The 421,762-nt window shown below is 48.4% G+C and carries 387 protein-coding genes, 2 pseudogenes, 2 riboswitches and 2 other annotated features (1 of these 393 only partly in view); of the genes and pseudogenes, 283 read left to right on the top strand and 106 right to left on the bottom strand.

Annotated elements, in window-relative coordinates:
• The 18 genes from B8987_RS17740 to B8987_RS17655 form a co-directional block, all read left to right on the top strand.
• Window positions 1–550, top strand: a 550-nt coding sequence (locus B8987_RS17740) for a UDP-N-acetylglucosamine--N-acetylmuramyl-(pentapeptide) pyrophosphoryl-undecaprenol N-acetylglucosamine transferase (protein WP_278281294.1), incomplete at its 5' end; no start/stop codon positions are given.
• Between the two features lie 15 nt (window positions 551–565).
• The gene (gene murB / locus B8987_RS17735) at window positions 566–1,549 is read left to right on the top strand and encodes a UDP-N-acetylmuramate dehydrogenase (RefSeq protein WP_037912468.1); all 984 of its coding nucleotides are present in this window, start codon (window positions 566–568) and stop codon (window positions 1,547–1,549) included.
• Complete coding sequence (murA, locus tag B8987_RS17730; RefSeq protein ID WP_028962352.1) at window positions 1,495–2,751, top strand: UDP-N-acetylglucosamine 1-carboxyvinyltransferase; 1,257 nt, start codon at window positions 1,495–1,497, stop codon at window positions 2,749–2,751. The genes murB and murA overlap by 55 nt, the downstream gene beginning before the upstream one ends.
• A 192-nt stretch (window positions 2,752–2,943) precedes the next feature.
• Window positions 2,944–4,140, top strand: coding sequence for a cell division protein FtsA (gene ftsA / locus B8987_RS17725; protein ID WP_084661856.1), 1,197 nt, complete (start codon window positions 2,944–2,946; stop codon window positions 4,138–4,140).
• A 33-nt stretch (window positions 4,141–4,173) separates the two neighbouring features.
• On the top strand, window positions 4,174–5,241 hold the full coding sequence (gene ftsZ, locus B8987_RS17720) for a cell division protein FtsZ (protein ID WP_020374582.1): 1,068 nt from the start codon (window positions 4,174–4,176) through the stop codon (window positions 5,239–5,241).
• Window positions 5,242–5,438: 197 nt separating this feature from the next.
• Window positions 5,439–6,311, top strand: coding sequence for a sigma-E processing peptidase SpoIIGA (locus B8987_RS17715; protein ID WP_176213260.1), 873 nt, complete (start codon window positions 5,439–5,441; stop codon window positions 6,309–6,311).
• A complete protein-coding gene (sigE, locus tag B8987_RS17710; protein ID WP_020374584.1) occupies window positions 6,308–7,051 on the top strand; it encodes an RNA polymerase sporulation sigma factor SigE in 744 nt (247 codons plus the stop codon). The genes B8987_RS17715 and sigE overlap by 4 nt, the downstream gene beginning before the upstream one ends.
• Before the next feature lie 161 nt (window positions 7,052–7,212).
• Window positions 7,213–7,986: an RNA polymerase sporulation sigma factor SigG gene (gene sigG / locus B8987_RS17705; protein ID WP_020374585.1), complete on the top strand. Its 774-nt coding sequence runs from the start codon at window positions 7,213–7,215 to the stop codon at window positions 7,984–7,986.
• Entirely contained in the window at window positions 7,986–8,690 is a 705-nt protein-coding gene (gene spoIIR, locus B8987_RS17700; RefSeq protein WP_051351045.1) for a stage II sporulation protein R, read from the top strand. Before sigG ends, spoIIR begins: the two co-directional genes overlap by 1 nt.
• A gap of 65 nt (window positions 8,691–8,755) precedes the next feature.
• The gene (locus B8987_RS17695; RefSeq protein WP_020374587.1) at window positions 8,756–9,004 is read left to right on the top strand and encodes a YlmC/YmxH family sporulation protein; all 249 of its coding nucleotides are present in this window, start codon (window positions 8,756–8,758) and stop codon (window positions 9,002–9,004) included.
• A gap of 265 nt (window positions 9,005–9,269) precedes the next feature.
• Window positions 9,270–10,067 (top strand): peptidoglycan editing factor PgeF, encoded by a 798-nt coding sequence (pgeF, locus tag B8987_RS17690; protein ID WP_037912465.1) that lies wholly within the window; start codon window positions 9,270–9,272, stop codon window positions 10,065–10,067.
• A complete protein-coding gene (locus B8987_RS17685) occupies window positions 10,052–10,738 on the top strand; it encodes a YggS family pyridoxal phosphate-dependent enzyme (protein ID WP_084661854.1) in 687 nt (228 codons plus the stop codon). Before pgeF ends, B8987_RS17685 begins: the two co-directional genes overlap by 16 nt.
• A 21-nt stretch (window positions 10,739–10,759) precedes the next feature.
• Entirely contained in the window at window positions 10,760–11,197 is a 438-nt protein-coding gene (locus tag B8987_RS17680; protein WP_020374590.1) for a cell division protein SepF, read from the top strand.
• On the top strand, window positions 11,194–11,484 hold the full coding sequence (locus tag B8987_RS17675; protein WP_028962347.1) for a YggT family protein: 291 nt from the start codon (window positions 11,194–11,196) through the stop codon (window positions 11,482–11,484). The genes B8987_RS17680 and B8987_RS17675 overlap by 4 nt, the downstream gene beginning before the upstream one ends.
• 15 nt (window positions 11,485–11,499) lie before the next feature.
• Window positions 11,500–11,967: a DivIVA domain-containing protein gene (locus tag B8987_RS17670; RefSeq protein ID WP_020374592.1), complete on the top strand. Its 468-nt coding sequence runs from the start codon at window positions 11,500–11,502 to the stop codon at window positions 11,965–11,967.
• A gap of 312 nt (window positions 11,968–12,279) precedes the next feature.
• Window positions 12,280–12,497, top strand: a binding site (T-box leader).
• 34 nt (window positions 12,498–12,531) lie between these two features.
• On the top strand, window positions 12,532–15,267 hold the full coding sequence (gene ileS / locus B8987_RS17665; RefSeq protein ID WP_084661853.1) for an isoleucine--tRNA ligase: 2,736 nt from the start codon (window positions 12,532–12,534) through the stop codon (window positions 15,265–15,267).
• Window positions 15,267–15,734: a signal peptidase II gene (gene lspA, locus B8987_RS17660; protein ID WP_051351044.1), complete on the top strand. Its 468-nt coding sequence runs from the start codon at window positions 15,267–15,269 to the stop codon at window positions 15,732–15,734. Before ileS ends, lspA begins: the two co-directional genes overlap by 1 nt.
• Window positions 15,715–16,734, top strand: coding sequence for an RluA family pseudouridine synthase (locus B8987_RS17655; protein WP_084661851.1), 1,020 nt, complete (start codon window positions 15,715–15,717; stop codon window positions 16,732–16,734). The genes lspA and B8987_RS17655 overlap by 20 nt, the downstream gene beginning before the upstream one ends.
• Here B8987_RS17655 and B8987_RS17650 read toward each other — a convergent pair.
• Window positions 16,717–17,679 carry a mechanosensitive ion channel family protein gene (locus tag B8987_RS17650; RefSeq protein WP_076007264.1) on the bottom strand — a complete coding sequence of 321 codons (963 nt, stop codon included), beginning with the start codon at window positions 17,677–17,679 and terminating at the stop codon, window positions 16,717–16,719. The two genes, B8987_RS17655 and B8987_RS17650, sit on opposite strands and share 18 nt — an antisense overlap.
• A 283-nt stretch (window positions 17,680–17,962) precedes the next feature.
• Here B8987_RS17650 and pyrR point away from each other — a divergent pair, with 283 nt between their 5' ends.
• From pyrR to pyrE, 9 genes are read left to right on the top strand one after another with little or no spacing between them, the layout of a single operon-like run.
• Window positions 17,963–18,520 (top strand): bifunctional pyr operon transcriptional regulator/uracil phosphoribosyltransferase PyrR, encoded by a 558-nt coding sequence (gene pyrR / locus B8987_RS17645; protein WP_028962342.1) that lies wholly within the window; start codon window positions 17,963–17,965, stop codon window positions 18,518–18,520.
• Complete coding sequence (locus tag B8987_RS17640) at window positions 18,520–19,437, top strand: aspartate carbamoyltransferase catalytic subunit (protein ID WP_084661849.1); 918 nt, start codon at window positions 18,520–18,522, stop codon at window positions 19,435–19,437. The genes pyrR and B8987_RS17640 overlap by 1 nt, the downstream gene beginning before the upstream one ends.
• A complete protein-coding gene (locus tag B8987_RS17635; RefSeq protein WP_028962341.1) occupies window positions 19,427–20,731 on the top strand; it encodes a dihydroorotase in 1,305 nt (434 codons plus the stop codon). The genes B8987_RS17640 and B8987_RS17635 overlap by 11 nt, the downstream gene beginning before the upstream one ends.
• A complete protein-coding gene (locus tag B8987_RS17630; protein ID WP_084661847.1) occupies window positions 20,728–21,816 on the top strand; it encodes a carbamoyl phosphate synthase small subunit in 1,089 nt (362 codons plus the stop codon). Before B8987_RS17635 ends, B8987_RS17630 begins: the two co-directional genes overlap by 4 nt.
• A complete protein-coding gene (gene carB, locus B8987_RS17625) occupies window positions 21,809–25,021 on the top strand; it encodes a carbamoyl-phosphate synthase large subunit (protein ID WP_084661845.1) in 3,213 nt (1,070 codons plus the stop codon). The genes B8987_RS17630 and carB overlap by 8 nt, the downstream gene beginning before the upstream one ends.
• Window position 25,022: 1 nt before the next feature.
• Complete coding sequence (locus tag B8987_RS17620) at window positions 25,023–25,802, top strand: dihydroorotate dehydrogenase electron transfer subunit (RefSeq protein ID WP_084661843.1); 780 nt, start codon at window positions 25,023–25,025, stop codon at window positions 25,800–25,802.
• Window positions 25,802–26,758: a dihydroorotate dehydrogenase gene (locus tag B8987_RS17615; protein WP_084661841.1), complete on the top strand. Its 957-nt coding sequence runs from the start codon at window positions 25,802–25,804 to the stop codon at window positions 26,756–26,758. Before B8987_RS17620 ends, B8987_RS17615 begins: the two co-directional genes overlap by 1 nt.
• Window positions 26,748–27,461, top strand: a complete 714-nt coding sequence (gene pyrF, locus B8987_RS17610; RefSeq protein WP_051351041.1) for an orotidine-5'-phosphate decarboxylase — start codon at window positions 26,748–26,750, stop codon at window positions 27,459–27,461. Before B8987_RS17615 ends, pyrF begins: the two co-directional genes overlap by 11 nt.
• Window positions 27,458–28,033 carry an orotate phosphoribosyltransferase gene (pyrE, locus tag B8987_RS17605; protein ID WP_084661839.1) on the top strand — a complete coding sequence of 192 codons (576 nt, stop codon included), beginning with the start codon at window positions 27,458–27,460 and terminating at the stop codon, window positions 28,031–28,033. Before pyrF ends, pyrE begins: the two co-directional genes overlap by 4 nt.
• Before the next feature lie 4 nt (window positions 28,034–28,037).
• Here pyrE and B8987_RS17600 read toward each other — a convergent pair whose 3' ends face one another.
• The gene (locus B8987_RS17600) at window positions 28,038–29,621 is read right to left on the bottom strand and encodes an Rqc2 family fibronectin-binding protein (RefSeq protein ID WP_084661837.1); all 1,584 of its coding nucleotides are present in this window, start codon (window positions 29,619–29,621) and stop codon (window positions 28,038–28,040) included.
• A 184-nt stretch (window positions 29,622–29,805) separates the two neighbouring features.
• Between B8987_RS17600 and B8987_RS17595 the strand changes: the two genes are divergently transcribed.
• From B8987_RS17595 to B8987_RS17535, 14 genes are all read left to right on the top strand, one after another.
• A complete protein-coding gene (locus B8987_RS17595; RefSeq protein WP_084661835.1) occupies window positions 29,806–31,290 on the top strand; it encodes a DHA2 family efflux MFS transporter permease subunit in 1,485 nt (494 codons plus the stop codon).
• A 128-nt stretch (window positions 31,291–31,418) separates the two neighbouring features.
• Window positions 31,419–31,622 (top strand): hypothetical protein, encoded by a 204-nt coding sequence (locus B8987_RS17590; RefSeq protein ID WP_020374608.1) that lies wholly within the window; start codon window positions 31,419–31,421, stop codon window positions 31,620–31,622.
• A gap of 19 nt (window positions 31,623–31,641) precedes the next feature.
• Window positions 31,642–33,369 carry a pyruvate kinase gene (pyk, locus tag B8987_RS17585; RefSeq protein WP_028962331.1) on the top strand — a complete coding sequence of 576 codons (1,728 nt, stop codon included), beginning with the start codon at window positions 31,642–31,644 and terminating at the stop codon, window positions 33,367–33,369.
• A gap of 42 nt (window positions 33,370–33,411) precedes the next feature.
• The gene (locus B8987_RS17580) at window positions 33,412–34,251 is read left to right on the top strand and encodes an aminotransferase class IV (RefSeq protein WP_084661833.1); all 840 of its coding nucleotides are present in this window, start codon (window positions 33,412–33,414) and stop codon (window positions 34,249–34,251) included.
• Window positions 34,252–34,287: 36 nt separating this feature from the next.
• Window positions 34,288–34,446 carry a hypothetical protein gene (locus B8987_RS19770; RefSeq protein WP_176213259.1) on the top strand — a complete coding sequence of 53 codons (159 nt, stop codon included), beginning with the start codon at window positions 34,288–34,290 and terminating at the stop codon, window positions 34,444–34,446.
• A 35-nt stretch (window positions 34,447–34,481) separates the two neighbouring features.
• Window positions 34,482–34,946, top strand: coding sequence for a tRNA (cytidine(34)-2'-O)-methyltransferase (locus tag B8987_RS17575; RefSeq protein ID WP_028962329.1), 465 nt, complete (start codon window positions 34,482–34,484; stop codon window positions 34,944–34,946).
• A gap of 77 nt (window positions 34,947–35,023) precedes the next feature.
• On the top strand, window positions 35,024–36,019 hold the full coding sequence (locus tag B8987_RS17570; protein WP_076007250.1) for a sodium:calcium antiporter: 996 nt from the start codon (window positions 35,024–35,026) through the stop codon (window positions 36,017–36,019).
• A gap of 193 nt (window positions 36,020–36,212) precedes the next feature.
• Complete coding sequence (locus B8987_RS17565) at window positions 36,213–36,458, top strand: alpha/beta-type small acid-soluble spore protein (RefSeq protein ID WP_076007249.1); 246 nt, start codon at window positions 36,213–36,215, stop codon at window positions 36,456–36,458.
• Window positions 36,459–36,460: 2 nt separating this feature from the next.
• Window positions 36,461–37,192 (top strand): creatininase family protein, encoded by a 732-nt coding sequence (locus tag B8987_RS17560; protein ID WP_084661831.1) that lies wholly within the window; start codon window positions 36,461–36,463, stop codon window positions 37,190–37,192.
• Between the two features lie 19 nt (window positions 37,193–37,211).
• A complete protein-coding gene (locus tag B8987_RS17555) occupies window positions 37,212–38,414 on the top strand; it encodes a pyridoxal phosphate-dependent aminotransferase (RefSeq protein WP_084661829.1) in 1,203 nt (400 codons plus the stop codon).
• A gap of 13 nt (window positions 38,415–38,427) precedes the next feature.
• Entirely contained in the window at window positions 38,428–39,774 is a 1,347-nt protein-coding gene (gene murD, locus B8987_RS17550) for a UDP-N-acetylmuramoyl-L-alanine--D-glutamate ligase (protein WP_084661827.1), read from the top strand.
• A gap of 40 nt (window positions 39,775–39,814) precedes the next feature.
• Window positions 39,815–41,635 carry a translational GTPase TypA gene (typA, locus tag B8987_RS17545; protein WP_028962324.1) on the top strand — a complete coding sequence of 607 codons (1,821 nt, stop codon included), beginning with the start codon at window positions 39,815–39,817 and terminating at the stop codon, window positions 41,633–41,635.
• A gap of 23 nt (window positions 41,636–41,658) precedes the next feature.
• Window positions 41,659–44,421: a DNA polymerase III subunit alpha gene (gene dnaE, locus B8987_RS17540; RefSeq protein WP_084661825.1), complete on the top strand. Its 2,763-nt coding sequence runs from the start codon at window positions 41,659–41,661 to the stop codon at window positions 44,419–44,421.
• Window positions 44,418–44,954: a hypothetical protein gene (locus tag B8987_RS17535; protein ID WP_028962322.1), complete on the top strand. Its 537-nt coding sequence runs from the start codon at window positions 44,418–44,420 to the stop codon at window positions 44,952–44,954. Before dnaE ends, B8987_RS17535 begins: the two co-directional genes overlap by 4 nt.
• Window positions 44,955–44,956: 2 nt before the next feature.
• Here the strand turns inward: B8987_RS17535 and B8987_RS17530 are convergent, their stop codons facing one another.
• The 5 genes from B8987_RS17530 to B8987_RS17510 all read right to left on the bottom strand — a co-directional run bounded on the left by B8987_RS17530 (window position 44,957) and on the right by B8987_RS17510 (window position 47,983).
• On the bottom strand, window positions 44,957–45,262 hold the full coding sequence (locus B8987_RS17530; protein ID WP_084661823.1) for a hypothetical protein: 306 nt from the start codon (window positions 45,260–45,262) through the stop codon (window positions 44,957–44,959).
• A 341-nt stretch (window positions 45,263–45,603) separates the two neighbouring features.
• Window positions 45,604–46,188, bottom strand: a complete 585-nt coding sequence (locus tag B8987_RS17525; protein ID WP_020374622.1) for a cob(I)yrinic acid a,c-diamide adenosyltransferase — start codon at window positions 46,186–46,188, stop codon at window positions 45,604–45,606.
• 44 nt (window positions 46,189–46,232) lie between these two features.
• Entirely contained in the window at window positions 46,233–46,796 is a 564-nt protein-coding gene (locus tag B8987_RS17520) for a nitroreductase family protein (protein ID WP_084661821.1), read from the bottom strand.
• A gap of 65 nt (window positions 46,797–46,861) precedes the next feature.
• Window positions 46,862–47,065 carry a capping complex subunit for YIEGIA gene (locus B8987_RS17515; RefSeq protein WP_020374624.1) on the bottom strand — a complete coding sequence of 68 codons (204 nt, stop codon included), beginning with the start codon at window positions 47,063–47,065 and terminating at the stop codon, window positions 46,862–46,864.
• Window positions 47,066–47,068: 3 nt separating this feature from the next.
• Entirely contained in the window at window positions 47,069–47,983 is a 915-nt protein-coding gene (locus B8987_RS17510; protein ID WP_028962320.1) for a YIEGIA domain-containing protein, read from the bottom strand.
• Window positions 47,984–48,197: 214 nt separating this feature from the next.
• Between B8987_RS17510 and B8987_RS17505 the strand changes: the two genes are divergently transcribed.
• Window positions 48,198–49,139, top strand: a complete 942-nt coding sequence (locus tag B8987_RS17505; RefSeq protein WP_084661820.1) for a magnesium transporter CorA family protein — start codon at window positions 48,198–48,200, stop codon at window positions 49,137–49,139.
• Between the two features lie 172 nt (window positions 49,140–49,311).
• Here the strand turns inward: B8987_RS17505 and B8987_RS17500 are convergent, their stop codons facing one another.
• Window positions 49,312–49,890, bottom strand: coding sequence for a nucleoside deaminase (locus B8987_RS17500; RefSeq protein ID WP_084661819.1), 579 nt, complete (start codon window positions 49,888–49,890; stop codon window positions 49,312–49,314).
• 676 nt (window positions 49,891–50,566) lie between these two features.
• Between B8987_RS17500 and B8987_RS17495 the strand changes: the two genes are divergently transcribed.
• The 3 genes from B8987_RS17495 to B8987_RS17485 are packed head-to-tail and all read left to right on the top strand — an operon-like array spanning window position 50,567 to window position 54,787.
• Entirely contained in the window at window positions 50,567–52,423 is a 1,857-nt protein-coding gene (locus B8987_RS17495) for a protein PrkA (RefSeq protein ID WP_028962318.1), read from the top strand.
• The gene (locus tag B8987_RS17490; protein ID WP_084661818.1) at window positions 52,420–53,571 is read left to right on the top strand and encodes a DUF444 family protein; all 1,152 of its coding nucleotides are present in this window, start codon (window positions 52,420–52,422) and stop codon (window positions 53,569–53,571) included. The genes B8987_RS17495 and B8987_RS17490 overlap by 4 nt, the downstream gene beginning before the upstream one ends.
• Complete coding sequence (locus tag B8987_RS17485) at window positions 53,549–54,787, top strand: SpoVR family protein (protein WP_028962316.1); 1,239 nt, start codon at window positions 53,549–53,551, stop codon at window positions 54,785–54,787. The genes B8987_RS17490 and B8987_RS17485 overlap by 23 nt, the downstream gene beginning before the upstream one ends.
• Window positions 54,788–55,343: 556 nt before the next feature.
• Here B8987_RS17485 and B8987_RS17480 read toward each other — a convergent pair.
• Window positions 55,344–56,645 carry a transposase gene (locus B8987_RS17480; RefSeq protein ID WP_084660898.1) on the bottom strand — a complete coding sequence of 434 codons (1,302 nt, stop codon included), beginning with the start codon at window positions 56,643–56,645 and terminating at the stop codon, window positions 55,344–55,346.
• Between the two features lie 246 nt (window positions 56,646–56,891).
• A complete protein-coding gene (locus B8987_RS17470) occupies window positions 56,892–57,431 on the bottom strand; it encodes an NUDIX hydrolase (protein ID WP_028962315.1) in 540 nt (179 codons plus the stop codon).
• A 68-nt stretch (window positions 57,432–57,499) separates the two neighbouring features.
• Here B8987_RS17470 and B8987_RS17465 point away from each other — a divergent pair, with 68 nt between their 5' ends.
• The 5 genes from B8987_RS17465 (at window position 57,500) to B8987_RS17445 (ending at window position 61,264) form a co-directional block, all read left to right on the top strand.
• Window positions 57,500–58,084, top strand: a complete 585-nt coding sequence (locus tag B8987_RS17465; RefSeq protein ID WP_084661817.1) for a TetR/AcrR family transcriptional regulator — start codon at window positions 57,500–57,502, stop codon at window positions 58,082–58,084.
• A gap of 50 nt (window positions 58,085–58,134) precedes the next feature.
• Window positions 58,135–58,416, top strand: a complete 282-nt coding sequence (locus B8987_RS17460; RefSeq protein WP_028962313.1) for a hypothetical protein — start codon at window positions 58,135–58,137, stop codon at window positions 58,414–58,416.
• A 158-nt stretch (window positions 58,417–58,574) separates the two neighbouring features.
• Entirely contained in the window at window positions 58,575–59,705 is a 1,131-nt protein-coding gene (locus B8987_RS17455; protein WP_028962312.1) for a citrate synthase, read from the top strand.
• A 417-nt stretch (window positions 59,706–60,122) separates the two neighbouring features.
• On the top strand, window positions 60,123–60,587 hold the full coding sequence (locus tag B8987_RS17450) for a DUF2892 domain-containing protein (RefSeq protein ID WP_084661816.1): 465 nt from the start codon (window positions 60,123–60,125) through the stop codon (window positions 60,585–60,587).
• Between the two features lie 311 nt (window positions 60,588–60,898).
• Window positions 60,899–61,264, top strand: a complete 366-nt coding sequence (locus B8987_RS17445) for a hypothetical protein (protein ID WP_028962310.1) — start codon at window positions 60,899–60,901, stop codon at window positions 61,262–61,264.
• Between the two features lie 100 nt (window positions 61,265–61,364).
• Here the strand turns inward: B8987_RS17445 and B8987_RS19765 are convergent, their stop codons facing one another.
• Entirely contained in the window at window positions 61,365–61,508 is a 144-nt protein-coding gene (locus B8987_RS19765; RefSeq protein ID WP_020374638.1) for a hypothetical protein, read from the bottom strand.
• Between the two features lie 224 nt (window positions 61,509–61,732).
• On the opposite strand from B8987_RS19765, the gene B8987_RS17440 reads away from it, so the two are divergent.
• Both B8987_RS17440 and dapF read left to right on the top strand, forming a co-directional pair.
• Window positions 61,733–64,396 (top strand): calcium-transporting P-type ATPase, PMR1-type, encoded by a 2,664-nt coding sequence (locus B8987_RS17440; protein ID WP_101494362.1) that lies wholly within the window; start codon window positions 61,733–61,735, stop codon window positions 64,394–64,396.
• Window positions 64,397–64,547: 151 nt separating this feature from the next.
• On the top strand, window positions 64,548–65,414 hold the full coding sequence (gene dapF / locus B8987_RS17435) for a diaminopimelate epimerase (RefSeq protein WP_242940684.1): 867 nt from the start codon (window positions 64,548–64,550) through the stop codon (window positions 65,412–65,414).
• Window positions 65,415–65,485: 71 nt separating this feature from the next.
• On the opposite strand, the gene B8987_RS17430 is transcribed toward dapF, so the two are convergent.
• Complete coding sequence (locus B8987_RS17430) at window positions 65,486–66,148, bottom strand: DedA family protein (protein WP_084661814.1); 663 nt, start codon at window positions 66,146–66,148, stop codon at window positions 65,486–65,488.
• A gap of 498 nt (window positions 66,149–66,646) precedes the next feature.
• Here B8987_RS17430 and B8987_RS17425 point away from each other — a divergent pair, with 498 nt between their 5' ends.
• The 15 genes from B8987_RS17425 (at window position 66,647) to hslO (ending at window position 80,952) form a co-directional block, all read left to right on the top strand.
• Window positions 66,647–67,708 (top strand): hypothetical protein, encoded by a 1,062-nt coding sequence (locus B8987_RS17425; RefSeq protein ID WP_028962306.1) that lies wholly within the window; start codon window positions 66,647–66,649, stop codon window positions 67,706–67,708.
• A gap of 186 nt (window positions 67,709–67,894) precedes the next feature.
• The gene (gene remA / locus B8987_RS17420) at window positions 67,895–68,200 is read left to right on the top strand and encodes an extracellular matrix/biofilm regulator RemA (protein ID WP_020374643.1); all 306 of its coding nucleotides are present in this window, start codon (window positions 67,895–67,897) and stop codon (window positions 68,198–68,200) included.
• Between the two features lie 4 nt (window positions 68,201–68,204).
• A complete protein-coding gene (gene rpoZ, locus B8987_RS17415) occupies window positions 68,205–68,417 on the top strand; it encodes a DNA-directed RNA polymerase subunit omega (protein ID WP_020374644.1) in 213 nt (70 codons plus the stop codon).
• A 3-nt stretch (window positions 68,418–68,420) separates the two neighbouring features.
• The gene (coaBC, locus tag B8987_RS17410; RefSeq protein ID WP_028962304.1) at window positions 68,421–69,626 is read left to right on the top strand and encodes a bifunctional phosphopantothenoylcysteine decarboxylase/phosphopantothenate--cysteine ligase CoaBC; all 1,206 of its coding nucleotides are present in this window, start codon (window positions 68,421–68,423) and stop codon (window positions 69,624–69,626) included.
• A complete protein-coding gene (locus B8987_RS17405; protein WP_084661812.1) occupies window positions 69,619–70,050 on the top strand; it encodes a MaoC family dehydratase in 432 nt (143 codons plus the stop codon). Before coaBC ends, B8987_RS17405 begins: the two co-directional genes overlap by 8 nt.
• Complete coding sequence (gene priA, locus B8987_RS17400) at window positions 70,047–72,218, top strand: replication restart helicase PriA (RefSeq protein WP_242940683.1); 2,172 nt, start codon at window positions 70,047–70,049, stop codon at window positions 72,216–72,218. The genes B8987_RS17405 and priA overlap by 4 nt, the downstream gene beginning before the upstream one ends.
• A gap of 35 nt (window positions 72,219–72,253) precedes the next feature.
• Window positions 72,254–72,736, top strand: a complete 483-nt coding sequence (def, locus tag B8987_RS17395; RefSeq protein WP_028962301.1) for a peptide deformylase — start codon at window positions 72,254–72,256, stop codon at window positions 72,734–72,736.
• A 2-nt stretch (window positions 72,737–72,738) separates the two neighbouring features.
• Window positions 72,739–73,656: a methionyl-tRNA formyltransferase gene (fmt, locus tag B8987_RS17390; RefSeq protein WP_084661809.1), complete on the top strand. Its 918-nt coding sequence runs from the start codon at window positions 72,739–72,741 to the stop codon at window positions 73,654–73,656.
• A complete protein-coding gene (gene rsmB, locus B8987_RS17385; protein ID WP_084661808.1) occupies window positions 73,653–74,960 on the top strand; it encodes a 16S rRNA (cytosine(967)-C(5))-methyltransferase RsmB in 1,308 nt (435 codons plus the stop codon). The genes fmt and rsmB overlap by 4 nt, the downstream gene beginning before the upstream one ends.
• Before the next feature lie 10 nt (window positions 74,961–74,970).
• The gene (rlmN, locus tag B8987_RS17380) at window positions 74,971–76,026 is read left to right on the top strand and encodes a dual-specificity RNA methyltransferase RlmN (protein WP_020374651.1); all 1,056 of its coding nucleotides are present in this window, start codon (window positions 74,971–74,973) and stop codon (window positions 76,024–76,026) included.
• Window positions 76,023–76,760, top strand: coding sequence for a protein phosphatase 2C domain-containing protein (locus B8987_RS17375; protein ID WP_020374652.1), 738 nt, complete (start codon window positions 76,023–76,025; stop codon window positions 76,758–76,760). Before rlmN ends, B8987_RS17375 begins: the two co-directional genes overlap by 4 nt.
• A complete protein-coding gene (locus tag B8987_RS17370) occupies window positions 76,738–78,633 on the top strand; it encodes a protein kinase domain-containing protein (RefSeq protein ID WP_084661807.1) in 1,896 nt (631 codons plus the stop codon). The genes B8987_RS17375 and B8987_RS17370 overlap by 23 nt, the downstream gene beginning before the upstream one ends.
• Before the next feature lie 20 nt (window positions 78,634–78,653).
• On the top strand, window positions 78,654–79,511 hold the full coding sequence (rsgA, locus tag B8987_RS17365) for a ribosome small subunit-dependent GTPase A (protein WP_020374654.1): 858 nt from the start codon (window positions 78,654–78,656) through the stop codon (window positions 79,509–79,511).
• Between the two features lie 213 nt (window positions 79,512–79,724).
• A complete protein-coding gene (locus tag B8987_RS17360; protein ID WP_020374655.1) occupies window positions 79,725–79,946 on the top strand; it encodes a hypothetical protein in 222 nt (73 codons plus the stop codon).
• A gap of 133 nt (window positions 79,947–80,079) precedes the next feature.
• A complete protein-coding gene (gene hslO, locus B8987_RS17355) occupies window positions 80,080–80,952 on the top strand; it encodes an Hsp33 family molecular chaperone HslO (protein WP_020374657.1) in 873 nt (290 codons plus the stop codon).
• Here hslO and rpmB read toward each other — a convergent pair.
• The gene (gene rpmB / locus B8987_RS17350; protein WP_076007216.1) at window positions 80,949–81,140 is read right to left on the bottom strand and encodes a 50S ribosomal protein L28; all 192 of its coding nucleotides are present in this window, start codon (window positions 81,138–81,140) and stop codon (window positions 80,949–80,951) included. The two genes, hslO and rpmB, sit on opposite strands and share 4 nt — an antisense overlap.
• A gap of 92 nt (window positions 81,141–81,232) precedes the next feature.
• On the opposite strand from rpmB, the gene B8987_RS17345 reads away from it, so the two are divergent.
• Window positions 81,233–81,598, top strand: coding sequence for an Asp23/Gls24 family envelope stress response protein (locus B8987_RS17345; RefSeq protein ID WP_084661806.1), 366 nt, complete (start codon window positions 81,233–81,235; stop codon window positions 81,596–81,598).
• A gap of 37 nt (window positions 81,599–81,635) precedes the next feature.
• Complete coding sequence (gene recG / locus B8987_RS17340) at window positions 81,636–83,708, top strand: ATP-dependent DNA helicase RecG (protein ID WP_242940682.1); 2,073 nt, start codon at window positions 81,636–81,638, stop codon at window positions 83,706–83,708.
• Window positions 83,709–84,045: 337 nt separating this feature from the next.
• Here the strand turns inward: recG and B8987_RS17335 are convergent, their stop codons facing one another.
• Both B8987_RS17335 and B8987_RS17330 read right to left on the bottom strand, forming a co-directional pair.
• The gene (locus tag B8987_RS17335; RefSeq protein WP_084661796.1) at window positions 84,046–85,617 is read right to left on the bottom strand and encodes a zinc ribbon domain-containing protein; all 1,572 of its coding nucleotides are present in this window, start codon (window positions 85,615–85,617) and stop codon (window positions 84,046–84,048) included.
• Window positions 85,577–86,266, bottom strand: coding sequence for an IS607 family transposase (locus tag B8987_RS17330; protein WP_242940681.1), 690 nt, complete (start codon window positions 86,264–86,266; stop codon window positions 85,577–85,579). Before B8987_RS17330 ends, B8987_RS17335 begins: the two co-directional genes overlap by 41 nt.
• Before the next feature lie 152 nt (window positions 86,267–86,418).
• Window positions 86,419–86,666, top strand: a binding site (T-box leader).
• Between the two features lie 55 nt (window positions 86,667–86,721).
• On the opposite strand from B8987_RS17330, the gene B8987_RS17325 reads away from it, so the two are divergent.
• From B8987_RS17325 to nagA, 12 genes are all read left to right on the top strand, one after another.
• Complete coding sequence (locus tag B8987_RS17325; protein ID WP_020374659.1) at window positions 86,722–88,161, top strand: anthranilate synthase component I family protein; 1,440 nt, start codon at window positions 86,722–86,724, stop codon at window positions 88,159–88,161.
• Window positions 88,158–88,766, top strand: coding sequence for an anthranilate synthase component II (locus B8987_RS17320; RefSeq protein WP_084661794.1), 609 nt, complete (start codon window positions 88,158–88,160; stop codon window positions 88,764–88,766). The genes B8987_RS17325 and B8987_RS17320 overlap by 4 nt, the downstream gene beginning before the upstream one ends.
• Complete coding sequence (gene trpD / locus B8987_RS17315) at window positions 88,756–89,802, top strand: anthranilate phosphoribosyltransferase (RefSeq protein WP_084661792.1); 1,047 nt, start codon at window positions 88,756–88,758, stop codon at window positions 89,800–89,802. The genes B8987_RS17320 and trpD overlap by 11 nt, the downstream gene beginning before the upstream one ends.
• A 2-nt stretch (window positions 89,803–89,804) precedes the next feature.
• Window positions 89,805–90,575, top strand: a complete 771-nt coding sequence (gene trpC, locus B8987_RS17310; RefSeq protein WP_020374662.1) for an indole-3-glycerol phosphate synthase TrpC — start codon at window positions 89,805–89,807, stop codon at window positions 90,573–90,575.
• On the top strand, window positions 90,565–91,128 hold the full coding sequence (locus B8987_RS17305) for a phosphoribosylanthranilate isomerase (RefSeq protein ID WP_084661791.1): 564 nt from the start codon (window positions 90,565–90,567) through the stop codon (window positions 91,126–91,128). The genes trpC and B8987_RS17305 overlap by 11 nt, the downstream gene beginning before the upstream one ends.
• Entirely contained in the window at window positions 91,119–92,321 is a 1,203-nt protein-coding gene (gene trpB, locus B8987_RS17300; protein WP_084661782.1) for a tryptophan synthase subunit beta, read from the top strand. The genes B8987_RS17305 and trpB overlap by 10 nt, the downstream gene beginning before the upstream one ends.
• Window positions 92,314–93,111, top strand: coding sequence for a tryptophan synthase subunit alpha (trpA, locus tag B8987_RS17295; protein WP_084661781.1), 798 nt, complete (start codon window positions 92,314–92,316; stop codon window positions 93,109–93,111). Before trpB ends, trpA begins: the two co-directional genes overlap by 8 nt.
• Window positions 93,112–93,457: 346 nt before the next feature.
• The gene (gene aroF, locus B8987_RS17290; RefSeq protein ID WP_020374666.1) at window positions 93,458–94,468 is read left to right on the top strand and encodes a 3-deoxy-7-phosphoheptulonate synthase; all 1,011 of its coding nucleotides are present in this window, start codon (window positions 93,458–93,460) and stop codon (window positions 94,466–94,468) included.
• Entirely contained in the window at window positions 94,465–95,322 is an 858-nt protein-coding gene (locus B8987_RS17285) for a prephenate dehydrogenase (protein WP_028962293.1), read from the top strand. The genes aroF and B8987_RS17285 overlap by 4 nt, the downstream gene beginning before the upstream one ends.
• 40 nt (window positions 95,323–95,362) lie before the next feature.
• On the top strand, window positions 95,363–96,664 hold the full coding sequence (gene aroA / locus B8987_RS17280) for a 3-phosphoshikimate 1-carboxyvinyltransferase (protein WP_176213258.1): 1,302 nt from the start codon (window positions 95,363–95,365) through the stop codon (window positions 96,662–96,664).
• Between the two features lie 35 nt (window positions 96,665–96,699).
• A complete protein-coding gene (locus tag B8987_RS17275; protein ID WP_084661779.1) occupies window positions 96,700–97,614 on the top strand; it encodes an N-acetylglucosamine kinase in 915 nt (304 codons plus the stop codon).
• On the top strand, window positions 97,595–98,755 hold the full coding sequence (gene nagA, locus B8987_RS17270; RefSeq protein ID WP_084661778.1) for an N-acetylglucosamine-6-phosphate deacetylase: 1,161 nt from the start codon (window positions 97,595–97,597) through the stop codon (window positions 98,753–98,755). The genes B8987_RS17275 and nagA overlap by 20 nt, the downstream gene beginning before the upstream one ends.
• A gap of 9 nt (window positions 98,756–98,764) precedes the next feature.
• Here nagA and add read toward each other — a convergent pair whose 3' ends face one another.
• Complete coding sequence (gene add, locus B8987_RS17265) at window positions 98,765–99,715, bottom strand: adenosine deaminase (RefSeq protein WP_084661777.1); 951 nt, start codon at window positions 99,713–99,715, stop codon at window positions 98,765–98,767.
• A gap of 148 nt (window positions 99,716–99,863) precedes the next feature.
• Between add and B8987_RS17260 the strand changes: the two genes are divergently transcribed.
• Window positions 99,864–101,246, top strand: a complete 1,383-nt coding sequence (locus tag B8987_RS17260) for an amidohydrolase family protein (RefSeq protein WP_020374673.1) — start codon at window positions 99,864–99,866, stop codon at window positions 101,244–101,246.
• A 53-nt stretch (window positions 101,247–101,299) separates the two neighbouring features.
• Here B8987_RS17260 and B8987_RS17255 read toward each other — a convergent pair whose 3' ends face one another.
• The gene (locus tag B8987_RS17255) at window positions 101,300–101,875 is read right to left on the bottom strand and encodes a hypothetical protein (protein WP_139793579.1); all 576 of its coding nucleotides are present in this window, start codon (window positions 101,873–101,875) and stop codon (window positions 101,300–101,302) included.
• A 173-nt stretch (window positions 101,876–102,048) separates the two neighbouring features.
• On the opposite strand from B8987_RS17255, the gene B8987_RS17250 reads away from it, so the two are divergent.
• The 5 genes from B8987_RS17250 to B8987_RS17230 all read left to right on the top strand — a co-directional run bounded on the left by B8987_RS17250 (window position 102,049) and on the right by B8987_RS17230 (window position 108,490).
• Window positions 102,049–102,396 carry a MerR family transcriptional regulator gene (locus B8987_RS17250; protein WP_037912445.1) on the top strand — a complete coding sequence of 116 codons (348 nt, stop codon included), beginning with the start codon at window positions 102,049–102,051 and terminating at the stop codon, window positions 102,394–102,396.
• Window positions 102,359–104,254, top strand: coding sequence for a molecular chaperone DnaK (gene dnaK, locus B8987_RS17245; protein WP_020374676.1), 1,896 nt, complete (start codon window positions 102,359–102,361; stop codon window positions 104,252–104,254). The genes B8987_RS17250 and dnaK overlap by 38 nt, the downstream gene beginning before the upstream one ends.
• Window positions 104,255–104,322: 68 nt before the next feature.
• Window positions 104,323–105,258, top strand: coding sequence for a DnaJ C-terminal domain-containing protein (locus B8987_RS17240; protein WP_020374677.1), 936 nt, complete (start codon window positions 104,323–104,325; stop codon window positions 105,256–105,258).
• A complete protein-coding gene (gene clpB / locus B8987_RS17235; protein WP_084661776.1) occupies window positions 105,245–107,848 on the top strand; it encodes an ATP-dependent chaperone ClpB in 2,604 nt (867 codons plus the stop codon). The genes B8987_RS17240 and clpB overlap by 14 nt, the downstream gene beginning before the upstream one ends.
• Window positions 107,849–107,890: 42 nt before the next feature.
• Window positions 107,891–108,490, top strand: a complete 600-nt coding sequence (locus B8987_RS17230; protein WP_020374679.1) for a TlpA family protein disulfide reductase — start codon at window positions 107,891–107,893, stop codon at window positions 108,488–108,490.
• A gap of 43 nt (window positions 108,491–108,533) precedes the next feature.
• Here B8987_RS17230 and B8987_RS17225 read toward each other — a convergent pair whose 3' ends face one another.
• The gene (locus tag B8987_RS17225; protein ID WP_139793578.1) at window positions 108,534–110,030 is read right to left on the bottom strand and encodes a putative polysaccharide biosynthesis protein; all 1,497 of its coding nucleotides are present in this window, start codon (window positions 110,028–110,030) and stop codon (window positions 108,534–108,536) included.
• Window positions 110,031–110,148: 118 nt separating this feature from the next.
• On the opposite strand from B8987_RS17225, the gene B8987_RS17220 reads away from it, so the two are divergent.
• Together B8987_RS17220 and gpr are read left to right on the top strand one after the other, a co-directional pair.
• The gene (locus B8987_RS17220) at window positions 110,149–111,384 is read left to right on the top strand and encodes a glycosyltransferase family 87 protein (protein ID WP_084661771.1); all 1,236 of its coding nucleotides are present in this window, start codon (window positions 110,149–110,151) and stop codon (window positions 111,382–111,384) included.
• A gap of 46 nt (window positions 111,385–111,430) precedes the next feature.
• Entirely contained in the window at window positions 111,431–112,396 is a 966-nt protein-coding gene (gene gpr, locus B8987_RS17215; protein WP_020374682.1) for a GPR endopeptidase, read from the top strand.
• On the opposite strand, the gene B8987_RS17210 is transcribed toward gpr, so the two are convergent.
• The 6 genes from B8987_RS17210 to B8987_RS17185 form a co-directional block, all read right to left on the bottom strand.
• Window positions 112,393–113,418 (bottom strand): substrate-binding domain-containing protein, encoded by a 1,026-nt coding sequence (locus B8987_RS17210; RefSeq protein WP_020374683.1) that lies wholly within the window; start codon window positions 113,416–113,418, stop codon window positions 112,393–112,395. The genes gpr and B8987_RS17210 overlap by 4 nt on opposite strands.
• Window positions 113,396–114,376, bottom strand: coding sequence for an ATP-binding cassette domain-containing protein (locus B8987_RS17205; protein WP_020374684.1), 981 nt, complete (start codon window positions 114,374–114,376; stop codon window positions 113,396–113,398). Before B8987_RS17205 ends, B8987_RS17210 begins: the two co-directional genes overlap by 23 nt.
• On the bottom strand, window positions 114,373–115,131 hold the full coding sequence (locus B8987_RS17200; RefSeq protein WP_084661769.1) for an ABC transporter permease subunit: 759 nt from the start codon (window positions 115,129–115,131) through the stop codon (window positions 114,373–114,375). Before B8987_RS17200 ends, B8987_RS17205 begins: the two co-directional genes overlap by 4 nt.
• Complete coding sequence (locus B8987_RS17195; protein WP_242940680.1) at window positions 115,124–116,113, bottom strand: extracellular solute-binding protein; 990 nt, start codon at window positions 116,111–116,113, stop codon at window positions 115,124–115,126. Before B8987_RS17195 ends, B8987_RS17200 begins: the two co-directional genes overlap by 8 nt.
• 114 nt (window positions 116,114–116,227) lie before the next feature.
• Window positions 116,228–116,452 carry an alpha/beta-type small acid-soluble spore protein gene (locus B8987_RS17190; protein ID WP_020374687.1) on the bottom strand — a complete coding sequence of 75 codons (225 nt, stop codon included), beginning with the start codon at window positions 116,450–116,452 and terminating at the stop codon, window positions 116,228–116,230.
• 128 nt (window positions 116,453–116,580) lie between these two features.
• Window positions 116,581–117,948: an MFS transporter gene (locus tag B8987_RS17185; protein ID WP_028962282.1), complete on the bottom strand. Its 1,368-nt coding sequence runs from the start codon at window positions 117,946–117,948 to the stop codon at window positions 116,581–116,583.
• A 154-nt stretch (window positions 117,949–118,102) separates the two neighbouring features.
• Between B8987_RS17185 and comA the strand changes: the two genes are divergently transcribed.
• From comA to B8987_RS17145, 8 genes are all read left to right on the top strand, one after another.
• On the top strand, window positions 118,103–118,987 hold the full coding sequence (gene comA, locus B8987_RS17180) for a phosphosulfolactate synthase (RefSeq protein ID WP_028962281.1): 885 nt from the start codon (window positions 118,103–118,105) through the stop codon (window positions 118,985–118,987).
• Window positions 118,965–119,678 (top strand): 2-phosphosulfolactate phosphatase, encoded by a 714-nt coding sequence (locus B8987_RS17175; protein ID WP_028962280.1) that lies wholly within the window; start codon window positions 118,965–118,967, stop codon window positions 119,676–119,678. The genes comA and B8987_RS17175 overlap by 23 nt, the downstream gene beginning before the upstream one ends.
• 95 nt (window positions 119,679–119,773) lie before the next feature.
• Entirely contained in the window at window positions 119,774–120,244 is a 471-nt protein-coding gene (locus tag B8987_RS17170; RefSeq protein WP_020374691.1) for a DUF441 domain-containing protein, read from the top strand.
• A gap of 63 nt (window positions 120,245–120,307) precedes the next feature.
• Entirely contained in the window at window positions 120,308–120,577 is a 270-nt protein-coding gene (locus B8987_RS17165; protein WP_020374692.1) for a YqhV family protein, read from the top strand.
• The gene (locus tag B8987_RS17160; RefSeq protein WP_084661765.1) at window positions 120,574–121,320 is read left to right on the top strand and encodes a polysaccharide deacetylase family protein; all 747 of its coding nucleotides are present in this window, start codon (window positions 120,574–120,576) and stop codon (window positions 121,318–121,320) included. Before B8987_RS17165 ends, B8987_RS17160 begins: the two co-directional genes overlap by 4 nt.
• 33 nt (window positions 121,321–121,353) lie before the next feature.
• On the top strand, window positions 121,354–121,956 hold the full coding sequence (gene rsmD / locus B8987_RS17155; RefSeq protein WP_341348937.1) for a 16S rRNA (guanine(966)-N(2))-methyltransferase RsmD: 603 nt from the start codon (window positions 121,354–121,356) through the stop codon (window positions 121,954–121,956).
• A 33-nt stretch (window positions 121,957–121,989) separates the two neighbouring features.
• Window positions 121,990–122,484 (top strand): pantetheine-phosphate adenylyltransferase, encoded by a 495-nt coding sequence (gene coaD / locus B8987_RS17150; RefSeq protein ID WP_341372082.1) that lies wholly within the window; start codon window positions 121,990–121,992, stop codon window positions 122,482–122,484.
• A gap of 2 nt (window positions 122,485–122,486) precedes the next feature.
• Window positions 122,487–122,951: a hypothetical protein gene (locus B8987_RS17145; RefSeq protein ID WP_020374696.1), complete on the top strand. Its 465-nt coding sequence runs from the start codon at window positions 122,487–122,489 to the stop codon at window positions 122,949–122,951.
• Here B8987_RS17145 and B8987_RS17140 read toward each other — a convergent pair.
• Window positions 122,916–123,734: a hypothetical protein gene (locus tag B8987_RS17140; RefSeq protein ID WP_084661757.1), complete on the bottom strand. Its 819-nt coding sequence runs from the start codon at window positions 123,732–123,734 to the stop codon at window positions 122,916–122,918. The two genes, B8987_RS17145 and B8987_RS17140, sit on opposite strands and share 36 nt — an antisense overlap.
• Window positions 123,735–123,849: 115 nt before the next feature.
• Between B8987_RS17140 and B8987_RS17135 the strand changes: the two genes are divergently transcribed.
• The 15 genes from B8987_RS17135 to rnc all read left to right on the top strand — a co-directional run bounded on the left by B8987_RS17135 (window position 123,850) and on the right by rnc (window position 136,888).
• Window positions 123,850–124,635 (top strand): patatin-like phospholipase family protein, encoded by a 786-nt coding sequence (locus tag B8987_RS17135; RefSeq protein WP_020374698.1) that lies wholly within the window; start codon window positions 123,850–123,852, stop codon window positions 124,633–124,635.
• A complete protein-coding gene (locus B8987_RS17130; protein WP_084661756.1) occupies window positions 124,632–125,645 on the top strand; it encodes a YlbL family protein in 1,014 nt (337 codons plus the stop codon). Before B8987_RS17135 ends, B8987_RS17130 begins: the two co-directional genes overlap by 4 nt.
• Window positions 125,646–125,708: 63 nt before the next feature.
• On the top strand, window positions 125,709–126,485 hold the full coding sequence (locus B8987_RS17125; protein ID WP_084661755.1) for a hypothetical protein: 777 nt from the start codon (window positions 125,709–125,711) through the stop codon (window positions 126,483–126,485).
• Entirely contained in the window at window positions 126,482–127,675 is a 1,194-nt protein-coding gene (gene iadA, locus B8987_RS17120) for a beta-aspartyl-peptidase (RefSeq protein WP_020374701.1), read from the top strand. Before B8987_RS17125 ends, iadA begins: the two co-directional genes overlap by 4 nt.
• Complete coding sequence (locus B8987_RS17115) at window positions 127,665–129,323, top strand: ABC1 kinase family protein (RefSeq protein WP_020374702.1); 1,659 nt, start codon at window positions 127,665–127,667, stop codon at window positions 129,321–129,323. The genes iadA and B8987_RS17115 overlap by 11 nt, the downstream gene beginning before the upstream one ends.
• A 93-nt stretch (window positions 129,324–129,416) precedes the next feature.
• Window positions 129,417–129,941, top strand: a complete 525-nt coding sequence (locus tag B8987_RS17110; RefSeq protein WP_020374703.1) for a YceD family protein — start codon at window positions 129,417–129,419, stop codon at window positions 129,939–129,941.
• A 30-nt stretch (window positions 129,942–129,971) separates the two neighbouring features.
• Window positions 129,972–130,151: a 50S ribosomal protein L32 gene (gene rpmF, locus B8987_RS17105; protein ID WP_053958659.1), complete on the top strand. Its 180-nt coding sequence runs from the start codon at window positions 129,972–129,974 to the stop codon at window positions 130,149–130,151.
• A gap of 92 nt (window positions 130,152–130,243) precedes the next feature.
• Window positions 130,244–130,849, top strand: a complete 606-nt coding sequence (gene fapR, locus B8987_RS17100; protein ID WP_020374704.1) for a transcription factor FapR — start codon at window positions 130,244–130,246, stop codon at window positions 130,847–130,849.
• Entirely contained in the window at window positions 130,846–131,850 is a 1,005-nt protein-coding gene (gene plsX / locus B8987_RS17095; RefSeq protein WP_076007184.1) for a phosphate acyltransferase PlsX, read from the top strand. Before fapR ends, plsX begins: the two co-directional genes overlap by 4 nt.
• A complete protein-coding gene (locus B8987_RS17090) occupies window positions 131,847–132,839 on the top strand; it encodes a beta-ketoacyl-ACP synthase III (protein ID WP_020374706.1) in 993 nt (330 codons plus the stop codon). Before plsX ends, B8987_RS17090 begins: the two co-directional genes overlap by 4 nt.
• Window positions 132,840–132,873: 34 nt before the next feature.
• Window positions 132,874–133,827: an ACP S-malonyltransferase gene (gene fabD, locus B8987_RS17085; RefSeq protein WP_084661753.1), complete on the top strand. Its 954-nt coding sequence runs from the start codon at window positions 132,874–132,876 to the stop codon at window positions 133,825–133,827.
• Between the two features lie 47 nt (window positions 133,828–133,874).
• A complete protein-coding gene (fabG, locus tag B8987_RS17080) occupies window positions 133,875–134,615 on the top strand; it encodes a 3-oxoacyl-[acyl-carrier-protein] reductase (protein ID WP_020374708.1) in 741 nt (246 codons plus the stop codon).
• Window positions 134,616–134,634: 19 nt separating this feature from the next.
• Window positions 134,635–134,877, top strand: coding sequence for an acyl carrier protein (locus B8987_RS17075; RefSeq protein WP_020374709.1), 243 nt, complete (start codon window positions 134,635–134,637; stop codon window positions 134,875–134,877).
• Window positions 134,878–134,933: 56 nt separating this feature from the next.
• A complete protein-coding gene (gene fabF / locus B8987_RS17070) occupies window positions 134,934–136,172 on the top strand; it encodes a beta-ketoacyl-ACP synthase II (protein ID WP_020374710.1) in 1,239 nt (412 codons plus the stop codon).
• Window positions 136,169–136,888 (top strand): ribonuclease III, encoded by a 720-nt coding sequence (gene rnc, locus B8987_RS17065; protein WP_020374711.1) that lies wholly within the window; start codon window positions 136,169–136,171, stop codon window positions 136,886–136,888. The genes fabF and rnc overlap by 4 nt, the downstream gene beginning before the upstream one ends.
• A gap of 67 nt (window positions 136,889–136,955) precedes the next feature.
• Here the strand turns inward: rnc and B8987_RS17060 are convergent, their stop codons facing one another.
• The 4 genes and pseudogenes from B8987_RS17060 to B8987_RS17050 all read right to left on the bottom strand — a co-directional run bounded on the left by B8987_RS17060 (window position 136,956) and on the right by B8987_RS17050 (window position 140,780).
• Window positions 136,956–139,565 carry a transglycosylase domain-containing protein gene (locus B8987_RS17060; protein ID WP_020374712.1) on the bottom strand — a complete coding sequence of 870 codons (2,610 nt, stop codon included), beginning with the start codon at window positions 139,563–139,565 and terminating at the stop codon, window positions 136,956–136,958.
• Window positions 139,566–139,593: 28 nt separating this feature from the next.
• Complete coding sequence (locus B8987_RS20065) at window positions 139,594–139,869, bottom strand: hypothetical protein (protein WP_020374713.1); 276 nt, start codon at window positions 139,867–139,869, stop codon at window positions 139,594–139,596.
• A 90-nt stretch (window positions 139,870–139,959) separates the two neighbouring features.
• Window positions 139,960–140,025: pseudogene (locus tag B8987_RS20280) on the bottom strand (zinc-ribbon domain-containing protein); the annotation flags it as partial.
• 194 nt (window positions 140,026–140,219) lie between these two features.
• Window positions 140,220–140,780, bottom strand: coding sequence for a hypothetical protein (locus tag B8987_RS17050; RefSeq protein WP_020374714.1), 561 nt, complete (start codon window positions 140,778–140,780; stop codon window positions 140,220–140,222).
• 277 nt (window positions 140,781–141,057) lie between these two features.
• Between B8987_RS17050 and smc the strand changes: the two genes are divergently transcribed.
• The 19 genes from smc to codY all read left to right on the top strand — a co-directional run bounded on the left by smc (window position 141,058) and on the right by codY (window position 160,985).
• A complete protein-coding gene (gene smc / locus B8987_RS17045; protein WP_176213257.1) occupies window positions 141,058–144,447 on the top strand; it encodes a chromosome segregation protein SMC in 3,390 nt (1,129 codons plus the stop codon).
• Between the two features lie 10 nt (window positions 144,448–144,457).
• The gene (ftsY, locus tag B8987_RS17040) at window positions 144,458–145,372 is read left to right on the top strand and encodes a signal recognition particle-docking protein FtsY (protein WP_026040634.1); all 915 of its coding nucleotides are present in this window, start codon (window positions 144,458–144,460) and stop codon (window positions 145,370–145,372) included.
• Window positions 145,373–145,406: 34 nt separating this feature from the next.
• Window positions 145,407–145,532: riboswitch (cyclic di-AMP (ydaO/yuaA leader) on the top strand.
• A gap of 78 nt (window positions 145,533–145,610) precedes the next feature.
• Window positions 145,611–146,837 (top strand): glycosyltransferase, encoded by a 1,227-nt coding sequence (locus B8987_RS17035; RefSeq protein ID WP_084661749.1) that lies wholly within the window; start codon window positions 145,611–145,613, stop codon window positions 146,835–146,837.
• On the top strand, window positions 146,806–147,528 hold the full coding sequence (locus B8987_RS17030; protein WP_020374718.1) for an HAD family hydrolase: 723 nt from the start codon (window positions 146,806–146,808) through the stop codon (window positions 147,526–147,528). The genes B8987_RS17035 and B8987_RS17030 overlap by 32 nt, the downstream gene beginning before the upstream one ends.
• 387 nt (window positions 147,529–147,915) lie before the next feature.
• Window positions 147,916–148,272, top strand: a complete 357-nt coding sequence (gene ylxM, locus B8987_RS17025) for a YlxM family DNA-binding protein (protein ID WP_020374719.1) — start codon at window positions 147,916–147,918, stop codon at window positions 148,270–148,272.
• Window positions 148,265–149,614 (top strand): signal recognition particle protein, encoded by a 1,350-nt coding sequence (gene ffh, locus B8987_RS17020; protein ID WP_020374720.1) that lies wholly within the window; start codon window positions 148,265–148,267, stop codon window positions 149,612–149,614. The genes ylxM and ffh overlap by 8 nt, the downstream gene beginning before the upstream one ends.
• Before the next feature lie 43 nt (window positions 149,615–149,657).
• Complete coding sequence (gene rpsP / locus B8987_RS17015) at window positions 149,658–149,945, top strand: 30S ribosomal protein S16 (RefSeq protein WP_020374721.1); 288 nt, start codon at window positions 149,658–149,660, stop codon at window positions 149,943–149,945.
• On the top strand, window positions 149,938–150,468 hold the full coding sequence (gene rimM / locus B8987_RS17010; RefSeq protein WP_084661747.1) for a ribosome maturation factor RimM: 531 nt from the start codon (window positions 149,938–149,940) through the stop codon (window positions 150,466–150,468). The genes rpsP and rimM overlap by 8 nt, the downstream gene beginning before the upstream one ends.
• A complete protein-coding gene (trmD, locus tag B8987_RS17005) occupies window positions 150,465–151,151 on the top strand; it encodes a tRNA (guanosine(37)-N1)-methyltransferase TrmD (RefSeq protein ID WP_020374723.1) in 687 nt (228 codons plus the stop codon). Before rimM ends, trmD begins: the two co-directional genes overlap by 4 nt.
• Before the next feature lie 62 nt (window positions 151,152–151,213).
• Window positions 151,214–151,555 (top strand): 50S ribosomal protein L19, encoded by a 342-nt coding sequence (gene rplS / locus B8987_RS17000; protein ID WP_020374724.1) that lies wholly within the window; start codon window positions 151,214–151,216, stop codon window positions 151,553–151,555.
• Between the two features lie 69 nt (window positions 151,556–151,624).
• Complete coding sequence (gene lepB, locus B8987_RS16995; RefSeq protein WP_020374725.1) at window positions 151,625–152,143, top strand: signal peptidase I; 519 nt, start codon at window positions 151,625–151,627, stop codon at window positions 152,141–152,143.
• Window positions 152,144–152,182: 39 nt separating this feature from the next.
• Window positions 152,183–152,947, top strand: a complete 765-nt coding sequence (locus B8987_RS16990) for a YlqF/YawG family GTPase (RefSeq protein ID WP_020374726.1) — start codon at window positions 152,183–152,185, stop codon at window positions 152,945–152,947.
• Window positions 152,948–153,604, top strand: coding sequence for a ribonuclease HII (locus B8987_RS16985; protein WP_051351033.1), 657 nt, complete (start codon window positions 152,948–152,950; stop codon window positions 153,602–153,604).
• Between the two features lie 158 nt (window positions 153,605–153,762).
• The gene (gene topA / locus B8987_RS16980; protein ID WP_020374729.1) at window positions 153,763–155,874 is read left to right on the top strand and encodes a type I DNA topoisomerase; all 2,112 of its coding nucleotides are present in this window, start codon (window positions 153,763–153,765) and stop codon (window positions 155,872–155,874) included.
• Window positions 155,852–157,201 (top strand): methylenetetrahydrofolate--tRNA-(uracil(54)-C(5))-methyltransferase (FADH(2)-oxidizing) TrmFO, encoded by a 1,350-nt coding sequence (gene trmFO, locus B8987_RS16975; RefSeq protein ID WP_084661745.1) that lies wholly within the window; start codon window positions 155,852–155,854, stop codon window positions 157,199–157,201. The genes topA and trmFO overlap by 23 nt, the downstream gene beginning before the upstream one ends.
• Window positions 157,188–158,069, top strand: coding sequence for a site-specific tyrosine recombinase/integron integrase (xerA, locus tag B8987_RS16970; RefSeq protein WP_020374731.1), 882 nt, complete (start codon window positions 157,188–157,190; stop codon window positions 158,067–158,069). Before trmFO ends, xerA begins: the two co-directional genes overlap by 14 nt.
• 49 nt (window positions 158,070–158,118) lie before the next feature.
• Window positions 158,119–158,658, top strand: a complete 540-nt coding sequence (gene hslV / locus B8987_RS16965) for an ATP-dependent protease subunit HslV (RefSeq protein ID WP_026040636.1) — start codon at window positions 158,119–158,121, stop codon at window positions 158,656–158,658.
• 33 nt (window positions 158,659–158,691) lie between these two features.
• Complete coding sequence (gene hslU / locus B8987_RS16960) at window positions 158,692–160,101, top strand: ATP-dependent protease ATPase subunit HslU (RefSeq protein ID WP_028962261.1); 1,410 nt, start codon at window positions 158,692–158,694, stop codon at window positions 160,099–160,101.
• A gap of 101 nt (window positions 160,102–160,202) precedes the next feature.
• Window positions 160,203–160,985 carry a GTP-sensing pleiotropic transcriptional regulator CodY gene (gene codY / locus B8987_RS16955; protein ID WP_020374734.1) on the top strand — a complete coding sequence of 261 codons (783 nt, stop codon included), beginning with the start codon at window positions 160,203–160,205 and terminating at the stop codon, window positions 160,983–160,985.
• Window positions 160,986–161,058: 73 nt separating this feature from the next.
• On the opposite strand, the gene B8987_RS16950 is transcribed toward codY, so the two are convergent.
• Window positions 161,059–161,832 carry a transglycosylase domain-containing protein gene (locus B8987_RS16950; RefSeq protein ID WP_020374735.1) on the bottom strand — a complete coding sequence of 258 codons (774 nt, stop codon included), beginning with the start codon at window positions 161,830–161,832 and terminating at the stop codon, window positions 161,059–161,061.
• A gap of 216 nt (window positions 161,833–162,048) precedes the next feature.
• On the opposite strand from B8987_RS16950, the gene B8987_RS16945 reads away from it, so the two are divergent.
• The 3 genes from B8987_RS16945 (at window position 162,049) to B8987_RS16935 (ending at window position 166,084) form a co-directional block, all read left to right on the top strand.
• Window positions 162,049–163,068, top strand: coding sequence for a glycosyl hydrolase family 18 protein (locus B8987_RS16945; RefSeq protein WP_076007170.1), 1,020 nt, complete (start codon window positions 162,049–162,051; stop codon window positions 163,066–163,068).
• A gap of 244 nt (window positions 163,069–163,312) precedes the next feature.
• The gene (locus B8987_RS16940) at window positions 163,313–164,515 is read left to right on the top strand and encodes a lipopolysaccharide biosynthesis protein (RefSeq protein WP_084661742.1); all 1,203 of its coding nucleotides are present in this window, start codon (window positions 163,313–163,315) and stop codon (window positions 164,513–164,515) included.
• 33 nt (window positions 164,516–164,548) lie between these two features.
• Entirely contained in the window at window positions 164,549–166,084 is a 1,536-nt protein-coding gene (locus B8987_RS16935; RefSeq protein WP_084661740.1) for a class I adenylate-forming enzyme family protein, read from the top strand.
• Window positions 166,085–166,125: 41 nt separating this feature from the next.
• On the opposite strand, the gene B8987_RS16930 is transcribed toward B8987_RS16935, so the two are convergent.
• The 3 genes from B8987_RS16930 to B8987_RS16920 all read right to left on the bottom strand — a co-directional run bounded on the left by B8987_RS16930 (window position 166,126) and on the right by B8987_RS16920 (window position 168,921).
• Window positions 166,126–167,250, bottom strand: a complete 1,125-nt coding sequence (locus B8987_RS16930) for a trans-sulfuration enzyme family protein (protein WP_020374739.1) — start codon at window positions 167,248–167,250, stop codon at window positions 166,126–166,128.
• Between the two features lie 84 nt (window positions 167,251–167,334).
• Window positions 167,335–168,489, bottom strand: coding sequence for a trans-sulfuration enzyme family protein (locus B8987_RS16925; RefSeq protein ID WP_020374740.1), 1,155 nt, complete (start codon window positions 168,487–168,489; stop codon window positions 167,335–167,337).
• Between the two features lie 39 nt (window positions 168,490–168,528).
• Window positions 168,529–168,921 (bottom strand): hypothetical protein, encoded by a 393-nt coding sequence (locus B8987_RS16920; RefSeq protein ID WP_020374741.1) that lies wholly within the window; start codon window positions 168,919–168,921, stop codon window positions 168,529–168,531.
• A gap of 221 nt (window positions 168,922–169,142) precedes the next feature.
• Here B8987_RS16920 and B8987_RS16915 point away from each other — a divergent pair, with 221 nt between their 5' ends.
• Window positions 169,143–169,805 (top strand): Bax inhibitor-1 family protein, encoded by a 663-nt coding sequence (locus tag B8987_RS16915; RefSeq protein ID WP_020374742.1) that lies wholly within the window; start codon window positions 169,143–169,145, stop codon window positions 169,803–169,805.
• A 153-nt stretch (window positions 169,806–169,958) separates the two neighbouring features.
• Here the strand turns inward: B8987_RS16915 and B8987_RS16910 are convergent, their stop codons facing one another.
• On the bottom strand, window positions 169,959–170,249 hold the full coding sequence (locus B8987_RS16910; protein WP_020374743.1) for a hypothetical protein: 291 nt from the start codon (window positions 170,247–170,249) through the stop codon (window positions 169,959–169,961).
• A 125-nt stretch (window positions 170,250–170,374) separates the two neighbouring features.
• Window positions 170,375–170,477, top strand: a riboswitch (SAM riboswitch).
• 145 nt (window positions 170,478–170,622) lie between these two features.
• Here B8987_RS16910 and B8987_RS16905 point away from each other — a divergent pair.
• The 3 genes from B8987_RS16905 to B8987_RS16895 are packed head-to-tail and all read left to right on the top strand — an operon-like array spanning window position 170,623 to window position 174,489.
• Window positions 170,623–171,591 carry a hypothetical protein gene (locus B8987_RS16905; protein ID WP_020374744.1) on the top strand — a complete coding sequence of 323 codons (969 nt, stop codon included), beginning with the start codon at window positions 170,623–170,625 and terminating at the stop codon, window positions 171,589–171,591.
• Between the two features lie 22 nt (window positions 171,592–171,613).
• Window positions 171,614–172,600 (top strand): uroporphyrinogen decarboxylase/cobalamine-independent methonine synthase family protein, encoded by a 987-nt coding sequence (locus B8987_RS16900; protein WP_020374745.1) that lies wholly within the window; start codon window positions 171,614–171,616, stop codon window positions 172,598–172,600.
• Entirely contained in the window at window positions 172,597–174,489 is a 1,893-nt protein-coding gene (locus B8987_RS16895) for a bifunctional homocysteine S-methyltransferase/methylenetetrahydrofolate reductase (protein ID WP_084661738.1), read from the top strand. The genes B8987_RS16900 and B8987_RS16895 overlap by 4 nt, the downstream gene beginning before the upstream one ends.
• On the opposite strand, the gene otsB is transcribed toward B8987_RS16895, so the two are convergent.
• From otsB to murJ, 3 genes are read right to left on the bottom strand one after another with little or no spacing between them, the layout of a single operon-like run.
• Entirely contained in the window at window positions 174,431–175,255 is an 825-nt protein-coding gene (gene otsB, locus B8987_RS16890; RefSeq protein ID WP_051005411.1) for a trehalose-phosphatase, read from the bottom strand. The genes B8987_RS16895 and otsB overlap by 59 nt on opposite strands.
• The gene (locus tag B8987_RS16885; protein WP_020374748.1) at window positions 175,248–176,696 is read right to left on the bottom strand and encodes an alpha,alpha-trehalose-phosphate synthase (UDP-forming); all 1,449 of its coding nucleotides are present in this window, start codon (window positions 176,694–176,696) and stop codon (window positions 175,248–175,250) included. Before B8987_RS16885 ends, otsB begins: the two co-directional genes overlap by 8 nt.
• A 58-nt stretch (window positions 176,697–176,754) precedes the next feature.
• Window positions 176,755–178,242, bottom strand: coding sequence for a murein biosynthesis integral membrane protein MurJ (murJ, locus tag B8987_RS16880; protein WP_242823785.1), 1,488 nt, complete (start codon window positions 178,240–178,242; stop codon window positions 176,755–176,757).
• 301 nt (window positions 178,243–178,543) lie between these two features.
• Between murJ and B8987_RS16875 the strand changes: the two genes are divergently transcribed.
• The 8 genes from B8987_RS16875 to glgB all read left to right on the top strand — a co-directional run bounded on the left by B8987_RS16875 (window position 178,544) and on the right by glgB (window position 192,366).
• Window positions 178,544–179,650, top strand: coding sequence for an AI-2E family transporter (locus B8987_RS16875; protein ID WP_020374750.1), 1,107 nt, complete (start codon window positions 178,544–178,546; stop codon window positions 179,648–179,650).
• A gap of 135 nt (window positions 179,651–179,785) precedes the next feature.
• Window positions 179,786–179,959 (top strand): hypothetical protein, encoded by a 174-nt coding sequence (locus tag B8987_RS19760; RefSeq protein ID WP_156023616.1) that lies wholly within the window; start codon window positions 179,786–179,788, stop codon window positions 179,957–179,959.
• A gap of 215 nt (window positions 179,960–180,174) precedes the next feature.
• Complete coding sequence (locus tag B8987_RS16870; protein WP_051351031.1) at window positions 180,175–180,834, top strand: SDR family oxidoreductase; 660 nt, start codon at window positions 180,175–180,177, stop codon at window positions 180,832–180,834.
• Between the two features lie 287 nt (window positions 180,835–181,121).
• Entirely contained in the window at window positions 181,122–182,474 is a 1,353-nt protein-coding gene (locus B8987_RS16865) for a cobyrinic acid a,c-diamide synthase CobB (protein ID WP_084661737.1), read from the top strand.
• Between the two features lie 246 nt (window positions 182,475–182,720).
• On the top strand, window positions 182,721–184,952 hold the full coding sequence (locus B8987_RS16860; protein WP_139793576.1) for a DUF3536 domain-containing protein: 2,232 nt from the start codon (window positions 182,721–182,723) through the stop codon (window positions 184,950–184,952).
• A gap of 66 nt (window positions 184,953–185,018) precedes the next feature.
• On the top strand, window positions 185,019–187,004 hold the full coding sequence (locus B8987_RS16855; RefSeq protein WP_084661736.1) for an alpha-1,4-glucan--maltose-1-phosphate maltosyltransferase: 1,986 nt from the start codon (window positions 185,019–185,021) through the stop codon (window positions 187,002–187,004).
• On the top strand, window positions 187,004–190,249 hold the full coding sequence (treS, locus tag B8987_RS16850; RefSeq protein ID WP_084661732.1) for a maltose alpha-D-glucosyltransferase: 3,246 nt from the start codon (window positions 187,004–187,006) through the stop codon (window positions 190,247–190,249). The genes B8987_RS16855 and treS overlap by 1 nt, the downstream gene beginning before the upstream one ends.
• A gap of 224 nt (window positions 190,250–190,473) precedes the next feature.
• Window positions 190,474–192,366 carry a 1,4-alpha-glucan branching protein GlgB gene (gene glgB, locus B8987_RS16845; protein ID WP_084661731.1) on the top strand — a complete coding sequence of 631 codons (1,893 nt, stop codon included), beginning with the start codon at window positions 190,474–190,476 and terminating at the stop codon, window positions 192,364–192,366.
• Here the strand turns inward: glgB and B8987_RS16840 are convergent.
• Both B8987_RS16840 and B8987_RS16835 read right to left on the bottom strand, forming a co-directional pair.
• Window positions 192,347–193,744: an FAD-dependent thymidylate synthase gene (locus B8987_RS16840; RefSeq protein WP_084661730.1), complete on the bottom strand. Its 1,398-nt coding sequence runs from the start codon at window positions 193,742–193,744 to the stop codon at window positions 192,347–192,349. The two genes, glgB and B8987_RS16840, sit on opposite strands and share 20 nt — an antisense overlap.
• Window positions 193,745–193,850: 106 nt before the next feature.
• Window positions 193,851–194,177 carry a hypothetical protein gene (locus tag B8987_RS16835; RefSeq protein WP_020374758.1) on the bottom strand — a complete coding sequence of 109 codons (327 nt, stop codon included), beginning with the start codon at window positions 194,175–194,177 and terminating at the stop codon, window positions 193,851–193,853.
• 265 nt (window positions 194,178–194,442) lie between these two features.
• On the opposite strand from B8987_RS16835, the gene B8987_RS19755 reads away from it, so the two are divergent.
• Window positions 194,443–194,580, top strand: coding sequence for a hypothetical protein (locus B8987_RS19755; protein WP_020374759.1), 138 nt, complete (start codon window positions 194,443–194,445; stop codon window positions 194,578–194,580).
• Window positions 194,581–194,696: 116 nt separating this feature from the next.
• Window positions 194,697–194,996, top strand: coding sequence for a hypothetical protein (locus B8987_RS16830; RefSeq protein ID WP_020374760.1), 300 nt, complete (start codon window positions 194,697–194,699; stop codon window positions 194,994–194,996).
• Here the strand turns inward: B8987_RS16830 and B8987_RS16825 are convergent.
• Entirely contained in the window at window positions 194,975–195,898 is a 924-nt protein-coding gene (locus tag B8987_RS16825; protein ID WP_020374761.1) for a LysR family transcriptional regulator, read from the bottom strand. The two genes, B8987_RS16830 and B8987_RS16825, sit on opposite strands and share 22 nt — an antisense overlap.
• 194 nt (window positions 195,899–196,092) lie before the next feature.
• Here B8987_RS16825 and B8987_RS16820 point away from each other — a divergent pair, with 194 nt between their 5' ends.
• The 5 genes from B8987_RS16820 (at window position 196,093) to B8987_RS16800 (ending at window position 199,936) form a co-directional block, all read left to right on the top strand.
• Window positions 196,093–197,001 (top strand): glycosyltransferase, encoded by a 909-nt coding sequence (locus B8987_RS16820; protein ID WP_020374762.1) that lies wholly within the window; start codon window positions 196,093–196,095, stop codon window positions 196,999–197,001.
• 4 nt (window positions 197,002–197,005) lie between these two features.
• The gene (locus B8987_RS16815) at window positions 197,006–197,374 is read left to right on the top strand and encodes a hypothetical protein (protein WP_020374763.1); all 369 of its coding nucleotides are present in this window, start codon (window positions 197,006–197,008) and stop codon (window positions 197,372–197,374) included.
• Between the two features lie 36 nt (window positions 197,375–197,410).
• The gene (locus tag B8987_RS16810; protein WP_020374764.1) at window positions 197,411–197,599 is read left to right on the top strand and encodes a hypothetical protein; all 189 of its coding nucleotides are present in this window, start codon (window positions 197,411–197,413) and stop codon (window positions 197,597–197,599) included.
• A gap of 142 nt (window positions 197,600–197,741) precedes the next feature.
• Window positions 197,742–198,521 carry a sulfite exporter TauE/SafE family protein gene (locus B8987_RS16805; RefSeq protein WP_020374765.1) on the top strand — a complete coding sequence of 260 codons (780 nt, stop codon included), beginning with the start codon at window positions 197,742–197,744 and terminating at the stop codon, window positions 198,519–198,521.
• Between the two features lie 119 nt (window positions 198,522–198,640).
• A complete protein-coding gene (locus B8987_RS16800; protein WP_020374766.1) occupies window positions 198,641–199,936 on the top strand; it encodes an O-antigen ligase family protein in 1,296 nt (431 codons plus the stop codon).
• Window positions 199,937–199,955: 19 nt separating this feature from the next.
• Here the strand turns inward: B8987_RS16800 and B8987_RS16795 are convergent, their stop codons facing one another.
• Window positions 199,956–201,257: a sugar transferase gene (locus B8987_RS16795; RefSeq protein ID WP_020374767.1), complete on the bottom strand. Its 1,302-nt coding sequence runs from the start codon at window positions 201,255–201,257 to the stop codon at window positions 199,956–199,958.
• Window positions 201,258–201,356: 99 nt separating this feature from the next.
• On the opposite strand from B8987_RS16795, the gene B8987_RS16790 reads away from it, so the two are divergent.
• Window positions 201,357–202,871 carry a beta-N-acetylglucosaminidase domain-containing protein gene (locus B8987_RS16790; RefSeq protein ID WP_176213255.1) on the top strand — a complete coding sequence of 505 codons (1,515 nt, stop codon included), beginning with the start codon at window positions 201,357–201,359 and terminating at the stop codon, window positions 202,869–202,871.
• Here B8987_RS16790 and B8987_RS16785 read toward each other — a convergent pair.
• The 4 genes from B8987_RS16785 to B8987_RS16770 all read right to left on the bottom strand — a co-directional run bounded on the left by B8987_RS16785 (window position 202,868) and on the right by B8987_RS16770 (window position 210,053).
• Window positions 202,868–203,215, bottom strand: a complete 348-nt coding sequence (locus B8987_RS16785) for a hypothetical protein (protein WP_020374769.1) — start codon at window positions 203,213–203,215, stop codon at window positions 202,868–202,870. The genes B8987_RS16790 and B8987_RS16785 overlap by 4 nt on opposite strands.
• Window positions 203,216–203,250: 35 nt before the next feature.
• Window positions 203,251–204,345, bottom strand: a complete 1,095-nt coding sequence (locus B8987_RS16780; protein ID WP_020374770.1) for an NAD(P)/FAD-dependent oxidoreductase — start codon at window positions 204,343–204,345, stop codon at window positions 203,251–203,253.
• 232 nt (window positions 204,346–204,577) lie between these two features.
• Window positions 204,578–205,555, bottom strand: a complete 978-nt coding sequence (locus tag B8987_RS16775) for an SPL family radical SAM protein (RefSeq protein ID WP_084661728.1) — start codon at window positions 205,553–205,555, stop codon at window positions 204,578–204,580.
• A gap of 211 nt (window positions 205,556–205,766) precedes the next feature.
• The gene (locus tag B8987_RS16770) at window positions 205,767–210,053 is read right to left on the bottom strand and encodes a glutamate synthase-related protein (protein WP_084661727.1); all 4,287 of its coding nucleotides are present in this window, start codon (window positions 210,051–210,053) and stop codon (window positions 205,767–205,769) included.
• A 425-nt stretch (window positions 210,054–210,478) separates the two neighbouring features.
• On the opposite strand from B8987_RS16770, the gene B8987_RS16765 reads away from it, so the two are divergent.
• Together B8987_RS16765 and B8987_RS16760 are read left to right on the top strand one after the other, a co-directional pair.
• Window positions 210,479–211,537, top strand: coding sequence for a glycosyltransferase (locus B8987_RS16765; protein ID WP_020374774.1), 1,059 nt, complete (start codon window positions 210,479–210,481; stop codon window positions 211,535–211,537).
• The gene (locus B8987_RS16760; protein WP_020374775.1) at window positions 211,534–212,553 is read left to right on the top strand and encodes a glycosyltransferase; all 1,020 of its coding nucleotides are present in this window, start codon (window positions 211,534–211,536) and stop codon (window positions 212,551–212,553) included. Before B8987_RS16765 ends, B8987_RS16760 begins: the two co-directional genes overlap by 4 nt.
• Here the strand turns inward: B8987_RS16760 and thrB are convergent.
• From thrB to hemQ, 3 genes are all read right to left on the bottom strand, one after another.
• Window positions 212,522–213,460, bottom strand: a complete 939-nt coding sequence (gene thrB, locus B8987_RS16755; protein ID WP_020374776.1) for a homoserine kinase — start codon at window positions 213,458–213,460, stop codon at window positions 212,522–212,524. The two genes, B8987_RS16760 and thrB, sit on opposite strands and share 32 nt — an antisense overlap.
• A gap of 18 nt (window positions 213,461–213,478) precedes the next feature.
• On the bottom strand, window positions 213,479–214,504 hold the full coding sequence (thrC, locus tag B8987_RS16750; RefSeq protein WP_020374777.1) for a threonine synthase: 1,026 nt from the start codon (window positions 214,502–214,504) through the stop codon (window positions 213,479–213,481).
• A 288-nt stretch (window positions 214,505–214,792) separates the two neighbouring features.
• Complete coding sequence (gene hemQ, locus B8987_RS16745) at window positions 214,793–215,536, bottom strand: hydrogen peroxide-dependent heme synthase (RefSeq protein ID WP_020374778.1); 744 nt, start codon at window positions 215,534–215,536, stop codon at window positions 214,793–214,795.
• Between the two features lie 139 nt (window positions 215,537–215,675).
• Between hemQ and B8987_RS16740 the strand changes: the two genes are divergently transcribed.
• Both B8987_RS16740 and B8987_RS16735 read left to right on the top strand, forming a co-directional pair.
• Window positions 215,676–216,482 (top strand): heavy metal-binding domain-containing protein, encoded by an 807-nt coding sequence (locus B8987_RS16740; protein WP_020374779.1) that lies wholly within the window; start codon window positions 215,676–215,678, stop codon window positions 216,480–216,482.
• Window positions 216,483–216,512: 30 nt separating this feature from the next.
• On the top strand, window positions 216,513–217,508 hold the full coding sequence (locus B8987_RS16735; RefSeq protein ID WP_020374780.1) for a heavy metal-binding domain-containing protein: 996 nt from the start codon (window positions 216,513–216,515) through the stop codon (window positions 217,506–217,508).
• A gap of 270 nt (window positions 217,509–217,778) precedes the next feature.
• Here B8987_RS16735 and B8987_RS16730 read toward each other — a convergent pair whose 3' ends face one another.
• Window positions 217,779–218,087 carry a rhodanese-like domain-containing protein gene (locus B8987_RS16730; RefSeq protein WP_020374781.1) on the bottom strand — a complete coding sequence of 103 codons (309 nt, stop codon included), beginning with the start codon at window positions 218,085–218,087 and terminating at the stop codon, window positions 217,779–217,781.
• Between the two features lie 205 nt (window positions 218,088–218,292).
• On the opposite strand from B8987_RS16730, the gene B8987_RS16725 reads away from it, so the two are divergent.
• The 4 genes from B8987_RS16725 (at window position 218,293) to B8987_RS16710 (ending at window position 222,948) form a co-directional block, all read left to right on the top strand.
• Window positions 218,293–219,768: an aldehyde dehydrogenase family protein gene (locus tag B8987_RS16725; RefSeq protein ID WP_020374782.1), complete on the top strand. Its 1,476-nt coding sequence runs from the start codon at window positions 218,293–218,295 to the stop codon at window positions 219,766–219,768.
• Between the two features lie 75 nt (window positions 219,769–219,843).
• Complete coding sequence (gene gabT, locus B8987_RS16720; protein ID WP_020374783.1) at window positions 219,844–221,199, top strand: 4-aminobutyrate--2-oxoglutarate transaminase; 1,356 nt, start codon at window positions 219,844–219,846, stop codon at window positions 221,197–221,199.
• Window positions 221,200–221,293: 94 nt separating this feature from the next.
• Window positions 221,294–222,484 carry an acyl-CoA dehydrogenase family protein gene (locus B8987_RS16715; protein WP_020374784.1) on the top strand — a complete coding sequence of 397 codons (1,191 nt, stop codon included), beginning with the start codon at window positions 221,294–221,296 and terminating at the stop codon, window positions 222,482–222,484.
• Between the two features lie 74 nt (window positions 222,485–222,558).
• A complete protein-coding gene (locus B8987_RS16710) occupies window positions 222,559–222,948 on the top strand; it encodes a PadR family transcriptional regulator (RefSeq protein WP_020374785.1) in 390 nt (129 codons plus the stop codon).
• 127 nt (window positions 222,949–223,075) lie between these two features.
• Here B8987_RS16710 and B8987_RS16705 read toward each other — a convergent pair whose 3' ends face one another.
• The gene (locus B8987_RS16705) at window positions 223,076–223,927 is read right to left on the bottom strand and encodes an aldo/keto reductase (protein ID WP_020374786.1); all 852 of its coding nucleotides are present in this window, start codon (window positions 223,925–223,927) and stop codon (window positions 223,076–223,078) included.
• Window positions 223,928–224,132: 205 nt separating this feature from the next.
• On the opposite strand from B8987_RS16705, the gene B8987_RS16700 reads away from it, so the two are divergent.
• From B8987_RS16700 to galE, 8 genes are all read left to right on the top strand, one after another.
• Window positions 224,133–225,242 carry a glycerate kinase gene (locus B8987_RS16700; protein WP_051351024.1) on the top strand — a complete coding sequence of 370 codons (1,110 nt, stop codon included), beginning with the start codon at window positions 224,133–224,135 and terminating at the stop codon, window positions 225,240–225,242.
• 44 nt (window positions 225,243–225,286) lie between these two features.
• On the top strand, window positions 225,287–225,619 hold the full coding sequence (locus tag B8987_RS16695) for a ribonuclease M5 (RefSeq protein WP_020374788.1): 333 nt from the start codon (window positions 225,287–225,289) through the stop codon (window positions 225,617–225,619).
• Window positions 225,620–225,650: 31 nt separating this feature from the next.
• Window positions 225,651–226,244, top strand: coding sequence for a peptide deformylase (gene def / locus B8987_RS16690; protein ID WP_020374789.1), 594 nt, complete (start codon window positions 225,651–225,653; stop codon window positions 226,242–226,244).
• 277 nt (window positions 226,245–226,521) lie between these two features.
• Window positions 226,522–229,110: an FAD-binding oxidoreductase gene (locus B8987_RS16685; protein ID WP_084661726.1), complete on the top strand. Its 2,589-nt coding sequence runs from the start codon at window positions 226,522–226,524 to the stop codon at window positions 229,108–229,110.
• 6 nt (window positions 229,111–229,116) lie between these two features.
• Window positions 229,117–230,394 (top strand): (Fe-S)-binding protein, encoded by a 1,278-nt coding sequence (locus B8987_RS16680; RefSeq protein ID WP_084661725.1) that lies wholly within the window; start codon window positions 229,117–229,119, stop codon window positions 230,392–230,394.
• Entirely contained in the window at window positions 230,387–230,896 is a 510-nt protein-coding gene (locus B8987_RS16675; RefSeq protein WP_084661724.1) for an NUDIX hydrolase, read from the top strand. The genes B8987_RS16680 and B8987_RS16675 overlap by 8 nt, the downstream gene beginning before the upstream one ends.
• 1,251 nt (window positions 230,897–232,147) lie before the next feature.
• Complete coding sequence (locus B8987_RS16660) at window positions 232,148–232,900, top strand: VIT1/CCC1 transporter family protein (RefSeq protein WP_020374794.1); 753 nt, start codon at window positions 232,148–232,150, stop codon at window positions 232,898–232,900.
• A 62-nt stretch (window positions 232,901–232,962) separates the two neighbouring features.
• The gene (gene galE, locus B8987_RS16655) at window positions 232,963–233,940 is read left to right on the top strand and encodes a UDP-glucose 4-epimerase GalE (protein WP_084661723.1); all 978 of its coding nucleotides are present in this window, start codon (window positions 232,963–232,965) and stop codon (window positions 233,938–233,940) included.
• Here galE and B8987_RS16650 read toward each other — a convergent pair.
• Window positions 233,918–234,988: a glycosyltransferase gene (locus B8987_RS16650; RefSeq protein ID WP_020374797.1), complete on the bottom strand. Its 1,071-nt coding sequence runs from the start codon at window positions 234,986–234,988 to the stop codon at window positions 233,918–233,920. The genes galE and B8987_RS16650 overlap by 23 nt on opposite strands.
• Window positions 234,989–235,058: 70 nt before the next feature.
• The gene (locus B8987_RS16645) at window positions 235,059–235,664 is read right to left on the bottom strand and encodes a hypothetical protein (protein WP_020374798.1); all 606 of its coding nucleotides are present in this window, start codon (window positions 235,662–235,664) and stop codon (window positions 235,059–235,061) included.
• 218 nt (window positions 235,665–235,882) lie between these two features.
• Here B8987_RS16645 and B8987_RS16640 point away from each other — a divergent pair, with 218 nt between their 5' ends.
• The 8 genes from B8987_RS16640 to B8987_RS16605 all read left to right on the top strand — a co-directional run bounded on the left by B8987_RS16640 (window position 235,883) and on the right by B8987_RS16605 (window position 245,330).
• Entirely contained in the window at window positions 235,883–236,788 is a 906-nt protein-coding gene (locus B8987_RS16640) for a branched-chain amino acid transaminase (RefSeq protein ID WP_020374799.1), read from the top strand.
• A 35-nt stretch (window positions 236,789–236,823) separates the two neighbouring features.
• Window positions 236,824–237,225 (top strand): CoA-binding protein, encoded by a 402-nt coding sequence (locus B8987_RS16635; protein ID WP_020374800.1) that lies wholly within the window; start codon window positions 236,824–236,826, stop codon window positions 237,223–237,225.
• 121 nt (window positions 237,226–237,346) lie between these two features.
• Window positions 237,347–238,006 (top strand): hypothetical protein, encoded by a 660-nt coding sequence (locus B8987_RS16630; protein ID WP_084661722.1) that lies wholly within the window; start codon window positions 237,347–237,349, stop codon window positions 238,004–238,006.
• A 137-nt stretch (window positions 238,007–238,143) separates the two neighbouring features.
• A complete protein-coding gene (locus tag B8987_RS16625) occupies window positions 238,144–240,777 on the top strand; it encodes an outer membrane protein assembly factor BamB family protein (RefSeq protein WP_020374802.1) in 2,634 nt (877 codons plus the stop codon).
• 61 nt (window positions 240,778–240,838) lie between these two features.
• On the top strand, window positions 240,839–241,030 hold the full coding sequence (locus B8987_RS16620; RefSeq protein WP_020374803.1) for a hypothetical protein: 192 nt from the start codon (window positions 240,839–240,841) through the stop codon (window positions 241,028–241,030).
• A gap of 96 nt (window positions 241,031–241,126) precedes the next feature.
• Entirely contained in the window at window positions 241,127–242,068 is a 942-nt protein-coding gene (locus B8987_RS16615) for a DMT family transporter (protein ID WP_020374804.1), read from the top strand.
• Window positions 242,069–242,333: 265 nt separating this feature from the next.
• Complete coding sequence (gene nrdR, locus B8987_RS16610; RefSeq protein WP_020374805.1) at window positions 242,334–242,804, top strand: transcriptional regulator NrdR; 471 nt, start codon at window positions 242,334–242,336, stop codon at window positions 242,802–242,804.
• Between the two features lie 3 nt (window positions 242,805–242,807).
• The gene (locus B8987_RS16605; protein WP_020374806.1) at window positions 242,808–245,330 is read left to right on the top strand and encodes an adenosylcobalamin-dependent ribonucleoside-diphosphate reductase; all 2,523 of its coding nucleotides are present in this window, start codon (window positions 242,808–242,810) and stop codon (window positions 245,328–245,330) included.
• A 629-nt stretch (window positions 245,331–245,959) separates the two neighbouring features.
• Here the strand turns inward: B8987_RS16605 and B8987_RS19460 are convergent.
• Window positions 245,960–246,184, bottom strand: a pseudogene (locus B8987_RS19460) (IS256 family transposase); the annotation flags it as partial.
• A 213-nt stretch (window positions 246,185–246,397) separates the two neighbouring features.
• On the opposite strand from B8987_RS19460, the gene B8987_RS16600 reads away from it, so the two are divergent.
• The 3 genes from B8987_RS16600 (at window position 246,398) to B8987_RS16590 (ending at window position 249,028) form a co-directional block, all read left to right on the top strand.
• Window positions 246,398–246,673 carry a Fic family protein gene (locus B8987_RS16600; RefSeq protein ID WP_020374810.1) on the top strand — a complete coding sequence of 92 codons (276 nt, stop codon included), beginning with the start codon at window positions 246,398–246,400 and terminating at the stop codon, window positions 246,671–246,673.
• A gap of 436 nt (window positions 246,674–247,109) precedes the next feature.
• Window positions 247,110–248,303, top strand: coding sequence for an MFS transporter (locus B8987_RS16595; protein ID WP_020374811.1), 1,194 nt, complete (start codon window positions 247,110–247,112; stop codon window positions 248,301–248,303).
• Window positions 248,304–248,506: 203 nt separating this feature from the next.
• A complete protein-coding gene (locus tag B8987_RS16590) occupies window positions 248,507–249,028 on the top strand; it encodes a GNAT family N-acetyltransferase (RefSeq protein ID WP_020374812.1) in 522 nt (173 codons plus the stop codon).
• A 297-nt stretch (window positions 249,029–249,325) separates the two neighbouring features.
• Here the strand turns inward: B8987_RS16590 and B8987_RS16585 are convergent, their stop codons facing one another.
• Window positions 249,326–249,517, bottom strand: a complete 192-nt coding sequence (locus B8987_RS16585) for a hypothetical protein (RefSeq protein ID WP_084661721.1) — start codon at window positions 249,515–249,517, stop codon at window positions 249,326–249,328.
• A gap of 323 nt (window positions 249,518–249,840) precedes the next feature.
• On the opposite strand from B8987_RS16585, the gene B8987_RS16580 reads away from it, so the two are divergent.
• The 5 genes from B8987_RS16580 to B8987_RS16560 all read left to right on the top strand — a co-directional run bounded on the left by B8987_RS16580 (window position 249,841) and on the right by B8987_RS16560 (window position 256,198).
• Entirely contained in the window at window positions 249,841–251,436 is a 1,596-nt protein-coding gene (locus B8987_RS16580; RefSeq protein WP_084661720.1) for a DHA2 family efflux MFS transporter permease subunit, read from the top strand.
• Window positions 251,437–251,577: 141 nt separating this feature from the next.
• On the top strand, window positions 251,578–251,880 hold the full coding sequence (locus tag B8987_RS16575) for a hypothetical protein (RefSeq protein WP_084661719.1): 303 nt from the start codon (window positions 251,578–251,580) through the stop codon (window positions 251,878–251,880).
• Window positions 251,881–252,053: 173 nt separating this feature from the next.
• Entirely contained in the window at window positions 252,054–254,102 is a 2,049-nt protein-coding gene (locus tag B8987_RS16570; RefSeq protein WP_020374816.1) for a UvrD-helicase domain-containing protein, read from the top strand.
• 119 nt (window positions 254,103–254,221) lie between these two features.
• Window positions 254,222–254,431: a hypothetical protein gene (locus B8987_RS16565; protein ID WP_020374817.1), complete on the top strand. Its 210-nt coding sequence runs from the start codon at window positions 254,222–254,224 to the stop codon at window positions 254,429–254,431.
• 54 nt (window positions 254,432–254,485) lie between these two features.
• Window positions 254,486–256,198: an ABC1 kinase family protein gene (locus B8987_RS16560; protein WP_020374818.1), complete on the top strand. Its 1,713-nt coding sequence runs from the start codon at window positions 254,486–254,488 to the stop codon at window positions 256,196–256,198.
• 73 nt (window positions 256,199–256,271) lie between these two features.
• Here the strand turns inward: B8987_RS16560 and B8987_RS16555 are convergent, their stop codons facing one another.
• Window positions 256,272–256,724 (bottom strand): YbjQ family protein, encoded by a 453-nt coding sequence (locus B8987_RS16555; protein ID WP_020374819.1) that lies wholly within the window; start codon window positions 256,722–256,724, stop codon window positions 256,272–256,274.
• Between the two features lie 209 nt (window positions 256,725–256,933).
• On the opposite strand from B8987_RS16555, the gene dinB reads away from it, so the two are divergent.
• The 4 genes from dinB to B8987_RS16535 all read left to right on the top strand — a co-directional run bounded on the left by dinB (window position 256,934) and on the right by B8987_RS16535 (window position 261,719).
• Entirely contained in the window at window positions 256,934–258,034 is a 1,101-nt protein-coding gene (dinB, locus tag B8987_RS16550) for a DNA polymerase IV (RefSeq protein WP_020374820.1), read from the top strand.
• A 314-nt stretch (window positions 258,035–258,348) separates the two neighbouring features.
• Window positions 258,349–259,278, top strand: coding sequence for a nucleoside hydrolase (locus B8987_RS16545; RefSeq protein ID WP_020374822.1), 930 nt, complete (start codon window positions 258,349–258,351; stop codon window positions 259,276–259,278).
• 438 nt (window positions 259,279–259,716) lie between these two features.
• Complete coding sequence (locus tag B8987_RS16540; protein WP_020374823.1) at window positions 259,717–260,409, top strand: ArsR/SmtB family transcription factor; 693 nt, start codon at window positions 259,717–259,719, stop codon at window positions 260,407–260,409.
• The gene (locus B8987_RS16535; RefSeq protein WP_020374824.1) at window positions 260,406–261,719 is read left to right on the top strand and encodes an MFS transporter; all 1,314 of its coding nucleotides are present in this window, start codon (window positions 260,406–260,408) and stop codon (window positions 261,717–261,719) included. The genes B8987_RS16540 and B8987_RS16535 overlap by 4 nt, the downstream gene beginning before the upstream one ends.
• 17 nt (window positions 261,720–261,736) lie before the next feature.
• Here the strand turns inward: B8987_RS16535 and B8987_RS16530 are convergent, their stop codons facing one another.
• Both B8987_RS16530 and B8987_RS16525 read right to left on the bottom strand, forming a co-directional pair.
• Window positions 261,737–262,696: a potassium channel family protein gene (locus tag B8987_RS16530; protein ID WP_020374825.1), complete on the bottom strand. Its 960-nt coding sequence runs from the start codon at window positions 262,694–262,696 to the stop codon at window positions 261,737–261,739.
• A gap of 63 nt (window positions 262,697–262,759) precedes the next feature.
• The gene (locus B8987_RS16525) at window positions 262,760–263,731 is read right to left on the bottom strand and encodes a helix-turn-helix transcriptional regulator (RefSeq protein ID WP_139793573.1); all 972 of its coding nucleotides are present in this window, start codon (window positions 263,729–263,731) and stop codon (window positions 262,760–262,762) included.
• Window positions 263,732–264,019: 288 nt separating this feature from the next.
• Here B8987_RS16525 and B8987_RS16520 point away from each other — a divergent pair, with 288 nt between their 5' ends.
• From B8987_RS16520 to murI, 3 genes are all read left to right on the top strand, one after another.
• On the top strand, window positions 264,020–265,555 hold the full coding sequence (locus B8987_RS16520; protein WP_084661717.1) for an outer membrane protein assembly factor BamB family protein: 1,536 nt from the start codon (window positions 264,020–264,022) through the stop codon (window positions 265,553–265,555).
• 280 nt (window positions 265,556–265,835) lie between these two features.
• Window positions 265,836–267,098 (top strand): MFS transporter, encoded by a 1,263-nt coding sequence (locus tag B8987_RS16515; protein ID WP_176213252.1) that lies wholly within the window; start codon window positions 265,836–265,838, stop codon window positions 267,096–267,098.
• Window positions 267,099–267,174: 76 nt separating this feature from the next.
• On the top strand, window positions 267,175–267,993 hold the full coding sequence (murI, locus tag B8987_RS16510; protein WP_028962220.1) for a glutamate racemase: 819 nt from the start codon (window positions 267,175–267,177) through the stop codon (window positions 267,991–267,993).
• Window positions 267,994–268,052: 59 nt separating this feature from the next.
• Here the strand turns inward: murI and B8987_RS16505 are convergent, their stop codons facing one another.
• Window positions 268,053–269,633: a long-chain-fatty-acid--CoA ligase gene (locus B8987_RS16505; protein WP_020374831.1), complete on the bottom strand. Its 1,581-nt coding sequence runs from the start codon at window positions 269,631–269,633 to the stop codon at window positions 268,053–268,055.
• A gap of 274 nt (window positions 269,634–269,907) precedes the next feature.
• Here B8987_RS16505 and B8987_RS16500 point away from each other — a divergent pair, with 274 nt between their 5' ends.
• Together B8987_RS16500 and B8987_RS16495 are read left to right on the top strand one after the other, a co-directional pair.
• Window positions 269,908–272,334: a heavy metal translocating P-type ATPase gene (locus B8987_RS16500; protein WP_084661716.1), complete on the top strand. Its 2,427-nt coding sequence runs from the start codon at window positions 269,908–269,910 to the stop codon at window positions 272,332–272,334.
• A 71-nt stretch (window positions 272,335–272,405) separates the two neighbouring features.
• Entirely contained in the window at window positions 272,406–272,612 is a 207-nt protein-coding gene (locus B8987_RS16495) for a heavy-metal-associated domain-containing protein (protein ID WP_020374833.1), read from the top strand.
• A 149-nt stretch (window positions 272,613–272,761) separates the two neighbouring features.
• Here the strand turns inward: B8987_RS16495 and B8987_RS16490 are convergent, their stop codons facing one another.
• On the bottom strand, window positions 272,762–273,265 hold the full coding sequence (locus B8987_RS16490; RefSeq protein WP_020374834.1) for a GNAT family N-acetyltransferase: 504 nt from the start codon (window positions 273,263–273,265) through the stop codon (window positions 272,762–272,764).
• A gap of 164 nt (window positions 273,266–273,429) precedes the next feature.
• Here B8987_RS16490 and B8987_RS16485 point away from each other — a divergent pair, with 164 nt between their 5' ends.
• Window positions 273,430–274,086, top strand: coding sequence for a DedA family protein (locus B8987_RS16485; RefSeq protein WP_020374835.1), 657 nt, complete (start codon window positions 273,430–273,432; stop codon window positions 274,084–274,086).
• Here B8987_RS16485 and B8987_RS16480 read toward each other — a convergent pair.
• Window positions 274,083–275,006, bottom strand: coding sequence for a ribokinase (locus B8987_RS16480; protein ID WP_020374836.1), 924 nt, complete (start codon window positions 275,004–275,006; stop codon window positions 274,083–274,085). The genes B8987_RS16485 and B8987_RS16480 overlap by 4 nt on opposite strands.
• A 256-nt stretch (window positions 275,007–275,262) precedes the next feature.
• Here B8987_RS16480 and B8987_RS16475 point away from each other — a divergent pair, with 256 nt between their 5' ends.
• From B8987_RS16475 to B8987_RS16460, 4 genes are all read left to right on the top strand, one after another.
• Window positions 275,263–275,643 carry a hypothetical protein gene (locus B8987_RS16475; RefSeq protein ID WP_020374837.1) on the top strand — a complete coding sequence of 127 codons (381 nt, stop codon included), beginning with the start codon at window positions 275,263–275,265 and terminating at the stop codon, window positions 275,641–275,643.
• Between the two features lie 32 nt (window positions 275,644–275,675).
• On the top strand, window positions 275,676–276,131 hold the full coding sequence (locus tag B8987_RS16470) for a tetratricopeptide repeat protein (protein WP_020374838.1): 456 nt from the start codon (window positions 275,676–275,678) through the stop codon (window positions 276,129–276,131).
• Entirely contained in the window at window positions 276,121–277,125 is a 1,005-nt protein-coding gene (locus tag B8987_RS16465) for an alpha/beta hydrolase-fold protein (RefSeq protein ID WP_020374839.1), read from the top strand. Before B8987_RS16470 ends, B8987_RS16465 begins: the two co-directional genes overlap by 11 nt.
• Before the next feature lie 110 nt (window positions 277,126–277,235).
• Window positions 277,236–278,237 carry a G1 family glutamic endopeptidase gene (locus B8987_RS16460; protein ID WP_176213251.1) on the top strand — a complete coding sequence of 334 codons (1,002 nt, stop codon included), beginning with the start codon at window positions 277,236–277,238 and terminating at the stop codon, window positions 278,235–278,237.
• Here the strand turns inward: B8987_RS16460 and B8987_RS16455 are convergent.
• Window positions 278,234–278,965 carry a TrmB family transcriptional regulator gene (locus B8987_RS16455; protein WP_026040649.1) on the bottom strand — a complete coding sequence of 244 codons (732 nt, stop codon included), beginning with the start codon at window positions 278,963–278,965 and terminating at the stop codon, window positions 278,234–278,236. The two genes, B8987_RS16460 and B8987_RS16455, sit on opposite strands and share 4 nt — an antisense overlap.
• A gap of 83 nt (window positions 278,966–279,048) precedes the next feature.
• Window positions 279,049–279,780: a 2OG-Fe(II) oxygenase gene (locus B8987_RS16450; RefSeq protein ID WP_037912415.1), complete on the bottom strand. Its 732-nt coding sequence runs from the start codon at window positions 279,778–279,780 to the stop codon at window positions 279,049–279,051.
• Window positions 279,781–279,849: 69 nt separating this feature from the next.
• Here B8987_RS16450 and B8987_RS16445 point away from each other — a divergent pair, with 69 nt between their 5' ends.
• A complete protein-coding gene (locus B8987_RS16445; protein WP_242940679.1) occupies window positions 279,850–280,614 on the top strand; it encodes a DUF3050 domain-containing protein in 765 nt (254 codons plus the stop codon).
• Here the strand turns inward: B8987_RS16445 and B8987_RS16440 are convergent.
• A complete protein-coding gene (locus B8987_RS16440; RefSeq protein WP_020374844.1) occupies window positions 280,598–280,993 on the bottom strand; it encodes a DUF2250 domain-containing protein in 396 nt (131 codons plus the stop codon). The two genes, B8987_RS16445 and B8987_RS16440, sit on opposite strands and share 17 nt — an antisense overlap.
• Window positions 280,994–281,167: 174 nt before the next feature.
• Here B8987_RS16440 and B8987_RS16435 point away from each other — a divergent pair, with 174 nt between their 5' ends.
• Together B8987_RS16435 and B8987_RS16430 are read left to right on the top strand one after the other, a co-directional pair.
• Window positions 281,168–281,890 carry an ABC transporter ATP-binding protein gene (locus B8987_RS16435; RefSeq protein ID WP_020374845.1) on the top strand — a complete coding sequence of 241 codons (723 nt, stop codon included), beginning with the start codon at window positions 281,168–281,170 and terminating at the stop codon, window positions 281,888–281,890.
• Window positions 281,891–282,664 carry an ABC transporter permease gene (locus tag B8987_RS16430; protein WP_020374846.1) on the top strand — a complete coding sequence of 258 codons (774 nt, stop codon included), beginning with the start codon at window positions 281,891–281,893 and terminating at the stop codon, window positions 282,662–282,664.
• Between the two features lie 19 nt (window positions 282,665–282,683).
• Here the strand turns inward: B8987_RS16430 and B8987_RS16425 are convergent, their stop codons facing one another.
• Window positions 282,684–284,477: a peptidoglycan-binding protein gene (locus B8987_RS16425; protein WP_020374847.1), complete on the bottom strand. Its 1,794-nt coding sequence runs from the start codon at window positions 284,475–284,477 to the stop codon at window positions 282,684–282,686.
• Between the two features lie 139 nt (window positions 284,478–284,616).
• Between B8987_RS16425 and B8987_RS16420 the strand changes: the two genes are divergently transcribed.
• On the top strand, window positions 284,617–285,981 hold the full coding sequence (locus tag B8987_RS16420; RefSeq protein WP_084661714.1) for a hypothetical protein: 1,365 nt from the start codon (window positions 284,617–284,619) through the stop codon (window positions 285,979–285,981).
• Window positions 285,982–285,993: 12 nt separating this feature from the next.
• Here the strand turns inward: B8987_RS16420 and B8987_RS16415 are convergent, their stop codons facing one another.
• On the bottom strand, window positions 285,994–286,617 hold the full coding sequence (locus B8987_RS16415) for an LON peptidase substrate-binding domain-containing protein (protein ID WP_037912413.1): 624 nt from the start codon (window positions 286,615–286,617) through the stop codon (window positions 285,994–285,996).
• A 276-nt stretch (window positions 286,618–286,893) separates the two neighbouring features.
• Here B8987_RS16415 and B8987_RS16410 point away from each other — a divergent pair, with 276 nt between their 5' ends.
• From B8987_RS16410 to B8987_RS16395, 4 genes are all read left to right on the top strand, one after another.
• A complete protein-coding gene (locus tag B8987_RS16410) occupies window positions 286,894–288,072 on the top strand; it encodes an acyl-CoA dehydrogenase family protein (RefSeq protein ID WP_020374850.1) in 1,179 nt (392 codons plus the stop codon).
• Between the two features lie 5 nt (window positions 288,073–288,077).
• Window positions 288,078–289,370, top strand: coding sequence for an asparagine--tRNA ligase (asnS, locus tag B8987_RS16405; RefSeq protein ID WP_084661713.1), 1,293 nt, complete (start codon window positions 288,078–288,080; stop codon window positions 289,368–289,370).
• Window positions 289,371–289,457: 87 nt separating this feature from the next.
• Window positions 289,458–290,351 (top strand): helix-turn-helix domain-containing protein, encoded by an 894-nt coding sequence (locus B8987_RS16400; protein ID WP_020374852.1) that lies wholly within the window; start codon window positions 289,458–289,460, stop codon window positions 290,349–290,351.
• A 58-nt stretch (window positions 290,352–290,409) separates the two neighbouring features.
• Window positions 290,410–291,579 (top strand): D-alanyl-D-alanine carboxypeptidase family protein, encoded by a 1,170-nt coding sequence (locus tag B8987_RS16395; RefSeq protein WP_028962209.1) that lies wholly within the window; start codon window positions 290,410–290,412, stop codon window positions 291,577–291,579.
• Here B8987_RS16395 and B8987_RS16390 read toward each other — a convergent pair.
• Entirely contained in the window at window positions 291,563–292,423 is an 861-nt protein-coding gene (locus B8987_RS16390; protein ID WP_176213250.1) for a polysaccharide deacetylase family protein, read from the bottom strand. The two genes, B8987_RS16395 and B8987_RS16390, sit on opposite strands and share 17 nt — an antisense overlap.
• 60 nt (window positions 292,424–292,483) lie before the next feature.
• Here B8987_RS16390 and rimO point away from each other — a divergent pair, with 60 nt between their 5' ends.
• The 16 genes from rimO to B8987_RS16310 all read left to right on the top strand — a co-directional run bounded on the left by rimO (window position 292,484) and on the right by B8987_RS16310 (window position 307,313).
• Complete coding sequence (gene rimO, locus B8987_RS16385) at window positions 292,484–293,800, top strand: 30S ribosomal protein S12 methylthiotransferase RimO (protein ID WP_242940678.1); 1,317 nt, start codon at window positions 292,484–292,486, stop codon at window positions 293,798–293,800.
• A complete protein-coding gene (pgsA, locus tag B8987_RS16380) occupies window positions 293,797–294,303 on the top strand; it encodes a CDP-diacylglycerol--glycerol-3-phosphate 3-phosphatidyltransferase (RefSeq protein ID WP_084661712.1) in 507 nt (168 codons plus the stop codon). Before rimO ends, pgsA begins: the two co-directional genes overlap by 4 nt.
• A gap of 140 nt (window positions 294,304–294,443) precedes the next feature.
• Complete coding sequence (locus B8987_RS16375) at window positions 294,444–294,965, top strand: hypothetical protein (RefSeq protein WP_084661711.1); 522 nt, start codon at window positions 294,444–294,446, stop codon at window positions 294,963–294,965.
• Window positions 294,962–296,431 carry an AAA family ATPase gene (locus B8987_RS16370; protein WP_020374858.1) on the top strand — a complete coding sequence of 490 codons (1,470 nt, stop codon included), beginning with the start codon at window positions 294,962–294,964 and terminating at the stop codon, window positions 296,429–296,431. Before B8987_RS16375 ends, B8987_RS16370 begins: the two co-directional genes overlap by 4 nt.
• Before the next feature lie 129 nt (window positions 296,432–296,560).
• Window positions 296,561–297,832, top strand: coding sequence for a CinA family nicotinamide mononucleotide deamidase-related protein (locus tag B8987_RS16365; protein ID WP_020374859.1), 1,272 nt, complete (start codon window positions 296,561–296,563; stop codon window positions 297,830–297,832).
• 11 nt (window positions 297,833–297,843) lie between these two features.
• Complete coding sequence (locus tag B8987_RS16360) at window positions 297,844–299,430, top strand: DEAD/DEAH box helicase (RefSeq protein WP_020374860.1); 1,587 nt, start codon at window positions 297,844–297,846, stop codon at window positions 299,428–299,430.
• Window positions 299,431–299,503: 73 nt separating this feature from the next.
• Entirely contained in the window at window positions 299,504–300,541 is a 1,038-nt protein-coding gene (gene recA / locus B8987_RS16355) for a recombinase RecA (protein ID WP_020374861.1), read from the top strand.
• Complete coding sequence (locus tag B8987_RS16350; protein WP_020374862.1) at window positions 300,522–300,995, top strand: regulatory protein RecX; 474 nt, start codon at window positions 300,522–300,524, stop codon at window positions 300,993–300,995. The genes recA and B8987_RS16350 overlap by 20 nt, the downstream gene beginning before the upstream one ends.
• Before the next feature lie 2 nt (window positions 300,996–300,997).
• Window positions 300,998–301,288: a YfhL family 4Fe-4S dicluster ferredoxin gene (locus tag B8987_RS16345; protein WP_020374863.1), complete on the top strand. Its 291-nt coding sequence runs from the start codon at window positions 300,998–301,000 to the stop codon at window positions 301,286–301,288.
• Window positions 301,289–301,398: 110 nt separating this feature from the next.
• Window positions 301,399–301,911 carry a hypothetical protein gene (locus tag B8987_RS16340; RefSeq protein ID WP_020374864.1) on the top strand — a complete coding sequence of 171 codons (513 nt, stop codon included), beginning with the start codon at window positions 301,399–301,401 and terminating at the stop codon, window positions 301,909–301,911.
• A 41-nt stretch (window positions 301,912–301,952) separates the two neighbouring features.
• The gene (locus B8987_RS16335; protein ID WP_020374865.1) at window positions 301,953–302,732 is read left to right on the top strand and encodes a TIGR00282 family metallophosphoesterase; all 780 of its coding nucleotides are present in this window, start codon (window positions 301,953–301,955) and stop codon (window positions 302,730–302,732) included.
• Between the two features lie 14 nt (window positions 302,733–302,746).
• Window positions 302,747–303,727 carry a dipeptidase gene (locus B8987_RS16330; RefSeq protein ID WP_020374866.1) on the top strand — a complete coding sequence of 327 codons (981 nt, stop codon included), beginning with the start codon at window positions 302,747–302,749 and terminating at the stop codon, window positions 303,725–303,727.
• Between the two features lie 11 nt (window positions 303,728–303,738).
• Window positions 303,739–305,205 carry a leucyl aminopeptidase gene (locus tag B8987_RS16325; protein ID WP_020374867.1) on the top strand — a complete coding sequence of 489 codons (1,467 nt, stop codon included), beginning with the start codon at window positions 303,739–303,741 and terminating at the stop codon, window positions 305,203–305,205.
• A 142-nt stretch (window positions 305,206–305,347) separates the two neighbouring features.
• On the top strand, window positions 305,348–305,566 hold the full coding sequence (locus B8987_RS16320) for a hypothetical protein (RefSeq protein WP_020374868.1): 219 nt from the start codon (window positions 305,348–305,350) through the stop codon (window positions 305,564–305,566).
• Between the two features lie 61 nt (window positions 305,567–305,627).
• Window positions 305,628–306,704 (top strand): glycosyl hydrolase family 18 protein, encoded by a 1,077-nt coding sequence (locus tag B8987_RS16315; protein WP_020374869.1) that lies wholly within the window; start codon window positions 305,628–305,630, stop codon window positions 306,702–306,704.
• Window positions 306,705–306,713: 9 nt separating this feature from the next.
• A complete protein-coding gene (locus B8987_RS16310) occupies window positions 306,714–307,313 on the top strand; it encodes a hypothetical protein (protein WP_020374870.1) in 600 nt (199 codons plus the stop codon).
• Here the strand turns inward: B8987_RS16310 and B8987_RS16305 are convergent.
• From B8987_RS16305 to B8987_RS16295, 3 genes are all read right to left on the bottom strand, one after another.
• Window positions 307,252–307,848 carry a DedA family protein gene (locus tag B8987_RS16305; protein ID WP_020374871.1) on the bottom strand — a complete coding sequence of 199 codons (597 nt, stop codon included), beginning with the start codon at window positions 307,846–307,848 and terminating at the stop codon, window positions 307,252–307,254. The two genes, B8987_RS16310 and B8987_RS16305, sit on opposite strands and share 62 nt — an antisense overlap.
• A gap of 114 nt (window positions 307,849–307,962) precedes the next feature.
• Window positions 307,963–309,201 (bottom strand): D-alanyl-D-alanine carboxypeptidase family protein, encoded by a 1,239-nt coding sequence (locus B8987_RS16300; protein ID WP_242823960.1) that lies wholly within the window; start codon window positions 309,199–309,201, stop codon window positions 307,963–307,965.
• Between the two features lie 50 nt (window positions 309,202–309,251).
• Window positions 309,252–309,773, bottom strand: a complete 522-nt coding sequence (locus B8987_RS16295; RefSeq protein ID WP_026040656.1) for a transcription repressor NadR — start codon at window positions 309,771–309,773, stop codon at window positions 309,252–309,254.
• Window positions 309,774–309,859: 86 nt separating this feature from the next.
• On the opposite strand from B8987_RS16295, the gene B8987_RS16290 reads away from it, so the two are divergent.
• Genes B8987_RS16290 through miaA form a run of 4 tightly spaced genes read left to right on the top strand, consistent with a single transcriptional unit; the run spans window position 309,860 to window position 315,825 of the window.
• Entirely contained in the window at window positions 309,860–310,615 is a 756-nt protein-coding gene (locus tag B8987_RS16290) for a Ppx/GppA phosphatase family protein (RefSeq protein ID WP_020374874.1), read from the top strand.
• Window positions 310,612–313,170: a DNA mismatch repair protein MutS gene (mutS, locus tag B8987_RS16285; protein WP_020374875.1), complete on the top strand. Its 2,559-nt coding sequence runs from the start codon at window positions 310,612–310,614 to the stop codon at window positions 313,168–313,170. The genes B8987_RS16290 and mutS overlap by 4 nt, the downstream gene beginning before the upstream one ends.
• Window positions 313,167–314,894 carry a DNA mismatch repair endonuclease MutL gene (mutL, locus tag B8987_RS16280; protein ID WP_020374876.1) on the top strand — a complete coding sequence of 576 codons (1,728 nt, stop codon included), beginning with the start codon at window positions 313,167–313,169 and terminating at the stop codon, window positions 314,892–314,894. The genes mutS and mutL overlap by 4 nt, the downstream gene beginning before the upstream one ends.
• Window positions 314,878–315,825: a tRNA (adenosine(37)-N6)-dimethylallyltransferase MiaA gene (gene miaA / locus B8987_RS16275; protein ID WP_020374877.1), complete on the top strand. Its 948-nt coding sequence runs from the start codon at window positions 314,878–314,880 to the stop codon at window positions 315,823–315,825. The genes mutL and miaA overlap by 17 nt, the downstream gene beginning before the upstream one ends.
• Here miaA and B8987_RS16270 read toward each other — a convergent pair.
• The gene (locus tag B8987_RS16270; RefSeq protein WP_020374878.1) at window positions 315,822–316,766 is read right to left on the bottom strand and encodes a LysM peptidoglycan-binding domain-containing protein; all 945 of its coding nucleotides are present in this window, start codon (window positions 316,764–316,766) and stop codon (window positions 315,822–315,824) included. The two genes, miaA and B8987_RS16270, sit on opposite strands and share 4 nt — an antisense overlap.
• A 70-nt stretch (window positions 316,767–316,836) precedes the next feature.
• Window positions 316,837–318,045, bottom strand: a complete 1,209-nt coding sequence (locus B8987_RS16265; protein ID WP_020374879.1) for an MFS transporter — start codon at window positions 318,043–318,045, stop codon at window positions 316,837–316,839.
• Between the two features lie 59 nt (window positions 318,046–318,104).
• On the opposite strand from B8987_RS16265, the gene B8987_RS16260 reads away from it, so the two are divergent.
• The 4 genes from B8987_RS16260 to B8987_RS16245 all read left to right on the top strand — a co-directional run bounded on the left by B8987_RS16260 (window position 318,105) and on the right by B8987_RS16245 (window position 323,233).
• Window positions 318,105–320,117 (top strand): prolyl oligopeptidase family serine peptidase, encoded by a 2,013-nt coding sequence (locus B8987_RS16260; RefSeq protein ID WP_020374880.1) that lies wholly within the window; start codon window positions 318,105–318,107, stop codon window positions 320,115–320,117.
• Between the two features lie 188 nt (window positions 320,118–320,305).
• Window positions 320,306–321,316, top strand: coding sequence for an AAA family ATPase (locus tag B8987_RS16255; RefSeq protein ID WP_020374881.1), 1,011 nt, complete (start codon window positions 320,306–320,308; stop codon window positions 321,314–321,316).
• Window positions 321,316–321,927, top strand: a complete 612-nt coding sequence (locus tag B8987_RS16250; protein WP_020374882.1) for a GTPase domain-containing protein — start codon at window positions 321,316–321,318, stop codon at window positions 321,925–321,927. Before B8987_RS16255 ends, B8987_RS16250 begins: the two co-directional genes overlap by 1 nt.
• Window positions 321,928–322,015: 88 nt before the next feature.
• Complete coding sequence (locus B8987_RS16245; RefSeq protein ID WP_020374883.1) at window positions 322,016–323,233, top strand: methionine gamma-lyase family protein; 1,218 nt, start codon at window positions 322,016–322,018, stop codon at window positions 323,231–323,233.
• On the opposite strand, the gene lexA is transcribed toward B8987_RS16245, so the two are convergent.
• A complete protein-coding gene (gene lexA, locus B8987_RS16240) occupies window positions 323,198–323,788 on the bottom strand; it encodes a transcriptional repressor LexA (RefSeq protein WP_020374884.1) in 591 nt (196 codons plus the stop codon). The two genes, B8987_RS16245 and lexA, sit on opposite strands and share 36 nt — an antisense overlap.
• 32 nt (window positions 323,789–323,820) lie before the next feature.
• On the opposite strand from lexA, the gene B8987_RS16235 reads away from it, so the two are divergent.
• The 4 genes from B8987_RS16235 to B8987_RS16220 all read left to right on the top strand — a co-directional run bounded on the left by B8987_RS16235 (window position 323,821) and on the right by B8987_RS16220 (window position 328,166).
• The gene (locus B8987_RS16235) at window positions 323,821–324,843 is read left to right on the top strand and encodes a CPBP family intramembrane glutamic endopeptidase (protein ID WP_157782369.1); all 1,023 of its coding nucleotides are present in this window, start codon (window positions 323,821–323,823) and stop codon (window positions 324,841–324,843) included.
• Between the two features lie 67 nt (window positions 324,844–324,910).
• Complete coding sequence (locus B8987_RS16230) at window positions 324,911–326,584, top strand: DUF885 domain-containing protein (RefSeq protein ID WP_020374886.1); 1,674 nt, start codon at window positions 324,911–324,913, stop codon at window positions 326,582–326,584.
• 70 nt (window positions 326,585–326,654) lie between these two features.
• Window positions 326,655–327,794 (top strand): acyl-CoA dehydrogenase family protein, encoded by a 1,140-nt coding sequence (locus B8987_RS16225; RefSeq protein WP_020374887.1) that lies wholly within the window; start codon window positions 326,655–326,657, stop codon window positions 327,792–327,794.
• A 48-nt stretch (window positions 327,795–327,842) separates the two neighbouring features.
• Window positions 327,843–328,166 (top strand): SCP2 sterol-binding domain-containing protein, encoded by a 324-nt coding sequence (locus B8987_RS16220; protein ID WP_020374888.1) that lies wholly within the window; start codon window positions 327,843–327,845, stop codon window positions 328,164–328,166.
• Between the two features lie 142 nt (window positions 328,167–328,308).
• On the opposite strand, the gene B8987_RS16215 is transcribed toward B8987_RS16220, so the two are convergent.
• Complete coding sequence (locus tag B8987_RS16215) at window positions 328,309–329,544, bottom strand: IS110 family RNA-guided transposase (protein ID WP_084661710.1); 1,236 nt, start codon at window positions 329,542–329,544, stop codon at window positions 328,309–328,311.
• A 484-nt stretch (window positions 329,545–330,028) separates the two neighbouring features.
• Between B8987_RS16215 and B8987_RS16210 the strand changes: the two genes are divergently transcribed.
• Complete coding sequence (locus B8987_RS16210) at window positions 330,029–331,282, top strand: IS110 family RNA-guided transposase (RefSeq protein WP_084660932.1); 1,254 nt, start codon at window positions 330,029–330,031, stop codon at window positions 331,280–331,282.
• A 289-nt stretch (window positions 331,283–331,571) separates the two neighbouring features.
• The gene (locus B8987_RS16205; RefSeq protein WP_020374892.1) at window positions 331,572–332,714 is read left to right on the top strand and encodes a thiolase family protein; all 1,143 of its coding nucleotides are present in this window, start codon (window positions 331,572–331,574) and stop codon (window positions 332,712–332,714) included.
• Window positions 332,715–332,773: 59 nt separating this feature from the next.
• On the opposite strand, the gene B8987_RS16200 is transcribed toward B8987_RS16205, so the two are convergent.
• The 3 genes from B8987_RS16200 to B8987_RS16190 form a co-directional block, all read right to left on the bottom strand.
• Window positions 332,774–334,255 (bottom strand): beta propeller repeat protein, encoded by a 1,482-nt coding sequence (locus B8987_RS16200; RefSeq protein ID WP_028962195.1) that lies wholly within the window; start codon window positions 334,253–334,255, stop codon window positions 332,774–332,776.
• A complete protein-coding gene (locus B8987_RS16195; RefSeq protein WP_084661709.1) occupies window positions 334,252–334,776 on the bottom strand; it encodes an RNA polymerase sigma factor in 525 nt (174 codons plus the stop codon). The genes B8987_RS16200 and B8987_RS16195 overlap by 4 nt, the downstream gene beginning before the upstream one ends.
• Window positions 334,777–334,864: 88 nt before the next feature.
• On the bottom strand, window positions 334,865–336,070 hold the full coding sequence (locus B8987_RS16190; RefSeq protein ID WP_020374895.1) for a multidrug efflux MFS transporter: 1,206 nt from the start codon (window positions 336,068–336,070) through the stop codon (window positions 334,865–334,867).
• A gap of 401 nt (window positions 336,071–336,471) precedes the next feature.
• Here B8987_RS16190 and B8987_RS16185 point away from each other — a divergent pair, with 401 nt between their 5' ends.
• The gene (locus B8987_RS16185) at window positions 336,472–337,020 is read left to right on the top strand and encodes a 2'-5' RNA ligase family protein (RefSeq protein WP_157782370.1); all 549 of its coding nucleotides are present in this window, start codon (window positions 336,472–336,474) and stop codon (window positions 337,018–337,020) included.
• 6 nt (window positions 337,021–337,026) lie between these two features.
• Here B8987_RS16185 and B8987_RS16180 read toward each other — a convergent pair whose 3' ends face one another.
• Entirely contained in the window at window positions 337,027–337,302 is a 276-nt protein-coding gene (locus B8987_RS16180; protein WP_020374897.1) for a 4a-hydroxytetrahydrobiopterin dehydratase, read from the bottom strand.
• A gap of 182 nt (window positions 337,303–337,484) precedes the next feature.
• On the opposite strand from B8987_RS16180, the gene B8987_RS16175 reads away from it, so the two are divergent.
• Window positions 337,485–338,738: an MFS transporter gene (locus B8987_RS16175; protein ID WP_020374898.1), complete on the top strand. Its 1,254-nt coding sequence runs from the start codon at window positions 337,485–337,487 to the stop codon at window positions 338,736–338,738.
• A 33-nt stretch (window positions 338,739–338,771) separates the two neighbouring features.
• Here B8987_RS16175 and B8987_RS16170 read toward each other — a convergent pair whose 3' ends face one another.
• Entirely contained in the window at window positions 338,772–339,119 is a 348-nt protein-coding gene (locus B8987_RS16170; RefSeq protein ID WP_020374899.1) for an ArsR/SmtB family transcription factor, read from the bottom strand.
• Between the two features lie 127 nt (window positions 339,120–339,246).
• Here B8987_RS16170 and B8987_RS16165 point away from each other — a divergent pair, with 127 nt between their 5' ends.
• The 3 genes from B8987_RS16165 to B8987_RS16155 are packed head-to-tail and all read left to right on the top strand — an operon-like array spanning window position 339,247 to window position 341,692.
• On the top strand, window positions 339,247–340,065 hold the full coding sequence (locus B8987_RS16165; protein ID WP_020374900.1) for an MBL fold metallo-hydrolase: 819 nt from the start codon (window positions 339,247–339,249) through the stop codon (window positions 340,063–340,065).
• The gene (locus B8987_RS16160; RefSeq protein ID WP_020374901.1) at window positions 340,062–341,312 is read left to right on the top strand and encodes an MFS transporter; all 1,251 of its coding nucleotides are present in this window, start codon (window positions 340,062–340,064) and stop codon (window positions 341,310–341,312) included. Before B8987_RS16165 ends, B8987_RS16160 begins: the two co-directional genes overlap by 4 nt.
• A 35-nt stretch (window positions 341,313–341,347) precedes the next feature.
• Window positions 341,348–341,692, top strand: a complete 345-nt coding sequence (locus B8987_RS16155; protein WP_020374902.1) for a DsrE family protein — start codon at window positions 341,348–341,350, stop codon at window positions 341,690–341,692.
• Between the two features lie 95 nt (window positions 341,693–341,787).
• Here B8987_RS16155 and B8987_RS16150 read toward each other — a convergent pair whose 3' ends face one another.
• Both B8987_RS16150 and B8987_RS16145 read right to left on the bottom strand, forming a co-directional pair.
• A complete protein-coding gene (locus B8987_RS16150; RefSeq protein ID WP_020374903.1) occupies window positions 341,788–342,972 on the bottom strand; it encodes a transglutaminase-like domain-containing protein in 1,185 nt (394 codons plus the stop codon).
• Between the two features lie 375 nt (window positions 342,973–343,347).
• The gene (locus tag B8987_RS16145; RefSeq protein ID WP_020374904.1) at window positions 343,348–343,686 is read right to left on the bottom strand and encodes a hypothetical protein; all 339 of its coding nucleotides are present in this window, start codon (window positions 343,684–343,686) and stop codon (window positions 343,348–343,350) included.
• A 219-nt stretch (window positions 343,687–343,905) separates the two neighbouring features.
• On the opposite strand from B8987_RS16145, the gene B8987_RS16140 reads away from it, so the two are divergent.
• Window positions 343,906–344,112, top strand: a complete 207-nt coding sequence (locus B8987_RS16140; protein WP_020374905.1) for a YgaP family membrane protein — start codon at window positions 343,906–343,908, stop codon at window positions 344,110–344,112.
• Between the two features lie 157 nt (window positions 344,113–344,269).
• Here the strand turns inward: B8987_RS16140 and codA are convergent, their stop codons facing one another.
• Window positions 344,270–345,571 (bottom strand): cytosine deaminase, encoded by a 1,302-nt coding sequence (codA, locus tag B8987_RS16135; protein ID WP_026040660.1) that lies wholly within the window; start codon window positions 345,569–345,571, stop codon window positions 344,270–344,272.
• 125 nt (window positions 345,572–345,696) lie between these two features.
• On the bottom strand, window positions 345,697–347,250 hold the full coding sequence (locus tag B8987_RS16130; protein WP_020374907.1) for a glycosyltransferase family 39 protein: 1,554 nt from the start codon (window positions 347,248–347,250) through the stop codon (window positions 345,697–345,699).
• Between the two features lie 155 nt (window positions 347,251–347,405).
• On the opposite strand from B8987_RS16130, the gene B8987_RS16125 reads away from it, so the two are divergent.
• Together B8987_RS16125 and B8987_RS16120 are read left to right on the top strand one after the other, a co-directional pair.
• On the top strand, window positions 347,406–348,713 hold the full coding sequence (locus B8987_RS16125) for an outer membrane protein assembly factor BamB family protein (protein ID WP_020374908.1): 1,308 nt from the start codon (window positions 347,406–347,408) through the stop codon (window positions 348,711–348,713).
• 65 nt (window positions 348,714–348,778) lie between these two features.
• Window positions 348,779–349,540: a hypothetical protein gene (locus B8987_RS16120; RefSeq protein WP_020374909.1), complete on the top strand. Its 762-nt coding sequence runs from the start codon at window positions 348,779–348,781 to the stop codon at window positions 349,538–349,540.
• Between the two features lie 40 nt (window positions 349,541–349,580).
• On the opposite strand, the gene B8987_RS16115 is transcribed toward B8987_RS16120, so the two are convergent.
• Entirely contained in the window at window positions 349,581–350,228 is a 648-nt protein-coding gene (locus B8987_RS16115; protein WP_081503277.1) for a peroxiredoxin, read from the bottom strand.
• A 270-nt stretch (window positions 350,229–350,498) separates the two neighbouring features.
• Here B8987_RS16115 and B8987_RS16110 point away from each other — a divergent pair, with 270 nt between their 5' ends.
• Window positions 350,499–350,870, top strand: a complete 372-nt coding sequence (locus B8987_RS16110; RefSeq protein ID WP_020374912.1) for a VOC family protein — start codon at window positions 350,499–350,501, stop codon at window positions 350,868–350,870.
• 116 nt (window positions 350,871–350,986) lie between these two features.
• Window positions 350,987–352,726 (top strand): peptide ABC transporter substrate-binding protein, encoded by a 1,740-nt coding sequence (locus B8987_RS16105; protein WP_020374913.1) that lies wholly within the window; start codon window positions 350,987–350,989, stop codon window positions 352,724–352,726.
• 55 nt (window positions 352,727–352,781) lie between these two features.
• On the opposite strand, the gene B8987_RS16100 is transcribed toward B8987_RS16105, so the two are convergent.
• Window positions 352,782–354,254: an NCS1 family nucleobase:cation symporter-1 gene (locus B8987_RS16100; RefSeq protein WP_020374914.1), complete on the bottom strand. Its 1,473-nt coding sequence runs from the start codon at window positions 354,252–354,254 to the stop codon at window positions 352,782–352,784.
• Window positions 354,255–354,500: 246 nt separating this feature from the next.
• Between B8987_RS16100 and B8987_RS16095 the strand changes: the two genes are divergently transcribed.
• Window positions 354,501–355,385: a proline iminopeptidase-family hydrolase gene (locus B8987_RS16095; protein ID WP_020374915.1), complete on the top strand. Its 885-nt coding sequence runs from the start codon at window positions 354,501–354,503 to the stop codon at window positions 355,383–355,385.
• Window positions 355,386–355,471: 86 nt separating this feature from the next.
• On the opposite strand, the gene B8987_RS16090 is transcribed toward B8987_RS16095, so the two are convergent.
• Window positions 355,472–356,614 carry a PucR family transcriptional regulator gene (locus B8987_RS16090; protein WP_020374916.1) on the bottom strand — a complete coding sequence of 381 codons (1,143 nt, stop codon included), beginning with the start codon at window positions 356,612–356,614 and terminating at the stop codon, window positions 355,472–355,474.
• Window positions 356,615–356,848: 234 nt separating this feature from the next.
• Here B8987_RS16090 and B8987_RS16085 point away from each other — a divergent pair, with 234 nt between their 5' ends.
• The 10 genes from B8987_RS16085 (at window position 356,849) to B8987_RS16045 (ending at window position 366,090) form a co-directional block, all read left to right on the top strand.
• The gene (locus tag B8987_RS16085; RefSeq protein WP_020374917.1) at window positions 356,849–358,288 is read left to right on the top strand and encodes a bifunctional metallophosphatase/5'-nucleotidase; all 1,440 of its coding nucleotides are present in this window, start codon (window positions 356,849–356,851) and stop codon (window positions 358,286–358,288) included.
• Between the two features lie 162 nt (window positions 358,289–358,450).
• Entirely contained in the window at window positions 358,451–358,780 is a 330-nt protein-coding gene (locus tag B8987_RS16080) for an ArsR/SmtB family transcription factor (RefSeq protein WP_020374918.1), read from the top strand.
• 53 nt (window positions 358,781–358,833) lie between these two features.
• Complete coding sequence (locus B8987_RS19750) at window positions 358,834–359,016, top strand: hypothetical protein (protein ID WP_157782371.1); 183 nt, start codon at window positions 358,834–358,836, stop codon at window positions 359,014–359,016.
• Between the two features lie 20 nt (window positions 359,017–359,036).
• Window positions 359,037–360,716: a proton-conducting transporter transmembrane domain-containing protein gene (locus B8987_RS16075; RefSeq protein WP_157782372.1), complete on the top strand. Its 1,680-nt coding sequence runs from the start codon at window positions 359,037–359,039 to the stop codon at window positions 360,714–360,716.
• Between the two features lie 41 nt (window positions 360,717–360,757).
• Complete coding sequence (locus tag B8987_RS16070; protein ID WP_020374921.1) at window positions 360,758–361,675, top strand: respiratory chain complex I subunit 1 family protein; 918 nt, start codon at window positions 360,758–360,760, stop codon at window positions 361,673–361,675.
• A complete protein-coding gene (locus B8987_RS16065; protein WP_020374922.1) occupies window positions 361,676–362,299 on the top strand; it encodes a hypothetical protein in 624 nt (207 codons plus the stop codon).
• A 6-nt stretch (window positions 362,300–362,305) separates the two neighbouring features.
• Complete coding sequence (locus B8987_RS16060; RefSeq protein ID WP_084661708.1) at window positions 362,306–363,658, top strand: proton-conducting transporter transmembrane domain-containing protein; 1,353 nt, start codon at window positions 362,306–362,308, stop codon at window positions 363,656–363,658.
• On the top strand, window positions 363,655–365,106 hold the full coding sequence (locus B8987_RS16055; protein WP_020374924.1) for a hydrogenase large subunit: 1,452 nt from the start codon (window positions 363,655–363,657) through the stop codon (window positions 365,104–365,106). Before B8987_RS16060 ends, B8987_RS16055 begins: the two co-directional genes overlap by 4 nt.
• Before the next feature lie 15 nt (window positions 365,107–365,121).
• Window positions 365,122–365,535 carry an NADH-quinone oxidoreductase subunit B family protein gene (locus B8987_RS16050; protein WP_020374925.1) on the top strand — a complete coding sequence of 138 codons (414 nt, stop codon included), beginning with the start codon at window positions 365,122–365,124 and terminating at the stop codon, window positions 365,533–365,535.
• Between the two features lie 189 nt (window positions 365,536–365,724).
• Entirely contained in the window at window positions 365,725–366,090 is a 366-nt protein-coding gene (locus B8987_RS16045) for a hypothetical protein (protein ID WP_020374926.1), read from the top strand.
• A gap of 134 nt (window positions 366,091–366,224) precedes the next feature.
• Here B8987_RS16045 and B8987_RS16040 read toward each other — a convergent pair.
• Window positions 366,225–367,369 (bottom strand): IS3 family transposase gene (locus B8987_RS16040; RefSeq protein ID WP_278281275.1). Its coding sequence is split into 2 segments (ribosomal slippage): window positions 366,225–367,123 and window positions 367,123–367,369, totalling 1,146 coding nucleotides; the frame shifts between segments, so codons are not numbered across the junction.
• A 10-nt stretch (window positions 367,370–367,379) separates the two neighbouring features.
• Complete coding sequence (gene tnpA / locus B8987_RS16035; RefSeq protein ID WP_207651519.1) at window positions 367,380–367,844, bottom strand: IS200/IS605 family transposase; 465 nt, start codon at window positions 367,842–367,844, stop codon at window positions 367,380–367,382.
• Between the two features lie 66 nt (window positions 367,845–367,910).
• On the opposite strand from tnpA, the gene B8987_RS16030 reads away from it, so the two are divergent.
• Window positions 367,911–369,368 (top strand): RNA-guided endonuclease InsQ/TnpB family protein, encoded by a 1,458-nt coding sequence (locus B8987_RS16030; RefSeq protein ID WP_084661706.1) that lies wholly within the window; start codon window positions 367,911–367,913, stop codon window positions 369,366–369,368.
• 148 nt (window positions 369,369–369,516) lie between these two features.
• Here the strand turns inward: B8987_RS16030 and B8987_RS16025 are convergent, their stop codons facing one another.
• A complete protein-coding gene (locus B8987_RS16025; RefSeq protein ID WP_020374387.1) occupies window positions 369,517–370,467 on the bottom strand; it encodes a nucleoside hydrolase in 951 nt (316 codons plus the stop codon).
• Window positions 370,468–370,718: 251 nt separating this feature from the next.
• Between B8987_RS16025 and bioA the strand changes: the two genes are divergently transcribed.
• From bioA to B8987_RS16000, 5 genes are all read left to right on the top strand, one after another.
• Window positions 370,719–372,095: an adenosylmethionine--8-amino-7-oxononanoate transaminase gene (gene bioA, locus B8987_RS16020; protein WP_084661705.1), complete on the top strand. Its 1,377-nt coding sequence runs from the start codon at window positions 370,719–370,721 to the stop codon at window positions 372,093–372,095.
• A complete protein-coding gene (gene bioD, locus B8987_RS16015; protein WP_084661704.1) occupies window positions 372,092–372,811 on the top strand; it encodes a dethiobiotin synthase in 720 nt (239 codons plus the stop codon). Before bioA ends, bioD begins: the two co-directional genes overlap by 4 nt.
• Before the next feature lie 154 nt (window positions 372,812–372,965).
• Window positions 372,966–373,967 (top strand): biotin synthase BioB, encoded by a 1,002-nt coding sequence (gene bioB, locus B8987_RS16010; RefSeq protein ID WP_020374390.1) that lies wholly within the window; start codon window positions 372,966–372,968, stop codon window positions 373,965–373,967.
• Between the two features lie 203 nt (window positions 373,968–374,170).
• Window positions 374,171–374,587, top strand: a complete 417-nt coding sequence (locus B8987_RS16005; RefSeq protein WP_084661703.1) for a GNAT family acetyltransferase — start codon at window positions 374,171–374,173, stop codon at window positions 374,585–374,587.
• A gap of 194 nt (window positions 374,588–374,781) precedes the next feature.
• Window positions 374,782–375,234 (top strand): PaaI family thioesterase, encoded by a 453-nt coding sequence (locus tag B8987_RS16000; protein WP_051351010.1) that lies wholly within the window; start codon window positions 374,782–374,784, stop codon window positions 375,232–375,234.
• A 592-nt stretch (window positions 375,235–375,826) separates the two neighbouring features.
• Here B8987_RS16000 and B8987_RS15995 read toward each other — a convergent pair.
• Complete coding sequence (locus tag B8987_RS15995) at window positions 375,827–376,978, bottom strand: IS110 family RNA-guided transposase (RefSeq protein WP_084661702.1); 1,152 nt, start codon at window positions 376,976–376,978, stop codon at window positions 375,827–375,829.
• Window positions 376,979–377,364: 386 nt separating this feature from the next.
• Between B8987_RS15995 and B8987_RS15990 the strand changes: the two genes are divergently transcribed.
• The 3 genes from B8987_RS15990 (at window position 377,365) to B8987_RS15980 (ending at window position 381,118) form a co-directional block, all read left to right on the top strand.
• Entirely contained in the window at window positions 377,365–378,762 is a 1,398-nt protein-coding gene (locus B8987_RS15990) for a hypothetical protein (protein ID WP_084661701.1), read from the top strand.
• Window positions 378,763–379,048: 286 nt separating this feature from the next.
• Window positions 379,049–380,758, top strand: coding sequence for a peptide ABC transporter substrate-binding protein (locus B8987_RS15985; RefSeq protein ID WP_020374395.1), 1,710 nt, complete (start codon window positions 379,049–379,051; stop codon window positions 380,756–380,758).
• 111 nt (window positions 380,759–380,869) lie between these two features.
• Window positions 380,870–381,118 carry an SHOCT domain-containing protein gene (locus B8987_RS15980; protein WP_020374396.1) on the top strand — a complete coding sequence of 83 codons (249 nt, stop codon included), beginning with the start codon at window positions 380,870–380,872 and terminating at the stop codon, window positions 381,116–381,118.
• Between the two features lie 19 nt (window positions 381,119–381,137).
• Here the strand turns inward: B8987_RS15980 and B8987_RS15975 are convergent, their stop codons facing one another.
• The 3 genes from B8987_RS15975 to B8987_RS15965 all read right to left on the bottom strand — a co-directional run bounded on the left by B8987_RS15975 (window position 381,138) and on the right by B8987_RS15965 (window position 382,798).
• Window positions 381,138–381,521 carry a DUF302 domain-containing protein gene (locus tag B8987_RS15975; protein WP_020374397.1) on the bottom strand — a complete coding sequence of 128 codons (384 nt, stop codon included), beginning with the start codon at window positions 381,519–381,521 and terminating at the stop codon, window positions 381,138–381,140.
• A 135-nt stretch (window positions 381,522–381,656) separates the two neighbouring features.
• Window positions 381,657–382,070 (bottom strand): VOC family protein, encoded by a 414-nt coding sequence (locus tag B8987_RS15970; protein WP_020374398.1) that lies wholly within the window; start codon window positions 382,068–382,070, stop codon window positions 381,657–381,659.
• Window positions 382,067–382,798 carry an alpha/beta hydrolase gene (locus B8987_RS15965; protein ID WP_081503233.1) on the bottom strand — a complete coding sequence of 244 codons (732 nt, stop codon included), beginning with the start codon at window positions 382,796–382,798 and terminating at the stop codon, window positions 382,067–382,069. The genes B8987_RS15970 and B8987_RS15965 overlap by 4 nt, the downstream gene beginning before the upstream one ends.
• A gap of 123 nt (window positions 382,799–382,921) precedes the next feature.
• Between B8987_RS15965 and B8987_RS15960 the strand changes: the two genes are divergently transcribed.
• The 5 genes from B8987_RS15960 to B8987_RS15940 all read left to right on the top strand — a co-directional run bounded on the left by B8987_RS15960 (window position 382,922) and on the right by B8987_RS15940 (window position 391,063).
• Entirely contained in the window at window positions 382,922–383,179 is a 258-nt protein-coding gene (locus tag B8987_RS15960) for a hypothetical protein (protein WP_020374400.1), read from the top strand.
• Between the two features lie 134 nt (window positions 383,180–383,313).
• Window positions 383,314–383,889, top strand: coding sequence for an O-methyltransferase (locus B8987_RS15955; RefSeq protein WP_020374401.1), 576 nt, complete (start codon window positions 383,314–383,316; stop codon window positions 383,887–383,889).
• A 193-nt stretch (window positions 383,890–384,082) separates the two neighbouring features.
• Complete coding sequence (locus tag B8987_RS15950; protein WP_020374402.1) at window positions 384,083–385,339, top strand: metallophosphoesterase family protein; 1,257 nt, start codon at window positions 384,083–384,085, stop codon at window positions 385,337–385,339.
• Window position 385,340: 1 nt separating this feature from the next.
• Window positions 385,341–388,853: an AAA family ATPase gene (locus B8987_RS15945; protein WP_020374403.1), complete on the top strand. Its 3,513-nt coding sequence runs from the start codon at window positions 385,341–385,343 to the stop codon at window positions 388,851–388,853.
• A 242-nt stretch (window positions 388,854–389,095) separates the two neighbouring features.
• Window positions 389,096–391,063: an acetate--CoA ligase gene (locus tag B8987_RS15940; protein ID WP_084661700.1), complete on the top strand. Its 1,968-nt coding sequence runs from the start codon at window positions 389,096–389,098 to the stop codon at window positions 391,061–391,063.
• Here the strand turns inward: B8987_RS15940 and B8987_RS15935 are convergent.
• Together B8987_RS15935 and B8987_RS15930 are read right to left on the bottom strand one after the other, a co-directional pair.
• A complete protein-coding gene (locus B8987_RS15935) occupies window positions 391,060–392,991 on the bottom strand; it encodes an ABC transporter ATP-binding protein (RefSeq protein WP_020374405.1) in 1,932 nt (643 codons plus the stop codon). The genes B8987_RS15940 and B8987_RS15935 overlap by 4 nt on opposite strands.
• On the bottom strand, window positions 392,991–394,727 hold the full coding sequence (locus B8987_RS15930) for an ABC transporter ATP-binding protein (RefSeq protein WP_341349034.1): 1,737 nt from the start codon (window positions 394,725–394,727) through the stop codon (window positions 392,991–392,993). The genes B8987_RS15935 and B8987_RS15930 overlap by 1 nt, the downstream gene beginning before the upstream one ends.
• Before the next feature lie 371 nt (window positions 394,728–395,098).
• Here B8987_RS15930 and B8987_RS15925 point away from each other — a divergent pair, with 371 nt between their 5' ends.
• From B8987_RS15925 to B8987_RS15910, 4 genes are all read left to right on the top strand, one after another.
• On the top strand, window positions 395,099–396,436 hold the full coding sequence (locus tag B8987_RS15925) for an FAD-binding oxidoreductase (protein WP_084661699.1): 1,338 nt from the start codon (window positions 395,099–395,101) through the stop codon (window positions 396,434–396,436).
• A gap of 2 nt (window positions 396,437–396,438) precedes the next feature.
• The gene (locus tag B8987_RS15920; RefSeq protein WP_084661698.1) at window positions 396,439–397,776 is read left to right on the top strand and encodes a (Fe-S)-binding protein; all 1,338 of its coding nucleotides are present in this window, start codon (window positions 396,439–396,441) and stop codon (window positions 397,774–397,776) included.
• 179 nt (window positions 397,777–397,955) lie between these two features.
• Window positions 397,956–399,398, top strand: a complete 1,443-nt coding sequence (locus tag B8987_RS15915; RefSeq protein ID WP_020374408.1) for an FAD-linked oxidase C-terminal domain-containing protein — start codon at window positions 397,956–397,958, stop codon at window positions 399,396–399,398.
• A gap of 102 nt (window positions 399,399–399,500) precedes the next feature.
• Window positions 399,501–400,688 carry an MFS transporter gene (locus B8987_RS15910; RefSeq protein ID WP_084661697.1) on the top strand — a complete coding sequence of 396 codons (1,188 nt, stop codon included), beginning with the start codon at window positions 399,501–399,503 and terminating at the stop codon, window positions 400,686–400,688.
• An 87-nt stretch (window positions 400,689–400,775) separates the two neighbouring features.
• Here B8987_RS15910 and B8987_RS15905 read toward each other — a convergent pair whose 3' ends face one another.
• Both B8987_RS15905 and B8987_RS15900 read right to left on the bottom strand, forming a co-directional pair.
• Window positions 400,776–401,027 carry a hypothetical protein gene (locus B8987_RS15905; protein ID WP_020374409.1) on the bottom strand — a complete coding sequence of 84 codons (252 nt, stop codon included), beginning with the start codon at window positions 401,025–401,027 and terminating at the stop codon, window positions 400,776–400,778.
• A gap of 279 nt (window positions 401,028–401,306) precedes the next feature.
• Window positions 401,307–402,491: a 5'-methylthioadenosine/S-adenosylhomocysteine nucleosidase gene (locus B8987_RS15900; RefSeq protein WP_020374410.1), complete on the bottom strand. Its 1,185-nt coding sequence runs from the start codon at window positions 402,489–402,491 to the stop codon at window positions 401,307–401,309.
• 363 nt (window positions 402,492–402,854) lie between these two features.
• On the opposite strand from B8987_RS15900, the gene B8987_RS15895 reads away from it, so the two are divergent.
• Window positions 402,855–404,582, top strand: a complete 1,728-nt coding sequence (locus tag B8987_RS15895) for a peptide ABC transporter substrate-binding protein (protein WP_020374411.1) — start codon at window positions 402,855–402,857, stop codon at window positions 404,580–404,582.
• Between the two features lie 275 nt (window positions 404,583–404,857).
• On the opposite strand, the gene B8987_RS15890 is transcribed toward B8987_RS15895, so the two are convergent.
• The 7 genes from B8987_RS15890 to B8987_RS15865 all read right to left on the bottom strand — a co-directional run bounded on the left by B8987_RS15890 (window position 404,858) and on the right by B8987_RS15865 (window position 413,918).
• Window positions 404,858–406,198 (bottom strand): TldD/PmbA family protein, encoded by a 1,341-nt coding sequence (locus B8987_RS15890; protein ID WP_020374413.1) that lies wholly within the window; start codon window positions 406,196–406,198, stop codon window positions 404,858–404,860.
• Entirely contained in the window at window positions 406,195–407,601 is a 1,407-nt protein-coding gene (locus B8987_RS15885) for a TldD/PmbA family protein (protein WP_020374414.1), read from the bottom strand. Before B8987_RS15885 ends, B8987_RS15890 begins: the two co-directional genes overlap by 4 nt.
• A gap of 94 nt (window positions 407,602–407,695) precedes the next feature.
• Window positions 407,696–408,652 carry an aromatic ring-hydroxylating oxygenase subunit alpha gene (locus tag B8987_RS15880; RefSeq protein WP_020374415.1) on the bottom strand — a complete coding sequence of 319 codons (957 nt, stop codon included), beginning with the start codon at window positions 408,650–408,652 and terminating at the stop codon, window positions 407,696–407,698.
• Window positions 408,653–408,865: 213 nt separating this feature from the next.
• Entirely contained in the window at window positions 408,866–410,923 is a 2,058-nt protein-coding gene (locus B8987_RS15875; protein ID WP_020374416.1) for a S9 family peptidase, read from the bottom strand.
• A 738-nt stretch (window positions 410,924–411,661) separates the two neighbouring features.
• Window positions 411,662–413,113 (bottom strand): purine-cytosine permease family protein, encoded by a 1,452-nt coding sequence (locus B8987_RS15870; protein ID WP_020374418.1) that lies wholly within the window; start codon window positions 413,111–413,113, stop codon window positions 411,662–411,664.
• 245 nt (window positions 413,114–413,358) lie between these two features.
• Complete coding sequence (locus tag B8987_RS19745; RefSeq protein WP_157782364.1) at window positions 413,359–413,505, bottom strand: hypothetical protein; 147 nt, start codon at window positions 413,503–413,505, stop codon at window positions 413,359–413,361.
• An 8-nt stretch (window positions 413,506–413,513) separates the two neighbouring features.
• Entirely contained in the window at window positions 413,514–413,918 is a 405-nt protein-coding gene (locus B8987_RS15865) for a hypothetical protein (RefSeq protein ID WP_020374419.1), read from the bottom strand.
• 258 nt (window positions 413,919–414,176) lie between these two features.
• On the opposite strand from B8987_RS15865, the gene B8987_RS15860 reads away from it, so the two are divergent.
• On the top strand, window positions 414,177–415,415 hold the full coding sequence (locus B8987_RS15860; RefSeq protein ID WP_020374420.1) for an MFS transporter: 1,239 nt from the start codon (window positions 414,177–414,179) through the stop codon (window positions 415,413–415,415).
• A 159-nt stretch (window positions 415,416–415,574) separates the two neighbouring features.
• On the opposite strand, the gene B8987_RS15855 is transcribed toward B8987_RS15860, so the two are convergent.
• Entirely contained in the window at window positions 415,575–415,943 is a 369-nt protein-coding gene (locus B8987_RS15855; protein ID WP_020374421.1) for an SPW repeat domain-containing protein, read from the bottom strand.
• Window positions 415,944–416,355: 412 nt separating this feature from the next.
• Here B8987_RS15855 and B8987_RS15850 point away from each other — a divergent pair, with 412 nt between their 5' ends.
• A complete protein-coding gene (locus B8987_RS15850) occupies window positions 416,356–417,918 on the top strand; it encodes a sodium:solute symporter family protein (RefSeq protein WP_081503238.1) in 1,563 nt (520 codons plus the stop codon).
• Between the two features lie 74 nt (window positions 417,919–417,992).
• Here the strand turns inward: B8987_RS15850 and B8987_RS15845 are convergent, their stop codons facing one another.
• On the bottom strand, window positions 417,993–418,574 hold the full coding sequence (locus B8987_RS15845; protein WP_020374423.1) for a DNA-3-methyladenine glycosylase I: 582 nt from the start codon (window positions 418,572–418,574) through the stop codon (window positions 417,993–417,995).
• 230 nt (window positions 418,575–418,804) lie between these two features.
• On the bottom strand, window positions 418,805–419,602 hold the full coding sequence (locus tag B8987_RS15840; RefSeq protein WP_020374424.1) for a TatD family hydrolase: 798 nt from the start codon (window positions 419,600–419,602) through the stop codon (window positions 418,805–418,807).
• Window positions 419,603–419,682: 80 nt separating this feature from the next.
• Here B8987_RS15840 and B8987_RS15835 point away from each other — a divergent pair, with 80 nt between their 5' ends.
• The 3 genes from B8987_RS15835 to B8987_RS15825 form a co-directional block, all read left to right on the top strand.
• Entirely contained in the window at window positions 419,683–420,387 is a 705-nt protein-coding gene (locus B8987_RS15835; protein WP_020374425.1) for a uracil-DNA glycosylase, read from the top strand.
• Window positions 420,388–420,564: 177 nt separating this feature from the next.
• A complete protein-coding gene (locus B8987_RS15830; RefSeq protein ID WP_139793572.1) occupies window positions 420,565–420,801 on the top strand; it encodes a hypothetical protein in 237 nt (78 codons plus the stop codon).
• A 168-nt stretch (window positions 420,802–420,969) separates the two neighbouring features.
• Window positions 420,970–421,762: the 5' portion of an NCS1 family nucleobase:cation symporter-1 gene (locus tag B8987_RS15825; RefSeq protein ID WP_084661696.1), read on the top strand. Its footprint extends 641 nt past the window's final position; the window shows 793 of its 1,434 coding nt (coding positions 1–793); it begins with the start codon at window positions 420,970–420,972; its stop codon lies beyond the right edge, outside the window.

Here is a 421,762-nt window from a genome sequence, read left to right as displayed (position 1 = left end):
TGACCAGATTGTGATATTGGCTACGGGAGGGAGTCAAGGGGCGGAGGCTATCAACCGTTTTTGGTTACAGTTTTTGCCGCGATTTCAAGAACATCCCGAATGGGTCTTATTATGGGCAACAGGTCGTCGGTATTATACGGGGATTATGGAGCAATTGAACCATATTCCGACTTGGAACCCAAAACAGGTTCGGGTCTTCGAATACTTTTATGAGATTCAAAAGTTTTATCGCATGAGCGATGTTTTTTTGGGACGGGCAGGGGCTATGACGATAGCCGATTGCACAGCATTTGGGCTTCCGTCAATTTTGGTGCCCTCTCCCCATGTCAGTGAAGATCATCAAACAAAAAACGCGCAAGTGATTGCGAACCGTCAAGCCGGGATCCTGATACCGGAGCCGGATTTGCTGAAACGTGGCGAAACGGAACTAATTGCCATCCTCAAAGATAGGGATCGACGTGGTAAAATGGCGTCGGCTGCTTTGGCGATTTATGATCCATTGGCGTCTGAAAAGATCGCACGAACGATTCTAGAAGCTCACGAACGGTAGCAGGAGGGGTGTGCATTGAACGCGTCAGAGATTGCGACCGAATTGCGTCACTGGGATATTGGTCCGGTCTTAGAAAACGAACCATTATCTCGGCACACCTCTTTTCGCATTGGAGGTCCGGCATCCGTTTATGTTCAACCGAATTCACAAGAGGACCTGATTCAGATACTGAACTGGGTTGATCAGCATGAAATTCCTTTTTTTGTGTTGGGTCAAGGAACCAATGTGTTGGTGTCAGATCTTGGATTAGATGCTGTGGTGATTTCGACCTCAAGAGCGTTACGCCACATTTTGGTTGATCAGGAACGCATCGTTGCGGGGGCGGGCGTCTTACTAACCAAATTGGCCCATAAAGCGCATCAAGCGGCGCTTCAGGGACTCGAGTTTGCGGTGAGTATTCCAGGAACCTTGGGTGGCGCATTGGTGATGAATGCGGGAGCTCACGGGTCGGAAATGCGAAACATCGTGGAGCAAATACGGGTATGGGAGCCGGGATATGGTATTAAGACCTTGAGCGCCACAGATGCGGGATTTGAGTACCGTCGGAGTCAATTTATGGTACGTCATTGGATTGCCTTGGAAGCGAGTATGACGCTTAAGCATGGTGATATGCATGCCATTTTAGACAACATGCGTCATTTTATGGATTACCGCAAACGCACTCAGCCAGTCGGAGATGCCAATGCTGGCAGTGTATTTAAAAATCCTCACCCCGATTATGCTGGGCGGTTGATTGAGAGCATCGGCGCTAAAGGATGGCATGTGGGTGATGCGGTGGTATCTCCAGTGCATGCGAACTTTATTGTCAATCGGGGCAAGGCTAAAGCTCGTGATGTCTTAACGTTGATGCGACGGATTCGCTGTCATGTGTTCCAGCGCTATCATATTGTGTTGCGGCCCGAAGTGCGCTGGATCGGGCCCGGAGAGGGAGGAACCGAGGGAACATGGGAGAATTTGTGGTACGGGGAAGGCGGCGGCTTACAGGAACCGTGCGAGTAAACGGCGCCAAAAACGCTGCCTTGCCGATCATGGCAGCAACGGTTCTTGCTAGTCGTCCCGTGTTATTGCATGATGTGCCGGACCTACGCGATATTCGTGTTATGAGCCAAGTGCTTCAGGCCTTAGGGGCCGAAGTGGAACGACGGGGTTCCGATATCTTTGTCGACCCGCGAACTATTAATAACTATGTGGTTCCAGCCGAATTAATGCAAGAAATGCGCGCTTCAATTTTTTTATTGGGACCGTTATTAGCACGCCTCGGGGCGGCAGAAGCGACACAACCGGGAGGCTGTGCCATTGGACAACGTCCCATTGATTTGCATTTGTATGCCCTAGAACAATTAGGGGCGCGCATTTGCGATGAAGACGGCCGTACCGTGTTGCGCGCCGACGGGCTTCACGGCAATGAAGTGCATTTCCCATTCCCCAGTGTGGGAGCCACGGAAAATGTGTTGATGGCTGCAGCCATGGCCGAGGGCGAGACCAGGATTCGGAATGCCGCAATGGAACCCGAGATTGTGGATTTGGCCCAATTTCTTGAAAAATTGGGAGCCACTGTTCGAGGAGCCGGTACTCCCGACATCCGGGTTACCGGGAATCCTCATTTGGGGGCCACTGAACACACCATTATCGGAGACCGGATTGAGGCGGCGACGTTTATTTTAGCCGTGGCCGCCACGGGTGGCGATATTGTGGTGCAAAACTGTATGGTTGATCATTTACCCGGACTATGGACACGGCTTAAAGAACTGGGCGTCATGATTGAGGAACTCGATGCGGAAACCGTTCGTGTTGTCAGTGAAGGAGTCTTTAAGCCCTGCCCGGTCTCGATTGCTACGGCACCTTATCCTGGATTTGCGACGGATTTGCAGCCCCAATTCATGAGCTTTCTCTTGCAAGTGCCAGGGGTTCATTTAATCACCGAACGCGTGTTTGAAAATCGTTTGGGTCATACCATCGAATTGAGAAGGCTTGGGGCACAAATTGTTGCGGATCAGCGCGTAGCGCTCATTTATGGAGGTCATCCATTACATGGGACCGTGGTCACTGCTCCTGATCTCCGAGCGGGGGCCGCGTTGGTCAATGCGGCGTTGATTGCGGAGGGAGAAACGGTTATTCGTGGGCGCGAAGTCATCGAACGTGGCTACGAAAATCTGGATTATCGTCTGCGTTCTTTAGGTGCAGACATTGTTGCCAGGTAGCCGCTCTTTCTGAAATCATCGTTCGCCCCTGAGATTTTGAGGGCCTCTTGCCGTAATCAGGCGAGGTCTTTTCAGTGAGTGGGTAGAGCAGACAAAATTCTATCATTCTGTTCATTGAATGCAGGAATATTGGCTTAGCAGCGAGAAAAGGAAGAGGGGAGTATTGTCGATAAAGTCAGCCGGAGGTGTGATGTGCCTAAACGCCAACTAATGCTTGCTCTCGACGTTGGAACCACCAAAGTGTCCGCATTGGTTGCGGAGGCTAAAACGGATGGAGAATTAGCGGTTCTAGGAATCGCCGCCACGCCTGTTGTGGGGATGCGTCGGGGATTAGTTTTTGAGGTCGAACGGGTTGCTCTCGCCATCCGGGATGCGGCAAATCGGGCCAATAGTATGGCGGGAACCGAATTGACGCAGGCTGCTGTTGCCATCAATGGAGAACATTTGACGTTGACACCGGGACAGGGCAAAATCGCGCTGAAGACCGGGGTGATTCGTGAGGAAGATTTGCAACATGTTATGGCAAAGGCGTCCCATGTCAGCCTGGGGAATGACCGCGAAGTCATTCGCGTGATTCGTCGAGGAATCGCCGTTGACGGATTTCGCGGTGTGGTAGATCCTGTAGGTATGGTTGCCCACACCATGGAAGCGGATGTCTTTGTTGTGTCGGGATTAAATACGGTCATCCGCAATTTGCGCCATGTCGTAAACATGGCAGGACTAAACGTTTTAAATTTTGTTCCGGCTCCTGAAGCATCAGCGAATGCGGTGTTGTCGGATGATGAAAAACAAGTGGGCGTTGTGCATCTCGATGTGGGTGGTGGAACGACCGGTGTTTCGGTCTATCGTGGTGGTCATTTGCAATATCTCGGTGTCGTGCCTTTAGGCGGTGAATCCATTACATCAGATTTGTCCGTGGGCTTGGGCGTGGTGGCCACCCAAGCCGAACGACTCAAATTGGAACATGCAGCAGTAGGCTCGGAGCGCGAAGGAACTTTAGAAGTACGGGCGGTAAGTGGCCAAGCTGTGAAACTCATTCCGATTAAGGAGCTCCAAGAGATTGTTGCGGCTCGAATCGATGAATGGACAGATTATGTTGAAAAGCAACTTCAAAAAATTGAATGGACAAAGGGACCTGCGGCGGGTGTTGTCATGACTGGTGGCGGGGCACTTCTCAAAGGATTAGACTCGCATTTAGCAACACGGTGGGGCTGGCCCGTTCGAATTGGCGGTCCATACGGATTAGGCGGATTATCAGATCTTTCCAAGAGCCCCGGTTACGCAACAGTGGTTGGGGTTGCGAAGGCCATGATGCGTGACGGGGTGGCACCGGAACCGGAAACATTGTGGCGCCGTCTTATACAATTTTGGGTAAATTTGTGGGGATAAACTTAGCGGATTCGGAGATGGGGAGGATTTTGCATGCTGGAATTTGATCAATCGGCTGAGAATTTTGCCGTCATAAAGGTGGTTGGCGTCGGCGGGGGTGGTACCAATGCTGTCAACCGGATGATCCAAGCCGGGTTAAAAGGTGTCGAATTCATCGCGATCAATACGGATGCTCAAGCTTTAGCATTGTCGATGGCGCCTACCCGGTTGCAAGTTGGTACGAAATTAACCAAAGGATTGGGAGCGGGGGCCAATCCTGATATCGGGGCGAAAGCTGCTGAAGAAAGTCGTGAACAAATAGCCGATGCCTTAAAAGGCGCTGACATGGTTTTCATTACCGCAGGAATGGGAGGTGGCACGGGGACTGGTGCCGCCCCCGTCGTGGCAGAGGTTGCGAAAGAAGTGGGGGCCTTGGCCGTTGGAGTCGTGACCAAACCCTTTACCTTTGAAGGACGGCGGCGACAAACATTTGCTGAAAAAGGTGCCGCCACCTTAAAGGCCAAAGTAGACACTCTCATTACCATTCCGAATGACCGTTTATTGCAAGTTGTTGAAAAACGCACCTCGATTATGGAAGCGTTCCGGATTGCCGATGATGTTTTGCGACAAGGTGTTCAGGGTATTTCTGATTTAATTGCGGTTCCTGGACTTATCAACCTCGATTTTGCGGACGTGAAGACAATTATGTCGGAAATGGGCTCGGCATTAATGGGTGTGGGCGTGAGCCAAGGCGAAAATCGTGCAGCCGCAGCGGCCAAAGCGGCCATCTCTAGTCCATTGCTGGAAACCAGCATTGACGGGGCAAGAGGGGTATTGCTCAATATTACCGGTGGTAACGACTTAGCATTATTTGAGGTCAACGAAGCAGCGGAAATTGTCATTCAGGCCGCTGATCCGGAAGCGAATATTATTTTTGGAGCGGTCATTGACGAAAGTTTGAAAGACGAAGTGCGCGTCACCGTCATTGCTACGGGATTTTCTGGGGACCGGATTATGAGCCGACCGGAGGCAGAAATCCGCGAACGCGAAGAAGTAGAGATTAAGCCTTTTGCGAATAACGATGATTTGGATATTCCCGCATTTTTGCGCCGAAGAAATTAAGATAGTTTTGTAAAAGATGAGGGCCGTCGGATGCCAAGACGGCCCTTATTTTGTCGTCAAGTTTTCGTGAGGGCTTCGGCAAACTGACAGTCTTTGCAATCTATTGTCCTTAAAATACTTCACGTCAGACATACCTCAGATATGTTACGCATATGCATCGAATAAGGTTGATCAATACGCCAAAAGGGGATGAGCCTATGGTTAGTGCAGTAGGCACACTCGCTATAAGCTACATTATGGATTGGTCGCTGTTACGCGTGACCATTGTGCTGCTTGATCGACGCATCCGCCTTTGGCGTTTGGTTTTAGGTTCCGTGCTGGGAACCTTGCCGACCTTGTGGGTTTTGCTGACACAAAATCTCTATGCCGTACCTTGGGAAATCATGATGATATGGCCGGCCTTCGTTGTGATCGTGGCCGTGGAAAAATTGCCATGGCGTTTGTGGATGAAGGCCTACGTCATTTTTATCGCGATGACAATTCTTGCTGGTGGCATTGCGCTAGTGGTTCTCACATGGATTCCGCACAATTTTCTTCCCTCGTGGATACTTGTTGGACTGACGGTTCCCGTTATTCTGTGGCTGATTGGTCGCTTTGTACCGCATCAGCGAATTCGGCAGTACTTAGGTGAATCTCAACTTGGTGAGGTCCGTCTCGTTCTTGCAGAAAAGATGCTTACGGTACGGTGCTTGTGGGATTCAGGTAATCGGATGCGTGATCCGGTCTTGCGCCGACCTGTGATTGTCCTGGAAGTCAGCCAAGCCATCGAATGGCTGCCGGAGAGTGTGTTGGCATGGGTCTCATCGTTTTTGGCGGGGAAGCATGACCCGGTCCCGGAAGACTGGCGAGGACGATTAGGCACCGTTCGGTATCAATCCATCGGTGGTCAAGGCATTTTGCCTGTCGTTGCTCTGGATTTGGCGCAGGGGCAATTTCAGGGACGATGGTTTCCTTTAGCTCCCGTTTCGTTAGCTCTAACGAATGCTAATGTTTCCGCCGACCGTTCTTATTTTGCTCTGGTTTCTCCCGACTGCATTGTGACATTAAATCAAGAAGGGGTGGGTGCATGATTGCAGAATGGCAATCGCCGCATGGCGCGACGTGGATTCATCGGATTCGGCAATTTTTATCCGCGATTCTCGGCTGGGACCAATCCGCCACCGAGATTCATTATGTTGGCTCCAGTGAAGCACTGCCCCCGCCCCTTACCGGGGATGAAGAAGCCAACCTTCTCTCATTATTGGGCAACGGTGAAGATAGCGTGCGTTCCGTGTTAATTGAACGCAATTTACGACTCGTCGTCTATATTGCCCGCAAGTTTGAGAACACAGGAATTGGGATTGAGGATTTAGTGTCTATTGGGGCTATCGGGCTCATCAAAGCGGTGAATACCTTTAATGTGGACAAAAAAATCAAACTCGCTACCTACGCATCAAAATGCATCGAGAATGAAATCTTGATGTATCTCCGCCGAAATTCTCGGACTCGTTCGGAAGTGTCTTTTGATGAACCGCTCAATGTCGATTGGGACGGTAATGAATTGCTCCTGTCTGATGTGTTGGGGACAGAAAATGATATTATTTACAAGCGTTTAGAAGATGAAGTGGACCGTACCATGCTTAAAAAAGCTTTAAGCAAGCTTAATGCCCGCGAACGTCGCATTATGGAATTGCGTTTTGGATTGGTTGATGGTGTGGAACGAACCCAAAAAGAAGTGGCCGATTCATTAGGGATTAGCCAATCGTATATTTCTCGCTTAGAAAAGCGCATCATTAAACGCCTGCGCAAGGAATTTCACCGCATGGAATAGACTGTCTTTGTCATCTGATCCCATCCACGGATAACCTCTATGAGCTCTGGAAGCCAAATTTTGGCAAATTCCAGAGCTTTTTGTATATCCTCCTCCTCCTTTGGTGATACTTCTCAATGAAGTTAGTTGCTGATACAACTCCGGGGAGGAATAAAGGGGATATGCCATTAAACAAAGTCGAAATCCCTGGTGTCAATACGGCCAAGTTGCCCGTTTTGGGCAATGCAAAAATGCGGGAGTTGTTTCAGGCCATGCAATCAGGCGATGAGACCGCACGGGATGAATTAATTAATGGGAATCTTCGCTTAGTGCTGTCGGTCATCCAGCGTTTTCAAAATCGAGGAGAACATAGTGATGACCTGTTTCAAGTCGGATGTATCGGGCTGATGAAAGCCATTGATAATTTTGATCTCAGCCAAAATGTTAAATTTTCGACCTATGCAGTGCCCATGATTATTGGTGAGATTCGGCGATATTTGCGTGACAACAATCCGATTCGCGTCAGCCGCTCCTTGCGGGACATTGCATATAAAGCCCTTCAGGTCCGTGATGGTTTAGTTCACCGCTATTCCAAAGAACCGACAATTAGTGAAATCGCTGAAGAACTTAGTGTTCCGCGCGAAGAAGTGTTATACGCGCTGGATGCGATTCAAGAACCGGTTTCCTTGTTCGAGCCCATTTATCACGACGGAGGCGATCCAATCTTTGTCATGGATCAAATCAGCGATGAGAAAAATCATGATCGCAACTGGTTAGAAAGTTTGGCCATTCGCGAAGCCATGAGACGTCTCACGGACCGGGAAAAGCTTATTCTCACCATGCGATTTTTTGATGGGAAAACGCAAATGGAAGTCGCCGATGAGATTGGCATAAGTCAGGCTCAAGTGTCCCGACTCGAAAAAGCGGCGTTAAATCATATGAGGAAGTATATCTAATGTGGATCAAGCAGATTCTCCTCAGTTTGTTTGCGATGAGTTTTTTGTGGTCTCTTGCTCCTCAGCCAGGTCAGGGTCTAGTATCGCCAAATCGCCCGGCCAAATTGTCGCAAACCTCTATTTCACCGCCCCCCGTTATCAGGTTTCGGGTGATTGCGAATTCGGATAATCCGGTAGATCAAGCGGTAAAACTCGATGTCCGGGACCATGTCTTAGCGGTCTTAGATCCCTTGCTTGTTCACGCGAAGACCCGCCAACAAGCGGCGTCTATTCTAGCATCACATATCAAAACCATTACCCGCGTTGCCGATGACGTTTTGCGAATCAATCACGTGTCGTATCAAGCGCATGTGTCGCTGACCACAACAGAGTTTCCGACGAAAGCCTATGGAAGCTGGGTGTTACCGGCCGGGAAATATCAAGCGCTGCTGGTCATTTTGGGAAAAGGCCAGGGTCATAACTGGTGGTGTGTCTTATTTCCCTCGCTGTGTTTTATTGATATGAGCAATGCCGTGGCGATTCCTGTGTCCCCTGCGTCGGGTCAAGCGGGGGTTGAAGAGCCGGAGTCCTCGCCAACGGTTCCTGAAAGCGTGCCTGCTCTCCCTGTGCGGATTCCTCATCCCGTTCCCGCCTCTTTGCGCGGTCATATACGTGTGAGCTGGTCTTTGCCGGGCTTTGTCAATCATCTCCTCGGCTGGATTTAATAGGTATCCTCAATTGTCGTCTAGGGGATTTGCTCCGTTCATATGGTATAGCGGGGGGATGCCATATGGTGAAGACCTCCGAGTTGCGGACCAAAGACGTCATCAATATAACCGACGGGCGCCGTTTAGGCTTTGTCGGTGACTTGGAACTAGATCTTGAGCGCGGACATATCAAGGCCGTAATCATATTAGGTTCCAGTCACTTGTTAGGATTGTTTGGACGTGAACGGGACACCGTGATTTCGTGGGAGCAAATCCGAAAAATTGGTCACGACGTCATCTTGGTGGAAATGGCTCCATCCCCAGAAGGATAAGATCATGGAGGTACGGATGGGTTTGGCCACTCCACGAATTGTGGTTTCTGTTCCTCACTAAGATACAACTGTCGCCTCGTCATGAGAATGGAGAACGTCCCGATCCATTCTCAGGAGGCGATTTTATCATGTCAGCAACAAGCCCGGTCTCGGCTCTTAGGTATGTTAGAATAAATGGGTCATATTCAAGGCGGCGGGGAAAGGGATGCCTTACACGCTGTCTTATCTTGCGGTAAGTGGACATTAGGGAAGGTAGGACCATGTTATGACCCGTTGGATCCGTCATAAATCCCCCTACCTCAGTTGGCAGGTCACAGAGGGGATTCAGGCGATATTTACTACACGGCAAGGGGGCGTATCATTTTCTCCATTTGATACGTTAAACATATCTTTTAATGTGGGGGACTTGCCATCAGCTGTGATGGAAAATAGACGCAGGGTTTTGGCAGATATCGATCATGATCTGTCACAACTTGTCATGGCCGAGCAAGTACATCATAACCAGGTCGCATGGGTGTCCCCTCATGATGCCGGGGCCGGTGCCATGGCATCAAGAACAGCTCTTCCGGGATTAGACGGTCTGTTGACTCATAGTGATCGTGTGGTTCTGGGGATGGGATTCGCAGATTGTGTGCCCATTTTCATTGCGGTACCGCAGGATCATGTCGTGGGACTTCTCCATGCGGGATGGCGAGGAACCGTACGCGGGGTGCAGCGTCAAGCAATTGAGCTTCTTAAAGAGGAAGGCATCGATCTTCATCAGATCCACATTGGTATTGGCCCTTCCATTGGTCCATGTTGTTATGAAGTGGATGAACGCGTGGCTAATGAGTTTCGCGCCCAAATGGGAGGAGATGCACCGCTCGTGGCGACACGGGTGGGACATTATTTGCTGGATTTGTGGGAGGCCAATCGGCAGCAGTTAGTAGAATTAGGAATTCCCGACGCCAATATTGATATTTCCCGATGGTGTACGGCTTGTCACGGTGACCAATTTTTTTCCTATCGTCGTGACCATGGTCGCACCGGGCGGATGGGAGGATTTATATGTATGAGCAAATAACGGAAAATGTGCAACGGATTCTCGAAATGATTCACCGAATACGGCCAGGGGAAACGGTAAAGCTGATGGCCGTGACCAAAACACGGACCCGGGAGGAAGCGTTAATTGCTTTACAAGCCGGGGCTCATTTATTGGGAGAAAATAAAGTGCAAGAAGCCCTCAACAAATTCTCCGAGAAACCTCCCGCTCCGCTCCATATGATTGGACATCTGCAGACGAACAAGGTAAAATATGCCATAGATCTTTTTGACGCCATTGATAGTATTGACAGTGAACGCATTGCTGACGCGTTAAATCGTCGCTTGAAAACGCCAATGCCGGTTATGCTTGAAATTAATGCCGGCAAGGAACCCAGCAAAACCGGGATGTTTTTCGAGGATGTCCAACATTTTTTGGCCAAGGCCGAACAGTGGAAGAATTTGCGTTTCATAGGCATGATGGCACTTTTTCCGGCAGCAGCAGACAAAAGTTCTGACGAAAAGAAAAAAATTCGTGATCTCATGAAGGAAACTGGCGAATTATGGCGAATTGCTCAACAAGAGGGATTTCCTTGGGCACCTCTTACCGAACTATCGATGGGCATGTCTGAGGATTATGAATGGGCCCTAGAGACGGGAACGACAATGATTCGACTCGGAACCGCGATTTTCGGCCCAAGGCCAAAAACCTAAGTGATGCGAGGAGGGGCTATCGTGAAGGCAGGTATTGTAGGAAAGTTTCTTAATTTTGTCGGGCTTGAAGAAGTCCAAGAAGAGGAATTAGACACGCAACAAGTAGCGGCCGCTTCGGATTGGGAAGATGAGGTTCCGCAAAAGAAACGGGGGAGTTTAGTTAGCTTGCCGGGAACCCGCGGATTTCGGGTGGTAGTCATGCATCCGAGAACGTTGGAAGATGGCCAGGCTATAGCCGACCAAGTTAAAGGGCGTCGACCCGTTATTGTCAACTTAGACTTGGCGGAAGAGCGTGCTGGTCAGCGGCTTTTGAATTTTCTCTCAGGGGTTGCGTATGCTCTTGATGGAGGATTACGTAGGGTCGGAGACAATATTTTTCTCGTTACCCCCAATAATGTTGAAGTCGCCAGTGAAGATCACGATGAAGCGCCAGGATGGACACGGAGCTTAAATAAGTGAGTATAATTTTTACACACTTAGCAGAAACTGTGCATATTCTGCAAGACGTGTTTTATGTCGTGCTGATGATCCGGATTGTTGCCTCTTTTTTTCCTCCCCGGACGGCGGGGCTGTGGGACAAAGCAACGTATATTTCAACGCAGCTAACTGAACCGATTTTAGCCCCGATCCGGCGAAGGGTGCCCTTAGTCGGGATGTTGGATTTATCGCCATTGATTGCGTTTTTTCTGGTGGATATTGCATCCTATCTTTTAGTTACTTTATTTTTATATTTGGCAAGGTTTTAAGCGCGGGAGGATTTTATGCCACTGACACCTTTAGACATCGTAAATAAAGAGTTTAAACATGGATTTCGTGGATACAATGAAGACGACGTCAACGAATTTCTCGATGAAATTGTTCGCGACTATGAAGCGTTAATCCGAGAAAACGACGAATTGAAGGAAAATACGTCGGGAATGACCGAGCGTCTTGAACAGTATCGTAAATTGGAAGCAACCTTGCAAAACACACTCGTGATTGCGCAGCAGACGGCAGAAGAGGTGAAAGCGGCAGCGCGAAAAGAAGCTGAACTGATTGTGCGAGAAGCAGAAGCCAAAGCGGAAGAGATTATCCGCAATGCCGAAGCACGCGTGCGTGAAGCGGAAAATCAGTTGTCTCAACTTCGCTATGAGACGGAAAAGTTTCGTGCCCAAATTAAAAGTCTGTTAGAGGCTCAGTTGCGGTTGGTCACTGAAGGTCCGTTATTGCAAGCTGCTGTAGAATCGTAAACCCGAAGCGGGATTGCCCGCACGCCTAAATGTGTTACAATAACTGAACAAATGCCCGTGTATTCCTCGTTTCAGGTGATGCTGAACGAGGATAAAAGCGGGTTCGTCCGGTAGGACGTTCGATTGTCTGTTCTCACCATGATTTTCTTTGGGTACAGGACCCCATGGTCTTAATCGATGCCCGGGGAGATTTAGGATAAAACGTAGGATGACTACCGAGGCAATGGTTGCAGAAAACAGGATTTTTGTGGAAGTGATTTCACAAAACCCATGCCACTCGGTAGGGTTAACTGACGGGAACATTTATCATTTAAGAAAACGATGATTGGGACACGGGTCGTTGGACTCATGGCATAGAGAACTGAGCAGATGGTGGAAGCCAGTCCAGAAGTCCACGAACTCATCCCCCAGGAGTGCTCGGGCGAATCCTATATAGTAGTTCGAGCCGGTTATGCCCGTTACGCATCTGAGAGCCTGATACCTTCTTGGTGTCAGGAATGAGGGTGGTACCGCGGCACAACGTCCCTTTTGACAGGGGCGTTATTTTTTTGGTGGAGGGACATTATGGATTACAGGAGTACATTACGTTTACCGAAGACAGCCTTTCCGATGAAGGCCAATTTGCCGGGACAAGAACCGCAGTGGTTGGAAAAGTGGGCCAAGGATAATGTTTACCAACTGCAACGTCAAGAACGCGCTCATGAGAGGAAATTTGTCTTGCATGACGGCCCACCCTATGCCAATGGTGACATTCATACCGGTACCGCATTAAATAAAATTCTTAAAGACATGATTAACCGGTACTGGTCGTTGGCCGGGTTTGATGTCGCCTATGTGCCGGGATGGGATACCCATGGATTGCCAATCGAAATGCGCGCATTGAAAAAGCTTGGCGTGTCTCAGCATCAAATCGATTCTTTGGCATTGCGAAAAGAATGTGCCGAGGTGGCGCGTCATTATATTCATGTGATGACCGAAGAATTCCAACGCTTGGGGGTCATGGGCGATTGGGAGCATCCTTATATCACGATGAGTCCGGAGTATGAAGGCGCTGAACTAGAAATTTTTGCCTCAATGGTGGAAAAAGGGCTTATTTATCGGGATTTGCGGCCTGTATATTGGTGCCCGCATTGCGAAACCGCATTAGCGGAAGGCGAAATTGAATATCATAACCACAAATCCGATGCCATCTATGTCGCGTTCCCGGTTAAGGATGGGAAGGGGATATTGCCAGACAATACTCGTGCGGTAATCTGGACGACGACACCGTGGACCATTCCGGCCAATGTGGCGATTAGCCTCCATCCGGATTTGCTATATGTCGTATTAGAGACCGAACAAGATGGCCGGGTATTAGTTGCGCAAGACTTGACCGATCGGTTAATTGCCCTGATGGACTGGAACGTGTTAGGAAAATATGGACCATGGTCGGGACGTGAACTAGAAGGCATAGTCACACAACATCCTTATTTACACCACGATGTCCCCCTGATTCTTGGAGAACATGTAACCAGTGAAAGTGGAACAGGCCTCGTGCATACAGCGCCTGGACATGGAATGGAGGACTTCGAGGTTGGTAAAGCCTATCAATTGCCAATCGTTCAACCTCTGAATGACCAAGGACGTTTTGTGGAGGGGACGCCCCTGGTCGAAGGACTATTCTATCAGGATGCTAATGCGGTGGTCATTGACCGACTGAGAGAGGAAGGGCATTTAGTTAAACATGAGCCCCTTAATCACCAATATGCGTACTGTTGGCGATGTAAGAATCCCGTCATTTTTCGGGCCACCAAGCAATGGTTTTTGTCTATTGATCGGTTACGAGATAGTCTTAAAGAAGCGACCTATCCGGTGAAATGGGATCCCGATTGGGGCGGGGAACGCATGCGCCAAATGGTCGAAAATCGCCAAGACTGGTGTTTGTCTCGGCAGCGTGTCTGGGGGGTCCCGATCCCCGCATTTTATTGTGAAGAGTGTCATTCCGCAATCTTAGAACCCTCCTTGATTCGCCATGTGGCCCGGATTATCGCTCAAGAGGGTTCCGATGCGTGGTGGGAACACCCGGCCCAATACTTCCTGCCTGAGGATTACCAGTGTCCTTATTGTGGTAGCCATGAGTTAACTCAAGAACATGATGTGTTTGATGTGTGGATGGATTCGGGATCTTCTCAAGCGGCGGTGTTAGCAGGGCATGCCAATTTAACATGGCCTGCGGATGTTGTGCTGGAAGGTAACGATCAATATCGGGGCTGGTTTAATAGTTTGTTAACCACGGCGGTAGCTGCGAAGGATGAGGCACCTTACCGTATGGTGTTGACCCATGGCATGGTTCTCGATAAATCGGGTCAAGAAATGCACAAATCGCTGGGGAATACCATTGATCCGCTTGATATTGTCAATCAGTACGGCGCGGATATCTTGCGGCTTTGGGTCGCCAGTTCCGAGTATCGCAATGATGTCAGAATTTCCGATGAAATTCTTCGGCAGTTGTCGGAAAGCTACCGGAAGATTCGTAACACCTTTCGGTTTTTATTAGGAAATCTGGCCGACTATGAGCCAACGACAGCTCCTCGCACACTGGAAGATCCCTTAAACCGTTGGATGGTTCACGTCATTAATGAATGGATGGGGGAAGCGCGAGTAGCCTATGAATCTTACACCTTCCATCAAGTCGTGCACGGGTTGGTTCGGCTCGTAACCACGGAACTGTCTAGTTTCTATTTGGACGTCATCAAAGACCGTCTATATACGTTAGCTGTAGACAATCCGTTACGGCAGGAAACAGTGCATGTCTTAAAGTATATTGCTGATGTTTTGGTCCGTGTCATTTCGCCTATCTTGGTCTTTACCAGCGATGAAGTGTACCAGTATCTTCCGAAAGAACCGGACGCGCCCGTGTCTGTGCATTTATTGCGATGGCCAGAACCTTGGGCGATTGGTTATGGCAGTGATGAAAAAGCGCGGATGTCTCGCCTTTTAGCCTACCGGGAAATCATTCTCAAAGCTCTCGAAGGTTTAAGAGCTAACAAGACCATTGGGAACTCGCTTGAAGCCATGGTTCACTTAACTGTCCCGGCAACAGATCCGGCCCTGACTGACGACGATCAGCGCCTTCTGACGGAAATGGTTATGGTTGCTCATATTGATGCCGTGCAAGGATCAGAATTGGCTTGCCATGCCGAAAGAACATCATGGCCACGGTGTGAACGGTGTTGGCGGTATACGCCTGACGTAGGCCACCACGCTGATTATCCCGATTTATGTGAGCGGTGTTATGACGTATTGAAGGAGAGTTTGTAATGTCCAAACCGGCTTTGGGCATTGTTGTGATTGGAACAGTGATATTGGCGTCAGACTTATTGATTCAATCTCGCGTTTCCGCCACCATGGTGCCCGGTCAGAGTATTCCTATTTTGCCACCCGTTTTGTCCTTGACCTATGTCTTGAATAATGGGGCAGCGTTCAGCCTTTTGCGAGGCGGAACGCCCCTCTTTATTCTTGTGGCTTTTGCCCTCTTAATTGGCATTGGCATTTACACGTGGCGTCATCCCCACATGCCGTCTCTGATGGTTATTGCCTTGGGATTATTAGCTGGGGGTTCGGCCGGAAATTTATGGGATCGAATCATCTGGGGACGTGTTATTGACTACATTCATGTCATCGATTGGCCCGTCTTCAATTTAGCTGACTCGGCCATTGTGGTGGGCATGGGTTTGCTCGTCTATTATTATTGGAGGCTAGACAAAAATGGCGAGTCTTCATCCTAAGACACCAACAAGCTTTCAGGTATCTCCCGACATGGTAGGGATGCGACTAGATCGGGTTATCTATGAATGGAATCCGGAACATTCGCGCACATTTTGGCAGCGGCAGATTCAACAAGGGCACGTTCGCCTTAATGGGCGAACGGTGAAATCGGGAACTATTGTTCAGGCAGGCGATGAGATCATCATTGATTTCATCGAAAAGCCCGCACCCCTTCCTCCTCTCATCGAGGGGACCGTAGATACCGAATGGATTGTGTATCAGGATGATTATTTGATTGTTGTCAATAAACCAAGACATCTTGTGGTGCATCCGAGTCGCGGTCACGAAAATGATAGTGTGGTGCATCGGCTATTGCCATTACTCCCTCATCAAGGGGACGACTTTAGGCCAGGGGTGGTTCATCGTTTAGACCGGGATACCACTGGCCTATTGGTCTTGGCACGGAGCGAAGATGTCAAGGCGAAATTGTCCCAAATGATTCAACAACGCCAAGTTCACCGGGATTATATTGCGGTCATTCAAGGACACATGACGCCTAGCAATGGTATTATCGATGCCCCTATCGGGCGGCACTTACGTAACCGTTTAAAAATGGCCATTGTGAAAAATGGTCGGGAGGCAAGAACCCGTTATTATACCTTAGCCACTTGGGGATCCCAAAGTTTAGTGCAATTATCCTTAGAAACGGGACGAACGCACCAAATTCGCGTTCATCTCAGTTCCATGGGTCATTATGTTGTGGGAGATCCTTTGTATGGTCCCGCCTCCGAAACGGGTCCTGGGCAATTACTGCATGCGATGCGACTAGCGTTTTTACATCCAGTCACTCATGTTCCGTTGTGTTTTTGGACTTATCCTCCCAGTGATTGGGGCAAAGCTCTATGCGATCTTAAAGATCCTAAAATCGTTTCTGAGTTTGTTTTTCATATGTCCTCGTCGCCTTGTCCCGACATTAAAACATACCAGTTATTAATAGACGGTTTAGGCCTTGCTCTCTGACTTCTTTACATCACCGTCCTCACCCTGTGCATCAGGATTTATTGCAAGTTCGTGTTTATATTTTTGAATAATGGGAACCAGATGGCTGAAAATTCGATGCCGAATTTCGTCATCGGCGTTCGAGTGCGCGTCAACAACAATTAAGAGAGAATATGTAGAAGGGGTAACATCGATAATCTGAGGATGAACTCCTGAATAGCCTAGAGTTTGAAGCATTTTTTCCGCCTGTGGAAGCAATTTGTGAGGATCCAAATTGATGTCTACGTCAAAACGGATTCGGATAGCTCGTCGTGTTGTTCTTGATAGGTTTTCAACAGCGGCTTGAATGATGATGCCATTAGGAAACGCGAGGACAGGCCCATTATCGGTTAAGACAGACGTATACATAAGAGTAATGTCGATGACCACTCCAGAATAAGCTGGTTTCGTCGCTTCATGGGGAAAGGTGGGCCATATGACAGGATATTGCGAGGAAACAATGTTGACCCGATCTCCTACTTCAAAAGGATGAAAAATAATTAATGCGATACCGGCAATGAGATTGCCGAACATCGTCTGTCCAGCTAGGCCAATAATTGCTGTCACAAACGCTCCACCAAACACTACGGAAGAGAGCCCAACACCAAATGCGGCCAGAACCGACAAAATTACGGCAAACAGTAGCAGTAAACGAATAATGAAACGCAACGAGGTTGTACTTTTGGCGCCCAAAGTACGTGAAGTCAATTGAAAAAGATAACGTTCCAACAAGTAAGAAATGGCGCCACCAATCATTAATACGATAAGTGCTTTGATTGGTCCAGCAATCGATTTGGGAACAATATGTAACGGTCCTTTGGCTTGATCAACTAAAATGGCTAATAAGATGCCGATAATTAACAAGGCTATGATTAAAATGCCAGTTTTGCGCCAAAGTCGTTTGAGATCGCCGTTATGTTCAGCCATCTGATCCTCCTTAACCTGCTACACATTTTTACCCTATCACAATCTTCACCCGGGGGTAAACTGTGGGCCTTTGTCCGGTCGACATGACAAATTTCGCGAAATCCATCAATTTCAGCAACATGCCTCTTTACCAACGGCAATGAGTGGATTATTATAGGAGTTGGGTACACTTCCTTTAACACCAGTCCCGTGAGGCTGGAAAGGGGCAAATACCAAGATTTTTTGCTCTGGCCTTCGGGTGGCTAGAGTATTTTTTTTGGCCAATTGCCCAAGGAGGGTTTTTATGAAACAGGTCGCCCTATTGATGGACGAAGATGCAATACGCCGCGCCCTAATGCGCATTGCTCACGAAATTGTGGAGCGCAATCATGGTGTGCACAATGTGAGTTTAGTCGGGATTCGCAGGCGGGGCGTGCCCCTAGCCGAGCGCATTGCCGCAAATTTGGCCTTGATAGAAAATGAAACACTGCAGGTGGGAATTCTCGACATCGGGTTGTACCGCGATGACTTGGCCCATCGGCCTTTTGCACCAGTGAATCAAACATCGATAAAAAGCGCCATGATCGATAAACGCGTGGTTGTATTAGTCGACGATGTGCTTTATACCGGACGTACGGTGCGTGCTGCGCTTGATGCGTTATCAGATTTTGGGCGGCCTAAAGCTATTCAATTAGCGGTCTTAATTGATCGGGGACATCGTGAACTGCCCATTCGAGCGGATTATGTGGGGAAAAATGTGCCTACCGCCCGCTCGGAGCGCATCCATGTGGAAATGCAGGAAATTGACGGGGTTGATCGCGTATATGTGGAAAAAGTTCCCATGGTAGAAGGAGAGGAATAATGCACGATCTACTGACATTAGAAAGTCTCTCCGAACAAGATATCGTCGATTTACTGGATCTCGCGCAAAATATGGTCGAGATATTGGACAGGCCTATTAAAAAAGTTCCGACGTTGCGCGGAAAATCTATTGTAAACCTATTTTTTGAACCCAGTACCCGGACCCGCAATTCTTTTGAATTAGCCGCCAAATATCTGAGTGCTGACGTCATTAATGTGCAGAAATCGGGATCGAGTGTCGAAAAAGGGGAAACCTTATGGGATACAGCCCGGAATTTGTCGCAAATGGCAGTAGATGCCGTCATTATTCGTCATCAGGTATCCGGAGTGCCCCAACAGTTAGCTGAGATTTTGGATATTCCGGTGATTAACGCGGGCGACGGTAGCCATGAGCATCCCACTCAAGGTCTTCTCGACGCCCTGACGCTACGTCAAGCTAAAGGACACGTGGCGGGATTGAAAGTGGCGATCGTGGGCGATGTGTTGCACAGTCGGGTCGCTCGCTCGGATATTTGGGCATTGTTGGCGCTGGGAGCCCGGGTGAGCATTGTCGGTCCACCGAGTCTTTTACCGAGTACGTATGAAGAGTTGGGCGTTGAGGTTACCACCGATTTGAAAGAAGCCTTAGAGGATGCCGATGCCATTCAAGTGTTACGGTTGCAAAAGGAACGGCAAAGTACGGGTGAAATTCCCTCATTGTGGGAATACCGCTTGCGCTGGGGTATCACGCGAAAAACCCTACAGTATGCCAAACCAGATGCTGTGGTTCTTCATCCTGGTCCACAAAATCGTGGCGTCGAAATCGATTCGGATGTTTTGGATTCTTCACGGTCCTACATTTTGCAGCAAGTGCGCAATGGGGTAGCGGTCAGAATGGCCGCGCTATTTCGGTTATTAGGAGGTGGCCATGACGAATAAGGATGAAACGTGTTGGCAGATACAAAATGTACGCGTGATTGATCCGTTCCGCGGCATTGATAGTGTGGAAGACGTGTTTGTTGTTAATGGCCACATTGCAGAACGCACGGAAGCCGCAGGTTGTCAGGTTATCAATGCTCGAGGATTATGGTTGGTTCCACGGCTTACGGATATGCATGTTCATTTCCGTGATCCGGGTTTGGAATATAAAGAAGACTTATTCTCCGGAAGTCAGGCTGCGGCAGCTGGTGGATTTACAGTGGTGTGCACCATGCCCAATACACGTCCCGTTGTTGACATTCCCAGTTTGATTCATTGGCAAATAACCCGGGGTAAGGAAATTGGTTTAGTGCATATCCTGCCAATTGGCGCGATTTCCAAAGGTCAACAAGGGTTAGAATTGGCTGATCTCTATCAGATGGCGGAAGCTGGGGCCGTGGGTTTTTCTGATGATGGTCATCCTCTTGTGGATAGTCGCATTATGCGTGCAGCCTTGAGTTATTCGCGGACGTTAGGACGCCCCATCATTCAGCATGCCGAAGATCCTTTGTTGGCTGCAGGTGGTGTCATGCATGAGGGAAGTATTTCTCATCAACTTGGTCTAGCGGGGGCACCTGATGAAGCGGAATCGGTGATGGTATGGCGTGATGTCGAATTAGCTGGGTTGACCGGGGGCATCTTACATGTGGCGCATATTTCCTCGCCGGGTTCATTGGAAGCGTTAGACTATGCTAAGCGCCGTGGGTTGCGAGTGAGCGCTGAAGTGGCACCGCATCATTTATTTTTGACCGATGAGGCGGTACGTGAATGGAATTATAATCCGGTGACCAAAGTGAATCCGCCTTTACGGCCGGACACGACCCGGCAGTTATTAATTCAAGCGGTAATAAAAGGGCTTATTACTGTGATTGCGTCCGATCATGCTCCCCATCATGAGGACGAAAAGAACCAGTCGTATAAAGATGCGCCATTTGGCATTAGCGGCTTAGAAACCTTTGTGGGAACGATCTTCCGAGTGTTTTTGGACGCGGGGCTACTCGACCCCTTGCATCTCTTTCGACTTATCACCGTAGGCCCTCAAGAAGTGTTAGGTCTTGATTATCCAGGCCTCATTCCCGGGGCGTCAGCGGACTTCACCTTGATTGATCCGCAAATGACGTGGACTGTCGACGGACAACAATTTTATTCCCGAGGGAAAAATACGCCTTTACAAGGGACAAAACTTAAAGGGCGTCCAATCGCCACGATGCTAGAGGGTCGATTTACCATGCGGGATCAGGAGGTGCTGGTGTGAAAGGCGCATTGTTTTTTGAAGATGGGACAATTTTCGAGGGACGATTGATCGGGGATATCACACGCGGTGTGGCGGGGGAAGTGGTTTTTAATACCGCCATGACCGGGTATCAAGAGATTTTGACGGACCCCTCGTACTTTGGCCAAATTGTCGTTTTGACCTATCCCCTTATCGGTAATTATGGGACGTTCGCTGACGCGGCGGAATCCTTATTTCCGTGGGCGGAAGCGGTTGTTATCAAACATGATGCGCCCATTCCCTCTCATTTTGGGGGCGCCGAAAGTTTTGATGCCTATCTCAAGCGCTATCACAAATGTGGATTAGCGGATGTGGATACTAGGGCGCTCACCTTGTATATTCGGCAGCGGGGAACCCAGCACGCGGTACTGGGGCCAATCGAGATGACGCAAGAGCAACGAGAAGCGTTGTTTGCCGGGATTGACCTGTCTCAAAGTGTCTATCAAGTGACTACGCCCCAAGCATATTCTTTAGGTCATGACGGTGATGGGCTCCATGTCGTGGTGATTGATTATGGAGCGAAAAATTCTATTATGGCGCAACTCGTGAAACGCAACATGCGGGTGAGTGTGCTGCCTTGCACCATAACTCCCGAAGAACTGGCTCATTACGCTCCCGACGGTGTGGTGCTATCAAATGGTCCAGGTGATCCCAGTGATTTTACGGATCTACTGCCTACCGTGCGCTACGCCATTGACCATTATCCCACCTTGGGCATTTGTCTTGGCCATCAATTAATTGGTCTGGCTGAAGGGGCACCCACATATCCGTTGAAATTCGGCCATCATGGCGCTAATCATCCCTTGTTAGATCATGTGACAGGAAAAGTGTTGATTACATCACAAAATCATGGGTATGCCGTGGACCCGGCGCCGCTTTTGGACCGCTACCATATACGATTGACGAATTTGCATGATCAGACCGTCGAAGGATTTCAGCATAAAGAGAAGCCTGTTCTTACTGTACAGCATCATCCGGAAGCGGGTCCAGGACCTTGGGATTCTCATTATCTGTTTGATGAATTTTTAGATACGGTCATTCAACGAAAGGGGTTAACGAATGCCTAAACGATCGGATATTCATAAGGTCTTGGTCATTGGTTCGGGACCCATCATCATTGGGCAAGCGGCTGAGTTTGACTATGCCGGAACCCAGGCATGTCGAGCTTTAAAAGAAGAAGGATTAGAAGTTGTCTTGGTCAATAGTAATCCGGCTACGATTATGACTGATTTGTCGGTGGCAGACGTTGTCTATTTGGAGCCTCTTACGGTGTCTTTTCTTGCCTATATCTTAGGGAAAGAGCGCCCTGATGGGGTGTTGGCAACGCTGGGAGGTCAGATGGGCTTAAATTTGGCTTCGGAACTCGGGCGTACAGGGGTGCTCACTGACCTCGGTATTCCTTTGTTAGGCACTCCTTTGTCGGCTATCAAAATGGCCGAAGATCGGGAAGCCTTCCGCAATCTGATGATCGAGTTGGGCCATCCTATTGCCAGAAGCCGAACGGTTACTACTGTAGAAGAAGGAATTGTATTTGCCCAGGAGATTGGGTATCCGGTCGTCCTCCGACCTGCTTATACCTTGGGAGGAACGGGGGGCGGATTTGCCCATAACGACGAAGAATTGTTAGAACGCTTACCCCATGCGTTAGCCTTGAGTCCTATTACCCAGGTTCTCGTGGAAGAATCGATTGCCGGATACAAAGAGGTCGAGTATGAAGTCATTCGAGACCAGGTTGGTAATACCATTACGGTTTGCAATATGGAAAATTTTGATCCGGTCGGGATTCATACCGGTGACTCGATTGTTGTGGCTCCTAGCCAAACCTTAACCGATTATGAGTACCAAATGCTGCGTACGGCAGCCATCGACATTGTTAGCCACTTAGGAGTCGTAGGAGGCTGCAATGTACAGTTCGCCTTACATCCCGATGGACGTTACCGGGTAATTGAAGTGAATCCTCGGGTCTCCCGGTCGAGTGCTCTGGCCTCAAAAGCGACGGGATATCCGATTGCGAGGATTGTCTCCAAAATCGCGATCGGCTTGACGCTGCCTGAAATCGCTAATCCCGTGACGGTGAATACCACAGCAGCCTTTGAACCGGCCCTCGATTATGTTGTTGTCAAAATTCCACGGTGGCCATTTGACAAGTTTCCGACGGCCGAACGGCGGTTGGGTACCCAAATGAAAGCGACGGGCGAAGTTATGGCCATTGACCGTACCTTCGCTGGTGGTTTGCAAAAAGCCGTGCGATCTTTGGAAATTAAGCGCATCTCGCTGAACCGACCAGACTTGGAGCAACGGTCCGATGAGGAGATTTGGGCGGGCATTGTAGAGGTGACGGATGAACGCTTGTTTTTCGTTGCGGAGGGTCTCAGACGCGGGTTTTCCGTTGAAGAGATTGCTCGCCGGACGGCCATTGACCGCTGGTTTGTGGAGGGAATTGCCGATATTATTGAGACCGAATCCTGGATTCGGCAACATCCTAAGAGGTGGCTCGAGCGTGCTCGCGAACTAAAACAAAAAGGTTTTGCCGATCAGAGGATTGCGGAATTAATTCATTCTACCGAAGACGAAGTTCGGCGTCTGCGCATCGCTTCTGGTATCATACCCACCTACAAAATGGTGGATACCTGTGCCGGTGAATTTCCTGCGCAAACTCCTTATTATTACGCCACCTATGAGGAACAAAACGAGGCAGAACCTCTCGATGGCCCGAAAATTCTCGTCATTGGGTCAGGACCTATACGAATCGGGCAAGGGATAGAATTCGATGCCGCAAGTGTTTATGCGCTTAATGCGTTGCGACGGCTGGGCTATAAAGCAATTATGGTAAACAATAACCCGGAAACGGTGTCGACTGATTTTAATGCCTCAGACCGTTTGTATTTCGAACCGATTACGCTGGAAGATGTTTTGAACATTGTCGACTGGGAACAGCCAGATGGCGTTGTCGTGCAATTTGGCGGACAAACGGCTATCAATTTGGCAGAAGCACTAACAAGACATGGAGTAAAAATCGTCGGAACCGATTTAAGGGGCTTGCAACAAGCGGAAGATCGGGAATTATTTGATGAGCTATTAGAGGAACTACACATCAAACGACCGCCTGGGTTGGCCGTGACAACCCCGCATCAAGCTTTTGAAGCCGCCGAAAAAATTGGGTTTCCGCTTCTCGTACGTCCCTCGTATGTGCTGGGGGGACGAGCCATGAAAATTGTCGAGGACCGAGCACAATTAGAACGTTACTTGCAGGAAAACCACGAAATGGGAGCAGACCAGCCGCTTTTGATGGACCGCTATATGAGTGGGCTCGAGTTGGAGGTCGATGCGGTGAGTGACGGACGGCGTGTGCTTATTCCCGCCGTCATGGAACATGTGGAACGGGCTGGTGTGCATTCTGGCGACTCTCTAGCGGTGTTGCCACCCGTGCGTGCTTCTGAAAGTATTATTGACCAAGTTGTCGACATTTCGACGAAACTCTGTCGTGGCCTAGGTGTGAAGGGACTTTTAAATATTCAGTTTGTGGCGGTAGACAATCAAGTCTATGTTATCGAAGCCAATCCCCGCTCTAGCCGAACCGTCCCCTTTGTCATTAAAGCCACGGGCGTACCCTTAGTGGATTTAGCGATGGAAGCCAGTCTCACCGGCCATTTTGATGAGCGGTGGGGCGAGGGATTATTAGCGGCACCCGATCATTTTTCTGTGAAAATGCCCGTATTTTCCTTTGCCAAACTCGGGCAGGTCGATGCCATCTTAGGCCCTGAGATGAAATCGACGGGTGAAGTTATGGGGATTGACCATGACTTTTCTAGCGCCCTTTATAAGGCATTGATTGGCGGGGGATTCCGCTTACCAGCCGGAGGAAAAATTCTGGTGACTATCGCCGATGCCGACAAAGCTGAGGCTTTACCCTATTTACGTGAATTAGCCAACTTAGGTTACCGGTTGTATGCGACTTCCGGAACTTTGGCCATGTTATCGGCCCAAGGAATTCCTGCCACGCCTGTTTACAAAATTCGGGAACGACGACCCCATTTGGTGGATCTTATACACCAAGGCCAGTTTGATTTGGTCATCAATACCATTACCGTCGGCGGAGACCAGGAACGGGAAGGGTTTCTCATTCGCCGGACAGCCGTGGAACAAGGCATCTTGTGTTTCACCTCGCTGGATACGGTTCGCGCCGCTATTGAGGCCCTTAAAGGGCGTCAACGGCAAACATTTTCAGTGCATCCTTTGAACGAGTGGTTGCACGTAGGACAGGTGAGATAGTATGGCGATTGAGAATAACTGGTCCAAAAGTCCCATCATAGAACGGACTGACGTGGCAGATTCTCACGTGGAATTGATACTAAAAAGCCCGGAACTGGCGAAAGCCACTCCTGGGCAATTTGCCCACGTGTTGACACCGGGAATGTTAAGACGGCCGATATCGTTTTCCCGTATAGACAGAAGTCAGGGCGAAGTGGGCATTTTATTTCAAATCGTTGGTTCAGGCACCCAGTGGTTAGCACAGCGTCAAGTGGGAGAGAGCCTCGATGTGTTAGGCCCATTAGGACACGGCTTTCCCGCTCCCGATCCGTCTAGACCATGGGTTCTTGTAGGAGGTGGGGTCGGCATCCCTCCACTGTATAGTGCCGCAGAGACGTGGATTTCAACGACCCCAAATCCACCTTTTGTCATTATTGGTGCCAGAAAATCCGCGTGGATATTGATGGAAGAGGATTTTAAGGGCCTAGGATTAGCGGTGGAAGTGACGACAGATGATGGGAGTGCGGGTTATCAGGGTACGGTTATCGGGCCGCTTGAACAATGGCTAAGCCGACACGAGAACGCCCAAGTGTATGCGTGCGGTCCGACTCCCATGCTGAAAGCTGTTGCCAATCTGGTCCAAGGACAGGTGACGGCTTACCTGGCTTTAGAACAACGCATGGGGTGTGGCATTGGGGCATGTTTGGCCTGTGTGGTCCCAGCGAGAGGAGAAAAAGGTCTATCTTACCGGCGCGTGTGTACAGAAGGTCCCGTGTTTCGAGCAGAGGAGCTGATGTGGTAATGGATTTGCGTGTCATTTTGCCCAGAGGATTGGAATTAGCTAATCCGGTTATGGCTGCGTCTGGAACCTTTGGTTTTGGTCCGGAGTACAGTCAATTTGTCAACATTGATGCCTTGGGCGGTATCAGTGTAAAGGGGGTATCCCCAGAACCGTGGACCGGCAATCCACCCCCGCGAATTTGGGAAACACCGATGGGACTTTTAAACTCCATTGGATTACAAAATCCCGGCGTGGATGTTTTTATTGAAAAGGATTTGCCATTTTTAAGACAGCATCAACCCCGTGTGATCGTCAACATCATTGGTCATACGGTGGATGAGTATCAACGGGTGGCTGAACGGCTGGATGGACTCGATGGCGTCCATGCCTTGGAAGTGAATATTTCCTGTCCCAATATCAAAGAGGGCGGTATGAGCTTTGGACAAGATCCGGACCAAGCCTACGCGGTGACCCACGCGGTCCGCCAAGTGACCAACCTGCCCATCATGGTCAAATTGTCTCCCAATGTGACCTCACCCGTACTTATTGCACAAGCCATAGAAGCGGCAGGGGCCGACATGATTTCTGCGATTAATACCGTAGTGGGATTAGCGATTGATATTGATCATCGGCGCCCCGCTTTGGGAGGTATCACGGGGGGATTATCTGGTCCGGCGATTAAACCGGTGGCCTTGCGTATTATTTATGAAGTCGCCCAGGCTGTTCACATCCCCATTATTGGAATGGGGGGCATTGCCAGCGCCACGGATGTCTTGGAATTTTTGATGGCGGGCGCGAGTGCCGTCATGGTAGGGACCATTACCTTTCAATATCCAGACCGGATGAATCAAATTATTAATGAACTGCCGCAGGTTCTACAAGCCCATGGATTTACGTCGTTGCAAGAGGCTGTGGGGGCAGCCTTGCCCGGCAAATCTACGTGGCCTCTCAAAGAGGAGATTCCGTATGAATCCTAATTCAGAAAACCCCAAAGTCACGCGTTTTTGGATTGCCTTAGACGTAGCAGACCAAAACCTGGCAGAACAATGGATGGCCCGCTTTCCTCATCATAAACACTATAAAGTCGGCATGGAGCTGTTTTACCGGACCGGACCGGATGTGATCAAAAAATGGATTGAGGAAGATGGACTATCGATCTTTTTAGATCTCAAATTGCATGATATTCCTCGAACTGTGGCGGCAGCCGTCTCACAGCTCGATGCGCTGGGAGTCAGTTTGACCACCATTCACTTGATGGGAGGTCGGGCCATGTGTGAAGCGGCAGTTCAAGCCCGGACTCATTTAAGTCTTGTCGGGGTGAGTGTGTTAACGAGTTTAGGCAACGATGATTTAACGATGATCGGCATCTCATCGAACGTGAGTGACCAGGTTAAGCGGTTAGCCGCAATGGGTCGGGATACAGGACTTGACGGGATCGTTTTATCGGGGCAAGAGTTAACAGTTCTGAGTCCTTGGTGGCCTGAGGCACGCTTTGTCGTACCGGGGATTCGAAGGGCATCGGACGCCTCAAATGACCAAAAGCGGATAATTACTCCAGAACAAGCCGTCAAGCACGGTGCAACGGATTTAGTGATTGGGCGGACATTGTTGAAGGCCGAGGATCCCATGGCGGCCTACCAAGAATTGACCAAGTTAGTGCAAGGAGGCAGGAATTCGTGAGTACAGCTGGAACATTGGAGGATTTACGGGAGATCGGCGCCTATTTGCAAGGACATTTTCTTTTGACCACGGGTCGTCACAGTGACACGTTTTTTCTGTTAGCTCGCTTAACCGAAAGGCCAGACAAATTGGTCGCGTGGATTTCCCTGTTGCAAGAACAAATGCAGGACATCGAAGCGCGTACCGTCGTCGGACCAGCGATGGGAGGCATTATTCCTGCTTATCAATTAGCCGCCCTAAGACCATCCAATCGGGTGATCTTTGCTGAAAAAGGTGAAGGCGGCAAAATGGTGTTTCGCCGGGGCTTTCAATTAGAACTTGGGGAACCCGTAATTATTGTCGAGGACGCGGTAACCACCGGAAGTTCCGTGAACAAGGTTATTGATGCGGTAAGGGATCAAGGAGCCCATGTCGCCGCCGTCGGATGCTTGGTTAACCGGACCCAAAACCAAAGTGTTCCCTGGAGAGTCCCGTTTTTTTCGGTCTTAAACGTCAGCGGCATTCAAAATTGGGCCCCTGATGACTGTCCCTTATGTCGCCAGGGAATCCCTCTGACAAAGCCCAAACAGTAATGCCTTAATCGATTAATTTGTCAGGCGTTGCCCCAAGACGCCTTAGCCTTTCGGGATCAGGAGTCACGTACAGCGTTTTTTCGCGTTCATAAAGCACTTGCCCCATGTCGGCATGCGGACGTTTTCGGACAAATTTGCGTTTAGTGTAATCCACAGCTACCGTTGATGAGTGTTTGGCGGGGCTGTAATAGGCAGCGAGGTGGGCCGCGTCCAACAGATCCTCCAGGTTAGGTTGGCGTTTTCCACTAAACAAAACCACGTGCGATCCTGGGGCTTGTTTGACGTGAAACCATAAATCATCCGGCCGAGCGCGACGCATGGTTAATTCCTGATTTTCTTCGCGGTTACGTCCGACGAAAATGTCAAAACCGCCGGTGCTAACAAACCGCCGAAATGGCTGATTTTCCAGTTGTTTGGATCGCGTTGGTGATGCAACCTGTTTTAATTGGTCGCGGTAATAGGAGATGGGATGATTTTGCTGAGCTAAATTCAATGATTGTTCAGCATGGGTGAGTTCTTCCCGCAGGATTTCCGCTAACCGCGAACTGGCGGCAACGCGGCTCTTGGCTTTTTTGTACAGTCTATAGCATTGTTCTGCCATCTCGGCTGGAGTCTTGTCTTCAGGGAGCACAAGGGTAACGAGGCGCGAAGGATCCGCAAAGGACGGGATGGTGAGTTCCTGGTGATTCTTAAACTGATACTGATAGGCCAACCACAAATCTCCTTCATCTTTCCATTTTTCTACGTCCTCTTGCTGACTTTCTTCGGTTTCAGCCAATTTGGTACGTAGATGCTGAACCCGGTCTTTCCAATACGCGACGAGTTGTTGTTGGAGATTGATGCGTAGCCGTTCCTGTTCTTTCTCAAAAAATAGATTATCCAAGATCTCATCAGGATTTTCCACAAGTTCAGATTGCCACCCTGGCAACGGAAAAACCCAGAGATCTTCGACCTCATCGTGGTGAAGATAAACAAAGGGCAGAGTGGACGTGGTGTATTGTCGGCAAAATGCTTCGAGTGGCCACTGTCCGGGTTCTGGTACGAGTTTGCGGATCAAAGGCGAGATATCGCTCAATTGATGGGTTTGACAGGCATTGGGCAGTGGAGGAGGCGCTTGATAGTGTTGCCCAGGTCGAATAACCCGCTGATGATTTTTGTCCTGAAAGTGGCGCAATGCTTCCAAAATTTTATATTCGGCATCGAGGATGATCAGATTGGTTATGTGTCCCGTAAGCTCGATCACTAAATATCCATAGCTAGGCTGTCCCCAATCATCCGTCCAATGCACTTTCAGCCACAGAATTCGGTCAAATGCCGGGGTGAACACGGCGTCAACGGTTAAGGGCAAAAACCGCGTAAAAAGAGGATGGGTTGCTTTGGGCAATTCAAAGCGATGATGAGTTTCATGTATGCGGGCAAGCCCAGGTGTGAAAGCTAATAAAATGAAAACCTTTTCGTGGGAATTTTTGTGCCATCCTTGAAAGATCACGTGAGTTTTATCCGCCCAAGCTGCGGAGAGTTCGACATCTTGCCAGCGTGTATTCCAATGGTGGGCTAATCGCTCAAGTAAAAAAGCGTCAAAAGGCATTTTGAACCTCCGGAACAGATTTCAGGAACTGCGGTTGAGGCCGTATTGAATGCATTGTACGATTTTGTCGTGGGGATGAAAAGAGTACGGTATAGTAGTAGATTTGTCGATGTAATGGTGGGATAATATCTCCGTAACTCGATCGGACTATTTGAGAAAATTTTCACAACAGGGAGGTGTGAAAGTGGCAAGAGCAACCGGACTCCGGGAAATGTGGCAGGCGTTGCCTCTGGAACGCTTCACCTCCCGGGAAAATTACATCTGGTTTGTGGTCGCAACGGTCTGTATTGGCGCATTTATGGCCGCCTTAGATGCGAGTATCGTCAATGTCGCGTTGCCTGACTTGACCACATATTTCCACGCTAGCGCGTCGATGGTGAGTTGGGTTTTAATCGCCTACTTACTCACGTTAGCGACGCTCTTGACGCTTTTTGGTCGATTAGCCGACATGTTGGGGCGAAGGCCCTTATACACATTTGGATTTCTGGTGTTCATTATTGGTTCAGCGGCTTGTGGGGCTGCTGTTAACTTGCCTATGCTGATTGTGTCTCGTGTCTTTCAAGCGGCAGGGGCGGCGATGTTGCAGGCGAATTCCGTGGCCATAATCACAGCAGCAGTTCCGGCTTCGGTCAGGGGACGCGCGATTGGATTTCAAGGTTCGGCGCAAGCGATTGGATTGTCGTTAGGCCCGGCTATTGGCGGCGCCTTAGTGGGTCTATTTGGCTGGCGGGCGATTTTTTACGTGAATGTTCCCGTTGGGCTTTTAGGGACGACAATGGCCGCGATGATTTTGCCCAAAGACAAACTGTCGGGTCATAAAGCAACCTTCGATTGGTGGGGCACATTGTTAATGACACCTTTTTTGGTTTTGGTGATGCTTGGCTTGACAGAAGGTAATAGTTGGGGCTGGTCATCTCCTGCCATTTTAGGCATGTTTGCAGCCGCTGCCTTGTTATTGATTGGATTCATTTTTCGAGAGTTATCGTTCCGCGCTCCTCTTGTTGATATGCGTTTGTTTAAAATTCCCGTGTTTAGTGTTGGTAATTTCACTGGCTTATTATCGTACTTGGCCATGTTTGGCGTGCTGTTTTTGATGCCTTTCTTTTTTGAGCGCGTGCTCAATTATAGTTCGGCGGTATCAGGGCTTATCTTAACGGCTGTTCCCTTAGGTATGACCGTGGCGGCACCCAAGTCAGGTGCCTTAGCGGATCGCTATGGTCCCCGCCTTTTAACAACATCAGGCATGGCTCTGACCGGGTTGGCATCGCTGCTCTTAGCTTGGACCTTGTCGCTCAAGCCGAATGTGACCATGATGGTTATTGAATTGATCTTAATCGGTGCTGGTCTTGGTATCTTTACGCCGCCCAACAATTCTTCTGTGATGGGAAGTTTGCCTAGTTCGCGTCTAGGCGTTGGGGGCGGGATTTTGAATATGGCGCGGTCCTTAGGCATGGCGATGGGGACCGCACTGTCCGGTACTATGCTGGCAGTATTTTTGATCGCGAATGGTGGCGTCGAAAGTCCAGGAGGCCCTAAAGGGCCTTGGATTCCGGCCACACGCTATGCTCTCTTTCTTCTGGTTGCGTTGTCCTTGTTGGCCGCTCTTTTATCAGTATTTCGGGTAACACAGAAAAAATCACCAGCAGAAAAGATGCCGTTAGAATGGTGAGAGATCAAGGATACCAGCAAGATTTTTGGTGAAGTGCCAGACAATGACGGCCTGCTAGTTGTTCTAGTAGGCCGTCCATTGTATGCTTAACGTATATTGACCAAACGCGCTGCCAGGATGGTACGAGGATGTGGACTGTCGTATATATTGCTCCGACTAAGACCATTGCAGAACGGATTCAAGGCATATTGGAAAATGAAGGGGTTTTGGTCCACCTGAAGACGGTTGAATTAGATGACAACGATCGTGGCAGTATTGAAATTCAAGTTCCTGAAGGCGAAGCAGAAGAAGCAACAGAAATCATCACGGAACATCTTGGTCGATTACGATAATGAGTAAAGGAGTTCCTATGTGAGACGTACAAAAATTGTCGCGACAATTGGTCCTGCTTGCGATGATCCCCAAGTCATTGCCAATATGATCCGCTCGGGTATGGATGTAGCACGCTTAAATTTGTCGCATGGAGATCTGAAAACCCATCGTCAACGGATTCAGCTTCTACGTAGCATCTCGCATCAATTGGGCACTGAAGTGGGGATTATGCTTGATACGTGTGGTCCCGAAGTGCGTTTAACGCATCTTACCCAGCCCTTAACTCTTAATCAAGGCGATATTTTTATCTTAACTAAAACCCCCGAACCCGGGTCCTATCAAGCCGGTGTCACCTGGGATGGGATTTTTGATATGATTGAGCCTGGTCACCTGCTTTGGATTGATGATGGGAATATCGTGATGCGCTGTACGGATCAGCAACCCGATGCCCTCCGCTTAGAAGTTGTGGTCGGCGGTCTTCTGCAAAACCGCAAAAAAATTAGTTCACCCGATTTGACATGGCCCCTAGACATTTTGACTGATACCGACCGGGAAGCCCTTTTAATGGGAATGCAAGAGGGGATGGATTTTGTTGCGGCATCCTTTATTCGTTCCGCTGAGGATGTTGTCACGATCCGTAAATTTTTTGAAGAGAATCACTTTGATGTTTTTCTGATTAGCAAAATTGAGAACCGTGCCGGGGTGGAGAATCTCGCAGAAATCTTGGCGGTTTCTAATGGGGTTATGGTTGCTCGGGGTGATCTGGGGGTCGAACTCCCACCAGAGCGTGTACCTTGGCTCCAAAAGGATATTATAGCTCAAGCCAATGAATTGGGTATTCCTGTCGTGACAGCGACCCAAATGCTAGAATCCATGACGCATGCTCCCCGGCCAACGCGCGCTGAAGTATCGGATGTTGCCCATGCTATATGGGATGGGTCCGATAGTGTGATGCTTTCGGCTGAGACGGCATCTGGCCTATATCCGGTAGAATCCATTCAAATGATGGCAAAAATTGCGGAAGACGCCGACAATCGGCGTGAATTTATGACGCGGCGGTCATTGCCCATTACCCGTGTGGCCGATGCCGTGAGTCGTGCGTCCGCTGAAGTCGCAGAGAGTTTAGAAGCCCGGGCGATTTTAACGGTTACGGCTACGGGCTATACTGCTCGCATGGTGAGCCGTTCGCGTCCCAGTGTCCCGATTATTGCCATTTCACCCAATCCCGGCGTCGTGCGGCGCCTAAAGTTGACATGGGGTGTGTGTCCTATTTCTTCAGAGGATGCGGAACATTCCGACGATATGGCGGCCAAGGCCATTGAAGCAGCCGCTGACTATGGTTATGTGGCTGAAGGGGATCTCGTCGTCCTGACTGCTGGAGTGCCAGCTGGAATTCCTGGAACCACCAATTTAGTCCGCGTGGAGACCGTATCAAATCCCGTATTAGTGGGAACAGGATTAGGCTATGGAGAACCTATTACGGCTCCCGTACGGTTTCAACCGAAAAACCACGAGGATTTGCCTGACGAAGCATATATTGCTGTAGCCGTGGACTTTGATGCTGAAGATAAGGAGTTTTTTGCACACGCCAAAGCCATTATTGCTGAACATAGTGGGAGAACCTCGGATATTGCGGTGGCTGCCGTTACCCTGGGGATCCCGGCTATTGTTGGGGTGCAAGGGGCGAGTAAGCGATTACATAATGGTCAAATTGTCACCATGGACCCCATTCGGGGCGTCATTTACAAAGGGCGGGCAAAGATTTAGTCACCACGAGATGGTGAACCATTGGTGGGAGGAGGAATGAAGATGAAGGTCTATTTCAATGGTCATGTCATGGATGACCAGGAGGTCCATATTAGTTTTGATGACCGCGGCTTTTTATTTGCTGATGGAGTATATGAAGTGGTTCACATTTATTCTGGCCACTTTTTTGAATGGGATCGGCACATGGTCAGGCTTGCACGTTCTTTGAAAGGCATCGATTTAGAGGGTGTGAATATCGCTGCGATTACGGAGGGGGCTAAGCAGTTATTGCAAGATTTTAAGGAGGAGGAGGGAGCATTGTATCTGGAAATTACCCGCGGTGTCTATCCCCGGTCGCATCCCTTTCCCCCATCGGATGTACCGCCGACCATATTAATGTGGATTCGCCCCGTCAATCCGTTCCCTCAAGAGATGATTGACCACGGCGTGGGAGTGATTACCGTGGCGGATGACCGGTGGGCCAAAGTCTGGATTAAGACGATCGGGTTATTGCCAAATGTACTCGCAAAAGAAAAAGCGCATAAAATGGGAATGTTTGATGCCGTGTTTGTGCGAGATGGAATGGTGACTGAAGCCACCAGTGCTAATGTGTTCATGGTTCGGCAGGGCTATCTTCAAACTGCGCCGGTTACGAATTATATCTTACCCGGAATTACACGGGAAGTCGTCTTGGAAATCGCAGATGAATTGAGGATTCCTATCAAACTAGAGCCCTTTTCGGTGGATGATATGCTTTCAGCAGATGAGATATTTTTAACGGGGACGACGACTGAAGTCTTGCCTGTCACATCTGTAGATGGCCATACGATTAGTGACAAGTCTGGAGAGATCGCCTTAAGGCTCTTAAAGGCCTTAAAGGAGCGTGCTAGCACGGTATCATAACAGCATTTCCCGGGAAGACTTCCTTCGGGAGGCGAAATGATGCAAGATAGTGAACTTTTGGCAGATGAAGCCCGGGGATATTTTCTAGCACTCGCGGACGTATTACGGGAATTAGGGCAAGGCGAGCTCTTAGGTCGGCTTGCCGAACTCTATATGGACTTCCGACAAATTGATTATCTTCACCAGCAACCATAAAAATTTAAGAAAGACAACGAAAAGGAGGGTGGGGGATGCACGTGGTGCTCGTTGAACCGGAAATCCCCCCCAATACCGGCAATATCGCTCGAACCTGTGCGGCGACGAGAACTCATTTACACTTAGTGGAACCGCTAGGATTTTCTATCAGTGACCGTTATTTGCGGCGGGCAGGGGTCGATTATTGGGATTTTGTAGAGGTACATGTTCATCCCGATTGGCAAAGTGTGGTGGACTATTTAGGTCATCCCGAAACTTGGTACTATTTTACTTCGCATAGTTCTCGATACTATACGGAGGCGCGTTATACTCCGGATTCAGTTCTCGTATTTGGCAAAGAATCTACCGGCTTGCCAGCGACATTATTGGAAAGTTATCAAAATCAGACGTATGTAATTCCGATGGATTCTCGGGTTCGGTCGTTGAATTTGTCCAATGCCGTGGCTATTGTGGTTTATGAGGCATTGCGCCAGCAAAACTTTGGACCGATGCGTGTCTAGATTCTTGTTAAAACAGGGGATCGTGACCTAGAGCCGCAGTTCCGGAACCGGATTCGGGAGCGGGGAGTTTAATGAATATGTCCTTATTATTGCTCACCGTTAGCGGAATGGTGCTCATCGTTCTGGCAGCGGATTACTTTACGAATGGAGTAGAATGGCTTGGCTATCATCTGCACTTAGAAGAAGGTGCAGTGGGTTCATTATTGGCCGCACTAGGGACTGCATTACCCGAAACATTAGTGCCGGTGATGGCGATCATCTTTGGTCAGGGGCACAGTGAAAACGCGATCGGCCTGGGAGCTATTTTAGGAGCGCCCTTTATGCTCGCAACGATAGGATTTTCGGTCATCGGGGTGGGGTTGTGGGCAAGTCGGCGGAAGAGTCGAACCCTGAATGTGCCGACGGCAGGACCGATGACGGACGATTTAGGGTTTTTTCTTTTGGCTTTTGCAGTGGTGGTCTTGGCGTCGTTTCTTCCACGAATTATCCATCCCGTTGTTGCTTTGGGTTTATTGGCTCTTTATGGACGCCATGCGTGGAAGTTGGTGGAAGGTCACAATACGTCTGACAAACGCAATGTGGCACCGTCCCAGCCTCTTAGACTATCGTCCCGACCCCGACCGCCGTTGGTGCTGGTAATCCTCCAAGTGGTGTTAGCGTTAATTGGGCTTATTTTAGGAGCACATTTCTTCGTGACAGCACTCGATGGTATTACCAAAATCGTGACCATCTCGCCGTTCTTGTTGTCTGTGATTGTGACTCCCGTGGCAACGGAGTTGCCTGAAGTCCTTAATAGTGTCATCTGGATTCGCCGAGGGAAAGATACCTTGGCTGTGGGTAATGTCACGGGGGCCATGGCGTTTCAATCCAGCATGGTGCCAGCGCTAGGAATCGCTTTCACGCCGTGGCAACTCACTCCATTAGAGATTGCCACGGCGGTTTTGGCATGGCTGGCAGCATTGTGGATCTGGTTGAAAAGTCGCTCGCATAGTCTTCGGGTCATTGAATTATTGACGGCGGGCCTATTTTATCTGGCGTACATTGGGATGGTGGTGGCGTTAATCAATCGGTAATCACAAAGACACTAGAAGGATACAAGGCTTCGTCTGAAATTTTTCGGTGCCTTTGGGGAACAATGAGAACACGCTGTCATATTTTCAGATACTGGTTGTATAGGAAAAGCCTGTAGGACCTTTCAGATAATAGCGAAGGAGTTAGGAGCCAGTTGACATCCTTCATAAATATAAAAAAGAGGCTGATGACCAGATGGCAAAACAATCCCGTAATTCCCAAGGACCTGGTAAACTGAAGACGGATTCTGACTCCCAACGCTTGAACGATGCCTTAAAATGGGAAGCGGCACAGCAGCTTGGTTTGGTTTCAAAAGTTCAGGATGTTGGTTGGGGAGGATTGTCAGCTAAAGAAACTGGCGCTATCGGCGCTTGGGTTATCCGCCTGAAACGGGAAAAAGGGCTGATAAAACATCCGTCCACGCGTTCAAAGGATGAATGAGAATGTACTGGGATCAGATTACCACGAAAAATTTCTTGGAACATATTATTGGGCACTATGATACCGCGATTTTGCCGACGGGCAGTGTCGAAGCACACGGGCAACATTGTCCATTGGGTACCGATAACATGGCCCCGTGGTATTTTGCTGAGCAACTAGAAAACACGTATTCGGACCGGATCCTGATTTTACCGCCTGTGCCATATGGGCATACACCCGATTTAAGTGTGTGGGCAGGCACCATTTCCGTATCGGCCAGCGTATTACAACAATATGTGGCGGAAATCGGAATCGGCGCTGCCCAATGGGGGATTAAAAACCTTATCTTATTGAATGGTCATGGCGGTAATACGCCAGCATTACAAGCTGCGATGGAGCAGATTGCCCAGGAAAATGTTCGGGTCGTGCTGGTGAACTGGTGGCTCGATTTTAGTCAGCAAATCTTAACAATCACGACAAGTCAAGGTCATGCGGGAGAAGACGAAACATCGGTGATGCTGGCTATTGCACCAGATCTGGTGCATATGGACGATGCATCATTTAACCCTTTTCGACCGCGGTATCGAATGAAAGGTCCAGGAATAAACGATAAAAGTCTCCGTCATGCCACCACGGGTGATGGACGACTGGGTACCAAGGAGAAAGGGGAAAGAATTGCGGCAGTGGTCGTTCAAGAATTGAGTCAGCTCCTTGAACGCCTTTGGAATGATGATCTATTTGAACGCACGTCATAACATTTTCAAGGAGGCCCCTATGGTAAAGACGTTGTCCCTAGCAAACAGAGTTGCCCAATTAAAACCGTCACCCACCATGGCCATTGATTCTAAAGCCAAAGCGTTAATTGCCCAGGGGAATGATGTGGTCAATTTCGGGGCGGGAGAGCCGGATTTTGATACTCCCGAAAATATTCGCGAAGCTGCTATTCAGGCTATAAATCACGGGCATACTCGATATACGGCGGTTGGCGGCATTGAGGCCCTTAAAAAAGCCATTGCCGAACGGATTCATTTAGATACCGGTTTACATTACGAACCAGACGAAATATTAGTGTCAGTCGGAGCTAAGCACTCACTGTATAATGCCGTAATGGCCTTGGTGAATCCCGGTGACGGGGTCTTATTACCCGTTCCCTATTGGGTGACGTATCCGGAACAAATTACATTGGCTGAGGGCGTTGTCCAATATGTCCCGATTGCGCCAGACCATGATGGTGAATTACGTGTCGAAGATTTAGAGAAAGTTGTAACTCATGCCTCTAGAGGGTTGATGCTTAATTCACCGAGCAACCCCAGTGGTGTAGTCATCCGCCCCTCAGTTCTTGAAGAGATTGCGCAGTTTGCCGTGGCGCATGATTTATGGGTGATCTCGGATGAAATTTACAATCGATTGGTTTATGATGACACGGTGCATGCATCCATTGCCCGCTTTCCAGAAATGCGGGAACGCACACTTATTATTAACGGGGTCTCCAAATCTTATGCGATGACTGGATGGCGTATTGGGTACGCTGCAGGCCCCAAACATTTAATTAAAGCCATGGCGAGTTTGCAGTCTCAATCGACCTCCAATCCCTCAACCATTTCTCAATATGCTGCCCTTGAAGCCTTGACGGGTCCACAGGATGAGGTAGATGCCATGCGGCGCGAATTTGATCGGCGGCGGCGTTATATCGTGGCACGGCTCAATGCGATGGAAGGTTTGGCTGCTTCGACTCCTCAGGGAGCATTTTACGTCTGGGTGAATATGGCCGCATGGAAAGGACGCCAGGTTGGAGGCCGAGTGATTCGCGATGCTGATGATTTGGCTCTTGCCTGGCTAGAACAGGCCAACGTGGCCGTGGTGCCGGGATCAGGATTTGGAATGCCTGATTATTTCCGCATGTCCTATGCGACGTCTATGGAACGTATTGAGACGGGATTAGACCGGATGGAACAATTGTTGGAGTCAGCAGAATGAGTCAGCAAAAAAAGTGGCTATTGTTGGACTAGGGGTTAATAATCGGCCCCTGGTCCCTTTTCTCCGCGCTCAAGGAATGGAGGTCATAGTGGCTGATAAGAGGCCCCAAGCATCCATTCGCGAGTCCTTAGCGCAGATGGGATTGGAAAATATTTCAGTTTTCGGTGGAGAACATTACCTTACCGATTTGTCTCGGGTTCCTCATCTTGATACGGTTTATTTAACCCCAGGGATGGTCAAAAATCTCCGACCCATTGAACAAATGAGTAAGCAAGGAACCAAAATTTCTTGTGAAACGGACGTGTTCTTTCAGCACTGTCCGGCCCCCATCATGGGAATTACCGGATCAGCAGGCAAGACCACAACCACGACGTTAGTGGGGGAAGCCCTCCGTGAAGATGGCACACATCCAGTATTTGTGGGCGGAAATATTGGTCACTCATTATGGGATGATTTTAGTCAAATTAGACCCGACAGTTGGGTGGTTATGGAACTCTCTAGCTTTCAATTGGAATTGGTGGAACACAGTCCACACGGGGCGGCTATTCTCAATCTCTCGCCCAATCATTTAGATATTCATGGCTCCATGAGTGCCTATGCTCAAGCCAAATCTCATATTTTCCAATTCCAAAGTCCGGACGACTGGTTAGTGTTGCCCTATCCCCCGACCTTTTTGGACATGATGGAAGCCGTGCCTAAAGGACATGTTTTATATTTTTCGCTGGAGGATCACGGCCAACCCGGAACTTTTATCGCGCAAGACTGGATCATGTTTAGGGACTTTTCTCATGCCCTTACGCCCTGTTTTCCTGTCAACAGCATTCAGCTGCCAGGAACTCATAACGTTCTCAACGTTTTGGCTGCGGCCGCCATTGTCAAAATGGCGGGGGGCAATATGCATGCGATGAGACAGGCTATCGAGCGTTTTCATGGTGTGCCGCATCGTTTGGAAAAAGTGCGTAAACATGATAACATCTTATATATTAACGACTCCATCGCCACGGCTCCGGACCGGACAATGGCAGCATTGCGGGCTATTACGGACCCGATCGTTTTGATAGCTGGAGGATATGACAAGCATCTGGATTACGATGAGTTGGGTCAAGCTATTGCCCACAGTTCGGTGCATCATGTCATCGTTCTAGGGCAAGTTCGTGAAAAGCTTGCCCAAGCCATAGCGCGGTATAGTACAATACCCGTTATGCGTGTTGATACATTTGAACAGGCTGTGGACGCAGCCCGTCAAGTGGCGAAAGCTGGTGACACGGTATTGTTGTCACCGGCAGCGGCTAGCTATGATATGTTTCAAAACTTTGAAGAGCGCGGCCAACGATTTCGCGAAATTGTGAACAGGTTGTAAGGAATAACGGGGAGTTTGTTTATTCAGGAGGGCTTTTAAGTTGGAACGGCGCGATATACGAAATATAGCAATTATTGCACATGTTGACCATGGTAAAACCACATTGGTGGATGCCATGTTACGGCAAAGTGGTATTTTTCGGGATCCTAGTCAAATGACTGATCGGGTTCTGGATTCCAATGATTTGGAGCGGGAACGGGGTATTACCATTTTGTCAAAGACGACCGCCATCCGATACCACGATACCACAATAAACATTGTAGATACACCGGGGCATGCCGACTTTGGCGGGGAAGTCGAACGCATTTTAAGTATGGTCGATGGAGCGCTCTTGGTTGTCGATGCCAATGAAGGTCCCATGCCACAAACCCGGTATGTTCTTCAAAAAGCGTTAAGTGCGGGGATTAAGCCTATCGTTGTGCTGAATAAAATGGACCGGGAAGGTGCACGTCCTCATGAGGTTGTTGACCAGGTATTAGAACTCTTCATTGACTTGGAAGCATCTGATGACCAACTTGAATTCCCTGTGTTGTATGCGTCAGCTAAACAAGGGGTTGCTTCGGTCGAGCCTGTGTTGCCAGAAAGCGGCTCTTTAGAACCGTTGTTTGAGACGATTCTGCGGGAAATTCCCTTTCCTGTAGGAGATGAGACAGCACCTCTGCAAATTCTGGTGACGACACTAGAACACGATGACTACTTGGGACGTATGGCGATTGGACGCGTCACGCAAGGTCGTGTCGCTGTCAATCAAACGGTAGGGATTGTTGATCATGACGGAGCGGTCCGCCGAGCTCGCTTAAGCAAAATTTTTGGTCGCATCGGTTTAAAACGCGTGGAGTTAGAGACTGCTACGGTAGGGGATATTGTCACATTAGCTGGGTTGCCCGATGTAAACATTGGGGAAACCATTACCGATGCAGACAATCCCATGCCATTACCGCCCATTGTCGTCGATGAACCGACATTGACCATTTTAATTGGTGTCAATACGAGTCCTTTTGCGGGTCAAGAGGGGCAATTTGTTACCTCACGTCACTTACGGGAACGGCTATTACGAGAGCAAGAACGGAATGTGGCCTTAAAAGTGGAAGAAACCGAAGATGCCGAAGTGTTCCGAGTATCTGGCCGCGGCGAACTGCATCTAGGAATTTTATTAGAGCAAATGCGACGGGAAGGCTACGAAATGGAAGTGTCCAAGCCGGAGGTCATTATGCACAAAACGCCGGAGGGACTGATGGAACCTGTCGAGCATCTCTACCTCGATGTCCCGGACGAATATGTTGGACCGGTGATGGAACTATTGGGGCCGCGTAAGGCCGAAATGCTGCATATGGGACAGGCCGGTCCCAATCAGACGCGGTTGGAATTTTTAATTCCCGCTCGAGGATTGCTAGGATTTCGGACCGCGTTTGTCAACCAGACCCGCGGATATGGTATCATGAATCACTTGTTCGAAGGCTATCAGCCTTATTCGGGACCAATTGAAGAAACGCCTCGAGGGGCTTTAATCGCGATCGAAGACGGGGTAACGACGTCCTACGCTTTAGATAACGCGCAACAACGTGGAATACTTTTTGTGGGACCTGGTACTCCCGTCTATGCAGGAATGGTTGTGGGTGAAAATAGTCGCCCAACCGATCTGGAACTAAACGTGTGTAAGAAGAAACACGTGACGAATATGCGGAGCTCCACATCGGATGAAGCGGTGCGATTAACCCCACCACGACCTTTAACCCTGGATTTAGCGTTAGAATATGTCAAGTCTGATGAACTGGTGGAGATTACGCCAAAATCTATTCGGTTGCGGAAAGCGACATTAGATAAGACTTTGCGTAAGCGAGAAAAGATTCAAAAACTGTAAGGCCCGGAAGGTAAGGATATCTCATGCTGTCCTTTCCGTTGCTTAACATTTGGTCAGCTTATTCATTATTACAATCAACCTGGGATATATCGGTCGGACTTTCCGAACTCCATACTTTAGGGTATGAATCGGCGGGTCTGGCCGATTATCTTTCGTTAGCGGCATCTGAGCATTTCGATCGGGAGGCCCGGCTTCGGCATATTCAGCCGTGGTTAGGAATAAGCCGGCACGTGCAAATATCTACCGCATCGTGCCTGGTGTCTTTGTATGCGTTAGATGAGACAGGATGGCAAGAACTTTGTGGCATGACCCAAGATGATAGGGTTGCCGACATTGAACAGGTGGCATCGCCCCATCTTCTCTTATTGTTGTGGCATGAGACACGCTCAGATTGGGAACCCGTTTTGCCCTTGATTCGGTCCCTTCCCTTTGGTGTGATTGTGGAGGAGCTTGTGCCCAACATGCCCTCTCACGATTTATTGTGGATTCCTCTATGCCCCGTTCGGTTTAATCGTCATCCGGGTGCGGCCCAAGCGTACCAGGTGTTAACGCGACTTGGTAATCATAAACCTTCGGGGTTTGCGAGCAGTATTCAAAGTCCTGAACAGCTGTTGCAATCCTATCCCACCCAGTGGCGCTCGCGTCTCTTTCAAGACCCAGCACCTGACGTGTTGCCCCGGAGGGGATTTTATATGCCCTCTTTCAGTTCATCCGCGAAAGATGATGAAGAAATATTATGGCAAAAAGCTCGAGCCGGCCTAAAAGCATGGCATCCGGAGCCATTTTCCCATTATCAAGAACGCCTACAACATGAATTGCAGATTATTACCGACATGGGATATGCTTCGTATTTTTTGATCGTGCAGGATTTGGTAGACTTCGCGGCTCAGCACCATATTGCCATTGGTCCAGGTCGCGGCTCAGCCGCGGGGAGTTTGGTTGCTCGCGTGCTTGGAATTACCCGCATCGACCCTTTGCAGCATCATTTAATTTTTGAGCGATTTCTCAATCCGTACCGTAAGAATCTTCCGGACATTGATTTGGATGTCGATTCTCAAAAACGCTACCAATTAATAGCTTATTTACGCCAACGATGGGGCGAAGATCATGTGGCCCAAATTGGAACTTACGGGACACTAGGAGTGCGTGCGGTTTTACGGGACGTGGCCCGTGTTCTAGGGATTTCGGGTACTCAGGTTGATGAGGTTTTACGTTATGTGCAGGGGATAGCTGCTTTGCGCATAGATGATGGGGGAGCCGAATTACGGACCTTAATGGACCGGATAGATTCTAGCGGGCAGTGGTGGACACTAAGTCGCTTATTGGAAGGACTGCCCCGTCATGCTTCCGTCCATGCTGCAGGAGTGGTCTTATCCAATCGGCCCTTAGGAGAGTTTATCCCTTGTGTCAAAGACCCTGATGGCCAACTCGTTACGCAAATGGATATGACATCCGTTGAACATTTAGGGCTGTTGAAACTAGATCTTTTAGGACTGCGAACCCTGAGTGTTATTGACCGGGTCCATCGTGATCATGAGGACATGTTTGACCAGGTCGATCGACACGACGAACGCACCCTAAGACTCTTGGGCCGTGGGGATACCGATGCCATATTTCAGTTGGATGGCAAAGGTGTACGGCAGCTGTTGCAACGTATGAAACCGCAACGCGCGGAAGACATTATCGATGTCGTCGCATTATACCGCCCAGGTCCCATGGAGACGATTCAAACCTATTTAGAGCGGCGTCAGGGGCAACAGCCCATTCCGGATGATGTTCTAGGAAGTGTGTGTCAAGATACTTTCGGAGTCATGATTTATCAAGAACAATTAATGACCTTGGTGCAACGTGTTGGGGGTTATTCGTTAGCGGAGGCAGACTTATTTCGACGAGCTATTAGTAAAAAGGATCATCAAATCCTTGCTAACATGGCATCTGACTTCATGACCCGTGCATTACGCTTGGGATGGAAAAGGGAAGAAATACAAAGTCTTTGGGAACGCATCACAGCCTTTGCCGATTATGGGTTTAATAAGTCCCATGCCGCAGCTTATGGGATGTTGAGTTATTATATAGCGTTTCTTAAGGCGCATTTTCCCTTGCACTTTTGGGCCGCCGAACTGAGTACTCTAAGTCCCGATCGCTTAATACACGAAATGATCGCGGCGGTGAGTCAGGGCATAGTCATACGCCCCCCGGACATTCGTTATAGTGGCGAAGAATTTCACGTGATTGGCGGAGAGGAAATCTATGCGGGATTGTCGGTTGTTCGGGGACTGAATGTCGCAATCGCCGAACAGATCCGGAAAGAACGTGAAGAAGGAGGCGCCTATTCATCCCAACAAGAAGCGTATCAGCGGATATCTCGGCGGGTTGGCGGACGGGTGGCAGATCTGTTACAAGAAGCCGGGTGTTTAGCCGAGTTACCCGGCCATGTTGTACGCTCGTCACAATTAGAATTGTTTTCCACGGATAAGGCCGAGAAGGGGCTTAGGGTAGACGCCATAAAAAGTTTTGGTCTTGGGTGGCCTGTAGCCAATGGGCCAATTTATGTGCGTATTACGGGTGCCGTCGATGTAAGATGGTGGCAAAGAGCCTTATCGGATATTGCGCAAAAGTATCCAGGTTCATGTCCTGTTATTATAGGAAATGAAAAAGGGCGGGCGTGGAAGTTTGAGACCATGCCGATGAAGGCAACGTGGCACAGTTTAGATGCGATCCGGCAGTTACCAAACGTTATTGCCTGTGGGAGACGTGTAGAACAGAAAGAGGGATGGAACATATGAGTAAAATGTCGCGAGAAGAATTGGTTCAACATTTAACCCCGCCGCCGGGAATTACGATGCCTCCTTATCCCGCCAAACGAGACAAGATTTACCGGCTTGCCTTAGTCATGTTGGTGTTGGGCCTACTTGGCGAAGCGATTGCGAGTCTTATCCATTCGCATTCACTGCAGTTTTGGATGCAGGGATGGATTAGTGCAAGTTTAATCGTTGCGGGATGGACGTTTTTAGTGTGGCTCAAGCAATGGCGTTGGGTTGTCCGCTCCTTAGTGATTTTGGGGTTGGTGCTCTGGCCGTTGTGGCCGTTAGGAGGATGGGCTTTGTCCCTGGCTGGGAGTGCGATTATGGCAGCCAAAGAAACTCATTGTTTTCATTTCTGGGCCGGAAAAGTCATTCCATGGTACTCGGTGACTCTAGGCATCTTATTAATATTGCATGTCACAGAGCCGTATTTAGGTCTAGCATGGCTGGGATTGGCGGCGCTATGGCTTAGTTTGGTACTGGGCCGAGCTAAATTACCGTTGTTTGAGGTGTGACATTAGTGCCCGGAAGAGACAAGCAGTTCGATAAGGGCCGTTAACAGGGATATAGCGGCCATGATAACCGTTGAGAGCCCAGATTGTGGTAGTACGAGAAGGACAAGATAAAGTCCCATAAAAGTGACCGTCACCCATATTAAAAACCGCTCAAATATGACCGTACGGTATAGGAGGATTCCATCAATTACGGTTCCGGTAATGCCGATTCCTAGTCCGACGAGTACGAGTGTTGTGAGCACACTGGGATCTGGAAACCACTGACCGTTGGCAAAGCGTACAAGAAGCCAGGTGGTTATGATGAGCATTAAGGGTGTCACAATTTTGGGGAGACTGAGAAATTTAATAGGTTCCAGCTCCTTTGATTCGGCGATATTGCCCTAAGGATTTACCATGGCACCGAATTTTATGTTTTACGTTGTTTCAAGATGCGTAACGGACTGCTTCGGCGAACCCACAGCAAAAGGCCTGCGAGGATTATCCGTGCGCATTTGGCAAAAAGGTTCTGATGATGAGTTATGACTAAAAAATTCCGGGAGGAGTCTCTTTAGGATGCTGTGGTAGAAAGCGAGGCATCAGCCCCTGCCAGGCAAACAAGATATCACACAATATCCTGCCCACTGTGCAAGATGATGCGTGATATCTTGTCTTAATATGTTTGGGGCATGCCGGTGGCCTCTTCGTGGATGCCTAATTGTGCATTCACGTAGCGGGCCGCCGCGAATAGAACATCGGAAAGTCGGTTCATAAACGTTAAAACAGCATGGGGCACTTTCTCTAGCTTGTTGAGAGCCCAAATTTCCCGCTCAGCGCGTCGGCACACGGTTGTTGCGATATACAGGCTCGTTGCCGCTAAACTCCCTTCTGGAATCGTAAAGGGTTTCCATGGGGGTGTATGGTTTCGCAGCGTATCGGCTAATTGCTCCAACTGTTTGGTTAAAGCGGGCGGTGTACTCGCTTGTCCTTCGTCATCAAATGTCGTCGATAAGTCTCGGCCGACCATAAACAAACGATGTTGCAGGTCGTGAAGAAATGCCTCTAAATGAGTCCATTCGTCCGGAACTGGGGAGGGTCGAGACTCTGACAAATAGGCGCGAGCTTGGCCGATAAATGCGTTAAGCTCGTAAAGAGTGCCATAGGCATTGACTCTTTGCGAGTGCTTTTCAATTTTTTGACCGGTACTCAAACGCGTGATGCCCCCATCACCATTTCGCGTATAGATGCGGCTCGGCATAAATCCCTCCTTTCTAAGAGGTCAAAAGGCCTACCTCTTAGCCATTACGTTAACCACAAAGTTTTGTCTTCCGCCGCCATCCTGGGCACATGAGGAATCTCTTTAGGATACCCAACACGAACCAATGCGACGATCCGTTCATTGTCGGCCACTTGGCAGAGCTTTAGCACCGGCGGGTAGCGGGTGATGGCGCCTGTACCCCAATAAGTGCCTACGCCCTGACTCCACGCTGCGAGCATCATGGCATATGTGGCACAGCTCACCGCTGCATAATCTTCTTGTTGGCGATACGGATCATCTGCTAAGACTTGGATAACGGCAACGACCACGCTGAGCATCGCGAATTCCGTGCGTGCTTGTTCCGCGATGCGTTCTGCGTGGGGGCGATTTTGTCTTTGCGCTTTGTCCAATGCCACTTCATACCGGTAATTAGCTAGTTCCTGTAAACTCTGGCCCCGGATGACGACAAAACGCCATGGTTGAGTCAAATGGTGATTCGGAGCCTGAATCGCGGCACTTAGCATCAGGCGGATAATATCATCGGGGACAGGGTCCGTGCGAAACCGGTGAATCGTACGCCGACTGATGAGTCCCTCATAAAGATCCATAAAGAATATAGCCTCCTGATACCATTATGCCATTAGATGGTATCAAAAATTTGCCACGGATGCTACTAGGTGGCCTGGTTCACCGTCAAGATAAGTGTTCCATTATGCAAGTCATGCACAATGGCATTGGTAATGCGCGTAAGCCACATCGCAATTCTCTCGCGCTCTTGATCATCTTCCGCGATGAAAATTGGGGCCATGCCACCCGTAACAGAATCCTTTTTGGTGGTCACAATAGCAAACATGACAGGCGTCGGGGCATCAGCCAAGGTTTACATCTCCTTTCGATTTAATACGGGACTGGTCATACGACTCCATTTGCTGGACTCCAAGACTGGGGTGCGTTTGATCGCCCGAATTAATTTGTTGATATCGCGGTCAACAGGTAAAATGGATAAGCCAGCTTTGCCAGTGCCTGCGGGCATTTCCATCCGGCATAATGGTGTTTGTTCGGGATAACCAACGTCTTTTTGAACGCCAACGGCTGCCGCAGCTTCGTAGGCAATCGCTTGACGCTGCGAAATATTCCACAGGGCGGCTTGTCCCCGTTCATTCTTCGGGGTCAGCACGACAGCCAGTCCTTCTTTTTCGTAGCGCTCCCGAGAATGGGGTAAACCGACTTCCATCATCATCACGTCGCCCGCATAAAGCAAAGAACCTTTGTCAAAGGTGATTTTGGCCGGTTGAACATCGACCACGTCCCCAATGTGTTTGCCGGACATGAAGATTTCCGAAATGATGAGAATCACGATGCCGCCGATTATGCCCAAGACTAGCCCGCCGAGTTGGGTAATCGCAGAGGTTAAGAGAGCAACCAGCATGGCTAGGTAATTTCTCGCTTCATAAGTGATAGCAATCCCTTCGATATAGCCTGGTCCTCGGGATACGAGAATCAGTTTTTCTTCCTGCTCAAGGGTTTTGCGCTCGGTGTTTCGAACATCCCGGAATTGTGTCGCGGCTAATGTTAAAAATGTTGCGGCCGTAAATTCTTTGCCAATAAGTGAGGTAAGCACACTGGAACCAATCATCGCCGCAATGATAGCGAGCGCAACTTGCGAAACATATCCCGATGGGTATCCCGGATAATGGGTGCTGCCACTTTTTAGAGATATGAGCCGGGACAGCAAACCGGCCACAAATCCCACAATCATGGGTGTCCAATCAATGGGTGCTGAACTTCCTGACATAACATCCTCCTACTATCAAGACTTGGGGTCTCGCCGTGGCGCACACGTCTTGGAACCGTGTGTACCCGTTGTGACGTCTGGCTTTAGTCGGTAGTATTGTGGATCATTTGCAGTTTTGGCATACATGCTTTTGTGTGAGGGACACTGAAAATACCAAGCGCGATCGCATATCGCCGCCAGGAGTTAGGGAAGTCATGAAAGGAGGAAGACGGGCGTGCCAAAATATTTGGCCATGATTGACGAAAAAACCGTAGAAAAACACACGTGGCCCGAGGATGAAACCGTTCTTTGGGTAGATTTGGGTCGTGAGGAAAAAGACGAACTGCAAGATATTGTGAGCCGATTATACCATGCTCATCCTGTAGCCATCGAAAAGGTTTTGCGGGGTCACGAACGACCTTCGGGTTTTTTGATTGAAGAGGATGCCATAGTGGCAGTGATTTCTGATCCTACGGCGAATGTGGCAGACAAAACGCGGCGCCCTATTGGCTTATTTTTTGGTCAACGCTTTTTAGTCACAACCCATTTTCATGGAGATAATGGGCTGATTGACACAACATGGAATAAGGCCATGAAGGAAAATATGTTAGAACAAGGGCTCGATTTTGCCTTGTATTACTTGCTATATAATCATTTACGCCATTTTTACCAAGCCACCCGTCAAATTGGCCAAGATTTTGAACGACTGCATGTGGAATTGTTGCGCGAACCAACCAAAAATCTTGCCCTTAAAATTGTTGATTTGCGTAAAAAGACCTATTGGTTATATAAGGTCATTCGTCCCGAAATTAAAATATTTGCCTTACTCAAAGAGCATATTCCCTACATAAAACGGGATAATCGTCCCTATTTTGAAGATTTGTATAGTCAGATCGAAGAGATTTTAACCGATGTCGAAGCATATCGGGACGGACTAGAAGGAATGGTGGAGGCATTCTCCGGAATGCAATCTAATGAGATTAATAAGGTGATGAAATTCCTCACCATCATTTCAGTTCTCGCTCTGCCAGCGACCACGATCGCCTCCATTTATGGGATGAACTTCTGGATTCCGGAAATTCATTGGCATTACGGTTATTGGTATTCTCTCATCGTGATGTTCTTAGTTACCGTGGCCTTGCTTTTATATATTAAGCGCAATAGATGGTTCCGCTGATGTCTCGTCATTGTGTGATTGTGACTAATTGGCAGGACTGTCGAGCTGGGTTAACGAATAAGGGCCGCGAAGAATTCGCATTTCGTCTTAAGAAATCTGGCTTTAAGAAAGGAGATTTCCATAGCATCGTAAATGAATTAACATCCATTTCTTGACGCGTTAAGGGTTTGCATCATGATGGGCGCCAGGGTTCCGATTTCATAGTCCATACGTCACCCGGCCGTCCCCGGCTCGCATTCCATGTTTTCATCAATTCGATCTGACGCGCCGATAGATCGGCAAAGGGACTTGCGATGACTTCTAGGCGCTGCACTTTGTGGAGAATATGATGAGCGGTGTCTGGCCATGACAAGGTTTTGAACAATCGGATAGCGCCGTTTGCGGGGTCATTGGCCGCCCAGACAACCTGGCGGATGTTTGACATGATTATGGCACCAGCACACATGAGGCAGGGTTCTGCCGTGGTATAAAGAGTATGGCTTCGCGGCAGGTAGCGTTTTTTTGCCGCATCGACCCGCAAAGGCCGCGCATCGCGCAGGGCTTCCATTTCGGCGTGTGCGGTACTGTCCTCGGCACTAAAAACCTGGTTATGTCCGCGGCCAACGACCTGTCCGTCATCGTCTACAATTATGGCACCAATAGGGAAGGTGCCCGCTAGGAGGGACTTTTCTGCCTCTTCAAAAGCTATAAGCAGAAAGTACCGGTGTTGTTGAAGACGGAAGGTGTCAAGCGAAGTATTATCGGGTGTCATAAAGATTCGTTATGCCCACCTTTCTCAATCCTCTTTCACGAACGCCCCATTCGAGAAGACTGCTACGAGCTAGGCATTGCGTCTGGAGAATATGTCATTTCACGGTGAGGAGAATCTCGCACCGTCTATGACGGGCATTGCACTTAACGGTGAATGCGTTGCATGCAAGCGTTGATTCTTCCACCATGAACAGGTTATTAACGTATATGAAGGCAAAATTGGTACTGCTTGCTTCCATGAACTTTCATACCCAGCATGAAACATTCCCTAATTGTAAACTAGCATGGCATCCCCCTGTATGCAATAGCACTACGACTCGCTTTTCCGCTGCCTGACTCCAAAACTTCATAAGGAAATATGGACCCACTGTATTACGGAGATCTGATGGGAAAAGATGATCAGCCAAGATTTCTTGCCTCCGGAAAATGGGTGTGATGCGGTGTGTTTTAGCTCATAGCGAAACATGGAATTAAAACATGGCGAACGGGCATGGATAGAAATTAAACGCCTCAAGTCACATTTTAGAGGTCGGGAACCTATTTGCAGGTGTTCCGAGTGTTGTCTTCTGAACACAGCCGTGTTGTTTGGTCGTGTCGCCAAGAAAATTTCCAAGAAACGGATAATGTGGGCGTTAATGGAGAAACTAAAACAAAGACTGATTGAGGAGGAAGTGCCCATGTTATCGGAACGGGGAGACGAGCCAAAAAGCAATGCTTATTTCGTGGAACCAGAGTGGTCGGGAACGTTTAGTCAATATCTTGACATTGTCCGTGCCATGCCCACGGTTGCCGAAACGGCTCATCACCGGCTATGGCGCATGGTGATGAGCCGGGGCAAAACCGGTACAGATGGGCGTAAATATCCATTCTTTACAGATTCACTATTTGGGATCGAAGAGGCCGTGACCACTTTGGTGGAAGACTATCTGCGACCCGCTGCGCGCGGATTCGAGGTCAAAAAGCGCATTCTCTTGCTCGTTGGCCCTATCAGTGGGGGCAAGTCGACACTGGTTACCTTACTCAAACGGGGTTTGGAAGCCTTCACATCCTTGCCGGAAGGACAATTGTTTGGTATTAAGGGTTGTCCCATGCATGAAGAACCGCTGCACTTGATTCCCGCTCCAATGCGTTCAGAATGGGAACGAGATTTAGGGGTCAAAATCGAGGGCGAATTGTGTCCGGTTTGTCAGTGGCATTTGGCCAATACTTATCAAGGACGGATAGGGCAAGTCCCGGTCGAACGGGTTATTCTCTCCGAATACAAACGGATTGGGGTTGGTACTTATGCCCCGTCCGATCCGAAATCACAAGATATTGCCGATTTGACCGGAGCCGTGGACTTTCAAGGGTTAGCGCATTACGGCTCAGAGTCTGATCCACGGGCGTTTCGTTTTGATGGGGAACTGAACATCGCTAACCGCGGGTTGGTAGAATTTCAGGAGATGCTGAAACTCGATGAAAAATTTCTGTACCAATTACTCTCTTTGAGTCAAGAAGGCAACATGAAAACGACGCGCTTCCAACTCATTTCGGCGGATGAAGTGATCATAGGCCATACCAACGAACATGAATTTCGCACGTTTATGCAAAATCCGCGAAATGAAGCGTTGTTATCACGGATGTTTGTTATACCAGTTCCTTACAATCTTAATGTCTCGGAAGAGGTACGAATTTATCAAAAATTGTTAGCTCCTTATGAGGTGCCAGAAATTCATAAAGGGCCTGGAGCATTACAAGCAGCCGCTGAGGTAGCGATATTGTCTCGAATTAAGGAATTGCCTAAGCCGGGCCGGGATCGGCTAAGCAAATTGCTTCTCTATCAGTCCGAGGATAACGACCATGAACGCAAGATGGCACAGGACGAAGGCCGCCAGATGGGAGAAGGCATGACTGGCCTCGATCCGAGATATTTGATAAATCGGTTGTCATCCTTATTTTCCGATCCTGATCGTGAATGTGTCGATGCCCTTGACGTGTTAGATGCGATTCGGTCTGGATTGGACAATTCTCCTTTTGGAGACCGGGGTTTGCGGACAGATGTGCAGGAGTGGACGCAGACCGTCAAGACTCTCTATGATCAGCACATTGAAAAGCTGGTTCTTCAAGCCTTCGCAGAAGATTGGAGTGACGAACTTGAAAGACTGTATCGCAATTACCTCGATCATGTGATTCGCTTTGTAGAAGACACTCAAGGGGATGAACAACTTCTGCGAGCAATCGAAGAACGGTTGGCAATCACAGAGACCCAGGCGCCAGCCTTCCGGGAAGAAATTTATGCCCGAGTCAAATCTTCACGAGGGCGGTCGAGTCTTGGTTCATATCACGACTATCCCCATCTTCGCCAAGCCTTGGAACAGAAATTGTTTGATGATCTCCGTGATATGGTGAAAATCACGACTCAATCATTAAATCCTGATCCGAAAACCTTACAGCGCATTGAACAAGCGGCACAGAATCTTGTGGCCCATCACGGGTTTTGTCCACGGTGCGCAACCAAGGCCATTCACCATGTGGGAGGCCTATTAAATCGATGAAACTCCCTTCATACAGCATCGGCAATGGAGAACAGTGGCGATATCATGGCATTTATCAGGACCAGTGGCGCCACGATCAGAAAGTGAAAGAAGCCGTTAAGGCTAATTTGGCCGATATGGTGTCCGATGAGCACATCACCATCGCCGACGGTCGCCGCGTGATCAATGTTCCGTTGCCGGAACTGAAAGAATTTCGAATTAGCTTCGACTGGCACCATGTGGAAACTGTGGGACAGACAGATGATAACGCAACGGGGAATCATGGTGAGCACAAAAATTCCATGGGAACGGGCAAAGAGGGTGGAACAGAAAACGGGGCCGATGTGGAAGATACCGCGGTCACGCTAGAAGAAGCGGCAGATATTGTCTTTGAGCGGCTGGCTCTTCCTGACTTAGATCCCTTAAAACGGTCTTTAGGCGATGGCCGGGAATTGCAACCGGAATCATGGGACAAAGTGGGATTAAAAAGTCGGTGGGTGAGAAGGGCAACATTGCGTGAAGCCATGAAGCGCCACGTTAAAGAACATCAAGAACGTCTTGACATTCAGCCTACTGATGTAAGGTATTGGCGCTATGAGGCGTTGCCTGCTGATGAAGGGGGCGCCGTGGTGTTGGCCATGATGGACACCTCAGGATCGATGGGAACCTTCGAAAAATATTTAGCTAAAAGTTTCTTTTTTTGGACAGTCGAATTTCTCCGGAGAAATTATCCGCATGTCGAGCTCGTATTTTTAGCGCATGACGTCCGGGCCAGGGAAGTGGATGAAGAAACGTTTTTTCACCGGGGATCGTCGGGCGGAACCGTGTCATCGTCAGTGTACCGACTTGGTCTCGATATTTTAGAACAGCGGTATCCCGCCGAACAGTTTAATAGTTATGCTTTTCATTTTACAGATGGGGGTAATTTGACTTCCGATAACGCGTTGGCCGTAGAAATTGGTATGGAATTGGCACGTCGCACCAATCTTTTTGGTTACGGTGAAATCCACGACACGGATCGGAATCCCTCACCCTTATTCCAATCATTCCAAGAACGCCAGGGAATTGGAGCGATACTTTTGCGCCGCAAAGAAGATGTGTTTCGCGCGTTGGAATATTATTTCGGAAAGGATGGGGAAAAGAAGAATGCTCACACCCTCCAAGCTTGAAAGCTTAATCGATCAAGTTTTGCCCATCGCACAGCTGTCCGGGTTAGAGTGTGATCACGTCCATTTCGAATTAGTAGATGCAGAAGATATTCATGCTTTAGCATCGTATCATGGACTGCCAATTCGCTACGCGCACTGGAGTTTTGGAAAGAATTACGGACGATTAAAAACGGCCTATGACTATAGATTATCCCAGATTTATGAGCTCGTTATTAATACTCGTCCCTTCTATGCCTTTATCGATCGTCTCAACACGGACGCGCAAACGTTATTGATTTTGGCACATGTCTTTGCCCATGTTGATTATTTTTCTCATTCGCGGCTATTCGCTAGGACCCCTCATGATATCTTGCATAAAGCGTCGCGTCATGCGAGACAAATAGGGCAGTACCGCCGTATTTATGGGAACGAGGCGGTTGAGTCCTTATTGGATGCTGCTATGGTGGTGGCGGACCATGTCGGAACGTCTCTTCTGATGGCGAGAGGGCCTGGGAAAGAAGCCAGCGATGTGTTAGGGTATATTGCGTTGCATAGTGCACATCTCCAAGACTGGGAACGCGAAATCCTCTTGATGATCCGGGAGGAATCGAAATATTTTTGGCCGCAGCGTCTGTCCAAAATTAGCAATGAAGGTTATGCCACCTTTTGGCATACTCGCTTAATGCGTCAAATTACGCTCTCACCAAAAGTAGCGTGGGAGGTGGCAGAACTTAATAGCAAGCTTTTGGCGACAAAGGCACCTCAATTAAATCCGTATGCGTTGGGATCCCAATTATATAATCATCTTTACGCGAAGAAGGGATTAGGTGCGGTCTTTGAAGCCCGCAATATGTTAGATGATGCTGGATTGATTCGTTTAGCGTTAGACGACGAAGTGATCCAGACCTGTCATTTAGACATTTACCGGGAAAGTGATCCCAATGGCAATACGCCCCACGCTGATCCTGCTCATATTCGTGCCCAACTCATTCAAGACGTGGAACATGCGGGCATTCCCCTTCTAACCGTGATCGCAGAAGAGTCTAAGCCTCTAGGCCCTCTACGTATCCAGCACCATTATGATGGGAGAGACTTAGATTTTTATGAGTTACCTTTTGCATTGAAAGCTATTGCACATAGACTCTGGGGTGGAGTGGTAGAAATTCACACCATGAAGCAAGGTATGCATCATATCGCGAGCCATGATGGAACAAAATGGGCTGACGAAGTAAGTTAAACATACGAAACTGACGCGTTAAGGATGCATTGGAATAATATACGGCAATAGAAGACTAATCGCGATAATGGCCACAATCCACCAAAACACCGGTCCTCCTGCATAACGTCCTTTGGGCGGAGAGGGACGACGACGTTTTTTACGTGGACGAAAAGGAACAACTTTAGCACTTTTTTTGATTGGGGCAGGACTAGGAACTTCGAAGCCGCATTGTGGACAGGTTGACTCGTCACGGCTTAGAAGACTACCGCAATGTTCACAAGTCATTATCTCCATCCCTCTCTAGACGACATCCATCCCACAACTGTGGTAGGGTAAAAGTGAAAATACTTTTACCCTCATATTTTATCCCAAAACACAGAATTGGGGGAGATTTTTTTATCCTGGAGTTTTTTCCGCTGTAGCCGATTTCAGTCAATCTGCGGCGACTCCACAGCCGTTTGTCACGCAGATCCCAGAGGGTGAATGGGCCTCAATTATGGCGGAACAGGATGAATCGACGCCGAAGCAGCGGCCCGACGGGCCGTTCCGGGATTTCGATGAATGGGGGTGGGGTTCACGACCCCACGAGGCGGCGCATCCGCTCCGGTTGCCGTTGCCGTATCCGCCCGAGCGCCATCGCCAACATCACGATGAGGGCCAACCCGCAGCGGAGTTGCATTTTCTTTAGCCCCCGAATGGTATGGAGTTCCAACCCGAACGACACATCCAACCGACTGTTCACCCGTTCCACCGCCGTGCGATGGGCATACTCGCGCTTCCATTGATAACTGGCCCGGTCCATGGGCGTAAAAATCCGCCGATCGGTCTGTAAGGGAATGCGCAGGCCCTGGACGACGGGGCAGGTGTCTTGACCCCGGCAGGACACGCCCGCAAAGCGGGCGGGGCACCGCTTTTTGAGACGTTGGCGCCTGACTTCGAATCCGCCGTTACTCATGGTGTGAACCTGACCCGTGACCGGATCCTGACAAAAGACGTCGCCACGATAATTGTAGGTCACCGTCGAATGGCCCGGTAGCACTCGCGTGGCATCCGGGTCCCGCCACATATTCCGGATATCGATCACCGGCTTAATCTGGTAGCTATCCCAGCAGGCGGCGATCAATTTGGTATCATCATAGCCCCGGTCGGCCGTTAAAAGGACGGCACGGGACAGCAGCACCCCGTGGCGATGGTGCAGATGATCCAACATGGGCATCGCCCGGGTCACATCGGACACCGACGCTTTCGTCACCTCCCACGCCACCGGCAATTCGTACGTCGAATCCACCACCAGGTGCAGCTTATACCCGAACCACTTGACCACTTTGGTCCAGGTAGTCCCGTCCTCATGCACACCGCGGTATTCCTTCCGTCCAAAATCGGCATCGACGTCCCGGCGCCCATCGGCGGTGGGGTTTTTGGCGGGCCGCACGGCCCGCGACGAGATACCCTTGCTGTCCATGGCCAAGCGCTGACCGAAATTCGGGAGCACGGCGGCGAGGTCATCCACCAGCTGCTCAAACATCCCGTCCACGGTATCCTGTTCGGCCATCAGACGATGCAGAAATCGGGTGTAGGCCGACGCGGGCGGGACGGCCGCGTTGCGGAACCCGCACAGCATGCGCAGTTGCGCATTGCGGGCCAGTTCTCGGCGAAGGCTCTCGATGCTGGGGTGTTGGAAAACCACCCCGGCCAACACCGAATTCCACATCGCCCGGACCGGGTACGCATTCCGCCCATGCCCACGGGCGGCTTCCAGGTGGGCCATGAGGGTTTCATCCGGGACCGTCTCGAGGACGAGCACGAGGCGTTCGAGGTCGCCTAATTCTTCGAGATCTTGCCACGAAAAGAGAGAAAGTTGTGGTATGATAGCCATACGGGAGAGCTCCTTTCGGAAAATTGTGGTTGGTACTTCAATTTTACCAGAGCTCGGCCCGTTTTTCTTAGGGTTTTGCGGGTTTCGGGGATCGCGGCACGGTGTGCCGCGGGTGGGGTCAAATCGGCCGCCGGCGGCCGACCGGGAACCGAAAAGCCGCATTCCTCCGTCCATGAATGGGGGAAATTCTTTATGAGCCTCTGCGAATCCCGCGCCCCTCTACGGTTTCAAGACAGCGCAAATGCCTCATCCTGGTGAACCCTGGGATGTTTGAACCGGCCGCCATCGTCCTCGTTGTAATAACCAGCCTCGAGCATTGAGGAAATACACCAAGCCTAAATGTGTCTTGGCGTCCGCGGCCCTTCCTTCGATCAATAAATTGGGCACTTCATTAACAGGAATAATTTTGACTTCAATTTCTTCTGTCGGATCCCAATTTGTTGGTCCGGGAACAGGATTCACCGTGTAATAAAGATGCACTTTGTGTCGTGACAGTCCCACGGAAGGATAGAAACGGGATAACAAGCGCATATCGCCAGCCTGATATCCTGTTTCCTCCTGTAATTCCCGGCGGGCTCCTTGAACAGGTTCTTCACCCCGTCGTAATCGACCGGCGGGCAACTCCAAAATTTTGCGCCCTAAGGCGGGCCGAAATTGTTCAACGAGAATAACCCCTTCGGGAATTTCCGCAATAACCGCACAGACATCTGGTAACACAAGATACTCGTGAATATAATGCGTGCCCCTGACCGTAACGGGCACACGTCGAATACGATTCCTTAGCAATGGACGGCTCCTCTAACGTGTATTAATTTATATTATAGCAATTGTGACTGAGGAAAGGGAAAAGAGCCATGGATGAAGGTGGCCGTAAAGAGGAGATTCTTAAGGCAGCCCAAACGATATTTAGCCAATATGGATATCACCAAGCAACCATTCGGATGATTGCCGATCAAGCACAATGTGCCACAGGAACTTTTTATCTGTATTTTGTCAGCAAACAGGATTGCTTTCTGGCGCTCGTGGAAACATTATATACCCACGTCATGGAGCAAATTATGTTGGCGCGTTCTGGAATTGAGAATCCATCCGAAAAACTTAAACGTTCCCTAGAGGCCGCAGTCGATGTGTTCCGACGAGATTATGAATTGGCGCAAGTGGTTTTGGTCCGAGGGGCTGGAGCGGACCCGCTTTTTGAAGAACGCATGTGGAGAGTTCGCGAAGCCTTCAGTGAATTTATTGTCAGCGACCTCATCGAATGTGGAGTACCGCGGCCGCAAGCCGTGATTGGCGCCCATGGTTGGGTTGGAGCTCTGGCGGAGATTGTTGGCGTGTGGATTCGCCGTGACCAGGATCTGGATTTAAATGAAGCGGCTCAGGAAATTCAAAGAATTTTTTGGACGGCATGGGGATTAAACGATTTCCATTCGGCGTCCTAGCGGATACAATACGAAAAAGTAGAAAATTTGTCACAAAAGGGGACAAGAGGATGGCTTTAGAAGTTTTATCGGTTTCTCATCAGGAAGATGTATGGCTCGTGACACTGAAAGTCTATGAGGGTGTCTATAAAAAGGATGAATATATCGTAAGGGTTGTGGATGTTCCGTTAGCGCCGAGTCCAATGGATGACGCGTCTCAAATTGCGGTGATGAAGGCTTTTGTACTGGATCAGGTGACAAAACATATGCGCCGTGGTTCGCTGCCCCCCACAGGGATGCAAATTGAAGGGCAACATGTTTGGGAAGTGAAAACCACTTCGTCCTCATTGTAGAATGCACTGCGGAATTTTTACAGAAGATTATGAGTTTGGATGAGTTTTTAGAACGAGGGATCCCGTCCGACAATACCGCCTTACAATTTACTTGCTGGGATCAAGTTTTTATAAGACGCAAACCTTTTTGAGCTATTAACAAAAGGAGGCCAATGCCCATGTCGGAAGTGCAATTTAAAGAAGGCCTAGAAGATGTCGTAGCGGGAACCTCAGAAATTTGTTTCATCGACGGGAAAGAAGGACGTTTGGTTTATCGCGGATACGACGTTCGTGATTTGGCAGAACAGACGACATTTGAGGAAGTCGTCTATCTTCTGTGGGAAGGAAATCTACCTACCCGAGAACAATTGAATCAATTTACGACAACCTTGCGATCGATGAGACCGCTTGCCAAGCCGGTCTATGATTTACTCGTCTCGGTGCCGCCCTCAACAAATCCGATGGATGCTCTTCGTACAGCCGTTAGTCTAGCCGGTATTTATGATCCTGATGCCGGAGATAATTCGTATGAGGCTAATCGACGCAAGGCCATGCGTCTTGTTGCCCAAATTCCGACTATGGTCGCATCATTTGAACGTCGACGCCAAGGACGAGTACCGATTGCTCCCGATTCCCATCTCTCTTTAGCTGAAAATTTCTTATACATGCTTCATGGAAAGCGACCTGAGCAATTTCCTGCCCATGTTTTTAACACAGCCTTGGTTTTGCATGCTGACCATGAATTAAATGCATCGACATTTGCGGCCCGGGTCACCGCTGCCACCCTGTCCGATTTGTATTCTGCCGTAACCTCGGCGATAGGTGCCCTGAAGGGACCTCTCCACGGTGGGGCTAATGAAGAAGTCATGGTGATGTTGCAAGAAATTGGCGAGGTTGACCACGTCGATACCTGGATTGACAATGCTTTGGCGCAACATAAGAAAATTATGGGATTTGGACATCGTGTTTATAAAACCGAGGACCCGCGAGCCACAATATTACGTCAATTTTCCCGCCAATTAGGAGAACAAACCGGAACGATTAAGAATTACCAAATGCTCGAGGCAATTCGGCAAACCATCCAATCGAAAAAACCGTTATATCCTAATGTTGATTTTTATTCCGGTTCGGTTTATGCGGCCTTGGGCATTCCGACGGAGTTATATACACCCGTTTTTGCGGTAAGCCGCATTGCCGGATGGACTGCCCATATTTTAGAGCAATATCGGCATAACCGCATTATTCGTCCACGGGCTGAGTATACGGGGCCGAGCCACCGAAATTTTATTCCCTTAGATGACCGTGAATAGCACAGTGACACACATAATCCTAAGATTTTAGTGAGTTTCCGTGTTACGGCCTCAAACAGTTAGCCAGTTGATGATCTGTAGCTGGGACCATTCAGATGGTTCCTTAGGATATGAAAGAATATGAAGATCAGGCGACTCATCGTGGGCCCTTCGGCCAGGTGAGTCGCCGTGATAATTGTGACGGCCCAGATTGATACAGTACTTAGACGGAAATGCATCAATCAAGGATTCGGGGGACTTCTGGATCAAAGAGACGGATGCCAAAGTCATTTTTGGCAGCGCTTTTCTTCATGGTGTCATCATTGTAACCGGGTAACCCGAAACTTTGCACGCATCCAGCATTTCACAGATGTGACAACGGATTTCCGGTATGTTCTCAAACTTCTTGTTTAGACTATGAGACAAGGAGGAGAGGATGTGGAAAAACAGGTTATTATACGCTTACCAAGTACCACCGGACGCGTCCAATCGCATACGATTCCCCAAGTCAATCAAGCTATCGATGCCCAAACCCAGTCCAAAGTGTTTCACTTGGCGGAGATGGGTCCCCAGGCTATCACACAACGGTTGCAAGAACTCGACCAAGAATGGGATACCGAACGGGTTCTTGAAGTCACATCGTCGACCTTCGTCTTACTCGGCTTACTATTAGGATCGGGACGGGATAAAAAGTGGCTCGCCCTGTCTGCGGTTGTGGGGGGATTTCTGTTGTCGCATGCGCTCGATGGATGGTGCCCCCCATTACCCGTTATTCGCCGATTTGGAATTCGAACAAGCCAGGAAATTGAGAAGGAAAGGCTGGCTTTGCGGGCTCTACGGGGTGATCTAGGGAAGACTTTTTCCCCGCAAGAAGCATGGGCATTGGTGACCTCTGCTTCTTAAATTGACTAAACGGCCATCATGGTCGGGTTTTCTGTTTTCGACAGACTCTGTCAAGGACAAAGTAGTAAAATAATAAGGCATCGTGATAATAAGAAGACGGTCCTAGATGATCACCCAAGGCATTTACGAGGTCTTCTGGAAGTTAGACAGTAGAAGTAATACGTTCTACAATATGAACACTGGGCGACAACAGTCCGGGATCATTTTGTGGGAAACTCGGCACACGATGTACGAGCCCCTTTACGCATGTCCTTATCCAGTACGATAGTACGAGTAAGGGTGAATGAGTTTTACAGATGGGAGGGATAGTAATGTCTGACATGGACATTCTTGCCATCGCGTCATTAAGTCCTAATGAACGCGAAGCGAAAATGGGACAGTTATTTCAGCAACTTATGCCGCTATCGGAATCTGAACAAGTGGCCGCTTTGCACAACTTAATTAAGGAAATGGCTGAAAAAGCCAATGATGAGCAATATAAGAACTTATGCCTGACCAATTTAAAATTGGCCGCAGCGTTACCTGATGAAGAGTTGAAACGGTTTTTGGCAGTCCGCATGAAAGCGTCAGGGGAATTACCCAAAAATCTTGCGGAACGTGATCTAAACCTGATGCAAGAGTCTCTAGGAGAAGTTGACGCGCAAATTCGGGATAAGATTACCCGAAATATGCAGTAACGTTACATATTTAAGAAATCCGATCGCCTAGGAACCTAATATGCATGTTCCTAGGCGATTTATTTCTGATCACTCGGGATTTTCCCCGCCATGCTACGTCTCATAGTTTGTTTCGCCAAAAAGGTACGAATGGTAAGTTTGAAGCTTTAGCATTATCCTTGGTGTCAGGACGAATTTGTTGTCCATATTGAACCCAGTGATACTCTCCGGGACGATCCATCCAGTAGAAATGAAACTTCTTCATGATGTTCCCTCCTATAATTTTTGTACGGAGCCTTTGCGTAAGCGATTATAACGCGCGGCAGTGGATACAGATCTATCGCTTCCATTGTGGCATTGATGTAAATTGACATAATAACATGACAATTTTAGAGGATGACAATGAAGGTGTTCTGGCTGCCCTGTTTCGTTCTGATCTTGTCCTTAGTTTCATAAGAATAAGGCGAAGTGGAGACAGGAGGGATGGGTGTGGCAGAAATCTGGCATACCTTAACTAGCGATGAAGCCATTATTCAACTCCGCTCTGATTCACACAGAGGGTTGAGTACATCTGAAGCAGAGTCGCGGTTACAGGAAATCGGCTTGAATGCAATTCAAGAGGCAGACAAGACACCATGGTGGAGTATTTTTTTTAGTCAATTTCAAGACTTCATGGTACTCGTGTTAATCGGAGCGACAGTGGTTTCGTTTCTTCTCGGGGAAGTCGGTGACGCTATCACGATTGTGGCCATCGTGGTCATGAACGCGATATTGGGATTTGTCCAAGAATATCGCGCGGAGAAATCTGTTGAGACCCTAAAGGCTCTGACAGCGCCTGAGGCACGGGTTGTCCGTGGGGGACAAGTTGATATGTTGCCAGCAGAAGAACTCGTACCCGGAGACATTATCGAACTGGAGGCGGGAGACCGCATTCCCGCGGATTGTCGTCTTATCGAAGTGCATGGCTTACAAACGGACGAGGCGCCTTTAACAGGAGAATCGCAGTCGGTGAGCAAAACAACAGAGCCATTATCACGGCCAGATATTCCGGTAGCTGACCGTCGTAACATGGTTTATATGGGCACGACGGTAGCCAGAGGCCGAGCAAAGGCTTTGGTAGTGGAAACCGGGATGCATACAGAAATGGGCAATATCGCTAATTTGATGCGTGAAGCGGTGGAAGATCAGACGCCATTACAACGACGCCTTGAACATCTCGGCAAGATTTTAGTGTATTTGTCTCTATTGATTGTCATGGTGGTTGTGGTTACCGGATTATTTCGTGGCGAGCCCCTTTACCAGATGTTTCTAACAGGAGTCAGTTTAGCTGTTGCCGCAATTCCTGAGGGCTTACCGGCCATTGTGACCATTGCGCTAGCTTTAGGGGTGCAGCGCATGATTAAAGCCCATGCGATCGTTCGGCGATTGCCAGCTGTAGAAACGTTAGGTTGCACAACGGTTATTTGTACCGATAAGACTGGTACCTTGACGAAAAATCAAATGACCGTGACACAGATTTGGGTTGATAATGACTTTATTGATACCACTGATGAGTCGAGGACTTCCCCGACGTTGCCCAAGTTGTATACGGCGGCTGCGCTTTGTAATAATGCCTCTGTCGATGAGAAGGATCCAGATAATCCGGATAAGGCTAAAGGCGATCCCACAGAAATTGCGCTGCTTTGGGCAGCGAACCATGGGGGGATTGACTTAAGCGAGGTGGCTTCAGAATATTTGCGAAAGGGAGAAATTCCTTTCGAATCCGAAAGACAACGGATGGCAGTTCTCACAGTCGACCGACATAATCGTTATACCGTTTTCGTTAAAGGAGCCCCCGATGTGTTGTTGGGATTCTGTCGATATCTCGAAATTGATGGCCGCCTGGTCCTACTAGATAATGAATGGCGTCAGCGCATTCGGAGCATTAATGATGACATGGCGGCGCGGGCACTGCGCGTGTTAGGGGTTGCCTATCGTTCCACAACGGGGGAGGAACCCCAAGATCATTGGGAACGCGATTTAATTCTCCTGGGACTAGTGGGGATGATGGATCCTCCGCGCCCCGAAGCCGTGCAAGCCGTGAAAGATGCCAAACGGGCAGGATTGCGAACGGTTATGATTACCGGGGATCATCCAAAAACCGCTCGCGCTATCGGTGAAGCCATGGGCATGGTCGCTGGAGCCGATGAAATCATTACGGGACCCGAATTGGATACTTTGACGGATACGGACTTGGCTCAGCGCGTAGAAAACATTCGGATTTATGCACGGGTCTCACCGCCACACAAACTTCGCGTTGTGCGTGCATGGAAAGCCCATGGGGAAGTCGTGGCCATGACCGGAGACGGGGTCAATGATGCGCCAGCTCTTAAAGAAGCGGATATTGGCGTAGCGATGGGCAAAACGGGAACAGACGTCACCAAAGAAGCGTCGGCGATGATTTTAACCGATGATAATTTCGCGACTATTGTCCGTGCTATTGAAGAAGGACGAGCGATTTACGATAACATCCGCAAGTTTATCCGCTATTTATTATCGTGCAATGTTGGTGAAGTTTTGGTGATGTTCTTAGCAGCGTTCTTGGGATTGCCCTTACCTTTATTGCCCATCCAAATTCTCTTTGTCAATCTCGTAACCGACGGCTTACCCGCGATGGCTTTAGGCGTTGATCCGCCAAGCCCCGGCGTGATGGATCGGCCACCTCGTGATCCCAATGAAAGTATTTTTGCTCGGGGACTCGGCACGAAAATTGCGTTCCGTGGTCTTTTAATAGGGGTCAGTACGTTGCTGGTTTTTATTTGGTCGCTACAATTATGGGGTATGGGATTACGGGAAGCCAGAACCATGGCCTTAGCCACATTAATTATGAGTCAACTGTTTCATGTGTTTGATGCCCGGGCTGAGGATCGCAGCTTTTTAGAAATCGGGTTGTTTTCTAATATCTGGGCTGTGTTGGCCGTGTTGTCCTCCGTGATGATGTTATTGGCGATTATTTATGTACCGAGCCTCCGAGAACTTTTTAAGACCGATCCCTTAGGTTTGTTGGATTGGGGAATAGTGGTACTGGCATCCGGCTTTATTCAATTGCTGGCTGCCGTCCGTGACGTTGTTTTGAGGCCGATTCGTCATTTTGTTCACGGTTCAGTGCAGTAATTGCCTCAGGTGCCTCAGGTCGGTCTATGGGGTCTATGACCACGCAATCAAGAACTATATAATGGGAGGAATCCATTGTGCTTAATGAAAAGATCACGAGAGTACGCTCTTTAAGAAATTAGCTTGAGGGAAGAAAAGGAGGAGCCTTGGGGTGGGACAATTGGAACCCTTACGTTTTACGAAGATGCATGGTTTAGGAAACGATTATTTGTTTATAGATATCAGGGACATGGAGGAGGTTCCCGATGACGTTTGGAAAGACTATGCCATCAAGATGAGTGACCGACATTTTGGCGTCGGAAGTGACGGCATTATTTTGATTGCACCGTCGAAGGTGGCTCCCGTACGTATGCGGATTTTTAATGCCGATGGATCCGAATCTGAAATGTGTGGTAATGGACTGCGTGCGATGACCAAATGGCTTTATGACCGGGGTGAATTTGATCCCGGCCAGGCCATAGAGACCGGAGCGGGCCTATTATACCCGGAGGTTTTGAAAACCGAAGAGGGGAGAGCGTCGGTTATCCGGGTCAATATGGGAGTCCCTCGGCTCACACGGCACGAGATCGGTATGCTGGGTCAAGGGGAATCTACGTGCATTGACGAGCCTTTGGACCTTGATGAGACGATGCTGCACATTACCTGTGTATCAATGGGGAATCCTCATGTTATTATTTTTGGACCGTTGTGGGACGAACAGACTATGGCACGCTTGGGACAGAAAATAGAGCATCATCCGATGTTTCCCCACCGGACCAATGTGCATTCGGTCGAGGTTGTTGATTCCCATCATTTGCGGATGCGACATTGGGAACGAGGTGCGGGATTGACCTTAGCCTGCGGTACAGGGGTCTCGGCTGCTATCGTGGCAGCGGTTCTCACCGAGCGCGTCGAGCGCCATGCCACCATTTCCGTGCCAGGAGGTACACTGGAAGCTTCCTGGGACGAGGGGACGGGCGTCGTCTATTTGACGGGAACAGCACAAGAAATTTGTCAAGGAGTTTTTGAATTACGATAAAGCGACTGCCAAATCAGAAATCGCGGATATCAGAAGTCCGCGATTTTTTGTCAGGCATTATCGCCAACTCTTTAGGGTTTCGTGGTGTCTTGCGCATCGATATGATCATCTTCGGGTACCGGGGTGATGATTTGCCGTTTCTTTTTACGGCGTTCATACCACCACCATAGAGCGATTAATAAAACTAATCCAATCAGCACGGGTGTCTCGTACTTTTTCGTGGCTTCGAGACCAGATACCACATGGGGACCGAGCAAGTACCCAGCGGTGACGGCAATTAAGGGCCACATAATTGAACCCAAAATCGTATATAAGAGAAAGCGAGGATAGGGCATTTCAAAAAGGCCCGCAGGAAACGAAATAATCATACGCACGCCGGAGATGATGCGCCCAATGAGAACAACTTTGTCCCCTTTCGTACGAAAATAGTTTTCCCAGTAGGCTAGACGTTCGGGCGTTCGAAAAACCCAGCGAAAATGCTTAAGGATGAGAGGACGTCCTCCCAAGCGGGCAATGAAATATGCTCCGGTAGCTCCTGTGGTACTTCCGGCTGCAGCGACCAAAACCACAATGGGATAGGAAAAATGCCCTAGCCATACCTCATATCCGGAGAAAAGCAAGATAATTTCTGATGGGCTAGGAATTCCAATGCTTTCCACAAGTAATACAATATAGACCGCGAGATATCCCGCTTCGTTAAGCCATTGAGTCACCGTATGAACAGCAGCCAGCACAGGACAGTCTCCTCTTCAGTTTATCGAGTGGATTAGGTCATAGTATATCATGTGACGGGTAATTCTTCCTTGATGACGACTTGATGACGACTTGATGACGAACTCTCGCACCTGTCAATAAGGAACGGACTGTACTCACGGAATTCACAGGGAAATAATATCGACGAAATTTATTTCCCGTGTCACAATCTGATCTTTCCTAATTAAGATACAAGGCTAGAATTAAAATCTTATAAATTTTTCAAGGCAATAGAGGAGTCGAAGGCTGGATCATATTGTCTCAGAAAATGGTTGGCAAGACCCGTACATCTAAAATGGGGATATAAGGTCGCATAAGGTGTGTTGTGGCAATAGAAGTATCATCATGGTGCTATTTGGTATGCTGATGGTGATGGTCTAGATTCACCACTTGGAGATAACTTGGGTCTTGCGTTTAAGTCGCGAATAGACCGGATATCTTGTCCAGTTCCGGGTAGAATAACCTCGGGAGGTGGCAAGATGAGGAAAACCCAGTTTATGACCGTAATCAGTGCCTTGGGCGCGGTGGTGGCAGGCATTTTGATTTATGTGACACCAGCTGCTGAGGCTCACGGGACATTACCTCAAGAAAGTGCTCGAGAAATTGTGCAAAGAAGCTATGCAGCGATCAGACAGGGAAACTTTGTGGAGACGTTGGCATTGACCCATGCCCCATTTGCTGCCGATTGGGGACCATGGGTTCACAAGATTATGGAAGATCCTGCAACCCGACTGATTAATTTCTATGAGGCATCTCCCCAACTTTGGCGTGTCGATGCTCTCGCCATGAACGGAAAGATTCTATCCACCTTATTAGCGAATGATGGCAAGATCCAGCTAGTTAATCCGAAGAACCAGACACGATTACTGGTCAATGCCGGTGTAAATGACGTATTGCCGTGGCCGATAAAATGGATGTTGCCGACGTTCAAACAATTACAAGAATGGCAAGTACATGTGGGTCAAACCATGATAGCTGGGGTGCCCTGTTATGTTGTGAATTTGGTCCATCCTCGGGTACCGGTATCGCTTACCCGGATGACCTATTTCTTTCAGGGCCGTACAGCAGAACCCTTGGGTGTGGCATTGTACCGAGGCCGGCACCTGGAATTTCAAGCCAAAGCGTTGGTCTATTCATCGGGGAACCCGGGACCGTCTGTAAAAGGTCCTGTATTACTCAATACCTACCGCATGACACATGTTGAGTGGTCCAAAGGGTTAGTGGAGCATATGGTGCCGGAACATTTTGGTCCTCTAACTCAAACCCATATTTCCCAGTGGCCGCATCAGGAAGTCATACGTTATGGTCACGGACTCAACCAAGTTATGGTGGTTGTTTCTTCCATGCAATCAGCTGAAGCCGAGGCATGCCGTCGTTACCATAACCCGGTGCAGGGTTATCCCGGATTTAGTGGGATGACTGATGGTTTATGGAGTACACTATCTTTTCGTTATGGATCCCATTGTATCAGTGTCATTGGCGATCGTCCCTTAGGGCTCTTGGCCGAATGGGCTAAGTCCTCTTTTTTTCATAAACTTTGATGTCTTGTCGTATGAGGAACCCCGAACCATGGCGGTCTAAGATGCATATAACGATGAGAGATGATGGAATATGGATGTGCTTTGCTATCACGCAAAGTTAGTCTGTTACTCAGCATCTATGATATGATGAAAAACGATAGCAGAGTGGGTAAGGATGCTCTGCAAGCCACTTCGGGAGGCTAAGGCTTGGATATTAAACTTGTCAATATAGGGTTTGGTAACATTGTTTCTGCAAACCGAATCGTGGCAATCGTTAGTCCTGACTCGGCGCCTATTAAGCGCATTATTACCGAGGCCCGCGATCGCGGCGTGCTGATTGATGCGACTTATGGTCGGAGAACGCGTGCGGTCATTATTACGGACAGCGATCATGTCATTTTGTCGGCTGTTCAACCGGAAACGGTCGCCAACCGATTAGCCAGCCGAGAAGTGTCAGCGGTCGAAGACGAGGACGACGATGACACCGTCGAAGCAGAAGAAGAGGAGCGATAGGCACATGGATCCACGTGGATTGACAGTGAAAGAATTAACGGAACGGCATGAAAGCAAATACGCACTAGCTGTAGCAGCGGCACGCCGGGGTCGTGCCATTACCGAAGGTAGCCATCCCTTGGTTGAAAGTCATGCGAGCAAACCGGTAACGATTGCTCTGGAAGAGATTCACAAAGGACTTATTACGGTAGAAGTCCCTCCTGTCGGCATTAAATAGGATATGCGGATTATTTTAGGTGTTGGAGGCGGCATTGCCGCTTACAAAAGTTGTGAATTGGCGAGCAGCCTAGTGAAAGCTGGCCATGATGTCTTTGTGGTGATGACTGAAACTGCGGCGCAATTTATTGGGCCGTTAACTTTTCGTGCTCTAACGGGAAATCCGGTAGGAATTCATGCGACGGATGAGCCGATGGGGCCCCTTTCGCATGTAAAAATGGCCCATTGGGCTGATGTGATAATTGTGGCTCCTCTAACGCAAAATTTACTGGCGCGACTCTCTTTGGGTTTATCGTCTGATTTGTTGACCCTTATTTTTCAAGGATTTTCTGGGCCTGTGTTGGTCGCCCCAGCCATGGAAAGTGAAATGTGGCAAAGCCCGCAGACCCAGGCGCGCCTCCAAGACTTAACACGCGACCGCATGATTACCGTGATAGGTCCTAATCGAGGACGTTTAGCCTCGGGATTAACAGGCCCTGGACGCATGGCTGAACCCGAAGAAATTCTCGAGGCGTTATGGGCATTGTTCCGACCGAAGACATTACAAGGACGTTCCATATTGATTACAACCGGTCCGACTTGGGAACATTTTGATCCGGTACGAATTTTAACAAATCCTTCGACGGGAACTATGGGAATCGTTTTAGCTCGGGAACTCAGCGCTCGGGGGTCCGAGGTGGTGGTCATTCATGGTCCACGCGTACGGGAGCTAGCGATTAATCACGTTCACTATGAGGAAATTGTCTCGGCCCGCGATATGTTAAGGGCGGTTGAGAACCACATCGGACACATCGATACAGTTATCGGAGCCGCGGCTGTATCCGATTTTCGACCAGCTTATCCCCACATGCAGAAACAAAAAAAGAGTCAATTAGATCTGACTTGGATAATGGAAACCAATCCTGACATTATGGCTGAATTGGGAAGAAAATATCGTGATACCACCATTCTCATAGGATTTGCGGCAGAAACCGACAATGTCCTGGAATCTGCAAGGGATAAATTGCGGCGAAAACATCTTGATGCCATTATAGCTAATCAGGTTGGCACATCCCGCGGTTTTGGAGATGGCGAATATAAAGCGGCGATCATTCGACCTGAGGATGAACATACGACGTTACAACATATGACCAAAGAGCAGTTAGCGAGTCAAGTGGCCGATTTATTAAGTGTTCTCCAACCCAAAAAGGGGAGTCCGACGAATGTTTGATCGGAATTTTGAGTCGTTCAATGTAGGAGATACATACATTAGTTCTTCCCGCACGATTCGACCAGAGGATATCGATATATTTGCGGAATGGAGCGGTGACCACTATCCCTTACATACCGACGAGACCTACGCGAAATCGACCCGCTACGGAGAAAGAATTCTCCATGGCTTGGGCACATTGTCGATAAGTTTTGGTCTGATTCCCTTAAAAGCTCCTGAAGTGATCGCACTTTATGGATTAGACCATGTCCGTTTTTTGCGTCCCGTGACGATCGGTATGGCCATTCATGTACGGCTTGTCTGTACTAATCTTCGCCATCATGAACAAGGGGGGATTGTCCAAGTTCATATGACGACTGAAGATCATGATGGGAATCCCTTGATGAGTGCAGAAATCACGATGTTAATGCGGCGACAATCATGAAAATAGCTCATGTTATTATCGATCGTATGGCCCGTGGACTGGACCGGGCCTGGAGTTATGTGATACCTGAGGGAATGGACATCCGTGTTGGTCACCGTGTGCATGTGCCATTTGGCAAGGGAGAAACGCTGGGCATTGTCACGGCTGTGTATGAGTATGGGACACCCGATTCGGCAGCGGATGTCGTCTTAAAACCCGTGCTCAACGTCGTTGATCCGGTGCCGGTGTTAAGCGCGGTCATGATTGAATTGGGAATGTGGATGGCTGAGGAATATCTCTGTTTTCCCATTCAAGCGTACAAGGCGATGTTGCCCCGGAATATTCGCTTGCGACCGTTTTCGGCGCCGACGCAAGAATTATGCCAGGTTGTCGGGCAAAGACAGGGACGGCCATCGAAACGGCAACAATTGTGGGATATTTTAGCGGAGCGGGGTCCCTTGCTTAAAGAGGAATTGTTAAGAGAAATGCCTGAGATGCGTCAGGTCTTGCGAGACCTGGTTAAAGAAGGCACGGTTGTCATCAACAGAGTGGATAGTGCTTCGCCCTCTTTCCCTGTAGTCAAGGGACACAGGTCGCCCTTTACCCTCAATGAAGAACAAATGCATGCGGTGACGACGATTGTGGAAGCAGCTCCCGGATCGAAGTGGTTGTTGGAAGGTATCACGGGATCGGGTAAGACGGAAGTGTATTTGCAGATCATTGAGACCATAGTCCAACAAGGTCAGCAAGCTCTCGTTCTGGTACCAGAAATTGCATTGACACCGCAGACTGTTCGCCGGTTCCAAAGTCGATTCGGACAAGCGGTAGGATTATGGCATAGTTCCCTCACTGATTCTGAACGTGCCAAAACATGGCAAGCCGTTCGCGATGGCCATTTAGCGATTGTGGTAGGTGTTCGCTCAGCAATCTTTTTACCTTTTCGCGATCTCGGGCTCATTGTGCTTGATGAGGAACATGAAAGCACTTATAAGCAGGAGGAACATCCCCGCTATCATACGCGAGACGTGGCATTTTGGCTTGCGGACAAGACGGGCACCAAGGTTGTTTTAGGAAGTGCGACACCGTCTTTAGAAACGGCTTTTTACGCTCGCCAAGGACTCATCGGCTGGATTCGCTTGACTCGCCGCATTGGCACCCGAACGTTGCCGCCCGTCGAAATTATTGACATGCGCGAAGAATTGCAGGAGGGAAATCATTCAATTTTTAGCCGGGCGTTGCAGCAAGCCCTCACCAGGGCGTTGGATCGGGGCGAACAAGGCATTTTGTTTCTCAATCGCCGCGGATATGCGAGCTTTGTCATGTGCCGCGATTGTGGTCAGGCCGTGCAGTGCCCGCACTGTTCAGTGACTCTGACCTATCATCAAGACCAGAATAAACTCATGTGCCATTATTGTTTCTATACCATCGACCCGCCTACCGCGTGTCCTCATTGCGGGAGCCGGCGTATTCGCTACTTTGGCGCCGGTACAGAACGAATCGTGGAAGAAGTCATGAAATTATGGCCCGGTACCAGAGTGTTGCGCGCGGACCGCGATACCTTATCGTCGCGTCACAGCTATTACCAATTATATGATGATTTTGTGAACCGCAGGGCCGATGTATTGGTCGGCACGCAAATGATTGCTAAAGGTATGGATTTTCCTCATGTGTCGGTGGTGGGGATCGTTGCTGCTGACGTCGCCTTGCATTTGCCTGATTTTCGGCGCTCGGAACGGACGTTTCAACTGCTTGTCCAAGCATCTGGGCGTACTGGCCGGGGCGATCTTCCAGGTGTCGTGATTGTACAAGCCTATGAACCTGAGCACTTTGCGATTCAAAGTGCAGCCACTCACGGTTATGACGATTTCTACAATCAAGAGATTCAATATCGCCGGGAATTAGGATATCCCCCTTTTGGGAATCTGTGGCTCTTAGAAGTCGCTGATGCTTCGGAACAAAAAGCCAAAGAGACCATTCACCGCATTTTTGAGAAAGTGACAGGATTGATGGAGATGGGCATCGAGGTTCTGGGACCCGCACCAGCCCCCTTGCCGAAAGTGCGGGGACGGTTTAGGTACCATGTTCTTTTAAAGGGAGCCAAAAATCCACGGATTATGGCTGTGCTTTCGGAAATTGAGCGAGACGAACTATCCTGTAGTATTACGGTAGACCCATATTATATGTTATAAATGGTGAGATATGATGACGTACGAGGTGACTCAATATGATGGAAATTCGTCTGGCGGGAGATGACGTCTTACGTCAAATTGCCAAACCGGTCCGCAAGGTGAATAAAGAGATTCAATCGTTATTAAAAGAGATGGCCGAAACCATGTATGCCGCAGATGGTATTGGACTGGCGGCCCCACAGGTTGGGATTTCCAAGCGCGTTGTGGTGGCAGATGTCGGGGACGGCCTAATTGAACTGGTAAATCCACAGATTTTGTACCGAGAAGGCGTTCAAAGTGGTTATGAAGGATGTTTGTCCATTCCCGATTTAGTGGGAGAAGTCGAACGTGCCGAGAAAATTCGGGTGACGGGTTTAGACCGGCATGGGCACCAAATATGGTTGAATTGTGAAGGACTTCTCGCCCGCTGTTTGCAACATGAAATTGACCATTTGGACGGAATTCTTTTTACAGACCTCGCCTTAAAAGTGGTTCCGCGTGAATCCGTAGAGGTTGACGATGAGGTGGTGTTAGACTAAGCGTGGCACGGATATTATTTATGGGAACCCCAGAGTATGCGCGGGTAATTTTAGACGGGCTCTTAACCCGCAGTGATTTGACGATTCGCGTTGTCACCAAAGCCGATACACCACAAGGTCGTCATATGCGCTTAACCCCATCTCCGGTCGCGCAACGAGCCAGCGAAAGAGGGCTGATGGTTGATAAGCCGGATCGCCTTGTCGCATATAAAGAAGCTTGGGTCAAGTGGGCTCCTGATCTCATTATTACCGCGGCGTATGGCAAAATACTGCGGCCATGGGTTCTGGGCCTGCCGCGGCACGGAGCCTTCAATTTGCATGCCTCATTGTTACCGCGGTGGCGGGGTCCCAATCCGATTGCCTGGGCAATTCGGGCGGGTGACGCCATGACAGGGGTCACCTTAATGCGGATGGATCAAGGTGTCGATACGGGAGATATTGTTGCCCAGCGTTCTGTGGCCATCACGAATGAGATGACGATGGGCAAATTAACGAATTTACTCGCGGAGCAAGCCCGGGATTTGCTGCTAGAATATTTAGATCGCTTGTTGTCGGGACAGGTCAAAGAAACCGCGCAAGATGACAGTCAAGCTACTTACGCCGGGAAATTTGCGCCAGAAGATAGTCGCATTAATTGGAATCAACCGGCCACCTCGATTGACCGATTAATTCGGAGCATGAGCCCTGAACCCGGGGCTTATACTATGTGTCAAGGAATTCGCGTCAAAATCTTAGAATGTGCATACGATAAGGGTACACAGCCTATAGCGACGGCGGAATTAGCGGGTAATCACTGGCAGATTGGGACGGCCGAGGGTGTGGTGATTGTTAAGCGGGTGAAACCGGCTGGTCGGAAAGAAATGACTCCTGGGGATTTTCAACGAGGCTTGCATGTTGTAGGTAAGGTGGTGTGTCAATGACGGGGCCAGGACCAGCACGAATCGAAGCGTTAAACGTGTTGACGCTAATCCGAGGCGGCGAGCCAGTGGGAGAGGCTTTGGCACAACGCACACGTCTTGGACAATTGTCACCGGCTGACCGGTCGTTGATGACCCAAATTGTCTATGGTGTGCTACGCAATCAGCGCTATCTTGATGCATGGCTTGCCCCATTCCTGCGCGGAGAATTAGAACCCGTGGTGCGGGATATCCTGCGAATGGCTTTATTTCAAATGGGATTTTTAGACCGGGTTCCGGCTTATGCGATTGTTGATGCGGCTGTGGAACAAACCAAATCCGTATCTCCTCGAGCAACCGGGATGGTCAACGCGATTTTACGACGGGCACCGACTAAGAAACCACAAAATTTGCCTTTAGCCGTTGAGTTTTCGCATCCTGATTGGTTAGTTCATCGATGGCAAAATCGGTTTGGTACAGAAAAAACCCGTAGGATTTTGATGGTAAATAACGAAGTGCCTCCGCTGTCTTTGCGTGTCAACGTTTTAAAAACGTCACGGGAAGCAGTACTGGAAGAATTACACCAAGAGGGCGTACGGGCTGAACTGTCCCGTTATGTCCCTGAAGCGATACGGGTGTCGGGTTCGTTTTGGTTAGAAGACTTGCCAGCATTTCAAAGTGGGCTAATCACCGTACAAGATGAAAGTAGCATGTTAGTCACATGGGTCCTCGATCCCCAAGCTGACGAGCGCATTGTCGATTTGACAGCAGGACTCGGGGGCAAGACCGGTCACATTTTGGAACGCACACAAGGACAGGCAAAGGTTACCGCGGTTGATCTGTCTCGTACGCGGTTGAAATTGCTTCAAGAAAATTTAACCCGTTTAGGCTTTTCCCATCATGTGACCGTGATGGAAATGGATGCCCGCTATTTCGCAGCGAATAACATCCATGTATTTGACCGGGTATTATTGGATGCCCCTTGCAGTAATCTTGGGGTCTTGCGTCGGCGATCGGATGCGCGATGGAAAAAACAAGAAAATGATTTACAAGAACACCAAAATCTTCAACAAGAACTTTTGACGGCTGCCATCACCCTTGCCAAACCGGGTGGGGTCGTTGTCTATAGTACGTGTTCGGTAGAACCTGAGGAGACCATTATGGTTCTGGATCAGGTTTTGGCGACACATCCCGGTGTGCACCATGAGAATGTCCGGGAATATTTGCCGGATCCCATTTTCGAAGAATTTGTCGTAGATGGCAACTTAATATTACTTCCTGGGGATTTAGGGATGGACGGATTTTTTATTGCACGTTTACGAACATGAGGTGAGGTCAGTGAAAAACCAGGTTTGGGATGTCTTGTCACAGTCCAAAGACGAGATGACAGCATGGATGAAAGCGCAAGGGTTGCCGGGGTACCGCGGAACGCAGCTCTTTGAAGCATTGTGGCGTCATAGGGTTAAGGATTATGAGGAGATTACTTCATGGCCCAAAGCATTGCGGGAGAACATGACCAACCAATTTCCCCTATACCGCTTACAAGCCGAGACGGTGCAGAGAGGTCATGATGGTACCCTTAAGATTCTCGGCCGTCTTTATGATGGTCAGCATATTGAAACCGTTGTCCTCCCTCATGATTATGGGTACAGTGTCTGCGTGTCCTCCCAAGTTGGTTGCAACATGGGCTGTAAATTTTGTGCTTCTGGCTTGTTAAAACGGACAAGGAACCTCAGTGCGGGGGAAATTTTAGACCAGGTCCGTTTGGCCAATGATTTGATTGCCGATCAAGGGGCCGTCATTAGTCGCGTGGATTTGATGGGAATTGGCGAGCCGTTGGATAACTATGAGAACGTGATGCAGTTTATTCAAATCGCACATGATCCGCTTGGATTCAATCTGAGCTATCGTCATTTTACCATATCGACAAGCGGCCTAGTCCCTGACATTTATCGTCTAGCTCAAGAAGGGATGCCCATTACCTTAGCGGTATCATTGCACGCACCCACGGATGATTTGCGGCGGCAATTGATGCCGATTAATAAGGCTTACCCCGTTCATCAACTGATTGAGGCCTGTAAAGACTATTTTCACAAAACAGGTCGCCGTGTGAGTTTCGAATATGCATTATTGGCGGGGATTAATGACTCAAATCAGCACGCGGAGCAATTGGCGAATCTCCTTAAAGGGTTTTCGTGTCACGTCAATCTTATTCCTTGGAATCCTGTTCCCGAACATCCTTTCCAACCGTCCTCTAAAAAACGGGTGGAAGAATTTCAAAGAATCGTGCAGGATCGTGGAATTTCTTGTACGATACGAAAGGAAATGGGACAAGAAATTGAAGCGGCTTGTGGTCAGCTACGACGGCGTGAGGAGGAATTGTTATCACCGTGAAGACTTATGGTCGATCGGACCAAGGCCTGGTGCGCAGCGAAAATCAAGATGACTTTTTGATTCGGCCTGTTGAAGCTGGGGGATTCTTGCTCGCGGTGGCTGATGGGATTGGTGGTGGTCCGGCCGGAAGCCGCGCGAGTCACATGGCTTTAGAAGCCATGGATGATGCGGTAGGAGTTAACGTCATTGATGTTTCGCGCCTGGTGTCTGCCGTGTCTTTGGCTAATCGGCGCATTTTCGAGTTGGGGCAAGGGGATACCCGATTGGAAGGTATGGGCACAACCCTGACGGCCGCGGTATTATTTCCCGACCGCCTGCTTCTCAGTCACGTAGGGGATTCACGGGCTTATCGTATACGCCATGATCAAATTATTCGATTGACCATGGATCATTCCGTGGCGGGGGAAATGGAACGCGCCGGGACCATTACACCGGAAGAGGCTCAAGATCATCCCAAAAGACATGTACTGACCAGGGCCTTAGGTCCATTTGATCGGGTACGGATTGATGTGGCCGACATGCCGTGGTCAGATGAGGATCGCTTGCTTTTATGCACAGATGGTCTAACCTCCGTTGTTGCCGATGATGAAATTCTTCGCTATGCCGAACGGTATCACGGCCAAGACCTTATTGACCAACTCGTGGATGCGGCGCTCAGGCGAGGCGGCCCGGATAATATTACCGTTGTATTAGCAGAAGTCATGCAAGACCGTGGTGAAAGCAATGGTAGGTAAGATTTTAGGGAGTCGGTATGAAATCTTAGAACGAATTGGACAAGGCGGTATGTCCTTAGTCTACCGGGCTCGTGATATTACGCTCAATCGCCTGGTCGCGGTGAAAATCCTCAAACATCAATGGGCTGAAGATGACGAAGTGGTACACCGGTTTGATCAAGAGGCTCGTGCTGCGGCCTCTTTAGTGAATCGTCATATTGTGCAAGTTTATGATGTCGGGCGCGAAGATCCTGATATCCATTATATGGTTATGGAATTGGTATCAGGAGAGACTTTACGCAATAAATTGGATCGGGATGCCCCTTTATCTGTCGAATGTGCTTTACGCATTGCCGATCAAGTCGCGCAAGGATTAGAAGCTGCTCATGCCCAAAAAGTTGTTCACCGGGATATCAAACCGCAAAATATTTTGATTGCGGCAGATGGCACGGTGAAAGTGACAGATTTTGGCATTGCCTATGCGGCCACATCCGGGACCCTGGTGAATACGGGTTCACTGCTTGGAACCGTGCAATATTTAAGTCCTGAACAGGCTCGAGGAAAACTCGTTGGACCCCAGTCCGATCTCTATTCCTTGGGGATTGTCTTATTCGAAATGTTAACGGGCCAATTACCGTTCGAAGCGGATAGTCCTATCGGTGTTGCCATTAAGCATCTTCAAGATGAAGCCCCTGATGTGACCACCTTGCGCCCAGATATTCCTCAGCCCGTAGCAAAAATTGTTCAGCGCGCATTGTCCAAGGATCCCGCTGAAAGATACCAAAGTGCCAAAGCCATGCAACAAGACATTCAACGTGCCTTGCATGGAGAAGAGGCCCTCATGCCCGAAGTCGCCACCAAAAAACCGGAAAGTGAACCGCGTACGGCTGACAAACGCCGACGAAAATGGTTGCCATGGGTGATTGCGGCGCTGATTGTGGCCTTATTGGTTGGAAGTGGTCTCTACGCGTTTGATCGCTGGATATATACCCCAGCTGTAACATTACCCAATGTGAAGGGAGAGCCCTTGAGCACTGCCCGGGCTAAGCTGGGCAAACTTGGTTTGACGGTGACAGTAGGGGGAAAGGCACCGTCATCGCAGCTCCCCAAGAACTACATCCTGAACGAGATTCCGGCAGCAGGAACTCAGGTTAAAGCCGGACAAAGTGTCGAAGTGATTTTATCGACCGGGCCTCAGCAGGTGCTCGTTCCTGATGTCAAAGGTGAAGATGTCTTTCAGGCGGTGCAAAACCTTAAGACGGAAGGGCTAAGAGCCATAACCAAGCATCTCAAGAGTCACGCTGCCAAAGGGCAAGTTATTAGGCAGAGCCCGGCGCCAGGCACGAATTTGGCACAGGGACAGCCCGTGACTATTTGGGTGTCAGACGGACCTCCAACGAGTAACCAAATCATGCCGAACTTGGAAGGGTTATCCGTATCCCAAGCTGCCAGTTTGCTCATTGGGATGAATATTTCCGTGGGCACGCCCACAGCAAGTTACAGCACAGAACCTGTGAATACGATTATTGATCAAAATCCTGAGCCGTATTCTTCACTGGCTAATGTGAGCCAAGTGAATGTCACGGTCTCGGAGGGACCGAGTCCTCAAAGTGCCAACTTGCCGAAAAACGTCACCGTGGCGACATGGCAAATTCCGAATAATGCACCGCCCAAATCACTCTTGAAAGTGGTTGTTACAGACAGTGCGGGCAACGAGGAGGTCATTTATCAGCAGGTGGATCCGGGCCAGCAAATTCAAATTCCGGTAACCTGGTATGGGACCCGTGGGCAATTGTTGGTATTTCTCAATGGGCAAGCGCAAGCGCCCCAACCACTAACAGCAAACGGTAATTCAACGAGTCCCGCTGTCGGGACCAGTACACCTCCCTCATAAGGATAAAGGAGTCGTGGCGTGTGCAGGGATTAGTCGTGTTGTTAGAAGCGAATCGTCCTACGGTGGAAACGGATGATGGAAAACGGTATTTATGCTATCTACGAGGAAAAATTAAACGGGATGCTGGCCGCATTTTGGTTGGCGACCGGGTGGAAATCATGCCGACGGATCCGGGTGAGGCGATTATTACCAAAGTCTTGCCCCGTTCCCATTCGCTCTTTCGTCCCCCTGTGGCCAATGTATCCGGTCTATTTGTGATTTTCAGCTTTACAGAACCCCGGGGTAGTTTGGAACTGTTGGATAAACGGCTAGTGATGGCCCACATTTTAAACGTGGAAGCGGAAATTGTGGTCACGAAAACTGACCTGGTTGACGACCGCGAGAAACTAACCCGGTTTATGACCCTATATAAAAATATTGGATACCGGGTTTGGGCCACGAGTGTGACAACGGGGGAGGGAATTCCGGAATTTTTAGAGGCACCCCGGACGGGAATATGGGTTATGGTGGGCGAGAGTGGGGCCGGCAAATCGTCCCTGGCTAAAGCGTTGTTACCGCATGAAGAACTCGATATTCAAGGATTGAGTCGGATTGGTCGTGGTCAACAAACTACGCGCTGGGTACGTCTTTTGAAGACCCGTCAATTCTGGTTAGCGGATACCCCAGGCTATACCGCCTTAGAAATGTCGGTCAAGGATCCCCAATTGATCCGGCAGGCATTTTGGGAGTGGGATAATGCCTCTTGCCGGTTTCCTGGATGCTTTCATATTGATGAGCCGGGATGTGATGTATTACCAAAAGTGATGCAGGGGATCTATGATCCCGTGCGTTATGAGCATTACCGCCTGATTCTTAACCAATGGGTTAAACGATATTAAGCCTGGATTAATTTGCCAGAGCATAGACAGCCTACAATCTTGCAAAGATGACGACTCACTTATTCACCTTCTCGCATATCATGAAATGAGGCGCAAGACCTCCTGGATGATGTTCCCTTGTATTCGACGACTCACCTTGACTATGACCGGTTCATGCACCATTTGCGGGAGATTCCGTACCATGGTGAATGATCCGTGAAGGAGGTGAGAAGGGTGAGATATCGTCGTTATGCAATGGGATCAAGACAGACATTGACGCGCCGATTAACAGGAGCCGGTTTATCATTGGCGGGTGGCATTATTGTTATCAAAGTGTTTCCTTTATGGATTTGGCCAGTCTTTGTGGGGTTATGGATGTTTTGGGCCGGGCTTGGTCCGGTGTTAGTCGGACTTGGACTCATTTGGTTAGGATGGAAGCTGTTATCCCGGTGGTAAAGTGAGGGCACAATGAGAAAGGATGGATGACAATGCAGGTTCAAGTAGTGAAAGTTCCTCGATTTGTTGGCAAGATCCTACAAGTGGTGTTAAGCTTTTGGGCTAAAGAAAAGAAATCATAACTGAGGTGATTATGACGGATTATCGACGTAAGGCGACGGCAGCCGATGGAACGATGCGAATTATTGTAGCAAATACTAAGGATACCGCGCTACAAGTTCAGCGTGTTCACCAGGCCTCCCCTGTGGCTGCCGCCGCCATGGGGCGGCTGTTGACAGCGGCAGCCCTTTTGGCCGCCGATTTTAAAGATGCCGCACTTGTTAAAGTGGAGGTTGATGGTGGAGGTCCGTTAGGACGAGTTATTGCTGAAGCCCGGACCGGGGGGCGGGTGCGCGCACGCGCTGAACATCCCCAGGTGACACTGCCCCTACGAAATGATGGCAAATTGGCGGTGGGACAAGCTGTTGGGACAGATGGCGTTTTCAAAGTGACGCGCGAAGAGCATAATGGCCTCATTTATCAGGGACAGGTGGAATTGTTGAGCGGCGAAATTGGTCAAGATTTCGCGCAGTATTACACGCTTTCTGAACAGATTCCGAGTGCTGTAGCTTTGGGCGTTCTGGTCGGCACGGATTCTTTGGTTCAAGCCGCTGGGGGTCTCGTTGTGCAAGCCTTGCCTGGTAGTGAACCCTACATTGATGGTGTGAGCGCACGTTTCGCCCATTTGGACCACATTAGCCACCGATTAGCGGACGGGGAAAGCGTGGAACAACTTGCTGAAGAGGTCATGGGTACCCCCCTTCATTGGTATGATCCTGAGCCAATTTACTATCAGTGTGAGTGCAGCAAAACCCGGAGCCTGGAACTTTTGTCCAGTTTACCCCGGGTAGAAATCGAAGAACTAATAAAAGATCAGGGAGCAGAAGTTGTCTGCCATTATTGCCACACGGCCTATCAATTTTCCCAAAGTGATATTGAGAAACTGCTAGACCGGGCGATAGATTAGATTGCTCGGTCTACGCGCCCGGAGCGTAAGCAGCGTGTGCACACATAAATCCGTTTGACTTTACCATTAACCCGAGCACGAACGTGTTGGATATTGGGTTTCCATACCCGTCGCGTCTTATGATGGGAATGGCTAACGTTATTTCCATGTACGGTGTGCTTCCCGCAAACCTCACAGCGATACGCCATTACGGAACCTCCTCGATGCCATGACATTCCTTGCTATGGTAACATAGGGACAAGTGAACTGCAAGAAGGCAAAGAAACGAGGAGGCTAGGCCATGGAAAGACGCACCGAATATGGAACATTAGCGATTAACGATGAGGTGCTTGCGGCCATTGTTCAATCGGCTGTTCTTGAGATGCCTGGAGTGGCCGATGTTGGGACGTTTGGGTTGGGAGAGGGTCTTACCGAGTTGATTAAAAAAGACTCGGGGACCCGGGGAGTGACCTTTCAAGATACCGATCAAGGGCTTGTTGTAGAAATTGCCGTCATTGTAGACTACGGTGAGCGTATTCCCATACTGGGACGCCGGATTGTAAACCGGATTAGTCAAGTGTTATCCGATGCGGTCTCGATTCGTCCGGCCAAAGTTGTTGTCGAAGTACAGGGCATTCGCTCCGGTACTTCCGAGTCTTCCCGTTAAACGTGGAACTGGCAGAACTGTAGGAGGGATTTGTGGCGTGGCAAAAAGCCGAACGACCCATTCGGTACTGTTGGGGCCGGGCGATATGGTTACTAAATGGCCAGGAATAGGGGAAACACGGGCACTAGAACTAGAAAATCTTGGGGTAAAAACGTTTGAAGATCTCTTAGGATTGTGGCCACATCGTCATGAAGACCGCTCAGTTATTACTCCGTTGTGGATGGTCCAAGACGGCGAGAGTGTAACGGTCCAGGGAATCATCCAAAGCGCCCATTATGATCCTGTTAAGAAAATATTGCGTGTGCAGATTCAAGAGGGACATGCCTCATTAACGGCCATCTTTTTTCATGCGAGCTGGTTAAAACGTCAATTTGAACCCGGATACAAAGCAATTTTCAGCGGTAAGGCCGAGCGACGCGGCCATCAGCTAAGTATGGCCCATCCTGACTTTCAAGTCATGACGGAAGACCGCGAACCCTTGTTAGGCTTGGTACCCATTTATCCCCTATCCGGTTCGTTAAAACAGGTATTTATGCAAAGGCTCATGCGCGACATCGTTCCGCGTTTTGCCCCCCAACTTTCAGATCCCTTACCTCGGCCGATTCAAGAGCAAGAAGGCTTAATCTCACGCCCGGAAGCAATTTTGCATCAGCATTTTCCGCCCAATGCCCTGGCACTGGAAGCCTCTCGCAAAAGGCTGGTGTTCGACGAATTTTTGCGCATTGCCTTGGCCGTGTTGTTGATGCATCAGGTTGATCCGCATGTGCCCGGTATGGTGCAAAAGCCTGATGGACCCTTGGTGCAGCGATTCTTAGCCTCACTTCCTTTTTCCTTAACAGAGGGGCAAAAAAAGGCATGGGACGAGATTCAACATGATTTACGGCAGCCAACGCCCATGGCCCGGCTCTTGCAAGGCGATGTGGGATCTGGGAAAACGGTCATCGCTATTTTGACCATGTTGGCCGCTGTGGATGCAGGCCACCAGGCCGCTTTCATGGCACCCACGGAATTGTTGGCGGAGCAGCAATGGTTAGTGCTGCAAAATTTTCTTCGTCCTTTAGGATTGTCCGTCGCTCTGTTAACAGGAAAGGACCGGCATGCCGACACTTACCGGGAAGCATTGAAAACGGGAAGCATTTTGCTGGTAGTCGGGACCCAGGCCTTAATTGGGGACCGTGTGGAATTTAAGCGATTGGGCGTGGTTGTGGTTGATGAGCAGCATCGGTTTGGAGTCAAACAACGTGCCCGTTTATCCTTGAAAGGGGAATACCCTGATATGTTGGTGATGACTGCAACACCTATTCCCCGTACTTTAGCTCTAACAGTATATGGCGATTTACAAGTATCGGAAGTGAGGGGTTTACCACCGGGTCGCAAACCCGTGGAAACCATTCATTTATCGCACAAAGACCGGCGCATAGCTTATCAACGGGTGATGGCCGCGGTCAAACGTGGCGAACAAGCTTATGTCGTGTGTCCCTTGGTCGGTGGCGATGATGAAGAGACTCAAGCAAAAGCAGCGGTGGATTTGGCCGAGGGCATGAAAAAAATTCCTGGTTGGCGCATTGGTTTATTGCATGGCAAAATGCACTCAAAAGATAAGACGCGCATTATGGAACAATTCCGCCAAGGGGACATTGATGTCTTGGTTGCAACCACCATCGTGGAGGTCGGTGTTGATGTCCCTAATGCAACGATGATGGTCATTGAAGAAGCCGACCGGTTTGGATTAGCCCAACTGCATCAGTTGCGCGGACGAGTCGGACGGGGACCTAAGCCAGCAACGTGTTTTCTCATTGCCGACCCCAAAACGGATCAAGCTCGAGAACGCTTAGAAGCTATGGTCCGTTTTCATGAGGGGCTGAAATTGGCGGAAGAAGATTTACGACTGCGTGGCCCGGGAGAAATTTTAGGGATGCGCCAACATGGATTAACAGGATTTCAATTAGCCCATCCTCTTAAAGATTTAGACTTATTGCAGCGCGCGCGTGGTGTGGCACGAGAAATTGTCCGCTCCGATCCACAATTAGTGCAGCCTGAACATCAAGCCTTGCGGACATGGGTTCTCGATGCCATGGATGACGGCATTCCTTCACAAGTTTTGCATTGAGTGGTATCAGCAGCTGCCCAATTCTTGGGACAACGAGGGACAACCGCTATTCACGGCAGCCCCATTCCGGGGGATCCCCCAAAGGGGGAAGAGCGGCTTGTGAAGCACCCATCCGCTCCATCCCGGTTACTCCGGCCATTTCTAGCCGGTTGCAGGGTACACATCAGGCGCTGTCCGGGACAAAGCCGGTGCTTCGACGCCTTTCTGTCTGCCGGGGGAGAACCACTGGCCTCCCCGCGACTTCCGGCATCCCCAGGCCGCTTAGGACAGCGTGTCGCCTGTTGGGTTGGTTAGCCGGGAAGCCGACCGCCCAATTCTTGTGGAGTCCGCAGCGCGGTTACACCCCGCTCCGGTTCGGGCCGGTTTTCATCGTTGGCACTGTCTCACTCCGCCTGCGGTTCGTGCGTTGGCCCTGAGCCTCACGGAGCTTCTGCTCGTGCCGCAATTTGGCGATAGCGGGGAAGATCCGCAGCCATTTCTTGCGCAGGTTCAAGGCTCCCACCAGGTCGGCATTCCCGCTCCATCCGCAGGCATAGCAGTGAAACACATCCTGGCCTCGGCGGCGATGACGGGTTGCCTCGCGGAACCGCGCCCCCAGATGACCGCAGCGGGGACAGGCTTGGCTGGTGAATTGGGCATCCCGCGTGACGGTCAGAATCCCTGCGTGTAACGCCATGTGCCGCACCCAGTGCATGATCTTGCCGCGCATCCAGTAAGAGCGACGCACGTTTTGCCGTTTCATCCAGCCGATGCGCTGGGGGCTTCTCATGTGGGAAAGAGCCTCGAACACGATCACTTTGCTCCCGTTTGCCTGGGCGAAATCCACGATCTGGCGTGCCACCTGCTGAGCGACCGCGTCTTCCCGATGCTTGAGATGTTTCCAGATGGGATGGTTCGCTCCTCGTTTCGCACGACCTCCTGTTTTGTGTTGCCGGACAGCAATCGCCTTGAGTCTGCGGAACCTCCGCTGCTCGTGCGGCCGTCCGGGGATAAACCGGGTGCCGGTCACCTTCGCGCCCTGAAACGCCACGGCGACTGCGAGGTTGTTGACCCCCAGGTCCACCGTGGCGATGGGCAGGTTGGGGTTCTCGGCCAGCTGGTCCTGGGCCCGTTTCACCCGGATCGGGGTGAAGAGCGGAACGTGGAACCGCCAATGGCTGCCGTCATGGAAAAGGGTGCCGGATGCCATCACCGGAACGCCTTTCTGCTGCTTGCCTTCGGTCTTCAGAAGGGTTTGGGCCTCCTCCTCTCGGCCGGCTTTTTGCAAGGTCCGCGCCTCGGCCCGCACTTTGTCCATCCGGGCCTGCTCGGCTTCGGCTACAGAGAGCAGAGAACGCTGATAGGGAGCGATGGCAACAGGATACGCCTCGAACCGCCAGACTTCCCCGTTCCAGACTTTCACCCGCAGGAAGGAACGGGTTTCCTCGCGCACCAGCAGGCTCATGCCTTGGTAAAGGGTAACGGGCATCGACCGGACAGTCGGAATGGTAGGAGCCTTCCCGCGACGGTGTGCGGCCCGGGTTTCCCATCGTCGCCGGGTGGCTCGGTAACTTTTCGCCAGGCCGATGGCCCGGTTGATGGCCGCGCGGCGGAACAGGACCGGAGCCGCTTCGGCACCGGGCAGGCCGGAGAGCGGGTGAGGGGGGATGGGGTGAGTCGCAGTGGATATGGTCGCAAACTCTAGCCGAGTGAGGATGTCCTTGTTCGTCGGAATCTGTTCGGAGAGGATTGCCCCAGTTTGGATGTCCCCCTCGACGACCTTGTCCCAGAAGGATGGTTGGTTTAGCAGGATGTCTAGGTAGAACTGCACCATCTGGGTAAACAAGGTTTCGGTGGCCGTCAAAGCCTCCCGCTTGCCGGGATTGGCATCAAGGAGCGGCAAGATCAGGGTCTTGACGGCGGTTGCCAAATGTTTGTTCCCCTCCTTTCTCGTGGTGCTCGTGAATGGTCTCGGTGATTTTCTTCCGAAACCCCTGGCTCCGTCTGCCGTAGAGCCTGGCGGAGAATACCGTCAAGATCGTAATGAGATCGCGGGTCAATTCGTCCTCGAAAGAGGCCGGAGGCGGATCCTGTGCGGTTTCCACTCGCACGTCAAAAGCCCGGAGATATTCGACCAAATAGCGATACCCAAAGCGGGCGAGTCGATCCGGGTACTCGATGAGGAGCACATCGAAGCCTCGTTTTTCCGCCAGATGCAGCACTCGCCAGAGACCACGGCGTTTGTCATTGATACCAGACGCTTGTTCGGCCACCACTAACACCGGATCATAGCCACGTTTTTGGGCCTCTTCCCGGAGTCGATCACGTTGCCGATCCAGATTCCCGTCACGCGTCTGTTTCGAGGACGATACCCGGGCATAAATCACGCACCGAGCGCCGAACCCCATCTGGCGTTGGGTGAGCAACCGCATGATGTCGTCAGCCCGGTAGCGACGATACCCCGTCGGCGTGCGCACGGATTGGATCGTTTGGGCCTGTTCCCACCGCCGCAAGGTCTTCGGCGTAATGCCCAGAATCTTTGGGGCCTTACCAATAGATATGTATTTAATCCATTTCAATATTTTACCACCGAAAGGTATAGAAAGGCAATTGGTAGTGTAGGTCGCATGACATGCCTGTCCTTTTTCTTTTGATTCTTAAGCTGCTTTTCTATGGGTCCATTGACAGAAATTTTACCGATGTATACAATGAAAGCGGAAAATATCAGAATTTGTTTGCGATGATTGGGAAGAGTATCGGTATGGAACCTTTTTAGCGAGCCGACGGGGGTGCAAGGTCGGTAAGGGGAGTACACGAGAATGGGCCCAGGAGCTGCCAACCGAATGACAAGTAGGCTTGGCCGGGTTCTTCTACCGTTATCATAGAAGCCATATCGGTGACTTTGCCTGTATGGAAAATAAGAGACTGGATGATCAGTCTAAATTAGGGTGGCACCACGGAGAAACCTTCGTCCCTTGGAGTGGGATGAAAGGTTATTTTTTTATGTAAGCACCATGAAAGGATGAGCCGGCTGATGGACCGAATAGGCCACAATGCATTATGGGACAGTCCGGATTGTGAACACATTGCTGTTGTTAGAAATTTTGCGGTGGATCAAATTACCCCAATCTCAGCCTTTTTACGCTTGCGCCCATTTGGCGCACACACCCTGTTGGAAAGTGTTGAAGGCGACGACAAGGTAGCACGGTATTCGTTTATTGCGATTGGTGAATGGGCACGTTTACTAGAAGCCGATGGTCAAGCGGTATTGGTCGGTCCAGAAGGTACTGAGGTTTCTAATGATCCTTTGGAACTCATTCGTCGTCAACAACAGCGTCAACGCATTGCCGTACCCCAAGAGATTGAATGGCCGTTTGTTGGCGGAGCTATTGGATATTTTGGGTATGACTGGATAAGGCGGTTGGAAAAATTGCCGCGGCGTCACGCTAAACGGGGTCCAGATTGGGAGTGGGTCTGGCCTAAAGCGGTTATTGCATTCGACCACCGCAAACAACAAGTGGCCGTGATTGTAGAATCCTTACGCGACCAAATGGATCAAGCATTTACCCGGATGGAAATTCTCGTCGATGCCTTACGTCAGCCACTGATGTTGGCCGAACCTCATGTCAGGCAATTAACGCCGATTAAGTCAAATATGACGCGTGAATACTACAATCAGATGATAAAGCGGGCCAAAGACTACATCTTAGCTGGTGACATCTTTCAAGTTGTGTTATCGCAAACATTATCGACGCACATCTCGGGTGATCCTTTTTCGCTATACCGGAAGTTACGTCATATCAATCCCTCGCCTTATTTATTCTATTTAGAAACTCCGCGGCGGACACTGGCTGGGTCCTCCCCTGAAGCATTGGTGCGTGTGACGAATCATGTCGCTTCTAATAGGCCTATCGCCGGCACGAGAAAGCGGGGGGCGAGTGCCGCGGAGGACGAGCGATTATGGAATGAGTTAATTGCTGATCCCAAAGAAAAAGCCGAGCACGTGATGCTCGTCGATCTGGCTCGTAATGATTTGGGCCGGGTTTGTGAATATGGCTCTGTAACCGTGTCTCAATTTATGACCAAGGAAATCTATTCTCATGTGATGCACATTGTCTCGGAAGTGCAAGGACATCTCAAACCGCAATATGATGCGCTTGATGCCTTAGCGGCATGTTTTCCCGCGGGCACCTTAACCGGAGCTCCAAAAATCCGAGCAATGGAAATTATCGAAGAATTAGAGCCTGAAGCTCGAGGAGCTTATGGCGGTATTGTCGGATATTTATCCCACCGGGGCGATCTCGATGCCTGTATTACGATTCGCACTTTAGATGTGATGGGAGATACGGTATCGGTCCAAGCTGGGGGCGGCATTGTTGCTGATTCGCAAGTCGAATTTGAATTTCAGGAATCGATGAATAAGGCGGCGGCAGCTCTTTCCGTGTTACACGCCACTGAGGAGGAATGGCTGTGATTCTGGTCCTCGATAATTATGATTCTTTTACCTATAATCTCGTGCAATATTTAGGGATGCTTGGTCACGAATTGCGTGTGGTTCGAAACGATGAGGTGAGCGTCGACGAAATTCGTCAGATGAATCCTTCCCGCATTGTTCTGTCACCTGGTCCAGGACGGCCAGAAGATGCTGGGATTATGGTCGATTTGATCCGCGCCTTAGGTTCCGAAATTCCTATCTTGGGGGTCTGTTTAGGCCATCAAGCGATTGCCTATGCCTTTGGCGGAGAAGTCGGACCCGCTGTGCGCCTGATGCATGGGAAGGACGATAAGATTTTTCACAATGAGGAAGACATTTTCCGCGGTCTGCCGCAAGGTTTTTTGGCCGGACGCTATCACTCGCTGGCGGTTAACGTTGAATCCAGCAACGAGTTGGAGGTGACGGCAAAAAGCAGTGATGGTACGGTCATGGCCATTAGGCACCGATCCTATCCGATTTTTGGCATCCAGTTTCATCCCGAATCCGTGTTAACGCCTTTAGGCATGGACATTCTGAAAAACTTCTTGGAATTGTCGGAAGCTGCACAATCTCATTATCAAGGAGAGCATCGCTATGAATACTGAAGAAGAGTTGATACGCCATGATCTTATGCGGTTAAGTCAAGGCGATAAGTTGAATGAAGAAGAGGCATATGCATTGATGGACGCCATGATGAATGGTGCAGCGACCCCAGTTCAAGTGGCCGGCATCCTGATGGCCCTTGCCGTCCGCGGTGAAACGGTCGATGAATTGACGGGATTTGCTCGTGCGATGCGAGATCATGCGACCCCCATCGTTTTAGCGAACCGACCTGTGCTAGATACCTGTGGCACCGGAGGAGACCGGTCCTTTACGTTTAATGTTTCGACCGTATCAGCCTTTGTGGTAGCGGCTAGTGGGGTGCATGTGGCCAAACATGGAAACCGTTCGGCGACATCGAAAAGTGGCAGTGCGGATTTATTAGAAGCATTAGGTATTCGCATTACCCAAAATCCGGCGGAGGTTGCCCGCTTCGTAGACGAAATTGGGTTTGGATTTCTTTTTGCCCAACAAATTCATACGTCGATGCGGTATGCAGCCCAAACTCGCAAAGAATTAGGGGTTCGAACCGTATTCAATTTGCTGGGGCCTTTAACCAATCCTGTCCATCCCGAATATCAATTATTGGGTGTATTCGGCGAACAATGGGTGAAGCCGATTACGGTAGTGTTGTCGCGGTTGAAATTACAGCGTGCCGTTGTGGTTCAGGGAGCGGGCGGGCTTGACGAAGTGTCCCTAGCCGGTCCCACCATTTTTGGGATCGCAGATAGTGAGGGTATCCGCTATGGACAATGGATGCCAGAAGATTTGGGTTTGCCGACGTATCCCAAAGAGGCGTTTCGTGGGGGAGATCCGGCAGAAAACGCTCAAATATGCTACCAGGTATTGCGTGGGGAAGAAGGGCCTTACCTGGACATGGTCTTGGCTAATGCGGGTGTAGGGCTTTATGCAGCGGGCGCCGTAGAGACACCTAAGGAGGGTGTCGATATGGCACGCGAGGCGATTCAAACAGGGCAAGCAGCACGAATTGTTGACGAACTCATTTCTCAAAGCCAGCACCAAGAGCAACAGGAGGCATAGGCATGTTCCTCGAAAAGATCGTGGCATCGGTTAAAGACCGGGTTGACGCTTTAAAAGCGCGAGAAGCCGTGTTGTACGATTTGGCGAAGAGCCAAGGGCCCGTGAAATCTCTCGCTCAGTCTCTTCGGCAACACTCATCGATGCCCTTAGGCATTATTGCCGAGTGCAAGCAAAAATCTCCGTCCAAGGGATGGTTAACTGATCATTATAATCCGGTAGCCCAGGCCAAGGGCTACGAACGGCGGGGCGCTCATGGTATTTCTGTTTTGACCGAACCGGAATTTTTTGCGGGCCATTTGACTCATCTGGAACAAGTGAAGCAATCTGTGAGCCTGCCAGTACTTCGCAAAGATTTTGTGTTAGATCCCGTCCAAATCTTTGAAAGTCGAAGTAGCGGGGCGGATGCGGTGTTAATTATCGTCCGCATTGTGGATGATGCGCAGCTGAGAGATTTAGCTCAAGCTGCCCGGGACGTGGGCATTGAAATATTGGTCGAAATCCATGCTCCTAACGAACTCGATCGGGCTATGACTATCGAGCCGGATATTTTAGGGGTAAACAACCGTGATTTAGACAGCTTTGAAACGCGCTTAACGTTTTCATTGGAGTTAAGTTCTCGTATTCCTCAAGATGTGGTGAAGATTAGTGAAAGTGGGATTCAATCATCACAGGATGTTGAACAAATCCGGCGTCATGGCTATACCGGAATTTTAGTAGGCGAACATTTAATGCGGGGCGGCAACTTATTGGAGGCCTTACAGAGTGGAACCTGATGTCAAAATTTGTGGCGTGAAAGATGCGTTAACAGCACTTGAAGCGCACAGGGCTGGCGCTGATTACATTGGATTGGTTTTAGCTCCCAGTTCCCGTCAAATCTCTCTAGAACAAGCACGCCACTTGGTTATGACCTTGCCGGCCATTCGCTTTGTCGCTGTTGTTCGCGGCATGACTCGCGAGGCACTGCAGGAATTATTACAAAAAGTCCCGGTCTTCGCTGTTCAATATCATGGAGAAGCAGATTTTGATTGGGTCTCGATGGTGCATGAGGCTGGACGCAAGGCGGTCGCGACCACCTTAGATGAGCGCGCCGATATTATTTTGATGGATGGCCCAGAACCCGGACAGGGTCGAACATGGGACTGGCACCGCCCGGCGAGTGATAAGCCGGTGTGGATTGCAGGAGGACTCACACCCGAAAACGTAGGAACTGTTGTGCGCACGTTGCGGCCCGATGGGGTGGATGTATCCAGTGGCGTGGAAACGGATGGCGTCAAGGATATTGAAAAAATTCGGCAATTCATTAAGGAGGCCAAACAATGGCGATGATGAAAGACGTTCCTGACGAACGCGGGCGTTACGGCTCTTTTGGAGGGCGTTACGTTCCTGAAACCTTAATTCCAGCCTTGGATGAACTGTCTGTAGCTTATGAACAGGCCAAACACGATCCGGCTTTTCAACAGGAACTGGATGCCCTCCTCAAAGACTATGTAGGACGTCCTACTCCGTTGCGGCGGGCGGACCGGCTTAGTGAAAAATTGGGTTTCGATGTGTATTTAAAACGCGAAGATTTAAACCACACCGGCGCCCATAAAATTAACAACACCATGGGTCAGATTTTATTGGCCCGTCGTATGGGCAAATCTCGTATTATTGCCGAGACGGGTGCTGGCCAGCATGGGGTCGCCACGGCCACGGCTGCCGCCTTATTTGGGCTTAAAGCGCAGGTCTATATGGGTGAGGAGGACGTGAAACGCCAGGCTTTGAATGTCTACCGGATGCAGCTTTTAGGAGCTGAGGTCATCCCCGTGTCCTCAGGTTCCAAGACGTTGAAAGACGCTACTAATGAAGCGATTCGGGATTGGGTTACCAACGTCCGTACGACATTCTATGTGATTGGTTCCGTCGTGGGCCCTCATCCCTATCCGATGATGGTACGAGACTTTCAATCGGTGATTGGAAAAGAAGCCCGACAGCAATTTCAGCATCTCACGGGGACCTTGCCAACTCATATTGTCGCTCCGGTCGGGGGCGGCTCAAATTCCATGGGCGTTTTTTATGCCTTTCGAAACGATCCGGTCGCGTTAATTGGCGTAGAGGCAGCGGGATCAGGAATTGAAACCGGAAAGCACGCGGCGACGATTACAGTGGGCATGAAGGGGATTTTACATGGCAGTCTCAGTTATCTCCTCCAAGATGATGACGGTCAGATCATGCCCGCGCATTCAATTTCCGCAGGACTCGATTATCCCGGTGTTGGTCCTGAACATGCCTATTTTCACGATATCGGACGCGCCCATTATGACGCTATCACCGACAAGGAGGCTTTAGCGGCTTTTCACCAGCTCTCGGAATTAGAAGGCATTATTCCGGCGTTGGAAAGCGCGCATGCTGTCGCTTGGGTTATTAAGGAACAAGACCAATTACGAGAGAAACAGGCACGTGTCCTGATTAATTTATCAGGCCGTGGCGATAAAGATATTGATTCCGTAAGGGATTATGAGGAGGGACATCATGATTAATGTTGGAACAAGTGTGGCCCAAGTCTTTGAGCGCACAAAATCGGAAGGACGAGCAGCGCTCATCCCTTATGTCACGGCAGGTCATCCTCATTTACGGGATCTTGAAGAACTTGTGCACGCCATGAATGATGCCGGTGCCGATATCATTGAAGTCGGAATTCCCTTTTCTGATCCGTTAGCTGATGGCCCCGTATTACAGAAAGCGGCCACAAAAGCTTTAAATAATGGTACGCGAATCCGTGATGTCTTACAGGCTACGGAGAAGATAAGTGCTCATTCCGTCCCGATTGTTTATCTAACTTATTTTAATCCTGTGTTTCACTATGGCGTGCGGGATTTTCTTAAAGCCGCCCGGGATAGTGGCGTGAAGGGAATTATTATCCCTGATCTGCCATGGGAAGAAAGCGATGAGGTATTTCACAATACACAGGAATTAGGAATGTCTTTGATCCCGCTTGTGGCGCCGACTTCGACGGATGCGCACATTGCATCGTTGGCCAAAGCTACCGGATTTGTCTATGGAGTGTCCGTGACTGGTGTCACAGGGGTACGACAAGAAGTGGATGCTGGCGTGAAGACCTTGGTGGAACGAGTTAAAAGGCAGATTTCACTGCCGCTTGCTATCGGATTTGGCATTTCAACCCCAGAGCATGCGCGTTATGTGGGTAGTGTCGCCGATGGCGTTATTGTCGGGAGCGCGTTGGTCCGCCGAATCGACGAGGCCGGGGGAAATGCGGCCAAACAAACGTATGAATTTGTCGCGGCACTACGCAAGGCATTATCGGATTAAAAAAAGGCCTTGACATCACCTAGATGACGGTGTATTATCCGTGAAAACATGCTAAAGCGATGATTGGGAAGGGGTCGGAAATCGAAGGCGCAGAGAGTCGGCGGATGGTGTAAGCCGATACTTTGATTCCAGACCGTACCCCCATGAGTGTGCATCGAACGTGTCTTATTCACTAGTAGAGAATCCGGAGTCCTACCGTTAAAGAGGAGTAGCTGTGTTAGCAGCTAGCTGAGTGGCTAGGTAACTAGTCAATAGGGTGGTACCACGGAGAAATCAAGGCCTTCGTCCCTAAGGGACAATGGGCCTTATTTTTTTTGGAAAAATCGTCACGGAAGAGGGATGGGTCATGATCGTCGTCATGAAGAAAAATGCTCCGGAGCAAGATATCGATGCCGTTACGGAACGGTTGAAATCAGAAGGATTTCAAGTGCATATCTCGCGGGGAGTCGAAAAAACGATTATTGGGGTAATAGGCGAAGGAACAGAGGAGGTAATTCGTTTGGCATCCATGCAATCGGTTGAGCAAGTTGTCCCCGTAAGACGGCCCTACAAATTGGTGAGCCGTGATTTCCATCCTGATGATACGGTCGTTCAAGTGGGCAATGCCAAATTTGGCAGCAAGCAAGTCGTTGTGATTGCAGGACCGTGCGCGGTCGAAGGTCATGAACAGGTTATGCAGGCCGCTCGCGTTGTTCATGATCTTGGACTCATGGTTCTGCGGGGGGGCGCCTACAAACCCCGAACCTCGCCCTACAGTTTCCAAGGGATGGGTGTTGAAGGACTCAAGATTTTAGCTGAAGCGCGAGAACGGTTTGGACTAATGGTCGTGACCGAAGCTGTCGATCGGGAAAGTTTAAATTATGTAGCTGAGTGGGCGGATATTATTCAAATTGGTGCTCGCAACATGCAAAACTTTGAGTTATTAAAGGCCGCCGGCCATTCAAATAAACCCGTGCTGTTAAAGCGGGGGCTTTCGGCCACGATTGACGAGTGGCTTATGGCTGCCGAATACATTGCCGCCAATGGGAACCCCAACATTATTTTGTGCGAGCGAGGAATTCGGACTTACGAAACGAAGACCCGGAATACACTAGATTTAAGTGCAATCCCTGTGGTAAAACAGTTGTCCCATCTCCCTATTATCATAGATCCTTCCCACTCAACGGGACAATGGAGCTGGGTTGCACCCATGGCACGAGCAGCCGTGGCTGCTGGCGCCGACGGTTTAATCATCGAGGCTCACCCCAATCCCACAGAAGCGCTGTCTGATGGTCCGCAGAGTCTCAGTCTTCCACACTTGAGCGAGTTAGTTGAGTCTTTGCGTCCCATAGCTGAAGCCATAGGACGGACCTTGTGAGAGTCGGGGTCATTGGATTGGGGTTAATTGGCGGGTCGGTGGCAAAAGCCTGCCTGAAGGCTGGATGGACAGTCTATGCCTATGACGTGAATTCCCGGGTGATAGAACAAGCACGAGTAGAGGGAATCATTGTCGACACGACATGGGAACAGTGGATTCAAGACATTGATCAAATTGTTTTGGCCACGCCCTTGAATGATGTGGCGATATGGATCCCTCGAATCTTAGCCCACGCTCGGGCAGGCTGTACGATTGTGGATATGAGCTCTGTCAAAGGCATATTTCAATCCGTTTATGCGCAAATACAACCACCATTCGCCCTATTATCCCTGCATCCAATGGCCGGCAAGGAGGTCCGGGGCTTTGAACATAGTGATAGCCGCCTGTTTGAAGGCCGCTCGTGTTTGATTGTGGAGGTCGAGGGCATCGCCTTAGACCCGCATCTAGTTCAACAATGGATGACTGTGTTGGGAAGCCGTCCGGTGTGGGTGCCATGGGATCAGCATGATGCCCTAATGAGCCTAGTAAGCCATACTCCCTATTTGATTTCTGCAGCCGTCTTGACGCTGGCCAAAAATGCTGACAACACCCTGCCATTGTGGCCCCAAGTGGTGGGAACAGGTTTTCTTGATGTGACCCGTATTGGTGCCAGTGATGAAAGATTATGGAAAGAAATCCTCAAGGCGAATGAAAGTCATATAAGAGAAACTTTTGCGCAATTTACGCAATTAATTCATGAATGGAACGATCAAATCCAACGTGGGGAATGGCCCAAAGCGTTGAAGGATACGGCATCTATTCGTAATAGGGCCGTATCTAAGGTTCCCCCGCCTTCCTCACCAACAAACGGTTAGTCCTGCCGATTTTCAGCAAGCGAAAGGAATGAACATGGTTATGGAATTGACACCTTGCCGTCATCCCGTAGAGGGCACTTTACGTCCACCTAGTGATAAATCCATTACGCACCGTGCGATTTTGTTTTCGGCTTTAGCTCCAGGAACTGTACGCGTTCTTCATCCCTTGGTGGCACAAGATACTCTGTCGAGTAGACGATTAGTGGAAAGTTTAGGTGTGAAGGTGGAGGCTGGCGATGACGAATGGATCCTGACGTCGCCAGGACCTTCCCAGTGGAAAAGCGACACAACGGTGATTGACTGTGGGAATTCCGGAACTACCATGCGACTGGGCATGGGACTATTAGCTTTATCCTCATCACCGCGCACCTTAATCGGTGATGCATCACTATCGAAGCGGCCTATGGAACGTGTGGCGCGCCCATTACGGCAAATGGGAATCGATGTTGAGACCAGCCAAGTCTATGCCCCGGTTATGGTTCATAATCGCGGACCCTACCGAGGCCTGAGCTATTCGATGCCGATGGCTTCGGCCCAGGTGAAATCCGCTTTGATCCTTGCCGCCTTAGGGGCAACGACACTATCTGAAATCGTAGAACCCTATCCCACGCGGGATCATACAGAACAGATGCTGAAACAAATGGGCGCGCGAATAAGGATGACTGCGGACCATCATATTATGGTTGAACCATTACAGGATTGGCGGACATTAGATCTTGTCCCGTTCCGTGTACCTGGCGATCCGTCCTCGGGGGCATTTTGGGCTGCGTTAGCCGCTCTGATTCCCGGCTCCTCGCTAACACTGAAGGAAATTTCTCTTAGTCCCCGACGCATCGGGTTTTTTCGGCTACTCCAACAAATGGGAGCCCGCATTGATATAGAAAGGGAATCGGATACGGAGGACATCGGTCATTTGACTGTCACCCACCAGCCTCTTGGCGGGGTTACGGTTACACCGGAACAAGTTCCCGATATGATTGATGAAGTCCCTTTGGTCGCGTTGATGGCCACTCAAGCCTTCGGCGATACCGTGATTTCTGGAGCTGAAGAGTTGCGGGTGAAGGAAACCGACCGCATTCAAGCTACGGTCACAAATCTTAAGCAACTAGGCGCTCACATCGAAGAAAGAGACGATGGCATGGTGATTCATGGCCCGACCCCGCTCCACGGTGGTTCGGTCAGAAGTTTTGGTGATCACCGCATGGCGATGATGTTGGCAGTGGCGGCAGCTATTGCCACATCTCCGGTAATCCTGGATGATGTGAGTAGTGTGGCTATAAGTTACCCTACGTTTTTTGAGCAATATCAGCACTGGCAACAGGGTTACGCTTTTCACGATTAGAAATCCGATGAACATTACGCGGAAGGAACTACGGTATGTACATGGGCGTTGATGGTGGGGGCACTTCCACGCGCGGCATAATAGAAAAGGACGACGGCCGCCTCGGGGAAGTCGTGACGTCTTCGGCGTCTAATCTCCTTGTGGTCGGTCAAGATCGTGCGTATGCTGCTATGGATGACGTGATAGACCGTCTCAATCAGCAGGGGGATCTCAGTCAAATCGAAGGAGTTATCGGTGTAGCTGGGGCCGACCGCTTGGCCGTGCGTGCCTCATGGCAACAGTATTTTGCCAGGCGTGGCCTAAAGCGTCTCTGGATTACTGGCGATTATTGGTTACCGTGGGCTAATTTTACAAAAGGCGAAGATGGACTTATCGCCATATTGGGCACGGGGTCGATATTTTTTGGTAAGCATTCCACAAAAACCCTTCGTTTAGGTGGGTACGGTTGGAAATTGGGGGATGTGGGGTCCGGGCTGTCGTTGGGACAACAAGGAATCCGAAAAGCCATGGAATCCTGGGAAGGCATCGAACCATACACCCTTCTAGTGCATAAATGTTTAGAATTTTTCGCGGTATCCTCGATGCAAGACGTTCTTGAACAACTGTATCGTCCATCTTTTGCAATGCGCCAGCTGGCGGATTTCGCTCCCGAGGTGTTTTCTGCAGCTAATAGGGGTGATCACGTCGCTGATCAATTGCTGCAAGCAGAAGCTGAAAAAATCATGAGAAATTTCAACGCGTTGATGACCGCATTGCACATCGATTCTCCCACTATGGGACTGAGCGGGGGGCTGGCCCGGTTATGGCAACCGTATCTGGCGCGTCTCGTTCCACGTGAAAATCCTCTGATGTCTTTGCCAGTGATCGATGAGCCTGCGGTATATGGGGCAGTTTGGTTAGCAAAAAAATGGAGTCAAGAAAGGCGGCCATATGATGTTCCGGAGTCATAATTCCCAACAACGGTCTATTACCGGGCGAGTGTATTTGTCGACGACGGGAAATTTGGTGCCAGCCCAGATTCATTGGGATCATCATGGGCGTATTGAACAGATTCAGCGTCTCGATACACGCACAAAAGACCTTCCTATTATTTTGCCAGGCTTTATTGATGAACATGTTCATGGTGCTAATGGTCACGATGTTATGGAAGCGTCGTGGGAGAGCTGGCAGGCTATTAGCGAGGCATTGGCGCGACATGGGGTGACGAGTTTCCTCGCGACGACCATCACAGCACCTTGGGATGATCTGGAACGGGTGATGGCGTGCGCCAATGAATTTCCCCAGCATCCACACCATAATCTTATCGGATTACACTTTGAAGGACCCTATATCGACCCCGCCTATAAAGGGGCTCAACCCCAAGAGGCGATTCGTCCCATTGCGATTCAAGAAGTGCAAAGCATCGTCGACCGTTTTCAATCAGCGACAGTGCCCTTGCGACTTATGACCATTTCCCCTAATGTGCCTTTAAGCGGCGAGGTGATAAGCTGGTTGAGACAACAAGGGATTCATGTGAATCTGGGACACAGTGGAGCTAATCGAGAGCAAACGTTACAAGCCATTGCACATGGTGCTGATGGTATCACGCACTTGTTTAATGCCATGAAGGGCCTTCATCACCGAGATCCCGGCATGGTCGGTGTTGGTCTGATTACGGATGAGTTGTGGATCGAATTGATAACAGATGGAATTCATATTCATCCTGATATTGTTCGGTTGGTATTTCATGTAGCCTCTTCGCGCATTATTTTGGTTACCGACGGCATGTCAGCCATCGATTGCCCTCCGGGAAAATATCACTTAGGCCAATGGCTCGTCAATGTGGATGAAGAGGCCGTTCGTCTTGATGACGGTACGTTAGCAGGGAGTATTTTGACTCCCGATCAATCTATTCGCAATTTGTTGCAATGGGGTTTTTCGCTACGGGAAATTGTTCATGGGTGGTGTGAAGCTCCTGCAATCCGTCTGGGCTTACGAGGCTATGGTCGTATTGAAAAAGGATACTATGCCGATTTGGTCCAGCTTAATCAAGATTACCAAGTGATGGGAACTTTAAAACACGGTCAATGGATTTCTCCGCCACATGGCTAATGGATTTTCTCAAAAATCTGTGCGAAAAGATGCGACAAAGCTATTTTTAATCAGTTGTTGGAGGGCGTCCGGCGGAAAATATGGCGAGATGAGTTCAAAATTGGCATTGAGGTAGGACGAAAAGTAAGCAGGGTCATCACTATTTATCGTTAAAACCAGGCCCTCATGAAAAAGCTTGTAATAAATACTCAGATCGGTTGTGACGCCTAAACGTTTATTAGACCAGGGACAAATCGTTAATGGGATGCGATCGATTTTGAGGCGGCCCATTAATACGGGATCATCCATTGCATGAATGCCATGGTCAATACGTTCGGCGCCCAGTTCATCAAGCGCTTGCCAAATATAAGACGCGGGTCCCTCCTCACCGGCATGGGCCACAACATGCCAGCCCTTACGCCGAACCTGGTCAAAGAGATGCCGAAAAAGCCGCGGGGGATAAGGCAATTCCCGAGAATCTAACCCTACACCAACAATCCAGTCGCCATAGGCTTCTAGATGGGCTAAATCGTCTTCCGCTGTGCGGAGGGGATGATCCCGCAGAATATTGGGAATCAAGCGAGCCGTCCATCCGTAGCGCTGTTCTGCCTGCCTTAAGGCGCGAATAATACCAGACATCACGGTATCTAGGGAAACGCCGCGAGCGGTGTGGGCTTGCGGATCAAAAAAGAGTTCGGCATACACAATGTGATTGTCTAGAGCTCGTTGCACATAACGCCATGTCAAATCGAAGAAGTCCTCTTCATCATTCAAGAGTCGATCGCCTTGATATCGCCAGGCTAGAAAACTCGATAAATCGGTAAATGGATACGTTACCGTGGTAACCGGAGCAATATCTAAATATGAATGTTTGCGTTGGAATTTATTCCACAAGTCGGGCTCTAAACAGCCTTCCAAGTGCATGTGTAATTCTGCTTTGTCTTGGGCCCATGGCTCATGGGGGTTAGGAAACGGGCGCATGTTGACCTCGTGTTTTAGGTGATAGGTTTTTTCGTGCTGTGTTCATCGTATCACAAGTGATTTGAGATATTTCGGCAGGCGACACAAAGAAACCTCACGGATCTATTTTATATTGACATCAAATAGGATTTCGTTAGAGGAGACTCAAATGATTGCCATTGAGCATATTGACTGCCTGTATCCAGGAGTCGGGAAACCTATACGCGATGCGTATATTCTGGTTAAAGAATCATATGAAGGAGGAACCATTGCCGAGATCGGTTGTGGCGATATCACGAGAAATAAAGATATTCACCGCGTTATTAATGGAACCGGATGTATTGCGGTACCTGGACTGATTAATACGCACCACCACCTGTTCCAGACTATGACCCGAGCATTGGCCACGGATCACGCCTTGTTTGGGTGGCTTGACACATTGTTTCCTATTTGGAAAAATTTAACAGAAGATCACATTTACTATGCGGCGCTCATCGGTCTAGGGGAATTGTTGCTATCGGGATGTACAACCACCTCCGATCATTTATATTTTGTGCCCCAAGGGCAAGATGCCATGCGCTTTTTCTCGGCCTCCGTGGAAGCGGCAAAGACCATCGGGATGCGGTTTTATCTCACACGGGGAGCGATGACGTTGGGCGAGAATAATGGGGGGCGCACGCCTGATTATTTGAAAGAAGATGAAGATGATGTCCTGACCAGTATGCAGGACTTGGTCAACAAGTTTCATGATCCCCGTCCTGGGGCCTGGGTCAAAGTGGCTTTGGGTCCGGTTTCGGTACCAGCGGCATCTTCCCGGTTAATGAAAGAATCGGCGATTTTGGCGGAACAGTTAGCGGTGAGACTGCATACCCATGCCTGGGAAGTGAAAGACGAAGACACGTGGGCTGTGAATTATTATCAGAAAACGCAAACGGATTTGCTCGAAGAATGGGGATGGCTCAGTGCACGAGCGTGGTTTGCCCATGGGGTCCATGTGGATGCGATCACAATGGAGAAACTGGCCCAAGCTAAGAGCGGAATTGCTCATTGCCCGAGCTCCAATATGCGTCTTGGGTCCGGCGTCGCTCCCGTTTCTCAATTTTTAAAAGCTCATATTCCTGTTGGTCTGGGTGTGGATGGGTCGGCTTCCAATGATAGTTCTCATCTCCAAGCCGAAATGCGGCAAGCTCTGTTTTTGGCCCGCGCTGTCCACGGTGTAAGGGATATGAGGATTGACGATGTCTTTTATATGGCGACGCGCGGAGGCAGGGATGTGTTGAATTGGCCTGCCATTGGGGAACTGGCGCCGGGACGAAATGCGGACATCGCACTATTTCGTCTCGACGATCTCGAGCATTCTGGCGGCATTCATCCCCTACAGACATTGATCTTATCGGCACCAACAAAAGCCGACTATGTGGTCATTGGCGGAGATGTCCGTGTGGACCAAGGGCGCATTGTGACGGTGGATCTGCTTGCCGCGGTGCAAGAACATCGGCTATTGGCTCAACAGTTGTGGCGAGCAGCATTGCATGATGATTGTGCATTATGACAAGCAATGAAAAGCAATGAATCGGACAATCGCACGCTATAAGACCAAACACATTACCAAAAAGGATAAAAATTCCAACCTCTAGCCCACGCCCAATACAGCAAAACGGTGAGAACCGGCACGATCTCAATCCCAATCACGATCGCGGCCATGCGCATGGATATGTTTACTGATACGGCTAATTGTCTAATAAAAAAGAGGAGAGCAAGAATGCCTAAAAGATCACAAATCCAATATGTTGAGGTCAGAACGCCTACAAGACTAATTCCAGCAATCCAAGGGCCCAAGGACAGGACAACCCAGGGAACCTGCTGGGAGGTGTCGGGGTAGTGGATCACGGCAAGGATTTGTTGTGTGCTAAAAATGAGGGCATGAAGAAATACATAGCCTCCGGCATAGACAACCCCGATGCCGAGCAGAATACGGATGATCACCTCACGCGCGGGAAGAATACTAAAGAACTGGTAGAGTGATACTAAAAGGGCTGTGATGGAAATGCTAGACCAATAAACCGCGTATAATGCATGAAGGTCCCGACGCCCTTGAGCGGATATGACCTGCCAGGGACGACGCCATACGATTAACAGCGGTGTGCGAGTAGGGGGCAAGTGGAATCGATTAGACATCATAGAACGTCCTTTCTTCATCGAAATGGGAGTGAAGGGAATAACGTTTTAAAAAGTTTATGTCAAGGGGTTGAAAAATATGTAAAAGTATTATAGATTTCTTATCGAAATTGGATAAGATTATTGCATGACCCAGTAGGTAAGACTATTATTAAAGACAGAGTACGATTTTGAGGATGTGGTGCTGTATGCCGATTCACGGTCCTGATGAGCCCGTTTACACCATAGGGGTCATGGCGCGGCTAGTCGGGGTATCATCGCAAATGCTTCGCATATGGGAAAGGGAATGTTTGGTTATCCCGGCCCGAACTGAGACAAACAATCGGCTGTACTCTGAAAATGATTTTTACCGTCTCGTAAGAATTCGAGAGCTTACCAAGCAAGGCATCAATGCTGCAGGAATACGGGCGATTTTAGGGATAGCAGAACCCCCTGCAAAGCACTACATAGAGAGAACAACGAAAGACAAGGAGAGGGAATTGACTTATGGCCAAGGTCGTAGGAATCGATTTGGGAACGACTAACTCAGTTATTGCGGTCATGGAAGGTGGACAACCAACCGTAATTCTGAATACCGAAGGGAGCCGTTTAACCCCATCCGTCGTAGCTTTTACGAAAAACGGTGAACGTCTAGTGGGGCAATTGGCCAGGCGTCAAGCGGTCATGAATCCTCAAAATACCGTGTTTTCCATTAAGCGCTTTATTGGTCGGCGCTTCAGTGAGGTATCACAAGAACGGGAAAGAGTCCCTTATAAGGTTGTCGAGGGGCCTAACCAGCAGGTTTTAGTGGATCTCCCCAATGCGGGAAAGAAAATGACACCGGAAGAAATTTCGGCCATGATTTTGGCGAAATTGAAGGCCGATGCCGAAAAGTACTTAGGAGAAACCGTCACGCAAGCGGTTATTACGGTGCCGGCTTATTTTAATGATGCAGAAAGGCAGGCCACCAAGGACGCTGGAAAAATTGCTGGATTAGATGTTCTGCGGATTATCAACGAACCAACCGCCGCCGCTTTAGCGTATGGATTAGATAAAAAGAAGAATGAAACGATTTTGGTTTGGGACCTCGGCGGAGGCACCTTTGATGTGTCCGTATTAGAGGTTGGCGATGGGGTATTTGAAGTCAAATCCACCGCGGGTGACACCCATCTTGGTGGGGATGACTATGATATGAAGCTTGTCGATTACATTGCGGATGAATTTAAGCGGGAAAATGGTATTGATTTGCGACAAGATCGGCAAGCGTTGCAACGGTTAATAGAAGCGGCAGAAAAAGCGAAAATTGAGCTGTCCTCTGTAACCGAAACTCAAGTGAGTTTGCCATTCATTACCGCCGACCAAACTGGGCCTAAACATCTCGAAATGACCATTACCCGGGCTAAGTTTGAGGAATTAACTCAGGATTTGACCGAGAGAACCGTAATTCCGTTCCGTCAAGCATTGCAAGACGCAAAACTTACGGAAAGCCAGATTGATGAGGTCATTTTGGTCGGTGGATCCACCCGTATGCCCGTCATTCAGGAATTGGTCAAGAAACTCACGGGTAAAGAGCCTCACCGGGGTGTCAATCCTGATGAAGTGGTGGCCGTCGGAGCGGCTATTCAAGGTGGTGTGTTGGCTGGAGAAGTGAAAGACGTCATTCTTCTTGACGTCACGCCGTTGTCTCTCGGTATCGAGACCATGGGTGGCGTATTTACCAAATTGATTGAGCGCAACACGACCATTCCCACGCGTAAGAGTGAGACTTTTACCACGGCGGCAGATAATCAGACCTCGGTCGAAATCCATGTGCTACAAGGAGAACGACCTATGGCGGCCGACAACCGCACGTTGGCCCGTTTTAGTTTGACAGATATTCCGCCGGCTCCTCGCGGTGTTCCGCAAATCGAAGTCACATTTGACATCGATGCCAATGGTATCGTTAATGTTTCGGCGAAGGATTTGGGAACCGGAAAAGAACAGCGGATTACTGTGACGGCGTCAACGCAGTTGTCTAAAGAAGAAGTAGAGCGTTTGGTCCGCGAAGCGCAGGAAAAAGCACACGAAGATGAAGAGCGTCGTGCTTTGGCCGATTTGAAAAACCGTGCTGAATCCATGGCTTATGCGACAGAAAAGAGCATTCGGGATTTAGGCGACAAAGTGGATGCGACGGATAAATCGCAAGCCGAAGAGGCGATTAAGTCGGTGCGTGAGGCGATTGAACGTAATGACAAAGGGGCTATTGAATCCGCCTTAAGTCAATTAGAAACCGTTTCTCATAAACTTGCCGAAGCCCTATACAAGCAACAAGCGGCCAATTCCCAAGATGGCAACCCACCGCCTAATGGAGGCACAACAGGTGGCGATGATGTCATTGATGCGGATTTCCGGCCCACCGAATGATGTAAAGACCACGACAGAAGGGCTGGCTTTGAGCCAGCCCTCTGATTGCCGAGGTGAGGTGACGGATCATGGCTGCACCTAAGGACTACTATAAAATTCTCGAAGTCGATGAAAAAGCCGATCAAGAGACAATCAAAAAATCATATCGACGACTCGCGCGTAAATATCATCCCGACGTGAGCGGTAAAGCTGGGGAAGATAAATTTAAAGAAATTAATGAAGCCTATGAAGTGCTTTCCGATCCCAAAAAACGCCGGGAATATGACCAAATGCGTTTGGGCTATGCCCATCGCCAAGCTCGCAGTCAAGGGCCGGGTTATCAACGGGTGACCTTTGATGGAGGCTTTGGGGATTGGGGAAGCATTTTTGAAGATCTCTTTTCGCAAGCCGGTGCGGATAATGGGTTTACAACCCGAACCCGTACCCAGAATGTTCCGGAAGAAACGGTGACTTTAACTCTAGAACAAGTGGCTCGTGGAGATACTATCCAACTAACAGTTTCCGAGCCACAAATTTGTCCTGTCTGCCATGGCACGAATCCCGATTGTCCTCGGTGTGGAGGCTTGGGACAAGTGATGGAACCCAAAAAGTTTGCGGTCACGATCCCGCCCGGGGTGGAAGCGGGATCGGTACTTCGAGTGGGTAATCATGCTCGCTTGCGGGTAGAAATTGCACCGCACCCGCGATTTGTCCGACAAGGGAATAATCTCATCGGGAGACTCATGGTGCCAGTGCCCTTGGCCGCTACAGGTGGTGAAGTGCCAGTGAAGCCTTTAGTGGGGGAAACGGTCATGGTTAAAGTGCCTCCTCACACGAATCAAGGCAAAATGTTGCGCTTGCGTGGCTTGGGCTTGCCCCAAAGAGGGACAAGTGTTAAAGGCGATTTGCTATTAGAAGTTACCTTGCGTTTCCCCGAACCGTTTACCGCTGAAGACGACAAACTTTATCAACAGCTCCGCGCCAATCATAAAGAAGTGGGGGGAGAAATCCATGCGCCTCGATAAGTTGACGGTCAAATCTCAAGAAGCTTTGTCTGAAGCTCAAAATATCGCGCGTGATCAGCAAAATCAAGAAATTGCTCCGGAACATCTGTTAGCGGCACTCTTAGCGCAGCCTGATGGAATTGTCCGGCCTTTGATTGAGAAGGTTGGTATTCCATTAGCCGCCTTAGAACAGGCTGTGCAACGAGAAATCGCGAAATTGCCCAAGGTCAGCGGAACCCAGCCGGGGGCGTATTTGAGTCAAAGTTTGACCCGGATTATTGACAATGCGGAAAAAGAAGCCGATGCCCTAAAAGATGAGTATATTTCCACTGAGCATTTACTATTAGCGATGGTCGAACAACCCGAAACGGTCGCAGGTCGGATTTTGCGGGATTATGGATTGAAGCGTGAGTCGGTATTGATGGCTCTTCGGGATGTCCGGGGTCAAGCTCGCGTGACCGATCAAAATCCCGAGGAAAAATATCAAGCCTTAGCAAAATATAGTAAAGACTTAACCGATCTTGCCCGCAAGGGGAAGTTAGATCCCGTTATTGGTCGGGATGAGGAGATCCGACGGGTGATCCAAGTTTTGTCCCGGCGCACCAAGAATAATCCTGTATTGATTGGGGAGCCAGGAGTCGGCAAGACGGCAATTGTTGAAGGATTGGCGCAACGCATTGTACAACAAGACGTTCCTGAAGGGCTCAAAGACAAACGCGTGTTAGCCTTAGATTTGGGTTCTTTAATAGCTGGAAGTAAATTTCGAGGAGAATTTGAAGATCGGCTAAAAGCCGTATTAAAAGAAATTGAAGGCGCACAAGGACGGATTATTTTATTCATTGATGAGTTACATACTCTGGTGGGGGCAGGGAAAGCCGAAGGGGCTGTTGATGCGGCTAATCTTTTAAAACCGGCGTTAGCCCGAGGGGAGTTACGTGCCGTGGGCGCAACCACCTTGGATGAATATCGCCAGTATATTGAGAAAGATGCCGCTTTAGAGCGTCGGTTCCAGCCTGTTTATGTGGATGAACCGAGTGTAGAAGACACGATCGCCATTTTGCGGGGATTAAAGGAACGCTACGAAGTGCATCATGGTGTACGGATTCGTGATAGTGCTCTTATTGCGGCGGCGCGCTTGAGTCACCGCTATATTACCGATCGCTATCTTCCTGACAAAGCCATTGACCTGATCGATGAAGCGGCGTCTCATCTCCGTGTGGAAATGGATAGTATGCCTGAGGAATTAGATGAGATGGAACGACACCGTTTGCAACTAGAAATTGAACGGGAAGCCTTATCGAAAGAAGACGATCCCGGTTCGAAAGCTCGGTTGCAACAGCTCGAAGAAGAACTGGCCAATGTTCGTGAACAACGGGATGCATTGATGGTGCGTTGGGAAAAAGAAAAGGCCCAAGTTGCTAAGGTCAACCAAATCAAACAAGAGATTGATCAAACCCGTATTGAGGAGCAGCAAGCAGAACGGGAAGGTGATTTGGCAAGAGCGGCCGAGTTGCGTTATGGGAAATTGTTAAGTCTTCAAAAGGAATTGGAAGAGGCCCAAAAGCAACTGCAAATGCTGGAAGGATCCGATCGTCTCTTACGAGAAGAAGTGACCGAACAGGACATTGCACAGGTGGTGGCCAAATGGACAGGCATTCCGGTTACCCGTCTTTTGGAGGGTGAACGAACCAAGTTGGTCGAGATGGAGAAACGTTTGGGTGAACGCGTGGTAGGACAAAAACAAGCGGTCGAAGCCGTATCCAATGCCGTCCGCCGTGCTCGTGCAGGATTATCCGATCCGAGACGACCAATGGGTTCATTTTTATTCCTGGGACCAACGGGTGTAGGGAAAACAGAATTGGCAAAAGCGTTAGCTGCCTTTCTGTTTGATGATGAAAACGCTCTGGTCCGGATAGATATGTCCGAATATATGGAACGGCATACCGTATCACGTTTAGTGGGTGCTCCCCCAGGATATGTCGGGTACGAAGAAGGTGGGCAATTAACCGAAGCCGTCAGGAGACGTCCTTATTCGGTGGTATTATTGGATGAGATTGAAAAAGCTCATCCAGAAGTCTTTAACATTTTGTTGCAGGTGTTGGATGACGGGCGTTTAACGGACGGTCAGGGACGTACGGTGGATTTCCGTAATACGGTTATCATTATGACGTCGAATTTGGGTAGCCAGATTATTTTGGAAGAGGATAATCCCGAAGAGCGTCAACGACAACTGGACGCAGTCCTCCATCAAGCATTTCGTCCCGAGTTCTTGAACCGGATCGATGAGATTATTACATTCTCGCGACTCACCCAGGAAGAACTTCGGATGATTGTCCGTCTCAATTTGAAAGATATTGAAAACCGGCTGAAAGATCGGGATATAACCCTTAACGTCACGGAAAAAGCTATTGATTGGTTAGCGGCGCGCGGATATGATCCTCAATTTGGAGCAAGACCATTGAGACGGCTCATTCAGCGTACGTTGCAAGATCCCTTGGCTATGAAGATGTTAGATGGTGAGCTGGTTGGCAAGCAAACAGTTACGGTGGACGAAGTTAATGGGGAATTACATTTTGATATTTCCAAGGTAGCGGATGCACCGGTCTATTAGACATGATCTTTCCTGATGCATAGGCACGAAAGGAGGAGTCGGGTGGTTTCCCTCAAGCGTGTAGCGGGTTGGGGCGTGTTATTTGCGGCTTTTGTTTATGGTGGCTATATCGTGGGGCATGCTACAGCCCATCCTACGGCAACGCCAAAGCCTCATACGTCGACAGCCTCGCGAGCGACAACGCAAGCTAGCACAAGCGCTGGTACTCCTCAGTCAGGATTAGTGCCAGGTCAATTTGCTCCTAACTTTACATTGAAAACAACGCAAGGGAATACGGTTAGCTTGGCTCAATTGCGGGGCCATCCAGTATGGCTGAACTTTTGGGCGACATGGTGTCCATGGTGTAAAAAAGAAATTCCCGAAATTGAGCAAGTGAAGAGTCAATATGGCAATCGTATCGATATTTACGGGGTCGCCATTCAACAGCCAGCTTCCACCGTAACGCAATATATGATTGCCAAAAAAATGAATTACCCCGTTCTCTTGGATTCTCAAGGGACTGTGGCAGCGTCTTATGGAGTCCAATATTTGCCCACATCGGTCTTTATTAGTCCTAGTGGAAAAATATTGGCCGTTTATACAGGGGCCTTTCTCTCTAGACAAGCAATGGCGCCTTATCTTCACAAACTTCTACACCCATAATATTTCTTTGTGATGGATATAAGGGACCTGATCGTGTGGTCCCTTATATCCATGTTTTTAAAGACCGACCTGTCATGGTCAGAGAGAGACCATAGGTTCCCAACGTGAGAAGCATACCGACCACAAGGTGTATCAAGGGATTAATATGCCACGGCAAACTCCACAGGTGCCAAAGGGTCAGGGCCATCAGGGCCGGAATAGTGCTCATCAGAGGACTGATCAGAATGCGGAACCAGGGAATCGATATATGAGTTAAATGCTTTATGCTTAAGGTATTTAAAATAGGACTTACCGCAAAGCCGATGGCAATGGCCACGGCGATGCCATGAGGTGCCAACTCAAGACGCATGGTGAATAGCCATATGAGAGCGAGTTCGATTCCACTGGCAATCAAGTCATTGCGCATGGGAAGGTCAGTTCGTCCTAATCCCCGTAAAGCTCCTGCCAGAGTAATGTCAAAGTACAGAAAAAATCCTCCTAGGGCCAGTGGATAAAATAAATTGGATGGAATGTGGGCATGAAAGAAGAGGTCATCGAGGCGTACCCCGAAGGCTAAGAGGAAAATGGTGACGGGAATTGTGAATAATGCGGTCGTATTTAAACTTTCTACCAGGGCCAATCGGATACTGTCTTGGTCATGATGCGACTGGGCTTGAGCAACGATTGGAATGAGGTTGGTCGCTAATGCCATTGACAATGCGGTCGGAAACAGAATAAGAGGGAGTGCCATGCCCGTTAATTGGCCAAAATAACGTATGGCGTTATAGGTACTCATGCCCGCCATTTCGAGTCGCCAGGGAATAAGAAATGCTTCGATGACGCCTACTAATGATCCTAATAGCCGGCTTAACGTGACGGGAATGGACAAGCGCAGAATTTGCGACACGAAGACGGGTTTAGTTTCTAATAAAGAATCATCTGACAAGGATCGATAATACGCTAATCCTAAAATGATCAAGCTTATTCCCTCTCCCAGTGGAATTAATGCGACCGCCACTAAGGGAGCATTACTAAATGCGTGTTGGCCGAACACATTGAGAATGGTATATAGTATGACAACGCGACTTAATTGTTCGGCAACTTGGGATACGGCAGGATAACGTAGGCGCTGCACACCCACAAAATATCCGCGCAAGACCGCAGAGAAGCCCACGGCAATGAGAGCGGGAGCCAATGTGACCAGTAGTGGGACAAACCGCATATCGTGATAAAGGATCATGGCTAAGGGTTTCGCGCCGAATATCACAAAAGCAATCAATGGAAGGCTCGTGACAAAGACCACCGTCAGGGCCCGCCGGACTAATAGCGGGCGATTCACATGCTCTTCAGCGACCAATTGGGATACAGCGACGGGGGTGCCAGCAATGGCTAAGGTGACCAATGCGATATAAAACGGGAAAATCATTTGAAAAAAGCCTAAGCCTTCTGAACCCAAAAAACGGGATAATAGCATACGGTAGATCAATCCGAGTCCACGGGATGCCAGGGCGGCTCCTGTCAATGTTAATGTGCCCCACCACAAGGAGCGTCTTTTGCGCATGTCCATCCCTCCTCTACGTTTTATGATGCAGCGAGACTGATATTGCCACGTCTGTCACTGCAAAAACGAATTCGGCGTTCAAGAATTACAATCAGCGGGATTGGGGAATTCGGTAGCAATGCGGTATGATGACAGTTGTGGGATTCATCACGCGCTAGAGGAGGCAGAAGCTCTGACTGAACCCAAACACAAGTTTGTCTTGATGATGATCCCTGGTCTCATCTTGATGACGATTAACATGATTCACATTGCGCCCCCGAATTTTCTTTTGCCAGGAGGGCATCCCAATGTTAGCTATTATCCCTATAGTTTCCTTCACTGGGCCTATTCCGACGTGGTGGCCTTATACGGGGCTCGCCGGTTATTTCTTCATACCATCCCATATTTCCAAAATATTATTGAGTATCCGGTTCTCATTGGTCTCTATATGTCAGCGATGTCATGGCTTCCGGGATTTTGGGGATATTTTATCGGGTCGGGCCTTGGTTTAATGGCCGCTTTTGTCGGTGCCTTGTATCTTCTACGGCAAACAGCAGGGGAAAAGGCGGCATGGTGGTTTACCTTCTCGCCCTTATTATTAGTTTTTGGCATGCTGAATTGGGACATGCTGGGCCTGTTGACATGGGGATTGACGATTGCCGCTTGGCGCAAGCAGCGCTGGTTTCACACCGGCCTATTTTTAGGTTTGGGAGTTGTGACGAAATTTTTTCCGGTCGTGCTATTACCCTATATGGTGGCGTCCTTATATCAAAAGGACCACCGCACTCACTTAAAACAGTTTCTTTGGGGATTTGTCCTCACGGGTATAGGGATCAACTTACCGTTTGCGCTGTTTGCAGAGGAGGGATGGTCGGAATTCTTTACCTTTAACAGCGGTCGTGGTCCTGATCCCGGTATTTATCAATGGCTATTTCAGATGGGCATATTGCACATTGATACGGTCAATTTGCTAAGTGCGGTGCTGACCTTGGCTGGAGGGTTGGTATTTTTGGCACTGTTATGGCAAGGGAAACTGGATGCGGTGGAGGCCGGCACCGCGGCACTCAGTTGGTGGTTCTTATGTAACAAAGTCTATAGTCCCCAGTACATGTTATGGGTTTATTATGCCATTTTGTGGGTCGATGTTAACATCCCGTTGTTATTAACCGCAAATGCCGCGGGACTCTTGGATTTTGGTTTAGCGATGAGATGGTTGGCTTTGGGAACTACGAATAGCCCCTTTTTACAACAATTTGTAGATACCGTACCGGCTCCCATAATTGCCTTTCGCGATTTAACGTTGTTAGCCACCGCGATAATGCCTTGGGCTCGTCATCGCGCAAAGAATGTCAGGCTAACGCATAAACTGCCTTGAGAGCGCACAGTCTAAGGTTTAATCGCAGCAAGGAGGCGAATGGCGGGTGGCGAATTTCCGTCCGATTCAGGTAACAACGGACATGGCGATTGAGGCACGAGATATTGTCCGCGGGGATGCCCATGAAGAAGTTCCCGGTGTTCGGGTCGACCACAAACAAGATCAACAGGTAGAGATTACCCGGGTCGAGATTTTTACCGATGAGGGAGCTCACTTAATGGGAAAACCTCAAGGGCACTACGTGACCCTAGACGTGCCGCATTTTCGAGACCGGGATGCGTCATTACGGCAGGAATTGACTCGGGTACTGACCGACCAAATCAAAGATTTAATTCCCAAAACAGTGGATAACACAGTACTCGTGGTGGGCCTTGGCAACTGGAATGCCACCCCAGATGCTTTGGGGCCTCGTGTAGTCGAACGAATTTTGGTCACCCGGCATCTTAGCGATATTGTTCCTGATGACATCAAAGAACGCATGCGGCCGGTCGCCGCCGTTGCGCCCGGAGTCTTAGGTACAACCGGAATTGAAACCCTTGATATGATCAAAGGAATTGTGGATGAGACCCATCCTGATCTTGTTATTGCGGTCGATGCATTAGCTGCACGAAGTCTGGATCGGTTGTTAGGCAGCGTACAGATAGCGGATACAGGTATTCATCCAGGTTCTGGTGTCGGTAACCGTCGCCAAGGGCTAAGTCAAGAATCCCTTGGTGTTCCCGTATTGGCTATAGGAGTTTGCACGGTGGTGCAAGCTATGAGCATTGCAGAAGAAGCGGTCCATATCTTGGCGCAACAACTCGCGGATGACGTGAAATTTTACAAAATCTTAGAGGAATTGGGCGAATCGAACCAAAAAGGTTTGATGCAAGAAGTTTTAGCGGAACGTTTGGGTGGGTTGATGGTGACACCCAAAGAAATTGATCTGTTAATCAATGATATGGCGGATGTACTCGCTGAGTCTTTGAACCGTGCTCTTCAGCCTCATTTGGACCGGAGTGAATGGGCTTAATCCATGCGAACCTGCGCCCAGTTAAAACATCGTTGATGAGGGAGAACCGCGAGTTGCTGTGATAAAGACGTGTGTTGGAGGACACTGATAAAGGCCTTAAACCACGGCGTGTTAACCGCACCAGGATGACACACCCACTCGTATTGTTCCAGTGCCCAAGGCTCAAATGACAATCCGTATAGATGAGCAAGACTTCCTATGGACACGCCTTGGTGACCCGATGATTGCACAAAACGAATCAGATCGGGATGGGATAAAAAGTGTTGTATATGACAGTGAGCCGGATCACCGTGATGCTGTCTTTCCCAAAGAGCCAGGGCCTCGCTACCGGGTTCTCGTAATGCCCAAAATAATGGGTCTGGATTTTTATTAGAAAATACCCGCCCTTCTTCCCACTCAAGATATCCGGTATAGGCCCACTTTTCTTGGTCCGTGCTCAATTGGTTATACTTGCGGAGTTGCGGGTCATACAAGTGTGAACCCGCCAGATGTATCAATCCACTGCGTAAGGCATTAAAGGCTTTTTGGCTCGACATGGCAAAGGGAATCAAGCGGAAAGCGCTGTGATTTTCGTGGAAACTTCGGGTCAGCCACGGTAAAAAGGGATCACATCCCGCTACAAAGATTTGAGAGAGCACGGCCTCTTGCGAATACCAATGAATTGTTTGCGTGGTCGCATCCCACCATCCGTTACTCACATCTTGCGTCAATGTGGACAATGTGGGAGCCACAATGAGCTGGTCGAAGACGATGGCCGCGACAACGGGGCCAGAATGAGTCGGAGGATCCGGAAACCACCTCCACGAATCCGGTGCATGAAGCAGCGTTGCAAGATGATCTAAAGACAAATCAAGAATTTTTTGCAAGCGCGCCATGATATGAAACGGGATACTCACTTTATCTTGCTCCATGTGAATCAGTGTTTGCCGAGATATGCCTAGCAGTGCGGCTAACTGTGACTGGGTGAGATGTTTACGGTGACGTTCGAGTCGAATAATGTTACCAAGCGATAGAGGAGACATTCGTGGGCACCTCCTTTTGAGAAAGCTCAAAAGAAACATAGGGTGGGTCAATCAACGTGATAGCGTCAGCATGTTGAATGGTAGGGTATTGGGGAAGATCCCATTCCCATTGTTCACGATAAGGCTGATCGCGCTTGATAATCCAATGGCTTCTAAGACCATGTTCGTGAGGATAGACATCCACGTGAGCCATGATAACCAGGCCTTGCTCGGGATAGGCGCCAATCAGAACCCGGGCGGGATGCAGTAATACGTGACGATTATCGTCTAGCCGGAAACTGCCCCGGTAACCCAACATCCAAGCAATTTCGGCAGTAGGGGGATGTTTCAATAACTGATCTGGCAAGAAAGGGGAATACATCTGCCCATTCACTATGACCGTAATCGTTTCGCTAAACGTGAGCGCTTCTTGTAATTGATGGGTTGAATAGAAAATCCATGGAACGGGTGGCTCGTTTCGGAACCATTGCAAACATTGCCGCCGAAGCCGCTCTTCGACTTGAGACAAGGCTTCATCCAAGAGAAGCACGGGTTGGCGGGTGGCTAAGGCGCGTAATACGGCGGCGCGCTGTTGTTGGCCACCCGATAACGATTGGGGATAGCGATCTAAAAGGGACAGGATTTCGAGGCGTTCAGCCCACTTTGTTAAGACGGATGGTTCCAAAGACTCGGCCATCACCCATTGTATTTGTTGGCGAATGGTGCGAAAAGGAATAAGACTAGGATGCTGAGGCACATAGCATATCGGGCGCTGATAGGCAGGGACGTGCTTGTTGCCGTCTTGCCATACGCTATGATTAAACGCAATGCGGGGAACGCCTTTACCGAGTCCTGCCAATAGTCGTAGTAGTGTCGTCTTTCCCGATCCTGAAGGTCCAATAATGGCATGAAGGCCTTCATGCCATTCACCCTCGCCCTGGAGAAAATCGTGGCCTTGAAATGATGCCGTAAGCGTCATATGACCCCTCCTTTTCGCCACGTTAGCCATGCCGGTAGCGGTAATCCGATTAAAACAAGCCATAATGCTAATGCCAGAGCCTGGGGCAGACCAGATTCCTCAATTGTGATCCAGATTTGGACGGGTAAGGCCGTCGGATGATACGCGACGACTACGGGAGCGCCAAAGGCTCCGACGATTCGGGCCCACGCCATGGCCGTTGCGGTCATGAGTCCTGGCCTTGAAGCCGGCCACAATACGAAACGAAAGGTTTGCCATGGTGTTTTATGTAGGCTCCAGGCTTCTTCTTCCCACTGCCGAGGAATCATACTGAGAGCGCTCCAAGCTGTAAGTATGAAATAAGGAAGAGCTTCATAGACTTCAGCCAAAACCAGAGCGGGAAAAGTATTGGAAGCGCTGTGAACAAGGTTGAACCAGGAACCTATTAGAGTTGTCGGTGCCATAATAAAGGCTAATACCAATCCCAGCACTAAAGGCGGCATTAATAAAGCCAATACTAATAGCACTGCAGCCACTTGCTTAATAACAGGGGACGACTGGCTGCGTAGCCAATAGGCGGTGGGCAGACCCAAAACAAAACATAATCCTAGAGCGATGAGTCCTGAAGTCAAGGTCGTGAACAATGCCGATAAAGCGCCTGGGGATTTTATTGCGCTGCTAAAAAATCGGGAACCTTCTAAAAACAACAGACCGACAGGTAAGGCGGCGATGACTAATACGACCATGCTGATTCCCCAAGCTGCTTTCTTAAGCATGATTTAATTCCTGACGCAAGGCCTGGGGCAGCGCAGTGGACTTTCCCATCACATAGGGCGAGAACAGATGATAGCCCTCATGTTGAAAAATGCTTTGCCCTGACTTGGACAACAGAAATCTTACGAACTGGATGGCATTGGGATTAGCCGGTTTACCTACTGTCGTGACATCGATTGTCAAGGGAGTGCCGTAAACGACTGTTCCATTGGAGAGCGTTACATGAACACTATGGTACCACGATGCCAGGGCCGGATCGGAAAAGTTTAAGGTTGGGGGTAACATAATATAGTCCAGATGGCGTTGGACGGCTTCCGACAAAAATGCACTGGAAGCATCTAACCCTCCTGATTGAAGTAGGGACAAAATCCCCTCTTCTGTATAGATTTCCCCTCCCGTATTTATCGGCCCCAAAATGCGCGAGACAATATCGGGAGATAAATGGTAGGTTTTCTGGGCCAACTCGATGGCCATGACAAACGCTTGACCTTGAGGATCGGTATTGGGATTGGTACGTCCCAACTTAAATCCGTTTTGGGCCATGAGTTGGAACAAGTCTTTCAAAGGCTTTTGGCCTCTGCGGATTTGATTCAGTTCAGGAGCGAATCGCGAATGCGGATTATAGGCGACAACCAGAGGACTGGAAGCGATGGCGATGGCCCACGATGTTTTGGCGGGTTCGAGAACTTTCACCGGGCCATATCCGATACTTTCAAAGACGTTGGCAGGAATGCTGCCTGCAACAATTTCATGGGCGATTCCATAGGAACCTCCTCCTTGTCCTTGATAATGAACGTGATAGGACTTTTCAAAAGCCGGACCAAGAAATTGATTATTTAAAAGTTCTAAGGATCCCGCGTAAGCGACATGGACAGTGGAAGAGGTATGCGGGGTATTAATAGACGAAGAGGTACCGCAGCCTGTGAGGATACTTAAGAGACTCAAGGTTGCCATAACGGCATTAAGTTTTTTATGTTTCATCATCCATCTCCTATGTGTAAAAGAATAATTACATAATAAGTAAATGGTTCTTAACATACAACAAAAAAATGGACGGTTTCCCGTCCATTTTTATATGCTACTGACGAGTTCGAAGGATTAACGGTTGGTGCGACCTGCCATGTTTTGTTCGGCCATTTCAATCATTTTGCGCACCATGTGTCCTCCCACCGCTCCGCATTGGCGGGCGGGAATTTCACCCCAGTAGCCGTCTTCAACGCCTTGCAGACCGAGTTCGTGAGCGACTTCGTATTTGAACTGGTCAAGAGCCTTTTGGGCTCCTTGTACCAAGGCGCGGTTGCCGGTGTTGCTTCCTCGTGCCATTGTTTTCACCTCCTTGTTTGCGTGGTGTTGTTAGTATGACTCGCCGCGAATTTTTTAATCCGGAAACCTTTGGGAATCTCTTCGCATTTAATCAGAATGATTTACCAAATTATCAAACTCGTTCTAATTTAGCGAAGGGGTGAACGCGAGGGTCGGAGCGAACGTGCTGGCTTTTTGGGCGATTCTGTCTTTTCCTTATGGTGGGGTTGTCCGCCGCCACCGCTGCCACCACCGCGAATTGATTTGGGCAACATTTGTTTTTCGTTAATAAAGAACCAGGACAGCACAGCAGTGATGGCGGCAAGAACAGCCGCGCCCCAAAAGGTGAGATAGCGGTGTGCCATCGCCATAGCAAAGATGGGCGGACCCATAGCGACCCCGAAAAATCTGACGCTACCATAGAGGCTTGTTACTACACCCCGTTCTTTGGATGTGGTGGCACTCGTAACCAGGGTATTAATAGAGGGCAGAACACTGCCAGTTCCAATACCTTGAAATACCAAAACGGCGATCGCTAAAAACGGGTTGGTCGTCGCGAAAAAAGGCTCTATGGCCATAGCTAAGGCAATGAGAGCCATGCCAATCACGACAATGGGACGTGACCATTGCGCTAAACGTTTTTGTAGGACCGTGCCGGACACATACGAAGTGACGGCAGAAGCCAGGACGGGAATAGCAATGATGAGCCCGCGCGTAAATTCTCCATAACCAAAGTCTTTTTCTAAAATGTCAGCGAGGTAACTCAGAACACCAAACAAAATAAAAAGAACCACGGAACCACCTAAGAAGGTAGTGAGAATGGATGCTGTCTTGGTTGCGAAGGTTGTTTTTAATCCTTTCCAGTATTCACCGAGGCCTCCTTGAGCCTTTTGGTTTTTGGGTTCCTTAATCAAAAACCAAATTCCTGCTGCAATGGGGAACGATAGAAGGCCGTAAACAAAAAAGGGTGCAAACCAAATAATCAAAGCGAGAGCGGAACCTGCAATGGGGGAAATGACCTTTCCCAATCCATTGGCGGCTTCCAGCGTTCCTAATGCGCCGGCCCGTTTTTCGGATTGAAACATGTCGCCAGCCACTGCCATTGCCAGTTGGTAGGTTCCTCCCGCGCCGATACCTTGCAGTAAACGAAAGCCCATAATCCAATAATAGGGATTGGGAATTAACCAGGCTGAAATTCCTGCTCCCAGTCCTGCAATTCCATAGGTTAACAGGGCCGGGGTCATGATGACACGGCGCCCAATGCGGTCAGATAAGGCACCGGCAAAGGGAATAATAATTCCTGCGGGAATCGAAAAAATTGTAATGATTAACCCAACTTGGAAAAGGGATAAATGCATCACCTTCATCATTTTTGGTAAAACGGGGATCAGCATCGAATTGCCGAGAACCATAATAAAAGGGACTGTTGCCAACACCCATAACTTCCATGTGTGTGAGCGTTGATCTTTGTCGCTGGTTGTGCTTTGTTGATTGTGTACCTGGGCTTGCTGAGCCATACCATTGCCGCCTCCGTTTCATTCGTCGTCAACGTTAACACGTTTAACATGTCCCGGTTTGGATGCCAGCATGATTCCAATATTTCTCTATCACCTCCAGCTTTTGCCGTGAATATGGTGCCAAAGAACGGCATAAGAAATGGAGGCACGCAACATGAGTAAGCAGGATAAAGCGTGGTTTGATATTCTTGATTTTCCTCATCCCGATCGGACAGAAAAACCTCGCCAACGCGGCCTGACCATGGTTATTGATAAAGGGTTGGGTTTAACAGATACGCGCGACCTAATGGAACTTGCCAGCGATTATGTTGATCAAGTGAAGTTAACCTTTGGTACATCGGCGTTTTATAAGACGCGATTATTGCGGCAAAAAATCGAACTGGTAAAATCTTACGGTGTAGACATATTCCCAGGAGGTACGTTTTTAGAACTAGCCTTACTCCAAGGCCGCGTTGTAGAATATTTTGATCGCGCTCGCGAGTTAGGTTTTACCGGGATCGAAATTTCGGATGGAACCATTTCCCTGGATCAAGAAACTCGGTGGCAAACCATTCAACTTGCCCGGGCATACGGGTTCTCTTTGGTACTGAGTGAAGTAGGCAAAAAAGACGTTCGAGATAAAGTTACCGGTTTAGCCTTGTGGCAACAAGTTAATCACGATCTGGAAGCTGGCGCTGATACAGTAATCGTTGAAGGCCGAGAAAGTGGGGAAGGTGTTGTCATTTATGACGATGAAGGGCGTGTCATTGAGGAAGAGTTACAAGAACTCGTTTCTCACATCACGGACCCCAGCCGCATATTATGGGAAGCTCCCCAGAAGAGCCAACAGCAAGAACTCATCTTACGATTTGGCGCAAATGTTAATCTTGGCAATGTACAACCTCAGGATGTTTTGGCGTTAGAAGCATTGCGGGTTGGGTTGCGGGGCGATACGCTTCGTCAGTACTATTTAACTGTATGCCAAGTCAAAACGCCAGCACTCGGACCAACATCTGTGAAGAGTGGCGTGGAAAGAGGTGTCAATCATCCGCTCAGTTGACGTAATATTTCGTTGGCAAGACGATCTCCCTCCGCTTGACCAAAAGGCCGTGGTCGTTATTGATACATTGCGAGCCACAACGACCATGGCGACCATTTTAGAACGGGGCGCCCTGGCGGTTTTGCCCATTGGAGATGTTCATCAGGCTTTCAGGTTGCGTTCCCAATATCCCAACACATTATTAGGAGGAGAACGGAACAATGTTCCGCTTCCCGGATTTGATGGGGGTAATTCGCCATTTGATTACCCTGCTTCCGTAGTGCAAGACCGCCGTGTCGTTTTGACGACGACGAACGGAACGCAAGCAGTCGAACGGGTTGCATCAGCGCCGTGGGTTGCGTTGGGGGCATTGGTTAATGCCAAGGCCTGTGCCGATTGGCAAATGCAGGCTGAGAATCAGGGTTTGATTGTTTGTGCAGGAACGGAAGGACACCTGGCCTTAGAAGATGTTCTCGCAGCTGGAGCATTGGTCAATTATTGGCCGGAAACGGCGCGCAGTGATAGTGCGCAATTGGCATATGCGTTATTTGACCAATGGCGCCATAATCTTGTAGAAGGTATACGCCATGCATCCCATGCTAAAACCTTGATCGCACAAGGATTGGAACGCGACGTTGAATTTGCCGCATCGTTAAACATCTACTCTCGCGTTCCCATACGACAAAAAGACAACTGGTTTATTGCTGAATAAATGCCATAGCTTGAGACCGGTTCCTCTTGGGGCCGGTCTTTTTTTCCTGGTTTTTTCATATGTATTGCCGTCGGACAAGGAACAAGGGGGCAATTATGTTTACCACAGAAACCATCGGTCTCATGATCTTGTTGCTTTTGGGAATGTGGGCCCGGTCCAATCTTGTTGCTGCATCCGCAGCGATATTGTTGGTGATTCGGTTTACGAGAATGACCTTCTTGTATCCCGTCCTTGAACGTCGGGGTGTCGAAATCGGGTTGCTCTTTTTAACCATGGCCATGCTGGTGCCTTTTGCACTGGGAAAGGTCAATATCAAAGAAGTTTTTCAAAGTTTCTTGACAATTCCAGGAATTTTGGCGGTGGTCGGGGGAGCGGTGGCAACGAACCTCAATGGTCGTGGATTGCAACTGCTAGCAGAAAACAGCCATCTGATGTTTGGGCTGATTGTGGGTTCTATTATTGGCATTGTGTTTTGGGGAGGGATTCCGGTGGGGCCTTTGATGGCGGCCGGGACGACCTATTTAATGCTGGAAGTTATTGGATGGTTAGGACATTTGATGCGCTAACCGATGATGAACGAGAGGACCGAGAGGACCGAGAGGACCGAGAGGAACGAAGGAGGACAAATCATGTCAAGTGATATGTATTTAAAAGGTATGGTTTTGATTCGATTAATTTCGGCATCGATCGAATTTACGGGTGCATTTTTAATGTGGCGATATCAACGTTTGGATATGGCTGTTCGCATTAACGGATTATTAGGTCTTGCTGGTCCCATTATTTTGACTACGACAATGCTCTTGGGTATTGCGGGATTGGCTGCAACGAAAGTTCCGCTGGCGAAAATTGCCTGGATTGGGGCCGGGGTTGTCATGATTCTGTGGGGGACGACCCGATGATGGGATTTTTTACATTATCGGTTCGGCGTCTATGGCGTCACTGGAAATTGGTACTTTCGGTGATGCTCTTGTTAATTGGCATGGGTGAGTGGCATCGTAGTCAAGCGGCTTCGGCTCGCGGTGGTAATAATCCGCATATTACCTGGTATGTTCAAACGCACCAAAAAGTCGTGGCTTTAACTTTTGATGATGGACCATGGAAATCGTCAACACCAGAAATTTTACATATATTGAAACACTACCATGCCGTGGCCACATTTTTTGTTGTCGGAGAGCAAGTTGTCCGGAATCCCCAAATTGTGCGGCAGGAAATTAAGGACAAGATGGAAGTTGGTAATCATACCTATGCCCATATTAATCTAGTTCGCCATAGTTATGCCGAAGATGTCGCGGATCTCGAACAAGCGAATCGTGTTATTAAACAGGCGACGGGGATTACCCCGAGTTTACTCAGAACTCCTTATGGAACCTATAACCGTACGGTATTAAAAGCGGCTTCTGCCCTGCATCTCCATTTAGTAATGTGGTCATGGACAGAAGATACCCGGGACTGGTCTAATCCTGGCGTGGAGACGATCGTCAGCCGCGTTCTTAGTCATATTCAGCCTGGTGACATTGTTTTGTTTCATGACGGGGGATCCGATCGCAAACAGACCATTGAAGCCTTGCCAATCATCCTTAAGGATTTGCGCCTGCGTGGTTACCGCTTTGTTACTGTCTCGCAATTGATGAAGATGCATTAAGACATAAGGCAATGGTATACTGGCAGTGAATAAATCAGGGCATCCATTAAAGAGAAAGGACGTTATTCGATTCGCATCGTAGGAGGACGGTTTTCAGGCCTTCGCATTATAGCACCGAGCGGTCAATTGACACGGCCAACAGGTGAAAGAGTGCGGGAGGCCGTATTCAATAGTCTTCAGGGCTGGATATCAGGCGCCCGTGTGCTAGACCTGTATGCTGGCAGTGGAGCCATGGGATTAGAAAGTCTCTCATGGGGGGCTAGCTATTGCCTATTCGTTGAACCGAACCGCCAGGCTCTGAACGCTATCCGAACGAATATCCTTCACCTCAATGTAAAAGAAATGACCGAATTATGGTCCATGACTGCAGAACAAGCAGTAGAACGGTTGCAAGCACTAGATGCCAGATTTGATTTAATTATTTGTGATCCTCCTTGGCGTCAAGGACTCAGTCCAATGGTGCGAATGGGCCTGGTGCATTTATTAATGGATGACGGCATCGCGTTAATCGAACATCCCTCAGGTACTGATTTTGGGCCGTTTGAAGGCTTACATTTGTCAAAACAACGGAAATATGGAGGCACAACTTTAAGCTATTGGGTTCATGAGGACTCATTGGCATTACCGGAGTCATGACCAAAGGGGATTTTAGGTAGCGGAAGGAGGAATATGATGGGGAGATTGGCAGTCTATCCGGGATCTTTTGACCCTATCCATTTCGGTCATATTGACGTTATTGAACGAGCGGCCAAGTTGTTTGATACTTTAATAGTGGCAGTCTTTGTCAACACGGCCAAGACACCTTTATTTACCGATACGGAGCGGCTTGAACTGGTGAAGGCGGCCACTCAACATGTTCCGAATGTCGTTGTGGAAAGAAGTACCGATCTTCTCGTGCGTTATGCCACGACACGGGGTGTCGATGCGATTGTACGCGGGTTGCGAGCCGTTTTAGATTTTGATTACGAATTTCAAATTGCCTTGATGAACAAAAAAATGGCGCCAGAATTGGAAACCATTTTCATTTTGACTGGAGAAAAATATTCCTATTTAAGTTCGACCCTGATAAAGGAATTAGCATCATATGGAGCGGATTTGCAAGATTTAGTTCCGCGGCACGTTGCGATGGCCTTGCACGAAAAATATCACAGAAATCGAGGATGAGTATGACCAATGAACCGATGATGTCCGAACTCAGTGTCTTATTAGAACGCTTCCAAGAGCTGGTTCATCAATCTAAACGGTTACCGTGGACCGGCCGAGTGCTGATTGATGAAGCGGAATTGACCACGTTGCTAACACAAATCCAGCATATTCTTCCCGAGGAAATTAAACAAGCTCGGTGGGTCATTCAAGAACGTGACCGGATTTTACGTGAAGCCGGTGAGCAAGCCAAAAATTTAATTGCGGAAGCGCGTGGGCAAGTGGACAAATTGTCCGATGAATCTGAGGTTTTGCAAGAAGCCCGGCGCAAAGCTGAACAAATGATTGAGCAAGCGCGAAACACGGCACGAGAAATCCATCTTAGTGCACGGGCTTATGCTGATGAAATTCTTGCCCGGCTAATTACAGAGTTACACCAAGTCACCGAGAATTTAGAAGCCAATCGTGCGGAATTGCGGCAAGAATAGCCAGAGAAAGAGCCAAAGGAATGACCCCAAGGCGACTTGGACGATACGGATGGTTACAAGAGTGGTCCATCTTCTTTTTGTTAGGATGATACCCCATAGCAAAAACGCCAAGCCGTTCATTAATAAGATGGGGATGACGAGAAGACCATAGGAGGCGAACGCTGAAGATAAAATGGGATCTAAGAGCACAATGAGAGGCGTTAGAGATGTTCTGAGACTATGAATGAGCGCCAGAAATCCTCCAATGGTGGTGGTGAGATTCATCGATTGTTCGGTAGGATGATGCCCGTCGCCGGATGAAGTTGCCGATGAAGGCGGCCTAGATTGACTGGGAACGGGCTCAGGAAATCTCATCATTTCCAATAGAAAAGCAATAATCAGTGAACAGATATCCAATGAGACAATCGGGATCGTGTGGGGAAAGATGAAAGGGTTGTACAAATTTCCCCATATAGCCGCTAAAGCGATTTGCTTAGGTGAAGCTGACGGTTTAGAACTGACGATGACCAAGGGCACCACGGGTAAACTAGAAATTGCGAGAAGCACTGTGCTGAAACGTGGTAAATGCTCATATGTGCGGGAAGAGAGGAATAAGGCTATAGATAATGCCGGGAACAGCGCGGGAACCAGAATGTCCCACCAATATATGAGGGTGTGATGCCAAAGGCCATACAAGTGAGAAAATGGGCGTGGTTGTAATATTAAGAAGATAAGGCAGAACCCAAATACCGATAACAAATCTGCTATGGCATTCCATGAATATTTCTCAGCATGTGTTGGCATTTGTTCACCAGGTGGGAGAAATGGTTACTACGAGTATATGTCGCACATGAAAAGAAAAGTCCACCCAATATGCTCACGAGGATATTGTTTTAGGAGGTGAGTTCATCTCATCAGGATGAGAAAGAATGGGATTGCATTAGCATTGTCGTCAGGAGGAGCCAGAGGTTTGGCGCATATAGGCGTTTTGAAAGTTTTAGAACGCTATCAGATACCGATTTTGGCTATTGCTGGTTCCTCGATGGGTGGCGTTATTGGGTCGTTATATGCGACGGGTTATTCGGCCGACATGATTGAAGATATTGCAAAAGGCATAAGACGGAGTCATTGGATTGATTTTTCTGTGTCACGCATGGGACTTCTTGCGGGAAAAAAACTTGAAGGACTCATTAATTTATTTACACAAGGCAAGACCTTCGAAGATTGTCAGCCTCCTCTTCAGGTCGTTGCGGTCGACATTGAAAAGGGGTCAGAGGTTATTTTGAAGTCTGGGCCTTTGGCCCAGGCGATACGAGCCACTGCGTCCATTCCGGGCATATTTAGTCCGGTAGTCATGGATGGGCGCATTTTAGTGGATGGGGGTATTATTAATCGTGTACCGGTTAATGTCATTAAATCTGTGCCAAATAGTATTGTGGTAGCAGTTGATGTCGGAGTTGACTTGGCTCCTCGCGTACAATCGATGTTTGATGTACTATTTCAGACGTTTGATATCATGGCGCGGGAATTGCGACAGTGTCAGCCCATTGATGCGGATGTGGTCATTGAGCCGCACGTTGGATTCAGTCGTGAATCGCATGTGAGTCATGTGGAGGAGATCATTCGCGCCGGCGAAAAAGCCTGTGAGCAGGCTATTCCTTATATTCAACAGCTACTTAATGACGATCAAGGAGGCGTTCAATGATCAAGCGTAAACCGCTTAAATGGATAGTTTGGAGTGTTGTACTGCTCATAGTGGTCGCTATTGTTTTATGGTTCATTCCGACCTCTTATGTTGTCATTTATCCGGGCGTGACCGGTAACTTGGCGCAAATGGTGAAAGTGCAAGGTGGAAAACAGCGCAACCACGGTAACTTACTGATGGTGGCTGTAGGCATTGCCCCCGTTAATGAATTAACGTACATAGGATCGCGTTTAGATCCCAACGTGGAATTGCTGAAGTCGAGCTATGCGATGGGCGGACTAAACATGAAGCAATATGTCCAATACAATGTCAGTCTTATGAACAACAGCAAATTGGCTGCGGAAGTTGCGGGAGAGCGGTTGGCTGGACTTCATGCTTATGTAAAAACGGTACCGGGAGCTCTAGTGGTAGGCGTCTTAAAGAACGGTAACGCGCAGGGAAAATTGCAACCTGGCGATCTGATTACCAAAATCGGTCCCTATCCGATAACGAATCCCAATCAAGTGCATGGCATTATGCAAAAGCATTTTACCTACGGAGAGATTGTGCCATTTACTATTGAGCGGCACCATCAAACATTGATGGTTCCCATTCGCACTACCCATATCCCTCAAGACTCGGCCCCAGCCATCGGCGTGCTGATTTCGGCATTGCAGGTTCCTGTGATTCCAAGGCCCGTAACGATTAATAGTGAGGGGATTGGAGGCCCAAGCGCAGGGATGATGTTTGCCCTAGAAATTTATTCCCAAATCACAGGAAAAAACTTGGCCAAGGGTCGGATCATAGCTGGGACTGGAGAAATTACCCCGTCGGGCCAGGTCCAACCTATTGGCGGAGTTGCCCAAAAAGTTATTACCGTTCATCGTTCAGGGGCGACCGTTTTTCTCTGCCCTGCTGCTAACTATGCCAAAGCGGAAGCGATGGCCAAGCGCAAGGGCTACCAAATGAAAATTTATCCGGTGACGAATTTGACCCAAGCTCTGCACGATATTGAACAATCGGCGACCTAACACAGCATAAAGTTGAAAAAGCTGTCTCATACTACTCTAGATCTTGATATCAGGAGGGTAGTTATGGGCATACAAGGAACTACGCAAAGCCGTAACAATGAGCAATCTTTGCGTGAACTCGTTCGTCAAGAACTCCAAAAGATTCAGTCGCAGAACAATTCACAGGGTTCTGGCCAGGGAAATACCCAAAATTCGTCATCGTCGAATCAAAGTGGGGCATCGAATCAGGGAAGTTCGTCGAATCAAGGCGGGTCATCGAATCAAGGCAGTTCATCCAATCAAGCCAATTCTTCTAGTCAAGGAGGGTCTAACCAACAGTCAAGCTCCGGCAGTCAAAGCGGAGGAAGTTCACCTCTTGGCAAAGTACGGCAAATTATTCAAGAAGAATTGATGCGGATGCAACAAGGAAATGGAGGCAATTCTAATTCTCAGCAATCTGCCAACAGTCAATCCCAGCCATCTAGTCAAGGGACCTCACAGCAATCCGCACAATCTTCTTCATCACAGTCTGGAAGTTCTAGTGCTGGAGGTTCATCGTCCACCCGGTCGAATACCACCGGAACCTCGGGGAGTGCTTCCTCTCAAACATCGAAAGCATCGAGTGCTTCCCATGTGGGGCAGACGGCAAAATCGAAAAAGGCAAGTGTTCAGCCTAAAACATCGGCCAACACCCAACAAACCGTTGCACAGGTTTTGACGCAAGCCCAGTATGAGTTGAGCCAAGAATTAGAGGCGAATTTGCATAAATTACGCAGTGTTATTCAACAAAGCCAAGAAATTGCTAAGAAGATTGAATTAGTCTTGGGTCATGGCGAAAAAGGGAGCGGTAACAAGGAATGAAGCTTTCGGCTGTGCTAATTCGGGCAGGTGCGATTTATGCTCCGGAGGATCTGGGTCCTGGCGAGGTCCTTATGCTGCATGATCGCGTAGCGGCCATAGGCCCTAAGTTAACGTTGCCTGAATGGGTCACACCGACAATTATTGATGCGCCAGAGGGCATGTTAATTCCAGGTTTTGTGGATATGCATGTGCATATGGCCGGGGGAGGGGGGGAAGGAGGCCCGCTGTTTCGCACGCCGGAAATCCGTTTATCCCAACTGATTAGGGCCGGTGTCACAAGTGTGGTTGGAGTATTAGGCACAGACGGCACGACCCGGTCCGTGTCCGGCCTGCTGGCTAAAGCGCGAGCACTAGGGGACCAAGGATTATCCACCTGGATTTACACAGGAGCTTATGAAATTCCTACACGAACGATTACCGGATCCGCGCGGGATGACATTATTTTGATTGATCGGGTTATTGGTATTGGAGAAATTGCTATCAATGATCACCGGGGAAGCCATCCGAGTGACCAAGAATTGCTTCATTTAGCGTCCGAAGCCCGAGTGGGTGGGTTACTGGCTGGCAAACCGGGAATATTGCATTTGCATGTCGGTGAGGGGAAGAGCGGACTGCGTAGTTTATTTCGTGTAGTGGAAATCGGCGATTTGCCGATTTCAACATTTGTGCCCACGCATTTAAATCGGCATCCGCGCATTTTAGCCGATGCCGTAACCTGGGGAAACCAGGGGGGTTACTGCGATTTGACCACTGGAATCGTGCCGACCGCCAGTGAACCCGAGGGCTTAAGTGCGGCAGATAGCGCAGTGATATTGCAACAACAAGGAGTTCCCTGGGAACACATTTCATTTAGTTCGGATGCGCAAGGTTCTATTCCAGTATTCGACGAGCAAGGACATCTTATACGCATGGATATCGGATCCGCTCACACCTTATTTGATGAAGTCGTGAAATTGCAAAAGAAAACCGGGTGGTCTTGGGAGCGCTGCATCAGACCCATTACATCGACTCCGGCTCGAATTTTAGGACAGAACGATATTGGGCAACTCAAAGTTGGCAGTATAGCTCACGCGGTGCTGATTAAAGACACCCAAATCGATACGGTAATCGCCAAGGGCCACATTATGATGAATCAAGGACGCATTATGCACTGGGATACTTTTGAACAAGGAGATTCCCATGGCTATTAAACCTCGCCATTGGCACCGAACACGCGAGATTGCCGAAGTCTTAGCCCGCCATGGCTTCGTTATGGTCCTGGATCGGCTCGGCCTCTCACGGTATTTGTCGTGGTCAACGAGACTATTAGGCAAGTTTCAACCCAAAACGGGGGCGAATTGGCCTGAACGCATCCCACTAGTTTTAGCGGATTTAGGACCCACATATATCAAACTCGGGCAATTAGCATCAACCCGTCCTGATCTATTGCCGGATTCTCTGATTGATGCCTTATCCCATTTGCAAGACGATGTCCCGCCCTTTGGATTTGAGGAAGTTCGGCAGATTATCGAGAATGCATGGGGAGTACCCATTGTTGATGTTTTAGAGTATTTGGATCCCGTGCCTTTAGCCGCCGCGTCTATTGGCCAGGTGCATCAAGGAATATTAAAAGATGGACGTCACGTGGTGGTGAAAGTACGGAGACCGGGAATTGTTCAACGCAGTGAGTCTGATTTTGCGATTTTACAAAGTTTAGCGGATTTAGCGGAAAAGCGTACCGAATGGGCGAAGCAATATGATTTGGGTCATGTCATGCGCGAATTGATTGCCGCATTACGCAATGAACTCGACTTTAGTATGGAAGCCCATTATACGGCTTTGGCTCACAAGACCTATCATGCGAAAGATTATCTTGTTCCGGAACCCATCTTGTCTTTGACGCATCCTGATGTACTTGTCTTGGAAGAATTACAAGGCGTAAAGATATCCGATACCGTCATCCTGCGGCAAATGGGTTTGGATCTTAAAGATATTGCGGAACGTTACATTCGTGCTATTTATGGTCAGGTGTTTGTGGCAGGGTTATTCCATGCGGACCCTCATCCGGGCAATGTGCATGTGACCCCAAAGGGGGACCTAATTTTTCTTGATTGGGGTCTTGTTGGCATGTTTTCTCCGACTATGCGGAAAAGGTCCTTGGATTTAGTCATTGGACTCACCCAAGGACAATCTGATAAGGTCGTGGATGCCTTATTAACCATGGGAGTGGCACCGCCTAATATCAATACGCAGAGCCTTTATTACGATGTGGAAGTCTTGCGTCGCCGATATTATGATACGGATTTGCGAAATTTTCGCATTGGCCAGGCCATTGCCGATTTATTGCATGTGGCCAAGAAATATCATATTAAAATTCCCAGCGAATATACCTTGCTTGCGCGTACCGCGGTAATAGCCGACGGTGTCGTGCGGCAACTGGATGATCAGTTATCGCTTGTTGAAATTGGCCGAAAGTTATCCCCGCAACTGATATGGACCCGCTTCAATCCCTCAGACTGGGGAAACCATCTCCTAGATGCCATGAAAGACTGGGTTGAATTGGGATCGGGATTACCTCAAGGGTTACGGCAAGTGATGACTACCTTAAGTCAAGGAGAATTTCGTATTATCTTAGAAGATAATAACTTGGAAAAGATTCTCTCTCATTGGGAGAAATTAATGAATCGCATTGCATTGAGTATGTTGCTCGCCGCGCTGATTCTGGGGACAGCTCTTGTTGTCCATCAGGATCATCTCCAACAGATCGCGCATATCCCAATTGTTGACTTGACCTTTTTTGCGGCTGCGGCCATTGCAGTCTGGGTGTTCGTGGAAGCCGTGATCAAAAAACGCTTGTGAGTCGACCAGCGCACCATAAGTCGTGAACGAGGTAAGTTGACAGATAAAGCACGGAATGGCTATAATTCATTGGAGTTTTGCGAGGTGGGTTGCATGCATATCCGAGTTTCTGACGTCAAGAAATGGGTAGGCCGCCAAGAAACGCAGCACTTGTCCGAAGACTGGCCGGAAGTTGTTCAAGAACGGTCCGCCTATCCGATGCGTGGAGTAGCGGAAATGGATGTAACAGTGCGGAATATTGGGCGAGCCCTAATTGTGGAATTGGAAGGAATTGGACACGTTTCTGCCGTGTGTTCACGGTGTTTGGAAACGTTTGATTTGGCTGTGCCGTTTTCTGCAGCGGAAGAATTTCGTGAAGAAGCCGGGAACAGTGACCCCAATGAAGATTTTTTTCGTTTTCAGGGCGATAAGATTTATCTAGATGATATCGTTGCTGACGCCTTTGGGGTGTCCATTCCTTACGCGCCAGTGTGCCATGATGACTGTCAAGGACTGTGCCCAATCTGCGGGACCAATCTCAATACGGATTCTTGTGAGTGCGAAACCCCGACAGACAACCGGTGGGCCGCTTTAAGTCGGATTAAGTTTCCGGAAGACCCGTCCCCATCGCAGCACTAGTGCTTAAGATTTGCATAGAGGAGGAAGCAGATGGCCGTTCCAAAGAAGAAATTATCACGGTCGCGTACGCACAAAAGACGCTCCATGTGGAAACTCACTGCTCCACAGTGGGTTGAGTGTCCCCGTTGCCATCAAGACCGGTTGCCTCATCATGTTTGCCCACATTGTGGGTATTACAACGGACGCATTGTTGTTCAGCATGATGCCTAATTATTGATTCCATGGCTTTTTTAGTCATGGAATCTTTTTATTGTCATATTTATGACATAGTCATATTATTTGTTCATAAGTGGAGGTGCCGTATGGCTCGCCTAAACCGTGTCGAGCGACAACGGAAATTAGCTGAAGCTCTTCGGGAAGATCCTTTGCAGACCGATGAAGATCTGGCGCAACGTTTTGGAGTAAGCGTCCCGACAATTCGGCTGGATCGGCTTCATTTGGGGATTCCTGAACTGCGCCTTCGCTCGGAAGGTCTGGCGCGTTTGAGTGTCGTGCATACGCGTACGCTGAAACGTCAAGACATGATTGGCGATTTGGTCGATTTAGTCATTGGACAAAGTGGACGATCTTTGCTCACAACCGATGAATCAATGGCTTTTGCCGGATCCGGTGTTGTGCAGTCCCACTTTATTTTTGCGCAAGCAGATTCTTTGGCCTTAGCGGTGGTTGACGGCGATAGTGCTGTGACAGGCCTTGCGAATGCGAAATTTAAGCATGTTGTTGAGGCAGGGCAACAGATTGTGGCCGGTGCGGAAGTGATTCGCCGCCGCGGTAATCGGTGGGTTGTTCTAGTGATTAGTCGTGTCGGCGAGATCACAGTGTTTCGCGGAAAGTTTGTTGTGTTGACCGACCCTTTTGACGGTCACAGACACGCAGAAAGAGATCGCAAGGAGGGAGCCCTGTCGTGAAAATCGCGGTCGACGCAATGGGCGGAGATAACGCACCATCTGCTCCAGTTAATGGAGCCTTACAAGCCATCGAGAAGATTGCAGATCTAGAAATCATTTTAGTGGGCGATCATGACCGAATTATGCCCTTGATTCAAGACAGTCCGCGCCATACCCGCTTACATATTCATCATGCTCCCGATGTTATTGGCATGGGTGAGGCACCGGTCCAAGCGGTGCGGCGAAAGCCCGATTCGTCGATGGTCCAAGCCATGAAATTGGTTAAAACGGGAAAGGCGGCTGCTGTCATATCGGCTGGCAACACAGGTGCCTTGATGACGGCGGGACTGTTTATTCTAGGGCGCATGACGGGTATTGAACGGCCGGCCCTGTCCGCTCTCTTGCCGGTCATGAATGGATGGGGATTGCTGTTATTGGATGTGGGTGCCAATTTAGATCCCAAACCGTCTCAGCTGGTTCAATATGGAATCATGGGGGCTTATTATTGCCAAGAAGTTTATGGAATTGAGAATCCCCGAGTTGGCTTATTAAATGTTGGGGAAGAACCGCGAAAAGGGACTCCATTGATTCGGGAAACATATGAACGGCTGCAAAAATCCGGTCTGAATTTTGTGGGTAACATTGAGTCCCGCGAGCTTATGCAAGGTCGCGCCGACATTGTGGTTTCTGATGGATTCAGCGGTAACATTGCTCTCAAACTCACTGAAGGTTTAGCCCGTGATTTGATGGGGGAGTTTAAAAAGTTGCTGATGAAGAATTTTAAAACCAAAATGGCGGCTTATCTGTTGAAAGATGGGTTGATGGATTTAAAACGCCGCATGGATTATCAGGAGTACGGTGGGGCACCACTGTTAGGACTTGACCAGATTGTCTATAAAGTGCACGGAGCCAGCCAGGAAAAAGCTTTTTACAGCGCCATCCAAGTGGCTTACAATTATTGCCAAAAGAATACCCAAACTCGGCTCCGAGAACGGGTAAGGGAGGAAGAAGCACATCAATGACTAGACGCGCCGTTGTGGCAGGATTAGGGACTTATGTCCCCGAAAAGGTTCTTACGAACCACGACTTAGAACAAATGGTGGATACCTCTGATGAATGGATCGTGACCCGAACCGGAATACGGGAACGTCATATTGCACGGGATGATGAAACCACATCAACGATGGCAAGTGAAGCGACGCGCCGGGCTTTAGCTGACGCGAAGATTACAGCGGAAGACTTGGATTTTATTGTGTGCGCGACGAACACACCCGATACCATTTTCCCTTCGACGGCAGCCCGTGTTCAACATCAACTGACGGATAAGCCAATACCGGGTATCGATATTCAAGCCGGATGTACGGGATTAATATACGGCATGGAATTAGCTTCCGCGCTCATTCAAAGCGGTGCTTACCGCAATATTTTGGTGATTGGAGCCGATAAACTTACGAGCATTACAGATTACCAAGACCGTACCACAGCGGTATTATTCGGTGATGCGGCCGGAGCGTTTGTTTTACAAGCCAAAGATGATACGGAATATGGCATCTTAGGATCCTATCTGCAAGCGGATGGACGGGGAGGAGATTTGCTCATTCAGCCAGCCGGTGGATCCTTGATGCCAGCTAGCCACGAGACGGTGGAAGCACGCCAGCATTATTTAAAAATGAATGGGAATGAAACCTTCCGGTTCGCCGTTAAAGCGATGCCTGAAGCGGTTGAAGAAGGGCTCAAGCGTGCTGGCTTAGGTGTCGAAGACATGGATTTATTGGTGCCTCATCAAGCCAATTTGCGCATTATCGATGCAGCCGTACGGCGTTTTGAACTCGATCCCGAACGGGTTGTGGTCAATATCGATCGCTATGGCAATACGTCTGTTGCCACCATTCCCTTGGCATTGCAAGAAGCGCGCCTTGAGGGACGGGTTCATGATGGCGATGTCGTCGTTCTCTGTGCCTTTGGCGCGGGATTGACATGGGGCTCTAATGTCATTCGCTGGGGACGGTAATCTCGATCATCAATGCTAAAGAGGAGGAAACTATGTGTCAGGATGGGCCGTTATGTTCCCGGGTCAAGGAGCCCAATATGTCGGTATGGGCCTCAACCTCTTTCAACAATACCAAGAAGCTCGGGACGTCTTTTATGAGGCAGATGACGCATTAGGATACAAATTATCTCAACTGATTTTTGAAGGGCCAGAAGAACGACTGCGGGATACGGAAGTGCAACAGCCGGCGATTTTAGTGGTGAGTGTGGCAGCATGGACAGTATTTCGGGCTCGACAACCCCAATTGCCGATAAGTGTAGGCTTTGGGTTATCGTTAGGGGAGTATTCAGCTTATGTTGCCGCGGGAACATTTACCCTCCGCGATGCCGTGCGGCTGACGCGAATCCGAGGCCGAGCTATGCAAGAAGCTGTGCCTAAAGGTTTGGGCGGGATGTCGGCAATATTGGGCCTAAAAAGTGAAGAGGTAGAAGCTCTGTGCCATGAAGCCTCGCAGGTGGGGTGGGTGCAACCCGCTAATTATAACGCACCGGGTCAAATAGTCGTTTCGGGCCTAATCACAGGTCTAGATCACGTTGAAACCGCGGCTCGCGCGCGGGGAGCACGGGTGGTACGTCTGTCGGTGTCAGCGCCCTTTCATTCCCGCTTGCTCACACCCGCTGGCGCGGTGGTATCTAAAGCCTTGGCCGATATCGATATTCAAAGGGCCCAGTTTCCCGTATTGGCCAATGTGGACGCAACATTATGTTATGATGCACAGGACATCATACCGCGTTTGATCAATCAAGTCTCTCATCCTGTTTTGTTTCAGCAGTGTGTTGAACGGGCGATGGCTCTTGATGTTTTAGGATTCATTGAGTTCGGACCCGGTCGCAGTTTAACAAGTTTGTTGAAAAAGATTGATCGCAAACAAAAAGTCTTTAATGTAGAAGATGAGGCGAGCTTAGACAAAGCTCTTGAACTCGTCCAGGCCCCAGGCTATAATAGCTAAGAATTATCGCCTGGAAGCCATATGACCGATAGGGAGAGGATTTGCGGGTGCCTTGGGAACAAAGAACGGCGTTGGTGACGGGTGCCTCCAGGGGCATAGGTCGCGCCATCGCTCTAAAATTAGCCCAACAAGGTATTACGGTAGCGGTCAATTACCGGGGTAATGATGCCGCTGCACAAGAGACCCAAGAGATCATCCGGTCGCATGGCGGGCAATGTGCGCTCTACCCCGCTGATATTTCGAATGTTGACGAAGCACAGTCTCTTGTCAATTCGGTGATTGAAGATTGGGGTCGCTTGGATATATTGGTGAATAATGCAGGGATTACTCGGGACACGTTATTGCTGCGCATGCGTACTGATGATTGGGAACAGGTTATCGCAACCAACCTTACCGGAGTCTTCGCGTGTACCCGCGCAGCGTTGCGTCCTATGCTCAAGCACAAATTTGGACGCATTGTAACGATTTCCTCAATCGCAGGAATTTTGGGCAATGCGGGCCAAGCCAATTACGCAGCGGCAAAAGCCGGAGTTATAGGATTTATGCGTTCTGTAGCACGTGAAGTGGCATCTCGGCAGATTACGGCCAATGTTGTCGCTCCCGGGATTATTGATACAGAAATGTCTCAACACATGAACCAGGATGCGTATGATCAATTGGTACGGCAAGTGCCACTGGGACGTGCGGGGCGACCGGAAGACGTTGCCGATGCCGTATGGTTTCTTGTTCAGGCTGATTACATTACGGGTCAGACGCTAGTTGTAGACGGCGGCCTTGTAATGGACTAATTTTGGAGGTGTCTAGAAAGTGGCAAACAAAGAACAGGTTTTCGACAAAGTGAAAGAAATTATTGTGGATCAACTGGGTGTGGATGAGGAAGAGGTCACTCCAGAAGCCTCATTTATTGATGATTTAGGGGCAGACTCGTTAGACATTGTGGAATTGATTATGGCTCTGGAAGAAGAATTTGGTCTTGAGATTCCTGATGATGAAGCAGAAAAAATCAGCACTGTCAACGATGCAGTGGAATATATTCGGGAAAACGCCTAATTTACGGCCCTAGTCTAGGGGAGCGGATTCCCGGTGACTGGGGGAGGGAGTAACGAATGCAGCGCGAACGCGTAGTGGTTACGGGAATGGGAGTGATTTCCCCAGTTGGATCAGGCCTCGAGAACTTTTGGGCAGGTCTGACCAGTGGACGAAGTGCTGTCGGACCCGTAACCCGATTTGATGCCTCACCTTTCTCGACCCGAATTGCGGCTGAGGTGCACGATTTTGATCCTCTTAAGTATCTCGAAAAAAAAGAAATACGGCATATGGATCGATTTGTGCAGCTAGCCATAGGAGCTGCACAAGACGCGTATGACGATGCGGGATTATCGGATCTGGATCCCGATCGGGCAGGAGTTTCGGTCGGGACAGGTATCGGAGGAATGGAAACATTAACCGACCAACACGAAACCCTGTTATCACGAGGGCCAGGGCGTGTGAATCCATTTTTCATTCCGAAAATGATCGGCAATATTGCGGGTGGTCAGGTCGCTATGCGATTTAATCTGCAGGGACCTAATGTCACATTGGTTACGGCCTGCGCGTCATCAGGCAGCGCTTTAGGCGATGCCATGCGAGCCATTCAATTTGGTGAAGCAGATGTCATGCTGGCGGGAGGAACGGAGGCGGTACTACTGCCGATTTCCTTTGCGGGATTCTGTGCCATGAAAGCGATGTCGACTCGTAACGACGACCCGGAACATGCCTCGCGCCCCTTTGATCAGGAACGGGACGGATTTGTCATGGGTGAGGGGGCCGGATTTTTAGTACTGGAATCCCTGACGCATGCTAAAAATCGTGGAGCCCGCATATATGCCGAGCTCATCGGCTATGGACGGTCAGCGGATGCCTATCATGTGGTCGAACCGCATCCGGAAGGCCGTGGTGCGGCGCAAGCGATGCGCCGCGCAATTCATGATGCCGGGATAAAACCGGAAGAAGTGGATTATATTAATGCGCATGGGACCTCTACAATGAAGGGCGATCTGGCTGAAACCTTAGCCATCAAAGATGTCTTTGGTGACCACGCCTATCAATTAGCGGTGTCGTCCACCAAATCATCAACAGGTCACCTATTGGGAGCTGCCGGGGCAGTTGAGATGATTGCGTCAATCCTAGCTTTGCAATACCAAACTGTGCCGCCAACGGTCAATTTAGAACATGCCAGCCCCGATTGCGATTTGAACTATGTGCCAAACCGGCCTCAATCGCGCGATATTCATGTCGTGATGTCCAATGCCTTTGGTTTTGGCGGTCAAAATGCGTCACTTATTGCTCGGGAGTATATTCCATGAACAGCAATTATTTAAGTCAGTGGGTAAAAGATCAGAATCTTCTAAAACAAGCCCTGACGCATTCGTCTTATGCTAATGAAGGATTTCGTAAAGAGACGCATAATGAGCGACTAGAGTTTCTTGGAGACTCGGTTTTGCAACTGGTCGTCACCGAGTGGCTATATCATCACAATAGCCACTGGACAGAAGGACAGCTGAGCCAAGGGCGAGCGGCCATCGTGTGTGAGGCGACTTTAGCTGAAGCCGCAACAAATCTGCATGTTGGTGAATTGTTGCGGCTAGGGCGTGGAGAAGAACGCAGTGGGGGTCGCGCTAAGCATTCCCTGCTTGCGGATGCTATGGAGGCCATTATCGGTGCGATCTATCTGGATAGCGGCTTGGAACAAGCTCGACAGTTCATTCAGGAGGTTCTGAGCTTTGCCCTGACTAGCGTGGAGCAACGGGAAACAGGACGAGATCATAAAACGGCTCTCAATGAATGGCTTCGTCGTCGTGGCGAGGAAGCTACCTACGAAGTCGTGGGATCTTATGGTCCTGACCATGCCAAGAGTTTTGAAGTCGAGGTGTCCGTGGGAGGTATTCCCATAGGTCGGGCTATCGGCCACAGCAAAAAGGAAGCGGAACAGCAAAGTGCTCGTTTGGCGTTAAAACATTTAATGGAGGAAGCCGAAAAGGCTTCACCTTCTCCGCATCCTTCGGCTTCTTCACCCGATTAATGGTCTTTACGATAATGTGAGAAAACAAGACGGCGTAGCGCAAGGCTCCGCCGTCGTCTTGTTTCGGTTAATGTCCGGGACCTGGTTGATTAGAAGAAGGACGACTCGGTTTATTCACGTCACCTGCAAGGGCAGAAGGGGTACTCGACGGAGTCGTTTTTGGCGGTGGCGAAGGAATGGTTGCCGAAGGCGAGGAGGATGTGGACTGGCCCGATGGCGATGTTGACGAACTCGGGCTAGACGATGGAGAGGGAGACGGTTGTTGATTGGGCGTGCACATTTTTGTGGGAGCCCAATACTTTGCATCCCAAGGAATTGGTACACCGGGATGCCAATCAGATTCTCGGCGGAGAAATACTGAGGTCACGTAGGGACCACAACCCTGCTGCCATAACTCATTGGGGTGGTTTGCCACGACCTTAACTGGGTAGTGGGTATTGCCAATCGACGTGGGTTGCGTGCCTTGAATAAACCAGGCGCCTTGAACATCCGAACTGGGAGCATATTGACTGGCTATTTTTCCTGACGTGATACTTACATCGGGCACATACACCATCCCACTGGGACGGGGAAAATGTTCAACAGGTATGTGCTCAGCCTGATTGACTTGCTCCATAATCGTTTTCCAAATGGGACCTGCTGCCACGTCGCCATAAGCGGGACCATTGGGAGTTGATGGTTGAGGGTATTCTCCTTTGCGATTCCCTTCCCAGACGCCTACGACGAGTTGTGGCGTGTAACCCATGAACCAGGCATCCGCTTCTCCGTTATTGGTACCGGTTTTTCCTGCTGCCGGTCGTCCAATGCCTAAATCATATCCTGTAGCAAGGGAACCGGGACCGATGGAGGGGATAGGATTGGGATCTAAAACCCGTTCCATCATTTTATCCATGATATAAGCCACTTGGGGACTAAACTCTACCGTGCCATGGGGCGTATCTTGATAGACAACGGCTCCATCGGCGTTGACGACTTTTGTGACCCAAATAGGTTTCATGCGCACGCCGTTGTTGGGAAATGTCGCATAGGCTTGGGTCATTTCGTAAACATTAAACCCTTCCTTGAGTCCGCCTATGGCGATACCCAGCCCCGCATGGAGATCCGCTTGGGTCAAGGGTAATCCAAATTTGTACTTGGCAAAATCATAGCCATAAGTGAGACCGATATCATGAAGTAAATGGACAGCAACGTCATTATCAGAAATGGCGAGTGCATCACGTAAGTCCAGATAACCTCGGTACAGGTGATTATCATTGTGAGGCCACCATTGGCCATTGACCTTGAAAATCGGCACGTCTTGGATTACCGACATTTGAGTATATCCCTTCACAATCGCCGGAGTATACTCTAACAACGGTTTAATAGAGGAACCCGTAGACCGCTGGACACTGGGATTTGTAGCCAAATCTTCTTGGAATGGTTGCGAAAATGTGCGGCCGCCAATGACAGCCAGAATGTAGCCATTATGAGGGTCTTCGACGACAGCGGCAGCTTGGTAGGTGGGATCAGCCGAGTGCGAGACGCCAAAATTATAATTCATCCATTGGTCGACCGCATTTTGTGCGATGTTGTACACAGTGGGATCTAATGCTGTGTAGATTTTAAGGCCACCGTCAAAAATCTGTGTACCCGTAAATCCTTTCTCCTGTAAAACGCGAATGACATGATCCACATACCATGGATAGGGATAGATTTGGCTATTAGCCGAATCGACAGAGACAGGATGCAGATTCACCGGGGCTGCATAGGCTGCTTTGGCTTGAGCGGGGGTGAGATATCCATATTTCACCATAGCATTAAGGACCTGTAACTGACGTTGTTTGGCCAATTTGAAATTCACCAAGGGATCATAAAGTGATGGGGCCTGAGGCAATCCCGCTAACATTGCCGCTTGAGCCACAGTCAATTGGGCAGGTGTTTCATCGAAATAGGCTTTGGATGCGGCATATATTCCGCTAGCCCCATCGCCTAGGTAAACCTCGTTGAGATACATATCCAAAATTTGCTGTTTGGAATACGTGTGGGCAAGTTCGAGCCCAATCATAAACTCCTGTGCCTTACGCACCAAGGTTTTCTTGTCACTTAAATATAAATCTTTGGCTAATTGCTCCGTGATCGTACTGGCTCCTTGTACCGCACTATGGTGCACAATGTCCACAATCGCCGCCCGGATAATGGATGTGATGTCAAATCCGGGATTCGAATAGAAGTTGTGATCCTCGATGGCAATAATGGCATGTTGCATGTTAGGAGAAATAGCAGAAAGCGGGACATTCACCCGGTTGACTGTTCCGTGTAGTCGGGCTACGGGTTGACCAAATCGATCATAGATAACAGAGTCTTGGCCCATGGCTTGTAAAGAGACCATGGACTGCACGGAAGGTAATGATTTCCACGCTTGATAGGCAATATAGCCACCGTAACCAAATCCGCTGACCATTAATCCGGTAACCGTTAACAGGACGACGCGTCCCCAGCGTACTCGTCGTCCTTGGACTTTGCCGGATTTCTTTGCTTTAGTGTCTTGGGCTGAACCCTTGGCTTTCGACGATGCTGAACTGAACGGAGGGATCGCGAACGCACGGCGTTTTTTAGCGGGATCAGGCAATTTGCGTCCGCAGAATCGACAAAATGCCGAACCGGCCGTATTATCCTGTCCACATTTCGGGCAACGCACGCTATCTTGTCATCTCCTTGTTTGCAAGTTACCCCTCAAAAGTGGGGGGAGTGCCATTATTCGGTGGCTCCTTGGTATATAACGCTCCAAGACCGAGAACAATCCCAAAGCCGATCCATGATAAGCCGGATCGATGCCCAAACAGGTTCCAAACGAACCCAACCAACGAAAAAGCAGCACTTCCAACAAATAAAACCTGCGATACGGTCCATCCTAACGCATGATGACGTATCTGCCCCAACCGTATAACGTTTGATTTAATCCCTAGGTAACGTTGACCGGCTAACGCCTTCATTTTTGTCATCCAATCCGCTCCCTTCCGGCTCTTCGGAGGAGAAGTGTCCCCTGGAGCCGGCTCGGGACGGGAATTGGATGGTTCAGGCAGCAAGTTCTGGCCACAACTGGGGCAAAAAATGCTGTCGACCGGAATCTGATCGCCACAATGACGACAATACACCATGTCATCCCTCGCCTTATTATCCTGTATCAACGCTACTATATCATTCGTGAGGCGTTGAAGGAATTTTAGGCTCCATGTCACTCCGGGATTGGCTGCGCCTAATTGGTGACCATTGTAACACAAACATACGCTTTTGACCTTGGAGGAGGCTGGTGGTGGTGGATCGCAATTCCAGTCTCATCGGTTCTAGCGAATCAAAAGAGATTGCGGACGATTTGAACAATGCGGTACATTGCCACGTCGAAATTGGCGATTTCACAGGTATCCGGGCGAATATAGCAGGTGTCGGTTCCTGTGGTGACTTTCATTAACACGGTCGGCAATTTGGTCGACCCGGCCAGAACCCATTTAGCCGGATCTTCATCGCGCAGAGGACTCAATAGCAATAGATCACCGCTTTGTACAGGTCCTTGAGACGGCCCGTGATAGCGCCAAGCCATTTTTCCTAGGACATTGGCGGCGAGAGAACCGGATAGCGATTCCTTGGTGAGAATAGGCTTACCGTCAGCATTAAAACCATCTAAAACGGGCAATCGACCGTATTGGGATACGGTTTCCTTGGCTATTTGTGCGGGCAATCGAAAACGGCCCCCCACAACAGCCCGTTTGAAGGCTTGCAAACCTTGGTAATGCGCCTTGGCTAGCCAATAATAAATTGTTTTTTCCTCGGAATACCCTAATTTTTGTGAGAGTTCCGCTGCCGTGATGAAGGGATCTTCGAGTATTAGATAAGCCATTCGATTGAGCACTTCCATTAGAAATAATCGCCTCCTGGCAATAGTAGGCCATGATGGGGAATGGTGATGATAGGCATGCCCGTCATCAGGCTTTCCCAATATACAGGAAATTACGATGATTGTGTGTATATGGCTATAGTGGTAATTTTAGGAAGTGTTCAATTCGGATTACCTGACGTGTATGACAGACCTAAAGCCGTGGCAGGCCCTCCTCTTAGGCTCATTGGGAGGTTATGATACAATGTCAGCACGAGAGATGAGATATGGTTAATATTGTACGAAATGGATGGATTCGATGTATCTAAAAAGTATCACCCTATATGGTTTTAAATCATTTGCTCAAGATACGCGCATTGCCTTAGAACCCGGCATCAGCGTGATCGTGGGTCCAAACGGGGGCGGCAAAAGTAATGTTATCGACGCCATTCGTTGGGCTCTAGGTGAGCAACGGGTGAAGGAACTACGTGCGGAGCGCTGGGAAGACCTGTTGCATGCAGGCAGCCGAAGCCAGCGAGCGAAAATGGCGGAAGTGACGCTTTTATTTGATAACCATGATGGCGAAATGGAGAATTGGCCTGAGTCCTTGGCAGTCACTCGTCGTTATTATTTATCGGGCGATTCGGAATATCTCTTAAATGGGCGCGCTGTGCGGTTGAAAGATATTGTGGATTTATTTCTAGACAGCGGAATTGGCCGGTTTAATTATGCGATCATTGGGCAAGGCCGAGTTGAAGCGGCATTGTTGATGAAGCCCAAAGAACGGCTAGAACAATTGGAAGAAGCAGCAGGGATTTCTCGGTACAAGGTTAAACGCAAAGAGACGTTGCAGCATTTAACCGATGTTGAAAGGAATTTGGATAGGTTAGGCGATTTGATTGCGGATGTCCGCCAGCAAAAAGATGCCATTGCTGAAGAAGCGCGTATCGAAAAAGAATATTTGGAGTTGCAGCATCGGCACAGTGAACTGCAAATGCGGTATCAATTAACCCAATATGACTTAGCCATGCGCGAAAAACAAGAATGGCAAGAGACTTTACAAACCTTATTAGCACAACGCCAGAGCTTGCAAGAAGAATTACAAGCGCTGCAAATAAAACAAGAAGAAGTTGACAATAACCGGCAAGTGATGCTTCATGAGCTGGAGGTGGTTCAAAGCGGTTTAGAGACGCGTAAACATTCATTGGCTACTGTTGAGACCCGCGTTGCTCGGCTTGAAGCCGAGTTAGAAGGCCTGGAACGGGAGGCTAATGGGCTGAAACAGCAAGCCCAATGGGTTGCACAACAATTGGACGAACTTGACGTAAAATACCCTCAACACGATCTTGACGCGAAAATTGAGCCAGACTCTGGTGCCGATAAAGAACTCCAAGATATGGAGAAGAACGTGCAAGCTTTACAGTATGCGTTAAACGAATCGGTTCGTGAGCGAAATCAACTGGAACAGGACCTGCAGAATTTAGAAAATCAACAGCAAGAGTTGGAGAAACGTTTAGCCCGTTTAGAAGGCACTTTTCAAATAGCGTCGACCAACGAGGATTTACTCTCGCGACTGGAATCCCTTGAACAGGAAGAACGCGAACTTCAATTAGAGTGGGAGAAAGCGCAAAAGACCCAGAACGTGTTAAGAGAAAAACGGCAGACTTTGCAAGGAGAACTGGCAAAAATTGTGGCGTCGATTAATAGCTCCCAGAAAACACTGTGGGAGCTTCAAGCTCAAGTTAAAGCCATGAAATCCTTAGAAGATCAGGCAGAAACTCTTCCTCTTAGTGTGCGGGCGGTTTTGCAGGCACGTAAAATCCATCATCTTGAGGGAATTCTGGGAACGTTGTCCTCGTTGATTACCGTTCCTGTGGACTATTCTCAGGCTATCGAGATAGCTCTGGGCGCTCAGCGTCACGATCTGGTGACGGAAACAGAATGGCACGCGCGTCAGGTTATTGAATGGCTCAAGCGTCAACGGGCTGGACGTGTGACCATCCTTCCCCTGGACCAAATCCGGGCAGCGAGCATTCCCGATCGGGATAGGGCCTTAAACCAGCAAAAGGGTGTTGTGGGGTGGGCGATTGATCATATTGATTTTGATGAGCGGATATTTCCGGCGGTAAGCTATGTGTTGGGCCGCGTTCTGCTTATCGAATCCTTAGATGTGGCCAATGCGATCGGGCGTCTTCATCAATTTCGATATAAAATGGTGACCCTTGACGGTCAAGTGATTTTGTCAGGGGGAGCCATTTCAGGAGGGAGTGACCGCGGGCGCAGCAACCATTTTCCTCAAAAGACAGCGGCACTGGTTGAGCAAATAAATGCCTTAACCCAGTCGGTAGCACGTCAGCAGCAACGCCAGGAAGAACTGGAAGGGCAGATTGCGGAAACCCAACGCCAAGGGGAAGAGGCCCAGCTTGTGGTGACACGATATGCTGAGCGCTTGAATCATTTACGAGCGCTGTTAGAGGGAGGAAAGTGGAACAAAGACCAGGTTCAGGAACTGCTAACATCATTGGCAGACCACCGAACCCGCATCCAAGAAGCCAAACAAGCCTTAGAACAAAAAATTCATCATACTCACACCATTGATCAAGAACTTGCTGCGCTCAAAGAGGCATATAACGCGCATCGTCAAGCCTATTTGAGTTCCCAGCAAGTGCAGAGTCACCGCCTTGAACTGTTGGCTCGGTATGTCGAAGAACAACAGCGGTTGACTCAACAAGCACAAGAAATCGATCAACGGCGGCAACAATTATCAACACAAATGGATGAGGTTCTGCGCGCTCTCTCGGCCTACCGAGTGGAACGTGAAAATATGATTGAGCGAATTGACATAGAATCCCAGCGCATTCAAGAGTATCAGAAAACATTGGCGCAAATGGATCACGATCTCCAACAGCTGGGAAGCCGGATACGATCGATTGATAGTGAGGACCGGAAGATGTCCGGTCGCATCACGTATATTGAACAACAGTTGCTCAAAACCACAACCCGGTGGGATGGATATGAACCGCCCAAGGCCGAACCGTTACCCGATGAGGAAATCCCTCGAGCCAAAACCTTACTCGACGAATGGCAAAGTGCTTTAGATCAACTAGGTCCCATCCGTCCCGGTGTGTATGCCCTCTTTACACAACTAGAAGAGCGTCTGGCGTATTTAGAATCCGAACGACACGATGTCGAGCTCGCCAAAAATGAATTGCGCGAAACCTTACGACAAATTGACCACGAGGTGGATGCACGCCTGGCCGAAACGGCTTCTCAAGTAGAAGAGGCATTTAAGCAAGCGTGTTTATCATTGTTGGGGGGAGAAGGCGGATTTCGATGGATCCAAGGTGATGAAAGGGGGATTGAATTATGGATTCGACCGCCCGGTAAAAAGCCGAGTACCATGACCTTGCTGTCTGGAGGAGAAAAGGCACTAGGAGGGATTGCCTGGCTGTTTGCTTTATTAAGCGTTCGCCCTTCTCCGTTTGTTGTTCTGGATGAAGTCGAGGCGGCTTTAGATGAAGCCAATGCGCAAAAAGTCGCGCAATATATTCGCGCGCATCATGGACGTACCCAATATGTGATTGTCACGCACCATAAATCAACGATGACGATAGCGGACGCCCTGTGGGGCGTGGCTGGGGACGGTCAAGGTCGGAGCCGGTTAGTTTCCGTCCGCATTGAACACACTCCATTAGCAGAGGAAGGATAGGTGAATGGCGATGGCTGGTTTTTGGAATCGTTTGAAAGAAGGGATGACTCGTACTCGAGACAGCTTGGGTGGACGTCTGCGGACGTTGTTTCAAGGACGCCAATGGGATGATTCCTTATGGGATCAGCTAGAAGAAATCTTATTTGAAGCTGACCTTGGATATGATACCGTGGATTACCTGCTGACTCAATTGCGAGAAGAAGTCCGGATTTCTCATCCGCAGCGGGCGGATGACGTCATGGAATTACTCCGGCACATTATGGTGGACTTGTTTGAAAAAGCATCTGATCCCACCCTTCTTGATCCGCAAAGACCGAGCATATGGTTAATGGTTGGCGTCAATGGTACCGGGAAAACAACCACGGCGGGAAAATTTGCGTACATGATGAAACGTCAAGGGTACCAGGTTATCTTGGGAGCGGCCGATACATTTCGGGCTGCTGCGGTTGAGCAGCTTCAGGAATGGGGTCAGCGAGCCGGTGTGGACGTGATTAGCCAAGGAGCAGGAGCTGATTCTGCTGCAGTGGCTTACGATACCGTTCAAGCAGCAATTGCTCGTTCCCGTGACTTAGCAATTATTGATACGGCTGGACGATTGCACAATAAATCGAATCTTATGCAAGAATTGCAAAAAGTGGTCCGAGTGATTCGGCGAGAACGGCCCGATGCGCCCCATCAAGTCTGGCTAGTTATTGACGCGACGACTGGTCAAAATGGTCTAGCTCAAGCTCAAGTGTTTTTGGAGGCGGTCCAGGTGACGGGAATTGTCCTAACGAAACTCGATGGGACAGCCAAAGGAGGAATAGCGCTGTCGATAAAACGGGAACTGGGTGTGCCCATTCGTTTTATCGGTGTCGGAGAAAAAGTGGAAGATCTGATGCCGTTTGACGCTGAAAGCTATGTCCGTGCCATTTTAGGCGATTGACGCCTTTTCTCTTGCCCACGTATACTCAAAGTATACCTTGATAACGCCGAATTCGATTAAGAAGCGGAGGACCCGTTCCTTTGGGGTGAATTGCTATGCAACGGGCATGCTCGCAGCCCGAACCCGTCAGCTAACTTCGCAGGCGTAGGGGGCTCAAGGTCTAATAATCAATTTGACTCCTTCCCCCGGGAAATATCCGGGGCTTTGTTTTGCCCGGTTCCATGGAGGTTATTGCACGATGATGAAACGTGTTTTACAAATCTCCTTACGCGCCGATCCTTTAAATCCCTTAGACGGCGGTGAAACGGGAGGTCAACAAGTTATTGTTCGGCAAATGGGCCGAAATCTGCAACATCTAGGTTATGCCGTCGATATTATCACATTACGTCAAGAGGACCACTTACCCGAACGGTATTCCTTTGGCCATTTGGGACAAGTCATTCGGCTGACAGGCTGGAAAGGACGCTTGTCGTCCGATGCAGATTGGCATCGTAATCAGGACGCAATTATTCAGCAAGTGTTAACCTGGATCCGTGAACAACATCGCGAATATCATATTATTCATAGTCATTTCTGGATTTCGGGAATGGTGGCTGTTCGCCTCGCCCGTGAACTGCGTTTACCGTGGATTCATTCGCCGTATAAAATGGGGCAATGGATTCTGCGACCGGGGGATGAGGTGTCTTCTATCCGGTTACAAACAGAGCGACAACTCATCGAACAGGCTCAAGGCGTCGTGGTCCCCTATTTGAAAGAAAGTGAAATGATCCATCAAATGGCACCGAAAGTGCCTATTTACGTGGTCCCACCCGCTGTCGATATTACGAATTTCTTTGTGCGTGATGCTGGACCGTTATTACGAGGATTAGGCTTAAATAAGCCTCCCATTTTATATGTCGGCCGTTTGAATAAAGGACGGGGAATTCAAGAAGTTCTCGAAGTGATGACGCGCGCTTCGTTGCCGCCGGATTTAACGCTCTTAGTCATTGGGGGCGGTCCCGGTGAGGTTGTCGACGGACAGCCGACGAACCCGACATTGCGCTCTTTGTCCGAAAAACTCAACGGGCATGTGCGGTTTCTCGGTCCCATGCCCCATCACGCCATCGCCACCTATATGGGTTCAGCCACGGTGTTAATTGCCCCAAATCAAGGACCGACCTTGGGCATGGCTGTTATCGAGGCGATGGCGTCGGGTTGTGCGGTGGTGGGAACCAATGTACCGGGCGTGGAAGACTGGATCGAGCCCGGATTTACTGGCATTCTTGTTGAGCGTTCACGTATTGACCAATTGTGGCAAAACGCGTTAGAGTTGTGGCAAACTCCTAATCGTGCCAGGCAAATGGGAACTAACGGGCAAGAAATTATTCAACGACACCACACCGTTAACCACATGGCACAACGGCTACATGTAGTGTATGAGGAGGTGGCGTCCAGTGGCCGCCATCAAGCGGGTGTTGGCTACTGATATTGATGGAACCTTAATCGGCCATGGAGGAGAACAGGCTGTTCGGGATTATCTTTTGGCGCATCCCGAGCTTGGAGTTATTTATCTTACGGGCCGTACGCTGAACAATGCCTGCTCAATTATTACACGCTACGGGTTTCCCACACCGCTTGCGATTGCAACCGATGTGGGAGCCGACATTTATTGGGGACCCCATTTCGAAGTCGATGAATATTGGGCATTTGAACAACGGCGCCATTGGTCGCCTCGGCGCCTTCGCACGGCACTGAGTGAAGTGTCGGGAGTTATTTACCGGGGACGCAGTTCTCATTGGCGCGTAGCATTTGAACTGCAAGATCCGAGTTTGCTGCCGGTTGTGAAATCGTATTTAACACAGCATCATTTGACAGTGCGGATGTTATGGCATCCTAATGAAAGCCGACTCGATATCTTGCCGTGTACGGCGCTAAAAAGCCGGGCCTTACAATATATTTTGCGCCGGATTGGCATTAAAGCGCAAAATTGCTTTGTCGCAGGGGATGCTGAAAATGACGGCGATATGCTGGTTAACCACTATCCCGGTGTCTTGGTGGCCAATGGAGATGCGTCGGTACGAAATTGCCTACCTGAATGGATCGTGCGTTCGCGCTATCCGGGCGCATTAGGTGTTTTAGATGGACTGCAGCAGTGGTTAGAACCACAACGTCAATAACGAGTGTGATCCGTATAATCCCTTCCGAAACCAAAAACTGGGTCATCTTGTGTCTGCTCAAAACTTCAAAGATCAGTGTGATGGCCTTAAAAGGCTTCGGGGTCTTTTAACGCCATCATAACATGTTTTCTCAATAACCCTTGTGCGCATTTATCATCGTGCTTCGACACAGGAGGCGGCGAGCGCCTTCTTACGGTTAGGTTATCGACATCTGATTATGAAAGACCATGATGGCTTTTGACCACTTTGCTTCCATGAAAACATGACTTTACCCAGGCTCGACGGATAATGGACTTTCGTCATTGACATTGACATTCCGTTATCCGTTCAGTATGATGGATTTTGTCTGTAAAGCATTTTTGCTTAACAGCAGACCGGGGTGGGACTGTGGAACGTTTGAACCGTGAACGTGCCAATATTTTATATGATATCTATGGCAAAATGCTGACTGACCACCAAAGAGATGTTTGGCGCCTTTATTATCTTGAAGACTGGTCGCTCATGGAAATTGCGGAAGCCAAAAATGTTAGCCGAGCGGCAATTCACGATTTACTCGACCGAAGCGCGAAAACATTGGAACAGTGGGAGAAACAGTTATCGCTAATAGATCATATGACGCGGCGCCAGCAGCAACTGAAATCCCTTTGGACACTCATTCACAGTGCACCCAAAGGGCCGTGGCAAGTTGAAGCCGAGAAGATTATTGAGGAATTGGCAGGAGAGGAGGGGCTATTAGATGTTTGACAACCTGACCGAAAAGTTACAAAACACCTTTAAGCGTATGCGCAATAAGGGACGGTTGACCGAAGATGATGTGCGAGAAGGTCTCCGTGATGTCCGTATGGCGCTACTTGAGGCAGATGTCAACTTTAAGGTCGTCAAGGATTTCTTAAGTCGTGTTGAGCAAGAAGCCATTGGCCAAGATATTCTCGAAAGCTTGACGCCTGCTCAGGGAGTTGTGCGCATTGTCCGAGATCAGCTCACAGAGCTAATGGGCAATCACGTAGAACGTATTAAAATGGCCTCTAATCCTCCGACTGTCATTTACCTTGTAGGTCTTCAAGGCTCAGGGAAAACGACATCTACAGCAAAATTGGCCAAAATGTTGAAGCAACAAGGCCGTCAACCCCTGATGGTGGCAACAGATATTTACCGCCCGGCTGCCGTCGATCAACTCCAAGCGTTGGGTCAACAAATTGGCGTTCCGGTCATCTACGAAGATGGATTGTCGCCTGTCCAATTGGTCCGAGAAGGCTGGCAGCGAAGCCGACAAATGGCTAAAGATGTCATTTTAGTCGACACCGCTGGCCGTTTGCACATAGATAACGCGTTAATGGATGAGTTGGTACAGATGCAAAAAGAAGTGCCAGCTCACGAAACATTGCTCGTTGTCGACGCCATGACAGGGCAGGATGCGGTCCGTGTGGCTAAAGCGTTCAAGGAAACGCTCCCAGTCACAGGTGTGATCTTGACCAAATTGGATGGGGATGCGCGTGGTGGAGCGGCGTTATCTATCCGTGCCGTCACCGATCTGCCAATTAAACTCATTGCAACCGGAGAAAAAGTTGATGCGTTAGAAGCTTTTCAACCTGATCGTATGGCTTCGCGAATTCTGGGCATGGGTGATGTTTTGACCTTGATTGAGAAGGCCGAACAATCCCTTGATAAAGACGAAATTGAGACGCATGCCAAACGCATTGGCACGAAGGATTTTAATTTTGAAGATTTCCAAGCCATGTTGAAGCAGGTCAAGAAGTTGGGGCCTTTGTCCAAAGTGATGGAGCTCCTGCCCGGAATGGGTCCTTTAAATCTTAACAAATTGAAGGATCAGGTGGATGACAAGGGACTTGATCGAGTCGAAGCCATCATTAATTCGATGACGATACTCGAACGACGCAAACCCGATATTATTGATGGGAGTCGACGTTTACGTATTGCGAAAGGCAGTGGTACCTCGGTTCAGGAAGTTAACCGCCTTGTCAAGCAATTTTATGAAATGCGGAAGGTCATGAAACAGATGAAAGGTAGCGGCCATAAAAGAAAATTTCCAAAGCTTCCTTTTAAAGATTTTCCTGATCTTCGGTAAGCGAGAAATGTCTGTATGGTGATGTGCGAGAGGAGGGAACAATATGGTAAAAATTCGTTTACGTCGAATGGGAGCAAAAAAGCGACCGTTTTATCGCGTGGTGGTGGCGGATGCCCGTTCTCCGCGAGATGGAAAATTTCTTGAGGAAATTGGCTATTATGACCCAACCAAAAATCCTGCCGTGGTGAAAATCGACGAGGAAAAGGCGATTCGATGGATTCAAAATGGTGCCCAGCCGACAGACACTGCCAGGTCGTTGCTTCGCCAGACCGGAGTGTTAAAGAAGGTTCATGAACTCAAGCAAGCCAAGAAGACCGAGCAAAATGTCTAAAGAGGACTGGTCTGACTTTGTGGCGGTAGGGGAAATTACAGCGCCACATGGGATTCATGGCGCATTTCGGGTTTACCCGACGACAGACTATCCTCACCGTCTTTTGAAAAGGAAGACCATATGGGTGCAGTCACTTTCTGGTCCCCAAGTGATCCGCCAGGCGCAGGCACATCCACCGCTGGTCATTCTTCAACTGGAGAATATTACGACGCGGGACCAAGCAGAGCATTTGAGGGGAGCCACTTTGTATGTTCCGATTGATTCCCTGCCACCATTGGGACAAGGAGAATATTACTGGTTCCAATTGCAAGGATTGAGCATTCGGGACATTTCCAGTCAAGAAATCATCGGAACACTAAACAAGGTGATACGTACCGGAGCTAACCAAGATGTCTTTGAGGTTATGCGCCCTAATAAGCCCCCCTTGTTGTTGCCTGCACTCAAATCGGTTGTTCTCCACGTAGATTTAGAGGCCGGTATCATGGATGTCCATGTCCCCGAAGGATTGGATGACCTCACATGATGGTCATCCAGATTGTGACATTGTTTCCCGAAATGTTTTCGGGACCGTTAACGACGAGCATGATGAAACGTGCGCAATCCAAAGGTTTGGTCGATATTCGGACGATTCCGTTGCGCTGGTTCGGGATTGGTCCGCATAAAACTACGGATGACTATCCTTTCGGTGGAGGGATTGGCATGTTGTTGCGAGCGGATGTTGTCGTGCCCGCTGTAGAATGGGCGCAAGCACATCATGCGGCTCCTGCACATGTCATCATTACCTCGGCGCAGGGGGAAAAATTTGATCAATCCATGGCTGAGCGTTTCAGTCACCTCGATCACTTAATTATCGTAGCCGGTCACTACGAAGGGATTGACGAACGCGCGATATCATTGTTAAACGCGCAAGAAGTCTCAATTGGCGATGTGATTTTGACAGGCGGGGAGATCCCCGCAATGGTGATGGTTGATGCCGTAACGCGGTTATTGCCGGGGGTTTTGGGGGCAGATGAAGGCACAGTCCATGAATCTTTTGGAGACAGTGGTGGGCTAGAAGGGCCCCAATATACGCGCCCTCGCACTTATCGGGGCATCGAAGTACCACCGGTCTTGTTATCCGGCGATCATGCTCGCATTGCGCAATGGCAAAAGGAACAAGCTCAACTCCGAACGCGACTTCGTCGGCCGGATTTGCTGCAACGATGACAATTTGCAGCGCATTTATGCGGATGCTATAATTTCATGTGGCCCGAAAAGGGGGGAAAATTGTGGATTTTATTCGATTATTAGAGGAAGACCAGATTCGGAAAGATATCCCGACATTTCGTCCTGGCGATACCGTGCGTGTCGCGGTGAAAATTCGTGAAGGTAACCGGGAGCGCGTACAGAATTTTGAAGGTGTAGTTATTGCCATCAAGGGAACCGGCTTGTCGAAAACATTTACCGTGCGTCGTGTTAGTTACGGTGTTGGCGTCGAACGAATCTTCCTATTGCACTCGCCGCGATTGGAATCGATTCAAGTGGTGCGACGGGGAAAGGTCCGCAGAGCGAAGCTTTATTATTTAAGGAAACTTCGTGGGAAGGCAGCCCGCATCAAGGAGCGACGTTAATTTGCCTGGCGAAGACACCCGGTTCCCGAGGTGTCTTCGCTATCTTTGTGTTTTGAGGAGGCTGCCCAAATGACGAATCAACGGCGCAGAGGATATTTAGAATTTATTGAAACGGTTATTCTGGCAGTAGTGTTAGCCTTTCTGATTCGTACCTTCGTTTTTGAATCGTATCAGGTGGAAGGTATTTCGATGTTACCGACCTTGCACACAGGAGAACGGGTTCTGGTTAATAAGTTGATCTATGATTTTGAGACACCGAAAACGGGGCAAATTATCGTGTTTCGCTCACCCGTCATTAAAAGTCAAGATTGGATTAAACGCGTCATCGGAGTACCGGGTGATACGATTAGCGTAAAAAATAATGTGGTGTATATCAATGGAAAACGATATCATGAACCGTTTTTGAAGTATCGCGGTTCCATGAACGTTCCTCCTACAAAGGTTCCTCCTGGATATTTGTGGGTAGAAGGAGATAACCGTCCTAAAAGTTTTGACAGCCGGTATTTTGGTCTATTGCCGATGAAAAATGTGAAAGGTGAGGCATTTGTGGTCTGGTGGCCTTTATCCGATTTTCATCTTTTGCATTAACTAGTAAAGCAGATCGAGAAAAGATAAGAGAGGATAACTATGGGAAAGCGGCAATCGTGGTATCCCGGTCATATGGTTGCCACGCAGCGGACCATTCGCGAGTTAGCGCCGTATTTATCGGCGTTTATTGAAGTTATTGATGCGCGAGCGCCGAACATCAGCCGCCATCAGCCTCTTCAGCAATGGATCGGCCGCACTCAGTTGATAATGGTTATGAATAAGGCCGAACTGGCTGATCCCGATGCGACGCAGCGTTGGTTAGGATGGTTTAAGTCCCATGGCGTTACAGCGCTGGCGATCTCAGCGCAAAATCCACGGGTTAAAATCGAGGTAGAGAAGGCTATTCGTCGTATTCTGGCTCCTCCTTATCGCCTGGCTGTGGTAGGCGTTCCCAATGTGGGAAAGTCAACGTTGTTAAATAAAATGGTCGGTGGACACCGCGTGATGACCGGAGCGAAACCTGGCATCACGCGAGGACCGCAATGGATTCGTTTGCCCGGAGGCTGGGAGTGGCTCGATTTACCCGGTGTGGTAACTCCCCGACATTCCGAAGACTGGCGGCTGAAGGTGTTGGGAATTGTCCCTAGTACGGCTGAGGAACGGCTCCTTCTTGTTGAAAAAATTTGGGAATTAGTCGTTCCCCAAATGCCTCTACCAGAAAACTGGCGGGATTGGGGAAGGTCCCGAGGTTATTTGAAAACGGGCGGTGTGCTGGATGAACAGCGCACGGCTGATGCCATTGTGCTGGCCTTCCAAAATGGGAAATTTGGACGTGTAACGTTGGAAGAACCAGGAGAGGGCTAGATGACCGAAAGACCGAATGAGGAAGTACGATGGTTTGCAAAGATTCAGTGGGAACAACAATTTTGGCGTAAAGGATGGGCCGTGGCAGGAGTGGACGAGGTTGGCCGTGGGCCCTTAGCGGGTCCTGTCGTGGCGGCTGCCGTTATCTTGGATCCTTATACGGACATTATGGGAATCGACGATTCTAAAAAACTTAGTGCCTTAAAGCGTCAGCGATTATATGAGGACATTTGTCGTACCGCGATTGCCATTGGAGTTGGGGCTGTCGGGCCGAGAACGATTGAGCGTATTAACATTCTGGAAGCAAGCCGAATGGCCATGGCCCGCGCCCTTGGCCATCTCACAATAAGGCCACGGGTAGTGCTCACAGATGCGATGCGCATCGGTGGTCCCTGGGAAGAATTGCCGATTGTGCACGGGGATCAAGTGTCAGCTAGTATCGGCGCCGCTTCGGTTATCGCCAAAGTTGTCCGCGATCGCTATATGCAGGAATTGGCCTTACAATTTCCTGTATATGGGTTTGAACAACATAAAGGATATCCAACCGCCTATCATCGCGCAATGATTCTACAATACGGTCCGAGTACGGCACACCGCCGATCATTTCTTCGCAAAATGATGTCCTCTGCCCAGGAATGGGTTGATTTCTCCTTGTAATTTGCATCCTTCTCGTTTCCCTGTTACAGTCATGCTAATATCTATCTTTATAATAGACGCCTAGAGGCAGCCAGGGTTAGCACCGAGCAATGAAAGACGCATGGAAACGCAGCATATTTTGATATAATGTAAAAATGTTTGTACCCGGGAGGGTTATTATGGCCAAAGCTAAACCTCTAATCATTGTAGAATCGCCAGCCAAGGCGAAGACAATCAGTCGCTTTTTGGGTTCCCGATTCCAGGTCAAAGCGTCAATGGGACACGTGCGTGATTTACCGAAAAGCCAGTTTGGAGTGGATGTGGCTAAAGGGTTTCAGCCACGATACATTACGATACGAGGGAAAGGACCCCTGCTGAAAGAGCTCAAAGAAGCGGCCAAAAAGTCCGATCGCGTCTATTTAGCGACGGACCCTGACCGTGAAGGAGAAGCGATTTCGTGGCATCTGGCCGAAGCATTGAACATTGCCCCGCGCGATGTGCGGCGTATTGAATTTCATGAAATCACCAAAGATGCGGTGAACCATGCGATCAAACAAGCTAGGCCGATAAACATGGCCCTGGTCAATGCTCAACAGGCGAGACGGGTATTGGACCGCGTTGTCGGTTATCAATTGTCGCCGTTGTTGTGGCGAAAAGTGCGGCCAGGATTGTCAGCGGGACGCGTCCAAAGTGCTGCTTTAAAATTGTTAGTGGATCGAGAAGATGAAGTTTTGCGATTTGTGCCGGAGCAGTATTTTACGATTGACATGACGGCGATGACCGAAGACGGCACTTTACTGTCGCATTATATTGCGCCTTTAGGGGAAAAAGGGCGGGTATCTCAAAAAGAAGCAGAGCAAATCTTGGCGCAGGTGCGACCTGGACTGGAAGTAGTGGTTGCGGAAGTGAAGGTGCGGGAAAAGAGACGATTTGCCGCACCACCCTTTACGACTTCCACGTTACAGCAAGAGGCTTCCAGAAAATTGGGATTTTCTGTTAAGCGTACCATGAGTCTGGCGCAACAACTCTATGAGGGACTAGAAGTGGCGGGGGAAGGCACTGTAGGATTGGTGACCTACATTCGTACGGATTCCACCCGTATTGCTGATGTGGCTCGTGAAGATGCTCAGAAATATATCGAAGAGCGTTATGGTTCCTCCTATGTGCCCTCGGGCGAAGCGAAGCGTCCCACCAAGACGAAGCCCGGTGTTCAAGATGCGCATGAAGCGATAAGACCAACCAATATCAGACGTCATCCCGAAAGTCTTAAGAGCAGTCTAAACCGGGATCAATTGCGTTTATATCGTTTAATTTGGGAACGTTTTGTTGCTAGTCAAATGGCGCCAATGGTGTACGATTCTACCACGATTGATTTGCATGTTAAAGACCAGGACGCGGTATTCCGGGCTACTGGTTCCCGGATTAAGTTTCCGGGATTTACTGTGGTTTATCAAGAATCATTTGACGACGCCGATCCCAATGCGCAAGATGAAGCCAAATCGCGTCCACTGCCTGCCGTTAATCAAGGCATGGTGTTAACCATCTCGGATATCACATCTCAAGAACATTTTACAGAACCCCCTCCAAGGTTCACGGAAGCGAGTCTCGTCAAAACGCTTGAAGAACTAGGCATTGGTCGGCCATCAACATATGCACCGATTGTGGAAACGCTGATTCAACGAGATTATGTGCACCGGGAGCAGAAGAAATTAATTCCCACCGAGTTGGGACGTGTTGTCGTGGATTTGTTAAAACAATATTTCCCGGAGATTGTTGATACCCGGTTTACAGCAGATGTTGAGACCCAACTCGATCAAGTTGCTGCTAATGATATGCAGTGGCAAGATGTGTTGTATGCATTTTATGACCGTTTTGCTGAAGAATTGCACCGAGCCGATGAAGATATTGAAAAAGTGGAACTGCCGCAAGAGACGACGGATGAAATCTGCGAGAAGTGTGGGCGACCCATGACCATTAAATACGGTCGTTTTGGTAAGTTCTTAGCATGTTCAGGATATCCTGAGTGTGATTTTACGAAGCCCTATGTCGAAAAAACTGGTGCGATGTGTCCGAAGTGCGGGAAAGATTTAGTGGTTCGTCGTACCCGTAAAGGGCGCGTCTTTTATGGCTGTGCCGGCTATCCCGAATGTGATTTTGTGACGTGGAATCGACCGAGTGACAAACAATGCCCACGTTGTGGATCCAGCATGGCGTTTAAGCGACGGGGTAATCACGAAAGTCTCATGTGCTTGCGGGAGGGATGCGGTTATGAAGAAGAGCAAGCTCAATGACGTCAATGTTGTCGGCGGTGGTTTGGCTGGGTCCGAGGCTGCCTGGCAATTGGCCCAATTAGGTTTCACTGTTCACCTGTTCGAAATGCGGCCCAAGACCATGACACCTGCTCACGTGAGCGGAAAATTTGGTGAGCTGGTGTGTTCCAACTCGCTGGGTTCGACGCTCGGTCTGGCGCCCGCAACCTTGTTAAAAGATGAAATGCGGCTATTGGATTCACTCATTATTAAAGCAGGAGAATCGGCTAGGGTTCCGGCAGGCTCGGCGTTAGCGGTTGACCGCGAGGCCTTCAGCCAAGGGATAACCGAGGTTCTGGAAGACCATCCCAATATTGTCATTCACCATGAAGTCGTGAGCGAGATTTTAAGCGGTCCGACCGTCATCGCTACCGGTCCCTTAACGCATGAATCATTGACTGAAGCCATTTCCGACTTAGTTGGGGCGAAAATGTTATCGTTCTTTGATGCGGCCGCTCCCATTGTTCTAGCCGAAAGTGTCGATATGAATCACGCGTTTTGGGGATCGCGGGAAGGAAACCAAGATTATCTGAATTGTCCCTTGACTAAAGATGAGTATATGGCATTTTATGATGCCTTAATTCATGCAGAACAACATATGGGGCATGATTTTGAATCAGCGACCTTTTTTGAGGGATGTTTGCCGATTGAGGAATTAGCTAGACGAGGTGTGAAAACCCCGCTATATGGACCGATGAAACCCATTGGGCTGGAAAATCCGTTTGAACAGGGCCGTAGACCTTATGCCGTCGTTCAACTCCGTCGCGATAACGCTGCGGGATCATTAATGAGCCTGGTGGGTTTTCAGACGAATTTGCGTTGGGGAGAGCAAAAACGGGTGTTTGGATTAATCCCCGCTTTGCATGATGCCGAATTTGTGCGCTACGGCGTCATGCATCGCAATACCTACTTGAAATCGCCAGCGATACTAAGACCGACATTAAATGCGAAAGTGCGAGAAGACTTGTGGTTTGCTGGTCAAATGACAGGCGTTGAGGGCTACGTAGAATCGGCTGCAACGGGCATTATGGTGGCGAGGTATATTGCCCAATGGCTCGAGCATGGGAATATTCAACCATTCCCGCGGGACACGATGATGGGGGCTTTGGCATACTATATCACCCATACCGATCCGGAGCATTTTCAACCGATGAACGCCAATTTTGGATTACTGAATCTGCCTCCAGAAATTCAACAAATTCATGACAAAAAGGCAAGACGGCGTTGGCTGAGAGACCGGGCATTGTCGTCATTGAAGGATTATCTTGAACACATCGGTGTTGAGGTATCGCACCATGAAACCCGTTAATGAGTGGGTTGAGTACTATATCAAAACACTAATCTTGGTGGAGCAAGCATCGGAACATACAGCCCGAGCATATGCTCAAGATCTGCACCAGTTAGAAAAATTTGTTGGCGCGTTGGATCAGGTTGGCACCAAAGACATTCGGGCTTGGATATCATCCCTGATGAAACAAGGATTGGCGCCGAGAACTGTGGCCCGCAAATTAGCTGTGATTCGATCATTTTACCGGTTCGTTAAGCGACAGGGATGGCGCACTGACAATCCTGCTAATCGACTGCTTACTCCACGGTTTCGCCCCTTATTGCCCCGAACTCTAACGATGGATGAAGCCCATGATCTGATTGAAAGCGCCAAAAATATGCCAGGGCCTCTGGGACTGAGAAACTGGGCCTTAATGGAGATTCTTTATGGAGCGGGACTCAGAAGTCAAGAAGCAGTATCTTTAAATATAGCTGATGTGGATTTGACGAGTCGGTTTGTGCGCGTCAAAGGAAAGGGCGGCAAAGAGCGAGTGGTGCCCTTTGGCACTAAAGCGTCTCAGGCCCTCGACGCATATTTGTTACGCGGAAGAAAAGCACTCGTCCGAACACGCACCACAGCGCTCTTTGTTAATTACCGGGGTGGCAGGCTTACCACGCGTAGTGTCCGGCGAATTGTAAAAAATGTTTTAGCCAAAGCGGCGATTCAAAGAAATGTCAGCCCACACTGGCTACGGCATTCGTTTGCGACGCATATGCTCATGAATGGTGCCGATTTGCGGGTGATTCAGGAACTTTTGGGTCACAGTTTGCTACGAACGACCCAACTTTATACATTAGTGTCCCAAGAACATATTGCTAAAGTTTATCAAAATGCCCATCCTCGTGCTTGAACACGAGGGAGCCAACGGAAACAATGAAGGAGAGATGAGAGTGGCAGCCATTGAATTTCATGGGACGACAATTCTCGGTATCGTGAGAGACGGCAAAGCGGTGATTGGAGGAGATGGTCAGGTAACTTTCGGCCAAAATACTGTTATGAAGCATACGGCGACAAAGGTTCGACGTTTGTATCATAATAAAGTATTGGCGGGATTTGCTGGCTCGGTCGCGGATGCGTTGACCTTGTTCGAACTTTTTGAAGGGAAACTTGAAGAAAGTCATGGCAACCTGCAACGCGCGGCGGTGGCTCTTTCTCGTCAATGGCGGACCGACCGGATGTTGGGTAAATTGGAAGCATTGTTATTAGTGGCAGATACTGAGCATTTATTTATTTTGTCCGGGACAGGGGAAGTGATAGAACCTGACGACTATATTGCCGCCATTGGATCGGGAGGCAGTTATGCCTTGGCGGCTGCACGAGCATTTTCGTCGATTGAGCCTCCGATGCCCTTAGAAGATTTGGTTAGACGTTCTTTGGATATTGCGGCGGATATTTGTATCTATACCAATCACCATTTGACTATTGAAACCTTGAATTAACACTTTCGCCGAAGGAAAAAAGGAGGTTTTGTCATGGACGATGCATTGATGACACCCAAGAAAATCGTCGAAGAACTCGATCGATATATTGTTGGTCAAGAGGAAGCCAAACGGGCGGTCGCTATCGCTCTAAGACACCGCTGGCGGCGGAGTCAGCTCGATCCTGAATTGCAAGAAGATATTACTCCGAAAAACATTTTGATGATTGGGCCTACGGGAGTGGGAAAAACGGAAGTGGCCCGGCGTTTGGCTCGGCTCTTGCATGTGCCGTTTGTCAAAGTTGAGGCGACAAAATTTACCGAAGTAGGTTATGTCGGCCGCGATGTCGATGCGATGGTCCGTGATCTCGTCGAAACGAGTGTGCGGATGGTCAAAGAAGAACGCAGTCAAGCCGTCCAAGATCGTGCCGAGCGCATTGCAGAAGATCGTTTAGTGGATGCTTTAGTTCCGTTTCCTGAGGATACCTCAACGACTGTCAATCCCTTTGAAGCGTTATTCGGAGGCGGAAATCGATCAAACAAGACGACTTCCAGTTTAAGTATCGAAGAACGTCACCGAATCGAAGAAGAACGGCGCAAAGTGCGGGAAAAACTTCGGATGAAAGCCATGGAAAATGAAGTCGTCGAAGTGGAAGTTGAAGATCCTGGTCCCCCATTGCCTTTTATGGGAAATATTCCCGGCGGAGAAGAAAATCAGATGAATCTGGGTGAAATGTTTTCTGGCTTGTTACCTAAGCGCACAAAACGCCGTAAGATGACGGTTGCCGAAGCGCGGAAAGTATTGACCCAGGAAGAAGCCCAAAAATTAATTGATACCGATGCTGCCCATGCTGAAGCTCTGTGGAGAGCTGAGCAACAAGGCATTATCTTCATTGATGAGTTTGACAAAATTGCTTCCAGCAGTCATGAAGGGCGTGGACCAGATGTTTCACGGGAAGGAGTTCAACGTGACATTCTGCCGATTGTCGAGGGATCCACGGTCAATACCAAATATGGGCCTGTTAAGACAGATCATATTCTCTTTATTGCGGCCGGAGCATTTCATGTATCGAAACCCAGTGATCTCATTCCGGAATTGCAAGGACGGTTTCCGATCCGGGTGGAATTTAATGCCCTGACCGAAGAAGACTTTTATAAAATTCTTACGGAACCACGGCACTCGCTCATCAAGCAATATCAAGCCCTATTAGGGGCAGAAGGTGTTAAAGTGGAATTCGATGACGGCGCATTATGGGAAATGGCGCGCTACGCCTATCAAGTCAACCGGGATACCGAGAACATTGGAGCCCGGCGCCTCCACACGATTTTGGAAAAGGTACTGGAAGAACTGAATTTCTCTGCCCCCGATTTAGTGGGCCAGACCATCCCCATTACCGCTGCTTATGTGCAACAACGGCTGGCTAAGATTGCAGAGAATATTGACATCAATCGGTATATACTCTGAATTTTTTTTTTTCGTTACCACATTAGAACTATGCTGTGGTATACTCGAGTGGTGAAAATTGTGACGACAGGGGATTTTGTCGAATCAAGGAGGTGCATGTCGTGGAGGAATTACTCGAAAAAACACGACGCATTAATCGACTACTACAGCGAACGGCTGGCCATCCGGTAAACTTTGAAGAAATGGCTAAAATTTTAAGCGAACTTATCCAAGCAAACGTCTACGTTGTCAGTCGGCGCGGTAAGGTTTTGGGATATAGCTTACTGGACGGGTTTGAATGCGATATCATGATCCGGGAAGTTTTGGGTGAAGAGATCTTCCCCGCGAATTATAATAATGGTCTTTTGAAAGTTGATGAGACCTATCCCAATGTTTCTCAGGAATCACGAAAATGTGTCTTTTTCCATGATAAGCCATGTTTGTACGAGAACAAAATCACAACCGTGGTTCCAGTCAATGGGGGCGGCGATCGCCTGGGGACCTTGGTGATCTCGCGGTTTGGCCGGGAATTCAATGATGAAGACTTGGTTTTGGCCGAATATGGAGCAACCGTTGTGGCAATGGAAATTTTGCGTTCCAAATCTGACGAGTTGGAAATGGAAGCACGTAAGAAGGCCGCAGTAAAAGTCGCCATCGACACGTTGTCGTATTCCGAACTCGAAGCCGTTCAACACATTTTTGATGAACTTGGTGGCGAAGAAGGATTGTTGGTGGCTTCCAAAATCGCGGATCGGGTCGGTATCACCCGGTCTGTCATTGTGAATGCGTTACGGAAGTTTGAATCGGCTGGGGTGATTGAATCGCGCTCCCTCGGTATGAAGGGTACCCACATTCGCGTTCTTAATGACCGTCTGTTGGGGGAATTGAAAAAGCTTCGCCGATAACAACTATGTCGGATAAGAAGCCTCTGGTAGAACGCTCACGTTCTACCGGAGGCTTCTTGTTGTCAAAAAGATTTTAGGCGCTTTGCCGGGGTGATTTTAGGGGCAGGGGCGCTTGATAGGCGTGAAGGGCTTGTTGTCGGGTGATCATATGGTCGTGGACCATGCTATTTAACACTTCCCACTGGCGTTGTTTTGCGAGTTTGAAATTGACGAGCGGATCATACGCCGATGGAGCTTGTGGTAATCCTGCTAAGAGGGCTGCTTCCGGTAATGTGAGCTGACTCGCGGGAACACCAAAATAAGATTGAGCAGCTTGCCCAACACCGTAAGCATGGTCACCTAAATAGACCTCATTCATGTACATTGTCAAAATTTGGTGTTTGGAATATAAGTCGGTTGCCATCAGTGACAAAAGAATTCCACTGACTTTACGGGGAATCGTTTTTACGGGCGACAGCATTAAATTACGAATCAATTGTTGTGTTATTGTACTTCCTCCTTGAGTGAACTGCCCCGTTTGTAAATCTACCCACGCAGCGCGGGCTATTCCCTGAAAAGAAATTCCCCAATTGGTGTAAAAACTTCGATCCTCGGTGGCAATGAGAGCTTTTTGGAACCATGGCGAGACCCGGTTTAACGGAGTCCATTGAACGTGTTCATGCTCTACACGTGCTTTAGCTAATTCCGGTAAATGGGTCAAGGGCTGCCAATTAACAGCATAAAAAATGCTTAATGCAGTCATGGTTGACAGTCCGATACTCGCAACCCATTTAACAGCAGCCCCCCGGATATGATGTGAATGTTCTCCCTGGGGTGCGGGTAGGGCTAGAGGTCTTTGATGAACCATATGAATCCCTCCTCCACACTCTCGGCACGGTCTTTTACATATTTACAATATGCCTCTTGTGGATGAGAGCTGAATGAGAGTTTCCGAAGAATCCATTTTTGGACAAATTTGTCAAAGCATCGCGTTAATAAACGCCATTTTTTCCTGAAACCTCATAGTCACTTTGAAGCATGCTTGCATCTTTTGTGGGTGAAACTTGGAAGAGAGGTGATAACAATGAGATTTCCCAGAGCGTTTCCGGTTAAGGTTTTGTCGGTCGTTACCGCGATGAGCGTGCTGACAGCAGGCTGTGGTATTGGTGTTCATGCGGCCAACAAAACATCATCGTCAAAATCCCCGCCTCTAAAGGTCTTAGCGTTTTGGGCGAATGATGTATCCGGTCCCTTAACACCATTGTATACGCATTCCCATGCCATTACTGACCTGGCGCCGTTCTGGTATTCCTTAGATGCTCATGGCGGCCTTATTAGTCATGTGAATTCAGCGATTTTACATCAAGCGGAAAAAGAACACATTGCTATTACGCCGTTAATTAATGACGGTACGGGAACGCAGGCTTTCTTGGCGAGTTCCATTACCCGTGTAATCGCCGCCCGCAATATTGCCGACCTTGTGGGCAAAATGCATTATCAGGGAGTGAATATCGATTTTGAACCTCCTCATACCCGTTATGTGAACCAGCTCACGGGGTTTATGATTGATTTACGAGACTTCCTGCCGCGAACAGATACCATCACCATGGACGTTGTGCCCCATTCCGGCGGAGCCTACAACTTTAGCAAACTGGCACCGGAAGTGAATCAATTTGTTCTCATGAGTTATGACGAACATGATGACGGTAGTCCTCCCGGACCCGTAGCAGCCCTTGGATGGGTCGAAAATATTCTATCTCGAATGCTCCATTCGGTTCCGGCGTCTAAGATTGATCTTGGCATCGCGTTATATGGATATTCATGGCCTGTTGGCAGCACACACGCCACGACCATTCCTTATAATGCTATAACAACCCCAATGATTCAGCATGCCAAGTGGAGCACACGGTATCAGGAGACATACGCCGATTATACGACCTCTACGGGACCCCATATTGCGTGGTGGGAAAGTTTACAAGGGATGAATCAAAAAATTCAGTTGGCTAAGAAGGATCATTTGGCAGGGATTGCCTTGTGGCACATTGGCTATGCGAATAATGCGGTGATGCAATTACTGTTGCATCAAATTGGGCGTCAACCATAAAAATGCGCATTTAGTCGTCAAACGACTAAGAAATTCATCGAGAACGGTAGGATTTTCCCCGTTGATGTCGAAAATACTGTATCAGAATGTCAGTTCTATTGGAACTGACCCTTACCTGAATGAACTACATAATATTTTTCGCCCAGGTTTTCCCGTAACCTGGGCTATATTTTTGTCTGAAAACACTCAGAATGTAAAAAAGGAAAGAAAAAGCACGCTGCAGGCCGCATCGAGGAGGTTTTTCATGGCCAAATTCAAGGCCTTTTGGGAAGATAATCTAATCTTTGGGTTAGCAACTCTCTTAGCCGGACTCTTCAATTATTTGTATCATGTTGTTCTGGCCCATGTCTTAGGTCCTAGACTCTATGGAGATTTAGCGACGTTTTTGAACGTTACCACATTTATGGTGATTCCGGCATCTGTTGTTACGTTAATTTACACGCGCATGGGCAAAGATGAGGGGCATAATGGATATCTCCAGAGCTTAGGACTTTGGGCAGGCGGTTTGAGTCTTTGGGGCGTGATTTGGATAGCCCGCCAGACGTTGGCCCATTTGTTTGATGTGAATCCGACATTGTTGGTCGTTTTTACGGTGGAGGTTGTTCCGAGTTTAGCGTTAGCGGCCAATGTCGGGATGTTGCAACGGAGCCGATGGTATTTGTGGGTAGGATTACTTGGGGTATTGAATACCGGTTTTCGCGTTATCGCCGCAGGAGGAGCTCTGTGGAGCGGGTACCGGTTAACGGCTGTGGGGATTTTAGAGGGAATTGCCGCTTGGGTTACCTGGTATGTCAGTCGCGTAATGACCAAACACGTGCCTTTAAAAGGCGAGCAAACTTCCTCAGGTGTGATTGTGGGCACCGCGATTGTCGGTATTATCAATGTCTTATTTGCCCTAGTTGATGGACTGGCTGCTAAATATGCCTTGTCACCCATTGCTGCGGGACAGTATACAGGTTTGGCTACTATCGGTCATAGCTTGCAATTTGTCTCGGGAAGTCTTGGAACCGTCATGTTAACCGCAATTCTGGCAGAACCTATACATCGTTATCGCTACGCGGCTATGACCGTGGGAATGTATGGAATTTTAGCGGCGATTGGCGAATGGTTATTTACGGTGTATGGCCACAATTTGGTGTTGATGGTTCTGGGAAAGAGTTTTTTTCCTGTAGTTCCATGGCTTGCAGAATATGGGTGGGGGATGATCTGTCTGGGACTACTCAATATGGCCATGTTATATTCTGTGGCCCAGCGCCGCTGGGAAGTGATATTGACGACAGGCATTGGTTTGCTCTATTGGATATGGGCTCTGATTCATGATCATACGTTAGGACGTTTTGTCATATCGACGACGCACATCATGTTCGCTATTATGTGTATAACAGTAATAGCAATGGCTGTTACCCAAGTTTTTGAGATGCGACTAAAAGTGCGGCCGCAAACTTAGTAATCCTTAACTAACTCAATATGGGAGGACATTGTGTTAACGGTAGGAGAGGCACTTCATGGTGCAGCAATTCGATATAAAGACAAGAAAGCTTTGGTTTTTGGTGAACAATCCTTAACGTTTACTGAACTCGATAACAAAACCAACCAAATTGCGCGTGCACTGCTCGGCCTGGGATTAAAAAAGGGGCAACGCGTTGGTCTTCTTTTGCCAAATGGGCTGGATATGGCAGAAGCGTATTTTGGTTTGGCTAAAGCTGGGTTGGTTGGTGTACCCATTAATCTCCGGTGGTCACCTGACGAAATTCGTTATGCCTTAATGGATAGTCAAATTAGTTTGATTGTAGCGGATAAAGACTTACGATCGGCGCTCAGTGCAGTGGAAAATCTCCTTCCGGTTTATTATACGCATCTCGAAGGGGAAGACCGTGCCCGGGCTTGGGAAGACCTAGTGAGCCAAGCAGACGACTCACCGCTTTCCCTAACCATTTCGGAAGAGGATCCGTGGGTCATCGTATACACCTCGGGTACAACCGGTAAACCGAAAGGCGCGGTAAGAAGTCATGTTAGCAATTTAATGATTGCATTAACACTTGTTGCGGAGTTAGGCATTTCGTCCGATGATATTGGTTTGGCTGTCCTTCCCATGTTTCATGTCAATTCATTATGGGTTGTTACATTATCTGTCATTATTGGGGCCACTTGCGTAATCTACCCCCACCGCAGCATACATCCTCAACACATCGTGGATGAGATGAATAAGCATCAAGTGACTTATAGCATGTTTGTTCCAACATTATTGAGCTTTTTAGCCGATGCCGTGGAAGCGGGGAAGCTAGATGCCCAAACTTTACGTGTTATCTTGACCGCGTCAGCGCCTTTGGATAGTACTCTCAGGGACCGTATTCTCCTGGGTTTTCCCCAGGTTCGTCTTTATGATATTTATGGGGCAACTGAATACGGCGCCTGTACCGTCATTCGTCACCGTCTCAATGGACCGTTGGGTTCGGTCGGCTATCCCATCATTGGTCAAAGTATTCGCATTTTAGATGACCAAAGGCAGGCGCTTCCGGCAGGGGAAATTGGGGAAGTATTTGTCAAAGGTCCTTCATTAATGAAGGAATATTTCAATAATCCGCAAGCAACACGTGAAAGCTTTACCTCAGATGGATATCTTACGGTTGGCGACATGGGCTATATTTCTGAAGAAGGCTTGTTATATCTAGTGGACCGCAAGCAAGACATGATCATTACCTCGGGAGAAAATGTATACCCGGTTGAAGTTGAAGAAGTCTTGTCCCGTAGTCCCGATGTGGCAATGGCAACGGTTTTTGGCATCCCAGATGCCAGGCGTGGAGAGCGTGTCGTTGCCCTCGTCGTGCCGCGCGCCAACCACACGATCGATGTTGATAGCCTTCATGAGTTAGCGAAAACCCTGCTTGCTGATTATAAGCGGCCATATGTGATTGATGTGGTCGATTCCCTACCTATTGGACCATCAGGGAAAGTGGTTCGGCGTTTAGCCAAACAACAATGGTTACAAGAACACAGCAACGAAACCAACTCCTGATGACAGAAAATCGTTCTTACGGCCAGGGATTCCCCCTGGCCTTATGATCCGGCCTTATCCAAAGCCTCGAGAATATCATGCAGTAAATCCGCCGCTGATTCCAATCCAACCGAAATACGGACAACATCGGGCGTGATTTGCCGTTCATAGCGCTCTTCTGGAGTTAAAGCAGCATGACAGTGCAATTCGGGCAAAGAAATAATCGTCTCGGTCCCGCCAAATCCGGCACCGACCCGGGCTAATCGGAGATGACGAGCCAATTCTGGGACCAGGCGAGCATCCTTTAAACGAATGGTGAGCATTTGCCCGAAACCCCGCATGGTTTGTTTGGCAACTTCATGTCCTGGATGTGTCTTCAGCCCGGGATAATAGACCCGTTGCACCTGGGGATGGGTCACAAGCGCCGTTGCTAGTTGCATCGCGGTGTCCTGGGCACGGTCCATGCGCACAGGTAATGTATGGAGTCCGCGCAAACTCATATAGGCATCATCGGGTGAAAGAATGGCACCACAAGCATTTTGGATAAAATATAACCGACGAGCCAGATCTTCTTCTTTCGCCACAGCAACACCCGCGGTAATGTCAGAATGCCCTCCAATCATCTTGGTTGCAGAATGAATAACGAGATCGGCTCCTAATGTCAAGGGATTTTGTAAATACGGTGTAATGAAGGTATTGTCCACCATTACCAGCAAGTGATGTTCGTGCGCCCATTTTGCCAATCGGGGCATATCGGTCACATGCAAGAAGGGATTGCTGAAATTTTCGACCAAAATCGCTTGAGTATTGGGTTTTACGGCTTTTTCCAAGGCATCAAAGTCTTCCGTATCCACATAACTCACTTGGATGCCAAAACGGCTGAAAACACCACGCAGCACTCGCTGGGTGCCTCCTTGGCAGTCGCGGGTCACAATAAGATGATCGCCTTGAGACAACAGCATAAAGGCTGCGGTTAACGCTGCCATTCCCGATGAAAAGGCAAATCCTTTCACGCCATGCTCCAAATCAGCCATCGCTTGTTCGAAGGCATGACGGGTAGGATTCCCTGAACGTGCATAGTCATAAACAGGGGGATTCCAAGGATCCGCTTGATGATAGGTAGTCGCCCGGTAAATAGGAGGAGTGACCGCCTGAGTTGCCGGATCCATTTCATAACCTGTATGCACAAATTGGGTGCGCTTGTCTGTAATCGCTATTCACTCCTTAATATGATTTATAATGGTCATCCACAATATCGGCCATCATACCCCTTAGCGTAAGGCATTATCTAAATCTGTGAGCAAATCGTCAATGTGCTCAATTCCCACCGATAAACGCATGAGTCCCGGAACAATGCCGAGTTGACGTCTCATCGATTCGGGCAGTTCTCGGTGGGTTTCATTATAGGGATGCGTAATTAACGATTCGACGCCACCCAGACTGACAGCCGGTAATATGACCTGAAGCCTGTCCATAACCGCTGCATACTCTTCAGGATGTGTGAGAACGAATGACAACATGGCTCCGTAGCCCGAGGCCTGTCGTAAATGCCGTTCCCTCATATCATGATCGGCGAGCTCTGGATAATACACGTGACGGATATTTTGATGATGGGACAGAAATTCAGCAATACGGCGTGCATTGCTTTCTTGGCGATCCATTCGAATGGCAAGGGTTTTTAAACCGCGAAGGAGTAGCCAAGCGTCCCATGGTCCTAAAACGCTACCCGTTGCATTGGTGAGTTCATTGAGTTTGTCATATTGTTCCGGGGTTTTACACACAATGGCACCTGCTAACACATCATTATGTCCTGCCAAGTACTTGGTAGCACTATACACCACGTAGTCGGCTCCAAGTTCCAAGGGACGCTGGCGCACAGCGGTCATAAATGTATTGTCCACGGCCAACTCGGCATGGTGGGCATGCGCGAGTTCAGCAAGCTCCTCGAGCGGACTAATGCGCAAAAGGGGATTACTCGGAGTTTCCACAATGAATAGGCGCGTCTTTGAGGTGATATGTTGTTTGACCTGATCAATATCCCGGGTATTAACCATGCTCGATGCGATGCCAAATTTGGAAAAGATGTCAACCATGATGCGGTAAGTGCCGCCATAGGCATCTTCGGTAATAAGAACATGATCACCTTGTTGTAAGGTGTGCACTAATGCCGTCAGCGCGGCCATACCACTACTATAAAGGAGAGCTCCTGCACCATTATCTAACCGGTTAATCGCTTCTTGGGCCGCATGCCGGGTGGGATTTTCTGTCCGGCTATAGTCATATGGCCCTAATTCGGTTCCCGGGTGTTGGTACGTCACAGTTTGATAAATAGGGGTGCTGACGGCGCCATAGAGACGGTCCTGTCCGACTCCAGAGTGAGCGGCTAGGCTTTCTAGATGCCAATTGCGAGATTCGTGTGCCGGCACGTTACTATCGTCCTTTCCATGCTGTCCAAATAAACTCTGTCAAGAAGTGAGAAAGCGATCAAGCATGTTGCGTATATTTTCATTATGATGACTTTCCTGAATGAGCTGTTGCAAAACCTCGGCAATCCATTCATCAAAATTTAGTGTTTCTGTCTTTAACACGACATCGTGCACGACTTTTTGCCGTAGCGGCTCCAGACGTCCGGCTTTATGCTTTAGCATGTAATGGACATTATCGAATTCGAGAATAATGGACGTAATGGAATTATCTCGGGTGAACAATCCCGAATGACGTGTGACGTGTACGCGTTCGGGCAACGCTTGTTCAAATTTGTTTGCCAGTACGGATAAGAGACGGGGGATATCATGACGAATATCCCGAATGCCCGCGGCTAAAATTTCAAAGGACATTCCATCACTACTATCAGCCATCAATCACGCCTTCTTTCTCAAACGCGACGTTATCGTTTAAAACATGATACTCGTGGCAATAATAGCCATAACACGCAACAACGTATCGTTTTCACCATCAGGTCTATTTTCCCGGAAGATGACGTTGTCTGCAAGCGCTTCGTGCGGAAGAGCACATTTTAACTATTTGACATTTCTTGACTTTTGATGTATCACAAAATTGTACAGGAGGTGAGTGATGTATGTATAACCGGACACCTTATACCTATTCGGTTGCTGATGGTATTAAAGGGTCTTTAATGGCTCGTACATTGGGATATTTGGCTTTATTATTGGTTGTTCTCATGTTGGCTAGTTTATTTGGAGTGAGCTTGGGTTCAGCAGGAATTTGGATTGGATTCATTGCCGCGATGGTAGGAACCATTTTTGTGTCCCGTAATCAAACTAATGCCGGGGCCGCGTTGTTTTGGGGCATTGTTGTGGCTGCAGGTTTAGGAATAGCTATTGCGCCTATTCTTTGGTATGCCATCTTGTACCAAAATCATCTTTTTATTACGACATTAGGAGCCATTTTGGTGGCCATGTTATTATCCGCCGCCGTGGTGTCATGGATTCCTTGGGACTTTTCGAAATTGGCACCGATATTGTTTCTCGGATTATTGATGCTCATCATTACCAGTTTGCTATCATTTTTCTTGCCCAGCATGTTTGGTGTTGTCGCGTCGCGAGCATATAATTTGATTGGCGTCATTATTTTTACGGGGTATCTATTGCTTGATTTCTCGATTATGCGGTACCGGGGTCGCGCATTACCCACTAATGGGACAGCGATTGTCTTAGCGGTTTCGCTATTGGTGGACATCATCAATTTGTTCCTGTTCCTGCTCCGGTTAGGTCGTCGTTAAACATTGTGTCACCGAAATGTGTCAACGAAATCAGTGGGGCTGCAGCCTTAACCGTGCAGCCCTCTGTTATTGTTTGGGCCAGTAGGTGACAAAGGGATCGACGTGGCTGGGTGGCGGTTGATATGAATCGTCATGTGACGTGAACTCGTTGACTTAATGAAAAACGTCGATCCAGAGACTGTGAACCGAATGGGAAATTTGGGAGATCATGTAGGTGAGAAACGCTCCCAAAAGTGCCCGAGTTGTTTTCCAGGTTTCTAATTCATGTTGAAGATTACCCAGCTCTTTGATGACGAAACTTAACTGCCATAATGTCAAGGCACCAAGAATTAAGACGAGCAGGAATAAGCGACGCAGGATGAGACGACTTCGCGATCCTTTGGATTTCGTGACAAGGCCGCCATGTTGCCGATCTTTGGAAACCGATGACCCGGGAGAAGACATCGTACCACCTCCTAGGTAGAAGCCTATCATGGATGGCAATAATTGGCAATTAGAGATTTTTTCATTTGTCCTCTTGACCATACGGACAGGCCATGGTATTTTGCTAATCAATTCTATAGGAACACTTCTTATCCAGAGTGGCGGAGGGACTGGCCCGATGAAGCCCGGCAACCCCTTTAGGGTGGGTGCCAATTCCGGAAGAATACTTTGTATTCTTTAAGATGAGAAGAGCATTGCGCCTCTTCTCGTGATAGGCGCTTTTTTTATGGTCATGCGCACAAATGCACCATGCCGGATCCTAAGAAGATGAGACAAGCATGATAACCGAAATCCACGGTATCAAATCATGCACGATAGGAGAGATACTGGAAAAATGAAGACGACTGTCATGGGCTCATATCCGAAAATTCCTGCCGGATCCGGGCCCAACGTACGTTCAGCCATTCAGCGATTCGAAAAAGGGCTATTGACCCCAAGCCAACTATTTGACACCTACAGCCAAGTGATTGGCCGCGTGGTTGATCTGGCTTTTGAAGCGCAATTGGACCGGACAACCGATGGACAAATTCGCTGGTACGACTTATTTGACCCCGTTGTGCGAGACTTAGATAACGTGCAGAGTGCCGGATTAATTCGTTTGTTTGATAACAATTTCTATGTGCGTCATCCCTTGATTACTGGCCGCCTGCAATATCAAGGAGGAACGTTAGCGGCATGGTCCCGAGAAGCTTCACAACGATCTCAAGTTCCGGTGAAAGTGGCTTTACCGGGTCTGTTTACATTTCTGGAACTGGCGGAAGACAAAAGTTATGGTAATCAAGACGCTTTATTAGCCGATTTGATCGATGTGATGCGGTTGACCGTCAAGCATTTAGAGGATACCGGCATTGTAGAAGTGCAATGGGATGAACCCGCCTTGGCCCGTAACGCCACGCTTTCTCAAAGTCTAGTCGAAGAAGCTTACCGGGCTCTACTTGATCCGAGCATTGGACTAGACCAATCCATTGCCCTTTATTGGGGAAAGTCTACACCATGGATTGAACGGTTATCATCGTTGCCGTTTTCGCGCATTTATGTTGATGCGGTCAGCGAGCCCGCCATTCTCGATGTTTTATCGCAAACGGCGCTACCCATGGACGTGGGCGTCGGCCTTTTGGATGCCCGTAATGTGCGGTTGGAAGAACCTAGTGAGGTCTTGCAACATCTTGAGCCGATTATTCTCAAGCAAGGCCCTAACAAAGTTTGGATTCATCCGAATTGTGGACTGGAATTTTTGCCTCCCGACCGGGCCGAGCAAAAGGTCCGTTTACTTAAGGATATCAAGACATTGATTAACGGTTAAGGGAAAGAAAGGACGGACCTTGATGGCAAAACATTTATTAACCACCAGTGTGGGAAGTTTTCCGAAACCTGGCAAGTTGATTACGGCACGTTCTCAATTTCGACGGGGCCAAATTTCGTTGGAACAGTTACAGCAGGCTGAAGAGGAAGCCACACGTCAAGTCATTGCCTTGCAGGAAGAATTAGGCATTGATATTTTTGTGCACGGCGAGATGGAACGAGGCGATATGGTCGCATATTTCGCAGAGAACTGGCAAGGATTTTCGGAGTCGTTACCAGTCCGTTCATACGGAAATCGGTACTATCGCAAGCCGATCGTCGAAAATGTCGTAGCCTTAGGCGATGCTGTAGGACTCACGGTGAAGTCGTGGCAGAAAGCTTCGCAAATGACGAATAAGCCAGTCAAGGGAATGCTGACAGGTCCTTATACCATTTGTGACTGGTCATTTAACGCGTATTATCCCGATCGCCGGTCATTGGTTCTAGACTTGGCACATCTCGTGCACGAAGAAGCGGTGGCATTGGAGAAGGCGGGTGCTCAATACATTCAAATTGATGAGCCCGCTATTTCCACACGTCCTGAGGAATTAGACTTGGCGATCGAAGCAATGGCCATTGTGACCAAGGGTCTTAATGCTAAAACGATTAGTCACATTTGTTATGGGGATTTCGAGACCATTTTACCTGGCCTCTTTGATTTGCCTGTTGATCAGCTGGATTTGGAAGCGGCTAACCAACATTTTGCACTGCTTGACTTATTAGGACGTTATCGCTGGCCAAAATCTAAGGAGCTAGCCTTAGGCGTTGTCGACGTGCATACCCACCGGATTGAGTCTGTTGACGAAGTCAAAGCGGGAATTCGGAGGGCATTAGAAATTGTTCCCCTGGATAATTTGTTAATTGATCCGGATTGTGGGTTAAAAACTCGGACTTGGGAAGAAGCTGAGCAGAAATTGCGGGTCATGGCGCAAGCCGTACAAGAGGTCCGTGAAGAGGACGGGTTGCAGTGAAGACCTTAAGCCAAGTGCTGCAAGACGAGGGTTGGATCTTGGGTGATGGCGCCGTCGGGACGGCATTAATGGATGAAGGGGTAGAGTCAATCGCTCTACCCTTAGTTCCCTTACGCCAACCCGACGTGTTGATGAATTTACACCTCAAATACCTAGAAGCGGGAGCACGGCTGATTGAAACGCATACGTTTTCCGCTAATGGGCATAAACTTGCCGCGCTGGGAATTGACGCCGATGTGGTGGAGTTAAATCGCCGAGCGGCTCAAATTGCCCGCCATGCTCGCGATATTTTTGGTGGAGAAGCGTGGATTCTTGGCGTCGTCGGTCCTTTGGCCCAACCCGTTGATTCGCAGGTGATGCCATCCGTACCTTATGAACAGGCTCTTGAATACTATCGCCCAGTGGTCGCTGGCTTGCTAGCGGGTGGTGTTGATGGATTCATCGTAGAAACCATGTCCGATTTGCCAACCGTTCGTGCAGCCGTTGAGGCCATACGTTCGGAGACAAATTTGCCGATTGCCGTTTCTTTTGCCTTTTCTCCCCAAGGAACTACGCGCTATGGGCTCAGTCCCGAAGAAGCCATTGAAGCCATGGCGTCTTTACCCGGTGGACTGCCTGCGTTAGTGGGGGCAAATTGCGGTAGCGGACCAGCTCCATTATTGGATGCCATTATTCGGATGGCGCCGAAAGCCAAAGAACTTGGAATTCCTTTGGCGGCCTATCCTAATGCCGGGCAGCCTGGTCTTGTGGCGGGACATGTTCATTATCCTGCTACGCCGCGCTATGTGGCCACGATTGCCTCCGCTTTACGTGAAGCGGGATGTCACGTCATTGGGGGCTGCTGTGGGACCACTGCTGAGCATATTCGTGCCCTTCAACTGACCTTAAGTCATGCTCCAGAACCTCAGGTCCTTCCGTCGGTGAGAGATATCACGGATGCCAGTGCGTCGTTAGACGTCAGTCATAGTGAAACTCACGACCAGGGAATTTCTCAGTTTTTTTATAAGCGATTTATCATTAGCGTCGAACTAGATCCGCCGCGCGGGGTAAATCCTCATCGGCTGTTGGATTCAGCGCGGGTGGTTGCGGAGCATGGTGCCGATTGTATTAATATCGGGGACAGTCCTATGGCTCGTGTGAGGTTAAGCGCTTTAGCGACAGCCCGTTTGATCTCCGAACATCTCCCCGTGCAAACCATATTGCATTTTACCACCCGGGATAGAAATTTGATGGGCTTACAAAGTGATTTATTAGGAGCTCACGCATTAGGTATTCGCAATGTCCTCGCGTTAACGGGCGATCCACCGGGATTAGGCGATTATGCACATGCAACAGCCGTCTATGACATTAATTCCATTGGATTAGTCAAGGTGCTGAATGCATTTAATGCAGGACAGGATGCTCTTGGGCAAAAAATTGGGGGCCACACGGCCTTTGATATTGGTGTTGGGGTGAATCCTAATGCCGATGACCTGAATCATGAATTACAACGATTCCGGGAAAAGCTGGATGCGGGTGCCCATTTCGTGATGTCACAACCTATTTATCAACCCGAGCAACTCGAAAGGTTTTTGGACAAAATGGGAGGCTTACCAGTACCTTTGCTATTGGGGGTTATGCCCTTGGTGTCCTACCGTCAAGCTGTGTATTTGCATAATGAAGTCCCAGGAATCATCATTGGGCAAAATATTCTTGAACAGTTTGAGAATATTCAAGACGGAACAGCGTTAGGTATTGACTTGGCCTTAAAATTGATGGAGCAGCTCATGCCGCTCATTCAGGGAGTTTACTTGGTGCCGTCTTTTAATCGGGTTGAACCCTTATTACCAATTATCGAGTACCTCCGTCGCCAGGATCCGTGGCAAGCAAAAGTTCAGGGTGAGCACTAATCTCTGCCAATAATTCTCGCACATGCTGAGGAGACGGCAGCGAAAACCGCGCGCGGCTCGTACCCTGGCCGATATGCACGGTAATCCCATGCTCCAACGCTCCAAATGCATCTTCATCCGTGCGGTCATCTCCCATAATAATCGGTAAAATGGGCTCGGGCAGTCCAGCGGACAGGATGCGATATAACATGGTTACAGCATCCTTCTTTGTTGGTCCTGGCTGTGGGCGAACTTCCCAGCACAGTTTTGCGGGATATATCACAAGATCACGAGAAAACGCTAAACGCTGTTGTAATTGTTCTGCTAGTTGCGGATGCTGGGAATGGTCGACATGCCTATAGTGCACACTGATTGAGTACTGTTTGTCTTCAATATAGAGTCCCGGGAAAAGAGAAGAAAGGGGCAAAAGTCTTTGTAAGATCTGGGGACGAACAGCAAGAAACCGCTGGGACGAGTCATGCAGCCAAGATTCATTGGCCCATTGATACTCGGCCCCGTGGTTTCCACTTTTACTTAACCCATTGATGGGAAACAATTGGTCGATATCCTGCAAGGACCGTCCACTTACGAGTGCCACACGGTGCCGCGGATTTTGTGTCAAACGTGTCAAAGCTTGCACTAAGATCCGAGGGACGTGAACCGATTGTGGACTCGGAGCGATATCAAGTAGTGTCCCATCAATGTCCAAAAACCATATCCAACTTTGACTATGATACTGTTGCGAAATGTTAGCGAGTATTGGTACCGTTAGCAAAGATTTACACATATGACTGGGCTGCCATTTTTAATGTGAGGAAAATATCTTCCATCCAATCATAGATGGTATGCTTCATCAAATGTGCGCGCATTGTCGAAATGCGGGCAGCGCGTTCATCGGCGGAAATGGATAACGCTTCATGGAGCGTGTTGGCAAATCCTTCAGGATCCAAAGGATTGATTGGAAATGCTTCGTTTTCTAATTCGTTCGCGGCGCCAGTCGTTTCACTCAGTAATAATACGCCACGTTTATCGACCTGCGCGGCCACAAATTCTTTGGCAACTAAGTTCATACCATCCACTAAGGAACTGACCACAGCAAAATCTGCTGCCCGAAATAATCCCATTAGACGCGGCCGATCGATACTGTGGGGTAACGTGATGATGGGAGTCCATGATGATGTGGCAAAGAGTTGGTTAACTTCTTGAGTCTTTTTGGCCACTCGATCATAAAACCGCCGATATTCCGCAACTTCAGTTCGAGACGGTACCACAACTTGCAAATAGGTCACACGTTCACGGTACTGCGGATACAAACTATAAAATTCTTTTATGGCATCTAGGCGAGGCAAGAGTCCTTTGGTATAGTCGGCCCGATCTACAGAGATGCCTAGAATTTGATCGCGGTGTTCAATGTGACGACGAATGCCGCGTACCCACCGGCGAATCCGGGGAGTCTCGACCAATTGCTGAATGGCAGCAAAATCCACTGATATCGGAAATGATTTCACATGCACATGGCGATCTTGCCACGTCACCATTCCCGTGTCACGGTCTACTGGAACTTTTAACGTGCGTTCGACGGCATTTAAAAAGTTGTCGACATCTAATTCGCTTTGGAACCCTAATACATCAGCACCTAATAAGCCCCGTAAAATTTCTTGATGCTGAGGGCACAAACGAAAAATTGTCAATGGTGGCCAAGGAATATGCCAAAAGTGAGCAATGGCCACATCAGGCCGTGATTTACGCACGAACGCTGGCAGCAAGGATAATTGGTAATCGTGAGAAAAAACCCAAGCACCTTCAGGGCTTACGGCGCTTACGCGCTTAGCAAATTTTTGGTTGACATTGCGATAAATTTGCCATGCACGCCGCGAAAATTGAGCACGCTCAATCAACATGTGGCTCAGCGGCCAAAGCCCTTGATTAGAATATTTTGCGTAGTATCCTTGAATTTCTTCTTGATTTAACATAATCCGGTGTAACGTATATCGTGGATGTTCAGGAGGAACTTGACGTTTTCCTCCGGGTGATACTTCGATATCAGCACTGCCACTTCCCCATGCAATCCAGTGTCCGCCAATATCCTGTAGAAGCGGGTCTAAGGCTGATACCACTCCTCCCGCTTTCTGTATGGTTCGAATTCCGTTATTGGAGCGCTCGTCAACGTAAGGCTCCCTATTCGTTACCACAACAAGAGGAGCCTCGATCAGTTGCTTTATGGCCATGATCGTCACCTCTCTTACATAACATTGTAACATAATATTATGGAAGAAATTTGGCAGATCAGGTCTCGGAGGATTGTAAGTTATGACGATTTTTCAAGAGGCGCCGCAACAGTTCTCGGATTTCAGGGAACCGGAACAAGGTTAAGAGGGTGAGATAAACTAAAGCCGATACGACAATAGTAGAGGTGAGAGCAAAGGCCAAGGGGAAGAACCCATGAATGTAATCTAAGGAAAACCATTCTCTGAGCCCATATACCACGATAGCTGTAATGCCCGCCGTGATACCGATTTTTAGAACAAAGGGACGAAACAACAAGTCGCTATTATGCCGCGGATTAAGGGCTTTAATGGTTAAAAGAGTCGTGTTCACCCAGGCGGCTAAGGCTGTGGCTAGGGCGAGTCCGTCCGCCTGCAAAAAGCGGACTAAAATGAGATCGCCCACGATATTAAAAAGAATGGTGATAATACTAAACCGAGCAGGGCTTTTGGTATCTTGGGTAGCAAAAAATAATTTTTGTAGGTAAAATGACAAACCAAATCCTGGCAAACCGATAGACCAAAACAATAACGTGCTAGCCGTGATACGGGTGGAATAATTGGAAAATGCGCCATGTTGGTAAATGAGACGTAAGATCGGTATGGATAAGATCATGAACCAGAGCGTTATCGGGACAATTATGAGGATAACCAACCGAAAACCGCGCATAGCGAGTTGACGATAGGTGACCAGGTCATGATGACTTTGATGTTGGGCAAGGCGCGTATAAATCGGAGTGGTTAAGGACGAAATTAAGAGACCCACGGGAATTTGGACCAATACATACGAATAGTTAAGAGCCGCTAAGCTTCCGGTAACAAGAGAGGAGGCCAAAATTCTATCAACAATCACGCCCAGAGTCCCCACAGAGCTGGTGAGAAAAAATGGTCCTGACATGCGAATCATCTTGCGTAACAAGGGATGACTAAAATGCCACCGGAAATGCAAATGCAGGCCTGCGCGTTTGAGTGCGGGAACCGTGACAAAAAGTTGGGAGAGAACAGAAAGTAAGAAGCCCATGGCGACACCTTGAATACTAAAGAAATGGCCTAAGGTGACAATTGTGGCTATGCGGACAACATTGATCGCGACAGGAGATAGGGCAGGGTACAAAAATTCTTCGCGTTCTTGGAGAATCCCCACGACCAAACCCGCCAAACCCCAAAATAATATAGTGGGAATCATGATTCGCGTCATCGAAACGGTGAGAGCGAGTTCTTTGTGGTGAAAACCGGGAGCCACAAGTCGCATGAGCTCAGGCGCAAAAATTTCGCCAAATACGATAAGAATTGTTGAGACCAGAACAATGGCCGTAAATACTTCATTGATGAAATTCTGTACAGACCGCTTTGACAATTGGGCATCAGCTTGCGTCATCAAGGGCACCACGGTAACGGATATTGCTCCATTCATCGTACTGAATAATAAATTGGGCAACACCGAGGCCATAAGCCAGGCATCATTCAACGCGGATGTGCCGAAATATGCTGCCATGACGACTTCTCGCAAAAAGCCCGTTAAACGGCTAATTAGCGTCGCGACAAAAATAATCCCCGCTGAAATTCCGATGCTTCGTCCTCGCTTGCTTACCGTCTGTTGAGAGCGACGACTATCCAGTGTTATCCCGCCTTCCAGATTAGGGCCAATACCGTCCGAAATTACATTTTAGTATACCAACAATACGAATAACTAGAGGAAAAGCGGATGAATTCTGTTGGCTACGGGGTTAGTGGACGGCAAGCGCGGGTAGCCTATAGAATAAAACTTAAGAGAGCGGGAAATTTGTTGGCCGGTAGAAATGAGGAGCGTCATGAACGGAAATGACTCAGGAAAATGGGCCGCACGTTTAGCTATCGGACGGGACGCGGTAGTGGTAGTCCTCGGAACCGGTATTGTCTTGATGGCCTTGTGGTGGGTTCTTAGTCGTCTGGGCAATGTGGTTGTTGTACTGATGATGGCGGGGATGTTTGAAATTACTCTGAGCCCTATGGTGGATCGGCTGGCACTCTATTGGAACCGGCCTTTGGCTGTGCTCGTTGTGGTATTAGGGGCTGTGGTGATTTTTGTGGTTGGGGGCATTTTATTAGTGACGGTTATTGCTGGGCAGCTTGCCACATTAGTCGCCAAACTTCCTAATGAAGTTCAGACATTAACGCAAACGACCCCCGGTTTAATGGCATGGTTTCGGCATACGGGTATCCAAGTCAATATTTTACAGGTAGAAAGCCGCATATTTAGTAGTCTAGGTCAAGTATCGACGTTTTTAGTCACTCAAACCGTAACCTTTGTCACCCATTTGATTGATAGCATTGTCGATGGTGCCATCACGATATTTATTACGGTCTACCTCCTATTAGATGCCAATCGGATTCAAGCCGCTGTATTGCGCCTGATCCCTCACCACCAACGCGAAGGGCTTTTAGCGGTCGAGCACACATTATCCCGCGTTATTGGAGGATATGTGCGTGGGCAAATGGCCTTATCACTGATTGTGGGGACGGCTTTTGGTTTTGGTACATGGCTTATCGGATTGCCGTATCCGCTTGTGATTGGCGTTTTTGCGGCTGTGATGGAACTGATTCCGTTGTTAGGTCCTGTGCTGGGGGCAATTTTGCCTGTGTTATTAGCGCTCTTTAATCATCCTTGGGTCCAAATTCCCGAGGTTTTGGTGTTGTTAGCTGCGGCTCATCTGTTAGAATCTCAAATTTTGGGTCCCAAAATCATTCGTAGTCAAGTCGGTGTCCATCCTGTGATTTCTGTGTTGGCGTTAATGATTGGCGCATCGCTTAGAGGGATTTTAGGCGCGCTATTTGCTGTACCCATCGCTGGCATTCTCGTTGCAGCATGGGTTGCAGGGGTCCGCGTATGGCGAGAAAAAGTTGTTCTCCCGTCTCAACCGACTCCGCCTATCGATTAAATACCTATGGGGAACAACAATTCACATTACAACTCTTCCTTGGTTTGTGATTTTTATGATCATTTTCGGTATAATAAAGACAGGTTTCGTGCGTACTTGCGTCGGCAAATGTTAGATTTTTAGGGGGGATACGTGATGCGATGTCCGTTGTGCCAAGAAGGCATTTTAGCAGAATGGCAAGCTCCCGATGGAAATACTCATATTGTTTGTTCCCAATATCCAAAATGTCGATTTAAAGCCACCTCGTGGCAAGATGTGTCCAATATGTTGGCACGGTTTCAACACCCTTTAGCGCCTCACCAGATATAACGAAGAAATAAAAAAGGGCGGGTTAACCGTCCTTTAAAAATTGTATTAAAACAAATATATATGGCTTCGAGATGAAGCCATATCCATGAGAATCCGATCCCTCAGCCGATTCTCTGGCACCCCTCAATCCTAATGGTGCGTCCCACGTTGACAACTTTAACATTTATCTGAATTTTTGTCAACACATATTATCGTGGAAAGGAATGTAGACAATATTGCGTGTTGGAGTCACCGGAATCACTGGCGGCATCGGGCAAGCAGTTAACGAGCTCTTTGGGAGACGAGGCGTAGACATTATTGGGTTCGCACGCCAGCCCGGTCCTCATCAATATCCTCTCGATGTGACGATGGACGAACCCGCGATCTCTCAGCGTATTGGCGAGGCCTCACCGAACGGTTATGATGTATGGATCAATCTTGCGGGAGCTGACATATTAAGCGGAGACAATCGAAAGAAACCGTATTTCGAACGCCTGCAAGAGTTATGGGATGTCGACGTTTTAGGAACCATAAAATGTAGCCGGGCGGTTATTCCCTACCTTCATAATACGGGAATGCTTATCAATGTGGCGTGGGACGAAGCCCTTAGTGGAGCGCCAGGGGATTCGGCATCGCTATATGGTACCGCTAAAGCGGCTATTTTAGGTTTCAGTGCAAGTTTTGCTAAGTCGGTGATGCCAAAAATCCGGGTTTATGTGCTGTCGCCAGGGTGGGTTGCGACGCGGTGGGCTAGGTCTTTAACCGAGGAGCAAAAATCTCGGCTAATCCAACAGAGCGCGAGTAAAAAATGGGTTGAGCCCCAAGATGTCGCAGAAACGCTATGGGACATGATTCATAATCCGCCACCATCCGGAACCGTTATGATGGTAAACTAATTATCATGGATGGCGGAAAGGGAACAGAGACCTTGGAATATGACCAAGGGGAATCGATGGCTCTCATATGGTTTCGTGTGTCGTGATGTGTCCTGTGATAGCGTAAAATACCATCCACGTGTTAGAGCGCTCTTGTTATGGGTATGATGGCACGCACTCGTGACGTTATCGCAGGTGGTGGTTCATGAATAAGCTTCTCCTCTTAACTGCCATTCTTTATCCAAGAATATTCTCTTAAGGCTTTGCTGCAAGACCCCGATATATTGTGAAAGGCAGGCAGACTCGTCTTGGAATTTCCTCGTATCGTTATCACCGCACCCAGTAGTGGTGAAGGGAAAACGATTGTTTCCTTAGCATTAATGGCGGCATTTCGCAAACGTGGCGTTCGGGTGCAAGGATTTAAAGTGGGACCGGATTATATTGATCCTAGTTACTATGAATGGGCGACTGGCCGAAGAGGCAGAAATCTTGATGCCTGGATGGAACCTCGTCCGGAGGATGTCCTCAACAGTTTTGTTAAGGGGATGACAGGTGCCGATATCGCCATTATCGAAGGGGTCATGGGATATTTTGATGGACAAGATCCTTTAAGCAACGAAGCTAGTACATATCATGTGGCGGCACTTTTACATGCGCCGGTTCTGCTCATATTGAATGGCCAACATAGTGCACGAAGTCTGGCTGCTGTCGTTCTAGGGTTTCAACAATTTGCATCTCCCGATTATCTTAAAGGGGTAATAATAACTCGGGTCAAATCGCTACGCCATTATGATTTGCTTCGTGTGGCCATTGAAAAGGAAACAGGGCTTTCGTGTTTTGGCTTTTTGCCTTATCATGAACATCTCGAGATTGAGCATCGCCAATTAGGCATTTTGCCGGCTGGAGAGAATGCACAAACCCAGAATATGATTGATCGTCTTAGTGATGATCTGACTCAGCAACTCGATCTCGATGGTATTTTTCAATTAAGTCTCCAAGCACCGTCTATCGATATTCCACCGAGACCTGCACCATATTCTCTCGGATCGCATCCAACCATTGCCGTAGCGTCAGATCAAGCCTTTAATTTTTATTATCCTCAAAATTTGGAGCTATTACAGGAGTTAGGAGCTCAACTTGTGTTTTTTAGTCCACTTGCAGGAGAGAAGATCCCAGACAATGCCGATGCGCTCTATATCGGCGGGGGATTTCCGGAAGAATTTGCGCGGCAATTAAGTGCTAATGGGGATCTACTTCAACATTATTATAATCGTATTGTCGCAGGACTCCCGACATTAGCCGAATGTGGAGGATATATGTTTTTAAGCCAACAATTGGTGGACCAATCGGGACACCAGCATCCCATGGTCGGCCTTATCCCCCATAGAGTCCTGATGCACAAACGCTTGCAAGCGGTTGGTTACCGCACAATTACGATGTTGTCCCATACGCACTTTCCTGAAAGAACGGTATTTCGCGGGCATGAATTTCATTATTCGTATTCCGTATTTTCAGGCTCTTCGCCTGCTTACAAATTAGAAGGACGTAGCGGTGAGCACCTAGCAGGTTATGCATCCTCCAATGTTTTAGCAGGATATGCTCACCTTTACTTTCCTTCTAATATTCCGGCTATTAAGAACTGGATAGAATCATTGGCGTAAAAGCTGTGATACCATTAGCGATAAAGATTGCTTATCAGTTAGCGATTGAGAAGATCGGGGTGACACGGCATTAATCGGTATATCACCATCCATGGCCACTTTTACCAACCACCACGGGAAAATCCTTGGCTCGATAGCGTCGAGCGTGAAGAATCGGCCAAGCCTTATCATGATTGGAACCAACGGATTACAGAAGAATGTTATGCACCCAACGGTCATGCTCGCATTTTAGATGAAGATGGACGCTTGCGAGCTGTTGTAAATAACTACTCGCGGATGAGTTTTAATTTCGGACCAACATTATTGGCATGGCTCGAACGTCATCAACCAGCCACCTACCACGCTATACTTGATGGGGATCGAATGAGTCAAGAGCGTTTTAGCGGGCATGGATCAGCGATTGCTCAAATCTACAATCATATTATTATGCCTTTGGCATCGACACGGGACAAAGAAACCGAGATTATCTGGGGAATCAAAGATTTTGTGCACCGTTTCCATCGCTATCCAGAAGGTATGTGGTTAGCAGAAACTGCTGTAGATTATGAAACGCTGGAGCTGTTATCCAAACACGGTATACGCTTTACGATTCTCAGCCCCGATCAAGCCTGGCGAGTGAAGGAACCCAACGGGCAATGGGTGAGTGTGGAAGGAGGAACGATTGATACCACGCAACCTTATCGGATAGACCTCCCCAATGGTCAAACGATATCAGTATTTTTTTATCATGCAGCTCTGTCACGAGCGGTGGCTTTTGAAGGCTTGCTGAACGATGGACGGTATTTTGCGGAACGGTTGATTGCAGGTTTTAAACCCGATTCATCTTCATCCAATCAACTTGTCCATATCGCCACGGATGGCGAATCGTATGGGCATCATCACCGATTCGGAGAGATGGCCCTTGCTTATGCTTTGGACGTGATAGATCACCGCACAGACGTACGTTTGACCAATTATGGCGAGTATTTGTCGTTCAATGTGCCGACGCGCAAAGTGGAGATTTTCGAAAACACGTCATGGAGCTGTGCTCATGGTATCGAACGGTGGCGCAGTGATTGTGGATGTCAAACGGGATTGCATCCAACATGGAATCAGAAATGGCGCACCCCGTTACGCCAAGCCGTCGATTATATTAGAGATACGGTGACGCCGCTTATTGAAGCCTTGGCACCTCGCTGGTTGAAAGATCCGTGGATAGCCCGTAATGATTATATTGAGGTGATTTTACATCGTCATCACGATACCATTAAGCAGTTTCTTGTCAATCATCAAATTCATGCCTTAGATTTAGAGGATACCATCCATGTATTGCAATTGATGGAATTATCCCGCCATCTGTTGCTGATGTATACCAGTTGTGGCTGGTTTTTTGATGACATTGGAGGCTTGGAAGCTATTCAGGTGATGAAGTATGCAGCCAGAGCCATTCAGTTGGCGGAGCGACTATTCGATGTGCCCATGGAATCGTCTTTCTTGCGGTTATTAGAACAAGCTCGAAGCAATCAAGATTCTCAAGATGGTCGTCAAATCTTTGTCACTGCAGTGAAGGATCGGATGGTAAATCTCTCTCGTGTCGCGCTTCACTATAGCATGATGCACATATTAACGCAGGCGGAACGCGAAAAAACGAGTAGCATCTATTGCTACGATGTTCACGTGGAAGATGATGCTTTATGGCGTTCTGGCACGGTAAAAATGGCCGTGGGACAAGTTCAAATTGTTTCGCAAATTACTCTGGATCGAGCAACTTTTAATTATGGGGTACTTCATTTGGGAGATCATAATGTCATTGCCGGCGTCAGAGGATACCGGGGACCAGAGTTGTACCAAAATATGCGTCAGCAACTTGCGCAGGCTTTTCAAGCAGCCGAGTTTCCCGAAGTGATTCGTCTGCTTGATCAGTTTTTTCAAGGACAGACGAATTCATTACGTCACTTGTTCCGGGATGAACAAGAGCGAGTCATGGATCAATTGGTGGAAAATGCCCTTCAAGAAGCCTTAACCTACAACCGTCATATTTATGAACATAGTGCATCCTTAATGCGGTTCTTGAAAGATATGGGACAGCCCATTCCGCCCATATTGCGCGATGCAGCAGGGATCTCAATTCGTGAGCAGGTTCATCAACAATTAATCACTGACCCTGTAGATTTTGCAGAAATACGGCGTCTGCTTTCAGAAGCTAGAGAGTGGGATCTCCTGCGTGACTGGTCTGACTTACCTTACGAATATGAACTGTTTATCAAGAAATTGAGTCGCGAGTTGGCACAAGATCCTACGGACCTCGTACGTCTTCAATTTCTTATTGAGGCCGTCCAAATCGCGAAGCAAGAGTCCCTACACATTAACTTAGAGGAAGCACAATTGGTGGTTTTTCGGTTAACGGTACAATGGAGTCCCGAACATCGCGGTACACAAAGACAATGGGAACAGTACATTAACCAGCTAGATGAATTGTTAGCGATTCGCCGGGGATAACGAATTCTTGATGGGACGGTACTGAGATTCAGGTCCTAACGTGTCAACCAATGAGGAGCGAACCAAATGAATCAAGACGGACGCAAACGGGTCTACATTTTTCATGTCACGCCGGTTATTGATGGAGGACGGTTTCCAATCAAACGTATTGTGGGAGAGGAGCTTACGGTTGAAGCCGATTTAGTCGCTGATGGACATGATGTGGTCCAAGGGCGGCTGGGATGGAGGATATTGCCGAATAGACCATGGTCCTATGTCCCTTTACAACCGTTAGACAATGATCGATATCGCGCAGTTTTTCCGTTAACAGAGATAGGGCTGTATGAATATCGGATTGAAGGATGGGTTGACGAGTTTCTCACCTGGCGTTATCGATTGGTTAAGAAATGGGCTCTGGGACAGGATATCGATGCTGAATTGTTGATGGGTAGAGAACTAATTTGGCAGCGGATTGCTCTCTATGCGAAAGGGCCTAAGAGCAAAAGCGACGAGGTGGTGGAGGCTCTAGAGACGTTGCGCCGGTTATTACACCGGTTCGATGAGACCTCAGAGAAGGAGCAGCGCCTTTTATTAATGCAAGATCCTCAACTAGAACAGATGATGCGGAAGTTGCCGGATTTACAACATGCTGGTCAGTCACGCCGATTTCCGGTGCGTGTGGACCGGATACGAGCAGGTTTTAGCGCCTGGTATGAATTTTTTCCGCGTTCGTGTCCGACTCGAAAGAATGGGCATGGCACATTGCGAGACTGCGAAGAGTTCCTTCCCTATATCGCCGATCTCGGATTTGATGTGGTTTATTTGCCGCCGATTCATCCCATTGGTCTCCAACATCGTAAGGGAGCCAATAATCAGACAGTCGCTTCCCCCGATGATCCCGGAAGTCCCTGGGCCATTGGGAATGAAGAGGGCGGACATATGGCCATTCATCCTCAATTAGGCACCCTAACTGATTTTGATCATTTCCACCAAACCCTTCGGGCCCTGGGGTTGGAACTGGCCATGGATTTAACGTTCCAATGTTCTCCGGATCACCCGTGGGTGAAAGAACACCCCCAATGGTTTCGCCATTTTCCCGATGGTACCATCCAATATGCCGAGAACCCGCCTAAAAAATATGAAGATGTCTTTCCGTTAAATTTTGACACCCCGGACTGGCAAGATTTATGGAATGCTCTCCTTGACATCACTCAATTTTGGGCTGAACGTGGCGTGCGAATTTTTCGAGTCGATAATCCCCACACCAAGCCCTTAGTGTTTTGGGAATGGTTCATAACCCAGATGCAAAGTCGTTTTCCGGATACCATATTTTTATCCGAGGCGTTTACTCGTCCTAAGTTAATGGAGGCATTGTCTAAAGTGGGATTTACTCAATCCTATACCTATTTTGCTTGGCGCAACACGGCTCAAGAACTTCGCGATTATGTGAGTGAGCTATTCTTTACCGAAAAAAACCAATATTTCCGGCCAAATTTTTGGCCTAATACTCCGGATATTCTCCCGGGATTTTTACAGACAGATCGCCCTGCCGCCTTTACGGTGCGTTTTATTCTGGCTGCGACACTATCACCGAATTATGGGATTTATGGCCCAGCATACGAGTTATTAGAACATCAACCTTTGTCTTGGGGGAGTGAAGAATACGACCATTCGGAGAAATATGAGATCCGACATTGGAATCTTTCACAACAACCGAACATTCAGGATGTGATAAAAAAGGTTAATGCCATACGACATCAGGAATTGGCTTTGCAGCATAACGGCATTTTAACATTCCACCACGTTGACAATCCACAGCTTCTCGTTTATAGCAAGCGAGATCCCGCGTACCACTCGAGATTATTAATGGTTGTGAACCTGGATCCGGTCTTTACTCAATCTGGATGGACCGCACTCGATATGAACGCGTTGGGCCTTCATGAGGATGCCCATTACGTAGTACATGATTTGCTGACGGGGGCGCGTTATGCATGGAATGGTCCATATAATTATGTGGAACTCCATCCAGATGGTTATAATGCACACATATTGCGAATTGAAGAGGGGATATAATGCATAACGGTCAGAACCACGTCGAACGTCCAGACTGGTACAAGGATGCGATTATTTATGAATTGCATGTCCGAACATTTTATGACAGCAATCAAGATGGAATTGGCGATTTTGTTGGGTTGACCCAAAAATTAGATTATTTGGCGGATCTAGGGGTTACGGCGCTTTGGTTATTGCCGTTTTACCCATCCCCTTTAAAAGATGATGGCTATGATATTGCCGATTATATGAATATTAATCCGGATTACGGCACACTGAGGGATTTCCGCCGATTCTTACGTCGTGCCCATGAACTGGGCTTAAAAGTTATTACAGAATTAGTTATCAATCACACGTCCGACCAACATCCTTGGTTTCAACGGGCCCGGCATTCTCCACCTCATAGCCGGTATCGAGATTATTATGTGTGGAGCGATACACCCGACAAATATGCGGATGCGCGCATTATTTTTCAAGATTTTGAACGATCCAATTGGACGTATGACGATGTGGCTCAAGCTTATTATTGGCACCGGTTCTATTCCCATCAGCCTGACTTGAATTTCGACAATCCCGCAGTCAAACGCGAGGTCTTTAAAATTCTCGATTTTTGGTTGGACATGGGTGTCGATGGTCTCCGGCTTGATGCGATCCCCTATCTTTTTGAGCGAGAAGGCACTAACTGTGAAAATTTACCTGAGACGCATCAGTTCTTACGTGAATTGCGCGCGCATATCGACAAGCATTATCCGAATCGTTTGTTGCTAGCGGAAGCGAATCAATGGCCGGAAGACGCTGCTTTATATTTTGGCAATGGCGATGAATGCCACATGGCATTTCATTTTCCCTTAATGCCGCGAATGTTCATGGCTCTTTATATGGAAGATCGTTATCCTATTATTGATATTCTGGAGCACACGCCTCCTGTTCCCCCTTGCTCTCAATGGGCGATCTTCTTACGTAATCATGATGAATTGACATTGGAAATGGTGACTGATGAAGAACGGGACTATATGTACCGGGTTTATGCCAAAGAGCCGCAGTTTCGAATTAATGTGGGTATCCGGCGCCGTTTGGCTCCCCTATTAGGTAATAACCGGCGCCGCATGGAACTGATGAATGCTTTGCTAATGACTCTGCCGGGAACGCCGGTATTATACTACGGCAACGAAATTGGTATGGGTGACAACGTCTATTTGGGCGATCGCGATGGAGTACGTACACCATTTCAATGGAGCCCAGATCGCAATGCTGGTTTTTCGCGGGCCAATCCTCAGCGCCTATGTTTACCAGTTATTGTAGATCCCGAATATCATTACGAATCTGTCAACGTCGAGGCTCAACAAAATAATCCCTCGAGTTTTTTGTGGTGGATGCGTCGCATTATTGCACTGCGTAAATCGTCGCGAGCCTTTGGACGGGGGACACTGCGCTTTCTAAATGCTGATAATCCGAAAGTCTTGGTGTTCTTGCGAGAATTTGAAGGCGATCGGATCTTAGTGGTAGCTAACCTGTCGCGATTTGTGCAAGCAGTAACCATTGAAACCCAGGATTTTATAGGGCAAACTGTCATCGAACTATTTTCGCAAAGCAATTTTCCACCGATAACACAGCCGTCGACCGTTTATACGTTGGGACCCCACGATTTCTACCTGTTTCGACTACAAGACGCGGAGGTTCTTGATGAGGTTAATGCAGGGCTCCCTCCGACGATTGAAGTGGATGGACCCAATCCTTTTCCAGACATTCTCGAAGACATGCTTAAGCCATTAGCGGCTTATTTGCCGCACCAGCGGTGGTTTGCTGGCAAGGATTTGCGGATCATGCAAATCGTTAACGAACGGTGGATTCCGGTATGGGAACAAGGCGGATTTTGGATCGTTCGGGTGCGGTATCAAGGCGGATCCGAAGAACGTTATCTCTTGCCGCTTATCTGGCAGTGGGGCAGTGATGATAATGCCCTGGTAACTTTTATGATGCAAGGGCAGGAGGGAAATATCCGAGAAGCAAGTGATAACCCGGTGTTTTGGCGCCATCTCGCGCAGCAGTGGATTTTCCCTGAACGGGTCACGGGACGGCACATTGAAAGGCGGACAAGTCAAGGATGGAAAGGGCGTAATCGGCTCAAATCTGAAGATTTGGAACCGATCCCTTTGCATGTGGAACAGAGCAACACGTCGGTGGCTTACGGGGAGCAGTGGATTCTTAAGATTTTTCGGCGGTTGGAAGATGGTGTGAATCCAGATTGGGAAGTCGGCCAATTTATGACGGAGCACCACGGTGCGGGGATTGCCCCGCAAACGTGGATGGGTTTTGAGTATCGTCATCAAGGGCAGACCTCACAATTGGCAATTTTGCAAGAGTATATTGCTAATCAGGGAGATGGATGGACTTATACTTTAGATCATCTAGGACGGTATTTCGAAGCCATTGCGGCTCAAGACCTTGTGGTACAGCCCTCCAGTTGCCGGAATTGGTGGAGCGACACGGAGATTCACCCGGACGAAAATTTGTTATTGGTGATGGGAGAATTTAGCGGGCAAGCGGCGCTCATTGGACGGAAAACGGCTGAAATGCACATGTTATTAGCCTCGGATTCCGAAAATCCCGATTTTCGGCCGGAACCTTTTTCGGCGCTGGATCAGCGTGCCATGTACCAATCGATGCGGCAAAATGCCGATAGGACCTTAACGGAATTAGAAAGAGCGTTAGGCTTATTCCGTGAGGACGTGGCAATCATGGCTCAAGAAATACTTCATAAACGCGAACACATCGAAGAGATTTTTCGACAAGCGGCCCGTAAAACAGTGCAGGGTTCTAAAATTCGTTGTCATGGGGATTATCATCTTGGCCAACTCCTTTATACAGGCCGAGACTTTGTGGTCGTTGACTTCGAAGGTGAGCCTTTGGTTCCGTTAAGTCGGCGCCGGATTAAACGATCCCCCTTGAAAGATGTAGCGGGAATGATTCGGTCCTTTCACTATGCAGCATTTACTGAAGCCGAGCATGAACGTCAGTTTGGCATGCCCCAAGACAAGCTCAAACGATGGGCCATGGCGTGGTTTCAAATTGCTACCAGCCGATTTCTGGAAGCGTACCAGGATCACATGGATGCACGCCTTCTTCCAGAAAGAGATTCTGAGTGGCTTTCCGCATTTCTCATGGAGAAGGCTTTGTACGAGTTGCATTACGAATTGCACAATCGGCCTAAATGGGTTCACATCCCCATGGAAGGGATTTTGAACCTGTTGGATTTGGATGCCTAAGGCAGTCTTTTCACCAAAATACAGCGGAGCCGCCTTGAGGTTAAGGTCGTGAATTTCCGGAGAAGGGATAGGACATTTCGTTGTCCTCGGAATGACGTCTTGAGTCTCCTGGGTGGGCCTATCTCATTCAGGAAAACGCGCCCTCCATGGCACGATACGGGGACGATGATGGAGGGCTAGACCCAAAGCAAGACGTGACAATATCCGGAAGGTGGGTGACAAGCATGCAAGATAGCCTGGACAATCAAACATTGTATCTATTTAACGAGGGCACATTAACCCAGATGTACCGGCATTTTGGCGCACAGTATGTAGACCTCAAGAAAAATACCGTGCGATTTGCGGTGTGGGCCCCAGCAGCGCAGCGCGTTTCTGTGGTGGGTGACTTCAATGGATGGGACCCTAACAAGCATCCAATGAGACCCCTGGGAAGTTCTGGAGTGCATATGGCCATCATAGACCATATAGAACCGGGAACATTGTACAAGTATGTCGTTGAAAATCCTGCCCAAGGATTTGTCAAAGAAAAAGCGGATCCGCTCGCATTTGCTATGGAAATCCCTCCAAAAACAGCATCGGTGGTTACCCGGTTGGACTATGTTTGGCATGATGATGAGTGGATCAATACGCGTTCTAAGATCTCACCCATAGAAAAACCGATAAGCATCTATGAAGTGCATGTGGGATCGTGGCGTAAGCATTCTGATGGCATGTCATTAAGCTACCGGGAACTTGCGGATCAACTGATAACTTATGTGAAGGATCAGGGATTTACCCACGTTGAATTATTGCCTATTATGGAGCATCCGTATTATGGATCGTGGGGTTATCAAACCACCTGTTATTTTGCCCCGTCATCACGGTTCGGATCGCCGCAAGATCTGATGTATTTCATCGATCAATGTCATCAACAAGGTCTAGGGGTCATTTTAGACTGGGTTCCGTCACACTTTGCGACAGATGATTTTGGATTAGCCGAGTTCGATGGTACTCATTTATATGAACATGCTGATCCTCGTCAAGGAATCCATCCCCAATGGCATAGTTATTTATTTAACTATGGACGCAATGAAGTACGCAGTTTTTTGCTCTCGAGTGCGATGTTTTGGCTCGACTATTACCATGCAGACGGGTTACGAGTAGATGCGGTCAGTTCTATGCTGTATTTAGATTTTGGTCGGCAAGCTGGTGAATGGATTCCCAATCGTTATGGCGGGCACGAAAATCTTGAGGCGATTAGTTTTTTGCAGCAGTTGAATCAAGCGGTGCATCAACGGTTTCCCGGCGTGGTTATGATTGCCGAGGAATCTACGGCGTGGCCTCATGTCACCAGTCGGCCGGAAGACGGCGGATTAGGTTTTGACTTTAAGTGGGATATGGGCTGGATGCACGATACGTTAGATTATATGAGTAAAGATCCGATTTACCGCCGTTATCATCATGATAAGTTAACATTTCGTCCCATGTATGCCTTAAGTGAGCGCTTTATTCTACCCTTGTCTCACGATGAAGTGGTTCACGGGAAGGGCTCCTTAATCAACAAAATGGCTGGGGATACTTGGCAGAAAATGGCGAATTTACGGCTACTGTTCGCTTATATGTATGCGACCCCTGGCAAAAAATTACTCTTTATGGGAGCTGAACTTGGCCAGTGGCGCGAATGGTCCCATGATCGCGAATTGGATTGGTTTTTGCTGGATGATCCTGACCATAAGGGGATAGCGCGCTTGGTAAAGGATCTCAACGCCCTATATCATCAGAATCCGGCATTATTTTCTTTAGATTATGATGTGCGAGGCTTTGAATGGTGTGATTTCGGCGATCGGGACGGCAGCGTCATTAGTTTCTTCCGGCATGGGGTGGATCAAGATGTTTTATGCGTATTCAATTTTACCCCTGTACCTCGTCATGGATACCGATTAGGAGTTTTACAACCGGGAGAGTGGCAAGAAATCCTTAATACGGATAGTGTCTATTACGGCGGCAGTAATCTGGGAAATGGGGGATGGGTGTATAGTGACGACCAAAGTTGGCAGGGACGGCCGTACACTCTATCCTTAACCTTGCCGCCCCTGGGTGCTTTATTTTTGAAGAAGGTTAACGCTGAAACGGGTTAAATTCGCCAGGAGGTGTGACTCGAATGTAACGAGCGAAATCGGGCAATTGCTGTCTCAAAGCCTCGTACATGTCCCATGCGAGTTGCCGGTAACTGAAATGGCCTTGGGAGCGACTACGAAGTTCGATGATATAGGCAGCCTCGGCCAGATCCATACTCATTAAAAGCCTTCGTTTATGCGCTAACGGCAGTAAGTACGGCAGAGAGGACGTATCTGAATATGCCGAGAGCTCGTCATAATACGCCGAAAGCGTCGCGATGAATTCATAATCTAGGCCAGCCTCGGTTAAGGGTGCTGGGATAGAAAATTTCAGATCGGGGTTAAGGGATTGTGCAATTTTGTGGGTTCGGCGGTGCCGATTAAAGTCTCGATAAGCCCCTGTGTCCATAATCAAATCAAATTGTAAGGGAGCCTGGCGCAAAAGGCGAAGCCATTCATCATGAGGCCCACGCACTGAAAAAACCTGTGAAATCAATTCTTGTTTTTCTGCAGTCGTTAAAGTGCTAGCGAACTGCAGACAAGAGCGATAAGAGGCTTGTCCAAAAGCATAGAGCAATTGAGCAATTTGGGCATCTAAAAGGGGAGCTTGAATCGTTAATTCAACGGCTTGCGCAGGCAACGACGGGACCTGTTTTGCTAAGGGTTCTATAATGGTCCGCACAGCCATTAAATAGGCATCCGCTTCGGTATACTTTACCAATGTTGGTAATACAGGTTGGTTGGTTTGATACATTAAATCCACGGCGGGTTGATCGGCAATGCTCTTTTTGAGTTCCCGTGCAATATTATGGACTTCCGGGAAAGGCGACGCAAAAAGGCGCCGAATTTGTTGTTCTAGTACGCGGGCACTGGTGATCTGCCCGAGGCTTGTTAGCGTATTGAGTGGTAAGCAATAACGCGCAATGTCTAGGGCTCTGGCATGAATAATGCGGGCGTAAGTTTTCTCTGGCATGTCTGACGGTCTAGGATATTGCTCGGTCAATAGACTCGTACCCAGTTCCTGCATCTGATGATATAAGGCCCAGAGCTTATGTGTGGCCGTATCATAGGAGGAGGGTGCAGTTTCTGGACGATAGTAGTCGGAACTGTCGAAATTCTGGTAGCGTGTCGAACGTTCTTGTCCATCCCATAAAGGTTCATCGACAATTTCCATGGCAGCCAACAACGAAATGTCTTCTATTGCTATGGCGACATGGGCTAAATCCGCTATAGATGCGTGGCCATAATCAAAATAAAAGGTTTTCAGAAATTTGGCAGCCTTATCTTCTGTGAGATTTTTTAAATTATCGGCAAGTGAGCGGTTTGACCGCGAATATTTGGCCATGCCATACGCTAAAACTTCGGGCGGAACATTTGTAACAGCATATATATGTGGCATTGCTATCTCCCTTAATACGATTGAAGTAAGGAATGGGCGCTACCAACAGCGCCCTCAATATGGTGACAAAGATATGGTATCACAGTGGCGAGTGATCGAGGTGAACTCAGCGATACCGGAGACCAATGAGCATAATTGCTGCGGATCGTCCTGCACTCGATAATTGACCGAGTTCGGACAACTGGCAATCGCCATCTTGGTGAAGAGCATGAGCGATACGTAACAGGGTTCGTTGTTCGGGTGAGTAGTGAGTAGCCTCACGATGGATGGCTTCCCAATCCACGTAACGGTTGTCTAGATCGACCCATTGCATCAACCGGGCGCGCTGATTGTCTGTAAACATTGGAAGAGAAAAGGTCTCGATAACCGCGTTCCACTGAGGAGTCTGTTTAACCCAGATATGAGGTCCGACAAGATACTGGTAAGTCGTCATAAACTGCCTCCTTTGGGAACATTCTTCATATATATTAACGCAATAGATGTCGAATGTGAAAAGCAAAGATTGGAATTTCTCTTTAAAGGTCGAATAGAAAAGCAAAAGCTGGTATATTAGCGAATTTTGCCGTGGCGCAATTTGTCTCTGGTGTTATATGATTTATATTTACCGTAGATTGACATAAACTTTATCCTAAAGCACGGGTACGGCGACGCTTGTGTGAGAGCTCGTCGTACGGAAATGATTAAAGGGGAACAATTTTATGCGAAATCACCAATCATCACGGGAAAGTTGGGAACCGAGAAGACAATTTGGATGGCAAAAATGGTTTGCTATCCTTACGGCTGTGATCTTTTTGTCTTTAATGTTTGGAGGATTTCTGTCACTATTTATCCATTAAAAGAGCAGGATGCAAAAAAAATGATAAAGGTGGTATGCTAAAAGAGAACTTGCTTACCCTATTGACGAACCTGATTCGATGTTAGTCGGGCCAAAGTTTGGAGGGAGGCGATGCGAATGTCTGATGAATTCGACCAGTTCGCGCAAAAGGCATTAGATGAAGCGCGTCACAGTGGATATTTAGAAGGACATGCTGATGGTTTGCAAGAAGGATTAGAAACCGGATTGCAGGAAGGAACGCTTTTAGCCTTAAGGGCTGCCTTATTGCGTATGACGAATCATCGCTTCGGATCGACTAGCAACTCCTTTAGGCTACGGGTCGCATCGGAAAATCGAGCAGGACAATTATACGCCTGGATGGATCAAGTGATGAGCGCCTCAAGAATTGAGGAAATTCAAGATCTTTTGAGTCCATAAAGGCGCGCGTTAATGCGTGACGATGATTCCAAAACGAGATGGATAAAGGGATTAATATGCGATGGCAGTACATCGTGATGAGTGATAATACTAAAATTGCGAAGAATCGTTAACCCCTTTATCTCAAGTTGATGAAAAACCGAGTCTTCTTCTGGGGTAATAACCAGAGGAGAAAGAACACTGATCCCAAAACCTTGTTTAACCATGGATTTAATGGCTTGGGTTGTTGCTAAGACTAAGCGGACATTCAATTGTTGGATGTCCATGTTTACAATTTTTAAAGCTTCTTCCAACGCTGAGCGCGTTCCTGAACCGGGTTCCCGGATAAAAAGAGGCTCCTGAGCAAATTCCTCGAGACTGATGTGTTCACGGTCAAACCATGCGTGATTTTTTCCGACAATAACCTGGAGACAATCGGAAAAAAACGGTTGCACGGCAATTTGGGGATGGTGCAGCGTGCTTTCGATTAAACCTACATCACATTGCTTATGAAGAACTTGTTCAAACACGGCACGGGAGTTAGCCATCATCACGGAAACACTACATTGGCTGTGTATCTTGCAGTATTGTGGCAGAATCTCCGGGAGGAAATATTCTGCAATCGTAAAACTGGCGCCGATGCTTAAGCTTTGGGGTCGAGAACTTCTGGAACGAATAATCGCTTCCCGGGATTCGTGAGCAATGTGCAAGAGATCATTGACATACCGGTATAGAATTTCCCCTGCTTCAGTTAAGTGGACTCCTTGCGATGTACGGACAAATAGGGAACACTGGTAATATTGTTCGAGTTGGTGAATGTGCTGCGTTACGGCCGACTGGGACAGATTTAAGGACCGGGATGCTTGTGACAAGGATCCGACTTCCGCGACCATTTTGAATGTGGTCCATAATTGCTCATTCATCGTAGACTCCTTGGCCATGCTATCACAAATGATGCTACAGTCCATCTTAAGATACGGATGCAGATCACCAAAGAACTAGATAAAATTTAACTATGATACAAATTATACAGTAACTTAAGGTGACTGGCTACGATGCCTACCGGTCTTCATTGTATGACGAGGCCTTGTCACTAGTAGACGCAAGGAGTTTATTCATGGCACGATTCATACGTTTTCATCTAGGATCTCACCCTACCGATCTTGACCAAGCGGTTGTGGAGCGGCTTACGCCGATAATGAAAAATTGGCAATTACCGACATCTAAACGTTCGTGGCTTCCTTCTCGTCCATTTACCATTGCGGTGGGCGAACAGGCTCGTTCGGGGGATCTCATCGTGCATCCTTTGGGTGACGCGCATACGAAGTGGCCAAGCCCTGTTGGATTGGCATGGGGACATGAGACGTCCGAAACAAAAACTCTTTTACGATTGCCCGCATATGCCCCCAAAGAACTGGGGCTGGATGAGAATGTCTTTGCTATCACCCGCGATCTACGGTTGTCGGAAAGACCACGCATTTTATATTTAGGGTCTTTTCAGGACGGGTCCGGGTTGACGGCATTTTTGGCGGCAATGAAGAGGCTGTTGACGGTGCAAGGGGAGGCGATTTTGATTGGGGGAACGGCTTTCCGTGACCGATTAGCACCTGTTGTGGCCCGTTTAGGTTTGGCCCAACACGTAATTTTTGCTCCTCCTTTATCGGTTAGTCAATTATCGGGTCTGTATCATTCAGCAGATGTCTTGGTGTATCCTGATCGTGATCCTAGTCAGTTATACCGGTTGATAGATGTCTATGCGCATGGTCTTCCCGTGGTGTTAAGAGATACACCTGACACGCGAAACATTTGGGGATATCCTGCGCTATTAGTGTCGAGTGATGATGGCGCCGAGTGGGCTGAAGCGATTCAAGAGGTTATCGATAATCTGCGTTTACGAGAAGTCTTAATTCGGCGTGGAATGGAATTTGCTCAGATGCATGAAACTGGGATAGTCATCGCCGGATGGCGCAGCATTATCGAAAAAATTTCGGGACAAGTGGTTGTGCACGAATCAGGACAGGAGTGACATAATGTCGAGATTACCATGGCTGGATAATTTGGTGCAACCTGTCCATATTATGCAATATGGTCAAGGTCATCCCGCGTTTGTCCAACAATTTGCGGACAATGAGTGGATTTTTTGGGAAACGGTGGACAAGCTTCCTGAGATCGTATGGTCGTGGTTTCCCCGGAACTTACCACTTTATGGGATTGCTCACGAGGATTCGGCAGCACATATCTGGTTTGTGGGTGAACCTATTGGTCAAGAAGAAGCGAGTTGGCGAGATTTAGTCTTAGCCGTGGGTCGTGGGCAAAAAATATTGACGCCAATGACCGAAAGTTTAGTCGATAGCATTGGAGAATCCGTGCATATAGCCGTATTCACCACGCCGAGCTGACCGAAATGTGCTCAGGCAGTTCGCCTGATTGGAGCCATGAGTTTACGTAATCCGCACATTAACGTGTTCGCGATTGATTTGGATAAGGCAAGGGATCTCTTAAAGATCCTGTCGATCCAGACGGTACCGACTTTTGCTTTTAATGAGAATCTTATGGTCTTGACCGCGAACGAATGGATTTTGGCACAAAAAATTTGGCAAGTAGCTACGGCGCAGGAGTTTTGATTAATCAAATATAATTTAACAACGTCTTTTAAATGTTTAATTGTGAAATACGTCGATTAATTTTTCTTGAAGAGTTGTCGTCAAATGACATTATTAAGAGTAAAATAGGGAGCAGAAATATGCAGGGTAGGAGATGTTTTCAATGGTTCATGTCACGGCCATACAACAAGTGTTGGCCGTTATTTCAGGAGTGATTGTGGGTTTCAGCTTAGGCTTAATTGGTGGCGGCGGGTCTATTATGGCCGTGCCTTTGTTGCTATATTTTGTTGGCATTCACGATCCCCATTTGGTTATTGGTACCACGGCATTGGCCGTAGCTGTGAATAGTTACTTGAACCTGATTCCTCACTGGCGAAGCGGTAATGTCAAATGGGGAGCGGCTATAGGATTTGCTATTCCGGGAGCAGTGGGAGCATTTATTGGGTCCTCTATCGGGAAAATCGTTAATGGGAAAGATTTGCTGTTCTTGTTTGCGTTGCTGATGATTGTCGTTGCGATATTGATGCTGAAACCCAAGAAAGGTGAAAGTACGACGACCAGTTTTCATTGGACACATAAAATGTTATTGCGGGTGATTCCGGCGGGATTGCTTGTGGGATTTGTGTCGGGATTCTTCGGTATTGGTGGAGGCTTTTTAATTGTACCGGGACTCATTATGTCAACCGGAATGCCCATGATTTATGCGATTGGTAGCTCGTTATTTTCCGTGGGGACATTCGGGTTAACGACAGCTATCAACTATGCATTCTCTGGTTTGGTATTGTGGCTTGTTGTTGTGGAGTATGTAGGAGGAGGCATACTCGGAGGCGTTTTGGGCACTCGCCTAGCAAACCAATTAAGTAAACAAAAGAGATTATTGAACTTTGTTTTTTCGGGAGTTGTGATTATCGTAGGGATTTATATGTTGACACTGAACGCCTAAATCGCGCTGGACTTTTCTTGGATCATAGAATTCTTTCTAACACGCCACAATCTGTCGGATTGTGGCGTGTTACAATTGGACAGGAAATTGTCTAACGTCAAAGATATTGAGGTGACAGTGTGGCGCTCGTGATTTGTGCTGTAATCGGGCTATTATTGGGAATTAGTGTATGGGTGTATCCCCGGTTATTTATCATGAACCTCTTAGTCACGGCGGTTGGCGTCGAAGTCATTCACCATTGGTATGCAGGGATCGGTCAATATTTCCCATGGATCGCCGTTTTTCTCGCGGGAATTCTTCAAGCGGGTCCTCCTGAATGGAGAAAATGGTGGCAGTTTATACGGCATAATAAAGAATGGATGGCGGTTTACGGGCTGTACCTTATTGGAATTGGCATTTCTACACTCATGGGCATTCACGTGGCCACCTCACTGCGATATGCCTTAGGCGTTCCCGCGGTCTTATTCATTGCAGTCGTTATTGTTCCCTGGTCTATTGAAAAGCGCTTCATAAGCTTAAAAGACCTGTTTCAAGTCATTGCTTTGATGGGCGTGGTTCTTACCATCACAGCTGGGATTGCCGCGATAGTTGACCATTTGGGATTTCCAGTTCCCGTAGGTCATCATATTTTGTTAGCGTGGCAATGGCCATTTGCCAACAAGAATACATTTGGGATGCTTGTCACTTTTGCTTTGCCGGCGGCGGTCTATCTGACGCTTGACCATCGTGAAGATGGTATTATCCGCATTGTTTGGTTTATTGCCAGTATACTTCTACTCATTGGTGTAGCCCTCAGTTATTCCCGATCATCATGGATTGCCAGTATGATTGGCGTCATGATGTTTGTCACGTTTTATTATGGCAAACGTGGCGTCTTGGCGATGTTTGGCATTGGTATTGTGCTTCTCGCAGGACTCATTGCGAAAACTGGACTACACAAGTGGGAACTGTTGTGGCATAAAGGCCTAAACGGACGTATTGTTTTGTGGAAAGCGGGTCTTGATGCGATGCATCATCATTGGGTTTGGGGTGTGGGACCTGGTAACTCGCCCCTCGCGTTGAAACCCTTTGTGCCTGCCATTTATGCGGGTTTGACACCCTCCGATTCCATTTTGCGGTCTGCTGTGGAGTTAGGATTGGTAGGATTAGGCCTTTGGCTTCTTCTTGTGGGGGTTGCGATGATTGGACTACTCATGCGACGGCCTTGGCAAAGCTGGGAGGACAATGCACTGTTTTCAATCATGTTGGCCAGTTTAGCCCAGCAGGTCGTCGAGTCTTTGTTTGTTGGCGGTGTGTCATTTGGGGATTTCTTTTTCACGGTATTTTTGGGAATAGCATGGTACCGAATTTGGGTGGTACCTAAGAATCGTTCTCTCCGTTCCCAAAGATTGTCTCGGCGCGCGCTGCTAGGCTAAATCGCTGGTGAAACCACGTCTATTGTTGGTCTTTTTTAAAGGGAATCTGAATGATGGTGCGAATCACAATAGAAAGATCCTTGAGCCACGACCAGGTTTTGGCATACGCCAAATCATACGTGGCTTTTTCTTCTGGCGTTGAGGTATAGCTACCGGCGACTTGGGCTAATCCCGTCAAACCTGGCGTACTCAAATGTCGTAATTCATAAAAGGCAATATTCCGGCGATGTTGGTCGACAAAAACCGGGCGTTCCGGCCGTGGCCCCACTAAAGACATGTCCCCTTTCAAAATATTCCACAGCTGAGGTAATTCATCAAGATGGGTGGCCCGCAAAAATTTACCAAACCGGGTGATGCGGGGATCATCGGCCTTTGCCAATACTGGTCCCGTAGTCTTTTCGGCATCGGGTACCATCGTACGAAATTTGACGAGCATAAAATGTCGTCCCCCAGCGGTAATCCGTTCTTGACGATAAAGAATAGGACGGCCCGAATCGATGAGAATGACCAAACCAATTAACAGTAAAATCGGGAAGAAAGTGACAAGTCCGAAGAAGGACACCGTAATATCGGCTAAGCGTTTTACTGCGGCTGATCCGTGGCGTGTGCGGATTGAAGCTAAAGAAAACATTGGAGTTTCTCCGAGGGACGTTAATTCGGAACCGGCCACTAATAAGTCATAGGTATTGGGTTTCCATAAGCAGGGAATATTGCGTGTCATACATTCAATGAAATACCGCGATTTTGTTTCTTGATTGACATTGCCCAGAATAACCGCGCCAATGTAAGGCCATAATGCGGATGACAGAGAGTCATCAGGGAGGCGGTAGTGGACACGAATTCTCGGTAAATATTTTCCCGCGCGAATCGTCAGTTCGGGCCATTCTTTTTCGGGACCGACGACCATTACATGGACCGAAGGAGCTGTCCGCAGAGACAAGGACCGGTACATTAATCGCCAAGCGAGAAACAAGATGACTTGCAACATGGCCGAAATAAAGAAAACAGTCCGTGGAAACCCAATATTTTCCATCATATAGGAAAACATGGTCGCAAAAAAAGTGTTGACAATAATTGCCGTAACCACAGAACTCATCACTTCTTGAGACGTTTTCGATGCCGACCAGTCGTATAACCCATAAAAATAGAAAAGAACAAGCAACGAGAAAGTCTCAAACGGGAAGAGCCGGATAAAGGCGTCTAAATTGTAGGGAGGTAATCGAAATGCGAACCGAATGAAAAAGGCAACAAGGTTAGCACCATTAAATACCAAAATATCAATTAATGTGACTAAAATCCAATTTGATACCCATCGTTTCATGAACGTTTCCCCTGGCTAGAGACATTATTCGACCTCATTTTCGCGCAAACGACGGAAATGAGCAACAAGCTTATTGAATCTATGATACATTGTTTTACGATGTTTCGCTTAGGGAATACGGGGGAGATTGTTATCAAACGGGCAATTGGGATTGTGAGCATTATTGCAGCATTGGCAGTCGGTGCGGGACTCATCTGGCATACTGAGTCAAGAAATCTGACAATCCATTCGTCACCTACTAAATCCCACTCATCAGTGGCGCATTTACCTCATATTTCCCGACAAGACTTCATGGCGGGTGTCGTTGAAGGGTTTTATGGACCTGAGTGGTCTTTTCGCGCGACGGTACAGGTTTTACAATTCATGCATCGTCAGGGTTTCAATACATTCGTCTATGCGCCCAAGAATGCGCCCTATTTACGGGCACAATGGAATGTCTTGTTTCCGGCCCAAGCTTTGAAGGCACTTCATCATTTGGTTGTGACAGCCCAAAATAATCGCATTCAATTTGTTTGTTCTATTAGTCCCGGCTTATCCATAGAATACTCATCCCCCCGGGATCAACAACAATTGCTTGCCAAGATTAATCAATTATGGTCCATTGGCATTCATTCTTTCATGATAAGTTTTGATGATATTCCGGACCAGTTAAACGGACCCGATGCACAAATTTATCACAACAATTTGGCGTTGGCCCAAAGTAAGTTGGTTGACAGGGTTTATCGAGACGAATTAAAGGATGGTCATGCTATTCAGTTATTGTTTACTCCAACAGTTTATTGGGGAGTACAAAATAATCTCTATTGGAGTACGTTAAAGACGGAGTTAAATGCGCATATTCCCGTGATATGGACCGGCCCATGGGTTTTGTCCAAAGTCGTCACGCAAAAACAGGCGACTGCAGTTGAGCAGGATATAGGGCATCCTCTTGTGATTTGGGACAATTATCCTGTAAATGACTATACATATGTTATAAGCCACCATCCTCAATTATTTATGGGACCCGTGATGGGACGAAGCCCTCATCTTATCTCCGTCGTGCATGGCTATTTGTTTAATCCGATGTTACAACCTTATCCATCGGAAGTGGCGCTATCCACTGGTGCACAGTATTTAGAACATCCCACTACATACCAACCTATAAAAGCTTGGGTCCAGGCATTAGGTCAATGGGGCAAGCCAGTTCAACCGGCATTGCAAAGCTTTGCAGCAGCCAACTCGGTTAGTTTTATGAATACTCGCCCTCTGGATCACCTTGATCGTCATATGACAGCGTTTTGGAATGGTTACCGTCATCATGATAATTTGCTGAATACCGCTTTATACCGACAATTCACTCGCTGGAACCACAATACACGTATTCTTGAAGAAAAATTGCCACGGTCATTTTACGCACAAATTGAACCGTGGATACAGATTTACCAGGCTGAGGCACAACTCGGGATGACGGTGATTCGGATGTTAAATAATCCGTCAAGTGCGAGTCCGGCGACGGTTCAGGCTATTGTTGCCCGGCAGGATAAAATTAACGCGTCGGCAGATCAGTTAGGAGTGCATACACTTCTAAGCAACTGGTTTGCCGACGCATTTGCCCACGTGCCCTTTAATAATTAGTGGACTTCGTTATTGTGAGGGCTCTTGTCCAATTCAAAGAAACCAATGACCGTAGCCATAAAAATAAAGCTACCTGGTAAGAGCCATAGTGTAAACGAGCCAATCGCTCCACCGACCGTGGCGATGAGCCCGATCCATGATGCCCAACGAGGATTGATAAGGAATAAAATTCCTGAAATCAATCCTAATACGCCCATGATGACGGTGATATGGGAAAACGTGAGCCCATAACGGCTCAGATGCTTCAACAACGCATCATAAACGCCAGGAATGTGTTCAAAAAGACCAGCCAAAATGCCGGTGATTCCGCCGAGAATTCCTAAAACAAAGGCCAGATATTTCATTCATAATCTCCTAGCGATCGTCAGCTTCCGGGCCTCTATAACGGCCAGGGACGATCAAAGATCTTGGACAATTTTAACCGATATTGTTGAAAAGAGATATTTTTCAGGGTCCGAGCGCTAAATCCTCGGACGGGAATTCCCCCGTGTAATACCCATCCAACTCCCTGACCTTCATCCAGTGAAATTAGCATGCCTCGCAGTCGGGGACGAAATTCGGGTCCTGGATTATTCTTCGTAATCCGATTGACAATCGTATTGCCTACAAAATCACCCGCGAGAGCCGCCAGTTGAGCTGTTGCGGGGATTTCCTGGCCGTCGACAACCACATGCCAAAGATCTCCGGCAACAAACACATTGGGGAGAACTTGACCATAGGCATCGGCTTGCGGATATCCACGCGCATCTAAAGGGAGATCGGTTTGACGGATCCATCGAGGAGGCGTGATACCTCCTGCCCAGATGAGCACATCATACTCAAAGTGATCTTTTTCGAGTTCGATATGGGGAGGGTTAACTCGGACTAACTTTTGACCCATGACCACGGTAACACCTGCGGCAACCAGCCGACGGTAGGCATATTGAGATAATCCTAAACCGAGTGCGGGCAATAATCGGTCAAAGGCTTCTACCAAAATCACATCGTGATCATGAGCTAACATGCCGGCAACTTCGACACCGGTTAATCCTCCGCCTATGACGGCAACCCGCTGGTCTTTACCATATTTCAAAGCATCCTTGATTCCCCGTGCATCTGAGGCATCACGTAAAGTGTGAGCCACGTCGCGAAGCCCGGGAATGGGAGGCAATGACGGTTCAGAACCAGGGCACAATATCAGCCAATCATAGTGCACATCATCACCGTTATCTAAGAGAACGCTATGGCGTGTTAAATCGATATTGGTGGCATACTGGCGTATGTGTTGGACACGGGTTTCTGTAAAAAGCCTTTCGTAAGGAACTACATGGTGTTCGATACTATCATGCTTGGCAAGCGCTTCGGGAAGTTCAGGAATTAATTGATGGCCGGTACCCGGCTCAATTAACACGAGCTCAGCCTCTTCCAATTTTTGAAGAGGGCCAATTGCACCTAAACCGGCATAGCCGCCCCCAACAACTACAATTTTTTGCACGACCTTTTGCCTCCTGCATCGGGCGTTTTGCCGACTTCCATATTTATTTATCATGCCACAAGATGTATGCCGAATCAATTAGGTCGATAGCTGAAGGAATGCATGTTAAGCGTTATTGGGCATTTACATCCCGTTTTGAACGCCCCTTGGGATTTGCACTGGCGAATGTTTGGATGACATAATATGCATCGCATTTTTTGTCCGTGCCGTTGGTATCGATAACGATTTCGGATTATCCCTGCACATGGTTGGCTATGTGGGTTTTACTGTAGAGGGTTTGTGCAGAATTCGGGACGGTATGCTGACCAAAAGCAAACTGGTCTTGGTAAATAGCTCGATAGCCGTGCGGACCTTCGGCACTCGCTGCAATGCCATATTCGAGGTGGAGTTGCTGGAGCTTGTGACGTAACTGGGAGCGGTAAGTGCTTTTTACGGTGTAATTGGATGGCTGGTAGGCGCGTGAAAACGCGGGAAGTCGAGAAGCTAAAGAACTATGAGCCAGTGCCTCGCAAAAATACGCATACGTGGTTGGGGTAAAATGTGCAATGCTGGCCATAAGCCATCGAACCTTAATGGATTGTGCTGTCACGAAGATGGAGACTAAGTCATTGTCATCATCGGTAATGGCAGGAAGGATGGGAGCCAAGAACCAAGCCGTAGGCACACCCGCTTCGATTAAATTAGCCATCATTTCGACCCGTCTCATGGGATTGGACGCTCCCGGCTCTAAAATTCGCAACTGCGTAGAATTGAGGGAAATCAAACTGACGTGCACTTGTAGTTGGCCCCGGCGGGCTAACACTTGCAACAAGTCTAAGTCACGCAAAATGAGTGGTGATTTTGTGGTAATGGTCAAAGCATGACCTGTGTCAAGGAACACCTCTAAAATCGAACGGGTGATACGATATTTGGCCTCGATGGGTTGGTAGGGATCTGTGGCTGTTCCCAGGGTAATAATATGATCAAGGGGAACATGGTGATGGTGTAAATTTTGCCGAAGCCGTAGAGGAAAGTTGTCTTTGACGAACAGTTTTTTACTAAAATCTGGACCGATGCTCAAATTGAGATATCGATGGGTATCTCGCGCATAGCAGTAATGGCAGGCATGGGAACAGCCGCGGTAAGGATTTGCGGACCAATCAAATCCCATAAACTCTGTACGGGTCTTATTTAGTGCTTGGTGAGAAGGGATATGAAAAATTTCTACCATGCCTCGCACTCCTTAAGAGAACATTTGTTCGTATTATAAACCGAAGATATAAGAAACACAAGGGAAAAGGGACAAAGTATTCTGACTTTAGTGATCGCGTGATCCGAATTGCGCTCCGGAATAGGGATAATAGCCGATTTGGGTAAGGGATGGATAGGAAAAACGAAAAACCCCAACCGATTAAGGTTAGGGCTTTTTCGAACAAGACGGTTCACTCGGTTGAAATGCTCGGATCCATTTGTTCAGAAGCGGGAACGATTTTCAAGAACCGGTTCAGCGACTGGGCTAAAATGTCTCGAAGTCGTGCAACCAGCTGGTGTTGATTGGTGGTTATCAAGACACGCAAAGCCGGTTCTAATAGCTCATTAATGTCCCGGACATCGTGATCATTAATCGGAACAATTGCAACTTTGGCCGAACGTGCGAGCCGGCTTTCCAAATAGGAGCGCGTTAACCCTTCCTCTGGTTGGTGCAGGAGGTAAATGACCCCGCCAGTCATTCCCGACGCTAGCCATGGACCGGGATCTCCTAGGATAAGACCGCGTCCGCGAGTCATGTATTCAAACCCAAAACCTTTGATCACTGCACTTTCCCATGAATTAGCGGCTGCTTTGGGTGTCGGAATACCATCCCCGAGAATTACAACATCAGCGCCCGCTAAACGGATACCAGCCCGGGCATCGGCTCCACCTTGCACAATAAATATGCCTGCTTGCGCTCCATAGGCCATACTTTTTCCGACATGACCGCCGTAATAGCGTCCTTGGGCATTGGGGGCCTTGACTACAGCAATAAGTCCTCCTGATGCCCCTTTACCTACGCCATCTTGGGCACCACCATGAGCAATGAGGTGCACGCCCTGGCTAAGAAAGGCGCCAAATCCTTGACCTGCGACCCGTTCAACAGGGTTTAAAATCGGAGTCTTAATATCTTTGTAACGAATCCGTTGGCCAGATACATTGGTTCCAATGGACCGACTATTACGAAGGCGCATCGAGCTACGACGAAGGTCACTCTTAGCGACGATTCCTACAGCTTGGTTTCCTTCTGCGACTAATTCATCTTGTTGAATTAAGTCATTCAGCTCATTTAAGAATGTTTCATAGCCGACGAGGTCTTGCCAGCTTGTTTGTCGTAACAGGTGCATTTGCCCGACAGCTTGCTGAATAGAGGTAAAGCCAAGCGTCCTTAAATGCATTCGAACACCCTCGGCCAGACCATTAAATACGTTGACTAAGCCTTCCACTGCCGATTCAAAATCCTGGGGGATAAATCGTTTAAGTCCTTTTTCCTGAGCCTCTTCAAGGGACTCAATTTGCGTGGTAATGCCAACATGGCACGTGTCGAGTTGGCAACCCCGACAAATTGTACACCCTAAAGCCATCATACTTAGGGTACCAAAACCGACTCGATTGGCTCCTAACAATATCATTCGGACAACATCGGCGGCACTACGCAATCCTCCATCCGCCCAAATTTCGACTCGATCTCGCAAACCTGCGAGAGTCAATGCGGCATGCGTAAGCGGTACTCCAATGTCTGCTGGTAAGCCAACGTGCCGTAAAGCATGAACTCGTGCTGCACCTGTTCCCCCTTCGAAACCTGATAAGCTAATGACATCGGCGCCAGCTTTAACAATTCCCACGGCAATTGTTCCGATGTTAGGAACGACAGGAACTTTCACCGAAACGAGTAATTCGGGATTTGCCTCTTTGAGCTCGTCGATTAATTCTTTCAGGTCTTCAATGGAATACAAGTCGTGATTGTTGCTGGGCGAAATGAGATCAACGCCCGGAACCGCGTTTCGAGCATGAGCCACCTTAACTGACACCTTTTTTCCGGGTAGATGTCCACCTTCACCCGGCTTGGCCCCTTGGCCGATTTTGATTTCCGCATAGCGGGCGCCATTAAGCAAATTCGTGTTGACGCCAAAACGACCTGAGGCAATTTGGTGACCACGCCAGTAATAGTACCGACCAATCATGTCCGGGATTTCTCCGCCTTCACCATTCATTGACAGCATGTTCAGGCGTTTACCGGCTTCTGCATAGGCACGAAATGCCGTTTCCCCTTGGGATCCGAACGACATGGAAGAAATGACAAACGGTAACGAATGATCCCCTACCTCTAATGAGACCGGTGTATCCTCGTTGAGGGAATGGGATGCATCAAAAGTGAGAGTTTGGCGCAGTGCGATAGGATATTTGGTTTCCACATGGCGAAGCTGGTCTTCATATTCCCGAGCTGTCATCGAACGATTAGCGAGTTTCTTTACCGCTTTGAATACGTGATTGGTCGCCCGGGGAATAGGTAACAAACGTGTGGCTTCGTTCCGGTAGGACAACCGGGCCGCCAATTGCTGGTTACGGTGTTCTAGCCATGATTCATACGGAGCGGGCGCAAAGGTTTTAATTTGCAGAAGTTCGGCGATGGGCTCCGGTAAACCAATCGCCGAAAACACTCGGCCATAACCTTGTAATTCATGAATTCCCATGGTAGAAATAATTTTTTCAAGGCCGTGGTTCATTACGGTTTTAACCGCTTCATATTGATCCGCGGAAAGGTCCCAAATGAGGTAGGGATTTAAAGCATTAGCCCCTAGGCCCAGCAAGACTGCACTATCATGGAGATTACGGATCATCCCAGAGCAGACAATAATGCTACATTGTCTGCGTAGCCCATGCTGAATTAACGCTGCATCAATAGCTCCCACCGCGAGCGTAGGGTCAAGTCCCACTGAATTTTCTCCAATACTCGCACGGTCATCCAAAATGAGAACTGACGTGCCGGTTTCGACAACGGCAACGGCTTCATGGGCTAATTGATTCACCGCTTCGAGTTCTTCTTGATAAGGCATCATGGACAGATTCAATACGCTAACGTGTGAACCAAAATATTCGGTTAAGCGTTCCATGTCCTCATCATTGAGCCACGGTGATTCGAGTAAGACAGGCTGGGGGACAACAGGTTTTATATTTTGCCATTGTGGTCTGGCACCCAGTAGCGTGGTCAAGGAAAAATGTTCGGCTTCCCGTTCGCGATCTAAGGCGGGATTGGTGACCACCGCCACAGTTTCTTGTAGATAATCACTGATGTTGACGGGGCTTTCAGAAAATGGGGCGAGTGGGCCATCGAATCCCAATGACCCAATTGGTTCCCGGTGTCCTTCAGCGAAAGTCTTAATAAGCTGTTCGTCATCTTTGGTCCAACCGTTGGCGCGGTACACTCCGGTTGGATAGGAGTGGACAGCGTGGCCACGATGTGAGGCTTCCCACTTTTGAGGGGGTTCGCCCATTAATTTATTCGCTAAGCGAGCCATTACGGTGTCATCTTCAACAACATTCACGGGTCCATTTTCGGTCCATTCAAACGCAATCATTTGCCCTGGCCCCAGGACACGCGGTTCCTTAATCCAACTATCCGGCGAGGTAATGCCGGGCTCAGATGACAAAATGAAATATTCTTGCGTTTCTAAGACCCACAACGGTCGGAGTCCCATCGCGTCTACGGCAGCCACAATACTGTTACCTAAACGGTGAACGATGGCGGCTGGACCTTGAGCATAGGGTCCCCATATCGCGCGAATTTGTCGCCATAACGCTTGCAGTGAGGGAGATAATTGTTCGATGACCGCTGGTGAAGGGCTAATGGCAACACGAACAGCTTCAGCGTGACCGAGTTTATCACGTAACACCAACGCCGATAAGAGACGATCGAGATTCTGGGAATCGCTTCCTTGCGGGATTGGTTTAATCCCATGGGCTGCCATTTCATGTTGCAAACGGTCAATCGTGTCAATTTCACCGTTATGAGCCAACCCTAAAAATGGCTGCACCCGTGAAAGATCCGTCGCGGTATTGGTGGAAAACCGATTGTGACCAATGACCGCCCGTGGTTGAAAATGCGTGCCAAGTTGTTCAGCAAGAAGAGGTTCCAGAGCATCAGGGCCTTCTGTTACTTTTAAAACGATATGGGAATTGCTAAACGACGCGATAAGTCCGCTAAATCGCGCCTCCAAAGCCTCAAGTGCTGCAAAGATGTTTTCTGTCTCATGCAGATTACCTTCATACCACAAGGCATGAGAGTCGAGGACTTGGACGCTATCGGTCAGATCTATATGAGAGACCAGACGGCGAAAATTTAGGGTCGGGAGCAATTGGTTCAGTGTTTGGAGAGACTCCCGCCGCGCGGAAATGGGAATAACCAACTGTAAAATCCAGAACCTCGGATCATAGGCGGAGTATGCAGACACTCCGTGCTCTTTGAGGCGTTGCTGCCAGAGTTCTCGAGGAATGTCGACTAATAATCCTGTTCCATCACTCCGGCCGTCGATCCATCCCGCCCGATGATCCATTTGGCGTAACGAGTCAATGCCGACACGCCACAACCGTTCGGTTTGTTGTAGCGTTACCGGTTCTTTGGCAATCGCCGCATAAATCGCACAAGCATCATGTTCGATGCCAATATGTTTAAGTAATGAAAAAGAACGCGAAATCATCAAGGAGACCCTTCTTTCTGGAACGTGATAGTGAAACAATTCATAATCATGCATTGCATTGTATGAAAATGCATTAAATAGCAATAAGTAGCCCTAAAATTACGTATTTAAACGCATTGGTCATTTCACTCGGTGTTTGTGGGCAATAAAACGGCGGTTGCTCAAATCTTCTTACCTTAAAATATATCGAAAACAAGCTGTCAATGCAATCATTCGAATAAAATTACATCAGAATCAAATCATTCTTAGAATACCACGAATGGATCTGACATTCCAAGAGGTTTATCCTATGATTTTGTGATATTTTATGAAAATATTTGGGAACATGACTAAATTCGTTGACATCATTAACTGCGAGCGGGTGTGGCGAATTTTCCTAGTGTCCGTTACAATTGACGGTAGTTTTGATGGGCAGGAGGCGCTCGGTGCGTATCGTTGAGGTAATTACGGGAGGAGAGCCGGGCGGAGCTCAGCGTCACGTTTCCGAACTTGTACAATATTTGGCGAGTCAAAGACATCAGGTCGCCGTTGTCCACGGCGGTGGGCATTGGTTAAGTCAGGCTGTCGAAAAAGTCGCGCCTGTTTATTATCTTCGCTATTTGCAGCGGGATATCTCATGGCAGGATATGGCGGCATTTACCGCTTTATTAAAGATTGTGAGGCAATTGCGGCCGGATGTGATCCATGCCCATAGTTCCAAGGCAGGGATTTTATCGCGCTTGGTTGGCATCATTCTCAAAATTCCTGTGGTCTATACATCCCATGGACTAGTGTTTTTTGATAGCACGCGATCGTGGCGAAGCCGAAAGTTTTATCAACTTTTAGAAACATGGGCCGCAAAACGGAGCCGCGGAATTATTACCTTAAGCAATATGGATTATGAGTTTATGCGGTCAGTTAAAACCCAGGCTATCGTCAAAAAAATTCCCAACGGGGTTCCAGTTCGGGCCTTGTTCCCAAAACAGTTAGGGCATCAGCGGCGCATTGGGTTTATAGGTCGATTTTCTCGAGAGAAGGGTCTCGATGTTGTACTGAAAGCGGCTGAACAGACAATGTCCTGGCAATGGATTATTGCAGGGGATGGTCCTTTTCGAGCCCAAATTATCCACGCTTCCGAACGATTACCCAATTTGAAATGGGTCGGGTGGATGGAGAATCTTGATGAATTTTTCAATGAAATCGATGTAGTCGTACAGCCGTCGTATAAAGAAGGTCTGCCGTATACCGTTTTGGACGCTATGGCGGCAGGAATCCCGGTAGTTGCGACACCTGTGGGTGCTTTAACTGAAGTTCTTGGGGCAATTGATGTTCAACTGCTTTGTCCGGTCGGGAATGTCGAGGCTTTGATTGAGAGCATTCATTATGCTTTTGACCATTATGATCAAATTGCAGAAGCGTCTTATCATCTTGTTAAGAATGAGTACAATCTTAACACCCAACTTGAAAAAACGTTGGGGATGTTAATATCGGTGGTGGAATCGTGAAAACTTTAATTGTGTCTGCCGTTGACCTCCACGGTTCCCCCCAAGGCGAACGTTTGCGGTTAGAAAATATTGTACGGGGAGCTGAGGCTCTTGGTCCTACGGAATTATGGCAGCCCCGAGTGGTTGGCCAACCTTTTACGCGGCTCGCTAGATTAGTCAAATTTAAATCCTTGTATATGGCTCGTCATGTTTATTCTGAAGACTGTCCCCAACGGCCTTATGACCTTGTCATTGCGTTTCAACTGCGAATGGCTCCGTATGCCTTAAAATGTCGTGCTCCTATCCATATATTAGACCTGACTGACAGTCTGGGATTATTTCGAACCCGGTTGAAAACGTTTCACACCGGGATATTGCGGCAAATCATGCTTTGGGGAGTGGATGAACTAGAGATTTTTTGGTCGGGCCAATATTCGGAAGCGTGGGTAAGCGGCTGGCAAGATCAGCAATGGTTGAGCCATCACGGGCTTTCAGCGGTTTTGGTTCCCAACGCGGTAAGAGAGAAAATTTTATTGGCGCCCGGCAATGCGCGGGAGTTATTGTTCGTAGCCAATATGGCGTATTTACCGAATCGACTTGGCTTACAGCACTTTTTGGCACATATATGGCCGACATTGGTGGATGAAGGATATATTTTACACGTGGCCGGACCCGGAACAGAGCGAATTCACGCGCGCGGTGTGATGGCTCACGGCTTCGTCAATGATTTGCGCGCGCTTTATATCCAAGCAGGAATCTGCATCAGTCCTGTGGAACTGGGAACGGGAACCCAAAATAAAATTCTTGAAGCGCTAGGTTATGGGCGCCCAGTGATTACAGGACCATTGGCATGGAAAGCACTGCCGTCCACGGTACAACCCGTTGTTGCTGTCGCGACGACATCTCGGGAATGGCTTCAGCAACTAACACTTTTACAAGATCCGACGACATACGGGCTGCGGGCGAATAGGGGATTTGAGGCGGTTGAGCTAAATGGTTTTCCCGTCACTCGTCGGCTACAGCAGCTTCGTTTTTAATATTATCGATCCACTGAACTTGAGCACCCTCGGCAATCGGTTGTGCATAACGAATCGTCAACGGCCAATGATGGTGTGACGCTAAATCTTTCCAGGCCTTTTCGATAGCTGGTGCATGTTCTGAATCCGTCAAAGCCATAACGGTTGGTCCCGAGCCGGAGAGTGTAGCGGCAAAGGCTCCCGCGTCATAACTCGCCCGAATTAATTCATCGAGTCCCTCCACTAAGACTGTGCGATAAGGTTGGTGCAGACGGTCATCAGCTGCATCTCGCAACACGCTCCAATCATTTTGTGAGACGGCATGAATCCATAGTGCCACCCTTTGCGCATTAAATATGGCATCGTCACGAGAGACTTGGGGCGGTAAAATCGCCCGTGAATCTTTGGTAGGAACCGGATACGCCGGAATAGCTAAAAGACTGGTGAGCGCGGGAGGTGTATAACGGTTGACACGAATCACACTGTTACGATCTCGGTAGACGAGGACAAATCCCCCAAAGAGAGCGGCAGCTACATTGTCCGGATGGCCTTCGATGGCTGTGGCTGTGTGTAAAAGGCGATCCATGCTGAGCGGTTCTGGCAATAATGCGTTGGCCAATAATAAACCCGCAACGACGGCTGCGGCACTAGAACCCAAACCCCGGCTTAAGGGAATTTGGCTGGACACTGTGATGTGTCCTGGGGGAATTATCGACCCTGTCATCTCCCAATACAATCGGCTTGCTGTTGTCCATATCAGGTTGTCTTCATTGCGAGGCAACACCTCAGCACCTTCGCCGAAGGGTTCGATCGTTAACGTTGGAGCCGAACAATAGGTTAATTTTAAATAGAGTGACAACGCCAAGCCTAAACTATCCAACCCCGAGCCGAGATTGGCACTGGTCGCAGGCACTTGAATTAGTAACACGCGGTACTCACCATCTTTCTAAGAATTCATTAACTGGCCAATGGCATCTAATAAGTTATGACTGTCGACAACATGAGGTTCGACGTGCGCCCACAGTGTTGGCGTTTGCGAATCTTTGAGACCATTTCCCGTTAAAATGACGACAATATCTCCATGAGGCAGTCTTCCCTGATGATACAAGGCCTTGAGACCTGCATAAGCGGCAGCAGAAGCTGGTTCAACAAACACTCCGCCGTGGGCTAGTTCTTCCTGGGCCTGCAAGATCGAAGAGTCCGCTACAGAGTAAAATGAGCCACGAGATTCTTGGACAGCTTCTTTGGCTAAATGAGCACTGGCCGGCCGCCCAATGCGGATGGCTGAAGCCACGGTGTTAACGTTATCGAGTTCATGACCTTGGACTAACGGATCCGCACCTTGGGCTTGTATGCCGAACATTTGCGGGATTCCTTCATTACGGCGGCGGAATCCGTGAAAATATGCTGAGATATTGCCTGCGTTACCGACAGGTAACACTAAAGCTTGGGGACAATGGCCTAGATCATCAAGAATTTCATATGCACCTGTTTCTTGCCCTCGAAGACGCCAAGGGTTAACGGAATTAACTAAAGCGATCCACGACTCTTGTTCGGCGACTTCTCGCACAGCGTTCAATGCCTGGTCGAAATTGCCTTCGATGGCCAAAATTGTGGCACCGTATGCACTGGCCTGAATCATTTTGGGCAAGGCTACTTGGCCGTTGGGAATCACCACGAACGCTTTGAGACCGGCTCGACCAGCATAAGCCGCGGCAGATGCTGCGGTGTTTCCAGTGGATGCACAAATCACCGCTTTGGCTCCAGCGTATCGGGCCTGACTAACTGCAACCGTCATGCCACGATCCTTAAAAGATCCGGTAGGATTACATCCTTCGAGTTTTAGCCAGATTCGCGACGAATCCCATGTCGCCCAGTGAACCATTGGGGTATTGCCTTCTCCGATTGTTACTGGCTCTAAGTCGGGTAGACCTAACCAATCATGATAACGATTAATCAATCCTATATGCATAATGGGCACACTCCTGAGAAAGATTGTAAACATGCTAGCATAGGTAACGCCTAGTGCTCAACCATTTTGAGAATTTGTTCAACTTGATAATATGATTGAAAACACATCCACAAAAGACGTACAAGGAAGCTTGTGCCCGGAATTAAAAATTAGAGATAGGAGGGAAAAATAGAAAATTAGAAAGCAGTTAAAACCGAAAACACGCGCGATCTGGCAGATCATATGTAACCCCATTCTCTGCGCTTCCAAATAACAGAGAAGTCACAGAGAATGGAGAATGTCATAAATCTAACCTAATAGAACTTGAAGCGATTCCTGGGTCAGGCGTTTGCCAACAAGAAATGGGCCAAAGTCAGCGAAGCGTGCACTGGCTTCATCGAATCGCATTTCATAGATAAGTTTTTTAAAATCTAACATGTCATTAGCATACAGTGTGACACCCCATTCCCAGTCATCAAGCCCTTGGGAACCGGTTATGATTTGGGTAACACGGTCGGCATACTTATGACCTAAGATGCCATGTCCCTTCATTTTTTCCCGGCGTTCGTCTTTGCTCAGCATATACCAGTTATCCTGGCCTTCTCGCCGCTTATTCATGGGATAAAAACACACATACTGTGTTTTCGGCAAAATAGGGTAAAGACGCTCTTTAGTCCCTGGCAACGCCAAGGGATCAACTTGTCCTTTAACAAGATACTTACTTAATTCTACTACTGAGAAATAAGAATACGGTTTGGTAAAAAAGCGACTCATGGGCGATTTGTCAATGTCCAACTCGGCTTGAAGCAGTTCGTCAACGGTTGGACGAAAATTGGCAAATAACAGATCCGCTTTGTGTCCAATAATGTGGTAGATGCCTGTACTGCCCTCTCCAGATTCTTCCACGGCTGTCCATTGGTTTAGGATTTTCATTAATGACGAAATTGCATCTTCCCGTTCTGATGACGTGCAGGAATTCCATAAGGGCCAGTTTATCTGGCGAAAATCGTGCAAGGCATACCAGCCTTCGATCGTTTCGATTGCATCTGCCATGTTCGTCGCCTCCGCTATCATATCGCCAGTAGTATACCACACCAATCCCCCCACATTGCTGATTCCAATTTGCTATACTGATTCCAAGAAATTGGAAGGGAGGACGACCTGGAGAACTTTAAGAACGGGTCAACTAAAAATGGCGGAATATTCCGATCTGCCCCAAGATGCGTTGTCGCGGTTACAACAGGAACCTGATCATTTCGTATTTACCAGTGATCTATCGGTAAACGAGTTCATTTTGGTTGAAGAAGCAGGATTTACCCCTCTAGGCATGGTTATGGGATCATCTATTTACCACATAGGTTATCAGCAGGCCAATTGGACAAAGAACCAGGAAATGACAGTTTTATCGCAAGCCATGTACAATGCCCGTGAACTCGCCATGACCCGCATGGAGGAAGAGGCCGATGCGCTCAAAGCGGATGGAATTATTGGTGTACGTCTACAAGTCAGTCACCGGGAATGGGGACAACATATTGCAGAATTTGTCGCAATTGGGACGGCTGTCAAAGCCAAGGATGGGTCAAGCCACCGCACAATTAAAGGAAAACCCTTTACCTCCGATCTTTCAGGACAAGATTTTTATTTATTAATGCAAGCTGGATACCGGCCCGTCAGCTTGGTTATGGGCTCTTGTGTGTATCATGTTGCCCATCAAGGAACGTTGGCGACAATACGACAGTTAGGACAAAACCGGGAGTTACTTCCATACACTCAAGGACTTTATGATGCAAGGGAACGTGCCATGGAGCGCATGCAAACGGAAGCAGCAGAACTAAAAGCGCAGGGCATTGTAGGCGTTCATCTCCACGAAAACAATCATAGTTGGGATTCGCATATTCTTGAATTTTTTGCTGTAGGGACGGCTGTTGTGAAGTTTCAGGATAGTGTTATGACGCCACCGAACCTGGTTTTGCCCATGAATGATAATACAACCGATTAAGGTGTTCCCCGGAGAAGGGAGATGGTCTTTATGCCTTTTTTTCGCAGGCCCTCTAAGCCACAAGACGGGCCACGGACGTCTTTGACGAATAAAGTCTATGAAAGCCAACGACCAGAAGAGATGCAAGCTGATCTACAGGCATTAGAATCTGGTGATTTACCCAATAAAGCCAAAGTACGTTTACACCGTACTATATCGGGCGAATTGCCGTGGATGAGTACTTATTCGACACCAGATTTTTTCTTGGTAGAGCATCTCCGGATTGAACCCCTTGTTCAAGTGAGTGGGGCTTGTTATTTTCATGCCGCGACAGATAGTCAAGGGCACATCTTTCTTGACAGCAATTTAGATGCCACGAACCTAGTACGAGCTTATTACCGGGCCAAGGATGAGGCGATTGATCGCTTAATTCAAGAGGCAACCGCGGTTGGAGCGCATGCCGTACTCAATGCCCGTTACCGCTTTCAACGGGATGAAACCGTGGTCTCTTTCACCATACTCGGCACCGCTGTGCGTTTTATGGGACTGAATCCACCGGTGAAACCCTTGGTCAGTCCGCTGAGTGGGGAAGACACTTATAAATTACTCCAGCGGGGATGGTTGCCAGTCAACATTGCTTTAGGCTATCACTGGCATTGTATGCCGGTAGGATTTTCCACGAAATATGGTATTGCGCAAAGTTGGTATAACCAAGAATTGACAGACATAAGCAATAGGTTTATGCAAAGCCGGGATCTAGCGCTGCAAAAAATGCGGCAGGACGGAGCGCGTCATTATCCTGTATCGGGTTTTGTGGGGGTCAAGATTGATTATTCGGTAGAGGAAACGGAGATTATTTTTGTGCGGAATGGGTTGTTCGACAATGGACTGACTATTGATGGAACCTTTTATCCCTATGATGATATGGGAAGAGCAGAAGTGCCAGCGTTTAATACAGAATTCTTTGCAACAGGGGCGAGCATTGTTCGTCTCAGCACGGGACAAGTGACCAAATCCGATATCGCAAAGTATTTGTTGTTAAATTAATTGAGGTTGGCCCTATTGGATAGTGTCGCCGCGACTCCGACCAATGGTTCGTCGGGATTGCCGGAGGCTCTCAAACGATATTATTCATTAAGATCACAATGCAGAGCTTCAATGGTCTCGAACTATCCTCTATCTGTTCTGTGGAGGATTGGTGGGTTAGCGCAAGCATCCCCGTCAAATCGTTTTTTTATCACTGATCTACAAGAGGATTTTCTTGGCGAAACACCTGCAAGCCCCGGCCTGTAGGCCGGGATCGTTGACAGGCGATTTTTATCGTTCAACAGGGCCTTTCCAGTTATTCATGCCGCCCGACAAGTTGAACACTTTGGTGTATCCGGCTTGTTGTAGCATCTCGCAGGCGCGTGCAGACCGGTTGCCGCTTTGACACACCACAACAACTGTGTGCGATTTACTCACTTCTTTTAAGCGGTGGACTAACTGACTCAGTGGGATGTGCCGTGCCCGGGGGATATGTCCCTGTTTGTATTCGCTCGATTCACGAACGTCAACCACGATGGCCTGTCCGTTCCGCGCCATGCTTTCGACCCGTTCGGGTGATAAGTGGTGAACCAATTTCATCCTCCTCACAAATCAAAACATTGAACTTGTGTATAACAAAATTGTATCAATGAACAAATTCACTGGCAATAAGCCAAAGCTATCTGAAAACGGTTCCGATATAAGCACAACGCCAGCGATTTCAGTATACTGAGGAAGGGGAAGAGAGTAAGACTTATCCCTTGCGTAAATTTTCTCAATTTTGTGATGGAAGAGGAGGATGCATGTGCGCCTATTAAATTTTATTGGCGGGCAATGGTCTGAACCCGTTAATGGGCAATATCATAATGACTATAATCCGGCAACTGGCGAAGTGCTTGTGGAAGTACCGCGGTCTTCACGAGAGGATGTCAATCGTGCTGTGGCTGCAGCAAAAGAGGCATTTCAATCGTGGCGACTGGTTCCGGCTCCTAAACGGGGTGAAATATTATTTCGCGTAGGCCAATTGTTAATGGAACGCAAATCAGAACTAGCCAAGAAAATGACGCAAGAAATGGGCAAAGTCTTATTGGAAGCAGAGGGCGATGTCCAAGAAGGCATTGATATGGCATTTTACATGGCTGGTGAAGGCCGCCGGTCTTTTGGCTATACCACTCCCTCTGAGCTCCCTAATAAATTTGCGATGGCAGTCCGTGATCCTATTGGAGTGGCCGCTATTATAACTCCGTGGAATTTTCCTATGGCTATCCCAACGTGGAAAATTTTCCCTGCGCTAGTGGCCGGGAATACTGTGGTCTTCAAGCCAGCGTCAGAAACTCCGCAACTGGCTTATGAACTAGTAAAAATATTGGAAGAAGCAGGGGTTCCAGCTGGGGTTGTTAATCTTGTCTTCGGATCGGGCAGTGAAGTCGGAGAAACTTTAATCAGTCATCCCGATGTCGCTTTAATATCATTTACCGGATCGAATGAAACGGGAAGACATGTGGCGCAAGTGGCTGGATCCCAATTAAAGCGGGTATCTTTAGAATTGGGTGGGAAAAATGCCATTATTGTTCTCGATGATGCCGATTTGGATTTAGCTATCGATGGTATTATTTGGAGTGCATTCGGAACGACAGGTCAACGGTGCACGGCCTGTTCCCGACTTATTGTGCAAGAGGGGATTTATGATGTCCTGCGAGAGCGCTTAAAGGACCGAATTGCGAAGCTCAGTTTGGGATCCGGATTGGATAGCAAAACGGATGTAGGACCTTTGATAAATCGCCAGGCCGTCGAAAAAGTTCATAAATATGTTCAAATAGGACAAGACGAAGGGGCTCATTTGGAAATCGGAGGAGATGTCCCTCATGATAGTGGCTTATCGGCTGGAAATTTCTATCTTCCCACCCTATTCACTGATGTCACCATCGAAATGCGCATAGCACAAGAAGAAATTTTTGGTCCGGTGCTATCTATGATCAAAGTCAAGACGCTTGAAGAAGCTATCCAGGTCAATAACAAAGTCACATATGGGCTCAGTTCGTCTATCTTTACGCGCAATGTGAATGCCGCATTCCAAGCCATACGCGATTTAGCTACGGGGATTGTGTACATTAACGCTGGCACCATTGGCGCTGAAATCCATCTTCCTTTTGGCGGAACTCGGGGTACTGGGAATGGTCACCGCGAAGCCGGAACGGCCGCTTTAGATTTCTTCTCGGAATGGAAAGCGGTATATGTGGACTACAGTGGCAAACTTCAACGAGCTCAGATAGACGACTAAAAAACTCTCTTTTATGGCATAGACAATTTATCGGCAGTACCTTGATACTTTCTTGATACGCTAAGGAGGATTTTTATGGCAACCGCTACTAAATATATTGAACTTAAGACAGAAATTCCAGGACCTCGCTCGCAATCTGTACTAGCCCGCATCGATAAGGCGACGCCAAGGGCAACATCGGTATATGCGCCGCTTGTTATTGATAAAGCCCATGGCAGTTTGCTCACAGATATCGACGGCAACACCTTTATTGATTTAACAGGTGGCGTTGGGGTATTAAATGTCGGACATACGCATGATAAAGTGCGACAAGCCTTGCATGAGCAAGTTGACCGGTTCTTACATACGGATTTTACGGTCGTGCCTTATGAAAGTTACGTTCGGTTGGCGGAAAGGCTCAATGCGAAGTTTCCTGGTGGTGGTCCTGCTACAACGGTCTTTTTTAACTCGGGTGCTGAAGCTGTGGAAAATGCCATTAAAATTGCCCGCGCTTACACGAAGCGTAAAGGGATTATTGCATTTGAGCGGGCATTTCATGGCCGCACGTTGATGGCTATGACACTAACGAGTAAGGTTCACCCGTATAAGGCAGGTATGGGGCCTTTTGCGCCAGAAGTATATCGTGTGCCTTTTCCGTATCCCTACCGCTGTCCCTATGCCCAGGGTTCTTTGCAACATGAATGTGACGAAACCTGTTACCAGGCCATCGAACAAGCGTTGATGCTTCAAGTTGCCCCAGAAGATGTTGCTGCGGTGATTGTGGAACCCGTTCAAGGAGAAGGCGGTTTTGTGGTTCCTCCCAAGAGCTTTTTACCCTGGTTGCGAGCATTTACCGAACGTCATGGAATTCTCTTAATCGTGGATGAAGTTCAGACCGGTTTTGGCCGTACAGGAAAGTTTTTTGCCACCGAATATGCGAATATCCGCCCAGATTTGTTAACGATGGCGAAATCTATTGCCGATGGTGTGCCCTTGTCTGGGGTCATGGGCCGTGCGGAAGTCATGGACGGACCCGGAGACTCTCAGATTGGCGGAACCTATGTGGGTAATCCATTAGCTACAGCTGCTGGAAATGCGGTTTTGGATATTTTCGAGGAAGAGGATCTTCTGTCGCAAGCTGAGAAGCAAGGAGAGTATTTAATGACGCGTCTTAGCGCGATGCAAAAGAAGTATCCAGTGATTGGGGACGTTCGCGGATTAGGAGCAATGGTTGCTATTGAATTGGTGAAAGATCCCCAAACCAAGGAGCCTTACAGCGATTTGACGGCGCGTATATTAAACTATGCCTTACATCACGGTGTCATTATGCTCAAGGCTGGTATTTATGGCAACGTGATTCGGTTCCTAGCCCCCTTAAATACGCCTTTAGATATGCTAGAAGAGGCGTTAAATATTTTGGAAAAAGCATTTGAAGAAGAGGGCCAGCACTAAGGCCCTCTTCTTCCCTTCATGGGAACGAGACATGCCAACGACTCTTTTTTAGAAGTAGCAGCGAAATTGGTCAGGAAAGGATAGTCGCGAACCAATGGAGATAATAGATGTTGACGATATCGTGGCAAAAGTTGAAGATTTCTACCGAATATCGGGACTATGGACAGAAGAAGAAAGAGATGTTCAGCATGCAGTCCGCCATTTCGTTGATGAACAGATTAAACCCTTTGCCGGGCAATGGTGGCAAGCAGGCGAATTCCCCGTTTCACTGATCCCAGAATTAGGACGCCTAGGGGTATTGGGATCCAATTTACCCGAAGAATATGGGGGGAGTGCCTTATCCCCGCTTGCTTATGGACTAATCATGCAAGAATTGGAACGCGGGGATTCGGGACTCAGGTCCTTTGCTTCCGTCCAAGGAGCTTTGGCGATGTACGCAATTTATCGTTATGGTTCAGAAGAACAACGCCGTCAGTATCTCCCGGCTATGGCTTCGGGCCAAGTGATTGGATGTTTCGGCTTGACCGAACCGGACGCGGGTTCTGATCCCGCCTCAATGCTCACGAAGGCCCATCAAGTGGGCGATGACTATGTGCTTTCAGGAACTAAACGCTGGATTACTAACGGTCATTTAGCAGATATTGCGATTGTGTGGGCGAAGGATGATACTGGAACGATTCGTGGTTTTATCGTGCCGACCGATGCTCCAGGATTTTCTGCTCGGCCGATCCACACCAAAGCTTCTATGCGAATGTCTGCGACCTCCGAACTCTATTTAGATGGTGTACACGTCGATCAAAGTCTACAACTCCCACATGCTAAGGGTTTAGGGGCACCCCTTAGTTGTTTAACGCAAGCTCGCTACGGCATTGCCTGGGGAGCTATAGGGGCAGCCATGGATTGCCTAGTAGAGGCTGCGACTTATGCCAAAACTCGTGTGGCTTTTGGTCGCCCTATTGCCGCGACACAACTGGTGCAAGAACGCATTGTAGACATGCAAACCAGGTTAGTGAGTATGCAGTTAATGGCACGCCAACTGGGTTGGCTGTACCAAAACGGCCAACTTGATTATGCCCATGTCTCGTTGGCGAAGCGACACAATGCCCGGGCCGCCTTGGAAATTGCCCGAATGTCTCGGGAATTACTAGGCGGAAATGGTATTAGTACAGATTATGCCTCAATTCGTCACATGGCGAACTTGGAAACCGTGGATACGTATGAGGGAACCTATGAGATTCACACGTTGATTGTTGGCCGAAATCTTCTTGGTGAAGAGGCGTTTTAGGGAAATTCCTCGTATTGGCTCCTCAGAATAATGGCATCAGGTCCCGCTTTTTGTTAAGGTAAGGAGAGAATTCCATGAAAAAAGAGGGACTTTTGATGCCAAATGCAATGGAGCCAGGGAGACGATATCAAACTGGCAAACATCTAGAAGCATTTATATTACTGTTTATATATCAACAACCCATGCACGGGGGGGCCATTTTAAAACGGCTACAAGATGAATTGCCCCCTGTATGGATTATCGATAGTGGTGGAGTTTACCGACTATTGCGTGATTTAGAAAATCAAGGGGCGGTATCGTCATCATGGATTACAGAGGATCAGGGAGCCCCCAAACGGTTTTACCGGATTACTGATGAAGGAATTGAACGGCTAAAACAATGGGCTGCCGAACTACGTGTGCGTCGAAATTCAATGGATTTGTTTTTAACGTGGTGGGAAGAAGCCAATAAATCTGAAGAATAATGGGCTGCGCACCGAAATTCTAAACCAATGCTCCGGTTGGTCTTCCTGTGAGCGTTCCTTGATCCTTTCGAAGGGCGATACATGCCCCTTCTTGGTCATCATTCAAGAAGGGGCATGTGATTTGTTTTCATAACAATTGTATGGTTAAGTCATGCGAAGATGGAGGGAACAAGGCATCGAGGCGCTTTTCATCATCAGGTGATAAGTTCAGGGTTAAGGCAGAAAGATTGGCTAGTAAATGGTCATGTTGAGACGTTTTGGGAATTGCGATGACTTCCCTTTGGCGGATCACCCATGCTAACGCGATGACGTGTTCAGTCGTGTGATAGTCTCTGGCCAGTGCGTGTAGAAGACGACGTTGAGGACCATTAGGATCTAATGCATTTAAATGTTTTATAGGGGAATAAGCCATGACTGTAATATTGTGGTCTTGACAATACGGTATAACAGTGAGTTCTGCCGCCCGGGCTGTTAGTGAATATTCGACCTGATTGGCGACGAGGGGAATGTCCCCCAAGAATTGTTGGGCTTGTTTTAATAAATCAACATTGAAATTACTTACGCCTAGGGATTTTGTCCAACCTTTTTCATAAACCGTAGCCATGGCGCGCATTGTTTCTTGGAGTGGATATTGTTTGCTGGGCCAGTGCAGGAGGAATAAATCCACATAAGAGGTATTTAAGCGGTCCAATGAATTTTTAAGCGAGGTAATAACGCCCTCATAATCTGCGTGCGTGGGCCATACTTTCGTGACGACAAATACGTCATGCCGGTACGGTTGTATAGCCTGGCCAACCACTCGTTCTGCGCCACCATCAGCGTACATGGCGGCTGTATCGATGACGCGCAAGTTCTGCTGGATTCCTTCTTGGAGCATTTTGACCTCATGCGTAAACAAATTCGGGTCAACACCCATGCGCCATGTGCCTTGTCCCAAGGCTGGATAAGTGACATTGGTGCCAAAACTCACGACTTGCATAATTCCCTCCATTTATTATTTCTTTGTCTTGCTTCTTTCCTACGATTCGGGAATAAAAAACGCATAATGCATAGAAGCTTGTTTACAGTATAGCAAAGGCTTCCGAATATTCTCGTTCTGCGTGCCAAAACCGACCCATAAGTTCCTACGAAAGATGGAAAGCTTCTCTGTCAATGGTAAAATAGCTACCAGGAGGGGCTTGTAGGTGAAAATCTTAGTTGCTGTCGATTCATTTAAAGGATCGCTGTCTTCTCTGGACGCTGGTCGTGCCATTGCCAGTGGGCTCCTAGAAGTCTTTCCGTCTTGGGATATTCGTGTTCTTCCTGTCGCCGATGGAGGAGAAGGGACTGCTGCCGTGGCTCAGTTCTTGGGTGGGAAAATTATCCCGGCAGAATGTCAGGATATTTATGGTCGATTACACGCCGGATATTGGGTTTTATGGAACGATACGGCGATTATCGAGGTTGCTGTTGCTTCAGGATTTGTAACTCCGGATAAGCGACTACGAGATGGTGATGCGACGACCAGTTATGGAACGGGACAACTAATCCGCCAGGCTCTCAGTCATCCTGACGTAAGCCGGGTGATCGTGGCCTTGGGGGGAAGTGGCAGTACCGATGGCGGCATGGGACTCATGGCTGCTCTAGACTGCGATTTTTTTGATCAAGATCATAATCCCGTAAAACCGCTAGGTCGTTATCTCGGCCGCGTAATGGAGGCTAGAATCCAGCCCATCACAAAACCGCTAATTGGATTGACGGATGTTAATGTTCCTCTTACCGGAACGAATGGGGCCGTCATGATGTTTGGACCCCAAAAAGGGGTTCCCTCTCAGCGCCTCAATTCATTAGACCAAGATATGGCTCACTTCGCGCAAATTGTCCAGGGACCCAATCATCATTGGGATGACATTCCGGGGGCAGGCAGTGCTGGAGGCATGGGATTTGCTATATTGGCCTTGGGAGGAATTCTTCAGTCCGGGGCTGAAGTGGTGGCCAATTGGGTTTCGCTTGATGAGTGGATAAATTGGGCCGACTGGATTATAACCGGTGAGGGTAAACTCGATTCACAAACGTTGCAAGGGAAATTAGTCAATATAGTGACCGAACGTAGTCATTTGCAAAATAAACCCGTGGTGGCCATTGTCGGAAGTCGAGCAGGACGAGTTGAGGATTTGTACAAAAAAGGCGTCCGATTGATCTATCCTATAGTTCCGGGACCTCTGTCGCTAGACGAGGCGATGACCAATGCTCGATGCTATATGCGAGACGCTGCGATACACGTTGGATTTACTTTGGAACAGTGCCATCCGTGATTTTATGCAAAACCCGTGACTGTTCCCAAGGAGGTCATTTGCTCATGGCTGATGAAACGTTTGCGATTATTGTTGAAGGAAAAAATGATCGTTCACGGCTGCAAGCTGTTCTTCCCCCTGAAATTCCCATTATCCCGACATTTGGAATTCCGAATCAGGATCGTTTGGAGCGGATTCGCAAAGCGGTTAAACACCATACAGTTGTGATCTTTACGGATGCGGATGCGGCTGGCCGGCGCATTCGCCGGATATTGCGTGAGGCTTTTCCAGATGCCCTGAACGTTTACACAAAACCTGGTTATAATGGAGTGGAACATACTCCGGTCGATTACATTATGGAGCGTTTTAAGCGATTGGGTATACTCGAATGGGATTAAAATTACGTGCAACCGGATGAGGGAGAGTCTATTGGAACAAGCAATTTGGACGATTAGTACGCAAAATGACTTTTTACGAATGAGGACAACACGGGTCAAATCATTTACTGATGAGGTCAGGCAATTATTTACCGATTTGTTTGATACCTGGCCGACGGTCGCTGCCTATGGTATTGCCGCACCACAAATTGGTTCTCCCAGACGCGTTTTTATATGGAAGGGCATCACAATGCAAGATCCGGAGATTATAATCAATCCCAAAATCATTCGAGCACGAGGCGAACTGAAAGATTATGATGGATGTCTTAGTGTACCAGGGATTTATGGTCCGACGCGGAGAGCAGAATACATTGAACTTTCCGGGACGGATATTAATGGGCAGCCATGGCGCCGGGGATTTGAGGGATTTGATGCTCGCATTATCCAACATGAAGTCGATCATTTAGAGGGCGTCTTGTTTATCGATCGGATTGATTCCTTGGATGATCTCTATACCTTGGAAGAGCTCAGCGAACGGGGCAAAGATGGTCAACCACAATATGAAAAGAAACCTCTCACTGACGATTTGCGGCATTTCATTGAAAGTCGTCGGCGGCCCTTGCCAGGTCATGCGTTGATTTGGTAAGTTTGAAATTTTTCGTTGGCTCCTCTCATCCTATGGACAGATTTTCACCGCACAATGCCATGGTAGCGACTTACCACACTAATGGTCCGTTACCGTGCCAGGACCAGGATTGACCATACGAAAAGGTCTCTCTTATGTCCTCACTGCTAGGTGGTTGTGGGGAGAGAAATTTCAAAAAAGTCAGGATAACGCAGGGGCAATATGAGCGGAAGAGGTTTGGAGATTTCCGTGTGCTGCATATCATGGTCATGAGGTCTCATGTGTAGGAGAATTCGGTATGGGCATCAAGTCATTAGCGGGACAATTGGATCGGCATCATCTAACGGAGGGCTATCCTGCCCTAGAGGAGCATGCATTACAAGAATTAATCCACGACCTCGAGCGATTTTTAGAACCGCAGCAAATAATTGTGGATTATGACCAACGCATAGCATTCAGTTATGATGCGACGGGTGAACGTTATGTGCCAGACTTAGTGGTCTTTGCCAAGACGGACAACGACGTCGAACAGGTGATGCGAGCATGTGACAAACATCATATTTATGTTATCCCCCGGGGCTCTTCATCCAACTTAAGTGGAGGCACTACTCCCATATTAGGGGGAGTAGTTCTCACTTTAACAGCTCAACGGGACATCTTAGAAATTGATACGGTGAGCCGTGAGGTCAGAATGAAACCGGGTGTTGTCAATTGGGACTTGCAGCAGGTCCTAAAGCCCCTAGGATTTTTCTATCCCCCGGATCCAGCAAGTCATAAAATTGCCACATTGGGTGGCAATGTCGCTGAAAATTCTGGAGGACCTCATTGCGTCAAATATGGTGTAACGACCAATCACGTGGTTCAACTGCAAGTCGTTTTAGCCGATGGGACCAAACTGTGGACACCTACGGCCCGGGATTACCGTACTGATTTAGATTTTACCGGTATTTTGGTCGGATCAGAAGGTACTATGGCGATCTTCACGGAGATTGTCGCCGCCATTTGGCCCCAACCGGAAACCATTAAGACAATGTTAGGTGTTTTTTCATCGGTGGAACAAGCCCTTGATACGGTATCTGCCTTAATTGCTCAGCAAATCGTTCCGGCTACCTTGGAATTATTAGATAAAAAATCTTTGCAGCTCGTGGAGTCGTTTGTGCATGCGGGCTACCCTGTTGAAGCCGGAGCCGTGTTGCTCATCGAGGTGGACGGACCGTCAAATGATGTATTGGAAAAAGTGGCGAGCATTCAGGAGATTGTTCAGCAACAGGGGGCAACAGATTTTCGCATCGCTACCACCGATTTAGAAGCGGATGCTTTGTGGCGAGGTCGACGTTCTCACTACGGCGCGGCAGCCCGTTTGGCGCCGCATTTGTGGATACAGGATGTTACGGTACCAAGACCCCTGTTGGCGGCCATGATGCAAGACGTGCTGGAAATTGGCCATCGTTATGGCTTTGATATCTTTTGCTCCGCTCACGCGGGAGACGGTAATCTGCACCCGATCATTACTTATAATCCGGCTAACCCGGAAGAATTACAGCGTTTAAAAGAGACCGACCGGGCGATACTTCAAGCCTGTGTTGCTCGGGGTGGAGCCATTACGGGGGAACATGGGGTAGGTATTGATAAGCTGGAAAATATGGACCTGATGTATGGTCCAAAAGAGCGGCAGATTATGGCTCAGATTAAAAGAGCCTTCGATCCTAAGGAATTGCTGAACCCTTTGAAAGTGGTCTTGGCACCAAAAACCGTTACCGGGGATAGGCCAGAGTTAACAGAAGCGATACCAAGATCGAGCATATGGACACCAGGGAGCGCCGAGGATCTCCAAGATGCGATTAGAACCGCCATTGGTAAGCATTTCCGGGTCTCTATAGGAGGAGGTTTTCAAAGGTGGCCGGTGGTCGGGGGAGCTCCGGATACTCACATCGAAATGACCGCATTGAATCAACTTGTGGATTTCGACCGGGATAATTTGACCCTCGAGGTCGAAGCGGGATTTGCCGCGGCCAAGCTCTTGGCGTTATTGCATCAACAGGGTTTAGACGTTCCTTTGTTGCCCTATACCGGAGAAGACACGGTAGGTGGGTTAATCGCCTCCAATGCACGGAATTGGCGGAATAGTTTTCTGTTCGGGTGGCGCGATGTTGTCCTTGGGGTGGAATGGGTGGACGGGCGCGGTGACGTGCTACGGTTTGGACGGAAAACCATGAAAAATGTTGCAGGGTACGATGTTACCAAGTTAGCTATTGGATCATGGGGAACCTTAGGAGCCATCTCCAAAGTCATCTTACGATTGCGCCCCTATCCAAAACACCGGCTCTTCGGATATGTGTCGCACAGCGATGCTCAAACGCTACTGAAGATGAGTCTCGACTTAAGTGGTCATTATAATCGGCCGGAAGGGATGGTTCTCACCCATTGGCGGGATGAAGACCCCTGTTTATGGCTTTCTCATCAGGCTTCGGGATTTCACGCCACGGAAAGTTTGGTGGAAAGCTTATGTAAAAAATTAGGTGTTCACGTTACATGGGTTGACGAAGAGCTATGGAAACAATGGGAGCAGAAGCGACAAGAGTTAATCCATTGGGCCTTAAACCATGGTATTTATGGTGAAGGGGGCCTGAAAGTGTCTCGGCTTGAATCTCTTGTGCAGGGACTAGAGGGAAACCACGATGTTTTGTCGTGGATTGTCTATCCCGGAAGTGGAGCTTTTGAAATCTACGGCAAATCTTCGTTCCGGTCGGATGTTCTCGGCTTACAGCGGGTTGTAGGATCGGGTCGTTACTGGGAAAAACCTGTAGAAGCAGCGTGGCAAGCGATTCGTAAGAGACTAGAGCAGGTATTTGATCCATACGAAGTGTTTTCGAAAATTCATGAATAGGGGGAAATGACAATCGACGCCCAGCCATCGTGGATGATTGCGACTGAGGATATAGAGCATTGTAATAAGTGCGGGTTTTGTTTGCCAGTTTGTCCGACCTATCAATTAACGAGTAACGAACTGCAATCGCCCCGCGGAAGGATTGCCATGATTGAAGCGGCGATTCAGGGTGAAATTGCCATTGGTGAGGGTTTGGATGACTCTTTAAGTCATTGTTTAGATTGCCGGGCGTGTGAAACAGCTTGCCCGTCGGGAGTTCGCTATCACAGAATTTTGGAGACAGGTCGGGATATGTTGCGATCAGCATCTCACAGTAAACAAAGATCGCAGCTGTCCTTTGCCACGAGACAAATCCTAAAACTTGTGAAAAAGCCACAATGGTTGCGCGGTGTGGTGCGTGTGGGAAACCGGTTTAAAAAGATTTCGCTTCCTAAACCATTAGAGTCGTTGAAGCCTTTTTTAGGATACACCGAACAACAGATAGCAAAGGTTACGCTCTCGTCATCCACGGCAACATTCGCGGTCGAATTTTTTGAAGGCTGTATTATGTCGGCACAATTTGCCGATGCCAATCAGGCGGCGAAAAATTTGTTGGCGCGTGGTGGCATACAAAGTGATAGCCCTGCCCAGCAAGGTTGTTGTGGAGCGCTTCATCTACACAGTGGATACGCCGAAGAAGCCAAAGCGATGGCTCGTCAGAATATCGATGTTTTTTTGCATAGTGAAAAACTTATTGTAAATACGGCGGGGGGCTGTGGGGCGATGCTTATGCAGTACGGTGAATTGCTCGCCGATGATCCGAAGTACGCTGACAAAGCACGCCAGTTTAGCGCACGCGTTCGGGATTGGGCGACGGTCTTTAACCGGGTGCAACACAAGGTGCCCTTAAGAGGAAGCGGGAAGCGGGTGACCCTTCAGAATTCCTGTCATTTAGTAAACGTTGAACATGCGGGACAGGATACGGTGGACCTCCTGAAGGGTGTCACAGGAGATCTCTTTGTGCCGTACAGTGGTCAAGATAGCTGTTGTGGATCGGCTGGGACGTACAATATTGAGCAAAGAGAATGGGCCATGAGTATTCTCGAACAAAAAATGATAATTCTTGCAGATATGCAACCTGACCTTATTATTGTCAACAATCCCGGATGTCATTTTCAGATGCGCTGGGGAGTGCAGCGCTATGATTGGGATGCCGATAGGGTTCAGCATCTGGCCGTCTATTTGGAACGTGCTGCACAGCGTGCTGAACGCATGTTGGATCAAGGAGAATGTGTGGATGCCTAGACCCAAACCGCCCTCACGACCCGTTAAAATTTCTGATTTGCATGGGCACTTCCACGAATTTTCTCCCCAAGAAATTCACTTTCGTCCTGCGGCATATGGCCTTCTTGTCCAGAACCAGCAGATTTTGTTGTCCCTATCCCGGTTCAGTGGAAAATGGGATTTGCCGGGTGGGGGCATTGAACCCTGGGAAACGCTAGAAGCCGGACTCACACGCGAGTTCTTTGAAGAAACGGGTCTTGTGGTGAATGTTCAACAATTTCTTGGCTTGCGGGAAAGCTTTATTGCATTTTTTCGTTACCCGTTTCATTCGTTGCGTTTTTACTATCAAGTGGAGAATACGTCTTCGTCGTCTCAGGAGTTAAAACCCGAGAACCATGAGCTATTAGATTTGAAATGGTGGCCTCTTAATCAGATTCCTTTGGGTCAAATGAATGCAGATGACATCAGTATTATCCAACACTATCTTCAAGGACAAAATCCTGGTAAACCGGTGACGAATTAAGCTTGTCCAGGATGTTGAAATGTTCCCAGTTTTCAACACAGAAATAGTGCCAACTCATGAACACCGGAACAAAATTAAGAAAGCCATGGTCACTGGCCGATTTGTCAGACCAAGCAACACGAGAAACGGTTTGTCGGTGCAATGAAGTTCTCGAAATGAGCTAACAAAGAGAGTTTATCTCAAGCCATCCATAGTGTTGTGGATTAAGAAAGTGGGTCGTTAAGCGGGCCACCATCCATTAGCCTGGTGAAAAAATCTTGAGGATGTGCCTGAGGGCCAATCGGGATTCCCAAGCTTCAAAAAAGGATAATCGTGACGTGAAAGCATTTTCCGAAGAACAACAGACTATCGAACGCCAGCGTATTAAAGTTCGGCCCCTTAAGTGGATGAAATTAAACGAAATTGGTTATATTCCCGTTGGTGCAATAGTGACGGAGGGCACTATATCACAAAAAGCAGATCAAAACTATCTTAGTATAACAGGACAGGTGCTAGAATCTTTTTCCTTTACCACCGAAATGTCGGGGAATAGGGGGAGACTTGGGGCTCTAAAATTTTGTCATTAGGAGTTGCGGTGAGGTATTTAGTGAATAAAGCTTCCGCTGTTCGCTAAATAGAGAAGAACGATGTTTTGACGAGAAGGCTCACAGATCAAAAGAAAAGAGGTGAACATCCTGCTACTAAACCGGAAGGAACATTGACAAAAATGTGCTAAGAGTATAAAAACTCTACGGTCGTTTAGTCAATATGAGAGAAGCGTATCACGCCTTTGTGGTGAGTGAAGTGTCGAAAACCCTGACAGCGTTTATCACTACCAAAAACCGATATATTACGGCTCTGATCACTTACCGCCATTGGAATAGGTCGAGAGCGAAGCAAGGATTCTATTAAATCACCAGGGCAAAACTCGGCCTTAAGTTGTGGCAAGTCTCTAGGTTCTATCCTGCCAGTAAATAGTGTTCTCGCTGTCGGCATACGAACGTGAAAATCTCAGTGGCGGAAAGGATCATGGCCTGTGAATCCTATGGGGTGGTGATTGACCATGATTTCAATAAAGCCATTACGCTTGAACGAGCGACGGAATATCTCGTCCTCACCTCACTAGGTAGTCTACGGGTGCTTAGCTTAGAACTTACGCCTGGGGAGTGCCGCGTCGACCGTAGTGGTGCTCTTTTTGGAAGGCGGGACACGTTGAAGCAGGCAAACTCTAGCAGAGGTCAATACGTCTATGTTCTTAGTAGCAGCGTCTAGATGTCAACAACATCACAGGGCAATCGAATTAAATCGCCGCAATCAGAGTCCAATGGCGAAACACCGAAATATCATTGGAATTTGCAAGTCTTATTACGGGAAGCGATTTTTGGCGTAAATGATGGGCTGGTTGCGACAATAGGCTTGGTGTCGGGTGAAGCCTTGTCGCATCAATCGCATGGTTCGATTGTGATTGCGGGTCTCTCATCGGTGGGCGCTGCCATGGTATCGATGAGTGTCGGTTCGTATCTAGCCACGGTGTCCCAAAATGACTGGGTTCACCAACAAATCAAAGAGCAACAAGCGGATATTCAAAATCACCCGCATCAGGAGGCTCAGGAGGTCACCGAATTGTTGGAAGACATCGGGATTCCTGACCGTTCTATCGCACAAATTCGCAAGGATATTATTTCAAGTCGTCCACGATGGCTAAAATTTATGGTTCGGGAGGCTTTAGGGGTGCATCCAAACCATCAAGAAACGCCATTGGCCAATGCGGTGACAATGGCTGTCGCGGTCATGGTCGGTTCAAGTCCTCCTATTTTGCCTTTTCTTTTGCCACTACCGACCTTGACCGCGAGAGATTTAGCGTGGGCGTTGTCACTCTTGGCGGCCTTGACGGTGGGGGCTATAAAAGGACGCTTAACGGGCAGTTCTTTGGTCTTGAGCAGTTTGCAATTTGGAATATTAGCTTCACTGTCTGCAGCCGTAGGGGCCGGAATAGGGTGGGCATTGGGGTTATTAGGTGCATAGCTTCCTACCTAAAAGCGTGATACCATTACGGTATTAACCGAAATAGGGAGGCCTTTACATTCATGTCCAAACCTGATGCCGTCGTGGTGACGGGTGGACTAGGCTACGTAGGACAATCGTTAGCAGCTGTCCTCAAAGAGCGTGGCCAAATTCCCATTGTTGTCGATTACCGGGATATTCCTAGCCAAGTGCCAGGAGTGCCGGTTTTTTATGGATCCATTGGAGATAAAGAAATCTGGAAACAGATTTATGACCAGTATCACATCGATGTTGTGTACCATTGCGCCGGGCTCATTGTCGTATCGGAATCCGTCCAAGAACCGGCACGGTATTTTCAAGAAAATCTTGTGGCTCCTTTGGCGATGTTAAACTATCTTCACGATATGGGACCTGTTCCCGTGATTTTTTCGTCCTCGGCGGCGGTTTATGGAACCCCAGAAATGGTCCCTATTCCGGAGGATGCGCCTAAAGTTCCTATTAGCCCTTATGGCGTCAGCAAATGGCAATTTGAAGAAATATTACAGGCCTATGACCAAGCGTATGTGCAACCATGGGTCGCTCTCCGTTATTTTAATGTGGCGGGAAGCGTGAATAATGTGGTTGAATCCCATGTTCCAGAAACGCACTTGTTGCCTCGCATTGCTAATGCCCTCATTCAAGGCGAACAACCAGAAATTTATGGCACAGACTATCCAACACCTGATGGTACTGCGGTCCGTGACTATATTCATATGCATGACTTAGTCGAAGCCCATCTTCAGGCTGCGCAATATTTGAAGGATGGGGGACCATCTACGGCATTTAATGTCGGATCGGGGCATGGCCATTCAGTCCAGGAAGTAATGGACGGTTTTGCGCGAGTCACCGGATTGCCTGTGGATCCTAAGCGCTTGCCACGAAGAGCTGGAGATCCGCCGGTACTCGTTGCAGATATTAATAAAGCGCGAGCGGAACTGTCGTTCGAACCCCAATTTTCCCATGATATTGATCACATGATTCGGGATATTTGGTCATTATTTACCGCAGAGGAACGCTATTAATAGCGTTGAGCATAGTTCTAAAGACGTGAGATGCATTAAAGCGCGATATAATATCTTGTTGAATTTCTTGAGGAGATAATAGCCATGGCCATTCGCGATCTAATGCTATGCGAATGGCATCGCGAATGGCTGGGATTGATCCGGTCGGCACCAATAATCCATTCTTATGGTTTTCGACAATGTCTTCAGGACCGGTGGGGCAGTTTGTTGCGATGACAGGTATTCCGTGGGCGAGGCCTTCGACAAGTACCATCGGAAAGCCTTCAAAATCAGATGTCAAAACAAGGGCACGCGGATTGGCGAGACGCCAGGGGTTGGGCTGCCATCCGTTAAAATGGACTCGGTTATCAATGCCTAATTGATGGGTCAACTCTTTTAGCCAGGTGGAATCAGGACCATCCCCCATAATGTTCAACTGCCACGGACCCGCAATTTGGGCCAAGGCTTCAAATAACAAGTCCAAACGCTTTTGATGATTATTTAACCGCCCCACATACAATAATTGGCCAGGAGCCATGGATCCCGGGGGGATTGGATGGAAATCGTAGGGTAACGGGTTGTGGACCACAAAAATGGGGGCAGACACTGGAATATCGGCTAATTGCCGTTTAATTCCCTGGGAAATAGCCAAATGTCCATCAGCCAGTCGCAGGCTTGATATATTTGCCAATTTATCTAGAGAAAAGTGAACCCATGAAAAAATACGCAGGGGGCGGCGCACGATTCGGCGTGCCCAGTGAGCCGCTTCCACAAAAGTTGGATCTGTTACCAATAAGGTGTCGACGTCACTGTCTTTAAGCAGGCGTGTTAGGGCCATGATGTACAGGGGTAATTTGGCGCGTAACTGCAGTCGGCGTCCAGTACCTTGGTCGATATTGACATCGCGATAAGAAATATTGTGGAGCCATTGTGTATCAAGAAGACGACCCATGGACCACAGTGATAGGGGAAGACGATCAGCTTGAGCCGTTTGTGCGACCGTTTTGATGACGGTCTCCATGCCACCGCGCCCGGACAATCTGCGGCTAACAATGGCCAAGTTTACCAAAATTCATCCTCCCTGTTCAATAGATGCGAGCGAGCCATCATTTATGGTTAGATGAGCGTGTAAGAACAATTTAGAGACCAGCAATGCGGTTCAAAACCATGATCAACATCCAGATGGTTGCTGAGCCACTTAGCACACTAGCAGCAGAACGTAGCCAATTGACACCGTATAAGAAATGGACGGCGCGAATTCCTAATACCGCGACAATAAGACCAATGACGATGGACAGAAAAGGAACGGGGATCCAAGCGGCTACAACGAGGATTACGAGCCAGCCAGAATAGACAATAGCTTGCTTGCGTAATGTATCGACCTCGTAACGTTTGTGGCCTGTTTCTGTACGGTTTAGAATCCACACCACAATCCAGGTTAGGGCATAGTAAAACAGGAACATGTCAAATAACGTATTAATCGCGACGCTTAACATAACGAGGAGATGAAAGCCCGCAAAAAGCCAAATCCGAAGAGCCGAAATTAAACCAGCCAGAATGGCATTGCTCCACAACATCCGTTCTGTCCACGGTCCCCGGTCTGACAGTTGCGCCGGATTCGGAATAAACAGACGCCAATAGTCTACGAGATCATCCCATTCATGGACCGTTTTACGGGGACGATACTGTTTTTCTAACCGTCGACGTCGACTATGACTTTTAAATGAAATCGGCTTTTTGGACATGTTGCGCTCCTTTTATTGCTTGGACTCCGATAAGGCCATGTTAAGAATTTTATACGTTCATGATATCAAAATCCCTTAAGAAATCCTAATTGTATTCGGGTAGTCTAGGAGGTTACTGTCCGGCAAACGAGAATATTCATAGACTTTGAGTTTTCATGGCAAGGAGTTCCTGTTATTATGGGTTTTAAAATATGGACTGATGAATAGGAGGAATATCTGTGCCTTTAGCGTATTTCAAACACGAATTTTTACCCTTGGAACAGGCTACCGTGTCAGTCGCCACCCATGCTTTGAATTATGGCACAGGATGTTTTGAAGGTATACGGGCTTATTATAACGCGGAAGAGGATAGACTCTTTATTTTAAAGCTTCGCGAGCATTTTGAACGGTTTTGGCGTTCGTGCACGATTATGCGGATCAATCCCGGTCATAGTGTTGAAGAAATGATGGAACGTACAGTGGAACTATTGAGACGGCAAGAATTTCGTCAAGACGTTTATATTCGTCCATTGGCGTTTAAGGCCGAGCCCGTCATTAAAGTGACCTTAGACGGTATTCGGGATGAATTTGCTATTTTCGCGGTGCCCATGGGAGATTATATACCGACAACAGGCATTCACGTTATGGTATCGGCGTGGCGACGGCTCGAGGATAATGCCATTCCCTCCCGGGCAAAGGTCACTGGATCCTATGTCAATACGGCTCTAGCTGTTACAGATGCTCACCTTTCCGGTTTTGATGATGCCATCTTTTTAACCGAACAGGGACATGTTGCCGAGGGAAGTGCCGCAAATTTATTTATGGTGAGAGAAGGAACATTAATTACCCCTGACGTTAGTGAAAACATTTTGGAAGGCATTACGCGGCAGACAATTATGCATCTTGCCAACGATTTAGGATATCCTGTGATTACGCGGGCCATTGATCGTACAGAGCTCTATATAGCCGATGAACTCTTTTTAGTCGGAACAGGTGCACAAATCTCACCCATTACCCAAATTGATCACCGCATGGTCGGCACTGGTCGAATTGGGTCCATTACCGAGCGCATTCAAACCCATTATAATCGGGCTGTTCGTGGTCAGATCCCAGAATATCGTCATTGGTTAACTCCCGTCGAATAAACGTTTTTAATATGGCACAGGAGGGATTTGATCAGGTGGACGATGAACAAATTCGCCAGATCTTACAGCAATATCGGTATGTGGCCATTGTCGGTTTATCACCAAAAGAAGATCGCCCAAGCTTTCAAGTGGCGCAATTCTTGAAAGACCATGGATATCACATTGTACCCGTTCATCCTCAAGCTCAGACCATATTGGGCGAGAAGGTTTATCCACGCCTTGAAGATATTCCCTTTGCTATTGATATTGTGGATGTGTTCCGACGCCCGGAAGATACGCCTGCCGTAGCCGAGAGTGCTGTACGCATTGGGGCTAAAGTGTTGTGGTTACAACTGGGTATTCAAAACGAAATCGCTCGGTCCATTGCTGAAACAGGCGGTTTGCAAGTTATTGAAGATCGATGCATGAAGATCGAATATCGTCGTCTTTTGGGCTAAGTCCGTATCTTGGCATTAATAGGAAGGAGGTCGTCGAAGAAGCGGAAAGCAGGCAACACCATCACCAAGAGCGCCTGTTTTCCACTTCCCATTTCGCGAGGCGAAATGGCAGACGATTAACATGATGGCATTAGTTGAAGCGCATCCCACGGTATTACTGGTCAATAATTTGCTCGAACGAAATCAAGTATCTCCGGTTTTTATTGAATCCTTGTCGGATGCTCATTCGATGCAATGGATGTTCGCACCCCAACCCGTAAAAAAGTGTTGGCGTTGTATAAAAGTGGATATTCTGGAACAAGCCGACACCCGTTCTGTACGGATTCGTCTGGATAAAGGATTGGGTCGCCAAGCACGATCCTACAATGTTCCGCATTCGTTCATTATGTATGATGTATGGCCTTATATGCGGGTAACGGGTGATTCAGCCCGTCTTAAGGATATTACCCATGCCGCACAAAAGGTCCCTCTTCATTTATGGTTACAAGTAACCAATGGCGTTGTGCCCGGCTTTAATCCTTTAAGTAGTCCTTTTCACCACCAGTTTCACTGGATTCTCAACGAACAAGGCCAATTGACGCTAGCAGATCCGGTGTTTGATGTGAGTGAAGTGGGAGAGCTTAAGCAAGTCACCCTTATTGATGATCTCGTGACACGGTTGCAATCCCTGCGAGAATGGCCATGGTACTGGGTTTCATTATCCTGGGGAATTGTCCAGGACAACATTACGGAATCTAATGTTTTCGCTCTCTTGGAACCCGTTATGGATTTATGGCAATAAGGTTATAGACTCAAAAGGCCCTGAAGACCTCGGCCGAATACTCCTCAGGAAATTTTCACCAGCAGGTTGAGTGTGATTCCACGTTATAATATGTCTAACATTGTCGGGTTGAATTGTGGATTAAGGGGGAGATGCCGATGATTTCATTATCTAAAGAACAAACTCACCGTCATCTTCGTCTTTATCCTCGTTTACTACCCCAATGGTGGGTTTTGATTCCCATTGAAATGGTGGCATTTTTGGTGCGTTTTATTGGTTTGGGGCGTTACCATGGCCTGATTTATGATGAATATTACTATGTTACAGCTGCTGATGTGCTCATTCATCATAAACCGCCTGTTCTGGTTAAGCATTTAGTTTACGGCATTGATCCGAATCTGTTGTCCGCACCCCCATTTGCCAAAGAGGTCATTGCCGCTGCTATTATGACCTTCGGCAATCATCCATGGGCATGGCGCTTACCAGGTGCATTATTAGGGGCATTCGTGCCCATTGTCGTATACGCTTTAGCCCAATCAATATTTCATAATCGGCAAGTGGCGGGTATCGCCGCTGGCTTATCAGCGGTCGACGGATTAATGGTGAGTACTAGTCGATTAGCTTTACTGGATTCTATTGCATTTCCCTTTGTTATTTGGAATCTTTTCATCCTATGGCGTTTGTATGACGATCTCCACAATGATCGGTGGATCACACGCAAGACGTTATGGATGTTTGGTATCACGTTAGGATTAGGATTTTCGGCTAAATGGATTGGTGCTCAAAGTATCCTCATGGCATGGATTATTTTTGCGCTGTCATGGCGTCGAATTTGGCAATCGCCACGCCGCGTAATGTATATTGCATCCGTGACTGTGATTCCACTTGTCGTTTATTTTTTGACCTATGCCTATGCATTTCCCGGAGGTTTTCATCAGTCATGGCTTCCTCAGAATGTGTTTTTGGCATGGGCTAAACTGCAATGGCTGATCTTGAAAAATATGTGGACGCTGCAATTTTATCATCCCTGGACGGCCAACGCCTGGACCTGGTTAGGATTACCGCGACCAACAGCGTATTTATGGATTACTGGGGCGCATGACACGATTCGTTTATTAGCTTTTTCTAACCCTCTTGTGATTTGGTTGGGCCTATTCAGTTTATTAATCATGGTGGGGAGAGATATCAAGACAGCGCATAGATTACGCCCTCCGACACTATTTTTTGTGGTGTGGTTTTTAGTATTTTACGGCACATGGCTGTTAACCCCACGATCGAAATTTAATTATTATTTTTTGTCCATGATGCCAATGTTAATTATGAGTACGGCTTATGGCATGGTTCAACTGTTTCATATCGCGCAGGGTCGGTGGCGGTGGCTAGGGTTGACGGAAGGATTGGGCGTCGGCATTACGACACTCTATCTTTTTCCTCTCTGGGTTGGATTGCCTATGCCAAATGGTTTCTATCATAGCGTTTTTTGGTCCCCGACGTGGAATGCGAAACCTAAAACGACACCACCAAGTACACAGTCCGTGAGTGCACACGTGATGCCTATTACCACCAAAGCAGCAGCTTCTTTTGATGCCGGTGCATCCGTTCCCCAAGAATGGAGCGGATTTGAAACGGGCCTTCAGCATAATACGGTATTTAATTGGGATAACCCAATACCCCTTCAGACAGGTTATATTCTGCACACCGGTCCGGTGGCCGATCAACCAGCTGTGGTCGGTCATGATGGCTTTGTTGGGAGCAATAATAATCAATTGATAGCATGGAACTTATTATCAGGACGACGCCTTTGGACGGACACATTGCCGAATATGGTTATGACGACACCTCTAGTGTGGAAGAATGAGGTAATTGTCGGCTTAGGGAATAAGGCATTTCGAAGCTATTCGCAGACACAAGGGTGGCTTAGAGGCACGGGGACGAATGGTCTTATGGCCTTTAATCGCATAACGGGAAAAGAATTATGGTTTACTCCCACAATAGGCGAAGACATGCCGACGCCAGCACTCCAGCATGGAGTGATTTATGAGGTAACAGGCACAGGACAATTCTTGGCCGTGGCGGCTACCAACGGCCATGTATTATGGTCACTGCCTTTAGCAGGATTCGATAGCATGTCTTCACCTATTATTGATGGGAACCAACTATTTGTCGCCACCAATGTCTATATGAAAGCCTATCCCGCTTCATCATCAACTGTTTGGGATATTAATCTTCTTACGCATCAAATTGTGTGGCACATTAACTTGCCAGTGGCTAGTGGATTATCTGATAATAGTCCTGCGATTGCGGACAATATATTGTATATTGCTGGGGTGCCTCGTATAGTGAATTTAAAGACGGGGCAAACCTGGTTAAATAATGAACTGTTTGCGATTTCTACGCAAAATGGTCATATATTATGGCACCACAAGACGGGAGGAGGTCTTCTTCCACTCGATGAAGAAGAAGAAGGGATTCCCTTTGTGGCTCATCACATTGTGTTTATTGCAAATCCGGCTAATAGAAACTTAAGTGCATTTGATGCAAAAAGTGGTAGGCTGATATGGAGGACATTATTACCCGCATCAGCGGTTGCCAATCCGATCTTACAAAATTCCGTGTTGTGGATTGGACTTGATAATGGAATGATTGTGCAAATCCAAGCGAGTGATGGACATATTCGTGTGATAACACAAGAAGGTCTAGGAGGATTTGGCCCTGCGGCGTTAATTCTTTTTCCACATGCATTGCTGGCAGCTAGCAAAACGGGTAATGTGGCCATGATTCCCGTTCGTTAAATGCTTAAGAAGGATTCGTAAACGTTAAAGGTTATCCATTTTTGTTGAGGAGGGTATCAAGATGCTAACAAAACGGTGGGCAACACTAGAACGGCAACGTCCCCAATTAAAATGGGTTAAATGGGGCGAGTTTGCTGGGGCATTTTTCACTGCTGGGGGACTTGTGGGTATGGGCACTTTTTGGCTTGGAATCCTTCTCATTATCGGTTTTGGGATTTATGGCTATAGTATTTTGTCAAAACCTCATGATTAATGCGGGTACGATGGTCCGTTGAACCACCCGTCGCCAGCATTGGCTGTTGTGAAAATGTTGAAGGAATACACTGATCGACAAGGATGATATCAAAATATGGTAACGCCATCAACGCGGCTGGTTGGTCTGTCCCATCGGCGCATGCAGTGGCAAGGTTTTACGATGGCACTGTTAGCAGCAATATTCTGGGGATTGTCTGGAGTGTCTGCTCAACGTCTTTTTATGACTTATCATGCTTCAGCGGGATGGCTTGTTACCGTTCGTATGGGGATTTCCGGCTTTTTAATATTACTGGTGACCGCATGGCGCCAAGGGATTGGCGTTGTATGGCAACCTTGGCGATCCCGCCAATGGCGTCTTCAACTTATAATTTTCGGAATCGTTGGATTGTTCGCGGTTCAATATTCCTACTTGGCGGCCATACAGGATGGAAATGCGGCATCGGCGACATTACTACAATATACCGGTCCAGCACTCATCACGCTTTACCTGATAATTCGCAAACGGGCCCGTCCCAGTTATCGTCAGTTCACTGCCGTGGGACTTTCTTTGTTTGGCACCTGGCTTTTAGTTTCGAATGGTCGGTTTAATAGTTTACATATTCCCTTGGGCGGATTGATTTGGGGATTATTATCGGCAGTGACCCTGGCGTTTTATACCCTCTACCCCGGGCGGTTACTTCAGCGTTGGGGATCGAGTGTGATTGTGGGTTGGGGTATGGTAATTGGGTCATGTACATCGCAATTTATTTTTCCGATTTGGCAAGGACCCCGGAGCTGGTGGCCGTGGACCGCGTGGGTTTTTGTCGCATTTGTTGTGCTGGTTGGAACGCTTCTAGCGTTTTGGCTGTATTTAGCGAGCTTGAATTATATTGAACCGGGACCAGCTAGTGTCATAACGAGTGCTGAACCCCTCGTCGCGACCGCAGCATCTATGATGTGGCTCGGGGTACATCTTGACAATATACAGGCTGTGGGTGCTTTAGCAATTGTCAGCGCGGTGGTCATCCTTGCTTTACGACAGCCCTCCTTAAGCTAAATATCGATTCAACGGGTTGCGCATGAAAGGTCGCTCCTTTTAGCCATTTCGACACATTCCGACTCGGTGTAAATTGCTGTTTTAGGATGGACACATGGATTTTCGCACTCGTCAAGATCTTGCGGAGTGCGAGATCTGGCGATAAATTGGGAAGGCACACATTTTGGCTTGCTAACCAAAATTTGTTCAATGTCCCTCTATTCGCTCGACATCAATATATTGAGGTTCTATAATTAATGATGTACTACATAAAGGGGTATGGATGATGCGGTGTCCGATTTGCAATTACCATGACAGCAAAGTCTTGGACTCCCGACCGGCCCGTGAGGGTCGTGAAATACGGCGCCGCCGGGAATGTTTACAATGCCATCAACGATTTACATCGTATGAACGTGTAGAAGAAATACCCATCTGGGTTATTAAAAAAGATGGTCGGCGAGAATCCTTTGATCGGACCAAGATTCTTCGTGGTCTTCTTACTGCTTGCGAAAAGCGCCCTGTTGGGTTAAGCGAGCTCGAAATGATCGCTGATGCCGTGGAGCGCGAGATTCGCGATCATCATTTTGGCGAAGTCTCCTCGCGGTGGATCGGCGAACTGGTTATGAATCAGCTTAAAGATGTCGATCAAGTGGCGTACGTTCGCTTTGCATCCGTGTATCGTCAATTTACAGATATCGAAGGATTTCGCCAAGAGCTAGAAAAATTACTTCATCCGCAAGTTCATCAGGAGGGCTAAGGATTGGAATTATCTACAGGATTTTCATCAGAACTGAGTTGGAAGATATTTCTTGATCGCTACACATTGAAAGATCCCAATCGGAATTTTCAAGTTGGGGATCTGGCCATCGCGTTGGTCGAGCCGCATCCCAAATGGCCTAAAAAAGATGTGGGCATCGTCCGGGAAATTCTTCCCGATGGACATTTGTCCATTGAGCTTCTAACCGGCCCTCAAAAAGGGGATCTCATCGAGCGCCGTGTGGTGGATTGTGATCGGCCCATCGAAAAGACGATTGACGAAGTTGCCCGCCGGATTGCGCGCGGGGTGGCTAAAGTTGAAAAGCCTAAGGTGCGGCAAGACGTGGAAGATAGTTTTGCCAAGGAAATTGCGGCACTGCATTTTGTGCCGGGAGGCCGAATCTGGGCCGGTGCCGGAACCGACCAAAAATTAACCTATTTCAATTGCTACGTCATCCCCAGTCCCCGGGATAGTCGAGAGGGGATTGTCGAAACGCTTGGACAGATGATCGAAATTATGAGCCGGGGAGGTGGCGTTGGAATCAATATTTCCTCCCTACGGCCAGCCCGTGCGGCTGTTCGTGGAGTAAATGGACGATCCTCTGGGGCTGTATCGTGGATGGATTTGTATTCCCGGGCTACAGGACTGGTTGAGCAGGGCGGCTCACGGCGGGGGGCATTAATGTTACAAATTGAAGATTGGCACCCTGATATTTGGCGATTTATTGATGTCAAGAAAACGCCCGGAATGGTTGAAAATGCTAATATTAGTGTTCGAATTTCTGATAGTTTCATGCAAGCCGTGAAAAATGATGACGATTGGGATTTGGTCTTTCCCGATACGACAGATCCCGATTACGATACGCTATGGGATGGAAACCTCGAGAATTGGAAAAAAGCGGACAAGCCCATTATTGTTTACGAAACGGTTAAGGCAAGAAAAATCTGGAACGAAATCATTAAAGGAGCATGGCAGGCTGCGGAGCCTGGTATCGTCTTTGATGAACGGCACGAAAAGGATTCCAATAGTTGGTATTTTAATCCCTTAATCAGTACCAATCCTTGTGCCGAACAACCTTTGCCCGCGTGGGGAGTTTGTACTTTAGGTCATATAAACCTCTCCGCCTTTTATGATCGAGAAACCAATGATGTGAATTGGGATGGGTTACGGACAACGATCCGGATGGGTGTTCGATTTCTTGATGATATTGTGGACGCCACCCCATACTTCTTTCAACAAAATTATGACAACCAACAGAAAGAACGCCGTATTGGTCTAGGAACTATGGGGCTTGGGGAGTTACTCATTCGGCTAGGATTGCGTTATGGAAGTCCCGAATCATTAGATTTTATCGATAAGCTATATAAGTTTATTGCGGTAGAAAGTTATTTATATGATGTTGAACTGGCGAAGGAAAAAGGCCCATTTCCTGCGTTTAACGCGGAATTATATCTGCAAAGCGGCTTTATTAAACGATTGCCGGAATCCGTGAGGCAAGCCATCAGAGAACATGGGGTTCGCAATGTCACCATTTTGACACAAGCTCCAACCGGAACGGTAGGGACTATGGTCGGAACAAGCACCGGAATTGAACCGTATTATGCTTTAACCTATTTCCGCCAGTCGCGTCTAGGCTATGACGAACAATATGTACCGGTGGCCGCTGAATGGAAAGAAGCCCATCCGGGTATGGAACTGCCTTCATATTTTGTTGGCGCTATGGATCTCACTCCTGAAGAACACGTCTATGTGCAAGCGGCTATTCAACGTTGGACGGATTCGAGTATTTCCAAGACGGCTAACGCACCGAGCACGTATACGGTTGAAGATACAGCCAGGTTATATGAATTAGCCTATGACCTGGGATGTAAGGGCGTGACAATTTACCGGGATCAGAGTCGTACCGAGCAGGTTCTTCATTTGAGTGAAGAGTCTTCGCCGAAAAATGATGCTGTTAACGCTACGACTCCGGAAAACATGCCGCCAATGGCTGATGATGTTGAAGTCTATCCGGTTCCCCAATTGATTAATGGGCGGACTTACCGAAAGGAAACGCCAGCGGGGACCGCGCGGGTTGTGATTAACGAAGTAGATGGCAATCCTTTTGAAGTCTTCATGTTGTTAGGACGAGCGGGATCGGAGGTTCAATCCTTTATGGAATCCTTAGGACGCGTTATCAGTCTTTATCTCCGGTCAAACGGCAATCTCACGCCAAGACGTCGACTTGAACTGGTCGCGGAACAATTAAAAGGTATCGGTGGTGCGAACCAAATGGGCTTTGGTCCAGGACGCGTGCTCAGCGTTGTTGACGCCATTGGCCAACTTCTAGAGTCCCACCTGCGCCAACGTCCGGGAGAAGAGGCCGCAGCAATTACCTCTCCTAGCCCGAACACGAGAAAGACCGAGGAACGTGATAACCGTCATACCTCACTTCACTTGGACCTGTGCCCTCAATGCGATGCACCAACCCTGGTTTACGAAGAAGGATGTCAGCATTGCCAGTCGTGCGGTTATTCCAAATGTTAGGGGACTACTAACTAGTTTTTCTAGAGGTAATCCCTAGTTGACTAATCAAGGGATCCCAATATTACACGGTAGTTTGGGATCCCTTTTAGTTGGTTGTGATGCCCACAAACAGATGTTTCAAGACTGTGGTGGGGTAAAATCATGTATGTAAGTCTAAAATGCGTTGTTGGATGGTACTCGCGATGACGCAAGCCATAAAAGGTGGCCCGAGACAAGTGGAGCGTGGCATACCACCGACGAATGGGACTTCAAGGATCCGTTGATGTCAGTCTATGACGTGTTCACGTCATGCTATTACGGACGGATCCTTTTTTGCAGCAGATCTTGAAGCGCGGCCATTGGCAGATCTAATCATGTCTTTAAGCGTTCATTTTCATCCATCAAGGTCACGAAGTCGTGGGGTTGGGGTGCAGCTTTCACAGCCTCTCACACTGTACGACGTACCAGTGACGGGTTGAATGGATGACGACCCATGGAGTATTTTGCGTATCTTGACCTTCTTGGATAATCTGTTGCTTGAATTCCGGTGAATCGGGGTGCCTCATATCAAGCACACTCTCTCCTCTTGCTCGTGATAATCCTACCAGGAGAGATCGCGATTGTCTCGTCTTTTAAATGGGCTTAAAAGAGACCGCTTGGCGCCGCGGATCATGACGTCCTTGGGGACCCGCCAACTGCTCCACGTCCAACGCCACCATCTGTTGCAAGACGTGCAATCCGATCCGTATCGACAAAGCCAATCACCCGTCTTCCTCATCCTGGGGGATGTCCACCCATAGGACCGTTACCGGCTGTTCGGGGAAAGATTTTTTCTTTATACTGGTAGTCACTAGCGATTCCTCCTCAAGATGGATTCAACCCTTTCTATTCAACCAAGGATGGCTCAGGATGAAGGCACAAAAAAGGGGAGTGTGGAGAATGGCGAAAAACGTGAAGATTCTCAAACCGGTTAATGTGCATCGAATCACGATCTCCTCTGCATTGGAAGTCAATGAGCGTTTTATTGCCGTTGATGATCGCATTCAGTAGCGCCATCTTGAAGCGTTTAAGCAATTAGCGGATCGTTAATGCGTTGGGTGTCGTTCGCGGAAGTCATCCTATTCCAAGAACGGATGGTTAGCGACACCGGAGGTCTTTTCGGCGTTCTCGATCACGGAAAACTGAGTCCCGCGCTTGTGCGGCCTCTTGCTGTGATACTCGACTACGAGCCGTTCCCAACTTCCGCCTTAAAAGTGGCAACCGTTATTGACAGTCTTATCAAGATCCATCCTTTTCGCGATGACACTGTGACCCTCGAAGACATTGGCCACTGGCTTGAGGAGTTTTATGAATGTGAATGGTAGCAGGTTGACGAACACTCGTGGTCGCTCGCTCCCAGATGCGGTTTAACTCTCAATATCTAGACTATAGTCCTGTTTGCAGGATATTTCACATTATATCGATGATAGGATGTTGTTTTTTATGACATCTAGAAATGTAATTGATTACCAGATAAGATGATTATGTCGGTGATTTTCTGCTTATGGCTAGGGATTATTCTCAATGTCTTAACAGAGACAAAACGTTGTTGACATCGTTACCAGTGAAAAACGCATGGCACTAAGGTTCAAGAACATCACTTTGGCCTGTTCACCGCGGCTTTTCTAAAATTTAGGGAACTGAAGATGAGATAAAGATAATCACTGAACTTCACATTCTGAATGAGAGGGATCCTCAGTTCCTTTGTCGGACCACAGAGTGCATTATCGCCTCAGCCAATTACCGGAGGTCTCAGACACATTGCGCAGGTTACGATGGGTTCTTTATGGGTTGGGCTTTTCCACTTTGACTAGCGGGGCATGGATAGCGGGTCTGAGTATTGAAATGTATGAATTGTCACAGTCGCTGGCTCTCCTCAGTGTTATTTGGATTATTCGCATCATGGTCCGCCTGTTTCTGCAGCCACTTGCCGGTAGCATCATCGACCGATCCGAGCGTTCCCGCGCGGTATGGATGGCCTATCTCTTCTCGGGATGGTTTGGGATCCTGTGCGCCCTGTGGATCAATTGGAAGGGCGCGTCAGTTCTGACCCTACTCGTGGTCGTGACGGGTTTTCAGGTATTCGAATCGGTCAGTTCACCCGGACTGCAAAAACTCATTCAAATTGCGCTTCCTAAGCAGGCGCTCAATCGATTTAATGGACGCCGTCTTGCGATATCCCGCAGTGCTGCCATTGTCGGTCCTGCGCTCGGGGCGGAATTGCTTGCTAAGACGGGCAGCATCGTTCCGTTAATCGCCTTGTTTGCACTAGCACAGATTTTCTTAGGGTGGGGTTCCCTGCGGAGTCGAGTGGTGGGTCCCCGCGTGTCCACCCAGCACCCAACGCTGTATGCAGTGCTCAAAGATGGCTGGCACTATGCGGGGACGCGAAAAGACCTCGTGGCCATCTTTGTGTTGGCTGCTACGGCTTCGGGAGGATGGCGCATGATTGAAATTTTAGTGCCGGCCTTGTCTCATGCGACAGTGTTCGGAACAGGTCTTACAGGACCTGCCTACAGTATGAGTGCTGTGGGCTCGATTGGTATGGGATGGATACTTTCTCGTTATCAACGCGATTACCCCATTCGGTGGATTTTGTTGTCTCAACTGGTCAATATGATCCCGTTTGCTCTATTCGTGTTGACTCCGACACCGCTTGGCATTATTATGGCCGTCTTGGTGACCGGAATGAATGCCGATTTCCATGATGTGGTCGTGAGCACTTATCTGCAAAAGACGGTCCCACACGAGTTTTACGGCAGAACATCTAGCAGCTACCGCACCATTCTGGCCATGGGAGCGTTGCCTGTGGTTGTCGCAACCTGGCTCCACATTATTCCTACCATCGCTGTGGCTTCCTATGTGAGTCTCGTTTTGTTGGGATTGGGAGGCATTGTCATATGGCGGATGCTGCGATCAGCGGATGCTTCTTATTCTTTTACCATATCGAAGTAGGATAACTCAGCTTGCACCACGACCTGCACGCCATTTACTGTCAACGCTAGTAACATGTTGTTTTGAAAAGGATAAGCATGCGTAAAGTGTCTCATCTGTTCAGGAACTCGAGGTTGGCTATCCATGATAAGAAAGCGGGTATTATGTTAGACAAATCACTTCCCTAATATAATGTCATAATGAAAAGACCTGCGAGTCTTCCAATGCCAACAGGTGATCTTCCCGAGGGATGGCGCCTTTGTTCATATGAGAGTGGTAACGACCAACAATGGGCTGAGATTGAACGAAGTGTGGGTGAATTTGATAATATAGCGACCGCACGAAGTTATTTTCATGACCATTATCTTGTCTTTCCAAATGAAGTCCGTAAACGTGTACTATTTGTACAAAGTCCCAAAGGCGCGTTTGCGGGAACCGTCACGGCGTGGTGGAATGACACGGGAAATCGCCGCAATGCATCCCTTCATTGGTTGGCGGTTTGTCCCGCCTATCAGCGAATGGGTTTAGGGTGGGCGTTAGTGGCCCACTGCTTGTCTTTGATAAAGCAATTAGAAGGGGATTGTGAGGTATGGTTGCATACACAAACATGGACCCATAGGGCTATACGCTTGTATTTAAGCGCAGGATTTAGAATAGTTGCTTCGGGATCCTTCGGCGGATATGCCAACGATTTTGACATGGCCCTTCCTATTTTAAAGACAATGATTCCTTGGGATGAGGATTAGGTAATGTATTAGCCACCTTGTCGCGATAGGGACAAAGCCGTAACCAGAATGTTTGCGATTTAAGATGTCGTTTTTCAGTATGCTATCGTCGTGACGCACCTATTTCTCACTAACATTGCCATGGTCGGAAAGACCCAAAGCATTCACCATGGGTTTTCACAGCGAGACAGGGACAAGCTTTTACGACAGATAGGGAACAACAATGTGGTTATACCTGTTATCCCGAATTCGAAAAATGTTCTATTTTACGCTGAAACCTCGGTGATATGTTTCCTAAAACGGCACGTGTTTCCATCGTTATACTGATTTACGCGTATTGCGCTTGGTTTTGGCTCGCGATGGTTGATTTGATTGCGGCAAGATATCGATGGAGACGATAAAGTCGTTATCGGGATAGGTTTCTACGAAATCGGACAATCCACGCAAGAGATCAGCGGTTTCTTGACGCGTTAAATTTCTTTGTTGAATGGGCAGTAAAGGCGCCGTCATGATGTCCTCCTTGAGAGATGTGCTAGCAGTTTTTTGTCATTGTAGTGTAGCACACTTTGATTACCGGTTATGCGAAATGGCCGCTCAGGTGGGAGAGGAACACTGAGAGTCTGAAGACAATAAGCCGGATCGTGATAATATTGTTTTTGTATTCTGAGTTCTTTAAGTCCGCCTTAAAAAGTTTAGAACCTTACCATAGATTATAATGAATAGGGAAAAAACAACATCAATGAATGAGTTAATGAATGAGTTAAAGTAATAGATTCCAGTGTAGACAACAATGAGTTGTCCTTCATACCGGGTAGGGAGGAGGTTGCGCTTTCATGGCAAGTCGCTCCAATGAAACTGAATATACTGCTAATTGGGGACCGGCTCTCTTTGTTTTAGTCATCGGCGGTTTTATGGCGATTTTGGATACATCGATAGTCAATATTGCCATTCCCAAATTGGAAAGCGTTTTCTCGGTCAACACGCAACAAGTGCAATGGGTTGTGACAATTTACTTATTGACACTGGGTGCGGTGGTTCCGCTTGCGGGGTGGTTAGGAGAACGATTTGGATATCGCCGAATCTATATGACATCCCTAGCCGTTTTCACGATAGGCTCAGCGCTTTCTGGATTGTCATGGAGTTTAGGTACTCTCATGGTCTTTCGTGTCCTCCAAGCAACGGGTGGGGGATTGATTATGCCCATTACCATGGCTATGCTCTACCGCATGGTGCCCCGCTATCGTATCGGTACGGCCATGGGGATATGGGGATTAACGGCGATTGTCGCGCCGGCTATTGGTCCGACACTCGGAGGATATCTGGTGGAATATGTAAATTGGCGCCTGATTTTTTATATTAACGTGCCGATAGGGATTATTGGCCTGTTTCTGAGCTTGGCCTTTGTTCCCCCATTTGCGCCGACCTCGAAAATTCCTTTGGATACTGTGGGATTTGTTTTGGCGGCTGGCGGACTTTTTGGACTTCTACTCGGATTATCTGAAGGAGAAACTTGGGGATGGACCTCGGAACCGATTGTCCTCATCTTAGGCGCGTCTAGTTTGTTATTGATATTGTTTGTGTTGTGGGAACTGACCACGGAGCATCCTCTTCTGGATTTGCGTGTATTTGCCCATGGTTCGTTTGCCGTGGCCAATATTATCACCGTCATTGTGACCATGGGAATGTTTGCCGGAATTTTTTATGTGCCGTTGTTCTTACAAACGGTAGTGGGGTATGGAGCTTTAGAAACGGGCCTGATGTTAATGCCCAGTGCGCTGGCTACCGCTTTAACTATGGGCTTATCCGGGCGTCTTTATGACAAAATTGGCGCCAAACCGTTAGTTATTCCGGGGTTGCTAATTTTAGCGTATACCACTTATCTGCTACATAACCTCAGCGTGAATACGCCTGTCAGTGATGTGGTGTTATGGCTGAGTTTGCGTGGGCTTGGCATTGGCTTAACAATGATGCCAGCGATTACCGCGGGGATGTCCCGGGTTCCCACAGCATTGGTCGGAACGGGTTCCGCCATCAATAACATTGTGCAACGAGTTGCCGGTTCTTTTGGATTAGCGGTGTTGACAGCCGTTCTTACCCATCAAGAAGCGGTGCATGAAGTCTATTTGTCTTCAGCATATACGCCGATTTCGCCCGTTGCCGAAAACTTATTACACACTTTAGCCCAATACTTTGCGTCTTTGGGCATACCATTGACTGAAGTAGACCCGCTGGCCTTAACTCTGCTGCATGAAAATATCCTACAACAGGCTTTTGTCATGGCCATGGATGATGTCTTTGTTTTAGCGTCATGGATTACTTTAACGGGCTTGATCTTTGCAATCATGTTGAAGAGTTATCATGCTGTCCAAGATTCAGCACAAAGACCTTTTCAATCATCGAGTTCCGCTAGGCAGCAAGTGGAAATGTAGTGATGTTTGGTAACAAGGCATTCCGTGGCGCAGATTAAGATGAATCCTGATGAATTTCATTAATCCCCGTTAAAACATGCTTTTTGTTCGGCAACTCTCTACACTATTAATCAGATAACCTTCACGGGAGTGTGCACTGGTATGGTCGGAGTCATGATAATTACGGGATTAGCATTGTTTTTCATGATTATCTGGTTACATTACCGATTGAAACAATTGGAATGGCAACAACACCAATTATTAGGCATGTTTGGTATGGATCCGGAATTAGGGGATTTCGATTTTGATATACGGATGATTTTAGCTCAAAATCGACGCGTCGAAGCGATCCGGCTACTGCGAGAAAGGCGACAATGCAGTTTGTTAGAGGCGAAAGAAATGATCGATACCATGGTGCCGTTGGACAAAACGACCTCATTGGCCGATTATCGCAAACGCATATAGCTCTATACGTTTCACAGGTATCTTCCCGCCATGATAATGGCGGATTTTTTTGGCGCTTTCTTGCAATGCACTCCTCTTAAAGGCAAATGATTAGAATTTTTTTCGTCACTCTGTTAAGATAGTCTGCATTGAGTCGGGTTCTTGGGCGTCTTTGTCTTGAGGTGGTAAATGACATGGAGTATCGTTTTGAAAAATCGTCAAGAACGTTTTTAGCTGAGCAGACCACGTTATCCCACGTTTTAAGAACCATCGACGAAGGATTGAACCGGCTATTAACCCGAGACCGACAACCCGTTTCCGGGGCCAATGACATTGCTGTTTATGAGGCGGTCGCGCGGGGCGAACAAAAATGGTTTGAAGAGTGGGATCGGCATCGCTCAAGCCCCTATTATGGACGATTGGAATATATTGATCACGATGAGAACGATGTTATGGAAGTGGTTTATGTCAGTAAATCGCAGCGTTCTTTGTCGTTTCGTGATGGCAAAGATCGCGTCATCAATGTGATACCATGGAATGCACCTGTAGCTAAAATGTATATTACGCACCGGTCTGTGCCCAATATCTGGGATTTGAAACGGGTTACCCGTCTTGTCATTCAGGCGGCAACCCTTGATGAAGTGACAGATCTCTACCGTGATGCCAATCTTCCCGACTTGGGAGATTTAGGAGAATTTATTGAGTCCAAGATGTTTGAGAAAAGCTCTGGAGGCAAACTCGCCGATATTGTGGCGACATTGCAAGAAGAGCAATATGATTTAATTGTTCAGCCCATGCGGCAAAGCCTGGTGATAAATGGGGGACCTGGTAGTGGCAAGACCGAGATTGCTCTGCACCGTGTTGTCCATTTATTGCATTCCCAATCTCTGACGGCTAAGCAAATTTTGTATTTGGGTCCATCCGCGCCATTTTTGCGCTATGTTTCTGATATTTTGCCTTCGCTGGATGCCACCGATATTGTTTTACATGATTTAGGGGCGTGGGTATCAGCTTATGCTGGGCTGCCTGTGCGCCCTCAGATTCTGTATCAAGAGGAGAGCAAATTGTATGATCTTGGATTTGTGGAGTTTGTGGACCGATGGTTTAAGGAATATCTTGAAGAAGTCGCCTTGAAATTAGGTCCTTTAGAGATGGAATTTAACGTGGACCGTATGAGCGGTAAACAAACTCGGGTCGCCAGTCTCTTGTGTGAAGATGTGGCTCGGTTACTTGCTTCCGCCAAATCGTTGTCACACGGTGTGCAATTGCTTCGCGAGCGGTGGACATCGGTCGTGGAAACAGTACTTGTCGGTTCAGAATCTCACGAGTTTCAAACAGCGATGAGTCAAGCCCGGCAACGATTTGCCGCGTGGCTGGCTACGAGTCATCTTCCTCGAGACATCAATGATGTCGCCCCGCTTTATAGCACAGTCCGGAAACAATTTGGGTTATCATCACCCTTTTCATTGCAAGGGACATGGGGAATAGGCGATGCGCTAGGGCTATTATATTTGTCTACCAAGATTTTTTCTCCTAAGCAGCGCTATGCTCTTATTGTTCTCGATGAGGCTCAAGATTTACCGGCGATAGGATTTGCGCTGGTGCGTCAGCTGTTAACAGCTAACGGGTCCCTTACTGTGGTCGGAGACCCGTATCAGCATTTAACAGATTTTTCTCAGCCGTTGTCGTGGGAAACTTTGGCTCAGCAATTACAGGCTCGGTATATCGTACTCAAAGATAATTATCGTTCTCGTGCTAAAGTCGTCCAGCTAGCTAATGCAGCCCATCCAGCGGGAATCGAACAGCGTCCGCGGCGACCTGGTGGGATTATTCATCCTCCCTATTCTTTGGGACATCACGCAGCAGAAAAACTGATTCACGAAGTTGAGCGTCTAGTGAGCCGATATTCAGGCCAAGTCGCCTTGATTTTTGCCAATAAGATTCCTCATCAATTGCGGGAAGAGCTATTCGCCTTGCAACCCGAACAACTTAAAATGGCTGTAGAACCTGCAGATCCGGAAGGATATCAGGTCATTATTAGCACAGTAAAATACGCCAAAGGCTTGGAATTTGATGCGGCCATATTGGTTGCCGAGAGTGCAACCGCCTTTGAACTGGTATTAGGTGGTGCCTATCAATTGTATACGGCCATTTCTCGGGCGCGCGAAGAAGTTATGATGTTTGGCTTAGGACATATGCCTAGACACTATCAAACCCTCTATGAGTCAGTAAGCCATGACTAGGCCTGACGGAGGACAACTCAAAATCTCCACCATTCAAAACATAAAGCAGTATAATAGAAATTAGTAAGCAGTACGAATTTTTGACTTGAAGCATAACACGACTAAAGGAGGAAATAATTATGTGGTTTCGACGACGTCCTCGTGTGCCGCTGTTGGTTTGGTTGTTGGCCTTATTCGGTCTTAAGAGTTGGTTCCGACGTGGCTTATGGAGTAATATGTCCGATGAGCGACGCGAAAGCTACCGGCGCAAACGTCATGAGTTTTTACGTAAATTAGATGAAGCCTATGCTGTTTGGGATGAACCTGAGGATATCAATCCGGAATCGTAAGGTGACAAAAACGAAGAATGATGCACAAGTTGCATAAAAGGATGGACTGTAACTTTGCCCTCACAACTGAAACGCACGTTGGCCATTTTTCGTTTGGCCTTGTCCTATTGGCGGGATTACCGGAATATTGAACGCATCGAACGACAACAGCTGCCGGATGCCGAACAAGTCATTCAAGATATTTACCGACAAGGTGGAATTCGATTTCGCCAGGAGGCCTTGCGTTTACAAGGCCTCATTATCAAAGTCGGACAATTTTTAAGTGCCCGCACGGATGTGTTGCCATTAGCCTTCACCAAGGAATTACAACAGTTGCAGGATCAAGTGCCTGCCGCACCTTTTGACGATATTCGCGAATTGATTGAAAGCACCTTTCACAAACCCTTGCAAGAAATTTTTACGGATTTCGAACCAGCACCGATTGCTGCCGCTTCATTGGGACAAGTTCATAAGGCTCGTCTTGCCACAACGCATGATCTCATTGCGGTAAAAGTCCAGCGTCCCAATATACGGGACTTAGCCAAGACAGATCTCAAAGCCTTGGCACGCGTCATGGCATTCTTGCGGCGATGGACCAAGGTGGGCCGACGCATTGATACGGTTAAACTCTTTGAAGAATTTCGGCAATCCGTGTACCGAGAACTCGATTATATTCAAGAACAAGAACATTTATTGCGATTTAAGAAGAATTTTTCAGACTGGCCAATGATTAAAGTGCCTGATGTTTATCCTGATTATGTCCATTCCACTGTGCTCGTGATGGAATACGTTGAGGGTATCAAACTCACCGATATCGAGCAATTACGTCAACACGAATTAAATCCGCATCAATTAGCTGCAATCCTCATTGAAGCGTATTTAAAGCAAATTGTTGTGGATGGATTTGTGCAGATTGATCCGCATCCTGGAAACTTTCTGGCAGGATTTGATGGACGTCTCATATTCCTAGATTTTGGCATGATGAGTGACATTGTGCCTGAACACATCGATGTGTTTGGACGTTTGGTGGAATATGCATTGGCACAAAATGCCCATGGAGTTGTCGATTGTATGATCGATCTGGGGTTTGTGCGTCCATCGGCCAATTTGGAAGTCTTGACCCGAGCTGTTTCTGTGATGTTAGCCCGTATGGCAGGTGTTCCGTTGCAAGAAGGTCCTGCGTTAACAGCTTTAGTGCATGATTTTCAAGATTTTCTCTATGAAGAACCGTTACAATTCCCTGCGCACTACATGTTTTTAGGGCGGGCCATCGGCATGTTATTTGGACTGGTTTCTACGTTAGATCCCGATTTGGATTGGATGGCACTGTTAAAAGATAAGGCATTGCCGATGATTAACGAACGGCGTGTGTTATGGAATAATCGCTATTATCAATTGTTACGGGAACAAGTGGAACGATTGTTTGGACCAACAGGAAAACTTTTATGGGATCGTGGTGCCCAAAAAGTTGTGCAATGGGGTCAAATCGGTCTGCGTTTACCCGAAACACTGGACAAAAGTCTATCGCGCATAGCCTATGGCGCTATCGAAACGCGCCCCGACGTAACGGCCATTCTACGACGACTGGATTACTTGTCACAGCAACTCACTGTGGCAATCATATTAGGGTCAGCCGGACTGATGGCCGTTTTAGCCGCATTATGGCACGGTCACTATTTATTGGGGTTCTCAGGGATCTTTTATGTTGCCAGTGGATTGCTCACCATCCTGGGCCTGATTAAAATATTCAAAATGAAACGTTATCATTCCCGAAGACGGCGACATTAAGCCGTACCCAAGAAGGGATAGAGAAGGGCTACAGATGGTTGATTTTTTCCTATAGCCCCATAAACATTTGAGCCTATTTCACTTGCAAGGTGATTTGACGGCCTGAGGGCTCACTAACCTTTTTGACAGCGGTTCCCGTTGCAACAACTTCCATGATTTCTTCTGACCGATGAATAATTTCTACCTGGACATTAATGATGCTGTCAGCCCCTAATGCATCGGCTTCGGCTTTCATACGTTGCAAGGATAGTTCGCGGGCAGCATACATGAGCTGGGTCAATTGCTTCAGTTCGCCGCGTTGAAGTCCCTTAAACGCTGTGGCAATGCCGCCAGACACGCCCATACTCATGACCGAATTGCCTAAAACAAAACCTAAGGGTTGATAACCTGCATCAACGAGCAACCAGAAATCCATAGCACTTAAATTACTCGTCGCGGCACCGGGATGGCTTTGCAGTTGCTTTAATTCTTCTTCAATTTCACCCATTCCCGTTAATTGATTGTTATTACCACCTAGAAAGGCCATTTGAGGATCCTCCTTATGTCAAACTCGTCATATATGTTAACAAATTTTTCCGGTTATGTCCTAACTAAAGGGTGATCGAAATCAGCATAAAATTCGGCTGGGCTCGCTATGCGGTATTAGAGCCTATCACGCTATAATAGACATGGGTGTACAGGAAAAATCTTAACCTGGTCTAATGATGAAGGTCCCTGAGAGCGGAAGTGAACAATGTGTCGCGACATTTTGATCCGTTTCGAGAGCCAGCATCCGGTTGGATATTGCACTGCGATGCCGATGCGTTTTATGCATCCTGTCACATGGCACAGCGACCTGAACTGCGTGAACAGCCTGTTGTCGTGGCCGGAGATGTTAGAACCCGTCATGGAATTATTGTCACGGCCAATTATCGCGCCCGCCAATTTGGCATAGAAACAGGTATGAATCTTGGCCAAGCTTGGCAATTATGTCCGGACATCGTGGCGATTACGCCTGATAAATCCCTATATCGCCGGTATTCAGAACATCTGCATCACATCTTTCAACAATACACGGGGATTATTGAACCTCTTGCCTTGGATGAAGCATGGCTGGACATGAGTAATCAGATGAGTTTTGCCGAGAATCCGGCACTGGTGGCAGCATCTTTGCAGGCACAGGTTCGAGAACGTTTAGGTATCACCATTAGTATAGGGATTTCTGTGAATAAGATGTTAGCCAAACAAGTTAGTGATTGGAATAAACCGGAGGGCATTACGGTACTGAGAAAAGACGAGTTGCCCGAGCGATTATGGCCCCGTCCTGTTACGGAGTTATTTGGGTGTGGACCGGTTACAGCGCAAAAAATGGAGCGATTAGGCATTCAGACCATAGGCGATCTTGCGCAACAACCGTTATCGGCGATCCTCCATCAATTTGGGCAACACGGTCTCGCACTGTATCTGAGAGCCAAGGGCGATGATTACACGCCGGTGATAAATCCCCGTTGCACTGACCGACGGTCGGTCAGTGCCGAGCACACGACAGCGCAGGATTTATCGGGAATTGCCGACATTCTTGCGTTGTTCCAACAATGTTCCCAAGAGATCAGCGCCCGGTTATTACAGCTGGGATTGGTGGGTTACCGAATGGGTATTAAATGGCGAACAACGGATTTCAGGTTACACAGTAAACAGCTGTCATCTTCTTTGCCGCTGCAAAGCACTGATAGCATTTACCGTCTCGCGAGGCAATTGTGGTTACATGTTGCAGAAAATCGTCCCGTACGGTTAATAGGTATTACGGTATCGTTACTGGAATTACCTTCGCCACAATTGCGCTTTTGGGATGAGTAAGTCAAATCGTCGACATGGGTTTTTGATAGGGTAAAGACGACAATGAGGAAAGCCGTCATGGCAACGGTAGGGTTCAAACAACTTGTTGCGGTTTTTCAAGATAGGCTAAGGAAAAAACTCATGATGGGATTAGATGACTGAGGTGTTCTTCGCTAGGATGCTAACATAAGGATGGCATGGGGAGTTAGTCCTCTACTTGTCGCCAAGGTTATTGAAAGAAGGGAAAAACTCACCGCGATTTTGTTTAGAGCGTGGGAGAAAGAGAGGGGAGAAGGCGTTTATCCTGAGCCATAGGGCAAAGGTGTTAGCGCCTAATGATGATGAAATCTGTTTATCTGGATATGGATCCGGGTCATGATGATGTACTCGCACTATTGGTCGCATTAACCGCATTTCACGTCAAGGGTGTAACGACGGTGGCTGGAAATCAGACAGTGGATAAAACATACCGTAATGCGCGCCGAGTCCTCGACTTAGCGCATTATGAGGCCATTTCTGTGCATCAGGGCTATGCCCATCCTCTGTTCAGACCATTAGTGACGGCCAGTCATGTGCATGGATCCAGCGGGCTCGATGGATATCGTTTTCATCCCCGAACCCGGGAAGACGAGATTCTCGATGACGCCCAAATGTGGTTAGCATCAGAATTCTTACACGAGCCTGATCCCATCACGTGGATTGCCACAGGACCGTTAACCAATGTTGCAGCGTTTCTAATGGGCAACACCCACTTCATTCCCCATATTGAACGATTGGCCATCATGGGAGGTTCCTTGAATAAGGGAAACATTACCCCTTATGCTGAATTCAACTTTTATGTCGATCCCGATGCGGCCGACTGGGTGTTGGCATCAGGTATTCCCATTCGTCTGGTCGGATTAGACGTGACGCATAAGGCGTTATTGTCGCCCGAAGCTCTTGAGCGGTTTCTGACATGGGGTTCAGAAGTCGGAACCATGTTACACGATATTTTCACCTTTTATTTTGACCATGAACCCGATGCGGGTCCCGGTGGTGCTCCCGTCCACGATGTCTTAGCTGTGGCTGCTGTTGCCCATCCTGAATTTTTTAGCTGGCAACCCATGAATATTCGGGTTGAACGATGTCATGACGTTCACCGAGGACAAGTGATTGTTGTCCCGGGTTCCGGCGTAGATGATCGTGGGGTCGAGGTCGCGATTGATATCGATGTCGACCGATTTTTTTCGTGGATGTGGGAAATGTTGGATCCTTATTCTCGATGATTCTGACATGAGTTAGCAAGACACCACGCTGACCCTCATTGGGTCGGCAAAGCTCGTTTACCAATTTCAGCGACAAAAGAGCAGAGCTGTCTTTATGTCTTTAACCGCTCGCGATCTACCAGTCTGAATATCGCTAAGACAATTTTTCTGACGGACCATGAATCTGTCAGAGGCGATAACGCGTTTCTTTCAACGTGTTCATCCACCCCACTAAAAATTTTTGTATCCTGCTCACTGCGTCTGTTCCGGGCGCTACCAACCGTTCGATGTATGCGGCATAGTGGATAAGTTCGGGCTTGGACAAGGCGTGACGGGCAGCCGAGATATTATAGTGTGATGCGATGTGCTAGGGGGCTCTTGACATCACTGTCACGTGCCATTAGTTTATTAATGTATAACGTTAAAATAATGTTGAACGTTAAAGAGAAGGGGAACATATTGAAACATTATTTTGTTATACAAGATTACGATACACTGAGAATCTTAAGTGATCCGCTGCGGATGCAAATTCTCGGATATTTAATTGCTCATGAATATACAGGAAAGCAAATCGCTGACTTGATGACAATGGCCCCATCTAAAATTCATTACCATTTGAAGGAACTTGAAGACAAAGGGTTAGTGACGGTGGTGCGTACCCAAGAAAAAAATGGCATTGTCCAAAAATTTTATCGTGCAGTAGCTTTCGATTATGTCATAGATGAAGAATTGCTGCCCATCATTCACTCGCAGCCAACATTACTGCAAGACGTCTTAATCACCCAATTACATATGGTCATTGGGCGCATTCGAGAAACCCCTGCGGGCTCATTTCCTAATATTGCGGAACATGTTGAAGGGGCTTCACTAGAGCCGCCGTTCATGGGAGATGCGTATGAATTTAAAGTGGATCGCAAGGATTTGCAGCAATGGCTGGTCAAATATCGCTCTTTATTAAAGGAATTAGAAGAGTTGGACCAGTCTTTTCGTGAAGCTATTGACAGAGATCAAAGGAAAGATCCGGGAGAGATTTTCTTTCTTCAAAACGTTGGGTTTGTCACTCCCACTCAATATTTTGTCAGTGAGGACCACGAGCTGCCCCCAGGCTATCAATGGGCGGGTAGAGGGTTGGTACGGAGGATCAGTTCATGAATGGATCGTTGTGGTGCCGTTTGTTCTTACGGTTTGTTCGTGCTTTCCGTGCCTTTCATACCTTTCGTTCTTTTCTTTTCCTATGGATAGGATCGTTTTTCGCATCGTTAGCAGACAGCGCGTATTATGTGGTTTTGGCGTGGTTTGTTCTAAGATTGTCACATTCGGCTGCGGATTTGGGAACCACGTTATTATTGGCTTCTCTGCCTCGATTGGTTTTCATGGCGATGGGAGGAGTGATAATCGACCGTTTCAATCCTAAAATTATTCTCCTCGTTTCGTTACTCTTACGGGCAGGGATTCTTTTGGGGGTGAGTCAGCTTGCTGGCATGGGTTCCTTTACAATGATCCTCCTATACATTGTCGCCTTTTTGTTTGGTGTCATCGATGCATTTTATTGGCCGACGCAAAATGCGATGGTTCCCTTTGTTGTAGAACCCGTGGAGCTAGGACGTGCTAATGCCATGATTCAAACCAGTCAACAATTTAGTGTGGTTGTCGGACCGCTGTCTGCAGGACTATTGTTACGAATGCCACATTTTTCCGTGATCTTTATGGTTATTGCTAGTCTGTATATCATGAGTTTCGCGGTTATTGCTATGGTGCGTTTGATCTCTTCCCGATCTTTTGAACCTAAAAAAGATGAGGGAATGAAAGGACTGTGGGTCAATCTTGTCGAGGGCATTCGTTATGTATTTCGAATACGTGTGCTCTTATTTCTTATGTTAGCGTCCATGCTGATTAATCTGTTTTTTATGGGACCGGCCAATATTGGCTTACCCAGTTTCGTTCAAGATCATGGATGGTCCGGAACGATTTATGGTGATTTTGAGTCTGCTTTGGGACTAGGGGCTGTCCTTGGAGGAATTTTTGTGGGCTTGTTTAATGGCCTTCGGGGTCATTTTCGGTGGTTGGCTCTCGCCGCGTCCGGTATTGGCATGGGTCTTTGTGCCACATCCCTCGTTCATCAGTGGTTCCTGGGCATTGTATTTATGGGGGTGTCTGGCATAGCGATTAGTGTGACAGATATCCCCATCATTACATATGTTCAAACCATTGTCGATCAGGCCATGTTGGGTCGAGTGATGTCCTTGCTGAGCTTGATGTCAGTGGGGTTAACGCCACTGAGTTATGCCCTGTCGGCCTTAGTATTGAACGCACATCTTTTGCAGCCAGCCCAGTTAATGTTTGTCGGCGGAATGATTGTCACCATATTTTGTGCTGCCTTGATTTTTCAGCGTGATTTTCGTTTGATGGAACAGCATCCCCGTTGGAAGCAACAAATAAAATCTGCAGAACCGTCTCTATAAAGATTGTTGTGGAAGGGTCATGTTTCATCTACTTGGACGAGGATGACAGTATCACCGGGTACGATAATGTCCTGGGCACGCGGTGCCATGTGCAATTTTCCTTCATGCCAGTAACCGATTAATGTGACGGCTTCACCATAGATATCACGAATATTTTGTACGGGTTGATTCGCAATGGGGTCATGATCATTGACGTAAATTTCTTGAACATGGACACCTTCTTCATTGAGAAGGGCCATCAACAAATCCTGCGCCACCGGTTTGGCAAGCATTCTCGCTAGACGCCTGCCCGTAATGAGGTCGGGAAGAATAATCCGGTCAACGCCCAAATTTTTTAAATAATGAGCGGATTCCTGAGTTTGAGCACGCGCCACCACTTGAAGATGCGGATTAATATCGCGCGCCGTTAAGTAAGCATACAAATTTTGAGCGTCATCCGGTAACGCGAGAGCAATACCTCGCGCTTTTACTAAATGCGCCAAGTTTAATGCATCGGCATTAAAGCCGTTAATGGTTAAAGCAGGCAGTCCACTATTGCGAATTCGTTCGATGCGCGTGGGATCGGGATCCAGAATTACGACGGTCTCTCCCAGATCAACCAATTCGCGCGCAATACTTTCTCCCACACGTCCGGCACCGATAACAACAAAGTGATTGATCATGCGTTCAATTTCACGCATTGTGCGTCGCTCCTTAAAATGACCCAAATCAGATTCCAAAAAATATGAAACAATCAGGGATAGGCCAAAAATCCATACACCTGTCCCGATAATGATAATGATGGCATTGAAGACCAACTGGAGTGTTCCATGGGGCGTAATTCGGGAGTCACTAACGGTCGACATGATGGCGATAATGAAATAAAAAGCCAAAAGCCAATTCACATGATAAATTTGGTGAAATCCCACCGTGCCAAGGGTTAATACGGCAGCAATTAATCCTAAAGCCCACTTTACTCGCGTCGAAAACGTTTGCATCCTCTTCTCTTCCGCTACAACATTTTCATTATTGTAGCTTAGAATGGATGTCTATGCACAGGCTTACTCGGTCTCGTAATGATGTTGAGAGATCTTCTCGCGAAGAGGTCCATTAATTGGCAATAGATGCCATGATTGCGCCCAAATCACCGCGTCTTGGCGGCTATGTACATGGGCTTTTTGCATAATATTGCTGGCATGGGCACGAATAGTGCCTTCGCTGACGTGCAGTTTTTGGGCAATAGCCCGGTACGAAAGATTTTTTTGTGCCATGAAGGTCAAGATTTCTCGCTCACGCTCCGTCAAAAGGTTTAGTGCGTGCTGACGCTGCTGTAATGTTTGAGAAATCGTTTGACCCAGCCTGTCACAATCTTGGGCATTATCATCTCCATCACATACAGCTTTGATAAGGTGATCTAAACGCGTACGTTCTGTTTCCTCTAAAATGATTTTGTTAGTTATCAATATTCTGTCAATTATGGCGGCAAGAATCTTGCGACTCTGTTGGTGAGTGAATTCTAGGCGTTGTTGCGTTTCTTGTTGCTGGGTCAATAACCATCCTAGGACAGACGCCATGATTAATGTGGTAATCAAGAAAAAGAGCCAGCTGATATGGATCATCGGCAAACCTATCGAGGCAAAGATGATTCGGCGGATGACAATGAGTCCTCCGAATAGCGACAACATTGCGATGAGTTGGGGTGAGGCCGCAAAAATCATGCCTTCAGCCACAGCAACAGGACTGAGTGACAATGCGGGAACCTGCGGATAGCGAAAATAGATGCCATATATGGTTAAGGTATAAGTCAAATCCCGAATCCACGATCCTTTTAAGGCATTTAGGGAATAAGAGTCCCTAACTTCCTGACGATGCGAATGAGAAACAAATTGCATCAAGATATCGATAAGCGCAATGACTGCAATGATGCTAAATACCAGGGGGTGTGAGGGAACACATAAGAAACTGGTTAAACAAATTACTGGAATGACGGCTCGTACAAAGAATACAGGAGCAATCTGAGCAGGGATCTTCACCACTAGACCCTTCCTTTGCGATAGGCAAATTGTACTAGTTATTAGTATAAACAAAACAGCGCCACAAGGAAGATATTTTTTTACATGGCAGATACAGAATTAGCCTTCTTAGATAACCTAAGACAAGTTGAAATTAAATCAGCAGCGGATCCGATAGTTTTTCAGAAATCTTTCGTCATAGAATGAACGCGCCTTAGGCTACTCGACAACTCACGTCATGAGCATCCCTCAGTGTGTTGGCGATATTTCGCTATTCGGCGTGTTTTGTGAAGGAAGGATGATAATCGGATGATAACAAAACGGCAAGCATTCACAGCTTTTGTATTAGGCACTATGCTTATAACGGCAAGTGGATGTGGACAGCAAAGTGTTAGTGCGGCAAACTCAGCCAAACCCTGTGACAAGCAACTTTTCACGACTCTGAATCGTCTATTAGCTAATCCTTTTGCTCGCGTCGTGTTACCCCAGAATATGCCTTCGTCCCGGATAGCAAAGTACTTTCCGGTCACCTGGACGCATGCTTATGCTAACGCGCAACACAATGCTGCCTTCGCGGTGTCTTCATCAGCCCCGGCATGGATGAAACATGGTGTATCGTGGTCCTTTTCTGAAGCGAGAGCGTGGCCCTTGTCTAACCCTAATGCTTATGACACCAGTGTGTATGGGGCGCGAAGTGCCTTACCCACCATTACCCAATTTTATGGCAATGCTACGGGTGTGACGGTGGTTAAAGGAGTGGTGTACGCGGAAAGTGATGATGATTTTGCGTACGCCATCAATGCCAAGACGGGTCATCTCATATGGCGTAGCAGTCCTGTTGGAAATCATTTAATGGGCGATCCTGTGGTGTCTGGCAATATCGTTTATATTTCCGCTGGCAGTGTAGGTTTCAATTTTTCCGCGGTACAAAAGTATGCGGCTCATCAACCAGCCGTTCGGGGAGAACATGTTAGTTTTAATGGCGTTTATGCACTCAATGCGCAAACTGGTAAGTTGTTGTGGCGTTATGGAACGGTCGGTGAAGCCATGGCCACACCTGTTGTCAAAGATGGCGACATTTATTTTGCGACGGGCAGTGGTCATATTCATTGCATTAATGCGTCCACGGGCCAATCCATCTGGGATACCTTTGTTGGTGGTATCGACAATATGTCAAGTTTAAGTGTGGTGAACGGTAAGGTTTATGTATCACTTTCGGTGCCGGGATGGCTGTATTGCCTTGATGCCAAAACTGGTCAAGTGATCTGGAAAGTGACTCAGCCCGGTGTTGTCAATACCGGTATGGGTGACGTGTCACCGGCAGTGGCCGATCATATAGTCGTGATGGATGCCGTCGCTGATCCCAAAGTTATTGCGGGACAAAAAACCGTAAATACAGTACTTTTTGCTGTTAACGCCCAAAATGGTCATGTTTTGTGGACTGCAAAGATGGGACGGGGCCCATTACCCCCAGCGTTTAAGGGGGGCGTTCCCATGATTCATGATCATGTCATTTATGTGGGCAGCCCGGTCAATAGTGTATATCAAGCGTACAATTTAACGAACGGGCGGCTACTGTGGACCTGGCATGTTCCCCATGCTGGACCTGCTGGAGCTGGGCGGGGAGCTCCCACGTATTATCAGGGGACCCTCTATGTTTCGACAGGTCCCACTATTTACGCGCTAAATCCCCGAACGGGACAGGTGCTAGGCCATGAAACCTTAGGCGGACGTTTCGGCATTGTTAACCCGGTCATTGTGGGGGGAACGATTTATCTGGGGAATTCGTGGGACTGGGTCCTTGCCACTCCTGTGTCGCGCGTTAATCCCTTTTATCATGGATAATTCGACATTGGTCATAGAATTATGGCAGATTGAACTGTAGAATCGCGTTAGTGTTATGGGATGCCGCAGGGTGGCTTGTTACGCATAAGGATAAAACAACAAGCCCTGTGGCGTCTTTTTTGCATAGCAGAATGAGTCGTCGCGTGATGTTGTCATCACGGCGAATGGGAAAGAATGGATACATTGGATAAACAAGGATATTCCCAAAACACATGAGAAAATGTCACGGTTTAAAAAAGAGTGCTATATTTAACCATGAAAATTGCAGGGTGCGGAGGAAATGCCAGTGTCTCAAAATCTTAAGTGGTTATATGCTAATCGTGCTTTACGAAGTTTTGCTACGGCATTTTTGACCGTAATTTTTCCGCTTTATTTAGCTGTTTCGGGATATTCTGCAGCGCGTATTGGGATGGTATTGACTTTGTCAGGAATTATCAGTGTCTTATTGCTGGCGGGAGTTGGCATTTTTGGGGATAAAGTCGGAAGAAAACGCGCTATCATTATTTTGAGTCTGTTATCATTTTTAGGAAGTCTCGTCATGACCACATCCCGAGACTTTTGGCTTATCGTCTTAGCATCGGGTTTAGGTGGCGTCGGCAAAGGCGGAGGGGCTGGCAGTGGAGGGTCGTGGGGACCGTTATTTCCCGCTGAACAACCCTTATTGGCGGAAGCAGTGACCCCAGCAAACCGGACAAAAGTATTTGGCCGTATCTCGTTTGTGGGAGTCCTAGCAGGAGCTTTGGGCTCCTTGGTCGCGGCCGTTCCCGAATTATTGCATGAGCACGGTATTTCATGGGGAACAAGCTATCAATTGTTATTCGGATTTAGCGCCGTATTGTCGATTTTTATGGTGATGGTCGCCTGGCCCATCCGCGAGTCTCGGTCCCCTCACGCAATGAGGGCAACTGAGGCTGATGAGTCTGTGCCGATTAATGTCAAACAGTTAACGGGACGTCTAGGTTTAACCAATGCATTAAATGGTCTGGGGTTTGGCTTTTTAGGCCCGCTTCTTACATATTGGTTTTATCGGCGATATGGTGCAGGACCGGCGGAACTAGGCACCCTTTACACCATCATTAATTTGGCCACTGCTATGCCTTATCTCTTATCTTCCAAAATAAGCCAATACTTGGGTGCTGTACGCGCTGTGACTTATACCCGGACTATTAGTATTATTTGGCTAGCGCTAATGCCTTTTATGCCAACGTTTTGGCTCGCGGGATTGAGTTATCTTCTGCGGATGGTCTTTAATTCGTTGGGAATGCCTGCGAGGCAGTCATACGCAATGGGCGTGGCGGATCAACGTTACCGGAGCCGTGTCGCTGCATTTAGTAACTTGCCGTCGCAGTTGACCTCTATGTTGTCTCCCGTTATTGGCGGAAGTGAAATGGAATCATTTTTAGACTTTCCCATCTATGGGGCAGTTTTCTTTATGACCCTGAATGTTTTAGCATATTATTTCGCTTTTCGGCATATCGTTCCTCCCGAGGAGCAAAACGGACCTCATCCGACGCGGCACCTCACGCATCCTGTCGTGAAATAATTGCAAGCAGTGATTGCGTCCTCATCGGCCTTGGGTATAATAGGGCCAGTGTGTCTTGAACCGTAGGAGGATGTCTGTGGCCAATCGACCCATTGCCGTTTTCGATTCCGGAGAGGGCGGATTAACCGTTTTACGGCGCGCTTGGGCGCTCTATCCGGGGGAACACTTTATTTACGGTGCGGATTCTGATCATTTTCCTTATGGGTCACGCTCTTTAGATGAGGTGCGTGACTTATTTCTTCGATTTTTGGATTTCTTTATTAAGCAAGAGGTTAAGGCCGTGGTCATTGCATGTAACACGGCGACGGCAGCGGCATTAGACATTGCCCGGGCCAAATCTCCTGTCCCTGTCATTGGTGTTGTGCAACCTGGGGCAGAAAAAGCGGTGCATACAAGTGCTTCTGGGCGCATTGGGATATTGTCGACGTATGCGACTTATAAATCGGAAGTGTACCGGAAGGCTATTGAACACTATAGCCATAAGGCACAGGTCGTGCAGTGGCCATGCCCGGTATTGGTGACCATGGCGGAATCCGGACAAACCGAAACTGAGCAGGCTCGCATGGCTGTGCGAGAATGTCTAAATACAGTTTTCAGGCATCAAGTGGATACCGTGGTCTTAGGTTGTACTCATTTCCCGCATATGGAACGGATTTTTTATGAGGAAGTGGGAAACCGGGCTGTGATTGTTGATCCGGGTTATGAAACGGCCAAGCATTTACAAGACGTATTGGGGCCGCTACGCGTTTCTTCAGGGGGATCATTAACGTTTTATACGACCGGCTCCACAACCGAGTTTAACAGGATTTCCTCGGTTCTATGGCCCCACATGGATATCCAAGCACAAAAGCTCATCTGGAGTCCTAAAGGCTATGAAGTGTATCGTAAGGATTAAAAGAAAAGGCAAACTGCCTTGTTCCGATACCTCTTAACGAACAAGGCAGTTTATGGTCATTACGATCGTGATGGGGACCGAAACTTCTCCCGTAAGATATGCTTCATGATTTTTCCAGTGCCCGTTTTGGGTAGACTTTCTGCGATTTCCCACGATTTGGGCACCTCAAATCCTCCTAGGCGTTCCCGGCAAAATGCTTGCAATTGGTCAAGGGAAATGTTGTGGCCTGCTTTGGGCACGACAATAGCATGGGGAATTTCTCCCCATTTCGGATCGGGAATGCCAATTACCGCAGCTTCCAAGATATCAGGATGCGCATATAAAACGTCTTCGACATGTAAACTGGAGATATTTTCACCGCCTGAAATCACAATATCTTTTTTGCGGTCGACAATATTGATGTAGCCTTCTGAATCAATAACGGCCACATCGCCTGTCAAAAACCATCCATTGTGAAATGCTTTAGCAGTGTCCTCAGGTCGATTCCAGTAGCCTTTCATCACGCTATCAGCTCGCACGCCGAGTTCCCCGGGATGTTGACCGTCATGCGGTAAGGGCTGTCCAGACGAATCAAAAATTTCGACGTCAATACCTACGGCTGGTAAACCGGTTAATGATTGCAACCGGTTTTGTTCTGAGCGTGGCAAGGTCTTTAGAGATGACTTGACATAGGCAATGGAAACTATGGGGCAAGTTTCGGTTAGGCCATAACCCACAATGCATTCACATTCTAGACGGTTACGCGCTTCTTCGATAAGGGAATAGGCGGTGGCTGCTCCCCCTAAAAGAATTTGCTGCAGCGAAGAGAAATCGTAATGTTCCACAGCCGGTGAATTTAACAAGCTATTTAACATTGTCGGGACCAGTAGCGCATGTGTGGCACGAGTTCGTTGGACAGCCTCACCAAATAGTTCAGGATCAAATCGTGGGACCACAACTTGGGTCGCTCCGACCGCTACTAAATAATGAGGAGAACCCCATCCGTTGACGTGAAAAAGAGGAACTGTGCCGACAATCTGGATGACCTCATCATTAAAGTTGACTGTGGCCAATGTGCTGAGAGCATGAGCATATAAATTTCTATAGGTCATCATCACTCCTTTGGGGGATCCGGTCGTTCCTGATGTGTAAAAAAGTTCAGCGACGTCATTTTCGTTAATGACGGGCACTTCGGGGGCATCAGGAGATTCACAAGCAAGCATGTCATCATAGGTTGGGAAGGGACTAGGAGATGGACTGGGCTCCATGAGCCAGACGTGTTGAACACTCGGGCATTTGTCTTGGATTGCGGTCCATAAGGGGAGTAATTGGGGTGAGACAACAAGGACTTTGGGCGTAGCATCATTGATAATAAATGCAATTTCTTCAGGATGCAAGCGAATATTAAGGCATAATAATATGGCGCCAATTTGAGGAACGCCATAATATCCTTCAATCATCCGGTGACAATTAAGTGCCAAATAGGCAACGCGGTCTCCTTGCTTTACCCCAACACGGTGAAGGGCCCGGGATAATTGATTCACGCGTTGGGAAAAGTCTTCATAGGTCTCTTCCACTTGATGACAAATGATTGCTGTTTTGCGAGGATAGAGGGACCGGGCACGATGTAAAAAGCGCATGGGCAACATTGGCACTTCCATTACCGCAGCCTCCTTTCAGAATTAACATCATAAAAGCCAAAAAAGATTTAACAATTCCATTATACAGATAATTAGAAACGCTGAAGAAAAGTCTTCTTGACCGAGAAGTTTTTTGACTTCAGCAAAAAATCATGAGTTTTTTAAGACATGATACAGGCAAAAAGGCATACCCATACAACATAAAAATATTGGACAACGCTGCCAGTGATTAATCAATTATGTGTCCATAGATCATTGACTATCGCGCCAACGCGTTGAAAAAGAGGTGGCATAGATGGCGCAACAAGTCTCCCCTGGCGAATCCCGGAATCAAATTACCTTAGACATTGGCGGGATGACTTGTGCCAGTTGCTCCTTGCGGGTAGAAAAGGAATTGAATCACTTACCGGGGGTCGGGCGAGCAGAAGTCAATTTAGCGTTAGAAAAGGCCAATATTGTTTTCAATCCAGATCAAGTGAGTCCCCGCCAATTTGTCGATGCAGTCAACGCAATCGGTTATCATGTGCGCCTTGAAAACTACCAATTGACTGTGTGGGGAGTCGATGAGACACCCCTACGAATGAAGTTTGAAATGACATGCCTGGCTATTTATGGCGTCTATAAGGTGATTGTGAATGTGGCCGATTCGACAGCCACCATATCGTTATTGCAAGGAGTTATATCTATAGACGATGTGGTGAGGACATTACAAGATCACGGATTTAGTGTCTCGTTAAGGAATTCTCAAGGCAAAGATCCTAAGGAGCAAGAGAGGATCCGGGCCTTTTATCGCCTATTATTGTCTTTTAGTCTGACCGTGCCGCTATGGCTTATCATGCTGCATATGATTGTTCCCATAGGGCCTAAGTGGTTGGGGAATACCACGTGGCAATTTGTTTTGGCGACGATTATTCAGTGGGGTCCGGGATTAACGTTTATCCACCGAGCTTATCAAAATCTGCGCCATGGTAATGCCAATATGGATGTGTTAGTGGCGATGGGAACATTGTCTGCCTGGGGATTCTCGACAGTAAATTGGATCACACATGGACCGTTGTTTTTTGATTCTTCGGCCACATTAATTACCTTGATTCTATTAGGAAAGTATTTGGAGAGCGTCGCAAAAGGGAGAACTAGCCAAGCCATTGCCGATTTATTGGCTTTACGTCCGGAAAAAGCTTCGGTGAGATCTCCTGGACAGAATGCATTTGAATGGCGAGACATTGATCAAATTCAAATTGGCGATGAGATTCAGATCCGACCGGGGGATAAAATTCCGGTCGACGGCATCATTCGAGAGGGTCAAGGGCTCATTGATGAGTCGTTATTAACGGGTGAACCCGAATGGCAGCTCCGTGAGCGGGGACAATGTGTCATGGCAGGAACTATCCACCAAGGTGAACGAGCATTTGTTATGACGGCACAAAAGATTGGTCAAGATACAGTCTTGGCCCAAATTGTGCGTACGGTAGAAGACGCTCAGGCAGGGAAGGCCCCGATTCAGCGATTTGCTGACCGAATCAGTAATGTATTTGTGCCCACGGTGATGGGATTGGCCGTAATAACGTTTTTAATGACAGGAGTCTTAACCCGGGAGTGGTCAGACGCCTTACTGCATGGGGTTGCCGTGTTAGTGGTTGCCTGTCCCTGTGCCTTAGGATTAGCCACGCCCACCGCAGTTATGGTGGGATCTGGAGTCGGTGCGCGGCATGGCATCTTGTACCGGAATGGTGAAGCCTTGGAACGACTTAGTCAGGTTGATCATGTGGCACTGGATAAAACGGGTACGCTGACTGCTGGACGTCCCCAGGTGATTGCGATCTTACCGGTAGGTCGTGTGAAAGCAGAGGATGTGCTTTATTGGGCAGCCAGCGTCGAAAAAGAGTCCAATCATCCGTTGAGTCGGGCGATAGTAGAGCGGGCAAAAGAAGTTGCAGGATCCTTAGAGCATGTTCCCGGCGTAGACGACATCTTTACTGAGCCGGGCAAAGGGATGGTTGCCGAGTCCTCGGACGGTCAAGGAACGGTACTGGTGGGGAATATGACCCTGCTAGCCGATTACGGTGTCTCTCTGCCCGGCGAATGGGATCAGGTGCCGATGGAATCGTTAATGAAACGCGGCGCTACGATCGTTTTTGTAGCGGTTGGTGGGCTGGTGTATGGCGCTCTTGCTATTGCTGATCCGATTCGGGATGATGCGCGAAGAACTTTACAACGATTAGTCAAAGATGGTTACCGCGTCAGTATGTTAACAGGTGACCGAAAAATCTCCGCACAATCCGTGGCCAGGTCGCTAGGTATTCGCGATGTGCATGCGGAGTTGTCCCCAGTAGAAAAAGCGCGTCTAGTCGAACTGTGGCAAAAATTTGGTGCGCATGTGGCCATGGTCGGAGATGGGATTAATGATGCGCCTGCATTAGCCCAAGCTTTTGTGGGGATAGCTGTGGCGACTGGAAATGATGTGGTCGTGCATACGGCCGACGTGACCTTGGTTAAACCCCATATCATGACTGTATGGAAAGCATTAGCGATCGGGCAGAGGACCATGAGAAAAATTCGTCAAAATCTGTTTTGGGCGTTAGGTTATAATATTATTGGTATTCCCTTAGCGGCCTTTGGCTATATTTCACCAGCCCTGGCCGGAGCCGCCATGGCTTTTAGCTCGGTCCTGGTTGTGACGAATTCTTTAACGCTCCGTCATATGGTTATTGATGAGGCGTGAGATGGCCCGTATAAAAATCGTGGGCACGGGTTCGACAATAAACGGGGAGACGAGAAAAGGAGAGGATCTTAATGGAACGAGTGAGCCTCGGAGTTAAAGGTATGACCTGCAACCATTGTGTTATGACCGTTACGAATGCTTTAAAAAGCGTTGACGGCGTCAAAACGGCGTCCGTAAGTCTCGACCAAGAATTAGCTAAAGTTACATATGATGAAAGCAAGACGTCTTTGGAGCAACTCAAACAAGCCGTGATTGCAGCGGGGTATCAAGTGGAGTAAACCTTATGACGCGGCGCGCCAGGCATTGGCGCGGCCGCGTAAGTATTCATAAAATTTTCCATTTAACTGGATGAAGAAAAATGCTTCCATTGTGGTTGAGCGTCTATGCGATCATCGCACGGCATTAGAAAGATTGCGGATCTGAGTGATTAGGTCAAGGACGCCGGCGCTGCCGTGAGCGATGTGCGAGTCGAGTCCACGGATAACACTCTTTCCATGGCAATCTCGTCACAATGCGTTAACATGGGGCACCCGACGCAATCAATAAAATATTTTCCAGGAACGCTTTCACGCGGCACGGCATGAAAACCACAGTGTTCAAAAAAGGTCACTTGCCGGGTAAACGCGATAACCTTATGATAACCTTCAGCTTCAGCTTGATGGACCGCATAAAGAACAAGTTGTTGACCAATGCCCTGTTTGTGAAACGCCGGATCGACAGCAAGTGAGCGCACTTCACTGACTGTCGGTTCTAAACGATGAAGGGCGACAACCCCGGCCAACCGACTGTTCTGATAGGCCACGGCCAGATGAGGCAAATGAGCAACCAACGATTCGCGCGTGCGAGGAAGTAACGCACCTTGATTCGCGTAATACGTGACGAGTTGGTAAATATCTTCTAAATCTTCGGGACGGGCTGCTCGAATGAGCACACAGATCGCTCCTTAAAAATTTTCTATCAGTGTACGGCAATATGCATCTTTATGCAATATCATAAAGAATTTATGCTTGGAATTTTTCATCTCGTTCTCACTTGATGCCGGCATTATGGGAAAGAGAAGTCATATCGGACGTCAAGTTGTTGACCGGAGGGATTATGCATCATACTGTCGCTCTGCCAGGATTCATACGGGCTGTGGAACCTTTTTTGCACCACTATGGATATCTTGCCATTTTCTTTGGGGTCTTGTTAGAAGACTTTGGTTTACCTCTACCTGGCGAGACGATTGTTCTAACGGCCAGTATTTTAGCAGGTCAGCGCGTCTTCAATATTGTGGACGTCATCATCACCGCGTCTTTGGGGGGCATTGTTGGGGATACACTGGGATATTTTTTGGGATTACGATTCGGTCACCGCCTGCTTATCCGTTTTGCCCGGTATGTCGGTTTACGCCAAGAGTGGCTTAGACGGTTCAATCATTGGATTCTACACCGGGGCGTATGGTTAGTGGTTATTGCGCGATTTATTGATGGTCTTCGCCAGTTAAATGGATGGATTGCTGGAGCCAATGGCATTAGTTGGACGCGCTTTATTCCTTTAAACATGGTGGGTGCAGTCCTGTGGGTGAGTGCATGGGCCTTATCGGGATATTTTTTTAGTGGAAAAATTCTGGCGGTGATGGAGCGATTTAAACAGGTGGATGTGTTTTTTGTGATTCTGGGCGGGTTAGGAATCCTTACTCCGGTCGCTTTACATTATTTTCGGCACTTCAGAGGACGATCACGACCTAGTACGCTAAAAGACAATTCTTAATTTCCCTGGGAGGAGAAAATTTTAAGGTCATTCCAAGACGGCAAAGAGGTAACGGCACCCAAGTGAGAGGCCGCATAAGCTCCGACAGTATTAGCAAACACACAAGCATTATACAATGAATCGCCTTGACTCAAGGCATAGGCACAAGCGCCATTAAAAGCGTCTCCGGCTGCAGTGGGATCTTTTTCTTCAATAGAAAGTGCTGGAATGTGATGTGTATGATCCCTCGTCACCAATATAATGCCCTCACGTCCTTGAGTGGCCACAACCGCATGGAGATTAGAAAATCTGGCTAGCAACTGTTGGGCAATCCATAGAGGATTTTGAGAAGTCCACCCGTAGCGTAACGCGAGTTGGGATAACTCTTCTTGATTAGGCGTTAAGATGTGGCTAGATTGGATTAATGCGTCGCTAATGTGTTCAACTGGCGAAGGATCTAACAAAATAAGGGGATTCATATGACGCATGAGGGCAATGGCGGTCATATTAGCAGCTTCGGTCAATTCGCCTTGAAGGAGTAAGATGCGACTTTGTGGCCATGAATTTCGAAATGTTAAAAGGTCCTCCGCTGTAATGCGCTGATTGGCTCCCGGTACATGAATGATGTAATGGGAATCGGGGGTAATAACCGGAACGGCATAGCTAGTGATAGTATCGGTCATCAGCAAAATGCGATCCTTGAGGCCGATATCATCTAATGCATGTTGCATAAACGCTCCAAGCGGATCGGGGCCTATAGGTCCCACAAAGAACACCCGGGCTCCCAATTTGAAGGCTTGAACGGCTTGATTGAGTCCTTTTCCCCCAGGAAAAACATGAGAGTCTTTGGCCACTATGGTTTCCCCTAAATGGGGACTGTGACTTAAATAAACCGGAAGATCAACGACTAAACTGCCGACGACTACAATATCATAACTCACAATAATTATGCCTTCCTCTTTAAAGTTTCTTAACGTCTTCAATGATTTAAATTGTCTAACAATCAGATCAAGTGATGAGTTACTAGGACATCGCACGTCACAAACAACCGTTCTATTTTGCCTATTGTCCTGAAAAACTCATAGATTTTCAACTATTATAGCAAGCGGTCACGAATTTCTTGGCGCAAAGAAATGTTTGCCGGCTCATAAAACTTTTAAAATAGAAGAGAAGAGTTGAGAAGGGAGGGAGAACGATATGAAAGGAATCGTCTCTTTCATCACGGTGTTGGGTGCGTTATTGGTTTTGACGGGGTGTGGTGCGGTATTGGCCCCAAGAATCGGAGCCAGTGGATATCCACGCGCTGTGGCATGGATTGACCACCGTCTAAAACCTAAAGACTATATCTTATTAATTGGATTAAGCCAATCTCCACATCATCATCCGATGACCGTCTATATTATGCGGCGGCGTGTAAGCCTGATGGGATTATCTTTACCCCGCAACACTCTTATAGGAATTGTAGTTAATCCGAAACAGCCTGATTGGATGGGACGTGTCTATTATCAACTCCCTCATGAACGGCATTGGATACCTTTGGTGAGGAGCTCGAACACTCCTGCTGCGTCATCCTCATAGCGGTGCTACAATAACGGCAGGAGGGAGATATTGTGGCGACAAAATTCTCTGATAAAGCGGAACCGCACTATCTACGCGCCGTTCATTATGAAGATTTAGGCCGGATCGAAGATGCTATTCGCGAATATCGAATGGCGAATCGCATAAAAAAAGACTTAATACCAGCCCGTAAACGCTTGGGCGATTTATTGATGCGACTGGGCCGGATTGAAGAGGCTATTCAGCAGTATCAAAAGGCAACCGAGATTACCTCCCAAAAACGGAAATGGAAACGCATTCTGGTTCCGGATGAGGATAAGTATTCATTGCCTCAAGTCCTGCAATCGTTAGCCAAAGCCTACGAAAAATTAGGGCAGCATGATCAAGTGGTTATCACGTGGCAACGCATTACGCAAAGTCCGCCCATTCACCCGGGCGACGACGGCATTATTGCGTGGGCACATCAACAGTTAGAGCGAGAAGGAATTTATGAGGATCATGAGAAGTGATAGATATGAGGCACATTTTGTTACGTTAGATAGTGTCTCTTTAAAGGATAATTTGTTAGGAGATCCCACGCAACGAACAACGGTCGTTCTGTCACCCCAGGATATTCCCCCTGATGAGCCACTCCCCATGATATGGGTGTTGACCGGATACACGGGCCGGGGAATCGCGTACTTAAACCACAATCCCTGGCAAGAAAATTTTTTGGATCGTCTAACCCGCTTGACTCATCAAGGAATGCGTCCGATCCGCGCGGTCCTACCGGATTGCTTTACAAAACTTGGGGGAAGTCAGTATTTAGATTCTCCTGTGACGGGTCCTTACGCGACCTATTTATGGGATGAACTGCGTCCCCAAATTGAATCCAGCTTTGCCGTTTCTGCCCGCGCTGTGGTCGGAAAATCGTCGGGAGGATTTGGGGCTCTGGTTTCTGTCATTATGCGTCCTGAGCTATTTCAAGCTCTGGCATCGCATTCTGGGGATATGCTCTTTGAATGGTCGTATCTACCCGATTTTCCTAAGGCCTATCAAGTGATAGAAAGTCAAGGCGGAATCAGGCAATTTATCGACGCTTTTTTGAGGCGCGACGATAAACCTTCTTCCTGGATTAGCGCGATGAATATCATTTGTTTAGCAGCGGTGTATAGTCCCAATTTGAACAAGCAAGATTTTCCCGCCGATTTTCCGTTGCGATTTGACACATTGGAAATGGACAGGGACGTGTGGCAGAAGTGGATGCGGTGGGATCCCCTTCAACTCGTGGACCAAGTTAGGGTTCAGAACATTTTATCCGCACTCCAGCTTTTATACTTTGATGCGGGACGCTTTGATGAATTTCAATTGCAATATGGTGCGACGCGACTGCATCAAAAGTTACTAACCTATCAAATTCCCCATCAGTATGAACTTTATGATGGGAATCATTTTCGCACAAATCATCGTTTTGACCATTCCTTGCCCCTTCTTGCCAACGCGTTGTGGACACGACGTACATGAAATTCAGCCAACCCTCAGCAAAATGTCGCGTTTGTTAACAGTTTTGCAAAGATTAGGCGTTTAGATAGATATAACGAATGAAGGCGATTGGCAATGAGGAGGTTGGTCAGATGAATACACGTATTGTAAAGGAAATCGTTGCCGGTGGAATATTGGTCGGAATCGAAGCGTTCTTGTTATACGGACATGGCCATCTCTTGAGTCGTAATGTTGTCCCGTCATCTCTCTCCCCGACGGCTAATACCGTGAGCTATGCGCCGGTGACCAAGTTAGCCTCGGTGCAAAGTTCTCAAAATTGGGCGGGATACGAGGTGAATTCTGGAACTTACCAAAGCGTTTCGGCTTCTTGGCAGGTTCCGGAACTGATGAGTGCTCGGGGTGTTGCGGCCCAATGGATTGGGCTTGGCGGGGTCAATAGTCGCGGTTTGTTGCAGACCGGGACAATTGAGCAACAAACCGCCAATGGCCCAACAGCCGACGTGTTTGTCGAAAAACTTCCCGACCATGCTCAAAATATTATGACAGTACCTATTGGGTCGACCATCACCGCTTCAATTGCCCCTGCTGGACCTAATCAATGGAATTTGAGTATCACGGCCAATTATCAAGGGCAAACCCGGACCAAAACGGTCACCATGAATGTTTCATCACAATATGCCCAAGGGATGGAAACCTCTGCGGAATGGATCTTCGAGGATCCAGCGAATACGCAAGGGTCACTGTATCATTTAGCCCGAACACAACCCGTAACCTTTTCACATGTCGAAGCCAATGATCAAGCCATTACGAGTGCCAATGCGCTCATTATGACGGGGCCTCAGGGCCAAGCTAGAGTTGAACCCACGTTAATGAAGCAAGGGGCGTTTACGACTGAAGATGTTCGGGGACCCATGCGTCAGCGCTATCTGGTCCATCCGTGGCAACCAGGTTCAGGGGTCATTTGGCAAGGACCAGGTGCCAGTTTTAGCATTAGTGGTCCCGGATTTTCGATAACTGAGTCGGGTTATGGGCCAGGATTTCAAAACCTGGGAAGTTTCGGATCCTGGTCATCACCGATTCAACCATTCATTATCCAAGTTCCTTGGACGCCTTGGCAAAATATCAATCTTTAACGCGGCAATTTCGACACGGAAATCAAAGATTCCCGCAAGTTAATGAGCATATTGAGACTAAAAATCACAGGCTCCATGGTGGTGAGGAGAACCTGAGGTCGCGTGGGATAGCCCGTAACAATTAAGGCTTCTTGTTTATCACGAATCATGGATAGCCATCCAGTCTGGCGAAAATTTTCTAACGTGATGGGAAGCGGTGCCACACATAATCCGCACCCAGGTACCGGGCAATTATCAAAACACAAATAGCGCTGGTTGACTCCGCGTTCCCGGGCTTTAGCCAAGTCATCGGCAAAAAGGGTAATCAATCCCACCGAAGAGCCTACATCGAGGCTCAATGTGGCACGTTCAATGAGTCGGCGTCCGTGAACGAGCAAGGCTTCAGTTCCCTCGACCCGCGTCACCATATTTTCTTCGGAAGGCTCGGGAATCATCTGCGCTAATTGTTCGACTTGCATTTGCAGGTTCTTGACATGACTCTGGCCTACGACGCTAAAAGGAACCGCCATATAACGAACAGAAGAGCCTTCCGGTTGTTCGACACAGGCCCCTCGAAGGACTAGCCGCCTCAGGGCTGGATAGACATTAGGACGGGGAAGATTAGCCATTTTTGCAATCTGATATCCGGTAAGTGCGGCATTTTCAGTTGCGAGCGTCAAATACACCCGTGCTTCAATTGGGGAAAAACCAAACGATTGTAGTTGTTCAATAATTTGCTCATTGCTCACGGCATTCTTGTCCCATCGTTGTTCTCGTGTTGGCATGCTATAGGGTGAGTTACCACTGTTTTCAGAGAAAAGGAAAAGGTTCGTCATTCATCATGAAAGAGACAACTCAAGGAATAACGCTCTCCCGCTGTAACTTTGGAAACCCCGTGATAGAATTCTGATTTTTTTGGACCGTGGCCATGCTTTGGACGGCTGGCTGTACAGAGGACAACAACATCCCCTATGTTGCCGCCAATAATATGGCGCTCTGGCGGCTTATGGGCATATTCTTCTTGCACGAGGAGTTTTCCTCCTTCAAAATCATGCCCCGATTCACTAAGAACTAATATGATTTGTAAAGGGAAAAGCAGGGAACCATGACGGTCTTGATGCCACAAGTTGTATCCCCCAGTGGGATAATGAAGCATCATGACCCCGGCTTGGTTCTGGCCTGCATTATGACAGATATCTAAAAATTCATCTAGCGTTTCTGGGTAATGATAGCTCTTGGGTGTATCCCACAAATGATGGGCCATATCGCGCAAGTAGGGATACATTTTTTCGCGAAGTTGCCGCAGAAACTCGGGTAAGGGATAATGAAAATACCGGTATTGTCCATAACCAAAATGATGATGTTCCATTTCTATAGGGGGACAAAAACAATCGGGTGTTTGCCATAAATCTCTTAACGTGTAACATTCAGCTTTTGTTAACCATTTGGGTATAATTGAATAGCCTTTTTGTCGAATATCCCACTCCACACTGGACCAATTGACACGCTCAAATCTTTGAGATGCCACTAACATCGTTTCACCTACTAGCACAGCATTTATCATTAGTATACACTGCTCAAGAGATGGCACAAGACTATGATAAGATGTAAAGGCTAAGGAGACGATAGATCAGTGGTGAATAATTACATCAACGATGACCTGCAACAACTACGCGCGACTTTACTGACACATCCTGTCTATAGTCATATTCGGCACGTGGAAGATTTACGCCGATATATGCAGTATCACGTGTTTGCCGTTTGGGATTTTATGAGTCTTTTGAAAAGGCTTCAGCAAGAATTGACAACGGTAACCATACCGTGGGTCCCACAGAGTAACGAACTATATACCCGGTTCGTCAATGAAATTGTCTTAGGGGAAGAATCTGACGAAGATGGACTGGGCGGTTATGGCAGTCATTTCAGCCTGTATCTGGAAGCGATGAAAGCTGTCCATGCGGACATCCGTCCGATTATGACATGGATGTCTCACCTAGAACATCAAAAACCCTGGGAATTGGCGTTAGAGTCGATGAACATTGATGAACGGGTAAAGGCATTTGTACACTGGGATTTATCTCTGGCAACCGCAGGAGAACTCTACGAGGTGGCGGCAGCTTTCTTTTTTGGCCGCGAAGATATCATTCCCCAAATGTTTCTAAAAATCGTGGACCAATTAGGCAATGACCAGGAACTGGAACGTTTTCGCTATTATCTTGTCAGGCATATCGCTGTGGACAGCGATAGTCATGGACCCTTGGCGAAAAAACTGGTCGATCATTTGTGCCATCACGATGCCGTAAAAATTCAACGGGCCGGGGAGGTTGCACGGATTGCATTAACACAGCGTATTGCCCTATTTGATGCGATCGTTGACAGCATTACCGCTCGTCCATAGAATCAAGCGTATTGCGTTGAAGAAGATTGCGGATGACAAGTTCTCCCTTACGGGATAATTGATAATAGGTATGCGTTTTTCGGGGCGTATGATATTTTTGGCGCCGCTTTAACGTTTTCTTTATAGAAGAAGTCAAATGATTACGGTCTAATTCTTTGCCCGATGTTTTTTCCATCAGGCCGAATTCTAATAATAGTCGGTAGTTATCGCGAATTTCTTCAATGCTTAAACCGCTTCGTTGTCCCAATAATCGTTTGTGAACAATCATGGGAGTATCAGGTCCGTATAATTTGGTGTGGACCATTAACTGATAAGCAATAGGATGCTGGTTAAAAAAGTTTTTCCATAAGTCTAGTTCTTTTTCATCAACGTCCGCCATATTGGTCACCTCTTGCGTCTATATTATCCGATGGCGTCAATAATTTCAGCGTTCCCATGGACTTTCGATGACCGGTATGTTTTTGTGTGCGTGGCGGTTTTAGATGGGATGAGATTGAGACATGAGCAGGCAAGGGGGATAAGCACTCGATTTATCCGATAAATCGAGAACATCATGAGTATTATTACGTGCGAACATTTAGTATTTCGGCCTTTCAATGCGCCGAGCGATATTCTTCGTGATATTTCTTTTCAACTCGAGCGTTCCCAACTGATGATGATTGTTGGTCCATCGGGATCAGGGAAAAGTACGTTGCTGAGACTCTTAAACCGTTTAGACGATCCTAACCAGGGACAAAGATGGTTTATGGATAAACCCTATGAACAATGGCCAATTCCGCTCTTACGTAAGCGCGTGGGTCTGGCCTTGCAAGGTGCCGTGATGCTAGAAGGGAGCGTATTGGACAATATTCTGGCTGGGCCCCGGATTTGGAAAGAAACAGTAAATCCCGAAGAATATCTGGATATGGTGTCTCTCCCCAAGAGTTATTTACAGCGTTCCGCCCGTGAACTAAGCGGAGGCGAGCGTCACCGGGTTGCCCTAGCCCGGGTTTTAGCTAACCGTCCCGATGTTATTTTACTGGATGAACCCACTGCGGCATTAGATCCGCGCAGTCGCATTGAAATTGGGGATTTGATTCAAAATTTGTTTCGACAATGGCAGGATCGATTAGCAGTTATTTGGGTGAGCCATTTTTTGGATGAAGTCGAGCGATATGCGGACGACATTTTATATTTAGAATCCGGAACAGTTGCTCTACATGGACAATGGCATGAAATTGGTCAGGACATTACTGAGCGGTTTTTTGGGAACTCTCAACAAGGAGTGTTGTCTTAAATGCATTTAGCTTTGGCACCGGGTAAACTCATTTTGTTGCTGGTTCTCATTGCCATGGGTATGATAATTTCTCGCGTGCGGCGATATGGTTTGGAACGGGACCTTCTGGAAGGAACTATACGCACCTTTGGGCAACTGTTTCTCGTCGGACTTGTGCTTAATGTCATCTTTCAAGCTAACCATTGGTACTGGACCTTCCTGATGTTATTGCTCATGATATTGATTGCCAGTCAAAATGCCAGTCGACGAGGTCGAGGAATTCCTAGAATTTTTTGGTGGACGACTTTAGCGATCGCCTCCGGGACGATTTTAACTTTAGCCCTGTTATTAGTCCTGACCATTATTCAATCGACTCCTCGCTATGTTATTCCTGTGGGGGGAATGATTATTGGCAACTCCATGATTGCCAGTGGGTTGGTTTTGAGCCGATTTCTTGAAGACCTTAAAATTAAGCGGGACTGGGTCGAGACGTATTTAAGCCTCGGGGCCACGCCCGAAACGGCTATTCAACAGGTCCTGTCTCCTTCCATAAAAAGCGGAATGATTCCGACCCTCGATTCAATGAAAACGGTAGGACTGGTCACATTACCGGGAATGATGACAGGAGCTATTTTGGCTGGAGATAATCCCATTTCCGCTGTAGAATTACAGATTATGGTGATGCTAGTGCTCGCTACGGCGGTCATGATTACCAGTACATTGTTAGGGTTCATTTTGTCCCGTGTGGCGTTCACGCCATCCCAACAATTGATTAACACGCATCCAGGAGCCTAATAAAGGCTCCTGGATGCGCTTAGCGTTTGAGTAAGTTGAGCGTATTGGTATTATCATCGGTGTAATATACGAGTAAGTCGCCACTGTCATCGACAGCGATGGCGATGCCAAATAAAGCCGAGCCTTGACCCGTCACCGGATTGACTGGTGTGGGGTCTAAAGTTTTTCGTGACATGACGCGTCCTGTCCGCGGATTAAGTTCGATGGCTTCATTGTTGCCCTGGTTTACTGCAACTAGATGCCCATTTTCCGGATTTAACGCCAGCCCCGCTGGCTTATTTAACGGGGCGCCATGATAAACAGTTAACCCATTGTTAAGATCAGACGAGGTCGTTGTAGCAGGAGACAAGGCGCTAATACGGCTATCGGCTCCGTCTGCAACGTACAGGACGTCACCTATGGGAAGCCAGACGAGCCCTTGAGGACCGAAGACCGTGGAGATGGTGGTGCCAGTGTGGGCAAATCCTGACCCGATTTGCCGGACTACGGTATCTCCATTAAAATTGGGTGGATGAAAATGCGTCATTCTGTCTATGGTGCCCGTGAGCACGTTTGTTGAAAAGAATGCGGGCGTAAGACCGTAAAACTCCCCAAAATTGAACTGCATTCCCCAAGGCCCAGCAAACAAAGGGCGCCGGATATTGCCTCCACTAAACAGGGTTCCGTTCGGTGTAATGACTTGGACTAAACCGTCGGCACCATTGGGATTCAAACCGTAATCGGCAATCCATGGCGGACCTAAATTGCTTATGGCGACAGCAATGGGGGATTTCGCTTCCCCGAAAAATCGCTCAGGTTGGCCATTGACAATGCGTTCTAACGTGGTGCCTAATCCCATGACACCAGATGCGTTATTAATGTTTGAAACTACCAAATCCCCATGTTTTAGGACGGTATGAGTGTCATCGAACGTGTACGGCGCGATAGTAATGGCATAGGGATTATTGTCGTGGTTAATGGGATCAACGGTGGAAGAAATTTCGACAATGGTATTCAAGTTGCCGATGAGAGAGCGGGGACGCTCATCAAGCGAATACCAAAAAACCCGGTTGGTGAGACCTAATGCGTGAAAGGTTTGGGGACCAGCAATCCCGTCGACTGTAATTCCGGCAACCTTTTGGAAGGCTTTTACCGCCTCTTTTGTAGCCTGACCATAATACCCATCAACACGTCCACGATAAAAAGCGAGATTTTTCAAGATCACTTGTAGCCCAGCTGTATCAAATCCATTCCTGCCTTCAAACAAATTGCGACCGCCAGTGAACGTGGAAATCCATAGAATATTAAACGTCGAGGCATCGACCGTTCCATCAAACGGTAATTTCCAATGACGATAGGTGAGATTATCGCCTTGAAAAGCTAATACAGCTTGTTGAGTACGATTGCCAAATAGTCCATCAGCAGGGTCGAATAATTTTTCCGCGTACCACAGACAGTTTAGACGGTTTTGCAAAACGGTGACATCACCTCCTTGGTCACCAGGACCCAGTAGGCGACTGCCAAAAGCCGGACCACCATAGGCTTTGGCATCTTGGCCCAACACGTTATACGTTTGTGGACCGATAATGCCATCTTGGCCAATACCAAAATAACTTTGAACATTTAACACGGCTTGGTGAGTTTCTGGACCAAAGATTCCGTCAATGAGGATTCGCGACCCCATAGGACCAAGGGGCGGATTCATCAATTCTAACATGGTGTCATAAATGCGTTGAAAAACTTTGACATCGGTGCCCCGAATATTGGGGACTTCAAACCGGAGAGTGCGCGATCCGAACGCGTACTCCGGCAAGTTGCTTTGAAAATTTGCCATCTTTTTCCCTCCTACTGGAAACATATGCACGATTCGCCAAAAGGTGACTACGACACGTGATGAATAGATCTGGCGAAGAAACGGGCACGACTTTGATATACTGGTCATAACGTCATAACGGTCATAGGTGGGAGATTCCTTGCAATTAATTGCGCAGTTCTCGCCGAACATCTCAACTATCACGCGCGGATTTTGGACAGATGTTCAGCAAACGGAAGAATGGCTCAGAGGACTTCAAAAAGATATCACAGCGCGGACCTTACTGTTAAAGGGAAAAAGTCTGACACAATTAGAGCCATGGCTACCATGGTCTCACTCTCCGCTGGAATTGGAAGGTTGGTTGAACCCCATGGAGGTTCAATTAACTTGGCGTTATTTGTTACATTTTTTGGTAGCGTCTGGCCCTGATAGTCTATTCATCCCCTGTGGGGGCGATGCCTGGATTGCCTGGAATCCACGGACTGTGATTGTTCGCGCTCCGCACAATTCATGGATTTGGTCGCATGTTATTGATAGTTGGGATCCGGCAGCATGGCGGACTCTGGATCAGATTGAATGGTGGGAGCAAGGTCGCCTGCAACAGGCGGCGCGGACAGATTTTGGTGTGTTTGAACAATGGCAGCATCCCTACGGCATGGAGGAATGGCGCATCAATGCGGCAGATAACCATGAGTCCATATTGCAACTGTGGTGGCAACAACTCGCCAATCGATTAGGCACGCGTCCTGTGAAAGTCAGTTGGCGCCAAGAGCAGCTTCATAATCCCAACACCATCTTAGGTCTGCCCGTCCGACTGAGCTGGTTAGGTCTAAAAATTTCCGGCGATCAATCCCAATTTTGGGACGGAGTTTCGCATTGGCCTGAACCCCGAGGATTACGGGCGACAATGCAGTGGTCTAGCCCCCGTTGGAATGCATGGTGGTCCACTCAAGTATCTTTAAAACGATGGAAACAAGGTACCCGGCTTGAGGCGCATTACACATTAAATCAGCGGCCTCTGACTCGGCATGCTGTGAAAATCATGCGCCAAGAAATGCATCATTTTCCAATCTTTCATCTACAGTCCGTGATGACACCCCTTGTTTATAGTGAACAGCATACATGGATGTCACTCATGGAACGGGCACAGGCTAGCCGTTGGAAAGAAATGGCCACAGAAAATCTTAAAGGATATTCTTGGCCGAGGCTGCCAGCCATGCGTATTCCCCGCCGGATACGCTTGGGCTCTTCATGGATGATTGATAAGCTTAGTTCGCATACGGGACTGTGGACCATCCGCCACCGTTCTCTTCCTTTGGCAGTTCAAATTCATTGGCCTAGAAAGAATCATGCAGGAAATCTTACGGTGACTTTCCTTAACCAGATTTCTGCAAGTCTTTATGACCTCGATCCCCGTTCAGACATTGATCGATTTTCGTTGAATCGCCGGTACTGGGCATCGGTGATTGTGCACCACATTTTGCCGGTTCTTGAGAGGATTTTTACGTCCGATGATTTTCGTTAAAAATTATCGTGATCAACTGGTTTGTTCGGTTCGCATATGATCCATGAGCGACCTTAAAATCGAAACCTCTTTCGCCAATCGCGTCCGGGTTGTACGCAATTCTAACAATTCTTGTTGCGCTTCGACCGTGAGCGGCACATGGGCGGCGATCCAATAGGATAGCGCTTCAGGTTCAGTCGGCAATTGCGGACGCGTTCTTTCGGTTGTGACAAAACTCCAAATTTCCGAACTTAATGCAATGGCTTCGTCAATTAACAACGTGGGCACAGAATCGTCTAAATCAGGAAGATATTTAAATTGACCGACCATATATTTATTGCCATGCCGGTATGATAAGAGGCTAATGCGGCTAATACCTGTCAGTTCGAGATCCATGGAACCATCTTCGACGTCTTGGGCCTGCAAAATGCGCGCAGATGTGCCGATGTTCGATGGTTCGATTTCTTGTGCGTTGGACCGACTATCATCACTCACTCGTTCTTTACAAACACATAGCGCGGTGTCTTGTTGAATGCAGTAGTTCACCATCAGTTTGTGCGCGGGATCCTGGATCCGTAGCCGGGTTTTGGCTCCCGGAAAGAGAATACCTTTGATTGGTAAAATCGGCATGCTGATTGTTTCTCGGCTTGCAGGCATGACGCCACCCCCTATAGACCTACCTAATGGACTGGCCACAAATATTTTTCCGTATGACTACGGGTTTACCGTCTATTTTACCGAATTTCGCGAAATCACACAAAGAAAATCCCAACACGTATGATGGAAAACATTCTTACACCGGGGAACTGGAAACCGATCATCTCCAACGCCAAGCAATGAGGTGATAGCCTGAGAAAATGGGGTGTTGCTCCTGGCAAGATGGAAAACATGCTAAAATAAACTGGAATATTTGGCGGACAGGGGGAAGCACCCGTGGCAAATCTTACTCATGTTGGATTAACTGACGAACAGCAACTATTTCGGGAAACCGTCAGACGGCTGGCTGAAGATAAAGTCAAACCGCGTGCTCAAGAGATCGACGAATCGGGCGAATTTCCATGGGACATCGTCGAGTTATTTCGAGAATATGGATTACTCGGCGTGGCTATGCCGGAAGAATATGGTGGGGGTGGGGCCGATTTATTGACATTTTGCATAGCCGTGGAAGAAATCGCCCGCGTCTGTGCAACATCCGCTCTCATCATTGCTGCACAACATCTGGGGGCAATGCCGATTCTTATTGCAGGCAACACAGACCAAAAGCGCCGATATCTTCCGGCCATAGCGCGGGGCGAACGACTTTCTGCGTTTGCGTTAACAGAACCAGAAGCCGGGTCAGATGCGGGAGGAACCAAAACACGGGCCATTCGTGAGGGCGATCATTATCGTCTAACGGGTAGTAAAGTCTTTATCACCAATGGCGGACTGGCTAAGACGATGGTCGTTTTCGCTTCCACAGACCCGTCCCAAGGGACACGCGGGATTTCAGCATTTATCGTGGAACTTGATCAGCCAGGTGTCATGGTTGGGCGCATTGAAAAGAAAATGGGAATTAAGGGATCTCAAACCGCACAATTGTTATTTGATAACGTCTTGGTCGATGCCAGCAATCGTTTGGGAGACGAAGGCGAAGGTTTTAAAATAGCCATGCGCACGTTGGACCGCACACGGCCAGGCATCGCGGCGCAGGCGCTAGGGATCGCCCAAGGGGCTCTTGATGTCGCCTTAGATTACCTATATCAACGTCAGCAATTTGGTACAAGCTTGAGCCAATTTGAAGGCTTGCAATTTATGGTGGCGGATATGCAAACCCAAATTGAAGCCAGCCGACAATTGTTGTATCGCGCAGCGGAAATCATTGAAACGGCGGGATTTGAGAGTCACGCTAGCAAAGAGGTTACGCGGTATTCAGCCATGGCCAAATTGATGTGTTCGGACACGGCCATGCGGGTGACGACGGATGCTGTGCAATTATTAGGTGGTTATGGGTATATTCGGGATTATCCGGTAGAACGCATGATGCGCGATGCAAAAATCACACAAATATATGAAGGCACCAATCAAATTCAGCGGCTTGTTATCTTTCGCAATATGGAGCATGGGGGCTTTTAACAGGAATGAACAAAGTTTACATCAATGCGAGTGCAGACTATGTAGGGCAGGACGTCACGATTGAAGGCTGGGTGACGCATTACCGGTCTTCTGGCAAGATTCATTTTATTGTCGTGCGAGATGGTACAGGGGTGATTCAATGTGTGGTGAAAAGCCCCGACGCGCTGTTAGAGGGAGTAAACAATTGGTCAGAATTGAGCCAAGAGACCGCTGTACAGGTTCGTGGCCATCTTCATGCCGATAAAAGGGCTCCCATCGGAGTCGAATTGGAAGTGGAGTCACTGAAGGTCATTAGCCTTAGTGATAATTACCCGATAGCTCCTAAGGAGCATGGGGTGGACTTTTTGATGGATCATCGTCACCTGTGGATTAGAAGTCCACGGCAAGCCGCGATCTTGCGTATTCGGGCAGCCATAATCCATGCTACCCGCCAGTTTTTAGACGACAATGGTTTTATCGTGGCTGATCCGCCCGTGATTACTCCAGCCGCTGCAGAGGGCAGCACGACGTTATTTCCCATTGATTATTTTGATGACCGAGCCTATTTGTCGCAGTCCGGGCAGCTCTACATGGAAGCCTTAGCCATGGCCTTAGGTCGGGTATATTCCTTTGGACCGACCTTTCGGGCAGAAAAATCAAAAACCAGAAGGCATTTAATGGAATTTTGGATGGTTGAGCCGGAAATGGCGTTTTGTGAATTCGAAGAGAATTTGATGTGGCAAGAACAACTGGTAAGTTACATCGTGCAATATGTTTTGGAAACCCGGCACAATGAATTACAGACCATCGAGCGTGATATTACGCGCCTACAACAGGTGAAACCGCCTTTTCCGCGTATTACGTATAATGAAGCGCTTGAGCGCTTACGGTCCGTGGGATTTGATCTCAAATGGGGAGAAGACATGGGAGCTCCCCATGAAACGGCTTTAGCGGAAATGTTTGATCGCCCCGTGTTTGTCACCCATTTTCCGGTGTCATTAAAGGCCTTTTATATGCAGCCTGATCCGCAAAATCCTGAGTTAGCCCTGGCTGCGGATATGCTTGCACCCGAAGGATACGGTGAAATCATTGGGGGTAGCCAACGGATTCATGACTTAGCTCTTCTTGAGGAGCGAATCCGTCAGCATCACCTGGATCCCGCGGTGTATAGCTGGTATATTGACCTTAGACGTTACGGTTCTGTTCCCCATAGTGGTTTTGGGATGGGGCTTGAACGGGTTGTGGCGTGGATCTGTGGGTTGGATCATGTTCGTGAAACAATTCCTTTTGCGCGAACACTTAATCGCTTGTGGCCTTAATGCCGTTTAATGGACACGTATACCATAAGGCCTATGTCACCGAGCCTCTCAAAAAACGGGAACGGGAATAAGAAGGGAGAGAACACATTGGATACGTCAGCCAATAACGGACCGATTAACATTGGCCAAGTTCTTAATCAGGCCCGCATAAGGCGGCGTCTATCTATCGATCAAGTCAGTGAAGCCTTGCATATCCGTCGCGAATATATTCTCGCTTTGGAACAAAACCGGTGGGATGATTTGCCTGGAGAAGTTTATGGGCAAGGATTTTTAAAGAATTATGGGCGACTGGTCGATCTCGATGGGGACGCACTGGTGGAAGAACGTCGGCGTCAAATTGGACAGCCCATCGATCATCCTCCCATTTTGCCGATGGAGCCTTTGGCCAGAACAGGATTATATACGCATAGCACGAGCCGTTCATTGCGTTCAGAACCCCCTCCGCGCAAACGCCGGTTTAGTCGCGAACCGGGAGAAGCCCCCGATTATTCAAGCCCATCTATCTTGGTGTGGTTGTTAGCGGCATTGGCCGTGCTCTTTGTGGGGGGACTTATTATGCTGCAGCATTCTTCCCATCATACTCATGCGCATGTGGCCACCAAACCGGTCGAGCCCTCGACAACGCATCATTCCAAAAAGCGGACAACTTCCGCATCACACCATAATACAAGCGCCAGCTCGGTGAATATTAGCCTTCAGACCACGAGCCAAAGTGGGAAACTTTTTTATGCGAATTACACTGTCAGTAAGACACCTATTTCTGTCAGTTTAAGCTTTACCAATGATTGCTGGGTCGAAGGCATCGTGAATGGGGTGCCCCAGCCAGGTAAATTGTATTATGGAGGACAACATGTGACATTTAGTGGGTCACAGTCGGTCGGCGTGATCTTGGGTTCTCATGCGGTGAACGTGAGTGTTGATGGACAGAATGTTCCGCTTCCAAGTCCGAGCTACGTACTCGATATGACCTTCCAAGGCTAATCGCATGCTTTTCATGAAGTCGGTCACAATAAGGAAAAACCGACAGTGAGGGAAGAGCATGCTGAATTTAGTTTCCACACTTTTAGCGGTTGGGTTGACAACAACACCAGCCGCTTATCACCATTCCGCAAAACCTTCGGTTTCCAGGTCCGTTTCTCGGTCTCATGTCGTTTCTCAACAAGGTCCGCATATCACCGCGCGTGGGGCCATTCTGATGGATGCTCGTACTGGGGCGATCATGTATGAGAAAGATGCGTTTCGACAACTGGATCCTGCTAGTGTGACTAAAATGATGACAGCTATTTTAGTTATTGAACATGGTCATCTATCCAAGACCGTGACGATATCCAAAAATGCGGCATACACCGTGGGATCTGCACTGCACATTGCCCCGGGGCAAAAATATACCGTCTATGACCTGCTTTATGGGCTATTAATGAGGTCAGGCAATGATGCCTCGGTAGCCTTAGCTGAAGCAGATGCTGGTTCGGTGTCAAAATTTGTGGCTCAAATGAATATGAAAGCCCAAGAATTAGGCGCATTCAATACCCAGTTCGAGAATCCCAATGGCCTAACGAAGCCCGGGCATTTTTCGACCGCCTACGATTTGGCGTTGATTGCACGATATGCTATGACCCTTCCCGTATTTCGCAAGATTGTGGGCACCCGGGAAGGCCATATCATGGAGCTGCGTCACAAAACGAAACGAACCTTGCACAATACCAACCAGTTACTCTACACATTTCCCGATGCTACCGGCATCAAAACCGGAACAACGGACGCAGCCGGAAAATGCTTAGTCGCGTCCGCTACACGAAATGGTCAAGATTTAATTGCTGTGGTTTTACATAGTCAGGATCGTTATGCGGATGCCAAGAATTTATTGGTGTGGGGATTTGAACACTGGTCGACAACTGAAATTATGCGGCCGGGTGAAGAAGTGGCACGAATTCCCGTGCAAAAAGGCCAAACCCCTACCGTGCCAGTGCAGGTAACAAAACCCTTATGGCTGTCTTTGCCGAATCAAGAAACTTATGAGATCTATGTTCGCCCGATTTTGTTGAGTGCACCCGTTAAACGCCATCAACCAGCGGGTTTTGTCTCGGTGATTGCCACCGGCCAACCCGCTTACGTGGCAAGTTTGGAAACCATGGAGGCTGATGGCGTGAAAACGGTGCATCAATCATTCTGGCAATGGCTCCGGTCCCGGTTTAGCCGCGGTAAATAGGTTTGCCATAGGTCAATAATTGTTTAAGCGTAACCAACTTATAGCCCTTTTCACGTAATGATTGCAAGATTGTGGGAAGGGCTATATCGGTTTGTTTGCATGTGTCTGAAGCATGCATCAGGATAATATCGCCGGGGTGAATGCGGGTGGTCACGCGTCGAATAATGGTGGCAACGCCTGGATTCATCCAATCAAGCGAGTCCGTTCCCCATGTGACCGTGGTATAGCCGACAGATCGCGCTGCTAAAATGGAGCGACTATTGAAATCGCCATTCGGCGGTCGAACAAAACTCGGTTTTTGCCCAGTGATTTGTTGGATAACCTGATCTGTTTTCATCAGGTTATCGACAATGCCTTGGTTGGATAGTCCCGAATAATTGACATGTGCCCAACCATGCGATTCGACTTCGATGCCAGCCTGAGCATAGGCTTTGACAATATCTGGATGTTGTTTGGCCCAGGGACCGGAGACAAAAATAGTGGCAGGGACGTGATCGGTTTTTAAAATCGCAAGAACTTTGGGAGGCATGACGGTTCCCCATGAGATGTCGAATGTCAAAGCGGCGACTTTTTGGTTGGTTTCAACATCTCGCAGCGAGTACCGGTCTTGGGCGGGTAATGTGGCAGCGTGTGCTGACGTCGTCATGTCGTGATCGGTGGCCCATAATCCGACGCTCATCACCGTAGCCATAATCACGGCAACAATCACGTAACGCAGCACCTTGCGACTAACTGTGACAATGCGCACAATAAAAACCTCCTTCATGCTCATAGCAGGGAGAACGATCGCAATGTCCTGCATAGTAGCATCATAGTTGGCAAACTTTGCAAATAGAACGTCCACAAGAGTTTGCCTCTTTATTTTCCCGCGTGGCTACGCTATGATACGTGCGAGGTGATTGTCGTGACGACGAAAGTTGGGATGGTTTCATTAGGCTGTCCCAAGAACCGAGTAGATTCCGAAGTGATGCTCGGACTATTAGAAGAAGCTGGTTATCAATTAACTCCTGAAGCCACGGAAGCCGATGTGTTAATTGTCAATACCTGCGGATTTATTAATTCCGCTAAACAAGAATCTATCGATACCATATTAGAAATGAATCAATATCGCGAAAAGGGACAACTTAAAGCACTCGTCATGGCGGGATGCCTTTCCCAGCGATACCAACAAACCCTGTGGGACGATTTGCCGGAGGTCGATGCCATGGTCGGCACCGGTGAGTTCCACCGGATCGTGGAAGCGGTGGAAGGGGCATTGCACGGTACACGACCCCATTTTTGGGGAGAAATGCCGGTGAGTGGCGTCAAGACGTCCCGCAAACTCACCACTCCCCATTACACAGCTTACTTAAAAATTGCCGAAGGATGCGATCACAGCTGTAGTTTTTGTGCTATTCCTCAAATGCGTGGAGGCTACCGGAGTCGACCTCTTCAAGACATCATTGGCGAAGCACGACAACTCGTAGCATCAGGAGTCCGTGAATTAATCTTGGTTGCTCAAGACTCTACCATTTGGGGCCATGATTTATATGGACATCCCGAGCTTCCCCGGTTGTTATACGCTTTGCAGGAAATTCCTGATTTGGTCTTTGTGCGTATTATGTACAGCTATCCCACACAAATTACTCCGCAATTAGTGCACGCGATGAGAGATTTGCCTGTGGTAGCTCCTTATCTTGACATGCCCCTTCAACATGCGCATCCCGATTTACTTCAAAAAATGGGTCGACCATTTCGCCGGGACAAGACAGAGCGCGTTATTAATATGATTCGTGACGCAATACCGGACATTACGCTCCGCACGACATTTATTGTGGGGTTTCCTGGTGAGACCGACGAACATTTTGAGACGTTGTTAGAATTTATTCAGACTATGCAATTCGATCACGTGGGGGTCTTTACGTATTCGCATGAAGAAGGAACTCGGGCCGAAAAACTGGGGGATCCGGTTCCAGAATCGGTCAAACAACGTCGGCGCCGCGAAGCCATGTTGGTGCAAAGAAAATTAGTGGGATCAGTGCGGGGCCGTCATATCGGTCGCGTCGTTCCCTTATTGATTGAAGAAATGGGTGATACCGTGAGCGTGGGACGAGGGGTCATGGATGCTCCAGGCATCGACGGCGTGACCTATGTTAAGGGACGGTATGCTCCTGGACAGGTCATTCCGGTTCGAATTTCTGGAACGCGCGAATATGACTTGACAGCGGAGGCTTTGATGTGAACGTCGCCGATTATGTGACGTTATCGCGAGTGCTTTTAACTCCGGTGGTGATTGCCTTCTGGCTTCAGCCATCGGCCGCGTGGCATTGGATTGGCTTAATCATTTTTATTGTGGCGGGATTGACGGATTTTATTGACGGAAAACTCGCCCGGCATCTTACGCATACGACGCGAGTAGGGTCCTATTTGGATCCTCTGGCCGACAAGATTCTTGTTCTTGGAGCCGGCTTAGCATTAATTGCGACGGGCCGGCTTTCCGCCTGGCTTCTTTTCATTGTGTTATTGCGTGAATTAGCCATCACCGGCTTGCGATCTGTGTTACCTGCAGGTACCACGATGACGGCGAGCTATCCCGCAAAGTGGAAAACTACCAGTCAATTATTTGCGCTCGGCGCTTCCGCTGTATTAAGTGGATGGGTTGCTGATGGATTGTGGGCTGTGGCTATTATTTTAACGATGTGGACAGGTTGGGAGTATTTCTACCACTATTGGCCTAAAAACTGATAACCTTGCCCAACTTTGTTGGATTCCTCCTATTTAGACAAGCATTTACGCAACCAAAGAGGATGGTGCTGTGATATACTGCCCTGTGTTCAGCTTTTTTATTCAGTTTTGTTAATCAACCGTAAAGGAGGCGAGTCGGGATGATGAAGTTTTCTGTCAAACAAGTTTTCATGATTTTTGCTGTTTTTATCGCCGTGTTTGCAGTGTTGCGCGGTGTCCAATGGATCTATCTTCGCTCTGCCATCCGCTCGCCTCTGATGCAATCGATTAGTCGGATTAATGGAGTGCGCCAGGTTCAGGTGTCCCCGCAAGGTACCGTAACGGTCAGTTTAAGCAAAGACGCTAACCTTATGACAACCTATGAGGCGATTGACAATACCAGCACACAAATTACTGGCCATAATCCTCGTCAGATTATTATCCGCGACCATGCTAGCCCTACAATGAATGCAATGGTCAATACGTTACGATTAATCATTGCGCAGGGAGAAGCGACAGGGCAATATGTCGCGATGAATAAAAGCATTCAAACATTAGCGAAAGATCATCACATGACGGCTACGGTCGAGTTAGGCAATCATCATATCTTTGTGAGCTTACAATCGCAAAATCATTGGCTTGATCAAGTCATGCCCTTAAGATTAGGGGGTGGGGGAGCATGATGCGAGAAATTATCATCGGAACTGTGTTAGCCCTTCTGGTGTTTTTAGGTCTTGATGGCGTGGATATTTGGCCCTTGGTTTTATTGCTGGGACTTGGTGTTGCCGTCTATGCTACTGGCATTTTAAACCGGCTAGGCACGCGCAATACCCGAAAAATTCAAGTCAGCCAGGTTTCGACGTCCTTTCAAGATATCGGTGGCCAGCAAACCGCCAAAAATGAATTAAAGGAAGCGCTCGAGTTCATTTTAAAACCGGAAGTTATCAACCGGCTCGGGATTCGTCCCCTCAAAGGTATCTTATTAACTGGCCCTCCGGGTACGGGAAAAACCTTACTGGCCAAGGCTGCAGCACAATATACCGAATCGGTGTTTTTGTCTGCGTCAGGATCGGAATTTGTTGAAATGTATGCAGGAGTTGGCGCTCAGCGAGTGCGGCAGTTATTTCAAGATGCCCGTAACCTGGCACGTAAAGAGGGCAAATCCAGTGCCATTATCTTTATTGACGAGATTGAAGTGATGGCGGGCAAACGGGGTAGTAACCAATCCCATTTAGAATATGATCAAACGCTCAATCAATTGCTCGTGGAAATGGACGGGATGCCAGTCCATGGCGATGATGTGCGAATTTTGGTCATGGCTGCTACCAACCGCGTTGACTTATTAGACCAGGCTTTGATGCGTCCTGGACGATTTGACCGGCTGGTTCGCGTCGACTTACCTGATCGTGAGGGACGCCTAAGCATCTTGCGGTTGCACACACGGAATAAACCATTAGACGCGAATGCCGATTTGGACACTATCGCGCGGGAGACATTTGGTTTTTCCGGAGCTCACCTCGAAAGTGTGTGTAATGAAGCGGCGATTTTAGCAATGCGTGACAACGCGGAATTCATTACCACCCACCATTTACGGCAAGCGGTAGATAAAGTGATGCTTGGGGAACGAATGGACCGGACGCTGCGGCATGAAGATCTGAGGCGTGTTGCGATCCATGAAAGTGGTCACGCCATTGTGGGTGAACTGGTTTCCCCTGGCTCTGTATCATCCATCACGATCGCCCCACGCGGCATGGCCCTCGGGTTTGTCCGCCATGCTCCCGAGGATGACCGGCTGCTCCAGACAGTTTCCGAATTGAAAGCGGAGATTCAAGTGCTTTTGGGCGGATCAACGGCCGAACGTACCATTTTGGGAGAACAAAGCACGGGGGCGGCTAATGATTTTGAAAAAGCGTGGGATGTCGCCCGCCAAATGGTTCTATCGGGATTATCCCCGCTGGGTGTCATTCATGAGGAAGCCTTATCGGCTGATTTACTCTATCAGACCATTCGAGACATTATTGCCGAACAGCAGACCATTGTGGATGAACTCATTAGCCAGCACAAAGAAGAACTATTAACGTTAGCCGATAATCTTTTAGAGCATGAAACATTACCCGGTGAAACCGTAAGGTCTTTAATAGCCTCATAATAGGCGGACGCGACGTTTTCGCGCCCGTTTTTCGTTTCATCCCGCCCAAAGCCACGGAGTTGTCAGACAGTTGTATTTCTACCCTAAATATGGCATGATCATAATACCTGATAGTACGGAGGGACAGGCGTGTTTAATCTTGCCGGCCTCGTGGCGGTAGGCGATGAAGTTTTAAGCGGTGAAGTGATCAATTCCAATGCCGCGTGGCTGGCACAACAGCTGTTATCGGTCGGAATTCATACCAAATGGCACATGGTTGTTGGGGATGATGTAACGGCCATATCGCAAGCATTAGAGTGGATGCATCAGCATGTGGATCTCGTGATTGTGATAGGCGGATTAGGCCCGACCGCCGATGATCTGACCAAAGACGCCGTAGCTCGCTATTATCACCGGGATCTCATCGTAGATTCGACCACGATAGATTATATAGCTGCCCATCATGGACGGAATATAGGTTGGCAGGAATCTGTGTCGCGACAAGCTCAAGTGATTACAGGAGCTACAGTCTGGCAAAATCCCCATGGGCAAGCCCCGGGGCAACTCATCGAGGATGTGTCAGGCGTGACCGTTCTCCTGCCTGGTCCTCCCAGAGAACTTCAAGGGGTAGCTCGTGATTTTTTATTGCCATGGTTGCGTCAAGGGCCGCTGAGTCATCCGGTGATTCGAAGAACCTTAACATCTTTTGATATGGATGAATCGGTTATCGCACATCAATTGCTACCCTTGCTTTCAGGGCAACATCCCAAAACAGGCATTTATGCACGACCGGGTCAAGTCGACGTGCGGGTGGAGTCATCGACTTCGCCACAGCAGTGGGTGCTGAATGAACGGGCCGTGGCTTGGATTAAGGGACGTGTGACGAGCCGCTTATACGAATTAACGCATGTTGATCGTACCACGGTTCTGATCGAGACGCTCAGTCAACGACAAGAAACTATCAGTGCCATGGAATCTTTAACCGGTGGATTATTCATGGCCACATTGATTAACGTACCGGGAGCTTCTCTATGTGTGGCTGGAGGAGCGGTTGCATATACTGATCGCATCAAAGCATTATACGGTGTTCCGGTAAGTATTCTGGAACAATACGGAGCCGTAAGTGCTGAATGTGCTTTAGCGATGGCACAAAGTATTCGACAAAAGTATGGCACTCATTGGGGTGTCAGTACGACCGGTTATGCAGGACCAGGGGGCGGAGATTCGGATAATCCGGTGGGAACGTTTTATACATCTGTCGCAGGCCCAAAAGGTAGTGAAGTGAGGCGTCGCGTCATTTCTGCTGACCGTGAAGGCGTACGGGAAGCCGCTGTGGAAATGGCGCTGACTTTGTTATGGGACATGCTAGGTCTGTCCGAATCTTATGCGCGCCCCAATTTTGATGAAATCAACACACGATAAAGGAGTCGTCAATGGAACAGGAATCCGTAAAGTTAGAAACATTTAAAAGCATGGGGTTATCCATGCCTGTGCTCAAAGCATTGGAGGAAATGGGCTTTGAGGAGCCTTCCCCCATTCAGGTCAAAACGATTCCCTTAATTCTGGAAGGCCATGATTTGATTGGTCAGGCCCAAACCGGAACAGGAAAAACGGCAGCCTTCGGGGTGCCTATCGTTGAACGGCTGGATCACCGAAGCAAAAAGGTTCAGGCTTTGGTTATGGCGCCAACCCGGGAGTTGGCAATTCAGGTCTCTGAAGAGATTACAAAAATTGGGCGGCATTCTGGGGTCAAAGTCGTACCCATTTATGGGGGACAATCTTATGATCGTCAGATTAAAGCATTGGAGCACGGCGCTCAAGTGGTCATTGGAACGCCAGGACGTGTCATGGATCATATCCGCCGTGGTACGTTGAAACTGGATTCAGTGCGTATGGTGGTCTTAGATGAAGCCGACGAAATGCTTGATATGGGATTTATCGAAGATGTCGAGTTTATTCTACAAAACATTCCTACGGAACGGCAGACCATGCTGTTTTCAGCGACAGTTCCGGAAGCCATTTCGCGATTGGCACGGAAATATTTGAAAAACCCTGAGCATATTTCGATTAGTCCTGAACGGCTAACGGTTCCCAAAATCGAACAAGTGTACTATGAAGTGCGGGAGCACGAAAAGCTTGATGGGTTGTCACGTATTTTGGATATGGAAAGCGCTGAAAGAACGATCATCTTTTGCCGAACGAAAAAACGCGTCGATGAATTGGCCGAGGGATTACAAGCCCGGGGATATTCTGCTGAAGCTATTCATGGCGATTTGAACCAGGTCCAAAGAAATCGTGTTCTTAAGCGGTTTAAAGAGGGTGCGAGCGAGATTCTCGTCGCGACAGATGTAGCCGCACGCGGTCTCGACATTGATAACGTCACGCATGTGATTAATTATGACCTTCCCCAAGATACTGAAACCTATGTGCACCGTATTGGACGAACAGGTCGGGCGGGGCGGAGTGGTACCGCGATAACTCTCGTATTGCCCAAGGAATTTCGCCAATTTCGCCAAATGGAACGGATTTTGCGGGTGCGGTTACAACGTCGTCCTTTGCCGACCCAAGAGGATGTGGCAGAGAAACAACGCGAAGCGTTGAAAAATCGATTGGCTGATGAAATTGAACGCGGCGTGTTGCCAGCCTATCAAGATATTGTCATGGAATTAGCTCAATCCTATGATAGCGTAGATATTGCGGCAGCCGCATTACGATTAATGCTCGATAAAGGGCATGATCAGCCCGTGGAAGGCGAATTTGGCGAGACAGGTGCTGAACCCGGAATGGTCCGGCTGTTTTTGAACCTTGGTCGAATGGACCGGGTCTCCCCAGCGGATATTGTTCGGGGATTAGCGGAAGGGGCTCATATTTCAGGAAGTGTAATCGGGCTCATTGACATTTATGACCGGTTTACCTTTGTTGAAATGCCAAAAGATGCCGCCGCTAAAGTTCTTCAAAACATGGGTTCTATTGTTATTCGCGGAAAATCCGTTAATATGGAGCCGGCTCGGCCGCGGTAAAAAGATAGAGGAGATTATTGAGGTTCTAGCGAATAGTTTCGTGAGTTAGGTTAGCAGGGGAGGAAAAGAAACTATGGCGATGGACCGGAACAAGGCATTGGATCTGGCGCTCGCACAAATTGAAAAACAATTTGGTAAAGGATCGATAATGCGATTAGGGGAAGCATCTGGGCAAACTGCGATCGATGTGATTTCGACGGGTTGCCTTCCCTTGGATATTGCGATGGGAGTAGGGGGATTGCCCCGAGGCAGAGTAGTGGAAATTTATGGACAAGAGTCCTCTGGAAAAACCACTATAGCCTTGCATGCTATTGCTGAAGCCCAAAAAGCCGGGGGCGTAGCGGCGTTTATTGACGTGGAACACGCGTTAGATCCGCTGTATGCGAGAAAACTTGGCGTAAATCTCAATGACTTGTTAATTTCCCAGCCAGATACTGGAGAACAAGCCCTGGAAATCGCTGAAGCTCTTGTCCGGTCTGGCGCTGTAGATATTGTAGTGGTCGACTCGGTGGCGGCTCTTGTTCCTCGGGCCGAAATCGAGGGAGAAATGGGGGACGCCCACGTGGGACTCCAGGCGCGATTAATGTCTCAAGCGTTGCGGAAGTTAACAGGGGCGATCTCCAAATCCAATACCGTGACCGTGTTTATTAACCAACTACGTGAAAAGGTTGGGGTGATGTTCGGAAACCCCGAAACCACGCCGGGGGGACGAGCCCTAAAATTTTATTCGTCCATTCGGCTCGAAGTCCGGCGTATTGATAGCTTAAAACAAGGTACAGAAGTGGTAGGGAACCGAACGCGTGTGAAAGTGGTAAAAAACAAAGTGGCTCCCCCCTTCAAACAGGCAGAATTTGATATTTTATATGGGGAAGGCGTCTCCCGCGAAGGCAGTATCTTAGATCTTGCGGTAGAAATTGGTCTTGTGCAAAAAAGCGGCGCCTGGTATGCATATGGTGATTTGCGCTTAGGCCAAGGGCGAGAAAACACCCGGGAATTTCTCAAAAACAATCCTGAGCTTGCGCAAGAACTGGACGCAAAGATTCGCCAGCATTTCCAAGCCAGTTCGTCTTTAGTGTCGTTAGGGACCCCCGATGAGCAGGACATCGAATAAAGATCCCTACATTCAAGCACTGCGTTGGTTGGGATATCGCGACTATAGCAGTGCGTGTCTGGCAAAACGCCTGCGAGAACAGGGCTATGATCAACTTCTGGTAGAACAAACGGTAAGCCGGCTCATCGATGAAGGGTGGTTAGATGATTTCCGGCTTGCCCGCCAGATTATTGAACAATGTCTTGCGACACAAACTATGGGGCCGGGTTTGATTCGCCACCGCCTGATGTCACGAGGACTATCCCGCGAGATTTGGGACAACATCCTCCAAGAACGAATCCAGGCGATTGATTGGCTAAAGATTGCCGAAGCTCTTGAGGAGCGGTACGATATGAACGAACCGCGGGAACGACTTCGGTTTGGCCGCTACTTAATCCGTCGAGGATTTCCCACGGCAGTGGCATGGCAGTTAGCAGGCCCGGATAATGCGCCAGCAACAGAAAAGGAGTGTTAACTGTGGCTCTTAAAATCATTGAAGAATGTATCTCGTGTGGGGCATGCGAACCCGAATGTCCTAACGGAGCCATTAGTGAGGCAGAAGATATCTATGTGATTGATCCGGGACATTGTACGGAGTGTTATGGTTTTTATACAACCCAGCAATGTGCGGATGTGTGTCCAGTAGAAGCGTGTGTAAAAGACGACAAATATCCTGAAACAGCTGCCGAATTAAAAGAAAAATTTCTGTCATTATATCCTGATGGTCATTTAGAAAATACCGATAAATGGAAACCTCCCACGTTATAAGACGTCGGAGGGAATATCCATTAGTCAAAAATAGGAAAAACTGACTGATTCGTTGGATGATACGTATGATAGCATAAAGGCGTTTGACGGCCGGAAAGGGAGGGTGCCGAATGAACCTATCATCGTCAGGTTGGGGAAGCAGCACACGAGGACTGGGAGCTTTAATTACGGTAATGATGCGCTATCCGGAAATTAATAGTGTTCAGTTTAATCCGGATGATCGAACATTGAATATGACATTTATTGTTCGAAAAACAATTGGTGATGAAACGTGGTCTGCATTAACTGATCAGCTCGTTGATGTGTTGCAAACTTACCGGTGGGTTACAGGTCGGCCTCTGTCGCTGATTGAATTAGATCGTTTGGATTGGGATACAGCCACCATTATTGAACTCCGCCGCGACATCGATACCGTATCGGTGGAAGAAGTGGGCATGATGATTGAAGTGCTCCACGACTGGTTCGAACAAGATGTGGTTACCGATACCCATGACTTATTGGAAGAAGAACTGATGCTCCAAGAAGAAACGATACAGGCCAACTTGGAGGCCTTAAGTCAAGACGCGCACGGTCATCTCGTAGCGCTCCGCGATGAAGGTCGGGTGGTCGTGTTTAACACCTAAACAACACACAGATATCTGCTCACGGTGAAAGGCAGGATAGGATGAAGGTTTTATTGGTAGGCGATGTCGTGGGAAAAGTAGGCCGGCGCATGTTGAAGTCGGCTATTCCCATTATTAAGGCAGAAAATGGCGTGACGCTGGTTGTGGCAAATGGGGAAAATGCAGCCGGGGGAAATGGATTGACCCACGAAATCATGGATGATCTTCTGGCGTCGGGCGTGGACGTTTTATCATCGGGCAACCATATTTTTGACAAAAAAGAAGTTTTGGAGTTTCTCGATGATGTCCCTGCCTTACTGCGGCCTCTGAATTTGCCTCTAGGAACTCCAGGACACGGCTATGTGGTCACTGGCATTCACGGCATTCCTGTAGCCGTGATTAATCTGGCGGGACGCGCATTCATGCCTTTTCAATATGATGATCCGTTTGCGGCCATTGACCGGGTCCTTGACAGTTTAGCTCCCGAGGTGCGGGTGATTTTAGTGGATTTCCATGCCGAAACAACATCGGAAAAGGCAGCCTTGGCGTGGTATTTGGATGGAAAAGTTTCCGTGGTTGTGGGAACGCATACGCATGTGCAGACTGCGGATGAACGGATTTTACCCCAAGGTACTGCTTTCATCACGGATTTAGGTATGACAGGTCCTAGGGACTCCGTCATTGGCGTGAAAACCGAATTAGTTATTCAAAAATTGAAAACGCAAATGCCCGTACGCTTTGATACGGCGACAGGTCCAGGGCAATTCGGCGGTCTGATTGTCGATATTGATGAACAGTCCGGTCGAGCGCGTGAGGTCAAAAGAATTTTCTATCGAGAATAAGGGGGGATGACGCGGTGTTGTGGCATGGTCATGAAATGCCGGTCGTGGATACGCATGCAGATAGTCTATTAGCTGCTCTAAAAGGTCAGCGTCATTTATATGAAGCCAGCCAAGAGGGACAGCTTGATTTTCCTCGCATGAAACAAGCCGGTCATAAACTGCAATTTTTGTCGTGTTGGGTGGAACCAGAATTTAAACCCGAGCGCGCCCTTCCCCGTTTATTGACATTCGTCGATCAATTTTATACAGAAGTCGAAGCGGCTTCATCCGACGTCGTTCCCGTCTTTGATAAAGCATCTCTGGACCGGGTGCTAAGTTCTGATAAGATAGGTGTGGTAATGTCTATCGAGGGGTCTGAAGCGGTCGGAACAGATCCTAGGCTTGTGCGGGTATTATACCGGCTCGGCTTTCGTCTCATGAGTCTAACATGGAACGAACGCAATGCGTTAGCGGATGGCGCTGGGGAAGATCCCGGCGGCGGTGGCGTTAGCCGAGCTGGTCGACTAATTATCCAAGAAATTAACCGGATCGGAATGGTCTTAGATGTGTCGCACTTGAGCCATGCAGCGTTCTGGGACGTGATGGAAATTTCTCAACGGCCCGTGATTGCGTCTCATTCCAATTGCCGCGCGTTGGCTGACCATCGTCGGAACCTGACCGATGCCCAAATTCTCGCTCTTGCCCGTCATGGCGGTATTCAAGGGCTAACTTTTGTGCGTGAATTCTTAGGCGGTGCTCAGGATGTCGACCGTGTGGTGGACCATGCCCAACATCATTTAGATTTGGTTGGTGATGATCGGCATCTTGGCCTCGGTTCTGACTTTGACGGTGTGGAAAAACCGGTGACAGGCCTCGAAGATGTTACCCGTTTATCAGTATTGGCGGACCGCATGAGTGATCGTGGAATTCCCGACGAGACTATTGATCGTATTTTCGGGGGAAATTATCTGCGATTCTTTTTGGAACGGTGGTCTGACTTCAATTCAAACACATAGGAGGATACAACGTGAAAGTGCAGTTAAAGGTCGATGACCGTTTTAAGGTTCCGGCTGAACTCGTGGCAGTAGGAGTCTATGAAAATGAGAACGGGACCGACCGCGAACATATGCCTGAAGCCTACCAAACCCTTTTAAGCGATGCGATGGCACGGGGGGAATTTGAGGGAAAATTGTTACAGACGCTCACTGCATTGCCCGTCCCAGGTGTGCTTACTCGGCGCGTGGTATTTATCGGGTTAGGAAAACAATCCGAATTGACCGCGAATGTTGTACGAAAAGTTTTTGGACAACTTGCCCAGATTAGCGAAAAAATGAAAGTGCAATCGGTCGCCGCGGCATTGCCCCAAGGAAGTTTTTCCGAAAAAGATGCGGCATTGGCTGCGACAGAAGGATGGGTCTTGGGATCGTGGAAATTCGCTGGATACCATCAGGAACCCGTCGACCGACACGTGGCCGATTTATATTTGACCAATATTGGCCACGTGGAATCGGCGCAAGAGGGGGTCGACGTGGGGTTAGTGGTCGCCAACGCGCAAAACTATACACGGGATTTAGGATTTCGCCCGTCGAATAAATTGTATCCGGAGCTTCTCGCTGAAGAAGCGGTGGATGCGGGCCGCCGTCATGGGTTTAGTGTGGAAGTGTTTGATGAAATGCGCCTTAAGGAATTGGGCATGGAGGCCTTATTAGGGGTCGGACAAGGTAGTGTGTATCCGCCGCGTCTCGTCCTGATGCGTTATGATGCACATGCTGATAAGACATTAGCTCTGGTCGGAAAAGGTATTACCTTCGATTCCGGTGGGATTAGTTTGAAACCATCTGCCGGAATGGAAGACATGAAATATGACATGTTGGGTGCCGCCGCTGTTTTAGGAGCGATGTGTGCGATTGCCGAGACCAAACCGTCGGTAAACGTCATCGGTTTAATGGCTATCGCTCAAAATATGCCATCGGGATCGGCCTACAAACCGGGGGACGTTGTTCGGGCCTTTAACGGGAAGACCATCGAGATCACCAATACCGATGCAGAAGGTCGCGTAGCCTTGTCCGATGCCGTCAGTTATGCGGCACATTTGCGGCCCAATTGGATTGTGGAGACTTCGACCTTGACCGGGGCTGTTTTGGTCGTGTTGGGGCATGAAGCCACAGGACTTGTCGCGGATGATGATAAATTGGCGGAGCAGGTGATTGAAGCGGGGGACAAGGTAGGTGAACGCATTTGGCGCTTACCAATTTACCCTGAGTACAAAGAGCTATACAAATCAAAAGTGGCGGATATTAAAAATTCTCCTGGGCGGGACGCTGGCACCATTACCGGGGGTATGATTATTCGGGAATTTGCGGGCGGTATTCCCTTTGCCCATTTGGACATTGCCGGAACGGCATGGACGAAAGAAGGACCGCTGAACGCTGTGGATGGTGCCACGGGCGTTATGGTTCGGACTTTTGTGGAATTAGCGCATATGCTTGCCTAAGTTTCTCTCCCAAATGAAATCCCCTGGACATCTCTGATCCAGGGGATTTGCTTTTTGTTGGATTCGGCTCAGGAATATTTTCCCAGGCAAAACGGTATACTAGGTCAAGAACAACCAAATGGCGGAAAGAAGGGACACACAGATGTATCGCGATCCGAATGAAGAAATTGTTCGGTTACAAGGAGAGATCGCGGCGTTGCAGGAGAAATTATTACGTCTTCGGTCTAGCCGCCGGGTTCTCATGCATTTATTAACCGTACAAAGCCAAGAAAAGCAATGGCGAATTCAGCGGCTGGAACACGAGAATCGTCTTCTGCGGACCCGTCTTCGCCAGCATCATGCCCACCACCGCAGTGGCTGAATGAACTCCCTTCTCCCGACCATACTACAAGAGAAAGATTATCAGGGACGGGGGAAGACATATGATGGACAAACCATGGGAAATATGGTGGCGTGAGTATAAGCATTGGGTCGCGTGGGGACTCGGCGGTGTTTTGGTCATAATATTGTTCATTACCTTGACACGCCATCCATCACGCGTCAACCCGTCGTCTTCTTCGCACTTTCAAGTGATTGGATTTTATCAAAACTATTCGCCGGCTAGTGGTCATCCCGGTTCTGAGAGTTCGTTTCAAGCTCATCTCAACCAACTCACGACGGTAAGCCCCCGTTGGTTCCAGGTTAATCCCAGTGGAAGTGTTACAGATATCGGGTATGACAATTACGTTGTCCATCTCGCGCATCAGCACCATGTGGCGGTGATGCCCCTGTTTACCAATGCGGGAGGCAGTTCGCAAGTCCTCTTAACGGCCGCCTCCAGGCAACAAGCGATTACAAATATAGTGTCGGTCGTAAAAACAGATCACCTAGATGGGGTCAATATCGATTTCGAATTACTTAAGCCCAGTGCGCGGGCAGGTTTGTCTCTATTTGTGACGGACTTGGCGAGCAAGCTGCATGCGCTCCATAAAACGATTGGTGTCTCTGTCTTTCCGCTGGTGGGATTACCCTATTCGATTAATGGGGCCGATGATTACTCCGCCCTGGCTAAGGCGGCTGATTATTTGGTGGTGATGGTTTATGATCACCACTATAGCGGTGGACCGCCTGGTCCCGTGGCCCCTTTTGGGTGGGTTCAAGACAACATTAAGGCCGCACTGAAACAGGTGCCGGCAAGTAAAATTGTGCTGGCAATCGGTATGTATGGTTATGACTGGGTTGATAATGGGCATGCAGGTCCCGCCAAAACCGTACCTGATGAAGAGGTTCCCCAGTTACTTCATAAATATGGAGTCCATGCCCACTATAATTATCTGGATTCCCAAAACTGGTTTACTTATACTGCCGCTTCGGGCATCAAGCATATTGTCTATTACATGGGCACGCGTTCGGCACAGGCCCGCATTAATTTGGCCCGTCACGATCATCTTGCAGGGATTTCGTTATGGCGTTTGGGTTTCGAAGAGCCGAATTTTTGGTCCGTGATTCCACGAAAGTAGAGGGATAGCGTGAAGGAATTTTGGGTATTGGGATCGGCCTTGCTTGTTGGATTTCAAGGTGGCACGGGGCTATATCACCAAGGACGTATCGTTCACCATCTTTCTACAGTGCTGGCCTGGATCTTAATCTTTGTGTTGCTATTTTTATTGTGGCACACCACAGCGAGTATATCCTTACAAGGATGGTGGTTTGCGGCCGGTCTCATCCTCGTTACAAAGGCGGCCATGGACATTCATCATCATCAAACGGCCAACCGCATACTTACGGCAACGTGGGTCGAACCCCTAGAGGCCGCTGGCACCCTCTTTATGTTAATGGTCGGAACAAGCGATCTGGTAGGAATTTTCGCTGGCTTTCTTGCGGGGCTTGTTCTACCCTATGCGTTGCAAGATTGGCTAAATCCTTTTGCCCGGTGGGGAGACGTTCTTCGCATCGTCAGCTTAGGAGCGGTGGGGTTTGAAGATTTGAGTCGAGCTCTTTGGCCTCTATCATGGCCCCCCGTTCCCTATGTTTGGTGGATGATCCCCTGGCTCATTTGGTGGGAAATTAGCGATTGGCTTTGGCGCGACCTTTCCACAACATGGCCAGCCAAGCCACGAAGAGAATAAGAACAAATCCTGCAAAATATTCGCCCAGCTTGCCAATATGCTGCCAATTATGACCAAGGACAAATCCAATATAGGTAAACAGCACCGTCCATGGCAATGCGCCTAAAAGGGAGAACAGAAAAAAGCGCCCAAATGGCATGGCTGCAACGCCAGCCGGTAAGGAAATATAGGTGCGAATACCGGGTAATAGGCGTCCAAAAAAAACCGCGCCATCGCCGTGTCGCCGGAACCAGGCATCGGCACGATCAATTTGCTTGTGATGAATGAAAACGTAGCGGCCATAACGTTCGATGAGAGGACGCCCACCGTAACGAGCTATCCAATAGGCAAACACGGCGCCAAAAATTCCTCCAAGAAGTCCCGCCAGCATGGCCTCTAATAATGTGGCGCGATGCAAAAAAACCAGATAGCCCGCGTACGGTAAAATGATTTCGGAAGGCACTGGGATATAAGCGCTTTCTAAAAACATTCCAATAAATACGCCCATCACACCCAGCGCTAAAAGTCCATTGGTAATACTGTGCACAATCGCCACGGTTATTCTCCTTTTCGTTTATCGGGTTTTGCACCAGCGCCAAGCCGTGCGCTCTGCGAGAATACTTTATGTTTATGAAAAAATGCTGAATATCGAACAACGCCTGGCCGATTTTTAGCGCGAGTCACTACCTCGTAGATGCCAGGGATTTACACGCAAGGTTTTCCGCCGGCGATAGCGAGAGCGATAACGAGAAAGCAATTTTATCAAAATCATCACGGCTAGGGTCGATTCGATCCATTTCCACCGCCAGACGAAAGATTTTTGGTATGGAGCCATGGTGGACAAACTGATGAGGGGTAAAGACCCAACATCTTGTCCATTAATACTGATTTGAACCGAGCCAACTAGTTCATTGCGCGTAATCGGTTTGGATGCTAAATGATTGTTAGGAACAAAGTGGAGTATGGGGTGAATCGATTCGCCCGGATAGGCTAAATAGTTTAAATTCGCTCCACTTTTCACCAATATCGGGCGGTGGCCGATGTCAACAGTGCCCAAAATAGCTCCGGCTTTGATGGGATGCACTAATGAAAAATGTTGAAATCCCCAGTTTAATAAGTTGGCAGCATCGGGCCATAATCCTGCGGGCGTATCTTTTAATAAGACTTCAATAAGCGTCACACCGTGACGCTGGGCTGCGCCGACAATCGTTTCATCGGCTTCGATGGTATATCCAATTTTGACGCCGATAGCGCCCGGGTAAGTATAAAGGAGGCGATTTTGGTTGTAATAAATGCGGGGCGTGGGATCGGGTGGTAATGACGCAACTTTGGTGGCAACGATTTGCCGAAAGATAGGATTAGCCATGGCATGCTCGGTAATAATGGCCATGCCCAATGCACTCACGACGTGATGAGGATTGGGTAGACCGCTGGGATTGGCAAAATGAATGCCTGGGGCATGCCACCTCTGTGCCGTTTGGTTCATCATTTGCACAAAATGAGGAACACTTCCTCCAACAGTCTGCGCAATGGCATAGGCGGCATCATTACCCGAGACCATCATCATGGCGGTCACGACGCGGGGCATGGGGTAGGCCTGTCCGGCGCGGAGATAGCAACTGGATCCCGGTTGATTTTGGGCTTCTACCGACACATGCACCGTTTTGTTCCAGCCGTGAGTAATGGCCAGGTAGGCTGTCATGATCTTGGTGATGGATGCCGGATAAAATTCTTGCCGGATATGGCGGCCATAGAGAATTTGTCCGGTATTGGCATCAACTAAAATGGCTCCCTGGGCGGATAGCGATGGAGGGGTGGGTGGTGCAGACGCCGCATACACGGACGTGGACAGAGCAAAAGTCCCCAGTATGGATGTTAGCGCTAATGCAATTCTCCGTCTTGTGTTCAAGCTTTGACAATTCCTTCCCGCGAAAATTCCATCTGTTTATTTTACCCGCGTCATGAACTCGCTTGCAATAAAAATCCTTTATGCGCGAGGGCCCATTTTGCCCGTTCAATCGTGTCGGGCGCTCCTTCGAGAGTGTGAAGATGTACACCGTCGGTGAGCTCCGATAGTAAGCTCGCTCCCATTTGTTGCATGTTTTGCATAAAGCGGTCGACATCGTCCAGAGTGCTTAAGTTTAAGTTTCCCACCAGTTCCCCGTATAATGGATGGGCGACAATGACATTAACGACAGTGACACCACTCTTCACCATTGTGGTCAATTCTTCCCGCACTACCTCAGGGGACGAGGCATGTTTCACCGCAACGACTGTGCGGATGCTTCCCGTCGGTTTTTCCCAAAACAAGTAGCCCCGCGGAGTGGAGATAATGGGATAGCCCTCGGCACGCAACAGGGCAATATCTTGGACAATGACTTGGCGGCTCACGCCTAATAACGCCGATAATTCATGACCCGCTATAGGCGTAGTGCCTTTTAGATGATCTTTAAGCCATGCTCGTCTTTCCTCTCCGGTCATGCTCATGCCTGCCTCTAAACAAGAATTTGCTATAATACTGACACATTGAAGACAGCCGAGCAATCTATCACAGACAAGGAGATACCATGAGTGCCATCGCAGTCTTAAAAATTGGGTCGACGACGACGGCTTTATTGATTGCCAACAATCTCTCTACGCCGATAGTTTATGAGCAATCGGTGGTGAATCTATTTGCAAAGGATGCGCCCGTTCAGTTGGACCAAACCTTGGCACGATTTACCCAACTAGCAGACCAGTTTCACTGTCCAAGACGATTGGCGGCAGGCGGTGAGGCGATTCGCCAGTTGCCACATCTCGCCACATCTATTCATCGCTGGGGATGGCCTCTATGGCCTATTGACGGGCAGATGGAAGGACATTTAACGTGGTTCGCTGTGAAAGCCTTAGAACCTCAAATGGATTGGATTATCGACATCGGGGGCGGAAGTACGGAATTTGCCTCCTCCCAGCATATTATCTCCCTGCCTATTGGGGCAGCCACCACCCCTCGTCCACTCGAGTGGCCTCAAGATATTCACGCCGAAGAGCCATATGTGGTGGGAGGAACAGCCCATGCCTTGTCGTTACTCATTGGGCAACGGGTCATGCCGCTAACGGATATTGAAAGCGTAGCGGAACACATCATAAGCCATCCTGAGCGTCTCAATTTTATGGATCCGGTGAGAAAGGCTATTTTTCCGAACGGTCTGAAGGTCATTCAGGAGATTATGCGACATTATCGCTGGTCTAAGGTAACCTATTCCCCTTATGGTTTTCTCCAAGGGATTTGGTTGGCCTGTGCTTTGGGCAAGGATCAGGAAACGGGGACAAGTGATTTATGACCGCTAAACTGACACCAATGCAAGAACAGTATCAACGATTGAAACAACAACATCCGGAAGCCCTGTTGTTTTTCCGGTTAGGAGATTTTTACGAACTATTTGGTGAGGATGCAGAAATTGCGGCACCGATCTTGGATGTGCAATTAACTACCCGAGATAAAGTGACGCCGATGTGTGGGGTTCCCTATCACGCGGTAGACCAATACTTGCGCAAGTTGGTAGAGAAAGGTTTTACCATTGCCATTGCTGAACAAATGGAAGATCCTCGCTTTGCGAAGGGCTTAGTCGAGCGAGAAATTATTCGGGTGGTGTCACCGGGGACCTTTGTTGATGAAGCGGACGACAAGCCCACACGCTTTGCTGTTCTCTATGTGACCAAGCGTGATTGGGCTTTGGTTATCGCGGAATTGGCCACGGGCTCGGTATATTTCACGGAACAACGGGTCAATGCCCGAATGGCGACATGGATTCAAGAAGAGTGGGAACGGTGGCATCCCCAAGAATACTTGACGAATTGGGAAACGGATATTCTTTTAGCGGGTAAGGCTGTTTCGGATGGATCATGGTTTAATAAAATATTGTCCCCCAGGGACCTAGAGCAATTTTTGGCGCAGAGATTCAAAACCGCCGGGTTACGCACTTTTGGACTGGTCGAACACCCTACGGCGCAGGCTGCACTTTTTGTACTGTGGCGCTATTTAACCGACTTGGAACACCGTGAACCGGTGCACTTGACCAATATTTTGTGGTTTCATCCCGGCCAACAAATGGCGGTGAGCGCGCGAACTTTGAATCAGTTACATGTGTTGTCTAATGACGGTCCGAGTCTTCTCTCTATTTTAGATAAGACGCTGACGCCTATGGGTTCGCGCTTGTTAGCAGCGTGGTTGGAACGACCCTTAACATGCCAAAGCCAAATTTTATTGCGCCAGCAGGCTATCAAATGGTTTATGACACGGCTTGCTGTGCGTAAACAAGTTCGCGAACGGTTACAAATCCTAGGCGATCTTTCCAAAAAGGTTTCCCGGGTGGCTCTAGGTATGGCCACACCCAAAGATCTCGTGGCTATCGCTAAAACCTTAGCCACAAGTTTGGACATCTATCAGATGGTGCAGGATATGCCGCCAGATCTTTTGCCAGTTCTGCCCCCATTGGATGTGATTTCAGACATCTTGTTACGATTACGCGTGCTGAAAGAGGACGTGCCGAATAAGTGGGATGAGGGCAACATTATTCAAGAGGGTGTAGATGCCCAGATCGATCGCCTGCGGTCGATCATTACGAATCAACGGGAAGCACTGGCAGCCCTTGAACAAGATGAAAAAGATCGTTCGGGAATCAAAACATTGAAAGTGGGATATCACCGCACCTTTGGCTATTACTTGGAAGTGAGCCGGGGACAAACTCACAAAGTTCCCGAAGACTGGCGACGGCGGCAGACAATGGCGAATGCTGAACGTTATACCAGTGATGCTCTCTTGGACCTCGAGCGGACGATTTTGGAAGCTTTAGATCGTGTCAAAACGCTGGAATATGAACGGGGTCGGGAACTCCTTTTACTCGTGCAAACGCATAGTGAACCTTTAAATCAGCTAGCCCGTTGGTTGGCGACACTAGATGTGTATAGTGCGGTAGCTGAAGTGGCGGTCATGCGTTCTTATACTTTTCCTGAGTGGCAGGACGGTTCAACACGGGATATGGAAATCACGGGGTTGCGGCATCCCATTTTAGAGACCCTAACGCCGCATTTTGTGCCGACATCCGTTACATTACCCGAAGATCTCCGGGTCATGCTGATTACCGGACCGAATATGGGAGGCAAGTCCACGTTTATGCGGGCGTTAGCCCTTAATGTGATTATGGCGCATATTGGAGCTCCGGTGGCGTGTGAGTATCTGCGTCTACCCGTTTTTTCGGGTGTTTACGCCCGAATTGGTGCGGACGATGATATTTATCGAGGCCAAAGTACGTTCATGGTAGAAATGGAAGAAATGGCGTGGATCCTGCGCCAAAGCGATCGCGAAAGCCTGGTTATTTTGGACGAGCTGGGACGGGGGACCTCAACCTTTGATGGGATGGCGATTGCTCAGGCCGTTGTCGAACGTCTGGCAACGCCCTCGGCACCTTTAACCTTGTTCGCAACTCATTACCATGAACTCACCCAGTTGGCAGATAGCCATCCACGCATGGTTAATTTTACCGTGGAAGTGATTCATGACCCGAAAACCGGACAATTGGTCTTTACGCACCGTATCATCAGTGGTGCCGCATCGCGTTCCTATGGGGTTGAGGTTGCTGAATTAGCAGGATTTCCTAAAACATTGCTCACGCGGGCGCGTCATCTGTTAACGATGTGGGAAGAACAGACGCAGGAATTAACGCAACCTGTACAACAAGTCACCTGGTTTCGCCCTGATCCCTTAGGACAAGAATTGCTGGATGCGTTAAGACTTCTCGAGTTGGATGACCTTTCTCCTCGTGAAGCATGGCTATGGCTTCAAGACTGGCGCGAGCGCGTGAAGCGGGCAAGTTTGGATGAAAGGAGTAGCGGATGAGTCGAATCCACATTCTCGATCCCTTGGTTGCCGACCAGATTGCTGCGGGTGAAGTGGTGGAGCGTCCCGCATCCGTTGTCAAAGAACTCGTCGAAAATAGTCTCGATGCCATGGCGACACATATTGATGTGCAAATTGAAGATGGAGGAAGGCAGCTTATTGCCGTGCAAGACGACGGGCTGGGCATGGATGGGGAGGACCTTGTTTTGTCGGTTCGGCGGCACGCCACCTCAAAAATCGAGGTGTTAGAGGACTTAACCCGGTCAATGACCCTGGGGTTTCGTGGAGAAGCCCTGGCAGCAATTTCCGCCGTCAGCCGTACCCATTTGTTCTCCCGTCTCCGCGACCAGGCTTATGGGTTTCACCTGGTCGTTGATGGGGGCCAGATTGGCGAATTAGTTCCGACGCCCATGGCTGAAGGAACATTGATCCGGGTCGAGGAATTATTTTTTAATGTGCCAGCGCGGTTGAAAGCCCTTAAATCGGCCCATGCGGAACTGGGGGCCATCCAGCAATTATTGCAGCATTATGCGATCGGGTATGCCGACGTGGCCATAACACTGCGCGACGGCGAAAAAATCTTGTGGCATACCCTAGGGAATGGGCAAGTTCCAGATGTCATCCTGCAATTGTTTGGCAGCGAGATTGCGGATAGCTTATTACCCGTTCAATACGAACAAGAGGGACTCATCATTCAAGGATTCGTTTGTCCTGCGATAAAAAACCGGGGAACACGGCAGGGGCAAAGTTTATACATTAATCGGCGTTGGGTTAACAATTGGGTTTTACGAAATGCCATCGAAGAGGCGTTTCGTCCTCATCTTCCCGATCGGCGTTACCCGTATTTTTGGCTTTTCATTACCGTGGATGGATCGGAAGTCGATCCCAATGCCCATCCGACGAAATCGGAAGTGCGTTTAGACCATGAACGGTTTATTGCCGGAAAATTATACCATGCCGTGCAAGCCTCTTTGGCTGCCAATTCACCTTCGGAACCTCTATCGGTCGCCTCTGTCAGCATTGAGAAGCCCGCACAACTTTATGTATCATGGCAAGATTCGGAGTCGTCCATGCCGTCGTGGAATTGGTCACCGGACACGGGTCCCGGGGCTGTTCCCGTCTTACACGATGAATACAAAGCCTTAATTCCCTTGGCTCAGTGGCAAGCGAAGTACATTATTGCTCAAGGTCCTTTAGGTCTTTATCTCATTGATCAGCATGCTGCTCATGAGAGGGTATACTATGAACAGTTTCGTCGTCAGGGCCAAGAAATCTTGGTGGCGCAACCGCTTTTAATTCCTTATACCTATACGTGTTTACCGGGCGAATGGGCTAAATGGCGCGAGTATCGCGACATGTTTTTTGAAATGGGTTTTGATATTACAGAAGTGGGGGGCACCACCTTAATGGTTCGAGCAATTCCTCAAGGTCTTATGAATTCCTCTAGCGATAGCGGTGGCATTATCCGTACCGTTCTCGAATCCTTAACCGATGGCGAACATCACCATGATCATCCCATATTTTGGACGCAAGAAACCCGATACGCCTTAGCCGCCTGCAAGGCCGCTATCAAAGCCTACCGGGTACTAACCATTGACGAAATGCAAGCCTTGCTGGACATGATGGCAACGGTCGATGATCCGAGGGGATGTCCCCATGGACGGCCCACTACACTGCATCTGACGCTAGAGGAGGTTGACCGCCGTTTTGGACGAAAGGGGTAAACAACCGCTACTCATTTTGGCCGGGCCGACGGCCGTGGGGAAGACGGAAATTAGCCTTTCTATAGCGCAAGCACTCCATGGAGAAATTGTGTCCTGCGATTCAGGACAAGTTTTTCAAGGACTTAATATTGGAACGGCTAAAATAGCCCCCGAAGATCGCCAAAACATTCCGCACTTTGGAATCGATATTGTGAGTCCATGGTCGGCTTTTTCGGTTGCAGATTATCAGGCGTACGCCAAACAAGTTATTGCCGAGATTGCCGGCCGCGGTCATCTACCGATTCTCGTCGGAGGTACCGGATTATGGATTCGCGCGCTGGTTCAAAACTACTTGTTTTCGCCGCAAAATCCCGAGTTATCCCGCATTCTTCGCCATCATATTCGGATGATTGGCGATGAACATGGCTGGGAACTCATTCGTGAGTTGCTTAAAACCGTGGACCCGGTAAGCTACCAGGCTATTGCTCCGCAAGATCACCACCGGTTAACCCGTGCATTAGAAGTGTTTTGGAGTACAGGCAAACCTCTTCCGCGGACCGGTCACGACAGTCCTTATCATGTGGCGTATTGGGTGTTGACCAGGCCCTTGCGAGAACTCCATCAACGAATCGAAATACGAACAGAGCAAATGCTTGCAGCGGGACTTGCGGATGAAGTGCTAGCTCTATTAAAGCAGGGAGTTCCCCGCAAATCACAAGCGTTATCGGCAATCGGTTATCGAGAAACGGTTGACTGGGCTTACGGCTTGTCTTCGGAGACGGAGCGTAACCAACTCATTATTTTACATACGAAACAATACGCGAAAAGGCAACTGACCTGGTTTCGATCGGAAAAAATGGCACGATGGTTGGATTTATCGTTGTTTGGCACAGACCGTGTGATTCAACAAATTGTTCAACACGCGCAACAAACGTTTCATTTATCTCGTTAACGACAAAATACTTGGTCACCGATTACGGCGGTGATGGGTAGGCTATTCATCCAGTTATCATAGGGTAAGGACGGATTATAGTAAAAGAGGGCGCCGTGGGTGGGATCCCACCCCTTTAGGGCCGCACTCACAGCCAAATAGGCTATCGAGTTAGCGGGACTCCAAATGGTGCCATTGCTTACTGATTCAAACTGCCCGGGTTCCTCAATGACTTGGGGAATGGTTTTCGGAAAACCTGGTGTTTTAAGACGGTTGAGAACGACGGCAGCGACAGCAACTTGACCAATGAAGGGCTGATTCCCGGCTTCCGCATGGACTAAATGAGCGAGCAAGCGAAAGTCCTCCCGTGAATAGGGAAGGGAAGGGCTTGTTGGCGAGGCGAGCGGCGCGGCGGGTGCCTGGTAGCTAGCGACCGCTTGTCCCGTATAGGGAATGACCAATGTTTGCCCGGGTTGCAGTTTATCCGTCAATAAACGATTTTCATGCCACAACGCCACCAGCGAGACTTTAAACTGACGCGCAATAGTATTTAATGTGTCGTGGGGTTTTACGACATAAGTTTGGGGGATAAGCAGGGTTTGACCGGCGTAGATGGTCGTTGAAGTCAAATGATTCAGTTCTTCCAGTTCCTGAATTGATACATGGAATTTGTTTGAAATTGCCCACAGCGAATCGCCCCATTGAATGTGATACACCCTGGGTGGGCGCGTCAAGGGTTTCGGCATCGGTTTAATAACAGGAAGGGGACGATTTTTAGGAATCGGTGCCGGTTCTACGTGCGTTGGCTTCGGCGCATCCGTGGGATTGGACCGGCTGACATTGGGGGTGAGAGTGCCGTGCATTACGGTGGTTAAACTGAGGGCAAAGACCCCGGCGATGATACGAAGCGGCCAACGACTAGCATTTCTAACCCACGAGCGCATAGGTGGCGCTTGAATCATTCACATCCCTCCGTCATTAATGAATTTAGTGCATGATATGATCCAAAAGTGGAAAACATGTCCAAATCCTTTACAATCTCAGGGTCATCACATAGGCAAGCGTGGTAAAAATGGTGGCACTTAAATAAATCGTTGTCATGCCGTAGGGCCAGAGCATGCCCATACCCAACGCGCCCAAAGACAATCCAAAGTACATGGCTGCATTATTCCACGACAAGGCTAATCCCTTTGCCCCTTTGGCACTAACCAATGCCTTAAGGACGGGAGTATATGACGTCACCAACGAAAACAGCAATAGCCCGAGCCAGAGGATGGCTCCGGTCCAAGGATGTCTCAACCCGAGGAGAAGCAATGTTTCTGCCAGTAGGGCCCAACGGATGACCCGGAGATGGCCTACACGATCACTCAGATATCCAGCCCCTAACGTACCTAATAACCCGAATAAACCAAAAGCCATCATAAAGACCGTCAGACGAAGAGGACTAAAATGATAAGATTGCGTAAGGTCCAATGGTAGATAGGTGTAAACCGCTCCAAAGCCTGCATACGCTAGGGCGGTCACAATATAATTCACCGCGAGACGACTGTCGGGACAAATGCTTGGGTTTTGGGGAACGATATCATGTTTTGACACGGTCCAAAATTTCCACGTGATACCCCACGATAACAGAGCCAAGACAAAGATCAGCCAAAACGCGGTAGACCATGTCCAAACATCGGCGATGATCAGTCCCAAGGGAATCCCTAAAAAGGTGGCGGAAGAAAAACCCGCGGAGGCAATAGACATCGTTCGTCCCCGGTGATGAATGAACGTGGTATCAGCAATATAGGCATAAAGACTGGGAGTAAAACCTGCGGCACCTACCGCAGCGATGGCGCGACTCCATAGGAGATAGCGGAAGGGGGGCTCGAGAGCGGTTAGGAGATCGCCTCCGAGAAAGAGCAATAATCCTAACAAAGCCAGCCGTCGACGCGTGTAATGGTCAGCAAATATACCCCAAACGGGAGAGGAGATGGCATAGGTTAAAGCAAATATGGTAACGAGGAGGCTCACCATACTAGGAGGTTGGTGATATTGTCTTGAGATAGCTGGCAACAGTGGCGAAACAATGTATAAATCTAACCCGATGACAAAGGTTTGGGCAAAAAACCACAAAGGATGAAGTTGCCGTCGAAACGGGATAATCGCCGGGATCGCCCCCTTAAGTTCTCTCCATAAAACGCCCTTAGCATGACAAGATGACAGGAAAGATATGTATTGAGGCAGGAAATGGGTCATTAGTCCGCGAATAACTCTTTGATGAGATGACTAGAGGTCATGAATTGCCAGGGGGTTCTATGACGACACAGCACGATGATCACGAGCATGGATTTGTGATTTATGATCCCTTTCGTTATTTAGAAGACGACACCGAGGCGAACCGGCACTTTGAGGCGGAACAACATCACAAAACAATCAGGGCCTTGCACGCCGATACTTTTTGGGAGCCTATATATCAGCGGCTTGATACCCTCATGACGCGCGAAGAAACCCATGTGCCTCAGGTCCGCCAGGGCGTGATGGCTTTTTTACGCCGTCAGCCAGGGGCGAATCAAGCGACCTTAGAGTGTCTTCCACCAGGTCACACCCACTCCCAAACCATCTATGATCCAGGTCGAGCCGAATTGCCGCAAGCGATTGACTGGTTTACGTTATCCGAAGACGGGAAATTTGTCCTTTTTGGGGTTTCCAATCAAGGGGACGAATGGAGTACACTATATATTTATGATTGGGCGCGTAATAGGCTATTAGATGATACCATTCCCGGTACACGTTGGGCTTCTGTATTTATGCCAATGCATCAATCGGTATTTTATTACACGCGCTATCCCGTTGATTCAAAGGGCCACCCACAGTACTATGGCCAGCGTGTGTATTGTCATCAACTGGGCACGGATTATCACGATGATAAGGAAGTGTTTTCTGATCCCGATCCCACGACAACATTTCGTCTCACGGGGGATCAAGAGGGTCGCCAACTCGTCATTGAAACTCACCGGGGGTGGACTGCTAACCGGGTCTCCCTTCTGACACTGAACCATGACGCATTCGAACCATCGACGATCATATCCACTGACATTTTTGATGGGACCACGGAAAGACTTGAGCCATTTTGGCGTCACGAGGAATTATTCGGTCTTTATCATCATCCTACTGAGCCATCTCAAATATGGAAATGGAATAGTTCTGATCATCAGTGGATCCCCTTATGGGTTTCCTCGCTGACTGAGCCCGTTCAGTCTGTTGTGCCTTTAGATAGCGGCCTTGTGCTTCTGTCCTTTCACCAGGCACGGAGCCATTTGGCGTTTCTTCATGATGATGGCGAAATGACGCCTATCGACTTGCCCCATCAAGGAATGGGGACCGTTTTAGGACTGCAAGCAGACGCAAGTCATGACCGCGTTTTTATCGAATGGACCTCTTTTGATCAGCCGCCTCAAGTCTATTCGTGGTCTGTCTTGGACCCAGAATTAAAGATTTGGGGTACACAATTCAAGAGTACCCAGGGAATTCGCATCTGGCAGGAATTTGTGAAATCAAAGGATGGCACCCTCATTCCCATTTTCTTGGCCCAAAAACAAGGCCTTCCCACTGGGGTCCGCCCAGCCATTGTAGGAGGGTATGGTGGATTCAATATTGCTTATCAACCTGTTTATTCTCCAGGAATCCATCTGTGGCTGGAATCGGGCGGATTATATGTCGTTGCCGGATTAAGGGGTGGTAGTGAATTTGGCGAGGCATGGCATCAAGCAGGTATGCGGGACCGAAAACAAAACGTATTTGACGATATGGTGAGTGTGTTACGCCATTTAGTAGCAGAAGGATATAGTCGCCCCGATATGATGGGAATTACTGGACGTAGCAATGGGGGCCTGTTGACTGGCACTATCGTCACGCAGCACCCGGAATTAATCCGTTCGGCCATCATTGGCGTGCCATTATTAGATATGCTGCGCTACGACCGGTTTTTAGTGGCCGCGTTATGGAAACGTGAATATGGCGATCCTAATAATCCGGTTGATTGGCAGTGGTTGCAACGCTATTCGCCCTATCATCATGTGGTTCCTCATACGAAATATCCCGCGATTTTAATTTTTACCTCAGCGCATGACAATCGGGTGCATCCATTGCATGCTAGAAAGATGACCGCCCGGCTGCAGCAGGCTACTGGGTCATCCTATCCGATTTTTCTTCGGGTTGAACCGCAAGCCGGTCATGGCGTGGGAAAAACTCGCAAGCAACAATTAGAAGAAGAAACCGATATTTGGACTTTCCAATTTCGCCAATTAGGACTTTCGCCGCACACATGATTCATGCGGATGAGGCCTTAAGCGCAGCTGGTTGCAGTGGGTCTTTTGCTTGCCTGCGAGCACACGCCCGGATTGAGGGAACAAGTCCTGTCGGTTCAAGACCCTTAGTCCGGGTCTTTTCCTGGACAGGCAGCATTTTCTTGCCGCCTGCGTATAGATTAGTGATGTCCGTTGGCGGAGGGGAAATCATGCTGGATGCGATGAATGATCCTGAATATCCTAAAAATCCTTTGACTTCGAGGGAAGTCATAGCGTGGTTCGAATCTGGACATTTGGCATCGGACAAGGCCGTACGGTATTTAGCGCAACTGGATACCCGCGGTGGTCCCAATACCAATCCATTTCAGCGAACAGCGAGCCATTTTACTGGGGAAACCCGACATAAGCGAGTAGAGAGCATTTTACGCGAATTAGATGACTTAGTAGGACTTAAAGAAGTCAAGCAAATGGTGCATGAAATCCGTGCCTATGTTGAGGTCCAACAACGCCGGCAACAATTAGGGCTCGTGAGTGCATCGCAGACACTGCATATGATTTTTTCAGGAGCCCCGGGCACTGGTAAAACAACCGTCGCGCGAATTATTGGCCGTCTCTTTCAGGCCCTTGATGTATTGCCCAAAGGACATATGCTCGAAGTGGAACGAGCAGACCTGGTTGGAGAATACATTGGGCATACAGCGCAGAAAACCCGGGAGGTGATTAAACGGGCTTTAGGAGGTGTGATGTTTGTTGATGAAGCGTATTCTTTGGCCCGGGGCGGTGAAAAAGATTTTGGGAAGGAAGCGATCGATACCTTGGTGAAGGCGATGGAAGATCATCGCGATGAATTTTTGTTGATTTTGGCGGGATACCCCGATGAGATGGCATGGTTTTTATCGACCAATCCGGGATTATTATCGCGGTTTCCCATTCATATGCACTTTCCCGACTATGCCGCCTCAGAATTGATGGCGATAGCCCGCTCGATGTTGTTAGAGCGCCAGTATCATTTGACTACTGAAGCTGACCGTCAATTGACCGAATTTTTGACCCGAAGCCAAGGACATTGGCATACCAATGCTGGCAATGCGCGTCTGGTTCGTAACATCATAGAACGGGCCATCCGGCGCCAGGCCGTGCGATTAGTGAGCCATATTGATTCCACCAGTCGTGACGATCTCATGACCCTGACCTGGGCTGATGTGGAAGGAGGGTGGTAATGGAGGCCCTAGTCATTGGGAAGCCTAATGTCGGTAAATCCCTATTTGTTATTAACTTCGCGGCATACTTAGGGGTTAAGGAGATTCGTCTGCAATGGACAGAACGCAAAGAAATTCCCACCAAGAAAATATCATTGTCTTTAGATGAAGCGCGGCATAAATTGGTGTCGCAAAAACCACATAAGACCCTCACAATTCAAAGTATGAGCATTGAGATTATGACGGGGCGACAAAAGAAAACCCTATGGATTGTCGATAGTGTGGGGCTTACAGAAGGCATCCATCATCAAGCCGAGATTCGCCAAGCCATGGCTAATACATTAATTCGGATGGGAGAGGCGAATGTGATTTTGCATATGATTGATCTGAGCAGTGTGGGCTCAAAACGGATCGAATCCTTTGGACCGCTTGATGACGAGATGGCGAATTATAGCAAACGCATCGCCCCGTATCTTATTCTTGGTAACAAAATCGACAAACCGGGGGCGATCGATAATTTGCACGCCGTGCGTGAACACTTTAAGGGCATCCCCGTCATTGGTGTGTCAGCTCTAACCCGCCGGGGTTTTAAAGAGGTCAAAGCGTTTACCTTGCGTCACCTGGATGCGTAATACATTCGGCCGGCTTACTGCCATTTTCCCCATCGATCAAAATAGTGTATGATACCGACGATGAATCTGGCGTAGGAGGCCTTATCTTTTGCAAAATCCTGATATTTTAAAGCAGGCCCGCCAGACATGGCTTCACGTCGAAGCCATTGTCGCGGCGAATGTAACCCGGGTCGCTAAGGCCTTTAGTGAAAGCGGCCTGTCCACTTCGGATTTAGGGGGAAGTACCGGCTATGGCTATGGTGACCGCGGCCGAGAACGATTAGACCAGATTGTCGCCACCATTATGCATGCGGAAGCGGCCATGGTTCGTCCTCAATGGGCATCCGGAACACACGCTTTAGCCACCGCTTTGCGTGCTCTCTTAAGTCCGGGCGATCATTTATGGTTGGCCAATGGTCCCATTTATGATACGCTTCAACCGCTGATTTTTGGCAATTCCAGAACCAGTTTGCCCAGCCGGGGGATAGACGTGAGCGTATTGCCCACGGACAGCACAGGAATGCCCATTTGGCCCCAGCAAGCCCCCCCTCCTCGTGTGGTGTACATCCAACGCTCACGCGGGTATCAATCGCGCCCCTCGTTTCATGCTGCCGAAATTCGGCAGATTGCGGAAAAAGCCCATTCGTTGGGCGCGTGGTTAGTGGTCGATAACTGTTATGGGGAATTCACCTTAGAAGAAGAACCGACCGATTGGGGAGCCGATTTGATTGTTGGCAGCTTATTAAAAAATCCCGGCGGGGGTGTGGCGCCTACGGGGGCTTATGTCGCAGGGAAACAAGTGCTCGTTGAAGCGGTGGGAGAGATGTTACTGGCTCCGGGAATTGGTCATGAGGTCGGACCTACAGGATCAATATTACGTTTGATTGCGCAAGGATGGTTTTTGGCACCGATGATGGTGGGCGAAGCCCTCATGGGCGGCATCTATGCATCTCATGCCTTTGCTGCTGAAGGTTTTGCTGTTGATCCGTTGCCTGAGCAATTTCCCCGCAGTGACATTGTCACTGCCATTCGATTAGGTGATGCCCAGAAAATTGAAATACTGTGCCGTGCTGTGCAGCGTGTCTCGCCCATTGATGGCTATGTGGTTCCTGAAGCGTGGTCGATGCCGGGATATGCGGATCCTGTCATTATGGCCGCGGGCGGATTTGTTGCCGGAGGATCGTTGGAACTATCCTGTGATGCCCCCATCAGACCGCCTTACATCGCGTATTTACAAGGCGGGTTGTCCAAATGGCATACCGTGATGGCCGTCGACCAAGGAATCTCTGCATTAAAGGCTGCGAATAAGACCCACGACCTTTCCTAAAATTTGAACGTCGGATGAAATAATGGGTTGATAACGTTCATTAGCCGGCATAAGACGGATGCCGTGAGGATCTTTGTAGAAATATTTGACGGTGGCTTCATCGCCTAACAAAGCAATGACAATGTCTCCGTCATGGGCAGCCGATGTGCTTTGTACGGCAACCAGGTCACCGTCAAAAATCCCGGCACCAATCATGGAATCGCCCACGACCCGCAGAAGAAAATCCGGATGAACACGAAAAAGGGAAGCGGGAAAATTGAGATGTTCTTCGATGACTTCAGTGGCTAATATGGGAACCCCTGCGGTGATATTCCCAACCAACGGAAGAGAAATGGATCGAGTGTTATGACCAGTGCCCATAGTCCAGGCTCGCCGTTTGGCAGGTGGATGCGAGATATATCCTTCTTTTTCTAAAGCCTTCAAATGTCGGGCCACACTGGCAGTTGAGCTTAATCCGACGGCCTTACCAATCTCGCGTACGGAGGGAGGATACCCATTTTTAGCAAGAAAATCTTGAATGTAATTCAATATTTTTTGTTGGCGTTCTCCAATCACATTTTATCATCCTCCTCATGATATCAGGAATATTGTACCATACTAGACAGACGGAGGAGGCGGAGCGACTGAAGAAAGCGATTGGGGCCTTGGTGTTATGGTTGGTTATGGGCATTCTGTCCGATCTATTGGTGCATTTTGTCAATCCCAGCATGATCATCATTACCGCATTAGGCGTGAGCATTGCCGCTGGGGGTCTAAGCTATGTGGTGAGACGTCCTGGGATAGCCGCTGTGATGATTGTGGTGGCTATGTGGAGCATTTGGTTGTCCCCATTGAGGATCGTGGATCGCTGGGTGCTTCCCCTGACTGAACTTCTTCTCGGCGTCATTATCGCGTGGTGGAGTCAACGGGCCGAAATTGGCCGCATGCGACCTCGAGATGGATTCTTAGGTTTCATAATTCTTATTTTGGTCTCTGTTGCTTTGTCGGTTTCACTACTCTTGGGCCATCTTGCCACCTTGTCTACGAATTTATCGTTACTTCTAGCAGCCTATTTGCTGACGCCGCCGACTGAACTGTTAATCGTTTTGATGATTCTCACACGCCATCATGTGACCCAGTCTTTTCTACGCCGTCACTATCAGTGGAACGCGAAGACTCTTCCTTTGGTGGGATGGGGCATTACTATAGGCGTCATGATGTCGGGTATTATCGCGCTAGTAGTCGAATGGGAAATAAAGGCAGCACATATCAAGATTCAGTCTAATAATCCATTTGTTTATGCCAAAGGATTAAGTGGACACTTAGGACTCATAGCCTTTTTGATGATTGTGGCGATTGTCATCATGGCACCAGTTGCCGAAGAAATTTTGTTTCGCGGTATTTTATTTGGTACCTTACGACCGGCATGGGGATTAGGTTGGGCTACAGTGGTGGCCGGAGTACTATTTGGCGTAGCGCACATGAACCTCACGTTGCTAATTCCATTAACTCTCGCGGGGATGATTTTAAACTTGGTCTATTGGAAAACCGGATCTTTGATTCCATCAACCATTGCTCACGCGACCTTAAATTTGTTGTCAGTCGTTATCGCTCTGATGGCACTTCATTAGCGCTGCGTTTTTCTCTTATTCACGAGAAGTGTTTGCAAAACCTAAAGCGCTTTTAGGAGGAATGTTTATGAAGGTTAGCAACCGAGAATTTTATGCGGGATTACCAAAAGATGAAGAATTACGCCCTATCGCCGAAATGACATTAGAAATCTATCTCCAACACTTTCCGTTTGTCGCGACAGATTTGGGATTACATGACTGGGATGAAGCATTGCCACCTGTCAGCGAAGCGTCCCGCCAAGTCTTCGAAAAGACACTGAGCCAAGCGCGCACAGCGCTGAACCGGATTAATCCTAAGACCCTGGATCGTGAAGATTGGGCAGACTATATGACGTTAAAATTTAATGTCGAGTCGTTATGGCTTGATGTGACACGAGATCATCCGGAACGAAAAGATCCCAATCTCTTTAATGCGGTGATTAGCGCAAGTTTGTTAAGTCTTGCACGAGGTCAATTTGGTACCGCGGACAGCCGGGGCCAGGCGTTATTAGAACGTTTGCGTCAAGTTCCCGGTTTTCTTATGGCTGGCTTAAGACAATTGGATAATCCCCCCGCACTCTATGTGGATATGGCCATCGATCAGTTTACCCGGACCCTTCCCTTTCTCCGTGACGATATACCGCAGGCATTCCAAGATGTTAACAGCCGTTTACGACAGGACATTGCGGAGGCCAGTGAACAAGCTGCCCAGGCTTATGAAAACTTTGTCGATGATTTAAAGACAAAAATAAAACCAAAGGCCCATGGAGATTATCGTTTAGGGCCCAAGCGGTATTGGGAAAAATTCTATTGGCTCGAAGGCAACGAAGCCTCCTTGGATGAATTACTATGTATGGCGGACAAGGAACTCGAACGTTTGCAGGGAAAATTACAAGTCCTCGTTGCACAATATGAGCCTTCAACCAATCCCCAGCAAGTGATTGCCCACATTCGGCACGACCATTGGTCGCGTGATACCCTACTTAAACACACCAGCCAGCTCTTAGATCAGTTGCGTGATTTTGTAGAACGCCAGCAACTGGTGAGCATCCCGCAAAGCGTTCATCCTCGTGTGGTCGAAACTCCCGCATTTATGCGTCTCACCACATTAGCCTCCATCGTCCCTCCCGGACCTTTTGAGCAGTCCTCACGTCAGGCTTATTATCAAGTCACGTTGCCCGATTCCTCATGGTCACTTGAGGATCAAGAAGCTCAACTACAAACCCTGAATAAAGCCACGATGCAGATGATTTCCATTCACGAAGTGTATCCGGGGCATTTTGTGCAATTTTTACAGATTCCCAAAACGTCTAGTACGGTCCGCCGCATTTTTGGTTCTGGGGCCTTTATCGAGGGATGGGCTCATTATACCGAAGAACTGATGATGGAACAGGGTTACGGTGATGGTAATTTAGCGTTACAAATAAGTTACCTATTAGAAGCCCTCGAACGCCTGGGGCGCTTTATCGTGGCGATCCGCTTACACCGGGGGGATTTCACGCTGGATGACGCCCAAAAATTCTTTGAAACCGAGTGCTTTATGACGCCTATGGGTGCGAAACGGGAAACGCTAAGGGGAACGCAAGACCCCTTTTATTTGATTTATACGTGGGGAAAGTTTCAAATCTTGCATCTGCGGCGCAAGGCTCAAGAACGATGGGGATCGGCCTTTACGTTACAACGCTTTCATGATGCGTTGTTGAGTCACGGCATGCCGATGTTTCCCGTCTTAGAGAAACTTCTATTTTCCGAGTCCAAATAGTTGTACTCTGCATAAATTTGATATGGTAAAATAAGTCTGGTTGCAAGTTATTGGGATGGGAGGGAGTGCCATGAACTTCGAATTAACTCCAGAACAGCGCGAGTTAAAAGAATGGGCTCATACGTTTGCCGAGAAAGAAATACGTCCAGTAGCCGCCTACTATGATGAGCACGAAGAAATGCCTTGGGATGTGTTAAAGAAAGCCGCGAAAGTGGGGCTATTGTCTTATACCATTCCAGAAGAATACGGCGGTAATGGGGTTCCGGATCTCATTTCTAGCTTAGTGGTTGGCGAGGAACTGTTTTGGGGTTGCGCGGGTATTGCAACAGCCATTGGCGGGATCGGACTCGCGTCGATACCGATTTTGGAAATGGGATCTGAAGAGCAAAAGAAAAAGTGGTTGCCATTGTTTTGCGATCCCGATCAGGTGCGTTTAGGTGCCATGTGCTTGACAGAACCAGGCGCTGGCTCTGATGTTGTGAGCATGACGACCCGTGCAGTGCGCCAAGGTGATGAATATGTCATTAATGGCACCAAAACGTTTATCACAAACGGAGGCATTGCCGATGTCTACGTGGTATTTGCGAAGACCAATCCCGAAGCGGGATATGCGGGCGTGTCAGCTTTTATCGTCGATGGGAAGACGCCTGGAATTTCGTCAGGCAAGAAATTTAAAAAATTAGGCTTGCGGGCCAGTCACACAGCGGAAGTGCGATTTGATGATGTGCATGTGCCTGTTGAAAATCGTCTGGGTGAAGAAAATATGGCCTTCCTTGGAGCAATGAAGATGCTCGAGCATTCGCGACCTACCGTCGCTATTGCTGCCGTTGGAGTGGCACGGGCCGCTTATGAATATGCGCTGTCCTATGCGAAAGAACGGGTCCAATTCGGCAAGCCGATTTATTATAATCAAGCCATATCGTTCACCTTAACCGATATGTTAACCAAAATTGAAGCAGGCCGTTTACTAGCTTATCGCGCCGCATGGTTAGCAGATGAAGGTAAATCTTGTAATATGGAAGGATCCATGGCGAAAGCTTTTTGTGGGGATATGGCCATGGAAGTCGCCACGAATGCCGTTCAGATTTTAGGTGGTTACGGATATATGCGTGATTATCCGGTTGAAAAATGGTTACGAGATGCCAAAATTATGTCTATTTATGAAGGCACAACCCAAATTCAAAAACGCGTGATGACCCGCATGATGTAATGGTGCCAAGTCAGATTTCAACATGTTCATTGGGGGAGTGATAGACAGATGACGACAAAAGAAGTATTTGATCAACTTCAAGACCGCTTAACTCAGAAAACGAACACCCAGTTAGCGGGCTCTACAGGCGTATATCAATTCATTTTAACGGGTGATGATGCCGGGGATTATTGTGTTCGGGTTAGCCCAGATGGCGCCCGTGTGGAAGCTGGCAAAGCCAATGATGCGGGTGTGACGATTACCATGGCCGCGCAAGACTTTAAGGATTTGGCTGAAGGCAAATTGAATCCCATGAGTGCTTTTATGAGCGGTAAATTGTCCGTTACAGGGGATATGAGTATGGCCTTAAAACTACAAACATTGATCAGTTAAGCCGGCACATTGCTTCACATGCAAAGTCCCGCGGTTAAATGTCAAGAACCGATCAGCTTAGGACAACGACGAACAGGGCCAGGTCAACATAAACCTGCCTAAAAGGAGGTGGTAGATAATGGCAAATCAGTTGTCAATCCCTTTAGTGCGGCATCAACTTCCTTTCGTCGTAGATTTGGCCCCGGGTCAGCATCCCGTAGACCACGCCGACCCACTGGCGTGCCGTCAAGACCAACGCCCGCTTATGCGCGTGGTGCGTGGCTTCGTGGTACTTCTTCTCGTAAAAGGCTTTGAACTGCGGGTCCCGCACCCGGACCCTCTCCGCCGCTTCGATGAAGTAGTACCGCAAATAGACGTTCCCCGTCCGCGTCAGCGGACGGATGTCGGCATCAAAATTCCCCGATTGATGCGGGCGCCAGGTCAGCCCCGCATATTTGGCCAAGGCATTTTCCGACGGAAATCGTTCGATGGGACCGATTTCGGCCAAGAGGCCCGCGCCATAGACCGGACCAATCCCCGGAATCGTGGTCAGGGTTTGGCGAAACGCCTGCATGTCACGGGCAATCACTTTGTCCAGCGCCTGTTGTTGATGTTCCAAGGCCCGGATGGTGTCCAAATGCAGGACCAAGCTTTGGTGCCGCGCGTCCTGCTCGTCCGGATGCAACCGAAAGGCGCGCCGCGCCAAGCGGTGCAAGGTCTGCGCAATGTCATCGGGCGCTTTCAGCCGTTGGCGACCGGCCGCCGCGATTTCCGCCACCAGATCCGCCAGCGGGATGGCTGCCAGCGTATCGGGCGTGTAGCGTTCCAACACGGTTTGCGACGCTACCCCAAAGACGTTCGAGAAAAACGGCTCCTCCGTATGGGCATACTGCCCCCAGACACAAAACAATTGCACCAACGCGCGATTTTTTTCTTGGGTGATGAGGTGGCTCAGCTGCCGACGATGGCGGGTCAAGACCTGCAACGCCGCATAGCGCGGATCCGGCGGGGTCCAGGGCGTGACGCGCCCAAACCGCATGACATCCGCAATCAGGGCGGCATCCGCTCGGTCGGTTTTGCCCCGATCCACATAGGTCTCTCGGAATTTCTGGACGACTTTCGGATTGAGGACGTACCAGGTGGGTTGCCACCGCTGCAAGTCGGGGGTTTGCGTCAGCCATTCCATCAGCGGCACATGGTACACGGACGTGGCCTCGACGCCAATGGCCAGCCGCGCGTACGGCGCGGCGTGGGGGTGCAGCCAGGCGACGAATTGCTCGGCCCCCGCCTGATCGTTGGGGACGGTCGTCCGCGCGACGACCTGGCCATCCGCCGCCATCGCGCAGACGACGTGAGCCCCGAGACTGGTGTCAATACCGACGTACAACACGCTATCCATGGGATTTCACCTCCCTTCGCGGAGGAATGCATCGGGAACGGGATTTCGCCGACGCGCCGACGCCTTCGCCGCAACCTCGCTTATAAGCCGTCATCGCCACCCGCGGTGTTGCGATAGACCGGTGCCACGGGTCTCCACGGGGGGAGCGGCATCCCGCGCGTTAACTGTGACGAAGCGGCGTCGCCGACTCACAGACTTTCGAAGCCGTCAATCCGGCAGGAGGAATGCAGTCTTGAATCGTCCCGACTCTTCTTCGAGCATCGCCGACGAAACCCGATCTGGCAAGCCTGATCATCCCGAATGCCGATTGCTGCTGGCCGCGAGGCAGGCCTCAAGATAAAGCCTCAGGGTAGCAGAATCAATTTCTTTATACGAGAATCCTGTAATAAAGTGTCCGGGGCGTATTTAGGGATTGAGTAAAGAATGGCCCCTCTGATAGGGTTGGAGTAGCGAACAACAACCAAATTCAGGGGGGCACAGTTCAATGGCTAAGCACAGTGTAGAGCAGAGCGACGGAAGAAAGCAAGGACTGGGGGTGGGCGGCATCGACGTGGCGAAGGACTGGCATTATGTGCAATGGCTGGACACGAACGGGCGGCCTGTCGGTAAAGCCTTTCGGTTCGCCAATACCCGTGCGGGATTTGAGGCGATGTGGGAGCGGCGGCCGTCCGAGGAGGTCCGCGTTGGCATGGAGTCCACCGGGCACTATTGGGTTGGGTTGGCCCATTGGCTCCGTGCGCACGGCGCGGAGGTGGTGCTGGTGCAGCCGGCTCACGTCCATCGACTCAAGGAATTGGATGACAATACCCCGACCAAGACCGACGCCAAGGATGCCCGGGTTATCGCCCGACTCGTCTATGATGGCCGGTGGTTCCGGTGGGAGCCGCGCGGCGGCGCGCTGGCCCAGCTGGCCACGTTGGCGGTGACGCGTCGGCAGCACCACCAGGACGTCATGCGATGGCGAGCGCGCATTGCCGGCTGGATCCATCAATACTTTCCGGAATTCTTCACGGTCTTCAAGGCGTGGGATGGGAAAGCGGCGCTGACGACGCTGGATACGCTCCCGACGCCGGACTTGGTGTTAGCGCAGTCCGTGGATGCGATAGCGGACCAGTTTAAGGCCGCCACCACACATCGCGTCGGCGCTAAACGCGCCCACGCCTTGCACCAGGCCGCCGTGGACTCCATTGGGATTCCCGTAGGCCGGGCGACTGCGCGTCTCCAACTCGCCTCCTATCTTCGGAGTTGGCGCGCGGCGCTCGCCGCGCAAACGGCCATTGAAGCCGCGCAAGCCGCCATTTTAGAGGACTGGACTCCTGCTCAGCCGTTATTCAGCATTCCGGGATTCGGGCCCCAGGTCATTGCCACGGTGTTGGGCGAGTTGGGGGACTTGTCCCGATTCGCCGATGCGCGCCAAGCGCAGAAAATGGCGGGACTCAATCTCACCCAAACCAGCTCGGGACACCGCCAAGGCCCAACGCATATTGCCAAACGGGGACGTCCCGCCGCGCGTGCCGTGCTGTATCAGGCCGCGTGCGTCGCGGTGGCCAAGGATCCCCAGTGGAAGGCCTGGTATCAGTCGCTCACCCGACGGGCGGCGCATCCGCTCGCCCCGAAAGCCGCCATGGTGGCGGTCGCGACGAAGCTCCTCCGGGTGGCCTGGGCGTGCATGAAGCACGGACAGGCGTATGATGCGGCGCGACTGTTCCCCCTGGGGGAGGTGTCGACCGCCGCGTAACGATGGAGGGGCTTCGGTTCTGTCTCGGGCGTGGGAAGTCGTCTCCCTCCTGTTGGGCTTTCACTCGGTGAAATGACCCCGTATACGAGTCCGGCTCCCACGTCATTACTACCGCACGTCAAGCTGAACGAAGGATTGGTCGGGCATAGACCCTGTGAGACATGGTAGGGTTCGCTAACGTGGTCACGGTAATGAAAGACCGTTCGAGAGGGAACCGAAGCGAAATCCCTTGAAAGATTGTGAAAGGGTTAGGAAACAGGACAAAACATTGAGGTAGGAGGAAGCCCAAGTGACCGAAGCGTATATAATTGATGGTATTCGTACCCCGTTTGGTCGACGCAATGGCATCTTAAAAAATATCCGTCCGGATGATTTAGCGGCCGTCACATTACAGCACCTGGTTTCTCGTACGCACACCGATCCCGCAACCGTGGAAGATGTGCGGTTAGGGTGTGTCACACAAATCGGAGAGCAAGGATTTAATATTGGACGGCTTGCTCCGTTAATTGCCGGCTTTCCTGTTGAAGTACCAGGAGCGACGGTCAACCGCATGTGTGCCTCGAGTCTGGAAACGGTGAATCAAGCGGCGCAAGCGATCAAGTCAGACACGCATGATCTGGTCATTGCTGCTGGGGTTGAGTCGATGACCCGGGTTCCCATGGGCTCGGATGGTTCGACCTTTAGTAATCAATTACTCGCGCAATATCAAATTGTTCCTCAAGGCATTTCTGCGGAACTCATTGCTGAAAAGTGGCACTTAGACCGGGAAGCCCTCGATGCCTATTCGTATCAAAGTCATATGCGGGCGATTGCCGCACAACATGACCATTATTTTGACAAAGAAACCTTTGATCTCACGGTCCCAGGCGATGACGGGGAGATGCATACCGTCCGAACCGATGAGGGCCCAAGAGCCGATACAAATCTTGAAAAGATGGCGACCTTGCGTCCTGCTTTTAAACCTGATGGTGTGGTTACAGCTGGCAATTCCAGTCAAATTAGTGATGGAGCCAGCGCATTATTACTCGCTTCGGAAAATGCGATTAACCGTTATGGGTATACGCCGCGTGCGCGAATTGTGGCCATGAGTGTTGTAGGAGTCGACCCGGTTATCATGTTAACCGGACCGATTCCCGCTACCCGAAAAGTGTTGGACAAAGCGGGCTTGAAATTTGATGATATTGATGTGTTCGAAGTCAATGAGGCGTTTGCATCGGTGGTGTTAGCGTGGGGAGAAGAATACCATCCCGATTGGAACAAGGTCAATCCACACGGAGGTGCCATTGCGATTGGTCATCCTCTAGGTGCCTCAGGAGGCCGGTTAGTTTTAACCGCCTTAAATCACTTAGAAGTTACAAATGGCCACTATGCATTAATCACTATGTGTATTGGGTGGGGAATGGCTGTAGCGACCATTATCGAACGGGTTTAACGGCTGGAGAATAAGGATCTATAAAGACACCGCCCGATTGCTGGCTCGGGCGGTGTCTTTTACCGTGAGGATGATGGCGAAATAACAAAGATTGACCATCCATTATCGTAGCCGGCAAGAATTTGATGGTTGCCAATGGCTTCTAAAGGGTAGGGTGCTGACGAATCAGCCGCGCTAGCCGATGGAGGCGCAATGTACTGCCATTGAGAATCAGATTTTACCCAGCGATAGATAGCTCCTGTAGGCGAACCATAAAATAAGTCCCCATTGGGCGAAGCGGCTAATTGTCCAACTCCCACTTGCTGCCCATTACTAGGCACGGCAATTGCCGTCCACCGGTGGGTGGTAGGAGAGTATCTGACCAGGACAGGATTGGAGAGGTTGACGAGTGCGGAAATTCCGCCGCTAGGGGACATGACCATGCTAGACGGTGCAGCTCCTAACGCAGGAAAATGAGGAAGTTGGTGCCAGCTTTGTCCGCCATTTTGCGTTTCTAATACGGGGCCAATTCCAGTTCCCGCTACGGGAACCAAGGCCACGGCAATTTGTTGGGAGTTGGCCGGATTGATCGCGTAATCTTCAACCTGCCACCGTTTCGTATTCAATGTAAGCAAAGTGTTCCAGGTGATCCCAGTTTGACTGACTTGCAACGTCCCATTGACGATAGCCCAATAGTGATGGTCCATTGCCACAACATTGGAAAAGGTCGCGGCGCCGATGGCCCATGTTGTCCAATGCCGTCCGCGGTCGGTACTCACATATCCTACTGATTGACCTGAAGGATTTTCCTCGACTAATAAAACGTCATTAGGCTTGTTCGGCAGCGCCGAAATTGTATCAATCATATTATTAGTCTCAGGACCCGGAGATACCGCCCAGTATGCTTTGCTTTGGCCGTGTAATACCGCCCACGTATTATTGTGCGTCAAATAAATATAAGGACCAGCTGCCGCAAATGATGTAATCGGTGTTGGTAATCCGGCAACCCATGTTCCTTTTAATGGGGTGGAACTGGGATGGGGACTGATCACTTGCCCATTGGTTGCATCATGGCCAACAAAGTCATAGATAGGAACGCCTTGAGAAAATAATGTGCCTCCCAGAACATTGCGCCGATTATCCAATTTTAATACCAGGGAAGTTCCTGTGATCTGGCCCAGGGTAAATTTACCGGATAATGTTAAAGCATGACCTGTCGGAACTGCCATAGGATATTTGGCATAGACCGGTGACATATCGATAACCTGAACCTGTTCATCGGAAAATTGCTGCAGCACTTGCTTAATCGACGAGGATAAAGCCGGAGCTGCGAGAGTCCTTTCACTGCTGGATGCCTGACTTTGACGGATCGGGTGTAGGTGAGGCACAAGCACTAATCCGGCGACCGACGCGGCTACCGCGCCCATGACCGTACGGCGGAGATAGCTTTGGCGACGTACGACCTTTTTAGGATGCCAATGCGTATTAAAATACAATCCCATGCCTTCGCCGAGAGCATGATCTAAACGTTCCCCTAACTTGTCGTGCAAATGATCGGTCATATTAGGCCCTCCTTCCAGATAGGTTCAAGAAGGGGACGTAGATGCTGCCGGGCGCGGTATAACCGCGTCTTAACAACTTGCTCACTAACGCCAAGCGCTGTAGCCGTCTCCTTTAAAGAGCGATCCATATAGTAAAACAGAAGAATACATTGGCGTTCTGCCACACCTAATTGCATAACCGCTTCAAGCACATTCATATCATCCATTAATAAAGGAATCTCGTCCATTGCGGATTGCTGGGTCGTCTCCAAAATATCTGTCGGGTCTTCTGGATGCCGTTTGTAATATCGCATGCGGTCACGACATAAGTTTGTCAACGTATGAAAGAGTAGAGCTGGGCTCAAATTATCGACTCCATGGCGCTTGGCGTGGCGCCATAAACGAACAAACGCTTCTTGAGCCACATCCTCTGCGTCATCGCGAACATGTAAGGTGACGAAAGCATAACGTAATGCCTTGTCCCCATATTCCTCCATAAATTGCGTAAAATGCCGTTCATCTTGCGCGTTCGTTGAAGGCAACCCCTTTAAGACAATCTGCTTTCACCAAGTATAACGTCCAATGCTATGAAAAGGTTACATCAACATGCATCATCGTCACAACTCTTTTTTAGGATGCGGGCAAGATACGGGAACGAAAACGGATTATCGCGTAGTAGAGCCACATGGCGTCAATGAAAAGAAGAATGGCTGTTACATAAAATACACTTTGGATGTGCCAAATACTACTGACAAAACCGCCTAATAAAGGGCCTACTAAATTTCCCGCAAAAAGAAAACTACTATTAAAACCAAACGCACGGCCTTGCAAGGAAGTCGGTGTGTACCGCCGAATGAGAGCTTGCACTGACGGCTGCAAGCCGCCAACGGCGAGTCCCAAAATCAGCCTCAGCACCATGAGTTGATAAGCATTATGTACGTAAGCTTGCGGGAGATAGAGTACCGCAGCTATGACCAACGACACTAAGAGCACACGCTGGGCGCCAATCTTGTCCGCTAACTTCCCCAGGCGCGGTGCACTGATGATGTTACCAAGACCAATGGCCGCAAATGTGGCGCCGGCCAAGGTGGAAATATTTTTTGCATGGGGTTCAAGTTGGCGGACGTAAATCGTCACAATAGGTTCGATGCTCAGATAACCCATTTGAATGACTAAGGTGACGACAAATAAGGGCAATATAATACCGGTTTGCCGCATTTTACGCAAAAATTCGCGGTCGGACATGCGGGTGGCCGCTGGACTGGGTCGAAAATTTTCTTGGACAAAGAAGATCACCAATAGCGTCGCCAAAATTTGAAGGATTCCGGTTAAGAAAAAGACGTGACGAATTCCAATAGTGTCTGCTAATACCCCTCCTAAAAACGGGCCAATGAGATTGCCAGCGACTGCGCCGGTTTGCAAAGTACCCAAAGCTCGTCCCGCCTGTTCGGGAGGTGTTTGGGTGGCTTGTAACGCGGTGGCTGAAACAATAAAGCCAGCGACGGCTCCTAATAATCCGCGCAACGCAAACAGTTGCCAGACATGATGCACAAATCCCATGGAGGCCATGACCAAAGCCATGCCGATACCACTGCGAATCAGCATGACTTTACGTCCTACTCGGTCAGAAAGGCGACCCCACAGTGGTTGGACAAAGGCAGAAACCATAAAGGTCGCTGAGAATACAAGGCCTGACCAACGTTCTAATGCACTTAGTTGATGAATCCCTAATTGTTGAATATAGATGGGGAGGAACGGTATGACGAGACTCATGCTGGATCCCATGATAAAATTGGTGATCCATAAAACATATAAATTGCGTCTCCATGCTTCCATGTGTCAAGGATTCACTCCATATGTCATCATCCGCAACAGACTATAATCCCAAATGGATAATTGATATGCCCGTGTCAAAAAATGTGCAAAGGGCTAGACATGTCCTGATATTAACCCGATACTGATTTTAAGCATACCTTATCTGCACCGGAAATGCTAAATTTGATACGATGTTTCGTCACATTGCGTAGAGGATTGTCCGTTGCCATGGATGGTCATCCGCGTGTCTTAGTCCGTAAACAAAAAATGATTTGGCGAATGACACAATGCCTTGTAGAATAATGGCTATCATGCAAAGTGGGGACGGGGTTTATAGCACATTTTGCGAACCATGGGGATTAAAGGAGCTGACAAGGATTAAGTCACCATATTTGTGGCGGACAGACAAAGGAAAGGGATCATTGAGCATTGATGGCAATGCTCTTATCATTCCTGTAGCTTTGCCCGAGGCTCTGGAACGTCTACGTCTTGAAGGCGATCCCTCGGCGCGGCAATTGCCCGCTCATGTTACCGTGCATTTTCCCTTCGCGGACGAACCGAAAACAAAAATTGTCACGCCAGAATTGAAAAAATTAGTGGGCCGAATAGAGACGTTTCGGATTCAATTTGATTGTCTCGATCATTTTGACATGCCTGACGAGGTGATTTATTACTTGAAAGTGTCATCAACGCCCCAATTGGTCACCCTGTTTCACACGATATGGAATAAATTTCGCGCCTATCCACCTTATGAGGGAAAACATCAAACCATTGTTCCTCACATTACTCTTGCACGCTATGCACGACCTGTATCGGAAGAGAAGGTCGCACGCCTTTTGGAGGCGGTGGAACAACATCGTCACGAGTTGCACTGGGAGATATCAGAAGTTGAGTGGGTCAACGTACAACCGGGAGTGCCGGGGTGCCGAATACTCGGAAGTTTCCCGTTGAAACGTAAGGCGATACGTTAAAAAAGATTAACTCAAGGCGTCTAATTGTTTAGCCAGTTGCAGATCTTTTTCGGTCACACCACCTTCATCGTGCGTGGTTAACGTCACCTGAACACGGTTATACCGAATATCGACATCGGGATGATGATCCATGGTGTTGGCAGGCTCAACCATGCGATCCACAAAGGCTACACTTTGGGTAAAATCCCGAAAGATAAATTCCTTGCGAATAGCATCACCAATCCATTCCCATCCCGTCATATGTTGAAGTTCCTGAGCGACTTGTTCTTGACTTAAACGCATCGGTTGACCTCCTTGCCAAAATAATCCCAATCTCCAGCACAATACTCCTGCGGAATTGATCATACGAGAATTGGGCGTACCTCTTTTTTCCCAGTGTACTGATTCCTCTTATTTCCTGCAATGGGAAGCACGTTGAGTATTCGCGCGCCTCTCGCTACACTGGGATAAAGAAGGTGAAGCGGATGACTACGTGGTGGCGAGATATTCCTTTGGTGGCACGGTCATTAATGACAATTAGGTTTTTGCGAAGTGTTTCTCAAGGAGCCTTGGCTGTCGATTTTGTTCTCTATCTGCACGCGATGCATTGGTCAGCAGCCGCTATAGGCTTATTATTAATGGCCAGTGGTCTCACCGGTGCTCTTTTAAGTATTGTGGTTGGATTAATTAGTGACCAGTATGGGCGGAAACCTTTCTTGTTATTTTACGAAGCGGGGCTGGTCCTAGGAACGTTGTTGATTGTCTTTACCCATCTCCGTATCGTATTAATTGTGGTAGCCATTTTCTTTGCTTTTGGACGGGGAGCCAATGGATCTTCGGGACCGTTTGCACCGGCAGAACAGGCATGGTTGGCGAGTGTGATTCCGCCTCTTAGACGTGGATCATTATTTAGTGTGAATGCGGCTTTAACCTTTTGGGGGATGGCAATCGGGTCATTTTTAGCAGGCGTGTTACCGGGGTTTTTGACCGGAACTCAACCTGTTGTCCGTTTCGATCCATTGTTTTGGTTGACCATTGTCATCGGAGTCATCAACGCCGTTCAAATCTGGTGGACTCCCGAGCCAAAACCCCAGGCCACCGAACCCGTAGCCGAAAATGTGTCGAGCATCGATGAAACAACTCTAAGACACCAGGAGAATAAGGCGCTATCATTATTGGCCTTGGTTAACACAATAAATTCTTTAGGTGTGGGCCTGATTGCGCCATTGTTGCCCTACTGGTTTTCTGTGCGCTTTGGCGTCGGTCCGAAGGCTATTGGACCGGTCTATGGACTCACGTTCCTATTGACAGGTCTGTCTTCGTTGGCTATAGGAAAAGTTTCGCAGCGTATAGGGCTCATGGGATCCATTGTATGGCCCCGGTTCATCGGTGTTATCGCGCTCATTTCTATGGCCTTTATGCCATCATTTCTTCCTGCTGCCATTCTTTATATTCTCCGTTCGGTGGTAAACCGGGGTTCGATGGGGACACGGCAAGCTTTTAGTGTCAGCCTGGTTCGCGATAAACGACGGGGATTTGCGTCGAGTTTAAATGCCGTGTCATGGACGGTGCCAGCGTCCATTGGTCCCGCGATTGGCGGATGGCTAATGGGTATGGGTTCTCTTGATTGGCCGTTTGTGCTTGCATCAGCTCTACAACTGGGATACATTGTAATCTTTCCGCGCGTGATGGGTCAATATGACCCCACACGTGGCTTATCGAAATCCCCTTTAACATAAAGTATGCTTGATCCAACCATTGTTTTAGCAGTCTTATAACTTATTCAATTCGGATTTAATGGCGTTTAAGGCCTGATCATTACGAATATAATAGACGCACGCCCCATCTTTATAGGTCGTGACAAGCCCAACGTTGCGCAACATGCCGAGATGATGGGACACAGTCGATTGAGGTAATTTCATATGCGTCACCAAGTCTTGTACACACAGCCCTACTTCTTGATGATCGCTGTCCATCGGAACGGTGCGGCAACACAATTCACCCGAATTCCCTAATAAGCGCATAATTTCAAGGCGCGTCGGGTCACTCAAAACTTTGAGTGCTCGATCAAACGAAATGGATGATTGGATAATAGAGGCTCGGTGACTCGGTTCGGTCATTCGTCATAAATCCCTTCTAGTTCCCGAAATTTTTATTTGATGACTTATGGTAACACGCTATTGACAGTATAGCACATATCATATTAGTGTATCCACATAGATTGATATATGAATGGGGGAATAGGTCATGATTTTTCGCCAACATCTGTGGGGAGACCAGTCTCAAGCTTCGTACTTTCTAGCCTGTCCGGGAAAAGGTGTGGCGGCCGTTATTGATCCGGCATGGGATATTTCACCGTATCTTCAAGATGCTGAGCAATTCGGCTTAAAAATTACCTTAGTACTGGATACCCATATTCATGCCGACCATATTTCTGGAGCCAGGCGGTTATGTGCAGAAACGAATGCGCATTTGGTTGCCCACGAGTTAGCTCCTTTCGTGTATCCGGTTGATCGTGTTAAAGACGGCGACATCTTGGAAGTCGGGAACGTGGCTTTGCGTGTGGTGCACACTCCCGGACATACCCCAGAACATATCGCGCTATTGGGAACAGATCGCAGCCGCAATCCCCATATGCCGTGGTTTTTGTTAACAGGACATAGTCTCATGGTGGGTGATGTGGGCCGTCCCGACCTTGCCCCTCAAGAATCGGCTCAATCGATGTACGAGACGCTTCATGACCGGCTCAATATGTTGCCTGATTATATTGAAGTTTGGCCAGGAGCTTATGCAGGATCTGTCTGCGGACGGGGGCTCTCCGGCAAACCTCATAGTACTTTAGGATATGAACGGGAGACAAATCCGGCTTTTCGGTATCTGGACGCGAAGGATCTTGAACAATTTCTTCTACAAAATCTCCCGCCCAAACCTAGGCAATTTCATTTAATTCGCGAAATCAACCGAGGCAATGCGGATCCCCGGGAATATTGGGATTTGGCTCGGAGTTCTGATCTGACCAGGGCAGCCGAGGTAAATGTGGTAATTAAGGATGGTATGTCCTCATGAAATTGGGGATTAAAGCCAACCGTACACAATTTTTTCTTTTGGTCTTGCTTGTTGTTTTTGTGGGCGCCTTGCTGGGAAGTGAACGCACCATCGTACCTGTGATGGCCGAAGACACATTCCATTTGACTAATGGCATGTTGATTTTGAGCTTTATCGCAACCTTTGGTTTAAGTAAGGCGATTGTGAATTTGTTTGCAGGGCATTGGTCAGATCGGGTGGGCCGTAAAAAGGTCTTAATGTGGGGATGGATTATCGGCTTGCCTGTGCCCGTGTTGTTGGCATTTGCTCCCAATTGGAATTGGGTAATTGGAGCGAACATTTTGTTAGGCCTTAATCAAGGATTGGCATGGACAATGACTAGTGTAGGAAAAATCGATTTAGTCGGGCCCCAAGGACGGGGTTTAGCGGTGGGTATTGATGAAGGAGCCGGGTATTTGGGCTTGGCTGCAAGCGGCTGGGTCACGGCCTTGTTAGCAGCAAAATTTGGATTACGGCCTATTCCCTTTGTATTGGCCGAAGTGGTTGCGCTGTTAGGTCTATTATCGACGATAACCTTACTACGAGAGACGCGGGAGTTTGCATTATTAGAACATACGCAGAGTTCCCACGCCAAAAGCCTATCACCCCTCGATTTGAAAGATGCTTTTGCCGAGACAACGTGGAAAAATCCCGGATTATCGACATTGTCTTTAGATGGCCAAATTAATAAGTGGTCTGATACCTTGATGTGGGGGATTATGCCCCTGTATTTGGCTAGTGAACATGTAAGTTTGCCTCAAATTGGACTGGTGGCAGGGGTTTACGCAGGCACATGGGGATTAGCACAATTTGGTACGGGACTTCTATCTGATCATATTGGCCGGCGGAAGCCCATCCTGATGGGATTGACTTTGAATGCCATCGGCGTGTTAGGACTATATCTCTTTCACCATGTGGGACTGTGGGTTTTAAGTGCGGGTTTGGGAGGGCTCGGGACCGCACTGCTTTATCCCAATTTGTCATCGGCTGTGTCTGATATTGCACCGCCCGCTCACCGGGGTGGCATCACCGGTGTGTTCCGGCTTTGGCGGGACGGAGGTTATGCTGTGGCTGCTCTGCTACTCGGGGCTATTAGTACAGCGAGTTCGCTTCATATGACCATTTTGGTCGTGGGGATATTATTATTGATGACGACCATCTTAAGTTGGTGGCGATTACCAGAAACTTTGCCTCGGTTAGTGGTGCATCAACACCAGAAAATTGGGTAAAAATGTGAGATTTGAAAAATAAGGAGAGAGGTAATATGGGAAAATTAGGCATTATGATTGCATCGGATACTCCCCAGCGTGTTCGGGTGGCCTTGTCTCTCGCTCTACATACTGCAGAATTGCCAGAAGCCGAACGTCCGGACAATCTAGAAGTCTTTTTCTTTGCAGAATCAACAGCCCTTTTAGCTTCGGCTCCTGATGATGTCCGTCAGATGATGCAGGAGCTGCGGCAGAGGGGGATTCTCTTAGAGGCATGTACGAACCTCGTGAAATCGTACCAGGTGGAAGATGCGGCTCGGGCGCTGGATATCGCATTGCTCATGGCCAATCAAACCTTTTCCCGTTGGGCTCGGGAAGGATATGCAATTCTCAGTTTTTAAATCGTGAAGGATATAAAACACGCTGCCCGGCTTCCGTTCCAGGATTGGGCAGCGTGTTTTGGCATGTTCTTATGAGGTTTTTCCATGTGATGCCCCTACAAATGGCCGAGCCAATGGACAAGTAATGTGGCCGTGTGATCGAGCCAGCGCGTTACTTGTTGCCACAGAGATGGGTTTTGCTGACGCGTGGGGGCCGTAGCAGGCGGATCATGGGACACACTCGCACTGGCACTTTGAGGATGCACAATGGGCGGTGCTTGTTCCGAAGGCGCGGCCGCTTGTTGTGCCGAAGCATAAAAATGATATTGATAATGAATCCGGATTTGGTGTGAAGCGTCTTGAGCAGACAATAATTGGGGTGAATAGGACCAATGAATCACGATGTCCTTACGGATGCCATCATACAAGGCGATATGCCAATTGTCTTGTAATGCGGCAAAATATCCATAGGCTCCCCAAGTTGGATCGGCCACAACCCAACCCACAGATGGCAGATAAAATTCCGTCCATTGATGAAATCCGCCTTGTCCACTACCATTATTAGTCACATATCCTCCCACAAAGCGCGCAGGAATGTGGGCTGTTCGTAATAAGCCCACATAAAGATCGGCAATGTCGCTACAGATGCCTAAATGACTTTCTGCCGTCGCGACGGCACTTCCGGAGGCTTGCAGCGTATAGTTATACCGAATGTTTTTCACAATCCACTCAAAAAGCGCATGGGCTTCTTGCTCAGGGTTTTCACCGGGTCGAATCACCTGGGCGACAATATGTTCTAAGACAGGGGAATCGGTGTTGACCTCCTGCGCTTCGAGTTGAGGATTGGTGTATGTTTGATAGACCACGCTGTGGATGTTGTATGTAGGATAAACTTTGGGAAGTTTGTAACTGACATCATAGGATGTATCAGCATAATGCAATGTTAAGGTGACCGTTTGATGGGGAGCTAATGTACTCCAAACAAATGTCCCAATTAAATTCCCGTATTGATCATGGTGGACCGCCACCGGTTTGATGCTTTCTCCCGTGAGGGAAACCTGGGAATAACTGGTTTCAGGGGGGAGTAAAACAATGTTCGCCTTGACATCATAGGCGGATGCGTTTTCGGTATTGGTCAGGGTAATGGTTTGGGTAAAAACATAATGGGCCGGTAAAGAGGTGACGGCATCGGGGGAGGAAATACTTACGGTTTGGTTGGCGGCATACGCATGTGGCGTGAGCGTAATGACTCCGGAAAACACCAAGACTAAAGCTCCCGTTGCTAGCCGGCTCCGTTTCACGATCTCGCCTCCCCAATAATTGACATACGTATTATAATACCCGTTATGTAGTTTTTGGAAAATGCGTTCACCTTCTGCTTGTCCATAAACTTGATAACACAAGAGTTATTTCTCGACAGTTACTCTTCCCTTATTTTCATCGTGATGGGATTCAATCAATAAACATTAAGCGATTTCTTCATTGTGACAGGTCTTGATGAATGTCTCTTAAACTTGTTCTAAGAAATTTCATGAATTGAAACCTTTACTGGATCAGATGATGGGGTTTAACTGAGTGTGCGCATCAGTCCTTTTAACTGTTTAAACTAGGCTAAGGACTCCTCTGGTGCCGAGGTCTGGATGGTCTCAAGGTTTCTCTCGTTGGATCTCGTTGGATCAATGAGAGGACTGGTAAACATGAAGACGGTATAAGGCTGAGGAATTTTGGAGAACATACTCCCCTTCGATGTCGTGGGCGGTGGTAATGGATTTATCAAACCCCGCTATGTGCCGGTATTCTTCCGTATCAATCAGGCTGAGATGCATAACGACGCCCTCAAAAATATCATGCCTAATAATCCAGTGAAGATTAAGATGATGATCAAGAGGAAAATTGCGTTCGGCAAAAATATCACTGGTCCGGCGATCGGGCTGTGTAATAAAGACTTCTAATTGGCTTAACATGTCGGGAGTGATGGAGATTTGGTTGTCGATTACGGGTTTTTGTTGCGACATAGATATCCTCCCATTTGATTTTGATATGATGCACTATCTACATGGTATCACGATTTATGCCCCCTTGGACGCCGGATAAAGACGGTGCAAAGACATCAGAGTTTTTGAACAAAAACCTGAGGATAACCCATTGACAAGTGACGTCATGGAGAATACTGTTAAATTAACAGCGGAGTTATTAAAATAACTACTAACAACAAACCAGGGAGGGTTAACATCATGATTAATGAGGGACGAACCGATCGGATTTTGCGTGTGGTTTTCGGTGTGATATTCGCCATTTTAGCGTTTAACAAAACCGGGGGCAGTGTGGGCGAATGGATTTTTGGTGTGTTAGCGGTCGTGGCCATCGTGACAGGTGTTACGGGATTTTGTGGATTGTATCGCTTAGTTGGCATCAGGACTTGTCCCATTCGCAAACCGTGAAGAACATGTGATTGTTTTGTGCCATTGTTACCGTCTAGAGTGATTTACTAGACGGTTTTTTGTTTTGCCCTGCCACGTGGCACCGCATCAAAATGCCACGATAGGATTTTCTAGGCATCTTGATGCGGAAAACAACATATTGCGCATTGCTGATGAGCTATAAGAATCTTGGGGAATGAAAGGTGACTGGCTCAAATTGATCGGGTGACCACGCTAGTTGTGTGGTCTGCGGTTCGGTGTGGGCAAGGATTTGTCCGGCCGCTACGACCCATCTTGGCAGTGGCATGAGACGAATGAGATCAACTTTGTCCGCCACGGGGTAGATCACAAAATTAGCTGGTTGCCCTTCGTGAACGGATAAGGTTGGCGGGTAAGAAGATATCGTCATAATTTGAGCCGCATTCGTCGTAACGGTGGATAACACGGCGTCTAACTCGTCGGCGCCCGTCATTTGAGCAATATGCGCCAACATGCTGGCCACAAACAGAGGATTTCCGGTTCCCCATGGATACCATGGATCAACGATAGAATCGTGACCTGCGCCTACACAGATCCCCGACCGTAATAATTCCTTAACCCGGGTCATTCCTCGCCTTTTGGGATATTGGTCAAAACGACCTTGTAAGACGATATTATCGAGCGGATTGGCGATAATCGCAACGCCTGCCTCTTTGAGCATACGCATGAGTTTAAAGGCATAGGCTTCATTATATGATGCCATAGCGGTGGTGTGACTCGCTGTGACTCTTCCTGCCCACTGATTATCCAGTGTCAGTTTCGCCATGGTTTCAAGAAACCGGGAGTGATCATCGTCGGTTTCGTCGCAATGAATATCAATAGACCGGTGATATTTTCCAGCTAAATCAAACGCTAATTGAATATCTTTGATACCGTCTTCCCGCGTCCATTCGTAGTGCGGAATGCCGCCGACGACGTCGGCACCAAGTTTAAGAGCTTCTTCCATTAATTCCGGTCCATTAGGACGACAAAATATACCATCTTGAGGAAAGGCCACGAGTTGAAGAATGACCCCTGGGGGCAGCTCTTGGCGAAGCCGCAACAAGGCTCTTAAGGCGGTGAGGGAATCATCTGAAACATCCACGTGGGAACGGATATAAAGAACACCGTGGGCAATATGCCAACGAATCGCTTCCCGAGCCCGAACCATGACGTCCTCTTCGGTAAGGTATTTTTTGCGTTGATTCCACCGTTCAATCCCCTCAATGAGTGTTCCGGAGCGGTTAGGTTCGGGATCGCCGGCTGTCAAAACAGCATCAAGGTGAAGGTGTGGGTCCGATAGGGGAGGAAGAAGAAGCCCCCCTTGAGCATCATAAGATTGGGGTGAAGCGGACAAAGACGGTGCGAGTTGTATTATCCGTCCATCTTGAATCCTCAGATCGTGCAAGCTATCATGGCCAGGAATCCGGACATGGTGAAAACTGAATGTGGTCACAAGCATCACCTCAAAAAAGTTGGCATGACGTGTCTGTATTCATCATACCGAATCATCGCCAAATTTCAGATAAATATATTCAGGATTGGTATGGGGCACGAATCGACACCCGGCGACTCCTTCGCAAACCCTTATTTAATGTGGTAAAGAACAAAAGATACCGGCCAATTATGGCCCGTCAATTGCTTGATCATGACGGCATGTTGATGAAGCCAGTGATCGAGAGAGACTGTGGCATTAGGTGGGACACTGTTAAAAATAAACCAAATGCTACGGCCGGGTTTCAAATATCCAGCCTGTCTCAATTTGTTCACATTGACGGCTTCAGCAAAATACGCTCCTTTAGCTGGGAGATTAATATATTCGTTCCACGTGAAATGCCCAGGATAGTTGCCAATTTTAATGGGGAGATGATAGGCATCAATATAATATTGAATAGTGTATTGACAGCCTCCAATGTTATCCATACATACGATCTCTTGACCAGCCCGATAATCATGGGCCCAGGTTAGCACTGGCTGGCGCCAATTCTCTAACGAAACTCCTTGGCCCTTAATCCACTGGGGCACTACCAAAAATACTGAAAGAGCGATGAGAGTAAGCTGGGTTTGGAGGGATCGTATAGCCTTTAGACCACCAACCAATAAAATGATGAGGCCTTCCACAGTTGGCAGCAGATAGACGGGATCGAAAACATGATAGTCTCGAATATACGAACTCACATAACTTTCGGCCGGAGGCAGTATCATCCATGTTAGACCAAACCACAATGCCATTTCATCGCGATGAGTTAGTTGCAACCATGATGGGACTGTTGAGGGCAGGCGAATCCAGGCCACTATCGCAAAACTGCCCAACAGGACTATTAATATCATTAAAGGACTTGTTAACGATTGTTCAAGATAGGTCGGAATTAGGTGAATCGCTTCGCTCAAGGTGGGCAGGGGTACCCACCCGACTTGCCCTCCTGCTAAAATGGGGGGCAGTAAGGGCAACCCTAACCCGGCGCCTAAAGCCAAGGCCCAAAGAAACTGAAGGAAATGGGTTCGGTCGGTGTCTCCCTTACGCCACAACGTCCATACTAAAATAAATTGGGCAGCCACATAAAACAGGCTGTTCAAAAAGGAATATAAATCCAGAGTAGACGTCAGCACATAACTTATCCACCATACACGGCGATGTCTCGGAGCATTGAGAAATTGCCACAACGATAGATAGGATAGGACCGTGAACAGTAAAAAAAGCGAAAAAGACCGGGCTTGTTGGCTATATGTCACGATAAAGGGAAAACCCAAAAAGAACACAACGCCCATAACAGCAAGCCATTTTGTATGGTACATCGTGCGCAATAACGCATAGAGCGCGACGGAAGCCAATACATAACCCACAGCATTGGGAATTCTTACCGGAAAAGCCAACCAGGATATATGAAATAGGGTTAAGACGTTTAGCCAAAAGTGCAAAATCACATAATACAAATACATATTGCCCTCAATGGTGAACAATACATGGGAAATGACGCCTAATGATTCTTTAGATAATTCCACTGAAAATGCTTCATCACGCCAAATACTACCCTGTCCTAAATGATGAAAAATAACCATCGATGACACCGCAATAATGGCGAGAATCAACATAATATTTTCCATTATGCTATGAGCGTTGTTACGGAATAATCGCTTCATGCCAACCTCCTCATGATGTAAAGACCGTCTTGAGTTTATCCTACCATGGTGTTCATGACGGCATGGTACAATGACATCAACAATGCGGTAACTCTTCCACATTCGCTTCGTGTTATCAGCATGTTGAACTTGCCATATAGGAGTCATGGGTTTGTATGATGAAATTTACGCTTTGGATCCGACTGGTCACTGCATTGGGGATGATGGCGATATTCTTATTGATCACTCCCCACGAGTTGAATCCCGGTACATTACCCCACAGAAAATTGTGGCCGCACCGTAATTTGGCATTTGGACACCAACCCAACCATAATGGATTAATAAGTATTAGTCTTCCTATGCAGCTGACCCGCCCCATCAGTTGGACAGACCCGACAAAGGGACTTATGCAAATTGCTGTCGTAGCGGGTGCGGTCTATGGCGGCACAGTTCACAGCCCTTACACCGTGGATAAGTTGTCGGCCTTAACCGGACGACTGGAATGGTCCGTATCAGTTCCCAATCAAGTGATGACGACCCCTGTTGTCTATCATGGCGTGGTTATCGTCGGAACGGGAAATCGTGATTGGCCAGGCCCTCAAAGCAGCGGTATTCGAGGAACAGGACCTAATCAAATCCTGGGGCTGTCTGCTAATACCGGAAAAATTCTTTGGTCCATCAATACTCCGGGGGAAAATATGCCGACACCGGTCATCAATCATGGGGTGTTATATCAGGTAGGGGGCAGTGATGAAGTATTAGCGATTAACCCATTAAACGGAAAGATCTTACAAAAGCTTGCGATTCCGAGTTATGTGAGCATGTCATCCCCGGAAATTGTGAACCATGTCATGTATTTTGGCGGCGCCTTACCTTACCAACTTTATGCTATTGAGATTCCTCATCTGCGCATCGCTTTTACCACTACACTTCCCTCATCGTTGGGCGGTATTGATGACTGCCCGCCCGCTATTGCTGACGGTATCCTTGTTATCGATTATGAAGGCTTGATCGATAATCAAATCCATGCCATGGCGGCGGGTGTGTCAGTGCACACGGGAAAAGTATTATGGGCCACCGATCTGGGCTCTGGCAGCATTCCCCGGGCGACAGATGGGTCTCCCACGAATGCGGCAGGAGTGCCCATTATCCACAGGAACGTGGTGTATCTTGGGTCCCCTGTCACGAGCACGCTGTATGCCTTAAACTTGCAAAACGGGAAAATTCTATGGAGTACGTCGGATAGTGGGTCTATCGGCCGCATTACAATGGCACCGATTTGGGTTGACGGGCATATTATCGCGGGCGATAGTCTCGGAGATATTATCGTGGTCAATGCAAAAACAGGCCATATCGTTTCGACACTGAAAGAGCCGACACCATTTGTGCCGGGCGTTCCCCAGATAGTTAATGGGTCATTATTCATGGGAACAAAATTAGCGACTTATGCGATTCCCTTGGAAAGTATTGATGCACATCTTTAGAAAATAGCGTGCTTATCTTGGTCTCCTGGCGCACCGCAACGCTTTGTTCGGGGAGTGATCATACAATGGACTATACCTCCATCATAGAACAATCAGCACCTGAAACTTGGCCGGGCTCAACTTTATGGCGGGATGAATGGGGGAGTGTGGGCACGTTTCCCGATCATCAGGGGTTTGGTAGTGAGATTATGCGATTTCGGGTTCCGTCTCGGATTATGGCAAAACGGCTTGACGCCTTGATGGAGCAATATCGAAGTAAGCCATTCGTGCGTGTTAGTCCCAGAGAAACCTTAGGGCTAAAGAGCTGGCTTATGGACCATCAATACCGCTTGCGCGAACGCCAAATGCTCATGATTTGGCCTGCTCGCGCGGCTACGCCACAGCCATCTGAATACGTTCACGAAGTGTTGAACGTGGAGCAGCTAGCTCGAGTAAACGCATTAGATCACCGGATTTTTCAGGATCCTGTTTTAGAGGGAGCGGATCTCCACAAAGAATTACAGCGATTGCAACCGCAATCCCGGCGATTATTTTATATCCCAGTGGGCGACCTAGTGATATCGGCAGGGGGATTGAGCCGAATGGATAGCTGGGCTTTGTTATGGGGTGGGGAAACGCATCCTGACTTTCAGCATCACGGGTGGTATCGTCTTATGGTCGAACATCGTCTCTTTATCGCCCAAGACCAGTGGAGCGTCCAATTTGTTGCTACGTATGCTAATAGTGAGACATCTGCACCCATTTTGGTGAAAATGGGTTTTCAGTTGTGGGAGATGCATGAAATTTATGCTCCCCCGCATGCCATCAAAATACCCAATTTATTATAAGAGCAAAAAAACGAAAGGCCGCTGGCGGCCTTTCGCTATGTTAGTCGACTTTGGTGGTTCGGTAATACCAGTCTTTTTGATTGTCCCCTTTTTCTTTGAGACGTTTATGCATCTCTTCCGTCGTGGCTGGGGGAGGCACGATGGCTGGTTGTCCCGGTGTCCAATCTGCGGGAATGGCGACGCCTTGTTTGGCGCTGGTTTGCAAGCCATCGATAACCCGCAAGATTTCGTCGATGTTTCGTCCGAGATTGAGGGGGTAATAAATCAACGCCCGGACAATACCCTGATCATCAATGAAGAAGACCGTCCGAACGGTGGTGGTTGCTGAGGCTCCGGGAGCAACCATTCCGTAAAGGCGGGAAACCTTCTGATCGAGATCGGCAATGACCGGGAACGGAATTTGCACACCAAAATTCTGTTCGATATTTGCTTGCCATGCTAAATGAGAATAAACCGAGTCAACGGAGAGACCGATAAGTTGAACGTTGCGCTCCTCAAACTGGGGAGCTCGTCGCGCAAACGCGACAAATTCCGATGTTCAGACTGGGGTAAAGTCTGCAGGGTGTGAAAATAAGACGACCCATTTGCCACGGAATTGGCTGAGTTTAATGGGGCCATGCGTTGAGTTTGCTTCAAAATCGGGAGCAGGATCTCCGATTCCGGGAAGGCACACACGAGCATCGTCCATACACTTACCTCCTACCATATTGTCACCAGCCCAAATCAGAAATTTAGCTATCTGGGACAGGCATTTATATTATACGCAATAATTGGGCGTTGTTCTCTGGATTGCCTACACGGCGTAAAAATACCAGTGAAGCAACGATTTCGTGCTACACTTTCGCTATACTCTTGCGAGACAAAGAAAGAAAAGAAGAAAAGGAGGGATTCCTGGTTCGAAAAAGGGGGCTTTTTAGCAAGATAGAGATCCCCTTATGCTGAGCCAGGACCAATAACCATGCTTCAAGCCGTTGACGAAGTCGTGTTCTTTGTTAAGGATATCGAAGAGGTCAAGAGATGGATACAAAATCTTTTAAAATGTGCCGTGGTCTTTGAGTCTCCCGAATATTGCACCTTGTTAGTCGGTGCCACCAAAATTGGTCTTCATCCGCGTGATGAAAAAAATTCCGGGAATGGCAGCGGGCAAGTGGCATATTGGCGTGTTCATGATATGGAGCCGGTGATAAGCAAATTTCAAGATGCTGGTTGCCGTCTTTACCGGGGGCCAATTCGGGGAATTGATGGTCCTATGGTCTGCCAGCTGCAAGATCCATTTGGGAATTTATGGGGACTTGTGGATTATCACGACCTAGATCCTTCAGGTAATTAAAAACATTTTCAGATGTAGAAGGAATTTGTCATAACAGTGTCGAATAATTTGTCGAATCGTACGTCTATTCATTCTTATGCTACATTGCAAACTCATTCAGCAGGAGGACATCGTACATGCAGCGTCGTTTGGCTCTTATGTCAGCTGTCGGATTAATTGGCGTCACTGCGTTGGCGGGCTGCGGCACGTCCAATGCTTCAAGTAGTACGCATTCACATACAGGAGGAACTGTCGTTGTGGCCGAAGCGCCCCAAACGCCACCGAACTGGTTTTTCCCCGTCTTTAGTTCATCCGCCTATACGGAAATTAACGCTCAGATTCAATTTCTCATGTACCGCCCCTTAATTTACCTGAATAAAGAAAATCAGGTGGATTACTCTCGATCTCTCGTCAGCAAAATTCAGGTCAATCCCCAAGATAACGTGTTTACCTTGACCTTAAATCATAAGTACAAATGGTCGGATGGCAAACCTATTACGGCCCAAGACGTTGTCTTTACGTGGGATTTGATGGATGCGGCGAGCCAACCAAATTCCCCTTGGCCCTATGGCCCAGCAGGAAGTGGTGGAGTGCCTAAAGACTGGAAAAGTGTGACGGCTGATGGGCCCAACACCGTGATAATCACCTTGGACAAGTCGGTTAATCCAGCATGGTTTATTCACAACGGTCTCGGTCAAATTTCCCCGGTTCCGGAATTTGTTTGGAACAAATATCCGAATAATATGACGCAAGAATTGAAGTTTATTCAGTCAGTATCCAATGAGCCCACCAATCCCCTGTACGATGTGGTGGATGGTCCCTTTAAATTTGCTAAGTGGGCGCCTAATCAATATTGGGAACTAGTTCCGAACCCCAACTTTGGTGGGCACAAAGCGAGTATCTCCAAACTGATTTTCCAGTATGAAACATCATCGGCTGATGAGTTTGCGGGACTCAAGAACGGTCAAGTTAATGTAGGATATTTGCCGCCTTCGTTGTGGAGTACGCGTAATCAACTGACTAATGACACGTTGTCGCAGTCTTATCTTTTTGGTTTTAATTATATTATTCTAAACTTTAACAAGCAGGCTCCAAACGGCATGGGCCCGATCTTTTCAAAACTTTATGTCCGCCAGGCCCTACAAATGGGAATCAATCAACAAGGATTGATTGACTCCATGTATCATGGTGCTGGTGTTCCCGAAGATGGGCCGATTCCGTCCAAACCATATACGGCTTTTTACGACACGGCTCTGAACAATAATCCGTATCCTTTTAATCCTCAAGCCGGAAAGAAATTGTTGGAGGAACACGGGTGGCATGAAGTCAATGGGGTTATGACTAAAAATGGGCAAAAATTAGCCTTTACGTTTACGTATGCCTCCGCGAGTACGACCTTGTCGCATGTCGCTCAACTCCTACAAAGTGATTGGGCAAAAGAGGGCATTCAGGTAACCTTACAGCAGTTACCCATTAATCAGTTATTTGCCGACGATTCACAGAGTTCTCCATCGAAGTGGAATATGGGATATTGGGGAGCGGGTTGGACATATCAGCTCGACTACTATCCCACCGGAGGGAATTTGTTTGCGACCGGCGCTGGCGAAAATTCCGGCGGGTATTCCAATCCCACTCTGGATCAATTGATTCAGGCTACCTATGAGCCGGGGACACCTCAGCAAATTCAATCGCGTATGGATGCCTATCAAGAATTCATGGCCAAACATCTGCCAGTTCTTTGGATGCCATGGTTCCCACAAGGTTATGCTCGCATGACGGGATTTGCGGTTCACTCGAATAATGTGCATGGCACGGTCAGCACATTTAACCCGGTCACGGATTTTCTCTATGCGAATTACTGGACCGTGTCAAATTAAAGCGAGTTTCGAAAAAGCCCCAACGGTGGTTGGGGCTTCTTTTATGGTGAAAGCATTATTCGTTAGACAAAGCCGCATTGACCATCTCGTTGGTGGAAGAAAGTTCTGGTGCCTCGCCAGGCCATATCCGGGAGAGAACCCAGTAGACCACCAACGCAAGACCCAAGCCGATAAACCAGGAATAAGCATAAAGCCAGTGCAAGGACGTATTGAAATACCCGATGGCCGAGGTGGATACTCCGAGTCCTAAGGCGGCTAGAGCCCGTAAATTGAATCCATGCCAGTAACTGTACGCTCCATCGCGCTGGTAGAGAGCCATGACATGAATGCGACGGTGATGAATCAACCAAAAGTCCGCGATCATGACCCCGGCAACGGGTCCTAATAGTCCACCAATGGCCCCAAGAAACGTAAACAGGGTCGTCGGATTTTGCATCAGTTTCCATGGCATCAGAAAAATGGCCAGAGTCGCAGCCACAATACCAGCTGAAACAAAATTCAAATGACGTGGAAACAAATTGGTAATGTCATAAGCAGGCGAAACAATATTAGCTGACACATTAACCGAAATGGTTGCGATCACCAATGCAAAACCGCCTAATGCGAGGATCACGATGTTGTGAAAATGAGTCAACAGAGTAATGGGATTCCAAATGGCATGACCGAAGGCAACCAAACTCCCTGAGGTAATCATGATGCTCATGAACGAAAACACAATCGCTGTACCCGGTAACCCTAAGGACTGTCCAACAATTTGTGCCCGTTGGGTTTCGCTGAAGCGGGTGAAGTCCCCGATATTCAACACCAATGTCGCCCAACTGCTAATGACTCCAGTCAAGGCCGGCACAAATACTGTCGAGAGGTTTTGTCCTTTAGGGAAATGAGCCCCTTGATGGAACAACGGACCGAATCCATGACTCACGCGCACGCTCCAAATAATCAGGCCTAAAGCCAATATCAGTACGAGGGGTCCAGCCCAAGCCTCAAAGCGCTTGATAGAATTCATGCCGTGACGCAAGATCAGTACATTAAGGAACCACGACAACATAAATGTTATCCATCCCGTTAAATTCATTCCCAGAAAATTGAAGGAGCCTCCCACATGAGTCCATCCATGCCAAAGAAGCGCTAATAACGAATTGAAAATCGTCGCAATAAAATAAGTCTGTACACTAAACCATCCAATGCCAACGACGGCCCGTAGAATAACGGGAATTACCGCTCCCTTAACGCCGAAACTGGAGCGAATGAGAACGGGAAAGGGTACACGCAGACGAGTCCCTTGGTAGCCGTTCAGCAACATGGGAACGAGCAGGATGAGATTTCCCACGATTATGGTAAAAATGGCTTCCCATGCCGACATTCCAAGGAGAATTAATCCCCCTGCCACTTCGTAAGAAATAATGTTGTGGACCATCCCCATCCATACGGTTAAAAAATTGTATGCCGTCCAGGTCTTTTGGGACGCTTTCACAGGAGCTAAGTCAGCATTATATTTGTATAACGTTTCTTCTGACGAATGCGTCATGCGTATCCTCCTTTGATTTGTCCTTTGGATGTGAGCTGTAACAGCGGCCACAGCAGAGGAAATTGCGTTGATCATACGAATACAGCGGTAAGATTGTTTATGCATTCCATACAAAATCCGGATCGGAAACAGGGGAAATCGGGATTTTTGGTCAATGTGCTAACGGGTAGCAGGATAATCGGCACATGGTGTCGTATGTAACAAGAACAATAGATCGAACAATTGTCGTGAAGCGAGGCGCATCAGATGGACGGACAAACCCGCATTGTTCCCGTACGATCTCAGTACCATGTCTGGACCAGGCAGGTCGGCCACGGCTCCATACCTATCTTGTTGTTGCATGGAGGACCAGGGGCCACTCATGAATACTTAGAGTGTTTTAGTCAATATCTTCCCTTGGATAAGTACACGCTGTACTTTTTTGATCAACTGGATTCATATTATTCTGATCAGCCTGGAAATCCGGAATTGTGGACCGTTGAAGGCTTTGTTGATGAGGTCGACGATGTGCGTCGCGGTCTAAATTTGTCGCAGTTTTATCTTTTAGGTCAATCGTGGGGCGGTCTTTTGGCTATTGAGTATGCCTTGAAATATGGAACGCATTTGAAGGGCGTGATCATTTCTAATATGGTAGCGAGTATTGACGCGTACGTACAATATTTAAATACGTTAAGACGTCAACTCCCTCAAGATATTCAAGATGCCCTCGAGCGTTATGAGTCCATGGAAGCGTACCAAAATTCTCACTACCAAGAACTCGTTCTCCAGCATCTGTACACAAAGCACCTGTGCCGGCTCGATCCTTGGCCAGAACCGGTCACCCGCAGTCTCTCGCGGATGAATACAAAAATTTATGAGTATATGCAAGGACCTAATGAGTTTGTTGTCACGGGGACATTCAAGGATTGGAATCGGTGGAATGACCTTCATCACATTGCGATTCCGGCCTTGGTCATTGGGGGACGCTATGACACCATGGATCCGGTCGCGCTCGAAAAAATGGGACAGATGATCCCCAAGGGGTATAGTGTCATCTGTGAAAAGGGTAGTCATATGGCAATGTGGGATGATCCCGAGACCTATTATCCAGCTCTTGAGGAATTTATTGCTAGCTGTGAAACGACTAATTAACACAAGGCCCCAAACTTCGTGGGTTGTGGGCATTTTTCCGGATTTTCAGGAAAAATTATAGGGAACGATGCGAGGCGTCATATCGGCTAATCCACGGGCAAATGTTGGAGGCGATAGAACAATAACCCCAAGTACAGTTTAAAAGTGGTCGGCATATCACTCAAATCCCAGGAAAAATGTTCTTGAATCCGGTTAAGCCGGTACATGACGGTGTTCTTATGAGTATTAAGGACTTGCGCCGCTTCCTGTGCATTTTTTCCCATGTCAAAGTAAGCCGCTAGCGTCGGTAGCCAGTCTGTGTGATGTTGTTGGTCATATTCAACAATGGGCAAAATGGTTTTTTCTACGATGCTGTGGGCTCGCTCGACATCAAGACTCGTTCGTAAAGTGGCAAAAGGCGCAATATCGTCATAGGTTACCACCCGGGCGTGGGGGCGGATGACACTGCCGACGTAGCGGGTGACTTCTGCCTTTCTTGCGCTGGAACCATAGTCAAACAGCGAGAGGCCGTGAGTCCCCAAATACAAGGTTCCCCACTGCCATGGGATATCGTTTAAGATCAGAGGTGTTGTCCGTCGGTGGGGAAAACTCATAAACCCTACCGACAAGTTCGATTGTTCCATGGTGTGATGGACAATGACGTCGGGTCCAAATACTTCTTCAAAACACCGCCCAATGGGCAATTGGTTAATCATGGGATGTTTGAGTTCAAAAGCTACAATCGGTTGATTTAAGTCAATGCGGTACTCGTTGGCCCAATAACGAATTTGGGCGTAGGATAAATGGCCATTGCGTAATCGCAAAAGAAATTCTGAAAGGGATAATGAGCCTCCTAAATATGCCGTCGCTTCAGATTTTTGGGCAATATGGATAGCATCGACGATGTCCGCCAGATTAATCGTGGGTGCAATTTCAATGAGCGGAAAACGCAGTTCTTTGGCTAATGCCCGTACTTCTTCAGGAAATTCATTCCAATAACGACGCATTTTTAAACCGAAACCGGCGCAATCGGCCTGAGCCAGATGAATAATCAGTTCACAAAATCGATTGACATCACTGTGCAAGGGATATCCGGTTGTCACCAAAAATTCTCCGGGTTTAACCCAGTCACCAATATCCGGGGCATCCATAATGCCCACAAGCTTAACTTCCCGATCGAGGCCTCCCAGACCCGCCGCCACCTTAATAAACGATGACGGAAGTAATTGCAATAAATCTTGTACAGTCATCGCACACTCCACACGCCTTATTTGAATGGCCATTTGTCACAAAATCTAAGACATGTCCTTGAGGTTTGTTATCATTATAGCCCTGGAAGGTAAGGGTTTTGCACAGTTGCACAAAATTCCTCACTTGGCACAATTTTTTTGAGGAACGTCGTTAACACTTTGTTATCGATAAATGTCATATCCTGCCATAATACAGAGATATTCTGGGGACATACTAAGGCCGAGGTGAAATATATGCCAAGTCGGCGAATAACTATTGTGCAGCAAAATGATAGTCATGGATATCTTTGGTCTCACCCCGAACTCTTTTGGGCTGCTCCTTCTCCGTCTTTTAAACAAGGGATTGGCGGATTTGCCAAAACAGCTCATGTCGTCAAGGAATTGAGGAAAAGAGAAAATGTATTGTTTGTAGATGGAGGAGATGTGTTTCACGGCACTGGACCCGTGGTTTTGAGCCAGGGAGCCGTTGTTCCTCCATTATTGAAAGCCATGGATATTGATGTCATGGTCCCTGGGAATTGGGATTTTGCCTATGGCCCGGAAAAATTATTGCAATTGATTCTTGAAAGTGACGTCTCGGCTTTAGCTTCGAATGTCCGTGATAGTCATGGCAATTTGTTCTTGCCGCCGTATATTGTGATGGATTTGGGCGGGATTCGTATGGGATTGATAGGGCTCACATACAGTGAAGAAAGTCAAAGCATGCCAAAGAAATTTTCGCAAGGCTTGACTTTCGACATCGATCTCGAGCAAGTATCGCAAGCCGTCTCTCATCTTCGTGAAAACGACAAGGCAGAGATTGTGATCGTCCTGAGCCACATGGGACTCCCGGCAGATCTGCAACTTGCTCGCGATGTGCCCAACATTGACATTATCTTAAGCGCGCACAGTCATGATCGATTACACCGGTTAATGAAAGTTAATGGGACGCTGGTTATGCAGTCGGGCGCCAATGGTTCGTTTCTCGGGATTCTGTCTTTTACCGTGAATTCCCAGGGCCGGATCGACGATATTGAGCACCAACTGTTAACGTTAGAGCATGTGGATGACGATAAAAACGTCGCCGACCTGCTCCGGCAGTTATTAGAACCCTATCAAGAATCTATGGAGGAACCGATTGGTCAATTGGGCACGCCACTACACCGCATGACCGTGTTAGAAGCGCCGATGGATGATGTGATTACGGATGCATATCTGGCGTATTCTGAAGCTGATATTGCTTTTTCCCATGGTTGGCGGTATGGGGCTCCCATCGTTCCCGGGGTATTTACCCAAGGTGATCTTTACGGCATGCTGCCTACCAATCCTGAACTATTTTCCACCGAACTGGACGGAGCAACATTACATGACTTTTTAGAAAAAAATCTTGAAAATGTCTTTGCTTCCAATCCTTTTGATCAAAAAGGTGGATATGTGGTGAGAAGTGCGGGACTCATTATGGCCTTCCGCTCTTACAATCCTAAAGGACACCGTATCGAATATTTGGCCGTCAATAACCAGGAAGTGAAGATGCACAAAACCTACCGGGTCGTTTCAGCAGGACCACAAGGATTAAAGGGGATTGATGTGCCCCGGCATTCTTTAAATATTAAGGCGCATGATGTTCTTCGGGATTATTTTAAACGCCATAAGCCCGTAACCGTGTCAAATAGCCACCGGGTGATAGCACTATAACTCCATGGCAGCGAGAAATTTCGCCACAAACGCTGTGCATAATCAAGACACCCCTCGAGGGTGTCTTGATTTTTTTACAAAAATTTTGTATCTATAATTCTTATTATCTTTAAATATTTAGATATTATCATGTTATAATGCTGAGGAGGAGGATGAAGAATAATGAGTGCGTTGCATGAATTTAAGGCGGAATTGTTCAGAACATTAGGGCATCCTATCCGCTTAAAAATTTTGGAACTCCTCCGGACAGGTGAAAAAACCGTTTCCGAAATACAACACGACTTGAATATTGAAGCGTCTTCAGTGTCTCAGCAGTTAGCAGTGATGCGCCGGGGACAACTGGTAGATACGCGAAAAAGCGGTACGAACGTGTTTTATTCGGTCAGAGACCCGTTAATTTTTGACCTCATGGATATCGCACGAAAAATCTTTGAACATCAAGTAGCTAACATGAATTCGTTGTTACATGAAGAGGAACGTGAAACGACCTAGTCTTTTTCGGTCTCGAGTTTTGCCGTTAATATGCAACGAATGGAGTAGGGTTAGTGATGCTAGTAGGGCTCGTGTTGAGTGGAATGTTTTTGGCGTTATTGGCCCTCACGCGTCGAAGAACGTATGGGTTAACCATCGCTTGGGGTATTGCGATACTCAGCATTGCCGTTTCTGGTTCGGTGGTGTCGGGGACAATTTTTTCGCACTCACCCCTTTACGGTCATGGTTTCTCATGATTTTAGGGCTTGGTGTGAGCATGTCCACGTGGTACCAGATTGGTTATGAGCCGGAACAAAGAGCGGTCACGCACAACGGCAGCTTTTGGTTTGTGATGTTTGTGACGAGTATGATGACGGTAATAGTGGCTCAAAATGTTTGGGTGTTCATGACATCATGGGAAATGATGACTATAACCTCATTTTTCTTGGTTGTATCGCATCCCGATCGGAGGGGCGTTATCCCGGCAGGGTTTGTTTATCTGGTCATGTCTCAAGTGAGTGCCTTGTGTATTCTCTTGGGCCTGCTACTCATGGGTACCCACCTTCATTCGATGAATTTTAGCGAATGGTATCAGGGAGGCGCAAATCTGCCGCCTCACATCAAGTTAGAGATTTTTAGTCTGTTAGCGACCGGTTTTGCTATCAAGAGCGGAATTGTCCCTTTTCATATTTGGCTTCCCCGAGCTCATCCGGTTGCTCCAGCGCCCGTATCGAGTTTGATGTCCGGCGTCATGCTTAAACTCGGTGTTTTTGGGATTATCCAATTTGTTTTAATCGACCTCGGGCCCTTATACAAGGGGACGGCATTTACTTTGCTAGCCTTTGGAGCGATGTCAGGTTTGTTAGGTGTTCTTTATGCCCTGATGGAACGTGATTTGAAAACATTCCTTGCCTATTCCAGTATCGAAAATATGGGAATCATATTTTTGGGTTTAGGCACTATGGCACTCGGCATTGACACCCATCACCCGTTATGGGTTAGCTTAGGACTTTTGGCCAGTCTTCTGCATACCCTCAATCACGCGATTTTCAAAACGCAATTGTTTTTGGCTGCAGGGGCCGTGGAAAAGCACACTCAGACATTAGATATCGATCATTTAGGCGGATTGCAGCGTACGATTCCTGTTATTGCTACCGGATTTTTAGTCGGAAGTTTGGCGATTAGCGGGATCCCGCCATTCAACGGTTTCATCAGTGAATGGATTACGCTGCGCGGTCTCTTGGAGATTACCCAACATCGTCCGGGGTTTACGGCGATCTTCTTCATGACCATAGCCTTGATTATGGTCCTCACGGCTGGGCTAGCCCTCTTGGGGTTTGTCCAAGCGTTTGGCGTCACGTTCTTAGGACATCCTCGTACAAAGCAACCTCAACATGAGCTGCCGAAGGCCATGACATGGCCCATTGGCATTTTAGCAGGGATGGCATTGTCTCTTGGAATTTATCCCAATCCCTTGTTTGGAATGATGCTCCGAACGGATCCCCGGTTGAGGCTTGCTGTTCCATTTTCTGTAACTCATTCTTTGCAGGCCCCGGTAATTGCGGGCATGCTGACTCTCGTTATCGGTTTCCTCGTGATCATATCTCGACCCTGGGATGTCACGATTAGATCCCAATGGGCCTGTGGGCGTGAGAGCGAGCCATCGATGCAATGGACCTCGGCGTCATTTACCAAGGCCGTCAGGACAACGTTTGCTCTGATTTATCGTCCTCACCGGCGTCTAGAACGCATAGGTCCTTATGCCCGTGATTTTCCAGAAAAACTCGTATACAAGGGCGGAACAACACCGCTTTGGGAACGTTATATTTATGGCCCCGGTTATCGGTGGCTGTGGATGCTCAGTCGCTATAGTACGAAGATTCAAGCTGGGCCAGTTCGCTTATATCTGACCTATTTATTGGCCACTATCGGACTCATGTTATGGTTTGTGCGTTAGCCCCCTCTTGCCATCTCAAATCCTTTATCGAAGGTGATCAGATGCTCTGGATTATTCAAATCGTGTCCGTTATGGCTATCATTGTCTTGGCACCCTTAATTTGGGGGATTGCCCAAAAAACAAAAGCCCACTTTCAGGGGCGTCAAGGACCCTCCTTGATACAGCCCTACCAAATATTTGCTAAGACTTGGACCAAAGAAACATTTGTGCCTGAGGGAAGTTCATGGATTTTTCGACTCAATCCCACTGTGAATGTTGCCACCTTAATCGTCATTGCCGCTTCCATTCCATGGGCGGGGCAGATTCCGACGAATTGGCCTCACAATGTGCTAAGTATCTTTTTTCTCCTAGGCTTGGAACGATTCAGTGTCGCTTTAGCGGGTCTAGATACCGCAACGACATTTGGGGGACTCGGGGCCAGCCGGATTGCTACGATCGGCAGTGGTATTGAACCGGCGATGTTAGCTGCTTTTGGCGTGTTGTGGGTTGTCAGTCGACATACACAAATTGAAACGGTGGTTCCATTTTTTACGAATGCTTCGCCATCAGGTTTCCTGCCTTGGGGACTTGCACTACTGAGTTATCTGTTTGTTGTGATTGCTGAAACAGGACGATTGCCAGTAGACAATCCCGATACACATCTTGAACTGACTATGATGCACGAGGCAACCATTTTGGAGTATAGTGGGCGTTTATTGGCTCAGGAACAACTGGCCATGGCCCTGAAGTTTACCATTATTATCGGATTGGGTTGGGTCTGGTTAGGACCCATTGTTCCATTTCCATGGGTGAATGTTGTCCTTCATATGGTCGAAATCATGGCATCAGCCATGTTGCTCGCCTGGATGGAAAGCCGATTTGTGAAATTACGGTATTTCCACTTGCCACGCTATGTTACCTTGGGTGCGGGAATTGGGCTTCTCGGCTCTTATTTGGCGATGTCGGGGGGACTGCGATAAATGATGGATACCGCAGGACTGTTAGTGTTTTTGTCTTCAGCTGGTCTCTTATGGTCGCGCAATCTTTCTTACGCCGCCCTATTTTTATTGACCGATGGATTAGCGCTCACCGTCATGATGCTGGTCGGTTCTTTAAGTGATGCCGATTTGGCTATTGCCGTAGCGACGTTACTGATTAAAGGGGTTATAATTCCCGGATCAGTGTGGCGCGTAGTAAGGCAATGGCCTGCGGAATTTCGCCAGGATTATCCTTTACCGCTCTGGGCCTATGCTATTGCCGCTATTTTAGTTCTAGGAGTCAATCATGTCATCCACGTTTTAACACCGACACATCTCATCTTACATCGGACATTATTCTTTTATGGGCTCGCGAGTATTCATTTAAGCCTGTTGATGATCGTCAGTCGTCGTCACGTGTTATCTCAAGTGACAGCTTTAATTGGTGTAGAAAATGGTCTCGTCGTTTTAGCCTACTCGGTCGCCGGCTCTTTACCCATTTTTATGGAATTAGGCATGTTGGGAGACTTGCTTGTGGCTGCTGCTATTCTCGTGTGGATGACGAGACGCATTCATCAACAGTTCAAGAGTACCGATGTGACAGCGCTTCAAAGGTTAAGGGGGTAAAGAGCGGTGGACAGTTTAGGGTTGTTGGGTTTAGGACCAGTTGGCGTGATTGTAGGATCAATGTTTGAACGTGTTTTACAACGCCAACGGACGCCATATGTCATCGCCACGTGGGTGAGTGTGGTGTTGTTGTTCACCTTGTATACGGAGTGGTCGTTATTAATAAGCCGCCATTGGCATTGGACGCCCATTTTACTCGTGATGACTAATGTGATTGCGACGACAAGCGCATGGGATAGTGTTATTTGGTTGCATGAACATCCAAAAATTCCTACTCAACACTATTATATCGGGTGGGCTTTGTTTTGGATCTCTCTTATTCTGATTGCCGGCTCGCCGAATTTAGCCGTGTCGTGGGTGGCTATCGAATTTTCCACATTGGCATCGGGTGCGCTCATAATTCTTATGGGAAGTCATCAAGCCTTGGAAGCGGCCTGGAAATACATCGTCATTGCCTCTGTCGGGTTAGCGTTGGGACTCATTGGTATTATCTTTCTGTATGCAGCTCTTCAGTTTCAAGATCTGGGATGGACGACACTGAACTACACGAATCTTGCCCACCATTACCGCGCTATTCCTCCCATTGTAAGGGCGTTGGCCACAATCCTCATTGTGAGTGGGATTGGCACCAAGGTAGGATTAGTACCGTTTCATACCTGGCTACCAGATGCGCATTCCGAGGCACCCTCACCCGTGAGTGGATTGTTGTCGGGTGTCCTCTTGGGACTATGTTTGATTACAATCGAACGTTTCGTGACCAGTATTATCTTGCCCGGTGGATCGTTCCTATCCGGATTTCACTTGTTAACGCTATTTGGCACCTTGTCGGTCGTGGTTGGGTCGCTGGCCTTACTGGTCCAACGTGATGTGAAACGGTTATTAGCTTACTCATCGCTAGAGCAGATGGGAATTATTGCCATTGCCTTGGGAATTGACACACCGCTTGCCCGCTTGGCCGCGTTATTACAGCTTGTGTTCCATGCGTTGGTTAAATCGACCTTATTTTACGCCGGGGGACACTTGAGTGTGATCTACCAAACCAAGGACTTGGATAAACTGGTCAACATCCGGCACACCCACAAACCTCTTGTGATTCTTTGGACCCTTGGAATTCTTGCGTTAGCGGGCATACCCCCACTAGGGCTGGCCTACAGTGAATGGTTGATTCTGGCAGCGTTGTGGAACGGTCACATGGTTTTGTTAATCATCATGGCCATTTCCTTATTAATGACGTTTATGGCGCTAATGTATCATGTACTACGCCAATTATGGGGATCGCACGATCTCTTTTTTCCTAAAGTCGCCCCCAGCAATTCAGTGGTAGATGTCACCGAGGTGAAAGGGGAGAGCGTATTGTGAACAACCTAGAGATGAACCCGTGGCAATCCTTTAATGAGGAATACAAACACAACGGTAGCCATCTTTTAGCACTGACAGCCTTCAAAAACCGAACATTATTAAGCCACTGGTTGCGTCCCGATGGTCAGATCGATCAAGGGCTGTTACAGATTGAGTCGGATGAATTCCCTTCGCTCACCCCCGTATTGCCTGAAGTGGCATGGGATGAGCGAGAAATTTATGATCTCTTTGGCTATTATCCTCAAGGCCATTTGGACTTACGTCCTTTAGTGCGTACACCTCGCTGGCCCCGGGAATTTGTGCCATTGGCCTCTGATTCTCCGGAGAGTTCATGGAATGCCGAAGGGCCGGACAATCCCTCAATTCGGGTACAGGGAGACGGGATTACCATGATGGGCGTGGGACCAGTACATGCCGGCATTATTGAGTCGGGACGATTTTTGTTTAGTCTCATGGGCGAGAATGTGCTGCATGTTGATCTACACCTCTTTCAAACGCACCGGGGCGTCGAATCCCTTTTAGAGCATACCAGTCTGCCTCACGCGGCCATCGTACTGTCGCGCGTTTGTGGCGCCGATTCGGTTTCCCATCAAACCAATTGGGCCATGGCCGTAGAACAGATTGCGGGCTTTGCGATGAATGAATCCCTGGCGTGGCGACGCATCATGCTATTGGAATCGGAGAGGGTATTAAGTCACCTTAATGATTTAGCGCAAATTCCTGCCGGAGTGGGTTTTCAAGTGGCTCACCAACATGGGTTAGCCTTAAAAGAAATTTGGCAACAGGGAATGAAAGAGGTGTTTGGTCACCGCCTATTATTTGATACGGTTCGACCCGGATACGCCAAACAGGGCGATGTTCCTACGGTTTTGGCCCTTATCAATACCATCCAAAGGTCATGGACACGTTGGCGCCAGATGGTGGAAAATCATCACGGATTTCAAGACCGCATGCACCGTGTGGGAACAGTTGCCGCGGATGACGTTGTACGCTTAGGCGGTGTGGGTGTGGTAGCTCGCGCGAGCGGCGTTCGATTTGATGCCCGCTCGCTTATGCCGCTCTACCGCGGGCTATCCATGACTATACCCACCTATAGTTCTGGCGATGTGAGCGCACGCTTCAGAATGCGTCTAGAGGAAGTCGAACAGTCTTGGAAAATTATTCGGCAAGCTGCCACACATCTTGCCGCGATGATTTCTTCCCGAGAGCCCCTCTGGACCATTCCGCCTGACCTGTCAGGTGATGCCGTAACCTTTTCAGAATCTCCTCACGGGCTAAATTGTCATGTTGTTAGATTAGAAGCCGGCCATATCCGCCGTTATCATATTCGGTCGGGAGCTTTCCGTAATTGGCCCTTACTAGCAAGGGCTGTAACGGGGAACGGTATCGCCGATTTTCCCTTAATCAATAAGAGTTTTGAGCTTTGTTATAGCTGTAATGATCGATAGGAGGAGAAGAATGCGATGAATCGAACAGGGAAAGCCTTGCAAGCACGCCATGTTGATGCCGGAAGTTGCAATGGATGCGAACAAGAATTAACCAGCTTAACTAATCGGTTCTATGATTTTCAACATCAAGGATTGGACATCGTCGCATCGCCTCGACATGCGGATGTTCTCATCGTTACCGGTCCGGTAAATGATACGATGTATCTTCCTCTGCACACGGTGTGGAAAGCCATGCCCTCCCCGAAATGGCTTATGGCTATTGGGGATTGTGCTGCAGGTTGTGGGGTATTTCAATCAGCCTATGCGAGTCATGGTGGTGTGGCAAAAGCCCTACAAACGCCTGATGTGGTCGTTAAAGGCTGTCCTCCCGAGCCACAACAGATATTAGATGCATTAAAGCAACTCCGTCTCAATGCTTCGGGAGTTTGACCGTTTTACAGCATGGCTCATCAAAGACCATCGACTCATCCCGTGGATGTGTCGGGTGCTCTACGCAGCGTCGATGATGCGCTGTCATATTCTTCTGAATAGCCTATACCTCGGTATCCTAACAAAGCAAGAATATGATGTCCTCGTAACCGCATAGCAGCCGTCATACATCACCATAGGCGTTATATCATGGAGAAGATGACACCCAACCAGGCCAATTCACCTAAGAATTTTGAACTGGTAGCCGACAACACGCTTGTCGCTGCAATTCCTGTGTACAATAGAGAAAAAACGCAAAGGATGATGCATCCCGTGTACGGCGCATTGATTACCGTGTCTCGAGAATCGGAGCCGGATTTTAGTGTCATAATGCCGATTCAACCGGGGGAATATGAAGCGGCGCAACGCTTGCGCACATTAGGGGATTTACGCAAGTGGCTGGAGGAACGCGCGGATGATGACGAGGTTGCGGCATCCATTTGGGCAGCCCTTCAGCAAGAGGTCGGAAGCCTCAGTAATCATTATCCTGTTGATATCCGCTTAGAGAAGCCTTGAACACAATGCCCGCGCATGCCCCTTCTTAGGCGATAGCCAAGAGGGGGTCAAGCGGGCGGCGGCCTCTTGGCCGCCTTGCGGGGTTTGGACCTATGTCAATAAAATGGACACCCGAAATTGAGACATTATCCCGATCACGCTTGATATGCCGCCTCAGCCTCGGCTGGAGTCTGATAATCTAGGGCGCTATGGACGCGCTGCCGATTATAAAAAATCTCGATATAGGCAAAGATCGCAACTTCCGCTTCTGCCCGGGTTCGGAATTTCGTCAGGTAAATGAGCTCCTTTTTCAGGAGGCTATGCCATGATTCAATCATGGCATTATCATAGCCATTGCCCTTCCGACTCATGCTGGCCGTCATCCCGTATTGCTTAAGGCGCTCTTGGTAAGCCGTCGCGGCATATTGGCTCCCCCGATCCGAGTGATGCAACACCCCGGCCGGCGGCCGGCTGTGCCTGACCGCGCGGTCTAAGGCCCGGAGAACTAAGTCTTGCGTCATGCGCCGATCCACGGCCCATCCCACAATTTTTCGGGTGTACAAGTCCTCGAGGCTTGCTAAATAGAGCCATCCTTCCTCGGTGGGGATGTAGGTAATATCTGCCATCCACACCGCATGCGGCCGATCCGCGGTAAACGTTTGATTCAACACGTTCTCATGCACCGGCAACGTATGCCGAGAATTGGTGGTGGCTTTATATTTCCGTGTCACGCGAGAGCGCAATCGATGGTCGTGCATCAACCGTGCCACCGTTTTTTGACTGATGCGCTCGCCTTCCCGCCGTAACACGGCGGTGATTTTGGGGCTGCCGTAGCGTTCCCCTGATGCGGTAAACACCGCCCGAATCCGTTCGACCCGCCGGGTCCGGACTTGCGCCTGAGTACTGGGAGGGCGATGGCGCCACGCATAATACCCGCTTCGCGAAACGTCGAGGATTTGGCACATCTTCGTGATCGAGAAGGTGAAGCGGTGTTCATGAATGAACGGAAAGATTACTTCCGATCGTTGGTGAAGATGCGCATCGCTTTTTTTAGGATCGCATTCTCCTCTTCGAGATCCCGAATGCGTCGCTGCAAATCGCGCAGGGCTTGGTCTTCCGCTTTCAGATGCCCACTACCCACAAAGGGTTCGACCGGGTCGGCTTTGTAGGCAGCGACCCAGGCATACAAGGTTTTGCTGGGAATGCCCAGTTCGCGCGCCACTTGCGCGCCACTTTTTTGTTGGGTCAACACGAGTTGAACCGCTTGTTCTTTAAACGCTCGATCATATTGATTGGCCATCGGATTCACCTCAATTGAGAATTATTGTATCATCTTGTCTCAATTCGAGGTGTCCACAATTTAGACTAACATCCAGTTTTTCTTGCGTCCCTTGGGCTTCGACGTAACGTTTCACCGTCTCCAGCGAGGCTTCACCGACGCTCCCGACATAGTATGCGCGATGCCAGAAGTATGGCTTCCAATAGAATTTCGCTAAATGATCGGCAAATCGATTGCGCATCCGCCGCGCACTGGCGGACTTAAGATTGTTAATCAAGGTAGACAGGTTCAGCGCAGGATGGATACCCACCAGCAAATGGACATGATCTGCTTCCCCCCCGAACTCAATCAGGGTACAGCGCCAGTCGTTCAGGATTTCTGCGAACGCCTCTCGCAAGGCCGCGAGGAGTTCTGACGTTAATGTCTTCCTTCGATATTTGGTCACGAAGACGATATGTAGCCGAAGAGAGTACACTGCATGTGAGGCAGACATCATTTCTGTGTCATTCATAGTAGCTTAATGATATAATAGACGTCCGAATCAACGCAAGGAGGTGAGGGCATGCTGAACGGGTATAAGTTTCGCCTGTATCCGAGTCCAGAGCAGGAGCCGATCTTGCTCCAGTGGATCGGGTGTCAACGCCTCATCTACAACGCCAAAGTGCAAGAAGATCGCTATTTTCGCCGATTTCAGCGGCGGATGGTCGGGACTGTGGGCGAAGACATTCCTGTCGACCAACAGTACAGCCGCTTCATTACGGCAAAGACCGCATTCCTCCGCCAAGTGCCCTCCCCAGTGTTGCGCAATGGCGCGGTGCGCTGGCGACAAGCCTATCAACGGTTTTTTCAGAAACTGAGTGGTCGCCCAAAGATGAAGCGGAAATCCGGGCGACAAAGTGTCTGGCTGACCTCGGAGTTGTTCGAATTTCGTCCGATAGTCGATGACACCCCCGGCGCGGTGTGCGGGTATCACCTGCATGTCGGTACCGACAAATTTCCCGTCGGGATCATCCCGTATGTGGCCCATCGGCCGCACGCTGTGCCGGCTTCGATATATCTTGCCATCGAAGGGGGGCAGTGGTGGCTCTCGTTTGCGGCGGAGGATCTGACCGTCACGATTCCCGGCAAGGAGGGAGACGCGGCAACCGAACGCATCGCCGAGGATTTACGGCACCTCTCTGCTGACCAACTCGCCGAGCGCACGCTCGGCGGAGATCGCGGGATTGCCAAGCCCCTCATGACCTCCGACGGTCACGTGTTTGATCTCCTACCGGTGCAGCAAACCCGAATCCAGAAAGCGCGGCAGCAGCACCGACGCTGGCAACGACGGGCTTCCCGCAGAAAAAAAGGATCGCAAAATCAGAAGAAAGCCTACCGAAAAGTGGCTCACTACCCCCAGTACGAAAAGAACGTCCGACACGAGTATGCGCATCAGACCAGTCACGCGCTTGTGGTCCACGCAGCCTACGACCTGTACGTCTTTGAGAATCTGCCTATCCAGCAGATGACCAAACGGCCCAAAGCAAAAAAAGACGCCCAAGGCCATTTTCTGCCCAACGGGCGGGCCGCGAAAGCGGGCCTGAACCGGGCTATTCTCGCCTCGGCATGGGGCCAGGTGGTCATGTTCACGCGCTATAAAGCACGGCGCCGAGGCAAACTCGTCATCACGGTTCCGCCCCAACACAGTTCGCAGGAATGTGCTGAGTGTACATTCACTGCCCCGGACAATCGGCCTTCCCAGGCTGCGTTTGTCTGTCAACGCTGCGGACACAGGGACAATGCGGACCACAATGCCGCCCGCGTGATCAAAAAACGCGGGATTCAGAAACTCCTGTCCGGAGAACCGCTTACGACATCGCGTAAAACGACGCGGATTTTTCGGACACTAGGGCCGGAACGGTCCGAAGTCACGCCTGGGGAGACTCACATAAGACGTGCTCCGTCAAAGACGGACATGCACAGGTCGCAGAACCAGGAACTTCGCGGAGTGATCCGGGAAACCCCCACCTCAACCCGATAGGGTTAGGTGGCGGGAGAGTTCATAGCCCGGTTTGTTGGCACCTATGGCAAGAGGATCTGATTGGTTTTGAGTCTGTTGAGAACACCTAAGGGAGTGTTCTCAACAGACCCATGGATAGCTGGCTATTATGTCTGGCTTATCCATTCTCTTAACATACCCTGTCAAAATGTAACCGTTTTGCAAAGGTGGTAAGAAATCGTGCGCGGTCGACTTCGACGGCCACATCGATATTTGGTCTGGTTGTAGAACGGGTACGCCAATCGACCACTGTCATGCCCCGCGTTAATTGCCCGCGTAATTCAATATCCACGGGATAAGGGTGGGTTCGACACAAGGTAGGATCCTCAGCAACGGCCACAGCCAAGGGATCGTGCAATGGCGCCATGCGATCGCCCTTGGGCGCTCCTGGGTTATAGGCACCTAAATAAAAGTCTACGGCTTGCTGTAGTAATGCGTAATACGGAGTCGTCGGCTCTAGGCTTTTCAGCATACAGTCGGAAATGGGCACTTGAGTGGTCACATCAAGACCCACCATCGTAATGGGAATACCCGAATGAAAGACCACCCAGGCGGCTTCGGGATCTCCCCAGATATTCGCCTCAGCTACAGCAGTCACGTTTCCCGGAGCGAAGGCAGCGCCGCCCATAATGACAATGCGGCGAATACTAACACTAACCTCAGGAAAGGCCAAGAGTAATGCTGCAACATTGGTGAGCCGTGCGGTCGTAATTAACACAAGATCATGAGCATATTGATCAATACTGCGGCGAAGAAATTCGACTGCGGATTCTGATTCGGGTCTCATTTGCGGGTGAAACAATTGTGTGCCACCTAAACCGTTCGGGCCATGAAATGCTTCCGCTGTGGATTCCCAAGGACTAACTAGAGGATGACTTGCCCCCTGATATACTGGGACGCTGTGAGAAGCCATTTCTACCACCGTAAGGGTATTGCGAGTTGTATTAGTGATGTCGCCATTGCCAAAACAGGTCGTGATCCCGAGTACATTCAGCGTTTCAGAGGATAGAGCATAAAGAATCGCGAGAGCATCGTCAATTCCGGTATCGACATCTAATATGACAGGCAGTTGTTCCGCCATAGATAATATCGCTCCTTATAGCCAGTCTACAATATAATGGAGTTATTGTAGCAAATTGGAGATGCCGAAATCGTCAACTTCCCAAATCTGTAAGACATCTCTTACGTCGCAGAGCTCCCTTCGCGAAGCTTTTTAGCAAGACTATATGGGGATAGTCAGCAACTGGGTTGACGATGCTTACAGCTTCAGGCACTATGTGGGAAGCATTGTGATAGCATACCTAAGAGCATCTGTATAAGTGAGGTAATGGTGTGGATTATTCGTCAATAACACCGGATGAGATACGGCGTTGGGATCAACAGCATGTTTGGCATCCCTTTACCCCGATGAAAGATTATGACCATAGCGATCCAGTCATTATCCAAGCAGCGCAAGGCGTCAAAGTTCAAGATATCGAGGGACGATGGTACTATGACGGGGTCTCCTCCGTCTGGTTGAATGTGCATGGCCATCATGTTCCCGAACTGGACCATGCCCTTATTGATCAATTGTCCCGCGTGGCCCACACGACATTACTGGGACAGGGCAATGTGCCCATTACGGTGCTGGCCCATCGTTTAAGTAAAATTATGCCGGGCCATTTGACGCGCTTCTTCTTCTCAGAATCGGGCGCTTCTGCGGTTGAGGTCGCTTTAAAAATGGCCGTGCAATATTGGGCCAATCAGGGACAGGGTCAAAAGACAAAAATTATGGGATTTACATCCAATTATCATGGAGACACTTTGGGCGCCATGGCTGTGGCCCCCGATGACATATTTCACTGGCCCTTTCTCTCATATTTGCCCAAGGAGCCCCGAGCCCCTTATCCCTATTGTTATCGTTGTCCCTTACAAAAGACTCCAGATCGGTGTCATTTGGCTTGCTTAGATTTGGCCGAGTCTGTCATGCGTGCGCATCAAGACGAATTAGCGGCAGTGATTATCGAGCCCGTGCAGGGAGCGGGTGGCATTATCCCAGCGCCGCCCGGTTATTTAGCCGGACTGCGGGATTTATGTACACGCTATGATGTGCTTCTCATTGTTGATGAAGTGGCCACGGGTATAGGACGGACTGGAAAATGGTGGGCCACATCTTATGAAGAGATTAGTCCGGATATTTTGTGTATGGGTAAGGGATTGTCTGGAGGGTACTTGCCCATTTCTGCCACAGCGGCAACCGAGGACATTTATCGACAATTTTATGGACGTGCTGGCGACCGTACGGCCTTATATCATGGTCATTCCTATGCCGGTAATCAATTGGCGGCCAATGTGGCCCTAGCCAATTTGGAGCTGATTAGCCAAAACCAGGTTATTGAGAACGTCGCAAAACAAACACCTGATATTGCATCGGCCCTGGATAAGCTGCGTCCTCTGCCTTATGTGGGGGATATAAGACAAAAGGGATTCATGATTGGGATTGAACTGGTTCAAAACAAGGAACAACGCACCCCGTTTCCCTATGCGGCGCAGGCCGGACGCGTCGTGCAAAATCTTGCGCGTCAAAGGGGGATGCTTATCCGCCCCATCGGCAACGTGGTTATTTTCATGCCACCGCTTGCATCTTCGTCTATTGAGATTAGGGAGATGGTTGATATTTTGTGCGAAGCGGTAGTGGCCAGCCAACCATTATTGGAGGATCTCCTATGACTCCGTTCGCTTATTTTGTAACAGGAACCGATACCGGTGTTGGAAAAACCTGGATTACCGCCAGTTTGGCAACCTTCTGGTATCGGCAAGGTTATGATGTGGGGGTTATGAAGCCGATTGAAACCGGCGTTAAGGGATCTTCATGGCCTGATGACGCAAAGGCCCTGGTTCAGGCATCCCATTCCGGTGACGCCCAAGAATTGGTCGTCCCTTATACATTCGAACCTCCCGTATCACCATGGGCAGCAACCTTAATGACGGGTAAACGAATCGATTGGAACCCCCTTATTGAAACGGCACGGGCCATCATTGGCCGCCATCAAGTGACCTTGATTGAAGGTGCCGGAGGGATTGCAGTTCCCATTGATGCTGACCATAGCATGATTCATATTGCTCAGGAACTTGAAATTCCTGTGATCTTGGTGGCGCGAACAGGCCTCGGGACGATTAATCACACCATTTTGAGTGTGGAATATGCCAAGGCCCACGGCGTTAAGGTTTTAGGCATTATTATGAATGCTGTGAATGAGTTGCCAGAAGATGTTTCGATAACGCTCAACCCGTCGTTAATCGAATCACTCACCGGAATTCCCGTTTGGGCCGTGGTGCCCTTCCATCCTGACATCGGGAATGCGTCAGAAGGTCATTTAACGACTTTATGGGAACAGACGGGCCAGCATATTGCCTGGCATCCACTGCAAGATGGCAAACTGTAGCCGATATGGCACCGGATAAAGACGCGGGATCATCAATCCGGATTAAGAGCAATACGATGCACTAAACAGGAAGAGACTCGGCACCAGTCAAAATCCAGCGGATTCTTAGTATGACGTATGTTCGTGAAATTGATCGAATAAAGGGGTTATACGTATGCAATGGAACTTATTGGCTGACAAAGTATTAAATGGAGACAGTATTACCAGGGAGGAAGCCTTAAGTATCCTCCGTTCAGACGATCAGGAACTGCTAGCCATTTTGGCAGCAGGATATAAAATCCGGTACCGCTATTATCGCAATTATGTGCGTTTCCAATATTTGATGAATGCGAAAAGTGGGTTATGTCCCGAAGATTGCCATTACTGTTCGCAGTCTCATATTTCGAGTGCAGACATCCCCAGATATCCGCAGAAAACCTCCGATGATATTCTCCAGGGCGCTGAACGGGCCAAGGCTCTCGGAGCTACGACCTATTGTATTGTGGCCAGTGGACGTTCGCCGACCGATCATGAATTAGACGGATTGATTGACAGCATTACGCAGGTCAAACAACGTTACGATTTACGAATTTGTGCCTGTTTAGGTATCTTGAAACCGGGACAAGCAGACCGACTTAAGGCCGCGGGTGTTGACCGCTACAACCATAACATCAATACGTCTTCTGGTTATTCACCATCCATTGTAAGTACACATCACTATGAAGACCGAGTACAAACCATTGAACAGGTTAAAGGATCCGGGATTTCCCCATGTTCTGGCGTGATTTTCGGCATGGGCGAAAGCTGGGAAGATCGCGTTGAGGCGGCCTTTGCGTTGAAAGAACTCGACGTCGATTCTATTCCCGTGAATTTTCTGATTCCAATTCCCGGGACGCCCTTAGAGAATCAAGAATTAATGACCCCGGCCGAATGCCTACGGTCTCTGGCAATGATGCGCTTTGTCAATCCGCGCAAGGAAATCCGCATTGCCGGAGGACGCGAAGTCCAGTTGCGTTCTCTTCAACCATTAGGATTGTATGTTGCCAACTCCTTGTTTGTGGCGGACTATTTAACAACGCCTGGTCAAGAGCCGGAGGCCGATCATCAAATGCTTCGAGATATGGGCTTTGAAGTGGAACCGCAAGATTTCCCGTTAATCACGCCGTTTGCGGATTAAGGGACGCGCGCTTTAGGCACGCGTTTTATAACGGATTCTATCCTAAAGCACCACAACCCTAAACGGTTGTGGTGCTTTTTTCAATAAGCCGCAGGTGAGGAGGATGGATGGGGCAAGTCCCTTCACACCTGTCTTTTCCCATCATATGGTATTGAAGAACAGCAGTTGTGCATCGGGTCATAGGGTGAGGGGAGGATACCTAGATGATCATTCGCCATATTGAACCGAATGATTACCGCGCTCTTTGTGAGTTGTGGCAAGCCGCCCAACTGACGTTTGATATTGGAGATGCGGAAGAGGATTTTGCGTGGGCCCTTCAGCATTACGGCCAACACTATTTTGTTATGGAAGAAGAATCACGAATCATCGGATCGGTATTAGCTGCATTTGACGGCCGCCGGGGATGGATTTACCATCTTGCTGTTCATCCCGAATTCCAGCGTCGCGGATTGGGTAGACAATTAATGGAACATGCCGAAGCGTCTTTAAGCCACATGGGGTGCTTGAAAATTAATTTGTTAATTGAGCCGCATAATTTGGGCGTTAAGCAATTTTATATGCGGTTGGGATACACCCCCGCGAACAACCAGTTCATGGAAAAAATTATCCATTCTCAGTAAATCTGATAGGGTTTGCTCTAATTTTCACTTTGTTGTATCCTCTAGACTATATCTTGTTCACTATATTGGACAACCTGTATGTTGTGACTTCACCCACATAAGGAAGCATGCACATCTGGTATCTGTCCATGCCATTTGGCGATGATCCGCATAACAAATTACCTAAATGACCATGAAAGGCAGGCTTGTTCGTGATGCAGCATGACAATGACCAAACACAAACCCTTCCGTTACCGCCTAGTGCCGCTAACGGGTATCCATTTTATTCATGGGCAGGCCTTCGGATTACTGAGGCGGCAAATGGCCGTTCCACGGTCGAACTGGATGTTCAACATCACCACCGGGGAGGCGGCGGAACAGATGCGGTAAACGGCGGAATCGTCGCTTACATGTTTGACGGCGTTCTCGGTACGGCAGTGCGTTCGGTATGGACGGACGACGTTACGAGTCAGGTTACAATCACATTAAACATTCAATATTTACGGATGATCCAGGCGAAATCGCGGATTGTCGGACATGGACATGTAGTGCGGCAAGGCTCTAGTACCGTGTTTGTTGATGGTGAAATTTTGGATGAATCTGGCGAGGTATGTGCCAAGTGCACGGGAATTTTTAAGTTATTTCGGAAAAAGGCATCTCGAGACTAAGTAGGGAAAAGCGCTCTTTCTAGCACATGGTAAAGATGTTTTAAGAGCGTGCGAAGAATCCCGCTTGAATTTACACCCATTATGACACCAGCCAATCCCAAGGGGTTGGCTGGTGTCATGTATCTTTGACGCACCGAGCTCTTTAAGATCATTTTTTCCTTCTAACCACACACCTCGACATCTCTTTGACGCAGATAGATTCCACCCAAAAGATGCCAAAATCTTGAAGATGATTTTTATTACAGGGCGTTCTTGGACGGGAACTAGGACCTTTGGCCAATAGCAGTACCGAAACCTCTATGAGATGCTACATTCACCGAACGCCAAGGATACAAAAAGACCAATGGGGAAGGCACAAGGACACACGGATACAAGGATACAAGGATACAAAAGTCCCGCGGTTAAATGTCAAGAACCGATCAGCTTAGGACAACGACGAACAGGGCCAGGGCAACATAAACCTGCCTAAAAGGAGGTGGTAGATAATGGCAAATCAGTTGTCAATCCCTTTAGTGCGGCATCAACTTCCTTTCGTCGTAGATTTGGCCCCGGGTCAGCATCCCGTAGACCACGCCGACCAACTTGCGTGCCGTCAAGACCAACGCCCGCTTATGGCGTGGTGCGTGGCTTCGTGGTACTTCTTCTCGTAAAAGGCTTTGAACTGCGGGTCCCGCACCCGGACCCTCTCCGCCGCTTCGATGAAGTAGTACCGCAAATAGACGTTCCCCGTCCGCGTCAGCGGACGGATGTCGGCATCAAAATTCCCCGATTGATGCGGGCGCCAGGTCAGCCCCGCATATTTGGCCAAGGCATTTTCCGACGGAAATCGTTCGATGGGACCGATTTCGGCCAAGAGGCCCGCGCCATAGACCGGACCAATCCCCGGAATCGTGGTCAGGGTTTGGCGAAACGCCTGCATGTCACGGGCAATCACTTTGTCCAGCGCCTGTTGTTGATGTTCCAAGGCCCGGATGGTGTCCAAATGCAGGACCAAGCTTTGGTGCCGTGCATCCTGCTCGTCCGGATGCAACCGAAAGGCACGCCGCGCCAAGCGGTGCAAGGTCTGCGCAATGTCATCGGGCGCTTTCAGCCGTTGGCGACCGGCCGCCGCGATTTCCGCCACCAGATCCGCCAGCGGGATGGCTGCCAGCGTATCGGGCGTGTAGCGTTCCAACACGGTTTGCGACGCTACCCCAAAGACGTTCGAGAAAAACGGCTCATCCGTATGGGCATACTGCCCCCAGACACAGAACAATTGCACCAACGCGCGATTTTTTTCTTGGGTGATGAGGTGGCTCAGCTGCCGACGATGGCGGGTCAAGACCTGCAACGCCGCATAGCGCGGATCCGGCGGGGTCCAGGGCGTGACGCGCCCAAACCGCATGACATCCGCAATCAGGGCGGCATCCGCTCGATCGGTTTTGCCCCGATCCACATAGGTCTCTCGGAATTTCTGGACGACTTTCGGATTGAGGACGTACCAGGTGGGTTGCCACCGCTGCAAGTCGGGGGTTTGCGTCAGCCATTCCATCAGCGGCACATGGTACACGGACGTGGCCTCGACGCCAATGGCCAGCCGCGCGTACGGCGCGGCGTGGGGGTGCAGCCAGGCGACGAATTGCTCGGCCCCCGCCTGATCGTTGGGGACGGTCGTCCGCGCGACGACCTGGCCATCCGCCGCCATCGCGCAGACGACGTGAGCCCCGAGACTGGTGTCAATACCGACGTACAACACGCTATCCATGGGATTTCACCTCCCTTCGCGGAGGAATGCATCGGGAACGGGATTTCGCCGACGCGCCGACGCCTTCGCCGCAACCTCGCTTATAAGCCGTCATCGCCACCCGCGGTGTGCGATAGACCGGTGCCACGGGTCTCCACGGGGGGAGCGGCATCCCGCGCGTTAACTGTGACGAAGCGGCGTCGCCGACTCACAGACTTTCGAAGCCGTCAATCCGGCAGGAGGAATGCAGTCTTGAATCGTCCCGATCTTCTTCGAGCATCGCCGACGAAACCCGATCTGGCAAGCCTGATCATCCCGAATGCCGATTGCTGCTGGCCGCGAGGCAGGCCTCAAGATAAAGCCTCAGGGTAGCAGAATCAATTTCTTTATACGAGGAGGATGATGCGATGCATGATATGTTGCGGTGGGATAATGAAACGGAACTCCGGTTACAGGAGGTTCAGAATACACTGCCTGACAATGCGAGACAATTGCTTTGCCAGTGGCAGCAACAACACGTATCTTTCTCACGCATGTATCTCCTCCTCGCTTTGGCCGAAGCGCGGTGGGTTGACCATCATGGTCCCTTGATTGGTCATGGCACATTTAATGGGGGACCCATTATGAAAGCAAGCACATTGCTTTATCCACCCTATCAAAATCTTGCGTTGCTGCACATGGCCCATTACGTATTGGGATTAATAAGACATCCAAATTATGGCCCCTATCTCATGGGAGAACATTTGAAAACTCAAGAAAGTCTTGAAGAGATTCAACACCAGTTCATCCCCGATTTGGAAACCGGGGAAATGCCTCTCTTGTCTGAAAACCGCGCCGCCGAACTTGCGACATTGGCAGGAATCCATGCGAGATGGCTTATGATCCGCGCCGCGCTCAGGCAATATCCCGAAAATGAACACCGGTTATTGATCGTTCAACGCGCCTTAGAGTTTTTGGATGACACAAATGGGTGGCATTATGCGGAAGCCTTCTTTCGGGCTGCCATCCAGTACTTAGGCCATCGGCCTGACGTTCATTTTACCAAACAGGTGTTAGCGGCTTGGCTGGGCACGAGAGCTCCTCTCTGGCAAGGAACTATCGATGCCAAGGAGGTCGAGAAACTACGTCAAGACTTAGTTAGGTGCGAATTTGGGCAAGAACCGCAAAAGATTATCACAGCCATTTCACAAAATATCAATGGTTCCACTTTACTAGAAGCGATATCTTTAACGGCTTCAACCCTAATGTTTTTGTCTGGCTTTGATGCCCATGCGGTCACGGGAATTCATTGTGTTATAGACCTTTTGCGCGATCAAAGGTGTCCTATCGATATTCGTCATTTAGCATGGCCTCTGGTTCTTTCCAGTTCACGGACGCGAAGACAAAAGGCGAAACGCACTGACTGGATTGTGGATGATCCAGTGACACATGTCATGCAACAAGGAATAACTTCTAGTTCGCGAGTCATTTCACGAGATGATATCATCAAGAGTCTTTACACGGACCGAACCGGTTTAGAGGCCGCCTCCTACACCCGGCAATATCTTCAAACAGGAGGGGATCCCACACAATTAACGCGGGTGTTCATCGAAACAGCACTGACAACGGAAGAACCTTTCGATGCACTTCACAACGTCAAAATGCTGTGGGGACTCTTGAACGAAACCCTTCACTGCCGGTCCCCTGCACACTGGATCCATTTATCTGCCGGTGCACGCGTCATTGCCCAGTCGATAACGGCTAGCCCCACGACCACTTCAATCCTGCAACAGTGGGATAAATTAAATGCATGCATCAAGGAATAAAGGTAAGATATGCGCCTGATTAGCATACTTCGGGCATGCCAAAGCGCCACGGGCGAATAGATTGTCATGGCAACGTATCTCCCGGACCAATGGGGAAGGTCGATGTCAGTGATATTTGTGGCGTTGACCAAAAAGTTTTAGGATAAGGAACCAATCATGGAGAAGTCAGATAAAAAACGATAAGATTTGAGGGACGAATCCTTCTGAATCCTGTATTTTTCGTCATCCCAAATTATGAGATCCCCTCATTACTAGTTCGAGGGAACCGACGGAGGAAGCAAAATTCATGAACAAAAAGTCCCTTGCCGCCATGCTCCCTTTAGTGCTGATTGCTGCCGGATGTGGTACCCAAAGCAGTACATCCTCGCCAGCATTGCCAACGACCGCGACGATTGCTTTAGCACCTCAAGTCTCTCCCAATTGGTGGTTTCCAGTCTTATCCTCTTCGGCCTATAGTGACACCAATTTGCAGATGAATGCCTTGATGTATGTGCCACTTTTACACATTTCTCGTACTGATGGGATCGATTTTTCCCGTTCATTAGCGGAAAAAATTACTCATAACGCCGACGGTACAGTCTATACCATTGATCTTAATCCGAAATATCATTGGTCAAATGGTCAGCCCGTCACAGCGCGTGATGTCGTCTTTACCTGGCAAATTTTGAAAGCCACGAGTTCCGGCGCCTCGAATCTGCCCTGGGGCTACGGCGGAGCTGGTACAGGAGGCATCCCGACGGATTGGGCTAGCGTTGTGGCCAAATCCCCCTACACCGTAGTCGTCACTTTGAAAAAACCAGCGAATCCCGAATGGTTTGAACACAATGGATTGGGTCAAATTGAGCCTGTTCCTGCAGCCATTTGGGATAAATATCCTCACAACATGATCGCGGAACTGCAATTCATCAAATCTGTCGCCAATACTCCGGGGGCCAGTGTTTATAATGTGGTGGATGGTCCATATCACTTCACCAAAATGGAACCGAACCAGTATTGGATGTTTACGGCGAACAATCATTACGATGGGCACAAATCAACCTTGAAGCATATTGTCTTTGAATATGAAACGTCCTCCGCAAACGAATTCGCCGGATTAAAGACCGGAAAGATTGATTATGGATATCTCCCCCCATCATTATGGAACTCGCGTCACCAACTCACCCAAGATACCTTTTTCCCAGGGTATTTGTTTGGTTTTAATTATCTGCAACCAAACCTGAATCCCAATGCCCCAGGGGGCCTGGGGACAGTTTTTGACCACGCCTATATTCGCCAGGCTCTGGAAATGGGAATCGATCAGCAAGGGATCATTAATACTTTTTATCATGGCTATGGCGTCACAGAAACTGACCCCATTCCGCCCAAACCGCACACGGTGTTCTATGATGCAGCGTTGCAAACACCGTTATATCCTTTTAATCCCCAACAAGGCAAACGGTTGCTCGAGAAATACGGGTGGCATTTGCATAACGGGGTCATGACCAAAAACGGTATTCCCTTATCTTTTACCTTGTTATATGTTTCCGGTAGCAACACAGATACCAGTATTGTGCAGCTGATTAAGCAGGATTGGGCTCAAGAAGGCATACAAGTGAATTTGGAAACCCAACCCTTTGATACGGTATTATCTACGGCTCAACAGACAGATGCCACGAAATGGAACATGGCTTGGTGGGGTGGAGGGTGGACTTATGAGCCCGATTATTATCCGACGGGCGGAAGCTTTTACGCAACAGGAGCTGGAGCCAATCAAGGCGGTTACAATAACCCCGAAATGGATCAATTGATTCAAGATTCGTATAAACCCGGCACGCCGGACCAAATTAAACACGCGTTAGATGCGTATCTTGCTTATGCCAGGCAGCAAGTTCCGGTTATTTGGCTCCCGTGGACTCCGACCTTTAACGAACACATCAAGACACTCCATGGCACCGCTGCCACATTTAATCCCATTACCGCTTTGATTTATCCCAATTATTGGACATTTTCGCCGTAAGACGTGAATTGTGCAAATGACTTCGCCCCATCTTGCGCCACCATCATCATGCCAACGTCGCTGACCTAAAAACGCGTATAATAGAAATACGATAAAGAAAAGAGGCGAGGCATGATGATGTGGCCAATGGCGCGCATTTTTCCGTTTTTTGGACTAATTGGTTTGACTATCATGGGATTTTTTCTTTGGATATTTTGGTTCCGTTTCTTGGGAAAACCACATCACGATCACCAAGAGATGGCTCCCGGACCAGACCCCTTAGAAGTTGCCCGGGAGCGTTTTGCACGTGGTGAAATTTCCCAAGATGAATTTGACGCGATTGCGGACCGGTTAATCCGCACAGAAAAGCCGTTAAAGTGATGAGCGACCTTGATTCCTATTATGCGGCGCCGTTAACGGCCTTAATGAGTTTTTCTTCAATTTCTTGGGCCTTCTTTTCCAATTCTTTATCCTCAACCAAATTGATGAGGGTGGTGGGTTTTGTTAAGCCAATTTTTGTGTGGCCATGGTCATCGTAAACCACCACTTTACAGGGAAGAAAATAGCCGACTAATAAATTTTGAGTGAGTACCGATTTGGCTTCGACAGGATTACAAACTTCCAGTACGTGATAGGCTTGATCGAAATCGACGCCTTTTTCCTGCAGTTTTTGAGCTATATCCATATGCCATAGTACCCCAAAACCGTTGGCCTTGAGTTGCTGTTCCACGGACTCAATCGCGTCGGGAACGTTTTTAGCGGTTTCTACAGTATAATGAAACATACAATCACCTCACTGAATTTGAAATGGCCAAGACTCTTCCCATTATAAGGGGTAATATCCAAGGAGTCCCACAACTCACAGTATACCCAATGTCTTTCCCTTGCGTAAAAGATGGTATTTCGCTGATACGTCGCTTTAAGGTGAATCTTTGAGCAATGAGTCCACAAACACTTCCACTTTCAATCCATCCGGATCGGCAAAAAACACCCCATAATATGATGGTCCTCCGGCATGAGGGTGGCGGTCCTCGTAGAGAATGCGAATTTTTTTGGCACGCAAAAGGTTCGTGAGCTCGTCAATTTCTTGAGGCGTATCCACCCGAAAAGCTAAGTGGTTCAATCCGGGGTTTCGCCGGTTAAATGGTACGGGTGACGATGTGGTGACTTCGACGAAAACAATGTAAACATCGTGATAACGCCAACTGCGTCCCTGCGTCCATTGTTGGTAACGCTGCCACCCAATGTATTCGAAGAACCAATCCCAAAATGCGCTGACCCGCTCAAGCTTCTCAACATAGATTTCAATATGACTGAATAGCGCTCTCATCATGCGTTCTGGCTATCTCGGATTTGATTTAGCCATTCCACCACCAATGGTGCAGCTTTTAATGGAACGCCAGAGTGATCGCTTTCCACGGTCTTGTGCGTTTTGGGTTCATGAGCCATATCAAACAATTTTTGTGCACTAAAAGGGGGTAATTCTTGATCGAAAGTGCCACTGACAAGCAAAAAGGGACGCCCCTTTAATTGTGTGAGCGCTTCAGGAATGTCGTGATCCATCGCCAATCCCACTTCAATGGGGCTGGCGCCATCGACCCATGCCCACCGTTCCAAATAATAATTGATGACCGCCGGATCGGGTCGCATAACCGTCACGGGATAACCTAAACCAAGACTGGCCGCTCCCACAGCTCGCGGGTCCCGGCTTGCAGCAACTAAAGCGGCTGCAGAACCCATACTGTGACCAATATAGACAGGACGGCAGGGAGATGGGAGTTGACTATTAGCGTCTAAAGCTGCTTGTACAACCATAGCAAAACTGATCAACGCGCCTCCGCTCGATCCTAATTTGTGTCCAGGCAAATCAATGGACAACACAGGATATCCGGCTTTGGCTAATGCTGTGGCCACCGGATCTAGGGCATGTTTTGATGAGCTATAACCATGAATTAAAATCGCTCGAATCGCTTCGGGCGATCCTAAATGTGGCCCATAGCCGAGACCCCGAATGACTTGCCCTCCTGATACAAATTGAATAGGAAAAATATTCATCATCATTCATCCTTTCGCGAGATCTATTGCATAACTATTTTGTCTTTTAACGTCGAATTGTACAGAGAGTCTGTAAAAACTTTCTGATATTCTCAATATATCGTAAGTAGGAAGAGAGGGGATGGGCAGATGCAATATCTCACAACCGATGACAATGCCGAAATGGGAAGGATTGTGGATCAATGGCTGCATGAATTGCGCCAAAATTACACGTCGACGCAGTGTCAACAGGCTGCATCGCTCCTTGGGCAATGGGCCGGAAATGCGTGGCAATGGTGTGAGGGGGACGAGCATGGTTGGGTCCTCAAAAGTTTTGTGCGTTGGGTTAAGGATCATGACATAGTCCTCAATTGGGCGATTCCGGGATTATTGAGAGGATGGGAATAAAAGAAGCCATCGTTCCTTCGATGCGATAGAATAAAAGACAGTGACCTGTTTAAGCTTGCTAGATGGTTAAACATTTTGTGGACTTTTTCGCAATGATTTGGACATGATGAATCAACTGTCACGAGGTTAGTCGCATGGATAACACCGCATCGGCCTACAATAGGCCTGAAATCGTCACGCAAGCTTTACACATGGCCCAACAATTAGCACTTTCTGAGTCCTGCTTGGATGAAGTGGGTGAGTTATTAGCCCTACTTGCCGGATATATTCGCACAGGAAAAATCGCTGAAATTGGCACGGGATGCGGTGTTGGCACCGCGTGGTTAGCAAGTGCGGCCGCTACCGATGTGTGGACGGTCGATCACGATTTATCCCATGTGAATCGGGTTCGGCAATTGTTTGCCCATCATTCTACGGTGCATGTCTTAGCCGGAGACTGGACTCAAATTTTACGACATGGACCCTTTCAATTAATCTTTGTTGATGCGAAGCCTGCTAAATATCTGGGAATAGATGCCATTATTGCCGCCTGTGCCGTGGGCGGCTTGATAATCCTCGATGATTTAACCCCGTTCGAATTATGGCCTGAAGCGTGGAAGGACAAGTGCGATCCGCTGCGAGACATGTGGTTGCATCATGCTCAGCTGTGGAGTGTGGAAATACGTACCTCAGCTCGCCATGCAGCGATATTAGCCCGGCGCACAAAATAGGGAAAGCGTCATTAGGCGGGTATGCCTTTGATTAGGAATTCAGGTGACCTGCTTCCGGTATCTTTCGTGACCTTCCATAATTGTACGTGACCTTCCGTTATCTCATGAAGGAAATAGGCCTGCTATAATGTAAACCATGTGAATGCCGAAGAATTGGGGATAGTTAATCAATAATGATGTAATGGGAGGTTTCATGTTTAAATTTATCCACTGCGCTGATTTGCATTTAGATAGTCCGATGCGAGGGTTATCGGCTCGCGATGATGCTCCCGTAGAGATGATCCGTTCCGCAACACGCGAAGCGTTTAAAAAATTGGTTAACCTCGCCAGCGCGGAAAAGGTCCGGTTCATTATCATTGCAGGGGATTTATTTGATGGGGATTGGCCCGATTATTCAACCGGACTATTTTTTAATCGCATCATGTCAGCATTGAAGGATCTCGGTATAGATGTCTACATTGCGCAAGGCAACCATGATGCCGCATCAAATATCACCCGCCATCTGGTTTTGCCCTCCAATGTTCATCAATTTGCCACCGATCATGCCCAAACTTTTGTCATCGACGACGTTAAAGTTGCACTTCACGGACAGGGATTTGCCGCACGGGAAGTTCGTGAAAATATGGTTCTGAATTACCCCGATGCGCTACCGGATTATTTTAATGTCGGCGTTTTGCACACCTCCTTGGAAGGACATGAAGGCCATGAAACGTATGCCCCCTGCTCGGTCACAGATCTTATTCACAAACATTATGATTATTGGGCCCTAGGACACGTTCACAAAAGACAAGTCATTCGTGAAACGAATCCGTGTATTCTTTATCCGGGAAACTTGCAAGGGCGGCATATTCGAGAAACGGGAGACAAAGGATGTACACTGGTCACCGTTAACGGGCACGACTTGACCTTCGAACATCGTTCGTTGGATGTGTTACGGTGGTATTTAGTGGATATTGATTTAAGTGGTGCTGAACAACATGAAGATTTTGTAGAACGTGTTATCAGGACATTTCAGCAATATCGTGAGGAAAATCCCGGTATACCCTTAGCTCTCCGATTACAATTTTATGGTCCAACAGCACTACATGGTGAATTATTAGCGGAGTCGGACTACTTTTTCCATGAAATTGATAATGCGGTGGCGATGACCGCACCCGGTCAGATTTGGATTGAAAAAGTGAAATTTGCGACGTCTTATCCCGTAAAAACTGAACCATCGTCTTCCCAACTCAATGCGCTATCGAAATTGGAAATGTACATCAACGATGCGCAAAACGATGAGGAGTTTCTCCAACAATTTTTGCATGATATCGAACGGGTTCAGCTCCGCTTAAAAGCCTATACCAAATCCGACGGAGCAACGGTCATTGGGTCGTTGCAGGATGTAAAGACCTTAATAAGGGATGCTCAAGATGTCTTGTTAGCCCTGATGACGAAAGGAGGGCATTAAGGTGAAACTGCGGCACATAACCATTTCCAATGTTTTGCATTACCGCCATCTACACGTTGCCTTTGATGGGGCACCATCAGGCCTCCATATCCTTTACGGGCCGAATGAAACAGGCAAGACGACCTTACTTCGTGTGATGATTGATTGGTTATATGGTGGGACGATTGCAGAGCCGTTTCGCGACCATTACGACAGTCAAACCCTTCTTGACGGCGTCATCGAAGACGCTTTCGGAAACCATATTTCCTTGCGGCGCAAGAAACGTTATTCGCGCCTGGAATTGGCGAATTCCTCGATCTCTGAGGACGATCTGAAGCAATATTTGGGCGGCTATGATAAAGAACGGTTTATGTTGTTATTTGGATTAGACCACGAACGGTTACGTGAGGGGGGCGAGAGTCTCTTACAATCTGGTGGACATGCTGGGGTCTCGTTATTTGAGGCGGGAGGAGGGATCCAGCATCTGCATAATTTCTTGCGGGATTTGGATGAACGGGCTAATGCCATACTCGATCCGAGTTTTCGTCGGGGTTCTGCGAAACTTCTCAATAAACGGTGGAAAGAGTACCTGGATGCCGAACAACACATTCGTGACACCAGTGTCCGTTCCGAGGAATGGCACCAACAAAAACAGTCTATTGCAGCCTTGGAACATGAACTAGCCCAGATTAAGCAACAACGGCACGCTCTGGAACAGCAACGGGAAAAATTTAAGCGGTTGCAACGTGTTAAGACGATGCTGCCCGATCTTCACCGGGTGCGAGAGCAGATTCAAGAACTGGGCGCTATCATCCCGCTGACAGACGAAAACGAACAACTGATCGAACAGCTATTAGACACTCGTCAACAAATTGCCCGTAAAATCCAAGATATGGAAGCGCAGCGGCAACAACAACACGATCAGCTCCAAGCTCTCGTGCCCGAATCGCAATTGTTAACCCATACTCATGCGATTTTAAAGATCGGTCGTGCGCTCACGCAATATGAGACCTGGCGCAATGAAGAACTGCCCAAATTGCGGCAAGCCGAACAACAGGTATCCGCGGATATCGCTCTCCGCTTGAAATCGCTGGTAGCCGATCCCCATCATGCTACAGTGGACATGCTACGCATTCCTTATGAGGCCATGGAATCGATCAAAAGACTGATTGAAAAACTGCAAGAGATGACAAAGCAACGAGAAATCGAGGAGAAACGGTACCAAGATTTACTCAATGATCAAACTCAAAAACAAGACGCATTACGCCATCTCGGCGCCGTAGAGGACGTCACACCTTTACGAAACCTGGTGGATCAGATTCGTCATAAAGGCGCCCTGGACGATCAGATCGCATCCTTACGCCAACACACGGAGTCCCTGCGCCAAGGGCTTGAGAAAAGGCTTCAACAGCAAACCATTTTTGACGGTGACTTAGAGCATCTAGATACTCTGCCATTACCATTGGACACGACATTAAATTACTTTCACAGTGCGTGGGACACGATGGAAAGCCAGTTACGGGAACAACGCCGGGATATTGCGCATAAAGAGCAAAACTTGGCGAACTTGATCAGGGACTTAGAAAAGCTAGAACTCGAAGGCCACATCCCTGTAGAAGCTGAACTCATACAAGTCCGTCACCAACGCAATCAGACATGGTCACTATTGAAACGAAAGTGGCTATTTCACGAAGATATCCCGGGGGAAATCTCGGATCTGAATCCAGAACGGCCTGTCGAAGAGGTATTTGAAACCCTGTTGCACGAGGCGGACACTATCGCGGATCGGTTACGCAAGGAGGCGGACAAATCCGCTCGCCGAGCACTCTTGTTATTCAATCGCGATCAAATTACCCGTCAATTACAACAAGACCGCCAACGCCTTGAGCAATTACAAAACGAATTCACCGCAATGCAGCACACGTGGCAAAGACAGTGGGAGGGATCCGGGTTAAACGCCCAAAGCCCTGCAGAAATGAAAGAATGGTTAAGCACTTTTTATCAACCTCTGCGGGAAGGTCTGAGCACTCTAACCCAGGAGCAACAGGAACTACAAAGACTATTAAGTCAGCATGCCATGTTTCAGCAGCGTTTGCAAAATGCCGCTCAACAGTATCAGCTGGTTTTGGTGGATACCTCCTTAAATGAACAACTAGACCAGTGTGAAGAATTTGTCCGCAACATGGAGAGAAAGGCACAAGCTGCTCGGACGTATCAACACGATTTACAGACGATTGCAGACAAATTAGACCGGCAGCAAACCGTCCTAAGAGGGTACGATAATCAGTTGGCAGCTCTCTATAGCCAGTGGGCCCAATGGCGAGAAAAGTATCCCCTCATTCCCCATGACCCTGAAATTGCGGCGGGTTACCTTCAACAACTTCATGAGATATTTAGAGCGGATCAGAGAAAAAGTGAACTGGTTCAGGAAATTACCCGTAAAGAGGGGGCATGCCAGCGATTTGAGACCGAGACCCGTACCTTAGCTGAGCAACTGGGTGAACCCATTGATGAGCTGACATCCATCAGTTCGTGGATTTCTTCGGTATTGGCTCGGCTCGATGAGGCCAAGAATATTGCCAGTCAGCGACAACAAGTCGCCCGTCAAATCGATAACACGGACGAGGCGTTGAAGATGTTGCGTCATGAAGAGAACACCGTGAACGAGCAATTAAATACCTGGGTGTTACGGTATCAATGTCAAGATATTCTCTCTCTGCGCACTATTATTGAGCAATCCCGGCAATATAAAGAGGCACAGGACCGTGCTTTATCATTGGAAACCAATATTCGACAAGCTGGTGATGGGTTACCCCTGGCTGACCTTGAACAGGAATTTAATGCGGTGGATCCCACACTGGATTTGTCCTTGGAAATCGATCGCCTAACCGAACAAATTGACCAACTCATGACATACGAAGACACCCAAAAAGAGCGATTGAAGGAAATGCAGATATCCTTTCAAGGGTTAAGCGGAGACCGAGCCCTAGCCGCCGATGAGGCACAAGGCGCACAGTACCTGCTTGCAGACATTGACAGGTTATGGACAGAATACTTGCGCGTTGAATTAGCACGACGGTTATTGCAACGGGCTATAGAACTCTATCGTCAACAAAACGAATCGTCGATTCTTGATAGGGCCAGTCAATTTTTTCGCCGGCTCACCTTAAACCATTATGCAGCCCTAATGGTTGATTATGACGGTAATGTTCCGTATTTGGAGGCGCGGGATCAGCAAGGCAATAAGCGCCTGGTGGGACAGATGAGCGATGGGACTCGGGATCAATTGTACTTGGCGCTACGTCTAGCCTTTATCAGTCAACATCTCGATAATGGGGAGTCCTTGCCATTAATCTTAGACGATATTTTGGTTCATTTTGATGATGATCGCACGAAAGCCACGTTGGAGGTTTTAAGTGAGATGGCAAATCGCACTCAGGTTATCTACTTTACCCATCATCAATTGGTTGTCAATCTTGCCCATGATCTCCATCCCAAGCCGGCCCATGTTCATTACCTTGCACAACTTGTCTAATGGGCCATTTTTTGAAACAGGACGGGGTTATGGGCCTTGCACGTCCCAGGCCTCGTCCCAGTCACAAATGTTATTCATCAGCTTTTGGGCTAAGATTATCCGTTGAGGCCTAGTAACCAGAACGATAGGCGATAAGAGATTCTTTTGGGATGACAGAATGGTCCGAAAATATTTTCTCCTATAGTGTCCAATTTCTTATAATGATAGAATAATAAGAAATTTATGATATGGAGAGGATAGGAATGGGATCGTCATTTTCGTTAACCGATGTTCCCCTGATTGCTCCGAGCTACCGCCCATCGTCTCGCTTGCCGATTTCTTCGGAAAAAGACTACCCAGCCTTTTATCAGCGTTCGATTGAACATGTCGGAGCTTATTGGGCAACTGTGGCTCAAGAACTGGTATGGGATCAGATGTGGCATGCGGATATGCAAGGAGAATTACCAAACTTTGAATTTTTTAAAAACGGATATCTTAATGTCAGCGCCAACTGCATCGATCGTCACGCACAGCGCCATCCTCATCGCCAAGCCTTGAAATGGATCAGCGAAACCGGTGAGGAAAAAACATGGACTTATAGCCAGTTATTAGATCAAACGGCAAGAATGGCATCTTTTTTACGGCAACAGGGGATTCAACCCGGTGATGTTGTGGCCATTTTTCTCCCGAATTTGCTTGAAACATTTGCGGCGGTCCATGCATGTTATCGTATTGGCGCGATTTACAACATTATCTTCTCGGGGTTTTCCCAAGAAGCATTGTATGATCGGCTAGTTGAAACAAAACCCCGCATTATTATTACAGCCGACGGCACTTACCGCAGGGGACGCATCATTCCCTTAAAACAAACGTTGGATAGGATTGTGGAACGGATTGACAGTGTTGAACATGTTATTGTTATCCGACGGGCCAACACGGCAATCACCATGACGAGACCTCGTGATATATTTTGGGATGATATTTTGCATGATGTGACCACCTACCAGGATCCTCTTCCGATCGAAGCAAACCAACCCGGTTTTATTATTTATACGTCAGGAACCACATCGAAACCCAAAGGACTCATTCATAGTGGAGCCGGTTTCCTTGTGGGCGCTTACCACAATGTGAAATTTACGTTGGATTTGGGTGAGAATGATGTCTATTGGTGTACCGCTGATACGGGATGGCTCACGTTTCCAATTTTTGAGTTGGTAGGCGGTTTAGCTCACGGGGCGAGTATGATCGTCTATGAGGGCGCTATGGATTATCCGACGCCTGCCCATTTCTATCAAATTTTGTCTCACAATCAAGTGACCAAAATCTTTACGGCTCCCACTTGGTTACGGATGCTCGCACGTTTTGGCGAATCTTTAGCCCATGAATATGCGTTAGACACTCTCCAGCTTATTGGATTGGTCGGTGAGCCACTAGATGCCAATACATGGCAGTGGGTGCGTCAACACCTCGGATCGGGTCAGGTTGATATTAATAATACTTACGGACAAAGTGAAACGGGCAGTGCCTGGGCTTCGGGAATTGCCGGGGTCACCGCCATGAAACCGGGATCGTGTGGTCCGGCCTTACCCGGTCATGCCTATCAAATTGTCAACGCGAATGGGGAACCCGAGGCGTTGAACACGGCCGGCACATTAGTGTTAACGCAGCCCTTTCCTGCCTTAACGCGGGGGATTTGGGGAAATCGCGAACGATATTACACGCAGTACTTTAGCCAATATCCCGGACGTTATAACACCTTTGATACAGCCGTTGAGGATTCAAACCGTCATCTTTGGGTTTTGGGACGCATTGATGATGTGATTAATGTGGCCGCTCACCGGCTGTCCACCATGGAAATGGAAAGTGTGATCCTCCAATTACCGGGGGTTGCTGAATCCGCAGTCATTGGAGTCGATGACACCCTGAAGGGCCAAGTGCCCGTCGCGTTTGTCACCCTACGCGATAATTCTTTAAAACAGGAAAACTGGAATGCCAAAGTTGGGGAGCAAATCAGCCAGCAAATCGGATCTATTGCGCGACCCGCTCAGGTTTATGTTATTGACGCGATGCCCAAAACCCGTAGTGGGAAGATTGTGCGTCGTCTCCTGAAAGAGATTGTGACAACAGGCCGGGCTGAAGGGGATCGCACGGGCATGGAAAATCCCGAAATTGTGGATACATTAGTGGCTCAACTACAAGAGGCGATCCACTTACAAACAGATGACAGCTAAAAGGCCTCGGTTGAGGTGCCGGGGCTAGAAGAGGTTAGGGAGGAAGGGGCAGTCTGATATTGACTGTGATAAAGATCCCAGTAAAAACCCCGCCGGCGTAGCAACTCGTGGTGTGTACCCTGTTCGACAATACTGCCCGCATTCATGACCACAATGCGATCGGCATGGTGAATCGTGGAAAGGCGATGGGCAATAACAAAACTCGTTCGACCTTTAAGTAATTGATCCATCGCCCGTTGAATAAGCAGCTCCGTGCGGGTATCGACATTGCTCGTTGCCTCGTCCAATATCAAGATCGGGGGATCAGCTAAAATGGCTCGGGCGATGGTCAATAACTGTTTTTGTCCTCCCGAAATATTGATGGCCTCCTCGTTTAACACGGTATCATAGCCTTGGGGAAGGGTGCGAATGAAATGATCGGCTTGCGCCTGCTGGGCCGCGGCTATAATGGCGGAATCCGGAGCGCCTGGTTTACCGTAGGCAATATTTTCACGAATGGTGCCATGAAATAACCAGGTATCTTGCAAGACCATCCCCAGCAGCTGGTGCAGATCATCCCGGCCCATGTGACGAATGTCTATGCCATCGATGCGAATGCTACCTTGAGTGACGTCGTAGAACCGCATTAATAAATTCACCACGGTGGTTTTCCCGGCTCCGGTCGGGCCAACGATGGCAATCATTTGTCCCGGTTCCACATCTAAGGTGAAATCCTGGATAATGAGGTGATGGGGTGTGTAGCCAAAACTCACGTGATCAAATTGTACATGACCTTGAATAGGGTTTACTGAGGTGATCTCCGTCAAAGAGGACAAAGAGGATAAAGAGGATAAAGAGGATTCTTCTGGCGCATCGAGCAAATCAAAGACGCGTTCGGCGGATGCCATCGTCGACTGAATCACATTAGAAATTCCCGAGAGTTGATTAATGGGTTGGGAAAACTGACGAGCATACTGGATAAATGCCAAAATATCGCCAATTTGTAGTCGCCGTTGGGTTACTAATATGGCCCCTGTAACACTCACAAAGACATAGCCAAGATTACTGATGAAGGTCATGAGAGGCATGATAATGCTGGTCATAAACTGGGCTTTCCAGCTCGCTTCATATAATTGTTCATTGACTTCGTCGAAATGGCGAATCGCGTCGTGCTCGCGGGCAAAGGCTTTGATTACGTGATGTCCGGTATACATTTCTTCAATGTGTCCATTGAGTTGCCCAAGAATGCTTTGTCGTAAGGCAAAATATTTCTGAGCGCGTTTAGCAATGATGCGAGTAAAATAAAAACTCAATGGCAAGGTTAAAAAGACTGTGAGGGTCATGAGTGGGCTTATTGTAAGCATCATCACGATGACCCCAATAAAGGTGATTAACGCTTGAATTATTTGGGTTAAGGATTGCTGTAAGGTACTGCTAATATTGTCAAAATCGTTGACAAACCGGCTTAATATATCACCATGCGGATGGGTGTCAAAATAGCTGACCGGAAGTCGCGACAGTTTGTGATCCAATTGCTGACGGAGATCAAAAACTGATTTCTGCGTCACATGGGCCATCAAATACCTGGGAAGATAGTTGAATAGCGCGCTGATAACATAGAGGGCGGATAAAATAAACAGCCAATGTTCAATGACCATAAAATTGATTCCGGGTAGACCGTGCATTTTATGCAAAAAACCTTGGTATAACTGCGTGGTGATAATTCCCATAATACGGGGTCCAAAAATCGAAAATAGCGTTCCGATAATGCTGCTGAGCATAACAAAGGTCAGTGCCCATTTATAAGGCAGCAAATAGGTCATCAAACGCATGAGCGTCGCACGAAAGTGTTGTGGTTTTTCTCTGGAAATGGCGAAATTTTGACCCCAACCATGTCCGCCAGAGCCAATCAAAGGCATAAAGGGGCGGGGACGGTTCTGATCAGCCATCAACTAGCCTCCTCTGACAATTGTGAACGAACAAATTCCTGATAAACCAAAGAACTTTGCATAAGGGTTTCATGTCGACCACGGCCAACAATTTGCCCCTTGTCAAGAACCAGAATTTGATCAGCATCCATCACAGTCTGTACTCGTTGGGAAACGACAATTATAGCAGCATCTTGCAAGTATTCGCGTAAGGCCTCTTGGAGTCGCCGATCGGTTTGGTAGTCGAGAGCTGAAAAATTATCGTCAAATAGATAAATGTCTGCTTTTTTCACCAGGGCTCGGGCAATCGCCAGTCGTTGTTTCTGACCTCCCGACAAGTTATTCCCATTTTGGGTGACGAGCGACTGAAAACCGTCAGGAAGCCGCTGAATAAATTCGAGGGCTTGTGCAATTCGAGTGGCTTCTTCAACGTCCTCATCGGAAGCCTCGGGGTTACCAAAACGAATATTGTCGGCAATAGTTCCAGAAAAGATCACGGCTTTTTGGGACACATACGCAATTTTGGACCGCACAAATTGTTGAGGAAGGTTACGGATGTCTACACCATGTAATAATATAGCTCCCTCACTTACATCAAAGAACCGCGGAATGAGATTTAATAAAGCCGTCTTGCCGGATCCTGTTCCTCCCACAATCGCCGTAAGTTGGCCGGACGGAACGTCAAAGGAAAGATGAGACAAAACCATATCTTCGGCTCCCGGATAGCGAAAAGACACCCTATCGAAAATTAATGGGGGTGATGAGGAAGTCGTCAGTGTGGGAATCATCGTATCATCGTGATTGGTTACCGACGGGACGAGGTTCAGTACCTCAGTGATCCGCGCAGCCGATGCTTGCGCTCGGGGAATCATAAAAAACATGGCCGATACCATCATAATCGAAAACATAATTTGGGTGACATATTGAATGAAAGCCATCAAATTGCCTACCTGCAGTGTGCCTATGACCACTTCTCGTCCGCCAAACCACAAAATCGCCACGGTCGATAAGTTTATCATCAGCATCACCAATGGCATGAATAATGCCATTAACGCATAAACCCGAATCGAAACCTGGGTCAAATCTCCGTTAACACGTTCAAAACGAGACTGTTCATAAGGGTCCCGGTTAAAAGCCCGAATCACCCGCACTCCCATCAAATTCTCGCGAACAATACGGTTTAACACATCGACCTTCTGTTGCATCAAGTGAAACAAAACAAGACCGTGTTTCAAAATGAGATAAACTCCCACCGCTAAAAGAGGTAATACCACAAGCAGAATTACCGATAATTTGGCATTGGTGGTGACAGCCATTATGATGCCGCCCACAGCCATGAGGGGAGCAATCACCATCATGCGAAGCAGCATATTGACAAATTGCTGCACTTGCATGACATCGTTGGTTGAGCGCACGATCAAGGAGGAGGTTCCGAATTGGTCAAAGTCGTGCGGCATTAATGACTCCACATGGCGAAAAAGTTGGCCCCGTACAATGCGCCCGAATTCTGCGGAGGTTTTCGACGCCAAATATCCCGCGATAATAGAGAAGACCGCTGCCAACAGCGTGACGATCAACATCATAGTTCCCACTGTAAAAATATCGGACATATTCCCTTTGACGACACCTTGGTCCACCATATTTGCCATGAGTCGCGGTAAGTATAAGGTAGATAAGGTCTGCAAAAACGTAAAAATGATAATCAAACTGATGGAGAACCATGCTGGACGCAATATTTTTAATAGCCGTGTCATCATGTCACTCCATTTGGAATGGTCGTACCCCCCGGTACATAACCAGATTATGACAAACTCGTTGTTAGTACAAATCATAGCATATGGTGACCCTCATGACCTCCCATATTCCTCGCGCATTGTTGTAAATTCTTGGCCGAACTCATTTTGCCGGTCACGTGTCGGGTCTGAGGATAAAACCTTTGGTGTTGACGGTGATAACGGTTATTAGGCATTAACTTTTTCGCATTTTATTCGCCAAAACATTTTTTCATTGCCAAGAATTCAAATTGTTAGATAAAATAGGACCATCTTAAAGACAGAGAACAGTATGTTCACTAAAACACACACATGCACTCTTATTCTTCATCTGACAACATTTAAAGGGCGTGACTATGGACAGATTCACACGCAATGATTTGCGAATAATAGCGAATCGTCTAGAACGGGTTCTCAGCTCCTCTCGTGTTCGAATCGAACAGTTCGTTAATGATGGGAATGAAGAAGAACAGGTTTGGTCATTCATTAGAGTATTGCCGTCCTCAGAAAGTGAGATTATGCAAATTGTCCAGATGGCCCGGACCCAAGGGTGGCGAATGACTCCTAGTGGGGGTGGCGCGATGGGGTCTTACGGCAATATTCCCAGGCAAAGGCCTGTAATTGTTCTCGATACCCACAATCTCCAAAACATTATTCATTATGCTCCGGAAGATATGCTGATTACGGTCGAAGCGGGCATGACATTACACAAGCTCCAACATATCCTGGCTCAAGAAGGACAAATGTTAGCACTTGATCCCGTGTGCGATGAAGAGACCACGACCATTGGCGCGATTGTAGCGACGGCTAAATCGGGACCTTATCGTGCGCATTATGGCACGCTTCGCGACATGGTTACGGGCCTTCGGGTGGTATTGGGCGACGGGACTGCGGTCAAAATGGGAAGCCATGTCGTCAAAAATGTTGCTGGCTATGATCTCAGCAAGTTGTTTATCGGATCTTTGGGTACTTTAGGGATTATTACCCAGTGCACCTTGAAAGTGAAGCCGATTCCGCGCTACCGCGAACTTTGCGCTTTGCCGGGGACTCTTAACGAAATTATCAGCTGGCAACGTGCCATTATGGACTCATCCTTGATTCCCGCCTGTTTTGAATTAATGGGAGAGATACCGTTGTTACCGGGGAACACGGCGACGTCCTCGCCATGGACGTTAATCATTGGGAGTGATGAAAATGAAGCCTCAGCTCGTTTTCAGCGTGACACGCTCTATCAGCTGGCTGGACAGTCATTGCAAGTCATAGGGCCTTTAGAGGTCGACGATTTTTGGCGGGAGTACCGGCGGATTCTTGGTGCCGCTTCCATCGTTCTGCGCTTACAGACACAACCGGCCCATATCGCATCACTGGCTTCTAATATTCAACACCAACTGAAGGCTGATCACGATATAACCTCACATATCTCGGTGACTTTACCCGAGGGCATCGGACGTTTGTTTCTCAAAACTGAGCATGTTGACGAGGCCAAACGCGCCCTGACTCGTCTTCGCCAATGGGTTCAATCCCAGCAGGGCACGTTGGTTATTGAAAAGGCTCCACTGGCAGTACGCCACGGTATTGAGGTTTTTTACAGTCCTCGTCTCCAAGATGGGGCATTAGAACTTATGCAGTTAGTAAAGGATCAGTATGATCCGCAGCATCTGTTCAATCCGGGAATATTTGTCGGAGGGATCTAACCATGGCAGAAAGACTGGTATCAACGAATGAAGAGCGCGCAACAGCATTTGGTTATCCGGAGCCGCCTCAGCCCGATAAATATTCTAAATGTGTTCACTGTGGCTTTTGCCTGGAAGTTTGCCCCACGTACCAACAATCATCCGATGAAAATCATTCCCCGCGAGGACGCGTGTATTTGATCAAGCAAGCGGCTCTCGGCGATATTCCATTAGATGAGGCTGTCATTGATCCGGTGATGACCTGCTTGGATTGCCGGGCGTGTGAAAGCGTCTGCCCTTCGGGAGTGGAAGTGGGCAATCTCATAGAACATGCCCGCGGGCAAATTTATGCCTGGCAAACAGAGCACGGGCGGCTAAACCGCGTTCAGCAATTTACCCTCCGTCATCTGTTTCCCTATCCGAAACGACTGAGGTGGGCTGGCAAATTCCTCCGATTCTACCACCGATCGGGTTTGCGTTCTCTCGCTCACAAAACCCAAATAACCAAATTATTGCCCCAACACCTGCGGGATTACGAAGATATTTTGCCTACGCCGTCCTCTCCGACATTGACAACATGGCCCACCGTGACTTCACCTCAAACCTCGCCCAAGGGCCGAGTAGGACTCCTTACGGGCTGTGTCATGGATGCTCTCATGTCACCGATTAATGAGGCCACGATACGCGTTGTCGCACATAATGGTTGGGAAGTTGTGATGCCTACTCAACAAGTCTGCTGCGGTGCTTTGCATGTGCATGCGGGTGATAGGCTTACGGCTCGGTCTCTGGCCCGAACGAATATCCGTGCCTTTCTTGAAGCGGATGTGGATTACGTCATCACTAACTCGGCTGGGTGTGGGGCGGCCATGAAAGAATATCCCGACTTATTTGAGGAACTTTCTGAAGAGGAATATGATTTGGCAACGCAATTCGCCAACAAGGTACGGGATGTCTCGGAATTTTTGGTCGAAACCGGCTTTGAGCCACCCAAACATTCCATATCGGGTGCAGTAACCTATCATGATGCATGTCATTTATGCCACGCACAAAAAATTAGGCAGCAACCCCGCCGCTTGATCCAATCCATTCCAGGAATCCAGTTTGAAGAAATGCCCAATGCAGACCGCTGTTGTGGGAGTGCAGGGATTTATAATCTGACCCATCCCGACATGGCAGGAAAACTATTGGATCAAAAAGTCGCGGATATTCCGCCAGATGTAGATACAGTGGTTCTAGGCAATCCCGGTTGCCTTTTGCAGATTAAAGCCGGGTTAAACAAACATCAACGTCACGTGAACGTTGTCCATACAGTGGAATTGCTTGACTTAGCCTACCAACAGGAATCCGGTTTAGAGTCGTAGGGGATTAGCTCACGTCCAATTCTCAACTGACCGCATGGGCCCTTATGTGACTTATGACCCCTGATAAGGGGACGCGCGTTGACACTCTTGAGGAGAAAGGATATTGCAATCGTTCTAGCAAGAAGGGGAGTACCCTCGGTTTCAACCGCGTGCGTAACTCGATGAAAGAAGGGAAGAGAATGCTCGATACGCAAAGTATTCAGGCTATTCAATGTATTGTCGGGGAGAAGAATCTGCTATATGATCCGGCCCGAATTAAAGCCTACAATTGTGATGCTTATACGGCGGAAAAAGCTGAACCTACCGCCGTCGTTTTTCCTGAAACGACTGAACAGGTATCCTTGCTTGTACAATATTTTTACCAACACGGTATTGCATTTCTTCCTCGCGGGGCGGGGACTGGGCTCAGCGGAGGAGCAACGCCCACCCATCACGAAGTTATTATTAATCTGGTCAAGATGGACAAAATTTTGAGTATTGATTATGAGAATCACCGGGCGGTTGTTCAACCGGGTTTTGTCAACTTACACTTGACGCAAAAGATTGCGAGTCATGGCTTTTATTATGCCCCTGATCCTTCCAGTCAGTCCGTATGTACTATCGGAGGTAACGTCGCCGAGAATTCGGGTGGATCACATTGTTTAAAATATGGCGTCACCACCAACCACGTGGTCGCAGTCAAATGCGTGTTGCCCACTGGTCGGATTGTGGAACTCGGGGAAAATTTCGGAGATGCCGTGGGTTATGATTTGCTAGGCGTCGTTGTCGGATCCGAAGGCACTTTAGGCATCGTGACGGAAATCACTGTCAAAATTCTTAAAAAGCCGGAATCTGTCAAGACACTTTTGGCCTTGTTTGACCGCGTTGAAGATGCATCAGATACGGTATCAGCACTAATCCGCCATGGCATCATTCCAGCAGCCTGCGAAATGATGGACAAACTCACCTTATATGCCGTCGATAAAAGTCACTACCGTGTGGGTTATCCCTCTGATATTGAGGCCGTGTTGCTTATTGAAGTTGATGGGCTGGAAGCGGGTGTCGATGATGTGGCAGCGGAAGTGATGAATGTTTGCACCGCGCATCATGTACGCACGGTAAAGCTTGCGGCCAACGATGCCGAAAGGGATTTATGGTGGAAAAGCCGAAAAATGGCCTTCCCGGCTATCGGGCGCATTTCTAACGACTATCTAGTGCAAGATGGAGTGATTCCCCGAAGTCAACTGACTCATGTGCTTGAAACCATTGCGGCACTTAGCCAGCAATTCGGGTTGCGTGTGGCCAATGTTTTTCACGCGGGTGATGGTAATTTACATCCTCTCATTTGTTATGATGCGCGAAACCCAGAGGAATTAGCACGTGCAGTAATGCTGGGACAACAAATTCTCGAGTTATGTGTCGATGTGGGGGGAAGTATTACGGGAGAGCATGGAGTCGGTATTGAAAAAATTCAACAAATGGCCTATATGTATAATGAATTGGACTTGAACGCTCAATCACGCCTCCGACAAATTTTTGATCCGTTAGGACTGTGTAACCCAGGCAAAATTCTGCCCACGCCACAGAGTTGTGGGGACCGTCCCACACGTCATGGTGTTGTGAGCATCCCATCATCCCTATAATGGCATGGTTAGAGATGGATAGACCCTATGGGGGCACAAGATGGGATTGCAGTTCACTGAAGACAGAGCGTTATCACCCAGGATGGGAAAGTAGGATAAAGAATGCCTGATGGGCACTATCGTCAATTTCTGTGGGTTGTGTTTCTCAATTATTTTGTTCAAAATAGTTGGTCCGTTCTGCTATTATGGCGCGTGTTGGAAAAAACCCATTCAGCGGAATGGATGGCTTTTGCCTTAATGTTAGGCACAGTTGCTGATGTTTTTGTCGGTTTGCTTGGACCCCAAAGAGGGGGTGGGCAATCGATCGCAACCGTCATCCTTTTTCAAACCCTCATTATGGGTGTCGGTGTTTTTTTAGCACCACCATCTTTGGTGGGATTATTGGTTGTTGCTTTCATCAATGGATGGTTGTCAGGCCGCATTGTTCCTTTGCTTCAGGCACATCTTATGCGTCATACGCCTATGAACCGTTTGCGCCAAGCGTCCCGTGGCTATGAGTTGGCCTCGCGCTTTGGGATTCTCTTAGGCCCCTTAGCGGCGGGTTGGGGCTTGGCAAACCTTTCATTTTCACGACTTGTTTTGAGTATTACGGTATTGCTAACCACCGCTTTTTTGCTTGTTAAGCCGCTTCATACCACGTGGAGTGGATTACCGCGTCCGGTACATCAACAAAAGTCATTGCCCCAGTTTATGGTGGCTGTGCGGCAAATAACACATGATTCGTTTCTTCGTCTGGCATTAGCGATTCGTGGTCTAAATAATCTCCTATGGCCGGCTTTCACGTTGGGCATTCCTTTGCTAGTGCTCAAGCAATGGCACCATGGATCATTAGGCTATGGGGTCATACGGTCTACGTGGGGTTTGAGTACTATTATTGGCACGGTGTGGCTTCTCCCGCAAATCCGGGGATCTCTCAAAAAGTTCTATTTCGTATCATGGACCATGACCGGCATCGGGTTTGCCTTGCTCGCGTTAAGCCCGTCTTATTATTGGGCTCTGGGAGCTGCAATTGTCGGCGCCATTGCCTCTCCAGCCGTGCATGTTGCCTTAGATACCCATATTGGAGAGCATATTCCTGCGTTAGATCAAGGTCATGTGTTTGCGGTCCAACAGTTTGTCATGTCCGGGCTCGGTGTGATGGGACTGGGTGTCATGGCCGCATTATACAAAGTTTTTCATCCACAAACGGTCTTGAGTTTAACCGGAATGGTGATGATTAGTGCCGCAGTCATCGGATTTTGGTACTACTCTCGTCATGTTGTACCCAATCAACCCGAAATGTCAACATAAACATCTTTCCGGTTCCATGCATCCTGATAACCAAGCAAGAGGAAATGACCTGAAGGACTCATGGTGAGGATAGGAGAATGCGACCAATTAGACATCATCTGAACAGGGATCGCATCCGGAGGCGGCCACAAGAGGCGCTGTAATCAGGCGGACATTGAAGTCAATGGGCGCTTCCCGAAAAGCATCCCATGTTGGAGGCTTCTCCCCAGTCAGTTGAGCCAACTTTTGGGCCTGGTGATATTCGCGGACTAATTTGCGATCATAATCACCCGTTTGCAATGTCACGTCCCATACCGCCAGGCTAAATAAGGCCACCCCGATCAATTCTAAAATGATCATGCAAATCCTCTCCTCATTCTTTTGATAGATCTTGTCTTGTCGTTTAACTGTGTAAAAATACGCATTAGTCAAATTTAAACATATTTTGAATCCTTTGCCCATCAAAATATCGACAAAATTCCAGAATAATTTTTCATGCTGTCCTCATCCTTTATAGCCGGGTGTGGTTAGTCGCATCATGTCGGGCAATATTCAGCGCTCCTTTTAGTTTCCGCACAAAAAAGGAGCGCTGAATATCGTCGTCGCCCGTTTGTTATGAGTGTTGTGGTGAATTTCTGGCTAAGGCATGGTATATTCTGAGTCGTTCGGAGAGTTAATGGTTATGGTCTTACCATGAGAGTTTGTATACACAATTTCTGTGACCGGCCCCACATTGTAGAAGGCTTTATTCCCTACGATGTAACCCCATTTTTGGGCATTGCTTTCTGGGGATAAGTCCGAAAACGTGGCCGTATTGCGGAGAGCGGAAGGTTTTGGCCAGTGGGCGACCACACTTTCTACAATTTTAGCGGCACGATCGGCTGCTAAGACGCCATGATACGTTGACGGATACCATGGGGAATCCGAAATACCCCGCACAATTAGCCATGGAATACCCATTTGTGTTGTCACATAAGCGAAGCCCATTCCTTCATTTTCACCGGCATCTGACGGGTATAAAGCGTTTTGGGCAGCCATCCAGGATAAGGGCTCCGTCCATTGATTGGCACTCCCAATGACGCCTTCTATGACATGGGCGGGTTGCGATCCCGACTGGTCGGGATTGCCGGTAATGTCGCTAAGGGGGGTCGTTCCGAGAACCGCTTGAGAATGCAATGCCAGCGTGGCAAGAGTTTGAGAACCGGCTAACGCTTCGAAATAAACATAGTGATGCGAGGGATGCGAAGAACCATAACCAAAACTTGACGCATTATGGGGACGTGGTCCAATAATACCATATCCGCCAACGATCGCATGTGACTGCAGTGAACGGTGCGTGGTAAGCATTTCCACTCCGGTGTAAGGCGTGGCATCACCCTGATTATGATAGTGTAATGATGATTTGTCGACGACAAATCCACTAACCACAACATCTCCCACGTGTACGGAGGGATTGCGGGCACCAGCGGTACCGGCTAACAATGCGCCTTTTAAATGGAAGGTGAGAGCCATTAAGGTCATGGCCAGTTCCGCCGCATATTCTTTTTCGCCGCTTCGTACGTCTACCACAGGTTGACCCGCCAACGTTCCCACATAAAATACATATCCATCTTTGCGAATTGTGGCTTGGACTTTCATAGCCGCCAATATGGGGGCCTGTTCCATGGCCATAGGACTCATGATGCCTATCCGCGGAATTTGCCAAAAACTCAATTGGTGGCGAGGCGCCGGTGACGCGGAAGAGAAGGGGGAAGAGGCCAAGAGCGTGGTGCCCCATGTAAATCCTGTCAGAGAAAGTAATGCTATCCACGACAACGATTTCATACCATGTCTCCTTAGTTATTATGATGGAGCATTAGGAAACCGGAAGACATTTTTATGGTACCGTGTCGCTTAAATGGTTTTAAGATGCTCAACAAAAGTTTGTTATCTTGCCCAATTTTGTGGACTGATTTCTTACATTGGGATCTTGCGATTTTCATCATTTTTTGTCGATCTAACAATAATCTTTTCTTTTCGACAATTATTGACTATAATACGGTGTATTCCTCACTATCGCATCACAGATCTTTAGAGCATTACCTATCAATATTTCGACGATTTATCGAGCGAAGACGCTGGATCGGGATATCTACCGGTCATTTGTCTGTCCTTGTCCTTACATCCAATGGCTACAGGAGGTTGTCCATGAAGAACGTCTCACCTTTCATTCTCAGTGCCACCATTCTGGGACTTATTACGGCTGGCTGTGGGCAGAGCTCGACGACCGCGCCATCTTCTTCTACGTCGACATCGCCAGCACCCTCGACGGTCGTGGTCGCTTTGCCTGTGCAAACCACGCCAAATTGGTTTTTTCCGGTTCTCGCCTCAACAGGCTTTACTGACACTAATAGTCAGATGAATTTTATGATGTATAAGCCGTTAGTGTACATCAGTAAAACAGATGGTATTGACTACGCTAAATCCTTGGCCACAAATATTCAATATAATAGTTCAGGCACACGCTATGTCATTACGTTAGGTTCTAAATATCGTTGGTCAAACGGGAAACCGGTTACTGCTCAAGATGTGGTGTTTACTTGGGATATTATCAAAGCGGCCAGTGAAAATAATGCGCCTTGGTCCTATGGGGGTGCGGGTGGCGGCGGAATTCCCTCCGATTGGACAAGTGTGCAAGCTGTCGGTTCCCATAAGGTTGTGGTAACCTTAGCTCACCCGGCCAACCAATCGTGGTTTATTCACAATGGTCTCGCGCAAATCATTCCTGTTCCCAAAAGTGCGTGGGACAAGTATCCCAATAACATGAACCAAGAACTTACTTATATCAAGAGCATTGCCAATGTGCCAACCGCCGCCCCCTTCAAAATCGTTGACGGGCCTTTTCAATTTTCCCAAATGCAACCCAACAATTATTGGGCATTTACTCCTAATCCGCATTACGGCGGCCACAAAGCGACGATTAAAAAGATTGAATTTCAATACGAAACGTCGTCGGCTAACGAGTTCGCTGGACTGAAAACCGGTACCGTTGACGTGGGCTATCTACCGCCATCTTTATGGGATTCCAAGTCTTCACTAAACCATGTCGACCGTTATTGGAGTGGCTATGCTTTTGGATTTAACATGGCGCGTGTCAATCAAAGTCCCGATGCCTTGGGGGGATTGGGACCTGTCTTCAGTCAAAGATATGTTCGGGCAGCCTTAGAAATGGGCATCGACCAGCAAGGCATTATTAACAGCTTCTATCATGGTCAAGGTGTCACAGAAGATGGTCCGGTTCCTTCTAAACCACCAACCCAATTTTATGATCCGGCGTTGAGCCGAGCTCCTTATCCCTTCAATCCGCAAGCCGGAAAAAAGTTGCTGGAAGCTCACGGCTGGCATATGGTTAATGGGGTGATGACTAAAAATGGAATTAAATTGGCGTTTCCTCTCATTTACACATCCGGTAGCAATACCATTACCGATGTGGTGCAATTAGTCAAAACTGACTGGGCTAAAGAAGGCATCCAAGTTACTCTCGTGCCAGAACCCTTTGATAACGTGATTCAAACTATGCATTCGAATCCTGCCAAGTGGGATGCCGCGTTTTGGGGTGGTGGGTGGACCTATCAGCCCGATTATTATCCCACTGGCGGTGAATTATTTGCGACAGGCTCTGCGGCCAATGCGGGTCATTACAATTCGACGACGATGAACCGTCTTATCCAAGCCTCTTATGCTCCAGGGACTCCCGCGCAGACCAAAAAAGCGTTATTCGCCTATGAAGCATGGGCTGTTAAGGATATACCGTATTTATGGTTTCCGTGGATTGCACAATTTAATGAAACGGCTAACACGGTCCATCATGTCGAGTCAACATTTAATCCTATTACCGACTTATATTATCCAAACTATTGGACGACAACAAAATAGCAGTGACGGGTCCATGAGTCCTGCACACAAGATGAACCCGCGGATGGTAATGTATTTGTCCGCGGGTTTTTTCATCAAGTTCCTCACGGCCTTCTCTGTCGGGGGGCGACAGTCATCATGTCAGATGTAAGACACAGCCTTGTTGACTCCAGTGCTATGAGGACATACGGTGAATTCACCAAATTCGCCTTTGAGATAATTAACTACTCAGCTTTTTCATGGTCAGTACGACATGACGGTACGGATTTGGTGGATATACAAACTCTCACCAAACTTTAAGACGTGTGTTTTCCGGCAATAGCTATAGCATCCAAGAGCAGGGGAGGAAGATACCCTGGGGCTGGTTGCAACATTCCAGCCGGAATCCAGTGCGGCTGACGTCCCACAGCAATCAATTGATCACGTAAGGCAGAAAAGGCATTTATGCTGACAACCGTATTTTTGACTCTTCCCAAGACTTCTCCATGTTCAACGTAATAAAGCTCACTGGCGTTGCCCGCAATGTCTCCTCGTAGTGGGTTTGTGGAACGCCCGCCAATCCAGTTGCCCAAAATTAAACAGCGGGGAACCAAATTCATGAGATCGCTCAAGCTATATTGTCCAGGTTGAACCACCAAACTCGCCGGAAGGGGTTGGGGAAGTTGGTTGATCGCCGGACGGTAGCCCATGGCGGTCGATGGGATGTGTAATTCACTGGCGGAAGCTTGATCCAGCACAAACGACCGTAAAATTCCGTTCTCGATAAGCGGCTGCACACAAGCGAGCTGACCTTCATCATCATACAAACTGGTACGGGGTCCCCCGGACAATGTCGGATCGTTAATTAAAGAGAAGTCGGGTGACAAAACCCGCTCATGGATGCTGTCTTCCCACGGGCTACTATGGTTGATTAAATGAGGACCGCTTAGCCGGGATAGGACCGGTAAGAGCAAGCTCATGCCCACGGCGGGCAGAAACACGATAGGATATTGTCCGTCGGGGAGGGTAATCTGCTTCTCCGTCCATGTCCATCGCTGTTGGATATCTTCTATGAGTTTCACGGGGCGAGGACATGTCTTACCGAGTGTGGAGGAAGATAACTGAACAAAATCAGTTCCCCGCACATCTCGGATGCCAAGATTAGCGTGCCAATATTGCCGCATTTGCTGACTTTGGGTTCCCTTTGATATTTCACGGGCAGTCTTTTGTCGGGAAAAACTGACCGAGACATGAATGCGCGTTGAAGAGGGTAAAAAGGCTAACGCGTCCCGTATTTCTTGAACCCACTGTAGCATCACGGTCAAATCGGGTGGAGAATCGTCAACGACCGTAGTCATATCATCACCCGGGAAGGAAGAAAACGAGATAGCCGAAACGGGTCCTAAGGCACTGGCTTGTAACGCTTGCTCTTTTAATTCCGGCCAAGATGCAGACCGGGAAATGGCACTTCCCAAACGCCCATCGTGTACCAAACGAATTTGTCGCACATGCTGTTCTCCATGATCTAGCCTAGGAATTTGTCCTGTTTGCCACTGCAAAGTCCAGTCGTGTTCGGTAATGTCGACAGCTTCTCCATTATCCTCAACAGTCCAGGGGACTGTTGGCGAATTGGCTGGTTTATCAAAAAACGTCTTCATGATTTTTTCCCTCCCACTAAACAGTGCTCGATTCGTAAAGAGGGCGCATGATGACTGACTGGTAGCGGCATCTGCCCGGCTTTACCACAGCCTCCACCACTTTCAAACCGGGTAAAGTCCGTTCCTATCGCGCTGATATTGGCGAGGGTAGTAAAAACATTGCCCGTTAAGACGGCATTTCTTAAAGGACGGGTGACGTGTCCGTCTTCGATTAAATACGCTTCTCCTGCGAGAAAGGTAAACAATTCTCCGTTAGTTTGTCCTCCATGACTGCCCTTAGCATAAATGCCGCGTTTGATTCCTTGAAACATATCAGGTAACGGGGTATCTCCGGGTGCAATTACTGTATTGCGCATGCGAACAATGGGAGGAAAGCGATAATGAAGGGCCCGCGCATTTCCAGTAGGCTCGTCACCCAAAGCTGCGGCCGTTTCTTTAGAATGAAGTCGGCCCACTAAAATTCCCTCTTTAATCAAATCGACGTCGTGCGCTTCCACACCCTCATCATCAATCGGTAAATAACCTCTTGATCCGACATCCCTACCCGTATCATAAATATGCAGATTCGGTGGACCAAAACGCCGACCTAACTTCATCGTCTCGAGAATACCGGCATCACCGATTTGACCATCGGCCTCACTCAAATGGCCAAAGGCTTCATGTGCAAACACACCGGCTAAATGCGGGTCGATCACCACAGTATATTCTCCGCCTTCAATTTCGGGAGCACTTAACAGGGCTATAGCGCTCTTAGCCGCTTCTTCAACTTCCTCAGTGAGAAGACGGACAACCCCAAAATCATCGGATGATCCAAAGGACACAGCACGTTGGGCCACGCCGTGGTGATCACGCGCCATCACGACGATAGCGCCGCCTAAGTCCAATTTTTCTTGTTCAACTTGGGTGCCCAGATTATTGATAAACCATAAGTGACGGTAACGGTCGAAATAGCGGCCGGTAACCGAACGAATCGAGGGAGAGTATTGGTGGGCAATATCGGCATAATGCATAAGTAATTGGCTTTTGATATCGACAGGAACTGCGCGCGGATCTTCTTTGATCAAAAGCCTTTGTGTAATTTGAACCGGAGCAGCTGCAGACATGGTCGAGCTCGTCCCTAAGTGGCGACTCAACTTCGCAAGTAACAGAGCAGTTTGCACATGTTGTTCAATATTATACCAGCCATCAAAATGCACAAACCCAAAGGCTCCCTCGCTCAATACGCGCACATTGCCACCAATATCCATACTATGTTCCTGACGCTTAATTTGATTGTCCACCGTTTCAATCTGAGTGGATTCGTTAATTTCTAAACGAATCTCGATGTATTCGGCAGAAATCTTCTGTAATATCGCTTGCAGTGTACTTAAAACACCATCATAATTCGTAGATAATTCAGCCATTTTTCCTCCTTAAGGTGTTTCGCCATCATCCTTTTAATATCTGGATTATCAATTCGCCGGGAACAGGAGAAATTCCTGTAGCTGGCAAAGTTTTTTAACATGTGCCAAAGCGCACTTGATGGGTTTTTAACCACTTACGGTAAAAGACTGATAAACGATCTGCACGAATATGCAATTCCCGGTCATCTAAGGGGAGTAATTTTGGAATTTGTGACTCGACAATCCTGCGATCCTGTTCTGCTAGGGTATCTTGAAATTGTCGCAATGTGTCATCCGGTAACGCATTATCATGATATGCTAGATGAATCACCATCCATGCCTGGGTATGCGTGGGGTCTTTTGGTGTGGCAAATAGATCTAAACCAAAATATCCCGAAGGCGTCTCCTTAATTAATTGGGCCGTATAAGGTCCAACCACCCGGTAGGTATAGGATACCTCGGCAGGTTGGCCCGAACCGTCGGGATTAGGCTGGAAGACCCGTACTTCAGAGGCCTCGATACCCCATGCATATTCTTTAACGGGATAATCAACAATTTCAGGGTGATCGATGGAACCCAATAGACCTTGATGGACGAACGAAAAATGAGCGACATCGAGAAAATTTTCGACGACGCGCGGCGCACTTGCGGCAAAATCATAAGGGCCACACAGCACGGTGCGTCCCGGTGACTGGGAACAATCTGGTACTGGCAGAGTCTCGGTTGATAAAGTGACAAAAGCTAAGTCATGAGAGATATGTGTCTGTAGCATCGTTAGTCGTGCCCGGGGAGGTGGTAGGCGATGCTGGGCTGGGATATTCGTACATCGCCCCAACGTATCGAATTGCCACCCATGATAGGGACAAACTATGTGATCCTGGTGAATAGACCCAAGCGACAAGGGCGTTCCCCGGTGCGGACAGGAATCATACCCGGCATAAAGTTGATGATGCGATTTCCACAGGAAAATAGATTGGTCAAGGATTTGGATAGCGATCGGTTTGTTATCTGGTAGACTCCTCATGTCTGCCACGGCAAACCACTGTGCCATTTCCATATCCGTTCCTGCCATCTTGTCCTCCAAGAATACCCCAATTTGGCCGCGTTACAAGCGCCTTTATCTTGGCATAGCCGCTTGTAATCTGTCTATGAGTGGGTATCGTCTTTGTGCACACTGACAAAAGACAGAGAATGGTTGGCAACAAGTGTGATGCATCGTTTGCCAACCATGATGATTCCTGATAAGTAGAGAGAAGCGGGAGTTTTGTAGAGTGTTAAGGACGTCCTATTGGCCAATCCCTAATTTATCAAGAATAAATGCATATTCCTCGGCTGTTTCCCGGATCCGAGAATAGCGGCCAGAGGCTCCACTATGGCCAGCACCCATGTGAGTCTTTAATAATAATTGATGGGTATCTGTTTTCATCTCCCGAAGTCGTGCCACGAATTTTGCGGGCTCGAAATACCCGACACGAGGGTCATTTAATCCGGTATAGATGAAAATGTGGGGATAATCCTTGGATTCAATGTTGTCATAGGGACTGTATGATTTCATATAGGCATATGCCTCAGGAAAATGCGGATCACCCCATTCGTCCCATTCCAATGTGGTTAGAGGAATCGTTGCGTCAAGCATTGTCGTGACGACATCAACAAAGGGGACTCCTGGAACAACCACTTGGAATAATTCTGGAGCCATATTCAATACCGCTCCCATTAATAAGCCTCCTGCACTGCGTCCTCGAGCCGCAAGTTTTTGGGGAACGGTAAATCCATGATCAATTAAATAGCGGGCTACCGTAATAAAGTCTGTAAAGGTGTTGCGCTTATTCATTAATTTCCCTTGTTCATACCACCAGCGACCCCGTTCTGATCCGCCTCGAACATGCGCCGTCGCCAAAATGACACCGCGATCCAGCAGGGGAAGCTTGCTGGGATCAAAGTGAGGTTCTGTGCTCATACCATAGGACCCATATCCGTAGAGAATAAGCGGATGCGGACCTTCTTGGAGAAGTCCACGGCGATACACCATAGAGACTGGTATGTCGACACCGTCGGCCGCGGTGACCCATAACCGTTTCTGTTCATAATTTTGTGGTTCGTATCCTCCGGGGACCTCTTGTTGTTTTAGGATCGTCAACTGCCTGGTTTGCGGGTCTAAACCATAGGTAATGGTCGGTGTCAGAAAGGATTCATAATGAACCAGAATTTCTGTCGCATTAGCATCACGATTAGGCCCCATACTCACGTAGTATAAGGATTCGGGCCACTGTAAGCGGGTTAATTGACCCTCGTGATAAATCCAAAGCTGCGTTAATCCCTCTTCACGTCCAGATACGATTACGCATTGGGCAAAGGGATACACGTGTTGCAAGTATTGGTTATCGTTGTAAGGAACCAGCGCTGTGCAATTTGGAGATGAGAGTTGGCTATCTGGACAAGACAGTAGGGTGAAATTACGCGCTTCTTTATTGGTCAGAACAATAAATTGATGATGCCAATGTTCCACAAAGTACAAAACATCGGTTTCTCGTGGCCAAAATACTGTCCACGATCCCTCTGGCTCTTGAGTCGGTAATACACGAATTTCATTTGTTCGTTTATTTTGGGAAGTGAGCAATAGATATTGTCCGTCCAAGGACTTCGTTAACGATAGAGTATAAGTAAGGTCGGTTTCCTCGTATATCAAAACATCGTTGCTCATGACATCGCCTAGGCGATGTCGCCATAATTGAAAGGGACGTTGGCTTTCATCGACTTTCAAATAATACAAGAATTGTCCGGACGCATCCCACTCTACACTGTGCTGCAAAAATATATTGGGAGTGCTATCCGGAAGGAAATGGTGATCGCGCAGATCCAAGATACGCAATGTGTACCGGTCTGTTCCATCATGATTTTCTAAGAACGCCAAAAGCTGATGATTGGGACTGACTTTTTGTACGGTAACGCTGAGAAATTCACCGGGTTTTGCTAGAGTATTCAAATCCAGGATAATTTCTTCGGGCACCTGTGTTAATTCTTGTCGCGTGTTTGCCCGCTTCCGCGCATAGATGGGATACTCTAAATTGGCGACCATACGCTTGTAATAAAAATATGGGCCATCTTGTACCGGTATCTCGGTATCGTCTTCGGCAATGTGCGAGCGAATCTCCTTGGCAAGCTTTTCTGTCAAGGGCTCCAGAGGTTTCATGGCCGATTCAAAATATTGATTTTCTTCTTCTAAATAACGTATAACTTCTGGATTATTTCGTTCGCGAAGCCAATAATAATCATCAGGACGGATATCACCGTGCAATTGATGCCAATAGGGCTTTTTTGGAGCTTTTGGTGGGTTAACCATATTTTTGATGATCCTCCCATTATGTGTCGGTTATCTGTAAATATGTTTTGTATAGCTTCGTGATGATTCTCAAACATTCCTGCTAGATGTCCAAGAAAAGATGCACAAATCGATGCAAGGAATGCCTTGAGCGTAAAACATTCATGCTGGGTCGTCTTGTGATTTTCTTGCGAACTCTATAATGTCAGGACCGCGCTACACGGCGTAAAAATAGAGCGCTAGTCCCTTCTGCGATCCGTGAACCTTGAGGAATCAGGCCTAGGCGAGGGGGCATAATGAGGATAACATTTCGTGGCATGCGGGGAGGCTGTTGAAACCGTGAAACTTAAAAACCGAGACCAGTCCCATGAAACGCGCCATTATGGGCGCCGTTAACGATAATGAAACCGACTCCGTATCGTAATCACAGTCTTTCACTGTCTGGCTATCATTATATTTCAGCGTGTCTTAAACGCGCCAATCCCCAATCCTGGCATTGCACTCGGCCAAAGCATCGTCTTTCGATTTACCGGCGTGTCGAAAAACATTTAGAATGGTGGCGCATGTATCTCAACCGCGACGATCTTACGCCGTCGCAGCGGTACCATGCGAATCGACGGTTTATGCATTATTGGGTCATTTTGTTAAGGAACCATTATTATCCCGATGTTCTTTAGCCGCCACCCACATCATAGAAATGGCTTCAGCCCACTCTAATGAGCTGAAGCCACCATTTACAACGACACTCACAACGAGCATCTATTGCGCCTTAGCTTGCATCACTGATAGCTCTTGAGAAGAGTTCCGCATCAGGATAAAGAAGAGTAATCCCGTGAAAACCGGTCCAAAATATGCACTTAAATCGGCGCCCCCAAACCAGTGCGTTGATAAAGGACTGACCCATAAAGCCGAATTAACCGTCCAAAAAGTTGCAAATGCTCCCACAAATAAGGCAATCAACGCCCGCCAATTCACACCCCCACTGTACCAATACGCACTACGCGGCGAAGAATCCACGAGATCGGCACTGTGATATTGACCTTTGTACATCCAATAGTAAACCAGATAAATGGCCGTCCACGGTCCAATCACAAGAATATTGAGACTTAAAAAGTTTTCGAAAAAGTTCACGAATCCCGGTGAAATAAATAACGCATATAATGCAATGAGTGTGCAGATGGCCGCATCCACGATAACAGCGAGATACCTCTTCATGCGAATACCCATGGACAAAAAGCTCATTCCTGAACTATACGAATTCAAATAGTTCGCGGTGACATCGCCCAGAATTACGACGACGAGAAAAGGAACAACCGCCCATGCCGGAACCGCATGCGTGATTGCTAAGACAGGATTTTGGGCGTAGGCTTTGGCATTGATAAAGGTTCCCAGCAAAATGCCTAAACTCATCACGATAAATGATGCAATTCCCCCACCTAAAAATGTGAACCAAACAATTTGTTTGGATGGCGTGTCTTTGGGTAAATATCTGGAATAATCGGCAGCAAAATTGGTCCATCCCCACACAGTTGAAATTAATCCAATAGACAGGGCAAGAACAAAGGTGGGGAATGGGCCATCAGCTGCCATAGATTTTACAGAGGGAGCGAAACCCCAATTTACATGGGGAATCACACCAATAAGTAATAAGACTCCACTGACAGCTAAGGCATAGGCAAGAATCCGCTGCATGAGCACAACGGTCGCATGGCCAAACAAAGGAACAATATAGGTCAACGCAATCGCCACGATCAGGGCAATAATCGTTGGAACGGTTCCGGAACCGGGACCTCCCATGATTTGAGACAAGCTCAACAAGGCATAGACCGTCAATACCATCGTTACCGCTTCCCAACCAACAGCCGAGAGCCAACTAAAAAACGCAGGAACGACATTGCCTTTGATTCCAAATGCTGCCCGCGAAGTGGTCAGGGTGACAGTACCCGATTTCGGTCCAGTGGCCGAAGCCCAACCTAAAATAGCAAAGGAAATCGAACACAACACGGCAGCGACAAGGGATTCCCACACATTGAGGCCAAGAGCCGTAAATAACTGTCCTATAATCACCCCAGTGAATGTTAAAACAGCAGCAAACCACACAAAAAACAGTTCTTTGGGTGTTCCATGACGTTTACTCGGCGCAATAATGCCTATGCCTTCGGTCTCAATCTGAAACGCCTGATCATTTTGAATCATTGGATCAGATGCCACCCCATCTCCCCCTTTTCTCATTATGGTTTCTAACATAATTACGCGGTGTCATTCAAAATTCTAACATATATAAGATGACACAGCTTAAAACTCTTACATTTTTGGGATCGTATCCAATTTTTCTTTGGACAAAATCTGATAAAACAACGGAGCGGCACTGACAAGGGTGAAAATCCTCAACAAGGGTCTACATCACAGCGAGAACGACCTCGGTAGGACTTTGCCATTCACACGGACACGTACCGTCATCCCGTTACCCTCAAGGGAACATCAAGACGTAGTGGCGCGCCCTGTTGGTGAATAAGCGGCGGCGAATCCGGAGTATTGCCCCATGTTTTCAAGACGGTCGACGCCACGGTGGTTTCCCCAAAATCTCGGGCGACCTTCACCATGGGAACATTCAATGATCTATAGCTGGGGGATGAATGAGAAACCGATAAATCACGTCAAAAGAGGGAGGAGGTATTATAGGATGTTCAAAGATTTGGCGAACCAAAACTTGCATATGCCGAGACAACAGCACAAAGATGACGACAAACATGCCTAAACTCACAAGAAGCCATAGATTAAGTGTGGACGGTGAAAGGTTTTTTAAAAGAATAAGCCATAAAATCGTCTGACCCAATAACATGCTATAAAATGTATAGACAGTGCGGTAAACGCTTTGCCATTTTTTAAGCCACGCCCATCCTTCTACACTGGATGATTGCCACCGGTACGGCCAGTCACCTTGGAAATGGAGACGGACAAGCCGGTTAACAGCATAGAGTCCCTGAACAATCATGAGAATTTGCAGGAGGAACACATAGTCACTTCCTCTCTTTCTTATAGAGTAGATTATCGTGTTTTTGCTGCTGTGCCTATTACTATCGCTACGTTTAATTTTTCAAGGAAAATTGTCTTGGATCTGATGAGCAAACGAACTGACGCCTAATGAGCGCAATTTCTGTAATTAGAAGACAAAACATCGGGATGTTCAAGATTTTTCGACAAAATCTGAATGACACAAGCTGTCATGCTATGCATAATTCATATTGGTAAAGAATAGGAGGAGAGTTCCTAAATGTCCAAACCCGCTTCATCACCTGTACCTCGACAAGCTCGTGAACTAGCACAAGCTCGTTCATTGGCTGCCGGTGGTGATGCCATGATCGAAGTGGCTATCGCCCTGTTAATTCTTCATCGAACCCATAGCCCAGCGGCTCTTGGTCTGGTGCTCTCAATGCCTTGGTGGGCTGGCATTGTCAGTCATTTAACGAGCACAGCATGGATTGATCGTGTATCTCGTCGTCTAATCTTGATTTGGGGAGATATTTTACGTGCGGTGATTGTGCTAGCCATTGCGATCATTCCTTCATTGGTCGGCGACACTATCGGCTATTTTTTGTTATTTGGGGTTGCTGCTCTTTATAACAGTGCATTTCAAGCGATGACTCCTGTCTTATCAGGTAGTCACCTAAAAGGTATGATAAGTCTCATTCAACAATGGGAATCCTTAGCTAGTGCAGCTGCCTATATTATCGTAAGTGTGGGCTTTGTCAAATCGAATACGATTCCATGGATATTTGCATTGGCTGCTGTATTATTTATTTTTTCCGCACTACGAATTGGTACCATTTCCGTAGACAAAACGTCATGGCAGCCTCATGAAGATCCCTCTGCAATGGCGACATCGACCCAACAACAATATCGTGAAGCTTTTATCGCCTTTCAAGCCAACCGAACTTTGTCATTATTGACAGTCGTTAGCTTTTTTGGCGCAGCCCTGGTATTTGGTGCCAATGTGTTAACGGCCCCCGCCATGCACAGGGTGTGGCATCAACCGACCGCTCGATATGGGTGGGCTTTGTTAGCTATAGCCATTGGACAATGGTTAGGCGGACGCATAATTGGTACCCCCAAAGTGCAGCAATTGACCTCTAAGGGGCGGATCATTATCGGATTTTCCGGTTTGTCCGTAGCGTTTTTCGCGTTAGGAACGTGGCATTTTATTGCGATTGCCATGGTTATCCTCGTAGCAGCTGGAACCGCAAATGCCGTTGCATCACGCGCCATTTCGGAATGGATTCAAACATATACACCAAAACATCTGTTAGGACGAGTGATGTCTTTACGAGGTTTATTTTTAATTTCCGGTGCAGGATTAGGTACGCTTCTCGCCGGTGTGGTTGCAAATCACTTTGGGGTCATCACGACGTTTTATTCTTGGGCTGTGTTAGGAGGATTAATTGTCTCTGCAACGATATTAATTCCCTTCCATCACGTCACAGAATCATCCACATCCCAGCGTGCTTTTAAGTAGAAGGAAACAGACTCGAGGCTTTACGACACAGAACTGAAAAACTTATTGTTTCCATCTATTCGAAAGTGAGAGAGTTCACAGCGATCATTGTGAACTCTCTCACTCATTTTTATGATCTTGGTATTATTACTTTAGTAGGTTTTTGACGCGTGCGGGTAATCAGGCAACATGATGGTGTCCAGATTGTTCATGTTGTCCTGAGGCATGGCGGATGGCAAAAATCTGCCACAGCCCAGCCGCCAAAACCACGACACCCATCAGCATCGTAATCCACAAGGCGCCGACAAATCGTTCAAAGTGGTAAAAGAAGGGCGTTAAACCCATATACAATCCCATCAATGCAAGAAGGTAATAACGCCATATCATGCCTTCTGTGGTTCGTAATGCCCACAAGCTTCCTGCCAAAATGAAAAGTCCTAAAATAATTGCGGTGGTAGTATAGGCGCTCGAGTGCATGGGATTAAGAGCCCACGCTGAAATCATGAACCAAGCGCCAACAACCGCCATAACGATGTTTCGCCAGCTCATAATCTCCGCCTCCTTACCTGTGATCGTCTTCAATTATTTGAAAAGTACGAGGTTCAGGGCTTTTGCCCTAATTTTCATGTATCACAAGAACACGGAATGGAAAAATTTGAAAAACGTCCTTAAAAGGTAAATAAAGTCAAAGGCAATCAATCAATCTAGAAAAATTTTAGGATTTCGCATCAATTCGGCCGTTTTTATTGTTTTGTTCGTCGAAAGATAACGGGCCCAACTGTGATGTCTTTTTGGCATAACAAGCCCCTCGCCGATGTGTTTCCTACAACAAGACATATCAAGAAAGTCACGGTACGACTATGGACCTGTTCACCCTTTTAGAAGGCGATGCATATTTTTTTACGCCACGGTAACCCTAGGCCAATAATGCCATTGCATGGGAATTGAGGGGCAAATAAAGGTGGCTGTTCTCGGTAGTTTCCTTCTTTACACGGGTTTCTTAATCATCATAAGTCGGCGAAGCGACAAGAAGACCATCCCCATTGAGACATTTCGAGAAGGGAATCGGCAGCTCGGCGCCTGGACAATCTTTCTAATGGTTACAGCCTTATGGAGCTCTTCGCTCATTGTCGTCGAGATTGATACAGCGTATCGGTGGGGCGTGGCAGCCATATGGTATGGAATTAGTGTTGGGCTCATGTCCCTCTTGGTTTCAATATTAATTCCGTGGTTTCGCCGTCATCACTACGTTTCCAACAGTGATCTCTTAGGACAACGATTTGGGGGTACTGTCCGGCGTTTAAGCGGAATCGTCATTGGGATAACCTTTCCTATTTTTGCCTTGTCCAATGCCCTAGCGGCCGGAGCTGTGGTACACGTCTTGCTACACTGGCCGTTATGGGTGACACTTTTTATTACGACCGCCGCATTGGTAACCTATATTCAATTTGCCGGCATGATGTCCTTGGCCAAGACACAAGGCCTAAATTTTGCCATGGTGGTTACGTCTCTTATATTAGCTGGTATCAAACTTGGCCAACTGGTTCATCATCATCATGGGTCATTTCTTGATTCTCCCAGGCCCGCATTCTGGCATCTCTTTGGAATTGGTCATGGAACCATTTGGGTTTGGTTCGGTATGAACATCTTAAACGTGTTCTCCGCCCAAGCAGAAATTCAAACCGTGGCAGCGTCGAAAACTCGCCTTGCTGCCCAACGTGCCATTTGGTTATCAACAGGAGTCCTCATATTGATTACCATTTTTAGCGTTTGGTTAGGCATTCAAGCCCGCGTGTTAATGGGGCACTCCAATCAAGAAGGTTTAATGGCATTTTTTCGTCTTGTACTCCAACATAGTTCACCAGGGTTCGATGTGATTTTTAGCGTCGGTGTGTGGGCGTTGGCCCTCACATGGTGCGGACCCTTGCTTTTTTCGGGAGCAATTAGCGTGGGAGGCGATGTCATCAATCGGTCCCACAGTGTGCGCACGCTTCGTTGGGCCCTCGTTATAGAAGCCGTATTAATGGTCTTATATACCACGATGCGTCCTGATAACATTGCATGGTGGCGTGTATTTGGCCTGACCCTTCGCAATGCCGCGGTTGTCGGGCCAACGTTGGCCGTCATTTTATGGGATGATTTAAATCCCACCACCGTGATAATAGCGATGATAGCCGGTATTGGTGTGGGAGTGGGATTTAATGCTTGGACAGATTTTTCTGTAACACATTTTGTCTGGGGCATTAATCCGATGTGGTCTGCAGCCACAACCAGTTTTATTGTTCTTGCCCTGTCGCGGTTATGGACACGGCGTCAATACAGATCGGCATTGGGAGGTATGGGGCTATGGCTTTTATTCGCCATACTCTTGATTAAGACGGAACACAAAATATTTTCGGCTGGTCTCACCGGCCTAGGACTCTTAGTGTTGGGCGTGTCATTTATGATTTTTGCTTGGTGGCGAACCAGATCTTCTGACCCTATTGACACCACGACTCATATTCTGGAGCCCGAGGGGCACTAGCAAACCACTAACTCTCGACAGGTCACATGGCTCTGAGCGATCCTGATTTGTGTATTGAGGTGAAGGGTCACTCCTTAAAGATGAAGGATCTTGGGTTGACTGAGCACGGAATAGCGATCACAACTGACGATATGATCCATCACCACACCAACGGCTTGGCAATAAGAATAACAAACCGTGGGACCGACAAATTGAAATCCCCGGCGTTTTAAATCGCGACTTAAGATTTCTGACAGCGACGAATAAGCTGGTATTTGATCCCACGACACGTATTGATGAATTTCTGGACTGTAGTGGACAAACGACCATAAATATTTAGCAAATGATCCCCACTCGGCTTGGACCCGAACAAAAGCCTTCGCATTAGTTATTGCCGCTTGCATTTTTAACCGGTTACGAATTAATAGTGGGTTGGATAATAATCGTTCCATATCATTATTGTTAAATTGAGCGACACGTTCAGGGATAAAATTACAGAATGCTCGCCGAAATTCCTTGCGTTTTTTGAGTACGATAAGCCAACTTAATCCGGCTTGCATACTCTCCAGCACAAGCATTTCAAATAATTGGTTATCATTCGTAACCGGGACACCCCATTCATCATCATGATATGCTTGATACAAGGAATCATTTGTGGTCCAACCACAGTCCGCCATCAAAATGCGTCTCCTATCTCAAATCGCTTTATAGTGCTTCTGTTGTAGTTTACAGGACTTTTATCCCGGCCCTAGTTCTCTTTCCGCTGGCTGCTCCGTTGTAGCAGAATCTGACCGTTCGAATTTTTACCGCAGCGTGTTGAACCTAGGCCAAATATGACCATGATGTTTCATAGTAAATGATTTTGATCCTTAAAAGAAAGACAGACTGTGGAGACTGGTATTAATGGTTACATGGCTCGGTTGTTCACCTGTGATGGGTGTTCCGGAAGTTCCTGGTTAAATAACCTACGGGCATTTAAAGTGGTTTGCCATGCCCAGTCTCGTTGATTTGGAAACGTGTGATTTAAATAATGTATCAGTTCGGCAATGTCTGCGGGTTCACTAACTGATTTGTCTGGATGATGAGGCCATGGGCTGTCTGTTTCAAGCACAATACTGGAAGGGGGAAGCAACGACCATAAAGCTTGATCCCGCTGACGCCAAATCACATCCGGTGTCACACCAACAAAATATTGGCGATGGACAATTTCTGTAATAATCTCTTTCGGCGCTTTCAACCAGTGAAATACAACCCGATGCAAATTCGGGAACTCTTCTAAAATTCTAAGCATTGGTTCGGTACTGGCATGAACGGCATGAATAATGACCGCAAGATTTTTGCGTTCTGCCCATCCCAGCTGAATATACAGACCATCCCAATTACGATTGAATTCCTGCCGCGTCAAAAACCGGTAGGTTGGCAATCCTATTTCGCCTATGGCGGCAATGGGTTCTTGTTCAAGAAGACGAGCGACTTCTCGAATGTCATTTAGCGAATAAGGGTGCTCAGGATGTAATCCAATGCTGCGTAAAAAACGCAGGCCAAGAGGCGCGAGGACTTTAAGGCATTGCGACTGTTGGTAATAGGCCTGAGGACCTATTGCAACGAGTACCCAGTGCGTGACACCGCAATTTATTGCGCGTTGTACGGTATCTTTAAGATGATGAACTTGGTCCAAATGTACGTGAGTATCCCACATTTCCATAATGGCATTATGGCATATTTATTGTAATCGATTCAGCCTATGGCCCCTGATAATTCATAGAGTAAAGAGGGATTGACGCGATGAACGATAATAAACTGCTAGAAATCCAACAGGCTACCATTATGTGTCGCCAGTGTCCTCGTCTTGTCGATTGGCGAGAACGAGTCGCCGTCCAAAAGGTCAGGCGGTTTCGCGATCAAGAGTATTGGGGGAAGCCACTGGCTGGATTTGGCGATCCTCATGCTCCAGTCGTTATTATTGGCTTAGCGCCTGCTGCTCACGGTGGCAACCGTACTGGTCGTATGTTTACGGGAGATGATTCAGCTAGTTGGCTAATCAATGCCTTACATGAGACAGGATTTGCCAATCAAAACACAAGCGAACACAAAGATGATGGTTTGGTACTAAGCCATGTGTATATCACGGCTGCGGTGCGTTGTGCCCCACCACAAAATAAACCGACCCGTCAAGAAGCTGCCAATTGTTTTCACTTTTTGGTTGAAGAGTTGGATGTTCTTAAACCTCGAATCGTGATAGTCCTCGGCCGTTTTGCTTTTGAAGCCTTTCGCCGGTATCTCAATAATCGCGGCATAAATACTCGCGGACTTAGCTTTGCTCATGGAAAACAAGAAACTTGGACGATTAATTCTCACAGGCTTACCTTGTTAATGTCCTACCATCCGAGCCGCCAAAATACCCAGACCAAAAAATTAACACACGACATGTTTTTGGAGATTTTTCAACGAGCTCAAAACATTTTACATGACGAAGCCCGTTGTTTTTGAAATGCCAATAATATAAGCAGTATGCACAAATAAAAATCTAATTTGTTTGTCAATTTATGATAGTATGATGATAAATATTGGAAATACAATCCATGTTTTACGTGCGTTCACGGCTAAGCTTTCGACACCTTAACCCTATGTGGCGTTATGCACAACTTCTTTAAGGTAGGAGGGTGAATGATGGTGGATAACTTTAGTGAATTTGAACGGCTATTGGCGCGTTATCAACTCGCATGGGAACAATGGGATTGGGCAGACACTTTACATCAAGAGCAAGCAAACGCCGAACTCACTGCGGCTGTGACGGCTCTTAATACGTATATACAAGAACAAAAAGGGCTAAAAGGGATTCCGACCCGCTCTCGTCATCATACAGTTCTCTATCCCCGATTTCGTCGTCATCAGGTCTCATAAAGTTCAAAGGCTTCTAAAATCGATGGTTTTCCAACAACATTAGCTTGAAATCACCCGTAGGCATCCTCCTTGACTTCGCGTATGATGTTTTGGGACATACTATGTCCGCATCTGTTTACTGCATTCATCTATGCGACAGTAGTATTAAAGGAGGATGCCTACACCGTAATGGTTTCTCAAGCAAATGACGACGTGACATATGTTAATCGAGATATAGCCCCAACAACTCCTGAGCAACGACAATGGTCACTCTATAATTATCTCAGCTTGTGGATTGGCATGGCACATAACATTCCGACCTATCTGATGGCTGGCGGATTCATTGTCCTGGGCCTTAATTGGTGGCAAGCGATTTTAACCGTCTTTATTGGTAACTTAATTGTTTTAATCCCCATTCTATTAAATGCCCATCCCGGGACCAAATATGGTATTCCTTTTCCGGTTTTGGCGCGAGCATCTTTTGGAGTTATAGGTGCAGGCATTCCGGCTGTGTTGAGAGCTTTGGTTGGCGCAGGATGGTTCGGAATAGAAACCGCCATTGGAGGACAAGCTATCCAAACGTTTCTCTTACTCATCGTTCCTCATTGGAATCACTTTTCTAACACAGGAACATTCCTGGGAATGAATTTGGGTGGATGGATTAGCTTTTTACTATTTTGGTTTCTTAACGTGTGGATTATTTATCACGGTATTCAGGCGGTTAAACGGTTTGAAACATGGGCAGGGCCTCTTGTGTTATTATTGGGTATCGGCCTATTAATTTGGGCTGTGTCGGCAGCTCATGGCTTTGGACCTTTGCTCAACGCAGCGGCAAAAGTTCACGGTGCGGCATTTTGGGCCGTTGAAATTCCTGCGTTAACCAGCGTCGTCGGATTTTGGGCCACTTTATCTCTTAACATTCCGGATTTTACCCGTTTTGCTAAGAGTCAAAAAGCTCAAGAATGGGGTCAGGCATTAGGAC

It is taken from the genome of Sulfobacillus thermosulfidooxidans DSM 9293 (assembly GCF_900176145.1).
GTDB lineage: Bacteria > Bacillota > Sulfobacillia > Sulfobacillales > Sulfobacillaceae > Sulfobacillus > Sulfobacillus thermosulfidooxidans.
Note: the sequence above shows the minus strand (reverse complement) of the source record. Positions and strands in the feature narration are given on the sequence as shown.

Coding starts and splice junctions, on each gene's coding strand:
- rnc (WP_020374711.1), top strand. CDS start 136,169: ATGAACAGCAATTATTTAAGTCAGTGGGTAAAAGATCAGAATCTTCTA.
- B8987_RS17115 (WP_020374702.1), top strand. CDS start 127,665: ATGGCTATTAAACCTCGCCATTGGCACCGAACACGCGAGATTGCCGAA.
- aroF (WP_020374666.1), top strand. CDS start 93,458: ATGATCGTCGTCATGAAGAAAAATGCTCCGGAGCAAGATATCGATGCC.
- B8987_RS16100 (WP_020374914.1), bottom strand. CDS start 354,254: ATGACGCATTCGTCAGAAGAAACGTTATACAAATATAATGCTGACTTA.
- B8987_RS15980 (WP_020374396.1), top strand. CDS start 380,870: ATGATGATGTGGCCAATGGCGCGCATTTTTCCGTTTTTTGGACTAATT.
- B8987_RS16075 (WP_157782372.1), top strand. CDS start 359,037: ATGTCCACGTGGTACCAGATTGGTTATGAGCCGGAACAAAGAGCGGTC.
- B8987_RS17480 (WP_084660898.1), bottom strand. CDS start 56,645: ATGGCTATCATACCACAACTTTCTCTCTTTTCGTGGCAAGATCTCGAA.
- B8987_RS17035 (WP_084661749.1), top strand. CDS start 145,611: ATGATGAAACGTGTTTTACAAATCTCCTTACGCGCCGATCCTTTAAAT.
- trpA (WP_084661781.1), top strand. CDS start 92,314: ATGATTAATGTTGGAACAAGTGTGGCCCAAGTCTTTGAGCGCACAAAA.
- B8987_RS17260 (WP_020374673.1), top strand. CDS start 99,864: ATGATTGCCATTGAGCATATTGACTGCCTGTATCCAGGAGTCGGGAAA.
- B8987_RS16180 (WP_020374897.1), bottom strand. CDS start 337,302: ATGCGTTTAAGTCAAGAACAAGTCGCTCAGGAACTTCAACATATGACG.
- B8987_RS16495 (WP_020374833.1), top strand. CDS start 272,406: ATGGAACGAGTGAGCCTCGGAGTTAAAGGTATGACCTGCAACCATTGT.
- B8987_RS17530 (WP_084661823.1), bottom strand. CDS start 45,262: ATGCTCATCATAACCACCTGGCTTCTTGTACGCTTTGCCAACGGTCAG.
- B8987_RS17200 (WP_084661769.1), bottom strand. CDS start 115,131: ATGCTTAAGAAAGCAGCTTGGGGAATCAGCATGGTCGTATTAGTCATC.
- B8987_RS16875 (WP_020374750.1), top strand. CDS start 178,544: ATGAACGGAAATGACTCAGGAAAATGGGCCGCACGTTTAGCTATCGGA.
- B8987_RS16990 (WP_020374726.1), top strand. CDS start 152,183: ATGGGAAAGCGGCAATCGTGGTATCCCGGTCATATGGTTGCCACGCAG.
- B8987_RS17685 (WP_084661854.1), top strand. CDS start 10,052: ATGTATGAGCAAATAACGGAAAATGTGCAACGGATTCTCGAAATGATT.
- B8987_RS16500 (WP_084661716.1), top strand. CDS start 269,908: ATGGCGCAACAAGTCTCCCCTGGCGAATCCCGGAATCAAATTACCTTA.
- add (WP_084661777.1), bottom strand. CDS start 99,715: ATGCGCCCGTTTCCTAACCCCCATGAGCCATGGGCCCAAGACAAAGCA.
- B8987_RS17125 (WP_084661755.1), top strand. CDS start 125,709: ATGGGCATACAAGGAACTACGCAAAGCCGTAACAATGAGCAATCTTTG.
- B8987_RS20065 (WP_020374713.1), bottom strand. CDS start 139,869: ATGACAAAAATGAAGGCGTTAGCCGGTCAACGTTACCTAGGGATTAAA.
- B8987_RS15890 (WP_020374413.1), bottom strand. CDS start 406,198: ATGAAGACGTTTTTTGATAAACCAGCCAATTCGCCAACAGTCCCCTGG.
- aroA (WP_176213258.1), top strand. CDS start 95,363: ATGGAATTGACACCTTGCCGTCATCCCGTAGAGGGCACTTTACGTCCA.
- rpmB (WP_076007216.1), bottom strand. CDS start 81,140: ATGGCGTATCGCTGTGAGGTTTGCGGGAAGCACACCGTACATGGAAAT.
- B8987_RS15900 (WP_020374410.1), bottom strand. CDS start 402,491: ATGAAATCGTTGTCGTGGATAGCATTACTTTCTCTGACAGGATTTACA.
- B8987_RS16520 (WP_084661717.1), top strand. CDS start 264,020: ATGATAACAAAACGGCAAGCATTCACAGCTTTTGTATTAGGCACTATG.
- B8987_RS15910 (WP_084661697.1), top strand. CDS start 399,501: ATGCCTGATGGGCACTATCGTCAATTTCTGTGGGTTGTGTTTCTCAAT.
- B8987_RS17495 (WP_028962318.1), top strand. CDS start 50,567: ATGTTATCGGAACGGGGAGACGAGCCAAAAAGCAATGCTTATTTCGTG.
- glgB (WP_084661731.1), top strand. CDS start 190,474: ATGCAAGATAGCCTGGACAATCAAACATTGTATCTATTTAACGAGGGC.
- B8987_RS15840 (WP_020374424.1), bottom strand. CDS start 419,602: ATGGAAATGTGGGATACTCACGTACATTTGGACCAAGTTCATCATCTT.
- B8987_RS16125 (WP_020374908.1), top strand. CDS start 347,406: ATGATGAAATTTACGCTTTGGATCCGACTGGTCACTGCATTGGGGATG.
- B8987_RS15915 (WP_020374408.1), top strand. CDS start 397,956: ATGCTCGATACGCAAAGTATTCAGGCTATTCAATGTATTGTCGGGGAG.
- B8987_RS16080 (WP_020374918.1), top strand. CDS start 358,451: ATGAGTGCGTTGCATGAATTTAAGGCGGAATTGTTCAGAACATTAGGG.
- B8987_RS17650 (WP_076007264.1), bottom strand. CDS start 17,679: ATGGCTGAACATAACGGCGATCTCAAACGACTTTGGCGCAAAACTGGC.
- B8987_RS16915 (WP_020374742.1), top strand. CDS start 169,143: ATGTATAACCGGACACCTTATACCTATTCGGTTGCTGATGGTATTAAA.
- B8987_RS19745 (WP_157782364.1), bottom strand. CDS start 413,505: ATGGTGAAGGTCGCCCGAGATTTTGGGGAAACCACCGTGGCGTCGACC.
- B8987_RS16705 (WP_020374786.1), bottom strand. CDS start 223,927: ATGCAAGTCGTGAGTTTTGGCACCAATGTCACTTATCCAGCCTTGGGA.
- B8987_RS16140 (WP_020374905.1), top strand. CDS start 343,906: ATGATTAATGAGGGACGAACCGATCGGATTTTGCGTGTGGTTTTCGGT.
- B8987_RS15995 (WP_084661702.1), bottom strand. CDS start 376,978: ATGGATAGCGTGTTGTACGTCGGTATTGACACCAGTCTCGGGGCTCAC.
- B8987_RS16120 (WP_020374909.1), top strand. CDS start 348,779: ATGGACTATACCTCCATCATAGAACAATCAGCACCTGAAACTTGGCCG.
- B8987_RS17510 (WP_028962320.1), bottom strand. CDS start 47,983: ATGTCAGGAAGTTCAGCACCCATTGATTGGACACCCATGATTGTGGGA.
- B8987_RS16090 (WP_020374916.1), bottom strand. CDS start 356,614: ATGACTGTACAAGATTTATTGCAATTACTTCCGTCATCGTTTATTAAG.
- B8987_RS15905 (WP_020374409.1), bottom strand. CDS start 401,027: ATGATCATTTTAGAATTGATCGGGGTGGCCTTATTTAGCCTGGCGGTA.
- B8987_RS16005 (WP_084661703.1), top strand. CDS start 374,171: ATGATCATTCGCCATATTGAACCGAATGATTACCGCGCTCTTTGTGAG.
- B8987_RS17050 (WP_020374714.1), bottom strand. CDS start 140,780: ATGGAAGTGCTCAATCGAATGGCTTATCTAATACTCGAAGATCCCTTC.
- trpC (WP_020374662.1), top strand. CDS start 89,805: ATGTTCCTCGAAAAGATCGTGGCATCGGTTAAAGACCGGGTTGACGCT.
- B8987_RS16545 (WP_020374822.1), top strand. CDS start 258,349: ATGATGATGAAATCTGTTTATCTGGATATGGATCCGGGTCATGATGAT.
- coaD (WP_341372082.1), top strand. CDS start 121,990: ATGATGGGGAGATTGGCAGTCTATCCGGGATCTTTTGACCCTATCCAT.
- B8987_RS16000 (WP_051351010.1), top strand. CDS start 374,782: ATGCAGCATGACAATGACCAAACACAAACCCTTCCGTTACCGCCTAGT.
- iadA (WP_020374701.1), top strand. CDS start 126,482: ATGAAGCTTTCGGCTGTGCTAATTCGGGCAGGTGCGATTTATGCTCCG.
- def (WP_028962301.1), top strand. CDS start 72,254: ATGATGGAAATTCGTCTGGCGGGAGATGACGTCTTACGTCAAATTGCC.
- B8987_RS16475 (WP_020374837.1), top strand. CDS start 275,263: ATGAAAGGAATCGTCTCTTTCATCACGGTGTTGGGTGCGTTATTGGTT.
- B8987_RS16450 (WP_037912415.1), bottom strand. CDS start 279,780: ATGATAAATGCTGTGCTAGTAGGTGAAACGATGTTAGTGGCATCTCAA.
- trpD (WP_084661792.1), top strand. CDS start 88,756: ATGAATACTGAAGAAGAGTTGATACGCCATGATCTTATGCGGTTAAGT.
- recA (WP_020374861.1), top strand. CDS start 299,504: ATGGCGATGGACCGGAACAAGGCATTGGATCTGGCGCTCGCACAAATT.
- B8987_RS17655 (WP_084661851.1), top strand. CDS start 15,715: ATGGCGAGTCTTCATCCTAAGACACCAACAAGCTTTCAGGTATCTCCC.
- hslU (WP_028962261.1), top strand. CDS start 158,692: ATGGACGATGCATTGATGACACCCAAGAAAATCGTCGAAGAACTCGAT.
- B8987_RS16215 (WP_084661710.1), bottom strand. CDS start 329,544: ATGGATAGCGTGTTGTACGTCGGTATTGACACCAGTCTCGGGGCTCAC.
- carB (WP_084661845.1), top strand. CDS start 21,809: ATGCCTAAACGATCGGATATTCATAAGGTCTTGGTCATTGGTTCGGGA.
- B8987_RS16260 (WP_020374880.1), top strand. CDS start 318,105: ATGACGACACAGCACGATGATCACGAGCATGGATTTGTGATTTATGAT.
- B8987_RS16430 (WP_020374846.1), top strand. CDS start 281,891: ATGCATTTAGCTTTGGCACCGGGTAAACTCATTTTGTTGCTGGTTCTC.
- B8987_RS15885 (WP_020374414.1), bottom strand. CDS start 407,601: ATGGCTGAATTATCTACGAATTATGATGGTGTTTTAAGTACACTGCAA.
- B8987_RS16295 (WP_026040656.1), bottom strand. CDS start 309,773: ATGACCGGAGAGGAAAGACGAGCATGGCTTAAAGATCATCTAAAAGGC.
- B8987_RS16465 (WP_020374839.1), top strand. CDS start 276,121: ATGAGAAGTGATAGATATGAGGCACATTTTGTTACGTTAGATAGTGTC.
- B8987_RS17130 (WP_084661756.1), top strand. CDS start 124,632: ATGATCAAGCGTAAACCGCTTAAATGGATAGTTTGGAGTGTTGTACTG.
- rsmB (WP_084661808.1), top strand. CDS start 73,653: ATGACGGGGCCAGGACCAGCACGAATCGAAGCGTTAAACGTGTTGACG.
- B8987_RS16170 (WP_020374899.1), bottom strand. CDS start 339,119: ATGACCGAACCGAGTCACCGAGCCTCTATTATCCAATCATCCATTTCG.
- B8987_RS16585 (WP_084661721.1), bottom strand. CDS start 249,517: ATGACGGCGCCTTTACTGCCCATTCAACAAAGAAATTTAACGCGTCAA.
- B8987_RS16155 (WP_020374902.1), top strand. CDS start 341,348: ATGGGAAAATTAGGCATTATGATTGCATCGGATACTCCCCAGCGTGTT.
- B8987_RS17615 (WP_084661841.1), top strand. CDS start 25,802: ATGGATTTGCGTGTCATTTTGCCCAGAGGATTGGAATTAGCTAATCCG.
- B8987_RS16200 (WP_028962195.1), bottom strand. CDS start 334,255: ATGACCGATCATTTGCACGACAAGTTAGGGGAACGTTTAGATCATGCT.
- B8987_RS15860 (WP_020374420.1), top strand. CDS start 414,177: ATGTCCAAACCCGCTTCATCACCTGTACCTCGACAAGCTCGTGAACTA.
- xerA (WP_020374731.1), top strand. CDS start 157,188: ATGAAACCCGTTAATGAGTGGGTTGAGTACTATATCAAAACACTAATC.
- B8987_RS16900 (WP_020374745.1), top strand. CDS start 171,614: ATGGCAAAACATTTATTAACCACCAGTGTGGGAAGTTTTCCGAAACCT.
- B8987_RS16505 (WP_020374831.1), bottom strand. CDS start 269,633: ATGGAAGTGCCAATGTTGCCCATGCGCTTTTTACATCGTGCCCGGTCC.
- bioD (WP_084661704.1), top strand. CDS start 372,092: ATGACTCCGTTCGCTTATTTTGTAACAGGAACCGATACCGGTGTTGGA.
- B8987_RS17635 (WP_028962341.1), top strand. CDS start 19,427: ATGACGAATAAGGATGAAACGTGTTGGCAGATACAAAATGTACGCGTG.
- B8987_RS16370 (WP_020374858.1), top strand. CDS start 294,962: ATGATGCGAGAAATTATCATCGGAACTGTGTTAGCCCTTCTGGTGTTT.
- B8987_RS16535 (WP_020374824.1), top strand. CDS start 260,406: ATGAATGGATCGTTGTGGTGCCGTTTGTTCTTACGGTTTGTTCGTGCT.
- B8987_RS16395 (WP_028962209.1), top strand. CDS start 290,410: ATGCTGAATTTAGTTTCCACACTTTTAGCGGTTGGGTTGACAACAACA.
- B8987_RS16070 (WP_020374921.1), top strand. CDS start 360,758: ATGCTCTGGATTATTCAAATCGTGTCCGTTATGGCTATCATTGTCTTG.
- B8987_RS16600 (WP_020374810.1), top strand. CDS start 246,398: ATGCGTTGGGTGTCGTTCGCGGAAGTCATCCTATTCCAAGAACGGATG.
- B8987_RS16360 (WP_020374860.1), top strand. CDS start 297,844: ATGGAACAGGAATCCGTAAAGTTAGAAACATTTAAAAGCATGGGGTTA.
- topA (WP_020374729.1), top strand. CDS start 153,763: ATGGCCAAAGCTAAACCTCTAATCATTGTAGAATCGCCAGCCAAGGCG.
- B8987_RS17275 (WP_084661779.1), top strand. CDS start 96,700: ATGTACATGGGCGTTGATGGTGGGGGCACTTCCACGCGCGGCATAATA.
- otsB (WP_051005411.1), bottom strand. CDS start 175,255: ATGTGTAAATCTTTGCTAACGGTACCAATACTCGCTAACATTTCGCAA.
- asnS (WP_084661713.1), top strand. CDS start 288,078: ATGAACAAAGTTTACATCAATGCGAGTGCAGACTATGTAGGGCAGGAC.
- B8987_RS16945 (WP_076007170.1), top strand. CDS start 162,049: ATGAGATTTCCCAGAGCGTTTCCGGTTAAGGTTTTGTCGGTCGTTACC.
- B8987_RS16350 (WP_020374862.1), top strand. CDS start 300,522: ATGAGCAGGACATCGAATAAAGATCCCTACATTCAAGCACTGCGTTGG.
- B8987_RS17520 (WP_084661821.1), bottom strand. CDS start 46,796: ATGGATCTTTATGAGGGACTCATCAGTCGGCGTACGATTCACCGGTTT.
- B8987_RS17580 (WP_084661833.1), top strand. CDS start 33,412: ATGAAGGTCTATTTCAATGGTCATGTCATGGATGACCAGGAGGTCCAT.
- pyrF (WP_051351041.1), top strand. CDS start 26,748: ATGAATCCTAATTCAGAAAACCCCAAAGTCACGCGTTTTTGGATTGCC.
- B8987_RS15965 (WP_081503233.1), bottom strand. CDS start 382,798: ATGATGATGAATATTTTTCCTATTCAATTTGTATCAGGAGGGCAAGTC.
- ffh (WP_020374720.1), top strand. CDS start 148,265: ATGTTTGACAACCTGACCGAAAAGTTACAAAACACCTTTAAGCGTATG.
- B8987_RS17620 (WP_084661843.1), top strand. CDS start 25,023: ATGGCGATTGAGAATAACTGGTCCAAAAGTCCCATCATAGAACGGACT.
- B8987_RS17225 (WP_139793578.1), bottom strand. CDS start 110,030: ATGCGCAAAAGACGCTCCTTGTGGTGGGGCACATTAACATTGACAGGA.
- B8987_RS17135 (WP_020374698.1), top strand. CDS start 123,850: ATGAGAAAGAATGGGATTGCATTAGCATTGTCGTCAGGAGGAGCCAGA.
- B8987_RS17490 (WP_084661818.1), top strand. CDS start 52,420: ATGAAACTCCCTTCATACAGCATCGGCAATGGAGAACAGTGGCGATAT.
- nrdR (WP_020374805.1), top strand. CDS start 242,334: ATGCGGTGTCCGATTTGCAATTACCATGACAGCAAAGTCTTGGACTCC.
- B8987_RS17165 (WP_020374692.1), top strand. CDS start 120,308: ATGTCAAGTGATATGTATTTAAAAGGTATGGTTTTGATTCGATTAATT.
- clpB (WP_084661776.1), top strand. CDS start 105,245: ATGCGCCTCGATAAGTTGACGGTCAAATCTCAAGAAGCTTTGTCTGAA.
- B8987_RS16645 (WP_020374798.1), bottom strand. CDS start 235,664: ATGTCCAAAAAGCCGATTTCATTTAAAAGTCATAGTCGACGTCGACGG.
- thrC (WP_020374777.1), bottom strand. CDS start 214,504: ATGCATATAGGATTGATTAATCGTTATCATGATTGGTTAGGTCTACCC.
- B8987_RS16440 (WP_020374844.1), bottom strand. CDS start 280,993: ATGGCGGACGTTGATGAAAAAGAACTAGACTTATGGAAAAACTTTTTT.
- B8987_RS15920 (WP_084661698.1), top strand. CDS start 396,439: ATGGCAGAAAGACTGGTATCAACGAATGAAGAGCGCGCAACAGCATTT.
- B8987_RS19760 (WP_156023616.1), top strand. CDS start 179,786: ATGCGATGTCCGTTGTGCCAAGAAGGCATTTTAGCAGAATGGCAAGCT.
- B8987_RS16790 (WP_176213255.1), top strand. CDS start 201,357: ATGTTTCGCTTAGGGAATACGGGGGAGATTGTTATCAAACGGGCAATT.
- fapR (WP_020374704.1), top strand. CDS start 130,244: ATGGCTCGCCTAAACCGTGTCGAGCGACAACGGAAATTAGCTGAAGCT.
- B8987_RS16685 (WP_084661726.1), top strand. CDS start 226,522: ATGGGCATCAAGTCATTAGCGGGACAATTGGATCGGCATCATCTAACG.
- lspA (WP_051351044.1), top strand. CDS start 15,267: ATGTCCAAACCGGCTTTGGGCATTGTTGTGATTGGAACAGTGATATTG.
- B8987_RS15845 (WP_020374423.1), bottom strand. CDS start 418,574: ATGGCGGACTGTGGTTGGACCACAAATGATTCCTTGTATCAAGCATAT.
- B8987_RS16095 (WP_020374915.1), top strand. CDS start 354,501: ATGGACGGACAAACCCGCATTGTTCCCGTACGATCTCAGTACCATGTC.
- ftsY (WP_026040634.1), top strand. CDS start 144,458: ATGGCTGGTTTTTGGAATCGTTTGAAAGAAGGGATGACTCGTACTCGA.
- B8987_RS16625 (WP_020374802.1), top strand. CDS start 238,144: ATGATTTCATTATCTAAAGAACAAACTCACCGTCATCTTCGTCTTTAT.
- B8987_RS16225 (WP_020374887.1), top strand. CDS start 326,655: ATGAACTTCGAATTAACTCCAGAACAGCGCGAGTTAAAAGAATGGGCT.
- B8987_RS16050 (WP_020374925.1), top strand. CDS start 365,122: ATGAATCGAACAGGGAAAGCCTTGCAAGCACGCCATGTTGATGCCGGA.
- B8987_RS16045 (WP_020374926.1), top strand. CDS start 365,725: ATGGAGAAGATGACACCCAACCAGGCCAATTCACCTAAGAATTTTGAA.
- B8987_RS17210 (WP_020374683.1), bottom strand. CDS start 113,418: ATGTCTCCTCTATCGCTTGGTAACATTATTCGACTCGAACGTCACCGT.
- B8987_RS15975 (WP_020374397.1), bottom strand. CDS start 381,521: ATGTTTCATTATACTGTAGAAACCGCTAAAAACGTTCCCGACGCGATT.
- murA (WP_028962352.1), top strand. CDS start 1,495: ATGGGAGAATTTGTGGTACGGGGAAGGCGGCGGCTTACAGGAACCGTG.
- B8987_RS16485 (WP_020374835.1), top strand. CDS start 273,430: ATGCATCATACTGTCGCTCTGCCAGGATTCATACGGGCTGTGGAACCT.
- B8987_RS16130 (WP_020374907.1), bottom strand. CDS start 347,250: ATGAAGCGATTATTCCGTAACAACGCTCATAGCATAATGGAAAATATT.
- B8987_RS15835 (WP_020374425.1), top strand. CDS start 419,683: ATGAACGATAATAAACTGCTAGAAATCCAACAGGCTACCATTATGTGT.
- B8987_RS16835 (WP_020374758.1), bottom strand. CDS start 194,177: ATGACGACTTACCAGTATCTTGTCGGACCTCATATCTGGGTTAAACAG.
- B8987_RS16885 (WP_020374748.1), bottom strand. CDS start 176,696: ATGGCCATAAAGCAACTGATCGAGGCTCCTCTTGTTGTGGTAACGAAT.
- B8987_RS16025 (WP_020374387.1), bottom strand. CDS start 370,467: ATGGCGGAACAACTGCCTGTCATATTAGATGTCGATACCGGAATTGAC.
- B8987_RS16805 (WP_020374765.1), top strand. CDS start 197,742: ATGGTTCATGTCACGGCCATACAACAAGTGTTGGCCGTTATTTCAGGA.
- B8987_RS16415 (WP_037912413.1), bottom strand. CDS start 286,617: ATGCCTGCAAGCCGAGAAACAATCAGCATGCCGATTTTACCAATCAAA.
- B8987_RS15940 (WP_084661700.1), top strand. CDS start 389,096: ATGGGATCGTCATTTTCGTTAACCGATGTTCCCCTGATTGCTCCGAGC.
- B8987_RS17145 (WP_020374696.1), top strand. CDS start 122,487: ATGACCAATGAACCGATGATGTCCGAACTCAGTGTCTTATTAGAACGC.
- B8987_RS15985 (WP_020374395.1), top strand. CDS start 379,049: ATGAACAAAAAGTCCCTTGCCGCCATGCTCCCTTTAGTGCTGATTGCT.
- dnaK (WP_020374676.1), top strand. CDS start 102,359: ATGGCCAAGGTCGTAGGAATCGATTTGGGAACGACTAACTCAGTTATT.
- B8987_RS17425 (WP_028962306.1), top strand. CDS start 66,647: ATGAGGAAAACCCAGTTTATGACCGTAATCAGTGCCTTGGGCGCGGTG.
- B8987_RS16735 (WP_020374780.1), top strand. CDS start 216,513: ATGCCTTTTTTTCGCAGGCCCTCTAAGCCACAAGACGGGCCACGGACG.
- sigG (WP_020374585.1), top strand. CDS start 7,213: ATGCCATTAAACAAAGTCGAAATCCCTGGTGTCAATACGGCCAAGTTG.
- B8987_RS16810 (WP_020374764.1), top strand. CDS start 197,411: ATGAGTTTACGTAATCCGCACATTAACGTGTTCGCGATTGATTTGGAT.
- B8987_RS17160 (WP_084661765.1), top strand. CDS start 120,574: ATGATGGGATTTTTTACATTATCGGTTCGGCGTCTATGGCGTCACTGG.
- smc (WP_176213257.1), top strand. CDS start 141,058: ATGTATCTAAAAAGTATCACCCTATATGGTTTTAAATCATTTGCTCAA.
- B8987_RS16255 (WP_020374881.1), top strand. CDS start 320,306: ATGCTGGATGCGATGAATGATCCTGAATATCCTAAAAATCCTTTGACT.
- mutS (WP_020374875.1), top strand. CDS start 310,612: ATGACCGCTAAACTGACACCAATGCAAGAACAGTATCAACGATTGAAA.
- B8987_RS16210 (WP_084660932.1), top strand. CDS start 330,029: ATGGCTAAGCACAGTGTAGAGCAGAGCGACGGAAGAAAGCAAGGACTG.
- rpsP (WP_020374721.1), top strand. CDS start 149,658: ATGGTAAAAATTCGTTTACGTCGAATGGGAGCAAAAAAGCGACCGTTT.
- B8987_RS16530 (WP_020374825.1), bottom strand. CDS start 262,696: ATGCAAACGTTTTCGACGCGAGTAAAGTGGGCTTTAGGATTAATTGCT.
- B8987_RS16290 (WP_020374874.1), top strand. CDS start 309,860: ATGAGTGCCATCGCAGTCTTAAAAATTGGGTCGACGACGACGGCTTTA.
- B8987_RS15875 (WP_020374416.1), bottom strand. CDS start 410,923: ATGGTTAACCCACCAAAAGCTCCAAAAAAGCCCTATTGGCATCAATTG.
- rpmF (WP_053958659.1), top strand. CDS start 129,972: ATGGCCGTTCCAAAGAAGAAATTATCACGGTCGCGTACGCACAAAAGA.
- B8987_RS16580 (WP_084661720.1), top strand. CDS start 249,841: ATGGCAAGTCGCTCCAATGAAACTGAATATACTGCTAATTGGGGACCG.
- B8987_RS15895 (WP_020374411.1), top strand. CDS start 402,855: ATGAAGAACGTCTCACCTTTCATTCTCAGTGCCACCATTCTGGGACTT.
- bioB (WP_020374390.1), top strand. CDS start 372,966: ATGCAATGGAACTTATTGGCTGACAAAGTATTAAATGGAGACAGTATT.
- B8987_RS16740 (WP_020374779.1), top strand. CDS start 215,676: ATGGCGGAATATTCCGATCTGCCCCAAGATGCGTTGTCGCGGTTACAA.
- B8987_RS16770 (WP_084661727.1), bottom strand. CDS start 210,053: ATGATTTCGCGTTCTTTTTCATTACTTAAACATATTGGCATCGAACAT.
- B8987_RS16775 (WP_084661728.1), bottom strand. CDS start 205,555: ATGGTAGAAATTTTTCATATCCCTTCTCACCAAGCACTAAATAAGACC.
- pyrR (WP_028962342.1), top strand. CDS start 17,963: ATGAAACAGGTCGCCCTATTGATGGACGAAGATGCAATACGCCGCGCC.
- B8987_RS16230 (WP_020374886.1), top strand. CDS start 324,911: ATGAAGGTTAGCAACCGAGAATTTTATGCGGGATTACCAAAAGATGAA.
- B8987_RS17455 (WP_028962312.1), top strand. CDS start 58,575: ATGTCGGAAGTGCAATTTAAAGAAGGCCTAGAAGATGTCGTAGCGGGA.
- B8987_RS17570 (WP_076007250.1), top strand. CDS start 35,024: ATGTCCTTATTATTGCTCACCGTTAGCGGAATGGTGCTCATCGTTCTG.
- B8987_RS16105 (WP_020374913.1), top strand. CDS start 350,987: ATGCAGCGTCGTTTGGCTCTTATGTCAGCTGTCGGATTAATTGGCGTC.
- B8987_RS16315 (WP_020374869.1), top strand. CDS start 305,628: ATGATGGACAAACCATGGGAAATATGGTGGCGTGAGTATAAGCATTGG.
- trmFO (WP_084661745.1), top strand. CDS start 155,852: ATGAAGAAGAGCAAGCTCAATGACGTCAATGTTGTCGGCGGTGGTTTG.
- B8987_RS15950 (WP_020374402.1), top strand. CDS start 384,083: ATGTTTAAATTTATCCACTGCGCTGATTTGCATTTAGATAGTCCGATG.
- B8987_RS16460 (WP_176213251.1), top strand. CDS start 277,236: ATGAATACACGTATTGTAAAGGAAATCGTTGCCGGTGGAATATTGGTC.
- B8987_RS17640 (WP_084661849.1), top strand. CDS start 18,520: ATGCACGATCTACTGACATTAGAAAGTCTCTCCGAACAAGATATCGTC.
- B8987_RS17090 (WP_020374706.1), top strand. CDS start 131,847: ATGACTAGACGCGCCGTTGTGGCAGGATTAGGGACTTATGTCCCCGAA.
- B8987_RS16565 (WP_020374817.1), top strand. CDS start 254,222: ATGTGGTTTCGACGACGTCCTCGTGTGCCGCTGTTGGTTTGGTTGTTG.
- B8987_RS17600 (WP_084661837.1), bottom strand. CDS start 29,621: ATGCCTTTTGACGCTTTTTTACTTGAGCGATTAGCCCACCATTGGAAT.
- B8987_RS16375 (WP_084661711.1), top strand. CDS start 294,444: ATGATGAAGTTTTCTGTCAAACAAGTTTTCATGATTTTTGCTGTTTTT.
- B8987_RS16795 (WP_020374767.1), bottom strand. CDS start 201,257: ATGAAACGATGGGTATCAAATTGGATTTTAGTCACATTAATTGATATT.
- B8987_RS16065 (WP_020374922.1), top strand. CDS start 361,676: ATGATGGATACCGCAGGACTGTTAGTGTTTTTGTCTTCAGCTGGTCTC.
- B8987_RS17445 (WP_028962310.1), top strand. CDS start 60,899: ATGTCTGACATGGACATTCTTGCCATCGCGTCATTAAGTCCTAATGAA.
- nagA (WP_084661778.1), top strand. CDS start 97,595: ATGATGTTCCGGAGTCATAATTCCCAACAACGGTCTATTACCGGGCGA.
- B8987_RS16940 (WP_084661742.1), top strand. CDS start 163,313: ATGGCCAAATTCAAGGCCTTTTGGGAAGATAATCTAATCTTTGGGTTA.
- B8987_RS16575 (WP_084661719.1), top strand. CDS start 251,578: ATGGTCGGAGTCATGATAATTACGGGATTAGCATTGTTTTTCATGATT.
- B8987_RS16190 (WP_020374895.1), bottom strand. CDS start 336,070: ATGGAAGCATGGAGACGCAATTTATATGTTTTATGGATCACCAATTTT.
- B8987_RS16855 (WP_084661736.1), top strand. CDS start 185,019: ATGAATCAAGACGGACGCAAACGGGTCTACATTTTTCATGTCACGCCG.
- gabT (WP_020374783.1), top strand. CDS start 219,844: ATGGCAACCGCTACTAAATATATTGAACTTAAGACAGAAATTCCAGGA.
- B8987_RS17565 (WP_076007249.1), top strand. CDS start 36,213: ATGGCAAAACAATCCCGTAATTCCCAAGGACCTGGTAAACTGAAGACG.
- B8987_RS17670 (WP_020374592.1), top strand. CDS start 11,500: ATGCCACTGACACCTTTAGACATCGTAAATAAAGAGTTTAAACATGGA.
- B8987_RS17525 (WP_020374622.1), bottom strand. CDS start 46,188: ATGCCGAGCCGCATCTATACGCGAAATGGTGATGGGGGCATCACGCGT.
- B8987_RS16515 (WP_176213252.1), top strand. CDS start 265,836: ATGCCAGTGTCTCAAAATCTTAAGTGGTTATATGCTAATCGTGCTTTA.
- B8987_RS16175 (WP_020374898.1), top strand. CDS start 337,485: ATGACTACGTGGTGGCGAGATATTCCTTTGGTGGCACGGTCATTAATG.
- trpB (WP_084661782.1), top strand. CDS start 91,119: ATGGCGATGATGAAAGACGTTCCTGACGAACGCGGGCGTTACGGCTCT.
- mutL (WP_020374876.1), top strand. CDS start 313,167: ATGAGTCGAATCCACATTCTCGATCCCTTGGTTGCCGACCAGATTGCT.
- B8987_RS16680 (WP_084661725.1), top strand. CDS start 229,117: ATGACAATCGACGCCCAGCCATCGTGGATGATTGCGACTGAGGATATA.
- B8987_RS17465 (WP_084661817.1), top strand. CDS start 57,500: ATGGATGAAGGTGGCCGTAAAGAGGAGATTCTTAAGGCAGCCCAAACG.
- coaBC (WP_028962304.1), top strand. CDS start 68,421: ATGCGGATTATTTTAGGTGTTGGAGGCGGCATTGCCGCTTACAAAAGT.
- B8987_RS16270 (WP_020374878.1), bottom strand. CDS start 316,766: ATGATTCAAGCGCCACCTATGCGCTCGTGGGTTAGAAATGCTAGTCGT.
- fabF (WP_020374710.1), top strand. CDS start 134,934: ATGCAGCGCGAACGCGTAGTGGTTACGGGAATGGGAGTGATTTCCCCA.
- B8987_RS16425 (WP_020374847.1), bottom strand. CDS start 284,477: ATGGCAAATTTTCAAAGCAACTTGCCGGAGTACGCGTTCGGATCGCGC.
- comA (WP_028962281.1), top strand. CDS start 118,103: ATGAGTAAGCAGGATAAAGCGTGGTTTGATATTCTTGATTTTCCTCAT.
- B8987_RS17575 (WP_028962329.1), top strand. CDS start 34,482: ATGCACGTGGTGCTCGTTGAACCGGAAATCCCCCCCAATACCGGCAAT.
- B8987_RS16910 (WP_020374743.1), bottom strand. CDS start 170,249: ATGTCTTCTCCCGGGTCATCGGTTTCCAAAGATCGGCAACATGGCGGC.
- lepB (WP_020374725.1), top strand. CDS start 151,625: ATGACGAATCAACGGCGCAGAGGATATTTAGAATTTATTGAAACGGTT.
- B8987_RS17140 (WP_084661757.1), bottom strand. CDS start 123,734: ATGCCAACACATGCTGAGAAATATTCATGGAATGCCATAGCAGATTTG.
- B8987_RS16160 (WP_020374901.1), top strand. CDS start 340,062: ATGAAATTGGGGATTAAAGCCAACCGTACACAATTTTTTCTTTTGGTC.
- B8987_RS16830 (WP_020374760.1), top strand. CDS start 194,697: ATGTCTGATGAATTCGACCAGTTCGCGCAAAAGGCATTAGATGAAGCG.
- rimM (WP_084661747.1), top strand. CDS start 149,938: ATGTCTAAAGAGGACTGGTCTGACTTTGTGGCGGTAGGGGAAATTACA.
- B8987_RS16435 (WP_020374845.1), top strand. CDS start 281,168: ATGAGTATTATTACGTGCGAACATTTAGTATTTCGGCCTTTCAATGCG.
- B8987_RS17205 (WP_020374684.1), bottom strand. CDS start 114,376: ATGACGCTTACGGCATCATTTCAAGGCCACGATTTTCTCCAGGGCGAG.
- B8987_RS16675 (WP_084661724.1), top strand. CDS start 230,387: ATGCCTAGACCCAAACCGCCCTCACGACCCGTTAAAATTTCTGATTTG.
- B8987_RS17185 (WP_028962282.1), bottom strand. CDS start 117,948: ATGGCTCAGCAAGCCCAGGTACACAATCAACAAAGCACAACCAGCGAC.
- B8987_RS16730 (WP_020374781.1), bottom strand. CDS start 218,087: ATGAAATTGGTTCACCACTTATCACCCGAACGGGTCGAAAGCATGGCG.
- B8987_RS16815 (WP_020374763.1), top strand. CDS start 197,006: ATGTCGAGATTACCATGGCTGGATAATTTGGTGCAACCTGTCCATATT.
- B8987_RS16950 (WP_020374735.1), bottom strand. CDS start 161,832: ATGGTTCATCAAAGACCTCTAGCCCTACCCGCACCCCAGGGAGAACAT.
- B8987_RS17535 (WP_028962322.1), top strand. CDS start 44,418: ATGAGTAAAATGTCGCGAGAAGAATTGGTTCAACATTTAACCCCGCCG.
- B8987_RS17345 (WP_084661806.1), top strand. CDS start 81,233: ATGGAAAGACGCACCGAATATGGAACATTAGCGATTAACGATGAGGTG.
- B8987_RS17325 (WP_020374659.1), top strand. CDS start 86,722: ATGGACCGAATAGGCCACAATGCATTATGGGACAGTCCGGATTGTGAA.
- B8987_RS16110 (WP_020374912.1), top strand. CDS start 350,499: ATGCTTCAAGCCGTTGACGAAGTCGTGTTCTTTGTTAAGGATATCGAA.
- B8987_RS16265 (WP_020374879.1), bottom strand. CDS start 318,045: ATGACCCATTTCCTGCCTCAATACATATCTTTCCTGTCATCTTGTCAT.
- hslO (WP_020374657.1), top strand. CDS start 80,080: ATGACGGATTATCGACGTAAGGCGACGGCAGCCGATGGAACGATGCGA.
- B8987_RS16555 (WP_020374819.1), bottom strand. CDS start 256,724: ATGGCCTTTCTAGGTGGTAATAACAATCAATTAACGGGAATGGGTGAA.
- B8987_RS16840 (WP_084661730.1), bottom strand. CDS start 193,744: ATGCCACATATATATGCTGTTACAAATGTTCCGCCCGAAGTTTTAGCG.
- B8987_RS19765 (WP_020374638.1), bottom strand. CDS start 61,508: ATGAAGAAGTTTCATTTCTACTGGATGGATCGTCCCGGAGAGTATCAC.
- B8987_RS16340 (WP_020374864.1), top strand. CDS start 301,399: ATGAACCTATCATCGTCAGGTTGGGGAAGCAGCACACGAGGACTGGGA.
- B8987_RS16335 (WP_020374865.1), top strand. CDS start 301,953: ATGAAGGTTTTATTGGTAGGCGATGTCGTGGGAAAAGTAGGCCGGCGC.
- spoIIR (WP_051351045.1), top strand. CDS start 7,986: ATGTGGATCAAGCAGATTCTCCTCAGTTTGTTTGCGATGAGTTTTTTG.
- B8987_RS17170 (WP_020374691.1), top strand. CDS start 119,774: ATGTTTACCACAGAAACCATCGGTCTCATGATCTTGTTGCTTTTGGGA.
- B8987_RS15960 (WP_020374400.1), top strand. CDS start 382,922: ATGCAATATCTCACAACCGATGACAATGCCGAAATGGGAAGGATTGTG.
- B8987_RS19755 (WP_020374759.1), top strand. CDS start 194,443: ATGCGAAATCACCAATCATCACGGGAAAGTTGGGAACCGAGAAGACAA.
- B8987_RS16820 (WP_020374762.1), top strand. CDS start 196,093: ATGGCACGATTCATACGTTTTCATCTAGGATCTCACCCTACCGATCTT.
- B8987_RS17560 (WP_084661831.1), top strand. CDS start 36,461: ATGTACTGGGATCAGATTACCACGAAAAATTTCTTGGAACATATTATT.
- B8987_RS16660 (WP_020374794.1), top strand. CDS start 232,148: ATGTCAACAACATCACAGGGCAATCGAATTAAATCGCCGCAATCAGAG.
- B8987_RS16920 (WP_020374741.1), bottom strand. CDS start 168,921: ATGGCTGATAGTAGTGATGGAATGTCCTTTGAAATTTTAGCCGCGGGC.
- B8987_RS16715 (WP_020374784.1), top strand. CDS start 221,294: ATGGAGATAATAGATGTTGACGATATCGTGGCAAAAGTTGAAGATTTC.
- B8987_RS16165 (WP_020374900.1), top strand. CDS start 339,247: ATGATTTTTCGCCAACATCTGTGGGGAGACCAGTCTCAAGCTTCGTAC.
- treS (WP_084661732.1), top strand. CDS start 187,004: ATGCATAACGGTCAGAACCACGTCGAACGTCCAGACTGGTACAAGGAT.
- rpoZ (WP_020374644.1), top strand. CDS start 68,205: ATGGATCCACGTGGATTGACAGTGAAAGAATTAACGGAACGGCATGAA.
- B8987_RS17590 (WP_020374608.1), top strand. CDS start 31,419: ATGTGGACTGTCGTATATATTGCTCCGACTAAGACCATTGCAGAACGG.
- B8987_RS15830 (WP_139793572.1), top strand. CDS start 420,565: ATGATGGTGGATAACTTTAGTGAATTTGAACGGCTATTGGCGCGTTAT.
- B8987_RS16785 (WP_020374769.1), bottom strand. CDS start 203,215: ATGAAATATCTGGCCTTTGTTTTAGGAATTCTCGGCGGAATCACCGGC.
- B8987_RS16710 (WP_020374785.1), top strand. CDS start 222,559: ATGAAAAAAGAGGGACTTTTGATGCCAAATGCAATGGAGCCAGGGAGA.
- B8987_RS17485 (WP_028962316.1), top strand. CDS start 53,549: ATGCTCACACCCTCCAAGCTTGAAAGCTTAATCGATCAAGTTTTGCCC.
- B8987_RS16590 (WP_020374812.1), top strand. CDS start 248,507: ATGCCAACAGGTGATCTTCCCGAGGGATGGCGCCTTTGTTCATATGAG.
- B8987_RS16985 (WP_051351033.1), top strand. CDS start 152,948: ATGACCGAAAGACCGAATGAGGAAGTACGATGGTTTGCAAAGATTCAG.
- B8987_RS15855 (WP_020374421.1), bottom strand. CDS start 415,943: ATGAGCTGGCGAAACATCGTTATGGCGGTTGTTGGCGCTTGGTTCATG.
- B8987_RS17405 (WP_084661812.1), top strand. CDS start 69,619: ATGTTTGATCGGAATTTTGAGTCGTTCAATGTAGGAGATACATACATT.
- B8987_RS17695 (WP_020374587.1), top strand. CDS start 8,756: ATGGTGAAGACCTCCGAGTTGCGGACCAAAGACGTCATCAATATAACC.
- B8987_RS17460 (WP_028962313.1), top strand. CDS start 58,135: ATGGCTTTAGAAGTTTTATCGGTTTCTCATCAGGAAGATGTATGGCTC.
- B8987_RS17195 (WP_242940680.1), bottom strand. CDS start 116,113: ATGATGAAACATAAAAAACTTAATGCCGTTATGGCAACCTTGAGTCTC.
- B8987_RS17110 (WP_020374703.1), top strand. CDS start 129,417: ATGCATATCCGAGTTTCTGACGTCAAGAAATGGGTAGGCCGCCAAGAA.
- hemQ (WP_020374778.1), bottom strand. CDS start 215,536: ATGGCAGATGCAATCGAAACGATCGAAGGCTGGTATGCCTTGCACGAT.
- B8987_RS17555 (WP_084661829.1), top strand. CDS start 37,212: ATGGTAAAGACGTTGTCCCTAGCAAACAGAGTTGCCCAATTAAAACCG.
- B8987_RS17255 (WP_139793579.1), bottom strand. CDS start 101,875: ATGATGTCTAATCGATTCCACTTGCCCCCTACTCGCACACCGCTGTTA.
- B8987_RS16085 (WP_020374917.1), top strand. CDS start 356,849: ATGCCAAGTCGGCGAATAACTATTGTGCAGCAAAATGATAGTCATGGA.
- B8987_RS16620 (WP_020374803.1), top strand. CDS start 240,839: ATGCTAACAAAACGGTGGGCAACACTAGAACGGCAACGTCCCCAATTA.
- B8987_RS17500 (WP_084661819.1), bottom strand. CDS start 49,890: ATGACACCCGATAATACTTCGCTTGACACCTTCCGTCTTCAACAACAC.
- codA (WP_026040660.1), bottom strand. CDS start 345,571: ATGCTTGTGACCACATTCAGTTTTCACCATGTCCGGATTCCTGGCCAT.
- dnaE (WP_084661825.1), top strand. CDS start 41,659: ATGCTGTCCTTTCCGTTGCTTAACATTTGGTCAGCTTATTCATTATTA.
- B8987_RS16630 (WP_084661722.1), top strand. CDS start 237,347: ATGATGGCATTAGTTGAAGCGCATCCCACGGTATTACTGGTCAATAAT.
- ftsZ (WP_020374582.1), top strand. CDS start 4,174: ATGCTGGAATTTGATCAATCGGCTGAGAATTTTGCCGTCATAAAGGTG.
- B8987_RS16250 (WP_020374882.1), top strand. CDS start 321,316: ATGGAGGCCCTAGTCATTGGGAAGCCTAATGTCGGTAAATCCCTATTT.
- B8987_RS19770 (WP_176213259.1), top strand. CDS start 34,288: ATGATGCAAGATAGTGAACTTTTGGCAGATGAAGCCCGGGGATATTTT.
- B8987_RS16320 (WP_020374868.1), top strand. CDS start 305,348: ATGTATCGCGATCCGAATGAAGAAATTGTTCGGTTACAAGGAGAGATC.
- B8987_RS15955 (WP_020374401.1), top strand. CDS start 383,314: ATGGATAACACCGCATCGGCCTACAATAGGCCTGAAATCGTCACGCAA.
- B8987_RS15935 (WP_020374405.1), bottom strand. CDS start 392,991: ATGGCTGATCAGAACCGTCCCCGCCCCTTTATGCCTTTGATTGGCTCT.
- B8987_RS16145 (WP_020374904.1), bottom strand. CDS start 343,686: ATGTCGCAACAAAAACCCGTAATCGACAACCAAATCTCCATCACTCCC.
- B8987_RS17220 (WP_084661771.1), top strand. CDS start 110,149: ATGCGGTATGATGACAGTTGTGGGATTCATCACGCGCTAGAGGAGGCA.
- B8987_RS17715 (WP_176213260.1), top strand. CDS start 5,439: ATGGTTAGTGCAGTAGGCACACTCGCTATAAGCTACATTATGGATTGG.
- B8987_RS16825 (WP_020374761.1), bottom strand. CDS start 195,898: ATGAATGAGCAATTATGGACCACATTCAAAATGGTCGCGGAAGTCGGA.
- B8987_RS16615 (WP_020374804.1), top strand. CDS start 241,127: ATGGTAACGCCATCAACGCGGCTGGTTGGTCTGTCCCATCGGCGCATG.
- ileS (WP_084661853.1), top strand. CDS start 12,532: ATGGATTACAGGAGTACATTACGTTTACCGAAGACAGCCTTTCCGATG.
- B8987_RS15930 (WP_341349034.1), bottom strand. CDS start 394,727: ATGATGACACGGCTATTAAAAATATTGCGTCCAGCATGGTTCTCCATC.
- B8987_RS15925 (WP_084661699.1), top strand. CDS start 395,099: ATGGACAGATTCACACGCAATGATTTGCGAATAATAGCGAATCGTCTA.
- B8987_RS15970 (WP_020374398.1), bottom strand. CDS start 382,070: ATGATGAGAGCGCTATTCAGTCATATTGAAATCTATGTTGAGAAGCTT.
- B8987_RS17190 (WP_020374687.1), bottom strand. CDS start 116,452: ATGGCACGAGGAAGCAACACCGGCAACCGCGCCTTGGTACAAGGAGCC.
- B8987_RS16030 (WP_084661706.1), top strand. CDS start 367,911: ATGCTGAACGGGTATAAGTTTCGCCTGTATCCGAGTCCAGAGCAGGAG.
- B8987_RS16220 (WP_020374888.1), top strand. CDS start 327,843: ATGACGACAAAAGAAGTATTTGATCAACTTCAAGACCGCTTAACTCAG.
- trmD (WP_020374723.1), top strand. CDS start 150,465: ATGATGGTCATCCAGATTGTGACATTGTTTCCCGAAATGTTTTCGGGA.
- tnpA (WP_207651519.1), bottom strand. CDS start 367,844: ATGATGTCTGCCTCACATGCAGTGTACTCTCTTCGGCTACATATCGTC.
- B8987_RS17240 (WP_020374677.1), top strand. CDS start 104,323: ATGGCTGCACCTAAGGACTACTATAAAATTCTCGAAGTCGATGAAAAA.
- priA (WP_242940683.1), top strand. CDS start 70,047: ATGAAAATAGCTCATGTTATTATCGATCGTATGGCCCGTGGACTGGAC.
- galE (WP_084661723.1), top strand. CDS start 232,963: ATGTCCAAACCTGATGCCGTCGTGGTGACGGGTGGACTAGGCTACGTA.
- sigE (WP_020374584.1), top strand. CDS start 6,308: ATGATTGCAGAATGGCAATCGCCGCATGGCGCGACGTGGATTCATCGG.
- pgeF (WP_037912465.1), top strand. CDS start 9,270: ATGACCCGTTGGATCCGTCATAAATCCCCCTACCTCAGTTGGCAGGTC.
- B8987_RS15990 (WP_084661701.1), top strand. CDS start 377,365: ATGCATGATATGTTGCGGTGGGATAATGAAACGGAACTCCGGTTACAG.
- B8987_RS16905 (WP_020374744.1), top strand. CDS start 170,623: ATGAAGACGACTGTCATGGGCTCATATCCGAAAATTCCTGCCGGATCC.
- B8987_RS15880 (WP_020374415.1), bottom strand. CDS start 408,652: ATGGCAGGAACGGATATGGAAATGGCACAGTGGTTTGCCGTGGCAGAC.
- B8987_RS17250 (WP_037912445.1), top strand. CDS start 102,049: ATGTGGTGCTGTATGCCGATTCACGGTCCTGATGAGCCCGTTTACACC.
- B8987_RS16570 (WP_020374816.1), top strand. CDS start 252,054: ATGGAGTATCGTTTTGAAAAATCGTCAAGAACGTTTTTAGCTGAGCAG.
- B8987_RS16695 (WP_020374788.1), top strand. CDS start 225,287: ATGGCTGATGAAACGTTTGCGATTATTGTTGAAGGAAAAAATGATCGT.